We start from the raw sequence: 461373 nt of genomic DNA, 5'->3' as shown, positions 1-461373 counted from the left end.
AGAGATCCCGCCGAGCGCCACCGTGCGACTCGCCAAACCCACGTCGAACCTTTTCCGCGCCCGGGCCAAAACCACCGCCAAGGGGCTGGACACCTCGGGGCTGACCGGGGTCATCGCCGTCGACCCCGAGGCGCGCACCGCCGACGTCGCGGGCATGTGCACCTACGAGGACCTCGTCGCGGCCACCCTGCCCTATGGCCTGTCGCCGCTGGTGGTGCCGCAGCTGAAGACCATCACCCTTGGCGGGGCGGTCACCGGACTCGGCATCGAATCGGCGTCGTTCCGCAACGGCCTGCCGCACGAATCCGTGCTGGAGATGGACATCCTCACCGGTTCAGGTGAGGTGCTCACCGCAAGACGCGACCTGCGCTCGGACCTATTTCATGCCTTCCCGAATTCCTATGGGACGCTTGGCTATTCGGTTCGGCTGAAGATCGAGCTGGAGACCGTGCGGCCCTTTGTGGCATTGCGGCACCTGAGGTTTCACTCGCTCGACGACCTGGTGGCGGCCATGGACCGCATCATCGAGACCGGCGGCCACGACGGCACCCCTGTCGACTACCTCGACGGCGTGGTGTTCAGCGCCACCGAGAGTTACCTGACGCTGGGCTTCCAGACCGCGACGCCCGGCCCCGTCAGCGACTACACCGGTCAGCAGATCTACTACCGCTCCATCCAGCACCCCGACGGTGAGAAGCACGACCGCCTCACCATCCACGACTACCTGTGGCGGTGGGACACCGACTGGTTCTGGTGCTCACGGGCATTCGGCGCGCAGCACCCGCGGATCCGGCGACTGTGGCCGCGGCGCTACCGGCGCAGCAGCTTCTACTGGAAGCTGATCGGCTACGACCAGCGGTTCAACATCGCCGACCGCATCGAGATGCGCAACGGCAGGCCACCTCGTGAGCGGGTCGTGCAGGACATCGAGGTGCCCATCGAGCGCACCGCCGAATTCCTCGACTGGTTCCTGGCCAATGTGCCCATCGAACCGGTGTGGCTGTGCCCGCTGCGGTTGCGCGACGAGGGCGGTTGGCCGCTGTATCCGCTTCGCCCGCACCACACCTACGTCAACGTCGGCTTCTGGTCATCGGTACCGGTCGGACCGACTGAGGGGTACACGAACAGGCTGATCGAACGCAAGGTGAGCAGTCTGGAAGGTCACAAATCGTTGTATTCGGATGCCTATTACTCCCATGAGGAGTTTGACGAACTGTACGGCGGGGAGTCTTACAAGACCGTCAAGAAGACGTACGACCCTGACTCACGGCTGCTAGATCTGTATGCGAAGGCGGTGCAAAGACGATGACAACATTCAAAGAGCACACTAACGCGCCGGCCAGAAAGCTGACGCTGGCCGAGATCCTCGAGATCTTCGCGGCGGGGCAACTGCCGCTGAAGTTCACGGCGTACGACGGCAGCACGGCCGGTCCCGAGGACGCCTCCGTCGGCCTCGAGTTGAAGACGCCGCGCGGCACCACCTACCTGGCCACCGCGCCCGGCGACCTCGGTCTCGCGCGAGCCTATGTCGCAGGCGATCTGGAGCCGATGGGTGTGCACCCCGGTGATCCCTACGAGTTGCTCAAGGCGCTCGCCGACAAGATGGACTTCAAGCGGCCGCCAGCTCGAGTGCTGGCCAACATCGTTCGCTCCATCGGCTTCGAGCACCTGGTGCCGATCGCGCCCCCGCCGCAGGAAGCGCTGCCCCGCTGGCGCCGAATCGCAGAAGGGCTGCGGCACAGCCGAATCCGTGACGCGGAAGCCATCCACCACCACTACGACGTGTCGAACACGTTCTACGAGTGGGTGCTCGGCCCGTCGATGACCTACACCTGCGCGTGCTACCCGACCGCCGACGCGACGCTGGAAGAGGCGCAGGAGAACAAGTACCGGCTGGTGTTCGAGAAGCTGCGCCTGCAGCCCGGCGACCGGCTACTCGACGTGGGCTGCGGCTGGGGCGGCATGGTGCGCTACGCGGCGCGCCACGGCGTGAAGGCCATCGGCGTCACGCTCTCCGAACAGCAAGCCACGTGGGCGCAGCAGGCCATCGCCGAGGAAGGGTTGTCCGACCTCGCTGAGGTGCGGCACAGCGACTACCGCGACGTGCGGGAGTCCGGTTTCGACGCGGTTTCGTCGATCGGGCTGACGGAACACATTGGCGTGCACAACTATCCGTCGTACTTCCGGTTCCTCAAATCGAAGCTGCGCACCGGCGGACTGTTGCTCAACCACTGCATCACCCGGCCGGACAACAGGAGCGCGCCGAGCGCAGGCGGGTTCATCGACCGCTACGTGTTCCCCGACGGTGAGCTGACGGGCTCTGGCCGCATCATCACCGAGGCGCAGGACGTCGGCCTCGAGGTGATCCACGAGGAGAACCTGCGGCACCACTATGCGATGACGCTGCGCGACTGGTGCCGCAACCTCGTCGAGCACTGGGACGAGGCCGTCGAAGAGGTCGGGCTGCCCACCGCAAAGGTGTGGGGTCTGTACATGGCGGGCTCACGCGTCGGCTTCGAGACGAACGTCGTTCAGCTGCACCAGGTTCTGGCGGTCAAACTGGATTCCCACGGTCGCGACGGCGGACTGCCGCTGCGGCCCTGGTGGACGCCTTAGCTAGCCTCAGCTACCAGTTCTCACCCCAGGTGGTCGAGAGCACGAAGCCGTGCTCACCCGACCGGCACGACACCGAACCCTGGTAGCCCCGTTGGCATTTCGCGCCGCCGTTCTCCAGTCTGCGGCCCTCGGGCAGCACGTCGACCTCGCGTGAGAACGTCGGTGTGAGCGAGAAGCGGTAGCTGCCCGGCTCGTCCGCGCTGGCGACGGTCTGATTGGTGCCGGGCGGCGGATTAGCCGGCACTCTGTCGCAGCCGACCGTGCCGTCGGGGCCCATCCCACAGCCGAAGTAGTCGTGGTGCTCGACGGGCTTTCCGCCGAAGTCCACGACGAAGAACAGCCATCCCGGGTCCGCCTGTACGGCGTAGTTGCCTTCAGCCAGCGGATAATCCTTGAGATCGGGCGGAGGCTCGGCGGAGGCCACCGGCGCGAGCGCCAACCCGGCGACGCACATCCCAGCGGTCAGCGCTCCGAAACGCACACAAAACCCTAGCTGCCGTCGATGCGACGCGCGCCCAGTTCGGACTGCAGCAATTCCAGCGCGGCTTCCTCGGGGTCACGACGCACGACCTCGGAGGTGTCGCTGCCGGCCTCGGCCAACATGTCCTCCTCGTCGTCGTCGCGCGGCGGCGGCGCGGAGGCCGCCACACTGCTGGGTTCCGGTGCTGCAGCGGCAGGGGCCGCGGCCCCCACCTCGCAGCGGATCTTCCAGTCGACGCCGAGCGCATCCTTGAGCGCCTCGCGGATGACATCGGAGTTCCGTTGCTCCACAAGGCGTTTGGCCAACGGCGCGGACTCGTGACTGAGCACAAGGGTGTCGCCTTCGATGGCGCGCACGATGGCGCCTGCCAGCATCACGTCGATGGTGCGGCTGCGTTGACGCACCTTCTCGCGCACCGTGGTCCACATGCTGCGCACCGACGCGGCGTTGAGTTCACCGCCGACGGCAGGTGTGGGCGGCGCTTCGACGACCGGGTCCGACGGCGGGCGCACCGGCGGCGGTGACGGGGGCGGTTCAGGTGCGGGCTTGGGTTCTGGGGCAGCCGGCGCCGCGACCGTGGGGGCAGGCGGCGGGGTTTGGCTCTTGCGCGCGAACTGCTTCTGCGGGGCAGACGGCTGTGACGCGGCAGCCTCGCCGGCGGGTATCGACAGGTCCAGCCGGGTCTCGATGCGCTCGACGCGCTGCAGCAGCGCCGCCTCGGTGTCGCTGGCCGACGGCAGCAGCAGCCGTGCGCACACCACCTCGAGCAGCAACCGGGGCGCGGTGGCGCCGCGCATCTCGCCCAGCCCGGCGTGGACCACCTCGGCGTAGCGGGTCAGCGTGGCGGTGCCGATGCGGGTGGCCTGTTCGCGCATCCGCTCCAGCACGTCCTCGGGCCCGTCGACCACACCACGCGCGATCGCGTCGGGCACCGATTGCAGCACGATCAGATCGCGGAACCGCTCGAGCAGATCGGTGGCGAACCGGCGCGGGTCGTGCCCGGCATCGATCACCGCTTCGACCGCACCGAACAGCGCGGCGGCATCGCCCGCCGCCAACGCGTCGATCGCGACGTCGATCAGTGCGACGTCGGTGGCGCCGAGCAACGCCAGCGCCCGCTGGTAGTCGACGCGGTTGCCTTCCGCACCGGCGAGCAGTTGGTCGAGCACCGACAACGTGTCGCGAGGCGATCCGCCGCCCGCCCGAATCACCAAGGGGTACACGGCATCGTCGACGGAGACGTCCTCGGCCGCGCAGATGCGTTCCAGCAGCGACCGCATGGTCCGCGGCGCCAGCAGCCGGAACGGGTAGTGGTGGGTGCGCGACCGAATGGTCGGCAGCACCTTCTCCGGTTCGGTGGTGGCGAACACGAAGATCAGATGGTCGGGCGGCTCCTCGACAATCTTCAGCAGCGCGTTGAAGCCGGCCGTGGTGACCATGTGCGCCTCGTCGACGATGAAGATGCGGTAGCGCGACTGAGCAGGTGCATAGAAGGCGCGGTCGCGAAGCTCGCGAGTGTCGTCGACGCCGCCGTGGCTGGCCGCGTCGAGTTCGACGACGTCGACGTTGCCGGGTCCGTTCGGGGCCAGCGCCACACAGGAGTCGCACACCCCGCACGGCGTCGGCGTCGGGCCCTGCACACAGTTCAGCGAGCGGGCGAGGATGCGCGCCGACGACGTCTTCCCGCAGCCCCTCGGCCCCGAGAACAGGTAGGCGTGGTTGATCCTGCCCGCCGCGAGCGCCGTACACAGCGGCTCGGTGACGTGCTCCTGGCCCACCACATCGGCGAAGGTTGCCGGTCGATACTTCCGGTAGAGCGCCACGCTCAGCAGGCTACCGGCGCGGTCCGACGTCCGGTCACGTCAGTCCTTCAGAAGCGACTCGGTCGCCGACAGCAGCGCGCAGGTGGCCAGGCCGTCGATCGCGTCGCGCAGCTCAGGCAGCCCGGGAAACGACGGCGCGATCCGGATGTTCTTGTCCTCCGGGTCTTTTCGATACGGAAACGCCGAGCCCGCCTCGGTGACGGCGATGCCCGCATCCTTGGCGAGCGCGACGGTGCGCTTCGCGGTGCCGGGCAGCACGTCGAGGCTGACGAAGTACCCACCCTTGGGATCGGTCCACGACGCGACCTTCGACTCCCCTAGCCGGTCGGAGAGGATCTCCTGCACCAACGCGAATTTCGGCGCCAGAATCGCCTGGTGACGCTGCATCTGCAGACGCACCCCGTCGGCGTCGCCGAAGAACCGCAGGTGGCGAAGCTGGTTGACCTTGTCGGGGCCGATCGACTTCTTGCCTGCGTACTGCAGGTACCACGCGATATTGCCCAGCGAGCCCGCAAAGAAGCTGACCCCCGCACCGGCGAAGGTGATCTTCGACGTCGACGAGAACACCAGCGGCCGGTTCGGGTTGCCGGCAGCCTCGGCCAACCCCAGCACGTCGACCTGCTGCACGAAGTCGTGCGTCAACGTGTGCACCGGGTAGGCGTTGTCCCACATCAACCGGAAATCACTTGCCGCCGTTCGCATTTGCACGAGACGCCGCACGGTCTCCCAGGAGTAGGTGGCACCGGTGGGGTTGGAGTACACGGGCACGCACCACATGCCCTTGATCGCGGGATCGGATGCGACGAGTTCCTCGATCAGGTCGACGTCCGGGCCGTCCTCGCGCATCGGCACGGTGATCATCTCGACGCCGAGGGTCTCGGTGATCGCGAAGTGCCTGTCGTAGCCGGGCGCCGGGCACAGGAACTTGACGACGGGCTCCTGCAGCCACGGCCGGGGCGAATCGACGCCGCCGTGCAGCATCGAGAACGTCACCACGTCGTGCATCAACTCGAGGCTGGCGTTGTTGCCCGCGATCAGGTTGGGCACCGGGATGCCGAGCAGCTCACCGAAGATGGCGCGCAACTCGGGCAGGCCGTGCAGGCCGCCGTAGTTGCGGGTGTCGGTGCCGTCGCCGTCACGGAAATCGTCCCCGGGCAGGCTCAGCAGCGCGTTGGACAGATCGAGCTGCTCGGGGGACGGCTTGCCGCGGGTCAGGTCCAGCTTCAGTTTCTTGGCCTGCAGGTCGGCGTAGTTGCGGGACTGCAGCTCATGCTGTGTCTGCAGTTCGTCACGGCCGAGAGACAAAAACGACACGGCGCGCCTTTCCGATAAGCCGTGAGCAGAAGGGGACCCCGCGCACCCGCCAGAGCCCATTGACCCTTGCTGCCTTCCGGCCCTGGGGGAGTTCACAGGATGGACGCCGCGCGGGGTCCGTAGCGAGTGTAATACCCGGCCGCCCAGCGACTCCGTCGAGGCGACAGCACCGAAGACGAGCGGGAGTCGAGGCAACAGCTCCGTCGGCTAACATGGCCCGCGGAGGATTCGCCTAGTGGCCTATGGCGCTCGCCTGGAACGCGGGTTGGGTTAACAGCCCTCGCGGGTTCAAATCCCGCATCCTCCGCACTCGGCCCGGAGTGCGACCGGCAGGCCGAACGGCCCGGTCGCACTCCGGCCAGATAACCCAGTAGGAGGGCTATGAGCCGCACCGTTGCGGTGGTTTGGCACGCGTCGTTTTCTGTCGCCGCCGGTGTCCTCTACTTCTTCTTCGTGTTGCCGCGGTGGTGGGAACTGGCCGGCGACACCTCGCACACGCTGGGCACGGTGCTGCGCATCGTCACCGGCGCGCTGATCGGCCTGGCCGCTCTGCCGGTGGTGTTCACGCTGCTGCGCACCCGGCGCCCGGAGTTCGGCACACCGCAGTTGGCGCTGAGGCTGCGCACTGCCTCGATCGTGCTGCACGTGCTGGCGGGTGTGCTGATCATCGGCGCCGCGATCAGCGAGATCTGGCTCAGCCTGGACAGCGCAGGCCAGTGGCTGTTCGGCAGCTACGGCGCCGCGGCGGCCATCGCACTGCTCGCCGTCTTCACGTTCTACCTGGCCTTTGTCGCCGAGCTTCCGCCGCCTCCGCCCAAACCGCTCAAGCCGAAGACGGCCAAGCGCGGTCGCCGTGGTCGCAAGGACACCGAAGAGGACACCGAAGAGGCCACAGAAGAGGCCACCGAGGACGCTCCGGAGACGGAGTCCGACGAGGAGCCTGCCGAGGTCACCGTGGAGGCAGAAGAACCGGAGCCGACGGCCGAAGAGCCCGAGCCCACGGTGGAAGACGACGAAGCCGAGCCGGAGTCGACGAACGGCGGTCTGCGCAACCGCAGGCGCAGGCGGCTGCGCGTTCGCGGCTGACACGATGCCGAAATGGGCGTGGCCCGTCGCGGTGCTACTCGGGTTGGCCCTGATCAGCTGCCACGTCGAGTCCGCCCGCGCCGGCACGCCGGAGTTCGAACTCGACCAACCGTTCCAGGTCAGCGGCGGCCAGGAGGCGCACAACTCCGCCGAACAGCTGCACCTGACGTTCACCGACGTGCTCGAAGACTCACGCTGCCCCACCCAGGTGGAGTGCTTCTGGACCGGCCAGGCGCGCATCGCGATCTCCGTGCAACCCGAGGGCAGCGACGCCACCCGCGTCGAGTTCAACACCAACCCGGCGCCGGGCCAGACGGTCAAGGAGGCGACCGTCGGGCGGCATCGCATCGAGTTGGTCGCCCTCGACCCGTATCCGCAGACGCCTGACGACCCGATCGAATTCGACGACTACCAGGCCACCCTGGTGGTGCGAACCCGGCAACCCTCGATTTAGCAGACCGCGATTCGGGCACTATAGGTACATGCGCATACTCCCCTGGCGGCAGCCGGTTCAGGCATTGCTGGCCGTGCTCGCCGTCCTCGCGGCCCTGGTCGCGCCCGCGACGGCAGTGGCCGCACCCGTGGACATCGCCGCCGCGGCCGCGGCCGTCGAACCCGCCGTCGTCCAGATCACCACCAGGATCGACTATCAGCAGGCCATCGGCACCGGCACCGGCATGGTCATCGACCCGGGCGGCGTGGTGTTGACCAACTATCACGTGGTCGCGGGCGCCAACACCATCACGGGCACGGTCGGCGGGCGCGACTACCCGGTCGATCTGGTCGGCTACGACCGCAAGAACGACATCGCGGTGCTGCAGTTGCGCGGCGCGGGCGGGCTGCCGACCGTACCGATCGGGGACTCCAGCCAGGTCGCCGTCGGCGAACCGACCGTCGGCCTCGGCAACGCCCGCGGGGTGGGTGCGCCGCTGACCCACGAGACGGGGCCGGTGACCGCGCTGAACCAGACCGTCAACGCCGAGGACGCCCTGACCGGCAGCTCCGAGGAAGTCAACGGCCTGATCGAGGTCGCGGCCGACGTGCGGCCCGGCGACTCCGGCGGCCCGTTGGTCAACGGCGCCGGACAGGTCATCGGAGTGGTCACCGCCGCGTCGGTCAACTTCCAAATGGGCCCTGCCGGAAAGGGTTTCGCGATACCCATCAACAACGCGATGGCTATCGCAGGCCAGATCCGGTCCGGCGCCCCTTCGCCGTCGGTGCACATCGGGCAGCCGACGCTGCTCGGCGTCGGTGTCGGAACGCAACCGCGTCGCGGCGGCGGGATCATCGTGCGCGACGTGATGATCGGCGGACCCGCCGAACAGGCCGGCCTCGCCATCGGCGACGTGCTGACGAACATCGACGGGGTCGAACTGGACTCGGCCACCACACTGACCTATGTGCTGGACCGGCACTACCCCGGTGACGTCGTCGACCTGACGTGGATCGACCGCAGCGGTCAGCAGCGCACCGGAAAGGCGACTCTGGTTTCAGGCCCATAGGCACCCTATGCTGAGCGAGTGCACAACACCGCTCCCTATCGGGTCGTCCAGTGGACGACGGGCAATGTCGGAAAGAGCTCCGTAGAGGCCATCGCCGCCAATCCCACGCTGGAACTCGTCGGCTGCTTCGCGTGGTCAAAGGACAAGGTCGGCCGCGACGCAGGCGAACTCGCGGGCATCGCGCCGCTGGGCGTCGAGGCCACCGATGACGTCGACGCCCTGCTCGCGCTCAAACCCGACGTCGTCGTCTACAACCCGATGTGGGTCGACGTCGACGAACTGGTCCGCATCCTGTCCGCGGGCGTCAACGTGGTGTCGTCGGCGTCCTTCATCACCGGGCACAACCTGGCGGCGGGCCGCGACCGCATCGAAGAGGCGTGCAGACAGGGCGGCACCACCATGTTCGGCTCGGGCGTCAGTCCCGGCTTCGCCGAACTGCTGGCCATCGTCGCGGCCAACGGATGCGCCAGAGTCGACAAGGTCACCATCGCCGAGGCGTCGGACACCACGTTCTACGACTCCCCGGACACCGAGAAACCGTGCGGCTTCGGGATGCCGATCGACGATCCGAATCTGGCACCGATGGCATCCAAGGGCACGGCCGTCTTCGCCGAAGCGGTGCGCCTGGTCGCCGACGCGCTCGGTGTCGAACTCGATGAGATCGTGTGTGAGGCCGAATACGCGCAGACCACCGAGGATGTCGTGATGGACTCCTGGACCATCGAGTCCGGTTGCGTGGCAGGCGTTTTCGCCAGCTGGCAGGGGCGGGTCGGCGGCAGGACCGTCGTCGACCTCAACGTGCGGTGGCGTAAGGGGCAGACACTCGACCCGGATTGGAAGGTCGAAGGGGACCCCTGGAAGATCACGATCGAGGGGCTGCCGACGGTCACCATGCAGGTCGGTTTCCTGCCGCCGCAGGACTTCATCGAGAACGCCAAGTCGATGGCCGACTTCATGTCACTCGGCCACATCATCACCGCGATGCCACCGATTCACGCGATTCCCGCCGTCGTCGCCGCCGCGCCCGGCATCGCCACGTACAACGACCTGCAGTTGACCCTGCCGCGAGGTGTCGTGCCGCAGACCTAGCGGCGGCCCGCGATGCGCTTCTTCGGCGCCGCCGCATCCGTTTCGCGGTAGCGCGCACCGTATCTCGGCACCGTAAGTGCACCGACGTGCCGCGCCGCGGTGATCGCACTGCGCATCGGCCGGGCCAGCCCGGCGAACGACGCCATGTCGATCACCATCGGGGTCAGCAGCCTGTTGTGCACGAATGCGAAGGCGCTAGCGGATGCCGGATCAGCCCAGCCGAGCGTGCCGCCGAGGCCGATGTGGCCGAAACCCTTGAGCAGTCCCGGAATCGGCGACTCGTGGTAGCCCAGGTGGAACGGCATCGGCACCACGATGTTGAGGTCCGGCCACGGTTTGGGGTGGCCGATCAGACCCTGCGTCAGTTCCTCGGACAGGAACTGGATGCCATCGATCACGCCGCCGTTGGCGATCGCGGCGTACATCCTCGCCAGGCCGCGGGCCGTCACGACACCGTTGGCAGCGGGCACCTCGCCGTCGAGGAACGGAATATCGCCCTGGACAAACGATTTGATGCCGGGGAAGAACATCGCCCCGAACGCGCCGGACAGCGGCAGGCCCGCCACCTTCGGCGCCACGAAGTCGAACACCGGATTGCTGTGCGCGCTCTGCGGGGCGAGGATCTGCGCGACCTTCGTCGGCGACCCCGCCGGTGGGCGCCCGAGGTGCAACCCGTCGGTGTCGAGCGGGCGGGCTATTTCGTCGCGGATCAACTCGCGCATGCCCTGCCCGGTGACGGCGCGAGTCAGGCCGGACAGGATCCAGCCGTATGTCAGCGCGTGATAGGCCGGCCAGCCGCGCAGGTGGTCGACCGATGCGGCGGCCAACCGCTCCTCCATCAACTTGTGATCCAGCAGTTCGGCCTTGCTGACGCCCTTCAGATGCGACAGCCCCGAGCGGTGGCGCAGCACATCGCGGATCGTGATGTTGCCCTTGCCGTTCGCGCCGAACTCGGGCCAATAGGTGGCGACGGGCTCGTCGTACGCCAGCTCACCCCTGTCGACGAGCCGGTGCACGACGGTGGCCGCCACACCCTTGGTCGCGGAGAACACCATCGCGCCCGTGTCGCTGGTCCACGGCTGCTCGCCCGCGCGGTCGGACCAGCCCGTCCAGACGTCGACCACCGGGCGTCCGTCGATGTACACCGATAGCGCACCGCCGCCGAACCGGCGTCCGGGGAACAACCCGGCGAACACGCGAATGACGTTGCCGAACCGCGAATCCGCGGCGCCGTGCACCCCGCGCGGCAGGCCTTCCTCGGCGCGAAGCACCGACGCCTTTGTCATACCGCCAACTTTGCGTCGACTGCGCCGGCGTGCGCGCGGATTCGCAAAATTCAGCCGACCACTTGCAGCACCACCGCCTGCAGCCGCGCCGCGGGCGGGCCCTCGACAACGACGTCCTTGAGGATCTTGGCCTGATTGCCCTCGACGGTGAATTCGCCCGGCTGCGGCAGGTTGCCGCCGTGTACTTCGTATTTGACCGTGAACGGCGTGGTCGGCAACGGGTGGAAGCCAATGTACTTCGGCTCGATCGTGTACTTGTAGACGCAGCCGGGGCCGGGATCACACAGTTGTTCGGTTACCGCGACGTTGACGGTGAACTCCCTGGCCGTCGGCACCGACGCAGGCAATGTAGGCGGTGGGGGCGGCGGCGCGGCAGGCGTTCGCGGGTTGGAGTGGTCGCCGAAGATCATCGCCGCCGCGACGCTGATACCCCCGATGAGCATCGCGGCGATCGCGAGCGCGGCGAGCAATTTGCGGACGGTCTGCATCGAGTCCAGTGTGGCAGACGCAGGCCGCGCTACCGCGGCTTATTTGCCCGCTTCAGCGCACGATCCAAACGCAGGGTCGATGGCGCAGTGGCCCGCTGCGGCCGCGGGCGACATCGTCAAGTACACGACGGCCGCGGCGAACACGGTCACTCCGGCCGCAACGACGATCCGGAACATTTCCCTCCCCACTGTCAGCTAACGGCGGGAACCCCTCGAGTTATTGTTGCTTCCGTCAGTTTATACATATGGTTGCGTTAGCAACAAACGAATCGCGAAAGTTATCCACAATTGAGCAAGCGCCAAGACACGCAGCGGAATTGGTACTCCAGCGAACCGAAAAAGCGCGTCTTGCTCATTGCAGTGAGGCAAATGCATATGTACCCGATACCGAAGCCAGAGAAACCGGACATTCGACGGATACGTCACTTCCAGCAAATTTTGCCTGACACGCTGCCGGTCGCTAGGGTCCTCCTCGGGAGGAATCGGTAAGTGGCAGGCACACAACTACGGGGTTGGTATCCGGATCCGTCGGGCGCGCCACGGCAGCGCTACTGGGACGGTCAGCAGTGGACGGGTCATGCGCCGCCACGGCCGACGTTGAGCGCGGCCGGACTGTGGCTCGGGCTCGGCGTCATCGCGGTCGTCGCGCTGCTGTTCGCCGGGTGCTCGGCGATGATCGCCGCCAGCTCCCGATCACACTCGACCGCGGACGCCGACCGTTTCCGTGGCGCCACCGGTGTGCTCGGCGCACCTGTTCACGACGGCAATTTCGAGTTCGTCGTCGCCGACGTGCACGCCACCGAGTGGCGCGCCGAACCGCGCGCACGGGGGCAGTGGATGGTCGCGACGATGACGGTGCGCAACATCGACGACGAGGCGCAGGACTTCGTCGCCAACAACCAGAAATTGGTCGACTTCGACGGGCACACGTATGCGGCCGACGCCGAGGCCGCCGTCGCGATGAACAACACCTCGATGGTGATCACGATGGATCCCGGTGCGCACATGACGGTCAAGCTGCCGTTCGATGTGCCTGAGGAAACGACCCCGGAGGCGGTCGAACTGCACGACTCGGTGTTCTCTGACGGGGTTCGGGTGCAGATGGCGCGGCCTAGCGCGTCATCTCGTCCTTGAGCGCGGTGACAAACGCGTCGACGTCGGCTTCCGTGGTGTCGAACGAACACATCCAGCGCACATCGCCGGCCTTCTCGTCCCAGAAATAGAACCGGAATCGCTTCTGCAGCCGTTCGCTGACGTCGTGTGGCAGCCGCGCGAACACCGCGTTGGCCTGCACCGGGTAGAGCACGCGCACACCGTCCACGCCGCGTGCGCCCTCGGCCAGCCGCTGCGCCATCTCGTTGGCGTGCCTGGCGTTGCGCATCCAAAGGTCCTTGGCCAGCAGGGCTTCGAGTTGCACTGAGACGAATCGCATCTTGGAGTGCAGCTGCATCGACAGCTTGCGCAGATGTTTCATGTGGCTGACGGCATCCTGGTTGAGCACCACCACGGCCTCACCGAGCAGCGCACCGTTCTTGGTGCCGCCCAGCGACAGGATGTCCACGCCGACGTCGGATGTGAAGTTGTGCATCGGCATGTCAAGCGCCGCAGCCGCATTCGCGATTCTGGACCCGTCCATGTGTACCCGCATGTTCCGGGCGTGGGCGTGCTCGCAGATCACTCGGATCTCCTCCGGTGTGTACAGCGTGCCCAATTCGGTGCTCTGGGTGATCGACACCACCTGGGGCATCGCCCGGTGCTCGTCGGCCCAGCCCCAGGCCTGCCGGTCGATCAACTCCGGGGTCAGCTTGCCGTCGAGGGTGGGAACGGTCAGCAGTTTCAGCCCGCCCATCCGTTCCGGCGCGCCGCCTTCGTCGCTGTTGATGTGCGCGGTGTCGGCGCACACGACAGCGCCCCACCGATCGGTGACAGCTTGCAGGGCAAGGACATTCGCGCCGGTGCCGTTGAAGACCGGGAAGGCTTCCGCACCCTGCCCGAAGTGTCCGCGAATGATGCGCTGCAGGTTCTCGGTGTACGCGTCGTCGCCGTAGGCGTCCTGGTGCCCGCCGTTGGCCAGCGTCAGCGCGGCCAGAATCTCCGGGTGCACACCTGCGTAGTTGTCGCTGGCGAAGCCGCGGACTTCAGGATCGTGGTGCCGCTGGGCGTCGGTGTGCGGCGCGTTCACCGGGTCACCGGGTTGCCGTCGTCGTCCCAGTTCGCGGCGACCTTCTTGCTGGGCTGCACGCGAGGCGGCTCACCAGGCATCTTGGGATAGTTAGGCGGGTAGGGCAGATCACCCAGTCCGCGTTCCTCGTCGGCCTTCACCATCTCCATCAATGGGTCTAATGACTGCGCGACCGAATCAATTCCCTGCCACGGATCGGGGCGGCCCGCGACGAAGTCCGGCGCGGTGAGGATGGTGTAGTCGTCGGGATCTGCGTCGCGCAGTTCGTCCCACGTCAGCGGCATCGACACGGTCGCGATCGGGGTCTTGCGCGCCGAGTACGCCGACGCGAAGGTGCGGTCGCGGGCATTCTGGTTGTAGTCGATGAAGATTCGCTCGCCCCGTTCTTCCTTCCACCACGACGTGGTGACCGCATCGGGTGCCCGCCGTTCCACCTCACGGGCCAATGCGATGCCCGCCCTGCGCACCGCGATGAAGTCCCAGTCCGTCTTGATGCGCAGGAACACGTGCACGCCGCGACCGCCGGAGGTCTTCGGGTAGCCGACCAGGCCGAGTTCGTCGAGCACCGGTTTGAGCACGTCGACGGCGACCGTGCTGGCTTCCTTGAAGGCGGTGCCCGGTTGCGGGTCGAGGTCGATCCGCAGTTCGTCGGGGTGCTCGGTGTCGGCGCAGCGCACCTGCCACGGATGCAGTGTGACGGCGCCCATCTGCGCGGCCCACACGATGGCCGCGGGGTGATTCACCTTGAGCGCCTCCGCTGTTCGGCCCGACGGGAAGGTCACCACGCAGGTCTCGAGGTAGTCAGGGGCGTGCTTGGGTATCCGCTTCTGGTAGATCTCTTCGCCCTCGATGCCGTCGGGGAACCGCTGCAGGTGGGTGGGCCGATCACGCAACGCGGTCAGCATCGGACCGCCTGCGACGGACAGATAGTACTCGACGAGTTTGCGTTTGGTGCCCTTGGCGCCGAGCTTCGGGAAGTACACCTTGTCGGGATTGGTGAACCGGACCTTGATGCCCTCGACGTCGAGTTCTTCTGCAGGAGTTGCCATCTCAAGACTCCAGGACGTCGTAGAGGTCGTAGTTCAGCGGCACGTCGAGCTGGTCGAAGGTGCAACTGGCAGGATCGCGGTCCGGCCGCCACCGGATGAACTTCACCGCATGCCGAAATCTTCTGCCGTGCAGAGTGTTTCCCTCCATCTGGTCGTAGGCCACTTCGCACACCTTCTCGGGGCGCACCGGGATCCACCGCTTGTCCGCCGCGGAATTCCAGCGACTGGGATCGCCCTCGCGCATCTCGTCACCCTCACGTAACGGCTCGAGTTCGGCCAGCAGCTTGAGCCGGTCCTTGGCGGTGAACGACGCGGCGCCGCCGACCATCTGGAGTTCACCGTCGTCGCGGTAGAGGCCGAGCAGGATCGAGCCGACGCCTTCGCCGCTCTTGTGGATGCGGTAACCCATCGCGACGCAATCGGCGTCGCGGGCGTGTTTGACCTTGACCATCTCCCGCTTGCCCGGCAGATACGGACCGTCCAACCGCTTGGCGATCACCCCGTCCAGGCCAGCGCCCTCGAAGGTGTCCAGCCATTGCGCGCCCTGCTCCGGATCCTCGGTGGTACGGGTGACGTGGCACCACTGCTTTTCGTGCACGGCGTCGGCCAGTGCCTGCCGCCGCACCCGGAAGGGTTCCTTCAGCAGCGACGTATCGCCGGTGGCCAGCGCGTCGAAACCGATGAAGTGTGCGGGCGTCTGTTCGGCGAGCATCTTGATCCGGCTCGCGGCCGGGTGGATGCGCTGTGACAGCGACTCCCAGTCCAGCCGGATGCGGCCGCCGATCTCGCGGGGCACCACCACCTCGCCGTCGAGCACGCAGCGCAGCGCGATCTCGTCGAGCAGCGCCTGTTCCAGCTCCGGGAAGTACCGGCCCAGTTCCTTGCCGTTGCGCGACTGGATGACGACCTTGTCGCCGTCGCGGAACACCAGCGCGCGAAACCCGTCCCACTTCGGTTCATAGGACCAGACCCCCGGCTCGGGTGGCACCTTGGCCTGGGCTTTGGCCAGCATCGGCTCCAACGGTGGCAACACGGGGAGGTCCACACAGTCCATACTCACGTAGACCGGTGACGCCGGGCAATGTCATCGCCCGCGGCCTAACCGGCGCGATTTTCCCCAATTTCCAAGTAGTGAGGTTGTGGGCGGAGATCGAATCCAAGTAGTCGACCCCGGGGTGGGTCTGCTGTCGACTGTCTGAGAATCGGAAAGTTCCTGGTGGCTTGCGATTCGGGGTTCGTGATATGGGCGTGTCAGTGCAGGGTATCGGTGGTTCACGGGCTGGCCGCCATGTCGACCGGGTGGGTGCGCTGGCGGTGGCGCTCGGCATCGGAACGGCGGTCGCTACCGGGCAGGGCATGGGGCTGACCCGAAACACAGGCCGCTGCGAGGACAATGGGTCCGTGCGCCTGCCCGTGATGCCGCCGGTGTCGCCCATGTTGGCCAAGCCGGTGCGGTCGATCCCTCCGGACGCGTCGTACGAACCGAAGTGGGACGGGTTCAGGACTATCTGCTTCCGCGACGGCGACGAGGTGGAACTGGGCAGCCGCAACGAACGGCCGATGACCCGGTATTTCCCGGAGTTGGTCGACGCCGTCCTCGCCGAGTTGCCGCCCCGCTGCGTCATCGACGGCGAGATCGTCATCGCCGGTGAGCGCGGCCTCGACTTCGAGGCCCTGCAGTTGCGGTTGCACCCGGCCGCGTCGCGGGTGCGCATGCTCGCCGAACAGACTCCCGCCGACTTCATCGCGTTCGACCTGCTCGCGCTCGGCGACGACGACTACACCGGCTTGCCGTTCAGCGAGCGGCGCGCCGCGCTGGTCGACGCGTTGGCCGGCGCCGGACCTTCCGTTCACCTGACGCCTGCGACCACCGATATGGCGACCGCGCAGCGCTGGTTCACCGAATTCGAGGGCGCCGGGCTGGACGGGCTGATCGCCAAACCGCTGACGTTGACCTATCAGCCCGACAAGCGGGTGATGTTCAAGGTCAAGCACGAGCGCACCGCCGACTGTGTGGTCGCCGGTTACCGGGTGCACAAGTCGGCCGACGACGCGATCGGCTCGCTGCTGCTGGGGCTGTACAAGGCCGACGGCGCGCTGGCCTCGATCGGGGTCATCGGCGCTCTCCCGATGGCCGAGCGGAAGCGGCTCTTCGCCGAGTTGCAGCCGCTCGTCACCACGTTCGACGCGCACCCGTGGAATTGGGCGGCCCACGTGGCGGCCCAGAGCACACCCCGGCGGTTCGAGGGGTCGCGGTGGAATGCGGGCAAGGACCTGTCGTTCGTCCCGCTGCGGCCCGAGCGCGTGGTCGAGGTGCGTTACGACTACATGGAAGGCGAAAGGTTCCGCCACACCGCGCAATTCAACCGGTGGCGGCCCGACCGCGATCCGGCGTCGTGCACGTTCGACCAGCTGGAGCGGCCGGTCCGCTTCAATCTCGGCGATATCGTGCCTGGCCTCGGCTGAGCGAGGATACTGCCACGATGGCGTTCACACATGTGATGGCCGCCGCCGTCGCCGTCACCTGCACCGCGGTCGGGCTGGCGAGCCCGGCGTTGGCGGACACCCAACTCGACGGCGACTACACCTTCCTGGACGGCCCGACCAGCACCACGTGGAGCATCACCACGCAGTGCAACGCCGCGCGCACGTGCGGCGGCACGATCTCGACGTCGAGGGGTTGGGTCGGAGCGATCAGCAGGGTGGACGGGGGACCGTGGACCGCGGAGCGGCGTGCGGTCGCCGACGCGTGGACCTGCCCGGACGGCAGCACCGGCCCAGCCGATCTGCTGTACTCGTTCGATCCGGAAAGCCTGGCAGGCACGGTCAGCCTGACGTCGAAGCCGGGAACGTGCAACGACCCCAACTCGCTGCAGGGCCAGCAGCCGGTCAATTTGCAGCCGGCCTGACTACGGCCCTTCGGTCGGCAGCAGCGGCCCCAACGGGCCCAGGTCGATGTTGAGGTCTTCCGGGGTCAAGTCGAAATGGTCGCGGAGTTCTGCCATTTTCTCTTCGAGCAGCATCAGCGTCGTCCCGACCCGCTCGATCTGTTCGTCGGTCAGTGCGCCTTCCTCGACGCGACGGATCGCCTGGCGCTCCATCAGTTGACGCAACAACTCCACGAGCGTCAACACCAGACTGACCAGGCCACGCTCGACACTTTCCGGATCTGAGTTGATTCGTTGCCGCGCTTGGCCTGTCATCGCTGCTCCTGTGACACCAACGAGCTGACCGATGAGATCAGCGTGCGCAGTGAGATCACCACCAAGTCCACGTCGGCGACGGACAGCACCACCTCACCGCTGATCACCACGCCGCCTGCCAGTACCCGGTCCAACAGATCGACCAGCGCGATGCGCCGATCCTGCTGCGCGGGAAGCACTTCGGTCATTGGGCTACCGGCTCGCCTGCGAACGAGTACGGCGGCCACGGTCCCGTCGTCTCCACCGTCAGCCAGTCGGTGGACATCGCCAGTGCCACCACGGTTTCGCGGAACAACCCGACGGCGTCGGAGTCGACGAGGTAGGTGCCGTTGAGCACGGTGAGCTCGTCCCTACCGGACAGGCTGCGATCCGGTGGTGGTTTGCGCTTGCCGTCGACGGCGTAGCGCACCAACGTGGTGTGGATGCGGTCCGCTTCGGCGGCGGCGGCCCGGCACGCCTCGTCGCGCGACGCCAACTCTTGCCGACGCCGCATCAAATAGGCTGTCCCCGTTCGCGTTCCGGTGTTCCGGTGTGCCGCGTCCTGGGACAACAGCCGCTTCGGATCGGCATAGATCTTGACGCCCACCTCGGCACACCCTGCCAATCGGCTCAATGTCGCCTCGAAAGCTGCACGGCGGTCGGTCAGCAGTTGGGCGACCCGGTCGTCGTCGAGATACACGGTGGCCATCCGCACCGGGATGACGGCCGCGGTCTGCGCTACCGCGGTTATCACCGCGTCGTGTGCGCGGGCCTTCTGCGCCACCCAGTCGAGGTCTTCCAGGTTGCGGCGCAACGCCTCCTCGCCGAACTCGTCGAGGCTGACAGCGCCGACGACGGCGGCAAGCGCGTCGGCCGTCACTTGACAGACCTGCTCCCCGGCAACGCCCCGCAGCCCAGTCAGCAGGTCGACCCCGCGGTCGTTGTGGGTGACCGCGTACACCCACACCGCGTCAGCGCTCATCGGTGTACTCCGTCGTTCGCGCCCTGACCGCGCGGCGCTGTCCGTTGCCCTGCTCTAAACGCTCGATCCGGGCACGCAACTGCTCGTTTTCGAGTTCGAGGTCCGTCTTCTTGCCGGTGAGCCAGGGGTCGTTCTCCCACCAGTCGATCCCGACTTCCCGTGCGGTGTCGAGGGAGGCGATCACGAGGCGCAGTTTGATGGTCAGCAGTTCGATGTCGAGCAGATTGACCTTGATGTCGCCCGCGATGACGATTCCCTTGTCCAGCACCCGTTCCAGAATGTCGGCGAGGTTGGCCGACTGCGGGCTCGAGACGCCGCTCGAGTAGCCGCCGCGGGGAACCAGGCTGTCGTCCCCGATCGTCACCTGCCCTCACCTCCCCTGGTCTGGCCCCGCAGGTAGCGCTGGGTTCTGCGGAACCCCAACAGTTCTCCCTCGGCATCCAGCTCGACCTCGTAGAGCGCGAGCACGTCCGACGACGAGGGGATCCGGCGGTCCTCGATCACCTCGAATTCCACCACCCAGCCGTCCTGGTCGGTCATTTCCACCGACGTCATCGCGGTGGGGTCCATGCCGTTCAGTTCGGTGATGTACTCCTTGGCCGCTTCCGCCGCATCCCGCGCGTTCAGCGGCGGTTGCTCGGCATGTCGTGTACGTTGGGCCATCGTCCTCACCCGTCCTCATCCGGTGCGTCGCGGGCCGAGACCGGCGAAATCCGCTCTGCCAGAATCTGTTCCTGCGCTTGACGCTCCTGTTCGGGAGTGATCTCGCCGCGTCGCCGGGCCTCTTCGAGTTCCTCCAGTTGGCGCCGGGTGCGTGCGGGATTGTGTAACTCCTGGTTGACCTGCCGCTCGATCAGTTCGCCGAGGGCCACGACTCCGCGCACCGGCGCCAGCGGCCAGGTGAACAGCGACGAGAAGATCCCCATCTCAGCCCACCGGTTTGCGTGTGACGACGAAGTCGTACGCCGCCAGTGGCCCCATCAGCTGAAGTTCCACTCTGCCGCCCCAGGTTTCGGCGAGTTCGTCGACCCTGTCCTGCAGCTGGTCTTGGGCTTCGACCTCCGCGAGCAAGGCGACGTTCACGGCGTCGAGCTCGTGCGTGGGCTGTCGCACGTTGACCTGCTTGGCCAGACCTTCGAGCGCCTCGATGGCCGCATCGGTATCTGCGGCCCGCTTCGCGTCGAGGGCTTTGACGACAATCTCACCAAGTGTCATCCGCGCCTGCCGGGACGCGTCTTCGGACATGCCCGCCATCTGTTCGCGAAGCTGTTGCGCTTCCGCACTTTCCGCGATCACCTCACGCAGGATGGTGTCCTCGTCATAGCGGCCCTTCACGATGTATTCGGCGTGGCCCTCCAGGGCGTGCAGAGCCTCGGCGAATTCGTCGTGGTTCTGTCTGAGGAGTTCGTCGGCGACAGACTCCTCATCGGCCATCACTGCGCCGAATCGCATAGGGAGCACCGGCGCCACCGACGCCGTACCGTCGAGCAGCCGGGCATGAGCCTGTAGGCATTCCGGTTTGCCCAGCGGCTTGTCGGTGGAGACACGGCTGACCAATGCGGCGATGTCGCCCTCGCGAATCACCTCGACCGCCGCGGGCGGATCGCCGACGCCTTCCGCATGTTCTTCGACCTCCACGTCCGCGGGCACGATCCCGTACACGTAGATGCCGGTCGCCTTGTCGGCCATGATCACTCCTCCCCCCGGCGTGCGCGGCGCGGCGCCCGCTCCCGCTGCGATTCCTTCGCGTCGCCGAGAAGGTCACCGAGCTTCTCGCCCGCGGCTTCCAGAGCACCCTTCGCCTTGTGCTTCGCGCCGCCTTCGGTCACCTCGCCGACCAGATCGGTGAGGCCTGCCTTCGAGTCCTGCTTTGAGATGTCGAGCCGATTCACCGCTTCGGCGAACCGCAGATACGTGTCGACGCTGGCGACCACGACGCGTGCGTCGATGGTCAGGATCTCGATGCCGACCAGCGAAACCCGGACATAGGCGTCGATGACCAGGCCCTTGTCGAGGATGGTGTCGATGACGTCGGCCAGGCTGCTCGAACTCGGTCCGCCGCCGACGTCGCCGCCGCCCGCGGGCTGAATTGCCGTGGTCATGACCGGGCCGCCTTCCTGGCCGGTGCGCGTCGCGTTGTTCGGGACCTGGACCGGGTCGGTTTGGCCTCGCCGGACTTGCTGCGGGCTGCGGCCTTCTGCGGCCTGCGCTTGGGCTGCTCGTCGTCGGAGACAACCTCGCCGTCGCGGATCTCACCCTGCCACCCTTCGAGTTCGTCCGCGTGCAAGACGGTGTCCGTCATTACCTTGCGTTGAAAGTGCTTGAGTTCCAACCGGACTCGTCGCCCCTGCGCTCGCCAGAGATTCCCGGTTTTCTCGAAGAGGCCCTGGGGGTGGTATTCGAGCACGACCACAACGCGGGTCAGGTCCGGTGCCAGCTCGTGGAACGTGATCGCACCGTCGACATATCCCTTGTCGCCCTTGGATTTCCACACGATCCTGTCGTTGGGAACCTGTTCGACGATCGTTGACTCCCATGACCGGTGGGACAGGAACACCTGTGCTTTCCACCGCAGCTTCTCGTCAGAGATCTGCTCGACCTGTTCGACCTTCTTCATGAACTTCGGGAATTCGGCGAACTGTGTCCACTGCCGGTAGGCCACATCGATCGGAACCCCGACGTCGATCTCCTCGACGATGTTGGTGACCTTGATCTTGCCGCCGCCGCCCTTGCCGCCTTTGCCTCCGAGCGCGCCGGCAACCGAGTCCTTCAACCCCTTGACGGAGTCCTTGACCTTGCCCGTCGCACCGCCGAGACCCGCGCGCACGGCCGTTTTGACCGGCGAGGACAAACTGTCGACCCCGGTTACCGCGGAGAGCAAACCCCCAGCGCCACCGCCGTTCTGGGCGAAATCGCTGAGCCGGCCGGAGGCTCCGGTGAGCCGCTCGGAAAGCGAGCCCACTGCCCGGTCGGTCATCGATCCGGCCAGTCGCTGAATCGAATCCTGCAAGGGGCTGGACCCATTCGACGACGACTTCGGCGTCGCCTTCTGTTGTCGCGTACCTGCTGCCTGCTTGGCCATTTCGATCACCTGCCTCGGCGCACCGGAGCACGCGTGGTAGTCGTGGCGGCCCGCCCTCGGCGGGTCGGCGCCTTGGATGCCTGTCCGTCACCGGCCGCACTCCTGCGGCGGGTTGACGCACGCGGCGCCGACGCCTTCCGCGACGCCCGCCTGCGGACAGGTTCGGGCTCGTCGTCGAAATCGGCGTCCTCGTCTTGTTCGTCGTCGACGTCCTCGTCGGCCTCGTCCTCGAGGTCGTCTTCGTCGACGTCCAACGGTTCGTCGTCATAGCTGTCTTCGTCGTCGGCGTCCTCGTCCTCGAGGTCCTCTTCGTCGACGTCCAACGGTTCGTCGTCGTAGCTGTCTTCGTCGTATTCGTCGTCACGGCGCCGCCGACCGCGTCCCGTGACCCCGGATGTCAGGCCGCTGACGGCCGAACCCGCTGTGCGACCGACCTCCTCCGTAGGCACGACACCCTGCAGTCGATCGTTGAGGGCGTCTACACGGTTGGTCGCCGCAGCCACGGCGGCCGCCTTGGCGGCGGTCAACACCTCACCACGCAACTGGTCGGTCAGATCGCGCAGTTGGTCGGTGGCACCGAGAGTCTTCAGTCCTTGGCCGAGAAGTTCGGCCGACCTGGCCGGGAATTTCCCGGTGACTCCGGCCGCCGCCAACATCATGGCGATCCGCATTTTCCTCGTCCGGCCGAGTAGGTAGCCCGCCCCTACGGCGAGCGCGACCTTTGCTCCGTTCGACACGATGCCGCTCCCTTCCATCCTTCTCACGACCATTACGTCCGGCGCGGACCTGCGGATCCCCCTTGGATCCCGCCGCGGCCGCAGCCGATGTATGACCCCTGCTCTACCCCACCCCGCAGGTTCCTAATCGCACAAAAACCACAGGTAAATATGTGTTTCTTCGTTCACGTAAGTTTTTGCAAACTAGCCGTCGTAGCTACTTGTCCGTATGTGCTGTGCGTCACACCCGTATCGCGACACGCTTGCCTTCGCTTGGCTAATTAGACTGCTGAAGCGTCTGCGCTACGCGGTCGTTAAAATTCGCCAGAATTGCATCAGGCGACACGCTTGCGAAGCTTGCGGCCCTTCTTCTTCGCCGTCTTCGTGATCTCGTCGACGGGATGCGCCAGCGAGCGCGGCAGCATCAATTGCACGGCCCTGGTGAACAGTCGCCGCGCCAGGCCCAGTAGTGGGACGCCCAGCGGAAGCAGGATCACGGTCACGCACAGGACCACGCCGAGCAGTCCGAAAACCGCCGCGACGATCCAGAGCAGCGCGCCGAGCAGCCCTCGCAGCAGCCGCATTTCAGCCGCCGATGTGCATCATGTCGCCGGCCAGGCTGAACAGCCGCGACCCGAGTTTCATCACCGGGATACCGAGCGGAATCAGAAGCACCGTCACGCACAGGACAGCGCCCACCAGCCACACCACCGCCGCGACCACGCCGAGGACGACGCCGAGGACCGCACCGAGAATTCCGAGAACCACACCGAGCAGGCGATTGAGAACACCCACGATGACCCTCCTTACCTACTGAGGATCGAGAACCAGATAACGACGGGCTACCCGGCCGCCGGTTCAATTAACCCTGCCGTCGATTCCTGTGATCGTCGGCAGCGCTCTTCAACCGAATACGCGACACTGATGCGCAATGAGCTTCTCGAACATCATGGACTCCAACGCCTACCGCGGCGGCGACGATCAGGACCCGTTGATCGCCGCGCGTGAGCGGGTGCTCGGCCCTGCGAATCGGCTGTTCTACGACAGGCCGGTGCACCTGGTCCGTGGGCAGGGCAGCCACGTGTTCGACGCCGACGGCGTGCGCTACCTCGATGCGTACAACAACGTGGTCAGCGTCGGGCACGGTCATCCGCATGTGGTCGACGCGGTCGCACGTCAGATGTCGGCACTCAACACGCACAGCCGCTATCTGCACCGCGGGATCGTCGACTATTCCGAGCGGCTGTTGCGCACGCTGCCGAACGGGGTCAGCCAGGTGATGTACGCGTGCACCGGATCCGAGGTCAACGATCTCGCGCTGCGGGTCGCCGAGATGTTCACCGAGGCGAAGGGGGTGATCGTGACCCGCGACGCGTATCACGGCAACACCGCTGCGGTGATGGCGATTTCACCGTCGCTCGGTGATGCGACCACGTTGGGTCCTCACGTGCGCACGGTATCGCCGCCCGACAGCTATCGCAGCGCCGACGCCGCCGAACGTTTCGCCACCGAAGTGGAATCCGCCACAGACGACCTGTCCCGCAACGGTATTCGGCTGAGCTGCCTTGTCGTCGACTCGATGTTCTCCTCCGACGGCATCTATCCCGACCCCTCGGTGTTGGCGCCCGCCGTGGACATCGTGCACCGGCACGGCGGCGTGTTCATCGCCGACGAGGTGCAGGCCGGGTTCGCGCGCACAGGCGACGCGATGTGGGGATTCAGCAGGCACGGCGTCGTCCCCGACATCGTCACGATGGCCAAACCGATGGGCAACGGGATACCCGTCGCGGCGATGGCGGCCAGCGACCACGTGCTGTGGCCGTTCGCGACGAGGGTGCCGTACTTCAACACCTTCGGCGGCAATCCCGTGTCGATCGCCGCCGCGGCCGCGGTGCTCGATGTGATCGAGGACGACGGGTTGTTGGCCAACGCCGCGACCATGGGCCAGACAATGCGGACCGAACTGTCACGTATCGCCGCGAACCACCCACGTATCGGTGACGTGCGCGGCGCCGGCTTGTACATCGGCGTGGAGATCGTCACCGACACCGAATCCAAGGCACCGGACAGGGCGGGCGCCAGAGCGCTGGTCAACGCCATGCGGGAGCGGCACGTGCTGATAAGTGTCTGTGGACACGATGGCAATGTGCTGAAAATCCGTCCGCCGCTGGTGTTCTCCGAGGCCGACGTCGACTGGTTCTGCACCGAATTCGCCGCCGCCGTGGCGGTTTAGCGACCCGGTTGACCGGGCACGCGTCTGGTATGTCAGTGACAGCATTCAAGGACCTCCCGCTCGCTGATCGGGGCCGGGAGTGGGACGGTGACGCCGCAGAGAAGCGGGTCCGCAAGTGGGCGGGCGCCGAAGAGGAGCCCAACGAGAAGTACCGAGACGCGCACGTCTGGTACGACAACGACAAGAAGACGAATTTCACCGCCTACAAGCTGCTGATCGCCGATGTGGTCGGCGGCAAGCTCGAGGTGGTGCCGCGCGGTGTGATGGCGGCGGGGGCGATCATGGACGGTGCCCGCGGCGGTGTCGACCTGCCCAAGGACGACGTGGACCGGGTCAAGAGCCACCTCGCCAAGTACTACAAGAAAATGGGCGAAACGGCGCCCTGGGAGCGCTAGCCGGTCTGCGCGTAGCGGTGCACCAGGCCTGAGGCCACCGCGTACCGCGGCCCGTGCCTGCCGTCGATGTCGGCCCTGCCGACCGCGATCGGAATCGTGCGCAGCGATTCGGCCACCGTACGGAGCAGTTCGTCGTCGAGCGCGCCGCCGCCGGCCAGCACCAGCGCCCTCGGTGGATCGTCGAAGGCCCGCAGACAGCGAGCGATGTTGGCGGCCACCGTTTCCTGTTTGATGGCCAGCCGCAGACTTCGCCACTCCTCAGCCGCCAGCCTGCTGGAGAACGGGACCAGACCGGCGCTTCCGCGGGTGCACAGCCAGCCGATCGCGTCGGCGCCGGCCGGCTGGTCGAGGAAGATGCGGCGGCCGTCCTCCTCGTGCGCGATGTGCGGATTCTCCACGCGCAGTGCGGGTGTGCGCTTCACCCGCTCCGCGAGTGCCCGCGGAATACCGAGCACCCGGGACACCGCGACGGTGATCGTCTCACCTGCGCCCGCCGCGATCACGGTATGGTGCGCACCCACCACATCGATGGTGCCGCCGCCGATGTCGCACACGATCGAGTCGGGCGGCAGGCCTGGCGTCGTATGGGCTCCGCACGCCGACGCCTCCGGTTCGCTGGCGATCGTGTCGGCGGGCCTTCCGGTCAACTCCGTCAGGGTCGCCGCCGCGTCCGAAACATGTTCGGCGGCAAGGAGTGCGACGACCGTTCCGCGGGCGTCGACGACACCACGGCGCAGCCACGCACCGTTGTCGACCGACGACAGGTCGGTGAAGAACGCGTCGTCGACCGCCAGTCCCTGTTCGGCTGTCGGGATCGCCGCGATGCGCACCGCCACCACGTTCCCCGGTGAGCTGAGCCGCAGCACACTGTGCGCCTGCGACGGGGTGTACCTGGTCACCCCGCCGTCGACCCGGCAGTCGACGTAGTCGCCGTCCGGCGCGGGAGCCACATACGCGCGCGTACGTCGGGTCACGGCGATAGCCGGTGAATCCGCCAATTCCCTTGTGAATTCCGCGACGTCGTGAATCTCGTCGTCGGTCAACTGCAATGCGGCCGTCAACGCGATCGGGTCAGCCAAGGCCCGGTATGCCCGGCCCTGTTCGACCACCTCCACCGCCACCAGCACACCGGTGTCCAGGCCGTCGAGGTCGACCTCGTCGACCACCGGAACGTCGATCGGGATCCGGTTGCGGATCAACACAGCGTCGTCCTGCGCGGCGATCACGCCGATGATCTGCCATCCGCGGCCGACGGCATCGGTGATCTGTGCAGCCGCCACTTCGAAATCGGTCAGCGCATCCACCGAAACGATCACCGGCCCGCCGATGCCCTCGCCGGTCAGTTCGGCGAGCGGGACGTGGCGGCCGACCGCCGATCCCGTCCCCGCCGGGGTCCGGGCGTCCGGCTTGCGCAGACTGCGTACCGGCGAACGCGGCGACGAGGCAGGGGGCAGCGGCGCTGTCGAGGTGTCCACCGGGCGCAGGGTGGCGAGCAGGAGTCGTTCGACCGTCACGCCGGCATCGATTTCCAACTTGTGCAGCAGTGCCGCGGCACCTTCCAGCGACTCTCGCGAGCCCTTGCGGCCGCGTGTCGGCGCCTGCCCGTGCGTGATCGTCTCGACCGTGCCGTCGCCGACGCGGGCCATCACGATCTCGGTGGTGTGGTTGCCGACGTCGATTCCGGCGACGATCAACGCAGCAGACCTCGCCGCGCATACACCGCAGCGGCGTGCCGCACGAGTTCCGCGCACCGCGCCGCGCCGCGCGCCTCGAGCGAGGCCCGCAACGACTCGAGTTCCTCGGCCGTGGAGCGGTGTGGGCGCAGCGCCTCGTAGAGGCCCATCACCTCTTCACCGTCGAGGGTGGCCAATTCAGCTGCGCGCAGGAAGTTCTCGGCCAGTTGCGGATTGCCGCCCGCCCTCGCCACGTCGGCCTGGTGCGCCAGCGTCGCGGGCTCCATCCGTAGGTCCGACAGCTGCAGTTTGCCGTCGACGGCGGCCTGCACCGTGAACTTGTCGGCACTCATCTCCGCGTCGCCTTCACCGTGAGCGGCGGCTGTCCTGGTTCACACAGCTCGCGCTCCAGCGCCACGAGCGCGACGGTGCGAGCCTGGTAGCGCGCCGAGATCGATTCGTCGGTGCCGCCGCTGAGAATCGGGATGGGTGTCATGCCCTTCGCGTGTCTGCCCGCGTTCTTGCCGAGTTCGCGGTACATCTTCGCGGTCAAAAGCGGTGCGACACTGAACAGTTCGAGGTTGGCCAGCGGCGTCAGATCACGGCGATGGATCAGCGCGGTTCCCTTGCCCTGCAGCCCGATTCCGATTCCCGAGCCCGACAGCCGGGCAGCGGTGAGTCCGATCAGGCCGACGTCGATCGTCGACCTGACCCGGACCAGGCGCGGCACACAGCCTTCCTCTTCAAGTCCTGCCTCGATCTGGCGCAGCACCTCGCCGATCGGCAGACCACACAGCGTCAGCCACACGGTGCGGGCGAACGCGGGCGACAAGCCGATGCACACCTCGCGGGGATCGCTGCCCTGCTGCGCGGGCTCGACCGTGGTGACCGAGAGGTGATCGCGGTGCTCGTCCTGATCGGCGGTCAGTTCGCGCACGGTGCGCGCCTGCCGGATGTCGTCGATCTCGGCACGCCGCTGCGGCGACGGTGCGTATCCGGTGCCTGGCCCGGCGTAGTCGTTGGGGTCGGTGAGTTTCGACAGCACCCGGAAGTTCTCGTCGAAGATCGCCGAGGTCTGCAGTTGATCACCGCGCAGTCGTTCGCGGGTGAGCCGCATGATCGATTCGGCTTCATCGTCGAAGCCGGTCCGCTTCAGCGATGCGATCACGTCGAACACCGTCAGTTGCTTGGCCTCGATGGCCGCGGCGGCCTCTGCCACCATCTTCGGGTAACCCGGTGACAGGTCACGAGAATCGTTGGCCACCACCACTTCGTCGATGCGCGCGTCGTCGTAGTCGGCGAGTCCGAGGTCGCGGTACACCGCCTGGACCGCGGTCGCCGCGCGCCGGCGGACTTGCGCGAGGTGTTCTGCAGGCACGGTGCGCAGTCCGCCGTCGGCGGCCCAATCACGTTGCAGCACAAGGAAGTCGTCCATGTCGTCGGCGTTGAAGTTCGACAATGCGAACGCGTTGTCGTAGCGCGGAATCGAACCGAAGCCGGAGAAGATGAAGTCGGCACCGGCGAGCAGGACGGGCAGCGTGTGTGCGCTTCGCCGGATGTCGGACTCGGAGATCAGATTGTCGTTGCCCGCGCAGGACTCCAGGTCGCGCAGCATCACCATCAGGTTCTCGGCAAGCAGTTCCTTCATGCCTTCGGGCACCGACGACACCACGCCGACACCGTCGATGCCGCCGTTCTGCACACCTTGCGACCCCAACGCGCGCGCCAGCGAAACACACCGCGACTCCAGGTACAGGATCGAGCACTTCTCCGCCGCACCCATCAGCACCTCGGCACCGCCGCCGCTGGTGACCCGCATCTTCAGTCCCCGGGATGCGTAGGCGGAGGTCAGCAACGCCTTCGAGAACGGGGTGTCGTCGCCGTCGACGAACACCTGCTCGGTGCCGTAGATGGAGATGGTCTCGGCGTAACTGGTCAGGCCGCGCAGCCCCAGCCTCAACTCCAGCGCCTCTTCGATGGAACACTGCGCCATCGCCCCTGGTATGCCCACCTGGCTGCCGATGAGCAACGCCACCGCGTTGGACGGGGCGTCGCCGAGCACCGGCACCGTCGTCTCGACCTCGCGGAAGCCGTACGCGACGGCGCTGGCCGCGTCGGCGGCGATAAGCAGTGGATCGTCCAGTTGGTTCGTCACATGCGCCTGATTGCTCGGCGTCCTTCTGGCGCGCATCTTGCTCATCGCCATCTGCATCTCGACGGGGCTGAGCAGCGCGACGACCCGCGCCAGCTTGGCGGGTGTGGTGCCGCCGATCAACCGCACCACCTCGGCCCGCGGCACGTTGATGTCGACCGTCATCCGGGCCAGCACCGCATCGTCGAGCGCCATCGCCTCTGCGGCCGCGTCGAGATCCAGCCCGTAGTGCGCGATGAACTCGTCGATGACGTCGAAATCCCGCGCCTGCTTGCCGTCCAACTCGACGACCACGCCGTCGCGGACCACCAGCGACGGCTCGGGGTCGTACGGACTGCGCATGGCGACCAGTCCGAGCTCCGGGTTGGCAACCGAAAACCCGTCCAGATTCACCGGTTTCGCGTCGAGGACGCGCATCCGTTTGAGTTCGGAATCACTCACGCCCACAGCAGCCGGATCTCCTACTCGCGAACTTCCGTCTCGTCGTAGACGATCCGGCCGATCAGCTCAAAGCGACGAGGATCACGGTACTTGAAGTAGATCGCCAGTGCGGCGCCGAAGACGAACAACCCGACCACGATCCAGGGGGTCATCTTGAACAGCAGCGTGCCTGCCGCATCACCTGCCGCCGCCTCCTTGTGCTGCCACAGCAGACCCACGACGCACAGCATGCCGATGCCACCGAGCAATGGCGAAATCAAGGTCCGGAACCAGTGCTTGCTGACCGGGTGGTTCTTGCGCAGGTGGAAGTAGCTGATCACGGCGAACGCGCACAACGCCTGCACGATCAGGATCGCCATCGTGCCGAGGATCGCCAGCAGCGTGTACATGTGCACGTACGGATCCTTGCCTGCGGCCAGGAACGCCAGGATGATCACCAGCGTCACACCGGTCTGCACGAACGACGCGATGTGCGGTGACCCGTGCTTGGCGTGTGTCGCACCCAGCGTCTTCTGCAGGCGCGACGAAAGACCTTCGCGGCCCAGCGCATACAGGTAGCGCGAAGCGCAGTTGTGAAACGCCATGCCGCAGGCGAAGGAGCCTGTGCACAACAGGATGTTGAACATCGTCACAGCCCACTCGCCGTAGTACTGGCGGACCGGGCCGAAGAAGATGTCGCCTGCGGTGTTGGCGTCCTGCGCCAGGTCGATCGCGTGCTGCGGACCGGTGCCCGCCACCGCCATCCACGAGACGAACACGTAGAACAGGCCGATGCCGACGACGCTGGCGATGGTGGCGATCGGGATGATCTTCTTCGGGTTGCGCGACTCCTCGCCGTACATCGCGGTCGACTCGAAGCCCACCCAGGACCAGAACGCGAAGAACAACCCGAGGCCCGCGCTGGCGCCGACGACACCCGACGCGCCCTGGAACGCCCCAACGGGGTTGATGGTCTGGCTGGCCGCAAAGCCGTCGGGCCCGCCACCGTGGACCAACACCGCCAGCGCACCCAGTGACAGCATGACGATCTCGGTGATCAGGAACACGCCGAGCACCTTGGCGGCGATGTTGATGTCGTAGAACGCCAGCACCGAGTTCAGCACCAGCATGAGCAGGGCCGGGAGGATCCAGTGAATGTGCACGCCGAACAGGGACTGCATCAGGTTCTGGAAGAAGAACGAGAAGATCCCGATCAGTGAGCCTTCGAAGACGACGTAGGCCATCGTGATCAACACGCCGCTGGCCATGCCGACGATGCGGCCCAACCCGTGGGCGATGTATCCGTAGAACGCGCCGGTCGCGGTGAGGTGTTTGGCCATGGTGGCGTAGCCGATGGCGAACAGCGAAAGGACAATGGTCGCGACGAGGTAACCCGCGGGCGCGTGCGAACCATTTCCGAAACCCACGGCGATCGGGACGTTGCCGACCATTGCGGTGATGGGCGCGGCCGTGGCCACCGCCATGAACATCACGCCGACGATCCCGACGGCGTTCGGTTTCAGCCGCTGAACCCCGTTTGTTTTCTCGTTTTCGTCGCGGACTACTACCTGGTCGGTCATATGGACAGCCTTCCGAGCGGTCGACGGACAATTCGGTGTGGCCCACGCCACAACGCGAACCCTAGGAGTTTGGCACTACCAATTAGCGTTTGGCAAGACCCTGTCGAACCATTGACATAAATGGTCCATCCTTTTTATGGTGGGGGCTGCCTCAACTCCGGGGAGGAGCCGCATGTACGACTACGGCGCGTTCTCGTTCGACTCCAAGGCCCAGGTCTTGGACCAGGCCAAGCAGTTCTGGAATCCGGGCAAGACGCAGTTCTGGATCGACGAAGGCGTCGACCTGGTGATCGACCGCCGCGACGGCTACTACCTGTGGGACATGAGCGGCCGTCGGCTGATCGACATGCACCTCAACGGCGGCACCTACAACCTCGGCCACCGCAATCCCGAAGTCGTACAAGCGATTACCGAGGCCACCGAGTACTTCGATGTCGGCAACCACCACTTCCCCGCGGTGGCGCGGACCGCGTTGGCGCAGCGGTTGGTGGCATCGGCGCCCGCGTCGATCACCAAGGTGGCGTTCGGATCCGGCGGCGGCGAGGCCATCGACATCGCGATCAAGAGCGCACGGCATGCCACCAAACGCCGCAAGATCGTGTCGATCGTCAAGGCCTACCACGGCCACACCGGATTGGCCGTGGCCACCGGCGACGACCGGTTCGCCAAGATCTTCCTGTCCGACCAACCCGAGCTGTTCATCCAGGTGCCGTTCGGCGACACCGACGCGATGGCGCAGGCCCTGTCCGGCAACGACGTCGCCGCGGTCATCATGGAGACCATCCCCGCCACATACGGATTCCCGCTGCCCCCACCGGGATACCTCGAGGCGGTCAAGGACCTGACCGAGGCGCACGGCGCGCTCTACATCGCCGACGAGGTGCAGACCGGGTTGATGCGAACCGGCGAGATGTGGGCCATCACCAAACACGGCATCGAGCCGGACATCATCGTCACCGGCAAGGGACTGTCCGGCGGCATGTACCCGATCACGGCGGCGATGCTCAGCGACCGTGCGGCGCGATGGCTCGACGAGGACGGGTTCGCCCACATCTCGACGTTCGGCGGCGCGGAACTCGGGTGTGTCGCGGGCGTCAAGACCCTGGAGATCACCAGCAGGCCCGAGGTCCGGTCGATGGTGCACTACATCGCCGACCTGTTCGCCGCGGGACTGCGCCGCATCCAGGCCGACAACCCCGACTGGTTCGTCGGGATCCGGCAGAACGGTGTGGTGATCGGCTTGGAGTTCGACCACCCCGAGGGCGCCAAGTTCGTGATGCGGGAGCTCTACGAGAACGGGGTCTGGGCGATCTTCTCGACGCTGGATCCCCGTGTGCTGCAGTTCAAACCGGGCATTCTGCTGGGCCGCGACCTGTGCGAGGACGTGCTCGACCGACTCGACGTCGCCGTGCGCTGCGCCCGCAAGGCCGTGACGGAGAGGCGGGAGCCGTGACCACGATTGCGCATGCCGGCCATCTGCTCGAACGCGCCCGCTGGGCGGCCCGCGCATACGCCGACTACGACCAGGCCGCGGTCGCCGCGATCGTCACCGCCGTCGCCGACGCGGGTTACGCCGAGGCCGATCGGTTGGCGGAGGCCGCCGTAGCCGAGACGGAGATGGGCGTCGTCGCGCACAAGGTGATCAAGAACCGCGCGTGTTCACGGGGCATCGTCGAGCACTACCGCGGCGAGGATCTGATCACCCCGCGTATCGACACCGCACGCAAGATCGTCGAGATACCGCGCCCTGCCGGGGTGGTGCTGGCCATCACGCCGACGACCAATCCTGTTGCCACCGTGTACTTCAACGTCATTCTCGCGCTGATGACCCGCAACGCGGTCGTGGTCGCGCCGCATCCGCGGGCCAAGCAGTGTTCGGCCGAGGCCGCCCGGATACTTGCCGAGGCCGCCGTCAGGGCGGGCGCACCCGACGGCATCGTGCAGGTGGTGGCGGAGCCCTCCATCCCGTTGGCCGAGGCGTTGATGGCCGACGAACGCACCGATGTCATCGTCGCGACCGGCGGAACCGGAGTCGTCCGGGCCGCGTATTCGTCGGGCAATCCGGCGCTCGGCGTCGGACCGGGCAACGTCCCGGTCTTCGTCGACGCCAGCGCGGACGTCACCGCCGCGGCCCGCCGGATCGTCGACAGCAAGGCGTTCGACAACTCGGTGTTGTGCACCAACGAATCCGTGCTCATCGCCGAGGAGGCCATCGCCGACAAACTGCGTTCGGCGCTCACCCGCACCGGGGCGCACATCCTCGATCCCGCCGACGCGCAGCGGTTGCGCGAGTTCATGTACCCGTTCGGGCACCTCAACACCGATGTTGTCGGCCGGGACGCGGCCTGGATCGCCGGACAGGCGGGCATCCGCGTTACCCCGAAAACCCGCGTGTTGATCGCGCCGTTCGATCGCGTTCTCGGCGAGGAACCATTCACCCACGAGAAGCTGTCCCCGGTGCTCGGCATGACGACGGTCGCCGACACCGACCGCGGCATCCGGGCGGCGCGGGCCGTGGCGCGGATCGGCGGTGCCGGGCACTCGGCCGCCATCCACAGCGAAAACCCGACGGTGATAACCGAATTCGCGACACAGGTGCCGGTGTTGCGGGTCTCGGTGAATGTCGGCAACAGCACCGGCAGCTCCGGATTGGACACCAACCTGGCACCGTCCATGACGCTCGGCACCGGGTTCGTCGGGCGCAGCGGGCTCGGCGAGAACCTGCAGCCGCACAACCTGATGAACTGGACCCGGATCGCCTACCCCAGCGACGCCGGAGCGAACATGCCGAACTTCGCGGGGATCACCCCGTGGCGTGCGCCGGCGGGCCAGGTGCCTGCCTACCCGCGCGCCTCCAACGACCGCGACCTGCCCACTGAACCTCAGCCGCGTCGTAATGGCAGGCCGTCCGAACCCAGCCTGGACGCGCTGCGGGCTGAACTACGTCAACTCGTTGTCGAAGAACTCGCACAACTCATCAAGAGGTGAGCCGTGGCTGAACTACGTTCCTTTATCTTCATCGACCGCCTGCAGCCGCAGACGATGTCGTACCTGGGCACCTGGATCAAGGGCGCTCTGCCGCGAGCCGATGTCGCGGCCCAGATCATCGAGGTGGCACCGGGATTGGACATCGAGGGTGTCACCGACGTCGCCCTCAAACACGCCGACGTGAAAGCCGGAGTCCTGGTGGTGGAGCGGCAATTCGGCTATCTCGAGTTCCACGGTGAAACCGGCGCCGTCAAGGCCGCAGCCGATGCGGCGCTGCAGGAACTCGGCAAGGACGCCGGCTCCGCGGTCCGGCCCACCATCCTGGCCGCACGGATCATCTCCAGCGTCGACCAGCAGCACGCATTCCTGATCAACCGCAACAAGATCGGGTCGATGGTGCTGCCGGGCGAGTCGCTGTTCGTGCTCGAGGTGCAGCCCGCGTCGTACGCGATCCTGGCCACCAACGAGGCCGAGAAGGCCGCCGAGATCAAGGTCGTCGACTACCGGATGATCGGCGCGACCGGCCGGGTCTATCTGGCGGGCACCGAAGCCGACGTCCGGCAGGCCGCCGACGCCGCACAGGATGCACTGGCACGGAGCGCCACGTGACACTGGAAGGTGCCGACCTGCGCGCCCTGGTCCGGGAGGTGGTGCGCGACGCGGTCGCGGACCTGGTCCCGCCACCAACGACGCCCAGCCACAACGGGTTTGCGCCGACCGGTCCGCTGGCCGCCGACGAGAAGTCGCGTGTCGACACCGTGCGCATCGGCACCGACGCCGACCTCGACGCGTTCGTACGGCACCTGCTTCGGCTGTTCGAGAATCCGAAGACGCGCGCCGACCTGCGCCACGGCCGGTTGAGCTTCCGCCTGGCGGGCGCCTCGTCGGGTGCACAGGCTGCGGCGCACCGGATCGAACGGGGCGCCGTGACCGAGCGTCAGATCGTCGACATCGCCGCGTCCGGCGGCGCCCTGGTCCTCGGACCCAAGGCGGTGCTCACTCCGCTGGCCCGGGAGAAGGCGCGCGTGCTGGGCGTCTCGATTCAGAAGGAGCGGAAGTGATTACAGGAAAGGTCACCGGCCAGGTCTGGTCCACGCGTCGCATCGAGGGACTGCCCGCGGGCGCGTTCCTCGAGGTCGAGACCGACGGGTCGGCTTCGCGCTTGATCGCGTTCGACGTCCTCGGCAGCGGGGTGGGCGAGCGTGTGCTGGTCGCCCAGGGGTCGGTCGCCTCGAATTGGTTCACCGGCACCCCGCCTCCGGTCGACGCACTCATCATCGGGTCCATCGACCCACAGATCCAGAAGTAACGAGTGAACAAGGAGAAACACCATGCCCAGCAACGCGATTGGAATGATCGAGACCAAGGGATACGTCGCAGCGCTGGCCGCTGCCGATGCCATGGTCAAGGCGGCGAACGTCACCATCACCGACCGGCAGCAGGTCGGCGACGGACTGGTCGCCGTCATCGTCACCGGTGAGGTGGGCGCCGTGAAGGCCGCCACCGAGGCGGGCGCCGAATCGGCCGCACAGGTCGGCGAACTGATCAGCGTGCACGTGATCCCGCGCCCACACAACGAACTGGGTGCTCATTTCGCCGTCGCCGCGCAGTAGTTCGTCATGGCCGCGACGACAACCCCGGCGCGCACCGACATCCGCGTCTACCTCCTCGTCGAGGACCTGCAGCGGCAGTTCGCCGCCTACCTGGGCACACCGACGCGCGCCAGGGGATACCCGCCGTACGAAGGTGAGCACGCGCTGATCGTCGAGGTGTCACCGGCGCTGGCGATCGAGCGGGTGATCGACCTCGCCCTGCGCGATGTGCCCGGTGTGCAGGTGGGGATCCTCTACGTCGAGCGGCAATTCGGCGTCCTGGAGGTGCACTCCGCCGACCTGGCCGAGGTACGCCGCGCCGGCGAGGCGATCCTGCAGGGCACCGGCGCGCGGGCCGCCGACCAGCTGCGCCCGCAGGTGCTGTTCCACGACATCATCGAGGACATCACCGATCAGCACGCGGTGATCCTCAACCGCAACCGCCAGGCGTCGATGATCCTGCCGGGGCAGGCGCTGCTGGTGTACGAGATGACCCCGGCGCTGTTCGCCGCCGTCGCCGCCAACGAAGCCGAGCGCGCCGCGCCGGAGCTCACTATCGTCGACGTACAAATGATCGGAGCTGCCGGCAGGCTGTACATCGGCGGCAGCACCAAGGACGTCACCGCGGCGAGGGACCGGATCTCGGCGGTGCTGGCCGGAATCGAGGGACGCGACCACTGATGGTGAACTCCAATGGCGTGATCGCCGACGATCGCGCCGTCGCAGAACGCGCGCTCGCCGAGTACGGGCTTGCGCAGAACTCCACGTTGCAACTGCTGAACCTGTCCGAGAACGCCACGTACGCGGTCGAAGACACCACCACCGGGGAGCGGTCGATCCTGCGGGTGCACCGCGAGAACTACCACCTGCCGCACCAGATCGAATCGGAGCTCGACTGGCTCGAGGCGCTGCGGCGCGACAGCGACATCACTGTGCCTGCGGTGCTGCCCGCCACCGACGGCAGGCGCGTGGTGAGTGTCAACGTCAACGGAACAGACCGCCATGTCGTGCATTTCGCCATGGTCGCGGGTGCCGAGCCCGACGAGCAGACGGTGACCGTCGGCGACTTTTTCACCCTTGGGCAGATCACCGCGGCGTTACACGAGCATTCGCACGCGTGGCAGCGTCCCGCCGCGTTCAGCCGGTTCTCCTGGGACTGGGCGCACAGCCTTGGTGCCGAGGGCCGTTGGGGACGATGGCAGGATGCCGACGGGGTGGGCGACGCCGAGCACCGGCTGTTGAGCCGTGCCGAGCAGCTGTTGCGCGAGCGGCTCGGACAGTACGGCTCGGGGCCGGACCGGTGCGGGCTGATCCACGCCGACCTGCGGCTGGCCAACCTCCTCGTCGACGGCTCTACCATCACGGTCATCGACTTCGACGACTGCGGATTCGGTTGGTTCTTCTACGATTTCGGCACCGCAGTGTCGTTCATCGAAGACGATCCCGCGTTGCCAGAATGGCAGGACTCCTGGATCGCGGGCTACCGCAGCCGCAGGCCGCTCGCCCCCGACGACGAGGACATGTTGTCGTCGTTCGTGTTTCTGCGCAGGCTGATGCTGCTGGCGTGGATGGGCACGCATAGCCATTCCAAGGAATCCCGCACCAAGGCAATCAATTACGCGCACGGCAGCTGCGTGCTGGCCGAGCGCTATCTCAGTTCACACGGCCGCCGCCTGGCCTGACGTAAGGAGACAGATGTTCACCTCGCTCGACGGCCGGTCGGCCATCGTCACCGGCGCAAGTAAGGGAATCGGCCGCGGCATCGCCGAAACCTTCGCCGCCGCAGGCGTCAACGTGCTGCTGACGGCGCGCAGCCAGGCTGACCTCGACGCGGCGGTGGCAGCACTTGCCGACCAGCCCGGTCGAGTGAGCGCGCTGGCGGTCGACGTGACGAAACCCGAAGACTGCCGCCGCGCAGTGGACACCGCCGTCGAACAGTTCGGGGGTGTGGACATCGTCTGCGCCAACGCGGGCATCTTCCCGTCGGGCAAGCTGGAGGACCTGACGCCGGAGGACATCGACGAGGTATTGTCGGTGAACTTCAAGGGCACCGTCTTCATCATCCAGGCCGCGCTGGGCGCCCTGACCGCCAGCGGACACGGCCGCGTCGTCATCACATCGTCGATCACCGGTCCGATCACCGGCTACCCCGGCTGGTCACACTACGGGGCGAGCAAGGCCGCCCAGTTGGGTTTTTTGCGGACCGCGGCGATGGAACTCGCGCCCAAGCAGATCACCATCAACGCGGTGCTGCCGGGCAACATCATCACCGAGGGCCTGATCGAAATGGGCCAGGAATACATGGACCAAATGGCCGCTTCGATCCCTGCGGCGCGGTTGGGCAGCGTCGCTGACATCGGTAATGCCGCGCTGTTCTTCGCCACCGACGAAGCGGGCTACATCACGGGTCAGACGCTGGTGGTGGATGGTGGTCAGATACTTCCCGAATCGAGTCAGGCGCTCGCTGAGGCGTAGCTCGTCCGCTAGAATTGGTTAGACCAAATCAGCGGAAGGATTACCGGTGCCGACGCCAAGCGAGGATCTGCGGCGCCGCATCGTCGCCGACATCAATGCGGGTGAGCCGGGCGCCAAGCTCGGCAGCGAACGCGAGTTGGCCGAGCACTACAAGACCAGCCGCTCGAGCCTGCGCCAAGTGCTCGCGGCGCTGGAGGAGGCCGGCCTGGTGCACCGGGCCATCGGCCGGTCGGGCGGCATCTTCATCAGCCACGCACAGGTGCAGCGCAGCCTGTCGGACGTCGTCGGAGTGCCCGCCTTCCTCGCCAATCAGGGTTATGTCGCAGGCACACGGGTGATCTCGACGCGGATCACCTCGCCGGACCGAACCACACAGAAGGCGCTGCGCGTCGGCGCAGGCGCTTTCGTCGTCGAAATCCAGCGGGTCCGACTCGCCGACGGCTCACCGATCTCGCTGGAACTCGCGCAGTTTCCCGCCGACGCGTTCCCCGGCTTGCTCGAACAACAACTCGGCGGCTCGATCTACGAAGTGCTGGAATCCCACTACGGTCTGGTGACGGCGCGCGCCGAGGAGCGCATCGAAGCGGTCAACGCCACGCAGGCGGAGGCCTCGCTGCTCGGCATCAAACCGAAATCGGCGCTGTTGCTGATCACCCGGATCACCTACGACCAGCACGACACACCGTGCGAATACTCCCGCGACCTGTTCCGCGGCGACCGCACCCGGTTGGCGGTCACCGTGCAGGGCCACGGCGGGGGCGTGCAGTCAGGTGCCGGCACCGCATCGGTGACCCTTCAGAAGCAGGAAGCGCGGACCAAGGCAAGCTGACGGCATGGCACCTGGAGCAGGCCGCTTCGCGCCAAGCCCGTCGGCTGATCTGCACATCGGCAATCTGCGCACGGCAGTGTTGGCGTGGCTGTTCGCGCGCTCGACCGGGCGTCGGTTCCTGATGCGCATCGAGGACCTCGACGACCGCACCCACACCGATATCGCCAACCGCCAACTCGACGACCTGGCGGCACTGGGACTGACGTGGGACGAGCCGCCCGAGTGGCAGAGCGGGCATCCGCAACGCTACGACGCGGTGGTCGACGACCTCGCCCGCCGCGGATTGCTCTATGAATGCTATTGCACCAGAAGGGATATCGCACAGGCGCCGCGAGCGCCGCACGCGCCGCAGGGGGCCTATCCCGGTACCTGCCGGGACTTGACCGATGCCGAGCGGGAGGTCCGGCGCCGCGAGACGGGACGGCCACCGGCGCTGCGATTGCGTACCGACACCTTCGTGCACACGGTGCACGACGTGCTGCACGGCGAGTACACCGGAATCGTCGACGACTTCGTGGTGCGCCGCGGTGACGGTGTCGCCGCGTACAACCTCGCGGTGGTGGTCGACGACGCTGCGCAGGGCGTCGACCAGGTGGTGCGCGGCGACGACCTGCTGCCGTCCTCGCCGCGGCAGGCCTACCTGGCCAACCTGCTCGGCTATCCGGAGCCGACATACGCGCACGTCGCTCTGGTGCTCAACGAGGACGGCGCACGGTTGGCCAAACGCGACGGCGCGGTGACGCTGGCCGAGATCGGGGTGCAGCGGGCGCTGACGCAGATCGCGGAGTCGCTCGGCTACACCGCAAACACCGTGGCCGACATGCTTGTCGAGTTCGCGCCTGCCGTGCCGCCCCGCGAGCCGTGGATATATCGGCCCGCTTGAGCAGAAACCTTGGTGAACGCTGCGCGACTTGCTAGCGTCCGCCAGTGCGCAATCTACGAAGAGCCGTCGTGGCCGTGTTGCTGCTCAGTGCTTTGGTGCTCAGCGCATGCGGTTCGCAGGCGGGCAACGGCGAGAACCCGGTCAAGTCGGCGGGCGTGCTGCGGGTGGGCACGGAAGGCGTGTACTCACCGTTCAGCTACCACGACCCCGCCACCGGTCAACTGGTCGGCTACGACGTGGACGTCGCCCGCGCAGTAGCCGACAAACTCGGCGTCAGGGTCGAATTCGTCGAGACTCCATGGGATTCGATCTTCGCGGCGCTGGAGGCCAACCGATTCGACGTGGTCGCCAACGAGGTCACGATCAACGACGAACGCAAGGCCAAATACGACCTGTCCGAGCCGTATTCCGTCGGCGAAGGCGTCATCGTCACCCGCGCCGACGACAATTCGATCTCCTCGCTCGCGGATCTCAAGGGTAAGGTCGCCGCGGAGAACGCCACGAGTAACTGGTCGGACGTGGCCCGTAAGGCCGGGGCGCGGGTCGAGGCGGTCGAGGGGTTCACCCAGGCGATCAAGCTGCTCAACCAGGGCCGGGTCGACGTCGTGGTCAACGACAGCATCGCGGTGTACGCCTATCTGGCCGAGACGGGCGACAAGACCGTCAAGATCGCCGGAAACGTCGGCGAGAAAAGCGAACAGGGGTTCGCCGCGCGCAAGAACAGCGGGTTGCTGCCCGACCTCAACAAGGCCCTCGACGAACTGCGCGCCGACGGGACGCTGGCCGACATCTCGCAGAAGTATCTGAAAGCCAACGCATCTGGAGCGCCGGCAGCGACACAGGGCCAAGCTGAGCCGAAGTCGACGTGGGACTTGGTCCTCGACAGCCTCGGGCCACTGGCCAAGGCGGCGATCACCAAGACCGTTCCGTTGACGGTGATCAGCTTCGTGATCGGGCTGGTGATCGCATTGGCGGTGGCACTGGCCCGGCTGTCGTCGAATCTGGTGCTGACCAACGTGGCACGGTTCTACATCTCCGTCATTCGCGGAACCCCGTTGCTGGTACAGCTTTTCATCGTGTTCTACGCGCTGCCGGAGTTGGGGGTCAAGATCGATCCGTTCCCGGCCGCCGTGATCGCGTTCTCGTTGAACGTCGGCGGCTACGCGGCCGAGATCATCCGTTCGGCGATCCAGAGCATTCCGAAGGGCCAGTGGGAGGCCGCCGAGACGATCGGCCTGAATTATGTTGGGACACTGCGGCGCATCGTCTTACCGCAGGCCACCCGGGTGGCGGTGCCGCCGCTGTCGAATACGTTGATCTCACTGGTCAAGGACACGTCGCTGGCGTCGACCATCCTGGTCACCGAGTTGCTGCGGCAGGCCCAGATCATCGCCGCGCCGACGTTCGAGTTCTTCGCGTTGTACGGCACGGCGGCGGTGTACTACTGGGTGATCTGCCTGGCGCTCTCCTTCGGTCAGGGTCGCATTGAACGTCGGTTGGAAAGGTATGTGGCGCGATGACGGAGAACCGTGTGGTGGCCGAGGGTGTGCACAAGGCCTTCGGAGACAACGAAGTGCTCAAGGGTGTTTCGTTCACCGTTCCGCAGGGCTCGGCGACGACGATCATCGGGCCGTCGGGTTCGGGTAAAACGACTCTGCTGCGGGCGCTCAATGCGCTCGATGTGCCCGACGCCGGGGTGATCCGCGTGGGCGAAGTCGAGTTGGACTTCTCCAAACCGGTAGCCAAGGACGACTTGCGCCGCTATCGCGCGCAGAGTGGCTTTGTGTTCCAGTCGCACAACCTGTTTCCGCACAAGACGGTGCTGCAGAACATCACCGAGGGACCCGTCTTCGTGCAGAAGCGGCCGAAGGAACAGGCCGAGGCCGAAGCGCTGGAGTTGCTCGGTCAGGTCGGCCTCGTCGAGAAGCGCGACCAGTATCCGTATCAGCTCTCAGGTGGCCAGCAGCAGCGCGTCGGGATCGCACGGGCGCTGGCGATGAAACCGAAAGTGGTGCTGTTCGACGAGCCGACGTCGGCATTGGACCCCGAACTGGTCGGCGAGGTGCTGTCGGTGATCAGGGATCTGGCCGTCGAAGGGTGGACGTTGGTGATCGTCACGCACGAAATCCAGTTCGCCAAGCAGGTTTCCGATCAGGTGCTGTTCACCGACCGCGGCGTGATTCTGGAGCAGGGCCCGCCTGCCGAGGTGATCGGCAACCCGAAAGAGGAGCGCACCCGCCAGTTCCTCGACCGAATCCTCAACCCGCTGTAGCTCCTTCCCGTGAGCGACCGTGTTTGTGCGCCGACACGCCGTGATCGTATGGACAAACGCGGTCGCTCGCGCTATTGGTCCCGAAGCCCCCATGGTGAACCGTAGGCCGTCAACAGCTCGAGGAACGGCACCGAGTCGAACGCCTCCGGGCCGAGCACACCGCTACCGCTCCACGTGCCGGTGGCGAGAAGCTCAAGCGCCACAACGGGATTGATTGCGGTCTGCCACACCACACATTGGTGGCCGTACTCGGCCATCGACCACTGGTTGTCCACGACGTGGTAGAGGTAGGTCGATCGCGGCTTGCCGTCCTTACCTGTGCCGGTCACCCACAGGCCCGCGCATGTCTTCCCGTGCATCCTGGGTCCGAGCGTGGCGGGATTCGGTAGGCAGGCGGCCACCACATCGCGCGGACTCACCTGGACGCCCCCGACGGTGACCTTCTCGGTGCGGTCCAGGCCGAGCTTGTGCAGCGTTTTGAGCACGTCGATGAACTCCGCGCCCAGTCCGTACTTGAAGGTCGCGCGTTTGCAGTTCACCCAGCGCGGCATCAGGAGCACTTCTTCGTGCTCGACGTTGACGCACTCGACTGGGCCGATTCCGTCGGGAAAATCGAAAACCTCTGGCTCGCTGAATGGTTCGGTGGTGAACCAGCCACGGTCCGCCTCCCAGATCACCGGCGGGTTGAGACACTCCTCGATGGTTGTCCAGATGGAGAACGACGGTGCGAAGTCGTAGCCGTCGACGGTCAGATTGGAACCGTCGCGGGTGCCGAGTTCGTCGATGTCGGAGAACAGATGATCGGCGGCGTATCGGGCGAACACGTCGGAAAGCCCGGGTTCCACGCCGATTCCGACGAGGGCGAGGCGACCCGCGTCTTTCCACTGAGACTCGACCGCGAACTGCTCGTCGCCGAGTTTGACGCCGGTCAGTTCGTACGGCCGGTCCGGATGCCGCTGCGACAGGCTCATCGCCATGTCGAGGTAGTCGGCTCCGCCTGCCAGCGCCCCGTTGAAGATCGGCATCACGAACCGCGGGTCCACGGCGTTCATCACATGGGTGATGCCGTCGCGGCGAACGAGTTCGGCGACGGCGTCGGCGGACGTCGCGTCGACCCGCGACGCCGAGAAGCGCTTGTCACCGACGGCGTCGGCGGCGTGCTGCGCACGCGTCTCGTCGTAGTCGCTGACCACGATCTGCTCGAAGAAGTCCCGCCGCGCCGCGATCGCACAGAACGCCGATCCGACGCCCCCGGCCCCCACCAAAAGAATCCGCATGCGCTAGACCGTACCGGGATGGATTCCGAAGCAAAAGCCGAATCCTACGACTGATTCCGTAGTCGCTACAGCACCCGCTCCGGGTAGTACCGGCCGAGCACGTCCGCGCGCAGGTCGTCGAAATCGCCCGAGCGGATCGATACGCGGATGCGGTCGACGAGCCGGATCACGAAGCGTTCGTTGTGAATCGTGCACAGCGTCTTGGCCAACAGTTCTTTCGCCTTGAAAAGGTGGTGCAAGTAGGCCCGGGTGTAGTGCGCGCAGGTGTAGCAGTCGCAGTCGTCATCGATCGGATTGAAGTCGCGCCGGAATCGGGCATTGGTGACGTTGAAGCGTCCGGTCGGGCCGTAGACCGCGGCGTTGCGCGCGACGCGCGACGGGGACACGCAGTCAAAGGTGTCCGCGCCCGCGGCGACGGCGTCGAACAGGTCGTCGGGCTCACTGATGCCCAGCAGATGACGCGGCTTGTCCGCGGGCAGTTCGCTGCTGACCCAGCCGACGATGGTGGCCAGGTTCTGCTTCTCCAGCGCCCCACCGATGCCGTAGCCGTCGAATCCGCGCCCGTCCTCGTCGACGATTGTGGTCAGCCCGCGGGTGGCCTGCCTGCGCAGGTCCTCGTACTGCGCACCCTGCACCACGCCGAACAACGCTTGCGGCGGCTTCTCCGGATGTAGCGCCGTCAGCCTGCGGTGTTCGGCCAGGCACCGGACCGCCCAGCGGTGTGTGCGCTCGACCGATTCCTCCTGGTAGCCGCGGGTGTTGACCAGGGTGGTCAGTTCGTCGAAGGCGAAGATGATGTCGGCGCCGAGCTTGTGCTGGATGCCGATCGACACTTCTGGGGTGAAGCGGTGCGTCGACCCGTCGAGATGCGAGCGGAAGGTGACACCGTCGTCGTCGACGTGGGCCAACCTTTCCTTGCCCTCGGCGATCACGTCGTCGGCCTGCACCCGGTCGGTGTCCATGGCCAGCACCTTCTTGAACCCCGCGCCGAGCGAGAGCACCTGGAACCCGCCGCTGTCGGTGAAAGTCGGCCCGTGCCAGTTCATGAACGCCGCAAGGCCGCCGGCCTCCTCGACGATGTCGGGTCCCGGCTGCAGATACAGGTGATAGGCGTTGGCCAGAACCGCTTGTGCGCCAAGCTCTTTCATGGTTTCCGGCAGCACGGCCTTGACGGTGGCCTGGGTGCCTACAGCGATGAACGCGGGCGTGTGGATGTCCCCGTGCGGGGTGCGGATGACGCCGGCGCGCCCGAACCGTCCCGGCAATTCTGCGTCAACGCTGAAGAAGTCCTCGGGCACGCCGTAGATTCTGCACTGTGAGAATCGCGGGGGTGGCCGCCGCGGCGGCAACGCTGGTGGTCGCGGGGTGTTCGTCGGGTCCGCCGGACTACAAGCCGGGACCGGGCATGCTGGTCGCGGGCACCGCGCAGGTGACCGTCAACGGGCAGAACATCGGCACCACCGAGGCGGTGGACTGCACACCGGCGGGTTCACTGACCACCATCACCACTGGCGACCAGACGTCGGGCGTCACGACGCTGATCTCGAACAAGGATGCGCTGACCACCGAGGCCGTCAGCATCAACAACGTCGGCGGCTTCACCGGCAGCTACAACCGCGGCCTCGGCGGCGAGGCGAAGGTGACCATGACCGGCAGGACCTACGACATCACCGGTACCGCCGACGGCTTCGACGTCGCCAACCCCAGCTTCCGCACCGCCGGCACGTTCGCCATCAAGGTCGCCTGCTAGGGCGCCAGGAACCGGACGATCGCCTCGGCGAGTTCCTCGCCCGCGTCCTCCTGCAGGAAATGTCCGGCGTTGGCGATGACCGGATGCTCGACGCCCTGGGCGCCCCGCATCTGGCTCTTGAAGATCGGGGCCATGGCTCCGGTGATCGGGTCGCTGTCGCTGAATGCGACGAGCATCGGAGTGGTGCTGTCGCACAACGCTTTCCACGCGGCGCGGTTGGCCGCCGACGCGGGATTGTCGGGCGCGGTCGGAACCAGCCCCGGCATCGCGCGGGGGCCGGCGCAGCAGGCGTCGTCAGGGAACGGTGCGCTGTAGGCCGCGCGCACTTCGTCGGTGACGGGACGCGCGCACCCGGCGACCACCCACGATCCGACGTCGAGTGTCGGTGCGGCCTGGATGGCCTTGCGGAAGTTCCACCAGATCTCGGGCATCGGGTGGTCGCCGGTGGGCAGGCCGGTGTTGGCGACGACGATGCGCGCGAACCGATCGGGGTGCTCCGCTGCGACCCGCAGTCCGATCAGACCACCCCAGTCCTGGCCGACCAGCGTCACGTCGTGCAGGTCGAGCACGTCGAACGCGAGAGCGCGCATCCACTCGACGTGCCTGGCGTAGGTGTGGTCTTCGATCCTGGTCGGCTTGTCGGATCGACCGAATCCGACCAGGTCCGGACAAATGACCCGATATCCGGCCGCCGCCAGGATCGGCATCATCTTGCGGTACAGAAACGACCACGACGGCTCGCCGTGCAACATCAGCACCGGATTGCCGTCCGCGGGGCCGTCTTCCACCCACGCCACCCGCAGGTGTCCACCGTCGCCGTCGTCGACTTCGCAATACTTTGCCGGATAACCGAATTCAGGCAGATCGGCAAAACATTCGTCCGGTGTGCGCAACGTCTGCATGCGGGCAACCTACCGGAGCTTCCTGACGCCACCCTGCCGGTCGCATCAAGCGCAGATAACGATCGGCCCGTGCCCAGGCAAATTTTTCGGCAAATCGCCATATCCGCGCTGAACAGGCCAACATACTGTCCGGGATGATCCGCCGATCTTGACGGATCACGACAACACGAAGGAGAACAGTCGTGAAGCGTGGGTTCGTGGTCGCCGTAGGCGGCGCGGCGATTGTCATCGCCGGTCTGTCCGGCTGTGGTTCGGGCGAGAAGAAGTCCGAGACGAGCGGCGAGACGTCTTCCGCGGCGTCTGCACAAGGCAAAACCACCGTCACGATCGATGGACAGGATCAGAAAGTGCAGGGCACCGTCGTGTGCAGCTCGATGGGCGGAAACATGAACATCGCCATCGGTGACGCCGCGACCGGCATCGCGGCGGTGGTGAGCGAAGACGGCAAGACAGTGCAGTCGGTGGGTCTCGGCAACGTCAACGGTGTGACGCTCGGCTACCAGGCCGGCGCCGGCCAGGGCGACGCGAAGGCCGAGAAGGACGACAAGACCTGGAAGATCTCGGGCACCGCGACCGGCATCGACATGGCGAACCCCATGCAGCCGGTGAACAAGCCCTTTGAGATCGAGGTCAGCTGCCCGTAGCCAGGTGGACCGGATTCGATGCGACGGCGGCGGCTCCGTGAGGGACCGCCGCCGTTGTCGTGAGAAGCGTCAGGCAGGCAGCCGGTACCCGGCCGCGGACTGGCGCAACTGCCAGATCTGCGCGGGGCACAACTCGTTGACGGCCTGGTTGATCAGGTAGGCGCCCTGGTAGTAATCGGCCGTGTTGAAGTCGGCCTTGACCTGGTCCACCAACTGCGCGTAGCTCATCTTGGACGCGACGCGGTCGCAGATGCTGTTGCCGTAGCCGATTGCGGCGTCGGCGTTGGGGAAGTTGTAACCCGGCCGCACGTGCACGTTGACGAGGTAGGCCACCACATCCGCGTTCGCAGGCGGGGCCAGCGCCACCGTCGAGCACAGGCCCACGAAGAGCACGGCAACGAGCGACTTCATGCGTAGTGAGCCTAATGCGCACCCCGCCGAAGCGCAGCCACCTACGCTATGGCGCATGAAGCTGATGGCTGCAGTGGTGCTCGGTTGCGGATTCATCGCGGCACCGATGGTGTCGGTGACAACCGCATCGGCGGTACCGGTGTCGTGTGACGGGACAGCGCCGTCGTGCGTTCCGTATATCGAGCGCGGCGCAGTCCTCGGCGACGGATGTGCCGCGAACACCCGCTACAACCTTGCGCTCGATGCCTCCGGCGGCACGTTGGCGTGCAGCGCCAAGGGGCAGTGGATCGCGTCGCCGCCGCTGGTCGGCATCCGCACGCTGCGCTCGCAGTGCGGTGAGGACAAGGGTGTGGCGTTGACCATCGACGGCGTGACGATGAGCTGCATCGGCGGCGCGTGGAGCGCCGACTACACGGTGCCCTTCGCCTGACGGTGCTTTCGCGCCCGCTTGCGGTCACGCTCACCGGCCAGGCGGTGGCGTTGCGCGGAGCGGCGGTGCTCTTCCACGTCTCCGACGTTCCGATCGGCGGCTTGCTCATGCATCTCCGCCGCCTGATCGTGCGCAGCGGCGGCTGACATCAACTTCTCGACTGCGGCGAGGCGGGCCTTGAGCGCGCGGAACTTGGCCTCTTCGGCGCGCTGGGCGGCGGTCCTGGTGTCCTCGGCTGTGACGGGGTCGCCGTTGAGCAGTCGCGCGCGAAGCTCTCTGAGTTCCTTGGCGCGCTGTTGCGCCGCTTCGCGGGGTGTCTCACCCATATGACGCCTCCTGGCGCAGAATCCTAAGCAAAGAACCGCTCAGACGCGTGTCAACCCGTCAGCGCTGCGGCCGGGGTTGACCCAGGATGCGGCCGCGCCGATCACCATCATCACCGCGGCCGCGGTGAACACGACGACGAGGCCGGCGTGGAACGGTCCGGAGATCAGGTGGGGGAAGAAACTGTTACCGGTCAGCGTCGCGGCGTTCACGCCGGGTTGATGCAGCGCCCCGGATGGTTGAAGTAGTTGGGCAATGGGGTTGTAGCCGAGGAACGCCGCGAACAAGCTGCCGACCGGCGGCAGGTCCGCGATCTGGTGGGCAACGCCTGCGGCCACACCTTGTTGTTGCAGCCCCGAACTCAGCGCCGCAGGCAACGAGTGCGCCAGGCCCGCGATCATCAGCGAGAAGAAGGTGCCGATCGACAGCGACATGCCCGCGTTGGTGAAGGTGGCCCGAATACCGGATGCCGCACCGCGTTCGGCAGCGGGCACGCTGGACATGATCGCGGCGGTGTTGGGTGAGGTGAAGATGCCGCCGCCCAGCCCGTTGAGGAAGATCAGCGCGGCGAAGAGCCGATAGTCGAAGTTCACCGGAATGACCACCAGCGCAATGAAAGTAGCTCCCATCAACGCCAACCCGCCGATGGCAAACGGGCGCGAGCCCAAGCGGTCGGACAGCGTTCCCGACAGCGGTCCGGCCACCAGAAAGCCGACGGTCATCGGCAGCATGTAGATGCCCGACCACAGCGGGGTGGATTCGAAGCTGTAGCCGTGCAGTGGCAACCAGATCCCTTGCAGCCAGATGATCAACATGAACTGCAGGCCGCCGCGGCCCACTGCGGACATCAAGCCTGCGAGGTTGCCGAGCGCGAACGGTTTGGACCGGAACAACCGGATGTCCATCATCGGTGCGCGCGCCCGCATTTCGACCAGGCCGAGCAACGCCAGCATGCCTGCCGCCACGCAGATTGCGCCGAGCACGACGGGGTTGGTCCAGCCGGTGGAATGCCCGCCGTAGGGCTGAATCCCGTAAGTGATGGCGGCCAGCAGCACCGTGAGTCCGATGCCGAACAGCAGTGTGCCGGGCCAGTCGAAGCGCGCCGGGGTCCGAACGCCCACCTCGCGCAGCGAGCGGTAACTCCAGATGGTGCCGGCCAGTCCCAGTGGCACGCCGACCCAGAACACTGCGCGCCAATCCCATTCGGAGAGCACGCCGCCGATCAACAGGCCGAGGAACTGGCCCGCGATGGCCGCGACCTGGTTGACGCCGAGCGCCATTCCGCGCTGCCGGGCGGGAAACGCGTCGGTGAGGATGGCCGCCGAACACGCCATCAGCATGGCGCCGCCGATGCCCTGAAAGACCCGCCAGCCGATCAGCCAGACGGCACCACCGCCGAGGTGAAACGGATCGAATGACAGCGCGACGGCGCCGACCGTGAAGAGGACGAAGCCCAGGTTGTAGATCCGGACACGCCCGAAGATGTCGCCGAGTCGTCCCAGCGGGACGACGAGCACCGCCGTCGCGACCAGATATCCCATCAGCATCCAGAGCAGATAGCTGACGTTGCCGGGGGCGAGAGGGTTGAGTCCGATGCCGCGGAAGATCGCAGGCAGGGAGATCAGCACGATCGAGCTGTTGATCGCCGCAAGCAGCGCGCCCAACGTGGTGTTGGACAACGCAACCCACTTGTAGTTGGGGTGTTCTCGGTCCATTCGGCTGCGGCGCCGCGCCGTTTCGGCCGCGGCCTGCGCCTTGGAGTCGACTATCGGCGGTGAGGCGTCCAGGTCGGTGGTCACGGGTCGCGGTTACCCACGTACGGTGAAAGCACCTCCGGTTCAGCATGATTCACAGCAGATGCCCAGGTGTTGACGACGAACCTGAGCGTTTGCTGAAACCCGTTTCACGGCAACAGAATTGGGAATCCGCGTCGGCATGACTCACATGGTGGTGTTGGCAGCGTCGAACAACGTCGAGGCTGCAGGTTTGATACTGCGCGGCATCAAAGGCGTCTTCGTTGCGATCGGCAGCATCATCGCTGCGATCGTCTGCGGACTGGTGGCCGCGATGAAAGGCCGAAATCCCCTGGGTTGGGGGATCGCCGGACTGTTCTTCAGCATCCTGACGCTGATCGTCGTCATCGTCATTCCACGGAAGAAGTCGTGACGGCGCCGCGCGACACCAAAGATGGTGTCGGTGCCCGCAGCGGCGAGGCTAGAACCAGACTTTTCGGCCGCCGACAGGGCGACCAACCGCGCCGAGGATCCACAGCACGACGCCGACCACGATGAGGATCGCGCCGATGGTGTAGAGGATCGACAGGCTCGTGAAGTAGCCGATTATCAGGAGGATGATGCCGAGGATGATCATGGTGACTCCGTCTGGAGGCGAACGAACTTAGGACTGCGAACGGAATTGCCAGATCCGTCAAAATCGAAACCTGCCATGCCGGATTGGGCGGAGACGGACGATCATCAGCGGAGTGCACCTACCCCTGCTGGCGCTACTCGCCGCCATCGGCCTCGTCGGAGGAATCGGCATCACGACCGTCGGACCCGGCGGCGTCCTGCCCACCATCGGCCTTCTGGCCTTGACGGGACTGTCACCGGCTCAAGTGGCCGGTACGGCCATCGTCACGCACGTCGCCACAGGAGCGGTGGGAACCTGGGCCTACACCCGCTCGGGTCAACTTCGCGCGCGTAATACCTTGCGTATCGCCCTCATGCTGGGCGCGACCGCTCTTCTCGGCACCACAGCCGGGGTTGTCGCCGGCACGCTGGTTTCGAAGGAGATCTTCACGGTCATCGTCGGTGCAGTCGTCGCGGCCGCCGCTGGAATGCTCTGGTACCGCGGCCGTTCCGACGCCCCACCACTCGTCGACCTGCCGACCGCGGTGGTCGTCGCGATCGGGTTGTCTGTGTCGGCCGTCAGCGGGCTGGTGGGCATCGGCGGGCCGATGTTGACGGTGCCGCTTCTCGTTGCAGCGGGCCTGCCCGTGCTCCAATCGGTGGCCTGCGCGCAAGTGCAATCGATCGTCATCGCGACGGTAGGGACCCTGGGATACCTGCTCCACGGCACGATCGACTGGCCGCTGGCCGGCCTCATCGGTATCCCCGAACTCGCCGGCGTGCTCATCGGTTGGAAGCTCGCGCACGCACTACCCACCCGGGTCCTGCGGATCGTCCTCATCGCCGCGCTGTGCGTACTCGCCGTGTATCTCATTGCCGGGTGATTCACCGCGGCGCTCTGCCGTTATCAGAACTTCAGAAAACCACAACTGAATCGGCAAATTGCGCGACCACACTCGATGCTGCACACGAAAAACCGTGAAGCAAAGAGGAATTGACGAAATGAAAGCAATTGTCATTGGCGCTGCAACGACATTGGGCGTCTTGGGTATCGCGACAGCCGGACCGGCGTCGGCCACTCCAGCACTGTTTGCCAACGGATTTGGCAACGCACAGGACACCGTCAACACCTTGGCGGCCAGAGGCTACAACGTGGCGCTCAACGGCGCGGTGGCCAATCCGCTGTCCGGCTGCAAGGTGACCGGAGTCGAAGGGCTCAACGATTCGAACGTCACCGCCAGCGGAACCCGAATAGACACCGCTGGTTTCGACACTGTCTATGTCGACATCCTGTGCAGGGGCGGATAAATGACGCGTGACAGCGAATGGAGGAGAACGGAATTGAGTAAGGAAAAGAAAATGATGGGGACCATTCTCGGCGGTTTTGCGGTCGCCGCGTTCGCGACACTGTCGGTCATCACCACGCATCACGCAGACGCGATGGACCAAGCGGCCGGCTCAGGAGGCAACGTGACCGCTGCGACCCAGAAGCCATCGGCGCCGCCCCACAGTCCACCCATCCCCTTCGCCAAGCCCGCCATCACCGGGCCCGCCAAGCTGCCGCCTGAAGAGCAAGGGCTTCCCGGGGACTAGCCGCGGACAGCGGGCGCGGCCACTGCAGGAAGGGCTTTCGCAGTGGCCGCGCCACTAGTTGGTCATGACGTGCGCAGCGCGCGAAGCGAATCCCCCAACGTCCAAATGGCCACTCCGATCAGAACGAGATCTTTGAGCAGGAACTGACCCGGTTGAGCCGACAGCACCGGCACGCCCGCGAGGTGGCCAACCACCACACCCGGCGTCGAGAACAGAAAACTCAACGTGCCGACGAAGAGCACGACAGCCAACGCGCTTCCGACAAACGCAGCGCGAGGCCAACGCGGCCCGACGGCGATCAGCACCGCGGCGACGATCTCCATCGTGCCCAACCCGCGGGCCACCGCCACCGGGCTCAGGAAGTCGAAAATCCAACTCATCAGCGGACTGTGCTGGATGAGCACTTTGGCGTCCATCTTCAGGTATTTCCCGAACCCGATCCAAGCCAGGACGACGACCAGCCCGTAGCGGGTGATCAACTGGCCTGCGTCGATCAGGACTCTGTCGAAACGTGTGGTGGCGATTGTTGAAGTGGTGGTCATGCGTCGAGCGTTACGTCGCACGATGACGTTTGATTGGTCAGTTTCTGACGATTTTCTGAAGAAGTGCGCTTGCGGCCATTCGCAGCCAGTTCACGGCGGAATTCACAGGCAGTATGGGGTCATGAGTATTGACGTGGCCCCGCCGCAGGGGCTTCGTGCGTTGGTCGTCGACGACGAGACGCCGTTGGCGTCTGTGGTGGCCGGCTACTTGAAGCGCGAGATGTTCGAGGTGCACCTGGCCCACGACGGGCACAGCGCACTGGATCTCGCACGCGAGGCCGATCCAGATGTGGTCATCCTCGATATCGGTCTGCCGGGTGTCGACGGCGTCGAGGTGTGCAGGCAGCTTCGCGCCTTCTCCGATGCATACGTGGTGATGTTGACCGCACGCGACACGGAACTCGACACCATCGTGGGGTTGTCGGTCGGCGCCGACGATTACGTCACCAAACCGTTCAGCCCGCGCGAGTTGGTAGCCCGGGTGCGCGCGATGATGCGGCGACCCCGACGCACGCCGGACACAAACAGCGAAACGGTCAGCCCCCCACGGAGGTTCGGCATACTGCAGATCGACGTCGATGCCCGTGAAGTGCATCTCGACGGGTCACCGGTGATGCTCACCCGAACCGAATTCGACATCTTGGCAACGCTTTCGGCACGCCCTGGAGTGGTGTGGAGCAGAGGTCAACTGCTGCAATCGGTATGGGGCGACACGTGGGTCGGCGCCGACAACGTGGTCGACGTCCACGTCGGCCGTCTTCGCCGCAAGTTGGCCGACGACCCCGCGGCGCCGCGCTATGTCGTCACCGTGCGCGGCGTCGGATACCGGATGGGGGCGGGCTGATGCCGAGCAGGCGCGGGATCGGACTGCGACTGCTGGTGACGATTCTGGTTGTCGTCATCGCAGGGATGGCGACCACCACGGTCGTGGCGATGACCGTCGGGCCGCCGATGATCCGCCGCTTGATGGATCAAGCGGTGGTGCCTGGGCTCAATGGCAGTCATCCCTATGAGCGCGCCTTCCGTGAGGCGACCGCGCTGTCGGTCGGTATTGCGCTGGCCGTGTCGGCAGTGGCGACGCTGTCGCTGAGCTACTACCTGAGCAGACGGGTGCACCGCTCGGCGACCGCGCTATCGCGCGCAGCGTCAGCAGTTGCCAACGGGCATTACGACATTGCCGTTCCGGCACCCGGGCTCGGCAAGGAGTTCGACGCCGTCGCCGCCGCGTTCAACACGATGGCGCAACGGCTCGGTGCCGCGGAGGACACGCGTCGGCAGATGCTGGCCGACCTGGCGCATGAGATCAGGACGCCGGTGTCGGTGCTGGAGGCGTACATGGAGGCGCTCGAGGACGGGGTGCAACCACTGGACGCGGAAACCGTTGCGACACTGCGCGACCAGACCCGACGCCTGACTCGGTTCAGTGTCGACGTGACGTCGCTGGCGGTCGCGGAACGGCGCACGACGTTCATCGACGCGGTCTGGACATCACCGGCGGAGCTGGTCTCATCGGCGGTGTCGGCATTCGCGCCCCGGTACAGCGCCAAGGGGGTGGCGCTGCGTGCGCAGACCACGGCCGAGGTGCCGAAGCTGTGGGCCGACCCCGAACGGCTCGCACAGGTAATGAGCAACCTGCTCGACAACGCGCTGCGCCACACCGCTGCGGGCGGCGAGGTCAGCGTGCTGATGTTCGACAACGACGACGAACTGGTCATCGCGGTCTCCGACACTGGAATTGGCATAGCGCCCGAACACCTCGGCCGCTTGTTCGACCGGTTCTACCGGGTCGACTCGGCCCGCGACCGCAGGCAGGGCGGCGCAGGTATCGGGCTGTCGATCGCCAAGGCGTTGGTCGAAGCGCATGGCGGCCGCATCGAGGCGCACAGCGAAGGACACGGCACGGGGTGCACCATCAGTTTTCGCCTGCCCTACCGCGGACTAGTGCACGCCGAGGGCGCGGAGATGGTCGATCATGGTGTCGACAGCCGCCTCGAGGGGCGCGGTGTCCCGGCGCACCTGACTCAACAGCAGGCCGCCCTGGATGGCTGCCAGCATGGCGAGGGCGATCGAATCGACGTCCGCGTCGGGAGGTAGTTCGCCGCGCGCGGCGATAACGCCGAGTCCGTCCCGAATCATGGTCTCCCACCGAGTAAATGACCGTGCGAGGCGAGCACGGGCCAGTGGGTCGGTTTCGGTGAGTTCGTTGGCGAGGGATCCGATGGGACAGCCGCCTTCGCAGCGGCGGTCGCGCACCAGGTCGACCATGATGTCGCGCCATCGGCGCAAGTCGTCGAGGGACTCGAGGTGGTCGAGACCGAGATGCTGCACGGCGAGCACCTGGTCGGTTTGCATGTCGATGACAGCGGCGACCAGATCGCTCTTGTCGGCGAAGTAGTGGTACATCTGCGATGTGCTCACGCTGGCAGCGTGCTGAATGTCCTCGATGGTGGTGCCTGCGACGCCGCGTTGCAGCATCAACTCGGCTGCGGCGGCCACGATCCGGTCCCGCGTTGCGCGTCCCTTCGGAGTCAGCTTTGGTTGCGAAGTGGTGCGCATTCGGGGACCTCATTTTCTGGAGTTGACACTCCATTTTTGCAGGCGCAGACTCGCGAAGCGAGTACCCGTGCCAAACCCGCTCTGCGACAACGGCATCGACTGAAAGGCGAGTGATGTCCACCTCCGCTGAAGCCAATCCCACCACGATCGCCGGCCGCGTCGCCGCAATGCAGGCGGCGATGGCAGACCAGATCCCCAACGAGGTACTCGGCGTGTTCGGTGCGGAGCAGGCCGGTCTCGATGAACGCGGGATCCCGTCGGGCGTTGCCGAACCCGGTGAGACGTTGGGCGATTTCGACCTCATCGACGCGCACGGCGAGGCCACGAAACTGTCGGCCGCAATCGGTGGCCGTACCGCCGTGGTGGTGCTCTACCGCGGCGTGTGGTGTCCGTACTGCAATCTGGCGCTGCGCGCGTATCAGGAGGACCTCGCCCCGGCCCTGGCCGACAGGGGCGTCGTGCTGGTGGCGGTCAGCCCGCAGAAGCCCGACGGGTCGCTGTCGGTCAAGGAGAAGAACAAACTGAGTTTCACGGTGTTGTCGGATCCTGGCAACGCGGTCGCGGGCCGTCTCGGGGTGATCACCGAGCCCACGCAAGAGGCGCAGGCGGCGCAACGTGCGGGCGGACTGAACCTGGCCGAGGTCAACGCCGACGGCACCGTGGGTCTGCCGATGCCGACGGTCGTCGTCGTGGACGAGTCCGGGACTATCCGCTGGATCGACGTGCACCCCAACTACGCGACGCGCACGGAGGTCAGCGACATCTTGGCAGCGCTGGACGCGCTGTGCTGACCAGGCAATTTCTTGGCGGTGGCGGAGGGATTTGAACCCTCGGACGGGGGTTACCCGTCACACGCTTTCGAGGCGTGCTCCTTAGGCCGCTCGGACACGCCACCGCGTGGCAGCTTACCGGCCGACCGCGGTACTGATCCAATCGCTTCCGTGACCAACCGGATCCAGGCCCTGCTCGGCGTCGAGTATCCCGTCGTCCAGGCGCCGATGACCTACATCGCCAGGGCCGAACTGGCCGCTGCCGTCTCCGAGGGCGGCGGCCTCGGCATGATCGAGACGCTGACCCCCGACGGCCGCGCCGACCTGCGCCGCGTACGCGAACTCACCGACCGCCCGGTGGCGGCCAACCTGATGATCCAGGGCTGGAAGCGCGATCCGTCGATCGTCGACGAACTGGTCGCAGCCGAGGTGCGGCACGTCTTCACCTCCGCGGGCGACCCCGCCCTGTTCACCGCCCGACTGCACGACGCAGGCATGATCGTCGTCCACGTCGTCGGATCGCTCAAGGGCGCGAGGAAGGCCGCCGACGCGGGCGTCGACGCCCTGGTGGTCGAGGGTGTCGAGGGTGGTGGGTTCAAATCCGCCCTCGGCGCGTCGACGCTGGTCCTGCTCCCCCTCGTCGCCGACGAGGTCGACCTGCCGATCATCGCGGCGGGCGGCATCTGCGACGCCCGTTCCGCGGCCGCCGCCGTCGTACTCGGCGCCGAAGGCGTTCAAATGGGCACCCGGATGCTCGCCAGCCACGAGGCCGCCGTGCATGCCAACTTCAAGAACGCGATCATGGCCGCCGCCGACGACGGCACCGTGATGCTCGACATCCCCGGCAACCCGACGATGCGGGTACTGCGCACCGGCCTCGCCGCCCGGGTTGCCGCCAACGATCCCGACGTACAAGTGCTCGGCCGGATCACCGACCTCTACTTCGACGGCGATATGGACGCCAGCGTCGCCAACACCGGCCAGGTGTCGTCGCGGATCATCGACCTGCAGCCAGCGGCGCAGATCGTCAAGCAGACTTGGTCGGAGATCGAAAACGTGTTGCGCGACGGCGGATCTCGGCTCGGTTAGTCCGATCGCTGCCTGATGCTCTTCGCGCAAACGCTCATCGCTGCCTGATGCTCTTCGCGCAAGCGCTCATCGCTGCCTGATGCTCTTCGCGCAAGCGCTCATCGCTGCCTGATGCTCTTCGCGCAAGCGCTCATCGCTGCCTGATGCTCTTCGCGCAAGCGCTCATCGCTGTCGCGCGAAGAACGCCTCCAGCGGCGCCGCGCATTCGGCCGCCAGTACCCCGCCGCGCACTTCGGGCCGGTGCGTCAGCCGACGGTCACGCACCACGTCCCACAACGACCCGACCGCCCCCGTCTTCGGTTCCCACGCCCCGAACACCAACCGCGCGACGCGGGCCATCACCAGCGCGCCCGCACACATCGTGCAGGGCTCGACCGTGACCGCCAGCGTCGCGCCCTCCAACCGCCAGCCGTCACCGAGCGCGGACGCCGCCGCGCGCATCGCCAAAATCTCCGCGTGCGCGGTCGGGTCACCGAGTTCCTCACGCATATTGGCCGCGCGCGCCAGTTCGATGCCGTCCGCGGCGACGATCACCGCCCCGATCGGCACATCGCGAGGCCCCGCCGCACCTGCGGCCTCCAATGCAACCCGGATCAGGTCCTCGTCAGACTTCACCGACCCAAACGGTCGAGCACGGCCGACAGCTCATCCGCGAAACCCATCTCCCGCGCGATGCGGCCCAACTGCTCGTCGGCGTAGAGGTCGGATTCGTCGAGGATGACGCCCAGCACCGCCTCCGGCAGGCCCACGTCGGAGAGCAGGCCGAGGTCGCCCTCCTCGAACGGGTCGGCCTCCTCGAGTTCCTCCGGTGATATGTCGTTGTCGAGTTTCTCCAGCACCTCGGCGGCGATGTCGTAGTCCAGCGCAGCCGTCGCGTCCGACAGGAACAGCCTGGTCCCCGCTGGCGCGGGTCGCACGATCACGAAGAATTCGTCGTCGACGTCCAGTAGGCCGAAAACGGCACCAGCGCTACGCAACTCGCGTAGTTCGGTCTCCGCTGCGGCCAGGCTGTTCAACGCGGCCTTGCGCATTGCCGAACAGCGCCACTTGCCGTCCTCGCGGACGACGGCAACCCCGAACCCGTCGGGCATGTCTGCCGCCGGTGCACCCTGTGCTCCCATGAGGGGTAACGGTAGTCCCGAGGTCGAGGGTTTACCAGCACTGGAGACCAAGGCTGACGTCGGACGATGCGGTTCGTGTGCCAACCTTGCAAGGTGACGAACACACCGATTTGTGTGGTGGGGCTCGGGCTGATCGGCGGCTCGGTGATGCGGGCCGCCGCGGCCGCGGGGCGTGAGGTCTTCGGGTACAACCGCTCGATCGACGGGGTACAGGCGGCGAAGTTCGACGGGTTCGACGCCACCGAGAACCTCGACGAAGCGTTGGCCCGGGCCGCTGCCAGCAACGCCCTGATCGTGCTCGCCGTGCCGGTGCCTGCGTTACGCGCGATGCTGGCCCGCATCCGCGACACCGCACCGGATTGCCCGTTGACCGATGTGACCAGCGTGAAGAGTTGCGTGCTGGACGAGGTCCGCTCGTTCGGACTGCTCGACCGCTTCGTCGGCGGCCACCCGATGACCGGGACCGCGCACTCCGGATGGTCGGCGGGCAACGCCCGCCTCTTCGTCGGCGCGCCGTGGGTGATCGCCGTCGACGACCACGTCGACCCCGACATCTGGACGCTGGTGATGAACCTGTCGCTGGACTGCGGATCCGTCATCGTCCCGGCGCGCTCCGACGAGCACGACGCGGCCGCAGCCACGATCTCGCACCTTCCGCACCTGCTGGCTGAGGCGCTGGCGATCACGGCGGGCGAGGTCCCGCTGGCGTTCGCATTGGCGGCGGGCTCGTTCCGCGACGGCACCCGGGTCGCGGCCACCGCGCCCGACCTCGTCCGCGCCATGTGCGAGGCCAACGCCGACCAACTGCTGCCCGCATTGGAACGCACGCTCGCGCTGCTCGGCCAGGCGCGCGACGCGCTGGCCGCGAAGAACCCGCTGACCGACCTCGTCGAACCGGGACACGCCGCCCGCATCCGCTACGACAGCTTCAGCAGGCCGGACATCGTCGCCGTCGTGATCGGCGAGGAGAACTGGCGCGAAGAACTCGCCGCGGCGGGCCGGGCCGGCGGCGTGATCAGATCCGCTCTGCCAACCCTGGGTAGTCGAGGATGAAACCGTCCTCGTCGACCGTGATGGTGGTCTCGGCGACCGGCGAATGCAGCTTGATCCCGTCGGGCGCGCTGCTGTAGGTGATGACCGCGGGCTCCACCGACAGCTCGGGCAACCGCACGTACACCACTGGGCAGGTGATCGAGTCGCTGCGCTGATAGAGCCCGGTGCGCCGGATCGGCAGCGCGTTGAAGAACGGGCTGAAGATCACGTCGACGTCGAGCGCGCCTTCGTAGGCGGCGCGTTTGGTCTCGCCGGTGTGCTGCTGCACAAGCCACATGTTCTCTTCGTCACGCGCGATCGACAGTTGGCGTTCGCGTTCGGCGAGCGTGACGGTCAGCGACAGCCGTTTGGTGCCGCCTCCCTCGTCGGTGACCAAGTCGTAGGAGGCCGAGAACGCCGGATGTGACGGCGTCGCGGCGGCAACGATTCTGCCGTGCGCCTTGATCCGGTTGCCCGACAGCTGAACCCGAACGGATTCCATCCTCGGGACGTCATGGGCACGCCAGGTCAACGTTCGCGGCCACGAGCCGCGGGCGCTATCCATCTCCTCAGAGCGACCGTCACTCATACCTCTACCGTAGGCGAAGGACCGCCTCGTTCGTAGCGGGCTACCGAAGTGCTTTCGGGACGCGGCCCGGACTCGAGCGCCACCTCGTCGCCGAGCAGCGGTTGCGGCATTTTCCGACGCCCTTGCAACCGGCCCGTGCCTGGCACGGACAGCCAGACCGCGAATGCGAGCACGGCGTCGAGGATCAACGCCAGCGCGGTGACCATGAGCGCGCCCACCAAGGCGAGGTAGAACTCCCGCACCTTGATCCCGTCGATCAGGTACCGCCCCAGCCCGCCGAGACTGGCGTACGCGGCAACGGTCGCGGTCGCGACGATCTGCAGCGTCGCGGTGCGCAACCCGCTGAGGATCAGCGGCATCGCGTTCGGCACCTCGACCCGCAGCAGCACCCGGGACTCCGTCATCCCCATCGACCTGGCCGCGTCGACCACCAGCGGATCCACGTTCGCGATCCCGGAGTACGTACCTGCCAACAGCGGCGGGATGCCCAGCAGCATCAGCGCCACGGTCGGCGGGACCAGGCCGAGTCCCCAGAGCAGCACGCCAAGCAACAGCACACCCAGCGTGGGCAGCGCGCGAAGCGCGTTGACGCCGGTGACCACCAGAAAGGTGCCGCGGCCGGTGTGCCCGATCAGCATCCCGATCGGAACGGCGATCAACGCCGAGAACAGGACCGCGACGACGGTGTACTGCAGGTGCTCGAGGATGCGCGCGGTCAGGCCGGCGGGACCGCCCCAGTTGGCCGCGGTGAAGATGAACGAAAGTGCCTGCTGCAGAAAGTTCATGCGGCCGCTCCTGCGGTGACTTTCTGGCGACGGGCCCTAGGCGTGTTGGTCGCCCGGGTCCACGGCGTCAGCGCCTTCCCCGCGAGCATGATCAGCGTGTCGATGACGATGGCCAACACGAAGATCGCGATGATGCCCGCGATGATCTGGTCACTCTTGTTGGCCTGATAGCCCTCGGTGAACCACGTGCCAAGGCCACCGATTCCGATCACCGAGCCGACGGACACCATGGAGATGTTCGTGACGGCCACCACCCGCAGGCTGGCGGTGAGCACCGGAACAGCAAGTGGCAGTTCGACTTTCAGTATTCGGGCGATCGGTTTGTAGCCAACCGCCGTGGCTGCGTCCAGCACCGCGGGTGACACCGCGTCCAGCGCCTCGGGCACCGCGCGCACCAGCAACGCCACGGTGTAAAGCGTCAGCGCGACAATGACATTGGCTTCGTCGAGGATGCGGGTCGGGATGACGAGCGGCAGCACCACGAACAGCGCCAGCGACGGAATCGTGAAGATGATGCTCGCCGTGACGGTCGTCAGCCTGCGCAACGCCGTGGTCCGCTGCACCAGCGCGCCGAGCGGCACGGCGATGATCAACCCCAGGACGACCGGCACCAGGGACAGCCGCAGGTGGATCAGCGTCAGCGTCCACAGATCGTCCAGGTGCGTGAGCAGATACCGCATCTGCTACCCCAGTTCCGGTACGCGGCGCTGCTCGCGCAGCAGCTTGAGCACATCGTCGGCGCGCACACCACCGATCAACTGGCCGTCCTCGCCGACCGCCACACCCAACCCGGACGGTGACGACAGTGCGGCGTCGAGAGCCTGCCGTAGCGTGCCGTCCGGCCGGAAGAACGAACCACCGCCGATGGTGCTGTCGTACAGGGAGTTTCCTTTGCGGTGGACCTCGACGCCCTCGGCGTTGATCCAGGCGTACGGTGTGCCGTCGGCCCTGGTGACCAGCGACCACTCGCCCGGTTCCAGCATCAGGCCGTCGACGTCGTCGTCCACGACGGTCTTGATCTCGTGCAGCGGCAGGCCGGTCGCATGGAAGAATTGCAGACCGCGGTAACCGCGGTCGGCGCCGACGAATCCCGAAACCAGTTCGTTGGCGGGGTTCGACAGCACGAACGCGGGGTCGGCGTATTGCAGCAGTGTGCCACCGCGGCCGAACACCGCGACCTTGTCGCCGAGCTTGACCGCCTCGTCTATGTCGTGGGTGACGAATACGATCGTCTTGCGCAATTCGCTTTGCAGCCGCAGGATCTCGGTCTGCAGTTCCTCGCGCACCACCGGGTCGACCGCGCTGAACGGTTCGTCCATCAACAGGATCGGCGGATCTGCGGCCAAGGCGCGGGCGACGCCGACGCGCTGCTGCTGACCGCCGGACAGCTGCGCCGGATACCGGCTGCCGAGCTTGGGATCCAGTCCGACGCGTTCCATCACTTCCAGTGCGGATTTGCGTGCGCTGCGCCGTGATTCGCCGCGCAGCACCGGCACCGTGGCGACATTGTCGACCACCCTCAGATGCGGCATCAACCCCGCGCTCTGGATGACGTAGCCGATACCAAGGCGCAGCTTCACCGGGTCGACCTTGGTGACGTCCTTTCCGTCCACGGTCAACGTGCCCGAGGTCGGGTCGATCATCCGGTTGATCATCCGCATGGACGTGGTTTTGCCACAGCCGGAGGGACCGACGAAAACCGTGAGCGTTCCCTGCGGAACCTCCAGTGTCAGGTCGTCGACCGCGACGGTGCCGTCGGGATACTTCTTGGTGACGTTCTCGAATGTGATCACTTTTTCACCGGCTTGTCGAAACCGTTGTCCTTGATCCACTGTGCCGCTGCCTCGTCGGGGTCGACTCCCTTGTTTCCCTCGACGGCCGTGTTGAGTTGGATCAGCGCCTCGGTGGTCAGTTTGGCGCTCACGGCGTCCAGCACTGTCTTGAGTTCGTTGGACATCTTCTGCGAAGCCACCAGCGGAACGACGTTGGCGGCGAGGAACACGCTCTTCGGGTCTTCGAGCACCACCAGTCGATTCTGCTCGATCGCCGGTGACGTGCTGAAGATGTCCGCGGCGGTGATGGTGCCGCTCGTCAGCGCCTGCACGGTGGCCGGGCCGCCGCCGTCACTGATCGCGATGAAATTCGCGGGAGTGATGTCCAATCCGTACTTGTCCTTCAGACCCACCAGGCCCGTCACGCGGGTCTGAAACTCCGACGGGCCGCCGACTTTCACCTCGGGCGAGTGCGCCGCCAGGTCGGCGATGGACTTCAGGTTCCACTTCTGCGCCGTCGCCTCCGTCACCGCGAGGGTGTCCTTGTCCTCCGCGGGTGACGGATACAGGATCGACAGATCGCCGGGGAGCGCCTTGAGCAGACCCAGCAGCACCGCGTCGGGCGTGGTCGCCTGCGTCTCCTTGTCGAAGTACTGCAGCAGATTGCCGGTGTACTCCGGGATCAGGTCGATGGAATGGTCCTGCACCGCGGGGATGTAAGTCTCGCGGCTGCCGATGCCGAACTGGCGGCCCACGGTGAAGCCGTTGGCCTCCAACGCCTGGGCGTAGATCTCGGCGATGATCTTCGATTCCGTGAAGTCGGCGGAGCCGACCTTGATCGACTTCAGATCGCCGGATATCTCGCCGCCGCCCAGCGGATTGGAACTGCCGCACGCTGCGGTTATCAGCGCGAGGACGGCGGCCAAAATCGCCAGGATCGATCTACGGTTGCTCGACATTCCCAAGGGTCCTCTCGGCGCATAGGCTCCCCCGGACACTAGCGAGATGCGCGTGAGAACGCCGCCCTTTGCGTCACCGTGCGCGCCGATATGGTTTCTTTCGATGCCTGAAGGGGCAAAGATGAAGCCATGACCAGCGATCCCTCTGCCTCGCCCGATCGCCCGTTGGGCGAGGTTCCGCCGCTGCCCCCTGCAGAGCCGGATCCGACGGCCACGCCCGGTGAATACCTGGTGTCACCGAAGTCTGCGGTCAAGTTCACCCGCGCCGCGGCGCTGTGGTCGGCGCTCATCGTCGGCTTTCTGATCCTGATCTTCCTGCTGGTGTTCATCATGCAGAACACTGATTCGGCGACCATCCACTTCTTCGCGTGGGAGTGGAATCTGCCGTTGGGCGTTGCGATTCTGCTCGCCGCGGTGTGCGGCGGGCTGCTGACCGTCGCGGCCGGTACCGCGCGCATCATTCAGCTGCGCCGCGCGGCCAAGCGGAATCTGAAGGCGGGTCTCTAGCCGGCGGCGCGCACTTGGGCCGCGATCACCTCGGGGTGGGCGTACGGGATCATGTGGTTGCCGTCGACCGTGAGCAGTCGTGTACCCGGCAGGGTGTCGGCCAGCCGGCGGGCGTGGTCGATGCTGATCAGTTTGTCATCAACGGCGGCGATGATCACCGACGGCACACGAATCTGCGCGACGTTGTCGTCGATCCAGCGTGAGGTGTCGTCGAACTCGAGTTGCTCGGATTCATACGCGGCCAAGTTGCCGGGCGACATGGTCACCGACAGCAGCCTGCGCGCGTAGGCGGGGTCCACCGGGGCAGGCTCGAACGCACGCCTTGAGCCACCGGTCGCGATGAGGCGCTTGATCACGTCGCCCGCGGTCACGTCGACGAGCGTCCGGACGACCGGCAGTTGCGTGAAGCGGATGTAGCGGGCGTTGAACCGGTCCATGAACTGCGACCTGGTCCCGCCTGCGCCCGGCGCGACGAGGATCATCTTGGCGATGTCCTGCGGATAGCGACGGGCGAGTCCCAGCGCCACTGCGCCGCCGAACGAGTGCCCGACCACGATCGCCGGGGAAAGTCGCAGCTGCGTGAGCATTTCGTGCATCAGCTCGATCTGCTGCTGATACGGCAACCAGCCGCCCTTCGACCAGCCGAACCCCGGCCGGTCGAGCGCGATCACGTGCCTGCCTTTCAGGTGAGGCAGGACCTGGTCGAAATCGTTGTGCGTGCCGGGCAATCCGTGGATCATCACGACGGGCGGGCCGGCGCCGGGCTGCTCGCGGTAGTGAATGTCCTTGCCCCGCAGGCTGATATATGTTCCGTCGGAACCAGGCATGGCCGGCAGCTTCGCGACGGTGAGGTTGACCACCGTCAGCACCACGATTAGCAGCACCACTGACCAGAGGCCGAAACGGACGAACCGGCGCATCTCAGCCCAGCACGCGTAAGCCCTCGGCCACCAGCGGCGCCACCGCCTGGTCCACCGCGTCGGCATCGTCGGCGACGCCGCCACCCATCCTGGCCCGGAACGCGATGCCCGCGGCGATGATGGCCACCTTGAAGTAGCCGAGCGCGATATAGAAGTCCCAGTTGTCCAGCGGCTGTTGCGCCGCAACGGAATACCGGTTGGCCAGTTCGTCGACGTCCGGCATCAACGGTGACGCCCATGCGGAGGCGGCGTGGATCATGTTGAACATCGGATGCCGGTACACGCACATCAGCGCGGCGTCGCTGAGCGGATCACCAAGCGTGGACATCTCCCAGTCCAGTACGGCAACCACCTTGGTGGCGTCGTTCGAGTCCAGGATCGTGTTGTCGATCCGGTAGTCGCCGTGCACGATCGAACTGCGGCTCTGCGGTGGAATCGCTTCTGCCAGAGCCGAATGCAATCTTCTGACGTCGGCGTCGCACGGATCGTTGTCGCGACGGACCAGCTCCCACTGCCCGCCCCAGCGCCGCACCTGCCGTGCCAGATAGCCGGTGGGCTTGCCGAAGTCGCCGAGACCGACAGCGTCGGGGTCGACTGCGTGCAGATCGGCGAGCACCCGGATCAGCGCGTCGACGCAGTCGCTGATGACGGTCTTGTCGCCGAGCTTCTCCAGTTCGTCGTCGTGGCGAACGACGCGTCCTTCGACGTGCTCGACCATCTGGAACGGCGCACCGAGCACGGAGTCATCGTTGCGCATCGCGACGGCGCGCGCGACCGGCACCGGGGTGTCGGCCAGTGCGGCCACCACCTTGTACTCGCGCGCCATATCGTGCGCGGACGGCGTCAGGCCGTGCAACGGCGGCCTGCGCAGCACCCACTTGGAGGCGTCGTCGAACACCAGGAAGGTGAGGTTCGACCTGCCGCCGGAGATCAGCTCGGCGCGCAGTTCACCACTGCGCGGAATGCCGATGGACTGCAGGTGGCGGTCCAGGGCGTCGAGATCGAGCCCTTCGAGCGAGGTAGTCATCGGGTCTTTCCTACCACCGCTGGTTTCGCGGCAGCAGGTCCCATACGTGCTCGGTGCCGTTGACGGCGGCGACGTACAGGTCGCCCTTGCGCGACGACAGCAGCCTGGTGATTCCGGCGTAATCGACGTTGACGCACAGGATCCTCTCGGTGCGCATGATGGTGTGTACCAGCCCGTTGATCACCCCGCCGTGGGTGAACACCGCGACCGTGTCCTCGTGCTCGCCGGCGTCGGCGATCGCGCGGATCCCCTCGTTGATGCGGGCCAGGAATGCGTCTTCGTCGACGCCGCTGGGCAGGTGGCCAGCGGCCAGCCGCGCGAGTTGCTCAGGGTACTCGGCGGCGATCTGCTCGACGGGGATGTAGTGAGCCATGTCGCGGTCGTATTCGGCGAGCCGGGCGTCGACCTCGATGGGCAGGCCGAGCACGTCGGCGACAGGTTGCGCGGTCTGCACCGACCGCCGCTGCGGGCTGCTGATCAGCCGCTTGACCGGGAACCGCGCCAGCGCGTCGGGCAGCCTCTTGGCCTGCTCGATGCCTTCCTCGGACAGGTCGGGGTCCGAGCCCTGGCCGGGTTCGCTGCGCAGCGGCAGCGCGTGCCGGATGAGTAGTAATTGCACCGTGCCACCATAGGGTGATGGGCTACGCCGACGAACTCTTCGATCTCACCGACCGGGTGGTGCTGGTCACCGGCGGCAGCCGCGGCCTCGGCCGTGAGATGGCCTTTGCCGCCGCGCAGTGCGGCGCGGACGTGATCATCGCCAGCCGCAAATACGACACGTGCGTCGAGACTGCCAAGGAGATCGAGGCGGCGACGGGCCGAGCGGCGTTCCCCTATCAGGTACATGTCGGGCGCTGGGACGAACTCGACGGACTGGTGGAGGCCTCCTATGAGCGGTTCGGCAAGGTCGACGTGCTGATCAACAATGCGGGCATGTCACCGCTGTACGAGTCGCTGGGGTCGGTCACCGAGAAGCTGTTCGATGCGGTGGTCAACCTCAACCTCAAGGGGCCGTTCCGGTTGACGACTCTGGTCGGCGAACGGATGGTGGCCGACGGCGGCGGGTCGATCATCAACGTGAGCTCGAGCGGGTCGCGGCGGCCGCGGCCTGAACAGTTGCCGTATTCGGCGGCCAAGGCGGGGCTGAACGCGTTGACCGAAGGGTTCGCCCTGGCGTTCGGCCCGACGGTGCGGGTGAACACGCTGATGCCAGGCCCGTTTCTGACCGATATCAGCAAGGCGTGGGACATCCCGGCGACGACAAAGGGCGCGCAGCACTTCGCGCTCAAGCGGCTGGGTAACCCGCCCGAGATCATCGGCGCCGCTTTGTTTTTGGCGTCTGACGCGTCGAGCTATACCAGTGGGTCGATCATCCGGTGCGACGGAGGCATGCCGTAGTCACGGCTCGACGATGTTGAAGTTCGGGTCGGGTCGGTCGACTGCGGCAAGGACGGACGGCATGGCGGTGGTGTCGCCGACGACCTCGAACCCGGGTGACGTCACATCGCCTGCGGCAAATGCCAACAGCCGCAACTTGTTCGCGAATGTGATGGTCGCCTGGGCGGTCGACTCGTCGGCGGGGCGCTGGCGGTACACCAGCACGCCGTTGCGCACCGTCAGGCGGTAGTTGGTGGCGGTGTCGAGGAAGGTGATGTCGACGGCGACGTCGAGGTCCCATGCCCGAGGCCCGTTCAGGTTGATGGCGAACGTGTCGAACAGTTGCTCGGGAGTCAACTGTGCCATCAGCGACGGCGACGCGGTCTGGGTTGGCGTGCCGAAGTTGCCGTCCCGCAGTTCGGTCGCGCCCGACAGGAAGAAGTTGCGCCACACCGCGTTCTCGGCGCCGTATGCGAGTTGCTCGAGGGTGTCGGCGTACAGGTCGCGGGCCGCGGCGTGGTTCTTGTCGGCGAAGATCGCGTGGTCCAGTAGGGTTGCGGCCCAGCGAAAGTCGCCGTCGTCGAATGCTTTTCGCGCGATGTCGACGACGCGGTCGATGCCGCCCATCGCCTCGACGTAACGCGGTCCGATCGCTTCGGGCGGATGCACCCACAGTCGCGCGGGATTGCCGTCGAACCACCCCATGTAGCGCTGATAGACCGCCTTGACGTTGTGGCTGACGGAACCGTAGTAGCCGCGGGTGTGCCATGCCTTGTCCAGCGCAGGAGGCATCTGGAAGGTCTCGGCGATCTCGATGCCGGTGAAGCCCTGGTTCAACTGCCGAAGCGTCTGGTCATGGAGATAGGCGTACATATCCCGTTGCAGGGAAAGGAATTCGACGATGCGGTCCTTGCCCCAGGTGGGCCAATGGTGCGACGCGAACACCACGTCGGCGCGATCGGCGAAGGTATCGATGGCCTCGGTGAGATAACCGGCCCACCCGTGCGGATCGCGCACCAGGGCGCCGCGCAGCGTGAGCAGGTTGTGCAGATTGTGGGTGGCGTTTTCGGCCATGCACAGCGCACGGAACTTCGGGAAGTAGAAGTGCATCTCGGCGGGCGCTTCGGTGCCCGGCGCCATCTGGAACTCGATCTCGACACCGTCGAACGTGTGCTTCTCGCCTGTTTCCCGGATGTCGACCGTCGGCACGATCAGCGCGACTTCGCCCAGCGACGGCGTCTGGCCGAGGCCGCAGCCGACCTGCCCCTGGGTGCCTCGCGCCAGTACGGCCCCGTACATGTACGCGGCGCGTCGCGCCATCGCCGTTCCCGCATAGACGTTTTCCTGCACCGCATGCTGGGTGAAATGCTCCGGCGCGATCACGGCCACCTTGCCTGCGTCGACATCGGCCTGCGTCGTCACGCCGAGCACACCGCCGAAGTGGTCGACATGGCTGTGGGTGTAAATGACTGCGGTGACAGGGCGATCCCCGCGGTGCGCGCGGTAGAGCGCCAGCGCCGCAGCGGCCGTCTCGGTGCAGACGAGCGGATCGATCACGATGACGCCGGTGTCGCCTTCGACGAAGCTGATGTTGGATAGATCCAGTCCGCGGACCTGGTAGATGCCTTCCACGACTTCGTAGAGGCCCTGCTTTGCGCAGAGTTGGCTCTGCCGCCACAGGCTGGGATGCACCGACGTGGGCGCGTCACCGTTGAGGAACGAGTAAATGTCGTTGTCCCACACCACTCTTCCGTCGGCGGCTCTGATGACGCACGGTTCCAGTGCGCCGAGGAAGCCCCGGTCCACGTCATCGTGATCGCGCGTGTCGGTGAACGGCAGAGTGGTCAGATGTGCGCGGTGCGCGGATTCGATGACAGCGGTCGGTGGCTTCTGGTCCATGGATCCAGACAATATTCACCCGATCGTCAAAGCGGCGGTGTTTGATCGACGCCATGAACGTCCGACGAGTCGTCACCGGACACGACGCATCCGGTAAATCCGTGTTCGTCAGCGACGAGGTCGTATCGGCGACGCCGGTGATGGGGTTGCACCGGCTGTGGGGCGGCGACACCACGCCGCAGTTCCCGGATGACGGCACTATGCCCGAGCATCGCACCTACTTCCCGCCGATCGGCGGGTTCCGATTCGGGATGTTCACGATTCCGCCAAAAGCAGTCGCGGGCTCTGAGATCGATCCCGCCGAAACCGAGACCGAGGCGCCCGGATTGCTCCGCTACATGGACCCCTCCGATCCCGGCATGCACACCACCGACACCATCGACTTCGAGGTCGTGCTGGAAGGCACGGTGATACTCGAACTCGACGACGGCGCCGAGGTAGTGCTGAACCCCGGAGACACCGTGGTACAGAACGGCACTCGACATCGATGGCGCAACGGCGGCGACACCACAGCACGTCTGGCCGTGTTCATGTGCGGCGCGTCGCACTCCGCAGTGCCCGCCGGTTAGCGACCCCTCGCTAGGCGGTGTTGGGTTCGGGTCCGCCGGGGTGGTGGTCGTTGTTTGGTGGGCGGAGGAGTTTTTCGGGGGTGTGGTAGGTGTTGATGCGGGTTTGGCCGGTGTCCAGATGGGGTGGCGGAATCCATTCGACTTCGTGGCGGTCGTTGAGGCGGGTTCTCCAGCTGTTGGGGCCGACCATCCGGTTATCCGGCCCGCACGCCAACCCGAGCTCGTCGACGTTGGTGTTGCCGTCATCGGCCCAATCAGCGGCCGCGTGATGGACCTGGCAGCCGTAGGCCGGCACCGTGCACCCCGGTTTGGTGCACCCCCCATCGCGGGCGATCAGCATCATCCGCTGCGCCACCGACGCGGTGCGACGGGACCGAAACAACTCCAACGCCGACCCGGTCGCCCCATCAAATACCGCCAACCACAGGTGCGCACGCGCCGCCATCCGGATCAGTGTGGGCAGCGGCACCACCGTGCCGCCACCGGTGACCCCAACCCCGGCACGGCTCTGCAGGTCTTGCAGGGTGGTGCGGATGATGATCGAGGTCGCCACCCCATTGTGCTGACCCAGCGCCCCGCTTTCCAACACACTGCGCCCCGCCACCACCAGCGCATCATGCTGACGCTGACCCAGGCTGCGCTGATCCTCGTCGATCTGCTCCTGAGTCGGGGTGCCCGACACACAGGGCTGCTCATCATCGGGATTACACATCCCCGGAGCGGCCAACTTGGCCCAGATCGCTTCCCAGATCGCCCGCCCCTCCGGGGTCAACGTGACGGTCAGACGGGAGGTGCCGTCGGCTTGTTGCGGGCCCATCGTGGCCTCGCGCCGGCGTTCACGCGCGGCATCGTCGGGTTCGGCGCCGTCCTGATCGAGCAGAAACACCAGCCGGAAGGCGGCTTCCTTCAACTCCTTGGGCCCCACGCCCAGCGCGGTGCGCACCAGATCGGCCTCGATCTGATGGCGGGTGGCCACATCCACCCCGGCCGGGATCGCGGCCATCGCCTTGCGCAGCACCTTGACATGCTCACCGGTGATCGCCCCATGGGCCTGGGCGGCGGCGGTGTAGGCCAACACCGGCTCCAACACCTGCCCCGACACGGTGTGCCGCGGCGCCAACACCTCGGCCTCGGCCAGCCGCCGACCCGCCTCCTTACCCGACAAATGCCACCGGGTCGCCAACACCGCCCGCCACGACTTGGCACCCAACTCCCTCGGTGTGGCCTGGGCCTGCAACCCGGCCAACAACCCATTGCGGTGCGCGGGCAACTGACACGACAACACCTCCACCTCATCAAGCACCGCCAACAACTGCGGACGGGTCAACGTCTCGGCGGTCAGCCCGGTCAGCGCGGTATGCGCGGCGCGCACCGCCGCCACCGCCTCCTCGACCGCAACCCCACCCATACCATCGAACATATGTTCGACACTTAAGGAAACGCTAGAAACAAACCAAAGAAAACCCTAAGAGTTGTCGCTAGCCGTCGTGCTCGGCAAGCCACCGGTCGGCGCGGCGCTTCGACGCCCGCGACAGCCAGGCATCCTGAATCAGCTCGGTCAGCTCGGCCCTGCTGATCTTGCGTAAGTTCTTGGCACGCACCAGAACCGACGGGTGATCGTCGAACCGGTCAGTGGTGAAGAACGGCGACTCAGGATCCTGGATGAGCGCGAGTTTGTCGCTCTCGGATGCCACCCAGATCATGATGACGTCGGCATACCGTTCGCCGGTGTCGGGATCGGCGGCGTCGGGTTGCGGAGTGCGGAAGAACACGAACGACTTGCCGCCCACCTGGTAGATCGCATTTCCCTTGGGGCCTTCGATCCGGGTGACGTGCGGCATGGATGCGGCGATCTCGTGCACGTCGGCCGTGCGGGCTTTGCGGTCAGCCACGGCGCTCCACGTTGTGTAGCACGACGTCGGAAAGGGCGGCGTTGTCGACCGTCGCCGTCATGTAGGTGCAGAACGGTTGGCGCCGTCGGTCAGTGGGCGAACCGGGGTTCAGTAACCGAAGACCCGTCTTGGCGGTGGTGTCCCACGGGATGTGGCTGTGGCCGAACACCAGCACGTCGGTGTCCGGATACGCCTTGGCCATCCGCGCCTCGCGTCCGGTGGCGGCGCCGGTCTCGTGCACGACGGTGAACCGCAGCCCACCGAGCGTTGCATCGGCGCGCTCCGGCAGGCGACTGCGCAACTCCGCGCCGTCGTTGTTGCCCCAGCACGCCACCAGCCGCTCCGCCCTTGCTTCGAGTTGGTCGAGCAGCGGCGGTTCCGCCCAGTCACCGGCATGCACCACGACGTCGGCTGCGTCGACCTCCCGCCATACCTGTGCGGGCAGATCGCGGGCCTTCTTGGGAACGTGGGTATCGGCGATCAGCAGCAGTCGCACGACCCTCAACTTATCGGTTCGACACCGGGCGCCATCCCGGCGGGGGATCCTCCCCCACCCGACCGTCGACCGCCTCGCGAAGCAGATCCGCGTGGCCGGTATGGCGGCCGTACTCCTCGATCAAGTCACACAACAGCCTGCGCAGGCTCGCGTGCTGTCCGTTGGGGGCCGTGAGGTGAACCCGTTGATCGAGCCCGCCGCCGGCCAGCGCCGCGTCGAGTCTGGTACGGGATCGTTGCACCGCGTCGTCCCACAACTTGTACAGCTGCTCGGGCGTATCGCTTGCGGCTGAGGTGAATTCCCAGTCGTCGGTGCCGTCCCACGACGATTCCCAAGGCTCGCCGACCGGTTCGCCCTTCATTTTCTGGGCGAATATGTAGTCCTCGTTGATCGCCATGTGTTTGAGCAGACCGCCGAGAGTGAGTTCGGACGCGCCGATGCGCGCTGAGAGGCCGTCAACATCGAGGTCGTCGACTTTCCACCGGAAGGTGGTGCGCAACCGGTCGAGCGCACCGATGAGGTGTTCGGTCTCGGTACCGGCGAACGGAGGTTCCCACGGGGTGTCGATCATGTCTCTACCGTATGCGGCTACGCGGGTTTGGTTGGCGCGAAAACCTCGATGACTCCGCCTGTTTCGCGCACCTGGAACTTCGGCAGCGGCGGCGGCGCCACCGGTAGCTGATGGGTGACGGTCGCGCCCTCGAGTGAAAACGACGTCGAGTGGCACGGGCATCGCAGTCGGCTTTTCGGCGCATCGAGCCACAGTTTGCAGCCCTGATGCGTGCAAACTCCGGACACCGCTTCCAGTTTCGCGTCGGTGCGGTGCACGAATCCGTTGACCACGCCGAGGTCGAATGCGAGCGCTCCGCCCTCCGGTAGGTCGGCGCTTGCGCCGACGGTTTGCCATGCTCCCGCGTTGGGGTGCAGCTCGCCTTGGGTGGGCGGCGTCGCCTGCTGCGTCTCGGTCGGCGCCAGCAGGTTGCGGCCGACCACCAATCCTGCGACCGCCGACGCCGCGGCCACAGACCCGCCGATCACTACGTCGCGGCGGCGCGGAACCCAGCGGGGGTGGTCGACTGCGGGTTGCTCGTCGGCCATTTCGGCCGCCAACCTGCGATGTAGATCGGTGACGAACTGTTCACGGGGCGCATCACTGCCCAACCGGGCCGCCCGCAGTTCGATCGCGGTTTTCATCTGCTGGGCTTCGAAGTCATCGGGGCGCGCGTGCTGGGTGCGGTGTCCGCGCAGCAGACCCTCGACGAAGCGGCGTACGGTTCGGTTGCTCATGAGATGGACTCCTCACCGGATTGTGCCGCCATCCGCAGCGCGCGGTACTGCAACACCTTGGCGTTCGCGACGGTCACGCCCATCTGGGTCGCGGCTTCGCGCACCGAAAATGCTTGCAGGAAGCGCAGTTCCAGGATCCGACGGTAATTGTCAGGCAGCCGCTGCAGCAACCGGCGGACCTTGTCGGGGGCGTCGGTCACGATGAATTCCGGTTCGAGTGGCTCGGGCACATCCTCCTCGATCGTCGTCAACGGCCTGCCCATCCGATCGCCCCAGTAGGAGGCGAGCACCGTGCGAGCGGTCATCCGAAGGTACTTGCGCACCTCGGGCACGGTCGCCGAAACCCGTAGCGGCTTCAGGGCCGTCATGAAGACCTCAGCGGTCAGGTCTTCGGCATCCGGTTGGTTACCGACCTTGCCGTACATCAGCCGGTAGACCCAGGTGACGTTGTCGCGGTAGACCGCATCCCAGTCCGGATAGGCCGCACCCGTCACGGGCTGCAGCCCCGCAACGGGTTTGCGACAGCGCTCCTCACGCTCGCCGTTGATCACTTACGTGACTACGGCGGCGGCGCGTTCGGAGTTCATCCTGACATCGAGCGAATACGCCCCGGATCCGACGATGAGCAGGAAGATAGTGCCGCAGAGCATTGCCACCTCGAGGCGGCCTTCGTGGAAGAAGTCCCAGAACCCGCCCTCTTTCGGATACAGCGGCGCGTGGCTCCACAACAGTGGCACCTTGGTGATGGCTAGCGCGCCGAGCATGTCGACGATCATCGGCAATGTGGCAAGGCGTGTCAGCAGACCTGCAAGAATCATTGCACCACAACCGATCTCGACGACTCCGTCCAGATAAGCAAGGAAAGTCCCGCCAGGGATACCCGCCTTGACGAACCGCCCGGGACCGAGTGCGTCGGGCCGGATGAATTTGAGTATCCCTTCGCCGGCGAAGATCAGGCCCACGTAGAGACGGATGAGCACCACGGCGCCCGACGTGCGCGTGGCGGTGAACTGGGTCAGCGTCATGCCAAGAGATAGCGGCCGGGGTTACAGCGTCGCGTCACCCGGTATGCGCAGCCGACTTCGACTCGACGGGATCTGATATGACGCGCCCCTGACTCGCGACGTGCTCAGTCCAATGACACCCATCCCACCGCCGCAGCTCATATCGCCGCGTCGGGTCGGGATACCAATCCGCGGGAGACGCCTCCGGAGTACACGCGGCCGACTCGACGAGCGCAATGCCCTGCAAGCGCAGCGCACCTGGGACGTCGAGCGCACGCTTCCGTTCTGCCACGACCGCCTGCTCGATTGTCATCGTCCCGATGACGGTGCATTTGCCCGATCGCACCGCTACCAGTCGACCCTGGCGCACCACCACCAATAGCCCCACCAAATCAAAAGCGATGCTCAGCTGCATGTTGACGGTACCGACCGATCTGCCGTCGACCAACAACTCGACCTTCAGATCGTGGCTCGACTCCACTCGATGCGCCACCAAGGCCACGACCTCCTCCGTCGTCGGTGGGGCGTCACGGGTGCGGCGTGCGGCCTCGGCGAGCGCCTCGTAACGCTTCCATCCGGCGACAAGCAAATCGAGCAGGTCCAACGAGAGGAACGAGTGCGCCGTGCTGGCCACTTCGTGTTCGACGGCAGCCGTCAAAGCGGGAAACCCGCTGACCTGCGGTTTGACGACATCGTGGTCCCGCAACGACTCCGCGATTACTTCGGTCGGTTCCTTGAGTTCACCGCCGAATAACAGTTCACGAGCGGTCGCCGACTCGTCAAGGTTGGTTTGCTCGACTGTGGTCATCATTCACCTCTCTAATGGTCAGGATCGTCGGGCCGGAAAGGGTGACCAGTCGTATCGCGTGCGTCACTTCGGCGCCATCAGGTATCTCGCGCACGGTCACGGCAACAGGAGCGCCCGGACTGCAAACTGCCTGCACGCGGGGGCCTTGGAGTCCGTGCCGGTTACGTTGCGATGACCGAACGATGCGAGCGATCACTGCGCCCAGTGCTAACGCTGCGATCAGAAGTGCCACCAGGATCAGCAGGACGTCTGTTGACGAAAGCGGTTCACTGGCGGCAACCAACTCATAGTTGCCTGGCAGCGGTCCTTCCGCTGGCGCGTCGATACCAGGGAGCTGCTGTGTCTTATGGACCTTGAATTGCATTTCACCCGTAGAGGTTTCCGTCCAGGTACCCCAAACTGGCGTCGAATCGTCGAGCAGGATCTTCCGCTCACCCACTTCGGGGTCTTCTCCTAGATCTGTGACCTTTTCAACCGTGATCGGCTTGTATGTCTCGGTGGAGTAATCCACGAGTACTGATACTTTGGTGCGGCTTTCGGGCGGCTGACCGCTGAATACGTTCCCCACAGCCACGTCCCGCACTCGACCCACTGTGTCTAGCACCATCACCGTGATGCCGTATGCGCCACGCGCCAATTCGACGACCGCGCTTGTCAACGGTTGAATCGTCAGTGTCCGCGGGTCGCCCCGATCGAGGTAGACGATCTGAAGGCTCTCGCGCAGCGGATTGAAGATCACCGGCCTGAAGTTCTCGTCCTGGCTGACCCAGTCCGGCTGCCACTGCAGATTCACCTGATCGCCGACTACGCTCTTGATGTCGTCAACCTCGCTCTGCTGCAGAAGGTTTGGCACCACCTCTCTCGGCGACGATGCTTTAGCGCTGTCGATATCTGCTGACGTGGCCTCCACCCTGCTTGGCTCCGCGATCGGAAAAGACTCCGCCCGCGACGAGAACTCGGACGAAGTCACAGCGGCGGTCGCAGCGGTTTCCGACGATGTCACGCTGCCTTCAGTCGCGGGCTCCCATGCTGCCGTCGTGGGCGTTGTATTTGTCGCTGAGAAACTGGTCGTCGCTGTTGAGGTTGCCTCGGCAGTTACCGTCATCTCCCCCGTCGCCGGCACAACCTCCGAAGTCACGACTGGTTCCGTGACAGCCGACGCTACCGACTCCTGCGGCGTAAAAGAGGTCGTTTCAGTTGTGGTATCTGCCGGTTCGTACGTCGGATCGTCGGCGAGCGCCGGGACCATCCCAGCGAAAAGCGCAGTCAAACAGATTACGCAAACGAATGTCAGCACGGCTGCTGCGCGACGACAGGTACCGATACACGGTGAATTCATCGTTAGTCCCCCCGTCATCCCGCGACTGCGCGGCCCCCTGTTAATAGCGTGTCCGAAAAACAGATGGGGAGATCGAGTACATCGGTACTCGAATTTTCAAAGCGAGTAATGACTAGATGTATACAGAAGTCCACGTTGTGGTCGAAAGCCATTGCTTAGCTGCGCAATCCAAGAATCCCAGCGATGCCCTAACCCGCGCTGTCCGATTGACGCAAAACTTCCTCAGTTGTGTTTGCCTTCCCGGAACCGCCGGGTAGCGCACCTGTGGGGGGTCATGCCATCGAATACAAGTCCGTCGCCGCACGGCGGTGATGGACGGAAGGAGAGAAGCATGAACGTCAAGAAGATCGCAGGAACAGCTGTGCTGACCGGTGCACTCGGCGCTGCCACGCTGGGGGTCGCAGGTGCGGCCCAAGCGGACCCGAAGCACCAGGATCCGAACCCGGTGCCGAGCGACACCGACTTCACCCAACCACCCGGCCAGGTCGGTCGTGACCTCGGGATCGCCCCGGGTCAGCTGAAGCAGCAGCCTCAGATCACATTCGGGCTTCCCGACGGGTCGACGGTCGACATCGACAACCCGTTCGAGGATGTGCCTCCGGGCCACTGGGGCGACGTCGCTGGTGACTTCGACGACGCCGTGGACGCAGCCACTCCGTAGTTCAGCAAAGGTGCTGCGGAGAACGATGGCCGCCTCGCCATGTGCGGGGCGGCCATCCTCATGAGGCGAACTAGGACGACGAACCTTCTCCCGCCGCAGAATCGGCCCGCTTCGCCGAATGTGTTGACGCCTTGTCTTTGTCATCGCGCTTGCTCGACTTCGGTTGGTGACCGTTGCCGCGCTGCTTGCTCGGCGCCGCTTCCTCTGCGCCGGCAGTCTTCTCATCGGACGCCGCCTGCTTTGCGTTCGGCGTGCGCTTCTTCTCCGTCGACGCCTGGTCGGCACCCGCGGCGGCATCTTCCTTCGCGGACGCGCCCTGGTCAGACTTCTTGACGCGCTTCTCTTCAGAGGACGTGGCCTGATCGGCCTCGGTCGCGCGCTTCTTTCCGGCCGGCGTCGCCTGGTCAGCTCCGGTGGCGTGCTTCGTTAAAGAGGGCTTCTGGAGGTCAGGCTCGGTCACCTCTGGCTCCACCTGCGCGAGACTCGTAGTGGCAACCTCACGCAGCGGAGTTTCACTCGCCAACGTCGACGCGCAGCAAGAATCTGCGCCGTTGAAGAAGCTTTGGATCGCCGCGATGAGGAGGATGGCGCCGAAGAACGCAAACACAATCGGCGCCAAAATCAGCTGTGCGAGAACGGTTGTCACAATGTTCCCGATCTCACCGGTGCTAGCCGCCAGCGTGGCGTTGCTTGTCACTGGCCCGTCCGTCGCCGGGTCTGACACCGCTTGCAGCGTCAGCGGTGTGCTCGTCCCGCCGGATCCACTCGTCGCGTCCTGGGGCCCGCTCGGCGCAGCGCCTCCGCGGGTCAGGGGAGCGATGAGCCCCACGATTCGGCCCGGATTTTCGATGAAATCCTTGACAAGCGCAGCTGGTTGCAGTGTCGGGAAGGCGATGGATGCCAGCTGCACCGATCGAGATTCGGTACTCGCACTAGGCGGCCCTAGGGGTCTCGGAGGTGCTGCGACCATTCCCAACACGAGGATGCCTGCGCTGACGACGGCGCCTCCCGCGACGAGTTGGCGGTGAACCGAATTTCGGATGGCAAAACCCTTGCAACTCATGATCGTCCCCCTTCCGGCGAAGCGAGGACCACCGGACTGGGTGCGACGCTTCGCGCGAGAAGATCGTCGCCTCAGGTTGGAGTGGCGGGGCCAGTAGTGCACTACTGCAATCCGGCTTGGCCCGGGCACGGCGCTACTGATGCGATGAGTTCTCGCCCGCATCCCGGTCATCACCGATATGACAGAAGAACTATTCACCAAGCTCCAGTGCGTCGCCGTGCCCGTCCGCGATCAGGATCGGTCGAAGGCGCTATACGAGGACATGGGCTTCACCACCACGATGGACGCCGAGCTGCAGCCGGGCTTTCGCTGGATCGAACTGGCGCCGTCGTCGGGTGGCCCTGCGCTCGCGCTCGTCGCCAACGGGGACCAGCTTCCGACGGGAATCGACACGGGTATCCGACTCATCACGTCCGACGCCCGCGCCGCCCACACGGCGCTCGCCGCAAAGGGACTCGAGGTGGGCGATCTCCTCGACTGGGAAACGGCACCACTCATGTTCAGTTTCCGAGACCTCGACGGCAATCGGCTCTATGTCGCCCAGTCCAGCTGAGGCAGTGAGATGCTCGACCGCACAGCCCCAGTTTGAGGAGCAGCGATGAAACCGACCGCCGTGGTGCTTGCCGTCCTCGCCATCACCACGGGGTGTTCGCGTGCGTCGGCTGAACCTGCTGCTGACACGACGAGCGAGCCACCGGCACCGAGCACCACCTCGGACACCGCTGTGTCGCGGCCGCTCACGGAGTTCGTCGAGGACGCGTACTACCACTCGTTTGCCACACCGGGCGGTCAGATCCAGTGCCGCGTCGGGGACGGGTCGCTGGCCTGCCAGACCGGAGGGGTTGACACCGTCGCCGACAGCGCGCTCTGCGGTTTCTATCCCGGCGTGGAACAGGGCCGCACCAGCCGATTCGGCTTCTTCAAGGACCGCCCGCAGCCCTGCGCAACCATGGTCCAGGGCGTCGGATTCGACTCGCCGCACACGTTGGACTACGGACAGTCCGTGACCGCCGAACTCTCGCCGGGGCGCACGGTCACGTGCACGTCCGCCGTTGATGGACTGACCTGCACGTCGTCCGACGCGGGCTTCCTTCTCACGGGCGACTCGTTCACCGTCATCTGACGCGACGCGCGGACATGAATACAGAAAAGTGAGCGCGCCCGAAGGGATTCGAACCCCTAACCTTCTGATCCGTAGTCAGATGCTCTATCCGTTGAGCTACGGGCGCATGCGCATATTCAGTTGTGCTGGCTGCGTGAGCCGGCGCGGAGGCGAGAGGATTTGAACCTCCGGTCGCCTTTGAGGGCGACAACTCATTAGCAGTGAGCCCCATTCGGCCGCTCTGGCACGCCTCCCGACGGTTTACCGCCGATCCGACAGAGTACACATGGCCTACAGCCGAAGGCAAAGCGCAGGTGAGCCACCCATAAACTGGTCGGGTGAGCGCCCGTCTTCGTCCCGAACTCGCAGATCTGCCCGCCTACACCCCGGGCAAGACCGTGCCGGGTGCGATCAAGATCGCGAGCAACGAGACGGTGCACGCTCCGCTGCCCAGCGTGCGGGCCGCGATCGAGAAGGCCGCCGACAACATCAACCGCTACCCCGACAACGGGTACGTCGAACTCAAGGACCGGTTGGCCAAGCATGTCGATTTCGCCCCGGAGCACATCTCTGTGGGCTGCGGATCGGTCAGCCTGTGCCAGCAGTTGATCCAGATCACCTCGACCGTCGGCGACGAAGTGCTGTTCGGTTGGCGCAGCTTCGAGATCTACCCGTTGCAGGTCCGCACCGCGGGAGCCACACCGGTGCAGGTGCCGCTGACCGACTACACCTACGACCTCGACGCGATGCTGGCCGCCATCACCGACCGCACGCGGTTGATCTTCGTCTGCAATCCGAACAACCCGACCAGCACCGTCGTCGACCCTGACAAGCTGGCCCGGTTCGTCGAGGCCGTGCCGCCGCACATCCTGATCGCTCTTGACGAGGCCTACGTCGAGTACATCCGTGACGGCATGCTGCCGGACAGCTTCGGACTCGTCCGCAAGCACAGCAATGTCGTTGTGCTGCGGACGTTTTCGAAAGCCTACGGGCTGGCGGGGCTGCGGATCGGCTACGCGGTCGGCGACCCGGACATCATCACCGCGCTCGGCAAGGTCTACGTGCCGTTCACCGCGACCAGCATCTCGCAAGCCGCCGCGATCGCATGCCTGGACGCCGCCGACGAACTGCTTGCGCGCACCGACTCCGTCGTCGCCGAACGCGCCCGCGTCACCGCCGCACTGCGCGACGCCGGCTATACCGTGCCGCCGTCGCAGGCCAACTTCGTCTGGCTGCCGTTGCCCGGCCGCGCCCAGGAGTTCGCAAACGATTGCGCGAACGCCCGCGTGATCGTCCGCCCCTACGGCGACGACGGCGTGCGCGTCACCATCGCCGCTCCGCACGAGAACGACGCGTTTCTGGCCTTCGCCACGGGCTGGCAGCGCTAGTTCGGCTGCCTGCCGGTGTAAGCGACCAACCGATCCATCGCGCGGGCGTCCATCGCCACATCGACCGGGTCGTCGAACCCAGCCCTGGTCCGGCCGTCCGGCGTGATGATCGACTTGGCGAGGCCCAGCACGTAATCCGAAAGCGAATCCGGCGCGTCCACCTCGCGGCCTGTCGCCTTCGCGTAATCCCAAGCGTGCACCAGGAATTCCAGCGACAGAACGCCTGCCATCATCTTCGCGGGCGCCTCCCCCGACTGGAACGGCACTGTGCCGTCGAGACCGCGTTTGTGCCATGCGTCCAGCGCAGGCCGGCCCGCCATCACCACCTGACGTTCCACCGAATCGGAACTGTCACGTTCGGGAATCTGCGCGCCCGCCGCACCGCCGATCACAGTGATCGACTTCAACAGGTGGTCGGTCAGTTGCGCGACGTTGAATTCGCGGCACGGCGTCTGCTTCGACTCGTCTTCTTTGGCGAGCCCGTGCAGCACGTGCTGCAGCACCGCGAAAGCCTTCTCGGCGCTCCGCAGTTCGTCGGTCGGCGGTGAATCGGGTCCAGGGCGCAGATCGTCATGCATGAGCTCACGCTACGACGCCCCAACGCATATCGTTGCCGGGATGAGGACGCACGTTTTGGTGGCAGCGGCCGCGCTGGTGACCGTCGGCCTGACCGCCGGCTGCGAGCGCACCACGCCCGGTACCGTCGCGATGACCACCGAACCGGGGCCGCCCATTGCGTCCACCACGAGAGAGCCGCGGACCACGTCGATACCAGGGTTGCCCGGCATCCCGCTACCGGACATTCCATTCCCCGGCTTCCCGCGCAACACCGACGTTCCCGAAGTGCCCGCACCGCCCAACGCGCTGACCATGAAGTGCGAGGAGTTCAACAAGCTCGACGAGGCCACCCGACTGGCCGTCATCCGCGCAATCCTGGCGCAGGAGAACAACCCGCTCGGTCCCAACGGCGAGTCCGTCGGGCAGATGCTCGTCGAAGCCGCCTGCCAGTTCCTGCCCTCGGCAACGGTCAGCGAGGTGCTGATGGGAACGCCGCCCCGCTAGGTGGCTAGCCTCTTGAGTTCATGGGCGAAACCTATGAATCCGTCACCGTCGACATCGAGAAGCACGTCGCACAGGTGACGCTGGTCGGTCCCGGTAAGGGCAACGCGATGGGACCGGCATTCTGGGCCGAGATGCCCGAGGTGTTCGCTAGCCTCGACGCCGATCGGGACGTGCGGGCGATCGTGCTGACCGGTTCGGGAAAACACTTCAGTTACGGGTTGGACCTGCCCGCGATGGGCGGGTCGCTCTCCGAGGTGCTCGCCGGCGGCGCGTCGGCGCGGCCGAGAGCCGACTTCCACCAGACCATCCTGCGGATGCAGGGCGCGATCAACGCGGTCGCCGACTGCCGCACCCCGACCATCGCCTCGGTACACGGCTGGTGCATCGGCGGCGGCGTCGACCTGATCTCGGCCGTCGACATCCGCTACGCCAGTGCGGACGCGAAATTCTCGGTGCGCGAGGTCAAGCTGGCCATCGTCGCCGACGTGGGCAGCCTGGCGCGGCTGCCGTTGATCCTGAACGACGGGCACCTGCGTGAGTTGGCCCTGACGGGCAAGGACATCGACGCCGCGCGCGCCGAGAAGATCGGTCTTGTCAACGACGTCCACCCCGACGCGGCGGCCTCGCTGGCCGCGGCGCACGCGACGGCGGCCGAAATCGCCGGCAATCCGCCGCTGGTGGTCAACGGCGTCAAGGACGTGCTGGATCAGCAACGCATCGCCCGCGTCTCGGAGAGCCTGCGCTACGTGGCGGCATGGAATTCGGCTTTTCTGCCGTCAAAAGACTTGGCTGAGGGTCTCAAAGCGACGTTCGAAAAACGCAAACCCGAATTCACAGGCGAATAAATTATCCGCCTCTACCTGCGAACACGCTGGACACCGGCAATGAATTGGCTCGGTTCGAGAAAAGAAGTGTTTAGCGTCACTTATTAGCCGTTGTTTTGAATCTTTGGCCGGGCTGCTCCGTATAGGTGGGTATGACGGATACAACCCACTCCATCTCCATGGAGCACATCGCGGAGCAGCGCACCGGCGCTCCGCACATCGCAGGCACTGCGGTTGCATTGACCAGCCACCGCTACGACCAAGACGAAGTAGCGCGTGTACTCACCAGCGGTCTCGGGCCGGAGTTCGCCCGATTCGCGCAGACCAGCGGGGTGCAGACCCGCAGCCTGGCGCTGCCGCTGTCCCGCTATCCCGAGCTGACCGGATTCACCGAGGCCAACACGGCTTATGTCGAGGTGGCCGTCGAGCTGGGTGAGCAGGCCGTGCGCTCGGCACTCGAGGCGGCCCACGTCCCGCCGAACGAGGTGGACGCCATCGTGATGGTGTCGAGCACCGGTGTCGCGGTGCCGACCGTCGACGCGCGGTTGGCGTCGCGGATCGGATTCCGGCCGGACATCAAGCGCATCCCGTTGTTCGGGCTCGGCTGTGTCGCGGGCGCGGCGGGCATGGCGCGCGTCCACGACTACCTGCGTGGCTTCCCGGGCCACGTCGCGGTGCTGTTGTCGGTCGAGTTGTGCTCACTGACGCTGCAGCGCGACGACATGTCCATCCCCGCACTCATCGGGGCATGCCTGTTCGGCGACGGCGCTGCCGCCGTCGTCGTCACGGGATCCGACCGCGTTCCGGTGGCGCCCACGGCGTATCCGGGACCGTCCGTGCTGGCCACCCGCAGCCGGCTGTTCCCCGACACCGTCGACGTGATGGGCTGGACCGTGAGCTCGAGCGGCTTCGGTCTGGTGATGTCCCGCGACGTGCCGCACATGGCCGATCGGTATCTGGGCGACGAGGTCGACAGCTTCCTCGCCGAGCATGGCCTGACCAAGGACGACATCGACACGTGGATCTGCCACCCCGGCGGCCCCAAGGTGCTCGACGCGATCGAGCGTGCTGTCGGCCTACCGCCGGAAGCGGTCCGGCACAGCCGGGAATCCATGCGGGACAACGGCAACTTCTCCTCGGCGTCGGTGCTTGACGTCCTACATCGCACACTTGCGACGTCGCCGCCACGAGGGTCGCTCGGTGTAATGCTGGCGATGGGACCGGGTTTCAGCTTCGAACTGCTTCTACTGGCCTGGTAGCCGCCATGTACTACTTGTTCATTCTGGTCATCGCGGCCGAGCGGCTTGTCGAGCTCGTCGTGTCTCGGCGCAACGCCAATTGGTCATTTGCCAACGGCGGCAAGGAATTCGGTCAGGGCCACTATCCGGTGATGGTTGGCATGCACACGCTGTTGTTGGTGTCGTGCATCGCCGAGGTGGCGGTATTCCATCGGCCGTTCCTGCCGTGGCTCGGCTGGCCGATGGTCGGCGTGGTGGCGCTCAGCACCGTGTTGCGGTGGTGGTGTGTCGCCTCGCTCGGCAAGCACTGGAACCCGAGGCTCATCGTCATTCCCGGTGCGGTGCTGGTGAACCGCGGCCCCTACCGGTTCATGCACCACCCCAACTACACCGCGGTGGCGGCGGAGGTGGCGGCACTGCCACTGGTGCACTCGGCGTGGTTGACCGCGATCGTGTTCAGCATCGCCAACGCGCTGGTGCTCAACGTGCGGATCAGGGCCGAGAACTCAGCGCTGGGCTACGCGTGACGGGCGTCCAGCCCAGTTCCGCCTTGGCCTTCGCGTTGGACAACGGCAACCAGGTGTCGCCGAACGCCACTGCTGCATACGGCGCGACGAGCCCGAACAGCCGTCGCGGCACCTGCACCGGCTTCGGCCGGTGCAGGTCGGCGGCCATCTCACGGATGTAATCGCCGAACGACTGCGGGCGATCGTCGACGATGTTGTAGATCTGGCCGCCGCGGCCCTTGTCGACCGCGTCGGCCGTCGCCCTCGCGACGTCGTCGATGTGGATCCACGACACGATGCCCGTGCCGGTCACAGCGGGCATCGCGGACAGCTTCACCAACCGGGTGAACAGTTCGGTGTGCGGCACACCCGGACCGTAGAAAGCGCCGTAGCGCAACACGATTCCCTCGGTGTCGCTGTGCTGGCCGGAGGTCAGCACGGTCCGCTCCATGTCGCGTAGCGCCGCCAGCATCGCCTCGCCGCCAGGAGGCGGTGGGCCGGGATACGGGTCGGACTCGTCCATCAGCGCGGGGCCGGTGGACGGATAGCCGTACGCGAAGATCACCGACTCCGCGACGAGCCTGCGCACGCCCGCGCGTTGCGCTGCGGCCACCAGGTTCGGCGCGCCGCGGCCCCACAGCGCGCGTGCCGGTTCAAAGTCCTTGACCCGCATGGGTCCTCGCTTCGGCAGCGTGGTCAGCAGGCTGACCACCACGTCGGGTCCGATCTCGGCGACCACGGCGTCGATGCGCTCCGCGTCGAAGACGTCGGCCACCATCGGCTTGGCACCAGCCTGTTCGATCTGCGAGGTCTTCGACGGCTCCCTGGTCAGTCCGACGACGTCGTGGCCGCGCGCGGTCAACTCCTTCAGCAGCGGACGGCCCGGCACGCTGGTCGCGCCGGCCACCAGGACGCGCATCAGCCCTTCTCCTCGGCGAGGCTGGCGCGCAACGCAATTGCGAGGAACACGGTGGCGACCACCAAGCCGGCGGCCTCCAGCCAGCCGATCGACTCACCCGCGGCGTGGTGGGGGTCGACGATGTGGCTGAGCGCATGCAGCGCCCAGTGCAGCGTGGCGAACGCCAGAGCAGGTACCCGCCACGACGGCCAGCGCAGCGCGCCGAGCATCATCAGGCCGAGCGGGAATTCGAACGACGCGTTGTCGAAGATGTAGTGGTCATTGCGACTACCGAAGTTGCCCAACGTGTCGAAGAACGTGCCAGGGGCGACGAGCATGAAGAGCCCGAGGATCACCGAGTACAAGCCGAACACCACCAGAACGACCTCGACGTAACGGGTCCTTGTGCGGATGGGTGTGGTCGTCATAGGTTCACGCTAGATGTTGACTGGCCTCAAGTTAGGCACCACTTTGAGGAAGATTTCGGGTACCACTTCTGGTCCGGCCGGGCCGGAGCTTCTGGTCGAACTCGATCGCGCCGCGCCGGAACCGCTGCACCGCCAACTCGCCAACGGTCTGCGCGAGGCCATCCGCGCGGGCCGCTTGACGCCGACGACCAAGCTGCCGTCCACCCGGGTCCTGGCTGCCGACTTGGGCGTGTCGCGCCGGCTTGTCGTCGACGCGTACAGCCAGTTGACGGCCGAGGGGTTCCTGCTCAGCCGACATGGGTCCGGCACGCAGGTGGCGGCGGTCGACATCGCACCCGCCCTGCGGCGCGACGCCAGCGAGACCACCAAGCCGTTCGACATCGACTTCGCGCCAGGGTCGCCGGATCTCGGCAGCTTCCCGCGTGATGCCTGGCTGCGCGCGCTGCGGCAGGGCTTGACCGAAATCGAGTCGCAGGCATTCGGATACGTTGCGCCGCAGGGCCTGCGCTCGGCGCGCGTCGCGGTGGCCGACTACCTTCGGCGCACCCGCGGTGTACTCGCGGACCCTGACCACATCGTGCTGTGCTCCGGCGCGACCCAGGCCATTGCACTGCTGGCCGCCGCATTGCCCGAACACACGATCGCGATGGAGGATCCCGGTTTCTGGCTGCATCGAATGGTGTTGCAACACAACGGGATCGATCCGGTCCCGGTGGCCATCGACGACGACGGCCTGGATATCGACGCACTGGCCGCGACGAATGCCACCGCGGTGCTGACCACACCTGCGCATCAGTCGCCGACGGGTGTGGTGTTGTCCCCCACCCGGCGCGCAGCCCTGATGCAGTGGGCGCGGGCAGGTCACCTCGTCATCGAGGACGACTACGACGCCGAGTACCGATACGACCGAACACCGGTCGGCGCGTTGCAGGGCATCGCCCCCGACCGCGTGGTGTACCTGGGCTCGACGAGCAAGACCCTGGCTCCTGGCCTGCGCATTGGGTGGATGGTGTTGCCCGCGAACGTCGTCGGCGCGGTGAGGTTCGCCAAAGGCCTCGCCGACACTGGCAGTTCGGTGATGGATCAGATCGCGTTCGCCAAACTGCTGGACTCCGGGGGTTACGACAGGCACCTGCGGCAGATGCGCCGCCGTTATCTGACGCGGCGGAATGCGTTGCTACAGGCGCTGTCCCAGTACCTTCCCGAGGCGACGGTGCTCGGCGCGGCCGCAGGCGTGCACCTGACAGTGCTGTTCGGAGACGGCTTTCCGATCGCAGAACTCGTCGATCGCGCGGCCGCGATGCGCGTCAGGGTCGAACCGCTGGCACCGTGTTTCGCCGAACCCGCCGCGGCGCCACCGGGTTTGATACTCGGCTATGCCAACCTGACGGAGTCGCAGATCATGGCCGGTGTGCAGGCGTTGGGCCGGGCCGTTCGTTGACGTCAGCCGCCACCGCAGCCGCCGCCACATCCCCCGCCGCCGCCGCAGCTACTTCCACCCCCGCAGCCTCCACCGGGATCAGTTGAGCCCGCGCCGACCGCGCCCGCCGTGCCTGCCGCCCATAGCTTGCGGCTCCGGGATCGTCGCGGTCGACCGGCCATCCGTTGCGAGTGCGCGAGCTAGAGAGGCTACGCCGGTTTGATCGTGATTCCGGCGCTACTCAATGAATTCATCAGAGCGACTTTTGCTGATGCAACTTTCGCAAGCGTAAATTTCAGCAAAGCGGTGGCGGAGGGATTTGAACCCCCGGACGGTGTTAGCCGTCTCTCGCTTTCAAGGCGAGTGCATTAGGCCGCTCTGCCACGCCACCGCCGACAAGGGTACGGGGTGGGTGTCAGGCGGCGCGACGGGCTTAGACGCGACCGAGCTTGGCCGGCGGTGCGCCTGCCTTCAGGGCCACGCTGATCCGTCGACAGTTCTCGCCCATCGCAGCGATCTGCGGGCGAGACAATCTGCCGAGGAAGTGTGCGCGCACCCCCTGGCCGTAGGTCAGCATGGCCTCGGCCACCGCCGTGCGCCCCTCGTCGGTGATCGATGCGAGCACACCCCGGCCGTCGTCGGGACTGGCACCGCGGCGCACCAGACCCTGAAGTTCCAGTCGCCGAATCTGCCGGGTCACCCGGCTCGGCAATGACATCAGCGCGTCGGCGAGATCCCCCATCCGTGCCGACCCGGTCGCGGATTTGTCCAAGATATCGAGTAGCCGCACGTCGTTGAGCGTCAAGTGATGTGCGTCCACCAGCGACCGGTTCAAGGTCGCATACATTCGCAGTGCTGAGTCGAGGAAGTTTTGCCACGACCTCTGTTCAGCGATATCTAAACCAGGCATATCACTGGCAGTGCGCCCGGCAATCATCCCCTCCATTTCGCTATAGTAAAGCAGGCAAGCATAGCTGCGGGACAGAAACCCAGACTGTATTCAGTCCGTAGTAGGGTTTGAGCCGATGCGTGCGATCGTGGCCGAGTCGGCCGATCAACTTACCTGGCAAGAAGTTCCCGACGTCACCCCGGATTCCGGTGAAGTCCTCATCAAAGTGAGTGCAGCGGGGATCAACCGTGCCGACCTGTTGCAGGCCGCCGGCAACTATCCGCCCCCTCCCGGAGCCAGTCAGACGCTCGGTCTCGAGGTGTCCGGAACCGTCGCAGAGGTCGGTGCCGGGGTCACCGGCTGGGCGATCGGGCAACAAGTCTGTGCTTTGCTGGCGGGCGGCGGTTACGCCGAATTCGTCGCTGTGCCCGCCGGTCAGGTGATGCCGATTCCTGGTGACGTACCGCTGCATCATGCCGCCGGCTTGCCGGAAGTGGCGTGCACCGTGTGGTCGAACCTCGTCATGACTGCGGGCCTTCAGGCCGGCCAATTGTTGCTGATCCACGGCGGAGCCAGCGGCATCGGCACGCACGGCATTCAGGTGGCTCGCGCGCTTGGCGCCAGGGTGGCCGTCACCGCGGGTGCGCAGAACAAGCTGGACCTCTGCGCCGAACTCGGTGCCGAGATCACCATCAACTACCGCGACGAGGACTTCGTCGAACGGGTACGCGCCGAGGGTGGCGCCGATGTGATCCTCGACATCATGGGCGCCAAGTACCTCGACCGGAATGTCGACGCGCTCGCCACCGACGGTCGGTTGGTGATCATCGGCATGCAGGGCGGCGTCAAGGCCGAACTCAACATCGGCAAGCTGCTCGGCAAGCGTGCGGGTGTCATCGCCACGGCACTTCGGTCGCGTCCGGTCAGTGGCCCCGGCAGCAAGAGCGAGATCGTCAGCGAAGTGGTCGCCAACGTTTGGCCGATGATCGCCGACGGTCAGGTGCGCCCGATCATCGGCGCCGAGTTCCCGATCAAAGAGGCCAAGGCCGCCCACGAGCTGCTCGCTTCGGGCGAGGTTTCCGGGAAAATCCTACTGCGCGTTGAGGATTAACCTAGCGAGGCCAGAGCGCGGACCAGTTGATCGACCTCCGCGGTCGTCGAGTAGTGCGCCAGCCCGACGGTGACGGCACCGCCAATGTCGTTGACCCCGATGACATCCAGCACCCGCGAGCTCACGTTGGAGATCGCCAGGACGCCGTTGTCGGCCAGTCGCTGCACCACCTTTTCGGCGGGCACGTCGGTAACCGCGAAGCTCAGCACCGGGATGTGCGCCTCCGGTCTGCCGATGACCATCACCGTCGGCAGCGACCGCAGCGAGGCCAGCAGATAGTCGAACACGCGGTTCATGTAGGTCGACGCGGATTGCATTGACACCGAAAGACGTTCGCGCCGCGAGCCCTGCGCCGACTCATCGAGACCCGCCAGATACTCGATGCTCGCGACAACGCCTGCGAGCAAGCCGAATTGATGCGTGCCCACCTCGAGGCGCGCGGGGCCGGTGGCATAGGGGTTCAGCGATACCGAGCTGAACGAGTTGATCAGCGACGGGTCCCGGAACACCAGCGCGCCGATCGGCGGACCGCCCCACGCCATCGCGTTGACCGCCACCACGTCGGCGTCGATCTCGTGGATGTCGATGAGCCGGTACGGCGCCGCCGCCGAATGGTCGACGACCACCAGACCGCCGACCTCGTGCACCAGCTTGGTGACGGGTCGCAACTCGGTCAGCGTGCCCAGCGTCGAGGAGGCCGAACTGATCGCGACCAGACGGGTGGGCGCGGAGATCAGGCCCTCCCACTGCCAGGCGGGCAGTTCGCCGGTCTCGATGTCGACCTCGGCCCACTTCACCTTGGCGCCATAGCGGTTGGCGGCCCGCAACCACGGGGCGATGTTCGCCTCGTCGTCGAGACGGGTCACCACCACCTCGTAGCCGAGACCCACCCGCGACGACGACGCGTCCGCCAGTGAGGTCAGCAGGACAGCGCGATCGGATCCCAGCACCACGCCCCGCGGATCGGCGTTGGTCAGATCGGCAACCGCCTGGCGCGCTGCGTCGAGCACCGCCGCGCTGCGTTTCGCCGACGGGTGTGGTCCGACTGGGGTCGGCATCGATCCGCGGAAGGCGGTCGAGACGGCCCGGCCGACGGTGTCCGGCAGGAGCATGCCGTGCTGTGCGTCGAAGTGCACCCAGCCATCGCCCAGAGACGGGTGCAGACCGCGCACCCGGGCGACGTCGTATGCCATGCCAGTCCACCTTAGAGCGTCTGTGAGTTCACAAACCGAGACGATTTTGGCGGATGCCCGGCCGCGCCCTGTCGCTGCCCATGCCGTGCCCGGACCGAGTCACCTGGGCAGCCATACTAGTCCAGTGAGCTTCGGGTTCGGAGTGCTAATTGCACTGTTGTTGCTGGTGATTCCCGGGGCAGTGGTGGCACGCGTCGCTCGGCTAACTTGGCCAACCGCCGTCGCGGTCGGTCCGGCGCTGACCTACGGCATTGTCGCGCTTGCGATCGTTCCGTATGGCGCACTCGGCATCCCGTGGAACGGTTGGACGGCGTTGTTTGCTCTGGCCGTCGTCACCGGCATCGCGACGGGTTTGCGGGTCGTGTTGGCCCGTGTTCGCGACGTCGACGCCGAGGCTCGGGCGGCAAGTCGCGGGCCCGCGCTCGTGGTGGCCGCTGGTGTGCTGTTGGGCGCCTTGCTGATCGGGTTGGCGGCGGTTCGGGGCATGCCGAACTGGCAGTCGATTCCGAGTAACTGGGATTCGGTTTGGCACGCGAACACGATTCGCTTCATCCTCGACACCGGCCAGGCGTCGCCGACCCACATGGGTGAGTTGCGCAACGTCGAGACCCACGAAGCGCTGTACTACCCGTCGACGTTCCATGCGCTGGCCGCGGTGTTCAGCCAGGTGTCCGGCGCCGCGCCCACCACCGCCTACACGCTGAGCTCGCTGGCCGCGTCGATCTGGCTGTTCCCGGTCAGCGCCGCGGCGTTGACGTGGCGTCTGCTGCGCGGCCGGACCGACGAATTCCGTGTGGCGGGCGCCGCGGCCGCCGCGGCCGCGCTGTCGGCGTCGTTCACCGCGCTGCCGTACGTCGAGTTCGACGTTGCGTCGATGCCCAATCTCGCCGCCTACGGCCTCGCTGTGCCGACCATGCTGTTGGTGGTCTCGTCGCTGCGCCACCGCGACCGCATCCCGTTGGCGGTGCTGGCACTGCTGGGCGTGTTCTCCGTGCACATCACCGGCGGCGTGGTGACCGTGCTGTTCATCGGCGGGTGGTGGCTCTTCGACGCGTTGTGGCGCCCCGTCCGCGGGCGCGCCGCCGACTTCGTGACGCTGTTGATCATCGGGGTGCCTGCGTTGGCGCTGCTGCTGCCCCAGTTCCTCGGCGTGCTGCAGGAGGCCGAGATCATCGCGGGGCATGCGTTCGTCACACATGAGGGCAAGAAGCGCGGACTGATCGACGCCGTCGTGCAGCACACCCGCCACCTCAACGACTTCCCCATCCAGTGGGTGCTGATCATCCTGGCGGCCGTGGGGGCGATCGTGCTGATCGTGCGACGGGTGTGGTGGCCGTTGGCGGTGTGGGCGCTGCTGGTGGTGGCGATCGTGCATTCGTCGGCGCCGTTCGGCGGGCCGATCGGCGCGCTCACCGGAAAGTTCAGCGACCTGTTCTACAGCGATCCGCGTCGGCTCTCGGCGGTGGTCACGATGCTGCTGGCGGCCGCGGCCGGCATCGGGGTGTTCACGCTGGCGTCCGTGGTGGTGGCCGGCGCGCACAAGGTGATCGGGAGAGGCGGTCCACGCGCCTGGCACGCGGCCACGGCGGCCATCGTCGTGGCCGTCAGCGTCGGCATCGGGCTCGCGTATCTACCGCGGGCCCAGTTTCTGTTCGGCGAGAAGTACGACCGGATCATGGTCGACGCCAAGGATCTGCAGGCGTGGGCGTACCTGGCCACCCTGCCGGGGGCCCGGGACACCCTGATCGGCAACGCAAACACCGACGGCACGGCGTGGATGTACGCGGTGGCCAACCTGCATCCGCTGTGGACGCATTACGACTACCCCGTCCAGCAGGGGCCGGGCTACCACCGATTCATTCTGTGGGCGTATGCCGACGATGCGGACCGAGACCCGCGGGTGGCCGAGGCGGTCAAGGCGCTCAACGTCCGCTACGTGGTCACGAGCACACCGGTGGTCCGCGGGTTCGTCATGCCCGACGGGCTAGTGTCGCTAGATAGGTCACGGTCGTGGGAGAAGATCTACGACAACGGCGAGGCCCGAATCTACGAATGGCGCGGGAACTAGAGGGAACGCAGAAGGAATGACTGCCAACACAGACGACGACAACATCGAAATCATCAGCGGCACTTCCGGCGATGAAGTGGAGGGCGACAACAAGTCGCTGACCGACCTCGTCGAGCAGCCCGCGAAGGTCATGCGGATCGGCACCATGATCAAGCAGTTGCTGGAGGAAGTGCGCGCCGCACCGCTGGACGACGCGAGCCGCAACCGGCTGCGCGAGATCCACCGCACCAGCATTCGCGAGCTCGAGGACGGGTTGGCGCCCGAACTGCGCGAGGAGCTCGAACGGCTCACGCTTCCGTTCACCGAAGACGCCGTTCCTTCCGACGCCGAGTTGCGCATCGCCCAGGCGCAACTGGTGGGCTGGCTCGAGGGGCTGTTCCACGGCATTCAGACCGCGCTGTTCGCCCAGCAGATGGCCGCGCGGCAGCAACTGGAGCAGATGCGTGGCCAGGGCGCGCTGCCGCCCGGCGTCGCTGTCCCCGGCCAGCGCGGCGGCGGGACCGGTCAGTACCTGTAGACAAGCGTGGTCCACATCGAGACCCACAACGCGTGGGTGGAGTTCCCGATCTTCGACGCGAAGACGCGCTCGCTGAAGAAGGCGTTCCTCGGCAAGGCCGGCGGCGCGATCGGGCGCAACGAGTCCAACGTCGTCGTCATCGAGGCGTTGCGCGACATCACGATGTCGCTCGAACTGGGTGACCGGGTCGGGCTGGTGGGGCACAACGGTGCCGGAAAGTCGACGCTGTTGCGGCTGCTGTCCGGCATCTACGAACCCACCCGCGGGGTGGCCACGGTCACCGGTCGGGTGGCGCCGGTGTTCGACCTCGGCGTCGGAATGGACCCGGAGATCTCGGGTTTCGAGAACATCATCATCCGCGGGTTGTTCCTCGGCCAGACGCGAAAGCAGATGCTGGCCAAGGTCGATGAGATCGCGGAGTTCACCGAACTCGGCGACTACCTGTCGATGCCGCTGCGCACCTACTCCACCGGTATGCGGGTGCGGTTGGCGATGGGCGTGGTCACCAGCATCGACCCCGAGATCCTGCTGCTCGACGAGGGCATCGGCGCGGTGGACGCCGACTTCCTGAAGAAGGCGCAGACGCGGCTGCAGAATCTGGTCGAGCGGTCCGGAATCCTGGTGTTCGCAAGCCATTCCAACGAATTTCTAGCGCGGCTGTGCAAGACCGCGATGTGGATCGACCACGGCACCATCAAGATGACCGGCGGCATCGAGGACGTCGTACGGGCCTACGAGGGTGATGACGCGGCCAGGCACGTGCACGAGGTGCTCGAGGAGAACGCGCGAGAGGGCGATGAGCCGCTTGGGCGACGAGCAGACAGCACCGCGACACATGACTGAGACCGTGTGTGCGGTCGTGGTCACGCATCGGCGCCCCGACGAATTGGCGAAGTCACTGGAGTCAGTGTCGGCGCAGACGTGGGCGCCCGACCACCTGGTGGTGGTCGACAACGACGACGACCCGCGGGTCCGCGAGATCGTGAACGCCCAGCCGATCGCGTCGACCTACCTCGGTTCACGCCGGAATCTCGGTGGCGCAGGCGGTTTCGCGTTGGGCATGCTGCATGCCCTGGCCTTGGGTGCCGACTGGGTGTGGCTGGCCGACGATGACGGGCGGCCCGCGGACTCCGAAGTGCTTGCCACGCTGCAGGCATGCGCGCAGAAGTACGGACTGGCCGAAGTGTCGCCGATGATCTGCGATATGGACGATCCGGCGTTGCTGGCGTTTCCGCTGCGGCGTGGTCTGGTCTGGCGGCGTCGCGTCGACGAAATCCGCACGGCGCCAACCGATGACCTCCTGCCTGGAATCGCGCACTTGTTCAATGGCGCGCTGTTTCGAGCCACGACGCTCGAAGCCGTCGGCGTACCGGACATACGACTTTTCCTGCGCGGTGACGAAACCGAGTTGCACCGCAGGCTGCTGCGCACCGGCCTACCGTTCGGCACCTGCCTGCAGACCAGCTATCTGCACCCGCAGGGCAGCGACGAGTTCATTCCGATCCTCGGCGGCCGGATGCACACCCAGTACCCGGACAACGCCACCAAGCGGTTCTTCACCTACCGCAACCGCGGTTATCTGCAGTCGCAGCCCGGCATGCGCAAGCTGGTCTTCCAGGAGTGGATGCGCTTCGGCTGGTTCTTCCTGGTGTCGCGACGCGACCCGGCGGGCCTGTGGGAGTGGATTCGGCTGCGGCGCTTGGGGCGTCGGGAGAGATTCGAAAGGCCTGCACACCTGGGCGAGCGAAGCGACGGGAAAAAGAGATGACGTTCACCGATGCGGCGGCGCAGTCGCGCACGATGAGCCGCGCCTGGGGAGACCTCGTCGCCGGATTCGGCAAGCGTGAGCTGTGGCTGCACCTGGGCTGGCAGGACATCAAGCAGCGTTACCGGCGTTCGGTGCTTGGCCCGTTCTGGATCACGATCGCCACCGGCGCGACGGCAATCGCCATGGGCCTGCTGTACTCGAAATTGTTCAAGCTCCCACTTGCGGAGCATCTGCCCTACGTCACGCTGGGCCTGATCATCTGGAACCTGATCAACGCCTCGATTCTGGAAGGCGCCGAGGTGTTCGTCGCCAATGAGGGTCTGATCAAACAACTTCCGACGCCGCTGAGCGTGCATGTCTACCGGTTGGTGTGGCGGCAGGTGATCCTGTTCGCGCACAACATCATCATCTTCGTCGCGATCGCTATCATCTTCCCCAAGCCGTGGAAGTGGACCGACCTCGCCGTCATCCCCGCGCTCGGGCTGATCGTGCTGAACATGGTCTGGGTGTCAATCTGTTTCGGCATTCTGGCCACCCGTTATCGCGATATCAGCCCGCTGTTGTTCAGCCTTGTGCAGTTGTTGTTCTTCATGACGCCGATCATCTGGAACGAGTCGACACTGCAGCAGCAGGGTGCGGGCTCATACGCCAGGATCGTCGAACTGAACCCTCTGCTGCATTACCTCGACATCGTCCGGGCGCCGTTGCTCGGCGCGGATCAGGAGTTACACCACTGGGTGGTGGTGATCGTGCTGACGGTGGTCGGCTGGATGTTCGCCGCGTTGGCGATGCGCCAGTACCGGGCGCGCGTGCCGTACTGGGTCTAAACGCGACTCGGCTCCCATGCCGTGGGTCGGGGGATCCACCGCGGAACGTGTCGCCGGTACTCGTCGTAGTCGGCGCCGAAGCGCCTGCGCAAGTGCGGCTCCTCGACGGTCCGGATCGCAATCAGCACGCAAATGAAGAAGAACGCGAACCAGCCGAACAGCCATGGCGACGCGAAGGCGATCGCGGTGCCGAGTTGAATGCCGAACACGCTCGTCATCATCGGGTTTCGGACGTGTCGATACGGGCCGCGGACAACCAGTTTCACCGGTGAGCCGATGGCCAGCGTGCCCTCACCGACGCGGTCGAACAGCACGACGGTCCACACCAACATGGCCAGTCCGGCGGCGATCAACAGGCCTCCGGCGGTGACGAGCGTCAGGCCTCTGGCGGTGCTCAGGTCCGGCGCTTGGACGCCGGTGGCCGCCGCGATGGCCCACGGGATGAAGACCGTCATCATCACCGGCGCCAACAGGGCCGAAAGCAGATGCCGCCACCACAGCCGTCGACGTGTCATCTCGAATACCTCCTTCTTCAACGGTTGCTGAAGAAGCACGCTACGCTTCGTGTCCGACAAACGTCAACAGGTGTTGAAGTACGCTGCTCCCCATGACGGAAAGCCGGAAAACCGGCAGGTGGCGGACGGGCCAACTGAGCAAGCAGCGCATCCTCGAGGTGGCGCGCGAACACTTCAAACACGGCTACGAGAACGCCACGGTCCGCGGCATCGCCGGCGATGCGGGTGTCGACGTCGCGATGGTCTACTACTTCTTCGGCAACAAGGAGGGGCTGTTCGCCGCAGCGGTGATCGACGTCCCCGAGCATCCGCTGCACCAGTTGCCGGCCCTGCTCGAGGGCGGCCGCGACGACATCGGTGTGCGCCTGGTCCGGCGGTTCATCGAACGCTGGGACGAGGGCGACACCTTCGAACCGCTGTTGACGGTGTGGCGCTCGGCGGCGGATCAACCGTTGGCGCGCAAGCTACTTCACGACACGTTGGCCGGTCCGGTCGCCGACCGGGTGGCGTCGGAGTTCGGCGTCGACGATGCGGTGCTGCGCGTCGAACTCGTCGCGTCGCATCTGATGGGGTTGGCGTTCGCGCGCTACCAGTTGCGGATCGAACCGATGGCGTCGGCAAGCGTCGACGAACTGGTCGCATGGGTGGGCCCGACCGTGGAGCGCTACCTGACGGGTCCCAGGCACTTCACAGGACACTCGACCGTTGAGGACTTATGAGCATCCCGCCATACGAACCACCGAAGTCCGCTCCGTCTCCCAGCGTGGGCAACACGCTGCTGTGCCCGAAGTGCGCAGGCGTCATGAAGACCTACGAGCGCAACGGCATCCACCTGGAGCAATGCGACACCTGCCACGGCATCTTTCTCGACTTCGGCGAACTCGAGGCGCTCACTCAGATGGAGAACCGGTTCGTACAGGCTGCTCCCCCGCCCCCGCCGCCCGCCCAGCACGGCTACGACTACGGCCCGGGCTGGGGCCATCGCGGCAACAAGCATTACCGCAAGCAGGGATTCGGCCGCCTGTTCTTCTCCAGCTAGCCGACGGCGCATCGACGAGCTTCCCGCCGCAGTCCCGACGCCGGATCCCGACCTGACCAGAGCGATCCAGGGAATCATCGACGACGCCAACGAATGGAGTTGGACCAACCGGGAACTGTCCGATCCGCTGACACCGCAGCAGCGGGAGCGGCTGCACAGCCGCGGCGGCGAACTCACGTCGGGGTTTCCGACTGTGACATCGATTCTCGAACGTGATGTCGGCATCCTCGAGGCCGCCGGTCGGGCTTAGAGCATTCGCTCGCACGCCTCGCGCAGCATCTCGTCGTCGGGATGATGCGCGGCGGCCTGCACGACAGCCGCGCGGGCGAACGGTTCGAGCACCGGCCACGGGTCACCGTGCGGCACTGCGCAGCCGCCTGCCTCGCGGTACGCCGTCAGGAACGCGGCCCAGTCGACGTCGGGGATGAGCCCGGCGGCCCAGAATCCCGCGGGCCTTGCGAGATCCCACGCCGGATCGCCGACGCCGAGGTCGTCGACGTCGATCAGCAGCCACGATCCGGCGCGCCTGCCCAACTGACCGAGGTGCCAGTCACCGTGCACCAACGTCGACGGCCGGTCCGGTGAGCCCGCCCGCCACGCCTCGGTGGGTAACTCGGCCGCTGCGCGCCGGACGACGGCGTCATCGGTGGCACGCAGCATGCGTCGCAGCCGCTGCGGCCAGCCGTGCGGCAGCCGGACCGTCGTCGGTTCGCTGTGCAGCTGCGCCAACAGCCGTCCGGCGTCTGCCCACGGCGCGCAATCCGGTTGTGGTGCAACGGTTTCCACCATCGGCCAGCGGGTGCGCCACCGGATGCCGACTCGCTCGGGCGTCACGTCGAGCGGCGACAGCAACGAAGCCGAACCCGCGGCGATGCGCAGGCGCGTCGCCAGCGCACGCGGATCGGTGCCGGGCCGGTGCACTTTGTAGACCACGTCGCCGTCGACGACCACGTCTGCACCGGATCGGGTTCGCACCCATCGACCATCACATACGGCAAACTGTCGCCGTGAGCGAACGCCCGCCCGCACTGCCGTTCTGGCTGCGGTCCTCGCTGTGCCTGATGGCGTCGGCGATCTTCTTCGCCTTGCTCCTGGCGGTGGCCTACAACATTCGCGAAGGCGGTGACGCGGTCTGGCTCGACGGTGCGGTCGCTGCGCGTGTGCATCCCCACGTCGCGCCCGAGCGGACGAAGGTGGCGCTCACCTTGACGCAGATCGGCTCGCCGATCTTCGTCGTGCCTGCGACGTTGGCGGCGGCGCTGGTCATCGCGGTCGTACGTCGATCGGTCTGGACGGGGTTAGTGGTGGTTGCGACGGTCGGCGTGGTCGGCATCGGCAGCACCGTCGGCAAGCAGATCATCACCGCCGCCCATCCACAGGGCCCAGCTCATCTCACCGAACACACCTTCCCGTCCGGCCACGTGTCTGCGGCGGTGTCCCTGTTGGGCATCGTGGCGATCGCGTTCGGCGCGAAACCCCGCCATGTCCTCGTCTGGTTGGGCATCGCCGTCGTCACCGCTATCGTGGCCGCCACCCGTATCTACCTGGGTGCCCATTGGTTCTCGGACACGTTGGGCGGGGTGTTTCTCGGGTGCAGCGCCGTTTTCGCAGGCGCGGCGCTGCTGCCCGACCCCAAACCGGCCCCGCCCTAGTGCTTCGGCAGCGGCAGGCGTGTGGTCACCCCGATGCGGTTCCACGCGTTGATGGTCAGCGCCATCGCGATCACCTGACCCAGCTCACGTTCCGAGAACGCCGCTGCCGCACGGGCGTACACCTCGTCGGAGACGTGGTGGCGGGTGAGATCGGTCATCTCCTCCGTCAACGTCAGCGCCGCCTGCTCCTGCTCGGTGTAGACGCCCTCGGCCTCCTGCCAGGCAGGCAACAGGGTCAGCTTCTGCTCGCTGATCCCGCGCTTGCGGGCGTCGGTGCTGTGCATGTCGAGGCAGAACGCGCAGTGGTTCATCTGCGACGCCCGAATCTTGATCAGCTCGGCCAGATCCGGGTCGAGGTCCTTCGCCGCCGCGGCGTTCAGCGTCACCATCGCCTCGTACACCTCGGGCGATACCCGGTTCAGGTTGATCCGGCGGCTCATCGGCGCGGCGGTTCGAGGCGGATGGTCACGTTGATGCGGTTCCACGCGTTGATCGTGACCGCCATCGCGATCACCTGACCCAGCTCACGTTCGGTGAAAACCGCTGCGGCCCTTGCATACACCTCGTCGGGAACATGGCCGTTGCCGAGTTCGGTGACGGCCTCGGTCAGCGCCAGCGCCGCGCGCTCACGCTCGGTGAACAAGTCGCCTGCCTCTTCCCAGGCCGCGAGCACGTCCAGCTTCTGGTCGCTGACGCCGTGCTTGCGGGCGTCGCGCGTGTGCATATCGAGGCAGAACGCGCAGTGGTTGATCTGCGAGGCGCGGATCTTGATCAGCTCGCCGAGTTCCGGTTCGACGTCCTTCGCCGCCGCGGTGCTCAGCGCCATCATCGCGTCGTACAACTCCGGCGACGTCTTGTAGATCCTCAGCCGGCCGGTGGCCAAGCTGTCCAGTGTCGTTGTCATACCGTCGACGCTAGCCGTCAAAGTCCCATCTACATGGTTCAATTTCACTATGGAATCGTGGGCCAATTCGGGGAGCCGTGATCTCCATCTCGATCTTGGGCCGACCATCACGCCCGGCACCCGCGGTGCGCGGGAACTGCTGCTCACCGCCCTGCGGGACGCCGTGCGCTCCGGTCGCCTGACACCCGGCACGATGCTGCCGCCGTCGCGCACCCTGGCCGCCGACCTCGGATTGGCTCGTAACACCGTTGCCGAGGCGTACGCCGAACTGGTCGCAGAAGGCTGGCTCGCGTCCAGGCAGGGCGCCGGCACATGGGTGGTCAACGTTGCAGGCACCGGCGCGCCCGCGATCCCGCGCGGTGTTCGCGTCGTCCCAACCCACGACCTGATGCCCGGTTCGCCCGACGTGTCGGAGTTTCCCCGCGCCGCATGGGTGGCCGCGACCCGCAGGGCCCTGACGAACGCGCCCACCGATGCGCTGCGGATGGGTGATCCGCGCGGGCGGCCCGAACTTCGCGGGGCCCTCGCCGAATACCTCACCCGGGCTCGCGGCGTGCGCACCTCGGCGGAGTCCATCGTGATCTGTGCCGGCGTCCGGCATGCGATCGAACTGCTGGCGCGCGCCGTCGGCGGACCGATCGCCGTCGAGGCTTACGCGCTGCACATCTTCCGCGACGCCATCTCCGCCATCGGGGTATCGACCCTGCCGATCGGCCTTGACGAAAACGGCGCCGTGGTAAGCGATCTCGATGCTCTCGACGTGCGCGCGGTGGTGCTCACCCCCGCCCATCACAACCCGCAGGGCGTCGCACTGCATCCAGCGCGGCGCACGGCCGTCGTCGAATGGGCGCAGCGCACGGGAGGCTACATCTTCGACGACGACTACGACGGCGAGTTCCGATACGACCGACAGCCCATCGGCGCGCTGCAGGCGCTGGACCCGGACCATGTCGCATACCTGGGATCGGCGAGTAAAGCCCTGTCGCAGACGCTGCGGATCGGCTGGATGGCGCTGCCGGAGGACCTCATCGAACCGGTGATCGAGGCCGGGGGCGGCCATCAGTTCTACGTCGACGCGATCAGCCAGCTCACCATGGCCGACTTCATCAGCAGCGGCCAGTACGACCGCCACATCCGCAAGATGCGGGCGCGATACCGACGGCGGCGCGACGCCCTCGTCGAGGCGCTGAGGGGCTTCGACGTCGAGATCAGCGGCCTTGCCGCCGGTGTCAACGCGCTGCTGACACTTCCCGACGGCAGCGAACCCGAGGTGCTGCGTCGGGCCGGGGAGGCAGGCATCGCGCTGCATGGGTTGTCACGGATGCGCCATCCGCTGGCCGGCCAGGACGTCCCCGACCGCGACGGGATCGTCGTCGGCTTCGCCGCGCCCTCCGAGCACGCGTTCGCCGCCGCGGTGGAGGCGCTGTGCACGGTGCTGAGGGCCAGCAGCTTGGCTGGCTAAGCTGCCCGGGTGGCCGAGCCCTTGATGTCCGCGAACCTGACGCTGAAAACCCAGGTGTGGCGCTTCCTAGTCACCGGCGGAATTGCGGCGGTCGTCGACTTCGGTCTCTATATGCTGCTCTACAAGGCCGTGGGCCTACAGGTCGACCTGGCCAAGGCCATCAGCTTCGTGTTCGGGACCATCACGGCCTACCTGATCAACCGGCGCTGGACGTTTCAGGCCGAGCCGAGTACCGCCCGGTTCATCGCGGTCATGGTGCTCTACGGCGTGACCTTCGCGGTGCAGGTCGGACTGAACCATTTCGTCCTACACCTGTTCGACTACAAGGCGTGGGCGGTACTTGTTGCCTTCGTCATCGCCCAGGGCACGGCGACTGTGATCAACTTCATAATCCAGCGGGCGGTCATTTTCCGGCTGCGCTGAGCCCCCGCCGCCAGGCGGTACCCTCGTCACGATGTTTGAGACCACTACCCGGCGGCTCACCGGCTGGGCTCGCACCGCGCCGAGCGTCGCGCAGGTGCTGTCGACGCCGGACCCCGAGGTGATCGCGAAGGCGGTGTCGCAGGCCGACAACCGCGGCGTCATCGCGCGCGGGTTGGGTCGGTCGTACGGGGACAACGCGCAGAACGGCGGCGGCCTCGTCGTCGACATGACCGCGCTGAACCGCATCCACACCATGGACAGCGACACCCACTTGGTGGATGTCGACGCGGGCGTCAATCTCGACCAACTGATGCGGGCCGCGCTGCCGCTCGGGCTGTGGGTCCCGGTGCTGCCCGGCACCAGGCAGGTCACCGTCGGCGGCGCCATCGCCTGCGACATCCACGGCAAAAACCACCACAGCGCGGGCAGCTTCGGCAACCACGTCCGCTCAATGGATCTGCTCACCGCCGACGGTGAGATCCGGAAACTCACCCCGGACGGCCCGGAGTCCGAGTTGTTCTGGGCGACCGTCGGCGGCAACGGCCTGACCGGCATCATCCTGCGGGCGACCATCGCGATGACGCCCACCGAGACGGCGTACTTCATCGCCGACGGCGACGTGACGTCCGGCCTCGACGAGACCATCGCGTTCCACAGCGACGGCAGCGAGGACAACTACACCTATTCGTCGGGTTGGTTCGACGCGATCAGCCCGCCGCCGAAGCTCGGCCGCGCGGTGATCTCCCGCGGATCGCTGGCGACGGTCGACCAATTGCCGAAGAAGCTACAGCGCGACCCGCTGAAATTCGATGCGCCGCAGTACTTCACGACGCCTGATGTGTTTCCCAGCGGACTGGGCAACAAGGTGATCTTCGGCGCCATGACCGAGGTCTGGTACCGGATGGGTAAAACCTATCGCGGCAAGGCGCAGAATCTGACGCAGTTCTACCATCCGCTGGACATGGTCGGCGAATGGAACCGTGCTTACGGCTCAGCGGGTTTCGGCCAATACCAGTTCGTGGTGCCCACCGAAGCCGTCGACGCGTTCAAGGGCATCATGTACGACATCCAGAAGTCGGGCCACTACTCGTTCCTCAACGTGTTCAAACTGTTCGGGCCGGGCAACCAAGCGCCGCTGAGCTTCCCGATCCCCGGCTGGAACGTCTGCGTCGACTTCCAGATCAAGCCCGGCCTCAACGAGTTCCTCAACGAACTCGACCGTCGCGTGCTGGAGTTCGGCGGCAAGCTGTACACCGCCAAGGACAACCGCACCACGGCCGAGACCTTCCACGCCATGTACCCGCGAATCGACGAATGGATTGCCGTGCGCCGCAAGGTGGATCCCAACGGTGTATTCGCCTCCGACATGGCCCGACGCTTGGAGCTGCTCTAGATGGTGCTTGACGCCGTGGGTAACCCCCAGACCATTCTGCTGCTCGGCGGCACGTCCGAGATCGGGCTTGCCATCTGCGAGCGCTATCTGCGCAACGCGCACGCCCGCATCGTGCTGGCCGATCTGCCGGACCACCCCGGCAAAGACAAAGCGATCGCGGCGATGAAAGAGGCTGGCGCCAAGTCCGTCGAGTGGATCGATTTCGACGGCATCGACACCGAAAGCCATCCCAAGGTCATCGACGCCGCGTTCGCGGGAGGCGACGTCGACGTGGCGATCGTGGCGTTCGGCCTGCTCGGCGACGCCGAGGAGCTGTGGCAGAACCAGCGCAAAGCCGTACAGATCGCCGAGATCAACTACACCGCAGCGGTTTCCGTCGGCGTGCTGCTCGGCGAGAAGATGAAGGCGCAGGGCTTCGGTCAGATCATCGCGATGAGCTCCGCCGCCGGTGAGCGAGTGCGGCGATCCAACTTCGTCTACGGGTCCACCAAGGCCGGTCTCGACGGCTTCTATCTCGGCCTCGGGGAAGCGTTGCGGGAGTTCGGGGTTCGGGTGCTGGTGATCAGGCCCGGACAGGTGCGCACCAGCACGACCGTCGCGCATTGGAAGGCGACGGGCACCAAGGAAGCGCCGTTCACCGTCGACAAGGAGTACGTCGCCGAGTTGGCGGTCACGGCATCGGCCAAGGGCAAGGAACTGGTATGGGCGCCGGGGGCGTTCAGGTACGTGATGATGGTGTTGCGACACATTCCGCGGCCCATCTTCCGCAAGCTCCCCATCTGATGCGCGGCGCGCTGGCCGTCCTTGGCCAGATGGCGGTGGCGGTCGTCGTGGCGGTGGTGGTTGCGGTGATCTCGCTTGCGGCGATATCGCGGGTGGAGTGGCCTGCGTACAACTCGTCGAACCAGTTGCACGCGCTGACCACTGTGGGCCAGTTCGGTTGTCTGGCAGGCATATTCGCCAGCGGCTGGCTCTGGCGTCGAGGGCGCCAACTGGTGGCGAAGGTCGCGGCGCTGGTGTTCACGGCCGCGTTCGCGGTGGTCACGTTGGCGATGCCGCTTGGCGCCACCAAGCTCTACCTGTTCGGCATCTCGGTCGACCAGCAGTTCCGCACGGAGTATCTGACCCGGCTCACCGATACGGCCGGTCCGCACGACATGACCTATTACGGTCTGCCGCCCTTCTATCCACCGGGCTGGTTCTGGGTGGGCGGCAGGCTGGCGGCACTGACCGGTACGCCCGCGTGGGAGATGTTCAAGCCCTGGGCGATCATCTCGATCACGATCGCCGTGGTGCTGGCTCTTGTGTTGTGGGCCAACATGGTTCGCTTCGAGTACGCGTTGATCGTTGCGACGGCGACGGCTGCGGCGGCGCTGGCCTACTCGCCGACCGAACCGTACGCCGCCATCATCTCGGTGCTGCTGCCGCCGGTGTTCGTGCTGGCGTGGTCGGGCCTGCGGGGAGCGACACGCAACGGCGGATGGGCGGCCGTCATCGCCACGGGTGTCTTCCTCGGTGTCGCCGCGCTGCTCTACACGCTGCTGTTCGTCTACGCCGCGTTCACGCTGGCGATTATGGGAGTGCTGTTGGCGGCGTCCCGTAAACGGCTGGACCCATTGATCAGGGGCGCGGTGATCGCCGTGATCGCCGGGGCCATCTCGCTTCTCGGGTGGGGGCCGTATCTGATCGCCGCGGTCAACGGACACCCCGCGGATTCGGGTACCGCGCAGCACTATCTGCCGTCGGCCGGTGCGCAGCTGGAATTCCCGATGCTGCACTTCACCTTGCTCGGCGCGCTGTGCATGGTGGGCACGCTGTGGCTGGTGGTCTACGCCCGCACGTCGACGCGCGCCGGTGCGCTTGCCATCGCGGTGCTCGCGGTCTACGCGTGGTCGCTGCTGTCGATGCTGACCACCTTGTTGGGCACCACGCTGTTGTCGTTCCGGCTGCAGCCGACGCTGACGATCCTGTTGACCGCGGCGGGCGCGTTCGGGTTCATCGACATCACCCGCGCGCTGGCGGCAAGGGTCAGGCCGGAGAACTCGCGTCGGGTCGTGGCGGCCGCGGCCACCCTCGGCGCGATCGGCGCGCTGACGTTCAGCCAGGACATTCCCGACGTGCTGCGCTCCGACATCGTCGTCGCCTACACCGACACCGACGGCCATGGCCAACGCGCCGACCGTCGCCCGCCAGGCGCCGAGCAGTACTACCGCGAGATCGACGACAAGATTCTGCGGACCACCGGGCTGCCGCGCGACGAGATCGTGGTGCTGACGGCCGATTACAGCTTCCTGTCGTACTACCCGTACTACGGCTTCCAGGGGCTGACGTCGCACTACGCCAACCCGCTTGCGCAGTTCGACCAGCGCGCCGCGGCGATCGAGAGCTGGGCCACGCTGGACACCGCGGACCAGTTCATCGCCGCGCTGGACAAGCTGCCGTGGAAGCCGCCGACCGTGTTCCTGATGCGCCGCGGCGCCAACGACACCTACACCCTGCGGCTGGCCTCGGACGTCTACCCGAATCAGCCGAACGTCCGCCGCTACCACGTCACCCTCGACAAGAAGCTGTTCGACGACCCGCGCTTCGACGTCTCCACCGTCGGGCCGTTCGTGTTGGCGATCAGGACGGAACCGGGCAAATGAGCGCCGAAACTGTAGTTGTTGAGCGGTCTACTCGCACTTTCTCTCGGAAACTGCAGTCTCGCGGAAGCGTAGGGCGCTGATGGCCACAAGAGCGCCGGCACATGTTGGCCAATTACCATCAAGCCCCGTGACCGTCGCGGGCAACCATCGCACCGCGCGGCTGCTCGCCATCGTGGCCGGGCTGCTCGGCGCCGCGCTGGCAATCGCGACGCCCTTGCTGCCGGTCACCCAGACCACCGCGCAGCTGAACTGGCCGCAGAACGGTGTGCTGCAGAGCGTCAACGCGCCGCTGATCGGATACGTCGCCACCGACCTGACCATCTCCGTACCGTGCAGCACCGCGGCAGGGCTGACCGGTCCCGGCAAAACCGTGCTGCTGTCGACGGTGCCGAAGCAGGCACCGAAAGCCGTCGACCGCGGTCTGCTGATCGAGCGCGTCAACAACGATCTGCTCGTCATCGTCCGCAACACCCCGGTCGTCAGTGCGCCGCTGAGCCAGGTGCTCAGCCCGGCCTGTCAACGCCTCACCTTCACCGCACACGCCGACAAGGTCACCGGCGAGTTCGTCGGTCTGGTGAAGGGTCCCGACGCCGACGAGGACGCGGGCAAGCCGTTGCGCGGCGAACGCGGCGGGTACGACTTCCGGCCGCAGATCGTCGGGGTGTTCACCGACCTTTCCGGTCCGGCGCCGCCCGGGCTGAGTTTCTCGGCGACGATCGATTCGCGTTACAGCAGTTCCCCGACGCTGCTGAAGATGCTGGCGATGATCATCGGCGTCGCGATGACGGTCGTCGCGCTCGGCGCGCTGCACGTCCTCGACATCGCCGACGGCAGACGGATCAAGCGTTTCCTGCCGCCGCGCTGGTGGTCGATGTCCGGGTTGGACGGGTTGGTGGCCGCCGTTCTGGTGTGGTGGCACTTCGTCGGCGCCAACACATCTGACGACGGCTACATCCTGACCATGGCCAGGGTCTCCGAGCACGCCGGCTACATGGCCAACTACTACCGATGGTTCGGCACACCGGAAGCGCCGTTCGGCTGGTACTACGACCTGCTCGCGCTGTGGGCACACGTCAGCACCAACAGCGCGTGGGTGCGACTGCCCACACTCGTGATGGCGCTGGCGTGCTGGTGGCTGATCAGCAGGGAAGTCATCCCCAGACTGGGCGCCGCGGTCAAGTCCAGCCGTGCCGCCGCGTGGACCGCGGCGGGCATGTTCCTCGCGTTCTGGCTGCCGCTGAACAACGGGCTGCGGCCGGAACCCATTATTGCCCTTGGCATCCTGCTGACCTGGTGCTCCGTCGAGCGCGGGGTGGCCACCAACCGGATGCTGCCGGTGGCGATCGCGATCATCATCGGTGCGCTGACCCTGTTCTCGGGGCCGACGGGCATCGCGGCCATCGGCGCCCTGCTGGTGGCGGTCGGCCCGCTGAAAACGATTGTGGCGCGGCATACCTCGCGGTTCGGCTACCTGGCGCTGCTGGCGCCGATCCTGGCCGCCTGCACCGTGACGATTATCCTGATCTTCCGCGACCAGACGCTGATCGGCGAGATCCAGGCCAGCACGTTCAAATCCGCCGTCGGGCCCAGCCTGAGCTGGTTCGACGAACACATCCGCTACGAGCGCTTGTTCACCACCAGCCCCGACGGGTCGGTCGCGCGCCGGTTCGCGGTGCTGACGCTGCTGCTGGCGCTGGCCGTGTCGGTGGCAATGTCGTTGCGCAAGGGCAGGATTCCCGGCACCGCGCTGGGGCCGAGTCGGCGCATCGTCGGCATCACGATCATGTCGTTCCTGGCGATGATGTTCACCCCGACCAAGTGGACGCACCACTTCGGCGTGTTCGCAGGGTTGGCGGGTTGCGTCGGTGCGCTGGCCGCGGTGGCGGTCACCGGGGCGGCGATGAAGTCGCGGCGCAACCGGGCGATGTTCGCCGCGGCGGTGCTGTTCGTGATGGCGTTGTCGTTCGCGACGGTCAACGGGTGGTGGTACGTCTCCAACTTCGGGGTGCCGTGGTCGAATCAGTTCCCCGAGTGGCACTTCGGCTTCACCACCTTCCTGCTCGGCCTTTCGGTGCTCGCGCTTCTGGTGGCCGCGTGGTTCCACTTCTCGGGCCGCGACAACTCACCGCCCACCACGCACCGCTGGCAGCGAATAGTGCAGTCGCCGTTGGCGATCGCCACCTGGGTGCTGGTGATTTTCGAGGTGCTGACCCTGACGCTGGGGATGACGGAGCAGTTCCCGGCGTGGAGCGTCGGCCGGTCCAACCTCGAGGCGCTGACCGGCAAGACCTGCGGGCTGGCCAACGATGTGATGGTCGAACCGGATCCCAACGCCGGATTGTTGACGCCGATCGGCACGCCGGTGGGTGAGGCGCTCGGCGCGGTCACCGCACAGGGCTTCGGCCCCAACGGAATTCCTGCCGACGTGTCCGCAGACCCGGTGATGGAGTCGCCGGGCACGTCGAACTTCGCGGACACCGAGACCGGAGCCACGACCGCCAACGAGGCGGGCACCGAGGGCGGCACCACCGCCGCCGCCGGCGTGAACGGCTCGAAGGCCCGGCTGCCGTACAACCTCGATCCGGCACGCACCCCGGTGATGGGCAGTTGGCGCGCGGGCACTCAGCAGCCTGCCGCGCTGCGCTCGGCGTGGTACCGGCTGCCACCCCGGGACGAGGCGGGCCCGCTGCTGGTCGTATCGGCCGCAGGTCGATTCGATCCCGGTGAGGTCGTGGTGCAGTGGGCCGACAGCAAGGGTCAGCCCGCGGGATCCGTCGGCTTCGCCGACGTGGGCTCCGCGCCTGCCTGGCGCAACCTGCGGGCACCGTTGGCCGCCATCCCGCGCGACGCCACCCAGATCCGCCTGGTGGCCACCGACGACGACCTCAACCCGCTGCACTGGATCGCCGTCACGCCGCCGCGCATCCCGCACCTGCGCACTCTGCAGGAAGTGGTCGGCTCGCAGGATCCGGTGCTGCTCGACTGGCTCGTCGGCATGGCGTTCCCCTGCCAACGGCCGTTCGGCCACCAGTACGGCGTCATCGAGGTGCCGAAGTGGCGCATTCTGCCCGACCGGTTCGGCGCGGAGGCCAACTCGCCGGTGATGGACAACCTCGGCGGCGGACCGCTCGGCATCACCGAACTGCTGCTGCGGCCCACCACCGTCCCGACCTATTTGAAGGACGACTGGTTCCGCGACTGGGGCGCGCTGCAGCAGCTCACGCCGTACTACCCGAACGCGCAACCGGCCCGGCTGGATCTCGGTTCGGCAACGCGTAGCGGACTCTGGAGCCCGGCGCCGCTGCGTCATTAGGTCTATGTCCGCGTCTCCCCCGCAAGCGGGCGGTACCCCCACCTCCGGGCCTACCGGCCCGGCATCGTCACCGGACCAGGTCCGTCGCCTACCATCGAGCCTCGTGCCTGCCCACCGCCTCGCCCGGCTGATCGCTGTCATCGCGGGCATCGCGGGCGTCGTACTCTGCGGGCTCACGCCGCTGCTGCCGGTGAACCAGACCACTGCGACGATCGCGTGGCCGCAGGCTCCCGGAGCCGCTCAGGCGGCGACATCAGGACCCGGCCCGGACGGGCTGGTCAGCGACATCCCCGCGCCGCTGGTGTCCGGCGCGCCCCAGGCTCTCGACATCTCGATCCCCTGCCGGCTGACCGCGACCATGCCCGCCGGTAACGGTGTGGTGCTGTCCACCAATCCGGCGGCAGGCATCGAGGCCAGCCGCAACGGCCTGTTCATCACCACCAACGCCAACTCCGTCGTCGTCGCGTTCCGTGACTCGGTGGCGGCGGTGGCGCCAAGGGCCGCGGTCGCATCCGGTGCGTGCAGCACGGTGCACGCCTGGGCCAACCCGGCCAGCGTCGGCGCGGAATTCGTCGGCATCCCCGGCGCCGCAGGCACGCTGGCCCCGGAGAAGAAGCCACAGGTGACCGGCGTCTTCACCGACCTCAAGGTCGCTGCTGAGCCCGGGCTGTCGGCCCGCATCGACATCGACACCCGGTTCATCACGTCGCCGTCCGCGCTCAAGCTCGGCGTCATGGTGCTCGGCGTGCTGTGCGTGCTGGCGTCGATCGTGGCGCTGGCGCTGCTCGACCGGCAGGCGGGGCGCCGCGTGCGGGGAGCCTGGCGACGGTTCTGGCGGGTGGGCCTGTCGACGTGGCTGCTCGACATCGGCGTGGTCGGCACGCTGGTGCTCTGGCATCTGATCGGCGCGATCTCGTCCGATGACGGCTACAACCTGACCATCGCGCGGGTTTCCGCCGACGCCGGCTACGCCGCCAACTACTACCGCTTCTTCGGCACCACCGAGGCGCCGTTCGACTGGTACCAGTCGGTGCTCGCGCAGATGGCGGCGATCAGCACGGCGGGCGTGTGGATGCGGGTGCCCGCCACGCTGGCGGCCATCGGCACCTGGCTGATCATCAGCCGCTGGGCGCTGCCGAGACTCGGTGGACGCCTGGCAGGCAACCGAGTCGCGGTGTGGACGGCCGGGGCGACATTCCTGGCGGCCTGGCTGCCGTTCAACAACGGCCTTCGGCCCGAACCGCTGATCGCGTTCGGCGCGATCGCGGCGTGGGCGCTGATCGAGAACGCGATCGCGACCCGACGGTTGTGGCCGGCCGCCGTCGCGATCGTCGTCGCGGTGTTCAGCGTGACGCTGGCGCCGCAGGGTTTGATCGCGGTGGCGCCGCTGTTGGTCGGTGCGCGTGCCGTCGCCAGGGTGGTGCGCAGCAGGCGCGGGGTGGACGGGTTGGTGGCCCAGTTGGCGCCACTGGCGGCGGCGCTGTCGCTGATCTTCGTGGTCGTGTTCCGCGACCAGACGCTGGCCACCGTCGCCGAATCCGCCCGCATCAAGTACAAGGTCGGGCCGACCATCCCCTGGTACCAGGAATTCCTGCGCTACTACTTCCTGACCGTCGAGGACAGCGCTGACTCGTCGCTGACCCGTCGATTCGCCGTGCTGGTGATGTTGGTGTGCCTGTTCGGCATGCTCGCGGTGCTGCTGCGTCGCCGCGGCGTTCCCGGCATGGCCACCGGACCGGTGTGGCGGCTGGTCGGTGCGACGGCCGTCGGGTTGCTGCTGCTGACATTCACGCCGACGAAGTGGGCGGTGCAGTTCGGCGCGTTCGCGGGTCTGGCGGGCGCCCTCGGCGGGGTGGCGGCATTCGCATTCGCGCGCGTCGGCCTGCACAGCCGACGCAACCTGGCGCTGTACGTCACCGCGCTGCTGTTCGTATTGGCTTGGGCCACATCGGGTATCAACGGCTGGTTCTATGTCGGCAACTACGGGGTGCCGTGGTTCGACAAACAACCGGTGATCGTCGGGATCCCGGTGACGGGCATCTTCCTTGGCCTGGCGATCGTCACCGGCCTGCTGGCGGGCTGGCTGCACTTCCGGATGGACTACACCGGGCACACCCAGGTCGCCGACACCCGCCGCAACCGTGTGTTGGCGTCCACCCCGCTGCTGGTCGTGGCGATCATCATGGTCGTGCTCGAAGTCGGCTCGATGGCCAAGGGCGCCGCGCAGCGCTACCCCACCTACACCACCGCCAAGGCCAACATCGGCGCGCTGTTGTCCGGGCTTTCCAACACCAGTTGCGCGATGGCCGATGACGTGCTGGTCGAACCCGACACGAACGCTGGTCTGCTGCAACCTGTTCCGGGTCAGAAGTTCGGCCAGTACGGCCCGCTCGGCGGTGAGAACCCGGTGGGCTTCACGCCCGACGGCGTCAGCGACACGCTGGAACCCGCAGAACCGGTCACCGCGAATCCCGGCACCGTGAACTCCCCCGGTTCGCCCAACGAGCCCAATATCGGCATCGGATACGCGGCAGGCACCGGCGGCGGCTACGGGCCCGTCGGCATCAACGGCTCCAACGTCTTCCTGCCGTTCGGGCTGGACCCCAAGCGCACACCCGTGATGGGCAGCTACAACGAGAACTCCGTTGCGGCGAAAGTGACTTCGGCGTGGTACCAGTTACCGCCACGCACTCCCGACCGGCCGCTGGTGACGGTCGCCGCCGCGGGCGCGATCTGGTATTACGAGGAGGACGGTTCCTTCAACTACGGCCAGTCGCTCAAGCTCGAGTGGGGCGTGCACCGGCCTGACGGCAGCTACCAGGCGCTCGGCCAGGTCCAGCCGATTGACATCTTCCCCCAAAAGGCCTGGCGCAACCTGCGTTTCCCGCTGGCCTGGGCACCGCCGGAAGCCAACGTCGCGCGCATCGTCGCCGATGATCCGAACCTGTCCACCGACCAGTGGTTCGCGTTCACGCCGCCGCGGGTGCCGGTGCTCGAGACCGCGCAACAACTGCTCGGTTCGCACACCCCCGTGTTGATGGACATCGCCACCGCGGCGAACTTCCCATGCCAGCGCCCGTTCTCCGAACACCTTGGCGTTGCCGAACTTCCGGAGTACCGCATCCTGCCGAACTTCAAGCAAGTGGTGGTGTCGTCGAAGCAGTGGCAGTCCGCTGAAGGCGGCGGCCCGTTCCTGTTCATCCAGTCGCTGCTCGGCACCACCACGGTGCCGACGTATCTACGCAACGACTGGTACCGCGACTGGGGCTGGATCGAGCGCTACAGCCGCGTCGTACCGGAATTGCAGGCCCCCAACGCGGTGATCGACCAGGGCACGAAGCGGGTGTTCGGCTGGAGCCGGAGCGGACCGATCAGGGCACTGCCATGACGCGCGACGTGAAGATCGCCCGCTGGACGGCGACCATCGCGGGCCTGATCGGTTTCATCCTCTCGGTCGCAACGCCGCTGTTGCCGGTCGTGCAGACCACGGCGACGCTGAACTGGCCTCAGGACGGTCAGCTGAACAACGTGACGGCGCCGCTGATTTCGCAGGTGCCGGTGCGGATGACCATCACGGTGCCGTGCGAGGTGATCCGCACGATGCCGCCTGCGGGCGGGACGGTGCTGAGCACCGCGCCGAAGGACGGTAAACAGGCCGCGCTGCAGTCGCTGTTCGTCAACGTCAACCGGCAGCGCGTCGACATCACCGACCGCAACGTGGTGGTCGCCAGCGTGCCGCGGGACAAGGCGGCAAACTGTCAGCGCATCGAGATCACCTCGTCGGAGGCGGGCACGTTCGCCACGTTCGTCGGGCTCACCGATCCGAAGACAGGCTCCGATCAGCGGTCCGGTTTCCCCGATCCGAACCTGCGCCCGTCGATCGTCGGCATCTTCACCGACCTGACCGGACCGGCACCGCCCGGATTGACCGCGTCGGCCGTGATCGACACCCGGTTCTCCACCAAGCCAACGGCTTTGAAGCTGACCGCGATGCTGCTGGCGATCGTGTCGACGGTGATCGCGCTGGTCGCGTTGTGGCGGCTGGACCGACTCGACGGCCGCCGGATGCAGCGCTGGATCCCGCAGCGCTGGCGCACCTTCTCCGCCACCGACGTCGTCGTGATCGGCGGCTTCGTGGTCTGGCACGTGATCGGCGCCAACTCGTCGGACGACGGCTACATCCTGCAGATGGCCCGCGTCGCAGGGCACGCCGGCTACATGTCGAACTACTTCCGCTGGTTCGGCAGCCCCGAGGACCCGTTCGGCTGGTACTACAACCTGCTGGCGGTGATGACCGGTGTCAGCGATGCCAGCATCTGGATCCGGCTCCCCGACCTGGTCTGCGGAATCGTGTGCTGGCTCTTGCTGTCTCGCGAGGTGCTGCCCCGACTGGGGCCCGCGGTCGCGGCCAGCAAGCCCGCGGTGTGGGCCGCGGGCCTGGTGCTGCTCGGCGCCTGGATGCCGTTCAACAACGGCCTGCGCCCGGAGGGCCAGATCGCGACCGGCGCACTGATCACCTACGTGCTGATCGAACGCGCGATCATCTCCAGCCGGATGACGCCCGCAGCGCTGGCGATCCTGACCGCGGCGTTCACGTTGGGCATCCAGCCGACCGGTCTGATCGCGGTGGCTGCGCTGCTGGCGGGCGGCAGGCCCATCCTGCGAATCCTGGTGAAGAGGCATCGGACCGTCGGCACCTGGCCGCTGATCGCACCGATGCTGGCCGCGGGCACGGTGATCCTCACCGTGGTGTTCGCCGACCAGACGCTGGCAACGGTGTTGGAGGCCACCAGGATTCGCACCGCGATCGGCCCGAGCCAGGCGTGGTACACGGAGAACCTGCGCTACTACTACCTGTTCCTGCCGACGGTGGACGGCTCGCTGTCGCGGCGGTTCGGCTTCTTCTTCACGGCGCTGTCGCTGTTCGCCGCGATGTTCATCCTGTTGCGACGCAAGCGGGTTCCCGGGGTGGCGCGCGGTCCGGTGTGGCGGTTGATCGGCATCATCTTCGGCACGATGTTCTTCCTGATGTTCACCCCGACCAAGTGGGTGCATCACTTCGGTCTGTTCGCCGCGGTGGGCGCCGCGATGGCGGCGGTGGCCACCGTGCTGGTCTCACCCGCCGTGATGCGGTGGTCACGTAACCGGATGGCGTTCCTTGCGGCGGTGTTCTTCACCCTCGCGCTGTGTTTCGCGACCACCAACGGCTGGTGGTACGTGTCCAGCTACGGCGTGCCGTTCAACAACGCGACTCCCAAGATCGCAGGCCTGACAGTCAGTTTCATCTTCTTCCTGCTGTTCGCCGTCACCGCGATCTACGCCGTGTGGCTGCACTTCGTTGCCCGCGACCACGGCGAGGGCCGCATCGCGCGCGCACTGACCGCCGCACCCATCCCGGTCGCGGCGGGCTTCATGGTGTTGGTCTTCGTCGGCTCGATGACCGCGGGGATCGTGCGCCAGTACCCGACCTACTCGAACGCGTGGGCCAACCTGCGCGCCTTCACCGGTGGCTGCGGGCTGGCCGACGATGTGCTCGTCGAACCCGATCCGAACGACGGGTTCCTGACACCGCTGCCCGGCAACTACGGCCCCCTCGGCCCGCTCGGCGGTGACAGGCCGGTGGGCTTCACACCCGACGGCGTGCCGGAAAAGATTGTCGCCGAGACCATTCGGATGAATCTGCCGATGCCGGGCACCGACTACGACTGGGATCAACCCACCGCTCTGAAGACACCGGGAGTCAACGGCTCGACGGTGCCGCTGCCGTACGGCCTCGACCCCGCGCGGGGTCCGGTGGCGGGCACCTACGTCGAGGGGCCGCAGCAGCAGAGCCGGTTGGCCTCGGCCTGGTATCAGCTGCCGCCACGCGACGCCGCGCATCCGCTCGTGGTGATCACGGCGGCGGGCACCATCACCGGGGACAGTGTCTTCAACGGTCGAACCGAGGGCCAGAAGGTCGAATTGGAGTACGCCCGGCCAGGACCCGACGGCGCTCCCGTGCCCGCAGGCAGGCTGGTGCCGTACGACCTCGGACCGATTCCGTCATGGCGCAATCTGCGATTCCCGCGGGCCCAGATTCCGGCGGATGCGGTCGCGGTGCGGGTGGTTGCCGAGGACCTGTCGCTGACGCAGGGCGACTGGGTGGCGGTCACGCCTCCGAGGGTGCCGGAGTTGCGGTCGGTGCAGGAGTACGTCGGGTCGACACAACCGGTGTTGATGGACTGGGCGGTGGGCCTTGCCTTCCCGTGTCAGCAGCCGATGCTGCACGCCAACGGGGTCACCGAGATTCCGAAGTTCCGCATCACACCGGACTACAACGCCAAGCGCAAGGACACCGACACCTGGGAGGACGGTCTCAACGGCGGGCTGCTCGGCATCACCGACCTGTTGTTGCGGGCACACGTAATGGCGACGTACCTGTCCAATGACTGGGGTCGCGACTGGGGGTCGCTGCGCAGGTTCGAGATGACGCCCGACGCCCAGGATGCCCGGCCCGCGCAGTTCGACTTCGGCACCGAGACCCACAGTGGGCTGTGGTCGCCGGGCAAGATCCGCATCGGACCCTAAGTGGCCGACCGGATCCGGCTCGGCAACGCGGCGCTGAGCGCTCAACCGTGTGGCAGGTGTGCCTTCGCCTCGTCGTAGCCTGCGGCCGCAGGCGTTTGCGCGGGGCCGTACACGAGGTACAGCACGCCGGTGTCAAACCTCTGAGATGACATGAACTGCAACGGAATCGACTGTCCGTCGTCGAACAGCCGCATGCCCTTGCCGACGACGCCCCTGCGAAACTGTCGTATGTCTCGCGGCCGAGCAGTATGGTGTCCGCCGCCCCCAGTTGGCCGCCGACCGCCGCGCCCATCTCGTCGTTGAAATACGGGAAGTGCCATTGATCCGGCGCCTCGACGACGCCGTCGAGCGCGATGAACATGCCTGCGGTGATTTTCCTCATGCAGTTGCAGACATGCCGCGCGTGGAGAACTCATCGTGCCGTCCTACGCCGGACTTATTGAAAACTATGACGCAGCCGTAAATGCTCTGCTATGAGTTAACACGGATATTCGAAAAGTGTTTCGCGCAGCAAACGATTATCTGCTGCGTTCCCTGGTGTTGCGAAGGGGTAATTGTGCTGCAGTCAAGGGAAGTGTCACAAACACCTCACGTGAAATTGAAGGCGGCTCGCACTTTCGATCAGGCGGGCGTTGAGGCCGCTATTTTCGACTTGCTGGTCGCCATCGGGGAGGATCCGCACCGCGACGGCTTGAAAGACACCCCCGCCCGGGTGGCGCGCGCCTACCGGGAGACGTTCGCAGGTCTGTACACCGATCCCGAGGACGTGCTGAGCACGGTGTTCGACGAGCAACATGGTGAACTCGTGCTAGTCAAGCAAATCCCGATGTACTCCACATGTGAACATCACCTGGTTTCATTCCACGGAGTCGCACATGTTGGCTATCTTCCCGGCGCAGACGGCCGAGTCACCGGTCTGTCGAAGATTGCGCGATTAGTCGACTTGTATGCCAGGCGTCCTCAGGTGCAGGAAAGGCTTACCGGGCAAATCGCCGACGCTTTTATGCGCAAAATGAATCCGCGCGGAGTCATTGTCGTCATCGAGGCCGAACACCTCTGCATGGCGATGCGCGGCGTCCGAAAGCCAGGCGCAGTCACCACCACGTCCGCGGTTCGCGGCCAGTTCGCCACCGACGCGGCGCCACGCGCCGAGGCGCTGCATCTGCTGCGGGAGTGATCCCGTGACCGCAGCGCCGATGGGCAGTCACCCGATGCGGGCGATGTGGGCGATGATGGTCGGCTTCTTTCTCATCGTCGTCGACTCGACCGTCGTCACGGTCGCCAACCCCGTCGTCAAACAACACTTCAGCGCCACCTACGACGCGGTCGTCTGGGTGACCAGTGCTTATCTCCTGGCGTTCGCGGCGCTACTGCTCGTTGGCGGACGCCTCGGCGACCGGTTCGGGCCGAAGAGCGTCTATCTGGTGGGTCTCGCGCTGTTCACGGTGTCGTCGGTGTGGTGCGGCATGGCCGGGTCGATCGACATGCTGATCGCGGGACGCGTCGCGCAGGGCGTCGGCGCCGCGTTGATAACGCCGCAGACGTTGTCGGCGATCACCCGCACCTTCCCGCCCGAACGGCGCGGCGTCGCGATGAGTGTGTGGGGCGCCACCGCGGGAATCGGCATGTTCGTCGGCCCGTTGGTGGGTGGCCTCCTCGTGGATGTCCTTGGCTGGCGGTGGATCTTCTACATCAACGCCCCGATCGGCCTCGCCGGACTCGGCCTGGCCATGTGGCTCGTCCCAGCGTTGCCCGGCCGGCGCTACCGGCTGGACATGCTCGGCGTCGTGCTGTCCTGCATCGGGATATTCCTGCTGGTGTTCGGTTTACAGGAGGGCCAGGACCACGGCTGGGCGGCGTGGATCTGGGGTGTCGTCGTCGGCGGCCTTGCGGTGCTGGTCGCGTTCGTCGTCTGGCAGTCAGTCCAGCAGCGGGAACCGCTGATCCCGTTGAACCTGTTCCGGCACCGCGACTTCGGAGCATCCAACGCCGGTATCGCCATGATGAGCTTCGCGGCGATGGCGTGCGGAATTCCGCTGATGTTCTATCTGCAGGACACGACGGGACTGTCACCGCTGCGCGCGGCGCTGGTCACCACACCGATGGCCGTCGCGACCGGCGTGCTGGCACGTCCGGTCGGACGGATTGTCGATCGGGTTCAGCCGCGCCCCATCGTCGGGTGCGGCTTCGCGATCCTGGCGATCGCCGCGTTCTGGCTTGCGGCGGAGATGACCCCGACTACACCGGTCTGGCGGTTGATGCTGCCGCTGACGCTGATGGGTGCGGCGGGTGCGATGGTGTGGGAACCGTTGGCCGTGAGCGCATCTCGAGCAGTCCCTGTCGATCTCGCAGGAGCAGGGTCGGCTGTCTACAACACCGTCCGCCAAGTCGGGGCGGTGCTCGGCAGCGCCTGCATCGCCCCATTGATGGCTTCGACGTCGCTCCGAGGATCGATGCTCCTGCCCGCCGCCGTGGCGACGCTTGGCGCGATCACCACACTATTTCTCGTCGGCCACCGGACACCCGCACCACGCGCGGTGATACCCCAACCAAGGAATGTGAGCGCCGCACTATGACCGCTGTTGCCGGGATGTCACGTTCGACCTCGTACGAGGCGGACACGCTCACCGATCAAGAGCTACGCGAGTTACTCGCCTATCCGCAGGATCTCGACCGTCCCCGGCTTCGCGCGAACTTCATCGCCAGCATCGACGGCGCAGTGACACTCGATGGTGCGGGCCGGAAGTTGGGCACGCCGACCGACCGGCGGGTCTTCACCCGATTGCGGGAGGTCGCGGACGTGATACTGGTCGGCGCCACCACCGCGAAGGCCAAGCCCTACACCGACATTCAGCTCAGCGCCCAGGCCAAGGTCTGGCGGTCGTCGCATGGTCTTTCGCCCGAAGTGCAGGTGGCCGTGGTGTCCAGCCGTGGTGTCATCTCGCCGCAGTTGCTGCGCAATCCGATACCGCCCATCGTGTTCGTCTCCGCGAACGCCGAGCGGTCCGCCCGCCTCGAACTCGCGGCCTCTGACGCGGTCGTCAGACCGATGCCACCCGGCCCGATCGCCTCTGCTGCAATACGCAACGGGCTGGGCGAGCTCGGACTGAACCGGGTGCTCGTCGAGGGCGGACCCACCTTCTTCTCACAACTGGTGGCCGACAACGAAATCGACGAACTGTGCCTGACCACCAGCCCCATGATGGTCGCCGGGCCCGCTCGCCGCGTCGCCGCCGCGGCCGACCATGTCGAGATTCACATGCAGCGGAACACGGTGCTGCTCGGCGCCGACGGCACCGTCATCGTGCGGTGGGTTCGCCGCTGAAAGTCAGGATGCCGGAGTGGGCGTCGCGTTGCCCTGCACGATCTGGTCGTGGCAATCGAGGCGCGACTTGCCGGTCTGCTCCATGCACACCAGGACCGGTCCCTCGGTCTCCGACGGGTACACCTCGTCGTTCGGACCCGCAGTGGCAGTCGGACTGGAGATCTCGCCGGGATAGAGCGACCAGATGGTTCCGTTCGTCGTCGGCAGGTGTGCACAGTAGGCCGGCGCGCCACTTTCGGTGATACCGGCCGCGCCCAGCGTCGCGCAGTTGGCGCCGACCACCACCACCGGCAGCGTGACGTCTGCCGGCGGCGCGGGTGCCTGTCGTGCCGACGTCGGTTGCGGTCGGGCTTCCGCTGTGCGGTCACGCGTGCGGTCGAACAGCACGAAACCGATTGCCGCGACCGCGATCACGACGAGCGCGGCGGCGGCGCCGATCAGGATGCGGCGGCGTGGACTGGTCTGCGCTCGGGCGTGCCTCGGACCGGTCGCAGGCATCGCCAGCTGGGTCTCGTCGGCGCTGCGCTGGCGGTCCTCGCTGCCGATGTGGTGGGTGAGCGCGCGGGCGAAGTCGATGCACCGGTCGTAGCGATCCTTCGGCAACTTCGACAGCGCCTTGTCGAACACCGGCCCCAGGCTGGACAACTCCGGTCGTCGGGTGCCGATCTGCGGCGGCGTGGCCGTCAGGTGCTTGCTGATCACCACGGCGGGGTTCGAGTGCTGGAAAGGTGGTGTGCCGGTGAGCAACTGGAATGCGGTAGCGGCCAGCGCATACTGGTCGGCGCGCCCGTCGATCTCCTCGCCCTTGAGTTGCTCGGGCGCCGAGTACGACACGGTGCCCACCGTCATGTTCGTTCCGGTCAGGACGCTCGGTTCGCCGATCCAGCGGGCAATCCCGAAGTCGGCCAACATGATCCGCTCACCGTCGGTGTCATGATTGGCCATCAGGATGTTGGCCGGTTTCACATCGCGGTGCAGCAGGCCTTTCTGGTGGGCATAGTCCAGCGCGTCGGCGACGGCGGTGACGATTCGCACCACCTCGTCGGCGGGCATACCGTTCGGATACTGCTCGGCGAGCAGCCGCCCGGCATCGGTGCCCTCGACGTAGTCCATCGAGATCCACAGTTGGCCGTCGACGTCGCCGCGGTCATGCACCTCGACGATGTGCGGGTGCCACAAGGTGGCGGCGATATCGGCTTCGCGGTTGAACCGCTCGCGGTACTCGCTTTCCGAACAGACCGTGGCTGAGAGGACCTTCAGCGCGTCGCGGCGCGGCAGGCGCGGATGCTGGGCCAGATACACCTCGCCCATCCCGCCGGCACCAAGCGATCGCAGAATCGTGTAACCGGCGATCACCTGGCCGTCCGTTAGCGGCATGGGCGAATCTTAATGGGTGGCGGTGCCGACGGTTGTCCGTCTTGATGAGGTCAGGCGCTCGCGATGGCCGTCGCGGCGGTGACGCGTTCGGCGGGGATGCCCGCGCGCACACGCTGCGCTGTGGCGGTTTCGCCGTCGTCCGACGTCAGCCGGGCCCCCGGCGACAGCATCGCAAACGAGGCGTCCAGACCGTCGACGGGCAGGCCGTCGCAGTACCACTCCGCCAGGTAGCAGGCCTGACAGGACGGAACCCCCCTCATCGCCGCAACGTATGGCAATGGGGTGGCGGAATGAATCAGTGATTTCCCTCGAGACCGCGTTGGCGAAGGCGGTTGGCCAATTGGGTTCTGGAGTGGATCTCCAGTTTCCGGTAGGTCCTCGCGAGGTTGGTTTCGACAGTTTTGGGACTGATGAACAGCGTCGGCGCGATGTCCTTGTTCGACATGCCCGAGGCCGCCAACTCTGCGACGCGCTGTTCCGAGGGCGTCAACTCGGCTGTCCCCGGGTGCAGCGCATCGGCGCGGGCCAGTTCCGAGCGCGCCCTCTCGGCCCAGCGGACCGCGCCCATGCCTTCGAACGCGGCCGCAGTCGGCGTTGCCGCTGACCCAGCAGCATCTGCGTCCGCGCATGCTCGAACGGCATCGGGGGTGAACCATCGCCTGTTCGGCGTGGATACTCGACGCGCGGGCGCAGCAGCCCCTCGCGGTCTAGAGCGGCGTGAGGCCGTGCTTGCGCTGCACCTTGCCCAGGTTCTGCTTGTCCCGCAGCAGCCGCAGCGACTTGCGCAGTAGCAACCGGGTTTCGTGCGGCTGAATCACGCCGTCGATGTAACCGCGCTCGGCGGCGATCCACGGGGTGGCCATGTTGAGGTTGTAACCCTCGATGAAATCGTCGCGGATCTTCTGCACCTCAGGCGCTGTCGGATCCGGGAACCGCTTCACCAGAAGCTGCGCCGCGCCCTCGGCGCCGATCACCGCGATACGCGCCGTCGGCCACGCGAAGTTGAGGTCGGCAGACAACTGCTTGGAACCCATCACCGCGTAGCCGCCGCCGTAGGCCTTGCGGATGATGATCGTCACCTTGGGCACGTCGGCTTCCACGATGGCGTTGAAGAACCGGCCACCGCGTTTGATGATGCCGCCCTTTTCCTCCTCGACACCGGGCATCGCACCCGGGGTGTCGACGACGAACACCAGCGGCAGATTGAATGAATCACAGAACCGGATGAAGCCGGCGGCCTTGTCAGACGCCTCGTTGCCGACCGCGCCGGACATGTGCATCGGCTGGTTGGCGATCACGCCCACCGGGTGGCCGTCGACGCGCGCGAACGCGGTGATCATGGAAGGGCTGCGCTGGTCGGCGATTTCGAACACGTCGCCGTCGTCGAAGATCCGCAACAGGATCTCGTGCATGTCGTAGGCCATGTTGTCGCTGTCCGGCACGATCGAGTCGAGTTCGTAGTCGTGCGGCGTCAGCTCCGGTTCCAGGCCGGGGTTGATGATCGGCGGATCGTCGAAGTGGTTGGCGGGCAGGAAGCTCAGGTAATCGCGAACATATTGGTAGGCCTCGGCTTCCGAGTCGACCACTTTGTGGATGTTGCCGCGCTGGGCCTGCACGTCGGCGCCGCCGAGTTCGTCGAAGGTGACGTCCTCGCCGGTGACGTCCTTGATGACGTCCGGGCCGGTGATGAACATGTAGCCCTGATCGCGCACCGCGACGAGCAGGTCAGTCTGGATCGGCGAATACACCGCTCCCCCAGCGCATTTCCCGAAGATTAGCGAGATCTCCGGAACCAGTCCGCGCAGCATCTCGTGGCGGCGGCCGAGCTCGGCGTACCACGCCAGCGACGTGACCGCGTCCTGGATGCGGGCGCCCGCCGAGTCGTTGATGCCGATGATCGGGCAGCCGACCATCGCCACCCATTCCATCAGCCTGGCGACCTTGCGGCCGAACATCTCTCCGACCGAGCCCTGGAACACGGTCTGGTCGTGGCTGAACACGCCGACCGGCCTGCCGTCGATGGTGGCGTGCCCGGTGACCACACCGTCGCCGTACAGCGCGTTGGGATCGCCCGGTGTCTTGGCCAGCGCACCGATTTCCAGGAAGCTGCCGGGATCGACGAGGGCGTTGATGCGGGCGCGGGCACTGGGGATGCCCTTCTTCTCCCGCTTGGCGACGGCCTTCTCACCGCCGGGTTCCTTCGCCAGCTCGAGCTTCTCACGGAGTTCGGCCAGCAGAGCGGCGGTGGTTCGGTTGGTCACTTCTCCTCCGCTTCGACCTTGTTGATCGCCTCACTCATGTGCGCGCCGACCTTCGCAATGTACGGCTCGTCGATGGCCTGGATGTGCTCGCCCCCGATGTGCACGATCTCGAGGTCGGAGACGAACTCGCCCCAGCCGCCGTCGGGTTGGCGGATGGCGTAGCGCGGCTCGAAGAAGATCGCGTCGTCGTGGTAGCGGTCGGCCATGTAGAGGGTGACGTGCCCGTCGTACGGCTGGATCTCCACGGTCTCCAGCAGCCGGTTGTCCAGATACGACGTCCGCTGGTGCTCGATGACACCGCCCGGGATCTGCACGCCGCTCGCCTTGACCGCGTCCAGCACGAACTGCACCTGACCCTCGTCGTCGAGTTCCTCCAGCTGCTCGTACGGAATCGGTGGGACTTCGACGTTGAAGGTGCGTTCGGCGAACCGCGCGTAGCGGTCCCACCGGGCGCGGGTCTCCTCCTTGGTCTTCGGGATCTCCTCACCGGGGCGGACCATGTCGATCAGCCCGACGAACCGGACGTCGGCGCCCGCGCGCTTCAACCCGATCGCGCAGGCGTAGGCCAGCGCACCGCCCAGTGACCAGCCGACCAAGATGAACGGCCCGTTGCCGCCGAGTTCGAGCAGCTTCGGCAGGTACTGCCCCGCCCGCTCCTCGATCGACCCCTCGACCCGTTCGAAGCCGTACATCGGGGTGTCGGCGGGCAGCCGCTTGAGCAGCGGCTCGTACACCACCGTCGAACCGCCCGCGGGATGGAACACGAACACCGGGGTCCGTTTGGTCCCCTCTCGCGGGGCACGCAGGGTGCGGACGAATCCGTCGATCTCGCCGGCTTCCAGATGCTCACGCACGATGGTGGCCAGCGCCTCGATGGTCGGCGAGTTCTTCACGTCGTCGACCGTGATGGTGCCCTCGGCGCGTTCCGAAAGCCGTTGCGCCATCTTCTCGTACGTCGCGTCGTCGAGTTGCGGCAGCGGGTTGAAGATGCCGCCCGGTGACTTGCCGGTGACGATCGCCCACGTCGCGAAGGTGACGCGCTCGGCGGCCTCGCGTGGCGGCACGTCGGCGCCGAGCGCCTCGATGACCGCCTCCTGCGTCAACACGTTCGCCGCGATGGACGCCGCGCTGGACTGGTCGGGGCCGGCCGGATTGGTGGGCGGGGCCGGAGCGGCGCTGGCCGCGACATCAGACGCCGGAGCGGCGTTGGCCGCGACATCAGACGCCGGAGCGGCGTTGGCCGCGACATCAGACGCCGGGGCCGCTGGGCCGGTGGGATCGGTCGGGGGCGGCGGGACGTCTGACGCAGTCGCGGTGCCCGCACTGGTCAGCTGCTCCTCCAGCTCGGCGACCGTCGATGCGCCGCCCATCAACTGCGCCTGTTCGGCGGCGATCTCTTCGGGCGTCATCGCCTTCTGATGCTCCGCGAGTTGGTCCACCTCGTCGCGGTGCTCGATCGCGTACTCGATCAGTTTCTCCACCGCATACAGGTTCGCGTCCCGCACCGCGGTCAGCTGGATCGGCGGCAGGTCGAAGTCGTACTCGACGCGGTTCTTGATCCGCACCGCCATCAGCGAGTCAAGGCCGAGCTCGATCAGCGGCACCTCCCACGGCAGGTCCTCTGGCTCGTAACCCATCGCACCGCCGACGATCGTGGCCAGCCGGTCGTGCACCGTCTCACCGGTGTCCGGCGACCACTTGGCAAAGCCCGCACCGAGATTCGCGCCTTGGGTCAGGTTGTCCTGCAAGATCTCAGCTGATTCTTCTTCCTCGACAGGTGCTGTCGAGGAAGGCGCCGCAATCGCCGTGCCAACGCCAACCGCCGACGGCAGCGCCGCGGCTGCACCGTCACGGCTGACGACCGCGTCGTACACCAACGTGAACGACTCGTCGATGCGCGCATGCACCTGCACCGTCGCGCCACCGGGATGACGGGTCAGCGTGGTCACCAGGCGTGCGCCGTCGCCGGGGACCGCGCGCTGTTCGAACGCGGTCAGCTTGGCACCCGGAAGAACCTGCGCCGCAGCGGCTTTCACCAACGCGGCGAGATCAGGCTCACCCTTTGGTGCGAACTCCCAGACGTGCTTGCCGTCGGGCGTCGCGACATGGTTGCCCGGCATCATCACCGAACTGTCGCCGGTGAACTTTGCGTCCAGCCAGTGTGGCTTGCGCTTGAAGCGGGTGGGCGGGATATTGGCGTACTCACCGCGATCGAAAAGCGTTCGGAAATCGAGATCGTGGCCGTGCACGTACAGCTGCGCCATGGCCGCCGTCATCGAGTCGACCTCGTCCTGCTTGCGGGCCAGCGTCGCGATCAACTGCCCGTCGTGCAGACCCGCCGCCGCCGTGGTCAGGCCCACCTGCATCAGCGCCACCGGATTCGGTGCCAGCTCGAGGAAAGTGGTGTGCCCGTTGTCGACTGCGTTGCGGATGCCCTGGGTGAAGTGGACGCTGTGTCGCAGCCCCTTCTTCCAGTACTCGACGTCGTGGATCGGCTCTCCGCCCGGCCGGATGTAGCGGCCTTCGTGCACGGTTGAGAAGTAGCCCGTGGTCAACGGCTGCGGCGCGATGCCCTGCAACTCGGCCGCGAGTTCGCCGAGCAGCGGATCCATCTGGGAGGTGTGGCTGGCGCCCTTGGTCTGGAACTTGCGGGCGAACCTGCCTTCGGACTCGGCACGCGCGATGATCGCGTCGACCTGCTCCGGCGGGCCGCCGATGACCGTCTGGGTCGGCGCGGCGTACACGCACACCTCGAGGCCGTCGAAATCGGCGAACACCGTTTCGATTTCGTCGACCGAGTACTCGACGAGCGCCATCAACCGGATGTACTCGCCGAACAGCATGGCTTCGCCTTCACCCATCAGGTGGGCGCGTGAGCAGATCGTGCGGGTGGCGTCGGCCAGCGACAGGCCGCCGGAGAAGTACGCCGCGGCCGCCTCACCGAGCGACTGGCCAATCACCGCAGCGGGTTTCGCGCCGTGGGCCTTGAGCAGTTCGCCGAGCGCGATCTGGATCGCGAAGATCACCGTCTGCGTGGTCTCGATGCCGTAGTCCTGCGAATCGTCGAGGATCAGTTCGACGATGGAGTAACCGAGTTCGTCCTGGATCAGCGCGTCGACCTTGTTGATCCACTCGGCGAACGTCTCGTCGCGCAGGTAGAGGTTCTTGCCCATTTTGCGGTGCTGGGCGCCGAAGCCGGCCAGCACCCACACCGGGCCGTTGCTCACCGGACCGTCGGCGGTGAACACGTTCGGGTTGGGTTTGCCCTCGGCCAGCGCCCGCAGACCCTTGATCGCCTCGTCGTGGTCGTGCGCCAGCACGACCGCGCGCGAGCGGCCGTGATTGCGCCGCGACAGCGAGCGGCCGATCGACTCCAGCGACGATGCGCGGCCCTCCGGGCTGTCCATCCAGTCCGCCAACTCGGCGGCGGTGGCCTTCTTGCGCGACGTCAGGAAGCCTGAAACCGCCAGCGGGACCACAGGAGTCGGCTGTTCACCGGCCTCCAACTCTTCACGTGCGATCTCGAGCAACCGCAGCGCCTCGTCGGTCAGACCGGGCAGTTCGGGTTCGTCGTCCGCCACGTGCGCGGGCCGATCCAACCCGTCGTCCTCATCGAAGCCCGATTCTCTTCGCGCAAGCGGCTCATCGACGAACTCGCCGTACTCGTCCATCCGCACGCCGCCGATATAGACGGCGTCGGCCTCGGAAGTCTTCGGCTTCTCCGCTTCCTCTTCCGGTTCCGGTTCCGGCTCAACGAGATCCGACGGAAGCACCTCGCGCAGCACCATGTGCGCGTTGGCGCCGCCGAACCCGAACCCGGACACGCCGGTGATCGCGTGGCCGCTGTAGCGCGGCCAATCGGTCACGGTGTCGGCGACCTTCAGGTGCACGGCGTCGAAGTCGATGTAGGGGTTGGGGCCCGTGTAGTTGATCGACGGCGGGATCTTGTCGTTCTTCAGCGCCAGCGCCATCTTCGCCAGGCTGGCCGCGCCCGCGGCCGACTCCAGGTGGCCCACATTGGATTTCACCGCGCCGAGCAGCGCGGGCTTGTCCGCGGGACGGCCCCTGCCGACGACGCGGCCCAGCGCGTCGGCCTCGATCGGGTCACCGAGGATGGTGCCGGTGCCGTGCGCCTCGATGTAGTCGATGTCGCGCGGATTGACGCCTGCATCCTTGTACGCCTTGCGCAGCACCTCGGCCTGCGCGTCGGGATTCGGCGCGAGCATGCCGTTGGACCGGCCGTCATGATTGACCGCGCTGCCCGCGATGACCGCGATGATCTCGTCACCGTCGCGCCTGGCATCGGACAGTCGCTTGAGCACCAGCATGCCGCCGCCCTCGGAGCGCGCGTAGCCGTCGGCGTCCTGCGAGAACGACTTGATCCGGCCGTCGGACGCCAACACACCGCCGACCTCGTCGAAACCGATTGTCACCAACGGGGTGATCAACGCGTTCACACCGCCGACCACCGCCACATCGGCCTCACCCGCGCGCAGTGCGGCCACGCCCTGATGCGCGGCAACCAGCGATGACGAGCATGCGGTGTCGATGGCCATCGACGGTCCGCGGAAGTCGAAGAAGTAGGACACCCGGTTGGCGATGATCGAACTGGTGGTCCCGGTGATCGCATACGGGTGGGCGACCGTCGGATCGGACACCGCCAGGAACTGGTAGTCCGTGTTCGACGACCCGACGTAGACCCCGACCCGCTCGCCGCGCAGGCTGGACGCCGGGATGCGGGCGTTTTCCAAAGCCTCCCAGGTCAATTCGAGCGCCATCCGCTGCTGCGGATCGAGGTTGTCGGCCTCCATCTTGGACAGCGTGAAGAACTCGGCGTCGAAACCCTTGATGTCGGACAGGTAGCCGCCGCGGGTGCGTGCCTTGGCGACCCGCTCGGCGATCCGCGGCTCGGAGAGGAATTCCTCCCAGCGGCCCTCCGGCAGATCGGTGATCGCGTCGCGGCCCTCGAGCAGCGCCTGCCACGTCTCCTCGGGGGTGTTCATGTCGCCGGGGAAGCGGGTGGCGATGCCGATAATCGCGATGTCCTCGACGTCGCGCTCCCGCGACCAATCCTCTTCGACCCCAGTGTCTTCGATCTCGGGCTCACCCTCGATGATGACGGTGGCCAACGATTCGATGGTGGGATGCCGGAACGCGACCGTGGCGGTCAGCGTGACCCCGGTGAGGTCCTCGATGTCACTGGCCATCGCGACGGCGTCACGTGACGACAGGCCAAGCTCGACCAGCGGCGCGGCCTCGTTGATGTTGTCGGGCGACTGGCCGGTGGCGTTGGCAACCCAGTTGCGCAGCCACCCGCGCATCTCCGCGACCGTCATATCGGTCTTCGGAGCGGTGAGCGGCTTCTCCGGCGCGAGCTGAACCTCGTCGCCGGATACTAGGTCGGGTTGTTGCGAATCGTCTTGTGTGTCAGCCATTTTCGAAGGTTCTAGTCGGTTTCGTCGGGGAACGCGTTGGCCACGCGCCCGCTGCGCAGGCTGCCGTCGAGATAGGCGGCGCGGCAGGCACGGCGGCCGATCTTGCCGCTCGACGTGCGCGGGATCGCGCCCGCGGCGGTCAGCAGCACGTCACGCACGGTGACGCCGTGGCGCACCGCGATCGCGGCGCGAATCTCGTCGGCGATCGGGCCCAGTTCGAGCTTGTGCGCGCCGGGCGCTCTCTCCCCGACGATCACCAACTGCTCGGATGTGTCGCCCGGATCGCGCTTGAGACCGGCGTGCGCGTTCTCGAACACCTCGTCAGGCAACTGGTTCGCGGGCACCGAGAATGCGGCGACGAACCCCGTGCGAAGCGCCTTCGACGCCTCCTGCGCCGAGTACTCGAGGTCCTGGGGATAGTGGTTGCGGCCGTCGATGATCACCAGATCCTTTGTGCGGCCGGTGATGTAGAGCTCGCCGTCGTGGTAGGCGCCAAGGTCGCCGGTGCGCACCCACGTCGCGTCGTCTGCTGCGCCCTGGGCGTGCGACGGATTGGTCCGCGACTTCAGGATGTTCTGGAAGGTGGCGACCGTCTCCTCGGGCTTACCCCAGTAGCCCGTGCCCATGTTCTGCCCACTGATCCAGACCTCGCCGATCTGACCGTCAGGCAGCTCGCTGGCGGTGTCCGCGTCGACGATCACCGCCCACTCTGCGACGCCGATCTTGCCTGCACCTGCCTGTGCGACGGCCTTCGGCGAGTCGGCGTCGACCTGGACGAACGTGCCGGTGTTCAGCGCATCGCGGTCGACGTGGACGATGCTGGGCTCGGCGTCCATCGGTGTGGTCGACACGAACAGCGTCGCCTCCGCCAGTCCGTAGGAGGGCTTGATCGCCTGAGGCTTGAATCCGTACGGAGCGAACGCCTCGTTGAACCTGTTCACGGTGGCGGCCGAGATCGGCTCGCTGCCGTTGAGGATGCACTTCACCACGCTCAAGTCGAGCGGCGGCTCGTCATCCTTGGGCAGACCGCGCGCCGCAGCGTGGTCGAAGGCGAAGTTCGGCGCCACCGAGATGACGCCGCCGGTGTCGTCGGGTTTGCGCGACATCTCCCGCAGCCACCGGCCGGGCCTGCGGACGAAGGCGGCAGGAGTCATGAACGTGAAGTGGTATCCGATCATCGGCGACAACATCGCCGTGATGAGGCCCATGTCGTGGAAGAACGGCAGCCACGAGCAGCCGCGGTCACCTTCCTGGCCGTCGAGGGCCTCGATGACCTGGACGATGTTGGTCGCCAGATTGAGGTGGGTGATCTGAACTCCGGTCGGGACGCGCGTCGAGCCCGATGTGTACTGCAGGTAAGCGATGGTGTCCTCGGTGACGTCCTCGACCGGGACCCACGTCGCGCCCACCTCGACGGGTACCGCGTCGACGGCGATGACGCGGGGGCGTTCCTTGGCAGGCCTGGTGCGGAAGAACTTTCGCACGCCTTCTGCGGCCTCGGTGGTGGTCAGGATCGCCGACGGCGTGCAGTCGTCGAGCACCGCATGCAACCGGCCGACGTGACCGGGCTCGGACGGGTCGAACAGTGGCACGGCGATACGACCCGAGTAGATGGTGCCGTACAACGCGACGACGTAGTCGAGGTTCTGCGGGCACAGGATCGCCACCCGGTCGCCGGGCTGAGTCACCTGCTGCAGGCGGGCGGCGAGCGCACGGTTGCGCGCACCGAAGTCGGACCATGTCAGGTCACGCGCCACGCCGTCGCGCTCGGTGGAGAAGTCGAGGAACCGATAGGCGAGCTTGTCACCACGCACCTTGGCCCACTTCTCGACGTGCTTGACCAAGCTTCCGTTGTCCGGAAACTTGATCAGTCCGTCTTTCAGAAACGGGTTGTGGAACGCCATCGCACTCTCCTGTCAAAGCCACGCGCACATCGCGAAGCCACTTCAGCTTTTGCCGGCGGGGCGCCGCAGTCACGCGAGGCGAACCGCGCGAACCCAAGCCCCGGAAATCGTACCGGGGAGTAGGCGTTGACCGCCTTTATGGGCCCTGACCTGCGTATTCAGCCCGACTTCCGCGCACCCCTCTTAGTTTTTTCTTAATGTTAGGCGACCTGTTGGCACACGCCAAATCGCTCCGGTCACATGTCAGCCATGTTTTGGGTGCGGAGCGTTATCGATCACGTTCTGCGCCCACCCCAGTGTCCACTGTGTGGCCGAGGCACCGTCGAGATTCCAGAACTCCGGCGTGGCGTACATCGCGTGAATGGGTTGTCCGCCATTGCCTGCCAGCACCTCGAGCGTGCGCGGCAACTGAGTGATGTTGAACGCCGACTCCGGCGCCGCGCAGATCAGGTCGCCGCGCGCGCAGATCTCGTTGGTGCGGTCGTTGAGCGAGCCGAATCCGCCGGGCCGCGGGCCCGTCATCGTCAGGCCCATCGCCGACAGCGTCGGCACTTCCTGCAGCGTGATCTCTGCACCTTGACCGTCGGGGTTCGGCCCGATGTCCTGACCGATGTTGTCCTGGCGGCGGCCGTCGGCGATCACCGTGACCCCGAGCACCAGGTCCTCGTCGACCGGTCCACGCCCGTTACCGATGTCGCTGGCGATGTCACCGGCGATCACCGCGCCCTGCGAGAAGCCGACGAGCACGTAACTGGTCAACGGGCACTGATCGTTCATCCGCTTCATCTCGTTGACCGCGTTGCGGGTGCCCTCCGCCCGACTGTCGTTGTAGGACATCTGCTTGTCGGCCGACAGCGGATTGTGGAACTGCGCGGTGTACGGGACGGTGAAGATCTCCAGCCGATCGTTGCCGAACTGCGCGCGCACTGGATTGGTCACGTTGAGCAGCAGCGCCGCCGGGAACTGCACCGGGTTGTGCGGGTCCAACTGCGGCGAGGACTCCCAGGTGCCCGGGATCGAGATCATCTCGACGTCCGGGCAGTCGGCGGACTGGAAATCCGGACGCGGCTTCTTACCGGTGGGCGGGACCGCGGTGGGCGGCACCGCGCCCGGCGGCAGCGCGGTCGTCGGGGTCTCCGGCTTGCGCAGCACCACGATCACGATCGCGACGATCAACACGACGACAAGGGCCATCGCCCCGGCTGCGACGAGCGCGAGGATACGGTGGCGTTTCCGCCGATTGGTTTTGGACATGTGCTCCTGCTAGCAGAGTCTGTCGGTTGCGATCCGAATGTAGTCAGCCGTCGCCGCGTCCACGTCACCCGCCGCCGCCGACGAACTCAGGTGCGCGGTCCGCACGTCGCCGCGCACCAACGGCACCACGACGTCCCAGACAGCTTGATCACTCTGTTTGGCGGCACGCGCCTGGCACACGTACGACCCGATGCGCAGCGCCATCAAATCGCTCGACGGTCTGACTCCGGCAGCGTTCAGCGCATCGAGATACGCGCGCTGCTGTTCGGTCACGACCATCGCGTTGCCGTCGCTGTCCGGTTGGGACGGCGCGGGCGCACTCTCGGACGTCGACATTCCGACGGTGGTCATCACATCGTTGACGACGGAGCACCCGGTCAGCAGGGCCGCGGACGACGCGACCAGAAACGAGGTTGCCGACCACCTGGACAGGTTTGCCAAGCCGGTCGGGCGTCGTTCGGGCTGCTGCACTCCTCCAAGGTACCGGCTAGTGAAGCGGGAACCCGGTGACCGAGGCCGTGGCTGGTCGCGGCTACCTGATCGTGGCGACGAGTTCCCCTGACATCGCGCCGAGCTGACCAGCCCAGGTACCCCAGTCGTGTTGCGGGCCGTCGGGGAAGTCGAAGTGCCCGTTGTGCCCGCCGACAGAGCGGTAGTGCTGGTAGAACGAACGGTTGCTGCCCTGGGCCTGATCGCAGTAGCCGATCATCGCGGCCGGATCGGCGCATCCCAGCGTCGACGGGCTGAAGATCCACAGCCGAGTGTTGTTGTCCGCGAGCAACTGCACGTGCACATCCGGGTCATGCCACTTCCACCGGCCCAGCTGCGGCAAGCCCCACATGTTGCGGGTGTCGACGCCGCCGTACTGCGCGAGTCCGGCGGTGATCGCGCCGTTGGTGTAGGTGTTGGACGGGTTCAGGAATCCGGACAGCGATCCGGCGAAGCGGTAGCGGTCAGGATGGAAGGTGGCGATGGTCACCGCTCCGGTGCCGCCCTGCGCGGCGCCGACGATGCCGTGCCCGCTCGGCGCCAGGCCCTTGTTGGCGGCCATCCAGTTGGGCAGCTCGTCGGCCAGGAAGGTCTCCCACTGCCTGCCGCCGTCCTGCTCCCAGTTGGTGTAGAGGCTCCACGCTCCACCTGCGGGTGCGGCCACCGAGATGCCTTTACCGGCGAGCGTGTTCATCGCGTTGCCCGCCGTCACCCAGTTGCTCACGTCGGGTGCCGCGTTGAACGCGTCGAGCAGCACCACCATGTGCGGGCCGCCGCCCTGGAAGGCGACGGGGATATCGCGGCCCATCGCGGCCGACGGCACCATCAGCATCTCGACGTCGGCCTTGGCGACCGGCGCCATGGACGTGCCGACCGACCACAGTCCAGCGGCCAGCGCCACGGTCAAGAACCCTCGTATCAACCCACGCATAAACCCACCTCACGTCGCATCCGCTTGGTCCCCGCCGGAGGTAGTGAACCACATCACCGTTGCGGGGCGCTTCGGAAACGATGACGGCGGCGACCCTTGCGAGAGTCGCCGCCGTCGATCGTGTTGTCGTCAGCGATTAGCCGCCGGAGGTGTTAGCGGTGGCCTGCGCCATGGGAACTTCCTGCGGCGTCGCGCCGAGCACCCGCTGGATGTCGGGCTTCATCTGCTGCAGCTGCTGACCCCAGTACGGCCAGTCGTGCACACCGTCGCTCGGGAAGTTGAACACGCCGTTCTTACCGCCCGCGGCGATGTAGTTCTCCTGGAACGTCTTGTTCGTGCGGAGCGTGAAGCTCTCCAGGAACTTGGCGTTGAACAGGTTGCCCGCCGACACGCCCGCGCTCAGGTCCGAAGGAGTGCCGTTACCGCAGTAGACCCAGATGCGGGTGTTGTTCGCGACCAGCTTCGCCATGTTGACCATCGGGTCGTTGCGCTTCCACGCGCTGTTGGGGTCCTCGGTCTTACCCCACATGTCGTCGGCCTTGTAGCCGCCTGCGTCACCCATTGAGATGTTCACCAGCATCGGCCACCAACCCTCGGACAGGTTCAAGAAGCCGGACAGCGAGGCTGCGTACTGGAACTGGTTGGGGTGGTAGATCGCCAGGGTCAGCGCGGCCGAACCGGCCATCGACAGACCGACTGCGGCGTTGCGGCTGGCGTCGACGCCCTTGTTGGCCGCCAGGTATGCCGGCAGCTCCTGAGTCAGGAACGTCTCCCATTTATAGGTCTGGCAGGCCCCGGTCTTCTTGCTGCACGCTGGCGAATACCAGTCGCTGTAGAAGCTGGACTGCCCGCCGACCGGCATGATCACCGAAAGGCCGGAGTTGAGGTACCACTCAAATGCCGCAGTGTTGATGTCCCAGCCGTTGAAGTCGTCCTGGGCACGAAGGCCGTCGAGCAGGTACACGCCAGGAGTGTTGGCGCCGCCGCTCTGAAACTGAACCTTGATGTCGCGTCCCATCCCCGCTGACGGAACCATGAGGTACTCGACCGGCAGACCCGGACGAGAAAAAGCCCCCGCAGTCGCCGAGCCGCCGACGAACCCCACGAGGCCGGGCAACACGGCAGCGGCCATGGCCGCAATCGTGAGCCGACGCACCCAGGCGCCGCGCATCTTCCCAACGAACTTCATGCTTCTACCTATCCCATCTGTCGTAAGCCGCACAGCCGAACCCGCGGCGTGCTCGTGTAGTCAACCACACCTGCGCGTGATTCCTCTTCTCAGCGTGTATCGTCCCTGGTCGCTCCTCAGCCGTTGAGGGTCGCGATCAGGTCTGGTTTCAGCGCCGTCAATTGCTGCGCCCAATATGGCCACGCATGGTTGCCAGCCGACGGAAACACAAAGGTCGCGTTGTTGCCGCCAGCCTTCGCGTAAGCCTCTTGAAAGTCCTTGTTGCTCTTGATGGCCATGCCTTCAAGGCTGTCTGCGTTGAACTGTTGATTCGGATCTGGATTGGGATTCACCGGCGTGTTCCCACCAGGTGCGCAGTAGATCCACAGCCGCGTTGAATTCGCGACGATGCGCGACACCTGCTTGATGGGATCGTTGCGCTTCCACGCGGAATCCCATGGGGCGCCCCACATATTGTCGACGTTGTAGCCGCCTGCGTCGAGCATCGCGACGCGAATGGCTTGCTGCATGAACAGCGCGGACGGGTTCAAAAAGCCCGACAACGATGCCGCATACGAGAACTGTGACGGGTGATAGGCCGAGAGGATCAGCGCCGCACTTCCCGACATCGACAGTCCGACAACGCCATTGCCCGTCATCGAGATCTGCTTGTTGGTCGCAAGCCACACCGGGAGCTCACTGGTGAGAAATGTCTCCCACTTGTAAGTGAAGGTCTGGTTGTTGAAGCTCGACGGCGAATACCAGTCCGTGTAGAAGCTGGACTGCCCGCCGACGGGCATCACCGTGGCGACACCGGAGTTGTGAAACCACTCGAAGGCAGGCGTTTCGACATCCCAGCCGTTGTAGTCGTCGCGTGCCCGCATGCCGTCGAGCAGATAGACGGCCTTGCTCGCTGCAGTAGGTGCGGATGCGGCGTCCGACGCGGGCTGGAACTGCACCCGGATGTTGCGGCCCATCGCCGTCGAGTACACGTCGAGGTATTCGACGGGCAGCCCTTCACGCGAAAACGCGTTGGCGACCGGCACGACGCCGAGCGCGGGAAGCATCAGCACCGCTGCGGCCACGACCAGCATGCGCCGAAGCCGATTAGGCACAGCGCTGTCCACCGATTGCCTGGGCATCTGCTGGTCTACCGTCCGTTCAGGTGTGCACGCCGTTTCGCCGGCGGTCTCGAAGTAGCTATCGCGCCAATACGGCTGCGGTGTTACCAAACTCCCAGAAAACCCCGCCAGCTAACAAATCGGCGGCAGCTCACGGTCCGGTGGCAGGCATGCCCGTGTAGGGTGGCGCCGACGGCGGCGGCACAGGCAGCCCGCAGCGTTTCAGCTCGTAGAGCGGCACCCGGTCGATCCGGTAGCTGCTGAACTCCGCGGCGTGCAGCAAATTCGATACAAACCGACGCAAGCTCATCGGACTGCGAATCGCGTTGAGCATCGAGTCGGTGGCGGGGCACTTCAACGCGGCCTTGGCCTGCGCGACCCAGTCCTCATCGAGGTAGGCCGGGATGAACGGCGGCATCGGCAGGAACGGTCCTTCGGCCACCGCCCAGTCCGGGAACAGGTTCTTGTCGTGCCCGATGCGACCGTCGAGCAGGCGCGCCGTATGCGCCGCCAGCGGATTTGCCAGACCGATCTGGTCGATCACCCGCACGTCCAACCCCACGTTCATGCCGAGCATGCCGAGGTTGGTGAAAAACACTGTGTGCGGGCCCTTGTACTTCTTGCGAAGCTCGGGAGGCATATCGGGCGGCGGTGGGACGGCGGGCACCACGTCCCACTGGTCATAGTTGCCCGACGGCAGCAGCAGCGCGCCGTCGGGGGTGTTGTCCAGCGCGGTGAGCACAGCCCGCATCCGCGGATAGTCCAAATAGTCGGCGGCGGTCAGCGGGTGCGGGTTGCCGGTGGCCTGAGAGTAGAACCGCCGCTCGTCGACGATGCCGGTATAGGTGACCCGGGTGGCGTCGGCGCCTAGTCCAGGTGAGTTGGCCGCCCACAACGACCACACCGCGACGGCCAACCACAGCACACCGGTCGCGCCCGCGAACAAATAGGCTGGGCCACGGGGCATTCGGGCGCCATCGGGCAACGCCATCGGAATCACCGCCACCGGTGCCAGCAGGCAGAAGATGGGGGTGAGCAGCACTCTGCCGTGCATGAAGTCACCGCCCTGGCGGATCCAGTAGATGCCCTGCAGCAGTCCGCTGACGAGAATGAAAATGACTACCGCCGAAGGGCTTTGCACCCTACGGGCCAACCAGCTGTAGCCAGGTGGGGTGCCCCGGCGGATCCACCACGGCCTGCCCTTGGTTACCAGGGTGACCAGGCCGAGGCCGGCGAGCAGGATGGCGGGCGCCCACAGCAGATACGGCCGGTTGAAGTTGGTCAGGTATACAAAGCCTTGCGCCCATTTGGATCCCGACGCGTCCTTGGCGATCGCGGTGCTGGGATAGAGCAGGCCGTAGTAGCCCATCCGGAAGATCTGATAGCCGACCGGCAGGAGGCCGCCGGCCACGACGATCAGCAGTCGACGGCGCCAACCGCGGGCCGCGACGAGCATCATGATCAACGCCAGCCCGCCGACCAGCGCCAGTTCGGGGCGCACCAGCACGCTCAATCCGGCGACGAAAGCCAGTGTGCCGTCGAATAATCCGCTGACCGCGTTGGTCGTCGGCTGCGGTGCACCGCGGCGTGGCAGCGGTTGCTGCCCGCCGGGGTAGGCGCGCAGAGCCTGCGACCAGGCCACCATCATCCACCACAGCAGGCCCAGATAGGCCAGTACCAGCCCGTTTTCGAGTCCCGAGGTGGCGAAGTCCCGCGCGGGCGGCACCGCGATGTACACCAGCGCGCCCGCGGGCAGCAGCAGCGCGCGTCGGCCGCGCAAGCCTGGCGCGTACAACCGGCCCGCGCCGAGCATCAACAGCGCGACGCCCGCGACGCTGAGCACCAGCGCGAGGAACAGCGCCACGTACTCCAGTTGCACTTCGCCGCCGATCCAGCTGAACAGCGTGATCAGGTAGGTCCAGACGGTCGAGGTGTTGGCCTCGACGCGTTCGCCCGCATTGAACACCGGGCCGTTGCCGGCCAACAGGTTTCGCACGGTGCGCAGCACGATCAGCCCGTCGTCTGCGATCCAGCGCCGCTGCCATGCGCCCCAGCCGTAGAGCGCGGACACGGCGATCACGCCGATCCACAGGCTGACCCTGGTGGTCATGTCGTACGGGAACGCCGGCCAGCGGGCCAGCCGAGCCGCGGCCGCGGCTCTGTATCGTTCAGCTGAGGAAAAGGGCGGCACCGATGGTCCCGATCCACGCCACGGCGAGCAGTTGGAGCACACGGTCCTTCAGCGCGATCTCCTCCGGCTCGCCTGCCAGCCCGCCGTCCACGTCGACCGCGTATCGCAGGATCGCGATCGTGAACGGAATGATCGTCACCGCATACCACGACGCGTAGTTGCCATCCCGCTCGAAGGCCCACAGCCCGTAGCAGAGGACGGTCGCGGTGGCCGACAGCGTCCACACGAAGCGCAGGTAGGACGCCGTGTAGCTCTCCAGAGATTTGCGGATCTTGGCGCCGGTGCGCTCGGCGAGTTGCAGTTCGGCGTAGCGCTTGCCGCCCACCATGAACAACGAGGCGAACGTCATGCCGAGCAGGAACCACTGCGACAGCGGGATTCCTGCGGCGGCGCCGCCCGCGATGGCGCGGATCAGATACGCCGAGGCGACGATGCAGATGTCAAGCACCGGTTGGTGTTTGAGTCCGAAGCAGTAGGCCATCTGCATTGCGATGTAGATGGCGATCACCACGGCCAGGTTCGGGCTGGCCAACAGCGAGACCGCGAGCGCGGCGATGCCGAGTACCACTGCGACGCTGTAGGCGAGCCACTCGGGCACCACGCCAGCGGCGATCGGGCGGAAGCGCTTCGTCGGATGCTGCCGGTCCGCTTCGACGTCGCGGGCATCGTTGATCAGATACACGCAAGACGCCGCGAGGCTGAACGCCACGAACGCGATCGCCACGTTGACCGCGACGCCTTCGACGCTGAACTTGACGTCGCTGCCGAACGCGGCAACCGGCGCGATCAGGACGAGCAGATTCTTCACCCATTGCCGGGGTCGGATCGCCTTGATCAGCCCGGTCACGACGTTGCTGGGTGGGCCCTTGACCGGTGCCGGTTCTTCACTCATCTTCTGCGCGCTCTCTGCACTGCTCTCACTCGAGATGCTCATCCATCTCCTCCAACCCGGTCAGCGACGGCTCCGACGGTCTTCGCGACCACCGCCCCTACCGCGACGCCGGTGAGCACGTCGCTGGGGTAATGCACGCCAAGAACCAAGCGGGACAACGCCATCGGCGGTACCAACACCGCGGGCAGCGGAAAGCCGGTGGTGCGTGCCAGCAGGATCGACGCCGCGGTGGTCGAGGTGGCGTGCGCCGACGGGAAGCTCAGTCGACTCGGTGTGCCGACGTTGACCGCGACCGCGGGGTGATGCGGGCGCTCGCGCTTGACCACCCGCTTGATCAGCACCGCCGCGGCATGGGCGAGAAAGGCACCGGCACCCGCGGCCAACCAGGCTTGCCGCCGCGACGGCTGCAGCAGCGCACCGAGCGCGGAGATCGCCAGCCAGCCGAGGCTGTGCTCACCGAAGTGGGACAGTGCGCGCGCCCCCGCCAGCACCCCCGGCCGGTCGGCGAGCGCCGACTGCACGGCCACCAGCGCGGCTTCTTCGCCCCGCAACTCGTCAGGCATGCGGGGAGGCCTCTAACAAGACCGATTCCCACTTCTGCTTGCTGGACAGCACTGGCAGCGCCTCGCGGTAGACCCTGCGCATCTTGTTGAACTTGCGGGCCAGGATGAGCTGGCGCCGCAACGACTCCCGAAGCAGCGCAAACATTTTCGCGCGATCCCGTTGCCGGTAGACCACGCCGCGGCCATCGGCGGTGGTCACCGTGACCCCGTCGACCTTGCACAACGAGAACCACCTGGCGTCCTGCGTCGCGACGTTGATCTGCGGACGAAGATGGTGTTCGGGGTCGTGCGGCTTGAGTTGGTGGATGACGCCGCGCACCAGTCGCACCGCGATCGCCAGCGGGTTGGTCGGGATGGTCACCTTCTTGCGCCACCGCTTGTCCGACGGTGGCGGCAGCGCGGTGGCACCCGGCAGGACCACCGCATCGGGATACTGCTGGCGCATCGCGCGGATCTCGGGCAGCGCGGACTCGAGGATCGAGAAGATGTGCTCAGGACCCGCCAAGAAGTCGTCCATCGCCCTGTTCTGGATCGCGACGGTCGAATACTCAAGGCACAGAAGATGTTTGATAGTGGCCTTGAGATGGCTGGCGAGCAATCCGCGGATGTTGCCGTCCCAGTGCAAGGCGGCGACCACCAGTCGGTTGCGTAGGTGGAAGTACGCCTGCCAGTCGATCGCGTCGTCCTTGTCGCTCCACGCCATGTGCCAAATGGCGGCACCGGGAAGGGTGACCGTCGGGTAGCCGTGCTCACCGGCGCGCAGGCCGTAGTCCGCGTCGTCCCACTTGATGAACAGCGGCAGCGGCTGGCCGAGTTCTTCGGCCACCTGCCGCGGGATCATGCACATCCACCAGCCGTTGTAGTCGACGTCGATGCGGCGGTGCAGCAGCCTGCTTCGGTATTCCTCTTCGTCGTTGAGCGGGTACTTGGCGAAGTTGTGGTCGTATTCGGTGTTGACCGCGTTGGTCCACATGAAGTTCTCTTGCGCGACCATCTCGCCCATCACGTGCAGATGCGATGGCTCCTGCAGGTTGAGCATCTGTCCGCCGACAAGGGTGGGCACCTTGGCGAACCGGTTCATCGCCAACGCGCGCAGGATCGAGTCCGGCTCGATCCGGATATCGTCGTCCATGAACAGAATCTGTTCGCAGTCAGTGTTTTTCAGCGCCTCGTACATCACCCGGCTGTAGCCGCCCGAACCGCCCAAGTTCGGCTGGTTGTGAATCGACAGCCGGTTACCCAGCGCGGCGGCCGCGGCCGCGAACCCCGGGTGGTCGAGTGCCTTCTTGGTGCCTTGGTCCGATACGATGACCGCCCCGATCACCTTGTCCACCAACGGATCCGAGGTCAAGGCCGCCAACGCGTTGACGCAGTCCGCCGGGCGGTTGAAGGTCGGGATGCCGACCGCGACGTTGGCTCGGCCCGGTGCGGGCACCGGCGCGTACCAGCCGGCGCTGTGCACGGTGACCTTCGAATTGGTGGTGATGTCGAACCAGATCCAGCCGCCGTCCTCGAACGGGTCGAGACCGATCTCGAACTCCACCACGGCCGGCTCATCGGAGTCGTCGCTCGACACCGGCGCACCGCCAACGGTGATGCGAGCTCCGGTGGCCTTGGAGCGGTACACGTCGATGCGCGCACTGCCGCTCAACTCGACACGCAGCACCACCGACTCCAGCACCGACCACCGTCGCCAGTAACTGGCGGGGAAGGCGTTGAAGTACGTCGCGAACGAGACCTCGGACTCCGCACCGATTTCCAGGGTGGTCCGGGCGGGCGCGTGCGCACGCCTGGCATTGGTGTCCGATTCCTCTATATAGAGCTTGCGGACGTCCAACGGCTCACCCGGGCGCGGCAGGATGACGCGGGCGATCAGGCTGACCGCCTTCGATTCCCCGGCGTCGAGCGCGCCGGACGGGATGTCACTCATGCGCTGTTGCTTTCTGTGCCATTGTCGGTCAGTGGCGCGCCGTCACGCAGGTGCGGCGCGAGCGTGTTGTCGTACATGTTCAGCGCGCTGGCGATGGCCATGTGCATGTCGAGGTACTGATAGGTGCCCAACCGGCCGCCGAACAACACCTTCGATGATGCCGTCTCGGCCTTTGCCCGCGCACGGTAGGCGGCCAGCACCGCACGGTCGGTTTCGGTGTTGATCGGGTAGTACGGCTCGTCTTCGTCGCCTGCGAACCTGCTGAACTCCCGCATGATCACCGTCTTGTCGGTCGGGTAATCCCGCTCGGGGTGGAAGTGGCGGAACTCGTGGATCCGCGTATAGGGCACGTCGGCGTCGTTGTAGTTCATCACCGGGGTGCCCTGGAAATCTCCGGTGTCGAGCACTTCAACCTCGAAATCCAATGTGCGCCAACCCAACCGACCCTCGGCGTAGTCGAAGTACCGGTCCAGCGGTCCGGTATAAACAACCGGAGCCGACGGGGCCTTTTGACGCAGCGAGTCGCGGACGTCGAACCAGTCGGTGTTCAGCCGCACCTCGATACGGTCGTCGGCGGCCATGTTCTGCAGCCACGCGGTGTACCCCTCGGCGGGCAGACCTTCGTAGGTGTCGTTGAAGTAGCGGTTGTCGAAGGTGTAGCGCACCGGCAGCCGGGTGATGGTGGAGGCGGGCAGTTCCTTCGGGTCGGTCTGCCATTGCTTGGCGGTGTAATGCTTAAGGAAAGCCTCGTACAGCGGCCGGCCGACCAGCGAGATGGCCTTCTCCTCGAAGTTCTGCGCGTCCTCGGTCTTGATCTCGGCCGCCTGCTCCTTGATCAGCTGGCGGGCCGCGTCGGGCGAGTAGTACTTGCCGAAGAACTGCGACACGAGGCCGAGGCCCATCGGGAACTGGTAGGCCTGCCCGTTGTGCATCGCGAACACCCGGTGCTGATAGCCGGTGAAATCCGTGAACTGACGCACGTAGTCCCACACCCGCTGGTTGGACGTGTGAAACAGGTGTGCCCCGTACTTGTGCACCTCGATGCCGGTTTGCGGTTCGGGTTCGGAGTAGGCGTTGCCGCCGATGTGCGGGCGCCGGTCGACGACGAGAACGCGTTTGTTCAACTGGGTCGCCACGCGCTCGGCAATCGTCAGGCCGAAGAATCCTGAACCGACGACGAAAAGATCGAATCGGGCTCCAGAAGGCTGGAGCGAAGGGTCCCGGGAATCAGGCGAAGTCATCGGCAGCAAGGGTATCCGACCGTCGCTGCGCGCCCCGAATCCACAGAAGGCGGAAGGTTGCGATCGGCTCACAATTCCGCATCGTCACTTCTACCTCATTAGTCACACCAGTACCGTCGATCACGTTACTTCTTGGCGAGGCAGCCAAGCGCACGTACCAGACGTAGTCCATATATTGAGGAGACTTCCGTGCCGAACCGACGTCGACGCAGGCTTTCCACAGCCATGAGCGCGGTCGCCGCCCTGGCAGTCGCGAGTCCAGCAGCAGTGATCGCCGTGTCCGACCTGTCCGACAGCACCAAACCCCCGACGCAGCACCGCCAGTTCGTCCAGGCCGCGATGATCACCGACCTGCCCAACGAACTGATGTCGGCGCTCTCGCAGGGCCTGTCGCAGTTCGGGATCAACCTGCCCCCGATGCCGACCAGTCTGCTCACCGGCTCAGGCGCCAGCACCCCGACGACGCTGACCAGCCCCAGCCTGACCACGCCCGGGTTGACGTCGCCGTCGCTGACGGCACCCGGTCTGACCACACCGGGGTTGACGACGCCAGGGTTGACCACCCCGGGGTTGACCACGCCGGGCCTGACCACGCCGAGCGCCAGCCTCTCGCCTACCACCGCGACGGGACCCGCGCTGACCGACCCGGCGCTGAGTAACCCGGCATTGACGAACCCGGCGCTGACCAGTCCGACAGGGCAAGTTCCCGGACTGGCGACGCCGGGTCTGACCACCCCACCGGCCGGCGCGACGGATCCCGCACTGGCGTCGCCGATATCCAACGCGGGCGCGCTGCCTGCACCTGGCGAGGTGCCGATCTCGGCGCCGGTCGGGCTGGACCCTGCGGCGGGCACCTACCCGATCCTCGGTGATCCGTCGCTGGCCGCACCCGCCGCCACCGGCGGCAGCCCGGGCCTGCTCGGCGACCTGTCCAGTGCCGCCAACCAACTCGGCGCCGGTCAGGCGATCGACCTGCTCAAGGGCGTGCTGATGCCGGCCATCATGTCGGCCATCAAGCCCGCGGGCGCGCCTGCCGCGGATGCCGCCGCGGCCGCCACCTCGGCCATTCCCGCTGCCGCCGGAGCGGCCGCCCCGGAGATCCCGGGTCCGGGAGCCATCCCGATTCCGGGCCTGTAGTTCGGCAATAGTCCTGCAACCAGACGGCACCGCAGACCAGCCCCCGAGCTCTGCGGTGCCGTTGCAGGTTGCGGCCTGCATTTAGTTCACGTAAGCACCGTGTCGAAACACTGGTAACAACTGACACATACGTAACATCGGTCCGTGCCGTGCCGTCGTCCCGCGCCGTCGCTGCTGTTCACCGCACTCGCGGCGACAGTCGTGATGCTGCCGTTCGCAATCAACGGGTTGCCTGACGGCCACGACGACAAGCACTCCAGCCAGGCGCCGCAGCTGACCCAGCAACCGCTGACCGGGGTCGGCGGTGGGGAGACCGTGCGCGAGGTGCACCAGGACACGCCGTTCTCGATGGTTGCGCTGACCGCGGAGGACCTCAGCGGCACCACGGCGAAAGTGCGGGCCAAAAAGGCCGACGGGTCCTGGGGACCCTGGTATGAGGCCGAGACGCTGGAGGGCGTCGGCCCGGACTCGCCGACGCCGCGCGGCACCGAGCCCATCTTCGTCGGCCGCACCGACACCGTGCAGATCTCGGTCACCCGCCCGGTCGGAGCGGCGCCCACCGCACCGGGTCCGAAGACGGCGCCCGCGAAGCCCGCGCTGGGCTATGTGCCAGCCAACGTCGAGCAGCCGTTCGCCCAGAACATCAACGCGGTGCTGATCAGCCCGCCGCAGGCCCCGGTCGACACGCTGCCGCTGCCGTCGGCGGCCACCGTCCCCGGGCAGCCGCCGCACATCATCAGCCGCGCGCAATGGGGCGCCGATGAGGGGATGCGGTGCGGGAACACGGTGTACGACAACGGCATTCGCGCCGCGATCGTGCACCACACCGCGGGCAGCAACGACTACGCCCCCGAGGATTCGGCGGGCATCGTGCGGTCGATCTACGAGTACCACACCCGCACGCTGGGCTGGTGCGACATCGCCTACAACGCGCTGGTGGACAAGTACGGCCAGGTCTTCGAGGGCCGCGCAGGCGGCATGGACAAGCCGGTCGAGGGTTCCCACACCGGCGGCTTCAACCGCAACACCTGGGGCGTGGCGATGCTCGGTGACTTCGACGTCGTCCCGCCCACCCCGATCCAACTGCGCAACACCGCCCGGTTGATCGGCTGGCGGCTGAGCCTCGACCGCATCGATCCCCGCGGCACCGTTGTATTGCCCTCCGCGGGAGGGTCTTTCACCAAGTTCCCGGCCGGTGCGACACCGACGCTGCCGACCATCTTCACCCACCGCGACGTCGGCAACACCGACTGTCCCGGCAATGCGGCGTACGCGCTGATGGACCGAGTCCGCGACATCGCGGCGCGGTTCAACGCCCCGCCTGGGCCCGAGGAACTTGCCGAATCCCTGCGTGGCGGAGCGATTTTCGCGCGCTGGGACGCGATGGGCGGAATGAACAGCATGCTCGGTGCACCGACCTCACCGGAAGCCTCCGGCGAAGGGGACACCCGGTACGTCACGTTCGATCACGGTGCCATCTACTGGTCGCCGCCGAGCGGCGCCGAACCTGTCACCGGAGCGATCTACAAGGCGTGGGGTTCACTGGGCTTCGAGCGCGGGGCCCTGGGACTGCCCACCAGCGGCGAGATCCAGGAACCGCAGTGGATCGTGCAGAACTTCCAGCACGGCACCCTGAACTTCGACCGCGAGAAGGGCACGGTCACCCGGGTGATCGACGGTGTGCCACTGGAATTGCCACCGCCGTCGACCGAGGCCGAGCCGATTCAACTCGAGCGGTTCCGGCCGATCAGTTCGGCGTGACCGTCAGGGCCACCACCGTTCCAGGATGCGGGCGAGGCCGTCTTCGGTATTCGGCGCGGTGACCTCGTCGGCGGCCGCGACGGCGTCCGGGTGGGCGTTGCCCATCGCCACGCCGAGGCCGGCCCAGTGCAGCATCGGCACGTCGTTGGGCATGTCGCCGAAGGCGACCACACCCTCCGCGGTGATGCCGAGAGGACGGGCGAGTTCCTCGACGCCGGTGGCCTTGCTGATGCCCAGCGGCACGATCTCGATCAGCCCGTTGTTGGTGGAGTAGGTGATATCGCCTTCCAGCCCAATGTGTTTCGCGAGCACCTCGGCCATGTCGGAACTACGCGCGCCTGCCTTGCGGATCAGCAGTTTGACCGCGGGCGCGCTGAGCAGATCCTCGATCGACACCTCGGTGTTGTCGGGGTTGAGCCAGGCGTGTTCGTAGCCGGGAGAGCTGACGAACTGCGGGGTGGCCGCGTCGTGGGCGCTAGTGCCGACCCGCTCGACGGCAAGGCCCGCGCCGGGGATGACGCGGGTGGCGATCTCGGCCAGCTCGGCCAGCACGTCGGTCGACAGCGTGCGCGCCGTCACGATCCGGTCGGCCGACGGGTCGTAGATCACTGCGCCGTTGGCGCACACCGCCATTGGCGCGAAGCCGAGCGCATCGACGACCGGCTGCACCCAGCGCGGCGGCCTGCCGGTGGCAAGCACGAATTGGGCGCCGGCGTCCACGGCGGCGGTGACGGCATCGCGGGTGCGCGCGGTGATCTTCTCGTCGTCGTCGAGCAGCGTGCCGTCCACGTCGGTGGCAATCAGGTCAGGTGTCACCGGTGGCTCTTCGCTTCCCGCTCGGCCCGCTTGCGCGCGCGTTCGGCCAACTCGGCCTCGTCGAGCTGTTTGGCCCGCTCCAACGTCGGGGCGGAACCGCCCAGCCGGCGGGGCACCCAGTACGCGCCCTCGGGATGCGGGTAGTCGAGCTGCACCTTGTGCAGCAACGAGGTCATCGCCTCGCGGATGGCGGCGAGGGTCGCGTCGATGGTGTCGGCGGCGCCGAACGGTGGCCCGACCGCGACGGTGATCGGGATTTTGCTCTTGCGGCGCAAGTCTTTTGGGTGGTCTTTGGTCCAGCGTCGGTGCGCGCCCCACACGATCATCGGGATGATCGGCACGTCGGCGTCCCTGGCCATCCTGGCCGCGCCGGTTTTGAACTCCTTGAGCTCGAAGCTGCGGCTGATGGTGGCTTCCGGGTAGACGCCGACGATCTCACCGGCCCGCAGGCGTTCGACGGCCACCGCGTAGGCGCCTGCACCTGCGGTGCGGTCGACCGGGATGGTGCCGGAGTGCTTGATCAGGAAGTTGACCATCCTCACGTCCTGCATCTCGGCCTTGATCATGAAGCGCATCCGGCGGCGCCGCTGGTATGCCGCCAGCGCCGCAGGCCACCAGTCCAGGTAGCTGGTGTGGTTGATCGCGATCACAGCACCGCCGCGTTCGGGGATGTGTTCCAGACCCTCGTAGGTGATCTTCGTCCCGATGACCTTGGTCGCGGTGCTGACCGCAATCTCCAGCGTGCGGAAGACCGGCTCCATACGCGCTACCCCGGCGCCCCGGTGGGGTCGGCCCGTTGCGCGCGGCGGGCGGCTTTTTCGGCGGCTTCCTCGGCGTCCATCCGGTTGGCTTCGGCCAGCGTCGGCGCACCTCCGCCGAGGCGGTGCGGGACCCAGAACTCGCCGGGGGGATGCGGACCGTATTCGTCTTGCACGCGCTCCAGCAGATGCTGCATCCGGGAGTGCAGCAGCGCGGTGAGCTCCGCGGCGGGCAGCGTCGGCATGATCGGCTCGCCCACCGCCACGGAGATCGGCACCTTGGGCCGCCACATCTTCTTGGGGTGGCCCTTGGTCCAGATGCGCTGGGCGCCCCAGACAATGTGCGGCACGATCGGCACGTCGGCGGCGATCGCCATGCGCGCCGCACCCGACTTGAACTCCTTGATCTCGAAACTGCGGCTGATGGTGGCTTCCGGGTAGACGCCGACCAGTTCGCCCGCCTTCAGCGCCTGGCAGGCGTGGTCGAACGACGCGGCGCCACTGTCGCGGTCCACCTCGATGTGCCGCAGACTGCGCATGATCGGGCCGGTGATCTTGTGGTCGAAGACCTCTTTCTTCGCCATGAACCGGACCTTGCGGCCCAGATGCTGCTTGTAGGCGGGCAGCCCGGCGAAGGTGAAGTCGAAGTAGCTGGTGTGGTTGATCGCGACGACTGCGCCGCCGGTGCGGGGCAGGTTCTCCACGCCGGTAACGGTGAATTTAAGCCCCTGCGCGCGCCACACCAGGCGGGCGAGCTGGATGACTGTGCCGTATACCGGTTCCACATCAGGGAGCCTAGTCGGACGACGATCTAGCGGCCTAGACGGTATGGAGGCGACTTGAGGCCGAAGGCCTCGGGCTGCAATCGGACGTGGGTTGCCGACGATGAGTGAACACTCGCATCGGTAGAGCCACAGTTGCAGATCAGGAGGCCTCCGGTGAGTTTCAACGGTACGAGTGTCGGGTTGGACGTGCATGCGCTTTCGGTGGTTGCCCATGCCGTCGATGAAGAAACGGGGCGGGTTGAGCGGGCACGGTTGTGTCCCGATCACGGCGAGATCCTGGCGTGGCTAGACCGGCTGCGAGGTCCGGTACGGGTGGCCTATGAGGCTGGGCCGACGGGGTTCGGGCTCGCGCGGGCTTTGGCCGCCGCCGAGATCGACTGCGTGGTTGCCGCGCCGTCGAAGTTGATCCGTCCTGCCGGGGATCGGGTCAAGACCGATGCCCGCGATGCCGCGCATCTGACCCGGTTACTGCGTCTGGGCGAGATCACCGCGGTCACCGTGCCCGAGGCCGACGTGGAGGCGGTGCGCGATCTGGTGCGTGCGCGTGAAGACGCGCGCGCTGATCTGATGCGAGTCCGGCACCGGTTGTCCAAACTATTGCTGCGCCACGGCCGGGTGTACTGCGGTGGGCAGGCATGGAACGGGGTGCACGAAACCTGGCTTCGTCGACAACGATTTGACGATTCCCACACCATGGCGGCATTCGACCATCACTTCGACGCCGTCTTGACGGCCACCGCCGCCAGAGATCGTCTCGACCAGCAGATCGTCACCGTGGCAGCCTCGCCGCGCTGGGCTGACCCGGTCAATCGATTGGGGTGTCTACGGGGGATTTCGGCGCTGACCGGGCTGGCGTTGAGCGTCGAGATCGGTGACTGGACCCGGTTCACTGGCGCCTCGATCGGCGCCTACGTCGGCTTGGTCCCCACCGAGTACTCCTCGGGTGCATCCCGGGTGCAGGGCTCGATCACCAAGGCCGGCAACGCCCATGTGCGGCGATTGTTGATCGAGGCGGCGTGGCATCACCGGGCGGCCTACCGCAATCCTGGACCGACGATGCGGGCACGCTGGGCCAAGGTCGACCCGGCGCTCAAGGATCGCGGGCATGCCGGAAACCGGCGCCTGCACCAGCAGTGGTGCCGGTTCAACGAACGTAAGAAACACCACGTGGTGGCCAATGTCGCGATCGCCCGTGAACTGGCCGGCTGGTGCTGGTCACTTGCCACGCTGAACTAACAACCGCCACCGAACTTGATCGGAGTCAGCCGGTCGACGGCGAGGTAGGCGAACTGGATCTGCGTTACAGCTATGAGCCACAACAGCATTCCCCGAAGTACTGGTGTGACGCCCGTCCCTAGAGAGCAGCCACCGTTCGCACCGAACCATCGTCTTGCGGTACCCAACCCGCGCATATCAGTCTGACACCACCGTCGTTGACCAACGACCGCCGCGACACCGACTAACCCCGATCAAACGAAAGCCGCCCCGACGCAAAACCGGGGCGGCTTTCACCTGCCTATTGACAAACGGTGCCTACATATCAGGTGTACTGACCACGGACGTTAGGGACGCGGCGTGGCGTGGTGACATGACGAAGACCTCCGAGTGAAGTGCGAGCTGTCTAGAAACGCACCAACTCACTTCGGAGGTCTTCGTGTCCCACCGTAATGCCCCTTTGTCCGAAACTGGGCGTCTGCGTCTGGCCCGTTGTGTTGTGGAAGACGGTTGGCCGTTGCGGCGGGCCGCCGAACGGTTCCAGGTGGCGGTGAGCACCGCTGCTCGCTGGGCTGGCCGCTACCGCGAATTCGGTCCTGCCGGTATGCGTGATCGCAGCTCACGGCCTCATCACAGCCCCCACAGGACACCCACGCGCACCGAGCGGCGCATCATCAAAGTCCGGGTCATCCGCCGCTGGGGGCCGGCGCGGATTGGTTATCTGCTGGGGTTGCATCCCTTGACCGTGCACCGTGTGCTGACCCGGTATGGCCTGGCCAGACTGCGCTGGCTCGACCGCCCCACCGGGCGGGTCATCCGCCGGATGGAATCCGCGGCCTGCGGTGATCTGGTCCACGTCGATGTCAAGAAGCTGGGCAAGATCCCCGCCGGCGGCGGCTGGCGCATGCTGGGCCACGCCGTGGGCAGGGCCAATAAACAGGCCGACAAGAGCAGTGGAGTGCAAACGAAATACCGCAATCCGGTGCGGGGCTATCACTTCCTGCACACTGCGATCGATGCGTATTCGCGGCTGGTTTACTCCGAACTACTGGCTGACGAGCGTAAGGAGACCGCCGCAGCGTTCTGGCTGCGCGCCAACGCTTGGTTCAACGATTGTGGCTTCACCGTGCGGAAGGTATTGACCGACAACGGATCCTGCTATCGCTCACACACATTTCACGACGCCTTGGGTGACATCAAGCACCGCCGCACCCGCCCATATCGACCCCAGACCAACGGCAAGGTAGAGAGATTTCATCGCACCTTGGCCGATGAGTGGGCCTATGCCCGGCTCTACCGCAGCGACGCCGAACGCTGCGACGAATTCCCACGATGGCTACACACCTACAATCACCACCGCGGCCACACAGCACTCAAAGGTCAACCACCCGCCAGCCGCGTACCGAACCTCTCAGGTCAGTACACCTAGGGCCGCGTTGAGGAGTCCGACCATAGGGTCAGTCGGGTGACCATTCCCAGCGAACCCGTGCCGGTACCGGAGATCGTCTCTGACATCGCGGCGGGGCGCTCGGTAGCCGCGGTGTGGATCAACGAACTGGGCGGCGTGACGTTCGGGATCGACGGCGGACGCGAGTTCGTGAAGGTGTACCCCGACGCCAACGCGCACCTGTTGGCCGCCGAGGCGCCACGGCTGCGCTGGGCGCGGCGCTACACGCCGGTGCCCGAGGTGCTGGGCAGCGGACCGAGCTGGCTGCACACCGCAGGACTGGCGGGTCGCTCGGCGGTGGACGCGCGCTGGGCCGACGATCCCCGCACCGCCGCCCGGGCCATCGGCGTCGGCCTGCGGCGAATGCACGACGCGCTACCGGTCGCCGACTGCCCCTTCGGGAAGCCGCCCTGGGTGCCCGACGACGCCCCGCCTGCCGACCGCCTCGTGGTGTGCCACGGCGACGCCTGCTCGCCCAACACGCTGATGGCCGACGACGGCACGTTCAGCGGGCACGTCGACCTGGGCGATCTGGGCGTCGCCGACCGGTGGGCCGACCTCGCCATCGCGACCCTGTCGCTGGACTGGAACTTTCCGACCGACGGCCCCGGCGGCTTCGCGGAGGCGCTGCTGAACGCATACGGCGTCGCACCGGACGTCGACCGGATCGCCTACTACCGGCTGGCGTGGGACGAGGAGGATCCGCTGGCGGGCTAGACTCGCCGCGGGCAGACACATCGCAGCGAAAGGGTATTTGTGCAGGTCACGAGCGTCGGGCATGCCGGTTTCCGGATCGACACGAAGGCCGGAAGCATCTTGTGCGACCCGTGGGTCAACCCGGCGTACTTCGCGTCGTGGTTTCCGTTCCCCGACAACAGCGGGCTGGACTGGGACGCGCTGGGCGATGTCGACTACCTCTACGTGTCGCACCTGCACCGCGACCACTTCGATCCGAAGAACCTGCGCGAGCACGTGAACAAGGACGCGGTCGTGCTGCTGCCCGAATTCCCGGTGCCCGATCTGCAGCGGGAACTCGAGAAGGTCGGCTTCCACCGGTTCTTCGAGACGACGGACTCGGTCAAGCACCGCGTCAGTGGGCCCAAGGGCGATCTCGACGTGATGATCATCGCGTTGCGTGCGCCCGCCGACGGCCCGATCGGCGACTCCGGTCTGGTGGTCGACGACGGAGAAACAGTGTGCTTCAACATGAATGACGCACGCCCCGTCGACCTGGACGTGCTGCACGCGGACTTCGGTCAGGTCGACGTGCACATGCTGCAGTACTCCGGCGCGATCTGGTACCCGATGGTCTACGACATGCCCGCGCGCGCGAAGGAGGCATTCGGCACCCAGAAGCGCCAGCGCCAGATGGACCGCTGCCGTCAGTACATCGCGCAGGTCGGCGCGACGTGGGTGGTGCCATCGGCCGGTCCGCCGTGCTTCCTCGATCCTGACCTGCGCCACCTCAACGACGACCACGGCGACCCGGCGAACATCTTCCCCGACCAGGTGGTGTTCCTCGACCAGATGCGGTCACACGGGCACGACGGCGGGCTGCTGATGATCCCCGGGTCGACGGCGGATTTCACTGGCTCGCAATTGAATTCGCTGACACATCCGGTGCCCGACCCCGAGACGATTTTCACCACCGGCAAGGCCGACTACATCGCGGACTACGCCGAGCGGATGGCGCCGGTGCTCGCCGCGGAGAAGGCGAACTGGGCGCCCGCCGCCGGGGAGCCGCTGCTGGAGCCGCTGCGGGTGGTGCTCGAGCCGATCATGCTGCAGAGCGATCAGATCTGCGACGGCATCGGATATCCCGTCGAACTACGGCTCGGCAACGAAACCGTCGTGCTCGATTTTCCGAAACGCGTGGTGCGCGAACCCATTCCGGACGAGAAGTTCCGCTACGGGTTCGGCATCCCGCCGGAGTTGGTCCGCACCGTACTGCGGGACAACGAACCGGACTGGGTGAACACCATCTTCCTGTCCACCCGGTTCTCTGCCTGGCGGGTCGGTGGCTACAACGAGTACCTATACACGTTCTTCAAGTGCCTTACCGACGAGCGGATCGCCTACGCCGACGGCTGGTTCGCCGAGGCACACGACGACACCGCATCGATCACGTTGGACGGCTGGGAGATTCAGCGGCGCTGTCCGCATCTGAAAGCCGACCTGTCGAAGTTCGGTGTGGTCGACGGCGACAAGCTGACGTGCAATCTGCACGGCTGGGAATGGAACCTTCAGACCGGACGGTGCCTGACCACCAAGGGCCATCAGCTTCGGAGTGAGCGGAAGTGAGTGGTCCGCGCCAGTACTACGACGACGGCCTGATCCAACTGGATCAGGAGGCAATCACGTTGCGGCGCTATCACTTTCCGTCAGGGACCTCGAAAATAATCCCGCTGCGATCGATTCGCGGCTACAAGGCCGAGCCGCTGGGTCTGTTCACCGAGCGGTTCCGCATCTGGGGCAGCTCGGACTTTCGTCGGTGGCTGCCGTTGGACGTGTGGCGGCCGATCAAGTCGACGCTGGTGACGCTCGACGTGGAAGGCGCGCGGCCGAAGCCGGCCTTCACCCCGCAGCGGCCGAAGGAGTTCCTCGCAAGACTCGACGAACTGCTGAAGAACTAGCCGCGCCGCCTCAACTTCCTGACCGCCCACACCGCAGGCAGCGCCGGCAGCAGCCACGGTCCCGCGATGATCACCGGATCCATCCACGTGTGGTTGTGGTCGACCCGCTTGCTCGCCGTCCTTGCGCGCACGCCGCCGTGGGTGAATTCACTGCGAACACCGGTCTCGGTAAAGGGATTGTCCGGGTGCAGCGTGGCGAACGATCGGAGATGGTTCTCGGCGGCGTCGACGCGGTCGGCCGCGATGAGCAGCAGCCAGTGCGCCGCACGCCCCTCGCTGTAGCGCCGGTACGCGAACCTGCGGATCTTGCCCGACAGGCCCCGCAGCGGTGCCGAGGTGCCGAACACCGGCGTCAGGAACTTGTGCTCGATGGATCGTTCTCGCGGTGATCCCTCGGGCTGTCGGTCCGGGAAATGCCAATGGGCACCGGTGGATTCGGGATCATAGGTCATCTTGGGCACCGCGGGTCTGTCCTTGGGGTCCCGGTCGACCCCCCAGCCGGGGATGCGTGCCCGGAGTTCGTCGATGTCGGGTTGTTGCGGGCGTTCTGCGGTGTACGGCATGTGTTCGCTCCGATGTTCAGGCGGCCGATGGCACGATGACCGGTTTGATGCAGCCGTCGAGTTTGGCCGAGAAGATGTGGTAGGCGTCGGCGATGTGTTCGAGCGGAATGCGGTGCGTGACAATGTCGCTCGGCTTGAGGTAGCCGTTCTGGATGTGTGTCAGCAGCCGCGGCCATTGGCGCTTCACCGGACACTGGTTCATCCGCAACGTAAGCCCCTTGTTCATCGCGTCACCGAACTTCACTGCGCTGAAGATCGGGCCGTAGGCGCCCATCACGCTGACGGTGCCGCCCTTGCGCACCGAGTCGATGGCCCAGTTCAACGCGATCGGTGAACCGCCCTGCAGTTTGAACTTCGCCGCCATCACGTGCTGCAGGAAGTTGCCGTCGGCCTCCGCGCCCACCGCGTCGATCGCGACGTCAGCGCCGAGATAGTCGGTGGTCTTCTTCATCTCCACCACGACGTCGGCGCAGTCGGCGAAGTTGACGGTCTCGGCCTGGGCGAACGACCGGGCCTTGTCCAGCCGGTATTCCAGATGGTCGACGACGATCACCCGGCCCGCGCCCATCAGCCACGCCGACTTGGCGGCGAACAGTCCTACCGGCCCCGCGCCGAACACCACCACGGTGTCGCCCTCGACGATGTCGCCGAGTTGCGCGCCGAAGTAGCCGGTGGCCAGCGCGTCGGTGCACAGCAGCGCGTCGTCGTCGTCGAGCCAGTCCGGGATGACCATCGGGCCCACATCGGCAAACGGCACCCGCACCAATTCCGCCTGCCCGCCGTCGTAGCCGCCGCACGTGTGGGAGTACCCGTAGATGCCACCGACCGCGGTGGCGTTGGGATTCACGTTGTGGCAATTGGAGAACAGGCCGCGGGCGCAGAAATAGCACGACCCGCAGTAGACGTTGAACGGCACCATCACCCGGTCGCCGCGGTTGAGGTTCTGCACCGACGGCCCGACCTCCTCGACGACGCCGATGAACTCGTGCCCGAACGTCATCCCGACGCGGGTGTCCGGCATCATGCCGTGATACAGATGCAGATCCGACCCGCAGATCGCCGCGCGCTGCACGCGCACGATCGCATCGTTGGGGTGCTCGATCTTCGGAGGCGCCTTCTCCTCCACCCGCACCTTGTACGGGCCGCGGTACACCATCGCGCGCATGGGTTTCCTCCTCGGTGGTTCCCGAGGCGATACCCCGCGCCGCTAGCGCGAAACCTTCGGCTCGAGCAATTCGGTCCCGACATACGGCACGAGCGCGTCGGGCACCCGCACACTGCCGTCGGGTTGCTGATGGTTCTCGAGGATCGCGACCAACCACCGGGTGGTGGCCAGCGTGCCGTTGAGGGTGGCCGCGGTCTGCGGCTTGCCGTTCTCGTCGCGGTAGCGCACCGAAAGCCTGCGGGCCTGGAAGGTGGTGCAGTTCGACGTCGAGGTCAGCTCCCGGTAGGTGCCCTGCGTCGGCACCCACGCCTCGCAGTCGAACTTGCGCGCCGCAGACGACCCCAAATCGCCTGCAGCGACGTCGATTACGCGATACGGCACCTCGATCTGCGCGAGCATCTGGCGCTCCCACCCGAGCAGCCGCTGGTGCTCGGCCTCGGCATCTTCGGGCTTGCAGTAGATGAAACCCTCGACCTTGTCGAACTGGTGCACCCGGATGATGCCGCGAGTGTCCTTGCCGTAGCTGCCTGCCTCGCGGCGGAAGCACGATGACCAGCCCGCGTAGCGCAACGGCCCGTCGGACAGGTCGATGATCTCGTCGGCGTGGTAACCGGCCAGCGGCACCTCGGAGGTGCCGACCAGATAGAGGTCGTCGGCCTCGAGTCGGTAGACCTCCTCGGCATGTGCACCGAGGAAACCGGTGCCCGCCATCACCTCGGGACGCACCAGCACCGGCGGGATGACCAGCGTGAAGCCGTTCTCGGTGGCCAGTCGCACCGCGAGTTGCAGCAGGCCGAGCTGAAGCAGCGCGCCGGCGCCGGTGAGGAAGTAGAACCGCGAGCCCGACACCTTCGCGCCGCGCTCCATGTCGAGCAGGCCGAGCGACTCGCCGAGTTCCTGGTGGTCCTTGGGGTTCTCGATGGCCCTTGGCTCGCCGACGATGTCGAGCACCGCGAAGTCGTCCTCGCCGCCCGCAGGCACCCCGTCGATGATCACGTTGGAGATCGCCATATGCGCTGCGGTGAAAGCCTTCTCGGCCTCGGCCTGGGCGGCCTCGGCGTTCTTCACCTTCTCGGCGAACGCCTTGGCCTGTTCCAGCAGGGCCGGCCGCTCCTCAGGCGACGCCTTGCCGACCTTCTTGCTGACGGCCTTCTGCTCGGCGCGCAGGTTGTCGGCGGTCGACACCGCGGACCGGCGAACGGCGTCGGCTTCGACGAGCGCATCGACGAGGCCGGGGTCTTCACCGCGGGCCCGCTGGGATGCGCGCACCACGTCCGGATTTTCGCGCAAGAGCTTGAGGTCGATCACGGCCGCAACCCTACTTTTGCGCGGCGAGCGCGGCGCCCTGACCCCCGGACAGCCACAACCTCGTAACGTTACATTCGCATCACTTGTCACAGCACCTGACACGCCTGTCACAATGGAGCGGATGTTGGAGGCACCCGAGCGCGAGGAAACCCTCGTGGGCTCGCAAGACAGCGAGGTCGGACAGCCGTCGGAGCGGGTGGCGTGGTGGCAGAGTCTGCAGGCTACGCCGACGCGCCGTGCGCTGCTGCTGACCGCGCTCGGCGGTCTGCTCATCGCGGGCCTGATCACCGCGCTGCCGACCAATGACCCCAGCGGGCTGACCGCCAGCACCATCTCCCTCGGCCCGCGCGGAAACGACACGTTCAACCACGCGAAGGCGGGTGACTGCCTCAACTGGCCGGACCGCACTCCGGACGCGGCGCAGATCGTCGACTGCAAGGACGAGCACCGCTTCGAGGTCGCCGAGTCGGTGGACATGCGCACGTTCCCCGGTAGCGAGTACGGCCCGGAGGCGGCGCCGCCGTCGCCGGCCAGGATCCAGCAGATCAGCCAGGAGCAGTGCTCGGCGGCCGTCACGAACTACCTCGGCGCCCGCTTCGACCCGAACAGCCGGTTCACCGTCAGCATGCTGTGGTCGGGCGACAAGGCGTGGCGTCAGCAGGGTGAGCGCCGCATGTTGTGCGGCCTGCAGTTGCCGGGGCCGAACAACCAGCAGTTGGCGTTCAAGGGCAAGGTCGCCGACGTCGACCAGTCGAAGGTGTGGCCTGCGGGCACCTGCCTCGGCATCGACCCCGGCACCAACCAGCCCACCGACATCCCGGTCGACTGCGCCGCCCCGCACGCGATGGAGGTCACCGGAGCGGTCAACCTGGCCGAGAAGTTCCCCCAGGGGCTGCCGCCCGAACCCGACCAGGACAGCTTCATCAAGGACGCGTGCACCAAGATGACCGACGCCTATCTGGCGCCGATCCAGTTGCGCAGCACCACACTGACGCTCATCTACAGCACCATCTCGCTGCCGAGTTGGGCGGCGGGCAGCCACCAGGTGTCGTGCAGCATCGGTGCGACGCTGGGCAACGGCGGGTGGTCGACGCTGCTGAACAGCGCCAAGGGCCCGCTGATGATCAACGGGCAGCCGCCGGTCGCCCCGCCTGACATCCCGGTGGAACGGCTGAACCTGCCGCCGATCCCCGCGGTCGAACCGCCGCAGGACACGTCATCACCGTCGCAGTCGCAGTACAGCACCAGCCAGAGCGACGACAGCCAGCAGACGCAGCACATGCCGGGCCAGCAGTCCTCCAGCGGCAGCCAGTCCACGACGAGCACCGCGTCGTCCACCGCCGCGCCGCCGCCCGGCAACACGTTCCTCAACGGTCCGCCTCCGCCGCCCGGTGCGCCGCTGGACGGACCGCCGCCGCCGGATGCTCCGCCGCCGCCCGACGCTCCGCCGCCGCCTGGTGCGCCGCCTCCCCAAGAGGCCGCGCCGCCGCCACCACCGCCAGGCGACCCGGCAGCGCTGCTTCCGCCACCGCCGGCGCCGTAGCGGCATGGCCGTGCGGATGAGCCCGCAGCGGTTTGAAGAACTGGTCTCCGACGCACTCGATCTGATCCCGCCCGAACTCGCCGCGGCGATCGACAACGTCGTGGTGCTGGTCGAAAACCGCAATCCGGACGAGCCCGACCTGCTCGGCCTGTACCAGGGTGTGGCGTTGACCGAACGCGATTCCTACTACGCGGGCTCGCTGCCCGACACGATCACCATCTACCGCGACGCGCTACTCGACGTGTGCGATGACGAACACCAGGTGGTCGACGAGGTCGCGATCACGGTGATCCACGAGATCGCCCACCACTTCGGCATCGACGACGAGCGACTGCACGAACTGGGCTGGGGCTAATGTGCGCGTGGGCCCACACCGAAGGTAGGGGACAGACGCAAAAGGCCCCGACACGCCGCGGATTTGGGGCAGTTTGCGTCTGCCCGCGCGAGAGACTGGCCCACATGAGTACTGAGTGCCGCGAGTGTCTGGCGGGGCTCGAGCATTGTCACGGCACTGTCATCCACCACGCCTGGCATCGCGCGGAGTGCACGGAGGACGGCTGCGTCACCCCCGAGGTGATGCACGCGTTCAGCGTCGACTGCGACGCGGTCGGATGCACGTGCGGTGTCCGGATCTCAGCCCATCGGGTCGGCTGACGACAGCGCATCCTCCACCGGGTGCACATCCGGTTCCGGGTAGAACGGCGGCGTCAACGTCGACCACTGCACGCAGCTCCAGCGTCCGTCGGTAATCGGCGACAACACAACGGATTCGGTGTTGGCCAGGTGATGGTCGAGCGCGAAGCTGCTCTCCACACCGGCCAGCACGGCCGACACCAACCGGATCGCCGCGCCGTGGCTGACCACGATGATGTCGCCGTGCCATGCGTCGTCGTCGAGATAGCGCATCCGCAGTTGGGTGAGCACCGGGACGTACCGGTCGAGCACCTCGTTGCCGGTCTCGCCGCCTGGCATCGGGACGTCCAGTTCGCCCTCGTGCCAACGCTGGTACACCGTCTCGAATTCGGTGATCGCCTCGTCGTCGTTGCGGTCTTCGAGTTCACCGACCTGCACCTCGTGCAGCCCGTCGAATTCCAGTGGCTCGAGGCGGACTTCGGTGCTGATCTCAGCTGCGGTCTGCGCGGCGCGCACCGCGACGGAGTGCGTGATCATCGCCGGGGCGTGCGGCAGGCCGCGGGCGAACGCGCGCGCCTGATTGCGACCGACGTCGGTGAGTTCGGCGCCCGGCGGCCGGGTGTCGAGCCGACGGTCGACGTTGGCGAGTGACTGTCCGTGCCGAACAAGGACCAGTCGACCGCTCACGGCTTGCCCTCACGAAGCCGCGCCAACCACTCCGATGCCTCGTCGAGTTTCGGCGGTGCCGCCCCTGCATCCGACCCTGTCGGCCAAGAACCTAGAAATCTCACGTCTGCACAACGACGGTGCAGCGCTTTGAGTGCCTCGGCGACCGCTTCGTCGGCGATGTGGCCGACACAGTCGAGGAAGAAGAAGTAGGTGCCCAACTCCTTTCGGGTGGGCCGGGATTCGATACGGGTGAGGTCGATGTCGCGGATCGCGAATTCGGTCAACGCGGAGACCAGTGCGCCGGGAACGTTGTCCAGGCGCAGCACCACCGAGGTGCGGTCGGATCCGGTGCGCTGCGGCGGCGGGGCCGGCGTGCCGACCAACACGAACCGGGTCCGCGCGTTGGGCTCGTCGACGACGTTGGTGGCCAGCGCGGTCAGCCCGTGCCGGTCGGCGGCCAAGGCGGTGGTGACGGCAGCGTCCGCCCGGCCCTCGACCACGTCGACGGCTGCCGCGGCGTTGGAGTCGGCCGCCTGGAACTTCGCCTCACTCAGGTGCTCTGCCGCCCACCGCTGCACCTGGGCGCGCGCCACCGGATACGCGGCGATCGACACGGGTTCGGTGACACCTGCGCGCACCGCGATGGTGAACGAGATGTCCAACGTCGTCTCGGCGAAGATCTGCACCGGCACACCGGTGGCGAGGTTGTCCAGTGTCGGCAACACCGACCCGTCGATGGAGTTCTCGATCGGTACGCACGCGTAGTCCGCGTCACCTGCCCGAACCATCTCCAGCGCGACCTGCGGGCTGGCGGCCGGATCCGGTGTGATGCCGGAACCGCCGGGGACCAGACCGTCGGCGGACATCTTCAGCAACGCCGCCTCGGTGAACGTCCCTTCGGGTCCGAGATAGGCGATGCGCGGCACATTTCAACACTATCCGGTGCGGGGTGGCCGCCCCTGACGCCGCGGCGGTAGGTCTTGCGGCCCGGCCCACGATCTTGTTAAGTAAGCCTTACCTCACTACGGAAGGCGGGGCGATGGCAGGTGCAGCACCCACGACGGCGGAACGAATCCGCAGCGCATGCATGCGGGCCGGCGACGCGATGCTCGCCGTCGAGGGTCTCGAGCCCATCTGCTCCCCCGTTCACCACCTGCTCGACGACGGATCGTTCGCGATCACGGTGCCGGGCGACGGCATCCTGGCCCCGATGGTGGTGGCGGCAGGCACCGCCGGTGTGCAGGCGGTGCTCGAGATGACCGACTATGCCCCGCTGCCGTTGCGCGAACCTGTGCGCTCGCTGGTGTGGATCCGCGGCCGACTGCACGGCGTCCTCGACGGTGAAGTCGCCGCCCTGCTCGACCTGATCGCCACCGAAGACCCGAGTCCTGCTCTGCTGCAAGTGAATTCCGATTACTCGCTGATGCGACTCGAGATCGAGTCGGTGGTGGTCGCCGACGCCACCGGTGCCGAGGCGGTCGGCGTCGGGGCCCTGCTGGACGCCAAACCCGATCCGTTCTGTGCGATGGAGTCGTGCTGGCTCAAGCACATGGAGTCGGCGCACCGCGAGGTCGTCGACCGGTTGGCCAGCAGGCTGCCGATGCCGCTGCGCCGCGGCCGGGTGCGGCCGCTCGGCCTCGACAGGTACGGGGTGCAACTGCGGGTCGAAGGCGACGACGGCGACCACGACGTCCGGCTGCCGTTCCCCCGGCCGGTGGACGACGTGACCGGCCTCAGCCAGGCCATTCGGATCCTGATGGGGTGCCCGTTCCTGAACGGGCTGCGCGCCCGCCGACTCTAGGAGGTGGCGGCCGCTACCGTATCTCCGGTGACAGGGCCGCCCGACGAACTGACCGAACCGCAGCGACGCGGCATGCGCATCGAGATCGCCGTCGTTCTGGCGGTGACGTTCGGGCTGTCGGCCTATACCGCGTTCCTTCAACTGATCGAGGCGGTACTGCTCGGCCTCGCCGGCCAGCGGGTGGCACTCAACCCACGCCGCTCCCCCTTCGACCTGATCGACCTCGGCCTCAATCTCGCCGTCACATTCCAACTCGTCGCATGGGGCACGCTTGCGGTATACCTGTTGTGGCGCAGCGGTTTTGGCCCCGCGAAGATCGGCATCGGCAAGCTGAGCTGGCGGTCCGACGTCCTCGGCGGCATGGGTTTGGCTGCGCTGATCGGCGTGCCGGGACTTGGCCTGTATCTGGCCGCGCGGGCACTCGGCCTCAGCGCGCACGTCGAACCCGCGGAACTCAACGACACCTGGTGGCGGATTCCGGTGCTGCTGCTCACCGCGTTCGCCAACGGCTGGGCAGAGGAAGTCGTCGTGGTCGCGTTCCTGCTCACCCGACTACGCCAACTCGGGGTCAACCCCGTCGCGGCCATGCTGGCCTCCAGCCTGCTGCGCGGCGCCTACCACCTGTACCAGGGTTTCAGCGCGGGCCTCGGCAATGTGGTGATGGGCCTCGTCTTCGCCTACGTGTGGCGGCGCACCGGCAGGCTGTGGCCGCTGATCATCGCGCACGGAATCATCGACTCGGTGGCATACGTCGGATATGCGCTTGCGCAGGGACATCTGAGCTGGCTGTCGTAAGTTCGAAGCTGTGAACGACAACCGGCCGCCATTCGATCCCAGGATGCGCCGGGAGCCGCCACACGTGATCCGTCGCGATCCGAACTACCGACCGCCGCCCCAACGGCGGCCCACCCAGACCACCGCACCGACCGCCACCGATCGCCCAGCGGCCACCGCCCCCACCGCGGCCGAAAAAGGCTCGGCACAAACGACATTGGGGCCGGATCGTGATGGCCGTGCTGCTTGTGTTCGTCGTGGCGGTGGTCGCAGGCGGCTGGGGGATGGACACCTCACTGCACCGCACCGCCGCGCTCGCCGACTACCCGGAGCGGCCCGCCGCAGGCAGCGGCACCACGTGGCTGCTGGTCGGCTCGGACAGCCGTCAGGGCCTGACCCCTGCCGAGCAGGCCGAACTGACCACCGGCGACGATATGGGCAACGGCCGCACCGACACGATCCTGCTCGTCCACATCCCCAGCATCGCGTCGAGCACGCCAAGCACCATGGTGTCGATTCCGCGCGATTCCTACGTGCCGATCCCCGGCTACGGCCAGGACAAGATCAACGCGGCGTTCTCCGAGGGCGGCGCCACCCTGTTGGCGCAGACCGTCGAGCAGGCCACCGGCGTCCGCGTCGACCACTACGCCGAGATCGGCTTCGAGGGGTTCGCGACGATGGTCGACGCGGTCGGCGGCGTGACGATGTGCCCGGCCGAACCGATCAACGATCCGCTCGCCGGCATCGATCTGCCCGCGGGATGTCAGAAGCTCGACGGGCGCAACGCACTCGGGTTCGTCCGCTCCCGCGCCACGCCGCGGGCCGACCTGGACCGGATGATCCACCAGCGCGAGTTCATGTCGGCGCTGCTGCATCGCGCCGCCAGTCCCGCGGTGCTGCTCAACCCGCTGCGCTGGTATCCGATGGCGCACGCGGCCAGCGGCGCGCTCACCGTCAACGAGGGCGACCACATCTGGGATCTGGCCCGGCTGGCGTGGGCGTTGCGCGGCGACATTACGACGACGACCGTGCCGATCGGCGAATTCACCGGCAGCGACTCGGGTTCCGTCGTGGTCTGGGACAGCGACAGCGCCGGCAGGCTGTTCTCGGCGCTGAACTCCGACTCGCCGATTCCCCAGGACGTCCTCGACGCCGCCCAACCCGGCTAGTCGCGGCCCGCGCCCGTCAGACCGTCCTGCAGCCACGCCTTGGTGCGGCCGGGATGGTTGGTCGCGACCCACGCCACGCCGACGTCGCGGCAATACCGGACGTCCTCGTAGTGGTCGACGGTCCAGCAATACAACGCTCGGCCCTGCGCCGCCGCCCTGTCCACGAGTTCGGGATGTTCGCGCAGCGTGGCGATCGACGGCCCGACGGCGGTCGCGCCGACGGTGGTGGCGGCGCCGCCGCCCAGATATCGCGAGGTCTCGCCGAGCAGAACCGTCGGCAGCATCGGTGCCGCCCGGCGGATCCGCCACACCGCCGCGGCCGAGAACGACATCACCACGGCCCGGGAACGGTCCGCCGACGCCGGTGCCGCGATGCCGTAGCGGTGCAGCAGCGCGAGCACCTTGCTCTCGACCAGCGCGCCGTAGCGGACGGGGTGCTTCGTCTCGATGAACAGCTTCACGGGCCGGTTGTGGTCGAGCACCAGCGATACCAGGTCGTCGAGCGCGAGCAGTCCGGTGTCGCCCTGCTCGCCGTCGTCGCTGCGGCTGGGATGCCATCCCCCGAAGTCGAGTTCACGCAATTGGGCCAGCGTCATCTCGCTGACCAGACCGGTGCCGTTCGACGTGCGATCGACCCGGCGGTCGTGCACGCAGACCAGGTGTCCGTCACGAGTGAGCCGAACGTCGCATTCCACCCCGTCCGCGCCTTCCTGCAGCGCGAGTTCGTAAGCCGCCAGGGTGTGCTCCGGACGTTCCGCGGATGCGCCGCGGTGCGCCACCACGAACGGATGGCCGCCGAGCGCGCCGTCGCCCGAATTCATACGGCTATGCTGCCGGGTTCTGCCCTTCAGACTCAACCGCAGCGGTCGGTTCAGGAGTCTGACGAGTCTGTTGCGCGTCGTCGTCTCGCACGACCACCCAGCGCCTGGAGGGCCGCTCGACGGGTTGGCGCTCGAAGCCGAGGAACACCTTCATCGCCAGCAGCAGCGTGGCCAGCGTCAGCAGGTAGGCGATGATCGTGGTGACCGTGTTGTCCGCGATGCCCTGCGGATCCGTGGTGAAGCTGGTCGCGATCGAGAAGATCGACACGACGTAGCTGAACACCCAGACGATCCACCACACCACAATGGGTCTGCGCAACGTGCTGAGCCGCTCCTCGACGCCTGCCAGCTCGATGACGAACACCGGTGCCCAGAACAAATTCACAAGCGGCACAAGGCAACCCAGCCGCAGCGACGGCGGGGTCCGCGGGTCGTCTTGCCGGTGGTGGGCGTATGCCGCGGCGCGCCGCGCGATCAGCCAGTTGGTCAGCACCACCAGGCTGGCCACCACCATGAACAGCGCGATGACGCTGACGAGCACACCGAGCCAGGTAGCGGCGAATGCCACGAACCTGTTCAGCAGCACCGACCGGTTGACGATCAGCAGCACGTACCGAATCAGGTGTACCAGCGCGGCGGCGCCGAGCACCGCCATCGTCGTGACAAGGACGCCACGGACCATCGCCGGGGAGGGGCCGCTACGGGGCGGCGCCGTCTGTTGTTCGGGGGCATCGAAATGCTCGAGCAGCCCCCATCTGGGGACGGCCGCATAGCGAGGAGTGGGCCCGAGCGGACGCTTGCGGCGGCGCGGCGGCGGGGCGGTACCGGGGCGCACCGCGATCCAGCGGTAACCGGCTGGCAATTGCGGCGGCGTGCGGCCGTGGCCGACGGGCGGCGCGCTGGCACGCGCACTCCACTCCGCTCCGGACTCCGGGCCCGACGGTGCGAGCAGTGTCCCGTTGCACCGTGGGCACCACACCCGTCTGCGGTCGCGCACGTTCCACCGCGTTCCGCACTGGGAACACACCTGAATCATTTGGCTCTCAGGCTCCTCGCGTCCGCACCTTCAACGCGACCAGCCTAGCGGCGGCCGGTCAGATGACGCCCGTGCCGCCGTCGTCGGTGATCACAGGGCGGCCCGCACCCGCCCACGCCAGCATGCCGCCCGCGACGTTCACCGGGGCGTAGCCGTTACGCGCGAGGTACTGCGCGACCCGCTGCGACCGGCCGCCCGCGTGACACACCACGTACAGCGTCGCGTCGCCGTCGATCTCGTCGAGGCGCGACGGCACCTGTCCCATCGGAATGTGCTGGGCGCCCGGCGCGTGGCCGCGCTGCCATTCGTCGTCCTCACGCACGTCGAGCAGGATCACCGACCCGTCGAACGTCGGGGGAACATCGGCGATCTGTGCTTGCGCGACCTCGACCTCGTCCATGGCGTTACATGCTGACACGAGGACCGCCGGCGCACTACCACACCCGCCAGTGACTGACGCGTCGATTTGGTGTCAGCAATGCCGCACTATCCACAATTTCCACAGGTTCATCCACAGGCCTTCAGCGGCCGAAACACCGTTTGAGCCGCCGAATCTGTGTACTTGCTGAAGATTACTGTGGATAACCTTGCGTGGGTTCTCCCAGCCGATCAACAGGGCGATGGCCCCCGAGCGAAATGGGTTGGCCCACTAACTTTCCGGCGGCGAGGCCGCCGCGGCGGTCGCCGCTGTCCGTCTGTCGGCCGACGCGCGGCAGGGCCTTCGCTGATGGCCAGGTGGGCGTGGCGGCGTTTGCTGGAGCACCGGATTTCGCAGCGGGAACAACAGGGGTTATGATCGGCGTCACAGGAGAGGTCTGTGACAGATCTCACTGGGGGAGGACCAAGAACGTGCAGGTCAGGAGGGGTTGATGGCGTCACATCCGATGGGTCCGGGGTCCGCTGTACCGCCCTCTGAGTGGCATACCTCCGCCAATGTCTACACCCGCGCGCAGATGATGGCGTGCCTGCGCGCCGGTGTCATCGCGCTCGTACTGCTGGGCATCCTCGCCCTGATCGTCCTGTACTGATCTCGACAGAAAAAAGCCGCCGGCTTGGTGACCGGCGGCTTCTGTGTTGACGAATGAGGTCTGTCAGGCAGGCGGGTAGACACCCATCTGCTTGCCCTTGTCGGTCTGCCAGAAGATGTCGGCGATCTCGTCGATGGTCTTCAGCAGCTTCTCGGCGACGGCGACGTCGAGCGACTTCTTGACGTCACCCGCGCCGTGCACACCGTCCCAGAACAACTGGTGCAGGTTGGGGAACTGCTCGAAGTGATCCTTGGCGAAGAAGTCGGCCCACAGCACCATCAGGTGATGCTTGACCTCCTCGGCCTGCCGCTCCTTGATGATGATGCAGCGAGCCTTGAAGTGGTCGTCGTCAGAATCGTGGTACTTCTGAATCGTCTTCAGGCACGACAGCGCTTCGATCTTGGCCTGCGCGGGGTCATAGACACCGCAGTACAGGTCGCAGTGGGCATGGGCTTCAGTGGCGTTCGCGAAAAGTCGATGCAGCATGGCTTTAACCTACCCTTCGGGAGTGGCGGGAAACTACCGGTGGCCAGTGAGATCACCGTTGCGAACGTTCAGGGTCGTCGACCAGTCGATGCGGCCGGCGCTCACCGCGGGTGACGGGCTGATCGTGATTCGCGGCGGCACCCCGCAACGAGGCCAGATCCGGGTGTTCCGCGACCCGCGCCGCTCGACGCGCTGGCTCGTCAAACGTGTCGGTGATGTGCACGGGTCGGGCCGCGACGCGATCTTCGAGGCACGCTCGGACAACCCCGGCGCCCCGGGTTCCGTCGACTCCCACGAGTTCGGCTGGGTGTCGGCGGCCGATTCCTACCGAGTGCTGTGGACCGTGAAAGCCCGGTCCGGCTAATCGACGTGCCGCCCAAAGTTTGCCGCTGCCACCCGTGTCCGCTTGCGGGCAGGTTTGACAAGTCGCATCCTGGTGAAATCGATCCACAGGCGTGTCGCGGATGATCCGAACACCGATGGCGCGGAGGCGAGATGGACATGGGGTCTGGTCGGGCAATCGAGATTGCCCCGTTTCATTCACATGGATCACTCAAGGGCTTCGTAATTTCCGGCCGCTGGCCCGACTCGACCAAGGAGTGGGCACAGCTACTGATGGTCGCGGTCCGGGTCGCCTCCCTACCCGGATTGCTGTCCACCACAACGATTTTCGGTGCCCGAGAGGAACTGCCCGACGAGCCCGAGCCCGGCACCGTCGGGCTGGTGGTGGCGGAAGGCCCGGTCGTCGGCGAAGCGGCGGTTCCCCCTGGGCATTTCGCCGACCATCAGCCACCGGCGCTGCTGATGCTTCATCCGCCGTCGGAAACCATGCCGTCACTGCCGGAGTGCACCGGCGCCGCGTCGGGCTGCGTGCTGCTGCCCGGCATCCCTTATCTCGGCCTCGAGCATCGCGCCGCCTGGGTGGAGGCGGAGGCTGACGGAACGGTGACGTCGATGGTGAGCCGCGTCGGGGTCGACCCGATCAGCCACCCCGACACCGCCATCCTGGCGATGCTGCTTGCGGCTTAAGGGATTCGACCGATTCGATTCGACCTCGGCCGCGATCGCATGGTTGCTCCTCGACGCCGCCCTCGGACTTCAGTGGGTCGCCGTCGGGGTCACGACAGCTATTGCCGTCACCGCTGCCGCATCGGCCACACGGCGCTCGTCCGCAACCGCCGCAGGCATTCGCGCGGACTGCCACCGCGCGAATCGTCGTAGCATCCGCACTGACCGCCGGCTGGCTACTGTCGGCCGAACGGCTGACCTGCTTCGGTGGATCCGCTCGCTATCGCGTCTTACGTGGCCCGAAGTGCCAAAGGTCACACCTTTTGGAGCCTGTTGCGTGTGCAACTAGCAAACACTGGTTTCCACTCTCGTTCGTGGCAGGGGAGTTGCCCGTGGTGAACATCAGCATTCGTGTGACGTCCTGTATACAACTTCCAGGAAAGTCATTGGTAGCGACCCATTATTATTTGCTTCGTCGCACCGTAGGATGACGGTGCCGGCTCACACCGACAAGCCGTTAAGACCTGTAGCGGCCACACGAAACGAAAAGGCGGGTTAACTTTTCAGCGGTTTGCACTTGGTTGTGGGCACAACTCTCGCTACGATGATCAGCAAATACGCCGCCCTACAAACCCGCTCGTCAAGCATGTGGAGGTCAAATCGATGAGCAACACGTTCGCCGCTCGGCTAAACCGGCTGTTCGACACGGTTTACCCGCCGGGTCGCGGTCCGCACACGTCCGCTGAAGTCATCGCCGCCCTGAAGGCCGAAGGCGTCACGATGTCGGCTCCGTACCTGTCGCAGCTCCGCTCAGGCAACCGCACCAACCCATCGGCAGCCACCATGGCCGCCCTTGCCAACTTCTTCCGTATCAAGCCGGCGTACTTCACCGACGATGAGTACTACGAGAAGCTCGACAAGGAATTGAGCTGGCTCGCGAATATGCGCGACGAGGGCGTTCGCCGCATTGCGGCGCGCACAGTCGGCCTGTCCGCAGAGGCGCAGCAGGACATTGTCCAGAAGGTCGATGAGCTGCGTCGCCGGGAGCACCTGGACGATTAGCCCGCCGTCCGCCGCATCGCGGCGCCCGGCGAATCTGGGAAATTCGGTCTGCTAGACCGTCCCCGTCTTGGCGAGAGCCAGCTGGCGATATTGCTGTGCGATCTCGAGGATCCACTCGCGGTCCGAATATGTCGTCGGCTGGCGTAGCCAGCCAAGTCCAGGGAAGTTAGCGCTGGCGTTCTCCGGCGCGTCCTCTCTGCCGTCATAGATCCACTGCGCGATGGTGTGCGCCTGCTCCTGCGGCGGCACCGGCGGCGATTCGAGCTCCGACAACTCGGTGATCTCTTCGGCGTCTTCGAGGTCGGGCGTCGACCGGGCGCCCACGCGCCGCTTGCGCGCGGCGTCGGCAGCGGTGGCTTCCAGGAACAGCGCATCTGAAATCAGCGACATCCGCTCGGCCACTCGGAACACCAGCGGTCCGCGCGGCCGGACCCCGATGCCGACATCGGGATGTCGCCTACCCAGTTCGGTGAGCAGCGGCTGGATCGTGCGCAGCTCGTAGCGCGCACCGAACCAGTCCTCGATGCTCGGCAACAGCGAGCCGGCGGCGACGACCAGCATGGCGCAGCCCAGCAGCGTCGCTGCCGCCCCGACGCCAATTAGTTCCGTGCTACCGGCCATCCGCAACAGGAAGAATGCCGAGGCCAGCACGATCAGCACGATGCCGAAGGTGAACACGAACAGGGCGCGGCCGCGCCTGCTGCGGTTCGAATGCCGCATGCCCGCCCACGACACCAGCGTCAGCGCGAGGAACACGTAAAGCAGCGGGAGCAGCCAGGGCAACCTGCCGTCGCTGGAACCCAGGTTTTGCTTGAGGTAGGCCTCCGGCGCCATCTCCGGTTGCTGGCCGCTGGAGAAGAAGGTCACCAGGCTCACGACGGCGATGACGCCGGCAACGCTGTACTGCGCGATGGCGATTTTCTTGATGGTCGCCGGCGACTTGTTCGACGCGACGGTGGTGATCATCACGCAACTGCCCGCCGCGCAGCCGATCAGCGCCACCTGCGACAACCCCATCGCGATGTTGTTCCAGTGCAGCAGGGTGTCGAGCATCAACGTCAACGGCTGCCAGTTCAGCGCAGCCACCAGCCCGAGGCTGCCGAGCGCGAGAATCATCGCGGTGCTCACCAGCGACTGCTTGTTGACCAGGGCCCAGCCGATACGGAGGCCGGTCGCCAATCCGAGCAGACCGGCGATCACCCAAATGATCAACCAAACGCCTCTCCGAGTCGGACCTGAACAATCGACGAGCGATCCGACGGTAGTCGACCAAGCCGGTAGATCAGCAGGGCCGCGAAGTCCTCGGCTTCCTGTTCGGCGTCCTCACCGGCGGGACCCATGCATCCGGTCCGCTGGTTGAGCATGTAACCGATCAGATCGGAGCTGGCCATCTCGGTGTTCTCCCTGGCCGCCTGGACCACGGGGATGCCCTCGTGACCCAGCACCAGATGGCCGAGTTCGTGGGCCAGGGTGCGGTCCCACGCGGGTAGGCCCTTCTGGATCAGGAAGACGTCGCGGTCGGCGTATTGGCGCCACTGCCCGCACACTCCTGGTGGCAGGTCGGCCATTTTGAGTTCTATCGGCCGGTTACGATCCTCGCTCACGGCATCGACGAGGCGAGGCAAAGAGACTTCCCCGCGGCGTGGGGCAAGATCGAGCACCGCGCTGACGGCGCGGGTGACGCGGCGACTGGCAGGCATACAACCCCCTTTCGACGTCCACTATGCGCTGTCCGCCCCGGTTTGGACGGGCAGTTCCATCAGTTCACAAACCGCGCGGTGGCACTGGTGTGCACCGCCCGGCCCGCCTTCGCCTGGCGATAGCCAACCAATCCCCCGGCGCCGGTGAGTACTAGCATGCCCGCTACGCCGGGCACTGCCAAGGCCGCGACCTGGGACAATCCGGCGTTCCGCAAATAGTCCGCGTAGCCGATCCGGTATGTCGCGGGAGGCACTGCGGCGTTGCTACCAGCGTTGGCTGGCAGCGGTTCCCGGCCTGCGGGCGGTTCCGCCGATACGGCGCGCGGTGCTGCCGGCAACGCCGGGCCCGCGGGTGCGCCGCCTGCGCCGAGGCCTGCGGGCGGCGCGATGATGACCGGCAGGGTGATCGGTGGGATCGGCAACTCGACGGGTGCGGCACCGACGTCTGGGACGCTGCTGATGGCAGGCGGTTCCGACGCGGCCGGCGGCAGTTGCATCTCCGGCGGCAATGCCCCGCCGCCTCCCGGGGCCTGCGGAACGGCGCCGCCGCCCCCGCCCGGTGCAGGCAGCCCGACCGACGAAGTCGTGGTGGACGTACTTCGGGTAGTGGTATCGGTCTCGGTCTGCGTCTCGACGGTCGATGAGTCAGTTGCCGTCGAAGGCGGCGCCGACGAATTACTCGTACCGCAACCACGGGCCTTGCCTTTGGGCTTCTTGTTGCCGCAATTGTGGTTGCTTGGGCTCGCGCTGTTGTTACTTCCTGTCGCGGTCGCGGTGCTCGGGCCCTTATCGGGAGTGGGGTTCTCCTTCGTCCCGCCGCTTTCGTGCTCGCCCGGCGCATCCTTGCCCGGCGGGTCATCGGTGTGCGAACCAGGCTGCGGTGGGGCCGACGGATCGGCGAGAGCCAGCGCGCCGCCCAATCCGCAGAAGAAGAGGCCGACGGTCACTATGCAGGCCGACGCGGCGCCGTGCACACGCGAACCCACGTCGTCACCACCCTTCGCGGCGTCAACAGCGCCTATTCACGAGATCCGTTAATTCTTGCACAGCCATGGCAAACGGCTCGCTGTGGATTTCCAAGTACCCGCCGACGGGACACACCGAAACGCCCGATGGTCCGGACGATAGTGTTGGATCTCCAATTGCGGACGAGATCACTGGGAGGCCGACGGGATGAGCCTGTTCAAGCGCAAAACCCGTGCCACCCGCCGCGCCGAGGCCCGCGCCATCAAGGCCAAGGCCAAGCTCGAGGCCAAGCTGGCCGCCAAGAACGAAGCGCGTCGCATCAAGTCGCAGCAGGCGGCCGAAACCAGGGCATTGAAGGCGCAACTGCGGGCCCAACGTGACAGCGACAAGGCCGCGCTGAAGGTTGCCGAGGCTCAGCTCAAGGCTGCCCGCGAAGGTAAGTTGTTCTCCCCCACCCGCATTCGGCGGATGCTCACAGTCACCCGGCTGCTCGCGCCGATCGCGGTGCCGCTGTTCTACCGGGCCTCCATCGCCGCGCGCGGCTACCTCGACGAACGCAAGGCCGCTCGGCTCGGCGTCCCGCTCGCCCAGCTGGGCCAGTTCTCCGGGCACGGCGCCGAGTTGTCGGCCCGGATCGCGGGCGCCGAGCAGTCGTTGCGCCTGGTCGCCGAGAAGAAGCCCAAGGACGCCGAGACCAAGCAGTTCGTCACCGCCATCACCGACCGGCTGCGTGACCTGTCGGCCGCCGTCACGGCCGCGGAGAACATGCCGGTGTCACGCCGTCGCGCTGCGCACGACGCGATCGCCAAGCAACTCGACGGCATCGACGCCGACCTGATGGCCCGGTTGGGCCTCGTCTGACCGACGTGTCGACCGCCAATCCCGCTGCGCGCCTTCGCGGTACGGCCGCGGGATTGCTGACCGCCGCGCTGGCCGTCGCCGCGCATGCGGTGGGCAGCGGCGCGGCCCCGACAGGCGCGGTCGTCGGCCTGCTCGCGGTGCTGGCCGCGACCGTCGGCGCGCTGGGCGCCACGATGGCCCGCGCCGCCGATGTCAGGGTGCTACTGGGCCTGCTCGCCGCGGGCCAACTCTGCGGACACGTCGTCCTTGGCGCCGTCGGGCACAGCCACGCGGCTGCGACGGCTCCGCCTGCCGCCGTGATGCTGGCGGCTCACGCGGTCGCCGTCGCAAGCGGCGCGCTGCTGATCGCTGCCAGCGACCGACTGTGCCGCGCGCTGTCTCACGCCGTGCGTGCCGCGGTGCGCAGCGTCGCCGGGCCCGTCACCGTCGCACCCGTGGTGGCGGTCGACGACGCCGACCAGCCGCCGCGTTGGGTTCTTCTGCTCGCTGCTTCGATGTCGCATCGGGGTCCGCCGGTCAGCCACAGCCGCTGAACCGACACCCCTTCGACACACGAAAGCCACAATCGAATGCGAATCAGTACCCGGGCGTCCTCGCGCGCCCTCATCACCGCTGCGGTGATTCCCGTCAGCCTGCTGGCCGGCGCCGCTCCCGCGTCGGCCCATGTCCACGCCGACGCGGACAATCCGGCACCCGGCTCCTATTCGGTGGTCACCTTCAGGGTGCCCAACGAATCCGAAAAGGGCGCTTTGACAACGCAATTGAGCGTTGCATTACCCAATGTCGCCTCGGCGAGCACCGAAGTCATGCCGGGCTGGACCGCCAAGCTGGACCGCGACGCGGCCGCCGGAACGGTCAGCTCGATCACCTGGACCGCGGCGCCGGGGGCCGGGATTCCACCGGACCAGTTCGCGCTGTTCCGGATCTCGGTGAAGCTGCCGGACACGCCATCCATCAGCCTGCCCGCCACGCAGACGTATTCGGACGGCACGGTGGTGAAGTGGGACCAACCCACCCCGCCCGGCGGGGAGGAGCCCGAACACCCGGCGCCCGAGATCGCGCTGACAAGCGCGTCGGCCTCGACGCCCGCGGCCGACGACACGGCGCGCTGGCTGGCCGGCGGTGCGCTGGCGGTCGCCGCCGTTGCGGTCGCGTCAGCCTTACTGATACGACGTCGAGCATGAATCGCCTCATCGCGACACTGCTGTTGGCCATCTCGCTGACCACGGCGGCGGTGGCAGGCGCCGGTGTCGCATCGGCTCATGCGACCCGCGTGGCGACCGACCCCGTCGAGAACACCGAGTTGACCCAGGCGCCGCACAAGGTCAGCGCGATGTTCAAGGAGGCACTGCAGACACAGTTCGCCGCGATGACGGTCGTCGGCCCGGACGGCAACCTCTGGTCGACGGGTGAACCGCATATCGACGGCGCGGTCGTCAGCGTCGGGGTGCGGCCGCTCGGCCCGGCCGGCACGTACACGGTCAATTACCGGGTGACGTCTGCCGACGGTCATGTGGTGTCCGGATCGTGGTCGTTCACGCTGACTGTCGCGGGGACCGGCACACCCGGTCCGTCGGCGTCGGCGACGCAGCCGCATGACGACGGCATTCCGGTCTGGCCGTTCTTCGTCGCCGCCGGACTGATCGTCGCGGGCGCTGCGATATGGGCGGTGCGGCGACAGCGGTGACGCCGCTGTTGTCGGCGGTGGTGCGCGCGGCGGCCGACCTGTCGGCCGTCGTCGCGTTCGGTCTTGCCGTCGTGCCGATGCTCGACGTGCCCCGCTACCGCGACGAGTTGATGCGGCGCGCCACCGGTCCGTTGACGATCGTGGCGGCGGTCTGGTTCGTCGCGGAACTGCTGCGCCTCGTCGTGGAGACCGCCGAGGCGGCGGCGCTCGGGCTGCCCCGGCTGGGCGTGCACACGGTGCTCGACTTCGCGTTGCACACCGCGCCGGGGCGCTCCGCGCTGTTCAGTGTGGTCGCGGCGGGTCTGGTGGGGCTGGTCGCGGTGGCGCCGCGGACTGCGGCGACGAACGTCGCGGTCGCTGGTGTGGCGGCGGCCGGGGTGGCCGCCCGCCCGCTGACCGGCCATCTGTCGGAGAGCCCGGTGGGCGGGTTGGCGGTCGCCGTGCACACGCTCGCGGCGGCGCTCTGGTGCGGCACGCTGGCCGCGTTGGTGCTCACGGTCAGGCACCGCGGCCAGTGGGCCAGGGTGCTGCCGCGGTTCTCCCAGCTGTCGCTGGGTTGTGTAGCGGCGCTGCTGGCAGGCGGCGTGGTCGGGGCGGTGATCACGCTGGGCTCGCCGAGCCAGCTGGTCACGACGGGGTACGGCAGGCTGCTGACCGCGAAGATCGTGCTGACGGTGGCTCTGGTGCTGTTGGCGTACCGCAATCGCACGATGTGGGTGCCCGCCGCGCGTGCGCACCGGGCCACCGCGGTGGTGTCACGGTCGCGGGCGTTGTTCGAGGTGGCGATCATGGCGGTCGCGCTGACGCTGGCGGCCGCGCTGGCAGTGACCGGTTAACGCCGTACCCGGCCCTGGCATGATGGGAGCCACTGCCGGCTAGAGGAGACAGGCGCAAAGGAGCAGCCAGATGGCAGACCAGCAGGATCACCGCGACGACAGGCCCGACGCCGCAGCACCGGCGGCGGAATCCCCCTGAACCGCCCGCACCCCCGGCGGCCAAGAAGACACCGGCCAAGGCCGCGAAGAAAGCTGCGAAGAAGGCGCCGGCCAAGGCCGCGAAGAAGACTGCTGCCAAGAAGGCGCCCGCCAAGAAGGCTGCGGCGAAGAAAGCCCCCGCCAAGAAGGCGCCCGCGAAACTGGCCGACACCAACGGCGATCTCGCTTCGGCCGCCAAAGAGGCTGCAGCACAGGCAAAGTCGGCCGTCTCGACGGCAAGCAACCCCGTCAGCGGACCTGCCCCCGCACCACTGATCGGACCCGAACCGTCGCGGTTGCCGATTGCCGCCGCGATCGCCGCAGGGGTTCTGGCAATCCTGGTGGTGCTCCTCGCGCGCAGGCATTCAGCCGACTGAGGGGATTTGACCCTCACGCGACGTCAGGGTCGATAGTGGCGATATGGACGCCAAATCCGTCGGTGCGGTAGCCGCCCTCACGGGCGTATCCGTGCGCACGCTGCACCACTACGACCGCATCGGTCTGGCGGTGCCGAGCGTGCGCACCGCGGCGGGCTACCGTGGCTACACCGACGCCGACGTCGAACGACTGCACATGGTGTTGGTGTACCGGTCCGTCGGGATGCCGCTCGACGAGATCCGCGTCCTGCTCGACGATCCGGATGCGGATCTGGTCGAGCACCTGCGACGGCAGCACGCGCTGCTGCTGGAACAGGCCGACCGGCTACAGCACACGATCAAGGCAGTGGAGGAACTGATGGACGCACACCGCCAAGGCATTCAGCTGACTGCCGCAGAGCAGATCGAGATCTTCGGCACGACGGCGTTCGGCGACGAGTATGCCCGCGAGGCGGAGGAACGCTGGGGCGAGACAGCCGCGTGGAAGCAGTCGCAGCAACGGGTTTCGCAGTTCAGCAAGAACGACTGGATCGCGGTCAAGGCCGAAGTCGACGCGCTGCTCGATGCCCTGGCGCAGGCCAAACGCGCAGGCGTGCAACCGGGGTCGGCGCAAGCCAACGACCTTGCCGCCCGTCACCGCGCGTCGATCCAGCGGTATTACGACTGTGATGCCGAGATGCACCGCTGCCTGGCCGAGATGTATCTCGCCGACGAACGCTTCACCCGGTACTACGACGACGTCGAGCCCGGGTTGGCGCAGTTCGTCCATGACATCGTGGTCGCCATATACGCTTGACCTCCAGTGACCCGAGCTCATCGGGTTGGGGGGTGATGCGGTGCCGCTACCGTCGGGCACGGTGACCTTTCTGCTCACCGACCTCGAGGGGTCCACCCGGATGTGGGAACACGACCCGCAGGCGATGCGGGCCGCGATGGTGCGCCACGACGAGATCCTGGAGAAGACGATCGCAGCGCATCGCGGTCACGTCTTCTCCCGGATGGGTGACGGGATGGCGGCCGCGTTCTCGACGGCAAGCGACGCAGTGTCAGCGGCATTGGCAGTCAAACAGGCTCTGGCAGAGGAGGATTGGCGTACAGCGGAACCGCTGAGGGCGCGCATCGGGCTGCACACGGCAGAAGCGGTGATCGTCGATGACAGCGGCTATACCAGCCTTCCGATAAATCGCTGCGCCCGCCTGATGGCGGCGGCGCACGGTGGACAGATCCTTATCTCCGGCGCCACCGAGGCGCTCGTGCTCGCAGACCTTCCTGAGGGCCTGACACTGATCGACCTCGGTATGCACCGACTTCGCGATCTCGGCCGTCCGCTGCGGGTTTACCAACTCGCGTCCGCGCATCATCATGAGGAGTTTCCACCGCTTCGCACTCTGGATTCATTCCCGGGCAATTTGCCCGCCCAGATCAGTTCGTTCATCGGCCGGCAAGCGGAAACATCTCGAGTCATATCCGCGCTCAACGCATCGCGTCTGGTGACGATCACCGGAGTGGGTGGGGTCGGAAAAACACGGCTGGCCATTCAGGTTGCCGCCGAGCTACTTCCGCAATTTCCCGACGGTGCCTGGCTGGTCGAGTTGGCCACCGTACGCGACCCGGCAGCCGTGGTGGAAGCGGTCGCAGCGGCACTGCACATGACCAATCGCAGTACCCAAAGCCTCGAGGATTCCTTGATCGAAGCGTTGTCGCAGAAGCAGCTTCTGCTGGTGTTCGACAATTGTGAACACGTACTCTCGCCCGTCGCGCGGCTGGTCGGCCGAATCGAACGCTTCTGCACAGGCGTGGTGGTGCTGGCGACCAGCCGGGAGGGTATGGCCGTCGAAGGCGAACAGATGATCGCGCTGCCCCCGCTGGAATCCGGTGAACCGGGCGGCGATATCGAACGACTCGTCCACACCGATGCCGTCAAGTTGTTCGTCGAACGAGCCCGGCACGTCAAGGCCGATTTCAGGCTCAGCCCGACCAACGACCGCGCTGTGGTAGAGATCTGCCAACGCCTCGACGGTGTGCCGCTGGCCATCGAGTTGGCCGCCGCGCGAGTCATGGTTTTGAGCCCGCCGGAACTTCTTCGGCGCCTCGACCACCGATTCCAAGTACTGGCGGGCGGGCGGCGCGGAGCAGTCGAACGGCACGCCACCCTACGAGCGGCCATCGACTGGTCGTACGAACTGTTGAGCCCGTCCGAACAGCGCCTGCTTGCCCGCATGGCCGTGTTCACCGGCGGCTGCAGCTTGGAAGCCGTCGAAGAGGTCTGCGCCGGTGATCCGGTCAAGCGCGACGAAGTGATGGATGTGGTCACCAGTTTGGTGGCCCGTTCCCTCGTCGTTGCCGAGGACAGCTTCGCAGGCACGCGTTTCCGACTGCTGGAAACCATTCGCCAGTACAGCGAGGAGCGGCTGTCTGAATGGGGCGAGACCGCTCACCTTGTTGAGCGGCATGCGCAGTTCTATGCGGACCTCTCGGCCCGGGTCGCACAACACTTCTACGGGCCCGACCAACTGGTCTCCGCCAGACAAATGAAACTCGAACGCGACAACCTCCGGGCGGCACTGGCCAATGCCATCGACACGCGAAACACCGCCCTCGCTGTCCCGCTCGTGACGAATCTGCCCAACCGGACCAATACGGTCAGCCCCATCGGCGAGCTGATCCTCATCCCGGCGTCACGCGTACTCAAGATGCCTGGCGCCGCCGAACAACCCGGGTATCCGCGCGTCCTCGTGGCCGCAGCCTACGACGCCCACGCCGGAGGCGACTGGGACGACGTGGAAGACCTCTGCCGCCGGGCGTTGGAGGGCGGGCGAAACTGCCCCGCCGACAATCACGGGCCGAGAATCGAGGCCGACGTGTGCGCCGTGCAAGCCATGGCCCGGTTGTCTGCCGGCGCCTATGCCGATGCACTCGCGCTCTACATCCGGGCAGCGGAACTCGCCGGCGCCGACGGCTATCCCGGCCTGGCCGCCGTTTACCTGGCATACGGCGTCAGCAGCGCGGTGCTTTGGGGTGTCGGCCACGACGAAGCGGCGACACACGCCGAAAGGTCGGTGTCGTTGGCGCGGCGATCCGGGATGCCGGGGGCAATCATGATGGGGCTCAACGCATTAGCTCTCACTCTCGTCGACGACGACGCCGACCGTGCCAGAGAACTGCTGCGCGAAAGCATCGAGACCGGCGGCGCGCCTGGCGAAGAGGTGTCGACGGGGTTCGTCACCGCATGCCTGGTCGCCGGGCGACTTCGCGATTGGCGTCTGGCCCTCGCATTGAGCGGGCGGGCCATGACCCTGTGGCGCTGGAGTCCCGCCCTACTGCAAACCGCGCCATGCCTCGCGTTGTGCGCTCGTGCGCTCGTCGATGAACACCCCGAGGTTGCCGCGGTGCTGCAGGGCGCGGCATACGCGACGTTCCAGCGAATGGCCTCCGCGAAGGCGGGCAAGCAGCGACGAGAACAGCGGCAGACCGGACCGAACGCCCATTTCATTTTCTCGGCGCTGCGCGAAGCCGCCGACCTCGCCTCCGAGGCGATCGGTGGCGATCGGTTACGGCAGCTGCGCGCCGAGGGCGCGGGGATGACGATGAACGAGGCGGTGTCCTACGCCCTCGCCAACATCGACCAGAAACTGCTGACAGGGCCGATCGCTAGCATCGTGCGGTGACCATCGAACCACGCGCCACCGCTGACCTCGTCGACGAGATCGGCCCCGACGTGCGCAGCTGCGACCTCCAGTTCAACCAGTACGGCGGCCGCTCACAGTTCGCCGGGCCGATCACCACCGTGCGGTGCTTTCAGGACAACGCGCTGCTGAAGTCGGTGCTGTCCGAGCCGGGCAACGGCGGGGTGCTGGTCATCGACGGCGACGGGTCACTGCACAGCGCGCTCGTCGGTGACCTGATCGCCGGACTCGGCGTCGACAACGGCTGGGCCGGGGTGATCATCAACGGCGCCGTGCGTGATGCCGCCACCTTGCGCACGCTCGACATCGGCATCAAGGCGCTGGGCACCAATCCACGCAAGAGCGCCAAGGCCGGCGAAGGCCAACGCGACGTCAAGGTCGAGTTCGGCGGCGTGCTGTTCGCCCCAGGCGACATCGCCTACAGCGACGACGACGGCATCGTCGTGGTCACCCCGTAGCCGAGCGTCGAAGGCCTTAGGCCGAGACTGCCTCGACTGCGCGGTGTTTCGTGAACGCCAGCGCCTCGTCGTCGACCTTGCCGCGCCGGATCAGGCGCAGGTCCAGCAGATAGTTCTGCTTGAGCCGCCACGGCGCGACGTGACCCGCCTTCGGCAGGTAGTCGAGTGCACGCAACACATAGCCCGGGGTGAAGTCCATCAGCGGACGCTCGTCGACCGAGTTGCCCGGATGCTGCGGCTCGACGGTGTCGAAGCCGTTGGCGTCCATGTAGTTCAGCACGCGGCAGACGAACTCCGACACCAGGTCGGCCTTCAGCGTCCACGACGCGTTGGTGTAGCCGATGGTGAACGCCATGTTCGGCATGCCGGTCAGCATCATGCCCTTGTACGCCATGGTGTCGTTCAACTCGACCGGCACGCCGTTGCGTGAAATCGCGGCGCCGCCGAACAGCTGCAGATTCAAACCAGTTGCGGTGACGATGATGTCAGCCTGCAGCTCCTCGCCGGAGGCCAGCGTGATGCCGGTCTTGGTGAACCGCTCGATCTTGTCGGTGACGACGTCGGCCTTGCCGGACCGGATCGTCTTGAACAGATCCCCGTTGGGCGCCAGGCACAGTCGCTCATCCCACGGGTTGTAGCGCGGACCGAAGTGCTTGTCGACGTCGTAGCCTTCCGGCAGCCGCCTGGCCGCCATCGTCATCAACTGCTTGCGGAAGAACTTCGGGAACCGCCTGGCGATCCGGTACTGGGCCGACTGGAACAGAATGCTCTTCCACCGATTCACCACGTATGCGGCCTTCGCGGGCAGCGTCTTGTTCATCCGCACCGTGAACGGGTCGACGTCGGGCAGCGCACCGATGTACGTCGGCGACCGCTGCAGCATCGTGACGTGCCCCGCACCCGAATTGGCAAGCGCAGGAATCAGAGTCACCGCGGTCGCACCGCTGCCGATCACCACGATCTTCTTACCGGTGTAGTCCAACTCTTCCGGCCAGTGCTGCGGATGGATGATCGTGCCGGCGAAGTCCTCGGCACCGGCGAACTCCGGCGAATAGCCCTGGTCGTAGTTGTAATAGCCGCTGCAGGCGAACAGGAACGACGCCTTGATCTCGACTTGCTCGCCGTCGCGTTCGACGCGCAGGGTCCAGCGGTTCTCGGCGTCGGACCAGTTGGCGCCTGCGACCTTGTGGCCGTAGCGGATGTGCTTGTCGATGCCGTACTCGGCGACCGTCTCCTTGAGGTACGCCATGATCGACGGGCCGTCGGCGATCGCCTTCTCCGACGTCCACGGCTTGAAGCGGAAGCCCAGGGTGAACATGTCGGAGTCCGAGCGGATGCCCGGGTACTTGAACAGGTCCCAGGTGCCGCCGAGGTTCTCGCGACGCTCCAGGATCACGTAGCTCTTATCGGGGCAGCGGTCCTGCAGGTGCCAGGCGGCGCTGATGCCGGAGATACCGGCTCCGACGATGACGACGTCGACAAATTCGGTCATGATGTAAAGCTATCAACACCGTGTCGAGTCAGTCAACAGTGTGTTGAAAAATTCGACATGGCGTAGAGTGAAGTGTTGTGACGACCGCCAGCCAGCCCCGCACCGGGCGTGCCCGCCGGGCCACCCGGCCCTCCGGCGACGATCGTGAGCTGGCGATTCTGTCAACGCTGGAACGGCTGTTGGAGGATCGCGCCTTCTCCGACATCTCGGTCGATGACCTGGCGAAAGGCGCCGGGATCTCCCGTCCGACGTTCTACTTCTACTTCTCCTCCAAGGACGCCGTGCTGCTGACGGTGTTCGAGCGGGTGCTCGCCGAAGCCGACGCCGCATTCGGTGGCGACGTCACCGATTACAGCGTCGACCCCACGACGGCCTGGCGATCCGGCATCTTCGGCTTTTTCGAGCCGCTTCGCGCTCACCTACCCGTCGTGCTCGCGGGTGTCGCGGCGACGTCGACAAATGCCGAGATCCGGGAGATGTGGTCGCGGTTCATGCAGAACTGGGTGGACCGCACCGCCACCGTCATCACCGCGGAACGCGCCCGTGGCGCAGCACCGGAGACGGTGCCCGCGCAAGACCTCGCGGCGGCGTTGAACCTGATGAACGAGCGCACGATGTTCGCCTCGTATACGGGCCAGACACCGGCCATCGCCGAGGATGCGGCGCTCGACACCCTGGCACACATCTGGATCACCAGCATCTACGGCCGCACGCCCTGATCTGTCGGCAGCAGATGCGAACATACGTTCGTGCCCGGTTCGGCCACCATCCTGCACGCCGATCTCGACTCGTTCTACGCATCGGTCGAGCAACGGGACGACCCGGCGCTGCGCGGTAAACCAGTGATCGTCGGCGGCGGCGTGGTGCTCGCCGCCAGCTACGAGGCCAAGGCGTACGGGGTGCGCACCGCGATGGGTGGTCGTCACGCTCGCGCGCTGTGCCCGCACGCGATCGTGGTGCCGCCGCGGATGAAGGCCTATTCGGAGGCCAGCGACGCGGTGTTCGAGGTGTTCCGCGACACCTCGCCCGTGGTCGAACCGCTGTCGGTGGACGAGGCGTTCCTCGACGTGTCCGGGCTGTGGCGCGTGTCGGGCACACCGGTCGAGATCGGCGCCCGACTGCGCGCGCAGGTGCGCGACCAGGTCGGGTTGCCGATCACGGTCGGCATCGCGCGCACCAAGTTCCTGGCCAAAGTCGCCAGCCAAGAAGCCAAGCCCGACGGTCTGCTGCTGGTGCCGCCCGACCGTGAACTCGTGTTCCTGCATCCGCTTCCGGTGCGCCGCCTCTGGGGCGTCGGCGTCAAGACGGCGGAGAAGTTGCGGACGCACGGCATCGAGACCGTCGCCGATGTGGCCGAACTGAGCGAGTCGACGCTCGGGTCGATGGTCGGCGGTGCGATGGGCAGGCAGCTGTTCGCGTTGTCCCGCAACATCGATCGGCGTCGCGTCGTCACCGGTGTGCGGCGCAGGTCGGTCGGGGCTCAGCGGGCACTGGGCCGAGCGGGTAACACCATGACGCCAGCGGAGATCGACGCGGTCGTCGTCAATCTGATCGATCGGATCACCCGGAGAATGCGCAACGCGGGGCGTACCGGCCGAACTGTGGTGCTGCGGTTGCGGTTTGATGATTTCGGCCGCGCCACCCGATCGCACACGATGCCAAGGGCCACCGCGTCGACGGAGGTTGTCCTCGAGACGGCGCGCGGTCTGGTGGCAGCGGCGGCGCCGCTGATCGCCGAGCGCGGTCTGACGCTGGTCGGCTTCGCCGTCTCGAACATCGACCGGCAGGGCGCCCAGCAGTTGGAGTTGCCTTTCGAGGAAGTCGCCGACACCGTCGCTATCGATGAGGCGGTCGACAAGGTGCGGCAGCGTTACGGAAACGCTGCGTTGACGCGCGGCGTCCTGCTCGGGCGTGACCCCGGATTGGAGATGCCGCACCTACCCGATTGATCAGTCCGCTTTACCTGGCCGCTTCTTCGCAGGCGCAGACGCACTGCTGCCAGAGTCCTCTTGGCCGGGTAGCGGCAGTCCGACACGATCGGCGGCCTGCTGGACGACCTCACGAACGCGCCGCACGATTCGGCCCGCCGCCTTGGCGCCCGCGGTCGCGACCTCCGCCGCACGCAGCGCCAGTTGCTCGGGGTTCACATCGCCTCCTTCATCCCAAGTGATGCAAAGGCGGGTACCCCGTTCGCCGCGATTCACCACAGCCTAGGAACTCGCCCACTCCAGCAGCTTGTCGGCCGACCACGTGTTGACGATCCGTTCGACAGGGACATCGTTGTCCACCGCGCGCTGCGCACCGTAGCCGAGAAACTCCAACTGCCCCGGCGCATGCGAGTCGGTGTCGATAGAGAACAGGCAGCCGATGTCCAGCGCCAGCTTCAGCAGGCGCGTGGGTGGATCCCGCCGCTCCGGACGCGAATTGATCTCCACGGCCGTCCCGTGATCACGACACGCGGTGAAGACTTTCTCGGCGTCGAACTTCGATTCTGGCCGCATCCCGCGGCCGCCGGTGACGAGTCGACCGGTGCAGTGCCCGAGCACATCGGTATGAGGATTGGTGACCGCCTTTATCATTCGTCGTGTCATCGACGGCGCATCCATCGACAGCTTGGAATGCACGCTTGCCACCACCACGTCGAGCCGCTCGAGCAGCTCGGGTTCCTGATCCAGCGACCCGTCCTCCAGGATGTCCACCTCGATGCCGGTCAGAATCCGCATCGGGGCGACGGCCTCGCGTAATTCCTCGATGACGTCCAGTTGCTTGCGCAGCCGGTCCGGTGACAGGCCGTTGGCGACCCGCAGCCGCGGCGAGTGGTCCGTCAGCGCGCAGTACTCGTGGCCCAATTGTCTTGCGGCCAGCATCATCTCGTCGATCGGCGCCGATCCGTCCGACCAGTTGGAATGCACGTGTAGGTCACCCTTGAGCGCCGCACGGATGTCCCCGCCACCGAGATCTGCTGCCGTCGCTCGTAATTCGACGAGCGCGTCGGGTTCGCCGCCCGCCCAGGCCTGGGCGATGACCTTCGCGGTCTTCGGCCCGATGCCCGGCAACGACTGCCAGCTGTTGGCGGCGCCGTGCCGCTCCCGCTCGGCATCCGAGAGGCCCTCGACGATGTCGGCGGCCTTGCGGTAGGCCATCACACGGCGAGGGTCTTCGCGCGCCCGGTCCTTGTAGTACGCGATCTGGCGCAATGCGAGTACCGGGTCCATTTCACCAGTGTGCCGCTAGCGCCGCCTTGGGTCGCGTCCGCTCAGCGCAATGACCCGATCCAGGGCAGGCGCATCGTCGGCGATCGGCACGGCGGGCCCGAAGAGTCCCTCGGTTGGCCCTTCGGCGGCGATCGCCGTCACGTGCGGCAGCACCGCGGCCAACGTCGCCGGGTCGACGTCATAGTCCTGTCCGGTTGCCGCCGCGACGTCCCAGCCGTGGACGACCACCTCGGTCAGCGCGATCATGCCTCCCACCTCGCCGGGAAAGTCGACACCGCCGGCACGTGACATGCCCTCCCAGGCCGTCGGTTCCCGCCATGCCCGCGCCAGCTCCGCAAGTCGCTGGGGATAGGCGGTACGCCAGTCGTCGTCCAGCGGCGCGCCCTCGACGGGTGGCGTGTCCGTCAGCGGGCCGAAGTCCTTGCGCGCGGCCGCCGTGAAGGCGAGCGCGAGCCCGCCGATATGTCCCACGAGATTCTGGAGCGTGAGCTTCTCGCACGGCGTGTTGCCGGCCAGCTGCTGGTCAGTGATGTTGGTCAAGAGGTCGGCGGTGCGTTGGCACGCCGGAGTCAAGTCGATCATGTCGATACAGACCTGCGTCGCCGACAGAACTCATCGTCAGAGATCGTTACCTGCGTACGACAGATTGAAGCTCTTGTTCGTCAGCGGGAAGTCCGGGACGATCGTGTCCTCCATCGCGACGGGTAACGCCGGCCAGTTGAACCAGGACGGGTCGACGATCTTGGCACGCGTGATGCGGCCGTCACCGCCGATCTCCACTCGGTGCACGATGGTGCCGCGCCAGCCCTCGACGATGCCCACACCGCTGCTGCGCCCGCGGTTGGCAGGCAACGTGGTCTCGTATTCGATTGGGCCGGTGTGTGTTTCGATCAGATCGCAGAGCAGCTGCACCGACGTCGCGAACTCGTCGCGCCGCACGGTGTAGCGGGCCAGCACGTCACCGTCGTCGGCGCCCGACTCCGTGACGGGCAGTGCGACCGTCGGATGATCAACGCGGGCGTCGGTGCGGATGCCGCTGGCACGCGCAACATAGCCAAGACAGCCCATCGCCCGCGCATCGTCGGGCGTCAGGATCGACGTCCCCGCGAACCGATCGTGGACCACGCTGTTCGCCAGCGTCAACGCGGCGACCTCGGCCACATCGGCGCCGATCGACCGCAGCTCGGCGGGATCGGGAAGGCCCCGCAACGCCACCCGGCCGGGGCCGACCGCGCCGCGCAGCAGCCGATGGCCGGTCACTTCCGCGTTGAGCCGCAGCAGCCGCTCCCGGATGCGCAGGCAGTGCGAATTCGCCAGGGAGAATCCGACGTCGTTGGCGAGCGCGCCGAGATCGGCCGCGAGGTTGTACAGCCGCTCGAGCTCGACGAGCTGCGCCCGCAGCAGGTGGACCGCCTCGGGCACCGCAGCCCCGAGCGCATCCTCGACGGCCAGGCTGTGCGCGACCGCATGCCCGACCGCCGTGTCTCCACTCACGCGCTCCGCCAGCGCCGTCGCGTCGGTCGCGGTCCTGCCGTGGAACACCTTCTCGATTCCCCGGTGAACGAACCACAACCGGGCCTTGAGCCGAAGCACCGTCTCGCCGACGACGGAGAACCGGAAGTGGCCCGGCTCGATCAGACCTGCGTGCACCGGGCCGACCGGGATCTCGTATACCCCGGTCCCCTCCACGGTGACGAACGGGAACCGGCCGGTCGTCTCGAATTCCGGTGGGGGCCCTGCACCTTCACGCATGGGATACCAGTCGCCAGGCCAGTGCGCATGCCGGACCAGCCGCCGCGGCCGCGGATGACCGGCCGGCCGGATGCCGTACAGATCGGCCATCTCGCGTTCGAACCGGCTCGCCGGGAACGACATGTATGCCAGCGACGGCACCGCAGGATCGTCAACGGGCAAAACGTATTCGAGCTCGACCCGGCGATCCGGACGGCCGGCCAGGAACAGGTACACCACCCGCAGCCGGTCGCCGTCGTCGTGGCCGGCGGCCAGTGCCAGCCGAAAACCCTCCGCCAACAGGTCTTCCGCCCTGTCCGGCAAGGCATCTCGCGATATCCGGTGCAGCACGGAATCTGCGGTCATCGCGACACTCCGATCTGGCCCGCAGCGGCGGTGAACAACTCGGTCAGCGGACCGGCCGTGATCCCGAGCGCCAGCGAAGCGGTGATGCCGACCACCAAAGCCGCCGCGACCGTCGCGGGCACCGCGATCGCAGGCGCCTCCGCCGGCGCACCGCCCAACAACATGCGCCCCGAATTGCACACCAGCGCAGCGAAGGCGACCGCGATCAACAGCATCGCCGCGGCCAGCACCCAGGCCAGCTGCGCGTCGGCCAGCGACCGCGCGATGGCCAGTTCGCTGGCGAACATCGCGAACGGAGGCAGCCCGAGCAGGACGACCAGCCCGACCGCGAACGATCCGCCGACCAGCCGGGACCGACGTACGACGCCGGTGATGTCGGCGATCGCGGTGGAGTCGTGTGCGGCCTGCAGCTGACCGCCTGCCAGGAACAACACGGTCTTTCCGACACCGTGGGCGAGCACGTGCAGCAGCAGCGCCGCGATCGCCAACCGGGTGCCCGCGGCGGCCGCGATCGCGATCAGGCCCATGTTCTCCATCGACGAGTAGGCGAGCATCCGCTTGACGTCACCCGTCACCGTCAACATCAGCGCGGCGACGAGCAGCGTCGCCAGCCCGAGCACAACCAGGCCTGCGCGCAGGAACGCGGGGCCGGTGGCGGCGTCGATGATCGGTTTGATGCGCAGCAGCACCGAGAACGCCACCGACAGCAGCACCCCGCTCATCAGCGCGGAGACCGGCGCGGGCGCCTGGCTGTGCGCGTCGGCCAACCAGGTGTGGAACGGGAACAGACCAACCTTGGCCCCATAGCCGATCAGCAGCAGGCCACCGGCGAGTCGGGCCACCCCCGGGTCGAGGCCCGCGGCGTGCGCGACGAGCACGTCGAGGTTCAGCGCCTGCGCATCCGGCGCACCCGCGTGCAGGGCCGCGAAGTACAGCAGCACGGTGCCAAGGAACGCCACCGCGATGCCGACCGAACAGATGATCACGTACTTCCACGTCGCCTCGAGCGCGGTCCTGGTCCGGCGGTGGCCGACCAGGAACGCGGTGACGACGGTCGTCGCCTCGATCGCCACCCAGATCACTCCGATGTTGTTGGCGCACACCGCAAGAACCATCGCGGCGACGAACGCCGGAACCAGCACGCCGTACAGCCGGGCGCCGTCGGCGTCGGTGTGCCCGTGTTCGAGTTCGGAGTCGATATACCCGATACCGGCCCAGGTCGCCAGGGTGGCCACCACTCCGATGACGATCAACATGGTCACCGTGAGTGCGTCAGCGCGCAGCAATCCACCCAGCGCGACAGTGCCTGCGCCGACGCGCGGGCCGAGGGCAGCGCCGCACGCCAATACCGCGACGGCGGACAGCACCGTCATCGCCGCGGTCCAGCGGCGCCATCCCACAACGAGATTCACGATCGCCGCGATGACCGGTGCGACGATAGGCGTGACGAGTAGTGCTGTCATCAGTCGCGCAGCTCCTGCAACTGGTCCAGATCGGCACCGCCGAAGGCGCGTCGCAGACGGCCGGTCAGCACGCCGATCACGATCACGGCGAACAGCACGTCCAGCGACGCGCCCAGTTCCACGATCAACGGCACGCCCGCGGTGAGTAGGAAGGCGGACGCGGCAATTCCGTTGTCCAGCATCAGAAAACCCGCAGCCTGAGACACCGCGTGGCGTCGTGTGATCATCACGAACAGCGCGATGAGGATCACCGCGAACGCTGCGGGGACCGCGTTGACGACGGGTGAGGGCTCCAGGTTCACGATCGGTCGTGTGATCGCGAACGCGACGACGGTCAAGGCCGCGGTGATCAACAGCGAGGCAGCCGTGTTCACGAACGGCGTGGCCTCACGCTGCGCCCGCGGTTCGGCGGCCAGCGCCCTGGCCAACAACCACGGCAACACCGCCGCGCGAAGCACCAGCACCGCGAACCCGACCGCGACCAGGGCACCGTCGCCGTCGTGCAGACCGCGCACGATCGGGATCGCGGACAGGGCCAGGCCTTGCCACCCCAGTAGCCGCACGATGGACTTCAGGTCGCGCCGCCACACGATCAGGACCGCCGCCAGGGTCAGACCACCGGCCGCGAAGTCGATCAGGATGGCGAAGTCGGCATCGGTCATCACGGTCCCCCTACCCCGGTGAAGAAGTTGGCGGCGGTGACCGCCAGGAGTGCGAGCAGGAACGAGCCCGCCAGCAGTTCGGGCACCCGGAACAACCGCAGTTTCGCCATGAACACCTCGGCGCTGGCGAGCAGCACGGCCAGCACCGCGACCTTGACGGCGACAGCGACGACGCCGATGACCACGGTGGCGGCGGTGGGTTGCACGCCTGCGATCCCCCACGGCAGGAACAGGTTTGCCAGCAGCGCCAGCAGCACGGCCAGCCGCATTGCCGACGCCCATTCCACGAGGGCGAGTCGCGGGCCCGCGTATTCGAGCACCATCGCCTCGTGCACCATCGTCAGCTCGAGGTGGGTGGCCGGGTTGTCGACGGGCAGCCGGCCGGTTTCGGCGATGATCACGACGACCAGCGCGGCGAACGCGAGCACACCGGACAGCGATGCGACCTGCCCTGGGTGCTCGATCGTATTGGCCACGAGCGCACCGAGATTCGACGATCCGGCCGGGATCGACAAGGCGAACACCGCCAGCAGGATCGTCGGCTCGACGAGAGCCGCGATGGTGATCTCGCGGCTGGCCCCCATGCCGCCGAACGAGGTGCCGGTGTCGATCCCCGCGAGCGTCAGCGCGACGGTGCCGAGAAACAGCAGACCGACGACGGCGAACAGATCGGCGCTCGAGTCCAGCGGTGAGCCGGTGGCGACCAGCGGTGCGATCGCGGCGATCAGCAGCGTGCTGCCTGCCAGCACCACAGGCGCGCCGGTGAAGACGATGGTGGTGCCGTGTGGTGTGATCCGTTGTTTACCAAGCTGTTTGACGAGATCACGCCAGGGCTGTAGCAGGCCGCCGCCCGCGCGGCCCTCCCACCGCGCCCGAACCTGTCGCATCAGGCCCACCACCAGGGGCGCGCCGATCATCACCGTCCCGATCTGGGCCGCGCCCGCGACGTACGACATCAGGTTCACTTCGCGACCACCAGGATGATCAGGATGCCGAGTGCACCGTAGGCGAGGTAGAGATGGACGCTGCCGGTGTGCGCGCGGCGTGCCAGGCCGGCAGCGACCGCCACCGCCCGGACGACCGGACGGTACAGCCAGTCCTCGATCGCATCGCCGATCCGGTTGCGGTACTTCACCCGCTCGACCATGTATTGCGACTCCGCGTACGGCGTCACCTCGATGTCGGTGTCCGGGCGCAGCACATCGTCGAACACGCGCTGCAGCGGTTCGGCGAACGATGTCGCGGTGTACTGCATGCGCGGCGTCAAGTCGTCGGCACCGCACGCCCACAGCGGCAGCACCTCGGCGGCAGGCCGGCGGCGCGATCGCCAACCACTCAACACGATCGCCGCGAGGATGGCGGCCAGCAGCGCCGCGGCGATGACGCCTGGCGCGATCGACCCGGAGACGCCGGGCAGCCGTATCACCACCCCGAAATCGGTGAACGGAACGGCGCGCGCCGCGGGCAGCACGTCGAGCACGCCACGCATGGCGGGGGCGACCAGCGCCGGTACGACCGCGATCAGCACGCAGACAACCGCGGCGAGTGTCATACCCGCAACCATGGACCGCGGGGATTCAACTGCACCCGAGGCGGATTCGGATCTGGAGCGGGCGAGGAATCCGACGCCGAACGCCTTGACCATCGCCGCAACGCCAAGTCCGGTCGTGAGCGCCACCGCGCCGACGGCCAACGGCGCGGTCAGCGCCACCACGGTGTCGTGTACGGATGCGGCATGGACCAGCGACTGGACGAGCAGCCACTCGCTGACGAACCCGGCGCCCAGCGGTAATCCCGACGCGCCCAGCGCTGCGACCCCGAAGAGCACCGTGGTCGACGGCATTCGGCGAGCCAATCCGCCGAGCCGGTCCAGGTCGCGTAAACCGGTGGCGGCGAGCACGGACCCGGCAGCCAGGAAACCGAGGCACTTGAACGCGGCATGCCCGACGAGATGCAGGATCGCAGCCGCCATCGCGATGGTGGCGGGCGCGGCGGCCCCCGCGTCGGCGAACAGCGTCGCCGCGCCGAGCGCGAGCGCGACCAGCCCCATGTTCTCCGTCGTCGAATAGGCAAGCAGCCGCTTGAGATCCGTTGCCACCGAGGCCTGCAGCACCCCGTACAGCGCGGAGGCCGCGCCAACGGCCAGCAGCAGTAGACCCCACCAGCGCGGACCGGGGCCGAGGACCTGCAGGTCCACCCGAATGATCCCGTACACGCCAAGGTTGACCATGGCCGCACTCATCAGCGCCGACACCGGGCTCGGCGCTTCGGGGTGCGCACGCGGCAGCCAGGCGTGCAACGGCACCAGTCCCGCCTTCGAGCCGAACCCCGCGACCGTCAACAGGAAGACGGCGGTGCGCGCACCATCCGGCACCGGGCCCAGGTCTGCGAACGCATCCGCTCCGCCCGCAGCCGACAACACCATCAGGCCGATCAGGACGGCGACGAACCCCAGCTGTGTCATCACGGCGTAAACCATTGCCGCAGAACGGACTTCGGCACGGTCGTGCTCAGCCAGCACGAGCACCAGCGACGCGATCGCCATCAGCTCCCACGCCAACAGGAACGTCGTCACCGATGCGGCGGCCGGCACCAACAGCATGGCGGCGACGAACAGCGGCAGTGTCGCGGCGGGCACGCGGCGCAGATGGTGGGCGTACCCGATCACATACACGCCGACGGGTACCGCGACAGCACCGGTCAAGGCGATGAAGAACCCGCCAAGCGGATCAACGGCAAGTTGGACGCCGGAGAGCGGCAGCAGCCATCCGATGTGGATGGGCCGAATGCCGCCGACGATTCCGGCCAGTCCCACCCACACCCCGATGGCGCCGAGACATGCCGTCAGGATTCCGCAGGCGGCACCGAAACGATGGTGGTGCACGACGTTTGGGACAGCCGCGACTGTTCGCGGCAGCGTGGCTGTCACTTGCCCGTCACCGATCGCAGCGCTGCGACGATCTGCGCCGGCGTAGGCGGACAGCCGGGGATCTCGACGTCGACGGGCACCACCTCACCGACGGCGCCGACCACACCGTAGGCGTCGCTGAACACCCCTCGATTCAGCGCACAGTCGCCGCAGGCGATGACCACCCGGGGTTGCGGGGTGGCCGCCACGGTGTTGCGCAGCGGGTCGGCCATGTTGCGGGTCACGACCCCGGTCACCAGCAGTGCGTCGGCATGGCGAGGTGACGCGACGAGTCGCGCCCCGTACTGCTCGGCGTCGTAGACCGGACCGAACGCACCACCGATCTCGACTTCACACCCATTGCAGGAGCCCGCGTCGACGTGCCGTATTTGCAGCGAACCACGCACTCCCGCAGGTGGTTTCACGGCGGATGCAGGCGCGTCACCCGCGCGCTCGACAACCCGCCCCACGCGTAGAACCTTGCGGAACCAACCCATCGGCGCTACTCCGCAGTACCGGCGCGCAGGTCTTCGAGAACGGCGACCCGATCGCTGAGCATCCTGCTCAGTACCTTGCGCGCCACGGCGAGCAGTTCTGCGATGTCCGGCGAGGCGATCGAATAGATCACCGTGTTGCCGTCCTTGCGCGCGTCGACCACGCCCGCGCGCCGCAGCACCCCCAACTGCTGGGACAGGTTGGACGACTCGATGCCGATCTCGGGCAGCAGTTCACCCACCGATCGGTCCCGCTCGGACAGCAACTCGAGAATCCTGATCCGCGCTGGATGACCGAGCGTTTTGAAGAACTCGCCCTTGAGCTTGTACAGCGGCTCCGAATCCACTTCGCTCCTGAAGACTTCTGATGTCCTGTATTCGATCAATTGAAGAATTTATCAGATAGATATCGACATTCGCTCACAGCTTCGAATCAGGGAACCGCGACTAGGCTCGATTCAGTGAGATTCGCCTTCAAGACATCCCCGCAGAACACCACGTGGTCGGACATGCTCGCCGTCTGGCAGGCCGCGGACGACATCGACGTCTACGAGTCGGGTTGGACCTTCGACCACTTCTATCCGATCTTCTCGGACTCCTCCGGACCGTGCCTGGAGGGTTGGACCACGTTGACGGCACTGGCGCAGGCCACCAAGCGCCTCCGCGTCGGCGTCCTGGTGACCGGCATCCACTACCGGCATCCCGCGGTGCTGGCCAACATGGCCGCAGCACTCGACATCGTCTCGAACGGCCGGCTCGAACTCGGCATCGGCGCGGGCTGGAACGAAGAGGAATCCGGCGCGTACGGCATCGAACTCGGCACCATCAAGGAGCGCTTCGACCGCTTCGAGGAAGCGTGCGAGGTGCTCACCAGCCTGTTGAGCAAGGACACCACGACGTTCAACGGCAAGTACTACCAACTCAAGGACGCCCGCAACGAACCGAAGGGCCCGCAGCAGCCGCATCCCCCGATCTGCATCGGCGGCAGCGGTGAGAAACGCACGCTGCGTATCACCGCGAAATACGCCCAGCACTGGAATTTCGTCGGTGGGTCACCCGAGGAGTTCGCGCGCAAGCGTGACGTGCTCGCGGCGCACTGCGCGGACATCGGCCGCGATCCCAAAGAGATCATGATGTCTTCGCACATCCGGCTGAGCGAGAACCACCTCGAGCACAACAGCCCGACCGACTTCGGCTACGCCATTGAGGAAGCCGCCGCGCTCGGAAAAGAGGGCTTGGATCTGGCGATCATCTACCTGCCGACGCCGCACACCCCCACGGTGCTCGAGCCGCTCGCCGAGGCGATCAGGGACTCGGGGCTGCTCACCAGCAAAGACAATGGACGATAACGAAAATATAACGGTTAGGCAAACGTGAGATCAGCTGCCGGCTGGTGGACGTAACCAGCCGGATCCGGAGTTGCTAGACGCCGTAACGAAGTAGCTCGGCGGGGGTGATCAGCCGCTCCGCCTTGGCGGGGAATTCGCGGCTTTTAACTGGATGTCGGAGCCATGACCACGCGATACGTGTCACTCGAGACCGAGATAGCGGATTGAGGTACACGGTACTCACTCCTGCGATATAGCAATAGCTGACCTAGGGTTTACGTTACCGCAAAACCCTCATCAAGTCATTAGATACCCACTTTCTGGCAAACTGCACAAGGCGCGCCGATTAAAAATCTGATGTTTTTGAAGTGACTGATGTGACTAATGAGGTCACGCGCGAAGAGCTGTCAGTCTTGCTGCTGCGGCCTGACGAACACGTCGTCGAGGGTGACCGTGCGCAACTGACGGGACCGGATCACATCGACCAGTTGGTCGTAGACGTGCGTCACTGGTAGATGGTTGAGGTGCCCGATCACGATCGCCTGCGGGTTGAAGTACTTGTCGGCCATCTTGACGATCTCGGTCTCCGCGATGATGTTCTGGTCCTCCAACGAACCGGACCACATCGTGGGCACGGTGTAGCCGAGTTCGGCGGCGATGCCGTCGACCACCGGATTATGGCTGCCGTACGGCGGCCGGAAATAGGGCCGCGCGTCCACCCCGTATTCGCGGGTCAGAAACTGGTGATTACGCCGAAGTTGGTCTATCACTTGATCTTTCGGCAGCGTCGCCAGGTCCGGATGCGCCCAGGTGTGGTTGCCGAGTTGGATCTGGCCGGACTCGACGAGCGGCCGCAGCAGGTCCTTGTTCTCGGTCCACGACGCGTATCGCCCGTTGACGAAGTACGTCAACCGCACGCCGGTGTCCTTTGCGAAGTGGGTATATGCCCGCACCACATCGGAGTTGACGCCGTCGTCCAACGTCAACGCCAGCAGGTCGCCGTCGCCGGGAAGGCTGCTCAACTCGCCGCCGCCTGGCAGAGGGAACCGGTTGACGACCGCCGGCGCCGGTGCCGATGCCGCCTGCGCGACGCGCGGTTGTCCGTTCACGGTGCACCGCGCCAGACCGACACCGGCGAGGGTCGCCACCGACAGGCCCGCAAGAAAGTGGCGCCGAGTTAACTCGGTGCCACCATAAGTGAGCGCTGCGCGGCGGGTCATCGGGACTACTGTCTCCCGACCGCACGCGAAAAGCCTTGATTGCGCTGCGTGTCGCGGCTGTTTGCGGGGTTATCCCCGGAGTCAGCGCTGCGGCACCGCGGTGGGCTTGATCGGCGCAGGAAGCGCCGTCTCGCCCATCAGATAACGGTCCACCCCGGCGGCGGCCGCACGGCCTTCGGCGATTGCCCACACGATCAGCGACTGACCGCGGCCCATGTCGCCTGCCACGAACACACCTGGCACCGACGTCGCGAAGTCGGCATCGCGCGCGACGTTGCCACGCGCGTTGATTTCCACGCCGAGATCGGTGAGCAGGCCTTCGCGCTGCGGGCCGACGAAGCCCATCGCGAGCAGCACCAGATCGGCTTCCATCTCGAAGTCGGTGCCTTCGACCTTGACGAACTTGCCGTCCTTCATCTCGACCTCGTGGCCGCGCAATCCGGTGACGTGCCCGTCGCTACCGACGAATTCCTCGGTGTTGACCGAGTAGACGCGCTCGCCGCCTTCCTCGTGGGCCGACGACACCCGGAACATCAACGGGTACACCGGCCAGGGAGTCGACGCTGCGCGCTCCTCCGGCGGGCGGGGCATGATCTCGAACTGGTGCACGCTGGCGGCGCCGTGCCGGTGCACGGTGCCAAGGCAGTCCGCGCCGGTATCGCCGCCACCGATGATGATGACCTTCTTGTCCTTGGCGTGGATCGGCGGCAGGCCGTTGTCGTCGACCACCGGATCGCCCTGCTGCACCCGGTTGGCCCACGGCAGGAACTCCATCGCCTGGTGGATGCCGTCCAGTTGGCGGCCGGGGATCGGCAGGTCACGCCATGCCGTCGCGCCGCCCGCGAGCACCACGGCGTCGAACTCGGAGCGCAACTGCGCCGCGGTGATGTCGATGCCGACGTTCACGCCGGCACGGAACCGGGTGCCTTCGGCCTCCATCTGCTCCAGGCGCCGGTCGATGTGGCGCTTCTCCATCTTGAATTCGGGGATGCCGTAGCGCAGTAGACCGCCGATGCGGTCGTCGCGCTCGAACACCGTGACGGTGTGGCCCGCGCGGGTCAACTGCTGCGCGGCGGCCAACCCGGCGGGGCCCGAGCCGACGACGGCGACGGTCTTCCCGGTCGTCTTGGTCGGCGCCAGCGGCACCACCCAGCCCTGGTCGAAGGCGTTGTCGATGATCTCGACCTCGACCTGCTTGATGGTCACCGGGTCCTGGTTGATGCCGAGCACGCAGGAACCCTCACACGGCGCCGGGCACAGCCTGCCGGTGAACTCCGGGAAGTTGTTGGTGGCGTGCAGGCGCTCGATCGCGTCGCGCCAGCGGTCGTTGCGCACCAGGTCGTTCCACTCGGGAATCAGGTTGCCGAGCGGACAACCGTTGTGGCAGAACGGGATACCGCAGTCCATGCATCGGCTGGCCTGCTCGCGCAGTACGTCGTGGGAGAAGTCCTCGTAGACCTCTTTCCAGTCCAGCAGTCGCAGCGGGACCGGCCGCCGTTGCGGGGTCTCGCGTTTGGTGTACTTGAGGAAGCCCTTCGGATCAGGCATTGGCCGCCGCCATGATCGCCTCATCGACGTTTTCGCCGGTTTGTTCGGCCTTGGCCATCGCCTGCAACACCCGCTTGAAGTCGCGCGGCATCACCTTGGTGAAGTTCTTCAGTTCATTCTCCCAATCGGACAGGACACGTTGTCCCACCGCCGAATCCGTCGCATCGACGTGTGCCTGGATCATGCCCTGCAGCCATGCTCCATCGTCGGCGTCCATCTCGTCCAGGTCCACCATCTCGGCGTTGAGGTTCTGCTCGAACGTGCCGTCCGGGTTGTACACGTAGGCCACACCGCCGGACATGCCCGCCGCGAAGTTGCGCCCGGTCGGCCCGAGGATGACGACCTTGCCGCCGGTCATGTACTCGCAGCCGTGGTCGCCGACGCCTTCGACGACGGCGTGCGCGCCGGAGTTGCGGACCGCGAAGCGCTCGCCCACCACACCGCGCAGGAACACCTGCCCGCTGGTGGCGCCGAACAGGATCACGTTGCCCGCGATGATGTTCTCCTCGGCGACGTAGTCCGCAGGCGCATCGTCGGACGGCCGCACCACGATGCGCCCGCCGGACAGCCCCTTGCCGACATAGTCGTTCGCGTCGCCGTAGACCCGCAGCGTGATGCCCTTCGGCACGAACGCACCGAAGCTGTTGCCCGCCGACCCGTCGAACGTGATGTCGATGGTGCCGTCGGGAAGCCCCTGCCCGCCATAGGCTTTCGTCAACTCATGGCCCAGCATCGTGCCCACCGTGCGGTTGGTGTTCGCGATGGTGGTGGAGAACTTGACCGGGGTGCCGGAGTCCAACGCCTCGCGGCTCATCACGATCAACTGCTGATCCAGCGCCTTGTCCAGACCGTGGTCCTGACGCGAGCTGCAGTACAGGTCCTGGTTCATGAACGCCGACTCAGGCTCGTGCAGCACCGGGGTGAGGTTCAGCTTGTAGGCCTTCCAGTGCTCGGCGGCCTGCGTGGTATCCAGGGCGCCGACCTGCCCGACCATCTCGTTGACGGTGCGGAAGCCCAACTGCGCCATCATCTCCCGGACCTCTTCGGCGATGAACATGAAGAAGTTCTCGACGAATTCCGGCTTGCCGGCGAACCGCTGGCGCAACACCGGGTTCTGGGTGGCGACGCCCACCGGGCAGGTGTCGAGGTGGCAGACCCGCATCATGATGCAGCCCGACACCACCAGCGGCGCCGTGGCGAAGCCGAACTCCTCGGCGCCCAGCAGCGCGGCGATCACCACGTCGCGGCCCGTCTTGAGCTGGCCGTCGACCTGCACCACGATCCGGTCGCGCAACCCGTTGAGCAGCAACGTCTGCTGGGTCTCGGCCAGGCCGAGCTCCCACGGCGCACCCGCGTGCTTCTGCGACGTCAGCGGCGTCGCGCCGGTGCCGCCGTCGTGACCGGAGATCAGCACCACATCGGCGTGCGCCTTCGATACGCCCGCGGCGACGGTGCCGACCCCGTTCTCACTCACCAGCTTCACGTGCACCCGGGCCTGCGGGTTGGCGTTCTTCAGGTCGTGGATCAGCTGCGCCAGATCCTCGATCGAGTAGATGTCGTGGTGCGGCGGCGGCGAGATCAGCCCGACGCCAGGCGTCGAGTGCCGCACCTCGGCCACCCACGGATACACCTTGTTACCCGGAAGCTGGCCGCCCTCACCGGGTTTCGCGCCCTGGGCCATCTTGATCTGGATGTCGGTGCAGTTGGTCAGGTAGTGGCTGGTGACGCCGAACCGCGCCGACGCGACCTGCTTGATCGCGCTACGCCGCCAGTCGCCGTTCTCGTCCTGCTCGAAGCGCCGGACGTCCTCGCCGCCCTCACCCGAGTTCGACCGGCCGCCAAGGCGATTCATCGCGATGGCCAGTGTCTCGTGCGCCTCCGCGGAGATCGAGCCGTAGCTCATCGCGCCGGTGGAGAAGCGTTTGACGATCTCGCTGGCCGGTTCCACCTCGTCGATGGAAATGGACGGGCGCCCTGTGTCTTTGGAGTCCTTGAACTTCAGCAGACCGCGCAGCGACGCCATCCGCTCGCTCTGGTCGTCGACCAGCTTGGTGTACTCCTTGAACACCTCGTACTGGCCGGTGCGCGTCGAGTGCTGCAGCTTGAACACCGTGTCCGGGTTGAACAGGTGGTACTCGCCCTCGCGGCGCCACTGGTACTCGCCGCCGACCTCGAGTTCGCGGTGCGCCCACTCGTCGGGCCGGTCCAGGTAGGCCAGCGCGTGGCGGGCTGCGACGTCGCCTGCGATGTCGTCGAGGTCGATGCCGCCGACCGGACAGGTCAGACCGGTGAAGTACTCGTCGAGCAGCGGTTGGCTGATGCCGATCGCCTGGAACAACTGGGCGCCGGTGTAGGACGCCAGCGTCGAGATGCCCATCTTGGACATCACCTTCAACACGCCCTTGCCCGCGGCCTTGACGTAGTTCGCCTTGGCCTGGTCGCTGGTGATGCCGGTGATCACGCCGCGGTCCACCATGTCCTCGATGGACTCGAACGCCATGTACGGGTTGATCGCCGCGGCGCCGAAGCCGACCAGGCAGGCCATGTGGTGCACCTCGCGGGCGTCCCCGGTCTCCACCACGAGACCGACCTTGGTGCGGGTGCGGTCGCGGACCAGGTGGTGGTGCACGGCCGAGACGCTCAGCAGCGACGGGATCGGCGCCATCGACTCGTCGGATTCGCGGTCGGACAGCACGATGATGCGCGCCCCGTCGCGGATGGCGGCCGACACCTTGGCGCGGATGTTGTCCAGCGCCTCCTTCAGGCCTTGGCCGCCCCGGTTAACCGGGTACAGGCAGCGGATCACCGCGGCCCGCATGCCGTGCTTGTGCCCGCGGATCTCGTGATCGGGATCGACGCACATCAGCTTCGACAGCTCGGCGTTGCGCAGGATCGGCTGCGGCAGCACGATCTGGCGGCAGGATTCGGCGTCGGGGTTGAGCAGGTCGCCCTCCGGCCCGACGGTGCCCTGCAGGCTGGTCACCACCTCTTCGCGGATGGCGTCCAACGGCGGGTTGGGCACCTGGGCGAACAGCTGCTGGAAGTAGTCGTAGAGCATTCGGGGCCGCTGCGATAGCACCGCGATCGGGGTGTCGGTGCCCATCGACCCGATCGGCTCGGCCCCGGTGCGCGCCATCGGCGCCACCAGCAGGTTGAGCTCCTCGTAGGTGTAGCCGAAGATTTGCTGCCGCAACACGACTCGGTGATGGGGCATCCGGACGTAGTCGCCGGGCGGCAGGTCCTCCAGGCGGAACAGCCCGGCGTCGAGCCACTCCTGATACGGCTGCTCGGCGGCCAACTCGGCCTTGATCTCCTCGTCGTCGACGATGCGGCCCGCCGACGTGTCGACCAGGAACATGCGGCCCGGTTGCAGGCGCATCTTCTTGACCACCGTGGACGGGTCGAGGTTGAGCACACCGGCCTCGGACGCCATCACCACGAGGCCGTCCGCCGTCACCCAGATGCGGGACGGGCGCAAGCCGTTGCGGTCGAGCACCGCGCCGATCACGGTGCCGTCGGTGAACGTCATCGACGCCGGGCCGTCCCACGGCTCCATCAGCGACGCGTGGTATTCGTAGAACGCACGTCGCGCCGGGTCCATCGACTCGTTGCGCTCCCACGCTTCCGGGATCATCATCAGCACCGCGTGCGGCAGGCTGCGGCCGCCGAGGTGCAGCAGTTCCAGTACCTCGTCGAAGCGCGCGGTGTCCGATGCGCCCGGGGTGCAGATCGGGGTCACCTTCTCCAGGTCCCGGCCGCCGAACAGGTCGGTGTTGATCAGCGCCTCACGCGCGCGCATCCAGTTCTCGTTGCCGGTGACGGTGTTGATCTCGCCGTTGTGCGCGATGCGCCGGAACGGGTGGGCCAGCGGCCACGACGGGAACGTGTTGGTCGAGAACCGTGAGTGGACGATGCCCAGCGCACTGGTCAGCCGATCGTCCTGCAGGTCAAGGTAGAACGCCTTGAGCTGCGGTGTGGTCAGCATGCCCTTGTAGACGAAGGTCTGACCGGAAAGGCTTGGGAAATAGACGGTTTCGCGTCCGGGGCCGTCCTGGCCTGGCCCCTTGGTGCCGAGTTCGTGTTCGGCGCGCTTGCGTACGACGTAGGCGCGGCGCTCCAGGTCCATACCTGAGGCGCCCGCGAGGAACAGTTGGCGGAACGTCGGCATCGCGTCGCGGGCCAGCGCGCCCAGCGAGGACTCGTCGGTCGGCACGTCGCGCCAGCCGAGCACCTCGAGGCCTTCGGCCTCGGCGATCTTCTCCACGGCCTCGCAGGCCGCGGCGGCGTCCTTGGACGACTGCGGCAGGAACGCGATGCCGGTGGCGTAGCTGCCGTACTCGGGCAGGTCGAAGTCGACGACGGCGCGCAGGAACTCGTCGGGAACCTGCAGCAGGATGCCCGCTCCGTCGCCGGTGTGCGGTTCAGCGCCCTGGGCACCGCGGTGCTCCAGGTTGACCAAGGCCGTGATGGCCTTGTCGACGATGTCGCGACTGCGTCGACCGTGCATATCGGCCACCATCGCCACGCCACACGCGTCATGCTCGAACGCGGGGTTGTACAGCCCTTGCTTGCTGGGCGCCATTCCCACCTGTCCTTTTCTCACACGTCTAACGAAGCTGCTGCGATGCAGCCGTCGACGACGGCTCTAGCCGGCTTTGCGATGGAGGTGCCCCCGTGCAGCATCGAACGACGGCCCAATCCCACTCGCCATAAGTGGTGAAACGATATGACAAACCCCGCCTGACATGCCAACTTAGTTGTGCCTAACTATAGTGAGCGCGCATGGCCGCGGGCCAACCGATTTCGGCGCAGATAACGAACGAATAACATTGCCGCTGTTGGACTTTCAGCGGGTGTCCGGCACTGCCGGTGCGGTGAGCGGTAGATCACATCTATGGTCCATCCATTGACGATGTTTGCTGTAATGGATAGTCGATTGTGTGCGCTGCGCAGACTTCGGCACCTTGGTTTGCGCAAAGCCTAGCCAGATTCTTAGGAAACGTTCGTCACACTGACCTCTGGCCGCAGGTCCAACCGTCGGAGCAATTGGGCATTGGCGGCCACCACGACGGTCGAGATCGACATCAAGATCGCACCCACCGACATCGGCATGACGAAGCCGATCGGGGCCAATACGCCCGCCGCCAGCGGCACCGAAATCAAGTTGTATCCCGCTGCCCACCAAAGGTTTTGCTTCATTTTCCGATAGGACGCCTTCGATAGCGCAATCACCGACAGCACCGAGCGGGGATCCGAACTGGCCAGGATCACACCGGCCGACGCGATCGCGACATCGGTGCCCGCGCCGATCGCGATCCCGACGTCTGCCTGGGCCAGCGCCGGCGCGTCGTTGACCCCGTCGCCGACCATCGCCACTTTTAGGCCCTCGTCCTGCAGCTGCGCCACCTTGGCGGACTTGTCCTCAGGCCGCACACCTGCGAAGACCCGGTCGATGCCGAGTTGGCCTGCGACGGCCTCCGCGACCGGCTGCGCGTCGCCTGTGATCATCACCACGTGGACGCCAAGCCGGTGCAGCGCGTCGACGGCTTGCCGGGATTCCTCCCGCACCTCGTCGGCCAGCGCCAGCGCGCCCGCGACGTCGCCGTCGACGAGGACGTGCAGGATGATCGCGCCCTGCTCGCGCCATTCGGTGACGCCGGCCAGCTCCGTGCGGCCCGTCTCCTCCAGCAGCCGGGGCCCGCCGACCCGCACCGACATGCCGTCGACGCGCGCGGTCACACCGACTGCGGGTGACGAGCTGAACTCCGCCGACGCCGGCACGGTCAGGTCGCGGCGACGCGCCGCGGCCACGATGGCCTTGGCGAGCGGATGTTCGGAGTCCGACTCCGCTGCCGCGGCGAGCGCCAGCACGTCGTCCTCCGTCCGGTTCCCGGTCGCCACGACGCCCGTCACCGTCGGCTCGCCCTTGGTCAGCGTGCCGGTCTTGTCGAACAGCACCGCACCGACGGTGCGCATGCTCTCCAGGGCCAACCGATCCTTGATCAGCACGCCGCCGCGGGCGGCGCGTTCGGTGGCGATCGACACCACCAGCGGGATGGCCAGGCCGAGGGCGTGCGGGCAGGCGATCACCAGGACGGTGATGGCGCGGATGACGGCCTCCTGGGGCGCTCCGATCACACCCCATACCGCCGCGGTCAGGATCGCGGCGCCCAATGCGAACCAAAACAGCCAGGCCGCCGCCCTGTCGGCCAGCCGCTGCGCCCGCGAGGAAGAGTTCTGCGCCTCCGTCACCAACCGTTGGATGCCTGCCAGCGCGGTGTCGTCGCCGACCGCGGTGACCTTGACCCGCAGCCCGGAGTCGGTGGCGACGGTGCCTGCCACCACGGTGTCGCCGACGCCACGGCGCACGGTCCGCGATTCGCCGGTCACCATCGACTCGTCCATCTCGGCGGCGCCGTCGACGATGACACCGTCGGCGGGCACGCTGCCGCCTGGCCGCACGATCACCATGTCGTCGACGCCGAGGTCCGACGGTGCCACCGTCTCGGTACCGTCGGCCGTCACGCGCTCGGCCTCGTCGGGCAGTAGCGCCGCCAACGAGTCCAGCGCCGAGGTCGTCTGCGCCAGCGACCGCATCTCGATCCAGTGGCCGAGCAGCATGATCACGATCAGCAGCGCCAACTCCCACCAGAAGTCGAGATTGTGCGGCAGCACGCCGAGGCTGGCACCCCATGAGGCGACGAACGCGACCGTGATGGCCAACCCGATCAGCAGCATCATTCCCGGTGTGCGGGAACGGATTTCGCCGACTGCACCGGTGAGGAACGGTCTGCCGCCCCACAGATACATCACGGTGCCTAGAAGCGGCGACACCCACCGCGAGCCGGCGAACTCAGGCAGCTGATAGCCGAGGATCATCGCGAACATGCCGGACAGGGCGACCGTGGGCACGGCCAGCGCCAGCATGGTCCAGAACAACCTGCGGAACTGCGCGACGTGGTCCGCGTGGCCGCCGTGGCCGTGCCCAGCGTGCTCGGCGTGATCGGCGTGCGCCTGGTGCTGCGAGTGCGTGACCTCAGTCATGGCGTTCACTATATACCCCCTAGGGGTATATGCCCAGCCTTGTCCGCGCCACTCTGGACGGCGATGTCACATCCCTTGAACACGCCGTTGGGCCGCTTCGGCATCGAGACGCCCGAGGAGGGCCCGCAGCGTTGCGTCGCGTCCATACCGGCGGGCGGCATGGTCAACCCGCTGACCGGGACGCCCACCGTCGCGACGCTGGCGATGCTCGTCGACCACATCGGCGGCCTGGTCAACCACCACCGCCGGGGCCAGGGCGAGTGGACGGTCAGCAGCGAGTTGTCGCTCGAACTGGCACCGGACGCGCTGACGCACCTCGAGTCGGCGCCGGAGGTGCCGGTGTTCGCGACCGGCCGACCGTGTGGACCCACGGGCCGCACCGCGCTGAGCCTGTGCGAACTGACGCTGCGCGACGCGGTGATCGGCACCGCGACCGTGCGGTCCTTCTACATTGCCGCGCCCGGCCACCTCGCCGCGTGGCCCGAAGGGCCGACGGGTCTGCCGCCTGCCGGGTCGCTGGCCGACCGGATGGCGGTCCGCGTCGCCGAGAGCGGCGGTGCGGCCAAAGTGCTTGTGCAGGACCGCGATCCGGTGCTCAACAACAGCCTGGGCATCGTGCACGGCGGCGTCTCGGCGATGGCGGTGGAGTTGGTGGGGTCGGCGGCGGTCAACGACGGCCGCGGGGTCCAGCCGCTGCAGACCGCGTCGCTTCGGGTGAATTTCCTGCGTCAATTCCGTGTCTCGCCCAATGGCCCCCAATCCCGTTACGAGGGAACCGCTTTGCGGATCGGCCGCAGCACCGGTGTCGCGGAGGCGCGGGCCGTCGACGACACCGGCAAGGCGGCGGTCATCGCGCGCGTCACGGCTTGTCTCGGATAACATCCGCACATGCCCGAACCCGACGATTCGATGCGGGGTTCGGTGCACATCTGCGTCACCGCGATCATCGCGGGTGTCGTCATCGGCTTCGTCGGCGGCGCCTTCCGGTGGTGCCTGGAGAAGGCCGACGACCTACGCATCGATCTCGTCGACTGGGCGCACCAGCTGCCGGGTCCGGGTTGGCTGGTGCCGATTGCCGCGGCCGCCGCAGGCGCGACGCTGGCAGCGTTGATCGTGCGGTGGGAACCACTGGCAGCGGGCAGCGGTATCCCCCACGTGGAGGCCGTCTTTTTGGGCCAGGCCGAACCACCGCTCATCCGGTTGGTTCCGGCGAAGTTCATCGGCGGTGTGCTGAGCATCGGGTCGGGTTTGGTGTTGGGCCGCGAGGGACCGACGGTGCACATCGGCGCGGCCATCGGCGCCGAGACAGCGCGGCGAGCACGACTGCCGGATCCCGAGATAAGGATGATGCAGACGGCGTTGGGTGGCGCAGGCCTTGCGGTCGCGTTCAACGCACCGATCGGCGGAGCGCTGTTCACCCTCGAAGAGGTGACCAAGTCGTTCCGGTTGAAAACCGTTCTCGCGACTCTATTCTCGGCTGCCACCGCGGTCGCATGCTCCCGACTGGTGCTCGGCAACCACGCCGACTTCGACGTCGAACCGTTGGCCGATCCCGCTCTCGCATGGCTACCCGTCTTCATCGTGTTCGGGTTGCTGACCGGACTGCTTGGTGCCGCCTATAACGGGCTGGTGTTGTGGTTCCTCGACCGCGTCGGTGCGATACAGCGGGTCCCACCTGTGGCGAAGGCGGCCGTCATCGGTGCCGTCGTCGGCCTCGCGATGTTCGTGTACCCGTTGTCGGTGGGCGGCGGCGACGATCTGACCGAGCGGATCCTCGGTGGCCACGGTCTCGCGCTGTCCGTGATCATCGGGATCCTCGCGGTGCGTTTCCTCGCAGGCCCGCTGTCGTATTCGGTGCCGGTGCCGGGCGGGTTGTTCGCGCCATTGCTGGCGGTCGGCGCGCTGTGGGGGCTGCTGTTCACCGCTCTCTTCAACGCGGTATGGCCCACGGACGCAACGCAGTTGGCGGTCCCGATGGCACTCGTCGGAATGGCTGCGTTCTTCGGAGCCACCGTGCGCGCGCCGGTGACCGGGATGGTCGTCGTCACCGAAATGACCGCCACCACTGCGACGCTGGTGCCGATGATGGCCGCGACCGCGGCGGCGGTGCTCGTCGCGAACCTCATCGGCTCACTGCCGATCTACGACAGCCTGCGGGATCGGATGCCGCCCAACCCCGATCAGTAGGTCACGGTGCAGTCGCGTTAGTTTCCGTTGCGGCACAATACGGATACGACGTACGCGTCATCGCGGGCAAACGTGCCACCCTTTTCGCACAGGCGTCACATCCAACGGAGGAGTCACGCATGCGCGAACCGACCATGCTGCATCGATTGGCAGCGGAGTTCATCGGCACGTTCTGGCTGGTGTTCGGCGGCTGTGGCGCGGCAGTATTCGCCGCGAAATTCACCTCGGACGGCACCTCACTCGGCATCGGGTTCCTCGGTGTCTCACTGGCTTTCGGTCTGACGGTGCTCACCGGCGTCTACGCGTTCGGCACCATCTCCGGCGGCCACTTCAACCCCGCGGTCACGCTCGGCGCGGCGCTGGCCCGGCGCGTGGAGTGGAGGGCGGTGCCCGGCTACTGGATCACACAGGTGATTGCCGGTCTTGCGGCAGGCATGATGATCTACGTGGTGGCCAAGGGTCAGGAGGGCTGGACCGCAACAGGACACATGGCTGCCAACGGTTTTGGCGACCACTCCCCCGGCGGCTATTCGATGTGGGCGGTGATCGTCGCGGAGGTCCTGCTCACCGGCGTGTTCCTGCTGGTCATCCTTGGCTCGACCGACGATCGCGCACCGAAGGGATTCGCAGGCCTGTCAATCGGATTGACGTTGACGCTGATTCACCTGATCTCGATTCCGATCTCCAACACGTCGGTGAATCCGGCGCGGTCGACCGGCGTCGCGTTCTTCAACGGCGACGGCGCGCCCGGCCAGTTGTGGGTGTTCTGGCTTGCGCCCCTGTTGGGCGCGGCCATCGCGGGCATCGCGTATCCGTTCCTGTTCGGCCGCAACGAGGAACTGGCCGACCGTCCGGTGCGCGACGATGCCCTGGAGGAGCGCGCCACCACGTAGCGGTTACTTGACCGGCGCCTTCTTCTTGGCCCGGCTCGCCGCCGCCTTCTCGGTGCGTGCACCCTCGTTCGCCAACTGGCCGCCGGAGTTCTCCAGATGGGCCCGCATGAACCACTGGAACTTCTCCAGCTCCCCGGCGTGGCTGATGATCATGTCCTGCGACACCAGGTCGAGATCCTCGAGCGTCTCGATGCACTTACGGGTGTCCTCGATGACGCCGTTGTAGACCAGGTCCAGCGCGGCGAGGTGGGCCTGCACGGTGTCGCGCTCGACCGAGTAGTCGTCCCAGGTGCGGTCCTTGAGGATCGCGCCAGGCGTGCCGAGCGGCGACTTGCCGAGCGTGGCGATGCGCTCGGCGACCTCGTCGGCGTAGCCGCGGACCAACTCGACCTGCGGGTCGATCATCTCGTGCACACCGATGAAGTTCGGGCCGACAACGTTCCAGTGCACATGCTTGAGCGTGAGGTGCAGGTCGTTGTAGGTGCTCAGCTGCTTTTGCAGCAGATCGGCGACTTTGTTGGCGCTTTTCTCGTCAAGACCGGGAACTGTGAATGAAGTCATGGGCCCGGTGTACCCACGGTCCGCTTGAGGTATTCGCCGCTAGATGGCGCGCAGTTTCGGGATGGCCTGCCGCGGGGCCCGGCGCGGTGCGTGTGCGGGCCCGGTGACTTCGAGCAGTCGCACGGCGCGGTGCCGGTGCGGCCGCAACGGCTCGAGCAACTCCTCCATCGCCGGATCGTCGATGGGGTGGCCCAGCAGCCGCCACCCCACCATCTTCGCCAGGTGGAAGTCCCCGACACTGAGCGCGTCGGCGTCGCCGAACGCCCGTTGCGCGGTCTCAGCGGCCGTCCAGATGCCGACGCCGGGCAGTGACATCATCGCCGCGCGGGCGGCCTCCGGCGTGCGGGCGGTCAACCGCTCGAGCGAATCAGCGCGCTGCGCACAGCCGACAATGGTTCGCGCCCGTCCCGGGTCGACATTGGCGCGGTGGAACTCCCACGACGGGATGCGCCGCCACACGTCCGCGGGCGGCGGCACGCGCATGTGTTCAGGGGCCGGACCAGGCGCGGGCGCGCCGAATTTCGTCACCAGCGCCCGCCACGCACGCCGCGCGTCCTTGCCGTACACCCGTTGTTCGAGGATGGCCGGAACCAGTGCTTCCAGCACGCGACCGGTGCGGCCCAGCCGTAGGTGCGGCATCCGCCGGTGGGCCGCGGCGATGGTCGGCTCTGTCGGTGCGAAGCCGGACGTGTCGTCGTCGGCGCCGAGCAGCCCCGGCAGCGTTTCGACGAATTCCGTTGCGCCCGTTCCCCATACCTCACAGTCGACGGTGTCCGGTGCGGGCTTCGTCAGCCGCGCGGTGACGGGTCCGCTGCGCATCAGGCTGGTCCGCCAGATCGCGCCGTCGGCCGCGTCGTGATAGCACGGATCGTTACGGCCGCGCCGCAGCGGCGACAACGTCAGCCCCGGACTGACAGGCCCGGCGAAGGCGACGCTGACCGATCGATGCACCGGTCCAATCTATGCGACGGCGATGTCCGCTTTGTTGGGATAGAACGCGACGTGGCTCGCGATCTGCCCCACCGCGGGGTAGGGCTCCCGGTAGGTCCAGATCGCGTCCTCAATCGTGTCGCCGGCTTCGGTGACAACGTGGTAGTAGCTTGCATCGCCCTTGTACGGGCAGTACGTCTCGGTGTCGCTCGGCTTCAGCCGTTCGGCGACCACGTCGCGCAGCGGGATGTACTGCACCGCCGGATAGGTGGACTCCTGCAGTGTCAGCGCCTCGTCGGTCTCGGCCACCAGTTCGCCGTTGACCCGCACGGTGACGTGCTTGCCCGTGGGTTCGACGGTGATCGGATGGGAGGCGGTCGGCTGCAGTCCGGGTCGGTCACTCATAACTGTGGCAACGCGCTCCCCGCGGCCCGTGTTCCGCAGCTCCGTCGATACCATCGGGCCATGACTGACCAGATGCCGGCCGACGCACAGGCAGAGGTCGTCGTCAATGCCGACCCGCAGGCCGTCTACGCCCTGATCACCGACCTCACGTCGCTGGCGTCGCTCGCCGAGGAGGTCCAGACGATGAAGTGGCGCAAGGGCGATGCTGCGCGCCCGGGCGCGGTGTTCAGAGGACTGAACCGCAACGGCCTGTACCGGTGGAGCACCGTGTGCACGGTCACCGATGCGCAGCCCGGCCGCACATTCGCCTTCGACGTCAAGACCGGCGGGGTCATCCCGGTGGCCCGCTGGCGTTACGACATCGAGCCCGTCGACGGCGGTTGCAAAGTGACCGAGCGGACCTGGGACCGTCGGCCCGGATGGATCGTCAAACCGTCGCGGTTCACCACCGGGGTCAAGGACCGCACGTCGGCCAACGTCGAGCACATCAAGATGACGCTGCACCGACTCAAGGAGAAAGCCGAGGGCTAGTGCGGCCTGCCGGCGATCCTGTCCGCGACGACCGCGACGGGTGACGTCGTCGAGCGGCCGCGACCCTCGTGCCAGTCGGCGGCCTTGTAGGCCAGGTACATGCCACGCACGCCGATCCAGCGCAGCGGTTCAGGTTCCCAATTGCGCGCCTGGTGGCCGACCCACGGCAGTTGGGTGTGCGGCCCCGGCCGATCGAGCACCAGGTCCGCCAGGGTGCGGCCGGCGAGGTTGGTGGCGGTGACGCCGTGGCCGACGTAGCCACCGGCCCAGCCGAGGCCCGACGACTTGTCGAGCGCGACGCCCGCGTTCCAGTCCCGCGGTACGGCCAGCACCCCGCACCAGCCGTGGGCGATCGGAATGTCGCGCACCTGCGGCAGGATCGAATGCAGTGTGGCAGTGAGGTGTTCGATCGTCCGCTGGGGCACCCGGCCGTCGACGTCGGTGCGGGAGGCGTACCGGTAGGGCACGCTGCGCCCGCCGATGGCGATCCGGTCGTCGACGGTGCGTTGGGCGTAGAAGAAGCCGTGCGCCGTGTCGCCGACGGTTTCGCGGCCGTCCCAGCCGATGGACGCCCACAGGCTGTCCGGTATCGGCTCCGTGGCGATCATCGAACTGTTCATCGGCAGCCAGCGGCGCCGCAGCCCACGCATGCGTGCGGTGAACCCCTCGGTGGCGCGCAGCACGATCGGCGCGCGCACGGTGCCGATCGCGCTCACCGCGCGGCCCTGCTCGATGGTGGTGACGGGGGTGTTCTCGTAGATGTCGACGCCGAGCCGCTCGACGGCATCGGCCAGGCCACGCGCCAACTGGGCGGGCTGGATCCGCGCGCAATGCGGTGTGTGGTAGGCCGACACTACGCCGTCGAACCGAATGCGTTCGGCCGCTTCGGCTTTCGTCAACGGCGCGATGCCGTCGATCTTCCAGCTGAGCTCCTCGTCGATCTCGGCGGCCAACCGCGACGCCTGCGCGGCGTTGCGGGCGATCTGCATGGTGCCGCCCTTGACGATGCCTGCGTCGATGCCCTCGGCGGCGGCGACGTCGATGACCTCGTCGACGGCCTCATTCAGCGCCCGCTGCCAGGCGATGACACCATCGCGGCCGTACTGCCGGGCCATCCGGTTGCGGTCACCCGGCACCAGCCCGGACAGCCACCCGCCGTTGCGCCCCGAGGCGCCGAAGCCGGCGAAGCGGGCCTCGAGGATCGCGATCCGCAGCGACGGGTCGGCGCGCTTCAGGTAGTACGCGGTCCACAGCCCGGTGTATCCGGCGCCGACGATGCACACGTCGGCGTCCCTGTCCCCCGGCAGCGGCGGGCGCGACGACGGGTAGTCGCTGAACCAGTGTGAGACGCGACCGTTGACGGGAACTGTGGTTGGCACCGTCAGATTCTGGCACCACCCGCACTTGTCGGACCGAAGGGGCAAGCTGGCCGCACCGACGAGAGGAAGAGATCCGGCATGTGCTCCGACTACTACGACGTGTTGCAGGGCAAGATCCGCAAGGCGGGGTGGACGGTGCAATACGTCGAAAGTGACCGCACGCCATACGCATACACGGTCGGGCTGCACGACTGGGACGTCCCAGAACTGCTGATCACCGGCGTCTCGCGGCACCGCGCCCATCGGCTGCTGGACGCAGTGGCCCGCAAGCTGGTCGGCGGCGAGGTGCTGACGCCGGGCCAGCAGATCTCGCTGCCCGACGGGCCGCTGGTCGAGGTCGTCGAGGTGGGTCATCCGGATGTCCACATGGGCTGGGCGGTGGCGTTCGGCGGCCCGGACATCGAGGCGCTGCAGTTGGTGTGGGCCGACGGCCGCGGGCGCTGGCCCTGGTCGGCGCAGTTCGCCGACGGGCGGGCGACGCAACCGGTGCTCGGTTGTCGGACCCTCGGCGCAAGCTGGCCATGACGACGACAGGAAGGTGCGGTCATGTGCTGGCAGTGCGACAACCCCAACGGCACCACCGAGGAGTACCTCGACGAACTGCGCGCGACGATCCGGCTGCACGGGTGGGTGGTGCAGGGTGTCGAGGACGAGCGGTTGCCGTTCGCCTACACCATCGGACTGCACGACCGCGGGCTGCCGGAACTGTTGGTGACGGGGCTGTCGCCGGAGGATGCGGCGCGCCTTTTGAACGACGTCGCGGTTGCCGCGCTGGGCGGGCGGGTCTTCGAGCCCGGCGCGCATGTGGCCGTCGGCGACGGTCCGCTACTCGAGATCGTCGAGGTGGAGCATCCGGATGCGCATCTGGTTTTTGCGGTGGCGCTGGGCGGTCCGGACGTTCGCGCGCTGCAACTGGTGTGGCCCGACGAGCGGGGCCGTTGGCCGTGGGCGGCGGGATGGGGCCGGGGTCGGCTGCGGCAACCCGTGTTGGGGATCAGAGGCCAGAACGCTCAGAAGGCGTAGCGGTGGTACTGCGCCATGAACCGCAGCGCGGGAACGACATTCATCGCCTTCAACGTCCACCGGTAGTACCACGGCACATGGTCGAACGCATCCGAATCGAGGGCCGATACCCATGACAGCAGCCGCACCCCGCGCACCGCCTCGATGATGTCGTCGGGTCCGTCGATGCCCCAGTGCAGCGTCGCGCCCGAGCGTCTCACCACGGCGTTGGTCCACTGCGATCTGATGCCGAGCCGGTTGAACGCGTCGAATTGCAGTTCGCCGGACGGTGCGTGCTCCACCACCCGGCGCAGCAGCGCGACGCCGTCCTGTTCGGTCAGGTACATCGTCAGGCCTTCGCCGATCATCAAAGTCGGACGGTCCCGCGGGATGTCGGCGAACCACGCGGGGTCGGTGACCGACGCGGCGATGACGTGGTAGTGGTCGCGTGGGGGGTACAGCTGGCGGCGCAGGTCCGCGACGTCGGGGTAGTCGACGTCGTACCACTCGACGCCGGGACCGGGGTCCAGCCGGAAGCATCGGGCGTCGAGGCCGCAGCCGAGGTGCAGCACCACGGCGTCGGGATGCACGGCCAAGAACTGGCGCGCCCACCGGTCGAAGTGCGACGAACGCGTGGTCACCGCGGGCGAGTTCGCCGCGGTGATCGACGTCTTGGACCAGTCGTAGTCGATGCGGTCGACGATGTCCTTGGCGAACTGGTCGCCGAGGATCGGGTGTTCAAGGCCGGCATCTACGGCCTTGGCGTAGAACGTGGCCAGCATGGTCTGCGGCGCACCGGACAGATCGACGTGAAGTTTCTCGGTCACATCACCCGACGGTAGTCACGTACCTCATCAACGGCTGACCGTTGAACGGTGCTCGGCGCGCCGTTCAGCTGGCGGTTTTGCTCCTGCGTTTGGCGTCCCGCAGGCCCACCCAGAACCGGGCGGCTTCGCGAATCGAGTCCTCGACCGGCCTTGGCTGCCAACCCAATTCGCGGACCGCCTTGCTGTGGTCGACGGGTGCCTCGGCGCGCATCAGGCGCAGCGACCCCATCGAAAGCTGCTCGTCGGTGCCGCGCAGCTTGGCTTTGATGCTGCCCGCCGCCGCCAGCGCATAGGACATGGGCAGCGGAATCGACTTGGTGGGCGCGGGAACTCCGGCCGCCTCGGCGGCGATGCGGACGACCTCGGCGTTGCTGATCATCTTCTCCGAGACCAGGTAACGCTCGCCGACGCGGCCGCGGTCGGCGGCCAGGATCATCGCGTCCGCCGCATCGTCGACGCCGACCGCCTCCAGTTCGATACCGCTCATCACGAACGGCAACTTGCCGAACGCGGCGCCGGCGATGATCGCGCCGTGCGGCGTGCGGCCCCAGTCGCCGCTGCCGTACGTCGTCGACACGCACATCGCCACCGCGGGCAGGCCGTGCTGCTTGGCGTACGACAGCACGATGTTCTCTGCCTGCACCCGCGACCGGACGTACGGCGTCAACCGCCTCTCATCGACGATGACGTCGTCCTCGGTGGCGACGTGTCCGCGGCGCCTGCCGACGGTGACGTAGCTGCTGGTGAACACGAACTTGCGCAGCCCCGCATGCCGGGCGACCTCGAGCACGTTGCGGGTGCCCTCGACGTTGGTGCGGAACAGCGGTGCGGGATCGCGCAGCCACCCGCGGGTGTCGACCACGCAGTAGTAGACGTCGTCGACGCCGGCCATCGCCTCGCGCAACGTGTCGTCGTCCCAGACGTCGCCGACGAACCGCGTCACGTCGAGATCGTCGATGCCGACGGTCATCGCGTTGGGCCGCACCATCACTCGCACCTCGTGCCCGTCGCCCACCAACCGCCGTGTGACGTGCGAGCCGAGGAACCCGTTGGCGCCGATGACGAGTTTCACCTGGCCCCTCCGAACTGGCTCAGCCACGCCGCCGCCTCGTCGGGCAGCGTGCCGAGTTCCTGCGCTTTGCGGCACCACTTCTTCGTCGCGGCGACGAAGCGCAGCGGGTTGTAGATGTCCTCCTGGCGGCACCACTGACCGTCGCCGGCGTAGGTGAGGATCGAGATGTTGGTGGCGCTGATGATGGTGCCGTCACCCGGATCGCGCATCGGGTTGTCCAACTCGCAGATGATCCTGCCCGTCGGCTCGTCGATCACCGACCACAGCGACGGAAACGACGTCATGTAGCTGCCGGGAAACGACTCCATGGTCCGCCAGATCCAGGGCCGCACCTCGTCTCGGCCGTGCATGGTGCCCGCCGCGTGCTCGACGTAGGTGACGTCGGGTGTGTACTGGTCAACCCAGGGATCCCAATCGCGGGTGCGCGCGGCACGGTCGACGGTCGCCTCGAACGTCTCGAACGCCGCGGCCAATTCCTCGCGGGTGAACGTCTTGCTCGTCACACTCAGAACTAGAACACGTTCTACCTGTCTTTGTCGAGCGGTCGCTCGTATCGTCAACAGAGTGAAGGGCCTGCTCGGGCTCGTCTTCGCGGTCGTCGTGCTCGCCGGGTGCGCCGGTGAACCGCGGCCTGCGAACTTCTCCGGACTCGTCGACATCGGCAACGGGCGCCACCTGTTCCTGACCTGTCGGGGTGCGGGCGCACCGACCGTGTTCATCATCCCCGGCAAGGGCAGCCACGCCGCCGCATGGCGCGTCGTCGTATCCGCGGTCGCGACCACCACCAGCGTCTGCGCCTACGATCGGCCGAACACCAGACGGGACGGCGACTATCTGTCCACCCCGGTGCCGCAACCGCACTCCGTCGCCCAGGCCGTCTCCGACGTCGTGAAATTGGTTGGCGCAGCTCGGCTTTCGACGCCCATGGTGGTGGTCGCCCATTCTTACGGCGGCCTCATCGCCGATCTGCTGGCCCGCACCCATCCCGGACTCGTCTCCGGCCTGGTCCTGGTGGACCCGACGTCGGAGTACCTGCCGCGACTGGGCCGGGCCGAACAAGACGCCCGGTTCGACCAGGCGGCGCGAACGCCGGCACCGGATGCCGACGGTGAGGGGTTCCTCGCCGACGACGCGTTCGCCACGCTGCGGGTCGCCCCGCCGTTGCCGTTGCCCCGGATGCCCGCGATCGTGTTGAGCGCCGACGTCTCCCGCGGCGACATGGGCGCAGGCGACTACACGAAATACCAAGTGCACCGCGCCAACAGCCTGCTCGCCGAGACGCTGTGGACGGACAACGTGATCGTCGGCGGCAGCGGGCACAACATGATGCTGTCCCGGCCGAGCGCCGTCGCCGCGAAAACGCTCGCGATGGTCGACTGGGTGCGCTCCGGGGTCAGGCGGCGCTGAGGACCTGCCGGTCGCCAAGCGGGCTCTGCAACGGCACCACCAGGGTGCCGGTCACGGCGAGCATGATGCACATCCGGCCCGCGACCGGTGGCAGCGCGCCGCCCTTCAGGTCGATCGTGACGGCATCGGCGGTCTCATGCACGGTGGCGTGCACGCCGTTGCACGCGGGTGTGCCCGTCGTGAAATGCACGGCCACAGCGCGGTCACCGGCGCGACTCCACGACTGGATGGGCATCGGCTGCGGATCGACGATCGAAGGGTTGTCGGTGAAGGCCACGCCGTCGACCTCCTGCGCCTCGGGTGGCGCGGCCGGCGCCGCCGACGCCGCGGGCGCGATCCAGCCGGCGACCACGAGAGCGGCGAGGACCACGGCGGCTGCGCGCATGTATTTAACGGTAGCGACAACCACGGATTAACCCAGCGCGGCGCGCGGTTGATAAAGACACTATGTCGCAGCAATTCAGACACGATCCGGACGCGGTCGCCGCCCTTTCCGAAGAGCAGTACTACGTGACGCAGCAGAACGGCACGGAGCGCCCCTTCACCGGTCAGTACTGGGACAACCACGAGCCCGGCATCTACGTCGACGTCGTATCGGGCGAGCCGTTGTTCGCCTCGGAAGACAAATTCGACAGCGGCACCGGCTGGCCGAGCTTCACCAAACCGGTCGACGCGGACAACGTGATCAAGAAGCGGGACTTCTCGCATCTGATGATGCGCACCGAGGTGCGGTCCAAACACGGCGACAGCCACCTGGGCCATGTGTTCAAGGACGGACCGCGGGCGCAAGGCGGGTTGCGCTACTGCATCAACTCGGCTTCGCTGAGGTTCATCCACCTCGACGACCTCGAGGCGCAGGGGTACGGGCAGTACCGGGCCCTATTCGAAAAAGGAGTGAGCGTGAGCGAGTACAAGACGGCGATCCTGGCAGGCGGCTGCTTCTGGGGCATGCAGGACCTGATCCGCAAGCAGCCCGGCGTGGTGTCGACCCGGGTCGGCTACACCGGCGGGCAGAACGCGCATCCGACCTACCGCAACCATCCCGGCCACGCCGAGGCGATCGAGATCGTCTACGACCCGGCGCAGACCGACTATCGGAACGTGCTCGAGTTCTTCTTCCAGATCCACGATCCGACCACGAAGAACCGGCAGGGCAACGACGTCGGCACCAGCTACCGGTCGGCGATCTTCTATCTCGACGACGAGCAGAAGCGCGTCGCGCTGGACACCATCGCCGATGTCGACGCCTCCGGGCTGTGGCCGGGCAAGGTGGTCACCGAGGTGACCCCCGCCGGTGACTTCTGGGAGGCCGAACCGGAGCACCAGGACTACCTGGAGCGCTACCCGAACGGGTACACCTGCCACTTCCCGCGGCCGGGCTGGAAACTGCCGAAGCGCGCTGAAGTTTAGGAAGCACGGACGCCGAGGCTACGGTTTCTGACGAGAAATCGGCCGAAATCCGTCAGAAGGCGTGGTTTCGATGTATCCGGGTCAGGCAGCGCGGCGGCGCACCACGATCCGGCCGCCGTCCTTCGGTGTGAACGCGATGCCCCGGAAATGGACCTTCTCCTCCGGGGCCTCGTCGGTCTCGATGACGAAGTGCCGCAAGATGGTTCGCAGCACGACGTCCATTTCGACGTTCGCGAACGCCGCCCCGATGCAGCGGCGGGTGCCGCCGCCGAACGGCACCCACGCCGTCGGCGTCCTGGTGCCCATGAACCGGTCAGGGTCGAAGCGCTCGGGATTCGGGAACACGCCGGCGTTGGCGTGCACGTTGGCGATCGCGATCATCACGGTGTAGCCGTGCGGAATCCGGAAGTCGCCGAGGTCGAAATGCGGCGCCTGCACGTGCCGTCCTGAGAAGTCGATGACCGTCCGGTTGCGCTGCAACTCCTGGATGGTGGCTTGACGAAACTCGTTGCCGCCGTTGTCGTTTTCCTCGACGAGCCTGGCGAGCACGTCGGGGTGGCGGCGCAGCCGCTCGAACGCCCAGCCCAGCGTCGACGCGGTGGTCTCATGGCCGGCGCCAAGCAGCGTCAGCAGTTCGTCGGACACGTCCTGGCGCGACATCGGCGTGCCGTCCTCGTAGGTGCTGCGCAACAGCAGCGCGAGGATGTCGGTGCGCTCGTCCAGATTCGGGTCGGCCTTGGCCTTGTCGATTAGCGCGAAGACGGTGCGGTCGAAGTTGCGGCGGAACTCGGCGAGCTTGCCCCACGGGCTGTGCCTGCCCGTGTTGAACCGCGGCTCCGGGAGCGTGGCCATCCGCGAGCCCAGTTCGGCCCACGGCGGGATGATCTCCCGCAGGAAGTCCAATTCGGCGCCGTCGGCGCCGAACACGGTGCGCAGGATGACGTTCAGCGTGATCCTGTTCATCGCTTCCAGGGTTCGGAACTCGACACCCTCCGGCCACGTCGCGGCTTCGCGCAGCGTCTCCTCTTCGATGACCTTCTCGTAGTTCTTGATGCTCTGCCCGTGGAACGGCGGGGCGAGCAGCTTGCGGCGGGCCCGGTGCTCCTTACCGTCCAACGCGAAAACCGAACCGGGACCGAAGATCCGGCTGAGGTTCGGCTGGACGTTGATCAGGTCGTCGGTGCTCGCGAGAAACACCTGACGAGCCAATGCGGGGTCGGAGACCACCACGCTGCGGCCGAAGAACGGCACATTGATCGCGAACACCGAGCCGTACCGCTTGTCGGCGTACCGCAGGAACCGGCGGCGGAACCCGGCCATCAAGACCATCTGAACGACCTTCGGCAGGTGCACTGCCGGCGGCATCTTTCCCGGCCGCTCCGTAGCGCTCGCTTCCACGGTCACTGCGGTGTCAGTCATCGGTGCCTCACTCCTAGCCGTCTGTTTGGTACTTCGGTGTACCGTGGGTCTGTGTAGTACGGTACCGGTTGGTACCAACCGACACAAGGGCAGGGAGGCGAAATGACGACAGCGCTCGACAGGGCCGCATCCGTCGATGACGCCTTCCGCGACCGGTTGATCGACGGGTTGGCCGCATCCATCGGCGAGCGCGGATACCGCGACACCACCGTGGCCGACATCGTCCGGCACGCCCGCACCTCCAAGCGGACCTTCTACGAGCAGTTCGCCAGCAAGGAGGAGTGCCTGATCGAACTGCTGCGGCGAAACAACGAGAACCTGATCGCCAACATCCAGGCGGCTGTCGATCCGGAGGCCGACTGGGATCAGCAGATCCGGCAGGCGTCAGTGGCCTACGTCGACCACATCGGGTCGCGGCCCGCGATCACGCTGAGTTGGATCCGCGAAGCGCCCGCGCTCGGGGAGGTGGCCAAGCCGCTGAACCGGCAGGCGATGGAGGCGTTGACCGACATGCTGGTCAACCTCACGGACAGCCCCGGCTTCCGGCGTGCCAATCTGCCGCCGATCTCCAGGCCGTTGGCGTTGATCCTGCTGGGCGGGTTACGGGAATTGACAGCGCTTTTCGTCGAAGACGACCGCGATGTGCAGGGCATCATCGAGCACGCGATCGCAGCGGCGACCGCCCTGTTGGGCCCGCGCGGCTGAGTCAGCTCATCTCGACGAACGGGTCGCGACCCCCGATCGGCTTTCGCAGTTCTCTGATCTCGTCGTCGAACGACGCCGAGGCGACCCGGGGAAACTTGTAGTTGGGGTCCTTGCTCTGCCGAAGCCGCTCCCAGAGTTTGATTCGCATGGCGCGCGCGAAGGACACCTTCGGGAAACCGAGCGAGGTGCCGTCGACCTTGCTGGTGAACGCGACCCCGAACTCCGATTCGGCGGGCACCGCCACACTGACCAACGATTGCGGCCACAGATTGGCCGAGCCGACGACGACGAACTCGTCATCGAAGATCCACGTCTTCGAATGCACGAAGTCATGGAAGATGCGGACCTCGAATCCGCTCTCGACGAATCTCTCCACCCTGGTCACCGTCTGCAGCAGCACCGGAGGATTGGTCGAGCTTGCACCGGTCAGGGTCCTCACCAGGTTGTCCCGCGCACCGGCATCGGGCACCGGCAACGCTCCGCCCTTCTGTGCGGCGACGACGACCAACTTCACCCCGCGCCCGACGGCATCCGCCAGCAGGCGCTCGATCGTGTCGGGCACATCAGGCAGGTCGGATCGCAGCCGCGGCGAGGATCCGCCGACCGGATTGGTTCTGGTGGGGGCGGGCCCCATGGTCTGGAAAAACTGCTCCTCGAGATAGATCGACTTCCTGGCGTTGCGTATCGCTCGCGACAGCAGCGAATAGTAGGTGTGGTCGCCGTCCTTGGCGTACTTGCGTTTCCAGCCCGTGGTGTCCGTGGGGAACGGCGGATAGGTACGCACGAACTGAACCTGATGGGCGTCTCCCTGGGTCGGCGATAATGACCGCTTTGTCGCGCTGAGGCCACCGAGCGGCGGCTTGACCGACTCCCAGCGCTCCTCCAACGTCTTGCGGCCGAGATCGGCGCCCACACCGATGATCTCGGCTTGCACATCGAACCAGCCTCTGCGCATCAGGGTCAGGTCGATCCCGCCGACGAACAGGTGAGAACTCGACTTGAGCTTGACGAAGGCCGCCTTTTGATGGTGCGACCCGCGAGGGGGCAGTTGGTCGTCGACCGACGCATCGACGTCCACGTTCGCCGCCTTGGCGACTTCTCCCGCCCCGTCGTTCTGCGGAGTCGCGAGCATCCGTACCTTCGCCCGATGGCCGCGCGCCGACTCGAGGAACAGCTTCAGCTGCTGGAAGTCCTTGAACTTCTCGGTGAAGATCATGTCCAGGCTGAAAGACCAACCGGCCAACAGGATCTCATCGTTCTCCCCGGCCTGCGACAGCACTGCCGCGAGCCGGTCGTAGTACGCCGTAGCGGAGGTGTGGACGAGAATCCCAGCGGTCGGCACCGTCTGGAAACACCATTCGTCGTCCGATCCGGGACCGCCCGGCGGCAGGAACCAGTCGGTCAAAGCTGTCGCCCGGTCTTGGGGTCGTAGGCCACCTCCACGGGCACGACCTGGTCGGTCGGCAGGACCTCGACCCACTGGTCGAACACCTCGAAGTCGGCTGTCCCCGGCGTCGCCCGGAAACCGCCCTGCAGCGGATAGAACCCGTGCTCGTAGACCTTGTCCACCGGCGTGGCCGAGACGCGGTTGTCGTCATCGATTTCGTCGGTCGGATAAAGATCCACTTCGACTGATGCGGCGTGTTTTTCGGCGACGACGTCACACAGGTGGTTGATCGCGTCGCGCACCGTGACGAACGGTCCGGAGTGCGGGATCTGCGCCAGTTCTGCGGGCGCGGCAACGTACTTGTCACCGAGACCGTCGGTGCCCTCGACGTGGAGTCGCTGCAGCCAGTTCATCGCCGCACGTTCCTTGCCCGGTCGAACGGGGATCACGGCCTTGACCCACGGCGCGTTGAGGAACGCGTTGCGCAGGTCGTCGCCGTCGAGTTGAAGCAACCAGCCAAGGGACGCACCGAGTTTGGCGGGGCGTGATTCCTCGGTGATGTAGTAGGTGTCGACGCGGTTGTCGGCCCCTCCCCACGACACGGTGTCCATGGGCGCGACCTGGGTCTTCTGACTCGTCGTCGCCACACTCGTGACGACGTTCTTCGTCGCCTCGGATTGCAGTTCGCCGAATACGGAGGAGGCACCGGCGATGTCCGACGGGATCCGCTGCCCGCCCAACGACTGGTGGCTTTGATGCAGGCGGGGACGCCACCACTCCGGCGCGACGAAGTACAGCATCTTGTCGACGTCGAAAATGGTGTTCAGCAACTCGGCGACGACGTGGCGGGTGCGGTCGTCGGGCATCGGCAGATCTTTGGTCAGCATTTCCTGGATGAGGCTGCGGTACACCACGATGCGTTCCTCTTCGCGGAGATCCTCGAACGCGCGCGGTTCGATGTTGCTGGCCTTGTTGATCCGGTCGCGGGCGGCTTCGACGAACGCCTTCTCGAATTCGCGTCGCGTCTCTTCCTTGAACTTCTCGATGGCGTCGTTGCGCTCGGTGTTCACCCTGTCCAAGGTTGCCTGCGTCGGTTGCCAGGTGACTTTGGCGGTGACGCGCAGCGGCGACACGTTGCGGAAGTTGACGTGTTCGAGGTGGATGCCGAAGGTGATCTTGCCCGGCGAGGGCTCCGCGATGTCGCTCAGCGAGATCTCGATGTCGTTTCCGCCGTAGTCGAATTCGATGATGCCGTCCTCAACCGCACCGTTGGGGCCGAACTCGTACCCTGCCTGTTCGCACACCGCGATGTAGCCGGAGAAGTCCGCTTGAATCTTCTCCTTGTCGCCCTCGTTGGTGTCGAGGTTGACCTCGATGCCGTCCCGATACGCCTCGTCCATGTCGTCTTCGGGGATGGTGTCCTCGGTTCTCGGGACGAACGGGATGTCGATCGGATGCTCGGTGACGATCGGCGTGGGCATCGGGATGTCCTCCGGCGAAGGCGGGGTGCCCACCTCCGGGCCCTTGGCCAGGTGCACGAGATTGGCGATACCGAGTTGACGGCCGGGGTCGTCGACGTAGGTCTGCCAGCACAGGTACGTCCCGATGTCCTGGACCTGCACCCCGACCTGCCTCATCTTGCGTCGCAACTCGTAGTTGATCAGCTTGTCGGTGTGGTTGGTCATGACGTAGCGCCTACTGGACGTGTCGGTCGTCTCGGTCACGGTGCGGAATGTGGTCTTGTAGTTCTTGCGGATCTCGGTCGACAGCTTCTCGGTCTGCTCCCGCATGCGTCGATGCGTCACTTCCCGTGCCTTGGACTGCGTCTTGCCCATGTCGATGTTGGCCGACGCGCTGGCGCTACCGCCGATCCAGCTTTGGTTGGCGGTGGTGTTGACGCCGAACTTGGTGTCGGACTTGTTGTCCTCTTTGACCGCATCGGACAATTCGTCCTGCTCGGTGCTCGACTTCTCGGTTTTGACGAGGGTCTCGATCGCGTTCTCGGTTATCCGTTCGACGAGCGTCTTGCGTGTGCTGACCTCGACCAGTTCGACGGTCGCGCCGGGGCTCAGCCAGACGTGGCCTACCGGCGGGCCGAGGAACGTGTCGAACTCGAAGAAGAACTGCCGGAACAGGTGCACGATCCCGAGCGGCGACAGGCTCACCCGGTCCAGATCCTTGAACGGGTCCATGTAGTCGAGCGGATCGCGGAACTTGAGCAGTGCCAGCAGTCGGGACAGGTTCCTGTCCGGTCGGTAGAACAGCTCCTTGAGTTCGTTGAAATGGTGATTGGCCTTGAGGTACATGACGAATCCGGCGACCGCCGACTCGCGGTTCAACTGGTTGGCAACCAAGTCGTTGACGCCGGGGCGACTGCGCGCGGTCTTGTGCCATCGTTGCGTTTCGGGGATCACGACGCTCTTCAGCGTCTCCTGGATCCGTTCCGGTGAAATGAGGGTGTCCCACACCGCGTCGTCGTATTCGGTGAGCGGGGGCAGTGAGTCGGCGATGCGCTGCATGACGAAGCTGCCGCCGAACCGGGTCTGCCCCTCGCTCAGTTCCGCCGGTTCCAGCTTGGCGATGCGGGTCAGCGTCTGCCGCTCGTCGACCGCAAACTCGAACTGCCCTTTGAACTTTCGGTACAGCGACTCGAACGCGCGGGCCTGGTCCACAGAGAACCCGCGGTCCCATCGGCGGATCATCCGCTTGGCCCGCCAGCCGAGCATCGGTTGGTAGACACCGAAGATCTCGCTGTCGTACGGCAGGATGTTCTGGTACTGCGAAAGGTCTGTCGTGCGCTTCATGGCACGACTGTCGCAGCGGCGCGACGAGGCCGTAGGGGTAGCGGACTACCCCAATTTGCGGTGCCGGATCGTTTCGCCCCTAGGTAGTCCGCGCCGCAGAAAAGTGCGGAGATTCCGCAAATACGCTCGGCGAGATGCGCTTTGATCACCCGGCACGCCGCGTCGGCAAAGCGTCAGCGCAGCATCAACCTGGCGGATTTCTCCAGCCGCTCGGCGATCTCGGCGTACGAGGCGTACCCCATGCCCGCGCGGACCAGGGCACCGGAGTACAGCATCTCCAGTGAGTCGATGATCTCGGGATCGGTGTCCGGGCCCAACGCGGCCGCCAACCGGTCGCGGATCTCGCCGCCGATACGCAGTCGCAGCACTTCGACATCGGGGTCCTTGCCGAGCAGCGCGCTGGTGACCGCGGATGCGAACTCCGGTTCGTCGGCGACCAACAGCGAGATGTGGCCGAGCACATCGACCACGCGCGTGGCGGCGTCGTCGGAGTCATGGGCAGCGGGTGGCGACGCGGCAAGCCGCCGCCAGAACACCTCGGCGACCAGATGCTCCTTCGACGAGAAGTAGGTGTACGCGGTGGCCGCTCCGACGCTGGCCTCGGCGGCCACCCGGCGCACGGTGAGGCCCGCGAAACCGTCCCTGCTCAGCAGATCGACGGCGGCACGGCCAAGGCGGTCTACGGTGTCGGCCTGCTTGGCGGTCAGGCGGCGCCGCGTCGACTCCAAGACCGGATCGGACACGTGTCCGGACGCTACTACAACCGCCATCTACCAGCAACGGTAAGTTGGGCAGCGATGAGCACCACAGAGCAGTTGTTCGCCCTCGCCGATCAGGTCACCGGGTTCATGCCCGCCGAGGAAGGGCGTGCCCTGTACGACACCGCGTGGAAGTACCTGGGCGACGGCGTCGGCGTCGAGATCGGCACCTACTGCGGCAAGTCGACAGTACTGTTGGGCGCCGCCGCGCAGCAGACCGGTGGCGTCGTCTACACCGTCGATCATCACCACGGTTCCGAAGAGCACCAACCCGGTTGGGAGTACCACGACACGTCCATGGTGGACGCCGTCACCGGGTTGTTCGACACGCTGCCGACGCTGCGTCACACCCTGGACGCCGCAGGCTTGGACGACCACGTGGTCGCGGTCGTCGGCAAGTCCCCCGTCGTCGCCCGCGGCTGGCGAACTCCGTTGCGGCTGTTGTTCATCGACGGCGGCCACACCGAAGAAGCGGCGCAGCGCGACTTCGACGGCTGGGCCCGCTGGGTCGACGTGGGCGGGGCGCTGATCATCCACGACGTCTTCCCGGATCCGAACGACGGCGGCCAGGCGCCGTTCCACATCTATCAGCGGGCATTGGCCACCGGCGACTTCCGCGAGGTGTCGGCGACCGGTTCGATGCGGGTGTTGGAACGGACGTCCGGAACACCGGGCGCGGCGCTGTAGTCGCTCACCAAACGGGTAGGAAATTCTTCCGCCTGCGCACCGGATTCTGGCTTCTGCGCCATTACGGCACCACTGCCGGTCATGACACGTTGAGTGCGACCGCCAGCCCACCGGGGGCAGGCACCGCACACTGGAGACACTTCGATGAAAGCCGCCCGCTTCACCTCACTCATCGCCGGCGCCGCCGTCGCCGCAGGCACTCTGACGGCCCTCGTCGCGCCCGCCGCGATCGCACAGGCACAGCCCAAGGAGACGTTCATGTGCTGGTTCAACGGATCGGCCTACGAGCCAGGGACGAAGACCGCCTATTACGACGGAACCACAATGATGTGTCAGAAGGACGGCAACTGGAAGTACATCGGGCCGGGCCGTAACAGCCCGTCCTAGCGATCGCTTGTGGCACAGGCGCAGTCGTATTCGCCTTCAAGGCCGCGCGGCAAGTCGACACCGCGGAACAGACCGTTGGCCGCGGTGGTCCGCGACAACGCGTCGGCGGCAAGGATCATCGCCGCGCCGGTCCAGGTCGTGCGCTCCACCGGCCAGCGTTTGCCGTCGGCGTAGACCAGGCCCGTCCAGTAGGACCCGTCGTCCTCGCGCAGGTGATGCATGGCCGCGAACTGTTCGTGGGCGCGGGCGGACTGCCCGATCGCATCCAAAGCCAGGACCAGTTCGCAGGTTTCGGCGCCAGTGACCCACGGCCTGTCGTCGACGCAGCGGATTCCGAGGCCGGGCACCACGAAGTCGTGCCAGCGCTCGTCGATGCGCTCCCTGGCCGCCGCGCCGCGCAGTGCGCCGCCGAGCACCGGGTAGTACCACTCCATCGACCATCGGTCCTTGACCACGAACGACTCGGGATGGTGCGCGATCGCATGGCCGAGTTGACCGACGGCCACCTCCCATTCGGGCTGGGCGTCGTCGACGTAATCCGCCAGCGCCAACGCGCACCGGATGCTGTGGTAGATGCTCGCACACCCGGTCAGCAGCGCCTCTGGTTCCGGACCGGAAGGTCCTTTCGCCCAAGCGATTTCACCACTGCTGGCCTGCAGGTCGACGACGAAGTCGATGGCCTTGCACACCACCGGCCACATCGTCTCCGCAAACCGGCGGTCGCCGGTGATCAGCACGTGGTGCCATACGCCGGTGGCAATGTACGCGCAGAAGTTGCTGTCGCTGTTGGCGTCCTCGACGACGCCGTCGCGCAACTGGATGGGCCACGAACCGTCGGGCCGTTGTGCGGTCCGGCACCAGTCGAACGCGGCGCGCGCCGGTTCGAGAAGACCCGCGACAGTCAACGCCATCGCGTTCTCGACATGATCCCACGGGTCGGTGTGACCGCCGTCGAACCACGGGATGGCACCTGAGGATTCCTGCGTCGCCGCGATCGATCGCGCGGTCTGCCGACACTGCGCAGGCGTCAGCACGCCGGGAACGCCGGGAATCTCAGGCAACAGGCCCCACCGGCTTCCTGAAGTACAGCGCGACGCTCTTGCCGATCAACGGATTCAGCAGCGACTCCGCGGTGCGGGTCAGCCACGGCTGTTCGACCATGTCCCACACCAGCAGCTTGTGGTACGCCGCGACGGCGGGATGGTCGTTCTTCGACGTGCCCACAGCGCATTTCAGCCACCAGAACGGCGAATGCAGCGCGTGCGCATGGTGCGTGTGCGTCAACCGTAGACCGTGCGCCAGCACCTTGTCGCGCAGTGCATCGGCCTTGTAGATGCGGATGTGACCGCCTTCGTTGGCGTGGTATTCGTCGGACAGCATCCAGCAGACCTTCTCGGGAAGCCACCGCGGGACCGTGATCGCCAGCGAGCCACCGGGTTTCAGCACCCGCACCAGTTCACCGATGGCGCGGTCGTCGGTAGGGACATGCTCGAGGATCTCGGACGCGATGACGCAGTCGAAAGTGCCGTCTGCATAAGGAAGTTCGAGCGCATCGCCCTTGACCGCCTCGGCGCGGGCCGAGTCGGGCACCTCACCCTGCTCCTTCATGGCCTGCAGGATCTCGTCGACATCGTTGAGGTCGGCCGCGTTCTGGTCGAATGCGATGACGTCCGCGCCGCGCCGATACGCCTCGAAGGAGTGCCTGCCCGCGCCACAGCCCACGTCGATCACCTTGGTACCCGCGCCGACACCCAGCCTGTCGAAGTCGACCGTCAGCATTTCGTCATCGCCCGCTCGTAGACCGACACCGTCTGCGCCGCAACGGATTCCCAGCTGAACACATCGAGCGCGCGCTGACGGCCTGCGGCCCCCAGCCTGCGCCGATCCCCCGGCGAGTCCAGCAGTTCGCCGAGCACGCGGGTCAACTCGTCGACATCGGCGGGCCGCACCAGGCGTGCACACGCACCGTCGGTGCCAACCACCTCCGGCAGCGCACCAGCCCGGCTCGCCACGATCGGCGTGCCGCTGGCCATCGCCTCCACCGCGGGCAGCGAGAAGCCCTCGTACAACGAAGGGATACAAGCGATTTCGGCCGACGCCAGCAGGTCGGCCAACTCCGAATCGGACAGGCCGCTTGAGCTGTGCACGATGTCAGAGATGCCCAACTCGGCGATCAGCTTCTCGGTCGGCCCGTTCGGCTCCAGCTTGGCGACCAGCTGCAATTCCAGATCGCGTTCGACGCGTAGCCGCGCGACCGCGTGCAGCAGGTGGCTGACCCCCTTCAAGGGCACGTCGGCGCTGGCGATCGCGATGATGCGACCGCTCACCCGCTTTTCGGCCGGCCTGAACAGCGCGGTGTCCACACCGAGCGGCACCACGTGCAGTTGACTCGGTGACACCGCGAAGTCCTCGGCGATATCGGCCGCCGAGGTCGACGACACGGTCAACAGTTCCGGGATCTGACGCGCCACGTTCTTCTGCATCTCGGCGAACCCATACCAGCGCCGCACCAACGGCTTTCGCCACCACTTCGCGGCCGCCACGTCCAGCACACGGTCGCGGGTGATCGGGTGGTGCACCGTCGCCACCACCGGCAGGCCCAGCGCGGCGATGTCCAACAGGCCGGTGCCAAGGCTCTGGTTGTCGTGCACGACGTCGAAGTCGTCGAGGCGCTCGGCCAGCAACCGCGCTGCGCGCATCGTGAACGTGCGCGGCTCGGGGAAGCCGGCAGTCCACGTCGTCAGCAGTTCGAGCATGTCGATGTGGTCGCGGATCTCGCTGGGCCGGGGAATCCGGAACGGATCCGGCTCGCGGTAGAGGTCGAGGCTGGGCACCTTGGTCAGCCGCACCCGCGGATCAAGCACCTCGGGATAGGGCTGACCGGAGAACACCTCGACGTCGTGGCCGAGTTCGACGAGCCCGCGGGACAGGTGACGGACATACACGCCCTGACCGCCGCAATGGGTCTTACTCCGGTAAGACAGCAACGCGATACGCATGGTCAACGGGGGTCCGTCAGGTGGACAGATGGCGTCACGCAGAAACTCCGAACCCTCTGGACATGTGTCCAGACTATAGTTTGACGTGCTAGCGGACGCAACGCGACCGCCCAGCCCTGACTATCACAGCCTGGTCGATTCCCGAACTGTGGGCCGGGGTATTCGACCGTCATGACCAGACACATCGAGGCGCGCTTCGAGATCGCCAGCTGGGACGAGACTCCGTTCGAAGACGGCGACGAGGCGACCAAGCTCACCGAGGCGCTGGTGTCCAAGCGCTACGAGGGCGACATCGAAGGCACCTCTACGACGAAGTGGCTGTTGGCCTACTCGCCGGACAAGAGTGCGTTGTTCGTCGGCGTCGAGCACATCACCGGCACGATCGGCGGTAAGAAGGGCAGCCTGGTGCTGCTGCACGACGGCCGGTACCGCGACGGCGTCGCCGCGGCCGACCTGCGGATCGCATCCGGTACCGAGGGGCTGGCGAAGGTCGCAGGCACGGGTGAGTTCCGCGCCGACCCCGCCGGCGCCATGACGCTCGACCTCGACGGGGCCTGGTAGCGCTATCGCGGTGGCGGGAACCCGCCCGTCGCCACCGGACCCCACCGCCGCGGGGTGACACGGATCAGGCACTTGCCCTGGTCCACCATCGCCTGCCGGTACTCGTCCCAGTCGGGATGCTCGCCGGCGATCGAGCGGTAGTAGTCGACCAACGGCTCGACGGCATCCGGCAGGTCGATCACCTCGGCGTCGCCGTCCACCTGCACATAGGCGTCATTGAACTCGTCGGACAACACCGTGACGCTGGCCCGCGGGGTACGGCGGATGTTGGCCGACTTCGCGCGCTGGGGATAGCTGGCGATCACGATGCGGCCGTTGTCGTCGACGCCGCCCGACACCGGCGAGCTCTGCAGCGACCCGTCCGCACGAAACGTGGTCAGCACCATGCGATGTCGCGGTCGGACGAACTCGAGGAGATCGGAAAGGCCGACCTCGTCAGCGGTCGCATATTTTCGGGCCATGGCACGACCCTAGCGCCGCTGCCTGTCAGACCCCCTCGATACTCTTTCGAACATGAGTTCGAGTAAGCAGAAGATCATCGCGGCGCTCGACGCCGCCGAAGCGAGCTATCGGGACCTCGCCGCGCTTCCGCTGGAAGCGCTGACCCGGCCGGAGAAGACGGAACTGCTCAAACGGCTGGGCGACATCGACAAGAAAATGGTGGCGCTCGACCGGCGGTTGATCGGGCAGTTGATCACCCAGGGGGATCCCGCCATGTTCGGCGCCACTTCGTGGGCGGAGGTGTTGTCCAGGCGGTTGCGGATCTCGCCGGGCGAAGCGCGAAGACGGATCGCCGAGGCGACTAGCCGGTCTTCCGCTTGAGCACCCACGCCGGGATCCAGTGCGTCACGGATTTCCGGCGTGCGCCGTAGGCGATCTCGTAGGTCACCAGGCCCCACCAGTAGCCCTGCTCGCAGATGGCCCAGCAGGTGAGGAGGCCTTCGACGACGGAGTGCATCTGCAGTCCGGCGGGGTTGTAGCCGCCGGCGCGGTGAGGTTCGCGGGGAAACAGCACCGTGAGGTCCACGAGGACGGTGACCGGCGGGTCGACCCGGCGGAAGGGCGGCTGCACGGGTTGCCCGTTGTAGCCGATCGACTGGAGCTCGCCCACCGTTCGATCATACGTTCCCCTGGGTTGAGGAGCGTCTTCCCTTGTCCCATCAGGCATTTCGCGTCGTGGACACTGTCTTTGACGGAGCGGTCCGTTGGGCGCGGAGTTGGCCGTGGACGACCGCTAGTTGTTTGCGGAGCTGCGCGTTGTCGTTGGTGAGTTCTTTGATGCGGTCGTGCGCGAGTTCTAGACGCTGTTGCCAGGACGCTTCGCTGGATGCGGTGGGTGGGGCCGGCCGGATCGCTGTGGGTGGCTCGTTGTTGGTTGCCTTGATGGCGTCGACGAGGTCGGGTTGGGTGTAGATCCAGGATCGTGCGACCCCGGCGGCCCGGGCGAGACTCGACACGGTGATTTTGGTGTCCTGCTCCTGCAATGAGTTGAGAGCGTGGAGCGTCCGCTCTCGGGTCTGTTCGTGGCGACGTTGTGCGGCGGCGCGTAGTTGGGCGGTGTTGTCAGCCTGCATCGCGTGTCCCCGAACCGTCTGTTGTGGTCTCGCCTTCGAGTGCGCCGATGATCTTCGTCAGGTTGTCGGCAGTGCGGCGGTTCATTTCGATCAGGCGCAGTTGTCCGCGCTTTTCGGCGCGTTCGATGATGCGGCGGGTCATTTCGAGCTGTTCGCGGTGTTGGGGCAGGAACTCGGGGGTTGTGATGAACACCGGGCAGGTCAAGCACGCGTTGGAATGTGGGCAGCTCTGTTGTAGCGGAAGGCCGCAGTAGCCGTTGGGTAGGGCCATGGTCGCGCGGGAGAGGTGGTGTTTGGCCCACTCGGCGTCGGCGAGGGGGCTGTCCTCGGCCAGTGTGACGTCGTTTCCGTGGATGTCGACTTTGCGTGCCCGGGCCCAGTGCTCTCGAACTGTGGTGTCGTGTAGTCGGGCGTAGTGGGCGGTCATTGCCGTGGAGGTGTGGTCGAGAAGTTTTCGGACCACCTCTTGTGGAACGTCGCGGTTGATCAATCGCGTTCCCAGCGTGTGCCGAAATTGGTGGGCGGTGATGTGCACCGGCTCGCCGTTCTCGTCTACCACGTTGCATTCCGTGATCCAGCGTTTCAACGCGTGCTGCGCTGTTGTCTTACTGGTCGGCCGGATTCCGTCCGGGTTGTTTCGGGGCCAGGGAAATAGGACCGCTCGAGGCGAGTATTCCTCGCGGACCAGCCGGCAGCGTGCCCGGATCGCGGCGGCGATTTCGTCGGAGATCGGTACTAGCGCTTCACGTTTCATCTTCCGGTTGAAGTAGCGCAAGTAGGGGGCATTGTGCTGATCGACGACGATGCAGTCTTGGCCGAGGTGCAGTGCGTCGTTGAGTCGTAGGCCCGTCTCCATCAGCAGCGGGAACAGTAGCTTCCATCGCGCGTCTGGAAGTTTGGCGAGATTTTCGGTGTTCTCGAGCTGCGCCATCACGAACTCGGACAGTCCGCGGGCCGGAAGCTCGATTCGCTGCGGGAAGTCTTCGGAATAGATCGCGGTGCGTGCGGGCACCCCGGGTATCCAGTCGTGCTGGCGCGCGGTGACCAGAAACTTCTTGACCGAACTCAAGGCGATGTTGCGTCCCGTCGAGGTGAGGCCGTCCTCGGCGAGCACGCCTAGGAGGCGTTCGATCGCTGCGCGGGTCAAGTCTGCGGGCTGCGCGTCGGGGCCCGCGGTGTCGGTCAGGGCGCGGGCGAGGCGGGTCAGCGAGATCAGGTCGCGGTGCATACCGCTGCAGCTGTGTTCGGTCTCGTGGCGCCACCGTATGAACTGCTTGACTGCCCGGCGAAGCCACGGCTGGTCGATACCGGTGAAGTCCAGGGTCCATCCTCGTTCGGCGGGCGCGACTCCCAGCCGCCGTAGCCGCCAGGTGTCGCGGGAGTATTCGTATTCACGGCCAACGCGTCCGGTGAGTTCGTCGAGTTGGTCGATGGTGAAGGTGAGGAAACCCAGTTGCAGTCTCGATGGCTTCGCGCTGGGGTGGGTCTCGCGGTATTCGCGGCGGCGCCGAGTGGCGGGCCAGTCTGCTTCGCTGTGGTCGAGCAGTGACACGATCCCAGCCGAGATCAACTGGTTGATACTGCCTTGCAGTGAGCCCAACCGCAGCTGCGGTGGATCGGGGACCTCGCGGGCGCGAACGATTCCGTAGGCGATCTCCCACCGCAACGGAATCGGTAACCGACCCAGGTCGACTAACTCTGGTCCGGGATTGGGCCGTGGCGATGTCCAGCTGCTGATATCTGGCCGGCCAGCGTCACGCCACTGGCTGTTGTGACAGTCGCAGAAGCCGTTGTAGCGCCTGGGTCGGGGGCATTCTGCGACAGCACAAGGTGGGCCACCTCCGACCGGGTCAGCGGGCGCGACGGCGATTCTGTCGTCTATCAATACGGGCGCGATCAGAGCCTGCAGGCGGTGGTGCAGTTGGTCTTCGCGCACTGTGTCTGGAGCGGCTGCCAGCGAGAGGTTCATTTCTCGTCGCCTTCGGAGAGCCAGCCAGCGTGTTGCAGTGTTCGGCGGATGTCCTCGATCCCTAGGTGCTCGTAGGTGCCGATGGTTGTGGTCACCGAGGCGTGCCCGAGCAGCTTTTGGACCACCTCTGCGGGGACTTTCCGGCGCAGCAGCTCGGTGGCGTAGGTGTGGCGCAAGGTGTGCGCGGTGAAGGTCACCCCGCTGCGCCGGCCGAGCCGTTCGGTGAGATCGGTGACGTTCCAATACCGCCATGGAGCACCATGCTCGCCGCCCCACAGGTTGACGAACACGTAGTCGCAGTCGAGGTCGCCGTACTCGTCGACCAGATAGTCGGTGTAAAGCCGGATCAATCCGGGAGGCACAGGTATTTCGCGTTGTCCTCCTTTCACCCGGGCGCCATTGCTGTTGCGGCGCTTGCGGATCCGAATTAACGTGCCTGCCGCATCGATGTCCTCGTGTCGCAGACCCAGGGCCTCGCCGACGCGTATCCCGGTGCTGGCCAACAGTTCGATGAAGAATCGGTCTCGCAACCGTTCGCATGAATCCGAGATCTTCGCGATGGACTCCGGAGCCAAGGCGCGGGGCAGGCGCCGTTCCGGAGTGAGCTTGATGGTCTTGCGACGCTGATCGGTGCCGCTACTCAGGTGGGCGAGAAACGGGCGCCACGATCCTCGGGGCCCGCCAGGCTTCAGCGTCGTCAGGAGGTCCGCGCAGTCGACGCCGTGTCGGGCGTGGAACTGATAGAACGACGCGACGGCGGACAGTTTCCTGTTGATCGTCGTTGCCAAGCAGTGTGGCGGATTGGTCGGCAGCGCGGTCACAGCTCCGGAGCGGGCAGCTGGTGACAACCGAAGCCACGCCACGAACCGTCCCAGATGCTCCAAACGCACTACGGTCCAGTCGATTTGATGCGTATTGAGGAAAGTGAAGTAGTCCCGCAGGTCGAAGGCATACGACCGGATCGTGCCGGGTGATCGCTCGATTGCGCTCAGATGGGCCAGGAAACCATCGATCGGCTCGACGATCGCGTAATCCTCTCCGAGGACTGTCCATGACTCCGCACTGCCATCCGGCGGCAGGACTTGCTGAACCAGCACACCGATCCCCGATCGTCGCGACACTTAGGAGCTGCTTGCGACGCTAGCGACACCCACCGACATCTGGCTCGGCGCGGCAAACCGAAGTCACTCCGCGCTGGAGGGCCGGTGACTCTCGAAAGTAGATGGGGGTGTCGGGCCAGTTCGATACACCATAGACGTCGCTTGTAGGCACTACATTCGTTGGCATGAGTGCAGCCGGCACCGTGCGGGTTTGGCATCGCGAAGAAGGTTGGGGAGTAATCGATTCCCCGGAAACTCCCGGCGGCTGCTGGGCTCACTTCACCCATTTATGGAACGACGACGAGGTTGAGCGCGGCCCCGGCGAAGTCATCGAAATCTCCGGCGGGTTCCGTGAGCTTTTCGAAGGCGAGACGGTGGACTTCGAATGGGAAAGCCCGGGCCAAGACGGTTACAGCTTCCGCGCAACAACGGTACGGCCGCGTGGGAGGCCGGCACCGCATCGCGTCATCCGCCGCTACAACACTGGCGAGAGATAGACGAAAGTGGGCTCGCGCCGCAACATTGCCGTCGATGGCTACTTTTCGGCATCTCGTTCGGTGACGCGAAGCAACATCGTTGAGGAGGAAGCATGGAACTCGGGATCGAGGTGTCCAGGTGACCCGCAGGATGCTCGCTTGTGTAGGCGTGGGTCTAACCGCATTCGCCCTCGTAGCGTGCTCGTCCGATAATCGGCCGACTCAAACAACGCCAGTACCACCAAACATCGTCATGCCCAACCTAATCGGGATGTACTGGGCGGACGCCGAGCCGACGCTGCGGTCACAGGGCTGGACCGGTTCCCTGGTGAAAGGTCCCGACCTGCCCACAGGACCTGAGAATCGGTATCGCGTGCTCTTCCAGAGCCCCTCCGCGGGAGAGCGCGTAAACCACGACGGTGAGATCACGCTGCGGTTCGGCTCGTGAAGTACCAGCGGTCATCGACGGCTCGGCTAACCATGCTGTGTACAGGACGCCCTAGGTAACAAGTCGATCATTGAGTTTGGCTCCGAAGAGTGCTTCGTCGACTACGTCACGGACAGTTAGACGGGGACCCTTGGGAACATACGTTCGAACGTTCCGGCTGCGTTGACTCGCCAGAAATGCGGCGTTGCCTGCTGATGACGGCCCTATCCTTAGCTGGTCGTGGAGATCGAATCTCCGGATCGGCGGTGACCGTATGGCGGTGGGGGGATTGACGTGCGGCACATGCGGCACTGAGCTCCGAGGAACGGCAAGATTCTGCGACGAGTGCGGTGCCCCGACTTCGGTCAGCCGCACGGCCGCGGAGTACAAGCAGGTCACGGTGCTCTTTGCCGACGTCGTCCGCTCGATGGACATCGCCGCTGCTGTCGGCGCCGAGCGGCTTCGCGAGATCATGACTGAACTTGCTGACTGCTGCGCCGTGGTGGTGCGGCGGTACGGCGGAACCGTCGCGCAGTTCACGGGTGACGGCATCATGGCGTTCTTCGGGGCGCCGATCGCGTTGGAAGATCACGCTTTTCGCGCCTGTTTGGCCGCCTTGGAGATCCAGCAGGAAGTAGGGCGCCTCGCCATTGGGTTCGAGAGTCGTGACCGCATCGCGCTGCGGATGCGGATGGGCCTGAATTCGGGTCGGGTGATCGCCGGCGACCTGGGGTCTGGCTCATTCGGTTACACCGCCATTGGTGAACAGGTCGGGATGGCGCAGCGGATGGAGTCGGTCGCCCCACCGGGCGGGGTAGTCCTGAGCGCTTCCGCAGCCCGGCTGGTTCAAGACTCGATGGCATTGGCTGAACCGGAGTTCGTTCCCATCAAGGGGTCGGACCGTCCGGTGCTCGTGCGTCGACTGTTGGGCACAGCGATGCAGCGGGAGCCGGTCGGTCGACACGAAGCGGGGCTCGTCGGTCGCGAACGGGAGATCTGCTCGCTGGCGGCGATCTTGGATCAGGCGGTCCTCGGTACCGGTTGCGTGGTGGGCCTGGTAGGGCCGCCGGGTATCGGGAAAAGTCGGATAGCCCGCGAGACCGTCGCAATGGCTACCAGCCGAGGTTTCGAAGCGTTTTGCACCACCTGTCACGCGCACGCTCAGCAGATCGCCTTCCATCCGATGGCAGGACTGCTGCGCAGCGTCTTCGGCGTGGAGAACCTCCCGGCCGATGCTGCACGACAGCGATTGCGGGCCCGACTGCAGGAGGAGGGGCCGGAGGACCTGCAACTGCTCGATGACCTGCTCGGCATCCGCGACGTCGAAATGGCCCCACCTCAGATGGACCCTGATGCCCGGCGTCGGCGACTTGGGCGATTGCTCACGACCGCCACACAGGCGCGCACCACCCCTTGCCTGTATGTGGTCGAGGACGCGCACTGGATCGACGAGGTCAGCGAATCGATGGTCGCCGAACTCGTCTCCGTGCTTCGTGCGAGCCAGTCGGTGGTGCTAGTCACCTATCGCCCCGAATACCGGGGCACACTGGTCGGCTCCACGACCATCCCGCTTGTCCCACTGGATGACTCACAAACGTCAGCTTTGGTGAAAGAGCTACTGGGGTCAGACCCGTCCGTGGCCGAGCTGTCTGCACGAATCGTCGAACGGGCCGGCGGCAATCCGTTCTTCGCCGAGGAGATCGTGCGCGATCTGGCCGAGCGAGCAGTCCTCACCGGTGACCGAGGCGCATACCTGTGCCGTGTCGACTCCGCCGAGGTCACTGTGCCCGCCACCGTTCAGGCCACCATCGCCGCACGCATCGATCGCCTCGGCGCAGCGCCTAAGCGCACCCTGAACGTCGCGGCGGTGGTCGGGTCCCGATTCGGCGCCGACCTGCTCACCGAAACCATTGGGTCGACCGACCTGGATGACCTGGTCAATGCCGAGATCGTCGAACCGGTACCGGCGGCCGACGGCGAATACGCATTTCTGCATCCGCTGATCCGTGCGGTGGCTTATGAGTCCCAACTCAAATCGGCACGCTCGCAGCTGCATCAGCGGGTGGCGAGCGTGATCGAACAGCGCGACCCCGCAGCGGCCGACGCGAATGCCGCCCTGATTGCCACCCATCTGGAAGCCGCAGGGGATCTGCGAGCGGCCTTTCATTGGCACATGCGTGCCGCGGCATGGTTGACCTACCGCGACATCGCCGCGGCTCGAGGGAGCTGGCAGCGGGCGCGCGCGGTTGCCGACCAGTTGCCGCAAGACGATCCGGACCGGATGTCGATGCGGATCGCACCACGCACCTTGTTGTGCGCCAGTGCCTGGCGGGTCGGCGGCAGCGTCGCCGACACCGGGTTCGATGAGCTTCGCGAACTCGCCACCGCCGCGGGCGACAAACGAGCCCTCGTCACGGGGATGTCCGGACTGCTGATGACCCTGACCTTCCACGCCGAGCTACGGGAGGCATCACGGCTGGCATCGGAATACGTCGACCTTCTCGAATCGATCGGCGACTCAGAATTGATAGTTGGGCTTCTGCACGCAGCGACCATCGCCAAGTGGCAGGCAGGCGAAATGGCCGAAGCTTTTCGATTGGCGCAACGTGTCATCGACTTGGCCAACGGCGATCCCACCAAAGGCAACCTGGTCGTCGGTTCGCCGTTGGCGATGGCGATCGGATGTCGCGGCGCCGCGGCATCCAGCCTCGGGCGCACAGGCTGGATGGAGGACTTCGACACCGCGATAGAGATGGCTCGCGGATTCGACCCTTTCTCGCGCGTCTTCACGGTCATGTTCAAAGCCATCACCATCCCGAACGGCGTGATGCTGCCCGATGCGACCATGTTGCGCGACACCGCCGAGGTGTTGGAGTTGGCCGAGCGCTCCGGCGACGATTTCACACTGGCCAACGCCCAGATGGCTCGCGGGTATGCCCTCGTCGCACTGGGGGATCCGGCCGAGCGCAAACGCGGTTTCGAATTGTGCGAGATGGTCCGCGATGTCGTGCGCCAGGAACGGCTGACTGTCTGCGCGGCATGGACTTTCGACATCCTGATTGCCAGCGAGAAGGTCCGCAGCGGTGACCTCGACGGTGCGATCGAGTTGTCGCGAACCGTCATAGGCAACGAATTACGGTCGGGTGAAATGGTTTATCGCGGTTGTGCCGCGACGGTCTTGGCAGAGGCGTTGCTGCGCCGCGGCGCCGACGGCGACATGCAGGAGGCGCAGGCGACCATCGACGAACTTGCGGCTGCACCGACCGAGCCAGAATTCGTCCTCAACGAACTGCCCCTGTTGCGCATGCGGGCGTCGCTTGCGCAGGCACGGGGCGACGAGACCAGCTACCACGACTTCACGGAGCGCTATCGCGCCAGGGCGACGATGCTCGGCTTCCAAGGACACATGGCGTGGGCAGGCGCCGTTCTAGGCTGAAGCGCCATGTACATCCCTCGCCAGTTCGCGCTCTCCGACCAAGAGACGGCGGCCGCGCTCGCGCAGGCCGGCTTTGCTCAGTTGGTCACGCACGACGCGTCGGGGCTGCTGGTCACGCCGCTGCCGATGATCTACGACGGGCACTCGCTGATCGGACACGTGTCGCGGGCCAACCCGCACTGGCAGGCCGAGGACGGTGAATCGGTGGCCATCTTCTCCGGCCCAGAGGCATACATCTCGCCCAGCTTCTACGCCACCAAATCCGAGACGGGCAAGGTGGTGCCGACGTGGAACTACGAGGTGCTCACTGTCCACGGCAGGCTGGTGGCGCACGACGATCCGGACTGGGTGCTGAACCTGGTGACCCGGCTGACCGACCGGCATGAAGGAAGCCGCGCCGAACCGTGGCGGGTGACCGATGCGCCGGAGAGCTTCACCCGCGCACAGTTGCGCGCGATCGTCGGTGTCGAGCTTGTGATTTCGAAGGTCGAAGGCAAGGCGAAGATGTCGCAGAACCAACCCGAGCGCAACCGCGCCGGGGTGGTCGCCGGGCTGAAACAGTCGGATGCGGCCGCCGATCAGCTAGTCGCCGAGCGGGTTGAGGCGTTCGGCAGCACGAACGCGAACGGCCGGGGATAGCCCAGTCCGGTCAGCCGTGCGCGCCGGACCGCGTCGACGGCCACGGTGCGCACCTGCCCCGACGACGGTTCGTAGCACTGCCACCGTCGCTCGGTCGCCGCGACGATCAGCACCCAGTGCCGCGGGACGACGCGGCCGATCAACATCGCCACCGGCCGACCCGCGGCCACCGCACGCTGGACGTCGGACAGCGCATCGCGGCGCCCGCGGAACGGCCGCCACCGGTAACGCACACCCGATGCCCGCGCAGTGAGCGCGCGCGCCATACCCGACGGCGTGGTGCCCAACCGCCGCGGCCACACCCGGTTCACCTCCGCGTGCACCCTGGCTTGTTCGTCGGCGAACCAGGTCGAATCGGACAGATCGGCGCCGTGCCCAAGCAGGGCGCCGGCCACCACCGCGACGGTCGGCCCACACGTGACGCCGTCGCGTTGCCGAAGATCGAGCCCAGAGAGCTTCATCGATTATCACGGTAGGCCTTCGGGTACTCGGACCTGGTGAGCTTCGACATCACCCCGACCGCCGCGCAGCACGACCTGGCCCGGCGCACACATGAGTTCGCCGAAAACTGCGTACGCCCGGTCGCGCTCGAGTACGACCAGCGCCAGGAGTTCCCGTGGCCGGTGCTCGAGGAAGCAGCCGGCCAGGGTTTCTACAGTCCGCTGTTCTACCGCGATCTGATCGGCGATCCGACCGGGCTGTCGTTGCCGATGTTCATGGAGGAACTGTTCTGGGGCTGCGCGGGCATCGGGCTCGCGATCGTGATGCCGGCTTTGGCGCTTTCGGCGATCGGCCAGGCCGCCTCCCCCGAGCAGATGCTGCAGTGGGCGCCCGAATGTTTCGGCACGCCAGGTGATCTCAAGCTCGCCGCACTGGCCATCTCCGAACCCGAGGGCGGCAGCGACGTCCGCAATCTGCGCACCCGGGCCCGCCGCGCCGGCCCAGGAAAAGACGCCGACTGGATCATCGACGGCCACAAGATGTGGATCGGAAACGGCGGCATCGCCAACGTGCACGTCGTCAACGCCGTGGTCGATGAGGAACTCGGGCACAGGGGCCAGGCCCTGTTCATCGTGCCCGGCGGCACCCCCGGCCTGGAACTGGTGCGCAAACTCGACAAGCTCGGCTGCCGCGCCTCGCACACCGCCGAGTTGCGGTTCAACGGTGTGCGGGTCCCCGCGGAGAACCTGCTCGGCGGTCAGGAGAAGCTGGAACACAAGCTCGCCAAGGCGCGCGAGGCGGTCGCAGGCGCCAAGAACTCCGGCTCGGCCACCATGGGCACCTTCGAGCAGACCCGGCCCATGGTCGCCGCCCAGGCGCTCGGAATCGCAAGGGCTGCACTGGAATACGCCACCGAGTACGCCAACCACCGGGAGGCGTTCGGGGCGCCGATCATCGACAACCAGGGCGTCTCGTTCCCGCTCGCCGACCTGGCCACCGCGATCGACGCGGCACGGCTGCTGACCTGGCGGGCATCCTGGATGGCCGCCTCGGGAGTGCCATTCGAGCGCGGCGAGGGCTCGATGGCCAAACTGGCGGCCAGCGAAGTCGCCGTGCGCACCACCGAACGCGCCATCCAGACGATGGGCGGCTGGGGCTACATCAAGGACCACCCGGTCGAGAAGTGGTACCGAGACGCCAAGCTGTACACCATCTTCGAAGGCACCAGCGAGATTCAGCGGGTCGTCATCTCCAATGCGCTCGGCGCCGCGGCAGGTAAGCCGCCGCTGCACGTCAGCCTCGAACCGACAGGCGGCCCGCTGAACAAATGGTTCGGCCGCGGCACCCCACTGCGCAGCAGGGCGGCCGATGCGGCGCTTTCCGCCAAAGATTCCGTCCCCGAACCGATAATGCGGTTGGCGATGAACGTATTGCGCCCGCCCCGCAAGTGAAAGGGGTCCGCGATGGGTGTCAGGATGATGGACCTGCTGACCGGAAATCTTCACACCCTCCGCTACCAACCCACCCCGAAGCGGGTACGCGCCTGCATCGGCGGTGAACCGGTGGTCGACACCTGCGAAGCCCTTCTGGTGTGGGAGCCGAGGCGCGTGGTCCCGACCTACGCCGTGCCGACCGCCGCGCTGTCAGCTCAACTGGTGCCGGCCGGCGCCGAATCGGGTGCCGATGAAGACGTCGGCGTGCGGCTTCCTGCGATCAGTTCGCGGCCGATCCTCGACCCGTCCGTGCCGTTCGACGCGCACTCGTGTGCGGGCACCGCGTTCGACGTGATCGCAGGCGAGGAGACCGGGCCTGCGGCGGCGTTCCGGCCGGACGACCCCGACCTCGCCGACTACGTGATCCTCGAGTTCGGTGCGTTCGAGTGGCGCGAAGAGGACGAACACGTCGTCAGCCACCCGCACGACCCGTTCAGCCGCATCGATGTCCTCCGCAGCAGCCGTCACGTCCGCGTCGAACTCGACGGCCGGGTGCTCGCGGATTCCACCCGGCCGCTGCTGCTGTTCGAGACCCTGCTGCCGGTGCGGTGCTATCTCCCGCGCGAGGATGTGGCCGTGCGACTCGAACGCAGCGACACCGCGACCTTCTGCGCCTACAAGGGCCGCGCGACGTACTACTCGATCCCCGACGGTCCCCGTGACGTGGCATGGACGTACCACGACCCGTTGCACGACGCCGAGCCGGTCCGTGACCGGATCTGCTTCTTCGACGAACGTGTCGACGTGATCGTCGACGGCGAGCACCGGGACCGCCCGGTGACGCCGTGGAGCGAGGAATGACGTTCAAGGATCTGCATCATCGCGAGCTGCCGCTACCCAACGCGTGGGACGGCCATCCGGCATCGACACGTACTGGCTCAGCCAGGATGCGACGGTGGCCGCGACACTGGACCGGGCCAACCGGTATGTCGAAGCGGGCGCCGACGGCATCTTCGTGGCCGGCGCCACCGAGCCCGTCGTGCTGCGTGAGCTGACCTCAGCAATTCCGTTGCCGGTCGATGTGCTTGCCATCCCGGGGTTTTCGCTCGATCAACTCGCCGAACTCGGGGTGCGCCGGGTGTCGACGGGCTCCATGCCGTACCGCGCCGCGATCCACGCCGCCGCGCAGGCCGCCGTCGCGGTGCGCGAGGGAACCGACCTGCCCGCCGCCGACCCATACCCGGTCATGCAGGAACGTCTGGTGCGGTTCGCCGATCAGAAGCCCAGCGGATAGCCGCCGCTGACCTTCACCGTCTCGCCGGTGATGAACGACGCCTCGTCGGAGCAGAGGAACAACATCGCGGACACCACGTCGTCCATCGTGCCAAGACGATGCACCAACTGCCGCTTGTGCACGAACTCGTCGATCAACGTCGTCGGCAGGTCGGCCAGCGCGCTCTCGGTGTTCATCAGCCCGGGGGCGATCGCGTTGACCCGGATGCGGTCCTGCGCGAGTTCCGTCGCGAACGCGACGGTCAAACCGCGGACGGTCAGCTTGGACACCGCGTACGGGGTCGCGCTCAAATAGCCCGCCATCGACGAAATGTTGAGCACCACGCCGCCGCCGCGTTCACGCATCGAGTCCCGGCACGCCAGCGTCACATTGATCACGCCCATCACGTTCACGTCGAACAGGTCGCGGATCTCCTTGCGCGACAACGCCGTGAACGGCTGGTTGTACTTCATCAGGTGTAGTCCGGCGTTGTTGATCACGATGTCGATACCGCCGAACTGTCCGGAGGCCGCCGCGACGGCGGCATCCACCTGCGCCGGGTCTGCGACATCGCAGCTGACCGCGATCGCGCGGCCACCCGCCGAATTCAGTTCAGCCGCAGTGTGTTCTGCGGTTTCGGCGTCGATGTCAGCGATCACCACGCTGGCACCCTCGGCGGCCAACGCCCTGGCGAACGCCCGGCCGAAGCCGACGGCGCCGCCCGTGATCACCGCGGTGCGGTTGGCGAACCTCACAGCGACTCTTCGCTGGGCGCGGCCGTCGCGCGGTCGTCGGGCGGCATGGTGTGCGCGGGCATCACTGTGGACTGTAGGGCCTCGACGGCCTCCGTGTACTCCTGGCGCAGCCAGAATCCGGAGTGCCCGCAGATCGGCGCTCCCGGCGCCGGTCGGCCGTCGTCTGGGCGCACGTCGAGCAGACGGTCGTCGACATACTGCGCCTGCGCGGCGGCCAGCGACGTGTTCTGGTGATCGAATATCCACGCCCCGATCGGATCGGTGAGCGCCCACAGGTTGATCCACTGCCGATTCGGCAACTGCCTGGCCCGCAGAAACTCGAGTGTTTCCCGACTGAAGTAGGCGGGGAAGTTCTGCGCGTACAGCCGTCGCAGCGGTGAGCCGAACGTCAGCAGCGGGTAGGGCTCGTCGGCCTGCAACAGCGCGGCCGCCACGATCACCGAGCCCTGACTGTGCGCCACCAGCACGACGCGGGTCGGGTCGGCCGCTTCCGTCAGCGCCGCCAACCGCAGGCGGATGTCCCACACCGTGCGGGCGCCGTACGACGGCGGGGTCAGCGGATGATTCGCACGTGGCCAGAAGGTGACGACATCCCACAGCACCGCGACAGCGCGCCTGAGTTGCCGATTACGGTATGCCGCCACCGCCACAGCGACCAGGCCCGACGCCAGCACCACGGAGGTCAACACGCTGAAGCGCAAGATCGCCTCCGGCCAGAACCGGGCCGAATCAAATTGCGGTACCAGCAGATTCAGCACCATCATCACGATGATCGCCGCCACCGCCACCAGGGCCATGCCCGCCACCATCCGCGTGCCGATGTCTGTCAACGACGCCAACGCGCGCGCTCTGGCGATCCCGGTGAGCTCGGCGCGGGGGTCGGCTACCCGCGGATAGTCGGCCTGCACGCTGGTCAACTCGCCCGCGGTCCGCTGCGGTACGACGCGGAAATAGACGTAGCCGCCCATCACGACGGCCACCGCGATGGTGACCACTATCGCCACCGACGCCCACACATACGGTGGCGGCACGATCAGCGGGGCCCCGGAAGCGTTCTCGCGGACTGCCGCCGACGTCGACAACACCGCCTGACCGAACATCTGCGCTGCCAGCAGTCCGATGCCGACGCTGAACCCACCCCCGATGAGCCATCCGATCAGTGCGACGAACGGACCGGTGAACCCTCCGAGCGTCATCCGCCACCCTTTGGTCCGTTGCGCACACCGGGTGCCCCGCATCGACACGGCGGTGAACGCGAACAACGCAACCAGCAGCATGACCTGAACGCCGAACAGAACGTAGATCGCCCCGTGCAGACCCGGCAGGTGCGTCGGCGCAGGCGGATACGACACGTCGGCGGCGGCGACCCAAATCATCGACGCCACAAGCAGTCCCAGCGACGCCCAGCGCGCCACCACGAGCGGTTTGGTAAGCCGGTTCACGCCGCGGCCGCCACGCGCGGTGGCCCTGCTCGACGCGGTGGCCGCCACCGCGATGGCCAGGAACAGCGCATTGGCCGCCAGCAGGCCGACGCTCACCGTCTCAGCCCCGCCCGCGGCGTAGCGCACCGGCGCCGCCAACGCCACCGCGGCCACGCCGGCAGACCACGCGGTCACATGGCAGCACCGCATCCGCACCACTGATTCGTCGGGGTTCCAGAACGACGACCGTGCCAACGGGGGTGTCTGGCCCTCGACCACAGCGGGACTCGGCGGCGGCTCACGTCCACCGACAATGGCGCCCTCCGAACCCAGCCGCCACAGCAGCGCAACCACCGCCATCAGCGGCACGGCGGCCGCCACGAGTTGGGCTCCGCGGTGCCACGACGCCACGATGGCCACCGGTCCGGCGGCGCAGTGATCCAAATTCGCGCATTGCCAAACCATTACGTCCATCACCGCCACCGCGGAGGCGAGCATCAACGTCAACGTGAACGACAGCGCGATCAGCCGCAGCAGCGTCACCGCCAGCACGGCGGCCCGCTTACTGCGCGCGGGCGGCAGCATCCAATGCGCCAGATCGATGAGGATGAACGGCAGAAACAACAGCCAGAGGGCGCGGCTGGCGCGGCGGGATGTCAGCGCCGCCCAGGAGTACGCCTCCATCACCCGGCGCCACTGGTTCGGGTCGGCCGCCGCGTCGAGCGCCGGCCTGCGCCGGTAAAAGCCGGCGTCGTCGTCGCCTGCCACGCGTTCGATGTCGTCGGCGGAAGTGCCCAGCAGCGCTTCCGGCTGTGCACCGGACACCCCGTGCACCCGCAACTCCACGACCGTTCCACCTCCGGTCACGCCCCCATCCTGGCGCGAGGTTTGGCATTCGCCTGGCTGGGCACGCCCGTAGAGGCAACGAATCTACGAGGAGGACGCCAATGCGAGCGGTCACGTGGCAAGGACGTAGGAAGGTCTCCGTCGACACGGTGCCCGACCCGGCGATCAAGGAGCCGACCGATGCGATCATCCGCGTCACGAGCACCAACATCTGCGGATCGGATCTGCACCTGTACGAGGTGCTCGGCGCGTTCATGTCACCGGGTGACATCCTCGGCCACGAAGCGATGGGCGTCGTCGAGGAGGTCGGCAGGGAAGTCGAGACGCTCAGCGTCGGCGACCGTGTCGTGATTCCGTTCAACATCTCCTGCGGGCACTGCTTCATGTGTGACCACGGGCTGCAGAGCCAGTGCGAGACGACGCAGAACCGCGATCAGGGCACGGGCGCCGCGCTGTTCGGCTACTCCAAGCTCTACGGCGAGGTGGCGGGCGGCCAGGCCGAATACCTGCGGGTGCCCCAGGCGCAGTACACCCACATCAAGGTGCCGGATGACGGCCCCGACGAGCGCTACGTGTACCTGTCCGACGTGCTGCCCACCGCATGGCAGGCGGTCGAATACGCCGATGTGCCCGACGGCGGCACGCTGCTGGTGCTCGGCCTCGGCCCGATCGGATCGATGGCGTGCCGAATCGCGGCGCACCGCAAAGGCTGCCGGGTGATCGGCGTCGACTTGGTCGACGAACGACTCGCCCGGGCACGCGAATACTGCACGGACGTCATCGATTTGCGCCGCGACGATGTCGAGGACATGGTGCTGGGCTACACCGACGGCCGCGGCGCGGACTCGGTGATCGACGCGGTCGGGATGGAAGCGCACGGATCGCCGATCGCCGAGACGATGCAGACCGCCGCCGGCTTCCTGCCGTCGCCAGTGGGTCGCGTCGTGATGAAACAGGCCGGGGTGGACCGACTGGCAGCCTTGAATTCGGCGATCGCTCTAGTCCGCCGCGGCGGCACCATCTCGCTGTCAGGCGTCTACGGCGGCGCCGCCGACCCGATCAACATGATGAGGTTGTTCGACAAGCAGATTCAGTTGCGCATGGGGCAGGCCAACGTGAAGAAGTGGGTGCCCGACATCATGCCGTTGCTGACGGCCGAGGACCCGCTGGGCGTCGAGCAGTTCGCCACCCACCGGCTTCCGCTCTCGGCGGCGCCGGAGGCGTACGAGACCTTCCAGAAGAAGGAGGACGGCATGGTCAAGGTGGTACTGACGCCGTAAACGGGTACTCGAACGATCATGGATCAATCCGAAGCGCCGATCCTCGATGCCCTCGTCGACTACCGCGCGAGCAATCGATACGGGTACACCCCGCCGGGACACCGGCAGGGCCGCGGCGTCGACGACCGGGTACTGGCGGTGCTCGGCCACGATCCGTTCCGCGACGACCTGCTCGCCAGCGGCGGTCTCGACGACCGGCGCACCAGCAACAAGTATCTGAAACGGGCCGAAGACCTGATGGCCGAGGCGGTCGGCGCCGACGTCGCCTTCTTCTCCACGTGTGGCAGTTCGTTGTCAGTGAAGGCGGCGATGATGGCCGTCTCCGGTGGAGACGCGAGCCTGCTGGTGCCGCGGGACAGCCACAAGTCGGTCGTGGCCGGGCTGATCTTCTCCGGTATGCAGGCGCGGTGGGTGACGCCGCAGTGGGACGCCGACCGGCACATCTCGCACCCACCGTCGCCGCAGGACTACCGCGACACCTGGGACCGGTACCCCGACGCGGCGGGCGCGTTGGTGGTCAGTCCCAGTCCGTACGGCACCTGCGCGGACCTGGATGGCATCGCGCGGGTCTGCCACGAACGCGGTAAGCCGTTGATCGTCGACGAGGCGTGGGGCGCGCATCTGCCGTTCCACGAGGACCTGCCCACGTGGGCGATGGACGCGGGCGCCGACGTGTGTGTGGTCAGCGTGCACAAGATGGGCGCCGGATTCGAACAGGGTTCGGTGTTCCACCTGCAGGGTGACCTGGTCGATCAGCACCGGTTGTCGGCGTGCGCAGATCTGCTGATGACGACCAGCCCGAACGTCATGGTGTACGCCGCGATGGACGGCTGGCGACGGCAGATGGTCCAGCGCGGCCGCGAATTGCTCGGCAACGCACTGGAATTGGCCCGGGGGCTGCGCGACGACCTCGAGTTGATCCCCGACGTCGAGGTGCTCGACGACGAACTGCTCGGCAACGAGGCGTCCCACGACCTGGACCGGATGCAGATATTGATGGACGTGTCGGCCACCGGCACCTCGGGCTATCAGGCCGCCGACTGGCTGCGCGCACACAAGCAGGTCGACATCGGCATGAGTGACCACCGCCGGGTGCTTGCGACCATGTCCTTCGCCGACGATAAGGCCACCGGCGAGCGGTTGCTCGACGCACTGTGGGGGTGGCGGAAGGCCGCCAACGACTTCGACTCACCGCCGCAGATCCGGTTGCCGTCGCCGAAAGAGATCCAACTCGAAGCGGTCCAACTGCCGCGTGACGCGTTCTTCGGACACGTCGAGTCGGTGCCTGCCGACAAGGCCGGCGGTCGCATCTGCGCCGAGCAGATCACGCCGTATCCCCCGGGCATACCGGCGGTGGTGCCCGGCGAGCGGCTCAACGACGCGGTGATCGACTACCTGCGCTCCGGCCTCAACGCCGGGATGAACGTGCCCGACGCCGCCGACACCAGTTTGGAGACGTTCAAAGTGGTCGCTACCTGATACCTCTGGTTTCACCTTGGAGGATTCTGGCAACATTACTCAGGAGTCAGTTCGGTCCGACGAAGCTCACCGGTGGGGATGACAATGGGGAATTCACACAGTTCAGAAGCGGTTTCGATACTCGCAGAGGGCGGCGAGGGCGGCGGTGCCGCGCTCAACGAGGTAATCGGCATGTCGGTGGCCGCGCTGGTGGTCACCGCAGCGCTGCTGTGGATCGGCTACCTGCACCGGCAGCGGCGCATCACCTGGCTGAACAACCTGGCCGAGTGGGCAGGCCGGCGGTTCAAGCGGCCACCGTGGGTGGCGCTGCCGATGGCGTTGTTCATCGCGACCCTGATCTGCGCGCTGTTCGGCTTCATCTGGGACGTCAGCCTGCACATCGGCAAGGGCCGCGACCCGGGACCACTGGCCAACCCCGCGCACTACTTCATCCTGTTCGGCCTCTTCCTGTTGTTCATCGCGGGCTGCATGGCGTGCGTGTTGCCGTACGACAAGCCCGGCCCCTCGGCGGTACGCATCACCAAGACCTGGTACGCGCCCGTCGGCGGCATTCTGATGGCCGGGTGCGGCCTGTACGCGCTGCTGGGCTTCCCGCTCGACGACATCTGGCATCGCATCTTCGGTCAGGACGTCACGTTGTGGGGGCCCACCCACCTGATGATGATCGGTGGCGCGGGCTTCTCCACCCTGTCCGCGGTGCTGCTCAACCACGAGGGCCTCAGGGCGATGGGTGACGACGCCCCCACCGGCGGGATCGGCATCAAGTTCGTCCAGTACCTCGGATTCGGCGGCATCCTCGTCGGCATGTCGGTGTACCAGATCGAATTCGATTTCGGCGTAGCGCAATTCCGGCAGGTGTTCCAGCCGATGCTGATCGCCGCCGCTGCCGCGTTCGCCTTGGTCGCCGCCCGCATCATGCTCGGCAGGGGCGCGGCGATCATCGCCGCACTGCTCGCGATCGCGCTGCGAGGCGGCGTCGCACTGGTCGTCGGTCCGGTTCTCGGCGCGCCGATCAACTGGTTCGCGCTCTACCTCGGACCGGCCATCGTGGTCGAATTGATCGGTCTGACACCGCTTCTCAAGCGGCCGGTGATCTTCGGCGCCGTCAGCGGCCTCGGCGTCGCGACCGTCGGACTGTGGCTGGAGTCGCTGTGGATCGACGCCGTCTACTACTACCCGTGGCCGACCAGCATCTGGCCGGAAGCCCTCGCCATGGCCATTCCGGTCGCGGTGCTCACCGGGGCTTGCGGCGCGATGTTCGGCCTCGTCGTCACCTCGCAGCGACTGCCTTCGCGCGCGATCAGCATCGGTCTTGTGGTGTTGGCGATCGTCGCGATCGGTGGCGCCACAGCCAACGGCTTGCGCTACAACGTTCCCGAAAACGTCACGGCCACAGTCACTCTCACCGAGGCTCCGGCCGCGGCGGGGCAACGCATGGTGAATGTCGACGCCAGGATCAACCCGCCGGACTTCGTCAGCGAGCACCCCAACTGGGTGTCGATCCTCGCGTGGCAGGGCCATCTGGAGAACCAGCGCGGCCGCGTCATCGACAACCTCGACAAGGTGGGTCCGGGGCATTACCGCTCCACCCAACCCGTGCCGGTGTGGGGAACATGGAAGACGCTGCTGCGCGTGCACGACGGTAAGACGTTGACCGCGGTGCCGATCTTCCTCGCCGCCGATCCCGGCATCGGCGCACAGGAGGTGCCCGCGGATGCGACGTTCACCCGCCCGTTCGTCGCCGAGATCACCATCCTGCAGCGCGAACGCAACCCCGAGACTCCCGAGCTGCTGTGGACGATCGGTTGCCTGGTGGTGCTGTTCTGCACCCTGGTCATGCTCGGCGGCCTGAGTTGGGGCGCGGGACGGATCAACCGCACCGAGGGCCTTGGCACCGAGGCCGAACTACAGCCGACGGCGCAGGCATGACCGGGGCCGGCCACGTCGAGATCCTGGCCCATCACGGCCTGCTGCTCGCGATACCGGCCTTCGCCCCGGCCGTCGCGGTGGCGGGTGTGGTGATCTACGTGGCGGTGCGGGACCGGCGCCGCGGCGACGCCCCTCGAAGTGAGAACTCGAAGGCCTCGGGCCAAGATGGTTCACCGTGACAACTTCCAGGACACTCATGATCGTGGCGGCCGCGGCCCTGATCACCGCCGGCTGCGGCGGTTCCGGCAACTCGCCCGACAACGCAACGGGTAGCGCGCAACCGAGCAGCCAGCCATCGACGGTGAACCCGTCGGACATGTCGAATGAGCAGGCTCCGCCGTCGCGGGTGCTCATCGACCTCACGATCAAGGGGGGCGACGTCAACCCGACCAATCAGCAGTTGCAGGCAAAGGTCAAGGAACAGATCGTGGTCCGCGTAAACAGCGACGTCGCCGACGAGTTGCATGTGCACTCGACGCCTGAGCACAACTTCAACATCGAGGCCAAGCCCAACCAGTCCTTCCAGTTCAGCGTCGACGTGCCAGGCAAGGTCGACGTCGAGTTGCACAAGCTGAACAAGACGATCGCAACCATCCAGGTGCAGTGATCAGCGATCGGTCGACCGCGATACTGGCCCACGGCCTCGGCGGCTCGACCGATCTGCCGATCCCGTTGAGCTACGCGCTCATTGGTGCCGCGTGGGCGTTGACGTTCACGTTCGCAGTGGTCGCGTTGGCCTGGCGGCGGCCGCGGTTCGATCCGGGCAAACCGGGGCATCCGCTGCCGCGCTGGGTCACCACCGCCGTCGACGCGCCTGCGACGCGTTGGGTGGTGGGCCTCGCGGCGCTGGCGTTCGCGGTGTGGGTGGCCATCGTGGGCTGGCTCGGCCCGCAGGACGGTGACAACCCGCTGCCCGGGGTGTTCTACGTCCTGTTGTGGGTCGGCCTGGTGGCGCTGTCGCTGATGTTCGGGCCGGTGTGGCGGGTGCTGTCCCCGGTGCGCACGCTGCACCGCCTCGCAGGTCGGCGGTCACTCGGGCTGACGTATCCGGAGCGGATCGGCTACTGGCCCGCCGTCGTCGGCCTGTTCGCGTTCGTCTGGCTCGAACTCGCCAGCCCCGACCCGGGATCCCTTGGCGCGATTCAGCTTTGGTTGTTCGTCTACCTGGTGGTGACGCTGGCGGGCGCGGTCTGCTTCGGTGAACGGTGGTGTGCGCGCGCCGACCCGTTCGAGGTGTACAGCGTGGTGGCGTCGCGTCCGGCGATCTTTCGCCGCAACAGCGACGGGCGCATCGCCATCGGTAATCCGTTCGACCATCTGCCGTCGTTCCCGGTGCGCGCAGGCAGCCTCGCGGTGCTGTCGGTGTTGCTGGGATCGACTGCGTTCGACAGCTTTTCGGCGTCGCCGCCGTGGCGCGGCTTCGTCGACAGCCACACCGACTCTGCTGCGACGGCGACCCTGCTCAAGACCGCGGGGCTGCTGGTGTTCGCGGGGGTGGTCGCGGGCACGTTCTGGCTGGCCGCCCGCGCGACCGGCGGGGTCGACGCGCAGCGCCGCCGCGAACTGCCCGGCGAGATGGCGCATTCGCTGATCCCGATCGTGATCGGCTACGTATTCGCGCACTACCTGACGTATCTGGTCGAGCGCGGCCAGCAGACCATCATTGGATTGTTCGGTCTCGACGGCGCGCAGGTGCACTACGTGCTGTCGATGCACCCGTCGCTGTTGGCCACCATCAAGGTGGTTTGTGTGGTGGCCGGCCACATCGCCGCGGTGGTCGCCGCACACGACAAGGCGCTGCGCGTGCTGCCCACCGGCCATCAGCTGACCGGCCAACTGGCGATGATGCTGGTGATGGTCGGCTACACGTTCACCGGGCTGTACCTGCTGTTCGGCGGATAGGCTTGCACACGTGCGCGCATTGATCATCGTGGACGTGCAGAACGACTTCTGTGAGGGCGGCTCACTGGCCGTGACCGGAGGTTCGGCGGTCGCGCGCGGCATCTCCGAGTTGCTGGCCGGGGACACCGGCTACGACCACGTCGTCGCGACCAAGGACTTCCACATCGACCCTGGCGAGCACTTCTCCGAGCAACCCGACTACGCGCTGTCCTGGCCGCGGCACTGCGTGGTCGGCACCTCGGGCGTCGACTTCCATCCGGACTTCGAACCGACCGCCGTCGAGGCGGTGTTCATGAAAGGCCACTACTCGGCCGCCTACAGCGGTTTCGAAGGCACCGACGAATCCGGAACCACGCTGGCCGACTGGCTGAAGCAGCGCGGCGTCGACGAGGTCGACGTCGTCGGCATCGCCACTGACTACTGCGTACGCGCCACCGCCGCTGACGCCGCTGCGGCCGGCTTCAAAACCCGGGTGCTGCTCGACCTGACCGCAGGGGTGGCACCGGAATCGACCGCCAAGGCCGTCGAGGACCTGCGCGCGGTCGGCGTCCAGGTCAGCTAGCCCACGATTTGGTTGCAATACCATCAGTTTGGGCACCCCCGTATGGTCGCCATGTCGGGTGATTCCACGTCGTCAATTGGAGAGTGCCACTTTGACCCACGCTGCCAGCCCAGATGTCACGCAATACGAGGTGTGGCCAGGTAAGGCGTATCCGCTAGGGGCCACCTACGACGGCTCGGGAACCAATTTCGCGCTGTTCAGCGAGGTCGCGGAGAAGGTGGAGCTCTGTCTGTTCGACGCCGACGGCGCCGAATCTCGGCTGACGCTGCCGGAGGTCGACGGCTTCGTCTGGCACGGGTTCATCCCCAACATCGAACCCGGCCAGCGCTACGGCTACCGCGTCTACGGCCCGTACGAGCCCAGCGCCGGTCTGCGCTGCAACGCGAACAAGTTGCTGATCGACCCGTATGCGAAGGCGATCGACGGCACCTTCGACTGGGGCCAGTCGCTGTTCGGCTACAACTTCGGCGATCCCGACAGCCGCAACGACGAGGACTCCGCGGCCAGCGTGCCCAAGTGTGTGGTGATCAACCCGTACTTCGACTGGGGGGTGGACCGCCCGCCTGGCCACGAGTACGCCGACACCGTCATCTACGAGGCGCACGTCAAGGGTCTGACCAAGACGCATCCGGACATCCCGGAGAACATCCGCGGCACCTACGCCGCCGTCGCACACCCGGTGATCATCGAGCATCTGAAATCGTTGGGCGTCAACGCAATCGAGTTGATGCCGGTGCACCACTTCGCGAATGACTCGACACTGGTCGAGAAGGGTCTGTCGAACTACTGGGGCTACAACACCATCGGGTTCCTGGCTCCCGACTCGAAATACAGCTCCAGCCCCAATCCCGGCGGCCAGGTGCAGGAGTTCAAGGCCATGGTGCGGGCCTTACACGAGGCCGACATCGAGGTGATCCTCGACGTGGTCTACAACCACACCGCCGAGGGCAACCACATGGGCCCGACGCTGTCGATGCGCGGTATCGACAATGCCGCGTACTACCGCCTCGTCGACGACGACAAGCGGTACTACATGGACTACACCGGCACCGGCAACAGCCTGAACGTCGGCCACCCGCACACCCTGCAGCTCATCATGGACTCGCTGCGGTACTGGGTGACCGAGATGCACGTCGACGGGTTCCGGTTCGACCTGGCGGCGACGCTGGCCCGCGAGTTCTACGACGTCGACCGATTGAGCGCGTTCTTCGAACTGGTGCAACAGGATCCGACCGTCAGCCAGGTCAAGCTGATCGCCGAACCGTGGGACGTCGGACCCGGCGGATATCAGGTCGGCAACTTCCCGCCGCAGTGGACGGAGTGGAACGGCAAGTACCGCGACACCGTGCGCGACTACTGGCGGGGCGAACCGGCCACGCTCGACGAGTTCGCCTACCGGCTCACCGGATCGGCCGACCTCTACGAGCACACCGGCCGGCGGCCCGTCGCATCGATCAACTTCGTCACCGCCCACGACGGGTTCACGCTGCGAGACCTGGTCTCCTACAACGAAAAACACAACGAGGCCAACAAAGAGGACAACCGCGACGGCGAGAGCCACAACCGGTCGTGGAACTGCGGTGTGGAGGGACCGACCGACGACAAGGAGGTCAATGCGCTGCGCGCCAGTCAGCAACGCAACTTCCTTGCCACGCTGCTGCTTTCGCAGGGCGTGCCGATGTTGTCGCACGGCGACGAACTCGGTCGCACCCAGCAGGGCAACAACAACGTCTACTGCCAGGACAACGAACTGTCCTGGATCGACTGGGCGAACGCCGACACCGAACTGATCGAGTTCACCAGGACCGTGTCCGAGTTACGCGCCGCGCATCCGGTGTTTCGCCGTCGCCGGTTCTTCTCCGGTCGCCCGGTGCGCCAACGCGGCGGTGACGGTCTGCCCGATATCGCGTGGTTCGCCCCCGACGGGTCGGAGATGAGCGACGAGGACTGGGAGACCGGTTTCGCCAAGTCGGTCGCGGTGTACCTCAACGGCCAGGGCATCCCCGACCTCGACGTGCGCGGGCAACGGGTCACCGACGATTCGTTCCTGCTGTTCTTCAACGCGCACTACGAGCCGATCGAATTCACTTTGCCTGCAGAGAAATTCGGCGCTTCCTGGGTACCGGTGATCTACACCGCCGACACCGCGGCGGCCGACGAGAGCAAGCCGGTGCCGGCCAGCGCCACGGTCTCGATCAACGCCAGGGCGTTGATGGTGCTGCAAGCCGACACCGAATAACTCATTCGACGACAGGGAAGAACGATTCGTCGTCGTCCGGGTCGGTCCGGTCGGGCTGCTCGGCGGCGAGCTTGTCGTCGAGCGACTCGTCCACCTCACCGTCGGCGGTGATCTTGTCCGCCTCCCGCCACGTCTCGGGCGGATCGACGACCTCGTCGCCGTCGTCGTTTTGAACGTCGTCGGAGTCGAGGGCTTCGGTCGGCCTCAGCGTGTCGCCGACTCCGCCGCTGTCGTTGGGGGAATAGCCGGGGTCAGGGTTTGCGCTCACAACGGTCCGGTTGCCCAATGGGCACAGCGCTAAACGCCGGGCTCACTCCACGACGTCGTAGAACGATTCGCCGTCCTCAGGCGTCCCGTCGACCTGGCCGTGCTCCCGCCCGTGCGTTTCCGGATCCAGATGGTCGATGTCGTAGTTGCTGACCAACCGCAGGCCGCCGCCCGCGTCGGAGTCGTGGGCCTCGGTCGGCGCTGGGGTGTCCTCGTCGCCGAGGTCGTCGGGAATCTCCTCTGCCAGCCGCTCGTCGAGCGTCTCGTTGTCCTTCGCCTCGATCCACTCGTCGGGCGGATCGACGACCTCGTCGCCGTCGTCGTTGCGGATTTCGTCGGAGTCCAGTTCCTCTTCCGGCGTCAGTGGGTTGTCGTCGAACTCGTCAGAGGCCATGTGCTTATGGTGCCGCATACCTAAAGCTGTTGTGCGGCATGGGCGCTTGCAAATCGAGATCACGTCTCCGTACCAGGCCGTATGGTACGGTCTAGCTGCTGCAGCAACCGTGGCCGCCGCCATGGCTCTCGGGATTTCTCGGAATTCCGCTGACGCCGCCGGCCGGGCGGGCCGGAGTAGGAAGCCGAAGAGCGGCGGCGCCCTACCTGGCGGTCACGGTTGCCAGCACCTCCCTCCCCCGTAATTTTCCCGGGTGTCAGCCGCTGCCCGGATTGAGCGCCGTATGCTGCCCACATGGTGCCGCCGCGCAATTCTGGCGGTCGGCTGACAGCCGATGACTGGATCGACGCTGGATTTGCTGCGCTCGCCGAGGGCGGCCCGAATGCACTGCGGGTGGACCGGTTGTCCGAACGCCTGCATGTCACCAAGGGCAGTTTCTACTGGCATTTCTCCGACACCGCCGCCTATCGCCGCGAGCTGATCAAGGCGTGGGGTGCGTTGCGGGACCGTAACCGGCGGAAGTTCGAGCAGATGCCCGACGTCGACCCCCGCGACCGTCTGCGCGTGATGATCCAGACCTGGGTCGCGCCTGACCAGTGGCAACTCGAGCGGGCGATGCGGGTGTGGGCGCTGACGGACGACGAGGTCCTGGCCAGCGTTCAGGAAAGCGACGCGCGGGTGCTGCGCGCCATCCGGCGCGCGTTCGTCGATTGCGGGTTCGACCGCGACGACGCAGCGCTGCGCGCGTTCGTGGTGTTCTCCGCCGGCGTCGGACTGCTGCACTCGACGGACTCCGCGCCCGCCGCCCCACCCGGTCTTCAGGAGAGCTTCCTGCACTTCATGCTCAGGCCGTAGTCACGACTTGGCGGTCGGCTCCAGACCCGTCTTCCTGTCGAGGTACTGCAGCAGGTCGTGGGCGGCCAGTTCGACGTCCTTGTGCCGCCACTCAGCGGCCCGGTAGACGCAGGCGATCAGGCCGCTGCGGTGGAGTCGGCGAAAGTCGCCGTACACGAACGCATATCGCGCCTTCGTCTCGTCGGAGGCGCCCTGCGTCAGCCCCAGGTGCCACTCGGCGTACTCGGCCCAGCTGTGCGTCTTGAGGTAGGCGTTCTGCGCGTCGGCGCGCGGTTGCACCTGTCCCCAGTCGCTGTCGAGGACATACTGCCGAGCGTCGATCAGCGCCCTGGCTTTGGCCACTGCGGCGTCGTTGACCAGATAGGAGGCCATGACTCCATTCTCGCCCCTGTAAAAAGACTCTGTAACAGAGGTATTATCGGGCGTCGTGGAGACCCGCACCGATCTGATCGCCGAGCTGTTCAACGTGGTGGGCCGGTTCCGCCGACAGCTGCGCCGGTCGACCGGCAGCGGATTCGACGCCACCGGGCTGACCCAGTCGCAGGCCGAGATGCTGCGCTTGGTCGGCCGCCAACCGGGTATCTCCGTGCGGGAGGCGGCCGCCGAATTGGGGTTGGTGCCGAACACGGCCTCGACGCTGGTGTCCAAACTCGCGGCCGACGGCCTGCTGATCCGCACCGTCGACGCGGACGACCGCAGGGTGGGACGGTTGCGGCTGACCGAGTCGGCGCAGCGCATCGCCGACGAATCGCGTGCCGCGCGCCGCGCCGCGCTCGTCGCGGTGCTCGACGAGTTGGACCCCGACCAACTCGACAGCCTGGAACACGGACTGGAGGTACTCGCCGAGATGACCCGCATGCTGCACGAGAGGCAGTCGCGATGACACCGCTTGCCATCGACTGTCAGCACCTGACCCACCGCTATGGGCAGTTCACCGCGGTCGACGACCTCAACCTGCAGGTGCGCTGCGGTGAGACGGTCGGCCTGCTCGGCCCCAACGGGGCAGGCAAGACCACGGTGGTCCGGGTGCTGACCACGCTGACACCGGTGCAGAGCGGGCAGGTGGCCGTCTTCGGCCTCGACTCCCGCCGCCACACCATGGACATCCGGCACAACATCGGCTATGTGCCGCAACAGCTTTCGATCGAGGCCGCCCTGACCGGCAGGCAGAACGTCGAGCTGTTCGCCCGACTGTACGACGTGCCGCGCGGTGAACGCGCCGAACGGGTCGACGAAGTGCTCGACGCGATGCAGCTGCTCGACGTCGCCGACGCCGTCGCAGGCACGTACTCCGGCGGCATGGTCCGGCGACTGGAGCTGGCGCAGGCGCTGGTCAACCGGCCGTCGCTGCTGATCCTCGACGAGCCGACGGTGGGCCTGGATCCCATTGCGCGCGACAGCGTCTGGGCCCAGGTCGAGTACATGCAGCGCACCTTCGGCATGACCGTGCTGCTGACCACCCACTACATGGCCGAGGCGGACGCGCTGTGCGACCGGGTGGCGCTGATGCATCACGGTCAGCTGCAGGCGGTCGGCACGCCCGCCGAGCTCAAGCAGACCGTGTCCCCACAGGCGACGCTCGAAGACGTCTTCCGTCATTACGCCGGTTCCGATCTCGGCGAGGACACCTCGCAGACCGGGATCCGCGCGATCCGCAACACCAGAAGGACGGCCCGCCGTGTCAGTTGACCAGAACATCGACGTGCAGATCGTCCTCGCGCCGCGCGGCTGGCGGCGGGTCCGTGGAATGGCCATGCGGATGAGCGCTTTCGCGATCGTGGAGTTGCAGAAGCTGCGCCACGACAACACCGAGCTGTTCACCCGGATGGTGCAGCCCGCGCTGTGGCTGCTGATCTTCGGTCAGACGTTCAACCGGTTGCGGGTGATCGACACCGGCGACGTGCCCTATCTCGCCTTTTTGGCGCCGGGCATCATCGCGCAGTCGGCGATGTTCATCTCGATCTTCTACGGCATCCAGCTCATCTGGGACCGCGACGCGGGCATTCTGGCCAAGTTGATGGTGACGCCCGCTCCCGCGTCGGCCCTCATCACGGGTAAGGCATTCGCCGCCGGGGTGCGGTCGGTGGTGCAGGTGATCGGCGTGCTGGCGCTGGCCTATCTGCTTGGCGCGCAGCTGACCGTCAACCCGTTGAAAATCCTTGCCGCGATGGCGGTGGTGGTGCTCGCCGCGGCGTTCTTCGCCTGCCTTTCCATGACTCTGGCGGGCCTGGTGCGCCACCGCGACCGGATGATGGGCATCGGCCAGGCCATCACGATGCCGTTGTTCTTCGCGTCCAACGCGCTCTACCCCGTCGACGTCATGCCTCATTGGCTGCGCTGGCTGTCTGCGATCAACCCGCTGTCCTATGAGGTGAATGCGTTGCGCGGGCTGCTGATCGGCACGCCGAGCAACGCGCTTCTCGACATCGGTGTGCTGATTCTGGCCGCGGTCCTCGGCATCGCGGTGGCCTCCACGCTGCTGCGCCGCCTGGTCCGCTAGTTCATGTGCGGGTCATAGGTCCCGCACATCGTCGGCACACCCGGCGGCGACACAGTGGACTCATGATCGTTCTCGTACTCGACGCAGGCACCGAAGAAGGCGCGCGGCTGGCCCGAAAGTTGTTGCGCGACGGCCAGCAGGTGGCGATCAGCAGTCGCTTCGCCACCGACCTGGTGCCGCTCATGCATGGCTATCCATCCGACCGGGTGCTGGCGGTCGCCGCCGATCCCGCCGACCCCGCACAGATGGCCCGCCTGGAAACCAGGGTCCGTGACTACTTCGGTGCCGACAAGTCGTACACCGTCGCGTCGCCGATGTTGATCGGACGGAACGTGGCGGCCACCCAGTTGCCGATGTCGGCGTGACCACGGTTGCCCCACCCCGGGCCGTGGCCGCGGTTGTTCAGCACGACGTAGTACGCCACCTTGTGCTTGGCCACATCGTCTTTGAACTCGCTCAACGTCGGCACCGGATCGCTGCCGATGAATCCGCCGATCGCCATCACCGCGGTGTCCGAAGACAATTCGAGATTCGCGGCCACCGATGACCGCAGCACCGCCGCCGACCATTCCGTGTTGGTGTTCTTCAGCAGCGCGGTGAGGTCCGGGTTGTCCGCGCCCTGGGCGAACCAGAAGTGCATCTGGGGGTCCTTGTCGGCGGGCCCGACGGTCGGGCCGCCGCCTTCGTGCGGTTGGCCGATGGTGACGATCGCATAAACCGCGGGTCCGGCGAGGGCGGCCACCACACCGACGCCCAGCGCGGCCGTCGTGAAGCGCTGACCGAGCAGACACGCTGCCGCGCCGACCGCGAGCACCAGGATGATCCACCGCAGGGCGGGCAGCCAGTCGGCGTTGCGGCCCAGCACGTACCAGCCCCAGATACCCGTGCCGCCGAGCAGCACCGCCAAACCGCCTCGGTACAACCACTTTTCCCGGAGCTGCCACAATTCGTGCACGCCGATCGCGAACATGGCCGCAATCGGGGGCGCGACGGACATGCAGTAGTACGCGTGGATCGTCCCGTGCATGAAGCTCAGCACCAGTCCGTCGACGATCAGCCACCCGCCGAACAGAATCGCGGCGGCCCGTGTCAGGTCCGTCCGCGGCGTGCGGCCACGGGACGCCACCACCAGAACAGTCGCCAGCAGCGCCGCGGGCACCAACCAGCCGATCTCGAAACCGAATTCACCGTTGAACAGTCGCGGCAGGCCCTGCGATTGGTTGCCGAAGCCGCCGAAGCCGTGCCCGCCGACCCGCAGTTGCGCGCCCGCCGACGATCCGACGACGTGGGCCGGGGCGCCGAACGCCATGTGATTTTTACCCAGTACCCGGGCAAATCCGTTGTAGCCCAACACCAGATTCATGAAGTTGTTGTCGGTGGAGCCGGCGATGTACGGCCGCGACGACGCCGGCCACAACAGGGTCAGCACCACGAACCAACCGGCGGAGACGACGAACGCGACCGCGGCCACCAACACGTGCCGCAACCGGACCCGCATCGTCGTCGGAGCGGCCAGCAGATACGCCGCCGCCAGTGCGGGCGCCACCATCAGGCCTTCGAGCATCTTCGCGAGGAACGCAAAGCCCAACGCCGCCCCGGCCCATGCCAGCCACTTCGCACTCCCCTTGTCGAGGGCGCGCACCGTGCAGTACGCCGCGGCCATCATCAGCAGCACCATCACCGCATCGGGGTTGTTGAACCGAAACATCAACGCCGCCACCGGCGTCAGGGCCAACACCGCTCCGGCGAGCAGTCCGCTGCCCGGGCCGCAGACCCGGGTGACGGCGCCGTACAGCAGCGCGACGGCGGCCACCGCCATCAGCGCCTGCGGCACCATCATGCTGGCGCTGCTGAACCCGAAGAGTTGCCCGGACAGCCCCATCACCCATTGCGATACCGGCGGCTTGTCGACGGTGATGAAGTTGTGCACGTCCAGCGAGCCGAACAGCAACGCTTCCCAGTTCTTCGAACCCGCTTGGGCGGCAGCGGCATAGAACTGGTTGCCCATGCCGTTGATGGTGATGTTCCACAGGTACATGACCGCGGTCGCGAGTAGAAGCGCGACGAGGCCCACCCGGTGCCACGTGTCAGTGGTCCACCGGGTGGGCCGTGGGTGGTCGAAGTCGGCGGCGGGCGCGTCCAGCGTCGAAGTCACACCCGCCAGTCAGTCACCACGAGGTTGCGTGGGCCTGTGAGGAGGCGGGGAGACTGCTGCGGGTTGCCCGCAGGGCGTCGGCAAGGGTCCACGCCGAGATGCCGATCAGCGCGACATCCTTGATCAGGAATCCGCCGGTCGCGGACAGTCGCGGGAAGCCACCCGCGGCTTCGTCGAACACACCGGGGGTGGTGAACAGGAAGCTGATCGTCGCGACGAACAGCAGCAGCGCCAGCGCGCTGCCGACGATCGACGCCTTCGGCCACCACGCCTTGACGGCGATCAGCACCGCCGCGGCGACCTCGAACACGCCGAGCAGCACCGAGAACGTGTAGACCGAGAAGATGTCGTAGAGCCAACTCATGAACGGGCTCGCTGAGACCAGCGGTTCGATGCCCTGAGCCTCGAAGTCGGTGAACTTCAACAGGCCGAACCAGCCGATCACGAACACCAGGCCATAGCGGGCCAGCAACCGGGCTGCATTGTCGATTCGTTGGAGGGTCATACGGGTTGGTGCCGATTCGGGCGTCGACCGTTACACAGTCCCTCGGCAAACCGGAAATAGCGGTTTTGTTACTTTTTCCGGGGAAATACCGATACATCAGTTTGATGTCACTTATCGGGTCCCGAGACGAGGGGAATGGGTTGCGTACCTTATTGAAGAGCGTCATGGCGCTGGCGGCTGTCATCGTGCTGTCAGTGACCTTGACCAACGTGCTGTCCCCGCAGTCGAGGCCGCAGAATTACCAGGTGCGTGAGACGGCGGCGGTTGGCTCGCTCGGTTTCGCCGATTCGTGGCTCTGGTTCCTCTCCCCCGACGACGTCAACCGGCAGCTCGACCTGATGGTGTCGACGGGTGTGCACAGCGCCCGAATCATGTTGCCGTGGGCCGGTATTCAGCCCGCCGCCGACTCGTACGACTGGGGGCAGGCCGACACCATCATCAACGCCGCGAACGCAAGGGGCATCGCCGTCGTCGGGCTGCTCAACTCGACCCCGGGCTGGGCCACCGGGGGTGGGCCCGCGATCTCCAGCCCGCCCGCCGACGTCAACACCTTCGCCAACTTCGCGGGCACGGTCGCGTCGCATTTCGCGGGCCGCATCGCCGCCTACGAGGTGTGGAACGAGGAGAACGCGGTGCAGTTCTGGAATGCGGGGGCCGCCGGTCCGCAGCCCGATCGCTTCGCCCAGATGCTCAAGGCCGCGTATCCCGCCATCAAGGGCGCCGACCCGGGCGCCACCGTCGTGATGGGTGGGCTGAGCCCGACCATCAACTTCTTCTCGATCACCAAGAACCCCGTCGACTACCTGAACAACGTCTACGCCGCAGGTGGCGGCGGTTCGTTCGACGCGATCGCGTTCCACCCGTACCTGTTCACCAGCAACACCGACGCCCGCTTCTCCACCGGAAAGGCAAACTCGCCGCGTGGCCTCTACGACGGTCTGCGTGCCGCGATGAACGCCAACGGGGACGGCGGTAAGCAGATCTGGGCCACCGAGTTCGGCGAGGCCACTTCGAAGGTGGACGAGGCCACGCAGGCCGCCTGGATCCAGGACTTCATCGTCACGTGGCGCGGACTGCCCGGCGCGGGGCCCGCGTTCGTGTACACCACCCGCGACCGCAACACCGGCAACGGCAACGCCCAGGACAACTACGGCGTGTACCGCACGGACTGGACGCCCAAGCCGGCCGCGGACGTGATCCGCGGCCTCGCCTGATTTTTCGGCGCTAACCGACTATCCGCGCGATGGACTTCAGCGGGATAGGCAGCCAACTCGGCCGGTGCCGCGCCTCGTAGGCGGCCTCGTACACGGCCTTGTCGAGTTCGTAGGCGTGCAGCAGGTGTCCTGAGTCGCGCGGGTCGACGCCGCTGACTTCGGCGTAGCCCTCGCAGAACGAGGCGGCGTTGCGGTCCACCCACTCGCGGGCCCGCGCGCCGAGTTGCCGCTCGCGGTCCTCGTCGCTCGACTGTTCCATCAACCGTTGATAGGCGGCGTATTCGAACGACCGCAGCACGCCCGCCACGTCGCGCAACGGCGAGTCGGGGCGACGCCGTTCGTCGAGCGGCTGACCGGGTTCGCCTTCGAAGTCGATCAGCAGCCAGCCTTCTGGAGTGCGCAGCACCTGTCCGAGGTGAAGGTCACCGTGCACGCGTTGGACCGTGATCGTCTCTTCGGCGAGCTTGCCGTAGCGCTCCTCGATCAGCGACACGTACTCGTGTAGTTCGGGCACCGCCGCAGCGGCCGCGGCCAGTCGCTCCAGCATGGTGTCGGACGGGAACACGATCGTCGATGTGCCGAGCTGGTCGGCAAGGGTGGCGTGTACGGAGGCGACGGCCTCACCGAGCCGGTACGACTCGCCCGCGAAGTCGCCGCCGACCTCGTCGGCGTACAGGTCGCCCTCGGCGAACAGGTCGCGGGTGCTGGCGGTCGCCATGTCCCAGCCCTCGGCGGAGTTGGCGGCAAACTCGGTGACCATGCCGAGCGCATACGGCTCGCCCGCGAGCGTCGTCTCGTAGGAGCCGAGCAGTCGCGCCACATGCTTGTTGCCTGCGCGGGCCAGTACGCGGTTCAGTTCGATGTCGGGGTTGATGCCCGGCGTGATGCGGCGGAACACCTTGAACACCGCTTTTTCTTCGAAGATCACGCTGGTGTTGGACTGCTCGGCCGAAGACACCCGCGGCGCGGCGTCCACCGGCAGCGTGACATCGGGCTCCTTGACGAACCGGACGTCTCCAAACTCTGTCGAAGAATCGACAAGCGACAGCAGGTATTTCGCGTCGGCTGGGTTGTACAGCGCGTCGTAGGCGGTGCGGTCGTCGTCGGAGCCGATGGTCGCGACGGAGAGATATTCGGAGATCGGGCTCCCGCTGTCTGTCGCCGCCTCCGCGGCTCCGAAATCCCACCGCACGATCACCTGGTACCGGTCCGATGGGCCCTCGGCGTAGGACACATCGAGCAGTACCAGCTCGAGGTCGTCTCGTAACGCGACCACGACGGCGGGCTCAACGGAGGTCAGTTCGCGGTTGCGTCCGGCGTACCAGCGTTGGTGCACGATCCATTCGTCGAACGGCAGATTCATTGCTGCTCTCCCGGTTCCGGCGCCCGCAGCTGGAACCAATAAAACCCGTGGCCGGGCAAGGTCAGCAGGTAAGGCAACTGGCCGATGCGGGGAAATTCAACGTACCCGGTCATCTCAACTGGCGTATACCCGCTCCAGTTCTGCAGGTTCATCTCGATCGGCTGCGGAAACCGCGACAGGTTGTTCACGCACAACACGGTGTCCTTCTGGCCGTTCTCCTCGACCTCGCGGACGAACGTGAGCACCGACGGGTTGGACCCGCCCAGTTCCCGGAACGTCCCGACGGCGAACGCCTCGTGGCGGCGGCGCACCGCGAGCATGGTCCGCGTCCAGTTCAGCAACGAGTTCGAACTGTCGCGCTGCGCCTCGACGTTGACGGCTTGATAGCCGTAGATCGCATCCTGGTTCGGCGGTAGGTACAACCGCCCGGGTGTCGCGGTGGAGAATCCCGCGTTGCGGTCGGGCGTCCACTGCATCGGCGTGCGCACGCCGTCGCGGTCGCCGAGCCAGATGATGTCGCCCATCCCGATCTCGTCGCCGTAGTACAGCACCGGCGAACCGGGCAGTGACAGCAGCAGCGCGGTGAACAGTTCGATCTGGTTGCGGTCGTTCTCCAGCAACGGCGCCAGCCGACGGCGGATGCCGACGTTGGCCTTCATCCGCGGGTCCTTCGCGTACTCCGCGTACATGTAGTCGCGCTCTTCGTCGGTGACCATCTCGAGCGTCAACTCGTCGTGGTTGCGCAGGAAGATACCCCACTGCGCCATGTCGGGAATGGGTGGAGTCTGGGCCAGGATCTCCGAGATCGGGAACCGGGACTCACGCCGCACCGCCATGAAAATGCGTGGCATCAGCGGAAAGTGGAAGGCCATATGGCATTCGTCGCCGCCGGTGTCCGGGTCGCCGAAGTACTCGACGACGTCGGCGGGCCACTGGTTCGCTTCGGCCAGCAACACCCGGCCCGGGAACTCGTCGTCGATCACCTTGCGGCAGTGCTTGAGGAACGCGTGCGTCTCGGGCAGGTTCTCGCAGTTGGTGCCTTCCCGTTCGAACAGATACGGCACCGCGTCCAACCGGAATCCGTCGATGCCGAGGTCGAGCCAGAACCGCAACACGTCGAGCATCGCGTTCTGCACGGCGGGGTTGTCGTAGTTCAGGTCGGGCTGGTGGGAGAAGAACCGATGCCAGTAGAACTGGCGCCGAACGGGATCGAACGTCCAGTTCGATTCCTCGGTGTCGACGAAAATGATCCTGGCGTCGGCGTAGCGCTCGCTGGTGTCGCTCCACACGTAGTAGTCCCCGTACGGCCCGTCGGGGTTGCGCCGCGACTCCTGGAACCACTCGTGGGAATCCGACGTGTGGTTCATGACGAGGTCGGTGATGACGCGGATGCCCCTGCGGTGCGCGGCGTCGAGCAACTCGACGAAATCGTCGACGGTGCCGAACTCGGGCAGCACCTTGTAGAAATCGCGGATGTCGTAGCCGCCGTCGCGCAGCGGGGAATCGTAAAACGGTGGCAGCCAAAGGCAATCCACGCCAAGCCACTTGAGGTAGTCGAGTTGTTCGGTCAATCCGCGCAGGTCGCCGGACCCGTCGGAGTTGGAGTCGTAGAACGCGCGCACCAGCACCTCGTAGAACACCGCACGCTTGAACCACGTGCGGTCCTCGGGAAGTGCGCGCGCATGGCCGAAGTCTTCGGCGGTCGGGTGTTCGACCACGCCGTCCTCGACGTGGCTACCTTCTGTTGGATCGTGTACGACGTCCCCGCTGCTTTGGTCCATCAGCCTTCAAACCTACCCATGTCTGACGAAACTGAACCGCCATCGAGCCACCGGTTGAAACCGTAATCAAGTCGGGTTACGGTTTCCGCGTCCTAGATCCGTCAGCGTGGCGATCTGGCCATCACTGGCGCAGTTTTGCTCTACGAAGAATTGAGTGGCAGTGGCTGATTCGACGCCCAATGATGGTGAAGCCCCAGTAATTGTCGGCATGGCCGACGCGGCGATGCACATGTATTCCGCCGCCATCGACACGCTTCCAGACGTGCACGATCCGGAGTTCCCGCACCGCGCAGGCATCATCCTGGCCGGCCTCCGCAAACTGCAGTCGTCGTTGTCGGAAGCGGCGGGCCGCAGTCGCGTCACGCCGTCGGTCATCGTCGCCCTCAGCGGTGTCCGCCACCGTTACGACGAGTTGATGGAGACCGCCGCGCACGGTCCAGGCGCGACGCTGGGCCAGCGACTGTACGTCGCGCGCGGCCGCGCCAAGCTGTCGACGAAGGAAGCGGCAAACGGCGTCGGTCTGCGCAAGGACATCATTGAAGACGTCGAGGCGGAGGAACCCGCCACCGAGGAAGAGACCAGCAAGATCAAGGATCTGATCGCCGCGCTCGGCGGCTAGCGGTCCTTCATCGCAGGAACCGCGCCGCGGGTTGGGCGCGCAGCAAGCGGGCGCTGTTGGCCTGCCGGTAGCCGATGACACCACCGGAGATCGTGAGCAGCAGCAGCCCCGCGATTCCTGGCAGAGCCAACATGGTCAGTTCGGCCGATGTCGGGCTGCGTAGCTCGCGCGGATAACCGAGCCGCGTCGGTTGTGGTGCCATCGTGTGCCCGCTCATCGGCGTCACCGCTTTGGCGACCGGTTCCGGCGGCGGCGGTAGTGCACCGCGGATCGCTGGCACGGGTACGCCTGCTGCCGCCACTGGCGCCGGCGGCACACCCGCCGCCGCGGCAGGCGGGGGCGGCGCGGACAGTGGAATGGGCAGCGGTGCGATCACCAGCGGCGCCTTCAGCACAGGCGGCTCGGCCGAGTAGCCGGCCGTCAGCGGGTCGACGCCGCCGTCCCCTCCTCCGATCGAGTCCACGACCGGCGGCGCTTCCTTGGCCTGGGTCTTCAGCGACGGACCAGGGACGAGCGCCGGCCGCTTCGGTTGCATAGCCGCCAGGACGTCGCCGAGCGTCGGCACCGGAATCACGATGGTCCCGTAGAAAAGCGACGGGTCGGGCAACCCGCCCGGCGGTAGCTCTTTTTGTCGCGGAATGCGGAAGTACGGAATCACCAAAGACCCTTTGTAAATCTTCGTCTTGGGGTTTGTGCCGCTATTCTTTTTCGCTTCCGCTTTGGTTTGTACGCCGACGTCTTCGCGGCCATTCCCGACGGTGCTGCTCGGCGGTTCGGCGTTGCTGGCGCCGTCGGTGCGCGAGCCGGACCCGTTGTCGTCGGATTTGCTGGCGACGGTTGCGGTTTCGGTTTCGGCACCGTCGCTCTCACCCGTGTCCGCGTAGCCGATTCCGGCGTTGGCGACACTGATCAGGAGGCTCGCGGCGAACACGCATACGGACGAAATGAACCGCATTGCCGAACCTCCTCATACCCGATGAGAATCGTTGTCCGTCAATCGAATAAGTGGCGTTATTCTCGCATATTCAGGCGTTTTCCGAGTCGCGAAATACATCACCGAATTCAAGGCCGATGTCACGGTTGGGTATCGTGCCGACGTGGCCTCCCGTGATCACGGCGACCCGGGCGATGCGCCGTCGGTCCCCGCCCCGCTCACCGCTGCCGTCAACTCGGTTCGGCCGTCGGCGGCCGAGGAGGCCCGCACCATCGCCGCGTCGACGAACACCGGCACGCTGGCGACGCTGACCGCCGACGGCGACCCGTGGGCGTCGTTCGTGACCTATGGATTGCTCGGCGGCGCGCCGGTGCTGTGCGTGTCCAATCTGGCCGAGCACGGCCGCAATCTCGCCGCCGACCCGCGCGCCAGCATCGCGATCGTGGCGCCGCAGCGCGAATCCGATCCGTTGGCCAGCGGACGCGTCACCCTGGCAGGCGTCGTCGAGCAACCGGCAGACGAGGAGCGGGCCGCCGCCCGCGACGCGCACCTGGCCGCCGTCGCCGCCGCGAAGTACTACATCGACTACGGCGACTTCACGCTGTGGGTGCTGCGCGTGCACCGGGTGCGCTGGGTGGGCGGCTATGGGCGGATGGACTCCGCGACGGGCCAGGCGTACCGCGCCGCCGAACCGGACCCGGTGGCGCCGCACGCCGATGGCGCGATCGCGCACCTCAACAACGACCACGCCGAAGCGCTGGTGGCGATGGCGCAGACCCTCGGCAGATACCCGGACACCACCGCGGCCACCTGCACCGGCGCCGACCGGTACGGGCTGGATCTGCGGGTGGTCACCCCACGTGGCGTCGCGTATCCCCGCATCTCATACGCTGGCCCGATCGACTCCATCGATGAATTGCGTTCGGCCACGGTCGAGTTGACCCGTCGGGCCCGGGGAGCCTGACCTAGGCTCTCGATATGTCTGTCACCGACCGCCCGGACACCTGGCAAGCCGCCTTCGATCTCATCCGCACGCGCGGCTATGAACATCGCGAGGAGCCGTTCAAGTTGGCCAGCGGCCAACTGTCCCACGACTACATCGACGGCAAGTTCGCCGTCGACACCGGGGAGCGGTTGGCGATCGTCAGCAAGGCGGTCGCCGACCTGGCCGCGCGGCACGGTATTGAGTTCGACGCCGTCGGCGGGCTGACCATGGGCGCGGACCCGTTGGCGCACGGCGTCGCAATGGTCACGGGCAAGGCCTGGTTCTCGGTGCGCAAGGAACAGAAGCAGCGCGGCCGCGAGCAGTGGATCGAGGGCACCCGGATCGAACCGGGGATGCGGGTGCTGCTCGTCGACGACGTGATCAGCACCGGCGGGTCGACCGAGAAGGCCTACGAGCGGGTGACGGCGGCGGGCGCGGTGGTCACCGGTGTGATCCCGATGGTGGACCGCGGCGACGTGGCCACCAAACGCTTCGCCGCGCGCAACGTGCCGTTCGTCGCGCTGGTCACCTACCGCGACCTGGGGATCGAACCGGTCCAAGACGTGTGACCTCAGCGCATCAATATTGACCCGCTGCGCGTCAAGACCCCGTCAAAACCCGTGCCATCGGATGACGACGGGCGCACGGTGGCCCTATGACATTGCTGGACTATCTGCCGTCCCTGCACAACGCCGCCGCTTCCAGGATCGACCCGGCGATCTGGCCGCTGACGGCCACCGTGGACGACTTGGGCAGGCTCTGTGTCGGCGACGTGGCGCTGACCGATATCGCGGATGAATTCCGCACCCCGACATACGTTCTGGACGAGGCCGACTTCCGGCACCGGCTGCAGACCTATCGCACGATGCTGCGTGACGCCGAAATCCGCTACGCGGCCAAGTCGCTGCTGACCACCGACGTGGCCCGGTGGGTGGCCGAGGAGGGCGCGGGCGTCGACGTCAGCTCGGCCGGTGAGCTGACCATCGCGCTGGCCGGCGGTGTGGATCCTTCGCGGATCGTGCTGCACGGCAACGCCAAACCGGTCGACGAGTTGAGCGACGCGGCCACCGTCGGTATCGGCAGGGTGGTCATCGATTCGCCGATGGAGATCGCCTACCTGTCCTGTGTTGCCAAGCGACGACAGCCGGTGCTGATCCGGGTCACACCCGGCATCGACATCGGCGGCCATCCCGCGGTCACTACGGGCGTTGACGACCAGAAGTTCGGTTTCGCGCTCACCGACGGGCATGCCGTCGCCGCGGCGCAGCGCATCCTGCACCAGCCTGCGCTCGAGTTGGTGGGCTTGCACTGCCATATCGGCTCACAAGTCACCGACCCGACCCTCTATGGCGAGGTCGTCCGCAGGATGATCGCCGCGATGGCCGACATCCGGCGAGCGCACGGCGTCGTACTGGCTGAGCTCAACATCGGCGGCGGACACGGAGTCCCCTATGTGACAGGCGATCCCGAGCTCAGCGTCGGTGAACTGTCGGACATCGTCGAGGACGCGCTCGACTTGGCGTGCGCCGCGGAGCGGTTCCCACGGCCGCGCATCGTCATCGAGCCTGGCAGGGCGATCAGCGCGCGCGCCGGTGTCACGCTGTACCGGGTGGTGTCGGTGAAGTCGCAGCCCGGCGGCCGCACCTTCGTGGCGGTCGACGGCGGCATGTCCGACAATCCGCGCGTCGCCCTGTATGGCGCGAAATACACTGTGGCGCTGGCCAACCGGCACGCGCTGGGCCCGGTGCAGCGGGTCACCATCGCGGGCAGGCACTGCGAATCGGGCGACGAGATTGCCCGCGACATCGAGTTGCCCGCCGACGTGCACCCCGGCGACCTGCTGGCGGTGGCCTGCACCGGCGCGTACCAGCACAGCATGGCGTCGAACTACAACATGGTGGGCAGGCCGCCAATCGTCGCGGTGAAGCACGGGCGGGTCACCGAGCTGGTGCGCCGCGAGACGATCGCCGATCTGCTGACCCGCGACCGCGGTTGGTCAGGACGCCTGCACGACTAGCACACCCGTCGGTTCGACACCGACCGCGACCCGGTCCCCCGGCGCGAACGTCTTGGCCTTCGAACTGACCATCTGCGCGCTGATCACCGCGCCGTCGTCGAGCGTGGCGTACACCCGAGAGATGGGTCCGAGGAACGCCACCGAACTGATGGTCGCGGGGCCCGCGGGATCCGGGGTGATGGTCACCGACTCCGGTCGCACCATCGCCAGCCCACGGCCCGCGACAGACCCGTCGAGTGCAGGCACCGCGGTACCCAACAGGTGGGCCTGCCCGCCCGAAACCTCAGCTGGCACCTTGTTGTTCAGGCCGACGAACTCCGCGACGAACGGAGTGGCCGGGTTGGCGTACAAATCGGCGGGGGCGGCCAACTGTTCGAGCTTGCCCTGGCTCATCACTCCGACACGGTCGGCGACCGCCAGCGCCTCCTCCTGGTCGTGCGTGACGAACAGCGTGGTCGTGCCGACTTCCAGTTGCACGCGGCGGATCTCGTCGCGCAGTTGGGTGCGCACTTTGGCGTCCAATGCCGACAGCGGTTCGTCGAGAAGCAGCACCCGCGGTTGGATCGCGAGCGCGCGGGCCAACGCCACCCGTTGTTGCTGACCGCCGGAGAGTTCACTGGCGTACTTGTGTTTGTGCGCCGAGAGGCCGACCAGATCCAGCATGTCGGCGGCCCGAGAAGTGCGTTCGCCCTTCGGTTTTCCGCGCATCTTCAAGCCGAACGCGACATTGTCCAGGACGGTCAGATGCGGGAACAGGCTGTAGGCCTGGAACACCATGCCCATATCGCGTTTGTTGGCGGGCACGTTGCTGACGTCCTGGCCGCCGACCGAGACGCTGCCCGAGGTGGCTTCGTCGAGGCCCGCCAGGATGCGCAGCGCGGTGGTCTTACCGCAGCCCGAGGGGCCCAGCAGTGCGACCAGTTCACCCGGCTCCATGTGCAGGGTGAGCCCGTCGAGCGCCTTGACGCTGCCGTAAACCCTTGTCAGGTCGTTGAGTTCGACGGCGACTCCGTTGGTGGTCATGCGGCTGCTCCAGGTTGGACGACGTTCTCGACGGTGGCCCTGCGGCGGCCGCGGGTGACCAGCGACAGGATGAGCAGAAGCAGGAAGCCGAAGATCAGCACGGCCAGCGATGCGGCCACCGACGTCGGGCCGTCGGTCTTGCCGATCTGCACGATCTGCACCTGCAGGGTCTGATAGCCGGACAGCGACGCGATGGTGTACTCACCGAGCACCACCGCGATGGAAATGAAAGCAGCCGAAAGTATTCCGGACCAGATGTTGGGCACGACAACCCGCAGCATCGTCGTCGGCCAGCCTGCGCCCAGCGAGCGGGCCGCCTCGGCGAGCGTCTTGAGGTCAATGGACGCCAGTGCGCCGTCGATGGCCCGGTACGCGAACGGCAGCACCAGCACGACGTAGACGAACGTCAGCGTCAACGCCGATTCCCCGAGGAAATAGGTCACCCACAGATAGACGTTGCGCAACCCCACCACGATCACCAGCGCCGGGATGGTCAGCGGCAGCAGGCACAGAAACTCCACCATGCCCTTGGCCCACGGTGTGCGCAATCGCACCCAGATCATCGTCGGTACCAGCACCAGCAGCATCGCGATCACGGTGAAAACCGCGAGCAGCAAGGAGATCACGATCGATTCGTAGAGAGCCTGGTCGGCGATCAGGTTCTGCCATGCCTGCCCCGTGCGGCCGCCCGCGATCAGGTTGCGGGTGGAGAAGTCCGCCATCGCGTAGAGCGGGAACAAGAAGAAGAGGCCGAAGGCGATCCACAACACGGCACGAACGACGCGGGTCATCGCAGCCACCTCGCCGTGCGCCGGACCATGGCGTTGTAGGCCATCATCACCAGGGCCACCACCACGATCATCTCGAGCGCCAGCGCGTACGCGAAGCCGGACTGGCCGAGCACCACTTCACTGGTCAGCGCGGCGCGGATCAGTAGCGGCACGATGGGGCTGCCCTGGCTGACCAACGCGGCCGCGGTGGCATAGGCGGCAAAAGCGTTGGCGAACAACAGCAGCGCCGAGCCAAGGAATGCCGGCGTCAGCAGCGGAACCGCCACCTCACGCCAGTAGCGCCACGTCGAGGCACCGAGGCTGACCGCCGCCTCCCGCCACTGCTCGCGCAGTCCCTCCAGCGCTGGGACGAACACGATCACCATCAGCGGGATCTGGAAGTAGGTGTACACCAGGATCAGCCCGGACAGCCCGTAGAGCCAGCCCGAGCCCGCGAGGTTGAAGCCGAAGATCTGCTGCACCCACAACGTCAGCACCCCGTTCAAGCCGATCGTCGCGAGGAACGCGAATGCCAGTGCCACGCCGCCGAATTGGGCCAGCACACTGCACAGCGAGATCACCGCGCGCCGCACCATCGAGGTCGGCGGGCTGCTGACGATCAACCACGCCAGCACCGCGCCGAGCACCGCCCCGATCAGCGCGGTGCTGCCCGATAGCAGCACGCTCTTCCACAACGCGCTCAACGCGGTGTCGGAGAACAACGCCTGGATCTTCGCCAACGAGAACGTGCCGTCAGCGAAGAACGCGCTGACGATCACCGTCACCGTCGGGATGATCAGGAAGATCACCACGACGGCGAGGAACGGCAGCAGCGGCAGCGCGTCGCGCAGCTTGCGTACCACCGTCAGCCGATCGCCTTGGCCCAGTTTTCCGACAGGTACTTGGTGGCCTTGTCGGTCTGATCCGGGCTGGGCACCGTGACGGGTCCGTCGATGACCGGGATCTTGCTGACCGACGCCTTGTCGATGGTGCCTGCCGCCAGCATCTGGTCGGCACGCACCGGGCGCACTCCGCCTGCGGCATAGAGGTTCTGGCCCTCGTCGCTGTACAGGAACTCCTGCCACAGCCGTGCCGCCGCCGGGTGCGGGGCGTCCTTGTTGATGGCTTGGTAGTAGTAGCCGGCAACCAGTGCGTTCTGCGGAACGAACACCTGCCAGCTCGGCAGCTTCGCGGTGGTGGCGGCGTTCAGGTAGTTCCAGTCGAGGACGACCGGCGTCTGGCCCGATTCGATGGTCGCGGGCGTCGGATCGACGGGCAGGAAGTTGCCCGCCTGCTTGAGCTTGCGGAAGAACTCGACGCCCGGCGCGATGTCGTCGGCCGAACCGCCTTGGGACAGTGCGATCATCAGCACGCCGGAGAACGCGGCGCCGGCCTGTGTCGGGTCGCCGTTCAGCGCGACCTTGCCCTTGTATTCGGGCTTGAGGAGGTCGTTGACGTTGCCGATCGGCGGCACCTTGCTGGTGTCGAATCCGATCGACATGTAGCCGCCGTAGTCGTTGACCCAGGCGCCGTTGGCGTCCTTGTACGCCGCCGGAATGTCGTCGAACGTGGCCACCTTGTACGGCGCGAACATCGCCGTGTTGGCCAGCGCCACCGACTGACCCAGGTCGAAGACGTCGGGCGCGGAGCTCTTACCCTTCTGCTGATTGGCGGCGTTGATCTCGTCCTGACTGGCGGCGTCAGGCTGGGCCGAGTTGACCTTGATGCCGTACTTGTCGGAGAAGGCCTTGATGATGGCACCGTAGTTGGCCCAATCCGGCGGCAGCGCAATCACATTGAGCTCGCCTTCCTTCTTGGCCGCGGCGACCAGCGCATCCATGCCACCGAAGTCGGCCGCCGACTTCGCCTCACTGACCTTCACGCCGGACTCCGTCTCGCCGCCCGAATTGTCCTTCTGCGGTGGAGCACAGCCGATCAGGCCGGCGAAGACGAGTGCGGATGCGGCGGTGACCGCCAGGAGCGACTTGTTCATTGGCGAAACCTTCCGATGAGCGGGAGACCGCGCGGTGACCCGGCGGTGACGACGCCGAGTCACGGTGGTGAATGAATCCAACCGGGGCGACCGAACCTTATCCTGGCGGCGTTGATATCGCTGTGCGTTCTCTGTACTCCGATCGGATTTCGGCTGCCCGCCCATTTGCCCTGGTCCGGGCGATAGCATCGCTGTGTGGTTGAACGCGAAGCCTCGGGGGACTTCGACTACCTCTGGGACGACCAGGCCGACGCGGCCGAGTCGACCGGTGATGACCTGGTGTTTGAGCAGGATCCGGCCGAGACGCCCGACGATCTTCTGAAGGGTCCGGTCGACGATCAGTGGGACGAGCCGGACGACAACTTCTGGGATAACCAGCCCGGTGTGGTCGACGACGACGACCGGTTCGACGCGTTCAACGACACCACATGGAGCTTCAAGCCTGCGCCCATCCCCTGGTACCGCACCAAGCAGGCGATGACGGCGATCGTCGCGGCGTCCGCGGCGATGGCCGCGATCGTGGTGTCGGGCGTGCTGCTGGTGTTCCGCGGTGAGAGCAGCACCACGACGGAGGTGACGTCGTCCGTCACGCCGACCGCACCGACCAGTGTCGCGCCCTTACAAGTGGCCAGCAGCGAGGCGCCGCCACCTGCCGCGCCGCCGCCCCCTGCCCCGCCGCCGGAGACCGCGTCGCCAGTGAATCAGGCCCCGCGATACGAGGCTCCGCGAGTGCAGCCGCGGCAGACCAAGCGCCCGGAGATCAATGTCACCCGGTCACCGATGAGCGTCGCGCCGCAACCCCGCGGCGGCCGCCGCTAGCGCTGGCGGTCACGCCAGGCCAGCATGTCCTTCAGCTCGCCGAAGTGGTAGCCGTCGTCGGTCGGGTGGATCTCCGTAGTGAACAGCGTGACGCCCTCCGCCAGGAACGCGTCGGCCTCCTCGCGCCCGGTCCAGTGCACGGAACGCTCGATCTGCTCCTCGGCGCGGCCCGCCTGGCCGGCAAGATCTTTCAGGATCGCGTTCTTGCGTCGGAACTCCGGCACGCTGGCGAAGGTGTGCCAGATGTCGGCGTGCGTGGCCACGATGGGCAGCGTCCGCTTCACGCCGACACCGCCGACCAGGATCGGGATTCTGCGCACTGGCGGCGGCACCAGCTGGTCCAACCGGCTCTCGATGCGCGCCAGGCCGTCTTCGAACAGATCCATCCGGGACTTGACGGTGCCGTACTCGTATCCGTAGACGGTGTAGTCCTTCTCGTACCAGCCTGAGCCCAGCCCCAGGACGAGCCGGCCACCGCTGATGTGGTCGACGGTGCGGGCCATGTCGGCGAGCAGGTCGGGGTTGCGGTAGCCGATCCCGGTAACCAACAGTCCGATTTCGGCGTGGCTGGTGATCTCCGCCCACGACGCCAGCGCGGTCCAGCCCTCGAAGTTGTTGACGTCGAGCTGGTCGGGCAGCAGCTCCGGGCCATCGCCGGAGACGACGACGAACGGCTTGTGGAAGTGGTCGTAGCCGAAGATCGCGTCGGCGCCGAGATCGTCGGCGGTGCGCACTGCCTCGCGCCAGCTCTGGTAATCGGGCGTGCCGCCGGGCCACAGCTGGACACCGACGCGGATGTGGTTGGTCATGGTGGTCACAACGCGGCGCGGGACCGCGGCTATTGCCGCGGACGATATCCGTCGTCGATAGCCGTCATAACCCGCCAAGCATCGCTGATCAGTGCGGCGGGTGGCCGAACCCGACGCAATCGCCCGCGCTGCAACGCTTCTGTGGCGTCAGCTGTCGTCGGCGGTGTCGAACTCGGTGATGAATTGTCCGACGTCGCGCCTGCGCAGGCTGGCCAGCCACACCGCCCAGGTCCTGCGGACCAGCGGATTGTCTGCCAGCGGCGCCCAAGTGACCGTATCCGGCATCTGATCGACCAACCGCGACGGGGCAAGCGCAAACGCCTGGCCCGAGCTGACCGCCGCGAACTTCATCGCCGCGATCAGCTCCAGACCGTCCGGCACCGGAGGGCCCACGTCGATGCCGTGGCGACGCAGGATCGAGGTCAGTTCGTCGAACCAGGCCGGACTGCCCGCGCGCGGGAAGCCGACCCACCCCAGCCTCTGCAAGGCGGCCAACTGCACGCCGTCGGGCCCGACGAGTTCATCGGCCAACTCGGATGCGATCAGCACCCCGAGGTTCTCGCGCGATACCAGCATCGCGTCGAACTCCGGACCGGCCGGGCGTTCACGCACCAGGCCGACATCGAGGGTGTCGTCGCGCAGCGCTGCGAACTGCGCCGCAGTCGACAACTGGCGCGGGACAACCCGTGCGTTGGGAGATTTCTCGGAGAAGCGCGCCAGCGTCGGCCGCAGCACGTCGGGGTCCAACTCCAGCGGGACGCCGAGCCTGATGACGCTGACGCCGTCGGCGGTCAGTTCGGCCATTGTCGCCAACGCCTGGTCGCGACGCGCGAGCACCGCGCGTGCCTCGGACAACAGCGTGCTCCCGGCTGCCGTCGGTTGCACGCCGGTGCTACTGCGCACCAACAGCTTGACGGCCAGTTCGCGCTCGAGGTTGTTCACTGTCTGGGACAGCGCGGGCTGGCTGATGTGAAGGCGCCGCGACGCCGCCGAAAGACCGCCCTCCTCGACGATCGCGACGAATGCGGCGAGTTCACGGAACTCCATGGCTTCGTGAGGTTACGCGGCGCTTTCGTCTGCAGTCCATAACAGGTCGACGGCGGCCAGCGCCCGGTTGAGGCTGTCGGCGGCCAGCGGCCGCAAGTCGGCCATCGCCGGATTGACGTCGGCCATCGTCAGTTCGGCGGTGATGAATCGCGGCTGCAGGCCTGTCATCGACACGCCGTGGGTCAGCCAGGTCTGCGCGTGGTCCCAGCCTTCGCGGGCCGTACCCGGACCGTATCCGCCACCACGACTGGCCAATACGACGAAATCGGTGTCCCCGAGCAGACCCTGCTGGGTTTCGGGATCGATCGACAGGCCCGGCGCGACGATGTGGTCGACCCAGGCGTGCACGGTGCTCGGCGCGCCGAAGTTGTACAGCGGCAGGCCGAGCAGCACGGTGTCGGCTTGCTTGATCTCGTCGACCAGCGTGGCGCTGAGTGTGGCCGCGGTCGCAGGATCCAAGTGAGGAATCGGGTCCGCCGCGAGGTCGCGATAGGTGACGGTGCCGCCGGGGTGCGTCGCACGCCAGCGGTCGGCGGCGCGGGCGGTCAGCCGACGACTGACGGACCGGTCGCCCTGTACGGACGAGTCGATGTGCAGCAGGTGGGCCATCTGTAGTCCTCCATAGATCGTTGGTGTAATACAAACTATCTATACCAGGCCGAGTGTTGGTTTATTCCAGTAGCCTGGTCAGGTGGATGACCTGCCGATAGTTCGCCCCGCGGAGCACCTGTCCACACCGCTGCTTGTCCACCTGGCTCGTCGGATGCAGACCGAGGCGGAGGCCGAACTCGAGGTGTTGGGGCTGCGCGCCAGGCACGTCATCGTGCTCACGCTGTTGCGCGATCACGGCGAGCAGAGCCAGTCCGATCTGGCGGGGACGCTCGGCATGGATCCGACGAATGTCGTCGCGCTGCTCAACGAGTTGGAAAGCGACGACCTGGTGCAGCGCAGGCGGTCGCCGCAGGATCGGCGGCGCCATACCGTCTCGCTGACCGATGCGGGGCAGGCGCGGTTGAAGGACGTCGAGGCGCTGCTGACCGGTGTCGAGCAGCGCGTGCTCGAGGCGCTCACGCCGGAGGAGCAGCAGACGTTGTACGACCTGCTGGCGCGCGCTGCATCAGGCGTGTCGTGTACCGAAGCGGCGCGGAATACTCTGGACTGATGGCCGACAACGAGGCGCAGGCCATGTTCGCGGCCTCACCGGTGGCGATGCTCGCCACGGCGGGCGCCGACGCGAAACCGCATGTGGTGCCGGTTGTCTTCGCGGTGCACGACGGCGTCGTGTACACCGCCGTCGACGCCAAACGTAAATCCACGCAACGGCTTCGCCGGTTGGCCAACATCGAGGCCAACCCGGCGGTCAGCATGCTCGTCGACCATTACGACGACGACTGGTCCCAGTTGTGGTGGGTGCGCGCGGACGGCGTAGCGGCGGTCCATTACAGCGGTGAGGAAATGGCCGCCGGCTACGCCCTGCTGCGCGCGAAATATGTTCAATATCAACGCGTTGCGCTCGACGGACCGGTGGTCACGGTCGAGGTGCGGCGGTGGGCCTCCTGGCAGGCGTAGCCCGCTAGGCCGCTGCGGGCACCTTGTCCAGGAACCCCAGCACGGTCTCGATTCGGCCGGAGTCGTCGATGACGGCCACGTCGAATCCGACGATCGGCGCCTCGGCGCCCGCCGGACCCAGCTCCCAACCGAAGCGGGCCTGGTTGTGGTGGCCGTCGACCGGCCCGGCCAACCGGAATGTGAAGCCGGGGAACTGGTCCTGCACGGCACCGATCATCGCGGCGATGCCGTCGTGCCCTTCGGCGGCCGCGAGCGGGTCGGTGTAGCTGGCGTCGGCGGTGTAAAGCTGGGCGACCGCGGTGCGACGGACGTCCGGGTCGGTCTGATTCCAGGTGTCGATGTAGCGCTGTGCGAGTTCGTCGAAGTTGATCATGGGCGTAAGCCTGGCGGCGGTGCGATCAGGTGTCGATTACCTGCGGGGTAGCTGCGACGAAACTCGCCGAATCGCTTGTGCTCGGTGTCGATTGGGGGAATTGTGGTTTACCACACGCCCCGGCAGCGATGCTGCTGCCGTCAGGAGGACATGTCATGGCTGAGAAAGCGACAACTTCCCAGGGCGCCGGAGCCGCCCCGACCGCGGACAGTCCGGCCGCCATCCGCAACGTGGTGCTGGTGGGACCATCGGGTGGCGGCAAGACCACACTCGTCGAGGCGCTGCTCGTAGCCTCCGGGGTGCTCACCAGACAAGGCTCGGTGGTCGACGGCACCACCGTGTGCGACAGCGACGAGGCGGAGATCGCACAGCAACGGTCGGTCGGCCTGGCACTCGCGTCGCTGGAACACGACGGCGTCAAGGTCAACCTGATCGACACCCCCGGCTACGCCGACTTCGTCGGCGAGTTGCGGGCCGGGTTGCGGGCCGCGGACTGCGCGCTGTTCGTGATCGCCGCCAACGAAGGCGTCGACGATCCGACCAAGTCGCTGTGGCTGGAATGCGCACAGGTCGGCATGCCGCGCGCCGTGGTGATCACCAAACTCGACCACGCCAGGGCCAACTACGAGAGCGCACTGGCCGCGGCGCAGGAAGCGTTCGGGGACAAGGTGCTTCCGCTGTATCTGGCCGCCGACACCCCGTGCACAGGCCTGATCGGGCTGCTGTCACAGACGCACTACGAGTACGCCAACGGCAAGCGAAGCGGGATGCATGCACCCGACGCGTCGTATGCCGATGCGATCGAGGAGATGCGCGGCTCGCTGATCGAGGGAATCATCGAGGAGTCCGAGGACGAGACGCTGATGGAGCGTTACCTCGGTGGTGAAGAGATCGACCAGGCGGTGCTGATCGACGACCTGGAGAAGGCCGTCGCGCGGGCGTCGTTCTTCCCGGTGATTCCGGCGTGCAGCGGCACCGGCGTCGGCACCCTGGAATTGCTCGAGATCATCACCAGCGGATTCCCGTCGCCGCCCGAGCACACGTTGCCGGAGGTGTTCACCCCGCAGGGCAAAGCCCGCAACGGGTTGACCTGCGCCCCGGACGGTCCGCTGTTGGCCGAGGTGGTCAAGACCACGTCGGACCCGTACGTCGGCAGAGTCAGCCTGGTCCGGGTGTTCTCCGGGACCATCCGGCCGGACGCGACTGTGCATGTGTCCGGCCATCTCTCGCAGTTCGTCGACTCCGGCGGATTCCTTTCCTCACATACCGATACGGGCGCGATGGCCGCGCATGCGGACCACGACGAAGACGAGCGGATCGGCACGCTGTCGTTCCCGCTTGGCAAGCAGCAGCGGCCCGCGCCGTCGGTGGTGGCAGGCGACATCTGCGCGATCGGCAAGCTGTCCCGCGCCGAGACCGGCGACACGCTGTCCGACAAATCTGATCCGCTGGTGCTCAAGCCGTGGACCATGCCGGATCCACTGCTGCCGGTCGCGGTGCAACCGCGGGCGAAGACCGACGAGGACAAGCTGTCAGTGGGATTGCAGCGGCTTGCCGCCGAGGATCCGACGCTGCGCATCGAGCAGAACCCGGAGACCCATCAGATCGTGCTGTGGTGCATGGGTGAGGCGCACGCCGGCGTGGTGCTCGATGCGCTGGCCCGTCGCTACGGGGTGGCTGTCGACACCGTCTCGTTGCGGGTGCCGCTGCGAGAGACGTTCGGCGGCAACGCCAAAGGACACGGCAGGCATGTCAAACAGTCCGGCGGGCACGGCCAGTACGCGGTGTGCGACATCGAGGTTGAGCCACTGCCGGAAGGGTCGGGTTTCGAGTTCGTCGACAAGGTGGTCGGCGGCGCGGTGCCCCGCAACTTCATCCCGAGCGTGGAGAAGGGTGTGCGCGCACAAATGGAGAAGGGCGTCGGCGCCGGGTATCCGGTCGTCGACATCCGGGTGACGCTGTTCGACGGTAAGGCGCACAGCGTGGACTCGTCGGACTTCGCGTTCCAGATGGCAGGCGGGCTGGCGCTGCGCGAGGCGGCGGCGGCGACGCGGGTGAACCTGCTCGAACCGGTCGACGTGGTGTCGGTGTTGGTGCCCGACGACATGGTCGGCGCTGTGATGGGCGATCTGGCCGGGCGGCGGGGTCGGGTGCTGGGCACAGAGAAGGTCGGCGAGGACCGCACGATGATCAAGGCGGAGATACCCGAGGTCGAATTGACGCGCTATGCAATCGATTTGAGGTCTCTGTCGCACGGATCCGGATCGTTCACGCGGTCGTTTGCGCGCTACGAGCCGATGCCCGAGTCGGCGGCAGCCAAGGTGAAAGCGTCTGCCTGAACCAGTTCTCGGCATCGACTTCGGCCGTGTGATCGAGGGCGGCCTTGGCGCGGACGAAGCCGCCGACACCAGCTTCCTCGGTTCCACGTTGGAAGACGCGATGGCGTCGCCTGCCACCCCCGGCGTGTTCGAGGTGCTCCCGCGACTGGTCGACATGTTCGGCGGCAGGGCGTGGATCATCTCGAAATGCGGTGTCGAGACGCAACTCAAAACGGTGGCCTGGCTGGACCACCACGACTTCTACCGGCGCACGGGGTTGCCGCGCAGCAATGTGCGGTTCTGCCGCGAACGCGCGGACAAGGCCACGCATTGCCGCGAACTGGGTGTCACGCACATGATCGACGACCGGCTCGACGTGCACGCGGCGATTCGCGACGTCGTTCCGCACCTGTATCTGTTCGGACCGCAGGACAGTGAAATTCCCGACTGGGTGGTTCATGTGCCGGACTGGCCCGCGGCCGCCAAGCGAATCGCGTCGGACATTACCGGGTAGCAGGGGGTCTGTTTTGGGCGCCAACCGGGACGACGCCTGCCCGCCCGCGGAGAAACCTGGAAATCGGAAGAGCGCAATCTTCCCTATTGATAGGCATTTTCGAGGAGTTCTTATGAATTTCAAACGGGTTATCGGCAGTGTGGCGATCGCCGGCGCCATCGGTGTGTCCAGCCTCGGCATCGGTGCGGGAGTCGCCAACGCCAGCACCGACAGCGCCCATTCAGGCACCGCGGTGGTGCAGCCCGTCGACTGGCGCGGTTACGACCACGGCCATGGATGGGGGCACGGGTACGGGCGCGGGTACGGCGGCTTCCGCGGCGGGTGGCCTGGTTACCACTGGGGGCACGGATGGGGTTGGCACCCCTGGCGCTGGTGAACGCATAACTCCCTGAGCCGCAACATCACTCGTCGCTCTTCTGCGGCGGGTCGGTGTTGCCGTGGAGGAGTTCTTCGGGGTGGTGGGCGTGGTTGGTGTCGGGCTCTTATACAAATCTGACGCTGCCTGCGAGCCTACGCGTGGGTGTGTACGTGAGGCTCGTGCTTTTACTGGAAGAAGAATAAGTAATATGGAGATAGTAGAGGTAAGANCTGCGGGCCCAGCACCAGCGCGCGCTTGCGCGCCCGGTCGCCCTCGGTGAAGTCGCCGTCGGGGTTGAAGATCTCATCGATGCGTTTGGCCAGTTTCTTGACGATCTCGGCGTCGGTTTTGATCGCCTCACCCACCAGCGAGGCTTCCACCTCGTCACGATCGGTGGCCGAAACGTTGGCCGGTAAACCCTTGATGGCTTTGGCGATGGCCTTGACGTGATCGACACCGATCTGCCCGCCGGTCAATGCGGCGGCCACATACGGCAGCACCGGCGCCAACGGCGGCCCGGACAGTTGGCGGCGCGGCGTGAGTTTGGCGGCGGTTTTCATCCGGGCTTTGACCTCACCGGGGGTGATCCGCAACCGCGCGGCCAGACTGTTGACCATCCGCGGGGCCATCCTCGGTTCATCGGGCGGATCAGCGATCTGACCGAAGAACCGATACATCAACCCCCGATTAACCCGCTCCTGGGTCTCCAACCGTTCACTAAAGGTTGCCCGAAACTCATTGCCCACCTGCTCCGAGCACAACACCCGCATCTGGGCATAGGCGGCATCCACCTGATCAGCCAACGCGTCAAACCGCTGCCGCGCCGCCTCCCCACTCGTGAATTCGCCCATGACCCAACGCTATCCACCCCCCACCGACCCACCACAGCCCACAACCCGCCAGCTGTGGATGAACACGCACCTGGGGATAAATATCCGGAAATGTCACACCACAGTGCTAGGCCGCGCAGGGGATACTCGCCGCCAGCGAGGTGCCGACACCGATCGGGCTGTTGACCCAGAGGTGTCCGCCGACCGCCTCGACCCTGTCGACCAACCCGATCAGACCCGACCCGTTCGACGGATCGGCGCCGCCGGTGCCGTCGTCCTCGATGACCAGGTCGAGGTTGCCGTCTGACGCCTTCACCGTCACCTTCACCTCGTCGGCGTGCGCATGCCGGACGGTGTTCGTAAGCGCCTCAGCCACAACGTAATACGCAGCGACCTCGACCCGGTCCGGCAACCGGGACGGCACGTCCACGTCGAGTTCCACCGGCACCGTCGACCGGCACGCCAGCGACCGAAGTGCTGGCGCCAGACCGCCTTTGGACAGGATGGCCGGGTGAATGCCGCGCGAGATCGCGCGCAACTCCTCAGACACATCGCTGAGCCCCCGCACGATCTCGTTCAACTCTGTGCGCAGTTCACACTGATCCATTGGCAGTGACTGCTCCGTCACCCGGGTCTTCAACGCCAGCGACACCAGTCGCTGCTGGGCCCCGTCGTGCAGATCGCGCTCCAACCGCTTACGCGCATCGTCGGCCGCCGCCACGATCCTCATCCGCGATGCGGTCAGGTCCGCCCGCGCCTGCGCATTCGCGATCGCCATCGCGACGTACTTCGCGAAATCCGCCAACCGCGCTTCCGTCTCAGCCGGAGATGGTTGCGCGCGAGACGAACTCACCACCGCAACGCCCCACTTTTGCCCGTCGACGATGATCGGCGCTGTTCTGCCGCCGACCAGCACCGTCGAAGCCACGTCACCACCCGAATCGTCGTGCGCCGCCACCAGCACCGCGCTTCCGTCGAGTTCGTATCGGAACAACGCCACCTGCTGCGCGCGCAGCGCATACGCCAATTCCTTTGTCACCGTTGCGAACACTTCACCTGGCGGCAGGCCTTCCGCCACGGCGGTCGCGACCCGGCGCAGCGCCGCCTGCCGTTCGGCCGTGCGTTCGGCCTCCGCGGCCCTGGCCCGCGCAACACCGGCCAACGAGTTCGCGGTCAAGGTGATGACCAGAAAGACACCGATCACCACCCAGTTACGCAGGTCCGTTGCGTCGAAAGTGTCGTCCGGCCAGTCGCGGAAATAGCCGAACCCGAATGCGCTCACCACCGAAGTCACCGCGGCCAGTCCGGTCCCCCACCCGATCGCCACCACCAGTGCGCCCAGCAGATACACCACGCCGAAGGTGTCCATCGGCGCCAGGCTCCTGAGTACGACGACCAGAAGCGTCTCGGCCGCCGTCGCCGCAGCGGCAACCACCAAGCCCACCCACATCGGTGGCGCAGTCGGGCGCACCAGCAATGAGAGCAGGTGGCCGCCGGGCCCGCGCGTGGACACTCCCTCTGCATAACTCGGCGCGCTGCCAACTGCCTGTGAATAGGCTGTGGGACAACTGAATTGGGTGTCAAGTGGCGCTAGCGGTAAACCCGAATGGCCGCCAGCGCGGACGACACACCCAGCACAATCCGCCATCGTCTAATGACATGGACACCAGCACCGGCGCACGTCTGGTCGGCCATGTCGTCGCCACCGCGATCCTCGTCGCAGCGGCGGTGGCAGTCACCTGGCAAGTCTTTTTCACCGGCCCCGCTATGGGGGCTAGCAGGTATGCGCAATGCCGGATAACCGGTAGCGGCGTTAGGGGGGCAGCCATGCAGACAACGCCCCGACTTCACACGAGAGTTGTGAGCGAACAACGAGTTACGTTGCCGTCAGGAGTGCCGAATGCACAGTAGCACCGCAACACCCGAGTCCGAGGCCGTTCGCGACGAGACACTGGCCGCGAGATTCGAACGCGACGCTGTCCCCCTGCTGGACTCCTTCTATCCGCAGGCCATGAAGATGACCCGCAACCGCACTGAAGCAGAGGATCTGCTTCAGGAGACGGCAGCCAAGGCATTTGCTGGCTTTCACGGATTCCGCGACGGCACCAACCTCGGTGGGTGGCTGTACCGCATCCTGCTCAACACCCACATCAGCGGGTACCGCAAACAACAGCGCAGGCCGACCCAGTGGCTGACCGACGAGATCACCGACGGCCAACTGCTGGCCGAGGCCAGGCACACCTCGACAGGCCTACGCTCCGCCGAAGACCAGGTGCTGGATCTGATGGGCGACACCGATGTTCGCGAAGCGATGCGCCAGCTACCCGAAAAGCTGCGCACGGCCGTGTATTACGCCGACATCGAGGGCAGGCGGTTCAAGGAGATCGCCGAGTTGACCGGCGCCCCGATCGGCACCGTGATGTCACGACTGCACCGCGGCAGGCACCGGCTTCGCACGCAGTTGGCCCACGTCGCACGAGACCGCGGCTACGGCCTCACCGACGTCGCGTGATCAGCGCGGCGGGTCGCCCCGCCACGCGAAGCTGTTGACGTACTTGCCCATGTCCAAGGCGATTTGGAGGTTGGCGCCCGAGGGTTTGCCGCTGCCGAAGTCCGGACCGAACTGACGGAACGGTCCGACCGCGGCCGCGATCAACGCCAAGTCGTTCTTGACCGCCACCATCACCAGCACCCGCATCTTCAGATAGCTGCTGTTTGCGCCCTGCGGCCAGCAGTCGGCGGCCTCACCGTAGCCGGGCTGGTAACCCACCATCGCGTTGGGGATCTTGTATGCGGTGCGGGCGTCCGGAAACGTACGGCTGATAAGGCTTTTGGCGATCTGCTCCGGTGACCGGTTGGCCGCAGGCTCGCTGATCAATTGCAGCGTGCCGCCGTCGCCTGCCTGCAAGTCGGCAGTCACCCCGTTCGCATCGGTGCTCACCTTGTACGCCGTGCCCTCGGCGGGATACGACACCGAGAACGCGCCGTCGGGTGCGGTGAACCGGGGATTGGTTTCGACGGGTGTGCCCGTCGGCGGGTGCCCACAACTGGGCGGGCACATGTAGCGGGCCGGCGGTTTGCTTCTCAACATCGTCACCCCGACCAATGCCACGGCGATGACCGCGATCGCGCTGAACCAGATCAACAGCACACGGGCATGCGAACTGTGCCGTACCGGCGCGGCGGCGTAGGTACCCGACGGAACGGCGTAGCCGGGAAAGAACTTCGGCTCGCTCATGACGCGCCGGTCTCCTCGTCGGTGCGCACGGGTCGCTGGTCACGCCGGGCCGACCGCGACGACCGCGACGACGCCCGCGTCGCGACGCCGCACGCCGGGCAGAACGCCATATCCGGAACGACGTGCCCGCAATGCGGGCACAGCAGCGGCGCGTCGGACTGGATCTCGTCGTGTGCCTCATGCAACAACGCGAGGTGAAGGCCAAGGCGCAGCAGGAACAGCGCCACCGCCGCCAACGCCAGATAGATGACCAGCATCAGCATCTGCGGGAAATGTGAGACGTCGATCAACCCGAGGCCGACGTAGACCGCGAGCACCGCCGCCGCGAAGCACACCAGCAGCGCACGCACCACGCCGGGATGTTGCTTCTCCTTGGTCGGCGGACGCTTGAACCACAATGCCGCGCCGATCAACCCGCCTGCCGCCGCCGCGGTCAACGGCACCGCCACACCCCGGATGCCCGCCTCGACGAGCAGGCTGTCCATCGGCCGCCTGGTCACCACGCCGGTGCCGAACTGCGGGGCCAGTCTGGTCAGCGTCGCGGCCGCGGTGAAGGACAGCGCGCCGAGCGCTCCAAGCATGAAGCCGTCCAACGCTTCCCGCGTCGGTGGACCCAGCAGTCGGACGATCACCACGGGCGCCAACATCAGCAGCACACCGCCCAGCGGAATTCCGATACCGGTGCTCAACATCCGGGTCCCGGCGACGCCTACGCCCAACCCGACTTGAAGCGACCGGGCCACCATCATCCCGGTCAACAGCACCCAGCCGACGCCCAGCGCGATCCCAAGCGCGGCCGCCAGCACCCAGCTGCGGGCGGGCAGGTCGTCGAATCCGTCGGACTCGTGCAGATACAACACGAACAGCAACGGGAAACCCAGTGCCGAGACGGCGACCAGCGCGCCGGGCATCCGCAGCACCGCGAATACGACCAACGCCACCAACACCAGCGCGAGCCCGACCCGAAACACGTTGCGGGACCGTGGCGGAAGGTGCGGGAACAACGAACTCGCCAGCGACGGCTGCAGCAGGTGCTCCCCTGGCGCGGCGCCAAAGTCGCGGATACGCAACCAATCCGGCCCTTCGCCCGGCCGTGGTGTCAGGTGACAGCCGCACAGCCCGCAGTATTCGCCTGCCGGGACGTCGACCTTGCAGATCCGGCATTCCTCGGTGGGCACTTGTTCTTCGGGGCTGCTCATTGGCTCACCCTCTGCACGACGAGCAGGTTGCGCACCAGGTTGTCGATGTCCGGGGTGCCCAGTCCGGTGACCAGGTCGTAGCCGGGGGTCGCGGTGTCGACGGCATTGCCACCGAGCGTGACGTCACGGAAGCCGGGCAGCGGCGCACCGGCCGCGGTCCGATACAGCAGCGGGTTGAGGTCGCCGAGTTCGCGGCCGCCGTTGGCGAGCAGGTACTGATTCATCACGGCGGCCAGCCCCGCCCAGATCGGCGCCGACTGCGACGTGCCGCCACCGACGAGTTCCTGTTGGTCGAACACGATCCGCACGCCGGTGAACGGGTCGGCGACAGCGGCGACGTCCGGCGTCAGCCTGCGGCCCTGATCCTTGTCGGCCAGTACGCCTTTCTGCCACTCCGGCCGGTCGAACAACGACGACACCCCGCCGCCGGTGCCTTGCGACAACGGTACGTCGAACCAGGCCTGCTCGGCCTGCCACACGCCGTTCGCGTCCGTCGACAACGTGGTGCCGCCGACGTCGACCATCTCCGGCAGCGACGCCACCGAATCCAGACCCACATCGCTGGCTCCCGGTGGCGACGACCAGTCGTCACCGCCCTTGCATTCCAAACCCGCGAGGTCGCCGCTGGCGTTGAACGCCGTCGTGCCGTGCGAATGCGCGGTCCGCAACGCCGACCGGGCGGGCGCCATATCGGCCGCGGTGATCAGCTTGTCGCAACCCCAGCCGATCGAGAAGCTCCAAACCGCTCCCGGGAACTGCCGATCGGCATCCTCGAGCATCCGGCCGATCTTCTCGTAGCCGCCGTCGCCCTCCACAGTGGATCGGGCGTTCCACACGACCTTGCGCGCATCCGGCGCGACGGCGTGGGCGACCTCGAGGTCCATGGTGGTCTCACCGCGCGCTTCCTTCGGCTTGCCGCCGATCACGACCGGCGTGAACTTCGGCAGGTTGTACGTGGTGGCGAACGTGTCGAGGTCGGACTGCTCGAAGCCGTCGAACGCGAAGAAGACGATCGTGGTGCCCTTACCGGTGTAGCCCTGTGCGGCCAACTTGTCGGCGTTGTAGGTGGTCAGCAACCGCGCGGGCGTCAGCCCCCTGTCGGGCACGTCGAGCGGCAGGATCGACGGCCGCGACGTGTGGTGCGGCGTGTAGCCGAGAATCCGCCCGAACTCGGTGACCTCGCCGCGAAGCGGTTGGGGGATCGACGGCTGCTGCGGCGACGCATAGAACACCTGGCCGCGTTGCCCGCGGTAGTCGTGCACCTCGACGTCGAACGCCTTCGCCACCCGCTCGGCGGCGCCCTCGACCACGGCCCACTCGTCGCCTGGCCGCCAGCGCACGTCCAGACCGTTGTCGCCGGCCCACCCGTAGAGCGCATCCGGCCGACTGGTGTCGCTCAGCGCGGCGGTCAACTGGGTATCCGCGCGGTGCGACGGCCCCAGGTCAGTGGAACTGGCCAATAGATAGGCGTACGGCCCGCTGATCAGTCCCGAGGTGCCGGACACCGCGGGCCGTAGATCGGAAACGAGTGCGAACACCCCGACAGCGACAAGCGCCAGCGTCGTGAAATGCCGGGCAACCACAAGAGCCAGCGTACGTCCGGGCTGGCCAGAGGGTGTTCTAGTTATCGCCGGGAATGGCGGTCGGCGCAGGCGGGGCCTTCACCGGCGGCGTGAACAGGTTTCCACCGGTCGGGTTGATCGACTTCTCCGTCGGCGCGGGCGGCGGCGGGGCCGGCGTCTCGGCAGGCGTGGTCGTCGTCGTGGTCGTGGTGGTGGTCGTCGTTTCCGGCGCCTTTTCCTCTTCCTTCGCGCACGAAGCGGTCAAGCCGACCATCGTGACAATCGCGGCGCCACCGGCAACCGCCGCGATACGGCGACCCATCCGACCCATGATTTCGTCCTTCCCGACCTTTGCCAGCGGTTTTGAAGATCAAACTGGCTGACGAAACTCTACCCAGTTGTGGCAGCAGGTGCACAGCGATTGCGCAGCGGGTGCCAAGCCCGGAGGGTTGAATCTAGCGGCGCAAGGGTATTACCGTTTGTCGTTTCGTGTAGCCGTGCCCCTACGAAATGGTGGTCGCCGTGTACCAACAGATTCTCGATCCGGTTGCGCATTCTCTGGCGTGGAGCTCTTTGATCGCGGCGCTGCCGCTGCTGCTGTTGTTCGTCATGTTGGGTGCATTGAGGGTGACTGCCTGGGTGGCGTCGCTGGTGTCCCTGGTGCTGGCGATCGCGCTTGCGATTTTCGTCTACGGCATGCCGTTGGGCCAGACACTGCTGGCAGGCACGGAAGGCGCGGCGTTCGGGTTCTTCCCCATCCTGTGGATCGTGATCAACGCGATTTGGGTTTACCAAATGACCGTCGAGACAGGGCATTTCGATGTGCTGCGGCGGTCGTTCGCACAGGTCAGTGACGACCAGCGGGTGCAGGCCGTCATCATCGCGTTCTCGTTCGGCGCATTGCTGGAGGCGCTGGCAGGGTTCGGCACCCCGGTCGCGGTGACGTCGGTGATGTTGATGGCGCTGGGGTTCCGGCCGCTCAAGGCGGCGGCGCTTTCGCTGACCGCCAACACCGCGCCTGTCGCGTTCGGTGCGATGGCCACCCCGATTCTGACGCTCGGCAAGGTGACAGGTCTGCCCAGCGACACCTTGGGCGCGATGGTGGGCAGGCAGACACCGATCCTCGCACTGTTCGTGCCGCTGGTGCTGGTGGCGATCGTCGACGGTTGGCGCGGGCTGCGGGAGACCTGGCCGGTGGCCCTGGTCTGCGGCATCGTGTTCGGGATCGGGCAGTACGCCACGTCGAACTTCCTCTCGGTGCCACTGGCCGACGTGGTCGCCTCACTGCTGTCGGCGGCCGCGGTGGTCGCCATGGTCCGGATCTGGCGCCCGCGCACCGAGCATGCGCCCGCGGTGATCGCGGGTGGCGCGGCCGACGAACCGACGCCCGAATTCGCGCACCGCGTCGAGAACCCTGACGATCGCGCCGAGGTGATGAAGGCCTACGCGCCCTACGTCATCGTCATCATCGTGTTCGTGATCTGTCAGATCACCGCGGTGAAGAATTTGCTCGACAAGGCGACTTTGAAATTCGACTGGCCCGGCATACATGTCGTCAGCACGACGGGAAAGCCGGTGTCGCTCAACCAGTTCACGCTGAACCTGCTGACCACTCCCGGCACCCAGATGCTGATCGCGGGGGTGATCACGATGGCCGTCCTCAAGCTGTCGGTGCCCCGCGCGGTCAAGGCGTACGGCAGCACGCTGTTCCAGTTGCGCTTCGCGATCGTCACCGTGATGTTGGTGTTGGCCCTTGCGTTCGTGATGAACCTGTCGGGTCAGACCATCACCCTCGGCACGTGGATGGCGGGGGCGGGCGGCGCCTTCGCGTTGCTGTCACCCGTGCTCGGCTGGCTCGGCACCGCCGTGACCGGTTCGGACACGTCGGCGAACTCGCTGTTCGGGGCCTTGCAGGTGACGGCGGCCAATCAGGCCGGGCTCTCGGACGTGCTGATGGCCGCGTCGAACAGTTCGGGCGGCGTACTGGGCAAGATGATCTCGCCGCAGAACCTGGCGATCGCCGCGGCCGCGGTCGGCATGAACGGCAAGGAAGGCGACATCTTCCGTCGCGTCGTGGTGTGGAGCCTGGTCTTCCTGGCGGCGATGTGCGTGCTCTCGGCGCTGCAGGCGTCGGTCCTGGCGTGGATGGTGCCCTGACTCAAACCGGCTGTGGGCCAAGCAGTTTTACGATGCCTGGACGGCGGTCAGCGCCTCGTCGAGCGTCGGGAACAGATCGAAGATCTGGTCGAGGCCGGTGAGCTGAATCGGTCGACTGGTGGCCGCGCTGTTGGCGACCACCGCGAACCGCGCGGACTCGCTGACGGTGTTGTGGGTCGCCACCAACGCCTGAAGACCGGCCGACGCCAGGAATCCGACGTCGGTCAGGTCGATGACGAGTCCTGTCGGCTTCGATGTCAGCGCGTTCTCGATGGCGGCTTCCAGCGTGGGGACCGTGGCCAAGTCGATATCGCCGTCGACTCGCAGCACCGCGATCCCGTTCTGGTACGCGAGCGCGGTGGCGATCGCTTCGTCGGCGGGCATGGGGAAAGCCTAGTAGGCAATCGCGGTTGACGATTGGCGACTTCGCCGCTTACCTGCCCGGCGCGGAGGCTAATGTCGGCTGAGTGACTCGTGCACTTCGACCGTGTGCGAGCGGAGTTGGGAGGCTGAATGTCTGAATCGACCACAGATTTCCCCGCTGTCCCCACCAAGCTCGTCGGCGAGGATCTACTGCCGCAACTCGTCCAGCACCTGCGTCAAAATCGCACCGCCCTGCGCGAGGAATGGGCGCGCCGCATCACCGAGGCCGAACTGCTCACCGCGATGTCGCCGGAGGAGATCTTCTCCGAGGCGACCACCGTGTACGACAGCTACGTCGAGGTGCTGGAGACCGGCAGCGTCGAAGCGCTCCAGGACTATGCGCGCGACCTGTCGGAACGCATCATCCCGCGAGGCGTGGAAACCGACGAGGTGGTCGGCATCGTGCTGTTGCTTCGCGACGTGCTGGCCCGCTCGCTGTTCGAGAAGTACCAGACCGATTTCGACCTGCTCAACCGCGTTCTGGACGCCTACGAACCGGCAGCCAACCGCATCGCGAACACCGTGGCCGTCGGCTTCGTGCAGGAACGCGAGCGCATCATCCGCCAGCAGCAGGAAGCCATCCGCGAGCTGTCCACCCCGGTGCTGCAGGTGCGCGAACAGTTGCTCATCCTGCCGATCATCGGTGTGCTCGACAGCCAGCGCGCCCGCCAGGTCACCGAGCAGTTGCTGCGGGCGATCCGCGCCAACCGCGCGAAGGTGGTCGTCATCGACATCACCGGTGTGCCGACCATCGACTCCACCGTCGCCAACCACCTCGTGCAGACCGTCGACGCGTCGGGTCTGATGGGTGCCAGCGTGATCATCACCGGCCTGTCGTCCGACATCGCCCTGACCCTGGTGACGATCGGGCTGGATCTGTCGAAGATGAACGCGGTCGGCGACCTGCAGGGTGGTATCGAAGAGGCCGAGCGGCTCCTCGGCTACGAGGTGACCCGCACCGGCGACCAGAACGGATGACCAGCGCTACCGCTGCCCCCTCATGCCTGTCCCCATTCTGAAACAAGGCGCGATCCTGATCGCTTCGGTACAGGCTGCCCTCACCGACTCCGACGCCGACCGGTTGCGCCACGACCTGATGGAGCGGGTGAGCCGCTACCGCGCGCACGGCATCATCGTCGACGTGACCGCCATCGACGTGATGGATTCTTTCGCCGCCAGGTCGCTGCGCACCATCGCGCACATGACAAGGCTGCGCGGAGCGGACACGGTGATCGTCGGCCTGCAACCCGAAGTGGCGTTCGCGATGGTGCAACTCGGCCTCGTCTTCGACGACATGTACACGGCGCTGGATCTCGAAGAGGGGCTCGCGTTCCTCAACCGGCAACTCGAGTCGCGCCAGCCGACGATCGGACGCGACGGTGCCGATTGACGCCGGAATGACTCCGAGAGACGAGGTGATCGACGTCAAGAATTCCGACGATATCGTCGCGGCGCGCCAAGCGGGACATCAGCTGGCGCGCGACCTCGGGTTCTCGCTGACCGATGTCACGATGATCGCCACCGCGATCTCCGAAATCGCCCGCAACATCACGAGTTACGCCGGCTCCGGTGCGATTCGGGTTGCCGTTGAGGAGCGCGACGGCCGCACGGCGCTGGTGGTGCGCGCCGAGGACGAAGGACCTGGCATCGCCGACATCGAGCGGGCGCTGGAGGACGGCTATTCGACCGGCAGGGGGCTTGGCCTCGGGCTGCCCGGTGCGCGACGCCTGATGGACCACTTGATCATCGACTCGAAGCCCGGCCGCGGCACCGTCGTCGAGATGTGGAAGTGGATCCCAGCAAATGCGTAGACAAGGTCAGATCGGACCCATCGAATGGGCAACGGCGCGCCGCCCGCTGCCCGGCGAGACGGTCTGCGGCGACTACCCGATCGCGGTCGACGTCCCTGGCGGCGCGGCGCTGTTCGGGGTGGCCGACGGGCTGGGCCATGGCGCGGCCGCCGAGACCGCGGCGCTGCGTGCGGAGGAAGTGGTGAACCGTTGTCGCAGTGAACCTCTCGACGTCCTGCTGCAGCTGTGTCATCGCAGCCTCAGCGACACCCGCGGCGCCGCAGTCACTTTGGCGCGCATCGACTTCGGGCTGCGCACGCTGAGCTGGATCGGCATCGGCAACGTGACGGCCGATCTGGTGGCCAAGCGCCCGGGTGGCGCGCAGATCCGGGCGTCCGCGCTGCTGGCAGGCGGCATCGTCGGCTACCGCATCCCGCACGCGCTGACCACCCATCAGGTGCCCATCTCGCCAGGTGACCTGCTGGTCATCGCCACCGACGGCATTCTCGAAGACCACGTCCGGGACATCGACTTCGCCGCACCCGCGACCGCGATCGCCGACCACATCCTCGACGCGTACAGCAGGGAGTCCGACGACGCGCTGGTGCTGACCGCGCGTCACCGGGGCACCTTGTCATGACCGGCCCGACGACGAACGCCGACTTTCATGCCCAATATGCGGCCGCGCTGAGCGCCTACCTCGCCGCCAAGGGCGAGGACACCCTTGCCGTCGGCCACGAGTTGGGCCGGCGCGCATTGACCGAGCAGATCAGCATGCTCGAGATCATCGAGAACCACTCCCGCCTCGTCGAGCGCGCCGACGCGAAGGCCGACGCGTCCGTGGCGCTGCAGTTCTTGCTGCAGACCCTTGCGGCGCTGGACGTCGCGACGCGCGGATTCATCGACGGCACAAGGAAATACGAACAACAGCGGGCCCGCGCCGAGGATCTGGCCGACCGCGACGAGTTCCGCACCGCGTTGGTCAACTCGCTGCAGGAGGGCTTCTTCGTCGCCGACGCCACGGGGGCCGTCACCGAGATCAACGAAGCCTTCGCCGACATCACCGGCTACGGGCCCGATGGTCTGCCGTACGCGTGGCCGCCGCCGTGGATGAGCGACGGCACCGCGACACGCGACCAGTTGGCGCAGTTACTCGCGTACGGCGCCCTCGAAGCCGAAGCGCCGGTGCGGCACCGCGACGGGCGCCTCATCTGGGTGGCGATGAGCGTCAACGCCGTCGCGTCGCCGAACACCGAACACGGCACCTTCGTCGGCACCATCCGGGACATCACCGCCGCGCGGGCGGCGACCGTTCGGGACCGGGCGGTGGCCCGACTGGCCACCGCGGTGAGTGTCGCCAAGAGCGTCGGCGAGGTGCTGTCCAGCACGCTCGACGAGTGCCGCACCGCGCTTCAGACAGCGCGCGTCGCGGCGGTCATGTGGTCGACCGACGAGCATGATCCGACCGTGCACCAATCGGGTGACCCCCCGGTGCTGCACTGGCGCGACCTCGACCCGCGGTTGCGCGAATGTCTCGACACGGCGCGCACCTGGCTGCCGCTCACCGTCGAATCCGTCGGCTGGACAACCGGTTCCGATGTCGCGCACGGCATGGTGGCCACTCTGTCGCGGGACGCCGCGCTGTGGCTGGAGTTCGACAGTCCGCGCGTTGTCGCGGCCGAGGACACCCAGCTGGTGACCGCCCTGGTCGGGCATCTGAGCCTGGCCATGCAGCACGTCCGGCAGTTCGAACTGGCGCGCGACACGTCGTTGACGCTGCAACGCTCGATGCTCGCACCGACCGAGCTGCCCCCTGGCTTCGCGGTGCGCTACGAGCCCGCCGTGTCGCCGCTGGAGATCGGCGGCGATTGGTACGACGTGTTGCCGGTGGGCGACGACCGCATCGGCATCATCGTCGGCGACTGCGTCGGTCGCGGGTTGGCCGCCGCCGCGGTGATGGGTCAGTTGCGCAGCTCCGGCCGCGCGCTGCTGCTGACCGGTGCGTCGCCGTCGACACTGCTCGAGCAACTCGATGCGGTAGCCGGGTTCATCCCCGACGCGTTCTGCACCACCGTGTTCGTGGCGATGCTCGACACCCGCTCCGAGACGCTGACGTACAGCAGCGCGGGCCATGTTCCCGCGGTGCTCACCGCACCGGACGCGGCGCCGCTGATGCTGACCGACGCCAGATCGGTGCCGCTGGCCGTGCACAGAGACGAGCCGCGGCCGCAGGCCACCGCCGCGCTGACCGGTGGATCGACGCTGCTGCTCTACACCGACGGGCTCGTCGAGCGTCGCCACGAGTCGATCGACAAGGGGATCGAGCGCGTCGCCGAGGTGATGTCGCAGACGATGCAGCTGCCGGTCGACACGGCCGCCGACGTGATACTCGTAAGACTGGCCCCCGACTCGGGCTACGACGACGATGTCGCGATCGTGCTGTACCGCCATCCCGGATCGACGCTCGTGATCGAAATCGACGCAACGCCAGCGCGATTGACCGATATCCGGCATCAGCTCCTTGCGTGGCTGCACTCCGCAGGCGTGTCGGAGACGTTGGCCGGCGACGTCGTGTTGGTGGTCAACGAGGCGTGTAGCAACAGCGCGGAGCACGCGTACCGGGGCCAGCAGGTGGGCCCGATGCGTGTCGAGGCCACGCGCGACGCCCATCACATCCACATCCAGGTGTCGGACTCAGGGTCGTGGAAGACGCCGCCTGCGGATCCCGGAACCCGCGGCAGGGGCATTCTGTTGATGCGGTCGCTGAGCGAACAGGTCGACGTCGACGGCACCTCGCACGGCACAACCGTAGGCATGCGGTTCGCGGTCGGATAGGTTCAGGCAGTATGCGCTCGAGCGTCGGAGGTGCAGGGTGACCAGCGTTTCCGGCGCCGGCGCGCGCCGACCAGCCCCGCTGAGTATCCGGCTGCCCGCGGTTCCCGCCAGCCTCGCCGTCGTGCGCGATCGCCTGCGTGGTTGGCTGCCGACCACCGCCGTGACCGCGGCCGCGGCCGCCGACGTGCTGCTCGCCGTCGGAGAGGCCGCGACGAACGTCGTCGAACATGCGGTGCGCGGCGCGCCCCGCACCGTCATGTTGGAGGTGACGGGCCGGGCCACCGAAACCGGACTAGCGTTGACGGTCAAGGACAACGGGCGCTGGCACGCGCCGCCGAGTTCGACGGACCATCGCGGGCACGGCAGCAAGTTGATGAAGGCACTCGTTGACAAGGTGACGATCACACCGTCTCCACAGGGAACCACGGTGGAATTGCACAAGGAGCTCCATCGATGACAACCAGTCAGTTTCGAATGTCCGCAGCGGAGGCCGAGCAACCGCCGGTCGTCACCGCCCGCGGGGATATCGACCTGGCCAACGTCAACGAGTTCTCCGACGTGCTGACTGCCGCCGCGGCGGGCAGCGACGCGATCACCGTCGACTTGTCCGAGGTGACGTACTGCGACAGCGCGGCGGTGCGGGCGCTGTTCTCCGTCGCCGCGACCACCAAGCTCAACCTCATCGTGCCCGCGTCGGGGACGATCATGACGCTGCTGAGCATCTCGGGCCTGGACCGTGTCGCGACAGTGACGACCCGCGACTGATCCCCGCGACTCCCGATGGCCCCCGCTGACTTTCGCCCCCAGTCACATCCCCAACTGGTGGCGTTGATGCATCGCATCCTCGAACGGATGCAGGCTGATCTGCTCGATGCACTCGGGTTCGCGATCGTCATCCACGACAAGCGCCACGACGAACCGCCGTCCGTGCTCGCGTCGGTCGGCGTCGGCGCGGACTTCGCCACCGCCCAACTGGGAGCCGTCGGAGGACCCGTGCCCGATGCGCTGGCCTACCAGGTGCCGGTGCTCAGCATCGACCTCTGGACCGATGACCGCTGGCCCCAGCTCACCTCGGCTGCCATGAACTCGCTTGCACCACAACAGGAATTCTGTTGGGCCGAGTGCCGCGGCGTCGCGGCCGTGCCGGGCGTATGGGCCGAGGACGCGACGGTTGTGGTCTGCTGTGTGCTCAAGCAACCCGCCAGCGCCGCCACGGTGACCAGCCTGATCACCTACGAGCAACTGGTGTCGGCGGCGCTGATCACATCGGCCGCCGAAAACGCCTCGGCCATAGCGGATATCATCACCGTGCTCCAGTCACGCGGTGCGATCGAACAGGCCAAGGGCGCGTTGATGGGCTTGGTGCGGTGTGACGCCGAACATGCCTGGCGGATGCTGCGTCGCGCCAGCCAGGAGTTCAACGTCAAGCTGCGTGAATTGGCGGTGGCACTCGTCGAACACATCAGCGGTGCACCCGCCGAACAACCCGACACCGGAACGCCGATCACCCCCGACGAGCGCACCCGCGAGGCGGCCCGGCTGATGTGGGCGGCATTGTCGGAGACACCGTCATCCGAGTAGTTCCGCGCCCTGACTCGCCCTGGTACGCGCGATGGTCGGCGCGTTGTAACCCGCGTCGTGGACCGCTTCGCGGATCGCGTCGGCGATGTCGGCAGCCTTCCTGACCGGGGCCAGCGCAATCACGCAGCCCCCGAATCCCCCGCCCGTCATCCTGGCGCCGAGCGCGCCCGCCGCGACGGCGGTGTCGGCGATCAGATCGATGTGGTCTGTGGTGATCTCGAAATCGTCGCGCATCGACGCCTGCGACGTGGTGAACAGCCGGCCGATCGCCGCATAGTCGGAGTGCTCAAGGGCCGCAACGACTTCCAGCACACGCCGATTGTCGGTGAGGATATGGCGGGCGCGCCGCGCATCGACGGGATCGGCGACCGCGGCCAGCGCCGCCACGCCTCGGTCCTGCACCTCCCGCAGCGACGACACGCCCAGGTCCGCCGCCGCCCGTTCGCAAGACACCCGGCGCGACGCGTACTCGCCGCCGGCGTGTTGATGCGGTGCGCGCGAATTGACCAGCAGCAGGGTGACGTCGACGGCATCCGGATCGAACACCACGGGGCGCACCGCCGGTTCGCGGAAGTCGATCAGCAACGCCTTCTGCGGCGCACCGCACAACGACGCCAGCTGGTCCATCATGCCGGTGGGTGCGCCCACATAGTCGTTCTCGGCCCGCTGGGCGAGCCGGGCAAGCTCGATCCGGTCGAGCTCGACGCCTGCCGCGGTGGTCAAGGCGCCGAGGACCGCGCATTCCAATGCAGCCGAAGACGAGACGCCCGAACCCATTTCGACGTCGCTGACGATCGACATGCTGCCGCCCCGGATGCGGTGGCCCGCCTGCGCCAGCGCCCAGACCACCCCCGCGACATAGCCCGCCCATCCGCCGACGTCACCGGGTGCGGTGTCGAGCGGGATCGAAACGGTGCCGTCCCCTTGATCGCTTTGCACTGTCAGTTCGGCGCCCTCGTCGGGTAGATAAGCGACGACTGTGCGTTCGGGTAGGGCGATCGGCAATGCGAAACCCAGGTTGTAGTCGGTGTGTTCGCCGATCAGGTTGATCCGCCCCGGCGCCGCATACCGGATCGGGCCCCTCACGCCAGGTCCCGCAGTCGCTCGGCGACGCTTTCCGGGGTGACGTCACTGATGAACGCGTCCATCGCCGATTCGGAACCTGCGAGGAACTTCAGCTTGGTGGCACTGCGCCGCACCGACATCAGCTCGACGTGGAAGTAACCCTCCCGCTGATCGGCGGATCCGGTGTACTGGTGCAGCGCCGAAATGTACGGCAGCGCAGTCGGATACATGCGGTCGAAGCGGGCGAGCACGTCGAGGTAGATGTGTGCGAAGCCGTCGAGTTCGCCGTCGGTGAGGTCGACGAGGTTGTGCACGAAGCGGTTCGGGTAGATGTGTACCTCCACCGGCCACCTGGCCGCGAACGGGACGAAGGCGGTGAACGAGTCGGTCCTGGCGATGACCCGGCTGCCGTCGGCGATTTCACGGGCCAGAATGTCGGTGAAGAGGTTGCCGCCGTTGCGGTCCGCGTAGGCACGGGCCTCGCGCATCATCTCGGCCGCGCGCGGCGGCAGATACGGGTAGCCGTAGATCTGACCGTGCGGGTGTGTCAGCGTGACACCGATCTCCTCACCGCGATTCTCGAAGCAGAACACGTATGCGATGCCGGGTCGGCCCATCAGGTCGGCGGTGCGGTGCCGCCATGCGTCGACGACCAGGCGGGCATGCTGGTGGGTCAGCCCGCTGAACGAACCGGTGTGGTCGCTGGAGAAGCAGATCACTTCGCAACGGCCATGTCCCACAGCCGATTGGAGCAGATCGCCGTTGGGCGTCGGCAGCGTGAAGGGGGCGGTGCCTGCGCCGGACAGGCTCGGGAAGCGGTTCTCGAAGACCGCGACGTCGTAGTCGGCCGCGGGGATCTCACTGGTCAGCCCGGTCGGTCCCGGGCACAGCGGGCATTGGTCGGCAGGCGGTTTGTAGGTCCGGTCCTGCCGCAGGGCGGCGATGATCACCCATTGGCCGGTCTGGCGGTCGAACCGCAACTCCGACTGCTGTTCACCGCGCTGCGGTAGCGGACGGCGGTCCGGCACCGGCGCCGGTGTGTGGCCGGGTAGCGCGAACAACAACAGTTCGCGGCCGTCGGCGAGCGGCCACCTGGCCGGGTCGGTCATGGCAGCACCGTCGCGATCGTGAGCCGCCCGACGTGTTGTTCGATGATGCCACGGTCGGCGACGGACAGCCCGTCGTCGACGATCAGGTTGTCGACACGGCGCATCCTGGCGAACACGTTGGTCCCCACTTCGCGGTACTTGGTGTGATCGGCCAGCACGGTGAGCTGCGCGCCGATGCCGATCAATGTCCGATTCGTCTGTGCCTCAGCCATATTCGGCGTCGTCAAACCCGCCTCCGGATCAAACCCGTGCACTCCGAGATACGTGCCGTCCACCCGGAACGACCCGATCGCCGCATCGGCGACCGGGCCGACCAACGCATCCGACGGGGTGCGGACTCCGCCTGACAGGTACACCTGCGGGGCGTCGGCGGCATCGCCGCCGGGATCGGTGAGCACCTCGAACACGCTCAGCGAGTTCGTCACCACCGTGATCGACGACCGGTGCCGCAGCCTGCGGGCGAGTTCAGTGGTGGTGGTGCCCGCGCTGATCGCGATCGTCATGCCGTCCTCGACGGTGTCGGCGGCCACCGCCGCGATGGCCGCCTTTTCCGCGCGCTGTTGGCCGGCCTTGACCGACGACCAGGGTTCCTCACCGCGGTTGTGTCTGGCCACCGCGCCGCCGTGCACCTTGCGCAGCAGGTTCTGCGCATCGAGCGCGTCGAGGTCACGCCGGACGGTCATCTCCGACACGTCGAGTTCGGCGGCCAGGTCGGCGACCCGGACCGCCCCGTCGGCGTTCAAGGCCCGCAGGATCGCGTATCGGCGTTCGGCGGCGAGCATGGGACCGCACAATATCAAACACAATTTCCCGATTTGGTTCAGTTTGCCTGGTTAGTGCTGTTAGTTTCTGGTTGTTTGTGACTGAACGTGTGCTTACTCCGACTCAAAGGAGTTGATTACCGCAGATGACCGAGAACGTGCTGCGCCTCAACCTCGGCTGGCTCGACTACATGCTCGTGGCCATCTATTTCGTCTTCGTGCTCGGCATCGGCTTCATCGCTCGTAGTCAGATCTCGACCAGCCTGGACTTCTTCCTGTCCGGCCGCAGGCTGCCCGCCTGGGTCACCGGCCTGGCATTCATCTCGGCGAACCTCGGCGCGGTCGAGATCATGGGCATGTCCGCCAACGGTGCCCAGGTCGGGTTGTCGACCATGCACTACTACTGGATCGGCGCGATCCCGGCCATGCTGTTCCTCGGCGTGGTGATGATGCCGTTCTACTACGGCTCGAAGGTACGAAGCGTGCCAGAGTTCATGCGGCGGCGCTTCGGCCCTGGCGCGCACCTGGTCAACGCGATCAGCTTCGCCACCGCTCAGGTGCTGATCGCCGGCGTCAACCTGTTCCTGTTGGCGACGGTGATCAACGCACTACTCGGTTGGCCGCGATGGCTGTCGCTGATCGTCGCGGCGCTGGTGGTGCTCAGCTACATCACGCTGGGCGGCCTCTCGGCGGCGATCTACAACGAGGTGTTGCAGTTCTTCGTGATCGTGGCGGCGCTGGTGCCGCTGACCGTCTTCGGGCTGATCAAGATCGGCGGCTGGAATGGCTTGAAGGACAAGGTCATCGACACGATGACCGACGGCAAGGTGACCGCCACGACAAGCGAACAGCTGACCACATGGCCAGGCACGGCGCTGTCCGGATTCTCCAGTCCGGTGTGGTCGGTGATCGGCATCGTGTTCGGCCTCGGGTTCGTGCTGTCGTTCGGTTACTGGACCACCAACTTCGTCGAGGTGCAGCGCGCGATGGCGTCGAATTCCATCTCGGCGGCGCGGCGCTCGCCGATCATCGGATCGTTCCCGAAGATGTTCATACCGTTCGTGATCATCGTGCCCGGCATGATCGCCGCGGCCTCGATCGGCGACATGATCCGACTGAAAACCACTGGCGAAGGCGACATCACGTACAACGACGCGATGCTGCTGATGATCCGCGACATCCTGCCCAACGGCTTGCTCGGCGTCGCGATCGCGGGCCTGCTCGCCTCGTTCATGGCCGGTATGGCCGCCAACATCTCGGCGTTCAACACCGTGTTCAGCTACGACATCTGGCAGGACTACGTCGTCAAGGACCGACCGGACAGCTACTACATCGCGGTCGGCCGGATCGCCACCATCGCCGCGACGATCCTGGCCATCTTCACCGCGTTGATCGCGGCGGGCTACTCCAACCTGATGGACTACCTGCAGACGCTGTTCGGGTTCTTCAACGCTCCGCTGTTCGCGACGTTCATCCTCGGTATGTTCTGGAAGCGGATGACCTCGACCGCGGGCTGGGCCGGCCTGGTGTCCGGAACCCTTTCCGCCATCTTCGTTTTCATCCTCTCCAAGGTCGGTGTGATCAGCCTGCCCGGCCAGGGTGTGCCTTTCGTCGCGGCGTCGGTGGCCTTCGTCGTCGACATTCTGGTCAGCGTGGCGGTCACCATGGTCACCACTCCGAAGCCGGCCAGCGAGTTGGTCGGGCTGGTGTACTCGGAGACGTCGAAGGACGTCTTCTCCGATCCGGAGAGCGCCGGAAAAGCCTGGTACTACAAGCCCGTTCCGCTGGCCGGGCTCTCCCTTGCCCTTGTCATCGTGCTCAACATTGTTTTCCACTAAGACGGATTCCACTGATTCGAGGAAACCCAGATGCGACACCTGTTCGACGTTCGCAACATCATCGGTGCGCTGCTCGGCATCTACGGCATCGTGTTGACCATCGCCGGCTTCGCCCCCGGTCTGCTCGGTGACCACCACAGCGCCGCCACCGACAATCCCGTCGACCTCTACGTCGGCACCGATGCCAACTGGTGGGTGGGCCTGGTGCTGATCGGCGTGTCCGTCGTGTTCATCGGCTGGGCGCTACTGCGCCCGGTCAAGATTTCGGACACGGAATCGGAACCGACCGAACCAGGGCGGCACTAGGCCCCTCGGCGCGCCACCGCCGCCTCGAGCTGTTCTTCGTAGGCGCCCTCGTCGCGACCGAGCGCGATGGTGGCCGCGGCCATCGCGATGGTGCTGATCGTGATCAGCACCGCGTCGAGTTGACTGACGTCGAGGTGCTCGCCGAGCACCACCGCTCCGAGAAGCACTGCGATCAGCGGCTCGAGCACCAACATCGTCGGCACCGACGTCTGCAGCGATCCCGCGTGAAAAGCGGACTGCTGCAAGAACGTTGCGAACACGGCGATCAGCACAAGCAGATACGGCACCGGCGTGATGAGCAGTGCATGTACGCCTTCGTAGATCAGCACGTGCATCAGCAATTTGGTCAGCACGGCGACGACACCGAACAACACCCCGACCGCGAGCGCGAGCAGCACCGCCCGCTTCCATCCCATCGTGCGGGTCGCGACGATGACGCAGGCGCCGACGGCGGCCGTGCAGATCACCGCGACCAACGCCGACAGCGGCAATGACGCCTCGTAGTCACCGGGCCTGGTCTTGGCCAACACCACGAACACCGCGAGCGCCAGGGTCAATACCACCGCCCACACCCATTCGCCGCGCGTGACACGCCTGCGGGCCATTCGTGCGCTCAACGGCAACGCGAACAGCAGCGCGGACACCAGGATCGGCTGCACCAGAAGCAGTGAGCCCTTCGCAAGGGCCAGCGCCTGGAAGCCGTAGCCGGCCACGGCGGCAGCGGTGCCCGCCCACCACAGCGGCCTGCGCAATAGTGTCAGGAACATCACCGAACTCACGCCGTGCTCCTGGGGCACGTCGACGGTGGCGCGCTGACGCACCACAATGCCGATTGCCAGAAAGACGGCGGCGAGCAAGGCGAACAGCACCGTCAGACCATGGCCTACCAAGCGTCGAGTTCCTTTCAGGCCACGGCCACCACATGAACAAGACCAACATATTCGTCGGGGCCGCCCAAGCGCGAGGCGATCTCGAGATGGGTTTTGAACTTGCCTGGCCGGGGCATAGAACTGCACATGAACGTGCGACGGTTGATTTTGCTCGTAGGTGCGGTCGTGTTGGTCGTCGGAGTGATCGGACTGCTGATGCCCGTATCGGTGCCGGGACCCGACGGTGGTGACATCGGGTGCGGCAATGCGTTGGCTCAGGATTCGTCAGCCGCGCAGCAGGCCGACAACCAGAACCCGGCCAACCTGCCGATCATCAATCAGGTCGTCCCGCACACCAACTACGCGGCCGAGTGCTCGTCGGCGGTTTCCAGCAGGCGCTCATGGACGATTCCGGTGGCCGTCGTCGGCCTGCTGGTGATTGCCGGTTCGTTCTTCGTCGGCGGCCGGACGGGCGCCCGAACTCCCTAGCTGGCCTCGCGGCCGCCGACCAGACGCAGGTGCGGCTGACGCGGCTCCTCGGGGGCGAGGCGGTCGTTGACCCGCTCGGCCACAGAGTCCACCCGGTTGACGGCTCGGTCGCAGAAGTCGCGCACCTTCTCGCCCGCGGCGTCCACGTCGTCCGCCGCACTGAGTAGGTAGGCCCTCACGTTGACCCGCAACCGCTCACCCGCCCGGCGCACCCGACGGCGCAACCGGTCGTCGATCTCGACGGTGACATACGGCAACACCTGAAGCCTCATTCGCGCCTCCCCTTCGTGGATGCCTGGCCTCAGACTACTGGGCATCGCAGGCCGGGAGGCTAGGAGCCGGAGTCGCCGCTGTCGGCGCTCTCCTTGTCCTCCTGCGCCTTCTGGATCGCGGCCCTGCCCTCGGGACTGCCCGCCGAATTGCCGGGCTCCTTCGCGGTCGCGACGGTGGCGTTGCAGTTCAGGTAGACCAATACCGTGTCGGTGACGGGGCTGAAGTCGTCGCCCTTGATCCACGGCGCCGACTGGGAGTGGCTGACGATGCAGTCGTCGTCGGAGAGCGTGTCCCCGGCCCGGCTCGCGATGACTGCCTTCTTGCCCGCATCGCTGATCGCCTTCGAAGCGTCGCTGTAGGTCTGGCCGCTGTAGTCGTCGGCGGCCGCAACCCCGGACCCGAAGAACGCCAGCGACGTCGCCGCCGCACCGACAACGGCGATCCCGTAAACGCCGAACTTCCTCATGTGACGTCCTCCGTGTGATGTACCTGTGGTTGTCCTTCCGAGACACTGGGTGTCTGGTGGACAGGACGTTAGAGTCACCGGCTGGCAGGACGCTGGTAAACAATATGCAATCTCCTGCCAATTCGGCGTCACCCTTGACGCCCGATTTGGACCGCCAGGTCTAACCGACCAGCGACTTACGCGTTGACTACCTGCTTTTTTGGACGATATAGTTCAGTTCTCTACACAGATAGGACACAGCATGATGTCTGGCCGTACGGCTCGCCGCCTCGCCGCAACCGCGGCCATGGGCGCCATCATCGGAATGGGCGCGCTGACCGCCTGCGGTGAGGGCGAAAAGGCACCCGAGACCACCACCCCCACCACCACGACGACCACCAGCGAAACGACGTCGGCCCCCGCGCCCGCGCCTGCGCCGACGGAGAAGTCGATCAACCCGACGGGCGGCAACCTGTTCTCGCCCTCGGTCAAGGCGCCTGCCGCGCCGACGGCCATCCCGGGCAACAAAGAGAACACCGGTTAGGTCGATCTCGTCCAGTTCGCGACGCCGGCACTGTCAGCGCACTGCGGTGCCGGCGGTCGCGTACGCCGCCACATGGCCGATGGCCATGTTCAACGCCGACTGCATCAGCCGCGGGTCGCGGCCGGTCTGCGACAGCAGATAGCCGCCCTCGACCGCCGCAAGTAGCCCTGTCGCAAGGGATTTCACGTCGACGTCGGCGACCAGCGCGCCGGCCTCACGCATCCGCTCCAGCGCTGCGCCCAGCAGGTCGCGCCATTGCGCGAAGTAGTCGGCGAGCGAAGCCCTTGCCTTGTCGTCGGTATCGGACAGTTCGGCGGCCAGCGAACCGAGTTCGCATCCCCACAGCCCGCGACGAAGCGCACATCTCTGCACCATCGCGTCGCGCCAGGTGTAGAGCCCGCGGAAGGAATCGACCTTCTCCAACCGAAGCCGCTGCCACGACAGGATCTCGTCGGCGCGCATCGTGATGACCTCGTACACCAACTCCGATTTGTCCTCGAAGTGTTGGTAGAACTGGGATTTGCTCGTCGCGCTTGCCGCCAGCACGTCGTCGATGGTGGTGGCTGCGACGCCCTGCACATGCATCAACTCCGCGGCCGCCAGGACGATTCGGTTGCGGGTGGCCGCGCCGCGTGCTGTCAGCTTCGGCCGCGTTGCAGGATCCGTCGGCGGCACCTACTCACTGTAACCCCGCGGATTGGAACGTTTGGTCCGATATCGCTTGCGGGAGCGGACGCCCCGCGGTTTCCCTGATGGTCAGGATCGTCGCCAGCGACACGATCGCGGCCACCACGACGTAGTACGCGGGTGCGACGGCGTCCCCCGTCTCAGCGGTCAGCCAGGTGACGACATAGGGCGTGGTGCCGCCGAACGCGGCGACACAGACGTTGTAGCCGATCGAGAAGCCGCTGTAGCGGACCCGGGTGGCGAACAGTTCGACGCCCGCAGCGACGGCCGTCGACACGTACACCGCCTCGATCACCGCCAACCCGCAGTGCGCGGCGATCGCCGCCGCCACCGAACCGGAATTGAGGAGTCCGAACAGCGGATAGCCGAGCACTGCGAAGGCCACGGAGCCCGCGATCAGCATGGGCCGTCGGCCGATCCGATCCGACAGCGCGGCCAGCGGAAGGATCAGCACCAGCGCCACCAGACTGGCCAGGGTGATCGAGACGAAGGCGGTGGTCTTGGAGAAGTGCAGCGTCTTGATGAAGTAGGTCGGCAGGAACGTGAACACGACGTAGTAGCCGATGTTGAAGATGATCATCAGCCCGATCACCTGAAGGATCGGGCGCCACGCGGTGCCGACCGCCTCCTTCAGCGGTGACTTGGCGACCTGCTTGGCCTTGCTGAGTTCGGCGAATTGCGGGGTGTCGTCCAGTCGCAGCCGGATGTACAGGCCGACGAGCCCGAGCGGGCCCGCGAGCAGGAACGGGATGCGCCAGCCGTAGCTCTCCATCGCCGCGGCGGGCAGCAGCGCCGCCAGCAGCGTCACGGTCACCGAGCCGATCAGGAATCCGAGCACCCCTGACCACACCATGAACGTGACCGTCAGGCCGCGGCGTCGGTCCGAGGCGAACTCGGCCAGATACACCGCGCCGCCGCCGTACTCACCGCCCGCCGAGAAGCCCTGCAGACACCGGAGGAACAACAGCAGCAGCGGTGCCGCGACCCCGATGGTCGCGTAGGTGGGCAGCAGGCCGATCGCCAGTGTCGCGGTCGCCATCAGCAGGATGACGAGCGCAAGCACTCGCTGTCTGCCGATCCGGTCACCGAGCGGCCCGAACACGAATCCGCCGAGAGGACGCATGAAGAACGCCGCCGCGAAGATGGCGAACGTGTTCAGCAGCGCCGCGGTTTCGTTTCCGGACGGAAAGAAGTTCGCCGCGATGAAGGTGGCCAGGAACCCGTAGATGGCGAAGTCGAACCACTCCACGGCGTTGCCGATCGATGCGCCGGACACCGCCTTGCGAACATCCTGTGGCACGAAGAATCTCCCGAAAGTAAGCGTCCCGCTGAGCAATTCGCTTACGGGAGCGCAGGTCGCCTCCCTGACAAGATAACCGGCTCAGGTCGTCCAATAGGGCCGAGTCATCAGGACGAAGAGCACAAGCACCGCCAGCGGCGCCAGCAGCGGCACCCACGGCAGCTGGAACGGAAGCGACACCGCGAAAAGGCCCGCTGCGGTGAAGCCTGCGGCGCCGAGCACACTCGGTGCCGCCACCGCCGCGGTGTGCCGCAGCACCAGATACGCCGCCGCGCACAGCCCGGACGTCGCGGTCAGCACCGGCGGGGCATCGGCGAGCACGAGCACCGCGACAGTCGCCAGCACTGCAAGCGCGGCGGCGGGACGAAAAACGCTGCCCGCCAACACCGCGACGGCGGCGAAGACGGCGACCAACAGCGCCGTCCTGTCGGCCTGCACCGCCGCCGACGCGACCATCAACAGCCCGAACGAAGCCGAGACCGCGCGCGCCTGCAGCGTCATGTCAACGCCGCCCTCCGGCGCACCGAGCGGCGCCGGTCCGGCACCAACTGCATCGCCTGATCGAGGGTGGCGTCGCCGTGCCACGCGACCACGTCGACCCCGATGGTCCGCATATCGCGGTACATGAATGACCGCTGCAGCGACCACATCCGGGCCACCAAGCCGTCCTTGTCTTCCTCGAACGGGGCCCCTTCGAGCACGTCGACGGCCACCACGGTGTGGCCGCGTTTACGCAAGTCGATGAGCGCGAGCGCGAATTCGGTGTCGAGCAGAGTGGAGAACGCGACGACGATCGCGCCGGGCGGGACCGCCGCCTGCGGCGCGAGAGTGCCTGGCGTGTCCTCGAATCCGTCGCCGGCGGTCAGCATGGCGTCCAGAATTCGGTAGAACTGCCTGCGTCCGATGTCGGCGCCCAACCATCGCGGGTGGCGGTCGCCGAGCACGACCACACCTGCGCGGTCACCGCTACGCAGCGCGCTCTGCACCACTTGCACGGCGCCGCGCGCGATGCGGTCGGTTGCGGCGGTGGCCGGACCCGGCGGTTGCGGGTAGCCGTCGATCATCACCACCACGTCGGCGGCGCGGTCGGTCAGGCGCTGCGTCACGTGCAGGCTGCCCCTACGCGCGCTGACGGGCCAGTTGACGGTGCGCAACTGGTCGCCAGGCACGTACCGCCGGACGTCGGCGTATTCGACGCCGGGGCCGATGTGCCGGGTCAGGTGGGTGCCGAGGCGGTCGAGCAGTTCGGTGCGCGGCAACGCGGTGGACTGCGGGGGCGCCAACGGGAACACGAACACGTGCGCGGCGTCGGCCACGCCCGTGCCGTGCAGAAGTCCGCCGCGCGCAAGGACATTCACGCGCGCGACGACGGGGTAGCGGCCCCACCTGTCGGCCGTGGCGGTCACGATATGACGGTGCGCGGATTCGACGGTGTGCAACCGCATCCCGTCCACCGCCTCCAGCGTCAGAGGAATCGCCGCCTCGGCGTTTTCACTCGTGGACCACACCTCGACCCTGGTCTCTTCGGATTCAAAGCACCGCTGGGCCGACGGCTCGGCGTGCACGTGCACCGTCGGGACCTCGCGTTGCCATCCGATGGACATCAGCACACCGACCAGCGGTGCCGCGAACGCGACAAGCTGCCAGTAGGCGCCGATCACCGCGACCGCGAGGGCGGCCGCAGCGCACGTCACCAGCGAGCGCGTCAAAGCCGAAGGCCGCCAGCGTAATTCCACGTCGACGGTGCGGGTCTCGCTCATCCCTTGGTCCTCGGCACCGGCAGCCGGCGCAGCAGTTCCTCGACGACGTCGGAGCCGTGCACGCGGCGCACCCACATCTCCGGTCGCAGACTGATCCGGTGCGCCATGGTGGGCACGGCCAGCGATTTCACGTCCTCGGGTATCACGTAGTCCCGTCCGAGCAGCAGCGCCCGCGCACGGGACAGTTGCACCAGGTCGAGTTCCGCGCGTGGGCTGGCGCCGACCGCCACCTGAGGATGCTGACGCGTCGCGGTCGCCAGCGACACCACATAGCGCAGCACGTCGTCATGCACGGTGACCTGTTCCACCGATTCGCGCATGGCGAGCAGATCGTGGGCGTCGACCACCTGTTGCACGGTCGGTTGCGCGGACCCGCGGTCGAGGCGGCGCCGCAACATGGACGCCTCCTCCTGTTCGGACAGGTACCGCAGTTCGAGGCGGATCGCGAAGCGGTCGAGTTGCGCCTCTGGCAGCGGGTAGGTGCCCTCGTACTCGATCGGGTTGTCGGTGGCCAGCACGATGAACGGGGCGGGCAGTCGGTGGGTGACGCCGTCGATGCTGACCTGACCCTCCGCCATCGCCTCCAGCAGCGCGGCCTGCGTCTTCGGCGGTGTCCGGTTGATCTCGTCGGCAAGGAGCAGGTTGGTGAAGATCGGCCCCCTTCGGAATTCGAAACGCCCCGACTGCATGTCGTAGACCGTGGAGCCGAGCAGGTCGGCGGGCAGCAGATCCGGGGTGAACTGGACGCGGGTGAACTCCAGACCCAACGCCGCCGCGAAGGACCTGGCGATCAGCGTCTTGCCGAGGCCGGGCAGATCCTCGATCAGCACATGGCCGCCCGCGAGCACCGTGGTCAGGATCAGGGCCAGCGCACCGCGTTTGCCGACCACCGCCTGACCGATCTCGTCGAGCACCGATTCACAGTGCGCGGTGGTGGTGGCCGCGGGCAGCCCCGTCATACTTGCTCCAACCGTCGCAGGATCTCGTCGAGCGCTGCCCGACCCGGCCCGGGTTCGCTGTCGCCGGTGCGCGAGACGTTCTGCGGGTCGACCCACGCCCACAGTTCCACCCCGAACAGCATGGTGCCGGTGGCGTGAAAGGCGTTGCGGTTCCTGGCTTGTCGTTGCCCGGTGGCCAGCTCGAACTGCCGTGCCAGCATCGGGCGCAGGTGCCGGTCCCAGGCCCTGCGGGTCGACTCCGACCTGCCGACCAATGTCTCGGTCCGAGAAAGCCAGCGGCGCAACGACTCCGCGGCGTCGTTCGTGGTCGCCGAATCGTGGTAGCTCGGTTCACGCACCAGGTAGAACCGCAGGGCGAGAAGCACCAGGGCGACCATCATGCCGACGACGCCAAGCACCCACTCCCTGTCGAGCACCGCGACCGCCATCACCTCGGCGAGTACCACGACGAACAGGCCCGCGGCCACAAGCTTTTTCATGCCATGCTCCGCAGGTCGGTGAGCACCAGGCGCAGCGCGTCGACCGCGTCGTCGCGGTGGCCCTCGTTCATCACGTGCGGGGAGAACCGGGCTTCCTCGAACAACTCGACGAGTCGCGTCGCACTGTCGGCGTTGAGCGCGTGCCGCCCGACTGCCCTGGCCAATACCTCCGACGGGGTGTCGCAGTCCAACGGGGCGGCGCCGGGTACCCGGGTGAGTTCACGTTCCATTGCGGCGTAACACGCGATGATCGCTTCGCGGGGCTCGCGGCTGAGGTCGCCGATCTCGGCGAGGCCGACTTCGGCTGCGCGCGCGAGCGATTCGGCGGCGCCCGGCTGTCCGGGGATGTCCTGGCCGGGACCGGACGAGGGCGTCGGCGACGGTAGCCTGCGCTGCCGCCGCGAGACGACGACGGACCCGACGACGATCAGCGCCATCAGGATCACCATCGGCGGGACCAGGTAGCCGATCACGTCGTGACCCTGGCCGCCGGGCGAACCTGGTTGCGGAGCAGTCGGATTGGTCGTCGGCGGCGCAGTTCCGGGATCCGCGGCCGACGGGGTGCCGGACGGCAGCTGGCCCGCAGGCCCGCCGAGGTCCAGTCGCATCAACATCATCACCAGCAGCAGCCAGGCGATGATCACCGCCAACGCGACCAACGACAACCGCCACGTCGGGCGGCCCATGGTGGCACCGCTGAGCGGCAGCGTGCCCGGTCCCGGTCTCCGCGCCTGCCCACTGCGTAGACGCACCACGACCGCGACGCCGATGATCGCCACCGAGATGCACAGCAAGGCGATGTCGACGATCAGCGCCACCGGACTTCCCGACGACCGCTCACGGTCGACAGCCTTGGCACTGCCCGGCAGGTAGCCCCGCAGTGCCCACGCTGTGACGAACAGCAGCAGGATCACCGCGACCACTCGCGCCGTCGGCTTCTCCATACCGTCTCCATCCTGCCCGTAGGTGGACCCCCGCAGCGCACGTTTCGGGGGCTATCTTTGGCGCTGTGACCAGCACGCTGCAGGACGCCCGAGTCGCGTCCGCCCTCGACCGGATGTATGCCGAATCCACCGAACAGTTCGCCCAGCTGCGGGAGCGGTCGGGCGACTTCGAGCGGCTTGCCAAGGCCAGTGCGCAGGAACGCGCCGACGCCTTCAGCGATTTCTATTTGCCGGTGACCCCGGAGGCGGGCCGCCTGCTGTACGCGCTGGTGCGCGCATCCCGACCGAGCACCGTCGTCGAGTTCGGCATGTCGCTGGGCATCTCGGCCATCCACCTGGCGTCCGCGGTGCGCGACAACGGCTCCGGCCGGGTCGTCACCACCGAACTCAGCGCGGCGAAGGTCGCGACCGCCAAACAGACGTTCGCCGCGACGGGCCTCGACGATCTGATCACCGTGCTCGAAGGCGACGCGCTGACGACCCTCGACGGGGTCGACGGTCCAGTCGAGTTCGTGCTGCTCGACGGTTGGAAGGAGTTGTACCTTCCGGTGACCAAGCTGCTCGAGCCCAAGCTGTCGGCCGGGGCGCTGATCGTCGCCGACAACACCTCGATGGACGACGCCAAGCCGTACCTGGACCACGTCCGCGACCCCGGTAACGGCTATGTCAGCGTCAACTTCCCGGTTCGTGAGGGCGACGACAGCATGGAGATCAGCTGCCGCGCAGTCACTTAGACTTCAGCCGCGCTTTCGCCTCTTTGACCGCGGCCGCGGCGTCGCGGCTGGCCTGCTTGCCCTTGTCGTAGGCGTCGTCGGCGGCGGCCAACGCGTTCTCGGCATCCTCGAGTCGCCTGCGGGCGTCGTCGCGGCGCAGCCGCGCGGTGGCGACGTCGGATTGCAATTCGGTCAGCGCCGCATCCGCGTCGGCCTTGGCGCGTTCCGCGGCGGCGATGGCGGCCCGCGCCTCCTTCCGCTGTTTGGTCTCGTCATCGTCGGGTTCGGGCTTGGGCGCTGCGGCGGGCTGCTCACTACGCGGCTTGCGGGTGGGCGTGAAAACCATTGCACTGTCGCCGAATTCGCCGAACCCCGACCACTGTTCGGCCTTGGTCAGCCTGCCGAGGCGGGCAGCGACGTCGGGGTCGGCGATGGCGGCCTGCAGCGTGCCGGTCACGTCGTCGCGTACCGCGGCGGTGGGGTTGGCCAACTCGGCCTCCTCGAATGCGGCTCGTGCCAGGTCGTCGACGAGGCGGCGTTGTTCGCGGGACAGCTCGCGGATGCGGTCGCCCGCCATCGACGAGTGGGCGTCCTTCAACCGTTCACCGAGATCGGCCAGGCGGGTCCTGGTGTCGGGTTCGCGGACCGCCAGCCGGTTGACCACCCACGCCGCCGTCGTCGGTTTACGCGCGGCGGAGATCGCCTTGGCCGCGTCGGCGTCCCCGCGCTTCTTGGCCGCTGCGGCCAGCTTGGTGCGCAGCGCGGTGAACTCGTCGGGCTTGGCCTCGTACAACTGGTCGAGCTCGTCGGCCATCCCGTCATGATAGGGACCGGCCCGGCTCACGGCCCCTGTCCGACCTCGCGCAACCAGCGCGCAGTGATCTGTCGGTAGGCCTGCTCGCCGACGCTGCCGCGACGGCCGTCGTAGACGTGGTCGGCGTACGGCACCGCCACCAGTTCCACGTCAACCCCGGCCGCCTTAGCCAGGTCGACGAACCGGTAGGTGCCCGCCACCGGCACCAGGTGGTCGGCCTCGCCGACGACGATCAACGTGGGCGGCGCGGTCGCGGTCAGGTGGCTGTTGGATGCAATGGCTGCGTAGCGGTCAGGGAACTGGCGCGGTGAGCCGCCGGTGTACGCGCCGACCATGGCACGGGAACGCCCACCCAATGCGGGATCGGGGTTGTCGTAAAAGCCGACGGGGTCGACGACGGGATAGATCGCAGACACCGCCGCCACCTTCGGCATGATGCCGCCGCAGGACGAACGCAGTTGCCCCGCGGCGGCGAGGTAAGCGGTGTTGATGGCGAGGTTTCCGCCCGCCGAGTGCCCTGACACCGACAGCCGCGCCGGGTCACCGCCGTATTTGTGTGCGTTCGCGACTACCCAGCCCAGCGCGCAGCCGATCTGGTCCTGGGTGACGTTCCACAGGTGCCGGTCGGCCGATGACAGCGTGTAGTCGACGCTGACCACCAGCCAGCCCCGCTCGGCGAACCATCGCAGGTCTGCGCTGCGGGATGTCAGGTCGCCTGCGACCCAGCCGCCGCCGTGAATGTAAACGAAAACCGGTGCGTGCGAGCTGGTTTCACGTGGACGAAAGACCGCCAGACGCAGCGGCGCGCCGTCGTAGGTGCCGTAGGTTGCCACGTCGTCCGGCGCCGCGTATCTGGGCACGCCGATGCCGAACGTGTCGGTCAATCGGATGTCGGCGCCGGCTTGTTCGACCGCCGCGATCATCCTGGCGTCGATCACCGCTGCGCCCGCGACGGTAAGGGCGGCAACGACGGCCAGTGCGGCGCCGATGCGACCCCGACGCACCCGCCAGTGGATCAGCGCGAGCACCCCGCCTGCGACCGCGGCGACCGTCAGCCACGGCAGATACCAGGGCACGAAGGCGGTCGCCAACCCGAGGTAGGGCACGCGATAGAGGTAGGTGCCCAGCACGGCCACCGCGGTCGGCACCACCAGCAGGGCGGCGACGATGATCACAACAGGCACGATTCATCTTGGCGCACAGCGTTGGATGTAACGATGTCATCTGTGGACAGTCGGCGAGGTCTTCGCCCCGCGATCGTGATCGGCGCGTTGGGCGTGGTGTTCGGCGACATCGGCACCAGCCCCATCTACACGCTGCAGACCGTGTTCAATCCCGGTGACCCCCACCCGGTACCGATCTCGACCGCCAATGTGTATGGCGTCGTGTCGACGATCTTCTGGTCGGTGATGATCATCGTCACGCTGACCTACGTCACGCTGGTGATGCGCGCCGACAACAACGGCGAGGGCGGGATCATGGCGCTGATCACGCTGCTGCGCAGATGGACAGGACAGCCGGGGCGGCGCACAGCCATGGTGCTGGCCGTACTCGGCGTGTTCGGGGCCGCGTTGTTCTTCGGCGACAGCATGATCACGCCCGCTATTTCGGTGCTGTCCGCTGTCGAGGGTCTCAAGGTGATCGAGCCTGACTTCAGAGACTTCGTCGTGCCGATCACGGCGCTGATCATCATGGGACTGTTCGCCGTTCAGCGCCACGGTACGGCGGTGGTCGGGAGGTTCTTCGGGCCGGTGATGATCGCCTGGTTCGTCGCGATCGGCGCGTGCGGGGTCCACGGGATCGTCGACAACCCGGAGATCCTGAGGGCGTTGTCGCCGACCTACGCGGCCACATTCCTGTTGAGCCACTTCCACATTGCGTTCTTCTCGCTTGCGGCGATCGTGCTGTCCGTCACCGGCGCCGAGGCGCTGTACGCCGATATGGGGCACTTCGGCCGCAAAGCGATCACAGTGGGCTGGCTCGGTTTGGTGCTGCCCGCCTGCACGCTGAACTACTTCGGCCAGGGCGCGCTGGTGCTTGCCGACGAGGCGAAGGTGAGGGCGCCGTTCTTCCTGCTCACCCCGGAATGGGCGCGAATCCCGATGGTGCTGCTGGCGACTGCGGCGACGGTGATCGCGTCGCAGGCGGTGATCACCGGCGCGTTCTCGGTCGCGTCGCAGGCCGCTCGACTCGGTTACCTACCGCGACTGCGCATCGAACACACGTCGGCGTCGACCATCGGGCAGATCTATGTACCGTGGATCAACGGTGTGCTGTTGGTGATGGTGCTGATCCTGGTCTTCGCGTTCCGCAGTTCGGCCGCATTGGGTTACGCGTACGGCATGGCGGTGACGGGCACCATCAGCATCGTCACCGCGCTGTTCTTCTACTACGCCAGAACGCGGTGGGCGTGGCCGCTGTGGGCGGTGCTGATCGGCGGCGGGTTCCTGCTGGCCGTCGACGGCATGTTCCTCGCCGCGAACATGACCAAGCTGATGCACGGCGCCTGGCTGCCGCTGCTCATCGCCGCGGTCACGTTCACCGTGATGACCACGTGGCAGAAGGGCCGCGAGATCGTCACGAAGGCAAGGGAAAAGGCGGAAGGTCCGCTGCGTGAGTTCGTCGAGGGGCTGCGGCACTGCAAGCCGCCGCTGGTGCGGGTCAAGGGCACCGCGGTGTTCCTCAACAGAGGGAAAGAGACTGCGCCCCTGGCGATGCGGGCCAACGTCGAACACAACCGGGTGCTGCACCGGCATGTGGTGATCATGTCTATCGAGACGGTTCCGGTGCCCCGACTGTCCGACGACCAGCGGATCACCATCGACGAACTGGGCTACCGGCGTGACGGCATCATCCACGTCAGGGCGTGCTACGGCTACCTGGAGCGACCGAATGTTCCACACGCGCTGACACTGCTCGACCCGGCTCACACCGAAGGTCACATCGACGTCGAAACCGCGTCGTACTTCTTGTCCAAGCTCGAACTGGTTAGCGGAGACGAACCCTCGATGGCGCCGTGGCGCAAACGCTTGTTCATCGCGACGTCGCACATCACCGCTGACGCCGCCGCGTTCTTCAACTTGCCGTGGGACCGCACGGTGATCATCGGGTCGCGCATCGAGGTCTAGGAGTCCTCACCTTTTTCGGCCTTCTCGTCCTTTTCATCCTTCTTTTTGCCGGTTTGGCCCAATTCGATCGTGGCCCAGTGCCCCGGCGACACCAGCACCGACCAGTCGCCGTCACCGCGGCCCAGCTTGAGGACACCGTCGTCGATTTCCCACTTGGTGTCGTCGTCGTAGGTGTCTTCTTGTCCGTCGATGTATGTGAGTTTGAACGCCATACGTCCGGATACCCACATTCGCCTCAACTCAGCCCAACGGTGACAAGCCCGCCGGGCCGAGCATGTAGGCCCGGTCTCCGCGCGGTCCCGCGGCGGCGATCTCGAGGATGGACTTGCCGACCTGCTCGGCGGTGAGCGCGGGTTGTAGCGACTGAGCGAACTGTTCGACGTCGACGCCCTGCCGCGCCGCGTAGGCCGCCACCGCTTTCGCGCCGAGTTCAGTGGCAGGCGTCAACGACGGCAGCACCGAGACGAAGTCGATGCCGAGGCCGGCCCGCTCCGACTCCAGCGCCGCGTACCCGGTGATCATCCTGACGGTGGCCTTCGCGCCTGCGTAGCCGCCGCTGAGCGGCGACCCGTTGATCGCTGCGCCGCTGGACATTGCGATCACCGTGCTGCCGGGCGCCAACGGCCGCAACAGTGCTTCGCGGATCCAGTGAAAGGCCTGGGCCACATCGACATTCCAATTCAGGCTGAACGATTCCCACGTCTGCTGCTGCAGTGGACTCATCTGCGGTGCGGCGCCTGCGCACAGCACCACGGTACGCGGCGCGAACTGGTCGATGAGCCGGTGAGCGGTGGCCGGGTCGGCGGCATCGGCGGTGACTGTGCCGCCACTGCGCGCAACACCCACGACGTGTGCTCCCGCGGCGGTGAATGCCTCGGCGATGCCTCGGCCGAATCCTCTGCTGGCGCCGGTGACGATCACGGTCGAACCGGCAAGGGCGATGCTGTGTTGGTTCATACCGATTCAGAGACACCGGACCGCGCGAATTCATCTGGGCCCGGCCGATGAATTCGGGCCGCGGCAGGGATCTGTATTGGGGAAGCATGTTAAAGGAGGACGCCGTGCCCGCCCAGCAGGAATTCATCGACCAGGCGGCGCCTTATCGGGCCGAGTTGATCGCGCACTGCTATCGGATGCTCGGCTCGGTGCAGGACGCCGAGGACCTGGTCCAGGAGACGTACCTGCGCGGCTGGCGGGGGTACGAAGATTTCGAAGGTCGGGCGGCGTTGCGGACATGGCTGTATCGCATCGCGACCATGGCGTGTCTGCGGGCGCTACAGCATCGCGCCCGCCGGGTGTTGCCCGCCGGACTCGGCGCGGGCTCGGTGGACCCGGACGTCGACATCGATGCGAGCAAGGCCGGATATCCATGGCTCGAACCGATTCCAGACACCTTCACCCCTGAGGTCGCGGTCGCGACGCGGCAGAGCATCCGACTGGCGATCGTCACCGCGCTGCAGGAGCTTCCTGCACGGCAGCGCGCGGTGTTGATCCTGCGGGACGTGGTGCAGTTCAGCGCCGCCGAAGTGGCCGAACTGCTCGAGACCACACCCGCGGCGGTGAACAGCGCGTTGCAGCGAGCGCGCGCCCACCTGGCCGAGGTCGCACCGAATGACGACGACATCATGGAACCGGAGGACCGCGAGTTGCTCGCGTTGGTCGAACGCTATTGCGCGGCCTTCGAGAACGGTGACATGGCCGCGTTGACGGCGCTGCTGCAGGATGACGTCAAACTCGAAATGCCGCCGTTCGCAGCCTGGTTCACGGGCCGGGATGCGGTGACGCGGTTCCTGTCTGCGCGGGCGTTCGCCGAAGCGGGCGCTGTGCTGATGGTGCCCACCTCCGCGAACGGGCAACCGGCGGTCGCTGATTACCGCCGCGACGCCGCGGGTGCGCTGCAGGCGCACGCGATCCATGTGCTAACCGCGGGCCGGGACGGAATATCGGCCATCACAGTGTTTCTCGACCCGAACCTGTTCGGCGTGTTCGGGCTTCCGTCGATGCGTTAGGCCCCTCAGCGCCGGAACACGACCCAGCGCATCGCGCTGTACATGTAGACCGCCTCGCACGCGCCCGCCGCAATCCGCGCGGCGCGATACTCGATGCCCAATGCCACCAGCCCACTGGTGACACCGAGGATGAACGCGAGGTAGTTCACCGCGACCACCATCACGTAGACCGCGAATTGCGGACCCACTGCGCTGTGTGAGCGGAAGTTGAACGTGCGGTTCAGGAAGTAGCTCAGCGTGAATGCGCACGCGTAAGCCACCGTGACGGCGACCGCCAGAGGCATCCGCAGCCCGCCGTGCAGCACGCTCAGGAGCGCCAGGTCTACGCCGAAGGTGAAGCTGTTGAGCACAACGAAGACCAGCAAGGTCGGCGCCACGCTCATGTTGCCACGTTGGCATTCCCAGGTGGCCGGCGGCTGAGCGGCGGGCAAACGTCAGGTGATGCCGAACCGGGTGAGCAGATCGGTTGTCCGCCAGCCGATCAACGCGACGAAGAGCACCAGCAGCGCAACCGACGTCGACACCTGGATCAGGATGCGCCGCTCGCGAGGGGCGTAGGCGTAGGCCGCGGCGACCACCGCGCCGGTGACCAGTCCGCCGATGTGGCCCTGCCAACTGATCTGCTGTCCGCCCAGCGCCGGGATCACGAACGTGAACGCCAGGTTCAGCACGATCAGCCCGACCACCCAGCCGACGTTCAGGTTGAGCCGCTTACTCACCACGAAGTAGGCGCCGAACAACCCGAACACCGCGCCCGACGCGCCTGCCGTCGCGGCCCCCAGCGGCGAGAGGAGATACACCAGGACCGAACCGCCCAATGCGCTCAACGCGTACAGGGCGGTGAAACGCATTCTGCCAAGCCAATTTTCGAGCGGGGCGCCGATCACGTAGAGCGCGTACATGTTGAACAGCAGATGCGCGATGCCATAGTGCATGAAGGCCGACGTCACCAGCCGGTAGTAGTCGCCGTCGGCGACGGCGGGCGCGAACAGCACGAGTTGGCGCTGCAGGCCCGGTGTCACCGCTTCCAACACGAACAGCAGCACGTTGACGGCGATCAGCGTGTAGGTGACGACGGGCGTGCGGGCGCCCTGCCGGGCACCGGCCACCGTCTGCGGCTGACGCACCGATTGCGCGCCCGCGTTGACGCACTCGGCGCACTGGTGGCCTACGGCGGCGTTACGCATGCACTCCGGGCAGATGGGTCGGTGGCAACGCGTGCAGCTGACATAGGTGACGCGGTCGGGATGTCGGTAGCAGGTCGGCGGCGCCTGCGGCGGGGGCGGATAGGTCACAGCGTGCCGAACAGTTCGATCCAGTTGCCGTCGGGGTCGGCGACGAACATCCAGCCCATGCCCGGCACCGGCGCGAACTCCGTCACCGGTTCGACGATCTCGTAGTCGGAGGCGGCGAACGCCTCGGCCACCGCGTGCAGGTTCGCCACCCCGATGGTGAAGTATCTGACGCCGGCCCGGGCGCGGCCGCCGCCCGGTGTGGCCGGTTGCGGTGGCGGCGGGTCGTAGGTCACGAGCTTGACCACGTTCTTGCCGAGCGAATACCGGCGTTGCGACCCGCCGGGGAACTCGACGTCGCCCTGGCACTCCAGCCCGAGGAAGCCCTCGTAGAAAGCGACCATCGCGTCCAGGTTCGTCGTCACGAGGCCGACCTCGATCGCGGGCGAGAGCAGGTCGAAGCGCACGGCCACGAGACTACCTATGGCCGAGGACCGTCCCTGGCGGCGCTAGGTGCAGGGGATGCCGTGCGGTCCGCCGATCCAGTGACCGGGCGGCGAGTGCCACGGACAGAACTTCGCGACGTCCCCGGGTCCCGGCCATACGTCGACGTCCGGCACCCAGTCTCCCGGCCCGGGAATCCACGGAATGTTCGGGCCCCAGCCCGGATCAGCCTGGGCGGCACCAGCGCCGAGTCCGACGGCGCCGACGCCCAGCGAAGCGGCGACGGCAACTGCGGCTGCAATTTTCTTCAACATCATCTTTGCCCCCTCGAGGTGCAGGGCTCACTGTCGACGATACGTCCGGCAGGCACGAATTGGCACCCGCCGTACGCTCATCGGGTGGAAGAGGCAGCCAAACCCGACATCCTCGCAGCGCTGGACGACAGCGGGCGGCGGTTGGTCTCGATGGTCCGCGGGCTCGATCCGACTCGCGCCGCGCGACCGGTACCCGGGCTCGCCTGGACGGCCGCGGAGACTGCCGCGCATGTGGTGACCGTGCTCGGCAGGCTTCTTGGCGATCGTCGACGCGGCGCCACGAACCAGGAGGTTGCCGAGCTGAATGCGACCTGCCTCTCGGAGTACACCGACCGGGAGATCAACGATGTCGCCGACCGACTCGAGACAAGCCTGCGCACGGTGATCGACCGCGTCTATCCCAAGGTCGACTTCGACCGCCAGTATCCGTTCCACGGTGGATCGACGATCTCGGCCGGCGGAGGGGCCCGCTGGATCTTGTGCGAGCTGCTCGTCCACGGCTACGACATCGCCGCCGCAAGCGGAGACGAATGGGAGATACCGGCCGCGGAGGCATCCATCGCCATTCGTGGCCCCGCTGAGTCGATGAACCGGCTGCTCGAGAGCCCGACCTCGACCCGGCTCCTGGTGCGTCTTGGAAACGACGACACGGTCGAATTGGCCGCAATCACAGGGCATTTGCCCGGCGGAGACGAGCCGGTCGACGCTAAGCCCGACGAGTTGCTGCTGGCCCTGTTCGGAAGGATCGAAGTATCCGATCCACGGTTGGCCGCGGTGGTCGCCGAGCTGCCGACCATGTGAGGCTAACCGTGGCCGAAGCCGGTGTGACTGCGCACCAGTGGCAGGGTCGCCGTCGTCGCGAAGCCCGGTGCGGCCTCGCACACCGCCGGCACCGCGTTGAGCACCTGCATCGCCGTCGCCACGTTGGCCGACCGCACGTGTTCGGCGATGCCAGCAGACCGGGTGAAACTCGCAAGCGAGATGAAATGTGTCCGCATCGACGGATCGCCCTCGATGGTCAATGTCCACCCGTCCTTCGGGCGCGGCCAATGGTCGGGGTCCTCGCCGCCGACGGTCCACAGCGTCTCGATCTCGATCAGCGGTTCGCCGTTGCGCCTGCCCACCCAGTTCCACCGCTGCCCCGCCGTTGTCCCCGCCCGCAGCAGTCTGTCGAAGATCTGATGGTCCTCGCGGGCCGCGACGGCGTCCACGGTCGCGGTCACCTCGTCGATGCCCGCGTTGAGCGCATCGGCGAGGAACCACACCTGCTCGGTGAAGATGCCGCTGTTGAACGCCAGGAAGTCGTTGGTGGCCGTGCTGATCGCCTCCACCGGTTGACCGAACGCCATGTTGTCGAACGTGATGCCGGTGCTCTCGTACACCGACCAGTCGGCCCGCTCCTGCAGCGTGATCGCGTCGATGCGCCTGCTCATCCCCGACAGCGCCAACGGCAGCGCACCCGACAGATTCCCGGGGTTCAGTCCGCTGCCGTGCACGCTGGTGCCGCTCTGTTCACATGCGGCCAGCACGCGGTCCCGGTCGGCGGCGGGCAGGCGGCGGGGATGAAACAGAAAGGCCGTCGTGACGACGTTCTTGCCCGCGGCCAAAATCGCACACACCTCGTCGAGGTCGGCGGTGCGCGGGGTGTACAGCACGCAGTCGGCCTCGATGGCCAACGCCGCCGCCGCGTCGGCTGTCGCTACCACACCCACCGGTTCGCGTCCGAGGATCGCGCCGACATCCGCGCCGTCCTTGGCGTCGGTGTAGACCTTCGCGCCGACCAGATCGAGGTCGGTTCGGTGGTCGAGAATCGCGGTGATCATTTCGGCGCCGACCGCGCCCGTGCCCCACTGAATGACTCGGTACCGCGTCACACCGAGGCACGCTACCGCCCGGCGAATAACAATTCGGTCACTATACGAATCACGATCAATTAAGAGCTGCGGGCAAATCTTGAGAGTTTTCAAGATCTCCGCTTCGATCTGGTGGCTCGCTTACCGAATTCAGGCGATTTTGAGGCGTATTTCACGCCGTTGAGCTGTAACGCTTTTCGCCCCTCCGTCAGTCGCTACGCCGACCCGGTTTAGGCACTTTTGCGTTCGGCTACCTTGGTTTTCGGGGACGGGGGAAACAGCGACGAATCGCAATTCGAAGGAAGAAATTGATCATGAAATTCAGTGGTATCACTGCGCGCCGGCGCGTCGCCGGTGTCGCTGCGGGCTGTCTGCTCGGGGGCGTAGCTGCAGCAACCATCGCCGCGCCCAATGCGGTCGCGGCGCCGGACTGCTCGGCGGCCGGCGTGTCCAACACGGTCAGCTCGACGCTGGGCTCGGCCCGCGGTTACCTGAACAGCCATCCGGCTGCCAACCAGGCCGTCGGCGCGGCGTTCAGCCAACCGCGCGACCAGGCGTCGGCGACGCTGCGCGGTTACTTCACCGCCAACCCGCAGGAGTACTACGACCTGAAGGGCATCCTGGCGCCGATCGGTGACACCCAGCGTCAGTGCAACGTGTCGGTGTTGCCGCCGGAGCTGGCGTCGGCCTACAGCGAGTTCATGGCCGGCTAGCCCATCGCTCGACCACCGCCCGCCGCAGCCCCTCGCTGTGGCGGGCGGTTTTCGTTAGCACGGCTTAGCGACTACTCTGTGGGCATGAAGCCGACAAGAGCCGCCGTCGCGGCAGCGCTCGTCTTGGTTGGCTGTGCGGGATCCCCGGCGGGCGCGTCCGCCGATCCCACGCCCGCACCACCGCCGCCAGGCCCGAAGACCACCATCGACGGCGACGGCACCTTCGCGGTCGGCAAGGACATCCAGCCCGGCACCTACGCCTCGGCAGGTCCCGTCGGCGACGGCGCCTGCTACTGGAAGCGCACCAACGGCACCGACATCGTCGACAACGCGCTGTCGAAAAAGGCGCAGATCGTGCAGATCGAGCCCACCGACACGTCGTTCACCACCAACGAATGCCAGACCTGGCAGTTGACCGATCAGCCCGTGCCCCAGAGCGGCCCCGGTGACCTGATCGGTGCGCTCGGCCAGTTGGGCCAGATCATCGCCCGCAATCCGGGCACTCCCCCGCCCGCCAACCCCGGCGGCTAGCGGATCTTTTCGCCGTACACCCGCTCGACCGTCATCGCCATCAGCACGCGGCGGTCGGACACCATCACCGCGCGGTACTCGTCCCAGTCCGGGTGTTCACCTGCGGCAGCTCGGTAGTAGTCGACGAGCGCTTCGACCTCGGGACCGTGCGGGTCGGTGCCCGGACCGGTCAACGTGACCGTGCCCTCGGCCGTCCCCCACGCCCAACCGTCGGAACTGGTGACCTCGAGCGCCGCACGGGGATCGCGGCGCAGGTTCGCGGTCTTGGCGCGGCCCTCAGTCATCGACACGTAGATGACGCCCGCGTCCCGGTCGTAGTACGGGGTCACCGGCGACAGTTGCGGCAGGCCGTTGCTCTTGATGGTGGCCAGCACGCCGAGCCTGCTCTCGGCGATCAGCGTGTGGGGGTCGAATGTGATGGCGGTCATGTCAACCGGCAACTCACGATCGCTCCTCCGCTATTCCGTACCCTGGCGACGTGGCCGATCTGCATCCCGGCATTGCCGCCCTCGCGCCTTTGATCGGCACCTGGTCGGGCCGCGGCGACGGCGAGTACCCGACGATCGAACCGTTCGGCTATCTGGAGGAAGTGACGTTCGGTCACGTCGGCAAGCCGTTCCTCGTCTACGGCCAGCGCACCAGGGCCGCCGACGACGGCCGTCCCTTGCACGCCGAAACCGGATACCTGCGGATGCCGTCGGCGGATCGCGTGGAACTCGTGCTGGCCCATCCCACCGGCATCACCGAGATTGGTGAGGGCACGCTGACGACGGCCGGCGCCACCATGGAGTTGGAGCTGACCGCGACGGCGATCGGCCGTACCTCGTCGGCCAAAGAAGTCACCGCGCTGAGCCGGTCGATCCGCGTCGACAGCGACCAGCTGACTTACACGTTGCGGATGGGCGCGGTCGGCCTGCCTTTGCAACATCACTTGGCCGCGACACTGCGGAGGAACGCCGGATGAGCGACGGCAGGATCCGCGTCCCCGCCGACCTCGACGCCGTCACGGACATCGGCGCGGAGGACCACTGCGCGATCGACCCGGCGTCCGTCGAACGCATCTGGCAGGCCGCCCGGCACTGGTATCGGGCTGGCATGCACCCTGCGATCCAACTCTGCCTGCGGCACAACGGCAGGGTCGTGCTCAACCGCGCGATCGGCCACGGCTGGGGCAACGGACCCGACGATCCGCCCGATGCCGAAAAGACAACTGTCACAACGCAAACGCCGTTTTGCGTGTATTCCGCCGCCAAGGCGATCACCAGCACCGTCGTGCACATGCTGGCCGAGCGCGGCGTGTTGTCGCTCGACGACCGGGTGTGCAACTACCTGCCGAGCTACACCAGCCACGGCAAGGACCGCACCACGATCCGGCACGTGATGACGCACAGCGCGGGCGTGCCGTTCGCGACCGGACCGCGACCGGACCTCAAGCGGATGGACGACAGCGCATACGCCCGCGAGATGCTCGGCAACCTGAAGCCGATCTACCGCCCCGGCCTTGTGCACATCTATCACGCGCTGACCTGGGGCCCGTTGGTCCGAGAGATCGTATCGGCGGCCACCGGCAAGAACATTCGCGAGGTGCTGGCAACCGAGATCCTCGATCCGCTCGGCTTCCGGTGGACGAACTATGGCGTCGCCGATGCCGATGTGCCACTGGTCGCCCCGAGTTACCCGACCGGCAGGCCGCTGCCGCCGCCCATCGCGGCCGCATTCCGCACCGCGGTCGGCGGCACGATGCACCAGATCATCCCGTATTCGAACACCCGGCAGTTCCTCACCGGCGTGGTGCCGTCGTCCAATACGGTGTCAACCGCCGACGAATTGTCGCGCTTCGCCGAAATACTGCGCCGCGGAGGCGAACTCGACGGAGTGCGGATCATGTCCGCGGACACCCTGCGGGCCGCGACGAAGGAGTGCCGCAGGCTGCGCCCTGACATCGCGACCGGGCTGATGCCGCTGCGCTGGGGCACCGGATACATGCTCGGCTCGAACCGGTTCGGCCCGTTCGGACGCAACGCACCCGCCGCGTTCGGGCACACCGGGCTGGTGAACATCGCCGTGTGGGCCGACCCGCAACGCGGGCTGGCGGCCGGCCTGATCAGCAGCGGCAAACCGGGCAGGCACCGCGAGGCGAACCGCTACCCGGCGCTGCTCGACCGGATCACCGCCGAGTTTGCCCGGACACCAGCCAATGTTTAAGAATCGGCCGATTGGGAACAGGCGAGGTACCCGCCGGACCACGCGCAATGGCCGACGGTTTCAGTCATGTTGGAGGTAGAACGTGTCGGGCCAGTCCGCAGCCAGTCAGTGCACCATCGAGCGCAGGCGCGTCGATGACATCGAGGTGCTATCCGTAGCGGGTGTGGTCGACATGCTCACCGCTTCACAACTCGAGGAGGCGATCGCCACCGCGGCCAAGGACGGACCGCGTGGGGTTGTCGTCGATCTTTCCGCCGTCGACTTCCTCGCCTCGGCAGGGATGGGCATTTTGGTCGCCGCTCGCGAAGAGTTGCCCGCGGACATGCGGTTCGCGGTCGTCGCCGAGGGTCCGGCTACCAGCCGCCCACTCAAGCTCGTCGGGATCGCCGACGTCGTCGGCCTGCATGCCACACTCGACGAAGCACTTGCCGCGTTAGCGGCATAACTAGGCCGCGGACGGGGTAGCCAGCAGGCCGAGATGTCATCCTTTGAAACGCTTTGCAACAGCCCACAGTTCGCGCGCATCGACGCCACCGCTGACCCAGCGACCGCCTCTGCCATCCGGCGTGAGTTCTCGGAGTGGTTGCACCACCACTTCGCGCTCGACGCGGCGAAGGCGTGCGATGTGGTGCTCGCCGTCAACGAGGCGATGGCCAACGCCGCGGAGTACGCCTACGCGACCGCCGACCAACCCGGCGTGATGCAGGTCCAGGCGCAATACGACGTGAACGCGGCCACACTGACGGTGACCATCGAGGACCAGGGCGCCTGGCGGAACACCGATCCGGGGACCCGGGAACTCAAGCGAGGCCGGGGAATCCCGCTCATGCAGGCGCTGGCCGATCAGGCCACCGTCGACACGTCGCCGAGCGGCACCCGCGTCAGCCTGGAATGGACCGGGGTCGACGCGGCCCGTTAGAACTGTGGCAGCCGCACGACTTGGACGAAGAATTCGTCGATCTGCCGCACGGCGCTCATGAACTGGTCGAGGTCGACCGGCTTTGTCACGTAAGCGTTGGCGTGCAACTTGTAACTGCGCAGAATGTCTTCCTCCGCCGAGGACGTGGTGAGCACCACGACCGGAATGTGGCACAGGTCGGGATCGGACTTGATCTTCTCGAGCAACTGGCGCCCGTCGTATTTCGGCAGGTTCAGGTCAAGCAGAATCAGATCCGGGCGCGGCGCGTCGGCGTATGCACCACGCTGGTAGAGGAAGTCCAGCCCCTCCTGGCCGTCGTGCGCGACGTGCAACGTGTTCTTGATCTTGTTGTGTTCGAACGCTTCCCGAGTGATCAGCTCGTCACCCGGGTCGTCCTCGACGAGCAGCACGTCGATCGCCCGGCCTTCCCCGGCTTGTGACGTCATTCAGTACTTCCTTCCAGCATGGCCGCCGGCTGCGGCTCCGGTTCGGCCGTCGATTGAACGGGCAGGGTGAATTGAAACCGGGTACCCGCGGTGTACGAGGAGTCAATCCAGATGTTGCCGCCGTGGTGTTCGACGATCTTCTTGCACAACGCGAGTCCGATGCCCGTGCCGCTGTACGCGTCGCGGCCGTGCAGGCGTTGGAAGATCACGAAGACCTTGTCGGCGAATTCCTGCGGGATCCCGATGCCGTTGTCCGACACCGTGAAGATCCAGTCGACTTCGTCGTCGCGGACCCGCTGCTCACACTCGACGACGATCTTGGGCGCCACCCCATCTCGGCGGAACTTGACCGCGTTGCCGATGAGGTTCTGCCACACCATCGCCAGTAACGTGGGGTCCCCGTCGACGTGCGGCAAACCCGTTGCCGGCGTGACGATTTCGGCGCCGGACTCCTCGATTGCCGTCGACAGGTTGCCGAGGGCGGCGTTCAGTGTGGCGTTCAGGTCGACGTCGGTGTACGTGGCGTTGAGCCGCCCCACCCTGGAAAAGGTGAGCAGATCGTTGATCAACACCTGCATGCGCTTGGCACCGTCGACAGCGAAGCCGATGTACTCGATGCCGCGCTCGTCGAGTTTGTCGCCGTAGCGCTTTTCGAGCAACTGGCAGAAGGAGGCCACCTTGCGCAGCGGTTCCTGAAGGTCGTGGGATGCGACGTAGGCGAACTGCTCGAGTTCCGCGTTCGAGCGCCGCAATTCCATGGTCTGCTCGTCGAGTGCCGCGCTGGCCGACTTCGACGCTTCGAGTTCGTCGACGATGCGCTGCCGCATGTCTTCGACGTCGGCCGCGATGCCGCGAATGTCCCTGGGACCGCTCATCGCAATGCGTTCGCCGAAGTTCCCTTCGGTGATCCGCCTGCACGACGCGGCCAGGGCCGCCAACGGCCTGGTGACCACGTTCCGCACCAGCACGGCAAGCAACACCGTCATTGCGAAGAACGTGCCGATCACGCCGATCAGCACCGCGTTGCGCCAGTTCCGCGCCGCCTGCAAGTCGTCGACGCCTGCCTGTCGCGCCGCACCCAGGTTCTGGTTCTGCACGTCGAACAGCGTTCGCAGACGGTCGAATTCGGCCTTGCCGCGTTCGGCGGTGGCGCTGTCCACCACCGACGGCCTGCCCGGCGTGACGGCGGCGATCAGCGGGTCGGCGTAGTTGGATCGCCATTGGGCGGCGGCCTGCTCGATGGCCTCGAGGTCGTCGACCGCTTCACGGTCATAACCCATGCGGGCGCGGATCTCGTCGGCCGCCGCCTGTTCGGTGCGCTGTCCGGCGAAATACGGTTCGAGGAACTGCCGGTCGGCCGCGATCGCGTATCCGCGCAGCGCTGTCTCCTGATCGCGCAGCGCCGCCTGTAGCTGGTAAGCGGCTACCCGCGCGGGCTGGATACTGTCGACCAACTCGCTGGACACGCGGTCGGTGCGATACAGCAGGACGCCGCCCGCGACGGCACCTGCGAGCACCACCACGCCCATCACCGACAACAGCAGGTTCTGCCAGCCTTGGACGGTCAACCGGCGCGATTCCGTGGGTGCCGTCATCGCGGCGCCCGCTCGACACGCACCACCGCGATGTCGTCGGTGTGCCCGCCGTGCGTCCGCGCCCGCGCCTCCACCTCGCCGATCAGTGCGTCCACGAACGCGGCGCCGGGCAGCGGGGCCAGTGAGCGGGCCAGGTCGAGCAGGCCGTCCTCGCCGAGACGTTCGTTGCCTCGGCCCGAGTGGCCCTCGAACAGGCCGTCGGTGAGCAACAGCAGGCCGTGGCCGTCCGGCAGTTCGAGTTCGTTGACCGGCCATTCGCGTGCGCCGAGGCCCAGCGCGGGCCCTGCGGGCGGTTCGATCCATTGCACGTCGTCTTTTCCATGCATCAACATGCCGGGATGCCCAGCGCGCACGGCATCGAATCGTCGGCTGTCGGGGGCGAACGCCAAGCTCAACAGCGTGGCGAAGATGCCCTTCGACGGGCGTTCGGTGAGCAGGATCCGCTCCAGTTGATGCATTCGCTCATTGCCGCGCAGCCCGGCGAAGGTCAGGGCGCGCCAGCCGATGCGCAATGCCACGCCAAGGGCCGCTTCGTCCGGTCCGTGCCCGGCCACGTCGCCGACCATCACGTGCACCGTCCGGTCCGGTGTCTGGACGACGTCGTAGAAGTCGCCCCCGAGCAGCGCATACGCCCGGCTCGCGCGGTACCGGGCGACGATGTCGACGCCCGGGTCGTCGAGCAGCAGCGGCGAAGGTTGCAGCCCGCGCTCGAGGCGGGCGTTCTCGCCGGCCCGCAACTGGCTGGCATGCAGTTCGACCGCGGTCAGCTCGGCACGTTTGCGCTCTATCGCATATAGCAGCGAGCGACGCAGGGTTTCCGGATCCACCCGGCCTTTGACCAGGTAGTCCTGCGCGCCCGAGGCGACGGCGGAGACGCCGAAGTGCTCGTCGTTCAGCCCGGTCAGCACCACGATCGGGATGGTCGGATCACCCTTGCTGACGCGCTCAAGCGCGTTGATGCCGGTGGCGTCGGGCAGGTTCAGGTCCAGCAGCACACAGTCCGGGCGGCGGCGCACCAACAACCGCTCGGCTTCCGAAATCGAAGGCGCCCAGGCGAAGTCGATGTCGACGGCGGCGTCGGCGATCAGTTCCTCCACCAGGAGGGCATCGGCCCGGTCGTCCTCAACCAGCAGCACCGAGAGTCGGCCGATGCCGGGCACACGAGTGGCGGCGGGAGTGTCCTGCGGGTAGTGCGGGGCGCGCATCGGTTATCACGTCCTTTTACGTAACGTCACCCCGGCCGCGCTGACCCTTCTTCAGTGAACTCCCCGACCATACAGAGTCGGCCCGGACGGATCATCCGACGCTCACAGATTATGCGCGAGCGCCCTTTCGCAGTACGCTGTCCCGCGGTTCCCCGTCGCCCAGGAGAGAGCATGCCCACGCAGTTCGCCTCACGGACCGTTTCCGCACAGCCCTTCCGCAGTGGCCGTTCCATTCGCAGGGTCCCCGGAATGACCGCAGGTCAGTGCTTCGAAATCGAGGTCAGCCCCGAAGTCACCGGCTGGGTCATCCGCATCCCCGAGATCGGCGGCGTGACTCGTGCCAGTCACCGGGTCGCCGTCGAGGTGGCCGCCCGTAAGTACATCGCCGCACACACCGGCATCCCGATCGGCTACATCACGGTGATCGTCCGCGATTGAGCCCCAGAACATGACAAGAGGGGCGCCCGGTGGGGGCGCCCCTCTTGCTTTTTTGGGGGGGTCTTGGTCAGCGGCCGTTGCCGAAGCTCGGTGTCACCGAACCGACCGTGGCCTTCTGCTGGATGTCATGCACCCACTCGTGGTGAGCGACGTCCGCCTGGGCGGCTCCTGCGAAGCCGAGGACCGCGGCGGTCAGTCCGCTGGCGATGACTGTGGCAAATCCGAACTTCTTCATTGTGGTGCCCTCTTCTGTGTGTGCCTTCTTTGTTTTCAACCGGTCTGACTGCTTAAACACACAGGTCAAGGCTTTAATTCCGATGGCAGTAATTGATCGGCGGTTGGCAGGAATCGAGCCGTTTCAAGCCAGCGGCCGGTTTTCCCGCACACCCCGATAAATGCCCCAGCGGACGATGAGCGGCATCAGCACCCGATCGAACGACCACGCCGGGAACGTGAACGCGCGGCCGTTCGGGGCGAACACTTCGAGCCCGTCGGGCTGGATGCCGACGACTGAACCCCACCGCCGCTTCGGCGGGCGGTAATCGCGCATCGGTCCGCCAACGAATGAGGCGCGGACGTTGTGCGCGAGCAGCCCATCGGCCCTGTTTCGGGCCGAACTGCGCAACGGGTCCGTCGCGGCGACGTCGCCCACCGCGAACACATCCGGGTGTCCCGGCACCTGGAGCTGTGGGGTGACCCGCACGAAGCCGCCGTCGTCCAGCAGTTCGGTGGGCAGCCAGCCGGTGTTGGGCCGGACCCGTCCGATCGCCCACAGCACCGCGTCGGCGGACGACTGCGACTGCCCGGTGCTCCACTGCACCGGATCGCTGGTGATCCGGTCGCAGGCGAAGCCGTCGGGGACCACCGCGCGATGCCGCGGGTGCAGCCGCACGCCGGCCTCGTCGAGCCTGCGCTGGACGCGTTCCCATGCGCGCGGGTGGTGCTCGACGAGGGCTCGATCGTTCGGGAAGTAAAGGTCGACCCGCTTACCGGGCCACGTCCTGGCGACGTTGACGGCGCTGCTGATGGCGGCGGCTCCGCCGCCGACCACGATCACCGACTCGGCCTTGGCGAGCCGGTCGTGCGCGGCACAAAGTTCCGCCGCGATCTCGTCGGCGGATTGGAAGTCTGGTCTGCGCCAGAACCCGTTGCTCACCCCGGTCGAAATGACCAACGCGTCGTACGCCTCGGCGGACGTCGACCCGTCGTCGTGGCGCACAAGGACTTTGCGCGCCGCCAGGTCGAGTCCGGACAGGGTGCCGTGCACGGTGCGGACCCGGTCGAGCCCGCGGAACTTGTCGAACGCAACCCAATTGGCGCGCGCCCACTCCTGGGGCCGCGACAGTCGCCAGCCGAGTTCCTGCCCGCTGACCAAGGCCGGTTTGGCCGAGATTCCGACCACATCGGCGTGTCGAGCCAACCGGATTGCGGTGAGAACGCCGCTGTCGCCAAGGCCGGCGATCACCACTCGACGCTTTTCCATCCCGACACGCTGACATAGAAAGAGGGGCACCCGCTACGGGATGCCCCTCTTGAAGATTTGTTGGTCAGCGGTCTAGGAGCGCGTCGGGGGTATCCCAACGCACCCCACCGAAGCGGCCGAAGTCGCTGTCGTAACTGACGATTCCGGCTCTGTGTTCCAGCGCCAGGGCGGCCAGGTGGGCATCGTTGACGAGATTGCCGCCGGTTCCTACTTGCGAGAGCAGGGTGCTGAGTAACTCCGGGTGGCGCGCGGTCGGGCCGACGACGACCGCCCCTGGGGCGCTGCACCAGTCGTCGACCTGTCGCATCGCGTCCTGCGTGCGCAGCGGGGCGGGAAACAGTCCGACCTTGGTGGTCAGCCGTACGAAAGCCAGCATCGGCACCCATGCCAAGCCGACGGTATCGGCGCCCGAGAGGGCGTGATCGAGCCAGCGCCTGCTGGTGTCATGGTGCTCGGCAGCCGAATTCACCGCATAAAGAAGCACGTTGGCGTCGACGATCTTCAAGCGCCACGGCGCTGCCGGCGCAGCAGCTCCTCGTCTTCCAGCTCGGCGGCGAGTTGCAGCGCGCGGTCGAGGTTCACCGACGGCACGCCGAGGTCCGCGGTACGGGTGACGAAGGCTGCAGGGGAAGCGCGGCCTTGGGCCCCGTCACGGATGGCGCCGTTGAGCGCCTCCTTAAACGAGACGCCCCGCTCACGCATGCGCCGACGGACGACGGCCAAGGTGTCGTCATCGAGCGTAACCGTGGTCCGCACGATGAAAGCATAGCATCATTTGAACTGATGCCTTGCTGTCACCAGGCATGGCGTGGCCATGTGATCCCTCAGCCCGTCGCGGCGGCACGTCGTTTCGCGTCCAGGCGGCGCATGGTCCGAAGCCATCGCCATCTGCGGCGTGCGCCCGTGAGCGCGACGGTGTGATCGTCGGCTGACACAGGTGCTGCCGGATAGCCGACGCCGCGGTCTGTGAACGCGACGCCATGGGATCGTCTCCCGTCGGCCGCTGCGATACGCGTTCGACAAGTGAGCGGCGAAATTAGATCGGACGGCAGTGGGCAGCCGGCAGTTCTGGCGTCGAACGATCGTTACACTCATTCTCCTGATCGATGCGAAACCCCTCTCATATTCCTCAGAGTACGAAAAGCCTTGTACGACTTGCGGCTAGACGTATCCGGTCTCGATATCACGACCGTCGTTTACGCACATGTCCGCAATCATCACCGTGTCGGCTGCGGTGACGATCTAGCTGACATCTTCGTTCGAGCCCGGCGGCGGGTGACTCGCGAAGTCGGGTGCTTATCATGCAAGGCAGCCTGTATGTGAATGACGCAACGCAGGCGGACCGTAGCGGCAGGAGAGGACCTTCTCATGTTGAGCCCCAACGGAAGTGAGGATTCACGATGACAATTGAGACTCTCGGCATGCTCGCTGAGCAGGCCGAGGCCGAGTTCATGTATCAATACCTCGCGATGGCGTCAGCGGAGACAAAGGCCCGACTAGGTATATCCACCACAAGAATCGGCGGCGGGGTTGCGGTGTCGATGCGTCATGACGTGACCAAATACTGGTCCAAAGCTCTGGGTTTTGGAATCACTGAGCCGGTATCGGCAGAATTGATCGACGAGATCGTTGACTTCTATCGTGGCGAACAGAGTTCCGGCGCCGTCATCCAGATCGCGCCCCACGCGATTCCCGCCGACTGGGATGAGATCTGTGCACGCCATGGGTTCACGTTGAGGTCGTCGTGGTTCAAGCTGGCCTGCGACGTGAATCAGTTCCGTCCGGGAACAAGTGAATTGAGGGTGACGCCGGTCTCTGACAGTGATGCTGCTCAATGGGCGTCGGTGACCCTGCAAGGATTCGAAATGCCCGAAGAGCAACTGTTGGACATGTTCGTGGCGAGCGCGCAACATCCAAACTTCCGCCCATATGCTGCATGGGACGACGACACGATGGTCGCCGCCGCGAACCTGTACATCCATGGTGCTGTCGGTTCATTCAACGCGGACGCGACGTTGCCTAGTCATCGCAACCGCGGCGCTCAGTCGGCCATGCTCGCTGTTCGTGCCAGCGAGGCGGCGTCCGCAGGCTGTCGATGGCTTGTTGCGGAAACAGGCCGCCCCGCCCCCGGCGCGACCAACCCGTCGCTCGACAACATGTTGCGCTCGGGTCTGCAACCGATGTACCTGCGCCACAACTGGGCATGGACGCCCTAAAGCGTTACACGTCAAAATCTTCGGGTTCATCGGCGACGGACATGGGCGAATAACGTCACTGCGGCTGAACAACTCAGGTAGAGGCCGACATGTCCGACGCCGTAGCGCATCGAGGCCCGGTCGGCATCGAGATGACGCGCCGAGCTGTGCCGCGGACAATTTCTGGGTCATCACACCCAACATTGTTCGACGATCCGGCTTAACGGAACGCAGATTCCGACATATGCGTGCTGGCCGGTGGTATGTGGCAAAGTGTGATGTGGCTGCGGCATAGGGAGACTGGGATTTCGCATGCGAACCGGTCTGCAGCGACCGGAGAAGTTCAAACGGTCTAGCTTACCGTTTTTGGGTGTTCTGTCCCATTACTTGTGTCGATCGAACGCACCATGAACTGACGTGTTCTGTTCCGCGTCCGACTCGGCCGTTTGGTATTCGGGGAGTATCGTTTACAGTCTCATGATCGGCGAACCGCCCTTTGCTACACGAGGTCTCACCGCCAGAGGACACGCGACTCGTCAGCGGATCTTGCAGTGTGCGGCCGACGTGATACTCGTCGATGGCCTTGAGGGCTTGAGTCTCGATCGGGTGCGAGTGGCCGCCGGGGTCAGTGGATCTCAGATCAACCATTACTTTGCGGACAAGCAGTCGCTGGTTCGCGCGGTTCTCGAACGTCAGATCGAGTTGATCATGGCGATACATCGCGACCCTGCCGTGGGCGAGCTGACCTCGTGGACGCAGTGGGAGAACTGGGTCGCGCTCAATATTCGCCATCTCGGCAAGTTCGGCTACAGCGGCCGACCGACCTATCACGGGCTGGCTGGTCAGTTGGCCAAGGCGGACGCGGACACGCGGGAGGCGGTGGCCAGCGGCTATCGTCGTTGGGTCGCCTTCTTTGAGGCACGATTCGAGCACATGAAGCGTGACGGTGTGCTCACGCCGACGGCTGATCCGCATCTACTGGCCAACGTCGTCGTCGGCGGACACCAGGGCGGCTGTCTGCTGAGCTTCACCTATCGCCACGCCTGGCCGCTACACAGCGCGCTGCGTTTCGTCGTCAACCACCTGCGGATGTTCGCGGCCGACGTGGCCGAGCGCTCGCCGCGCCCAATGCCACGCGGATACCGCTGGCCTGCACCGTCAGTGGATTCCGCTTGGGCGGAGGCCCGGTTGACAGACAAAGGGCTGGCTACGCGTCGGCGCATCGTTGCCGGTGCGGCCGAGCTGATGTTCGACCACGGGGTGCGCGGTACGAGTCTTCACGACGTGCGAAGTGCCGTGGGAGTCAGCGGTTCTCAACTGGCGCATTACTTCACCGGCAGGACGGAGCTGACCCGCAGGGTGCTGATGGCCTGCGCAGATGACTTCGATGCCTTTCTGTCTCAGCCCCAATTCGGCGGGCTGGCAAGCCTAGCCGCTTTACGGGCCTGGGCGGTCGCGTGCTTGGCCGATGTCGGGCCGGTGCACGTGCGTGGCGGGTGTCCGTTCGGTTCACTGGTCAGTGAGCTATTGGAAGCTGAGCCGACGCTCATCGGCGATATGGCAGAAGCATATGACCGCCTGCTGGGACGTTTCCGCGACGGTCTGCAGGCCATGAGCAGGACCGGCGAGCTTGCGGCGGCCGCCGATATCGAGCATTTAGCCGTAAGTCTCGTTGCCGCCCATCAAGGTGCCACGATGCTGACCTACATCACCGGTTCGCCGCGGCCATGTCAAGTCCTCATCGGTGCCGTCGTGGATTATGTCGCGTCCTTCTGTGGCAACGGTTCTGAGGGAGCGCCGATCGCCGACACCTGGCGCCCATCTCCCGACGCGCGATCACGCTGAGCGATTTCACATTCTTCGTGTGCGCCGGTGATTACCCCGTCACGGGCCGTGCTGGATCGCGACGTAATCACCATTGGAAAAATTCGCCCCTTCCTCCGCGGCTTACCGCCTGCTAATGTTCTGCCTGCGCCTCTACCATTAGTAGACATTGAGGGTTTGACCCACGAGGACACCCGAAAACGAAAAGGAGCGACATGCCGTGCAACGGTGGACAGAGCCAAGTCATGCGCCGCGGTTCTGCGCTGCGTGCGCGGCACGGTCGGCGAACGTTGCCGCGCGACTGGAGCCTTAGTCGTGGCATCGTCGGGGCAGCGACCGCGTTGCTGCTCCTCACTCTGGTTAGCGTGCAGCACAGCTGGACACCCAGGACCCCGCAGGACAACTACCAGCGCGAGTTGGTCGCGGCTGCGGATGCCGCATCGCATCCGCGCGGGCATGCCAAGACAGCGATAACCGAGGTCGACCGCGATCAGTCCGGCGGCCAACGCAGCCTCGTGCACGGCGCGTTCATCAGACCGCGGCTGCGCTCCGATCGCGTCGCGCAACAGCAAAAATCATCGCTGCGGATCGTCACACCCGCGGGATTCACCACGCGCACCGGCGGTCTCGCGTTGGACCGGTTGGGTGTCCCCGACGGGTCTCAACAGTGGGACCCCACGTTGCCGATGGTGCCGAGTGCCAACGTCGCACGGGATCCGCTTGCGATCGTGAACTCGATCCTGGGAGTTGCGACCACGTCGGCCAGCGTGACCGCCGATATGGGCAGATCCTTCCTGGCCAGTCTGGGGCTGGTGCCGGCCAGTATCACCGGTCGACAAGGCGGGCTCACCAACGGTGTGATACCGAGGGTGCACGGACAGCAAGCGTCCGAGTATGTGATTCGCCGCGCGATGTCACAGATCGGAGTGCCCTATTCGTGGGGCGGCGGCAGTGCCGCGGGGCCATCGCGAGGGATCGATTCCGGTTCGGGGACAGTAGGATTCGACTGCTCCGGAATCGTTCTCTTCGCCTTCGCCGGTGTGGGAATCAAGCTGCCCCACTATTCCGGTGACCAATACAACGCTGGCCGCAAAGTACCGGTCGCGCTCATGCGCCGCGGCGACGTCATCTTCTACGGCCCCAATGCCAGCCAGCACGAGGCCTTGTATCTGGGCCAGGGCATGATGCTCGAGGCTCCTTACACCGGTTCCGATGTCCACGTGTCGGCGGTGCGGACCGCCGGAATGACACCGTACGTCACTCGTTTCATCGAGTACTGAGATCTGTCTCTCAAGCTCGACTGCCTATGCCCGCGTCCACTGGGGTGATTCGATTTCCGGCAGGACTGCGCTGATCGCGTGACCGACGTCGGTGATAAGTCCGGGAGTGTGACCGTGCCCGGGAAGGTTGATGATGACCGAGTTGATGCCGGCGCCGAAGACTTTGGTTTGCAGTTGTTCGGCGATGCGCTGCGGGCTGCCGACGATGGCCACGTCTTCCAGGCCGGGGGGCGGGCTGGCGCCTTCCTCGACCTGGACCACGACCATCGTGCTGGTCTCCAGCGATGCCGGGTCGCGGCCGACCTCCTCACAGCGCATGGCCAGCACATCGAGCTTCGCGCGCAACTGGCTGATCGGAGCCGAGATGCTGAGGTGTTCGGCGAAGCGGGCGGCCAGCCGGAAGGTCTTCTTCTCGCCGCCGCCACCCAGCATGATGGGGACGTCGCCACGGAATCGTGGCGCCGTGAACGCCGAATCCGTCTGATACCACTTGCCTTTTAAGGTGGCATGTTCTCCGCGGAGCATCGGCGCGATGATGGTCAGTGCCTCTTCCAACCGTTCGAACCGGTCGCCGAAAGTCCCGAACTCGAAGCCGTATTGGTCGTGTTCGACGTCGAACCAGCCGGCGCCGATGCCGAGGATGGCCCGGCCGGCACTCACGACGTCCAAAGTGGTGATGATCTTTGCCAGCAGCGCTGGATTGCGATAAGTGACGCCAGTGACCAGGGTGCCCAGTCGAACCTTCTGGGTAGCGTTGGCCAGCGCGCCCAGTGCGGTGTAGGCCTCGAGCATCGGCTCGCTCAACGCGCCCAACATCGGAAGTTGGTAAAAGTGATCCATCAACAACACGGCGTCAAATCCGGCCGCTTCGGCCTCCTGCGCTTGGGCGATCACCGACGGGAACAGCTTTTCGACACCGGTGCCATAGGAGAAATTAGGAATCTGCAAACCCATTCTGATCGTCACCACGCGACCGTAGCCAGGCGTGAAAACGAATCCAAGCGAGCACTATTCATTGCGTGGATGGGCGACATCACGCGGCCGTGCACGGGCGCTCAGTGCGGAGTGGGGCAACCGTGTAGGGCCGCAATGCGGTGGTCGGCGCTGCCTACGCGACCGCGTGCATGATCGGTATTCGCCGGAACGTCGTTGGTGTTGACGGCCAAAGCGAAGCAATGCCAACCTCTTAGAGATGACAATCGGGGTATGTCGCAATCCCAGTGACGGGCTCGTGACCCGCCTACTGCCGAATACCGGACTACGTCGCGGTGCTTGTCGAGCGGCGCTCCCGCAGGCAACTCGACCAACTCTCGGCGGCGATCGCGACGTGCGCCGACCTCTCACCGCTGGGTCAGCAGCCGGCGCGCGCAGCAGGAGGGACGCATCGCTGGGCAGGACGTCGCCGCGCCGACGCTCGGCGCGCGGCGGTCGTCTGGCGGCAGTGCTATCGCGAGTGCGACGGCTCGACGCGATCACCCGACTCCGTCGGGCGCACTGAAAATGCGTCGTCGTGCAGTAAACCGTATTGTGCTAGGGCACTTCTGGTTACCGGATTTTTGACACCGTAGCCGAGCATTCACAAGGGCCGGCAGCATCAGCCAGGCCCACAACGAAGGGACACTCATGACCGGGATGCGACGTCGGGCAACAGTATTGGGGCTAGCGGCTGTGTTCACGATGGCGGGGGCCCCGATCGCGCAGGCAACACCGCCCTCGGGCGCCTCATCGGTGGTGTTGTCGAAACAGTCGGTCGGCGGAAAGGACTACATCGTCTCCGATATCACCCTCGCGCCAGGAGGCAGCACCGGTTGGCACACCCACCAGGGCGTGATTTACGGTGTGGTTAAGGCGGGAACGCTGACCCACTATTCAGCTGACTGCCAACAGGACGGTGTGTACCAGAGCGGCGATCCGATCACCGATCCAACCGGGTCTGACCATGTCCATATGGCGCGCAACCTTGGTCCGGTGCCCGTTGTCCTCGAGGTGACCTATGTCGATCCCGCGGGATCACCGACGTCCGATAGCGTGCCGAATCCCGGATGTGACTTCAGTTAGCCGCACCTGGCGTTTCACCATCTCCGTCACGGCGGGGCCGTACGGTGCGGGTGGTGCCGAACTCAGTTTTTTAGCTTCGACGCCGTTGGTCAGGGGCATCACCGTGTGACTGCTCCACGGTCGCACAACCGGCCTATCGACGGCCCCCGGGATTCGCCGTGACACAGGCCGCGGCGAAACGACATCGCTGCCTACACCAGCGGTTCGCCGCCGTCGATCTTCAGTGTCATGCCGGTCATGAAGGTGCTCGTCATCGCGAAGAGCACGGCGTGCGCGATGTCATCGACGGTGCCGATCCGCCCGCTGGGGTTGGTGTCCCCGACCTGCTCGAAGAATTCCTTTTTGCGGTCGACTCCCATTGCGTCCCAGGCGCCGGTGTCGATGACGCCGGGGGAGATGGCGTTCACCCGGATCGGGGCCAGTTCGACTGCAAGAGAGCGGGTGAGGTAATCCACGGCGCCATTGGTGATCGCGACACCGAGGAAGCCGGCGGTCGCCTTGAAAGCGCTGACGCCCGAGAAGAGTACGACGGATCCGCCCGGATTCATCTGCGGTGATAGGTGTTTGGCGAGCATCACCGGTCCGAGGACCTTTGTGTCGAGGGAAAGGCGCAAAGCGTTGCGTTCCAGATCGGCGAGTGCGCCTCGTGCGCGCGCCGAGGCGGTGGTCACCACATGGTCGAGACTGCCCAGGCGTTTCGCCAGCGCGGCGATCGACGCGTCGTCGGTGAGGTCAACTGCTTCTGCGGTGATGCCGGGATCGTCGTACGCTGCGGCCAAGGCGTCCGTGTTCCGACCGGCAACGACGACGTCGGCTCCTTGGGCGCGGGCCGACAGCGCGACTGCGTGGGCAATGCCACTACTTCTTCCGACGACGAGCACGCGCTGATGCCGCAGAGAGCCGGTCATGTTCGCTCGCTTCCATATTCCGCGCCGGACAGTGCGGCGCAGTCGCATCCGACAAAAGTTTGGGAGGTCGGACCCAATATACGCTGCAGGTTCGTCTCGTGCGGACCCGTGTTCGGCACGATTCGGGTTGAAAAATAGTCATACCCCTAGCGCATTGCGGTCCCGATGTGCACATAATGGGTGGAGCAACCCAGTTGCGTGTCGGGCTGACGGACCGTCAGGTTCCATCGCCCTACAGCGCCTGACCCAGCGAAGGAGCCGAGCATGACCGTGGTCCATCACCGCTTCGTCACTGTTGACGGTCAGCGGCTGTTCTACCGCGAAGCCGGGGCAACCGACGCGCCGACGGTTGTGCTGCTGCATGGCTTCCCTAGCAGCTCACACATGTTCCGTCATCTCATTCCGGCCTTGGCGGACCAGTACCATGTGATCGCACCTGACCTTCTGGGGTTCGGTCTTTCGGATGCGCCATCGGTCGATCACTTCACCTACACCTTCGACGCGTTGACAGAACTCACTGCGGGGCTTCTGCAAACGCTGGGCATCGTGCGCTACGCGATCTATGTGCAGGACTACGGCGCTCCGGTCGGCTGGCGACTGGCGTTGGGCAACCCGAGGGCGATCACGGCGATCATCAGCCAGAACGGCAACGCCTACGAAGCGGGATTTGTCGACGATTTCTGGAAGACGATCTGGGCTTTCCACGCGCAGCAGACCCCGGAAACCGAAGCGGCCGTGCGAGCATTTCTGACATTGGAGGCCACCCGGTGGCAATACGTCACGGGGGTTGCCGATGAGACCGTCGTCGACCCCGATGCCTGGATACACGACTATGCGCTGCTGTCACGGCCGGGCAATGACGCCATTCAATTGGCGCTGTTCGCCGATTACGCGACCAATCCGCCGCTGTATCCCAGAGTGCACGAGTACTTCCGTCAGTTCCGCGTTCCGCTTCTCGCGGTCTGGGGTCGTGGCGACGAGATCTTCGGGCCGGCCGGCGCGCACGCGTTTGCCACCGACCTGCCCGATGCCGAGATTCATGTGATCGACGGGGGGCATTTCCTGCTCGAGTCTGCGCTCGATGAGGTGGCCACACTCATCCTGAAGTTCCTGCCCAGCTCTCTGGAGAGGAGCTGAGGCACCCCAAAGACTCCTCGACGCTCTTGACGGCTGTTCTCCCCCTCGCTCATCGTCGTCACGTCGAGGCGTCCCGCGTTCGAGCGGGACTAGGTCTCGCATACCAAGGTATCGCTGCAGGTACCTTGGTATGCGAGATGACCACCGCGCATGGCGCCGATGGGCGGAAGTGACTGCCGAAGGGAACGCGACGCCCGACCGCATGATCGCCGACGACACATTTTCCTCAGCGGAGAACCAAGCCCGGCGACCGTCTCACATTCGCGGGAGCGATCATAGACATTGGCAATCAAACCGCCATACCGGTATCGACCCACGTTGATTGGCGTCAGACTCAGCGCACAGTGATCTGCCCGCGCGAGGGCACTACGCGCGATGCCGCGAGTACGAGATGCGGTGGCGGCTGTTGCAGTCCGCGACGACGATGCGCCGACGCGGCAATCCCGATCGCCGGGAGTCAGTCGAGGACCACGACCATCTTGCCGTTGGCTTCCCCGTTCTCCATCAGCTCGTGGGCTCGCTTGATCTCGTCGAAGGAGAAGACGTGCGCAGGACTGGCGTCAAGGGAGCCGTCACGGACCTGGGCGGCGATCTCGACAAGAGGTACATCTGACAACGGGAAACCCGGTGTGCCGAAGACGAAGCTTCCGAAAAATGTCAGATACACACCGCTGGCCATACGTGCCAGCGGGTTGAAGTCGGCGATCGGAGCCAAACCGCCCAGCCAGCCGGCCAGGCAGGCGCGCCCTCCTCGACGCAACAAGTCAAGGGAGTCCAAGATGGTGCTGTTGCCGACGAGGTCGAGAACCGCGTCCACCCCTTTGGCTTCGGGAAGGCGTTCAGCCAGTGCGGGTCCCTCCAGTTCGGCGCGCTTGACGCCCAACGCCTTGAGTGAGTCGAAATGGTCTGGGTTGCGCGAAGTTCCGATCACGCGGGCGCCGGCAGCGACTGCGAGCTTGACAGCCGCCTGGCCGAGCGACGACGTGGCGCCCCGAACCAGTAGCAATTGGCCCTGCTCGAGTTGCAAGCTGCGAAACAGACATGTCCATGCCGTCGCATAGGTCTCAGGCAGGGCCGCCAGTTGGGCCCAGGGCAAGTCATCGGCGATGTGCGCGACGTTGGCGGTGCGGACACGGGTGTACTGCGCGTAGCTCCCGTTGATGGTGCGGCCGAGCCCGCCCATCAGCGCGGCCACAGGTGCGCCGACCGGGAACGTGCCGTCGGGGCATGAGTCGACGGTTCCTACGCACTCGATGCCGCTGACCTCTGCTGCCTCTGCCCATTCGCCTCGCCGCATGTGCATCTCGGCGTGATTGATTCCGAACGCCTTCACGGCGATGACCACTTCACCCTCGCGGGGCGTCGGTTTGGGAATCTCGGTGTGCACCAGTGCGTCCAAGCCGCCAAATCCGTCGAGCACGATGGCTCGCATGGTTTCGTCGCTGTCGGGGTCGCGGACGATCGTCGGGCCTGCCGGGCGTGCGTCGGCGTCGGCGCTTGCGAGGTCGGCCGGGGGTGTCTGAGAAATGGCTTTCCCTTTCGTTATTGCGTCGGTGCCGTCGTGCGCATCGGGTTCGGCGGCATGGATGTCGCGCGCAGCGGTGGGGTTGTCACAGGCGCGTCGTGGCCAACTGCTGCGCCAGCTCGCCAAGGTCGGCGCTGACGAGATCGGGCTGCGGCAGCCCAGGTGCCAGCAGAGGCGCGTTACCGGGCCGGGTGATCAGGGCGCTGCGCATCCCGGCGCCGAGGCCGCCGATGACGTCCCAGGTGTGGGCGGCCACCATCATGCACTGCGCCGGTGTCACACCGAGGTCGGCGGCTACGCGCCGGTAGAGCAGCGTCGACGGTTTGAATTGGTGGGTGCTGTCGACGGTGTACTGCTGTTCGAAGAAAGTGCCCAGACCCGAGTTGTCCAGTGGTGAGGGTTGCGCGTCCCGGTGTGGCGAATTGGTCAGCGTGACAAGGTGATAACCCTCGTCGCGCAGCCGTTCGAGGGCGGGCGCGACATCTGGGTGGGCCGGCATCGTTCGCATGGCGTCCTCAAGTGCGCGCAGGTCGGTGTCGCGCAGCTCTGTCCCGCGAATGGTGGCCATCATCTGCAGCACCGCCCGCCCCAGGTTGAAGAAATCGACATAGTACCCCGACAGGGTGATTGTCATCGAATACATCACGAGTTCGCCGAACCAGGTGCGCATCGATGCGCCGTCACCGAAGACCCGCTCGAAGTGCGGTATGAGCGACTCAATGTCGAGCAGCGTTTCGTTGACGTCGAAGATCAGGGTGCGGACGCTGCCATCGGAGGGCGATCCGACGGGATGTGCGCTCATTGCGGGCTCTTTCCTCCGTGACGCTGCGGCGCACCATCGGCGCGTAGTGGCCTAGTCTAGGTGTCGAGTACCAAGTATGGGTTGCGCACCCCAAAATGTCTACACCCGGGCGTGCATCGCGGTGGATCGCCAGCCGGGGCCAGAGTGCACCCCGACCCCGGGGCGCCCGCAGACCGTTCGGGGTGCCGCGTGAAGCAGCCGCCAGCGCGGTCAGCCCAGGGGTTACCGCGCTGGCGGCTCTGCTTTCGGTACCGGAGTCTGGCCGGTAACGGCGGCCGCTCGCTCCCTCAGAGCGTTACCAGCGGCCACTCGTTCTCGGTGCGCGCCAGCACGTTGAAGTAGTTGGTCAGGACATTCAGTGCGATGTTGGCGACCAGCTCACCGATCTCCTCTTCGGTCACCCCGGCATCGCGGGCGGCTTTTATATCGGCGTCGTCGACATCACCGGCATTCTGGGCGATGGTGCTCGCCAGTTCGAGAAGCGCTGCGGTGTGCGTGTTTTCAGATTGGCTGCGTCGGGCGGCATCGAGTTCAGCCGGCTCGATCTTCGCCACGTTGGCGCCGATGTAGGTGTGTGCCGATAGGCAGTACTGGCAGCCGTTCTGTTGTGCGGAGGCGATCGCCAGCCGCTCACGGACGGCGGGATCGAGAGTCCCGGAGCCGACAGCGTCTGCCAGCGCGAGCCAACTCTTGACCAGTGTGGGGCTGTTTACCATCGCCTTGGCCATGTTCGGAACGGCGCCCAGCGACTTCTTCACTTGCACAAACAGTTCTGCGGTCGTGCCCGTGGCGGCGTCGGGTTCTACGGGGGCGAAGTGAGACATCATGTTGCCTTTCGGTGCTAGATGGTCGGGCGGGCGGGAACTGCCCGTCACCGCCTGTAACAATCCCTAACTAATGGTTTAATCCCGCTATATCGTTAGCAACTTGGGTCGCGGACGGCATCGGGGCGCGCAGCCCTGGTACCCGATGCCGGCCACCCCACCGGTCGCTTCAAGGGTGAGCTCTCGGCGGCAAGGCTTTTCACACCAACGCCACTGCGTCGACGAGAGCGCCGTTTCTCCTCGGTGCGGACGCTGGGAACTCACGACACCGACGGAAGCTCGTCCATCGTCGGCGGTTCCCAGTACCCGGCGACATGGACGAGCAGACCGAGCTCGTCCACCTGATAGACGAAGATGCAGTCCATGAGCGCAACGGCGCCGTCGGGCCCTTCGATGTTGATCGTGAACGAGTTGGCGACGTGGTTGTCACATGCCAGTGAGGTGTGCACGACGAAGCTCAATGCGCCCGCTGTGGCGATGTTTTGATCCCAGAATTTCTCGAGTGCGTCAGCGCCGCGGTGGCCTGACCCTGTCGGGTCGATGGCGGTCTTGCCGATAGGGTCGTGGATCACCCCGTCGGGCGCGTAGAGCGAGACGTAGCCGCTCTTGTCGCCGCGGGTGATGGCGTCCAGCGCCCGCCACGAGGCAACGCGGGCGGGATGCTCCGACGTCGTGGCATTCCATGAAATCCTCGGCGTATGAGCTATCTGCGAGACGCCCATCGATTATTTCCCTTCAAAGAAGCTGGCCCGGAATCGTTTACGTTGTCGATGTTGATGAGGCTAGCGAGCCGTGGACCGCACGGTGCGCCTGCGCCATCAGCCTGATGAGCGGACCCGATCGGTCTCGCGAATCTGCTGACGCGCGCACCGCACCGAATGAATGGCTGCGCTGACGTCGGCGACATTCCCGGGATTGAGCGGGACGTCCTCCGCAACAGAGCGCGGCGGACCGCCGACTCGGCGGGCCGGTTCGCTGCCCGGCCGTGGCAGGTGTCAACTGCGACATCTCGCCTGGCGCCGGGGGCTTCGAGAGAATGGCTGTTGCTAGGCGCCAGACGCCAGGGCATCGGCGCGGTGGCGTTGCGCGTGGCGGGCCACACGAGCGCGGTTCCCGCAGGCAGGGGCACACCACTGCCTGCGGACAGCATCCCGCAAGAAGAAGTAGGCGCAACTCGGCGCCAAACACGGTTGCAGGTCGTCCCATTGCGGGCTGGTGATGAGCTCTATCGTCCGACGCGCCGAAAGGCTGGCCAGCGCGTCGGTGAAGGAGGTCTCCGCCCACATGTCTCTGCTGCGCGCGACCCCTGCTCTGGTGCCCAATTCGGGCCACACGTGAGCCATCGCCGACGTGTCGTTGACGATTTTGCGTGCGGCCGACGCGCGTCGGATCGGCGACTGCCCGACGGTGCGGGGGTCGTCGGTGTGATCTGCGGCAAGACGCCGAATCGCATTGCGCAGGGCGATGAGCCGGTCGGCCTCCTCGCGGCTGGCGAGGTCGTGGGTTGGCCGCGACGGAAACAGGCCGCAGGTCGCGCCGACAATGTCGACCCAACTGCGGACCATGTCCAGATCATCGAATGCGTCGCGCAGGTTGCCGTGGCGATCGACTGACAGCGTGTTCATGAGCCGGATGGGTAACGGTTCGTCTGGCGCACGAGTGGCCGACGACGGTAACGACGGTGACATTGCCCTCCAGCGTCCGCGCTACATGCTGACCACCAACTGTACGCGCTAATGATAATCTTCGCCTGAACAATTAGTGACGTCGACGACGCGACCGTGAATCAGCGGCGCTGTGAACGTCCCCGTGCGATAACCGCGGCGAATGAGAAGCATCGATGCCATTGATGGTGGTCCGCCGCCGGTGACCAGGCGGCGCACCCTCAGTGCTCATGTCCGCCCTCGATCGTGCTGGAAGATGCCGTCGCCTCTCGTGACATGATGGAATAAAATGGGATGTCTAGCCCATACCGACCCGTTGAGGCGCACCCCGGTCGTGCACAGTGACGCGCGCCGGAGCGGTTCACCGCACGGCGGACTTGGATCGCTCGCCGAGGACATCGACGACGGAGGTCATGCTCAGATGGTCGTGCGCTCGCCTCGGCTTGAACGGGTAAGTCTGTTTTCCGATGGTGTGTTCGCTGTGCTCATCACCATTTTGGTGCTCGAACTCAAACCGCCTGAAGAGGCCAGCTTCGCTGCCCTGTTGCCGCTGTGGCCGACCGGCTTGAGTTATGCGGTGAGCTTCCTGTTCATCGCCATCGTGTGGATCAACCATCACCATCTGTTCGGATTCGCCGACGACGCGACGCCGCGCCTGGTGTGGTCGAATTTCCTGCACCTGTTCGCGGTGTCGCTGATTCCGTTCACGACGGAGTGGATCGCCGAAACGCGACTGGCCGGTGCGCCGGTCGCGCTCTACGCTGCGCTGTTCGTCTTCGTCAACGCCACTTATCTCGCGCTGTGTTGGGAAGTGGTCGATCGCCCCGCGAACGAGAATGTTCCCCAACTGATGCGCAGGATGCTGAAGATGCGGTCGTTCATCACCATCGCGGTGTTCGTCACGGCGGCCGTGCTGGCCATCGCGTCGCCGTCGTTGGCGATGGCGCTGATCTGTTTGTGCCTGATCGGCTATACACGCCCCGACGTTCCGTCGTCGGCGCAGCAGCCAAAGATGAGCGAGGCTGACGGTTAGGTGTCGCGACCACGGCACTGCTCGGAGGCGGCGTCACGAAACTGCCGCCGCGAATGACCCCAGCTCCGGCAAGCGGCTCTCAGATCGACCATTACTTCACTGCGTTTCCTGCAGGCGGCGCGATAACGTTCGGCGTGAACAACTTTCCACTGCAGTGTCACCATGCGCGAGGCACGACCGGGTGCGCGATCAATCGACCCGACAGTCCGTTCATCCTTTTGCCGCGCAGTTGTCGCAGGTGAAATCAGCAGTGTGCGTCCCGACGGCAGGCAGGAAGGTGCGCCGAGCCGATGGCAGTCATTTGAAATGCGCATGGGTTGTGATGGCGCAGATGCGACCACATGGTGTTGTATCGCCGATAGTGGGCACGTGTGCCGTGCCCGATCGTTTTTGTCAATGGCACCGCACCACACCGGTCCAAAGTTGTTGCCCGCCAGAAGGATTACCGATGAGTTCCCAACCGCCGACTGTGACCGGTGTAGATGGCGAGGTCGCAACAGATTTATCGGCGCATACCCGGATGTTCTTCATGATTCACGGTCACGCGGTGAGTCAGACAGTGCGCGCCTTCGCAGATCTGGACATCGCCGATCATCTGCATGCCGGCGGACTGACCTCCGACGAAATCGCCGCGCGCGCGAAGTCATCGCCTGCGCTGACAGCGCGTCTGTTGCGTGCAGGGACGGCTTTGGGCCTGGTGACCCGCACCAAGGGTGGCAAGTATGAATCGACGCCTTTGATCGCCACCCTGGCCCGGAATGCGCCTCGCTCGTTGCGACCCATGGCGATGTCGATGACCGACCCTGGCGCGTGGTCTGCGTGGACGGGACTAAGTCCGACCATTCGCAGCGGCGCCAACCGGACCGGCGCTCTGCTGGGCGCCGACTTCTTTGCATACCTGCGTGAAAACCCGCAGCAGGCCGCCGCTTTCAGTTCCGCGATGAGCAGTGCCACGACATTGTGGAGCGACAACATCGCAGGCGTCATCGATACTCACGGCGTCCAACGTGCAGTAGACGTCGGCGGAGCGTCCGGTTCTCTGCTGCGACTGCTGCAGGATGCCAACCCGCGTCTGCAGGGTGTGATCTTGGACAGAGCCGAGGTTCTTGAGCATGCTCGAGCCGACACCCTCCAACACGGCTATCCTGACCGAACCGAATTCGTGGCGGGTGACTTTCTCACCGACGCGGTCAAGGCAGATCTGTATCTGCTCAAGTTCATATTGCACGACTGGGAGGATGAGCACTGCGTGCAGATCCTGTCCCGCTGTCGTGAGGAGATGCTGCCGGACGGCAGGGTCGCAATCATCGAGTTCGTCTGGGACGATGAGCGGCCAGACCCCCAGATCGCGATATCCGACATGTCGATGATGGCGATGCTCACTGGTCGGGAACGCCGTGTCGAAGAGTTTGATCTCCTACTGGCAGAGGCCGGCCTGAAGAGGACGTCAATACGGCCCACCCGTGAGCCGCAAATGGTCATCACGGCCCAGGCGATCTGACACCGCCCGCCGGACGCGGCAGGCGAGTTATGTGCCGCTGGCCCAGGCTACTTCGCCGGGAGCCCTTCGCTGGCCAGCCACTGCGCCTCGACGGCTCCGACGACATCGACGAGCCTGCGGTGCAACGTGATTCCGCGCTCGCTGAGGTAGACGCGCACCTTACGGCGGTCCACCGCATCGACCTCGCGATAGGACAGTGACTGTGAGACCAGCTTATCCACCACGCGCGTCTGCGTCGGGCCCGCCGTGAGGGTAAGCGATTGCAACTCTGCCATTGTCAGACCGTCCGAGGCGGCGAGAGCGTCGAGGGCCAGCCAATGGTCCACGCCAAGCTTCTCGCTAGCCAGTGCGGCTTCCAACCCGAGGGTCAGCTTGCGTGCCGCGCGCAGCACCGACGTGGCGACCGATGTCGCTGTCAGCCCGTCAGGCAGCGCAGACGACATGTCGACCTCTCCTTCGCCCTTGCCCGCAGCGCTTGGTACGCGCAATACTTCCAGGTGAAAATGGTACCAGCCGATTCGTCGACGGCGCAGGTGAGGACGAACCATGACGGGTCCCGGATCGACGCGCAGCCGCGCTGAGACATGGCGGCTGGCGATGGTGGTGCCGCTGCAGGGGCCCGGCGGGGTGTTCGGGCCGGCGTGCGAAGCGGTCAGCCGACTCGCCGCTGCAGACCTGAACGCGGCGGGCGGCGTACTCGGCCGCGAGGTGCACGTCGAGATCGTCGACGGGGGCGCGGATCCCGCACTCGTGGCACACACCGTCGACCGGCTCGTCAGCGAGGAGCGGATCGACGCCGTCAGCGGCTGGCACATCTCGTCGGTTCGCAACGCGCTGGCACCAATCGTCGCGGGCCGCATCCCTTACGCCTACCCGGCGTTATACGAAGGCGGCGAGAAGCGTCGCGACATTTATTGTTGCGGCGAAACACCCGACGGCCAGATCGGGCCCGCGCTGCGATGGTTACGCGACAACGTCGGCGTCCGGCGGTGGTTCATCGTCGGAGACGACTACATATGGCCGCGCTCGTCGATGGCGGCGGTCCGCCGTTATGCCAAGGATCTGGATCTGCAGATCGTGGGCCGTCGCTTCGTCGATCTCGGATGCGTCGATATGACCGGGGTGGTGAAAGACGCGCTGGAATCGGGGTGCGACGCAGTAATGATGTTGCTCGTCGGCCAGGACGCGATCGAGTTCAATCGGGTGTGCGCCGAGGTGGGCGCCGATGAAGCATTCGTGAGGTTCAGCCCGCTGATGGATGAAAGCATGCTGCTAGCCAGCGGTGATGAGGGCACACACGGACTATTCGTGGCCGCGTCGTACTTCCGGTCCATGGTCGGCGCCGGCTCGATGGAGCTGCTGGGACGCTACCTGCACCTGCACGGTCCCACGGCGCCACCGCTGAGCGGCATCGCCGAATCGTGCTACGAGGGACCGCAACTCCTGGCGCAGCTCATCCATCGGGCGGGCCGGTTGACCGAGATCGCCACTTCGGAGTGCGTCGCTTACGAGACTCCGCGCGGCACAGTGCAATTCAGCGCGGATGTCACCGAACAACCCGTCCATTTGGCCGTCGCCGACGGCTTCGACTTCGATGTCTTGACCACGCTGAACCGCCGCTAGGCAGTGTGTGGCACGCAACTGCGTGCTTGACAGTGTGCCGCCCGTCACTTATTTTCATTTGAAGATATTCCATCTGAACGCGATCGGGGCGGCGTATGAACAGTGTCGGATTGCTCTATGTGGGGGCCGTTCTCTTCGTCAACGGCCTGATGTTGCTCGGTCGGGTGCCCGCCCGGTCGGCAGCCGTGCTCAACTTGTTCGTCGGCGCGCTGCAGTGCGTCGTGCCCACTGTCATGCTCGCCCAGGCGCATGGCGACGCGGCGACTACTCTCGCCGCCTCGGGCCTGTACCTGTTCGGATTCACCTATCTCTACGTCGGTGTGGTCAACCTCGCGGGTCTGGAACCCGAAGGGCTCGGATGGTTCTGCCTGTTCGTATCGGCCGCTGCGGTCGTCTATTCGGCGCTGTCGTTCACCGTCTCCGGCGATCCGGTGTTCGGCGTCATCTGGCTTGCGTGGGCGGTGCTGTGGTTCCTGTTCTTCCTGGTCCTCGGCGTCGGCCGCACCCAGCTGAGCACGTTCACCGGCTGGGCCGTGACACTGCTGAGCCTGCCGACCTGCGCGGTGCCCGCCTTTCTCGCGTTGACAGGCAATTACCGGACATCGGGACTTATCGCGCTGGCGTGGGCAGTCGCACTGGGCGGGCTCCTTGTCGCGGCAAGATTCTTGCCAACCACCAGGGAGCGCTCCCACGCCGCCGTCCAGGCCGTCTACAACTGAACGCTTCGACAATCGTTGCTTCACAAGATATTTCAACCATCACATGAAGGAGTAGTTCCATGCGTCACGGTGACATCTCGTCAAGCCCGGACACTGTCGGCGTAGCCGTCGTCAACTACAAGATGCCGCGGCTGCACACCAAGCAGGAGGTTCTCGACAACGCTCGTAAGATCGCGGACATGGTGGTCGGGATGAAGACCGGCTTGCCTGGCATGGATCTCGTTGTCTTTCCCGAGTATTCGACGCAGGGCATCATGTACGACCCCGACGAGATGTATGCGACCGCGGCGACGATCCCGGGCGATGAGACCGATATTTTCGCGGCGGCCTGCCGCAAGGCCAAAACCTGGGGCGTTTTCTCGATCACTGGAGAACGCCACGAAGACCACCCCAACAAGCCGCCGTACAACACGCTGGTCCTGATCGACGACACCGGGGAGATCGTGCAGAAGTACCGAAAGATTCTGCCCTGGTGCCCGATTGAGGGCTGGTATCCCGGTGATAGCACCTATGTCTCGCGCGGCCCCAAGGGAATGAAGATCTCGTTGATCATCTGCGATGACGGAAACTATCCCGAGATCTGGCGAGACTGCGCCATGAAGGGTGCGGAGCTGATCGTGCGGTGCCAGGGATATATGTATCCGGCCAAGGACCAACAAGTTCTCATGGCCAAGGCGATGGCGTGGGCCAACAACTGCTATGTCGCGGTAGCCAATGCTGCCGGATTCGACGGCGTGTACTCCTATTTCGGACACTCGGCCGTCATCGGGTTCGACGGCCGCACGCTGGGCGAGACGGGCGAGGAGGAGTACGGGATCCAGTTCGCCCAGCTGTCGCTTTCTGCGATCCGAGACGCCCGGCACAACGATCAGTCCCAGAACCATCTCTTCAAGCTTCTGCACCGCGGATACTCGGGCGTTCACGCCGCCGGCGACGGTGACAAGGGCGTGGCGGACTGCCCGTTCGAGTTCTACAAGCTCTGGGCGACCGACGCCCAGAAGGCGCAGGAAATCGTGGAGTCGATTACCCGCGACACCGTCGGCGTCGCCGACTGCCGTGTCGGCACCCTGCCCGTTGAACTGGCAGCTGAGGCGTAGCGGTACCCGATGCCATACCTCACCGACATGTACCACGATCAAAACGCGACGTTCGATCGTGCCAGAAACAGCGCCGTCACGTCCTCGCCGACGGCCTTCGACCACGATGCGTTCCTTGATCGGCTCGGCAGCCGGATTCTGGGTCAGCCGGCAGCGCTGCGCGCGGTGGCCCGGGCGGTGTCGATTGCACATGCCGGTGTGGCCGATCCCGGTCGGCCCCTGGCGAGCATTCTCCTCGTGGGGCCGACCGGAGTCGGCAAGACCGAACTCGTCCGGCAGGTCGCCGCTGAATTACGTTCCGGGCCGGACGATCTCTGCCGGATCGACATGGCGGCGCTGGCGCAGGAGCACTACGCCGCGTCGTTTTCAGGCGCCCCTCCCGGGTATGCGGGCAGCAAAGAATCGTTCACGTTATTCGACAAGGACAAGATCGAGGGCGATCCGTTCACGCCGGGTGTCGTGCTGTTCGACGAGATCGAGAAAGCCGATGCGACCGTCATTCGGGCATTGCTGCACGTCCTCGACTGCGGTGAACTGCGCCTAGCCAACGGTCGCGAGAAGATCTCGTTTCGCAACTGCCATATCTTCATCACCTCCAACCTCGGCTCCAAAGATCTCGCCCGCGCACAACGCCGCCAGGCCCACCGGCGGCGTAGATGGTGGTCGCTCACCCGTCAGCAGGCCACCACCGAGGGCGCCCGCGACGTTCTCACCAGCGCCGTTGAAGCCTTCTTTGATCCGGAGTTCTTCAACCGCATCGACGAGGTCGTCGTGATGGAGTCGTTCGAGCCCGCAACAGCCCGGCGTGTGACAGCACGCGAGGTCGACCTGGTCGTGCGCCGCTTGGCCCGCGAATCGGTAGACCTGCAGGTGGATCCCGCGGTGCTGGACTTTCTGCACGACGCCGGGTTTGATCCGGTCTACGGGGCGCGCGCGCTGCGGCGGGCCATCCGCGATCACCTGATCGCACCAGCGGCGCAGTGTCTTCTGCGCGAGCGGCCGACAGGCACGACACCGATGACGTTGACGGCGAGCATGTCGGCGGCCAATGTCGTCGTCATTCCTGTTCTCTGACAACGAGTTAGGAGCCATCGACGATCGCCGGCTCAGCTGGCACCAGCCGCTCGACCAGATTTTGGTCTGGTCGGATGCGCCGTATGCCCGATGGTTCGCAGACGGCACACTCAATGTCGCCTAACAACTGCGTGGACCGCCACGTCGAGCAGGGTCACGGGCAGCGGGTGGAGGCCAATGGCCGTGCCATTTCGTCGAGGCATGAGCACTGCCGCGACCATCGCCGTGAATCCGTCCAGCAGCTCGGCTGTGTACGGGAATGTGCACCATCGTGTTCCACGTCGACCAGGCGCCAGATCGAGGCAGCCGGATGGCTCTCGGAGTGCACGGCGATGTGGCCCGCAGACTGTCCGCCGTGAGGTCGTCCGTCCTGACGTAGGCCACGCGGTCTGCGGCGTCAGCGAGCAGAACGGCGCCGCTGGTAAGGTACTGGACATGTCTGGACAGGTACCGTCCTTGAAGCACCAGCGCATCGCCGATGAACTGGCTCGAGACATTCGCGACGGGCGTTTGCGCGACGGTGCCCTCTTGCCCGGAGAGCACACGCTCGCCGCACGCTTCAAAGTCAGTCGCAACACGGTCCGGCAAGCGCTGAGCGAGCTGTCGCGGCGTGACCTGATAGCCACGCATTCGGGTAAGGGGTCGTTTGTCACGTTCGATCGCCGTGAACTCGACGATCGCCTCGGGTGGACTCGCGCGCTGGCAGCGCAGGGAATCGACAGCAGTGTCGAGGTCCTCCGTCTGGAGGTCGTCGATGAACCCGACCTGATCCACCGATATGGGTTGCCGGTGGCGAGCGAATTCGTTGCAGTCGACCGGTGCCGACGCCTCACCGACGGGCCGGTGGTCTCGATCGAGAGAAGCCGGGTACCGGCGGTCGGGACTCTTCGCTCCCTACCTCAGCGAGGCCTTGACACGTCGCTGTACGAGATGCTCTTCGACGAAGGGCTGGTGCCCGCTCGTGGCGAGGAGTGGGCCGAGGTGGCACCGATCGAGGACGGCGACGCACAGCTGTTCGGTTGTTCGGCGGGCGAGTTGTATTTGCATACCCGCAAGTTGAGTCGAGACCGGCACGGGCGCTTCGTCGAATACGTCGAGAGCTGGTTGGATCCTCGGCGCTTTCAGCTACACCTGCGCTTCGGTGACGACTCAGCATGATCGCAAGCGAAGACACAGCAGCGGACGCGCATCCGCGCGCGGTCGCCGCTCTGTATGGACTCGCCATCGGTGACGCACTGGGGATGCCCACACAATCATTACCCCGCGATTTGATCGCGCATCGGTATGGGTGGTTGAACGGCTTCGAACCAGGACCTCCCGACCAACCCATCGCTCCAGGTATGCGGGCCGGATCCGTCACCGACGACACCGAGCAGGCCGTGCTGCTGGGTCGGGTGTTGATCGCCGGCAACGGTCATGTCGACGCGCACGTCCTCGCCCAGGAACTACTCGCCTGGGAAACCGAAATGCGTCGCAGGGGCTCGCTGGACCTGCTGGGGCCGTCGACGCGCGCCGCGGTAGCCGCGGTGGCCGCGGGCACCGCCATCGAAGACGCCGGCCGCCACGGCACGACCAACGGCGCTGCCATGCGGATTACCCCGGTGGGTATCGCCGTCCCCGCCGACGACCTGCCCCGCCTCGTCGACCGAGTGGTGGAGGCCAGCTGGGTCACCCACAACACCGGAGTCGCCCTCGCCGGAGCCGCCGCGGTGGCCGCAGCGGTGAGCTCGGGCATCGCTGGAGCCGACACCATCGCAGCGACGGCCGCGGCAGTGCATGCCGCAGACCAGGCCGGCGACCGGGGACACTGGGTTGCGGCCGCCGACGTTGCAGCTCGTATCCGATGGGCCACTGAATTGGTCAGCGGGCAGGCACCGGAAGTGGCAGCGGACACCATCTACCGCCTGGTGGGCACCAGCGTGGCGACGCAGGAATCGGTACCCGCCGCCTTCGCGGCGCTTGCCGTCTACCCCGACGACCCGTGGCGCGCGTGCCTGTTCGCCGGCTCTCTGGGCGGTGATTGCGACACCATCGCCGCGATGGTCGGTGCGATCGCTGGTGCCACCCGCGGCTCGGAGGCTTTCCCCGACACGGCACTGCAGACCATCGACGCGGTGAACCGAATCCCATTGTCAGAGTTGGCGCAGGGCTTGCTCGCCCTTCGCCACGGCGGCTGACCAGTCAACGGAAAGGCGGGACGACGATGTCCGAAGTCAAACCGGAGCAAGAGGTGCCGAAGGAAGCGAACCGGGTCGGCGCCATTGAGTCTCGAGGTATCGAACCGGTGCCAGCCGATGAGCGCACCGGTGAGCCCCGCCAACTGTTCTGGGTGTGGTTCGCCGCCAACATCTCGATCCTCGGACTGCCGCTGGGCGCGACCCTCGTCGGACTGCGCGGTCTCAACATCTGGCAGGCGTTGTTCGCCGCCGCGGTTGGTTCCTTCGGTTCCTTCGCGCTTGTCGGCCTGATCAGTGTCGCCGGCAAACGCGGTGGCGCCCCGAGCATGACGTTGTCGCGCGCGGTCTTCGGCGCCCGCGGAAACCACGGGCCCACCGTGGTGTCCTGGCTCTCGCGGGTCGGCTGGGAGACTGTCAACACGACGACCGCCGCCTACGCCCTCCTGGCCTTAATGGGTATCGCGTTCGGTATCAAACCGAATCCTCCGTTGACCGTCATGAGCCTGCTGCTCTTCGTGGTGCTCACTTTGGTGGTCTCGGGCCTCGGGCACGCCACTTTGATCTGGATACAGCGTTGGGCTGCATACGTATTCGCAGCTCTGAACGTCGTCGTCGGCCTCTTTCTCGTCGGCAGGGTCGACTGGGCGGCGGTCGCGCACGCCCCGGCGGCACCGCTGAGCGTCATGGTCGCCGGCATGGGTGTGGTCGCGGCCGGCACCGGGATCGGCTGGGCCAACGCAGGAGCCGACATGGCGCGTTACCAACGTCAGCAGGTTGCAGGGAGCCGCGTCGTCGCGGCCGCGTCCGTCGGAGCCGGTGTGCCGTTGTTCTTGCTGATCGGTCTGGGCGCGCTACTTTCCGCCGGTGACGACAGCTTGGCCTCCGCAAGCGATCCCGTTGCGGCGATCCAGACGCTGCTGCCCTCCTGGATGGCGGTGCCCTACCTGGTTGCCGCGTTCGGCGGGCTGCTGCTGTCGAACAACCTCTCGGTCTACTCGGCCGGTCTGACGATGATCACGCTCGGCGTGCGTACCCGCCGGGTGGTGGCGGTCGGTCTCGACATCGTGTTGACGCTGGCCGGCGGCATCTATTTCATGCTGATCGCGGATGACTTCTACGGTCCGTTCATCACGTTCATCTCCCTGCTGGCCGTGCCGATCACCGCGTGGGTAGCGGTCTTCCTCGCCGATATGCCCCTCCGTGATCACTACGATCCGAAAGGATTGATGGATACCTCGCGCACCGGCATCTACTGGTACCGCGGCGGAATCCAATGGGTTGCGGTGTCGGCATGGCTGGCCGGCATCGTCGCCGGACTTCTCTTCACGACGGCCTCGACCTCGGCTGATGACGTGTGGTTCAGCGGCCCGCTCGCCGACTCATGGCTGGGCCGCAACGGTCTCGGTTGGGTCATTGCGTTCGTTGTGAGCGGCGGTCTCTATGGGTTGATCACCGCGGTCAGGCGGCCAAGACGTCTTACCGAGGCCCGACCGGACGCGGGAGACGCAGACATCGCGCGGGTGGACGTCGCGACCGAGCATCAACCACGGCAGATCCGACCGTGAGGCCGTCCGCGGGTCGGCTCGTGCACACCGGAAATGTCTTGATCGATGTGGTGATGTATCTGCCCGCGTTGCCCGAGCGCGGCGGCGACGTCCTTGCGACCGGCAGCCGGATGGCGGTGGGCGGTGGCCTGAACTCGATGCTGAGCGCTGTTCGTCAAGGACTGCCGGTGACATACGCCGGCATGCACGGCGTCGGGCCCTTCGGAGAGCTGGCCCGGCGCAGAATGACCGAGCTCGGGATCGAGATTGCGCAGCACCAATTCGACCGAGCCGATACGGGTTTCTCCGTCGCAATGGTCGAGCCGGGGGGCGAACGCACTTTCGCCACGAGCGCCGGCGCGGAAGCGCACCTCAGCTCGGCCGATCTCGATCGAATCGATCTGCGGCAAGGTGACATCGTCTATGTCTCCGGTTACAGCCTGGCTTTCGCGTGCAACGGCCCGTCCCTCCGCGATTGGCTGCCGACCCTTCCGTCGTCCGCCACGGTGGTCGTCGACCCTGGGCCACTGGTAGCCGAGATCGAGGAATCCGTGCTGGCGGCCGCCCTCGGCCGGGCGGATTGGTGGACATGTAACGACCGCGAGGCCCGCCTGCTCACCGGTCGCTCCGCCGCCGCGGCGGCGGTCCTCTTGAGTGAGCGGACCGGCCGGCGCGGCGTCGTCGTTCGGGCGGGTGCGGCCGGGGCGGTACTTGCAACCCCTGGCAGCGCACCTGTGGAAATCTTGGGCTTGCCCGCCACGGAAGTCGTCGACACCAACGGCGCAGGCGACATCCACACCGGCGCAATGATTGCCGCGCTGGCGGCGGGACTCGATCCGATACGCGCCATCTACCGCGCCAATGTCGCCGCCGCACTCTCGGTCAGCCGCCACGGACCGGACAGCGCACCCAGTGCAGCTGAGGTGGACGCCGCAATCGCGAAAGCAGTGGCTGCGACAAGGGAGCTGCAAGGCCCCGAATCCGAGTAGAGGCTGCGCTGCGCCGTGGTTCGACGGTGCCGGTCGTCTGGGACGCAACGGATCGAGGGGACAAAGGGTTGAGCCTATTCCGGCCACCGGTAAGTCGGTCAGAAGGTTGAGGCTCGGCGGCCGTGCCAGTTGTGGACGGTGTTGTAGACGCTGAAGCCGATCAGTGCGCCCAGGGCAATCGAGAAGACTGCGGTGACAGCGGTGCCCAAGGTCGCGATATCACCTTCGCCCGCTGCAGCGTTACTCAGCGATTCGAAGCTCAACGCGCCGGGAACGAGCGCCTAGAAGGCCGCAAGCATCATGACAATTGCGGGCGGAGAGGTTCTGATCCGTGCGGCGAGCATCGCGAATGGCATTGCTAGAAAGGCGCCAACGGCACCCGAGTGCGTCGGCGACAGAAACAGTCCGCCGATTTTCTGCCCCACCAAAGCCGTGCCGATAGCCAACATCAGCCACACCAGGGACCCTTTCGGTGCGGACAGGTAGATGTAGAGCCCGATCGAAATGACTACCACGGCGATATACAGAGACCACCATCCCATCTGCGCCGACGGCTGCTGCGGGTTGAGGTCGGTCCCGACATGCAAGCCCAGCCCAACGCCGAAGACGAGCAGCCCCAATTGGGCCACGCCGTAAATCAATCGGGTGGCGCCGCTGATCACCTGACCGCTGGCCAGTTCCATCGCGGCGACCGTCAGCGCCAGACCCGGCAAGACCGCCACCAACGGCGGGCTGATCACCCGCAACAGCCCATCGTTGGCGGCGTCGGCGACGAACGCGCTAGCCAGCACCGTGACAACCGCGGCGGCAAACGTGGGCAAAACCGCCTGCATTGTGGGCAGCAATCTGCCGAACACGGTGATTAAGCCGACCACCGCGCCCAAAAAGACATATCCCCACAGCGACGCCCACGTCGGGTTAATGATCATGCCGAAACCCAGTGTGGTGATGGTGTATCCGGTAACGGTCATAACGGGTCCGAATCGCGGTGGTGTCGACCGCGCGGCGGTGGCTTCGCGGGTCGCGTCGGCTGGCGTTATGGCGCCCACCTCGGCAAGGTCGACGATCGCATCGATGCGTCCGGCGAGGTTCAACTGAGTCGTCGGCTTGGCGACCATTTCGATCTCGTAAGCAACAGTGCCGACTTGGACTACGAGCGCGGTCGGTAGCACAACCACTCGGACTGTTTCGCGGGTGTATCGAGGGGCGATCGCCAGCAGCCGAGCCGCGATCAGGTGCGTCGGCTGCTCGCACTCCACCAACGCGATTCCCAATTCTCGCAACATGGCTGCGACGTCGGTGTCGCTGTGACTGTGATCATTCTCGAGCGCCTCTGGTGCCTGCTTACGAATCGACTGCAGCAATTGCGCTGCCCTGCTGGGGTGTTGATCGCTCACACCCGAGATTGTGTCCCACAAATAAACGCTTCACGCCGCGCTACGCCGTCGCGGTAATGAACATGACATTAATTGGCACGCCATCACCGCGCGGCCGCGTCGGCCGATGCTGACTCAAGCCCAAGCTACTGAGCCGAAGTCTTGAAAGGAATGAGAGGCCCAACTTCTCGTCGAAATGTGCTGCGTTCGTGATGGTTACAAGTGCCTGCCGCCAGAAAATGCTCGATTACGCGACTGCGCGCCTGCACCCATCGCGACACCACATTCTCGCTGGCTTACCCGCCCATCGACAGAATCGAAGACCCGGTAGCAGTTGGCGATGGGTGATTGACTCAGGTATCGGCTGGAACGAAACACACGACAGCGTTCGCCGGCGTCGATGTGCGCGGAAGTAGTGATCTGGCTAGCAGATCTGTCGATTGTCTAATCCGTTTTCATCCGATCGGCCTTGTTCGAGCAATGATGCACAAGTTTGCTCGATACACCGTGGTACGGCTATTGAGCTCCGGCAGCATGGGTGAGGTGTACGCGCGGTTCGCGGCGCCTGATGTCGGGCGTGAAGGAGTTTTTTGGGGGGTGGGGCGCAGGAGTCGTCGCATTTGTGTATGAGAATGGACGGACCGGGTGCACAGTTTCTCAGGTGTGGCAGAGACGTTGTCGTCGTTGAGCTTTGGGGGCAGTCCCTCCGTTGGGCAGATCCGTACAGTGTCGTTGGACCGCGTATGGCATCTACGTGTGTGTCGTGTGCTGTGCTCGACAGAAGAATGAAGCGCCAATAGTCGCAACGTGTTCGGTGTGCAGATATGCAATCAACATGTGTTCCATAGCTGGCTCGGGGACTGTAATCGGCTGCGCCAAATCGCCAAGTGGTGGTCGCGTGCAGCCTTTCACTAACGGTTCAAGGCGATTCACAGTTTGTTCAGAGCTACTTCACTCCCCAACGCGCGGGTTTGGGAGTGGTTCTGCGCTAGCCTGCGAACGTGTCAGCACCCATCCCGACCGACGTCGCGGACGTCACGTCCACGTGGCTTGAGGGCGTGCTGCAGGCTTACGCACCGGGCGCGAGGTTGCGCTCAATCGACGTCGTCGAGGCACACTCCGGAACGACGGGCCGAGCGCGCGTCTTGCTGGCACACGACGACCCTAACCTGCCAGGCTCGGTGTTCGTGAAGTTGGCGCCGTTCGACGCCGAGCAGCGCATGTTCGTCGACCAGCAAGGCATGGGCATTGCCGAGGCGCGCTTCTATGCCGAGCTCGCGACGGATGTGCCAGTGCGCCACCCGCAACCCTTCTACGCGGCACACGATGACGCTGGCCGCTACGTCATGGTGCTCGAAGACCTACACGCGGTCGGCGCACGCTATCCAGGACATAGCGACGCCGACTTGGCCTCGTTCGTCGAACACACGATTGATGCCTTTGCCGCAATGCACGCCGCGTTCTGGGACAGCCCACGCTTCTCCCCCGACGGGGACTTGGCCTGGGTTCGCGGTGCATCGAGCTCACAGAGCTACGGATCGGCAGCAGCGTTGGTGCGCTTCGCCGTTGAAGAACTCGGAGAACGCCTGCCCGCGGCGTCGCACGAGCTGGCCGAAGTGTATGTGCCCCGCGCCGAGAAAGTGCCGGGGCTAATTGCCGAAGGCACTCGAACCTTGGTCCACGGCGATGCACACCTCGGCAACATGTTCATCGACGGCACCGAGCCCGGATTCCTCGACTGGGCCATGGTTGGTTGCGCGCCCGGCCTGCGTGACGTCGCCTATTTCCTCGGCAACTCGGTGCCAACCCAACTGCGACGCGCACAGGAACGTCATCTCATCGCCCGCTACTGCAGAGGACTGCAGGAACGCGGTGCCGAAGTCGACCTCGACGAGGCGTGGGGTCAATACCAGCTGCACCTGGTGTCCGCGTGGATCGCTGCGGTCGTCACAGCAGGGATGGGGTCAAAGTGGCAGCCGATCGAAATCGGCTTGGCAGCGACCATGCGCGCCAACGCGGCGATTGAGGACCACGGCGTCGCCAAGCTACTCACTACTCGGCTGCGATAGGTCCGCCTGGACCAGTAGAAGCTGTGGGTTCTGGAATGCCGTCCGCGAGGTGTTCCCGGCCACCCGTGAGCAGCGCTGCTGGTTTCACAAGCAGGCCAATGTGCTTGCTGCGCTACCGAAGTCGGCGCACCCGTCGGCGCTGGCCGCGATGACGGACATCTACAACGCCGAGGACATCGACAAGGCCCAAGTCGCGGTCAAGGCCTTCGCGCTCGACTTCGGGGCGAAGTATGCCAAAGCGGTCGCCAAAACCCCCTCGAGTCGACGCTTGCCACCGTGCGGTTAGGCACCAAGGTCACCAAAGGACCCGGCTCCCGGGCCGCGGGGATTGCGATGGCTTACAAGCTGATCGACGCCGCACAGGCCCGCTGGCGCCCGGTCAACGCACCCCACCTGGTCGCCTTGGTCCGCGCCGGCGCAGGTTTCCACAAAGGCAAACTGCTTGAAAGACCCGTCGACATCACACCCGCTGAGCCCGGAGAATCGCCCGAAACCGAACCACCCGCCGCACGTGCTGGTGTGGCCTATTCGGTCTGCTGCCAGCGTTCGTCGACAGTGTTCAGCAGCCCTTCAGACCAGGCATTCCAATCCTCAGGTGGCGGCGTTTGCAGGACTGGCGGACCATCCCCGTCGTCGCTGCTGTCGGGGGTGACCGGTCGCGGCGGCGGTTCGGTGTGGTCGAGGTGATGGTGGAGCTTGGCTTCGATGTGGTCGGCGGGCGATATCGACAGTTTGTTGCCGGGGTTCAGTGCTTTGTGACCCCGACCCCAGGCACCGTTGAAGCCGCCGTTAGCGGCCCCGGAAACCCAGTCGCCGGACAGACCGAACGCGGCGTCCTGCGCAGCACCTTCGGCCATGCCCGCGACCGCCCCGTATCCGGCGTCCCAGGCCAGGTTCGCAGCCGCCTTGCCCACCGCCGGTGGAAGGCGCCCGCTGCCGGGAAGCCGTGCGCCCGAACCGACCACTTTGCCCGCACCCGAACGCAGCATCCCGCCGATGAACCCCGCGCCGACGCCAACCGCGCCGCCCACCGCCCCGTTGATCGCGGCGGTTCGCAACTGAGATCCATCCAGCGAGCGGCGATGCCCCTGAGCGAGTTCGATCAGTTGCGCCAGCAGAGTGAACCCGACCTGTGCGAGCACCGATTCGGCAACCCGGGTGACCGCGGTGATGATCGCGCGGCGCAAGGCCAGCAGCAGCACGGCGCGTGTGGCAGCGACCTCGACAGCGGCCAACTCTTCACCACCGAACAACCACAGCGCCGCGTCGATCGCTAACTGGGTCGCCAACACCGCCAGGCAGCCGATGATCGTGACCCGTAGTGTCTCGATCTGGTTGGCCAACTCATCCAGCGAGTCGGCCGCTGAGTCACAACAGCTGGCCAGCATCGGCAGAATAGCCGACTGGTCATCGGGTCCGGTCCCGACCAGCCCCGTCACATAGCCGTCGAAGGCTTGCCGGGTCCCACCCTCCAACCCCTGATCCACCAGACGCTTCACGGTGAGCACCTGCTCGACGCGGGCGCCGACCGCGGCTGCGGCCGCACGCCAGGCATCGGCTTCGGCGCGCAGAGCGGTCTCATCCCCGGTCGGCCACTTGTTACCAACCAGGATCATCAGCAGGTTCTGCAGCTCCGGCGGCACGTGATGCGCGTCGATCACATCGCGTCGCCATCGGCCTCGGCGAACGTCGCGCTGGTCTGGCGCAGCGTATCGGCCAGGTCGCCAAGCACCTCGGGCAGTGCGTCGATGGCCTGCACCAGGGAGTGGCGGGGGTCGGCAAACACCGACCCGAAACTCTGCCCGAGTCCTGGATCATCGCCCCACGGCGCCGGTCCGGAGCGGTTCACGGCACTGTCGAGCCGTTGTGCGTCACTGCCCGCCTCGCTCGCGGCGTCAGCAGCCACCGCAGCTGCTCGGTTCAACGCGTCGGTGTCGACAAACACACCCGACAGTCCCGGCGGCCCCCCGGGGAGATTCGGCACCGTCGAGGTGAACCCCGGGGCGCTGACCGGGGCGTTGCGATAGCCCCCGACCGGGCCCGGAACTTCCGATCCGGGCGGGACGGCATCCCCTGATGAGCTGGGCACCGATGATCTCCTTGCACGTGTCGACAACCGGGGGCACCAGCACAGCAGGACCGGGCCTGTGAAGAATCAGTCCTGACGATTTCCACACGCGCACCTACCCGATCTTGACGGGCTCTCAACACTTCGGCCCCGCCGTCTAACCGGATCGAACAAGACGGGCCGCAGCGACAACGACCGGGCCGATTCGGCCTCAGTCGGCACATCATGGTCCGACCGGGGCGATGAGAAGACCTACAACGCCACGACACCGACCATGCCGAAGGCGCGATCAAGGCCGTCAAAATCGATTCGCGACCGTGCGATTGCCGACCAGGGCAACGAAGGAACCCCGATCACGCGCAGCCGCAATTGCTATGCCCTACAGACTCATCGCCGCTCAAGCGCGACGACGCGCTGTCACCGCACCACACCCGGTCGCCTGGTCCGCATCTCAGCACCAAGCTTCCGAAGGACCCGTCGATATCACACCCGCCGAGCCCAGCCGATCAACCGATATGGGACCCGTTACAAACAAACCCATCCACAGGTCTTGACGCTATCTCGGCTTACGCAAATCCCCTCCAGTTCCGAGCATTGCCCAAGACGCTGTTGCGTGGTGATCGCGAAACCGCGCAAGTCGGGTGAAGCACAGCGGCGGGTTCACTGTCACTGCTCAGTATTAGGTCGGCTCACTGCGCGCCGAGCACGGCCACGTCGAGCCACCCCGCGGTGGTACCCCGCTACTCGTTGCCACCCTGTCCGCCGTTCGGGCGCGTGCCCAGGCCACTTCTGCGGCCGCGAGACGATTAGGGCAATGCGGTGCTCCCATCGAGCAATACCGATTCAACGCCCTTGTCGCACCGCGGTTCCACCATAGCGAACCGCGTTCCGCGAGATCGCAGTCAGCTGCGACAACAGCATGAGTACGATGTGGCTTCCGAAATGGCTTTGCCAAAGAATGTGCCGTGCACCTATTGCGGTACCGCAGCTATCATCAATTCGACTGTAAATGATCGAGACGGTCGAAGTATTGCCCTGGCCATTGGCTTTTGAACCTTTTACGAGTTAAGTTCGTCAGCGGCTATCCATGTATTCTGAGGAGTATTAATGCACACTGCCGTTATTCGCCCTTACGTCAACGCGGGGGTTGCTTTGGTAGGCGCAGGCGTCATCGCGGTCGCCTCCGTATCAACCCCTGCACCAACACATCTCGCCCTACCGACTGCTCACGCAGAGGCATCTCTGGCGGCGGCGACGAGTCCGCTGGAGGACTACGGGCAGCTCGTGAACACCACGCTGCAAAACATCGGACTACTCACGAACCAGACTTTTCAGAACGGGGTTGCACCACTTCTTTCGCAGGTTCTCAAAAATCAGGAAAATCTGATTCAGGGCTTGGGGGAGGCGCTCCAGCAATCGCTGCAAATTAGTAATCCCAGTAGTGTCCCAGCGCAATTACAGCTTGCGTTAAGCCAAATAGCCGCGGGTCACTTCGAGCAGGCGGCCAACACAATCGCCACGGGGGCCACGAAGGTAACGGCGCCGTTCGCCGCACCGTTGGCGGTGCCGTTGGTCAACGTGACCAAGGTTGTCGATCTCCTGCCCACCGTGGTGTTCGCTGGCGCCTCGGCGGTGGCCTCGCCACCGTTGGCGCTCATTGCGTCCACAGGGGCGGCCATCCAGGCTGTCGCGGACGCGGGGGGCACTGGCAATATCGCGCAGGTGGTCGCCGCTGTCATCGACGCACCCGCGACCATGATCAATGGCTTTCTCAACGGCGCAGGCGTCGGCCTACCCGGACTGCTCTCGCCGGGGGGCACCCTGAGCACATTGGTCAAAATTCGCGACGCGATCGTCGCCGCCATCACGCCGACTGCCGCAGCAACTACATCCTCGCCAACCGGTCATGTCGCAGCGATCAAGACGAAAGCCGCTCAAGTCGTCACCCTCGACGTCCCACGGCCAGCCACCGATAAGGCGACACGATCGTCAACCGCAAGCACGGAAAAAGCGGACACCGACCGAAACGCTGCCAACGCCCGTGGCCGCGCAGCCCACCGCGGCGCCACCCTCGCGGCGCCCACAACGAACGGGGCGCCTACGGCCCGCCGGACCGGTGACGGCCACACCGGTACAGAGACCGCGGCTACCGATGGCGCTTCTGGCGCAAAGGGTATGGACTCCACCACTCTTCCGGCGAAAACGGCAAAAACAGACAGCGGCTCAAAGACAACCTCTGCCACCAAGAAGAAAGCCACCACTGCGAAGTCGTCGCCGAAGGACGCGAAGTCCTCGCACAAGAAGTAGCCGGCCTGGCGGGCATCGGAGCCGCGGTGCGCCACTTCGTGTGACAACGAAGCCGACCAGCTCGCCGCTCACCATGACGCCGGTGACACCCGCTGAGTAAATAGGCCCGAGCGCAGGCGCGGTCGAGTTGGTGCCGCTAGCGCAGGAGCAGGCCGTGGCGCTGAACGGACGCCGTTCGGCGCCACGGCCTGTGGCTCAACACACTTCGATTTCAAACACGAATGCCGCTAGGAGGCCCGCGACGCCGACGGGAACCTCGACCTTGTCATCCTGCCTACTCCGCTGCGACACTGAGCCGAAGCCGGCGTCAACTCGCTTCGTCACCGTGACAAATCCGCTGCCTCCGTCAGTCACCCCCGATCAGCCTCGCAAGCAGCAATTTTCGGGGTGGCGCGCCCCGCGGCCCGGATTGAGCGCATGGGAGTGCTCGGTCGCCTGGCCAAAGAAGCTATTCCGCGCCGGGCAGGTCGCCAGGCGCGGGCAGTCTCTAGTTGGCCGCCTTGAACGCTTCGACGATCTCAGAGCTGATGCGGCCGCGCTCCATCATTTTGTAGCCGTTCTGGCGGGCCCATTCACGTATCACGCTCGGCTGAGCCTGCGCGGTTCTGGCGCGTGCCGACGTCTTCCTCACGCGCTTTCTGTGATCACCATTCGCACCGGCATTCTGCCCTGCCGTGCCGGACTGCTTCTCCGCCTTGCCATTGCGCGCTGCGCTGCGGGCTGGGTTGCGATCAGCTTTCGATGCGGAGTTCTGCCTCGGCGTGCTGGAGAGCTCCGCTGTCTGCTCCGTCCGCGCCGTGTCACGTCTGATCGGCAATGCGGCATCGATGAAGGGCTTTAGCGCCTTGTCCAATTTCCGGGCATTCGCCGACGACAGATCGATCTGGTATGTCGCGCCGCGCACGCTAAACACCACGCGCTCACCGCTGCCATCGTCAATGGCCGTCCCGTCGAGATCGTCTACAAGTTGGCGCACCATGCGCTCGGCCATAATCACATCCTTTGAGTGGAACCCCGCGGCACCACCATAGCATCACAATTGCCACCGCATTCATTGTCGATGCGAACAGGGCGGACAGGGCCTTTATGTCTAGCTTCTGTACGTTGCTGCGTCTATCCCGTTGACGCAGAACAGAAATGCACTCTTCACGGTGCAGCAAAGCCTGGCAGGACGATGCGTGCGCGCACTGCTTTGTCCATCGGTGTAGTCGCCGGTTTCGATTGCCGTGAATCAATCTGGGCAGTGGGTGAACCGCGATTTGCTGCACGGATCACCAAATGGATAGAGAACGCCAACCCACTACAATGATCGCGAAGTACAGGGCATCATTCACGTTCGCACGTCTCGTCGCCGCATGGCTGTCGTCACTGAGCGCCGTTGGCGACCCGCAAATCTGATGCCACCTCTCGACATCGTTCAGTTTGTCAATGTGTGGACTGCGGGGTTCCTAGCCAGGATCGCTTCGGCCACTTCTCTGCATCTCTCCACACATTCAACGGATCATCTAACTGCGGCAGCTATGCGCTGCAACATGTTCCACGTGCAAGCCACTGACTTGTGCGGGGTGAAGAAATCGATGCCAAGAGAGCCATGATAGTGCTGTATCCGCTCGGCTGCAGCCTCGACTGAACCGACGTAACTCGGAGTCTGCACGACTAGGGAGCAGCGGTCGAATCACGGATAGGTCCCGCCGGTCATCGATGGAAACCTGCCAAAAACTAAAGGCGAACTCAACCGGCTCATCGATTGGCTCAACCTGCTTTCGCGCCTGCTCAACCAATTCCGCCTACTCATAGGTTCCGTGACACAGCCCCCTTGGAAGCTCCCAACTTCAAAGGTGAAGCCGACGCCCTCCTGTGCAGCTCGAATCAGACGAAAACACTGCGGCCGTAGCGGCACGGTCGCCTTTGTGCTTTGCCGGGCTGGTGCAACATGGGCGTTGAGAGGCTAGCGGTCGCTGACGGAAAAGAAAGTGCCGCAATCGGAGTGCGCCCACGTGGCTGATCAACAGTTGACCGCGGCTGTTCTTTAACCGGGGAGTGCCCGTAAACTACGCAAAGCCGCGGAACACACCGTCGCCGGCAGCGTCGACAAAGTCCTCGAACAGCATGTTACCCAGCGAGAGGTTGTTCTCCGGACTCCACATCGCCGAGGGGATGACACGAAAACTGGTGCCGGGATCGAGGTCGTCGTCGGGGTCGCCGGCGACCGCCAAGATCGGGTGCTCAGGATCGGTGATGGTGTGGTTGTCTACTACGAAGAAATAATTGCGCACGAGAGGGATCAGGCTCTCGACCGTGGCTCCGTCGAGTTCCGGATCGTCGATGCAGGTGAGAAAGGCCCGAAAACCGTGCTCTGGATCCGGTGCGCAGGCCGCCTTACACACCGCGCGCCACGCGTTGTCGTCGGTGAAGTCGGTGCGAATGAGAAGAGACAGGTCACTAGGCAGCTCTACTGGCATGACCGGCAAGGTTATCAGCGGCGGCTTCCAGTTTCCCTCAACGGATTCGAACGGGCCCATTAACCAGGCTCTATGGCATCGGCAATTCGCTATACCGACAGCCGTTGCCTTGCTGGGCTTTTGATTGCCGATCCGGATGTCACAGGCATGCTGGCCGCAGGTGTCTCCGCCGAGTGTGAGGTGCGAAGTCAGGCCTCGTGCCCAGGCGTGAGATCGCGAACGTCGGCCAACGTGACCAGCTCTTCGCACGCGTTATCAACCTGACCTGCCACGGGTGTCAGTACGTAGCCGACGTGGTCTCCGAGGACAATTCTGCGGACTATTTGGCCAACGAACCAGCCCGCGGCATCATCGAGTATCGGCATGCCATGAGGGCCCTCATGCCAGGAGCATCGCTGGAACTTGTTCACCTCGTCGCCGGTCAGGCCTCCGAAGAGCTCGACGAGGCCTCGCTGGCTGCGGGCGACCGTGTGTACGGCCAAATGGCGCGCCCGTTGGGCCACCTCGAAGGTGTAATTGCGTACGGACAGTCCTGCCATGAAGCGTGGCGGGTGAATGCTGATCTCGCTGGCGAATCCGACGAGACAACCGGCCAGGCCAGCGCCCGCGCTGGTTGTGATGATGAACATCGAGTAGTTCAGCTGGCGGGCGAACTTCTCGTATACCGCGGCATCGGGGGCTTCCATCATCACTCCTGCACTGTGTCCAATGTGTCGATCACCTGGTCAGCTCGTCACCGCAAACCACCAACAATCGCGCGAGCTGTTCGGCGCGACCCGCACGCCGGCCGACGGTCCCGATCCTGTGGCAGGGCTGTGTCTGCAGGTGTCGCACCTCGAGTGGACTTCATCGGATGCTCCGGGTTTATGCGAACTTCTCTGTTGCACAGGAGGTTTGATCGGTCGACTAGTCTTAGGGCCTTGATCAGGGGCATGCGCTGCGGGCTCGGGCGTACGATACGCAGCCTACCTGGCCACCGCAGACGGCTTTCACGCCGCGGGCCAGGAGTAGAGATGACGATCGGGCGCCGCATGCACCGGTGGCGATGCGCTGCGTGGCTCCTACCAGCGCGGTGAGTTACTCGCGACATGCCTGGCATAACAAGACCGGTTCTCGCGGCGGCTGCCGATCGGCGACAATCCCTAAGGGGAGTTTGATTGGGCGCGACGAACCGAAAGACGGCAACATGGTTTCGGTAATTGACGAGGCACCGGCCGACGATGCCGACGCCGACGCCCTGCTGGCAGCGGCCGCTGATCTCGTTCCACTGCTGAGCAGCAACGCATCTCGCGGCGATGCCGAGCGGCGACTGCCGGAGGAGAACCTTCACGCCTTGCGCGAGGCTGGACTGTTGCGGCTGATGCAACCGCGGCGGTTTGACGGTTTCGAAGTCAGCTTCGCCACCAAGCTCGCGCTGATGCGCGAACTCGGCCGCGGAGACGGCGCTACGGCGTGGGTGGCCAGCCTGATGACGGGTAACGCCTGTTTCGCCTCCATGTGTGGCGATGACATTCAAGAGGACATCTGGGGTGCGGACCGTGACGCGCTCGTGGCAGCGGTCATCTCCACCGAGGGTTCGCTCGATCGTGTCGGGGCAGGGTTCCGGCTCTCCGGCCGATGGCCCTACTGCTCCGGAGCCTTGCATGCGCAGTGGATGATGCTGGGCGCCGAAGTGTCTGATCGAGATTTGGATGAGGACCGGTTAGGTCTGGTCTTCGTTCGCGCTTCGGAGCTGACAATTGAGGACACGTGGCACGTGGCGGGGATGCGGGGCACTGGATCCAACACCGTTATCGCGCATGATGTCTCGGTGCCCTCGCACCGATTCGTCCCCCTCAGTAAACTTCTGTCTGACGAGCATGCTGTTAATCCGCATCGCAGTCCGCTCTACCGGGTCCCATTCGCGGCTGCAGCGTCGACCGACCTGCTCGGGCCACATCTCGGCATGGCCTGTGCAGCGCGGGATCTTGTTTTATCCTGCCTCGAGGAGCGGGGTATCGCCGGCACCACTTATGTGACTGCCACCGACTCCCCCACCACGCGGGCGGTCATCGCAGAGGCCGCCTACCACATCGACGTCGCGGGAATGCTCGCGCACAGCGCCGTGATGCAGGTTGACCAGGCAGGGATCGTTGGGGCCGTTCCCAGTCTGCTCGAACGAGCCCGCATCAAGATGCACGCAACGCGTGCGGTCGTGCACGCACGTGAAGCAGTCCGTCGATTAGTCGCGGTGCACGGCAGTAGAACGTTTGCCGAAGGTCAACCATTGCAACGTATATGGCGTGACTGTGAGACAGCCAGCCATCATGCCTCAAGTAACCCGGCGATCGCCGACGAGGCATACGGCCGGGCGCTGCTGGGCATCACCGAGACCGTGACCGTCATGATCTAGTCTCGCGGGACACGACGTCGCAAGCTGCACAGGGCCTTTGGACCGCATTCTTACTCCGCAGCGCCCCCGCCGGCTCAGCGCAGAGCGGCGCGCAGACCGTCAACGGCAAAGGCTGTACCCAGACCACCCATCACCGTGCCGGCAGTGCGATCGAGAAGCTTTCCCGCGTGGGCGTAGACGCCTCTTGGGCCAGGCCGCGACATCACTGTAGCCACAATGAGGTACCAGCAGCCCTCGATGCACGTCACGGCTACCGGAAGGGTGATGAGAAGCCAGTGCGAAGGGTGCAGCGGAAGCGCCGACGCAAAGACGCTGCCATAGACGATGATCGCCTTTGGATTGCTCAACTGGGTGAGCAGCGCAGTCGCGAACGTCCTACTGGTGGGCACGGCGATCGGTTCCGCGGCTGATCGTTGCCCTCTGGTCGACAGCCACAAGCGAATGCCGAGATAGACCAGATAGGCGCCTCCGGCGATCTTGATCGCGAGAAAGACTGGGCCGGCGTAGGCGAGCGTGGCTCCCAGCCCCACCGTCGCTGCCACTGCGAACACCAGTCCGCCCGCCGCGATCCCGAGCGCTGCAATTCGGCCGCTGCGTGGCGTCTTTGACAGCGACGTTTGAGCCACCATCACGAAGCTGGGACCCGGACTGATCGCCCCGATCACGATCGCACCTGCGATGGTGATCAGGCTCAATACGTCGGAATTCATTACTAGCAAGGTCCTTTCGAAGTTGAAGACCGTCGGATCGGACGTCGGGGCGCATCCGTGCCCCTTGAGGCGCGGTTACAGTCAACGTCTGTGCCGATCCTCGACGGACGTCGTCGTGCGCTCGTGTTGGTGCATTTCACGTACCAACGTCGAACAAGACCTCGGAACGCTATCGACGAACCGTTATCAGGCTACGACCGCGACGCCGGCGCAGGGTGCGCGTGTACTTATCGGTGTCATCGACATCGCAAAGGACCTGGCCTCGAGCACCCTTCTGATCCGTATTTTGGGTCACCAATCCCAATTATGACTATGGTTGTTGCAACGCCGCGCGCAGGGGGCTCGCTGTCCCGTGCGGTTCGCGATTGAAACGTTCGATACGCCCGGACGGATGGTGGTGCCGCGAGAAGGAGGTTTGGCTATTGCTCGATCAACCCGCGAAGAGAGCGTTCTGAGGGTCCGGCAAGAGCCACTTACTGCACGTCAGACTGGACAGGGTCACCGCCACCGTCGGCGGCGACTGGGCGATCGCCTCGGCATTCAGCAAACGGACTGCACCGATCGCTGGACTCGACTAGCGGGTCCTCCTGCGTCGAATCGTAGGCGGGTGTCGGTTATCAACAGCCCAGAGTGTCGACAGCTACTAGTTCCTGGTGCAGAATGGGTCGTATGGCCCAGAAGTGTCTACGCGTTGCGCTCGAGGGCTCCTGTGCCCGTCGCTGTGCGCGCTCGGTAGGACATGCGCGCAATCCAAGGCCGAGCCGGCAGGTTGGCCAGCGGGTCACAGCCGGGCGCTTCTACGAGCGCCGCGGCCGGCGAGTCATCTTCGGGGGCCACCGACACAGCCAATACGGGCGGTGATCATGGACCTGCGCGAATTGAGGACCTTCGTCGCCGTGGTCGAAGAGGGACGTTTCGCCGGAGCGGCCCAGCGATTGAACCTCAGCCAGCCAGCTATTTCGCATACGATCCGCGGGCTCGAAAAGCACTGTGGCGTCATCCTACTTGAGCGAACCAATGCTGGTGTCGTGACGACTGCGGCAGGCAAATTGCTGGTGACTGAAGCACGAGAGGTACTGGCTCGCTACGACCTGGCAGTCGCCAGGATGCAGCAGGGCAGCGGTGAAGAAGCATTGCTTCGCATCGGCATGCCCTTCGCTTTGCCCCCGGGGCTGAGCAGCGCGTTGTCGGCACTGGCCGCGAGATGGCCGTCAACGGCGATATCTGTTCGCCAGCTCTCGACCATTAATCAAATCGATGCGCTCAAGACGAGTGAGCTTGACCTCGGGCTGGTTCGGCATCGCCCGGCGTATTCTGAACTCGATGCCGTGCTGCTCTCTGATGAGCCATTGGGCGTAATCATCAGCAATTGCCAATGTGAGCGACTCGGCCCGTCAGACGAAGTGCCCTTGGAGGCGCTGATGGATCTGGGTCTGCAATGGCATGGATTTCCACGGGAGAGTAGCCCGGTCTGGTTCGACGAACTGACAGCCACTTTGCGTGGCTATGGTTTACATATCGAACCGTCGGCCACCTACACCGAGGATCCGGCGCCCGATGTGACGTACGCCTGCCTTAGCCTCGGTCGGTCCTTTGCGCTGGCGCCACCGAGCTGCCAACGCGCTCTTCCATCGCCTCTCACGTGGCGCCGGCTGACGGGTGATCCACTGCGAGTGCGCACATGGGCCGCGTGGTCTGCGACGTCACGTCGCCGCGACCTAGGTAATCTCGTCTCTCTGCTCGAAGACAGTGCGAACGATTCGCCTACCGGCCACGCCAATGGGGTGTACGTCGAGTTGACCAGGGATGTGTGCGCCGAAGCCTTGGCGTCGTGAGAAGCGCACGCATCAACGGCCGCTCCTGCGGGGCAAAGATCGCCCCCGAGACGGGTACTTCGTGAACTCCCCTTCACATCACGGGTTTCGCTGGCCCGCTGGCCGCCGCCAGGAGAATCTCTACCTATGGCCACGCCTCGACGACGCGACATTCCTGAGCCCGGGCCATCCGATGCTCGGCAGTAGGCATTCTGGACAGTTATGTGTGGTGTCGGGATACGAACTGGCTGGGCCTTACCACATCCACGCCTTCACATCTGCTGATGACGTACCTTCGACAAGGTGTCCTTCGGATACCGTTCTGCGGGAACAATGTTGCAGATCTATTCAACGCAGCCTTCGGGCGCCGGGTGAGGCGCCATGGTAACGCGGCCATGCAGTCACCAGTAGGAAAGGCGGTCAGCGAGATGGAAGTCGATCTTCTCAAGGCAGACTGGCTGCGCGCGACCAGTCTCGTCAAACGCCGTGATGGCTTGAGATCGCGGATTTGGTATAGCTTTCCCAATCCGCTCATCGCGCTCGTCGACCTTGCGGCACAGCGACTGCAGACTGCCGAAGGCCTGGCAGTTTGGAAGTTTCAGGCGGCTGAGAACATCACCGACTCCAGACGCGAGCAGGAGGTCATCGATGCCGCCGCACAGCGAGCCATCGCCAACGATGTCGAGCCTGGCTACGTTCGCGATGTCTTCCGCGACTTGATCGATGCCACAGTTGCTTTGCAGCACGGACGTTTCGCTCGATGGAAGCTCGATCCGGGCAGTGTGCCTACCGGCGCGCCGAACTTGTTGGCGTGCCGCCGCATCATCGATGCCATTAGCCGGGCGGCGGTGGACGAAATCGCTAGACGCTGGACCCTTTTGAAGTCGCCCACGTATCGGACGGAACTCGAAGACGCCAAGGCGATCGTGATAAAGAGCCGCCAACTCGACTCAACGTTGCAGGCCTCTCTGGCCTATGCCACCCGCAAGTATTGTCGGGTGCTGCCAAGGTCAGCCTAGGTTGGCCGCGGTGACTTTGACACACTGGTCATACCTCGGCCAGACAAGCGACGACAGTGTGACTCTACCGGCTGCTCATCAGCGGTAAGCGAGGTGCAGGCTCAGCAGCGCCCGCCGCGCGGTCTGGCATTGACGCCTAGAACGCCTGGCGTACAGCGTCTTTCATCTGATGACACAGCTTCGGGTGCTAAACTCATAGCGTCTCGCGGCACCGCCGTAACACCATGACCTACAGCGTGGCTGGAGCCCGGGGGCTGCGTGCGGGCCAGTCGGATCGACATGTAAGGAATAACGCGACAAACGCCGGTCAAGCATTCAGTAGTCTTGACCGACCGCTGGCGGCGACCGGATTGTGGTGTCTTTCGCACCGCACGGTATGCCGCAGGACCGTTTCACCCGGACAACCGATGAGGAAATATCAAGTGTCTTCAACAAGCCTAGAGATGTTTTATGACGACGATGCGGATCTGTCGATCATTGCGGGACGTAAGGTCGGTGTCATCGGTTATGGCAGTCAGGGCCATGCGCATTCGCTTTCGCTGCGTGACTCGGGTGTACAGGTGAAAGTTGGCCTCAGGGAGGGGTCGAAGTCGCGGGACAAGGTGACCGAGCAGGGCTTGGAGGTGGATACGCCCGCCGAGGTGGCCAAGTGGGCCGATGTGATCATGCTGCTCGCGCCTGACACCGCGCAGGCTGAGATCTTCAAAAACGACATCGAGCCGAATCTGGAGGACGGCAATGCGCTGTTTTTCGGCCACGGTCTGAACATCCACTTCAACTTGATCAAGCCGCCGGCCAACGTCACGATCGGCATGGTCGCGCCGAAGGGCCCAGGGCATTTGGTGCGCCGCCAGTTCGTCGACGGTAAGGGCGTGCCCTGCTTGATCGCTGTGGATCAGGACCCCAGGGGTGAGGGCGAGGCGCTGGCGCTGTCGTATGCCAAGGCCATCGGCGGCACCCGCGCGGGTGTGATCAAGACCGATTTCAAGGAAGAGACCGAGACCGACCTGTTCGGTGAGCAGGCTGTGCTGTGTGGCGGCACCGAGGAATTGGTCAAGGCGGGCTTCGACATCATGGTGGAGGCCGGCTATGCACCTGAGATGGCGTACTTCGAGGTGCTGCACGAGCTCAAGCTGATCGTGGACCTGATGTATGAGGGCGGCCTGGCCAGGATGAACTATTCGATTTCTGACACCGCGGAGTTCGGCGGCTACCTCTCCGGTCCGCGTGTCATCGACGACGCCACCAAGGACCGGATGCGCGCCATTTTGAAGGACATCCAGGACGGCAGCTTCGTCAAGCGGCTGGTCGCCAACGTCGAGGGTGGCAATAAGGAACTCGAGGCGCTGCGCAAGCAGAACGCCGAGCATCCGATCGAGGTGACCGGCAAGAAGCTGCGCGACCTGATGAGCTGGGTCGACCGCCCGATCACCGAAACCGCTTAATCAGCGATTTGTGCGCGTCTAGGAGCGCTCACCGCTCCGAAACGTGCACAAACCGCTCTCAGGGCAGGCCGGGAGATCGATCCGTCGGGTTGACCTCCCCACGGTCGTTGATGAGCACCGTCTCGGGACCGCCCGTCCACCTCGACCACCGCATGAGGGCTACGTCGGCTGGCTCGAAGGTCGCCGGCACCGAGTAGCCAAACTGCCTGGCCCACAAGGGGTTGGCGATGATCCGATCCTGGCAGCCTGTCACGTCCGAGCCGCACACCAGCAACAGGTTGCCGAGCGTGCCTCGTCCACGTTGGCCCACACTCACTCGGTGGTGGACGTTGGTCGCGCCGCGTTGCCCACATACCTCACAACAGCGCAGCGCTCTGTCCTGTAGGGCACGCTGGACTGTGGTTGATACCACTGACGCCGTGTCGCTGGCATCGGTTCGTGACCCCACCTCGCGAGGGCGCCGGGCAGTCGCGGCGCGCTCGTGTGTCCGACCCCGTAAAGACTTGAATGAGGACACCCCACGCGTCGTACCAGCGTGAGAAATGCCGCTGTCTCTGCCGGGGAGCATATGCGCGTATTCAGTGCGGGCACCGAACTGCCGTTCACCGTTTGCCGCCGTGTCCGGACGGTCCGTGTGATGGTCGGCCAGCGAAAGCTCGGCCACGGCCCTGATTTTCATCGTATACACGTGACCTGCCGGATTGCTGGCTGCGTCGGCCGCACGTGAGCGCTGATGAGATTCAGTCACTTAGCCTCCTCATCTCTATGGCACAGTAAGTGTGGCGATCTCGCCCGTTGTCTTGTCAGCCTGAGTCGCGCATGGCGGTCGTCGATGGCCAGCCTTGGCGTCCCGTACGTCAAACCATGTGCAACGCTACCTACTACGGCGGTCACGGTGACATCGCCGGGTATTCAGATCGTGAAACCCGCTCGCCTAGATCACTGGTGAAAGTTCGCCACTATTCTCGGAGCCATCCGGTGCGCTCAGAACGACCCACGTGGCCGCGGCGCCCGCGATTGTGCTCGGCCTTTCGGGTGATCCGACGTCGGACAATAACGTGTTTCGCCACGACGGTAGACGGCCCCGTCACCAGCGGTGGGCATAAACAATATTGATGGCCCTCATCGAAGTTCTGATGCGAGGAGTGGGCGACGCCGGTCTAGGTTTTCCAGCGAGGGGGACCCCGCAGGCCGCCCTCACCGGATCTCGGCCAGTCGTTGCGCGTTCTGCGGCGGCGGGCCGAGATTCCCGGCGGTGTAGGCAATGTCGCGAAACCCTGCCGCCGTAGGCACCTGCTGCAGGAATACGGACGCAGCAGCCGGGTATTTCCTCGCACCCAGAGCATCTTCGGTCGTGACCGGACTATGTGGGGCTGGCCGAGCGCGAACGACGAGACTACAGTCGGCGAATGAACATTGTTCCCGCAGGGCAGCTAAGCGTGCAGACACTGCATCGCTACCCGGTCAAGTCGATGCTTGGCCAATGTGTCGACGAATTGTCCGTGAACTCGTGCGGGGCGCATGGGGATCGGTCACTGGCTTTGATCGACCGTGACACCGGTCGGGTGGCAAGCGCAAAACAGGCGCGGCTATGGCGGGGGCTGCTGCAGTGCAGCGCAACCGTAGGAGCAGCTGGTGTACAAATAGAAACGCCGGACGGGACTTTCGCGGTCGATGACAGCTCGATCGACGAGCGGTTGTCCCAATACCTCGGGCGCGCGGTGCAATTGATCGATCGGCGACCGGCCGGTGCGTCGGTCGAGCGCGCGGACCCCGAACAGGTTCTCGAGCGCGGCGTGGATGCCGAGGTCGACGCGCCGCTACTGGAACTAGCGCAGGCGACCTCAGGTGAATCATTCACCGATTTCGCTCCGCTGCACGCGATCACCACCGCGACTCTGAACCACGTCGGCGTCGAGGGGGCGCGTTACCGGCCCAACCTGATCATCGCGACTCCGCCCGGATTCCCCGCCTATGCTGAAAACGACTGGACCGGACACACTCTGCGCATCGGCTCGGTAAAGCTGGCCGTGATGGGGCCTACGCCGCGCTGCGTCATCCCGACGCTCGAACACGGCAGCCTGCCTGGCGCTCCCCAGGCGCTTCGGACACCCGTCGCCGAGAACCGCGTGCCGGCTTTTGATTTCGGCGTACTTCCGTGCGCAGGCTGTTACTTGGAGATCCTTGAGCCCGGAATTCTTCGTGCCGGTGATTCCATTGAGCTGGAATGAGAGAGTGTGGCATTACCGCATGACGGCGCCCCAAATGGGTCGTGCCGGTGGGACCGAACAATCACTGGGATAACGAGGTCGCCTGGCGCTCGTGATGTGAATGAGGCCATCTGGTCGGCAGCGGCTCACCGGCGTTCCGCGAAACGGTGACGGGGCGTCCGGATTTCGATCATCGACTCAGGCTGGCCCTGGTGGCCTCACCGAACCTCAAAAAGTCGTCGAGGCGCAGTCGCGGGCATATCTGCCCGCCAACGCTTCGTCGAACGTGGCTCTTCTCCGCCGGCACCGGTGGGTTCATCACCACTGCGGGAACGGTATTCGGCTGATCCCCGCGCGGTCGAGAGACAGCTCATTCCTGTCAGTGCCCTGCACCTAGCGCCTGCTGTCATCTGGCCGCCCGAAGTGAGGAGCACGCCGGCCGAGAGCCGCGCGTGCGTTCTGGTGCACAGCGTATTCGCATCCGGAAATGTCGATGCGGACAAGCAATGGTGGTTCATGAGACCACCCCGCCAAGCACCGAATGGGCTGTACGCCGAGATCAAATATTTCTGGCATCGCGTTACGCTGATGCGTACCAATCAAACTGACCGGACGGACTCTTTCCATGAACTTTTATCGCGGGCGTTCACGCCGCGACTTTCTCGCCACGACCATGACCGCCGTCGTCGGCGGTGTGGGCGCTTTGTCTGTCAGCTCATGTTCGCCTTCGGGCGCTCGCACCGCCAACGGCGCTTCGAGCTCATCAGTGCAGTCAACGACTAATCCTATGACTTCAGCGGCCAACAACCAGAGCCCGCAACCGCTGGCGGCAAACGCTGACCAGGCGTTGGCACTGCTGACTCAAGGCAATCAGCGCTTTGCCGCCAACAAAGAACAACACGTCGACGACAACCTGGATCGGCGCACGGTCGTCAGGACCGGTCAAAAACCCTTCGCGACAATCTTGAGCTGTGTCGACTCGCGCGTTCCGCCGGAAATTGTTTTCGACCGCGGTCTCGGCGACCTGGTCGTCATCCGCTCCGCTGGGGAGGTGCTGGATCGATCTGTGATCGGCAGCCTGGAATTCGGTGTCGCCGAGCTGAATACGCCTCTGCTGATGGTGCTTGGTCATCAGCGGTGCGGGGCGCTGACCGCTGCTGTCGATGCGTTCGACAAGAAGACAACCGGCCAGGACGACCTCGGATTCCTCACCGGCGCACTCGCTCCCGCCGTACAGCAGGTTTTGGGTCAGCCCGGCGACCGGGTGACCAATGCTGTTCACGCCAACGTGGCACTTACCCTCGCCCAGCTTCGTCAGTCGCCTCTTTTGGGACCGATGGAGAAGCAGGGCAAGTTCAAAATGGTCGGCGGCTACTACAGTCTCGACACCGGCACGGTGGACCTGATCTGACATCGTCCTGAGCGACTCGGTCTATGGGCCATTCTTACGTGGCCGGGACGGAGTGGTCGAAGTAGCCACTGGGTCGTCTGACCCACATTCTCGAAAGTGAGTGGGGCACCGTGATGCCGATGCCCGGTCACGGGTACCAGCGCCCAAACTCAGGTCGCTGGTGCGCTGTCTGCGATGGTGTTCGCATGAGATCAGCGGTCCGGTGTGACACTAGTGGGTGGCGTAACCCAAACAGGTGATGCGCTCCACACCCACTGGGGCGGTACCGTCGAGGATGCAGAAGTGCCCACAACGCGTTCTGCGCCATCTTGCTTCCGAAGGAGACCGATGACCAACGCCACAACCCGCGACGCGGTCGACACACCGGGCGTGCTGGTGTTCGACGTCAACGAGACCTTGCTGGACCTCGGCTCACTGGGCCCGCTGTTCGAGCGCTTGTTCGGTGATGCGTCGGTATTACACACCTGGTTCGACAAACTCGTTCTGCACTCGATGACGCTCACGTTATCGGGCTACTACGCCGACTTTTTCACGCTAGGCAGAGCCGTACTTCAGCTGCTGGCGTCCAGTCGTAACGTCTCGCTGGCCCACGACGATCCGGATCTGCTCGAACAGGCCATGCGCACGATGCCGGCGCATCCCGATGTCGAGGCGGGACTCGAACAACTGCGGTCAGAGGGTTATCGCCTTATCACGCTGACCAACTCCCCGCACCGACCCGACACTGCCTCACCATTGGACAACGCAGGGTTGAGTGACTACTTCGAGAAGCAATTCACCGTCGATAGCACCAAACTGTTCAAACCGTCGACGCATCTGTATCGACGTGTCGCTGCAGAAGTCGGCGTTGAGGTGTCGGATTGTATGATGATCGCGGCCCACACGTGGGACATCATCGGCGCCCAGGGAGCAGGCATGCAGGGCGCGCTCATCACGCGGCGCGGTACCGCCCCGATCGTCGCAGCCGGCATCCCCGTGGCCGACCTGATAGCAGAGAACATCCCCGAGCTGGCCGGCGAGCTTATCCGCCGGAAGCGCTAGGTTTTCAGCCTGTTTGGCTTCGTCCGGCAGCTATCCCATGTGCGCCAGCATCCGCATGGTGAGGTCGTTGGGCAGCATCCGCATCAGGCCGGTCACCAAGCGCGTCGGCCACCCGACGATGACCGCCCCACCTCTCTCGTCGAGTGCCTCGACCGCGACCCGCGCGACATCGCTGGCGGGGGTGTAGAGAAACTCGGGATAGCTGAGCGCGTCTGGATTGGCACCTGTCGCGATCACGAATTCGGTTCGTACCGGGCCGGGACATATCGTCGTCACACTCACTCCGCTGCCTTGGAGTTCACCACGCAGCGCTTCACCGTAAAGGTAGACGAAGGCCTTGGTACCGGCATATCCGGCCATTCCCGGCGTCGGGACGAATCCGCCCGCCGACCCGATGTTGAGGATGGCTCCCCGGCCAGCGGCGACCATCGGACCCACCGCGCGAGTGGTCAGGTCGATGACAGCTTCGACGTTGACGCGCACCATGGCGAGGTGCCGTTCCACCGATGTGTTGGCGGCGGGGCCAATCGTTCCGATGCCAGCATTGTTGACCAAAATCTCTACCGTCAGCCCTCGGTCGGTGATGGCACCGAAGAGGCGTTCACGCTGATCGGAGTCGGCAAGGTCGCAGGGCAGCACGTCAACACGCACCCGCTCGGCCAATTCGGCGGCAGTAGCTGCAAGCGGTCCTCCCTGCGCGCGACCAGCGTGAGATTGTGACCGCGGTCGGCCAAGGCCCGGGCGATCTCAGCTCCGATTCCGGAGGAGGCACCGGTTACCACAGCAGTCCCTGAGGCCGACGGTGGTACTCGCATCACGTCATTCTTCCTCTCAATAATGCGTGCGTTCGGTGATGGGCGTTCGCGGGCAACACCTCTCGGCACTCACAAGCCCGTGACATCTCGCGTTTGGGCACTTTGGTCAGTCGTTGATCGGCACCCTGGTGTTGAGCATCGAATGCCGGTATCCGTAAGTCGCATAGATGACCAGTCCGATCACCAGCCACACCACGAACCGGACCCATGTGAGCGACGTCAAATACGTGGTCAGCCACAGAGAAGAGACCACCCCGATCACCGGCACCACCGGCATGCCCGGCGTGCGGAAGCCGCGCTCAATCTCAGGTGAGCGGTAACGCAACACGACGACTGCCGTGCACACGATGGCAAAGGCAAGCAGGATACCGATATTGGTCAGCTCAGCAGCTTGTGCAATCGGGGTGAATCCGGCGATCAACGCCGACCCAATCCCCACGATCCAGGTGACCCGCACCGGCACTCGCCGCTTGTCGTCCACGGCGGCAAACCATTTCGGCAACAGACCATCGCGGGCCATGGAGAACCAGACTCGCGTGACCGCGAACATGAAGGTGAACATGACGGTGGCGATCCCCAGGATGGCGCCGACCGAAATCAACGTCGCGATGCCGGGCAGACCGACATCGGCGAATGCCTGCGCGAACGGCGATTCGGCGTCGATGCTGCTGTATTTGACCATCCCGGTGAGCACGAGGCAGACCAGCACGTAGAGCATCATCGACACTGCAAGCGACAAGAGGATGGCCTTCGGCAATACTTTTCGTGCCTGCGCAGATTCCTCGGCGGCCGCGCTCATCGCGTCATACCCGAATACAGCGAAGAAAACGACTGATGCACCAGTGAAGACGCCGCTCCAGCCAAAGGGGAAAAACGGGGTGTAGTTGCCTGTCTTCACGTAGAACACTCCGACGACGATGATGAGGACGACCACGGCGACCTTCAGCCAGACGAGGATGCTCTCGATCCGCGCGGCGCTGCGCATTCCACGAGTCAGGACGAATGCGATAAGCAGACACAGCAATACGGCAAACAGGTCGACGACCCGGCCCGGCTGAGTGGGGTCGCTGCCGGGTGCTCCAAGCATCCACTGCGGCAGCCTGATTCCGACTTGTTCGACCAGGAACCCGAAATATCCGGATATGCCGATGCCGACCACGGCCACGATGGCGGTGTATTCCAACAGCAGATCCCAGCCGATGAGCCATCCCACCCCTTCGCCCAGCACGGCATAGCCGTAGGTGTAGGCGGAGCCCGCCTTGGGAATCATCCCGGCGAACTCGGCGTAGGACAGCGCAGCGCAGGCGCTGGCGATGCAGGCGACGACGAAAGACAGCACAACCGACGGGCCCGCGGACTCTTTGGCCACCGCACCGGCCAGCGAGAACACTCCCGCGCCGATGATCCCACCGATTCCCAGAGCGGTGAGCTGCCATAGCCCGAGTACTCGCTGCAGGCCTGCGCCCTGGCCTGCATCCTCCGGTTCGACATCGTCGACTGGCTTGCGCCGGAAGATGCCGGCCGAAGACGTATTGAAGATGTGCACGCTGTTCACACCGTTCGCGTGTGGGATGCGTGCCTAGGCAGCGAGCTGGCGAATCCTGCTGCCCGCGGGCGACAGATAAACCTGACTGACACCAGTGTCTCCTAACGGTTCGCGTGTTGACGTACTGGACGCCCGGTCACTTCGCGTGCGTCGCAGGGGTGCTGTATCGATGGAAGGGGTCGAGCTATCGATTCCCCGCCATCCTGTGTGCACGACCTTGTAAAGTTGACCACATCAACGGCGCTTGGTTTGGGTTGCGCAGGTGCATGATTCGTATCGCGAATGAGGGTCATCAGCGAAATTGAGCTCGAACCCCGTCCCGTTCGCCCTGGCGTTGACGGCCTCGGCGTGCTGTCAGAGCCTCTGTCCCCCAAGGTTATCGGCCCGCTCGGCCTTCGATAGTGCGGTCAGCCGCGCGGTCACCGGAGGGCGCTCGGCTTATACCAGTCGCGCAGATGTCCGGTCTTATCGTCCGGCTCGACACCATCAATAGCGGGCAGCGCCGTTCAGCGTCAGTGTGGGTGGCGAGGAAAGGAACGCATTGTGTCGAAAACGTGGTTCATCACCGGCGCGGCCCGCGGCTTCGGTCAGGAGTGGACGGTGGCAGCGTTGCAGCGGGGGGACCGCGTCGCGGCAACCGCGCGCAACGCTTCAAGACTCGACGAGCTCAAAGCCCGGCATCCCGAGTCGCTCCTGCCGATTGAACTCGACGTGACGAACCGCTGCGCCGTGTTCGACGCGGTGCGAAGGGCCCACGAGCATTTCGGGGGCCTTGACATCGTCGTCAACAACGCGGGGTACGGCCAATACGGGTTCGTCGAGGAGGTGACGGAGCAGCAGGCGCGCGAGCAGATGGACGTGAATGTGTTTGGCGCGCTGTGGGTTACCCAGGCAGTCTTGCCCATCTTGCGCGCGCAGCGGTCCGGGCACCTTTTACAGGTGTCCTCCGGCGCGGGTGTGACGGCCGCTCCCGGCGTCGGCCTCTACAGCGCTTCCAAACATGCGCTGGAGGCATTCTCTGAGGCGCTCGCGGCAGAGGTCGAACCGTTCGGCATCCGCGTGACCCTGGTCGAGCCGGGCCTGTACTCGACCGAATTCAAGGATTCGGTCATCCATGCCGACCCACTGCCCGCCTATGACAATGTGCGCCGCGAGGCGACCCGTATGGTCGCCGAGTTCCTCGGGGAGCCAGGTGATCCGACTGCCACCCGGGACGCCATCCTGCGGATCGTCGACGCGGAGGCGCCACCGCTGCGTGTCATATTCGGCCCGGCGATCCTGCGCCTCGTGCGGTCGGCTTATGAACAGCGGCTGCAGATCTGGGAGGAGTGGGAGCCTGTCACGGTCCAAGCGCAAGGATGACGTGTGCAGTCGCCCCACGGGGTGCAGCTGAAAGGAACCGTGTTGTTGTCGTCGTATGACTACGTCATCATCGGAGGCGGAACCGGAGGGTGCGTGGTGGGCGGACGCCTCGCGCCCAGCGGCGCCAGTGTGTTGCTTCTGGAGGCCGGCCCCGTCGAGCCACCGGACGTGGTCTCGTCGCCGGATGCCTTTCCGCTGCAACTGATGGGCTCACAACTCGACTGGTGCTACCGGACCGTTCCCCAGTCGGGCACCGGTGACACCGAACATTTCGTGTCGGCCGGCCGTGTGCTGGGTGGATCCAGCTCCATCAACGCCATGGCACATATTCGTGGACACCGCGCCAACTACGACCGCTGGGCCGACTACGGTCTGACGGGCTGGAGTTATGACGATCTGTTGCCCCACTTCAAGCGCAGCGAGACAGCGACTTCAGGCGACGGGGACCTTCGCGGCTTGCGGGGGCCGCTGCGTGTGGGGCCCGTCGACTCGGGTACCGACGGAGCACCGGCTTTCCACGCCGGCGTTGTGGAAGCCGGATTCCCCGTCACCGCCGACATCAATGGACATGTCCAGGTGGGCGCGTTCCAATTCGACATGAACATCGTCGAGGGCCGCCGGCAGAGCGCCGCTGATGCTTATCTTGCTCCGCAACGACATAGAGCCAATCTGGACATCGTGGGCGGGGCCTTCGTCAGCAGGCTGGTAATCCGGGGTGATCGTTGCGTAGCAGTGGAATTCACCGTTGATGGCCGACACGAGTCCGTCAGCGTCGAGCGCGAGGTGATCCTGGCATGCGGGGCGATCGGATCACCGAAAGTGCTGCTTCTGTCGGGCATCGGCCCGGCGGCGCATCTTCACGACGTCGGGATCGAACCCGTAGTTGACCTGCCGGGTGTCGGAGAGAACCTTCAGGACCACATCCAGAGTCGGGTGGTGTACTCCTCGAGCAAGCCGATGCAGTCGTCGAGCAACGGCGTCTGTCGCACCGCGGCGCTTTTGCGAAGCGGCCATTTCGCCGATCCCGCCCCGGACGTGTTCGTGATGATGCTCGACTTCCCGGTGGGGCCGGTCTCCACGGAGACGGCGCTGGCTCCCCGGATGCCCGATCTGGGGTACACCCTCGCGTTCTCCCATCAGGCGCCGCCCGCCAGCCGCGGGTCGGTACGGCTCGCAGACCGCCACCACGATACGGCGCCGCTGGTCGATCCGTGCTTCTACACCAACACCGCCGATCTGGTGGCCATGGCCGAGTTTTTGGCAATCACCCGCCGCATCGGGGAGACCGAGGCATTCGCGCCGTGGCGGCTACAGGAGGTGCTGCCGGGCCCGAACGTCAACAGTGCCAGTGAAATTCATCGGTACCTGCGACAATCGACCGGTTCCTCGTTCCACCCGGTCGGAACGTGCCGAATGGGCACCGACGAGATGGCCGTCGTGGATGGTGAACTGAGGCTGCACGGTGTGCAGGGCCTGCGCGTGGTCGATGCCTCGGTGATGCCCGAAATCGTCGGCGTCAACACCAACGCCACCGTCGTTGCGATCGCCGAGCGCGCGGCCGAGCTCATCCAGTCCACCTGACGCCAGGACGGTCGCACGGCTAAAGGCCGCTCGCCGCCCTCATCTCCCGCAGGACGGCGACATCCTCTGCAATGAGTTCGTCGATTCGCTTGCTGAGAAGCGGTTTTGTCAGCGGCTTGGCACCGCAGCCCTCCAGGTCGTAGAGGTACTCGCCATCATCGACAACCCGGATGAACTGACCGATGGGTTTGTCATAGGCGTAGCTCCACTTCCACGCGGTGCGCCAGTCGCTTTGCACCCTGCCGTAGGCCGTCACCTGGTCTTCGCCGATGATGGTGTCGTAGGTCGACCGCCGTTGATCGGCGACGTGGACACTGCCGGCGTCGAACTGAGCCGAGCGCGGGCGCAGGTACTCGGGGCCCACCACCCGCTCATGTCGGCCAGGCTCGCCGAGCCGGACCGCATCGGAGATAGCCGCACCCAGGTCGTACGGCGAAACCGTGTAGAAGTCAACGACATCGGCGTCAGGTCGCTGCTCAGCGAAGAAGCCCTGTTCTGCGGCGCGAAATCCGATGGCCCGCACGCTGGGCGTGTCGTTGGGAATGTACTGAACATGACAAACCACTCGGATATCGGCGTCGCGGTAGGCGACCAAGCATCGCTGCAGATTGCTCAGATCACCGTAGTTGAACCGGTCCGGAATCGTCCTTGCGTACGAGTCGGCCTCATCAACCGTTGCAAATCGCGACGGGCCGCTAGCCATGAACGGGAACGGCAAGAACTGGCGACCGTGAAGCCGCCCGATGCACTCTAGATCCAGCAGGTCGAGGGACCCCACCTGACTGATCAGAACGCCACCCACGCGACTCTCACTCCTGTCTGATCACCGAACCAATAAAAACCCGGTGAACTGCGCTCTTGATCCGGCGGCCCGCCGGTGTTTCGTTGGGAATTGATGGACGCCAGCAGTTTCGGATACTCACGTCTGTCCCGCTGGCGTGGACCCGATCGTGTGGCGGTGCTGAGAGCAGCCGGCGTCATGCTTGAGCCCGCTGCTCGCTCGTGATTGGGCTCGGGCGCTGCGCAGGCCCCGTCCACCGCGACGGAGGTGCCACCGGCGTGGCGGGCGCCACCGGAACGGCGGGTGGTTCGGGATCAGAACCGTCGTCACCGATGACGGGAACAACGGCGTTGACCTCGCCCATGGCAAGCTCGCCGTTCCTCTTGCTCCGCAACGCTTTCGCTGCCTTGTGCTCTTTACCTTTGCCTTCTGCTCCGCGTTGCCCGCCGCCTCCGCCGCCGCCGGGCACGCCGCCGCCTGCCGATTGCTGAGCCGAGTTCGGCGCACCCGGCGTCCCTCCCATGCCAGCCGGGTTGAGGCCGGAGTGGTCGAGTTCTGGCAGTCGGCTTGTGCCGGCAATCGGTGCGCCCGCAGGCCCCGACAGACCGCTACCGCCGGCCCCGATCCGCGCAGCCGACCCCCCTCCGTCTGGCATGGAGGTCAAGCCCTTGGGTAGGGCGTCAAGATTCTGGGGTCCGAGGCCGGCTCCGCCGAGGCCTCCCTTGCCGGCCGAACCCAGTGCTTGTTGCAGCGCCTGACCGCCGGCGTCCAAGGGGCCCGTCAGGCCGTTTTGCCCTGGCGCTGAGGTGTTTTGGAGCGGATTGCTTCCGGGCGCATTGGGGTCGGGCAGACCGCTGGTCCCGCCGGGATCAGACCCAAGGTTGTTCACACCGCCCAGGCCGGACCCACCATTGCCGGTTGGGCCGAGGCCAGAACCCAAGTTGTACAGACCGCCGAGGCCAGATCCCCCCTTGCCGGGTCCGCCGAGGCCGGAACTCAGGTTGCTGAGACCGCTGAGGCCAGATCCGATGTTGCCGAGACCACCGAGGCCAGACGGGAAGTTACCGGAACCATCCTGACCGTTGCCGGATGGCCCGCCGCCGAGGTTCTGCAGCAGTTGACTCAAGTCGGTGGGCGACGGAACGTTGCCATCGGGCGACCCGGGATTGCTGCCGTCGGCCCCATCGCCGATCGGCGGGGTGTTGGGGCCGGGCAACTGCGATCCATCGCCCGGAATGCCGGTTCCCTCACCAATATTCGGCGGGGGCCCGTTCTGAAGGTCAAGATTCGTAGGTATGTTCCCGCCGCCACCGAGGTTTGGCACGGGGATGTCGCCGGGCGACGGTACCTGACCATTCCCGCCACCACCAAGACCGCCACCGAGGTTTGGCAGGGGGATGTCGCCGGGCGACGGTATCTGCCCATTCCCGCCACCACCAAGACCGCCATCGCCAAGGTTTGGTGGGGGAACGTCGCCGGAGGCTGACAGATTGTTACCACTGCCGTCGCCTCCACCGAGGTTGGGCGGCGGAATGTCATCGGGAGACGGCGTTTTGATCCCGTTGTTGTCACCACCTCCGAGGTTGGGCGGCGGAATGTCATCGGGAGACGGCGTCTTGTTGTTGTTGTTGCCGTCGCCACCACCGAGGTTCGGTAGGGGTGGCGGAGTTGGAGTGTTCTTGCCTCCGTTGCCGTCACCGTTGCCGTCGCCGCTGCCGTTGCCGTTGGTCGTGGCGGGCGGGATGGGGAAGTCCGGGGTACTTTTCGCGATTCCGTTGATCGCCGGCACGTAGACCTTCGCCATCAGCGATGCCGCAAAGTGGTTGTAGACCTGGTTGATTTCGTCGGCGTGAGCTTGGTAATAGTTGAGCGCGTCTTGATAGTGGTTCGGCTGCTGGCCATCGGGCCCCTCGATGTACCACTTCATCTGGAAGACCGTTTTGTCGAGCGCGAAAACCAGATGGCTCATCGCCGCCGCACCGGAATATATGGCGGTGGGGATGTTGAATGAACTATTGATATTGGCCCACGCGGCATCGGCGGTGTCGCCTTTCCACTTCCCGGACGCGTGCACGCTCTCGAGATTTTCCTTGAATGTGGTCAAGCCGTCCGAAACAGTCTGTGCGATGGTGTTCCACAGCGTCGGGTAGTCGTGGCCGAGGTTGCCGTCGGCGTCTTTGAAGGCCTGATGCAGATCCCAGTAACTGAGGCTGCCGGGATTTTCTGCAACCACGCCCGAGGGAGATTTTTTCGCATTCAGCGGGTCGAGATTGTTCAGATCGACTTCGGATTCGTTTTGCAGATCACTGTCGTCCCACCAACCGGGAACGAAATGCGTCCAGTCACTTTTCGATGTCGTGTCGGGTATCCACCCGTTGGAGGTGAATTTGGCGCGCCACTCCCAAGGCAAACCGTTGATCTGATCGGGAGACAGCTTCTGGACTTGCTGTTCGGTGAGGCCGCTCAGATCCAACTTGTTCAGCGTACCGCTGCTGAGACCACTGATCTGTTTATCTGTGAATTCACCGATTTGGTCGGGCCGAAAGTCACTCGCGTATTTGTCGATGTCGTCTTTCGACAGACTGACAATACGGTCTTGACCGAGGAAAGGGATCTTCCAATCCGCGAGGTCGTGAGCGTTGTTGAGGATGTAGGTGCCGTCGCCAAGCGGCGAGAGGTCGGGATTGTTGACGCCATCAGGGATCGGCGGATCGGCGTTGGCGATTTGTTCTGGCGTCAGCCCCATGGCACACGAACCTTCTTGCTAGCCGTTGTCGATGAGTCCTTTTGTGGACTTATGTACGAGTGTTTGGAACTCATCAAGAAATTTATAGTAATTTGCATGCAACATCATGATGCCGTCATTGCCGGAAATATCGAGTAAGAGGTGGCGCTTCGTTTCCTGCGCCGACGCCAAGGTGCCCGGATTGCCCATTCCGGTTACCAAATACATGAGGCCGCCCGCATTCTGGAGAACCTCCTTGAAATCGTCGATGTAGCCCAGATATTTTTTCGCCGTATCCGCATCCAAGACGAGGTCAGCGTGCTTTTGCAGGTCCTGTATCTCCTTGGTGAGATCGGCGATCGACGGTGTCGGTGGTGGGGTGGGCGAAGGGGGTGAATCGTCAGATGCCATGCGTATCCAATCGGTGAGGAGGTTGTGGCCGCCGAGCTGACTGAGCCAACGTACGGCCAATGAGCGACACGCCGCGACGCGCTGGCGGCGAGACCCTGGTGGCCGGCCGACCGGCGATCACGCTCGAGATCCTCGCATCAGTGCCAGCACCTTTCGCATATCGCATAATCGGCTCGCCGAGAAGGCCGCACCGTCGCCTCCTTCAGGCTCGACTGACTGTCTGAAATCACGGGATCCGCATGTGGCAGCGAAACCCGCTGGCGCAGTGAGGGGTTGGACGTTGCAAGTCGATGAACACCCTGGTTGGGTGCTGGAGCCGACCCACGCAGTCAGTGTATGGGCGTGCCGTGATGCGGGTATCGCGGCGCCCGTGCGAACTTTGGATGGCGATCTTTGATCCGATCAATACGGCGAGGTCGCTCGCCTGCGGCAGCCATCCGCTTGGTCGCCGCGCGCACCCCAATCGGAGGCTCTTGCGCAGCCAGGTTCACGACACTGTCCTCGGAGGGTCTCGTCGCGCGGCGTCCACACGCGTCGCATAACACCACGACGGCCGGTGGGCGCTGACTGGCCTCCACGGACCAGGTTGCCTCAGTTGAGGATTGGGCGGTAGGGCTGCCGCAGTGTCTGCGATCCGCGGCCAGACCGCTTGCGGCCCAGTGCGTTTCTATCCTGAAAGTGTGTCCGTTATTCCGATGGTTCTGGCTTTACGGCGGTCGCAGCCTTACGGAACGAGGGCAGATACGCCTTGCCGTAACTGACCAGGATCTGGTCGCCGGGACGAAGATTGGGCAGCCCGATCAGGGCTACAACGGACTCCGTGCGCGTCACACCTCGGTTGTCAGTCATTTTGACGTCGAAAGCGACGAACACGGAATTGATCCTGCTCTCGTCGTAGCCCCCCGCGTCCGGACGTAATGGCGTGTTGGCAAAAGCCACGCCGTTGGTGGCGCCCAAGCCGGAATAGGCCGCGGGCCGAGACCGACTGGTGGTCGAATCGATCAAGTAGTCCCCGAAGCTGGGATGAACGGCTTGAACCCGTCGCTCGTCGTCGACGCTGCGTAACAACGCCCCCATGTAGATGCCCAGAATGTGACCGTCGCGTCCGGTCACCTGATCGGGTTGTAGGTCGGCACGCACGAACAGGCCGTGCTGGCCGATCAGCACCCGTTCGTGCTCGAGCAACTCGTCGGCATCTGTCAGCTTTCGTGTCATGGTGCGCGTCGACAGGAAAGTAGGCTCCGGTGACGCGCCTGCACGTGAATTGCTGATCTGGCGCCGCAATTCTTCCTGCACTTCGGCTTGCAGGCTGGAAGTTACACGGCTACGGCTGAGCCCCAGACTCGTCGGGACGAAACGCGCCTTCACCTGTTCGACACGCACGTTGGCAGAAATGTTGCCGCGCTCATCGGCGAAGTGCGGATGCACCCGCCGCAGCGGATCGTCCGGATCGCGCAGCGGGAATATCAGGTCGTGTTCCGCGACTGGCTCCATGCGATGTCGAACAATCATCGAATGGAGTTGGCCCGCAGCGTCAACGACCGGCTCCCACTCCCACCTGTCGGCGTCAACGTCGAAGACCCGAGGCCGCTGCTCGACGAATGCCGAGCGCGCCTGATCGACGGGCGCATCGAGGCTCAGCGTGTTGGGTGGCCGCGAAACCGGCCCCAGCGGCGATGGCTCCCGCTTGGCGGGCAGCGACGAGAACGAAGGCCCGGCCGATTCGGCACCGTCGGGCGGCTGCGCCTCACGCGGATACGGGTAATAGGTCACGCCCGGCACCACCGTGTAGCGAGTCACCTGGCCGTCGTCGTGCTGGACCGACACCTCGTCGCCGGCAAATGTCACGCTCACCAGGGAGCCCCTCCGCTTCGGAGGAAAGTGAAAGATTCGTTCCTGGCCGTTGACGGCGTACCGCAAATTACCGTTACTGCTGATCGTTCTTGTCGACTTGCCGAACGGATCGATGTCGCCGACCTTCCAGACGTCGCGACCGGGTTCGTCCTGGAATTGGCCGAGAATCCTGTTACCGGCTGAAACGGTGATGAGCCCATCGGCGCTGTAGTGCGCTGTGACCTCCGTGACTTTCCATCTTGAGGGGAAGACGATCCGCTTGGATTGCCATCCTGGCGAGATAGTGAGCCCCCACCCAGGAGTGATGCGCCGTGTGGTGCTGGCAACCTCCCCGGGGTGGAGCCGTTGCTGAACTTCCCAGATCTCCTGCCGGTGCTGGAGATAATCCGGCATGGCCCCGAGGTGTCTCGCCAACCCGAGGGTGTACCAGGACCTCGGTGACAGCCACACAGCCGCGGCCTCGGTCCCGACGAGGTCCTTAGCGATCGAGTCACGGGCGCCCGGTCTTAATGGCTGTCTGAGCTGTATTTGCCTCTGCTCCAGGGCGAGAAGCATTCTCTTGACCTGCTCAGCAGTCAGGTCAAGGAACGGTTCGGGTTCCGTCGCCGCCTCGTCGGGCTGATTCTTGGGGCGTTTCGGCGCGGAGTCGGCTTTACTGGCGGGTCCAGGTCGTTTCGGAGCACGTTGCGTGGGAGCCGCATCGGCTTCGGCGTGGATGGCTGTCCCTCCGGCGGCTGTGTTGTTCGTTCTCGACGCGACGACATCCGTCAGCCGAGCGACCGGCAGGCCCTCCTGGACCGCGCCCCTCCCGGCGCTGTGCAGGCGGCCACTTCTGCGCGGGTGCGCGTGGTGCCCGTCCCCCGCGTGCGGGGCAGGTGCCATCGGCACAGGTGGTGTGACCCCTTGGGGCGCTATGCGTTCGGCACTGCTGGCGTTGTAATGATCGATGCCGTTGTAGAACACGGTCACAACCGGTCCATCTGCCGGTCCCACCACGGCGTACTCAACCGGTTCAACCCGCCGCGACCCTTGTTGGGGCACCACGATCCGCAGCCGCACCCCGAGCGTGTGAGCCACCAACGATGGGAACATCTCCCCTACGTCGGCATTCCAGGCATCCGCTTCTGGAACCCAACGCGCGAGCGCGCTGAGCAGACGCTGATAGTGCTGTGATGGCAACTCACGCTGGAGTGCCAGCCCAGCCGCCGCGTCCAGCATGCGCTCACGACGCCGGTCCGGTTCACCGCCGGCTATCCGTTGCACATCTTCGTCCCGCGCGCCCAGCTGCCGTAGCCGCGCGACCAGCACGTCCTCGACGACCTCGGACAGGTCCGAATGAATCACGCTGTACGCAGCAGAACGGTACTGACGCAGCGCATCCACCGGTAGGCCCTGACGGCCTCTTCGCAACACGTCGTTGAGGACCATATTTCTCAGCGCCGTGGCGGCGGCATGGAGGGCGGACTCTCCACGGTGTCGGTGTCGGGGTATGGCCTCCACGATCTGAGCCGGCCACAAGTGTCGCGGGGTACTTCCCAACACCGAATACAGCAGGCACCACCCATTGGCGGGAACCTCGACGGGCTCCAGCCCTTCGGCAACTGCCACAGGGTCGCGGTCGGTAGCCGGCTGTCGAGACTGAGATCCCGACGCCGTACCCGAACGACTCGGCGCATCTTCCGCGCTACCGCGGGGCGCGCCACCCCGCATCCGCACCCGGTCCAGCCCGTAAGCGATCAGCGTGAACAGCGCACCCGAGAGTTCCTCGCCGTGCGCATCAGTCGTCCGTGAATCATCCCGTTGCTCGAGCTCCCCATATGCCCGCGCGATCACCTCCTCGACGGGCCCCTTCTCGACACCGGCTCTTCGCAACCGCGCGCCGACAACGGACACCACATCCCGTGCCAGGCCAGGATTTGCAGTCCTCAACCGGTCCCACGCATCCGTCACCGATTGCACCGACCGTTCGGGACGAGATGACGGCTGGTCCGGACGAGTTGCCGTGTCCGAGACCCGACTGTGTGCCCGGGCTGTGTCGACGACGGACTGACGGAGCGCGAGGTCTTGTTGTCCCGACGGTGCGTCGCTGCTGTCGAGATGGCGGATGAGATCCGCCGGCAACGTTTCTGATTCGCCGATGCCGGCTCGGACGAGGCGGCCGTAGGCCACTCTGATGAGGTCGCCAAGTTCCTCGACGTCGGGGTATGTGCCCCGCAGCTCGGCGCCCACCGTAGCTTCGATCGACGCGCTGCTAGCGGGATCGCGCAGCGCCAGGGCGCTCCATTCGCCCAACGCTTCCCCGCGAATGGTGGCGATCAACGGCTGCGCGCGCGCCGAGAGGGGAACCCGACGACCTGCGACGGGCAGCCCCGCATCGACGTCGATCAGTTCGTGCTCGGTGACGTCGCCCAAACCGGGCTCCGCACGGACCATGGCCAGCAGCTCGGCGCGCCGATCGGCCGGCCAGTCGGCCACGCGTCCGGCAGGCGCCCACCGGCGCAGGGTGGCGATCAACGGCTGAGCTCGCGCGGTCAGGATCGTCCGGCGCACGGGAGGGGCGAGCCTACTGTCGGCATCGAGGACCTCGTCGCGTGTGACGTCGCCCAGCCCGGGTTGCGCCCGCACCAGGGTCAGCAGCTCCGCGCGCTGGGTGGCGGACCAGTCGGCCACCGCTGCGGCAGGAGGTCGGGAGGCGAGCGCATCGATGAGGCGCTGCTCGAGGCTCTCAAAGGTGTCGGCCGAGCCCTGCGTCGGCGCAGGTAGCGCCGCCCACGCCTCGGCGACCTCGTCAAACGTCAGCGATTGAAGCCCCGGATGGTTGTGCACCGCATCGAAAAGCCTGATCAGCTGTTCACTGAGTAACGACGTGAGCACATCGGCGCGCGCCTGCGGTTCGCGCAGCTGGTCGAACAGCGCCATCTGGTCGTAAGCCATTTGAATCTGCTGCGGGCTTGCCGATGCCCAGCCCCGCGTACGGTGAACCCTTTCGGTCAAATCGTTGAACTGTGTAACGGTCAGCGTCGCCGCAGGTGCGGATGCCGTCGGTCGGGGGATCGCTCCACCCAGCTGGTGGTGGAGTTGCTCGAGCGCCTGCGCGGATTCGGGGGCGAATGGTCGCTGCAGCAGCCGGCTCAGACCGTATTCGGCGACGAAAAGGACCGGGTTGACGATGGGGTCGCCGCCCAGCGCCCGCGTCACGGACTGCTGGGGTGGCTGCAGAGCCGTCCGGTCAAGATCGGTGAACGTGCGGGGCCGGCCTTGATAGTGCAACCAGTGCAGCAACTCGTGCAGCGTAGCGGCGAAACCCGAGTCCTCCAGCAGTGACGCCGTGGCGTAGCCGGTCAGGTCCCGCGCGCCGGTCAACGAGGTCAGGACCAAGTCGTTCGGTGCGAAGAAGCCGCCCATGCTGCTGTGGTCAACCACATCAGTGACGCTGGTGGGTCTGACCTCGAGTTCCCCGCCCCGGCCGACGCCGATGTCGAGCACCCTGTGATAGCGCGGCAAGTGCACATTGAGGCGCTCAGGTAGGACGTATCCGCTTTGGCGCAGCGTGCCCAAGGCGCGCTCGACGAGGCGTTGGCGCGGACCCGCGGTGTCATCGCCCGGCATTGAATAGATGTGGACCTCGACGCCGGACAGCGCCTGAACGTCGACGTGCCACGGCAGCTGAGGATTGTGATCCACGGTGGCCTGCAGGTCGGCCCGGCTCAGATAGGTTTCCAGCTCGGGGTAACTGCGTCGCGTGGTCGAGGTGAGCCCTTCGCGAATCGTCGCGTCCCCGATTCCGGCGGCCGCCACCCTGCCCTTGGACCGCACGTCGGCCAGTAGGCGATGCAAGAGAGCCTGCTCGTCGTGCAGGTAAGCGAGTACCGCCTCATCAGGGAGCCGACCGTCGCGGCGACGGGTGAATGCGGCGAGATGGCGCGGCGGACGTTCGCGCTCGGATACCGCTAGCCGCTGGACGGTGTCCTCCAGGTCGGGTGCTACCCCTTCGTAGCCCGTCGGTTCCGACGCAGTCACCGTGTCAAACCATCTCCAACCCCAGGCCTGCGTCGGGGTGTTGTCTTCTGTCGTCGACGGGCGGAACAGCAGGCGCTGTCCTTGCGGCACGACCACTGGTCGACCGGTGAGTTCTTCGACGCCGGCCAGTAGACGCCCGACCTGGCGGCCGTCGCCGGGGACGCCGCGCTGCAGTCGATCCAGGGTCTCCAGCACCGGCTGCGGCACCCTGACCTCGCCCGGCTGACCCTGCCGCCCGATGAGTGCCGTCACCTGCCGTTGCGCTTCGGTGAGCTCGGCGACCCCCACGTTGTCATGGGATCGCGTCCGGCTTACTCCCACCGACGTGGCCCGACCGGTGGGTGGTCCGCCCAGCGCCTGGTAGAGCCGATCGAGCTGCTTAGTCGTGGCCGCGGAGAAATGGCGCTCCATGAGCTGCGCCGTGGCGTACTCCGCCACGAACTTCGCCGGGTCCTGCGCAGCGAACTCGCTGACCGTGCCTGCGGCTTCTCGATCGGCGGCGTCGACGAACTGCGCACTCTCCAGGTCGGCAAACGTGCGTGGCCGCTGCTGGAAGTACAGCCAGCTCATCAGCTCGTGCACGGTGGCGGCCAAGCCCCACAGATCGACGTCGACCCGTATGCGGGTGTCGGGTGACTTCCAGGCAGTCGGTTGCACCGGTGGGCGCCGCATCGCCGCTGCGGTCATCACGAGATCGTGCGGAGGGTGGAAGTCCACGCCGGCCCAGCTGGTGACTACTCCCATCGCCTCAGTCCTCAGTGCCGACCCGTCGTCGTTGTATTCGACGGTCAAGGCGCGGTGGTAACGCAAGACGTGGACGTTGAGGCGCTCGGGCAGGCGGTACCCGGCGCTCTGCAGAAGATGTAGCGCGTCCTCGACGAGCACGGCCCGTGCAGGCGCGGTGTCATCGCCGGGCATCGAGTGGAACCGCACTGTCACTCCGGAGAGCTCGCGCTCCTCGATGTTCCATGGCAGCTGCGGGTTTCGGTCGGCGGATTCGATCCGTTCGGGTCGGCTCAAGTAGGTCTGAAGCTCCGGGAACTCGTCGGCGCGGTCGGGATCGCGTTCCAGCAGCTGTCGCAGCGCCGCGTCATCGATACCCTCGACGAACACTCCGGCGTCGGCGCGAGCTTGGGCCAATACCCTGTTCAACTCGGCCCTACGGACATTCAAGTAGTCCAGCACCGCCGCGTCGCTGAGCCGACCGTCGCCGCGACGGTCAAAACCCGTGAGGTGGCGCATCGAGGGATCGTCATATGCCGATTGCGCCGGTAGCTTCGCGCGTTCCACCCGGCCGGAGATGTCGTAGTCGATGCGTTCGTAGGCCGTCACCGGTTTGAGGCCGGCGACCTTGTCCACTGTGACGTTGGCTTTCTCGAACAAAATATTTGCGTTGGCCCACAAGCCCCCAGAAGACCGGTCCTCGGCGTCGGAGACTGGGATGGTCAACGGCCAGTCCGCTAGCTCAGGTGTCACGGCCGTGGATGCGATGTGACCCGGATCGGACGGTTGCTGCACCGCAGGGTCGGCCGAAGTCGGACCTTCCGGGGGTAGCCCGTGCAAGACGGTTCGTGGCGGGTATGACACCGATGCTGATTGCTGGCGCGCAGCCGCGATATCTCGCGACGAACCCGTGCTCCCGGTCAGCGTCGAGGGATCCGGGCGGGAAACGGTTTGTGCCGTCGGAACATTGGCCGCATTGGGTGTGGCGAAAACCGACCCGTCGCCGTGAAACGCGGTACCGACAAACCACGCCTGCACACGATTGTCCGCGCGGTCCAACCGTGGCGGCCACACATCGATGGTGTTGTGCTGCCCGTCAACGGCATACACGACATTGCCGTCGTAGACGGCGTTGAACGTGTGAGCGTGGCCGTCCTGGAAGCGGATCGCCACCACAGTGTGTGCGCCCGAACCTTGACTGATCAGGTAGTCGGCGATGCCGTCAGGGGTGTTGGGCACCAAAGGCAGCCCGGTGGCCAGGCCAACCTCGTCAGGACTCAGTTGTTCGCGCCCCGCCCGCTCGGCATCGGCCGAACCCACCAACCGTCGGAAAACCGCCAATGTCGCAGGGCCACAATTGATCAGGCCGGCTCCGTCCTCGGCATCGCGGGCGTCGCGGTTGATTTCACCGAGCCACCCACCGATATCCTCGATACCGGCACTGGTGTGCGGTATGGCGGCCAGCACCGGCCTATCGGACGGCGGAAGAGGCAACGGGCGTCGGTCGACACCGCCCGCCGGCTCGTGTTGGCGATCAGCGGGTACTTCGTGGGCACCCGTCGCTGGCTGATGGTCAGGGCCGAGCGTGACCGACGTACCCTGGCCGTGCTCATCGAGTTGTGCGGAAGCCGAATGCCGTGCCAAACGCTCATCCGCGGCTGCATGCTTGTGGCGGACGGCATCGGGCAACGGGCCGGCGGGCGCGTCGATCACGGGGGTGACGCGAGGGCCGCGGTGAACTCCTGGGACAGCGACGGGTTGCTCGATGCTGTCGGTCCGCGGCGCTGATGTCGGTGACAGTTCCCGGCGAGCTGTCAGCCGGGTCGCGATCAACCTCACCTGATGCCGGCGATCTCGCCACCGATCGAAAGGCGTAAGGCTATCGGCGATCTGCTTCACTTCGTCGTCGCTGACGTTCCGCGTCACCGGGTACCGCCTGATCATATGGGCGAGCTCGGTGATGTTGGGCTCCGGTGCTGCGATCGATCTCCGGCCGGATGCTCCGCCGAGGCGCTTGTCCAGTTCGTCGAGCTGGGCGGTCACTGCTGGGTCGTCCATGGTACGGCCCAGCAGTCGGCCTAGACGATATTCGACGACGAACTTGTGCGGATTGATCACGGCATCGCGACTGACTTGTCGCACTGTCGGCCTGACTTCATCCGTGAACTCTGTGAAAAGCAGGTCTGCGTACGTTTTTCGCGAACGATGAAAATGCGCCCACTGGAGCAGCTCGCCGAGCACCACCCCGAGACCGGGTTGCTCCATCATCGAGACCACGCTGGAGTCCGACTGAGTACTAGGGCCGAACGGATACGGAGACAGGATCAATGAAGAGAAGACGAGCGTTCCCGGGGCGGCGAATGACCCAATCTTGCCTTTGGCGAAGTCGCCATTGATGCTGTTGGCGGTGATCGTGAGCGCGGCTTGTCCGAACTCGTCTGTCGTGGGAGCGACGAGGAGCCGACGCGTGTACGGCCAGAGCAAGACCTGCAGCTGGCTGGGAAGCCGGTATCCGCCGTCGCGCAGCATCGTGACGGCCTGTGTGACGAGGTTTTTACGAGGAATAGCCAACGGATCGTTGGCTGAGAACGCGAACTTGACCCGCACTCCGGCGACGTCCTCTGTGGCTTCGCGTTGCCAGTCACCCGCCCCCGCATCGTTGTCGGGCTTGCCTGTTGCGCGGTAGGACAGCAATTCGGGGTAAGCGGCTCGATAGCGCTGCGGAGCCCGGTCATAGCGGGCCTTGAAGTCCTCGACCGTCAGACCGTCCTGGAGCTGCACTCCAGCGGTGAGGAAGGCTTGGCGCGCGTTGCCGGCAAACTCTTCCCGCAGGGTCGTCAGCAGGCGGTCAACCGCGCGATCGGCTAGGGTGCCGTCCTCGTCGCGGGCAATGTCGGTGAGAAAGCCGAACCTCTCATCTGCCAGTTCACGCGCCGACAAGTCACGCCGCACCACGACGTCGGTGAACTGTGGGCTGACCACCGCGTAGGCATGCCGACGCGCCGCCGCCGCCGATGGCACCGGCGCCACCCTGTACCACACGTAGACGTCGCGGGTGCCTTCGGCGCGGTTGGAGAACGGTGAGGCGCTTGTCCCGTTTCGGCGGTTGAGTACCGCATAGTCGATCTGGTCATCGATGAAGTCATCGAGTGCCGCACGCAGAGCCTGTCGCACCGCGTTGGCCCTTCTCAGGCCCGCAATACTGTGAGCACGGCGGCCTCCGCCCTCGATGGTCATCGTGATCGGGTGCCCAGCATGCACCAGGGCTCGAAGATGCTTGGCCAAATCCTCGACTTGCCGTCGATGGCTATCGGCCAGATCGTGCCGTTTCTCGGCGAATGTGAACGGACTGCTACCTTCCACGGCCTCGTTGGTGAGGCTCTCCGTGTCGGGCGGGCGCCGATACTGACCGGCATCGCTGCGCGACAGAGGCATCAGGGGTGACGGCTTGGAGCTGGCAGCCAAGGGCACATCGTCGGCGACGGCCGCCACTTCGTTGGCCGACAGCAGCGGTGTCGGGGCGTACACCTGCCAGTCGACGCCATCGACGTCGAACCGTGGGCCGAGATGTTCGGCAGGCCGCTCTGAGCGCCACGGCCCGACGTACCCTGTCTGGCCGTCGAGGGCCCACAACCGGACTCCGTCGAACATCATGTTGAAGCTGTGGCCGACCCTCGGTGAGTGATCGTCACCGCCGGTGAGCACGGCAGCCACCACCGTGTGCGCCCCAGGGCCCTGTCCGCGCACCAGCTGCTCGATGGCTCGTGGTGACAGACTCGCCCGGGCCATACCCACCGCTTGGCCCAACTGCGCCGCGCTCATCGAATCCAGTCCCGCACGAGCGAAACTCGGGCGGTCGTCCAGTCGATCGAAGACCGCCAATGACGTTTGCCCGCAATTGATGGCACGAGCTGCAAGATGATCGGGCTCGGGGTCCGCGCCGAAAACACCGTTGATGTCGGCCAGCCACGTTCTGATCTGGTCCACGGTGTGCTCGGTTCGGGGCAGATCCTGCGCGACGGACACGGCAGGATCCGAACCCGACGTCGATGCGAGGCCTTCGGCAACACCCCGGTTGTCGGCGTGGGCGGGCGACTCTTCGACGGGATCAACCGCTGCCGCCGCCGTGTCGGGTTCGCCGCGGTCGGCGACGATGGGCTGCTCGTCTGGGCTTATGCGCTGTGGCGAGCCGAGCGGGTCCTGCCTCACCGACGCTGGTGTGCCCGGATCGGCGTTGTCCCTGGCTTGCCGGCTGGTGGCGGGTTCGGATGTGCGTGGCGCCGTCTCCACACGGCCCGGCGTGAAGTCCGCGCCATCGCGGGTGATCCCGGCACGCGCCACGTTCCAGGTCCGGTCGGTGCGGAATCGGGGTTTCGTCGCCGCGTCGTCATGGTCGGCAATCTCGCCCTCTAGGACATCGTCGATGCTGAGCAACTGCGCGCTCGGAGGCATGGTGATGTTCGCGGTCAAGGGCAGCATCGCCAGAGCGCTCGCATCGATCGGGTCAACCGCCAGCGCGCCTCGTTGCGGGTCTAAAAAGCTGACCCCGTGCTCATCAACAACCACGACATAGACGTGGCTCAGCGCCACGTCCTCAGCGTCCTCATCGCCTAGCCGGCCGATCGCGATCATCGCCATCGCTCCGGGGCCGGCAGCAGTCATTGCCCGCCCTGCGGACTCGAAGTCCGGAATCAGCCACACTCGGTGCTCGTCTTCGCCCAGACCCAACGACTGACGATGAAAGTTCAGGAGATGCAACCCCGGAAGCTGCTCGGTGTGTGGCGCCTCGAAAGACCGTCCTTCACGCTCGGAGATGACGAATGAAATCGCACAAATGACGCAATTGGTCGCCGCGGCAACAGAATTCCGATGCGGGTTGACCTCGGATAGCCACGGGTATCGGGCCGCCAGAGAGTCCGCATTGTGTGCGCTGGGCAACACGTTCCCGACTGGTTCGAGCTCCGCGGCACCGAACCGGGTCCGTGCTAACGCCCACCGCCGACGCACTGCCCGTGCCAGCCGCCTGCCCGGGCCGACTCGGTGCCCCAGCGCATTTTCCGGCGATGGAGCGGCGACCGTAGCGGCCTGAAGTGAAGCGATTCGATCGATCCACATCTCGACTGCGGGCTGTGGCCCCCAGTTTTCGTCCCGCGATTCAGGCAGCGCCACAGTCTCCGCACCAACCTGGTGGGTGGCGTCGACGTCGTCATGCCGATGCGCATCATCGTTGGGCTCGGGATCGGCGAAGGTCACTGCATCCTCGGGCAAGCCGCGTTCGCGGAGTTGTCGACTCGTTTCGCGCTGCACGACGGAAAGAGCTTCGCGGGTGCGGTCCGCGACGGCCCCCAACGGCGAATCCTGCGAGCCGTATCCAGCGGAACCTCGGCTGTGTACCACGATGCCGCGGCCGCCACCTGCGAGATGACGAGCTGCCTGTTCGCCGACATAGGAGGCGTATCCGGTGAGTAGGGCGGTGTGGACTTCACTGACCGTGTCGAAGTCGGTCCAGAACGTCAGGCGCAGGCGTTCATCGACCAATCCACTTCGCTGTCCGTACAGATCTTTCCTGCGCTCCAGGTCTGTGTCGATTTCGCGGACAGTGTCTGTGATCTCGGCGTAATAACCTTCTATGTCGTCCATTGTCGGCGTGTTTTTCTTGCCGTGGCCGCGTAACTCGGCTACGGCGAGATCACCGTCCATTGTGATGAAATCGGTCCCTATTCCAAGCGCCGTGAACTGGGTCACGAAGACGCGCGGATCGAGCTTGATGGCGGTATGCAGGTAATCGCGTGCGTTGTACTTTCCGGCGTCGGCCACGTCGAGCAGGGTTGCGAATTTGGCGGACGCCGCCGCTGCTATGTGGGGGTTGTCTTCGGTGAACCGTGTCGTCATCAGCTCCTCGACGACATCGGATCGCTCATGGAGCCACTTGATTGCCGCGCGGGCAAGTGATCCATTCAGGCCCGCGAGTGAGGTGCGTAAGGCGATCACGGTGAAATTCTTCGACAACTGCCCTGATGGTCTGACGGCGTAGAAGTTCAGGAAAGCGGCTAGCTGGGTGTAAACGGCAGCCGAGAACCCGCGCAGCTGCGCGATTTCGAGGTCGTGGCGCGCGATCCCGTCGATCGTGGATTCGGGCAGGCCGGCATAGGCCGCGGTCACCTGATCACCAAAACGCAGGGCGCTTCGCAGATGACGCAAGGCTGGGGACGCGGCGGGAAGCCACGAACGCTTTGCGACGAACTGCAAGAATTCATACATCCCGGCCATCGGCACACCTGCCGTGTAGTGGGTGCTCCTCAGGCGGGGGCTGAGGTTGGACACCTTCCAATGCGCGAAGTTGGGGTTGACCGTCAACTGCTTGGACTCTGCGGATGGGGAGAATATCTCGTCGAGTGTGGCCCCGTCGTGCGCCTCTTCCAGTTGTCGCAGAGCCCATTTCAAGTCGCCGAAGACCTCATCGATCGCGACTGTTCTGGGTCGGGAACCGGCCGGTGTGCTGACTGTCTCGGTGACACGCATCGCAGCGGGAACTGAAACCAATTCCAAGATGGAACGTCGTTCGCCGGCGACCACGGCGCGGTCGAGGACAAGCTTGAAATGCGGACCCGTGACAATAGGGCGGTTACCGACTTCCGCTGCGGTCAAAGGTGCGAGATCCTCGATTACGAAGCCGGTTTCGATCTCGAGACCGCCGCGCTCATAGCGAAGTCTGCGCGCTGGGTCCAGCACTGCGTTGATCCCGCTACTCGGCGCCGCCATGTTGTCGTCCAACGCAACCGACACCCCTGTGTGGTCGGTGACGATAACCCGGGCATCGGTGGTATGCAGCAGTGGGACCTCGTGCTGAGGACGCACTCTCTCGCCCCGGTCGTTCTGCGTCTCGATCCAGAAGAGCGCACCTTCCTCGTTGCGCAGCGCCAGAGCGTGGCGCCGTCGCGCGTCAGTGCCTGGCGACGTCAAGATGAACGCAGTCGATCCGTCGCCGAGGTCTCTGAGTTTTTTGGTAACCGTGACGAAGCTGTGGTGTACCGGCTGCCAAGCGCCCCCGAGAGCCGCTGCGAGAGCGTCCTGCTCGCGTCGGCCACCCAGAGAAAAATCGTCACGCACAACTGCTCCCCCCGCCCCGAGCAGCCACGGGCCATCATGTGTGTCCGCTGCCCCGTACAACGCCCCGCGAAGCATGTCCAGACGTACCACGCAGTCCAACGCACTTGCTCGGCCTGGCGGGATGACCGCGGCCAAGCGGTCTTCCAACCGTTCGCGGAGCAGGATCGGGTCGGCTCGATCACTCTGGGGATCGAGATGCGATTGGCGGGCATCGTCGACGCCTTCTGTTCCCTGTCGCGGACGGTGCTCGACACGTCCGGACGGCGAATGCTCTTCCGCGGCTGGGATTTGATCGTCGGGATGCGGTGTGGCATCTGACCTCAAATCCACCGAAGTAACGGGGTCGAAAACGTCGTCTCGCTCGCCGCGAACAAGCCCCACGTGCGACGCCTGCTCATCTAGCTGGAGACGGCCGTGGCCGAGTGCCGCTCCTACGGCGGTCGGGTCGACTGTTGTGACAACGTCTGACCGCACGTGCGGTGGGCGCTCGTCTGATGCGGTGACGGTAATGGCTGGGATGGGCGCGATATCGAATTGCAAACCGTGCAGGTGTGTGGCCTCGTCGGCGTGGACGCCGGTGAGAGCCTGGTCTTCGACGATGTCGCGGTGAGGCTCACCCTCGACCACAGCTGGCGTGACCGACTCAGTAGTGCGGTTCGCCTCTTCGAAGCCGAACGAGGTGCTCTCCCTTGGGATGTCTTCGGTGACGGGCTCCGAGGACGGAGGCATCGGTACGAGGTTATGACTGGCAGCCAAGGGCACATCGTCGGCGACGGCCGCCACTTCGTTGGCCGACAGCAGCGGTGTCGGGGCGTACACCTGCCAGTCGACGCCATCGACGTCGAACCGTGGGCCGAGATGTTCGGCAGGCCGCTCTGAGCGCCACGGCCCGACGTACCCTGTCTGGCCGTCGAGGGCCCACAACCGGACTCCGTCGAACATCATGTTGAAGCTGTGGCCGACCCTCGGTGAGTGATCGTCACCGCCGGTGAGCACGGCAGCCACCACCGTGTGCGCCCCAGGGCCCTGTCCGCGCACCAGCTGCTCGATGGCTCGTGGTGACAGACTCGCCCGGGCCATACCCACCGCTTGGCCCAACTGCGCCGCGCTCATCGAATCCAGTCCCGCACGAGCGAAACTCGGGCGGTCGTCCAGTCGATCGAAGACCGCCAATGACGTTTGCCCGCAATTGACGGCACGAGCTGCAAGATGATCGGGCTCGGGGTCCGCGCCGAAAACACCGTTGATGTCGGCCAGCCACGTTCTGATCTGGTCCACGGTGTGCTCGGTTCGGGGCAGATCCTGCGCGACGGACACGGCAGGATCCGAACCCGACGTCGATGCGAGGCCTTCGGCAACACCCCGGTTGTCGGCGTGGGCGGGCGACTCTTCGACGGGATCAACCGCTGCCGCCGCCGTGTCGGGTTCGCCGCGGTCGGCGACGATGGGCTGCTCGTCTGGGCTTCTGCGCTGTGGCGAGCCGAGCGGGTCCTGCCTCACCGGGGCCGGTGTGCCCGAATCGGCGTTGTCCCTGGCTTGCCGGCTGGTGGCGGGTTCAGATGTGCGTGGCGCCGTCTCCACACGGCCCGGCGTGAAGTCCGCGCCATCGCGGGTGATCCCGGCACGCGCCACGTTCCAGGTCCGGTCGGTGCGGAATCGGGGTTTCGTCACCGCGTCGTCATGGTCGGCAATCTCGCCTTGAGCACCGTATTGAACAGCGTGTCCAGCCTGTCCATCCCGCCGATCGTCGACGCCCGAAGCGTCTTCGTCACGTGCGCCGCCGGCGGCAGGCGCAGCGCTCACCGCGACGACGGGGCGCCCGGGAACTGGACCTGCCAGTGCGCGATACATCCGCGCGGGTTCGGTGTGCGGCGAAGCGTCGACCCGCCTCAGTAGTCGAGCGACCCCGTAGGCGGCCACGAATTCCACCGGGCTACTCGCCGCGTCAGCATGGAGTAGCTTCGCCACCTCGTCCCCCGCCTTGGTGAACTTCGTCGTGAGAAGTTCCACGAATCGATGCGGCTGCTGCGCGAAGTGCAGCCAGTGGATGAGCTGGTGCAGAACGTCCCGCAGCGGGTTCGTATTGCCGCGTGCATGGGAAGGGGAGACCATCAGCGATTGCGGCATCGCGAAGGCACTCGACTCCCCATGGTGAATGGTCGGGGCATGGCTGGGCCGCGGGATCTCGGACGCATTGAATTCCGGTGTGCCCTCTGTGGGCGTCACCTGCACGTGTCGGTCGTACTTGGGCAGATGTATCTCCAGATCGCTCGGAAGTCGGTACCCCGCGTCAGCCACGACATCCAACGCCTGCCTGACCAGGCGCAGCCGCTCAGCTGAGATCCCATCCGGCGACCAGGCCAGAACGCGCATTCGCACGCCTCTGAACTCTTCGATCACCTCATCGGGGGCAGCGGCGTTGCGGTCGCTGAACACCGTGACGGCGTTGGGCTGGGTGGATCGCCGCACATAGGACCACAGCTCCGGGTAACCCCATCCGAGGACTCGATCGCGTTCCAATGACCACCAGATGGCGGCGTCCCCGACATCTGCGTCAACACCCGCCTCCGTTCTGATTCGCTCGAGCCAGGCATTGAAAGTTTGTTGATCCTCCTGGACCGCCCGGGCCAACGCCGCGTCTGAGAGCGTCCCGTCGGCATGACGAAGCGGAAAAGCCGCGCTCGCCGAAGGATCGGAGATCAGGGCGTCGATACCGGCTTTCTCGCCTCTGCGAACCAGATATTTCCGCGCATCGTAAAGTGCCTCATCACCTTCCTCGAACCGTCTGATGATGGCGTCAATACGATCGGTCATGGTCGGGCGCCACCGGTTGATCTGGTGCAGTTCGGCTGCGACGTCTGCGGTTTCCGCTGAGCCGACGCCCGACCAGAACGGGATCCCACTTATTGCCTGCACCGCGGCGTCCCGCTCGGCAGCAATCAGCTCCGGCGGCCTCGGACCATGTAGGTGCCTGCGCGGCTCCGGGCCACCGAACACCCAGAAAAGTCCGTCGAGTACGTGGTTGAGCTCATCATCGAAGACGCGGCCCACCAGCCGCGCAAGCCCATACTCCGATATGAACGAGCGGGCACTCTCGCCTGCCGCATGGTTGACCCGCAACACCGCATCCCGAAGCTCGGGTCGAATGTGGGCCGATTCGAGATCGAGATAACGCCGCGGCTGAGCAGAGTAATGCAACCACTGAAGCAGTTCGCGCACGACGTCGCTCAGTGGATTCCGATCCCCATCCCCGGTATCCGCGCGCGGCACGAGGCTGCCGGGCGTGACGATGAGGATATTCGGGGGGATGAACTGGATCGGATGCCGCTCGAGGCGGCCGAAGGCCAACGGTCTTGCAAGGACGTCGGCACTGCCCCCGTCCCTCCCCCGACCTACTAACAGCTGGCGGTGATAGCGAGGCAGATCCACGATGAGTTCGCCGCGAACGTCATAGTCGGCCTGCGCCAACCGGTTCAAGGCGAGCGACACCAGTTCCAGCCGTTCAGCGGCCAGCGGATCGCGCGCCGAGGAGTGGATCCGCAGGTGCGCGCCCGACTCGTGCACGAGCCTATCGACCTGGACTTGGTGATCGCGGGCGTAGTCCGACCCCGCCCCGGCTTCTCGCTGGCTGAGATAGGTTCTCACTTCGGGGTACCGATCCACCAACAGGCGCATCTCCCCCTCGTCGAGGGCGTCGACCACGTCCACCCCGGCGCCGGTGTGCCAGGCATGACGTATCGATTCCCAGCTCGAGTAGGCCTCTTTGAGGTATGCCAGCACTGCCTCATCCGAGACCAGCCCGTCGACGCCGCGCGTGTACCGCGTCAGGAAGTCCCACCGAGAATCGTCCTCGTCGATCTCCTCGCGTACGACGAACCGCCCAATGGGCGGTCGGGCATCCGGATCCGGAGTGCCGATCTTCCAAAGCTGTTCTGGCTTGCTGGCCGACGCGATCGTCGACCAGGGCATCAGATCGGCCGTTTGCCCGTTGACCGCATACACGCTGTGACCATCGTTGAATGCATTGAACACCTGCTCGGTGCCGTCAGCGTGGCGCGTCAACACGACCGCATGAGCACCCGCTCCCTCTTCCTCGAGAGCGCGTGCCACCGCGTCCGCGGAATCAATTGCAACCAAGTCGAACTCGATAGAGCGCTCCGATTCCCCGGGCACGTTGGCAGGTCCCCGAAGGCCGGCGTCGGGGATGCCCGACAGGCGGTTGAAGAGCGCCACCGTCAGCGGCGCCCCGCGCCACGAATCCACCGCATCCCCGGCTTCGTTCGCCAGTGAGTTCGGCGTCTGAACCGATCGGAGATCCTCGAGCCAGCCGGCGACATCGCTGACGGTCGCGTCGGTACGCGGGTAGGTGGCAACGCGGGTCTCTTCGGCAGTCAACCACCGTCCTGTCTCGGGCATCCGCATATGCGGGGTCATCGGCAACATCACTGCCGCAGTCACATCGACAGGGTCAACGGCCAACTGCCCCCGCTCGGGGTCCACAAAACTCACGCCGTATTCGTCGACCAAACCGACGAACACGTGGTTGATCTCATCTGCGTCACCACGCGTCACAATCAGCGCCATCGCACCGGGACCCGTCGCTGCCAACGACGTAGCCGCCGCGTCGAAGTCGGGAATGACCACGCCCCAACTCTCGAACTCACCCAATCCCAACAACTGCCGATGGAGGTTCAGCAGGTCGGAGCCCGGCAAGTCGGGACTCGACGGCGCCGCGAACCGCCGCTCCTCCCGCTGAGATAACACGAACGCGATCGCAGCTTTCACCGGGTTGGTTTCCGGCACGCGGACCTCGCGTTCCGAGTGCTCCTCGTCGACAGCGGAATCCATCACGGTCAACGCCGGATACCGAGCGGCCAGCGATTGCGCGGTGTGCCCGCTGGGCAGCAACGGGCGCGCGGGATCACGCCGGGCCGAGGTCGAGCCTTCGGTGGTGTGGTCCTCGGTGTCGAGCCGGCGCCGGTATTCGGCCACCAGTTCTGGTGGGTTGAGTCCCCGCCGCACGAGATCGTCGTGGGCGACGGTCAACCGATGGTCAGCGGCCGCCACCCGGGTCGCCGACGATCGGTCGCTGATGGCGTCCTGGCGGGCGTTGAAGGCCTCGACGTAGTTGGCCCAGGCCTGTCGGCGATCGGCCGGCGCCCCTTCCCGCGACTTGCCCGAAGAATTCTCCGACCGACCCTCGCCGGCGGCATCCAGCCAACGCGCCCACTGCTCATCCCCGCCGGGCGCCAACCGCCCCAACCGACCTCCATCGGCATTCGACGGCGACTGATCGACACCGCTCGGAGCACCCCCGTGACCGCCCGGGTAGGACTGCCCAGTCAACACCCGGTTAGACAGCAGCACCGCCACATCGACCGCGTTGCGAGCACGCTCATCTGCACTGAGTTCGGCGAAAGCCCGCTTGACCCAATCCCGTTGATCTGCTGGCGCACCAACACCGGCCTCGGCCAACCGGCGCGACGCGCGATCCAACACATCCTCAGCACGCTCACGATCGGCGGCGGCAAACCCATTCCAGGCGTCAAACGGCGACTCCACACCAGTAAGCACCACACCCGAAGACCCCACCGATTCAGACGAATCCACAACCGGCGCACCATGTCCCGACAACGCGTCGACACCATCGACACCATCGCCACGCCCACTCAGCTCAACCGGCGACTCAGCCGCCGCCCACTGAGCCGCGATCGCCCCCCACCGCAGCCACTCGGGCGCGGCATCCCACCGATCCTGCCCAGGCAACGAGGCCACCGACGACGAGTCATCCCCAACCACCGATTCACTGAGCTGCGACAGCTGCCTGAGTTCGTCGTCGTTCTCAGCGACATCTGGTCTACCGGCATCGTCGGCGTCATCAGACACCCTCTGCTGTAAGACTTCTGCTTCGCGACCAAGCACCGCGATTCTGTTGGCCACTGCGTTGTCGAACGCCTCGCCGGATGCTGTGGATTCTCGGTAGAGCTGTCCCAGCTCGGCATCGGCCACACCAAAACGTTCGACGTCGTCGCGTTGCTGGTCGGTCAACAGCCCCCTGCGGTGGGCTACATCCGCGGTGAACGCGCCGTCTACCGGCCCGTGGCGGCCATTGACCAAGACGTGCAAGCGTCCGTCGGCGGGGTCGTCCCACAGCGCGGTCGGGTCGAAGGCGTGGACTCTTCCTGCCGAATCAATCCAAGTCTGCCTCAGCGTGCCGTCGAGTTGTCGGATGTCGATGCGCACGAACGTGTCCAGCCCGTGGGCGACTTCCCGGCCGATGGCGATCGGATCGGTCGACAACATCGGCACCAGGTCGGGCAACTGCGCGGGAGCGCCGTGCAGGTTGTCCGGACGCTGTGCGTGAATGGCGTTGACATCACGGATGAGGTCGGTGATGTCGCTCTGGACCGACTCCAAACTGGTTTGCAATCCGAAGTCGAGTCGCTCCCCGAGCCGACGCAGCGCCGCAGGGGTCGACGTGTTCGGATCGGATTCGCGTAAGGCCACTAGGTCGGCACGCATGGTCTGTTCGGCCCAGCGCGCCACCGTGCTGTGCAGTGTTTGGGCCAGAGGGGCTTCGTCGACGGTGATGACGACGCGCCGATCGGCGCCCAGCCGCGCGGCGATCTGGCGGCGCACGCTCTGGTGAGCTCGCATGGGGTCGAACTGCTCGCGGGCCGCTTCGAGAAGCATCGCGGTCAGATCGAACTGCGCGGCGCTGCCCATCGCCGGCCACGAGTCGGCGGTCAATCCTGGCCCTGATGGCGCTGGCGCTCGGTCAAGCTCGGCTCGCAGCTCGGCGATCTCAGCTTCGAAAAGTTCTGCGTAGACGTCGCCGGTGATGGGATCGCTGCGGAAGCGGCCCGTTGACCGCGGCGCGCGGAACATCCCATGGTCGAACCTCTCGCCCACCAGCCACCCGCGGAAGCTCAGCCTTACGAGATGTACCGGGCCCTGTTTCTTGACGTGTTGATCTCGGCGGTGGTTTTCGCCGACGGAGCCGGTCTGACGCGCTGTGGTGAGCCGGCTTGCAGATGGCGCAACGTCCCAGGCGTTCGCAGGAAGGTGGCTACCGAAGGTCATCGAGGTGTCGGCGGCGACGTCACCGGCCAGTCGGATCGCGTCGGTGGCAGAGAACGTGGTGGTGGCGTTCTGGTGCCTGTTGAGGCGGCCGGTGCCCGTGCCCTCCTTCATCGCGGCGATCACCTCGATGTCGTGCAGATCGCCTTCCAGGTAGATGTCGGCGCGTCGGCTGGAATCGCCGGGGATGATGGCGCCCTTGGCCAGTTGATATCTACCGCCACCGGTGGCGGTGGGCAGATGCGCGCTGAGGTGGGTGCGGGACAGCAGTACCGGCAGGGACAGACTCGAGCGCGTATGCGGGTCGGCAACCGTCTCGCCGAACAACCGGTCAACGAGCCTCGGGGCGAACATCTGGGACAGCAACTTGCGTGCGATCGGCAGCGTGTCGTCGAGGAGTGTCCCCGCGATGTAGCTGTCGCCGGGCAGTTTGGGCAACGCAACGAAATCCGTTCGCGCGGAGGGCCCGCGCAGCTGACCGGCTTCGGCGATGGCACGCGGCACCTGCAACTGCAAGGTGCCGGGTTCGATGGCAAGTGCGGTCCTGGCGTGGCCGCTGGAATCGCTGAATGACTCGAGCAGCAGGTTGTTGAGTGGCCGACCCGCCATTTTCAGGCGCTTCACCTCGACGGTGAGCTCGTCGCTGAACTCGACTGGGTAATGTCCTGAGAAGTCATACACTGCTTGGGAACTGAAGCCGGAATCCGCGTGCGTGGTGCCGCGATGGTGCCCCTCCCCGCTGCGTGCCCCGACCGCGCCTGATGCCGTCAAGCTGGACTGACCGCCGACGGTGAACCTACCCAGAGTGGCCGTCTGTGCTGCGTCTCGCGAGCGGGCGGTCTCGTCGGAGTAAATGGCGTGCCCGAAGATCTCGCGGCCGGTGTTGGGCACGAACTCACCGATGCGGGGGGCCGAGGTCAACACCGCGGACAGATGTACTTTGACGACGTCTGTGAGCAGCCAGCCGACCGGATTGACGAGATAGAACTCGAAACCATTGGGGGACAACAAGTCTTCGTACATCGCCAGTGCTCGACCCTTGGCGAACAGCGCTTCTAACCCGTCGACTCCGCCTTGGACGCGGCCGATGACGTCGCCGTCGCTGGACCAGAATTGCGTAGTGGCCGTGAGCATTCCCGGTGCCACTTTGTCGATCTGGGTTCTGACGATGTCGTAGGTGGATCTACCGCTGTCGTGGCTGTAGCTTCGGATGCCGCTCTGCCCGAGGATGCGCCCTCCGGGGTCCCGGCGGGTGAAGTACTCGGGCAACTCCCTCTGCACTGACGGCGTTCTCGGCGCCGGCAGGGGCCGACGGCTCGCCAGGGCGGCTACGTGTTCGCGATCTAGTTCGAACCCGGGCGGCAGCTCGGGAACCTCGGCGCGCCAACGGTTCACCGCTTTGGTGACAACGTCCCGCGGGAAGGCGCGTTCGTGGTTGCGCCATTGAGTCAGCAGCTCCGACAGCTGCGCGTTGCTGAGAGCGATCTTCCCGTCGGCATAGTCGATCAAATCGTCGGTCAGCGAATCGGGTTCGGCTGGCGCGTTCCTGCCGAATCTGGCGTTGAAGTTCTGCCACTGTTCGAGCTGCTGGATGGGCAGTGCCCCGCTGGAATGCAGGTCGTAGAGCACGTCGGCCAACGCGCTGCGATCGACTCCGAGATGTTCGGGCAGGTCGCGCGTCTCATTGGTCCAACGGAACAGGATCGCCGCGACCACGTCACCGCTCAGCCGCAGCGCACCGCTGTTCCAGCTCGTCATTGCCTCGGCGAGCCGCTCATTGCTGAGCAGGTAGTCGGTGTCCGTGCCGTAGGCGTATCGGAACAGATCTCGCGGAATGTCGAATCGGCCCTCAGGGTCACGTTGGGGTGCTACCCGGCCGGCGGTGGGCAGGGTGCCGATCAGGCTGAGTCGTCGATCCTCCTGCAGGTCCGGGTGGCGCTCTGCGAGCAGGGTGCTGGTGAGGCGTTTGACGATGTCGATGTATTGCTGCTGTCCCCCGCGGGCCAGCAGGTCGTTATTCCACCGAACCAGGACGTCTATGACCACGTCATCGGTCAATGTCAGTCCGCCTTGGTGCCACCGGGTCATGGCATCAGCGAGCTGTGTATCCGAAATCGGCACCTGCGCGCGCGAATATCTTTGCAGGGCTTCAGGTTCTCCGAGCAGGAAGAGCACTTTTCGCCCTTTGACCTCGACGTGGCCGTGCGTACTGGAGGTCGGCAGGAGCTTTCCTCGTAGCTCTTGTCGGGCGCGTACGTCGAAGTGCATGGAGCCGGAGAACGAATAGGTGTTGCCCAGGTCGAGCTGGATCAGCTGCTTGCTGCCGATCCGTCCGCTCGAGTTGGACGCGTTGCGTGCCCAGCTGCGGGTGAGACTGGATTCGCCCGTGAGTGCGACGTCGTCGACCGCATCGCCCGCGGACACGTCGAGTTGATTCCAGGTCAGGCCGACGGTGTTGGTGTCGGTCAATACGCTTTGTGATTGAAACTGCTTGAAATCGCCGGTGATGAACCGTTGGGAGGTGGCACCGGCGAACGTGACGTCGTGCAGTTCGCCGGTGATGTTCAAGGCGGCCAGGGTGTCACGCAGGAAGCCGGTCTCGAAGAACTGGTCGGTGGTGTACTCGCCGCTGTCCGTGGGAGCCGCTGCGGTGCCGCGACCATTCGGGTTGTGCGATGCCACGGTGATTTCACGCAGATGGGCGCGGACTTCGATGGCGTTGGTGAACGTGGTGATGTGTTGGTCCGCGGCCCCCGACGGGCCGGTCAGGTCGGCCAGCATCTCGCCGGCTGCCGCGCGCAGACCGCTGGTGTCGAGATAGTAGACGGTTGCTTGGTCGAACAGCCCTGCTGGCGCGGGACCGTTGATGGTAGGGCCGTTCTCGGTGCCCAGCGGCAGCAGATGTGCGATCGCCGTCTGTCCCCGCAGCGCGATCGGCTGCGGGTCTCGTGCCCCGGCCGCTAGCCGGCCGCGCCACCCCGAGTGCTGGTATTCGATCCGAATCTCGTAGTCGCTTGTCACTTCCCATTCGTCGACGTCGCCGAGGTATTCGTGCAGATCGGTTCGATTGTTGACGAACGTCACCGCGTCGGCGGCACCGACCGTCCGGCGCAGTGTCGCTCCCGTTGCTGCGGCCCGCACGATGTCGCGCAAGCCGCGGAACGCGAAACCAATTGCGAGACTGCGTGAATGGCCAGTCGCTTCGCCGGCTGAGTCGCTGGCGATGGACAGGTTCACCGAGTGGTATTCGTCGGTGGTCCGTCGATAACGCGGCGGAGTCGAGCGCGAGCCGCTGGCGCGGATCGTTATCCGTGCCGAATCGACGTCGAGGTCGGCGCCGGCGATACCACGCCGCCGGCGGAGGGTGAACGACAACCCGTCCTGATGTATCTGGTCGTAGTGTGCCTCAATCCCTGGTGCCGAGACGAACTTGTCCAGCAGATCGCGGTTGTCGAGTTGACTGCGCGCCAGGTTGCCGTGGCTGTACCAGTGGTGTCCGGCGAACGGCTGCTCGGGATTGGCCGGGATGAAGCCGTGTTTGGCGACCTCGGCCTCGATTGCGGAACGAATCGTCTCGACCGTATCGTCGGCGACCCGCACCAGACCGGTGCCGATTCCCCTGCCCTCGGTGAGATGAACGGGTACGGGTTTGTCGACCGGATCCTGGGGGCGCCGCCCGGAACCCTTCACCAAGTCGGTGCGGTAGGCGACACGATGGCTCGCCGGCCGCTCTGACAGCGCGCCCTCGTCCACCGCGAATCCGTGGGCGAGCGCTTCCTTCACGGGCATCCGCACCAGGGCGCCACCCCGCACCGTTGCGGTCCGGCGCTGAGGTCCGAGGTCACCGCGCACGCTGACGGTGGCGTGATGGTCGAACTCCATCTTGTAAGCAGCGGTCAGGCCCGAGAACCGCGGTACGGACACCGCGACTCCTCCTCGGCCCGCCGAGATCGAGTCAGTGTTGGTTGTGGTGCGAGAAGCGGAGGCGCTGAGACCCACCCCGAACCCCGGGAGGCCCGCCGTGGGGGCGAAGCCGAAGTCGAGGCTGGGCACGGTCAGCGTGGTGGAGTTGACGATGCCGTGACTGCCGCTGATGGCATCGACGGCGGTTCGGACGTCTTCGAGGTGGACGTTGTCGCTCGTCGCTCCGACTTGGATTTCGTTTCGCGCGTGCAACCGGGTGCTGTGCACTGTGATCGACGCGATCGGATTGCCGAGGTGATCATGCAGTGTGAACCGGTAGCCGTTTCGTGTGTTGACGGCTTCGTCCAAGTTGGTGCGCAGGTTCCAGATCTTCTGGGCGAGTTCCCGCCGGGTCGCACTCCCGACGGGGAGCGCGATGCCCTTATCGTGCAGGGTGCTCACGACCTCGTCGAACAGTGCCGGCAAGTTGCCCAGGCCTGAGGCGTGGTGATGACGCGGCAGCTTGGCTTTGTTGCGGTCGACCTCTGGACCGGCCGCGGTCACTGTTGTTCGCGGCGGTGCCTGCACGTAGGGGAAGGGCAGCCAGAGAAGCAGCTCGTCGCTTCCTGTCTCGGGGACTCGGGTCGCTGCGATGTCGCGCCACCGCGGGGCGGGTTCGCCTTGAGGACCGGGCTCGCGGACCTTCACCGCGATATTCGTCTTGCGGTAGGCGATGAGGTGCGCGCCGATTCTGGTGTCTTCGACTTTGGCGCGCTCGACGTCGGCGATGTGCGACAACCCGCGACTGGATTGGTTCGCAACGCCCGAGATGCCCGCCCCCACCCGCGCGACCTGAAGGGCCTGCGGTGCTACACCGATTCCGACGCCGGCCGACACCGCCCCTCGAGTTGCGGTGGTCTGGCCGCCGCGTGTCTCGACGTGGGCGCCGGTGCGGTTCGAGGAGTTGATGTGTTCGATGACACCGAACAACCCGTCTGAAGCCGGCAGATTCGAATTCGCCCGATACGAGCCGGCGGGATTGTCGACGATCTCGTAGGGCTCGGTCGGGTCGAGGGTGATCAGTACCTCGACCGAGCCGAACGACAGCAGCAGTCCGCTCTCGGCGTCATTTGTGGTTCGGCCGAGCGTCGCGGGAAAGTCGCTGAGCACTCGCTGGACGAGTCGGTCTTTTTCCACCTCCGACATCGATCGGCCTCGACTGGCCAATTGGTGCTCGAGCGTTTCGATCAGCTGCGGCATGTGCGGCAGCCCGGCCCGCGGGATGCCGACAAAACGGGCCGTCTCGTCGATGTCGTCCAGTCTGCCGGATTCATAGACCGGCACTGGCCGGCCCTCACGTCCGATGACGGTGGTGGCTTGTGTCGCGTGCGACGATCTCGATCCGGTCGACGCTTCAGCCAGCGAGCGGGACTGCGAGCCCCGTGGCGATCCGGTGGGCGTGGGCGGGAAGACGATGATCTGTGGCGGAGATGGGGCGTCGGTGGTCTCGTGCTGCGGGGCACCTGAGTGCGCCGAACGCGGTTCCGAAATGTCGGCAGAAGATTCGGCACCGTCGTGGGATACGGGCAGAACAACGGGGTTTCGGGTGCTCTGCTCGATCGCGGTGGACGGTCCAGCGAGCTCGGTGGCGACGCGCGCGGATTGCTGGGACGCTTCGACGTCGCGCGAGGTTCCGACGCCGAGGTCCCCGCCCCGAGCACCCCCGTGACCGCCCGGGTAGGACTGCCCAGTCAACACCCGGTTCGACAGCAGCACCGCCACATCGACCGCGTTGCGAGCACGCTCATCTGCACTCAGTTCGGCGAAAGCCCGCTTGACCCAATCTTGTTGATCTGCTGGCGCACCAACACCGGCCTCGGCCAACCGGCGCGACGCGCGATCCAACACATCCTCAGCACGTTCACGATCGGCGGCGGCAAAACTATTCCAGGCGTCAAACGGCGACTCGACACCAGTAAGCACCACACCCGAAGACCCCACCGATTCAGACGAATCGACCACGGGCGCACCATGTCCCGACAACGCGTCGACACCATCGACACCATCGCCACGCCCACTCAGCTCAATCGGCGACTCAGCCGCGATGTCCGTCCGCGGAGCCGACGGCGTGACCCGATCTGGTGAAGTGTGTGCGGCTGGTTCGGCGTCGTCGGTTGCCAACACGAGCGTGCCGTCGCTCGTCCAACTCTGATCATCATCGTGGTGGCTCGCCTCCGATGTCACCTGTGGACGTGCGGGACGCGCGCCGCTCGGCATCGGGCCGCCCAAGCGCTGATAGATCGCGTCGAGTTGGGTGGCGACCTCCGGTTCGAACGTCCGTCCGAGGTACCGCGCGGCGCCGTACTCGGCAACGAACGCGAAGGGATCCGCGGCGGCGTAGCGGCTTACCGCGCCCACAGTCGCTCTGACGTCAGGAAGGAACCTTGTTGAATACAGGTCGGCGTATATCTCGGGTCGATGGTGATAGTGCAGCCAGCGCATCAACTCGTGCACCATCGAATCGATTGGGCGCGTGTCGATCCGAGCCGCGACCCCGTCGATCTGCGACGGTCTCCCGCCGAACACGAGGGGCGTCACAGCCAGGAGTCCGGGCGCCGTGAACACTGCGTGATCGAATCTGCCGACTCGGTCGCCCACCGCATTCGCCCGAATGTCGAGTGCCGTCTCGCCGTTGGCGTTGACCCTCGTTGTGACGGTGACTCGGCGGTGGTACTGCCACAGGGCCACCTCGAGCTTCGGGGGTAACTCATATCCGGCGGCGTCCAGTGCGGCGAGCGTGTTCAGCACGAGTTCGCGGCGCCGCGGTGCCGAGGCGTCAGTCGCTGAGGAGTAGAACTCCAGATAGACGCCGGCGTGCCTCACCGGCTCTTTCATGGGGTAGGCGTTGACGTCGGCGTGAATGGACTTGTCGTTGCGGTTGAGATAGGTGTCGATCTCCGGATAGGCGTCACGCTGGGCGGGCTGCAAGAGTCGGCGCAGCGTGTGATCGTCGACGCCCTCGGCAACGACGCCCGTATCGTGACCCGTCACGATGTCCCACCACTTAGTGAATTCGATGGAAGAGTATTCGTCCACCAGTTCTTCCACGGCTTCACCGCTCAGCTCGTCTCGCTCGTTGCGGGGATGAACCGTGAGGTGCCAGCGCCGTCGATCTGACACCTCGGCGGCCGGTGCCCGTTCGACGTAATCGCTCAGGCCGTGCGCAAGCGTGCGGTAAGCAACGTCGAGTTCGTACCAGTCCAGCTGTTCTCCATCGACACTTGAATTTGGCTGCTCGACGGCCAAACTCACCTGCGGGGCGTTGTCGCCGTTGGTCGGGGCTTTCGGGGTGGCCGTCCACCAGACAAGGACCTGCTGAGGACCGTAGTAACCTTCAGCCACAGGCGAAGCCGTGCGGCCGGTGCCGCGGCTGGTCGCAGGATGCCAGGTGATCCCGGCGGCTTCATCGACCAACGCGATGAGGTGCGCGCGCACTGAGGCCGCGCGATCGCGCCCCGCGCTACTTCCCCAGCGAGCACCCCCGCCCTCAAAGTGCACCTCGACGTTTTCAAACTCACCACCGTCGATGACATAGCGCAGATCCCCCGCCATCGTCCGCAGTTCAGGTGTCGCTTCTTCCAGTACACGCTGCCGCGGCTCGAAATCCACACTCAAATAAGGCTTTTTCGCAGGCCGGACGACACCCCGACGCCACACGTCGATGTTGTGGTTATACACAGTGTGGAAGGCGCCTTCGGCCGGCCATTGAGCTATCAGCGATTCCCCGGGCTGGTGGGATATACCGTCGCCCTCATCGTCACTGAACGATCCCGAGGAATCCGCAACGGGCGCAACCCCTCCCGACTCCGCTCCCGCCCCGTCAACAGGATCGACCGCGCCACGCCCCGTCAGCTCACCCGGCGAGTCAGCCGTTGCCCACTGCGCCGCGATCGCCCCCCACTGCAACCACTCAGGCGCAGCATCCCACCGATCCTGTCCGGACAGCGACGCCACCGACGACGACTCACCGCCCACCATCGACTCATCGCGGCTCACCACCTCGGATGTCAGCGGGGCGTCGGCCGCCAATGGCGACAGGCCATCCTCGGTGGTGTGGCGGGTAAATGAGAGGCCGGCGCGCGGGTCGGGCGGACCGGAGTGAGGTCGCGAGGGTACGTCAGCAGCGCTGTCCTGCGCGGCTTGTGGGTCCGTGGGTTGGTCGGTCACGCCAGGTTGCTCTGCCGGCCGGCCGGTGGCGTCGAGTGCGTCGCGCAGGGTTCGGGCGTGCTGGGCCGTGGGCTGGTGTTCGGTGAGGGCTTGTGCGCTGAGCTCGCCCACGCGTTTGGCTACGGTGTCTTCCTCGATGAGCAGCACGCCGGCGCGCATGCCTTCGCTCAGTTGTCGGGGCACGCTGTAGGGCGGCTTGACTTCTTTGTTGTTGTTCTTCTGTACGGCGCTCTTGTATTGGGTGGCCGCGCCGATGTAGGCGAAGAATGCCGAGACACCAGCCAGGATCCCGGTCACGTATCTGGGGGTGTGAGAGGAACCGCCGAAGTGGGCGGTTATCCCGCGTGGCAGCAGAACCGATCCTGCTGACCCGAACACCCCGCCGTGAAAGGTTTGGCTGAAGCGCTGCACGTGCTGGGCTTGTAATTCCGGTCCTGTGTATTTGCTCCATGCCTCGCGTCCGACCAGGCCCAGCCATCGTCGCGGACTACTGGCGTCGAGCATCGCCTGGGCGATCGGATGGGTGGGGTCCAACTGGTCGAACTGATCATGGTCGAGCAGGTCGAGTTGGGTTTGTAAGGCGTCTTTCTGCGCATCGGCCACAGTGTCGAGTTGGGGTTTGTAGAGCTTGTGGACCACCTTGCCGATCGCTTCGGGTGGTGAGGAGAACAATTTGCGGACCTTGGCGGCGTCGATGCCGTCGGCGGTGATCTCGTCCCCTCGCTCCCACTGCCCGTGGCCGATGTCGTTGAGCAAATCGGCGTACATGATGTTGAGCTGGACCTTGAACTTGACCTTGCTGTACTCGTCGCCGCCTGCGGAGTGGTGTCCATACCCCTGAAGTGCCAGATTGAGCAGGACAGCGAATCCATACAACTGAGTCGACGTCAGAAGCTGGGCGCGTGCTCCGGTGGCCGCGGCCACTTGCGGCGACACGCCTGACAAGAGGCCCCATAACGTGGACAGCGGGGATCGCAGCACCCGCACCGGCAGCTGCTGAGTGGTGCCTTCCTTTTGTCGCTGCAGTCCGCCCTGCGCGGAGAAGAGCTGTTCCTGTTTGGCGTGTAGCCGAGCTCTGGCCTCGACGACGGCGGTGCTGAGCTGCCGCAGAAGCTCGCGCTCCGTAGTTGGCAACGCCAACAACCGTTCTCGGAGTTGATCAGCAGACATGTCCGCAAAACGGTCGGCGTAATTCTTGAACTCTGTCGCGGTGGCCGCGTAGTGCTGGCTGGCCGCATTGGCTTCCTCAGAGGCCTGCGACAACCGCGTCTGATAGTTGATCTTGGTCTTGTCGACCTCGATGAACGGGCCGTTGCCTTTGGCGAGCTGTTCGGACAGGGTGATCACCGCCGGCTGGGCCATCGCGGCGGTGCCGATCGAGGTCAATACTGCCGCCGCGCTGGCCCCCAGCCCCGCGAACGACCCGCGGGTCAGGCTGATGTAAGGGGCCATGACGTATTGCAGAACGGTGCCCGGAAATGTTGCCCCCGGGTAGACCAGACCGGACTTGTAAGTCGTTGACTTGATTTTGTCGATGTCGTGTTGACTGAGCCCGGCAGCGTGCATGAAGGCATTGAGGTCGTCGTCGGTGAACGCCTCGGCCACCTCGGCGTGGCTGCCGGCCACCTGGCCGGAAAGCTCGGCGCGCGGTCCGTAACGGCGCTTGTTGATCAGCGCGGCGACGGTGCCGACGTCGATGACGCGCTCACGCGACACCCTGGCCACCTCGGCCATTCCGGCCAAATCGGATGGGAACCGGGCGATCGACTCCGGCTCCTGCGCATGGGCCTCCACATCGGTGTCGGGGTCCGGATAGGCGCCAGGCATGACGGGCTCGGGCGAGGTCGACCGGTGCGGGGACGCGGCCGGAGCGGGGTGCGGCATCGGCCCGGCCTGCTCCGCTGGCTCACCGCTGGAGGTATCGAGAGGTCGGGACAGCCCTGAAGCTTCGTCGACGCGAGATCCGCGGCGCCCAGTAGCCGGATCGAAATCTTCTGCGGCACTTCGGTCGTCGCTGCTGGCTTGATCGCGGCGCGGTGTGTTGAGTGACCCGGCGCCGTCGCCGGCGGCAGGTTCGTCACGCCGATCGCCGTCCTCGGTCGAAGGAGTCGCGGAATCGGGCCGTGAGTCAGGGGAAGCCAACGCACCGGTGCCGTCGTAGTGATCGCGCCCGTTGTAGGACACCGCAATCACATGGCCGTCCTCGGGGCCGGCGATCCGCATCCCACCGAGCTCAACATTGTGTAGCTGTACGCCCAAGGCGTGGGCCACCAGCCCGGGAAACATTTCCCCGTAGGCGGTGTTCCAGCCGGCTCTGGCTGACTGCCAGTTGTCGATGGCGTTGATCAGCGATTGATGCTCTTCGCTGGTGAGTGGCCGCTGGGCATGAGTGTCCTGGACGGCAGTGCGCAGGTCGTCGATGTCGAGATCGGCCAATGCCGGCAAGAGCCCGCGGTGTTGCAGATACTCGAATTGCTGACGCGTGCTTGGAGCAGTGCCGGCCTCGGGCTCACCGTTCTCGGCGGGTGGCCCGCCCTGCACGCTCGTGTAGAGCGCGGCGATCAGCGGTTCGGGCAGCCAGTGCGGTTCCCGCACCGTGGTCACTCCGGCTTCGGTCAGCCGCGTCCGCAGCGCATCACGATCTGCGTTGCGCGAGAACCTATTCACCTGAGCCATCTGCGAGTCGCTGCGGCGGAACTGCTCGACGACATCGCGGGGCAATGCAGCGGGATCGCGTGCGGCCACCCACTGCCGCACCAGATTCCGCAGTGCCGCGGCGGCCCCACGCAGCGGCGCCGAAGCTTGCGGCGGCGCCTGGACGGCTCGGGCATCGAGGCGTGTCGGCGGGGGGAGTTGCTCGAGGATCGCCGTATGCGCAGCGCCCGCATCCGAAGACACCTCCGGCGGCCACAGCTGCGGCGGTGTGCTCACCAAGACGGAGTACAACAAGCACCAACCGTCGGCGGGCACCTGCAGCCGCCCCTGAACAGCGCCATCGCCACGAATGGCCGACGCGCCCGAATCCGCACCGGTGGGCCGTGGCCGGTGCGGGTGATCGACCGGTGAAACCCCAGTGTCGTCTTCCCGCTGGCTGCCGGCCAAGTCCACCGGCCCTAGATTCCGGTTTTCGGCGATGTGCTCATCATCGAGTGAGGAGCTGCGCGCATTCACGTCGTCGAGGCCGATGGTCAGATCGCGGTCCTGGCTCCATCGCAAAGCTGTCGCGATCTGATCCACCGAGAAGCCGCCGGAGAACAGCGACTCCATCGCCGGGGTGATGACGGGACGAAAACCGTTGGACTGCAGTAACCGTGGCAGCAGCAGGTAGACATTGAGGCGCCCGTTGCCATCCCGGAAGGAGTGCATGACGTGCAGGGTGCGCACCGCCCGCGCGACGGCCCGCAACTGATCATCCTCGCTGGACGCGTTATCGATGTCCTGGTAATAGCGGTTGAACACCGCATTCACCAAGTCAGGCTGCCGGTCGGCCGGATACACCGTTGTGATCGCCACGTACCCGTCCTCGTCGGGGAAGGCGGTGACGATGGCGTCGCGGGCCGCTTCCCGCGACAAAGATGACGGGTCACTTTGGGTGATTAGGGGGCGGCCAGCGAGTTCTTCCTCGAGGAGGTCTGTCGCTAACCGGTCGGTGCCGGGCGCATGGGCCGTGCCGTGCAAGGTGAAAAGCGCGCCGCTGCGGCCGAAATCAAACTCCCTGCCGCGCCGGGCGTTGGCGGTGGCCAGCGCATGCATACTTTGATATTCCGACCAGTCCAGCCGCCGCCGCAGTACGGCGCGGTCGTTGAGTAGCACGGTGTATGCGTGTTGCATGTCGTCGCGGAAGCCGCGCGATTCGTCATTGTCATAGAGCGAGCCAGGGTCGTCTGGGAAGTGGGCGAGGGCGTCTTGGTGATCCTTGGCGTCGATGAATAGCCGCCACCAGTGCTGTTGGGGCAGCACCTCGCTGAGCGTGACCGGTGTCTCTCGCGCGACGTCGCGAAAGGTGTGCTCTGTTAGTCCTTCCAGCCACTTACGGACACCGAGGTTGTAGGCGATCAATTCGTCGTAGGACTGGTCTGTGGATTCGGCGTCATCGCCGCGACCCGATTGTGAGCCATCCTCACGATCGTCGAGCTGTTGTTGCGCCGTGGCATCGTCGGAACCTGTGCGCCCGAATGGATTTGGTGTCGCGGCGTTCCCGACCAGCGTCGACCGATGCGGGGCTGAAGGATGGGTGGCCCCATCGAGGCGCGCGTTCTGGCCCTGGCGACCCGCAACCGCAACAACGCCATTGGCTGAGGAATTCGCATCGCTCGACCGTGCTAAACCATCGTGATCCGCAGGCGGTGCTGATGTGGGGCGGGGGTGGTGCTGGCTGGGGCCAGTGGGATCAGGGTCGCAGGTGGTTGGTCCAGGCCGGCTTCTAGTCGTGAGGGTCCACTGGAGAAGAACGTGCGAAACGGTGTCAACGACGCCAGCGACCTCAGCGAGGTGTACGTCACCGCGGCGCCCCATCCCCAGAACACCACGGCAAGCCCAATGTATTTGGCCACCAACGAAATGGTGTTGGCCGCCCGCTCCCCGACATAGGGCGTCAACAACGGCGGTGTGATGGTCGGATTCACATACGACACCGGCGCCACTCCCAGCCCCAGACTGGTGTGTGACACCCAGCCCGGAGTGGTGAAAAACGCGCGTTCGACACCTAACGGCACGTAGGGACGCACCGCTTGCAACGCGGGCCGCAGCGGCCGCGGCACCCAGCGGGGTGCGGGCGCCTGCACCTCACGGCGCGAGGGAATGTGGTTGGAGACATACAGACCCGCCCGGTTCAATCCGCTGGAGAACTTCTCCCACCGCGACCCGCGCAGGAAATCAATCTGCTCACCCAAATCTGAACGGGCCAAGAAGAATTGCAGCCCAGCCCGGCCATCGGTGACGTCGCGACGGTGACTGTAGACCAATCCCCGCAGTCCCCCGGCGATCAACGCCCCGCTGGCGTCGGTGATCTTGTCGACCAACACGCGTTGCTGATGACGCCCCAACCCCTCCAACACCAGCGCCGGCAACAACCGCACGCCAACATCGGACTCAATTCCATAGCTGTACACCACATCCCAGGCAGCGGCCTTAGAAGCCGACCACGCCTCATCGGTGTTGATACCGCGCAATTCCTCGGGAAGCAGCCCCACCGGTGGCCGGGTCAGGTACGCGTCGGCAAACGAGGCCTCCCGCGACCCGCCAGCAGCAACGTTGCCCACCGACTGAAACGCCGACAACCCAATGCCGGCGACCAGTTGCACGCGCCAATCGGCCCACTCCGGGTGCACTCTGGCGATGGCGTCAGCGACCGCGGACCCCAGATGAGCATCCACCCACGCCGAAGACGCCGCAAACGGCAACCCACTGGCCAACCCATGCCACAGACGGGTGTAGAAGTCATACCAACTCGCATCGGCCAACACATCCACCAACTGCTCGCGGGTCCCGATCCCGCGATCGCTCAGCACCTGCACCGCATCATCGACCGCTGAGCGCAACGCGTCGACATTGTCTGAAGTCCGCAACGAACTCAACACGAACTCGACATCACCACGCACCCCAGCGCTACCATCCCCGGCGCGCTGCAGCATCCTGGCCAACCCCGACCGAACATCCCAACCGCCGCCCAACAGCGCTACGACATCCCCACCCGCGAAACCCGAAAACCCAGGATTGACCTCAGCGAAACCGGGCCGACCCTCGGACCTGTCCAACCAGGACACACCCCTAGCACCGTCGTGCGCGGCAAACGCGTCACCGGACGGTTGTTGATCAACCACACCGTCGGCCTCAACACCGACGTCCCCGACCCGCTCACCATCATCGGTGCCGGCGTCCACACCCTCGCTGACCGACCCCACTTCTTCAGACACCGGCAGATACGGCTCAGGCGGATAACCAGCCGCATCAACACCCAACACCGGATCATCACGCCGTTCAACAGATCCGCCATGCGACACCGCATTAGCCACACCGCCAAGACGCGACGTGCCAGCAACACCCACACCCGGCACCACCGCGTCATCACCCGAAGACTCCAACAACCCACCACCACCACGCAGGGGCACACGGGGGTCGTGTGCCAGCACCTGGTTGCGCAACATGTCCTGCAGCTGCGGGGTGTTTTTCGCCTCTCGGAGCCGTCCCGCCGCAGCCAACTCGCTCAGGGCCGTCTGCACCCGACCCGCCGCATCATCTAAGCCAGATGTCGCCAGCGACTTCTGGACCGAGGCAACAACGGCGTCCCGATATGCGCGTTGGGTAATGACTGCTTCACCCGCGGTCGTACTGGCAGGCAATTCAGACGGGCCGACATGCGCTTGGGTAGACGAGGTATCGCCCAGGCCCACAACGTGTTCCATTGGCTTGGGGGAGGTCGTCGCCCCTAGGTTTGGCGACGCCTCGCCGGAGACAACCTGCGCCCGCGGCACTGCCACACCTTGATCGGCGTCGCTGACTCGCGAAGATGGCTGCACCGCTGCACCGCTATCAGAAGTCCACCGGTCTGCGGCCGACCCCGAAGACACCGACCCGGCACGATCTGAAGCTGCAGCCGGCGCGCCACCTGCCGAGTCCACCGCGGTCGAAGGCGTCCCATCACCGGAGAACGCCGGGTTCCTCACGCCGCCAACGGCATTGGGCACCGCACCGCGCGGCGACGGCCCGCCAGAAACGTCAGCGCCGACCCCACCCAATAGCCGTTCACCGGCCCCACTGGCCGGACCCGTGAATTCGAGTTGCTGACCACCGTCGACGTGTCCAACCACATCGAACCCACCGCCGGTGCTGCCAGTACCCGACTCGCCTCTGACGGTCAGCCCGCCATCGATCACCGATCCCTCGGCGCGACTGCCATCACCGGCAACACGGGTACTCGGTTGCGAACTCGCACCACTCACGACCTGTCCAGTGCCGTCGACACTGCGAGCGGCACCGCTATTGCTGCCAGCCGCTACGCCACCATCGGCTGTGTGATTACCGGCATCACGATTACTGCCCGAATCAGCACCCACACGTCGATTCGTGCCGGCGCCGGTGAGAGAACCCGAGCGGGTGCCCGATCCGGTACCGCTAAGCGCGTGGCCGGTACCAGCAGCACCGCTGCCGCGACGGATGCCGGAGCCGGTTGCGCTGCCGTTACCGTTGCCCGTCCTGGTAACAGGCTCGGAGTTGCCCGCGCCGCCCCCACCGGTCTCGTTGCCTGCGACACCGCGTGGAACGTGCCCTCCAACGCCGAGGAGGACGACCCGCCCAAAATCGACAACGCCGACAATCCACCGCCGCCAGCCAACGACCCCGTCACATTGCCGACCACACCGGTGGAGAATTGCGTCACACCACCTTTGACGACTTTCCCCACCAACGACTCATGGTGACCCACAACTTCCGAAACCGGTCTATGCGCCGCGGCACCGCCGGCACCACCTGCCGCACCCGAAAATGCGTTCTTGCCGACGGCCCCCCAATCCACCCCGTGCCGATGCCCCTTGCCCGCCTGATATTTCTCAATCGCGAACTCTTGCACCAGCTCTGTGACCGTCTCTTCAACCACCTCCTCACTGACCTCACGCGCCAGTTTGCGAACTCCGGTCTTCGTCGTCGCTTCCACCAATGACGCCCACAACCGCGCCAAGGCCTCCTCCAGCGCCTTCCGCAAACTCGCCGCCGTCAACTGCTCCAGCGGTGGGATCCAGGTCAGCGAAAACCCATCCGTTATCGATGCCTCGGCGATGTAAAGGAAAATAAAGAAGGCCGTAACTGCCAGGGTCGAGATCACAACGAGCTTGTTGTACTCAATCTGCTCTCCGCCCGTCTTGTACGACAAGCCCCCCAATTCGTCGACCGCGTCGGCCAGTTTTTCGACTGAATAATCGCCGTCGAACAACATCCGAAACTGCTTGTCCGCCGCATCCGCGGTATCCCCCACCAACACTGACAACGTCTCGCGCCGGACCTTACTCAACTCCGGCACTAAGTCGCGCAGCTCGTCGGCCGCGGTTTTGAACACCTCCGACATCGAAAACAACTGCGTCTCATCGCCCTGCGGCCAGGAACTACCCGCAAGATACGACAGCCACTGCAGCTCGGGTGGCATCTCAATGCCCATCGCCACACCCCTCCACTAGCGCCGCGAAATGGGCGAAGTGAATGCGTCGCATGCCGTCACCGACACCAGCGATATTGGCTGTCGCAGCATGGGAATACCGATGTGACAGTGAACTCACGAATCAGATACCGCCATCCGAGGGATCACCGATCAGCATGATCGAACAACATATGCGCGCAGCGCAGGTTGAACGCGGTTTCCTATCCATAGTTCGTCGCGAACATTCACGATGCACCGTCAGCGACCACCGGTGAAGTGAATGAGGCGATGTCGTTTGCGTTTCGGCACACCACACTGCAGGACGTGTCCGACTCAGCCGCGCACGACGGGATAGGAATTCTTGTGCTGCCCATCGTCTTCGTCGGCTGAAGGGCCGACACCGCCTCGCGTCGGAAGGTCAAGACCCATTTGCGACATCATCTCTTCGATATCGGACAAGCCGATCATTCTGGCAGCCGCCGACATCGCCGTTCGCCGCTCAACCATCGGTGCCAGTAGCGCCGCCGCTGCTTCGTTGAGCTGTTCGGCAGCCTGCCGTGCGGCAGCAGTGACATGCGCACCGAGGTCGGTGAGTTCGTGGTCGGACAAATAGTCTTCGTCGATGACAGTCTCGATGATCGTGTGGTTGGCATCGAGGGTTACCGACACCATTCCGTCTGCCGCCGCGCCTTTGGCCGTCAGTGCGGCCCGTCGTTCAGTCACCTTCTTGAGGTCTTGCATCTGCTCCTGCACCAGAGCGGTCACCTCTGTCGCAATATGCCGCGTCGACTCGATATCCATCGATCCTCCTAACCTGTGTGCGTTTTGGCCGATAACGTGGATGCGAGCCGTCTTCGCCACGCGGGGCGCTGCATCGAGGTCAGCTGCTAGGGGGCGTCTGTCGCGACAAACGAAGCCAGGGATGCTTGAGTCGACGCGCTAATCGCCGCGTGCACCTGAGCGAGAGTGACCGTGCTGGTCAGATTGTTCGTCTGGGCCGGTGCGTAGGCAGCCAAGTAGCCCGCCCCGATAGGGCCTAATGCCGAGGCGACCGCTGCCAGCATCGCACCGCTGTCCGCGGAGCCCGCAGTCGAAAGTCCGCTCGCAGCAACATTGTTGGCGGACGAGAACGCTTCCACTCCGGCAGGTATGACTGAGAAAACCACAGCTCTGACCTTTCTCGTTGAGAGATGATTCGCTGACACCGTTGCGCACGGCGGTTCAATCGGCGCGCGAACCCAGGCTTGGCCGGCGCAATCGCGATTACCTGAAACCCAAAGTACCGGCGAACACCGATTCGGCGTCGTTTCGGTCGATGATCTTTCTTGTGGTGACCATGTAGTTTTTTAATGGGACTCACTGGGGTGTTATCGAATCTTTCGCGCATGATCCGATCGCAGAGACGGCGCAGTCTCCAGAGAGGCGTCCGGAAAATGCCCATCAAAGTGACTACTTGCTCAAATACGTTGAGCTGCCATTCAGCCAGTTGAATTCGGCAATGCTGGCGCGTGACGGCACATCCGACCCAGACGATGAGGTAGCCGCTCGGCCCGACGACCGCGGGCCGAGCGGCTGACGATCAGAAAGCCGCGGCGTTGGCCCGGTCAAGGGACTGCATGGCATCCTGCTGATCTTGAGCGAACTTTTGGGTGTTCGAGGCATCGTTGAGCGCGTCGTCGAGCATCGCACTGACCTTCATGTGGGCCTGGTTGAGCGCCATGGCGCCTTCACCTTCGTAGACCGTCGACAGCGCGTTGAAGATGTTGTCGATATCGGCCCGAACCTCTTGAATCGCCTGGATGTTGCCCGAAATGTCGCCGAGCGATGCATTGTTCGCGGCGAAGTTGTAGAGGATTTCACTCATGGCTTCGATGTACCTTTCTAGCCGTTGTCTTGGTTGGCGACCGAACGGATATGCTGGGCGCCCTTTTCAACAATGTCATTGAGGGTGTTGATGATCTGGTTGAAGTCCTCCTGTTGTTGCGCCGAGGTCTTGCTGTAGTTGGTGGCACTGCCGCCGTGCCACGCCGAAGCCAGCATGTTCTGCTGTGTGTCCTCGATCTGCTTGAGCTTGGCCACGGCTTGGTCGCGGGCGTCGTTGATCTGTGAGATCTTCGCATCGGCCTCAGCCGGGGTAAGTGAGACGGTCATGTCGCATCGATTCCTCTCTAGTTAGTGATTTCGTTAGACCGCGGTTGTCGGCCTGGTCTCGCTCCGCGATGTCGAACGGGCGTAGCCCAATCAATATCGGATAACGAAACGAGCTGATTGATGGCTTGGCGCACAACGTGATCGGAGCCAGCCTTCAATGTAATCCACGGCTCGCCACTTGGTGAGACGCTCGGAGCCGACACTATTCGGCCGCGTTTGGTGTAGAAGACGGCCACCGCACCGCTTGAGCGTGAGACCCTGCCCTCGCCGGGGACGAATGTGTAGTACACAATTTCGGCGAACGCCTGGCGCGATCCGAGCGCTGCGCCCAGCGCCATCGCGGTGCGCGTCTCCACACCGAGGGTGCGAATACGATCAGCCAGCTCTCGCGAATCGTGGCTGTCACGCAGGCATTCGGTGAAATCGTCGAGTGGCGCCGTCACCGCGAGCACCTCCGCCGGACGGCTGCTCGGCAGTACTGCCAGCAGCTCCGTGACGACGCCGGGCAAACCGCTGTGCGGATCAATGTCATCTATTGTGATCACCTCGCCCACCCGTCCGGCCAACAGTGACGAGTTCTCACGGCGCACGGCGCTGAACCGCCCAATGCCGTCCGGCGTCACCAATCTCATAGCCAGCTCGCGTTCGGGGCGGCCGAGGGCCGATATCGCCGCGTCGATTCCGGGATAACGTTGTCCGGCGGTGGTTAGGTTCGCCTCGTCCAGTTTCTCCTGCGGCCGAGGACGAACGCCGTCAGCGTGCCGCCCGGTGGACGGATACAGCGCACCCAGTCCGAGAACGGTAGGGAGTGCGGCTAGCCTCGCAGATACCGCGACCGCACGCAGTTGATCGACGGTCAGCCTCACAGGTCCGTTCACTGCGGCCGTCACAGTGTCAGCTTTTTGTCCACACCGATGACCGGTGTGGACACCCATCGGTCGGACACTTGCTCCAGGGCCCCAGCAGGCTGATCCTGGTAGCCGGCTATTTCGGTTTCATCAGGGACCATAGGCGCGTCGAAGGACGCAGCATCGGAACGCCAGCTGACTTCGGAGATCGTGAATGGCTCACCAGTGGCGTGGGTCGCCGGCATCCAGGACACGTCGGATGACGAGAGCGCCGCGCCCGGTTCACCTCCGCCGTCGAGCGTTTCGCCCAGAATGGACGACTGGTGTTCGCGGTTCGCACCGCCCCCACGGGCAAGGGCCGCCATGGGACCGTAGCCACCACCACCCAAGGCGGGGCCGCTTGGCTCAGCGGCCGCTGCCTTCACCGATGCCGACTTGACGTTGCTCCCCGAGATCAGTTCGCTGGGCTGAAACGGCGTGAGGGGCAGAGGCATCCGTGGTAGCGAAGCCATGTCATGCCGTCCTGCTCTTCGGCCTGTCTGCATTTGCTTAGCCTGCTCAGCAGCGAGGGCGGCACCAGAACAGACGTCGGGCGGCCCGGGTTGGTCCCACGGCTCGGCGAGCGCGTTGCACGCGTCCTCGTATCGATACATCGCCTCGGCGGCACTGGCATCGCCAAGCGAGACGAGCTCGTCGAACTCAGCGAACTGCCCGTTGAGCACAGCCCCGTTGTAGGCAGCAAGGGATGCCATCATGTCTCGGGTTGCTCTGGCTTGCACTGCTTCTGACACACTGGGCATGGCCAGAACAGCAGCGGTGTAAGCGGCCGCCGCCTGCTCGGCACGGTTCCCGTTTCCAGCAGCACTGAGACTCACCGCCGCTAGCCAGCGCCCGAGATCGTCCAATCTGCGTGCGGCGGCATCACCGCTCTGGGAGACCAGTGCGCCCTTCAGCTTGTCCACTGTGCGGTTGTAATCGTTGGCGACGTCGGCCAGTTCGTCTGCGATCCGTACCCAGGCGGCGCCCGCCTGGCCGACAGGCGTCGGCCCCGGCCCGTCGGTCAGGTTTCCGGCCAAGGCCGCCGCGCTCCGCGATTCCCAGGCTATGTTCGTAAAGCCCATGTTCCCAACCTCCTCACCGTAGACAGCGCAAACCGACGGGTCTGATGCTCAGAGGACGAAATCGCTTTCGGCATCGACGACGTGATCTGTGTGCGAGCGCAGCGTCGCGGCGACCTCACGCAGCTCAGTGAGACCCTGATCGGTCGACTTACCGAAAGCGACCGAGACCGCGCCGAGCGTCTGGGCGACCCGCCCCGATACCTCGTCGTGTCCGGCAGCGGCCGGGCTGAGGTTGGGTCGCTCGGTGTCTATCAACGCCTGGACTCGCGTCGCCAGATCGTCCAATCGTCGTGTGATATCGACGACTTCGGCTGGCTGCATCTGAAAGTCGTTCTCGCTCATCATTTTTCCTTTCGCGTGTTGTCAGAGACGTAATCCGATGTCGGGACGAACCCGTGGGTCAACTTCGCCGATTACTGCGGTGCCGGCCTCGCCGGGGTCACCGACGATCTCGTCGCCCTGGTCTGCGGTGTGCAAGAAAGCCGCGGCATTATGGTTCTTGCCGTTGTTTCCCGCGCCCCGTTGGCCCATCGGCATGCCGCCCATCATGGGCGGCGCACCCATCCCCGCCGATTCGATCGGCGAGCCCAAGGCATTTGGTGAGGCTGAATGGGTCTGCGGTGCGGCCAACGACGTCACCGAACGCGCCGGTCCAGTCAGGCCGCCGACCTTCACTGGCCCTGGTACCGCGCCACTTCCTGCTCCCGGCCCGCCGGTCCTACCCGGCGGCGGGAGTGGCGTGGTGTCTGGCGGGCCATCGGTTTGGCCGTGTTGTTGCGCGGTACCTTGTTGAACTGCGCCAGTCACGGCCCCAACGCCCTCCATCACCGGCGAAGCCATACTCGTCGCCAACTGCATCATCGGGCCGATGGCTTGACCCAGCGATGCGCCACCGAGCCCACCGAGAGATCCGCCGAGCGCAGAGCGCTCGCCCGTGGCGCCGACGTGACTCAGGCCTTGCTCCATGGACGTCAGCGGTACCGGCTTGCCGACGCCATCGACTTCCGTGGTTTGGGCCCCGAGGGTGTTTTGCGTCTCTGTCATCACTTCGCCGGTTTCAGTGACCGCCTCGTTGGCCGCCTCGATCGCGGCGGCCATTCCCCACGGGAAAATGATGTTGGGTCCGATCGCCTCGATCTTGGCCGCGAATTCGGAGATGACAGTCATCAATCGTGCTCGAGCCTGTTGGACCGCGGCCGCTGCGACCGTTGCGCTCTGCTTGAGACCGTCGGCTTGTTGGCTGATGGCCGAGCCGTCTTTCAACGCCGCCGCGGTCTTCTGCCCGGCTGCCGACGCGGACGACCCCTGCCACGCTTGAGCCAGTTGGGACAACGCCGGTGCCACGGACTCGCCTGCCGATTCGACGGCTTGCGAGATCCCGCTGAAGATCTGGGTCGGATCGAAATTGCCGAACTGACCGGAACCGAGTGTGCCAAGGGCGTCGGTGACCGGCTGGATGAGTTGGGTTGGGTCGAAAGGACTGCCGCCCCCTCCCAGCGGAGGTGCGGCGGGGGGCGGCGCGGGACTAGCGGCACCATCGGCGTTGGGTGCGTGGTCGGGCGGCAGCCCTGGCGTTATCGGCGGCAGACCAAGCCGCTTGAGGATGTCACCGATCGGCTGGTTCAGATAGTCCGCCAGATTGGTTTCGTGAGCGTCGATGATCGTGCCCGGATCGATGTGCGGCACAGACTGTATGGAATGCGCAACAACGGGCGGGTGAAGTCCGTCCGGTGACACGAGATCTGCCATCAGGGTCTAATACCGGATACAGCAGAGCATTGCCGCTGTAGCTGCACGCCGATGCCCGAAACTCGGCGGCTGTTGTCGAAGTTGGGCAATCCTGTCTCCCTAACACGTGGTCGGTGCGCTCGATGCTAGGTGGGCAAAGGGTCGCCGGCGATTCCCGATCCATGAATAATCCCGACCGCCCGCATCGACATTTGTTATGCACCACCAAGAATTCTTCCGGGCCTGCCCCATAGTTCATCGTTGCCCCGCTAGGCTCCGCTCCAACCCGTCGGTGTCGACCCGTCAAGCGCACCGGTCAATGGCTCGGTCATTAGCTGCTGTGCCATGGTGGAATGCGACAACTCGTTGAGCGACAACATTCTTCGGTCTGACGATGCGGTGCAGCAACTGCGTGGGTTCGGTGAGCTGAGAGGAGCCCGAGAACATCCATGGCCAGAGCTACAAGACGATCGAAAACGTCAACGGACTTCGCGTCTACCGTCGGAATACCGCTGCACCGGATTTTTCCACTGCCGCATGTGGTGATCGCTCAATGTTTGACCGCCGCTGGCTTCATGGGGGTATCGATTCTGCACCAGCCCGGGTGGTACGGCGCGGTCACGGGCCTGGTCGCGTCGGCGATCGCGCTCTGCCCCACGAAGAAGCGATCGATGCTGCAACGAATCATCACGCGACTCAACTTCTGGCACGGCCAACTGTTCCGGAACTCTGCCGAAGCACCCGACCGTCACTTCGACGCGAACCTACCCGACGGATCAGCGATCGGATTCCTACGGGATGGAGAGTCCCTGCTCTCTGTGGTGCGCCTGCAGGGTGATCCGCGGATATTGACGATCATGGAGCCAAATTCGACGATCTCAGCGCAGTGGATCTCAGTCGGCCTGCTTGCTGAATGCCTCGATCAATTCGACACCCCGTTGGACTCCATCACTTTGTTGAATCACGGCGTACGTTCACGCGGTCGGGGGCGAACTGCAGCCACGTATGACGCGGTACTGGGGCCGTTGCCCGCGATCGCTCATCGCGAAGTGTGCCTGGCGATCAGGTTCGACCCACGCCGATGCCCCGCCGCCGTCTCAAGACGCGGCGGCGACTGGGACGGCGTGGTGCGCACCGCATCGACGGCGACGCGCCGTGTGGTCAACCGCCTCGCCGATGAGGGTTTGCGCCCTGAGATCCTGTCCGCAAGCGATGCGGTTCAGGCGACGACAGACCTCATCGACGGCCACAACGTGGACCACATCGACGAGACCTGGTCGACGTGCCTTTCCAGCCCGGCCCGTTGGCGCAGCTTCGCATTCGATCCGACGATGTATGACAGCTCTCGGCTTGACCGGTTGTGGACTGTGCCCAGCCTGTCGACGACTGTATGCCTTACTGTGCGCCGCGACCGAGGCACGCCGCTTATCCGGGTACGCGGTTTGGCCCGATTCGGCGAGACCGGCCGGCGCCGCATCGAGCTGGGTGGTCTCAGATCGCTTCCCGGCGAACAGCTTCCCGCATTGCGCTGCACCCTGCCTGCGCCGGCACCTCGCCGGCGCCTGGGCTACTGGGTTCGCGGCAAAACTGCGGACGCCGGATGCGGCCTCTTGCTACCGGTATCGGGCTGTGGGCAAATCATCGGGGCAGACATGCAGGGACGCGCTGTCGCCCTGTCACTGTTCGGACCTGGGATCGCGCGGGTAGAGCTCTGCGGAACCCTTCATCTTGCCCAGCAGGTGGTGCTGCGCTCGGTTGCGTTGGGCGCTCGGATCCGGATCCATAGTGCCAGAGCGCTTGCCTGGCAAGACCTGATCGCCGAGGTCGGCGATCCTGAAGTCCTGTGCGACGACGAACAACACGAGTTATCACCCTCCAGTAGGGACGGGTATAGCGTCGAGGTTTTCGACGGTATACCCGTCGAGGAAAAGTCAGGGCCCAGTGCTGCGACGGCCATGATAATAAAACCGTCTCATGCGCTACCCGCCGATCATGCCGACGTAATGCTGCAGCTGCTTGACCATGGCCGTGACATCGTGCGAGTGCAAACGTCAGCGGGGTCAACAGACGTCACCATGGTGGCGACCTCCGATGAAATGCGCTACATCGGTGCGGCATTCGAGATGACCGGCTGACTGGGCCCGGCCGCCTGATTGGAGGAAGCTCATGAGTACAGCATCCGAGCGTGCACGTCGTCATACCTGGCCCCGACGTCGCAATCGGCGGCGCCCTGAAATCGTTTCGCCCGGTGCGCCACGGGAACGGCGACGACGTGTAGTTCTCGCCGGCGCGGTGGTGGTCCTCGGGGTGGCCATCTATGTCGTCGGTCTCAACGCGTCTGTCTTGCACAGCTTTCCGGTGCGCGCGGCGGTGCTGGCGGCTGCGGTCGCCGCAGTTGGCTTGTTGCCGACCGAAAGTGCGCACGGTTGGTTCGTCACAGCACTCTCGTCGACGGCTTTCCTGGATGCGTTAGCTTCGGTAGTCAGCACTCGGGATGTCGACTGGTCGCCGCCTACCGTCACGGTGCTCAACGGCATGCAACTCGTCGCGGCCGTAGGTCTCTTGCTCAACCAGCGGCAGACCGCCGAGCTGTCGGATTTTCGTGATAGGTCTGCCTACTGGGACTACGCGAATATGGCACTGGCATATCAAGCGTATGCCGCCCAGTGTGCGCAGCCGCAGGCCTGGACAGGCGCTGCAGTGCAGGACAGGGCTCAGGCGACTGCCTCTGCTGAGGCTGAAGTGCCCGCGAAAGGTATGCAACAGGAAACGTTTGAGCAGTTACAGGCCAGGTATGCGCGGCATGGTGTCGTGCCGTCGGATGCGCGAAGCGGCCCAGTGTCGGACCCGACTGCCGCCTCAACGTCAGGTTCTCCTGGGCTCTCGAGCGCCGAGCCTGCGCACTGGGCATCGCGGGGGCGGCCGTCGGCGCACGATCGTGTTCACGGGTACAGTTCCGTGCCGACCGCACATCAGTACGGCCATCAACCGCCTGGCGCCTAACCGCGGACGGCTAGTCAGCGAAAGCGTCCGCCACCGCTGCCGCGACCTCCATGAACTGCCAGCGCGTCTTTCGGTTCATCAGCGAAGCGGTGATTTCGCCCCCCTCCGCGAGATGCTCGTCGTAGGGAATGACGAACACGCCGCCCACTCGCGCCGTGAAGTGGCCGCTCATCTGGTCGAGATCGATTGGGACACCGCCCGTTCGCCCCGAACTCAGGACGACCGTCGCCTTAGGAACTAGGTCGGCGTAGCCGTGGTGCTCCAGCCAGTCCAGTGTCGCAAGGGCACTTCGCGCCGCGTCGATCGCCGGCGAGGCCACGATGACCAAAGCGTCTGCCGTATCCAGCACACCGCGCATCGCCGAGTGCGTCAGCCCCGTTCCACAATCGATGAGAATGATGTTGTAGAACCGATCGAGAATTTTGTGGACAGCTCGATAGTCCTCTTCGGAGAAGGCCTCCGAAACCGCTGGATCGCGCTCTGAAGCAACAAATTCCAACCGGCTGGCACCCTGCGAGGTATGCCGCCGAACGTCGGAGTAGCGGACGAGATGTCCGTCGGCCAGTAAGTCCCGGACGGTCGAGCGAGTCTGATTGGGACCGCGTTGAGCGAGAGTCCCGAAGTCCGGGTTGGCATCGATGGCGATCACTCGATCACCGCGCAGGGACGAGAATGCGGTGCCGAGACCTACTGTTGTCGTGGTCTTCCCGACGCCGCCCTTCAAGGAGAGCACAGCGATGCTGAAAGAACCGCGCACTGGTCGGTTGATCCGCTCGATCAGCACCTGCTCGGCGGCCTGCGCCGTCGATTCACCGACATTCAGCGTGCCAGCCGTCAAACGATGCAACGCTTTTCGCCAGCCGCGGCGCGGAGCTGCTGTTGTCGATCGAACAAGGCCGAGTTCAGCTGCCGCTGGTGTGCGGCGACCGTACTGCAAGTAGTGGCTAGGTTGTTCGCCGGTGAAGTCGGTGAGGGCCGGTGCAATGGGGACACCAGATGGCGGGGGCGGCGTATCGTGGTCGATCTCGGCCGGACCCCTGTCCGGGTGACCGTCGTGGCCGGTGTCGCTGTGCTTGGACACGCTCTGTTCCTTTACGCGGATGTCAAACGAGATTGAGGGTTTGCATGATGCTGTGCAGTGCCGCCTTGATATCGGCGACTTCGATTCGGGTGAGAACGTCCTCGTCGAGGCTGCCGAGGTCGGAGCTGTAGTCCTCGGTGAGCCGGAATGCACGTTCTTCTTCTGCAGCCTCGATGACATTGCGAACGAACCGGCCATTTCCTGCCAGATCGATGTTCGGTCGGACATTGCCCGCGCGGTCGACGGAGGTTTCAGAACACAATTGGCCGCAGACCGCGACGAGTTCGTCGTAGGCCGCCGACGTGAGTTCCGATTCCCTCGACTTCGCGATCAGTTGGCCGATGTCGCCGAGTTCCTGGGCGTTGTAGGACGGGAAACGGATTCGTTTGGTGAATCGTGATGCCAGGCCCTCGTTCGAATCGAGGAACCGGTCGATTTCGGCGTCGTATCCGGCGATGATGACGACAAGGCGGTCACGGTCGTTCTCCATCCGTGCCAGCAGGGTGTCCACTGCTTCCCGACCGAAAGCGTCGCCGCCAGAGAGCCCGGTCTGGATCAACGTGTAGGCCTCATCGATGAACAAGACGCCGCCGATGGCGCTGTCGATAAGAGCGTCGGTCTTTATCGCCGTGCTCCCGAGATGTTGCCCGACGAAGTCCTGCCGCTTAGCCTCGACGACCGTAAGCCTCTCCAAAAGCCCTAAACCGCAGTAGGTTTGTGCAACCACCCTCGCGATCGTGGTCTTACCTGTGCCGGGCGGACCGGTGAAGGCGAGGTGCAGGCTGCGCGAGGCAGTTCCCAGTCCTTTGTCTTCGCGGAGCTTGGCCAGACGCACCGACGACCGCAGCTTGGCGACCTGCATCTTCACATCGCCCAAACCGACCTGTCGGTCCAGTTGCTCCTGCGCAGCCCGCAGATGTTCATTGTTGCGCTCGGTGATGTCCTCGGCAGCGAGATCCGACGCCTTCGGTGCACTGCTGGGATCCCATTTATCCCGCCGAGATTCGATGGCCTCCTTCGTCGTCACGACGAGGCGGAAGTTCGGATCGCGCAAAGCTGCGTAATTTGCCTCGAAGTCCGGCTCCTCGCTGTAGATCCGTTCGAAGATCTTCCGCGCCTCGACCTCATCGCCCATCTCACGTAACGTGAGGCCCTTGCAGAATTCGGCTGCGCGTTGAGCGGCAGGAATCGGTCCATGGATGGCTTGGTCGAGGCGGCGTATGCCCTCGCCGAACAGGCCCATTTGCGCGCATGCCGAGCCCACCATGAGATGGGCGCCCGCAGCGATGTATGCATCTGTGAACGAGGCGGATTCGGCGAGCGCCGTCAACACGTCGGGCCACCGCTGAGTCGTGAAGTACAAGACGCCCCGAATGTAGGCGTATATCTCGAGGCTCGCATAGCCGTCAGCTTCGAACGCGCGCCTCTGCCCAAGCTCGGCGAGTAGATGCTCGGCCTCTTGATAATCCATGCCCTGGATCAGACTGGCCGCGTAGGCCAGCTCGATCTCTGCCAATGAGCTCATACTGTAATCGAGGTACAGACCAGTTTCGAACCGGCCGCCCAGAGTCCGCGGCGGCAAGCCGAGGCGTCGCTGCTCACGGCCGAGCGCTGCGCGGGTTCTGTAAAGGTGATGAATCACTTCTGGAGTTGACTCACCGGTCGCCGCCCGGCCCATCCAGGCGTCGCACATGTCCTGGTCGTAGTCGGTCGCGCGCTGGAATGCTTTGGCCGCGTATGCGACATCGCGCGCCACCTGCATGCCGTCAATGGAGATCCCCAGTGAGAGGACACCGGCGTCGAAGACTCGCTGCGCACTCATACCAGCACTACTCATTCGGTGGCTCAACTCCAATTCATCAAGCTGTATGCGCGATCCTGTTTGCATCGATCAACATGACATCTCGTGAGCGATACTCATCGACTGTTCGATTGAATATCATCGTACAAAGCACGCGCACAATTGATTTCGAGTACTTGAAAGGTGAGGACAGTATGACGCAATCGATGCGGTCAAAAAGTGGTGGCATCGTCGTGCACACCACCGATCGGGGTCTGCCGACGGCGGTGAAGCTCGAACGCCGAGAGCTGAGAGCAGCCCCCGAGCAACTCGCCCATGAAATCCTGACATTGTGCCAGCTGTCGGCCAAGCGAGCACAAGTCGATCTTCGGCGTGAACTCTTGTCGCGGGGTTTGAGCGAGTCCGTCATTCGCGTGTTGCATTTGTGTACCGAGGCCCAACTCGATGTTGCCGAGTCCGAATACTTCAACGACGAGGGAGAGCCCGGATACCTTGCGCCTGACTGGAACGCAGCGCGATGACTGATGGCCTCGCGCATTCGGTCGTTGCTCGGGTCTACAAGCAGCGCGATCTCATTCACGCTATGCACGATCAGTGTCAATCGATCAGGGTTCGGGTCACCAATCGAGACCGGACCGTCAGCGTCGAAGTCGACGGCTATGCCGCCATGACGGGACTCTGGCTCGGTCCCGCGGCCTGCAGCAACGGGGCAGACCTCCTGGCGACGCAAATTGTCCAAACTGCCTACGCGGCCGCGAAGTTGGCGACCGAGCGTCATCAACACTTGCTCGACCGGTTCACCCAAGAGTTATCCGCACTCCAACAATCAGCTTTGGCTCGGCACGACGGGACCTTGTTCCATCCTCAGATGTCTCACGACGCCAGACCGACTCCTCCGGACGTCTAACGGTCACTCGTATTGCCGATCGCCTGGTCCCTCCCGACGATGACGTTATCGCGCGGCACCTTCGGTGCGCCATCAATATTTCGACACCGTGGCTTAAGCCACGCTGATGGCCGTCGGCGCCAGTACCCGTCCGGTCCGTAGAATTCGGTTTGCGCCGGAAATCCATTGACGCTATTAGGGGTCGGTATGCCAGCTCAAGTCACCACCCGCGCACAAGTCAACGGGTATCGGTTTCTGATCAGGCGCCTCGAACACGCGCTGATCCGCGCTGATTCACGCATGATCCACGATCCCATGCGCGGTCAGATGCGCGCGATGTCGGTGGGCATCGTCATCGCTGTCCTCCTCTGTGGGACTGGGGCTGTGTTGGCTTTCATGAAGCCGGCTCCCAACTTCGGCAACTCTTCGATCATGATTGGTAAGGGCAATGGTCAACTGCTCGTGCGCATCGGCGATCGGTTGCACCCTGCCCTCAATCTCGCATCGGCGCGGCTCATCGCCGGACGGAACGACCCCCCGATCCAGGTTGACGACAAGTTCATCAACTCGGTTCCGCTCGGACCGGCCGTCGGAATCATCGGGGCTCCAACGAGCATCGCCGGCGGGGACGACATGACGATGTCGTCGTGGACGGTTTGCGACTCCACGCAAGCTCCGGACGGCATCCCAACGGTCACGACGTCCGTGTTGGCCAACGATCCCGATCTGGACGGGGCGATCCATGCCGCATCGGCAGAGCAATCGATCCTCGCGGTCACAGACGGCGCAACCTACCTGATTTACCAAGGGGTGCGAGCGTCGATCGATCCGGCGAACCCGATCATCCGCGCCGCCTTGCGATTAGGACCCGACGACGCGCGCGAAGTGTCCCGGGGCCTTTTGGAGTCATTTCCACTGGTCGATCCGATTTCACCGATCACAATCAATGGCGCGGGTGAACAAACCGCCTATCTGCCGCCGGGATATCAGGTGGGCGCCATCCTGCAGAGTGCCGATTCTCGCGGCAGCCAACTCTACGTAGCGACGCGTGAGGGGCTGCAGCCGATTTCAGCTCCCGCCGCCGACATCATCCGTTACGGAAATCCGCAATTGCCAACGGCAGCCCAGCCGTTGGCAGCCGCGCTGATCAGCCGGGCGCCCGTGGTCCACAACTTGCCAATCGATCACTATCCCTCCGTTGCACCGGTTTTCATTCCGGCTAGCTCCAGTCCGGTGGTGTGTATGTCGTGGCAGCGTGGGTCGGCCGCCACCACAGCTGACACCCGGCTTCTGGTGGGCAGTCACCTTCCCCTGAGCGCCGCCGCGCGGCCGGTCGCGCTGGCGACCGCTGACGGCGACGGCCCGGGGCTCGACAGCGTCTATGTGCGTCCCGGCACTGGCGAATATGTTCAGGAGATCGGTTCTGCGCGCGATAGCCAAGCGGCAGGCGCGCTGTTCTATGTCAGCGACCTCGGAGTGCGCTATCACGTGGCTGATGCTTCGGCAGCGGCCGCACTCGGTCTGGTCGGCGTCCCGGTAACCGGTGGGACACAAGACACCCCTCAGCCTGCTCCATGGGCGATACTGTCGTTGCTTCCGCCGGGTCCCGAACTATCCCAGCGCGCAGCGCTACTCGCCCACGACGGGATGGTCGCCGACCGCGTCAGCGCAAGTGTCACGGTGCCGAAGAGCTGATGTCAAAGCCGTAGCCCGCGAAACACGCCGTACAGGTTCGTGACCGAACACAGCAGTGGAAACAGTAGACCGATCGACAGATATTCACCGATCTCGACCCACCGGCGCATCACCGGGGAGAAGTCCAGACGTGGCGCGACCAGCCCGCAGACCGCAACTATCGATGCCAAGACCACGAGAGCGATTCCGCAGGCAACCTGCCACCGCTGCTCGGAACTTGCCATTCTGATGATGGATATCAACGCGATCGCAAGACCTCCGGCGATCAACAAAGCCGACTGGACGACATTGTGATGGCTGCGGCCGCGTAGGCACAGAGCGGTAGCGGCGGCTGCGACGAAAACCTCTTTCTGCCAAGAGAGCCCACCATGGGGATCAAGCGTGAGGAAACAACCCGCGATAACCAGAATGGTGGTGGCCGCCACAATTCCGGTCAAATGCTCCGTAGCTCGACCGACACGTTGTGCCATTCCCTCCTCAGTGGGAATCACCTGCTTCCCCAACGCATTGACGCCCTCCACGTTGGTGCCACCTTCGGTTTCGATCTCGTCGAGCGGCTCACCAGCGGTAGGAACCCGGGGTATCGGAAGTCTTGACAGCAGGATCGTCACTCTTGGTGCGAGGTAGACGGTCAGCACGCCACCGGCGGCGATAATGGACCCGGCCACAGCAGGATCACCACCCCACGCCATCTGTGCTGCCATGGCGGGTGCGCCCACGGCAGCAAGACAGATGATGGCAGTGTGGGCCGCTCGGGCCAAGTCGGTGATCAGAAGCTGCAGCACAGCAACCGCTCCGACGATCGCCAGGGCCATGGACAAGGCGGCTAGTTGTCCACTGCCCGGTAGCGCCAGGAATCCGGCGGCAAGGATCAGCGGCAGTCCCAGGCCGCACAGCCCCGCGGATAGGCGTCGGCGCTTCGGTCGGTAGGCCAAAATCCATCCGCTTGCTACACAAGCGATCCCCACCACGAATGCTAAGACGACAGCCACCGGGAATGTGACGATCGATGATGGTCTGCTAGCTGCTGACAAAGTCAGCGTCGGCAACAGCGAGACCAGACCGCCGAACAACAACCATGCCGTTGTCGCGTGAGCGCCCCGGGCTAGTGAACGGCCGGCATCTCGCATTTCGGCGTTGTCTGCGATGCTGTCGACCAGGATCGACGATTCGGGTGCGTCCGTCGGCTGGATCATCAAGATCTCGCCGTCGCGCACGTCGGCCTCTGCCAGCGACTGGTCGGGATCGATCATGGCTCCGGTCAGTCGGGCGAGCGTCCACTTGTCGTCGCCACTCCCATACTCGATCATCGGATCCGTTGGGACAGACGGCTGCAGCTCAGCGAGTTCGATGACGTCGTTCGCCACCACAGAAACACCGAGTCCAGCGTCGACACCGACGTCGATGAGCTGACGGCCCACCAGTACGGTGATCCGACTGAACTCCTCCTCGCCGCCGGCATCTGGCTCAGAAGACGGGTGCGGCAAGCTCACCAGTCACCTGCCTTTCCTTACCAAGTCCTCACGGCCCGGGACGTCGACGGGTTCGAGACAAAGGACGCGAGGACGCGAACTTATCCGACACCGCACCCGCCAGTTCGAGATAGGCCTGCGCAGTCTCCGCTCTGAGGAGTCCGAAGTCGAAGTCGGCACCCTCGGCCAGATGCGGTTCAAAGGGGATCACGTGTACCGAACCACAACGTGCTTCGAAGTATTCACACACCTTGTCCACACGCAGCGATGCCGAGCCCGGCCGTGACGCGCTGAGTACTACTTGTGCCTCGCGGACCAGGTCCGCGCGACCATGTTCTACCAGCCAATCCAAAGCTGCTGCGGCACTTCGTGTGGCATCGATCGCGGGTGAACTGACCAACACGATGGTGTCAGCCAGATCGAGCACTCCAACCATCGCCGAATGCATGATGCCGGTGCCACAGTCAGTGAGGATCAGATTGTAGTAGTCACCCAGAATTTCCATGGTCCGGCGGTAATCAGCCTCTCCAAACACTTCTGCCACAGCAGGATCCTGCTCGCTGGCAAGTACTTCTAGGCGACTTGTCGCCATCCGGGTGTGGCTGCGCACGTCGGCGTATCGCCGGATGCTGTGATCGCGCAGCAGGTCTCGCACGGTGGATGACGTCGAGGCGTCCAGGACGCGGTCGGCAAGCGTCCCACAATCAGGGTTGGCGTCAACGGCGATCACGCGGTCGGTGCGCACCGTGGCCAACGCCGAACCCAAGCCCAGTGTGGTGGTGGTCTTGCCGACGCCGCCCTTGATGGACATCACTGCAATACGGAAGTCGCCGACAAATGGCCGCCGGATCCGTTCGAGAAGTTCCTCGCGTTCGCGCTCCCTGCGCGACGGCCGCGGGGTGATCAGGCCACCTGAAAGCAGATACACCATTCGTTGCCACCCCGACGTCGGCGCCTGGCGCGCATGTTTGATGATCTCGACCTCGTCCAGCGACGGCGGCGTCGCCAGGCTCCGCGATGAGGCGGGGTCGAGCGGCGGCGCCACAGAGACCGGCCGGTCCACGGGGCGAACGCGTCGCCATCCCGGCGGTGGGAGCGGCGGCGGCCCGTACGGCCAGCCGGGCGGAGGAGGTGGCCATCCTGGTGCGGGTTCCGGCATCATCTGTCGCCAGTCCGGAACAGCCCCTGGTGGCTGCCGGGGAGGTGATGGCGCCGGCGGCGGCCCGTCCAGATCGGATGACCCGTCGTGGCGGGACAGCAGTGAGCTCCCCCCATCGTCGGATCGGTCATCGCCCCGGACTGGCGGAACGGACGTCTGCCACGGCGGTGGCGTGATGTGCCGAGCGGGGTGACGGTCACCACCGACGGGCGATTGGGTAGGCACGTCAGGCGATACATCAGCGCTATCAAGATGTGCCGCTTGCGGTTCGGTGGCTGCATCCTCGTCAGGCTCGAATCGAAGCTGAGAGGTCGACTCCGGGTCAGGAAGGATCATCTCGCTGGGGTAGGCGTCATCGTTGTCTAACGGCGGGTCCGGCTCGACGACTGCAGGGAAAGCGCTGCCCAATGCCGGGCGGCGATGAGCCATCTGGGCCAGCAGTTCTGCTGCTCTTTCTTCCACTTCATCGAAGTCCGCGTCGCCCGGGGGCACGGGCCAGTGCGGTTCGTGTTCACCGGTGTGGCCGAATGTTTCGATGCCATCGTGCGGTTCGAAATGGGGACGCGTTTCGTCGGCGTTCCATTCATCGGGGTATTCAGTCGCGGCCAAAGACGAACCTCGGTTCCGGGCGCAGGCCCTCAGTACGGAATTCTGGGTGGGTGGGGACAACGTGATGACGGGCGCTACTGGAAGCACCGCAACGCCGCGGATTCACCGCGTTGACATCCGAATGCGGCTGTGTCGCTGGAATCTCCTGACTCACGTCAACGTTCCTGCGGCTTCCCGATCAACAGGGTGGCGATGAGTGCTACAGCCAGGCACGCGCCAAGCACGCTGAGCACGATGTGCAGCATTCGGTGATCCACCGAGGGGCGCGGCGGCGCCGCTATCGGATGGGCCAGGGCAGAATCGGGTACGCCGGTAGAGGGCAGGATGTCATCGGTCACGGCCGCAACCGGATCCACGACACCGTATCCGGTTGCGGTATTGGGACCTTGTTCGGGAGTGTGAGCGGTGCGCTTGACCCTGTCCATCACTTCGGCGGCCGAGAGCTGCGGGAACCGGGACCGCACCAGGGCGACCTCACCGGAGACCAATGCGGCCGCGAAGCTGGTCCCGTTGATCTCGGCCAAACCACCCTGTGCGTTGGGTATCGCGTTGATGAGCCCGATTCCGTTGGGACCGAGGGAAGTTACATTTTCGCCGGGTGCGGCGACGTCTATCCACGGGCCGTGCAGCGAGAAGTCGCTCGGGTGGCCGTCTGGAGCTACAGACCCGACGGTCAGGACGTAATCGTCGAACCAGGCCGGGCTAGCGACCGTGGAAACCGACTTCCACGCGTCTTCTATCGAGAGATTCGGATCGTGTTCGCCATTTTGAGTCCTGCAGAGACCGTTCGCGTTCACGTTGCCAGCGGCCGCCACCACCACCACGTTGTGCTCGAAGGCATACCGGACCGACTGTCCAAGCGCGGCGTCATCCAAGCCCGATGCCGTCGGCGCGCACGCCACTTCAGATAAGTTGATGACGGTCGCCCCTATATCCACCGCGTGGGCGACCGCCAGCGCGAGTGTGAAGGTGTTGCCGTATCCCGATGAAAGAGCATTCGGGTCGGTCTGCGACGTCCCGTTGCCCTGTGCCGAGAAGGACGCGCTGTTCTGGCGGATCGAGATGATGGTCGCGTCCGGTGCCACTCCCGCGAATCCGTCGTTGGGGCTGGGCGCCGCCGCGATGAGACCGGCGACCAAGGTGCCATGGACGTCGCAATCTGAAAGGCCGTCAGAGGTGGAAACATAGTCTCCGCCAGGTACGAGAGCAGGGAGCCGAAGATCAGGCGCCACGCCGGTATCGATAACTGCAACGCGTTGTCCGGCGCCGCGTGAAAAGCGCCACGCCGCGGTGAAATCGAGCATTTCGTCCGCGGCGGACCGGGACCGGAATCGACTACCGGGAACAACGGCTCCGGTTCCGCACACGGCCTTCTGCTCGGTCGGGCCAAGAGGGGCGACGGGTCCTGTGGGCGGCAGCCCAGGCGCGATGATCGGCGGATCGACCGCGAAAGCCGCTGCCGGGGCCAGGGTCGCGCTGGCCGTGTACAACACCACCGACACCACCGACACGCATCGGATCGTCATATGATCACGCCGCCATGCGTCCTTACTACCCAGGCGACGGACGGGATCAGCAAGGCGACACTGAAATACATACTGTGCGGGAGAATCTGGCCGATCCAGTCCAACCTCTCGTCGCTGCGGTCTCGAGCCGTGATGAGGACAATCAATGCCGAGGCGGTCAGCGCGACACCGAAAGCCGTCAACCGCATGACCGCCGTCCCGTCATGGGCACGCCAGCAGGTGAAGACACCGAGTGCCGCGGCGACCAGGTTCAGGCTGATTCGCTCTGGTCGCGCCGAGACTCCTTGTGCATGCGACGTCAGTATCGCGGTACACAACGCGGCGAATGCCAGGTCAGACCACCGCACGGGCAGTGTCGGCCACAGGAGCCAGACCGCGCCCAGCGCGGTGCTTACTGCTAAACCGACGCGCAAACCCCACCGGGCTACCTTGGCCGACTGTCGTCGTTCCCAGACCGCCTGTGCTAACTGCGCTGGATCGTCTGGACGGTCGGCGGCGGGGGACCGCTTCTCCGCCCGTCGCGCGAACGTGAACCATCTGAAAGTGGTCGACATGCGGCCCAGCGCAGCGCATGTCGCGACGGCGGTCACCGACAGGCCGATTCCGACCAGGTCACGACGAACGCCTGCGAGGGACACCGAAACCGCGACCATGGCCAAGGCCAGGACTACGCCGGCAGCAAGGTGTGCCCAGTACCGCTTCCGGATGACGCGCATGAGCAGGTAGACCAAGACCATCATCAGCCCGCAGAACGTCAGCGGGCGATACGCCGCCAGGCCGGAGGCCGCCTCCCACACCACCGCACCGGTGATCGGCAGTGCCGCCGAGCCGAGCGCGACACCGATCTCGGCTTCTTCGAACGCGCGTACCGCCAAACAGGCGCCGCCGACGAGAGCGAGAGCCCACAGCAGCGCCATGCCGGCCAACGCGGAACGGTTTTGGGAAAACTGGTGAGCCAGAACAAGGTAGGCCCATGTCGCGGACACCGCCGCGATGCCCGCGAACGCCATCGCGCGTGCCGCTGAAGCGTCCCATCCGGCGTGCACGGTCTTGTTCAGCGTTGCCGTGGCATCGACGACGTCGTCGTACAGCATCGGCCCGCTCAATGCGGGGGTGGACGTCAGCCGAAGTGTGCCGCCATCCACCAGTCCGGCGGCCCGAAGGGTCGTGTCCGACGCCAACGGGGTGTCGACGTCGTCGCGGCGTAATACCCATACTTCCGATGTGGACTCACCGGCGCTGGCCTCGGCAGTTGCGTCGGACTGCGCCTCGCCGTCGGGCCGGAACAGGACCGTCAGGATAGGAATCAACCCGGCCACCGGGACGTCCAACGGCAGTGATACGTCGACCTGCGCGCGAATTCCTCTCAACGACAACCGGATACGCTCAGGAGTCAGAGGTGTGGATTGGTTCGGTGCGCTGAGGTCGGTCATGACTGCGGACTCCGCGCCAGTTGGATCACATCGCTTTTGAGTGTGCGGGAGATCAGCATGCCGCGACCAGGTGGCATCGGCGCAGCCTTGACGCCGAATAGGGCACCCTCTTCTTTCGTTCCGCTCATCACCAGGCCATTGCAGGAAAGATCCTTGAGCCGACCGATGATCGGATCCATCATCGCGCGTCCGGCTCCGCCAATCCTTCGCGCGACAACCACGCGCAGACCGATGTCGCGGGCCTGTGGGAGGTACTCGACGAGAGGTCCGAGTGGGTGATTGAGGGTCCCGCCGGGAATCAGGTCGTAGTCGTCGATGAGGACGAAGATCTCAGGGCCATTCCACCAGGCGCGGTCTTTGAGTTGCTGCGGGGTGATATCGCTGGGGGGCAGCCGGTTCTTCAACGTTTCGCCGAGCGCGGTCATCAATTCAGCACACGACTGCGCCGCTGTCGCGTAACCCGCCAGGTAATCGTTGTCGACAACGCCGAGCAACGTACGACGGAAGTCGACCAGAATGATCTTGCACTGCTCTGGAGAAGCATTCTCCATCAGACCGTGGGCGATATTGCGTAGAAGTTCGGTCTTGCCGCATTCGCTGTCCCCGATCACGACCATGTGCGGTTGTGTCTCGAAATCGATCGTCACGACCGACAACTCAGACTCATTGACACCGATGGCAACTCGAGATTTGCCCAACGCACCAGCGCGCGCGGCGACGGCGACGACCTCGCTTCGTTCAATGTCGTGTGGAAGCATCCGAACCCTCGGCGCCTCGCGCCGGCCATAGAATTGGCGGACGGCGACGCATGCCTCATTCACACCGGCCGGCAGGCTCTCCACGTCCGAGGAACCATCCAGTCGCGGCAGTCCGATCAAGATGTGCAGTTTCTCAGAGCTCATCCCCCGTCCCGGTCTGCCGACCGGTACCAATTCGGCCCACCGCCGTCCGATTTCACTGTCCATCGGGTCGCCCATCCGAAGCTCGACGCGGGTTCCGAGCATGTCTTTGACTGCGGGTCGAATTTCCATCCAGCGACTGGCGCTGATCGCGAGGTGGATTCCGTACGACAGGCCGCCGATTGCGATGGCCTGCAGCGCAGGTTCAAGAGATTCGAAGTCACTACGGATGGAGGCCCAGCCGTCCACAACGAGCACGACGTCGCCGAATTTGTCGGCCGCCAACGGATCCCGGGCCGCTTGATCGGTCGGCATCCCGGCCAACTTCGCCTTCCGCTGGCGGAAATCGCGCATCGATTCGATTCCGAGTTCACGAAATCTGGACTCACGTTCCCTCAGGACCCCGACGACCTCAGCGACAGTCCGGCGAACACGGTCACCGTCCATCCGTCCAGCGACGCCACCGACGTGGGGGAGACTGGTCAGGCTGCCGAGAGTGCCGCCGCCGAAGTCCAGACAGAAGAATTGGAGCTGTTCAGGTGTGTGTGTGGCCGCCGCGGACGTGATGAGCGTGCGAAGCGTCGTCGACTTACCCGACTGCGGACCGCCGACAACGGCCACGTTGCCCCGTGCACCGGACAGGTCGAGCACCAGTACATCGCGCTGTTGATCGTAGGGTCGGTCCACTACGCCGACCGGCAACAGCAATCGCCCGTTGACGTTGCGGGGATCAGACCATGGCGAGACGGGCAGCAGCGTATCGACGGCCGGGCTCTCTTCCAGCGGCGGAAGCCAGACTTCGTGCGCAGGTCGCCCGTGGCCGCGCAGTCTGGATACGACAACGTCAAGCAGACTGGCCCTCGTCGGCTCCGACGATGGGTCAGCGACGGCCAGCGAACCGTCCTCAGCTGTCGTCGGGGCCGGATCCCGTTCCACCGGCGTGGCCGTGAACACCTTCAGTGCGCGGGGGCCGAGGCGAGATGGCCGTCCGGTTTTGGGGTTCCTGCGGGGTCGCACATACTCACCCGACACATAGGACGCATTGAAGCGGACGGGTTGGTCAGCGTCGCACTTGAGAAACGCAGAGCCCGGGACGCTGGGGAGGTGGTATGCGTCTGGCACGCCGAGCACACTGCGCGACTCGCCGGCCGAGAAGGTCTTGAGCCCGATGCGGTACGACAGGTGAGAGTCCAGTCCCCGGAGCTTGCCCTCCTCAAGGCGTTGAGAAGCGAGCAGCAGGTGGATGTGCAATGATCGGCCGAGTCGGCCGATCATCACGAATAGTTCGGCGAAATCGGGTCGTTGAGAGAGCAATTCGGAGAACTCATCGACAACGATGAACAATGCCGGTAGAGGGTCGAGGTCGGCGCCGTTGACTCTGGCCCGTTCGTACTCCGTGACGTTGGCGAAGTTTCCTGCCGACCGCAACAGCTCCTGACGCCGGTTCATTTCGCCCGCAAGGGCATCGCGCATGCGGTCCACCATCGTCAATTCGTCTTCGAGATTGGTGATGATTGCCGCGATGTGTGCGACGCCCTCCAGACCAAGGAAGGTCGCTCCACCCTTGAAGTCGACCAAGATCAGGTTCAAGACGTCGGGTGAGTGGGATGTGATCATGGCCAGCACGAGAGTCCGCAGAAACTCCGACTTGCCAGAACCAGTCGCCCCAATGCACAGACCGTGCGGACCCATGCCTCCCTCGGCTGACTCCTTGATATCGAGTTCCAGCGGTTGACCGCTCGCTGTGTAGCCCACCGGCACCCGGAGCCGTTCGCGCGGCGTGCGTTTGCGCCACACGTCCGCGGGCACGATGTCGGCGGCATCGGGAATTCCGAGCAACGCCATCAGACCGGGATCAGATGCGCGTGCTTCTGATCCGAGATTGGCGATATGGGCTGCACCGCCCGTTCGGTAGCGACTCAAAGCGCGGGCGACAGCGTCCGCCTCTGCGAGGCTGAGCTGGTCCGGGGTCGCGAATCGCTCCATCGCCGCGCCGGTTCGCGCGGCGACATCTTGCCCCTCGACAAACAACTGCAGTGCCCGGCGCGTCCCAGATGACTCGCCCGGCCCGTTTAGGTCGAGCACCGTGACGCTGTCCACACCCGACTCGGTGATCAACCGTTCATCGCCGGACGTGTACCCGTCATCAATGACAACGACCAACTGAGACATCCCCTCGGGCAGCGCCGAGTTACGGGCAAACCGGGTGCGCTCGGCCAGATCGGTGGCCAATGAGGCCTCCAACAGAGCCAGAGATGGGAACAACAGCCGCATGGTGCCGCATCCGTCTCGTGCCGATCGATGCTGAGCGTGCGGCAGCCACTTCACCCAACTCCAGGTCGCAGCGTCCGGATCTGCGGTGACAATGGCAATCTGGAGATGATCAGGGCCGTGAAACACGCAGAGTTCCAGCAACATCGAGCGCACCATCTGGCGAGCCAAGTCGCGATCACCGTCAAAACGCACGGCGGAGAAGCTCCGCAGCGACACCGCAGTCGGCAGGGCGTGAACAACGGAGTGGGTACTCACGAAGCGCCGCAGAGCGATTGTGGACACTGGCTCGAGATCTTCCGGTGGACCGGTTTCCGGCGCGATCAATCTCGTTGCTAACCGGTGCGTTCCGACTCCGACCCGAACGTGGCAGAAGTCGCTGTCGGTCGGTTGGCGCTCCCACATTCGCCGCGTACCGACAAGATCGATGAGTGCCCGGGGATCTGGATGGCTCCATTCCAGCGCGCTCCGTTGGCTGTTGCTGGTCTCATCAGCATCCCGGCGCAAGTCCGCGAGGTAACTAAAGTAGTCTTTGCGTTCCTCGTTCAGCTCGGCTGCCGCTTTGCCCGGTCGGCCCGCACCACCCATGAACATTCCAGCAACGGACATCACCATCATCATCGGGAAGATGAGGAACGTCGGATTCCTGGTCAAGTCGCGACCACCGACCGTCACCATCAACGCGATCATGCCGACGACCGCGACGATCATGACGAGCGGCATGAGTCTGGCCAACATATTGGCCGGCACGACACGGGGAACTTCGGGCGGAGATTGGAGATTGACTTCGCCGCCCGGCATTCGCGGAGGCGCCATACGCAGCCGTCGAACGAACCCCTGCCGCGTCACGACGCGACCTCCTTCAGTCGGATCCCACCTCACGCACTCCTTGGCGCCGCGCGCAAATAAACCCACGCACCAGTCGGTGCAAGGGCTGGCGAGAAATGGACAACGGGCTGAAAACTGCCAGCTCGGCAGCCGCTAACACGTTCCCGCAGAACCACTCTCACATCGCCGGCAACTTCACCCAAAGGCTACAGACACAGCCCCACCATCGGACTATTCATCGCATGCGCGGGATTATGGTGGGCCTTCATCATTTCGAATCGACGCGGGAGTTACCCCGTTACGCCACTCGAAGCGACTGGACAGATCAGACGTCGCTGTCCTGCTGCTCGAAAGTATCTGCCGCCGTCCTCAGCGAGTTGGAGTAATCGCCCAAGAGTTTGGCTTTCGCTCTGATCGAGTCCTCTACCCAGTGCCACTGCGCCAGGTAACCCGAGTCTCCGTCGGCGAAGTTCTTGCCGATGTCGTCGTTGCCCCAGGGGGCGGAATTGTCGTCGGGCAAATTCGCCGACATGAACGCCAAAATCGCTTCCATATGGGCCTTGGAGTCCGCGAGGTGCTGGGACACCCTTCGCAGGTCGTCGGGCGAGCCGCGAAATTCTGCAGACATACTCTGTCCTCTGATCGGGTCGGCGATGGGGCCTTAGCCGCTGTGACATCCTAGGCGGCTGTGGCAGATCACGCCGTGGTCTTCAAGACAAGGTAAAGCACGCCCGGCCTGAAGGGGACTGTAGGCGAGCGCATTTCATGCATGCGACCCATTCGCGAAATCGCGAGCCGAAGACTTTCTCTTGTGCGGCTGTCCGTCGGCGACCACATGACGTCGACCGGAAGCGGCATGGCAATAACGATCTGACCGCCTCCGACTCACCTTTCGGGATCGCGTCGGACGAATGTCGAGTTAGTGGGAACGGTTTCCAGTAGGCCGACGAGGAAAGCCAAGTCGCGGCGGCGCGATGCGGCAGACCACGCCGCCCATGTCCTGCGGCGAAGGGGATCTCCGGTCAGCTTTCGCCATCTCAGAGGTGGCGGGAGGTCGTCACGGCAGGTTGACGGCGCGAGGGCAAATGACCGGCCCAGACTGACACTCGCGTAAATGACCTCGGACACCAATTCGTCTTGGTAAAGACTCGAGGTTTCGATGTGTAACCCGTAACTGCGTAAGGTCGCTGTGAGCTCGTCGTACCACACTGGACTGCTCTCTCTGGGGAAACCATGCCAGTCGAGGCCGACGAGTGAATCCAGGCCGATGTCTTCTGACTGGCCCAAGCGCTCGGCCTGAGACTCACTCACGATGGCTCCCAGTGATTCGTCAGCGACAAGGGTTGCATCAAGGTCCGCCTTGGGCGGTCGGTGACGAAGCAGACCAAGATCGAGCTCACCGGCGGTGATCATGGCTATCTGGCGGGCGGTGCATACTTGCCTTATGGCTACGGTTCTCGATGGGAACTGTTCTGCGAACGCCGCCAATGGATTACCCAGCAGACCCGGCGGCAGACCGAAGGGTATGCCGATATTGAGCGACGAATCTCGATCGTCGCGAGCCGACATCAAAGCCAGCGCCTGATCATAGCGAGCGAGTATCGCTCGAGCCTCACTCAACAGCAGCTTCCCTGCCGGCGTGGTGATCACGCCAGCGCTTGTGCGCTTGAGTAAAGCCACTCCGCACTGCTTTTCAAGGCCGCGGATGGTGTGAGATATCGCGGGTTGGCTGAGATTCAACCGGAGCGCTGCGCCTGCGAACCGCCCCTCCTCCACCACCGCGACAAACGTCCGCAGTTCACGCAAGTCCATTGTTACGGCTCCAAATCCGTGCCATAAGTACACGATGGTTTCGAGATCTTCTCGGCAAACTTAGTCGGCGAGTATGAGGACGCGGTCCGGCTCCGACGAGCTAGGGTACGGCTGGCGTCCACCGAAAGTACATGTGGAGCCCACCTTTTCCGGACATGGCGGCGCCATGTACTTTTCCGCTCTTACCAACCTTTTGTTATAGGTGCCATGACTCAGCTGAATGACGGCTACTGATGCGGTTGCCGAAGGGTTCGGTACGTTCGGAATGGGGGCGCCTTGGCGAGCACCGATTTCGACACCCAGGCGATGAGTCACTCACTTACGTCGGAAGCGCCGTCAATTTGTCGGCGCGCGCTACGCCGGAACCTGTTCGTCAACGAAGTCGGATAACCGACCTACCGGCAGGGGCGCTACGGATCCCGGCGATGACCTCGGGTACGTCACCAAACGCGGCGACAGCCGCCACCGAAGTCTTGATCGCGCGTATGGTGACCAACTTGGCCAGCCGGCTATACGCGTGTTCGTCCTCTTCTGGTGTTCCCCCTGCGAACACTCCGATCCCCGAGTAGTTTCGCAACACCATGTCGACAGGATCCAGGACGACGAAGCGACCGCTGGCATAGCCGACGACCGCGACCCTGCCCAACCGTGAGATCGCCGAGACGGCACGCGCGGCGAGCTCGCCACCCACCGGATCGAAGATGACGTCGGCGCCTCGGCCGCAACTAACTGTCATGACCACGTCGACCAGATCTGTCCTGTGATAGTTCACTGTGTGATCGGCGCCCAGCCGCGAGCAGAATTCGGCCTTCTCGTCGCTACCCACAACAGCGATCACCCTCGCACCCAATGCTTTACCCAATTGCACTGCCGCCGCGCCCGTGTTCCCGGCCGCCCCGAGGACCACTAGCACCTCGCCTGGCGTGACTGCGGCCCTCTGCACCAATCCTGCATAAGCGGTGCGGAATCCGATGACTGATCCCGCAGCCTCCTCGTCTGTCAGTGGTGCAGGAATCTTCTGCGCCGTCGGTTCTCGAATGTAGGTGTAGTCAGAGAAACCACCCCACCCCTGAAGAAAGGCAGTCGATCCCATAACCCGGTCGCCGGGTGCGAATGCCGAGCCATCAGCCACGGCGACAACGACTCCGGCTACTTCTTGTCCGGGGGCCACCGGCGGCGTCGTCGTCAGCGGATAATCACCGGTGACCATCAGCAGGTCCGCCAGTCCAACCGCACAGGCGCGCACTTCCACCAACAACCGCCCCGATGATGGCGACGGCCAGCTGAGCTGCTCGACTTGCAGGACTGCGCGCGGATCACCGAAAGCCTCCGCCCTCCAGGCTCTACCACTAAACATCAGACAACGCCCTTCCACACAGTGTCGTCGACTCGTGGCACGACATCGGATCGAGCATCGACTCCTGAGAACAGTTCCGAGGAGGTCCTCATCGCGCGCCGCGTTGTTTCGATGCTCGAGGTGATCTTCTGCCCGGCTCGGCTGCGACCGCGAGACCAACCTTTGCCGGCAATGAATAGATAACGAACACGCGCGCGGACCGCGTCCGTCGGAATTTTTCACATATTTCATCAGTCCATCAAGAGTTTTCATGGTGGAGCAATGGCGAAGTAGTGCCAACTAGGTCCTGAGCAATCATCCGCGCTTCGGCTGAGACCGGCCGTGTTGCCGCTAGGGGGCCGCCAGGCGGGAGCTTGTTTTCGGCGAACACTGTCATCGCCGCCACCTGCCGGTCTACACTCTTTATTGGGCTAGGTGACCCAGTGAGAGGTCAGTCGCCGCACGCACGCAACCGCGCATTGCAGCACCCGGCGAGGCTGATCCCGCTGGTGCTCATGTGGCAAAGTCGCTGCTGGGACGTAGGAGAAGCGCATGGTGCAAGATGTGACGTCGTGACCAGCAGCGGTATTGCCGGGCACAGGCAGCGTGGTCGGGGGACGGCAGCTCAGTGGCCAACATCGTGTCGGGTTTCGGGCCAATTTGGGTCTTGTAGCCCAAATAGCTTCACACGAATATGGCGAAACAGCTTCTATCATCCCGCGAACTGCTGTAACCTCCAAAATAGCTAGAAAGGGTTAGGCATGAAGACGGCGTATCGGCCATGTAACGGGAAGTTCCGTTCCGTAACGCGCACGCGACCCGCAGGCCTGAGACACCGCACCGAGGGTCAGACATGACACCATTCGTGCATGCCATGATCGGCGATCTGTCCACTGCCATTGATGCGGTCGCGAAAACTGCAGCGCTTTTTCTCACTGCGGCGCTACTGTTCCGCTTCTTCGCCAGACGGGCGCTTTCCGGTTTAAGCCCTTTCGACTGGATCGCAGCTGTAGCCGCTGGCGCAATTGTCGGTCGATCCGCGACCGCGAGCGACATCTCCTGGCTGGCCGCCACTGCCGCCCTCATTGGCTTACTGATTGTCCATCGAGCGTTGACTCGGTTGCGTTTCATCGCGGACCTGCACCGGCTCGTCGACCCACCTCCACGAATCATTGTTCGTGACGGTCAGATGCTGCCTGAGGCCATCAAGAAGTGCGGACTCATCACTGCTGACCTCGAATCCGCGTTGCGCCAGCACGGCTATCAGAATGCCGGAGGCGTCCAGCTGGCAGTCTTCGAGGCCAGCGGCGCGATCTCTGTCATCGCTGAGAACAAGCTGCTGAATCCGGTTGTGGTCCCGTCCGACGAGCGGCCGCACGAGGACGGCGACGGCAAGCCGAACGCATCGTCTGCCTCGGCAAGGATCGAAAGCGCTTCGGGCAGTTCACCGTAACGCGAAGCGCCCTAGCGCTAGAAGCGCAGAATGCGCAGTTGCCTATTAAGGAGGGTCACATGATGAAGGAAAGACCTTTGTCGTCCGACGATGTCACGGCCATGGCCAACGCTACCGGCATTCAGATTCGACCGGAGAGCGCTGCGGCGGTGGCGGAAATGCTCACTGCGATTCACCACACCGTGATGAGACAAGTTGCGGTTATCGATCAAGACGCACGCCTCGCGGTCTGCTTCGACGCGCGGGGCGGCGGGGGTGCTTGATGGACGACATCACCAGCGCGTGGAAACTAGACATCTCGACCGTGGCTGCCCTGATTGCCAGTCAGTCCGTGTCGCCCGTTGACTTGACCACCATGATGCTGGGTCGCATCGCCAAGATCGACCCTGCGCTGCAGTCCTATGTGACAGTGCTCGGCGAACAAGCCCTCAATGATGCAACAGTCGCAGCCGATGAGATCGCAGCGGGCCGGAATCGAGGTCCATTGCACGGCATTCCGATCGCCATCAAAGACATCTATGACACAGCCGGAATTCGAACCACATCATGTTCCAAGGTGCGCGAACATCACGTTCCGACCGCAGATGCAACGACGGTAAGAAAGCTCAAGGAAGCTGGCGCCATCGTCCTCGGCAAGGTGACCACACATGAATTCGCGTTCGGGTTCGATTCGGCGCCCACCAAAAACGCCTGGAACCTGGACCATATCCCCTCTGGCTCGAGTGGCGGATCTGCGGCCGCCATAGCGGCCGGTCTGTGCTTCGCTGCAACCGGCAGCGACACCGGCGGCTCGATTCGAGCGCCCGCGGCGGCCAACGGCATTGTCGGAATCAAGCCAACCTACGGCCGGGTCAGCAAAGCTGGCGTCACTGTACTTTCCTGGTCTCTTGACCACACAGGGCCGATGGCCCGTTCCGTACGCGATCTCGCAGTCCTGCTAGACGTCATGGCTGGACATGATGCTTCGGATCCGCACACCAAAGACGTCGACGTTCCCCCCTATACGGCGGGACTGACCGGCGACGTAGCGGGTATGCGAATCGGCGTTCCGTTGAATTATTTCACCGACGACGTGCAGCCGGCGGTGACCGAGGCGGTCGAAGCCGCGATCGAGCATTTCGCATCTCTCGGTGCTGAAATCGTGCGGGTCCGCATCGACGATATTTCAGGGGCGCTGGACTGCATGGTCGCGATCGCGACGGCCGAAGCCGCAGTGTTCCACCAGCGAGCTCTGCGCGAATGTCCCGACCTGTTCGGCGACGAGACGCGTCTTCTGCTGGAGGCGGGCTCGGCAATGCCTGCCTCAACCTACATCAACGCACAGAGAGCAAGGGCGGTGATTCAATCCCACATTGCAGAAGCGCTGCGCGAAGTCGACCTCCTGGTCACGCCCACACAGCCAGCGACCGCGATGAAGGTCGGACAGTCGCTGTCACGGATCGGCGCGCGTGAGGAGTCGGTGTTCGAGATGTCTGCGCGATTCTGCGTACCGTTCAATCTCGCCGGTCTTCCGGCGGCATCTGTACCGTGCGGATTCGATTCACACGGCTTACCTATCGGTCTTCAAATTATCGGGAAACCCTTTGACGAGACCACTGTCCTGAGGGCTGCGGATGCCTATCAGCGCAGTACCGACTTCTGGACCAAGTATCCAGCGATCGCTGAATGTTGATCCGCAGTCGCTACCAAGAGAGTTACGAACGATTTTCACATGTGTAGCTCACCACGCCGCGACACGGGAAGTGCAGACCGCATTGTTTCGCAGATCCGGGATCAACATCCGCCAAATATCATGAAAAATGCTTGACGCCAACATATCAACGACACGACGTGATCGTCACGCTGCACATCCGTCGGCACAATTTCTTGCACTACCCCTCGTGGACTTCGCAGAATTGCCCGCCCTCAAGGAGAGAAACTCGCCATGACCGCTGTAGATGAACGCATCAACGACCTTGTCTCTCGCATCCCGCAGTCACAAGTCATTACCGACACCGACATCACCGAGCAGTATCGGCGAGACTGGGCCAGGGATCCCGATGCCGGGTATCCTCTTGCCGTCGTGCGTGCTACGTCCACCGCAGATGTCCAAACCGTGATGCGGTGGGCCACCGCTGCCAACGTTCCGGTAGTCCCGCGCGGAGCTGGTTCAGGCTTGTCCGGGGGAGCTACCGCGGTCAACGGCGGCATCGTATTGACGACGGAGTTGATGCGTTCGATTGAAGTCGACCCCGTTACCCGCACCGCTGTGGTCCAGCCCGGCATGATCAACGCCGACGTGAAGCGAGCAGTCGCCGAGCATGGGCTGTGGTACCCGCCAGACCCCTCATCCTTTGAGATGTGCTCGATCGGTGGTAATGCGGCCACCAACGCCGGCGGACTGTGCTGTGTGAAATATGGTGTGACAACGGACTATATCTTGGGCCTCGAAGTCGTGCTCGCCGATGGAACTGCCGTCCGCCTTGGCGGCGCTCGCCTCAAAGATTCGGCAGGGTTGTCCCTGACCAAACTGTTCATCGGCAGCGAGGGAACGTTGGGCATCATTACCGAATTGATTGTCCGGCTGTTACCCGCCCAGCCTCTGGCCAGTACGGTGGTTGCCTCGTTCTCCTCAGTGCGCGATGCGGCAGACGCCGTTCTCGGCATTACGCGATCGATGAGGCCGGCGATGCTCGAATTCATGGACCAGACCACGATTGCCGCGGTCGAGGGAAGCATGAGGATGGGGCTTGACCTCGATGCGAAAGCGATGTTGATCGCGCAGTCGGACTCAGCAGACCGAGACCGTGAAACCGCCTTCATGAGCGAAGTCTTCCAAAAGTGCAAAGCCACTGACGTATTCGCGACTGATGAGCCCGCAGAGGGCGACGCGTTCACGGCGGCACGACGATTCGCCATACCGGCTGTCGAACGGCTTGGCGATCTCCTGCTCGAAGATGTGGGCGTGCCATTGCCTGCACTCCCAGCACTCATCGAGGGTATCGAGGCGATCTCGACCCGCCGGAACATCGTCTGTGCCGTCATCGCTCATGCCGGCGACGGCAACACCCATCCACTAATCGTGCACGATCCGGCTGATGCCGACCAGAGCAAGCGCGCCTACGCCGCATTCGGGGAGATCATGCAGTTGGCGATTGAACTCGGCGGGACGATAACCGGCGAGCATGGGGTCGGCCGACTCAAGAAGGCGTGGCTGCCAGATCAGGTCGGTCCCGACGTGATGGATTTGACTCGTCGCATCAAGAAGGCCCTGGACCCGCAGGACATTCTCAATCCCGGCGCCGTGCTCTGACCGACACGGGTCAGTTGTAGTGGCCGAAGAGTGCGCGCGTACCGGCGGTAATGCGCGGGCTGCGGGGCTGAGCCGAATGCCTCAATCCTGTAGGTCATCACGCTCCGAGAAAGGATTGCGATCCACTCCGGGTGTCCAAGCCAGCCCGGGCACCGCCCAGCCGCGACCGATGATCGCCTCCGCAGCTTGAGACGCGTAGGGCGGCACCAAATCATCGATATACAGGCGTCCGTCGAGGTGCGCGGTCTCGTGCTGCAGCATCCGCGCGATGAGTCCGCGTCCCTCGACGGAAGTCGGCGAGCCGTCGGCTTCCAGGCCTGTGACACGCGCCCAGGTCGCGCGACGGATTGGGAACTTCTCCCCCGGTGCGGAAAGGCAGCCTTCCTCGTCGGCGGTCGGATCGGGGTCTCCTGCCGGGAGGTCGGAAATCTCAAGTACCGGGTTGACTACACAACCACGATGTCGTTCAGGTTGACCCCGCACCTCGGGGCAGTCATAGACGAATACCCTCACATCGACACCAATCTGGTTAGCCGACAGCCCGACTCCCTTAGAGGCTGCGAGCGTGTCGTAGAGATTGGTGACGAGATCGGGCATCCAGTCGGGCAGCCCACCATCGGCTGATACGGGTACTGCACGGGTAGCCCGGTGTAGGACGGGATCTCCGAGAATTCGAATGGGTAGGACGGCCATTTGGTCGACTCTACGTGTGACTTGCGGCGCGTGTCACAGACGCTGGATCCCTCTGAGACAACAAGGTTCGAGCTCCGGTCACCTTTTTCACGGACCATCGGCTGGGTGAACCGAGGATGGCTCCGTGGGCTAAACGCGGCTTCTTCGCTGGCCGACTCGGGCAAATACGTTGAAGCGTTGGGCATTCACACCCGTGTTCGCAGGGCGGTAGTGACCGACACCTCGATCGTACGGACTCGACGCTCGTCTTGTTCGAGGTGCCACTCGCGAGAGCACAGCGCGATTTCAGGGCCCCGCAGCTAGCGCTGGGCAGCAACGTAGTCGATGGCGGCTCGGATGAGTTCACTACACGGCTGGACCGAACCGGTCGTGAATGTGAGCATGGTGCCGCCCTGGTGAGCGGCGAGCAGTACTGCCGCCAGATGGTCGACATCGGAGTTCGGGCCGATGTCGCCTGCGAGTTTGGCGCCCTCCAGGCCCGCGCGGAATCGCTCTAATACAGCGTCGTAACCGCGAGCGAGATCGTCGGCTAGGTTTCTGTCGTACTCCAACACCTCACTTACCAATGAGCCGTACGGACACCCGCCGCGTAGGTGAACAGGTTCGCTGTCCTCGATGCACGCGTTTGCCCAGGCCTTCAGCGCGTCAAGGCTCGCCAACCCACCAAGCCGCGGTTGCGCGAGAAAGGCGTCCATGGCGCTGGCGCGGGCTTCTATCACCCTGCGGGTCAAGTCAGACTTGTCGTCGAAGTAGTGGCCGAGCTGAGAACCGCTCACTCGCGCAGCGCTTCGAACGTCCTCGAGGCTGGTGCGGCGAACACCCTTCAGGAACATCAAATCCGCGGCACCGTTGACGATTCGCTCCCGTGTTGCCATACCTTTGGTCGTCGGAAGGAACCCGACTTCATTGGTCGCGACACGAGCGCTGAAATCTGTACGTGCCCATCGCAGGCGCGGCGTGCGGGCCACGCGTTCGGTGGGATCCGACGCGAACCCGCGTAGGTGGTTGACGATGAAACGGAGAGCGCTGGCCAGTGGCCACGCCTGACGGTAAGTGAAACTGAGCAGGCAGCCACCCTGGTGGCCACCGGTGACAATCAGCGCCAGTAGGTGCGGGTCTGCAGCTGGGATGAGTACACCCTGCGCTTTCATACGATCTAAGCGGTTCTCGAAGAACTCGATCCACCGCTGATATCCGTTGGCCACTGTTTCGCGCATACTCTGGTCAGACTTCACCAATTGACCGGCCAGACCGTGATAGGTAGGCCGAGCGCTGTAGCCAAAGTTCCGCAGATGGCGCAGATTCAATTCGATCCAGTTCTCCCAATGGTCCCATGAGCCAAGGTCACTGACTTCAGGCAGTTGATGGTTTGCCATGATTGACTCGATCTGGTGCTCCAGAACCGCACGCAGCAACGATTGCTTGTCGTCGAAGTAGTGACTGATTTGTGAGCCGCTCACGTGCGCAGCGGTGCGCACCCGTTCCATGCTCAGTCCTTGTAGACCTTCGGTGAGTATCACGTCGGCGGCAGACCGGACAATGCGCTCGCGGGTTGCACGTCCTCGCGACGTCAGATTCCCTGCGGCACTGTGTACTTGGTCAACCATCAGTCCGGAAGAATACGTGGCTGTCATGGCCGCGCCCAAGAATCTTTTGAACTGCCCGCGATACTCTTCTAGAAATCATTCAGGGAGACTCCAGGATGGCAGTCCCAGCATCATCCGGACTGTCAGAAGTCCCTACGGCTCATGCTGTCAACACATCTCATATCGGATCGGCAGCCGCGAGAGTCCACCGACAAATGTTGTCGGTACATAGCGATAATCGCCAGCCAATTCGACTTTGCGGATCCGCGGAATCAATTGGGTGAAGAAGTGGGCGATTTCTGTCCGCGCCAGCGCCGCCCCGAGACAGTAATGGACCCCGACACCGAGGCCCAGGTGTTTGTTTGGCCGTCGCCCCACATCGAAGCGCATCGGGTTGTCAAATGCGTCTTCATCCCGATTGCCGGACTGGTAGGCCAGATACACCGACTCGCCCCTAGCAATCGGTACATCCCGCACCGATGTATCGGCTTTGGCGGTGCGCATGAACGCCTTGACAGGTGTAGTCCACCGCAGCATCTCTTCAACCGCGGTCGGCATCATCGTCGGATCAGCACGTAGACGCTGCATCTCGACGGGGTTCTCAATCAGGGCGAGAAGGCCACCGGCTATCGCCGCTTTAGTGGAGTCATGACCCGCACTCGCGATCACCCCGTAATAAGAAATCGTCTCCATGTCCGGGAGCAGTCGTCCGTCGATTTGCGCATTGGCGATCGCCGAAGCCAGGTCATCGGTGGGATGTGCACGCCGGTCCGCGGTCACATCGCGAAAGTATTCGATGAAGTCGTTGACGACATCGAGTGCGTCACTGGCGTTTTGCCCACGTCGGCGCTCATCGTCGTCAAGCCCGAAGATCTCTTGGGTCCAGGAGATCAGAAGTGGGAAGTCGCTTTCCGGCAGGCCGAGAAGTGACAGGATGACATGGCCGGCATAGGCCGTGGCCACATCATCGACGAAGTCCAACTCGGGGCCTGACTGGGCCATAAGGTCAACGTAGCGGGCCGCGAGCTCGCTGACGCGGGCATCGAGGACTCGAAGGGCTTTAGGACCAAACCAAGCCGTCCCGATGGCACGCATGGCACGGTGCTCATCACCGTCCATATGCACGAGATTGCGGATGCCCTCACCACTTTTGCGCAACTCCGCCAACTCATCGTCAAGTTCAGCCGGGCACAACATCGGCCGCGAACCGTTGATCCATAGCGCAGGATTCTGTTCGATCGCGACGATATCGGCATGTTTGGTGACCCCCCAGAACGTTCGATATGGAGCACGCTCCACCCTCACTACGGGAGCGTGCTGGCGAAGTCGGGCAAATCCGTTGTTCAGGGATTCTTCGTCGAGATAGGCCTTCGGGTTGGCCAAGAGCTCGGCTGCCTCGTCGACTGTCGTTTCGTTCATATCGCGATCCTAGGGCGGAGGTGGCAACGGAACTTTCCGACGATTCGCCAAATCCGTTCTGTGCATTGATGAGACCGATTAGTTTTGCAATCGGGCGGCTGCCACACTCATATGCTGTGGTGCTGGCGGCGGCGTTCACTGTGCAACCACGAAGGGTCCCGTGCGGACGATTAGCACCCGGCCTTCATCGCAATCGGGCCGACATTGGCAGCGGAGCCACTGCCGAACATGAGCGCGCTGCGCGGCAGTGGGCACCCCGCATCTGCAACGGTTACGTCGGCGCGCAGACGCGCCGCCAAGACCGCTAGGCAGGTGACGGCCTCGTGCCGTCGCGGTAGGCCTCCAGCAATTTCAACCAGATCTCGCTCACGGTGGGAAAGCATGGGACAGCGTGCCACAGTCGAGATATCGGAACCCGGCCTGCGACCGCGATGGTGGCTGAGTGAAGCATTTCGGCCACACCAGGTCCGACGAACGTCACGCCCAGAAGGTATTCGTGGTCCTCGTCAACGACCATTCGAGCCCGCCCGCTGTAGCCGTCGGCATAGAAGTTCGCCCCGGGAACGGCCGCACCCATGTCGACGTCAACTATCCGGACGCGATAACCGCGCTGTGCAGCCTGCGTGCTGGTCAACCCCACCGAACCGGCCTCGGGGTCGGTGAAGAAAGCTTGTGGCACGGCGAATTCGTCCGCGGTCGTGACATGTGAACTCCACGGCGAAGTGTCTACCCGGCGCTGATTGGCACGCGCGCCGATTGCCGCCCCGGCAATACGTGCTTGGTATTTGCCCTGATGTGTGAGCAACGCCTTGTGATTGACGTCGCCAAGCGCGTAAAGCCATTCGCCTTCGACGTCGCGTGCCAAACACGTATCGTCGACGTCCAGCCAGCTTCCCGGCTGCAGGCCGACGGATTCGAGACCGATGTCCGTAGTGTTCGGAGTACGTCCGGTCGCGAACAGGATCTCATCGACTTCGAGTTCGTCGCCGGAATCGAGGATGACCTGCACCGGCCCGGTTCCGCCGGGACGGCGCAGCTCGACGACCGACACGCCGGTGCGCACTTCGACTCCCGCATCCTTGAGTCCGCGCTCGACGAATTCGCCGACGAACCGTTCCATCCTCGGCAGCAGGTTGCCCGTTCGCGCCAGCAGCGTCACCTCCGAACCGAGACCCCGCCAGGCTGTGGCCATTTCGACGCCGACCCCTCCAGCTCCGACGACGGCCAATCGCCCGGGTATCGCGCTGCTGTCGGTGGCCCTGCGGTTCGTCCACGGCTTGGCTTCTGCAACGCCGGGAATGTCGGGCACTACCGCAGTGCTGCCCGTGCATACCACCACGGCATGGCGGGCCTGCAAGACCCGGACGCCGTCATCAGCTGTCGTGAGCACGACGCGCCGAACGCCGTCCATACGCGCGTGACCACGAAACAGCGCAGGACCCATCCCCGCGACCGCCTCCGCTACCGGCGTATCGTCCCAATCGGTCACGTAGCGGTCGCGACGGGCGAACACTCCCTTCGGCTCCGGCGAGCCGCTGACCGCGGCGCGGGCACCCTCGACGCGACGCGCGTCTGCGAGTGCAAGCACAGGACGTAGCATCGCCTTGCTCGGCACGCATCCCCAGTAGTTGCATTCGCCGCCAACGAGTTCGCGCTCCAGTAGTGCAACTGAGAGCCCTTCGGCATGAGCCCGGTCGGCGACGGTGATGCCAACAGGCCCTGCGCCGAGAACGATGACGTCATAGGTGTCCACACCTTGGCTGTCCGTCGTTGGGCTCAATTCTGCATTACTCATATGAATACCTTTCTGTAGCGGATTGGTTCGCGAATGTCAGGTCCAACCCGACACCGGGATGGTGAATGTCCCGCGCTCCTGAAAGACCCACCGACGGGCGTGAGGATCGGCGAAGCCGATGAAAACTCGCATAGTCGGTTCGACCGGGGTCGCACCCCGCGCGAAAGGATCCACGCCACCCGCCGTTGGCGTCTTTGCCCCGGATCTCGTCCATCTCGCCGATACAAGCCGGCCACCGCTAGTGGAACCAAGATCGGTGTATGGGGTGATGCGTCCCTCCTGGACGACGGTGCCATCCGCGACACCGCTGGCAGGGAAATGGGCGACCGGATAGCGCCCAGGCTCGTGGAGCCGCACCACATGTTGGCTATTGGCTATCCACCGGTCTCCGAAACGCACACGCATGCGACGCCGTCGGGGCCCGTTGTAAAGCAGCCGCGGCAACGGATCGGGGGTGAGGAAGTGACCGGCAGCTTTCGCCACCAAAGGCCCCGGCTGCCATGCCAATCCCATCGATCACCACCCACCTCTTGATCGTGCGTTTTGCAAGACAGCGCGGCTACGTGCCGCGCTCCGCCGCATGCAGTTACTTTCGGTCCGCCTGTCCGCGCGTCCAAGCGGTGACGACACGCGTAAACTGGGGCGCTACACCCATTATTCTGGGCTATGCAACCCATCTTGTCTAGACCTGCGCGCGAAATTCCCGTGTTTCGTCTGGTCGCTGAGCCACTCATGCGCGGGACGTCACCCGCGTGTCACTTCAGCGTTTGCTTGAGCCGCCTCCAAGAACTCGTCGCCACCCGCCCGCGTCAGAATTCAGTGGCAGTAGTCGTGAACGGCATAATCCAGGGCCCGCTGGTAGAGCTCGTCAAGGTGCTCCTTGGCAATCGCAGCATTCTTCGCGTCCTGCAGATCGGCGGGGCACGAGAGCCCGCGCAAGGCATCCTGCTGGTCGGCGATGTCTTGAACGATCTCGGTGTTGAGGCGATTGATCACATCACGAGAGGACGTCAGGTCGGGCGCCGTCTTGGGGGCTGAGGCGGGATCGATCTTCCATTGTGCGAAACGGCTGTGCTCCAGTGAATCCGTCGCGTCGATCTGGTCCCGGAAAACGCGGCGCACGAACTCGGTGTCGATGTGTCGGTCGGCAGCGGCCGCTGTGACGGCGTCGATCACCTGGCCTTCTCGAACAGGATCGTCGACTGCTCCGCCGGTGCGGTACTTCGAAGCGGCCACCGGATCGGCGGTTTGCAGCCGCAACGCTGCGTCGTCGACAAGCTTGATCAATGGCCCAATCTGATCGGCTCCCGCGGTTGCGCAGGTTGCGCCGGCCACGACAAGCGGGGCTATAACCAGAACTGTTGCTAGTGCGCGACTTACACGGGCTGATGACGTCGACACAGTCGGAGTACTCCTCTTCGCGTTGTGAAACGTATTGGCTAGGCGCAATTATGTCCGTGGTGGCTCAACAGCGGTCACATCGGCACCGATGAGCGTAACAAGGGGACGGATCTCGTGTCGCAGTGGTACAGCGCGGAGCATTTCGAATCGAATCATCCGACATACTTCCGGTATTCGCTGCCTGACAGCGAATTTCATGTCATATAC

At 65.7% G+C, this 461373-nt stretch carries 429 protein-coding genes, 5 tRNA genes, 1 other RNA gene and 8 pseudogenes (1 of these 443 only partly in view); 205 read left to right on the top strand and 238 right to left on the bottom strand.

What is annotated here, in order from left to right:
- Together C1A30_RS27930 and C1A30_RS27925 are read left to right on the top strand one after the other, a co-directional pair.
- Positions 1–1309: the 3' portion of an FAD-binding oxidoreductase gene (locus C1A30_RS27930; RefSeq protein ID WP_101951506.1), read on the top strand. It extends 71 nt beyond the left edge of the window; the window shows 1309 of its 1380 coding nt (coding positions 72–1380); its start codon lies off the left edge, out of view; it ends in the stop codon at positions 1307–1309.
- Entirely contained in the window at positions 1306–2616 is a 1311-nt protein-coding gene (locus C1A30_RS27925; protein WP_101951505.1) for a class I SAM-dependent methyltransferase, read from the top strand. The genes C1A30_RS27930 and C1A30_RS27925 overlap by 4 nt, the downstream gene beginning before the upstream one ends.
- A 10-nt stretch (positions 2617–2626) precedes the next feature.
- On the opposite strand, the gene C1A30_RS27920 is transcribed toward C1A30_RS27925, so the two are convergent.
- The 4 genes from C1A30_RS27920 to ffs all read right to left on the bottom strand — a co-directional run bounded on the left by C1A30_RS27920 (position 2627) and on the right by ffs (position 6356).
- A complete protein-coding gene (locus C1A30_RS27920) occupies positions 2627–3097 on the bottom strand; it encodes a hypothetical protein (RefSeq protein ID WP_235010231.1) in 471 nt (156 codons plus the stop codon).
- Between the two features lie 8 nt (positions 3098–3105).
- Positions 3106–4920, bottom strand: a complete 1815-nt coding sequence (locus C1A30_RS27915; RefSeq protein ID WP_101951504.1) for a DNA polymerase III subunits gamma/tau — start codon at positions 4918–4920, stop codon at positions 3106–3108.
- Positions 4921–4959: 39 nt separating this feature from the next.
- On the bottom strand, positions 4960–6234 hold the full coding sequence (locus tag C1A30_RS27910; protein ID WP_101951503.1) for an aminotransferase class I/II-fold pyridoxal phosphate-dependent enzyme: 1275 nt from the start codon (positions 6232–6234) through the stop codon (positions 4960–4962).
- A 27-nt stretch (positions 6235–6261) separates the two neighbouring features.
- An RNA gene (gene ffs / locus C1A30_RS27905) (signal recognition particle sRNA small type) lies at positions 6262–6356 on the bottom strand.
- A gap of 99 nt (positions 6357–6455) precedes the next feature.
- Between ffs and C1A30_RS27900 the strand changes: the two genes are divergently transcribed.
- The 5 genes from C1A30_RS27900 (at position 6456) to C1A30_RS27880 (ending at position 9911) form a co-directional block, all read left to right on the top strand.
- Positions 6456–6541: transfer RNA gene (locus C1A30_RS27900), tRNA-Ser, on the top strand.
- Positions 6542–6615: 74 nt separating this feature from the next.
- The gene (locus C1A30_RS27895) at positions 6616–7320 is read left to right on the top strand and encodes a hypothetical protein (RefSeq protein ID WP_101951502.1); all 705 of its coding nucleotides are present in this window, start codon (positions 6616–6618) and stop codon (positions 7318–7320) included.
- A 4-nt stretch (positions 7321–7324) separates the two neighbouring features.
- Positions 7325–7774: a hypothetical protein gene (locus tag C1A30_RS27890; RefSeq protein WP_235010230.1), complete on the top strand. Its 450-nt coding sequence runs from the start codon at positions 7325–7327 to the stop codon at positions 7772–7774.
- 28 nt (positions 7775–7802) lie between these two features.
- Positions 7803–8822 carry a S1C family serine protease gene (locus C1A30_RS27885; protein WP_101951501.1) on the top strand — a complete coding sequence of 340 codons (1020 nt, stop codon included), beginning with the start codon at positions 7803–7805 and terminating at the stop codon, positions 8820–8822.
- Between the two features lie 18 nt (positions 8823–8840).
- Positions 8841–9911 (top strand): dihydrodipicolinate reductase, encoded by a 1071-nt coding sequence (locus tag C1A30_RS27880; RefSeq protein WP_101951500.1) that lies wholly within the window; start codon positions 8841–8843, stop codon positions 9909–9911.
- On the opposite strand, the gene C1A30_RS27875 is transcribed toward C1A30_RS27880, so the two are convergent.
- Together C1A30_RS27875 and C1A30_RS27870 are read right to left on the bottom strand one after the other, a co-directional pair.
- A complete protein-coding gene (locus C1A30_RS27875) occupies positions 9908–11197 on the bottom strand; it encodes a serine hydrolase domain-containing protein (protein WP_101951499.1) in 1290 nt (429 codons plus the stop codon). The two genes, C1A30_RS27880 and C1A30_RS27875, sit on opposite strands and share 4 nt — an antisense overlap.
- Before the next feature lie 50 nt (positions 11198–11247).
- Positions 11248–11685: a hypothetical protein gene (locus C1A30_RS27870; protein ID WP_101951498.1), complete on the bottom strand. Its 438-nt coding sequence runs from the start codon at positions 11683–11685 to the stop codon at positions 11248–11250.
- Positions 11686–12174: 489 nt separating this feature from the next.
- Here C1A30_RS27870 and C1A30_RS27865 point away from each other — a divergent pair, with 489 nt between their 5' ends.
- Positions 12175–12819, top strand: coding sequence for a DUF4352 domain-containing protein (locus tag C1A30_RS27865; RefSeq protein WP_101951497.1), 645 nt, complete (start codon positions 12175–12177; stop codon positions 12817–12819).
- On the opposite strand, the gene C1A30_RS27860 is transcribed toward C1A30_RS27865, so the two are convergent.
- Genes C1A30_RS27860 through C1A30_RS27850 form a run of 3 tightly spaced genes read right to left on the bottom strand, consistent with a single transcriptional unit; the run spans position 12797 to position 15970 of the window.
- The gene (locus C1A30_RS27860; protein ID WP_101951496.1) at positions 12797–13867 is read right to left on the bottom strand and encodes a low specificity L-threonine aldolase; all 1071 of its coding nucleotides are present in this window, start codon (positions 13865–13867) and stop codon (positions 12797–12799) included. The genes C1A30_RS27865 and C1A30_RS27860 overlap by 23 nt on opposite strands.
- On the bottom strand, positions 13864–14916 hold the full coding sequence (gene ligD / locus C1A30_RS27855) for a non-homologous end-joining DNA ligase (protein WP_101951495.1): 1053 nt from the start codon (positions 14914–14916) through the stop codon (positions 13864–13866). The genes C1A30_RS27860 and ligD overlap by 4 nt, the downstream gene beginning before the upstream one ends.
- A gap of 1 nt (position 14917) precedes the next feature.
- Positions 14918–15970 (bottom strand): ATP-dependent DNA ligase, encoded by a 1053-nt coding sequence (locus tag C1A30_RS27850; RefSeq protein WP_200828445.1) that lies wholly within the window; start codon positions 15968–15970, stop codon positions 14918–14920.
- 347 nt (positions 15971–16317) lie between these two features.
- On the opposite strand from C1A30_RS27850, the gene C1A30_RS27845 reads away from it, so the two are divergent.
- Both C1A30_RS27845 and C1A30_RS27840 read left to right on the top strand, forming a co-directional pair.
- On the top strand, positions 16318–17382 hold the full coding sequence (locus C1A30_RS27845; RefSeq protein ID WP_101952926.1) for an ATP-dependent DNA ligase: 1065 nt from the start codon (positions 16318–16320) through the stop codon (positions 17380–17382).
- A gap of 17 nt (positions 17383–17399) precedes the next feature.
- Positions 17400–17825, top strand: a complete 426-nt coding sequence (locus tag C1A30_RS27840) for a hypothetical protein (protein ID WP_101951494.1) — start codon at positions 17400–17402, stop codon at positions 17823–17825.
- Here the strand turns inward: C1A30_RS27840 and C1A30_RS27835 are convergent, their stop codons facing one another.
- The 12 genes from C1A30_RS27835 to C1A30_RS27780 all read right to left on the bottom strand — a co-directional run bounded on the left by C1A30_RS27835 (position 17826) and on the right by C1A30_RS27780 (position 23673).
- The gene (locus tag C1A30_RS27835; RefSeq protein ID WP_101951493.1) at positions 17826–18119 is read right to left on the bottom strand and encodes a gas vesicle protein K; all 294 of its coding nucleotides are present in this window, start codon (positions 18117–18119) and stop codon (positions 17826–17828) included.
- On the bottom strand, positions 18116–18307 hold the full coding sequence (locus C1A30_RS27830; protein ID WP_101951492.1) for a gas vesicle protein: 192 nt from the start codon (positions 18305–18307) through the stop codon (positions 18116–18118). Before C1A30_RS27830 ends, C1A30_RS27835 begins: the two co-directional genes overlap by 4 nt.
- A complete protein-coding gene (locus C1A30_RS27825; protein ID WP_101951491.1) occupies positions 18304–19080 on the bottom strand; it encodes a GvpL/GvpF family gas vesicle protein in 777 nt (258 codons plus the stop codon). Before C1A30_RS27825 ends, C1A30_RS27830 begins: the two co-directional genes overlap by 4 nt.
- Positions 19070–19438, bottom strand: coding sequence for a gas vesicle protein (locus C1A30_RS27820; RefSeq protein ID WP_235010383.1), 369 nt, complete (start codon positions 19436–19438; stop codon positions 19070–19072). The genes C1A30_RS27825 and C1A30_RS27820 overlap by 11 nt, the downstream gene beginning before the upstream one ends.
- Positions 19439–19440: 2 nt before the next feature.
- On the bottom strand, positions 19441–19743 hold the full coding sequence (gene gvpO / locus C1A30_RS27815) for a gas vesicle protein GvpO (protein WP_101952925.1): 303 nt from the start codon (positions 19741–19743) through the stop codon (positions 19441–19443).
- 5 nt (positions 19744–19748) lie between these two features.
- On the bottom strand, positions 19749–20006 hold the full coding sequence (locus C1A30_RS27810; protein ID WP_101951489.1) for a gas vesicle protein GvpG: 258 nt from the start codon (positions 20004–20006) through the stop codon (positions 19749–19751).
- A gap of 1 nt (position 20007) precedes the next feature.
- Positions 20008–20769 (bottom strand): GvpL/GvpF family gas vesicle protein, encoded by a 762-nt coding sequence (locus C1A30_RS27805; RefSeq protein WP_101951488.1) that lies wholly within the window; start codon positions 20767–20769, stop codon positions 20008–20010.
- A gap of 2 nt (positions 20770–20771) precedes the next feature.
- Entirely contained in the window at positions 20772–21182 is a 411-nt protein-coding gene (gene gvpJ / locus C1A30_RS27800; protein ID WP_101951487.1) for a gas vesicle protein GvpJ, read from the bottom strand.
- Positions 21179–22162 carry an SRPBCC family protein gene (locus C1A30_RS27795; RefSeq protein ID WP_101951486.1) on the bottom strand — a complete coding sequence of 328 codons (984 nt, stop codon included), beginning with the start codon at positions 22160–22162 and terminating at the stop codon, positions 21179–21181. Before C1A30_RS27795 ends, gvpJ begins: the two co-directional genes overlap by 4 nt.
- A gap of 5 nt (positions 22163–22167) precedes the next feature.
- On the bottom strand, positions 22168–22899 hold the full coding sequence (locus C1A30_RS35690) for a hypothetical protein (protein WP_160112804.1): 732 nt from the start codon (positions 22897–22899) through the stop codon (positions 22168–22170).
- A 314-nt stretch (positions 22900–23213) separates the two neighbouring features.
- Positions 23214–23462: a hypothetical protein gene (locus tag C1A30_RS27785; protein ID WP_101951485.1), complete on the bottom strand. Its 249-nt coding sequence runs from the start codon at positions 23460–23462 to the stop codon at positions 23214–23216.
- A 1-nt stretch (position 23463) separates the two neighbouring features.
- Complete coding sequence (locus C1A30_RS27780) at positions 23464–23673, bottom strand: hypothetical protein (RefSeq protein ID WP_101951484.1); 210 nt, start codon at positions 23671–23673, stop codon at positions 23464–23466.
- Between the two features lie 136 nt (positions 23674–23809).
- Here C1A30_RS27780 and C1A30_RS27775 point away from each other — a divergent pair, with 136 nt between their 5' ends.
- Together C1A30_RS27775 and C1A30_RS27770 are read left to right on the top strand one after the other, a co-directional pair.
- Positions 23810–25111, top strand: coding sequence for an aspartate aminotransferase family protein (locus C1A30_RS27775; RefSeq protein ID WP_101951483.1), 1302 nt, complete (start codon positions 23810–23812; stop codon positions 25109–25111).
- Between the two features lie 29 nt (positions 25112–25140).
- The gene (locus C1A30_RS27770; RefSeq protein WP_067796732.1) at positions 25141–25506 is read left to right on the top strand and encodes a hypothetical protein; all 366 of its coding nucleotides are present in this window, start codon (positions 25141–25143) and stop codon (positions 25504–25506) included.
- On the opposite strand, the gene C1A30_RS27765 is transcribed toward C1A30_RS27770, so the two are convergent.
- The 4 genes from C1A30_RS27765 to C1A30_RS27750 are packed head-to-tail and all read right to left on the bottom strand — an operon-like array spanning position 25503 to position 31331.
- Entirely contained in the window at positions 25503–27152 is a 1650-nt protein-coding gene (locus C1A30_RS27765; RefSeq protein ID WP_101952924.1) for a diol dehydratase reactivase ATPase-like domain-containing protein, read from the bottom strand. The genes C1A30_RS27770 and C1A30_RS27765 overlap by 4 nt on opposite strands.
- A gap of 44 nt (positions 27153–27196) precedes the next feature.
- Positions 27197–27532, bottom strand: coding sequence for a diol dehydratase small subunit (locus tag C1A30_RS27760; RefSeq protein WP_067796727.1), 336 nt, complete (start codon positions 27530–27532; stop codon positions 27197–27199).
- Positions 27529–29748: a propanediol/glycerol family dehydratase large subunit gene (locus C1A30_RS27755; RefSeq protein ID WP_101952923.1), complete on the bottom strand. Its 2220-nt coding sequence runs from the start codon at positions 29746–29748 to the stop codon at positions 27529–27531. The genes C1A30_RS27760 and C1A30_RS27755 overlap by 4 nt, the downstream gene beginning before the upstream one ends.
- Before the next feature lie 44 nt (positions 29749–29792).
- Positions 29793–31331 carry an APC family permease gene (locus C1A30_RS27750; protein WP_101951482.1) on the bottom strand — a complete coding sequence of 513 codons (1539 nt, stop codon included), beginning with the start codon at positions 31329–31331 and terminating at the stop codon, positions 29793–29795.
- A gap of 172 nt (positions 31332–31503) precedes the next feature.
- Between C1A30_RS27750 and C1A30_RS27745 the strand changes: the two genes are divergently transcribed.
- Genes C1A30_RS27745 through C1A30_RS27685 form a run of 13 tightly spaced genes read left to right on the top strand, consistent with a single transcriptional unit; the run spans position 31504 to position 42370 of the window.
- Positions 31504–32784 carry an aspartate aminotransferase family protein gene (locus C1A30_RS27745; RefSeq protein ID WP_101951481.1) on the top strand — a complete coding sequence of 427 codons (1281 nt, stop codon included), beginning with the start codon at positions 31504–31506 and terminating at the stop codon, positions 32782–32784.
- A complete protein-coding gene (locus C1A30_RS27740) occupies positions 32781–34319 on the top strand; it encodes an aldehyde dehydrogenase family protein (RefSeq protein ID WP_101951480.1) in 1539 nt (512 codons plus the stop codon). The genes C1A30_RS27745 and C1A30_RS27740 overlap by 4 nt, the downstream gene beginning before the upstream one ends.
- A 3-nt stretch (positions 34320–34322) precedes the next feature.
- Positions 34323–34928: a BMC domain-containing protein gene (locus tag C1A30_RS27735; RefSeq protein ID WP_101951479.1), complete on the top strand. Its 606-nt coding sequence runs from the start codon at positions 34323–34325 to the stop codon at positions 34926–34928.
- A complete protein-coding gene (locus tag C1A30_RS27730; protein WP_101951478.1) occupies positions 34925–35380 on the top strand; it encodes a hypothetical protein in 456 nt (151 codons plus the stop codon). Before C1A30_RS27735 ends, C1A30_RS27730 begins: the two co-directional genes overlap by 4 nt.
- A complete protein-coding gene (locus tag C1A30_RS27725; RefSeq protein ID WP_101951477.1) occupies positions 35377–35628 on the top strand; it encodes a EutN/CcmL family microcompartment protein in 252 nt (83 codons plus the stop codon). Before C1A30_RS27730 ends, C1A30_RS27725 begins: the two co-directional genes overlap by 4 nt.
- A 22-nt stretch (positions 35629–35650) precedes the next feature.
- Positions 35651–35932, top strand: coding sequence for a BMC domain-containing protein (locus tag C1A30_RS27720; protein WP_101951476.1), 282 nt, complete (start codon positions 35651–35653; stop codon positions 35930–35932).
- A 6-nt stretch (positions 35933–35938) separates the two neighbouring features.
- Positions 35939–36592 (top strand): microcompartment protein, encoded by a 654-nt coding sequence (locus tag C1A30_RS27715; RefSeq protein ID WP_067796702.1) that lies wholly within the window; start codon positions 35939–35941, stop codon positions 36590–36592.
- Positions 36592–37593, top strand: a complete 1002-nt coding sequence (locus tag C1A30_RS27710; protein WP_101951475.1) for a phosphotransferase enzyme family protein — start codon at positions 36592–36594, stop codon at positions 37591–37593. The genes C1A30_RS27715 and C1A30_RS27710 overlap by 1 nt, the downstream gene beginning before the upstream one ends.
- Positions 37594–37606: 13 nt before the next feature.
- Complete coding sequence (fabG, locus tag C1A30_RS27705; RefSeq protein ID WP_101951474.1) at positions 37607–38386, top strand: 3-oxoacyl-ACP reductase FabG; 780 nt, start codon at positions 37607–37609, stop codon at positions 38384–38386.
- Between the two features lie 46 nt (positions 38387–38432).
- Positions 38433–39215 carry a GntR family transcriptional regulator gene (locus tag C1A30_RS27700; protein WP_101951473.1) on the top strand — a complete coding sequence of 261 codons (783 nt, stop codon included), beginning with the start codon at positions 38433–38435 and terminating at the stop codon, positions 39213–39215.
- Between the two features lie 4 nt (positions 39216–39219).
- Positions 39220–40098, top strand: a complete 879-nt coding sequence (gene gluQRS, locus C1A30_RS27695) for a tRNA glutamyl-Q(34) synthetase GluQRS (RefSeq protein ID WP_101951472.1) — start codon at positions 39220–39222, stop codon at positions 40096–40098.
- 44 nt (positions 40099–40142) lie between these two features.
- Positions 40143–41618 (top strand): ABC transporter permease subunit, encoded by a 1476-nt coding sequence (locus tag C1A30_RS27690; RefSeq protein WP_101951471.1) that lies wholly within the window; start codon positions 40143–40145, stop codon positions 41616–41618.
- Positions 41615–42370: an amino acid ABC transporter ATP-binding protein gene (locus C1A30_RS27685; protein WP_101951470.1), complete on the top strand. Its 756-nt coding sequence runs from the start codon at positions 41615–41617 to the stop codon at positions 42368–42370. The genes C1A30_RS27690 and C1A30_RS27685 overlap by 4 nt, the downstream gene beginning before the upstream one ends.
- A gap of 71 nt (positions 42371–42441) precedes the next feature.
- Here C1A30_RS27685 and C1A30_RS27680 read toward each other — a convergent pair whose 3' ends face one another.
- Together C1A30_RS27680 and tgt are read right to left on the bottom strand one after the other, a co-directional pair.
- Positions 42442–43647: a saccharopine dehydrogenase family protein gene (locus tag C1A30_RS27680; RefSeq protein ID WP_101951469.1), complete on the bottom strand. Its 1206-nt coding sequence runs from the start codon at positions 43645–43647 to the stop codon at positions 42442–42444.
- Between the two features lie 65 nt (positions 43648–43712).
- On the bottom strand, positions 43713–44945 hold the full coding sequence (gene tgt, locus C1A30_RS27675; protein ID WP_101951468.1) for a tRNA guanosine(34) transglycosylase Tgt: 1233 nt from the start codon (positions 44943–44945) through the stop codon (positions 43713–43715).
- Between the two features lie 17 nt (positions 44946–44962).
- Between tgt and C1A30_RS27670 the strand changes: the two genes are divergently transcribed.
- A complete protein-coding gene (locus tag C1A30_RS27670; protein WP_369974187.1) occupies positions 44963–45397 on the top strand; it encodes a lipoprotein LpqH in 435 nt (144 codons plus the stop codon).
- Here C1A30_RS27670 and C1A30_RS27665 read toward each other — a convergent pair.
- Positions 45394–46299 (bottom strand): haloalkane dehalogenase, encoded by a 906-nt coding sequence (locus C1A30_RS27665; RefSeq protein ID WP_101951466.1) that lies wholly within the window; start codon positions 46297–46299, stop codon positions 45394–45396. The genes C1A30_RS27670 and C1A30_RS27665 overlap by 4 nt on opposite strands.
- A gap of 182 nt (positions 46300–46481) precedes the next feature.
- On the opposite strand from C1A30_RS27665, the gene C1A30_RS27660 reads away from it, so the two are divergent.
- Positions 46482–46943, top strand: a complete 462-nt coding sequence (locus C1A30_RS27660) for a lipoprotein LpqH (RefSeq protein ID WP_101951465.1) — start codon at positions 46482–46484, stop codon at positions 46941–46943.
- Positions 46944–47012: 69 nt separating this feature from the next.
- On the opposite strand, the gene C1A30_RS27655 is transcribed toward C1A30_RS27660, so the two are convergent.
- Positions 47013–47354, bottom strand: a complete 342-nt coding sequence (locus C1A30_RS27655; protein WP_101951464.1) for a DUF732 domain-containing protein — start codon at positions 47352–47354, stop codon at positions 47013–47015.
- A 55-nt stretch (positions 47355–47409) separates the two neighbouring features.
- Between C1A30_RS27655 and C1A30_RS27650 the strand changes: the two genes are divergently transcribed.
- Entirely contained in the window at positions 47410–47784 is a 375-nt protein-coding gene (locus C1A30_RS27650; RefSeq protein ID WP_101951463.1) for a hypothetical protein, read from the top strand.
- Here the strand turns inward: C1A30_RS27650 and C1A30_RS27645 are convergent.
- On the bottom strand, positions 47763–48110 hold the full coding sequence (locus C1A30_RS27645) for a hypothetical protein (protein WP_101951462.1): 348 nt from the start codon (positions 48108–48110) through the stop codon (positions 47763–47765). The genes C1A30_RS27650 and C1A30_RS27645 overlap by 22 nt on opposite strands.
- A 39-nt stretch (positions 48111–48149) precedes the next feature.
- Entirely contained in the window at positions 48150–49823 is a 1674-nt protein-coding gene (locus C1A30_RS27640) for an MFS transporter (RefSeq protein WP_101952922.1), read from the bottom strand.
- A 220-nt stretch (positions 49824–50043) separates the two neighbouring features.
- Here C1A30_RS27640 and C1A30_RS27635 point away from each other — a divergent pair, with 220 nt between their 5' ends.
- On the top strand, positions 50044–50274 hold the full coding sequence (locus C1A30_RS27635; protein ID WP_101951461.1) for a deoxyribodipyrimidine photolyase: 231 nt from the start codon (positions 50044–50046) through the stop codon (positions 50272–50274).
- 48 nt (positions 50275–50322) lie between these two features.
- On the opposite strand, the gene C1A30_RS27630 is transcribed toward C1A30_RS27635, so the two are convergent.
- A complete protein-coding gene (locus C1A30_RS27630; protein ID WP_101951460.1) occupies positions 50323–50478 on the bottom strand; it encodes a hypothetical protein in 156 nt (51 codons plus the stop codon).
- Positions 50479–50590: 112 nt separating this feature from the next.
- On the opposite strand from C1A30_RS27630, the gene C1A30_RS27625 reads away from it, so the two are divergent.
- The 3 genes from C1A30_RS27625 (at position 50591) to C1A30_RS27615 (ending at position 52049) form a co-directional block, all read left to right on the top strand.
- Entirely contained in the window at positions 50591–51340 is a 750-nt protein-coding gene (locus tag C1A30_RS27625) for a sulfite exporter TauE/SafE family protein (protein WP_235010229.1), read from the top strand.
- A gap of 94 nt (positions 51341–51434) precedes the next feature.
- On the top strand, positions 51435–51764 hold the full coding sequence (locus C1A30_RS27620; protein ID WP_142392677.1) for a hypothetical protein: 330 nt from the start codon (positions 51435–51437) through the stop codon (positions 51762–51764).
- Positions 51765–51815: 51 nt separating this feature from the next.
- Positions 51816–52049: a hypothetical protein gene (locus C1A30_RS27615; protein ID WP_101951457.1), complete on the top strand. Its 234-nt coding sequence runs from the start codon at positions 51816–51818 to the stop codon at positions 52047–52049.
- Positions 52050–52111: 62 nt separating this feature from the next.
- On the opposite strand, the gene C1A30_RS27610 is transcribed toward C1A30_RS27615, so the two are convergent.
- Positions 52112–52591, bottom strand: coding sequence for a DUF417 family protein (locus C1A30_RS27610; RefSeq protein WP_101951456.1), 480 nt, complete (start codon positions 52589–52591; stop codon positions 52112–52114).
- Positions 52592–52712: 121 nt separating this feature from the next.
- Between C1A30_RS27610 and C1A30_RS27605 the strand changes: the two genes are divergently transcribed.
- A complete protein-coding gene (locus C1A30_RS27605; RefSeq protein WP_101951455.1) occupies positions 52713–53435 on the top strand; it encodes a response regulator transcription factor in 723 nt (240 codons plus the stop codon).
- Positions 53432–54520: pseudogene (locus C1A30_RS27600) on the top strand (sensor histidine kinase); the annotation flags it as partial. The gene C1A30_RS27605 and the pseudogene C1A30_RS27600, both read left to right, overlap by 4 nt.
- A 9-nt stretch (positions 54521–54529) precedes the next feature.
- Here C1A30_RS27600 and C1A30_RS27595 read toward each other — a convergent pair.
- Positions 54530–55147 carry a TetR/AcrR family transcriptional regulator gene (locus tag C1A30_RS27595; protein ID WP_101951454.1) on the bottom strand — a complete coding sequence of 206 codons (618 nt, stop codon included), beginning with the start codon at positions 55145–55147 and terminating at the stop codon, positions 54530–54532.
- A gap of 113 nt (positions 55148–55260) precedes the next feature.
- Here C1A30_RS27595 and C1A30_RS27590 point away from each other — a divergent pair, with 113 nt between their 5' ends.
- A complete protein-coding gene (locus C1A30_RS27590; RefSeq protein ID WP_101951453.1) occupies positions 55261–55938 on the top strand; it encodes a peroxiredoxin-like family protein in 678 nt (225 codons plus the stop codon).
- A 13-nt stretch (positions 55939–55951) separates the two neighbouring features.
- On the opposite strand, the gene C1A30_RS27585 is transcribed toward C1A30_RS27590, so the two are convergent.
- A tRNA-Ser gene (locus C1A30_RS27585) sits at positions 55952–56042 on the bottom strand.
- A gap of 46 nt (positions 56043–56088) precedes the next feature.
- On the opposite strand from C1A30_RS27585, the gene C1A30_RS27580 reads away from it, so the two are divergent.
- Positions 56089–57006, top strand: a complete 918-nt coding sequence (locus C1A30_RS27580) for a nitronate monooxygenase family protein (protein ID WP_101951452.1) — start codon at positions 56089–56091, stop codon at positions 57004–57006.
- A 162-nt stretch (positions 57007–57168) separates the two neighbouring features.
- Here C1A30_RS27580 and C1A30_RS27575 read toward each other — a convergent pair whose 3' ends face one another.
- Both C1A30_RS27575 and C1A30_RS27570 read right to left on the bottom strand, forming a co-directional pair.
- Positions 57169–57621, bottom strand: coding sequence for a nucleoside deaminase (locus C1A30_RS27575; RefSeq protein ID WP_101951451.1), 453 nt, complete (start codon positions 57619–57621; stop codon positions 57169–57171).
- Entirely contained in the window at positions 57618–58127 is a 510-nt protein-coding gene (locus C1A30_RS27570; RefSeq protein WP_101951450.1) for a tRNA adenosine deaminase-associated protein, read from the bottom strand. The genes C1A30_RS27575 and C1A30_RS27570 overlap by 4 nt, the downstream gene beginning before the upstream one ends.
- A gap of 93 nt (positions 58128–58220) precedes the next feature.
- Between C1A30_RS27570 and C1A30_RS27565 the strand changes: the two genes are divergently transcribed.
- On the top strand, positions 58221–59180 hold the full coding sequence (locus C1A30_RS27565) for a prephenate dehydrogenase (RefSeq protein WP_369974186.1): 960 nt from the start codon (positions 58221–58223) through the stop codon (positions 59178–59180).
- On the opposite strand, the gene C1A30_RS27560 is transcribed toward C1A30_RS27565, so the two are convergent.
- The 5 genes from C1A30_RS27560 to C1A30_RS27540 are packed head-to-tail and all read right to left on the bottom strand — an operon-like array spanning position 59143 to position 63264.
- Positions 59143–59748 carry a putative glycolipid-binding domain-containing protein gene (locus C1A30_RS27560; RefSeq protein ID WP_200828444.1) on the bottom strand — a complete coding sequence of 202 codons (606 nt, stop codon included), beginning with the start codon at positions 59746–59748 and terminating at the stop codon, positions 59143–59145. The two genes, C1A30_RS27565 and C1A30_RS27560, sit on opposite strands and share 38 nt — an antisense overlap.
- Complete coding sequence (locus tag C1A30_RS27555; protein WP_101951448.1) at positions 59745–60533, bottom strand: ABC transporter permease; 789 nt, start codon at positions 60531–60533, stop codon at positions 59745–59747. The genes C1A30_RS27560 and C1A30_RS27555 overlap by 4 nt, the downstream gene beginning before the upstream one ends.
- The gene (locus C1A30_RS27550; RefSeq protein WP_101951447.1) at positions 60530–61213 is read right to left on the bottom strand and encodes an ABC transporter permease; all 684 of its coding nucleotides are present in this window, start codon (positions 61211–61213) and stop codon (positions 60530–60532) included. The genes C1A30_RS27555 and C1A30_RS27550 overlap by 4 nt, the downstream gene beginning before the upstream one ends.
- Positions 61214–61216: 3 nt before the next feature.
- Positions 61217–62326, bottom strand: a complete 1110-nt coding sequence (locus C1A30_RS27545; protein ID WP_101951446.1) for an ABC transporter ATP-binding protein — start codon at positions 62324–62326, stop codon at positions 61217–61219.
- Complete coding sequence (locus C1A30_RS27540) at positions 62323–63264, bottom strand: ABC transporter substrate-binding protein (RefSeq protein WP_101951445.1); 942 nt, start codon at positions 63262–63264, stop codon at positions 62323–62325. Before C1A30_RS27540 ends, C1A30_RS27545 begins: the two co-directional genes overlap by 4 nt.
- 129 nt (positions 63265–63393) lie before the next feature.
- On the opposite strand from C1A30_RS27540, the gene C1A30_RS27535 reads away from it, so the two are divergent.
- A complete protein-coding gene (locus tag C1A30_RS27535) occupies positions 63394–63771 on the top strand; it encodes a lipopolysaccharide assembly LapA domain-containing protein (protein ID WP_101951444.1) in 378 nt (125 codons plus the stop codon).
- On the opposite strand, the gene C1A30_RS27530 is transcribed toward C1A30_RS27535, so the two are convergent.
- From C1A30_RS27530 to C1A30_RS27520, 3 genes are read right to left on the bottom strand one after another with little or no spacing between them, the layout of a single operon-like run.
- The gene (locus C1A30_RS27530) at positions 63768–64658 is read right to left on the bottom strand and encodes an alpha/beta fold hydrolase (protein ID WP_235010228.1); all 891 of its coding nucleotides are present in this window, start codon (positions 64656–64658) and stop codon (positions 63768–63770) included. The two genes, C1A30_RS27535 and C1A30_RS27530, sit on opposite strands and share 4 nt — an antisense overlap.
- A 34-nt stretch (positions 64659–64692) precedes the next feature.
- Entirely contained in the window at positions 64693–65718 is a 1026-nt protein-coding gene (locus tag C1A30_RS27525; protein ID WP_101951443.1) for a phosphotransferase family protein, read from the bottom strand.
- 10 nt (positions 65719–65728) lie between these two features.
- Entirely contained in the window at positions 65729–66337 is a 609-nt protein-coding gene (locus tag C1A30_RS27520) for a histidine phosphatase family protein (RefSeq protein WP_101951442.1), read from the bottom strand.
- A 17-nt stretch (positions 66338–66354) separates the two neighbouring features.
- On the opposite strand from C1A30_RS27520, the gene C1A30_RS27515 reads away from it, so the two are divergent.
- Positions 66355–67116, top strand: coding sequence for an SDR family NAD(P)-dependent oxidoreductase (locus C1A30_RS27515; protein WP_101951441.1), 762 nt, complete (start codon positions 66355–66357; stop codon positions 67114–67116).
- On the opposite strand, the gene C1A30_RS27510 is transcribed toward C1A30_RS27515, so the two are convergent.
- On the bottom strand, positions 67117–68994 hold the full coding sequence (locus C1A30_RS27510) for an alkyl/aryl-sulfatase (protein WP_101951440.1): 1878 nt from the start codon (positions 68992–68994) through the stop codon (positions 67117–67119).
- Positions 68995–69047: 53 nt separating this feature from the next.
- Between C1A30_RS27510 and C1A30_RS27505 the strand changes: the two genes are divergently transcribed.
- On the top strand, positions 69048–69563 hold the full coding sequence (locus C1A30_RS27505) for a cupin domain-containing protein (protein ID WP_101951439.1): 516 nt from the start codon (positions 69048–69050) through the stop codon (positions 69561–69563).
- 10 nt (positions 69564–69573) lie between these two features.
- Here the strand turns inward: C1A30_RS27505 and C1A30_RS27500 are convergent, their stop codons facing one another.
- The 9 genes from C1A30_RS27500 to C1A30_RS27460 form a co-directional block, all read right to left on the bottom strand.
- On the bottom strand, positions 69574–70971 hold the full coding sequence (locus C1A30_RS27500) for an HNH endonuclease signature motif containing protein (RefSeq protein WP_235010227.1): 1398 nt from the start codon (positions 70969–70971) through the stop codon (positions 69574–69576).
- Between the two features lie 70 nt (positions 70972–71041).
- Positions 71042–71455 carry an MmcQ/YjbR family DNA-binding protein gene (locus tag C1A30_RS27495; RefSeq protein WP_101951437.1) on the bottom strand — a complete coding sequence of 138 codons (414 nt, stop codon included), beginning with the start codon at positions 71453–71455 and terminating at the stop codon, positions 71042–71044.
- Complete coding sequence (locus C1A30_RS27490; RefSeq protein ID WP_101951436.1) at positions 71448–71951, bottom strand: metallophosphoesterase family protein; 504 nt, start codon at positions 71949–71951, stop codon at positions 71448–71450. The genes C1A30_RS27495 and C1A30_RS27490 overlap by 8 nt, the downstream gene beginning before the upstream one ends.
- A gap of 10 nt (positions 71952–71961) precedes the next feature.
- Positions 71962–72522, bottom strand: a complete 561-nt coding sequence (locus C1A30_RS27485) for a DUF664 domain-containing protein (protein WP_101951435.1) — start codon at positions 72520–72522, stop codon at positions 71962–71964.
- Positions 72523–72539: 17 nt separating this feature from the next.
- Positions 72540–73238 (bottom strand): Rieske (2Fe-2S) protein, encoded by a 699-nt coding sequence (locus C1A30_RS27480; protein WP_101951434.1) that lies wholly within the window; start codon positions 73236–73238, stop codon positions 72540–72542.
- Positions 73235–73786, bottom strand: a complete 552-nt coding sequence (locus C1A30_RS27475) for an RNA polymerase sigma factor (RefSeq protein ID WP_369974212.1) — start codon at positions 73784–73786, stop codon at positions 73235–73237. The genes C1A30_RS27480 and C1A30_RS27475 overlap by 4 nt, the downstream gene beginning before the upstream one ends.
- A 3-nt stretch (positions 73787–73789) precedes the next feature.
- Positions 73790–74263 (bottom strand): DoxX family protein, encoded by a 474-nt coding sequence (locus C1A30_RS27470; protein WP_101951433.1) that lies wholly within the window; start codon positions 74261–74263, stop codon positions 73790–73792.
- A 34-nt stretch (positions 74264–74297) separates the two neighbouring features.
- A complete protein-coding gene (locus C1A30_RS27465) occupies positions 74298–75050 on the bottom strand; it encodes a DUF2510 domain-containing protein (RefSeq protein WP_160112803.1) in 753 nt (250 codons plus the stop codon).
- The gene (locus C1A30_RS27460; RefSeq protein ID WP_142392676.1) at positions 75022–76053 is read right to left on the bottom strand and encodes a hypothetical protein; all 1032 of its coding nucleotides are present in this window, start codon (positions 76051–76053) and stop codon (positions 75022–75024) included. Before C1A30_RS27460 ends, C1A30_RS27465 begins: the two co-directional genes overlap by 29 nt.
- A gap of 667 nt (positions 76054–76720) precedes the next feature.
- On the opposite strand from C1A30_RS27460, the gene C1A30_RS27455 reads away from it, so the two are divergent.
- Complete coding sequence (locus C1A30_RS27455; protein ID WP_101951430.1) at positions 76721–77050, top strand: hypothetical protein; 330 nt, start codon at positions 76721–76723, stop codon at positions 77048–77050.
- A 70-nt stretch (positions 77051–77120) separates the two neighbouring features.
- Here C1A30_RS27455 and C1A30_RS27450 read toward each other — a convergent pair whose 3' ends face one another.
- Positions 77121–77960, bottom strand: coding sequence for a hypothetical protein (locus C1A30_RS27450; RefSeq protein ID WP_101951429.1), 840 nt, complete (start codon positions 77958–77960; stop codon positions 77121–77123).
- Positions 77961–78291: 331 nt separating this feature from the next.
- Here C1A30_RS27450 and C1A30_RS27445 point away from each other — a divergent pair, with 331 nt between their 5' ends.
- Both C1A30_RS27445 and C1A30_RS27440 read left to right on the top strand, forming a co-directional pair.
- On the top strand, positions 78292–78666 hold the full coding sequence (locus C1A30_RS27445; RefSeq protein WP_101951428.1) for a VOC family protein: 375 nt from the start codon (positions 78292–78294) through the stop codon (positions 78664–78666).
- Positions 78667–78711: 45 nt separating this feature from the next.
- On the top strand, positions 78712–79236 hold the full coding sequence (locus tag C1A30_RS27440; RefSeq protein WP_101951427.1) for a hypothetical protein: 525 nt from the start codon (positions 78712–78714) through the stop codon (positions 79234–79236).
- Positions 79237–79269: 33 nt separating this feature from the next.
- Here C1A30_RS27440 and C1A30_RS27435 read toward each other — a convergent pair.
- A tRNA-Arg gene (locus C1A30_RS27435) sits at positions 79270–79342 on the bottom strand.
- A gap of 38 nt (positions 79343–79380) precedes the next feature.
- Positions 79381–79469 (bottom strand) — tRNA-Ser (locus C1A30_RS27430).
- An 84-nt stretch (positions 79470–79553) separates the two neighbouring features.
- Between C1A30_RS27430 and C1A30_RS27425 the strand changes: the two genes are divergently transcribed.
- Entirely contained in the window at positions 79554–80603 is a 1050-nt protein-coding gene (locus C1A30_RS27425; protein ID WP_101951426.1) for a pyridoxal phosphate-dependent aminotransferase, read from the top strand.
- On the opposite strand, the gene C1A30_RS27420 is transcribed toward C1A30_RS27425, so the two are convergent.
- Positions 80600–81181: a TIGR03086 family metal-binding protein gene (locus tag C1A30_RS27420; protein ID WP_101951425.1), complete on the bottom strand. Its 582-nt coding sequence runs from the start codon at positions 81179–81181 to the stop codon at positions 80600–80602. The genes C1A30_RS27425 and C1A30_RS27420 overlap by 4 nt on opposite strands.
- Positions 81182–81221: 40 nt before the next feature.
- Here C1A30_RS27420 and C1A30_RS27415 point away from each other — a divergent pair, with 40 nt between their 5' ends.
- The 4 genes from C1A30_RS27415 (at position 81222) to C1A30_RS27400 (ending at position 84254) form a co-directional block, all read left to right on the top strand.
- On the top strand, positions 81222–81665 hold the full coding sequence (locus C1A30_RS27415) for a hypothetical protein (RefSeq protein ID WP_101951424.1): 444 nt from the start codon (positions 81222–81224) through the stop codon (positions 81663–81665).
- A gap of 20 nt (positions 81666–81685) precedes the next feature.
- A complete protein-coding gene (locus tag C1A30_RS27410; protein ID WP_101951423.1) occupies positions 81686–82510 on the top strand; it encodes a crotonase/enoyl-CoA hydratase family protein in 825 nt (274 codons plus the stop codon).
- A gap of 131 nt (positions 82511–82641) precedes the next feature.
- Complete coding sequence (locus C1A30_RS27405) at positions 82642–83748, top strand: type III polyketide synthase (protein ID WP_101951422.1); 1107 nt, start codon at positions 82642–82644, stop codon at positions 83746–83748.
- 5 nt (positions 83749–83753) lie between these two features.
- The gene (locus tag C1A30_RS27400) at positions 83754–84254 is read left to right on the top strand and encodes an isoprenylcysteine carboxyl methyltransferase family protein (protein ID WP_101951421.1); all 501 of its coding nucleotides are present in this window, start codon (positions 83754–83756) and stop codon (positions 84252–84254) included.
- Here C1A30_RS27400 and C1A30_RS27395 read toward each other — a convergent pair.
- Both C1A30_RS27395 and C1A30_RS27390 read right to left on the bottom strand, forming a co-directional pair.
- Positions 84220–85152: an NAD(P)-dependent oxidoreductase gene (locus tag C1A30_RS27395; protein ID WP_101951420.1), complete on the bottom strand. Its 933-nt coding sequence runs from the start codon at positions 85150–85152 to the stop codon at positions 84220–84222. The genes C1A30_RS27400 and C1A30_RS27395 overlap by 35 nt on opposite strands.
- Positions 85152–85559 (bottom strand): hypothetical protein, encoded by a 408-nt coding sequence (locus tag C1A30_RS27390; RefSeq protein WP_101951419.1) that lies wholly within the window; start codon positions 85557–85559, stop codon positions 85152–85154. The genes C1A30_RS27395 and C1A30_RS27390 overlap by 1 nt, the downstream gene beginning before the upstream one ends.
- A 43-nt stretch (positions 85560–85602) precedes the next feature.
- Between C1A30_RS27390 and C1A30_RS27385 the strand changes: the two genes are divergently transcribed.
- A complete protein-coding gene (locus tag C1A30_RS27385) occupies positions 85603–87000 on the top strand; it encodes a PLP-dependent aminotransferase family protein (protein ID WP_235010226.1) in 1398 nt (465 codons plus the stop codon).
- A gap of 283 nt (positions 87001–87283) precedes the next feature.
- On the opposite strand, the gene C1A30_RS27380 is transcribed toward C1A30_RS27385, so the two are convergent.
- Positions 87284–87370, bottom strand: a tRNA-Ser gene (locus tag C1A30_RS27380).
- A 42-nt stretch (positions 87371–87412) separates the two neighbouring features.
- Entirely contained in the window at positions 87413–87925 is a 513-nt protein-coding gene (locus tag C1A30_RS27375; protein WP_101951417.1) for a MarR family winged helix-turn-helix transcriptional regulator, read from the bottom strand.
- Positions 87926–88004: 79 nt separating this feature from the next.
- Between C1A30_RS27375 and C1A30_RS27370 the strand changes: the two genes are divergently transcribed.
- Positions 88005–88979, top strand: coding sequence for an NAD(P)H-quinone oxidoreductase (locus C1A30_RS27370; RefSeq protein WP_101951416.1), 975 nt, complete (start codon positions 88005–88007; stop codon positions 88977–88979).
- On the opposite strand, the gene C1A30_RS27365 is transcribed toward C1A30_RS27370, so the two are convergent.
- Positions 88976–90172, bottom strand: a complete 1197-nt coding sequence (locus C1A30_RS27365) for a cysteine desulfurase-like protein (RefSeq protein ID WP_101951415.1) — start codon at positions 90170–90172, stop codon at positions 88976–88978. The genes C1A30_RS27370 and C1A30_RS27365 overlap by 4 nt on opposite strands.
- Positions 90173–90296: 124 nt before the next feature.
- Between C1A30_RS27365 and C1A30_RS27360 the strand changes: the two genes are divergently transcribed.
- From C1A30_RS27360 to C1A30_RS27340, 5 genes are read left to right on the top strand one after another with little or no spacing between them, the layout of a single operon-like run.
- A complete protein-coding gene (locus C1A30_RS27360; protein WP_101951414.1) occupies positions 90297–92240 on the top strand; it encodes a DUF6541 family protein in 1944 nt (647 codons plus the stop codon).
- Positions 92241–92256: 16 nt separating this feature from the next.
- Positions 92257–92757 (top strand): bacterial proteasome activator family protein, encoded by a 501-nt coding sequence (locus C1A30_RS27355; protein ID WP_101951413.1) that lies wholly within the window; start codon positions 92257–92259, stop codon positions 92755–92757.
- Positions 92758–92763: 6 nt separating this feature from the next.
- On the top strand, positions 92764–93600 hold the full coding sequence (locus tag C1A30_RS27350; RefSeq protein ID WP_101951412.1) for an ABC transporter ATP-binding protein: 837 nt from the start codon (positions 92764–92766) through the stop codon (positions 93598–93600).
- Positions 93593–94525 (top strand): glycosyltransferase, encoded by a 933-nt coding sequence (locus C1A30_RS27345; RefSeq protein WP_101951411.1) that lies wholly within the window; start codon positions 93593–93595, stop codon positions 94523–94525. The genes C1A30_RS27350 and C1A30_RS27345 overlap by 8 nt, the downstream gene beginning before the upstream one ends.
- A complete protein-coding gene (locus C1A30_RS27340; protein ID WP_101951410.1) occupies positions 94522–95352 on the top strand; it encodes an ABC transporter permease in 831 nt (276 codons plus the stop codon). The genes C1A30_RS27345 and C1A30_RS27340 overlap by 4 nt, the downstream gene beginning before the upstream one ends.
- Here the strand turns inward: C1A30_RS27340 and C1A30_RS27335 are convergent.
- On the bottom strand, positions 95349–95867 hold the full coding sequence (locus C1A30_RS27335; RefSeq protein ID WP_101952918.1) for an isoprenylcysteine carboxylmethyltransferase family protein: 519 nt from the start codon (positions 95865–95867) through the stop codon (positions 95349–95351). The genes C1A30_RS27340 and C1A30_RS27335 overlap by 4 nt on opposite strands.
- 92 nt (positions 95868–95959) lie before the next feature.
- Between C1A30_RS27335 and C1A30_RS27330 the strand changes: the two genes are divergently transcribed.
- Together C1A30_RS27330 and C1A30_RS27325 are read left to right on the top strand one after the other, a co-directional pair.
- Positions 95960–96586: a TetR family transcriptional regulator gene (locus C1A30_RS27330; RefSeq protein WP_101951409.1), complete on the top strand. Its 627-nt coding sequence runs from the start codon at positions 95960–95962 to the stop codon at positions 96584–96586.
- Positions 96583–96906: a zf-TFIIB domain-containing protein gene (locus tag C1A30_RS27325; protein ID WP_101951408.1), complete on the top strand. Its 324-nt coding sequence runs from the start codon at positions 96583–96585 to the stop codon at positions 96904–96906. The genes C1A30_RS27330 and C1A30_RS27325 overlap by 4 nt, the downstream gene beginning before the upstream one ends.
- 246 nt (positions 96907–97152) lie before the next feature.
- On the opposite strand, the gene C1A30_RS27320 is transcribed toward C1A30_RS27325, so the two are convergent.
- On the bottom strand, positions 97153–97881 hold the full coding sequence (locus C1A30_RS27320) for a phosphotransferase family protein (RefSeq protein ID WP_101951407.1): 729 nt from the start codon (positions 97879–97881) through the stop codon (positions 97153–97155).
- 32 nt (positions 97882–97913) lie between these two features.
- Here C1A30_RS27320 and C1A30_RS27315 point away from each other — a divergent pair, with 32 nt between their 5' ends.
- On the top strand, positions 97914–98558 hold the full coding sequence (locus C1A30_RS27315; RefSeq protein WP_101951406.1) for a phosphatase PAP2 family protein: 645 nt from the start codon (positions 97914–97916) through the stop codon (positions 98556–98558).
- Here the strand turns inward: C1A30_RS27315 and C1A30_RS27310 are convergent.
- Positions 98555–98998 (bottom strand): carboxymuconolactone decarboxylase family protein, encoded by a 444-nt coding sequence (locus C1A30_RS27310; RefSeq protein WP_101951405.1) that lies wholly within the window; start codon positions 98996–98998, stop codon positions 98555–98557. The two genes, C1A30_RS27315 and C1A30_RS27310, sit on opposite strands and share 4 nt — an antisense overlap.
- Positions 98995–99462 (bottom strand): carboxymuconolactone decarboxylase family protein, encoded by a 468-nt coding sequence (locus C1A30_RS27305; RefSeq protein WP_101951404.1) that lies wholly within the window; start codon positions 99460–99462, stop codon positions 98995–98997. The genes C1A30_RS27310 and C1A30_RS27305 overlap by 4 nt, the downstream gene beginning before the upstream one ends.
- A gap of 49 nt (positions 99463–99511) precedes the next feature.
- Between C1A30_RS27305 and C1A30_RS27300 the strand changes: the two genes are divergently transcribed.
- The 8 genes from C1A30_RS27300 (at position 99512) to C1A30_RS27265 (ending at position 115265) form a co-directional block, all read left to right on the top strand.
- The gene (locus C1A30_RS27300) at positions 99512–100924 is read left to right on the top strand and encodes a PLP-dependent aminotransferase family protein (RefSeq protein WP_101951403.1); all 1413 of its coding nucleotides are present in this window, start codon (positions 99512–99514) and stop codon (positions 100922–100924) included.
- A 24-nt stretch (positions 100925–100948) separates the two neighbouring features.
- Entirely contained in the window at positions 100949–101347 is a 399-nt protein-coding gene (locus C1A30_RS27295) for a GtrA family protein (RefSeq protein ID WP_101952917.1), read from the top strand.
- 31 nt (positions 101348–101378) lie between these two features.
- Positions 101379–102740 (top strand): FAD-binding oxidoreductase, encoded by a 1362-nt coding sequence (locus tag C1A30_RS27290; RefSeq protein ID WP_101951402.1) that lies wholly within the window; start codon positions 101379–101381, stop codon positions 102738–102740.
- Positions 102741–103523: a decaprenylphospho-beta-D-erythro-pentofuranosid-2-ulose 2-reductase gene (locus C1A30_RS27285; RefSeq protein ID WP_101951401.1), complete on the top strand. Its 783-nt coding sequence runs from the start codon at positions 102741–102743 to the stop codon at positions 103521–103523.
- Positions 103523–105385 carry a galactan 5-O-arabinofuranosyltransferase gene (locus tag C1A30_RS27280; protein WP_101951400.1) on the top strand — a complete coding sequence of 621 codons (1863 nt, stop codon included), beginning with the start codon at positions 103523–103525 and terminating at the stop codon, positions 105383–105385. The genes C1A30_RS27285 and C1A30_RS27280 overlap by 1 nt, the downstream gene beginning before the upstream one ends.
- 79 nt (positions 105386–105464) lie before the next feature.
- On the top strand, positions 105465–108698 hold the full coding sequence (locus C1A30_RS27275; protein ID WP_101951399.1) for an arabinosyltransferase domain-containing protein: 3234 nt from the start codon (positions 105465–105467) through the stop codon (positions 108696–108698).
- Positions 108699–108801: 103 nt separating this feature from the next.
- The gene (locus C1A30_RS27270) at positions 108802–112086 is read left to right on the top strand and encodes an arabinosyltransferase domain-containing protein (protein WP_101951398.1); all 3285 of its coding nucleotides are present in this window, start codon (positions 108802–108804) and stop codon (positions 112084–112086) included.
- Positions 112083–115265, top strand: a complete 3183-nt coding sequence (locus tag C1A30_RS27265; RefSeq protein WP_101951397.1) for an arabinosyltransferase domain-containing protein — start codon at positions 112083–112085, stop codon at positions 115263–115265. Before C1A30_RS27270 ends, C1A30_RS27265 begins: the two co-directional genes overlap by 4 nt.
- 41 nt (positions 115266–115306) lie before the next feature.
- Here the strand turns inward: C1A30_RS27265 and C1A30_RS36230 are convergent, their stop codons facing one another.
- Positions 115307–115459: a hypothetical protein gene (locus C1A30_RS36230; RefSeq protein ID WP_235010225.1), complete on the bottom strand. Its 153-nt coding sequence runs from the start codon at positions 115457–115459 to the stop codon at positions 115307–115309.
- 269 nt (positions 115460–115728) lie between these two features.
- Between C1A30_RS36230 and folE the strand changes: the two genes are divergently transcribed.
- The 3 genes from folE to C1A30_RS27245 are packed head-to-tail and all read left to right on the top strand — an operon-like array spanning position 115729 to position 118590.
- Positions 115729–116442 carry a GTP cyclohydrolase I FolE gene (gene folE / locus C1A30_RS27255; RefSeq protein WP_101951396.1) on the top strand — a complete coding sequence of 238 codons (714 nt, stop codon included), beginning with the start codon at positions 115729–115731 and terminating at the stop codon, positions 116440–116442.
- Between the two features lie 4 nt (positions 116443–116446).
- Positions 116447–117841, top strand: a complete 1395-nt coding sequence (locus C1A30_RS27250) for a DHA2 family efflux MFS transporter permease subunit (RefSeq protein WP_369974185.1) — start codon at positions 116447–116449, stop codon at positions 117839–117841.
- Positions 117838–118590 (top strand): dihydrofolate reductase family protein, encoded by a 753-nt coding sequence (locus C1A30_RS27245; protein ID WP_101951395.1) that lies wholly within the window; start codon positions 117838–117840, stop codon positions 118588–118590. The genes C1A30_RS27250 and C1A30_RS27245 overlap by 4 nt, the downstream gene beginning before the upstream one ends.
- A 3-nt stretch (positions 118591–118593) precedes the next feature.
- Here the strand turns inward: C1A30_RS27245 and C1A30_RS27240 are convergent, their stop codons facing one another.
- The 16 genes and pseudogenes from C1A30_RS27240 to glf all read right to left on the bottom strand — a co-directional run bounded on the left by C1A30_RS27240 (position 118594) and on the right by glf (position 141347).
- Entirely contained in the window at positions 118594–119967 is a 1374-nt protein-coding gene (locus C1A30_RS27240) for a serine/threonine-protein kinase (RefSeq protein ID WP_101951394.1), read from the bottom strand.
- Positions 119968–120017: 50 nt separating this feature from the next.
- Positions 120018–120227, bottom strand: coding sequence for a hypothetical protein (locus C1A30_RS27235; protein WP_101951393.1), 210 nt, complete (start codon positions 120225–120227; stop codon positions 120018–120020).
- A gap of 35 nt (positions 120228–120262) precedes the next feature.
- A pseudogene (locus C1A30_RS27230) lies at positions 120263–120612 on the bottom strand (response regulator transcription factor); the annotation flags it as partial.
- A gap of 62 nt (positions 120613–120674) precedes the next feature.
- The gene (locus C1A30_RS27225) at positions 120675–122228 is read right to left on the bottom strand and encodes an acyl-CoA carboxylase subunit beta (RefSeq protein ID WP_101951391.1); all 1554 of its coding nucleotides are present in this window, start codon (positions 122226–122228) and stop codon (positions 120675–120677) included.
- Positions 122225–127564: a polyketide synthase Pks13 gene (pks13, locus tag C1A30_RS27220; RefSeq protein ID WP_235010377.1), complete on the bottom strand. Its 5340-nt coding sequence runs from the start codon at positions 127562–127564 to the stop codon at positions 122225–122227. The genes C1A30_RS27225 and pks13 overlap by 4 nt, the downstream gene beginning before the upstream one ends.
- A gap of 110 nt (positions 127565–127674) precedes the next feature.
- Positions 127675–129567, bottom strand: coding sequence for a long-chain-fatty-acid--AMP ligase FadD32 (gene fadD32, locus C1A30_RS27215; protein ID WP_101951389.1), 1893 nt, complete (start codon positions 129565–129567; stop codon positions 127675–127677).
- Positions 129568–129810: 243 nt separating this feature from the next.
- The gene (locus tag C1A30_RS27210; RefSeq protein ID WP_101951388.1) at positions 129811–130821 is read right to left on the bottom strand and encodes a cutinase family protein; all 1011 of its coding nucleotides are present in this window, start codon (positions 130819–130821) and stop codon (positions 129811–129813) included.
- 9 nt (positions 130822–130830) lie between these two features.
- Positions 130831–131292: a DUF732 domain-containing protein gene (locus C1A30_RS27205; protein WP_101951387.1), complete on the bottom strand. Its 462-nt coding sequence runs from the start codon at positions 131290–131292 to the stop codon at positions 130831–130833.
- 61 nt (positions 131293–131353) lie between these two features.
- Positions 131354–132241 carry an alpha/beta hydrolase-fold protein gene (locus C1A30_RS27200; protein ID WP_101951386.1) on the bottom strand — a complete coding sequence of 296 codons (888 nt, stop codon included), beginning with the start codon at positions 132239–132241 and terminating at the stop codon, positions 131354–131356.
- A 136-nt stretch (positions 132242–132377) separates the two neighbouring features.
- Complete coding sequence (locus C1A30_RS27195; protein ID WP_101951385.1) at positions 132378–133430, bottom strand: esterase family protein; 1053 nt, start codon at positions 133428–133430, stop codon at positions 132378–132380.
- Positions 133431–133546: 116 nt separating this feature from the next.
- Positions 133547–134551 carry an alpha/beta hydrolase family protein gene (locus tag C1A30_RS27190; protein ID WP_101951384.1) on the bottom strand — a complete coding sequence of 335 codons (1005 nt, stop codon included), beginning with the start codon at positions 134549–134551 and terminating at the stop codon, positions 133547–133549.
- A 130-nt stretch (positions 134552–134681) separates the two neighbouring features.
- Positions 134682–136640 (bottom strand): flagellar motor control protein ZomB, encoded by a 1959-nt coding sequence (gene zomB, locus C1A30_RS27185; protein ID WP_101951383.1) that lies wholly within the window; start codon positions 136638–136640, stop codon positions 134682–134684.
- Positions 136641–136698: 58 nt separating this feature from the next.
- A complete protein-coding gene (locus C1A30_RS27180) occupies positions 136699–137613 on the bottom strand; it encodes a decaprenyl-phosphate phosphoribosyltransferase (protein ID WP_101952915.1) in 915 nt (304 codons plus the stop codon).
- 38 nt (positions 137614–137651) lie between these two features.
- On the bottom strand, positions 137652–138176 hold the full coding sequence (locus tag C1A30_RS27175; RefSeq protein ID WP_101951382.1) for a phosphatase PAP2 family protein: 525 nt from the start codon (positions 138174–138176) through the stop codon (positions 137652–137654).
- Positions 138169–140106: a glycosyltransferase gene (locus tag C1A30_RS27170; protein ID WP_101951381.1), complete on the bottom strand. Its 1938-nt coding sequence runs from the start codon at positions 140104–140106 to the stop codon at positions 138169–138171. The genes C1A30_RS27175 and C1A30_RS27170 overlap by 8 nt, the downstream gene beginning before the upstream one ends.
- Complete coding sequence (gene glf / locus C1A30_RS27165; protein WP_101951380.1) at positions 140103–141347, bottom strand: UDP-galactopyranose mutase; 1245 nt, start codon at positions 141345–141347, stop codon at positions 140103–140105. Before glf ends, C1A30_RS27170 begins: the two co-directional genes overlap by 4 nt.
- 189 nt (positions 141348–141536) lie before the next feature.
- Here glf and C1A30_RS27160 point away from each other — a divergent pair, with 189 nt between their 5' ends.
- Positions 141537–142484, top strand: coding sequence for a hypothetical protein (locus C1A30_RS27160; RefSeq protein WP_101951379.1), 948 nt, complete (start codon positions 141537–141539; stop codon positions 142482–142484).
- 144 nt (positions 142485–142628) lie between these two features.
- Positions 142629–144245, top strand: a complete 1617-nt coding sequence (locus tag C1A30_RS27155; protein ID WP_101951378.1) for an N-acetylmuramoyl-L-alanine amidase — start codon at positions 142629–142631, stop codon at positions 144243–144245.
- A gap of 3 nt (positions 144246–144248) precedes the next feature.
- Here C1A30_RS27155 and C1A30_RS27150 read toward each other — a convergent pair whose 3' ends face one another.
- The 3 genes from C1A30_RS27150 to C1A30_RS27140 are packed head-to-tail and all read right to left on the bottom strand — an operon-like array spanning position 144249 to position 146604.
- The gene (locus tag C1A30_RS27150) at positions 144249–145061 is read right to left on the bottom strand and encodes an HAD family hydrolase (RefSeq protein ID WP_101951377.1); all 813 of its coding nucleotides are present in this window, start codon (positions 145059–145061) and stop codon (positions 144249–144251) included.
- Entirely contained in the window at positions 145058–145822 is a 765-nt protein-coding gene (locus C1A30_RS27145) for a 1-acyl-sn-glycerol-3-phosphate acyltransferase (RefSeq protein ID WP_101951376.1), read from the bottom strand. Before C1A30_RS27145 ends, C1A30_RS27150 begins: the two co-directional genes overlap by 4 nt.
- 5 nt (positions 145823–145827) lie before the next feature.
- The gene (locus C1A30_RS27140) at positions 145828–146604 is read right to left on the bottom strand and encodes a 1-acyl-sn-glycerol-3-phosphate acyltransferase (RefSeq protein ID WP_101951375.1); all 777 of its coding nucleotides are present in this window, start codon (positions 146602–146604) and stop codon (positions 145828–145830) included.
- Positions 146605–146757: 153 nt separating this feature from the next.
- Between C1A30_RS27140 and C1A30_RS27135 the strand changes: the two genes are divergently transcribed.
- The 5 genes from C1A30_RS27135 to C1A30_RS27115 all read left to right on the top strand — a co-directional run bounded on the left by C1A30_RS27135 (position 146758) and on the right by C1A30_RS27115 (position 151899).
- Positions 146758–147840, top strand: coding sequence for an IS110 family transposase (locus C1A30_RS27135; protein WP_200828173.1), 1083 nt, complete (start codon positions 146758–146760; stop codon positions 147838–147840).
- 418 nt (positions 147841–148258) lie between these two features.
- Positions 148259–149248 carry an IS481 family transposase gene (locus tag C1A30_RS27130; RefSeq protein ID WP_101951374.1) on the top strand — a complete coding sequence of 330 codons (990 nt, stop codon included), beginning with the start codon at positions 148259–148261 and terminating at the stop codon, positions 149246–149248.
- Positions 149249–149284: 36 nt separating this feature from the next.
- Positions 149285–149983, top strand: a complete 699-nt coding sequence (locus C1A30_RS27125; protein ID WP_200828443.1) for an aminoglycoside 3'-phosphotransferase — start codon at positions 149285–149287, stop codon at positions 149981–149983.
- A 39-nt stretch (positions 149984–150022) separates the two neighbouring features.
- Complete coding sequence (locus C1A30_RS27120) at positions 150023–151567, top strand: Rieske 2Fe-2S domain-containing protein (RefSeq protein ID WP_101951373.1); 1545 nt, start codon at positions 150023–150025, stop codon at positions 151565–151567.
- A complete protein-coding gene (locus C1A30_RS27115; RefSeq protein WP_067799922.1) occupies positions 151564–151899 on the top strand; it encodes a hypothetical protein in 336 nt (111 codons plus the stop codon). The genes C1A30_RS27120 and C1A30_RS27115 overlap by 4 nt, the downstream gene beginning before the upstream one ends.
- Here the strand turns inward: C1A30_RS27115 and C1A30_RS27110 are convergent.
- From C1A30_RS27110 to serS, 3 genes are read right to left on the bottom strand one after another with little or no spacing between them, the layout of a single operon-like run.
- Positions 151896–152462 (bottom strand): hypothetical protein, encoded by a 567-nt coding sequence (locus tag C1A30_RS27110; RefSeq protein WP_101951372.1) that lies wholly within the window; start codon positions 152460–152462, stop codon positions 151896–151898. The genes C1A30_RS27115 and C1A30_RS27110 overlap by 4 nt on opposite strands.
- Before the next feature lie 16 nt (positions 152463–152478).
- On the bottom strand, positions 152479–153627 hold the full coding sequence (locus C1A30_RS27105) for a zinc-dependent alcohol dehydrogenase (RefSeq protein WP_101951371.1): 1149 nt from the start codon (positions 153625–153627) through the stop codon (positions 152479–152481).
- Between the two features lie 42 nt (positions 153628–153669).
- On the bottom strand, positions 153670–154935 hold the full coding sequence (serS, locus tag C1A30_RS27100) for a serine--tRNA ligase (RefSeq protein ID WP_101951370.1): 1266 nt from the start codon (positions 154933–154935) through the stop codon (positions 153670–153672).
- 112 nt (positions 154936–155047) lie between these two features.
- On the opposite strand from serS, the gene C1A30_RS27095 reads away from it, so the two are divergent.
- From C1A30_RS27095 to C1A30_RS27085, 3 genes are all read left to right on the top strand, one after another.
- Positions 155048–156478: a septum formation family protein gene (locus C1A30_RS27095; protein WP_101951369.1), complete on the top strand. Its 1431-nt coding sequence runs from the start codon at positions 155048–155050 to the stop codon at positions 156476–156478.
- A 4-nt stretch (positions 156479–156482) separates the two neighbouring features.
- Positions 156483–156833 (top strand): metallopeptidase family protein, encoded by a 351-nt coding sequence (locus C1A30_RS27090; protein WP_200828442.1) that lies wholly within the window; start codon positions 156483–156485, stop codon positions 156831–156833.
- 104 nt (positions 156834–156937) lie between these two features.
- A complete protein-coding gene (locus tag C1A30_RS27085; RefSeq protein ID WP_101952912.1) occupies positions 156938–157132 on the top strand; it encodes a hypothetical protein in 195 nt (64 codons plus the stop codon).
- On the opposite strand, the gene C1A30_RS27080 is transcribed toward C1A30_RS27085, so the two are convergent.
- Positions 157112–157798 carry a histidine phosphatase family protein gene (locus C1A30_RS27080; RefSeq protein WP_101951368.1) on the bottom strand — a complete coding sequence of 229 codons (687 nt, stop codon included), beginning with the start codon at positions 157796–157798 and terminating at the stop codon, positions 157112–157114. The two genes, C1A30_RS27085 and C1A30_RS27080, sit on opposite strands and share 21 nt — an antisense overlap.
- Positions 157795–158706 carry a prephenate dehydratase gene (gene pheA, locus C1A30_RS27075; protein WP_101951367.1) on the bottom strand — a complete coding sequence of 304 codons (912 nt, stop codon included), beginning with the start codon at positions 158704–158706 and terminating at the stop codon, positions 157795–157797. The genes C1A30_RS27080 and pheA overlap by 4 nt, the downstream gene beginning before the upstream one ends.
- A 113-nt stretch (positions 158707–158819) precedes the next feature.
- On the opposite strand from pheA, the gene C1A30_RS27070 reads away from it, so the two are divergent.
- The 3 genes from C1A30_RS27070 to C1A30_RS27060 all read left to right on the top strand — a co-directional run bounded on the left by C1A30_RS27070 (position 158820) and on the right by C1A30_RS27060 (position 161524).
- Positions 158820–159581, top strand: coding sequence for a DUF2470 domain-containing protein (locus C1A30_RS27070; protein WP_101951366.1), 762 nt, complete (start codon positions 158820–158822; stop codon positions 159579–159581).
- Positions 159582–159608: 27 nt separating this feature from the next.
- Positions 159609–160376, top strand: coding sequence for a CPBP family intramembrane glutamic endopeptidase (locus tag C1A30_RS27065; protein WP_101951365.1), 768 nt, complete (start codon positions 159609–159611; stop codon positions 160374–160376).
- Positions 160377–160588: 212 nt separating this feature from the next.
- Positions 160589–161524, top strand: coding sequence for an LCP family protein (locus C1A30_RS27060; RefSeq protein ID WP_101951364.1), 936 nt, complete (start codon positions 160589–160591; stop codon positions 161522–161524).
- Here the strand turns inward: C1A30_RS27060 and C1A30_RS27055 are convergent.
- From C1A30_RS27055 to C1A30_RS27045, 3 genes are read right to left on the bottom strand one after another with little or no spacing between them, the layout of a single operon-like run.
- Positions 161521–162345, bottom strand: coding sequence for a glycerophosphodiester phosphodiesterase (locus tag C1A30_RS27055; protein WP_101951363.1), 825 nt, complete (start codon positions 162343–162345; stop codon positions 161521–161523). The two genes, C1A30_RS27060 and C1A30_RS27055, sit on opposite strands and share 4 nt — an antisense overlap.
- A gap of 4 nt (positions 162346–162349) precedes the next feature.
- The gene (locus tag C1A30_RS27050) at positions 162350–163381 is read right to left on the bottom strand and encodes a DUF4328 domain-containing protein (RefSeq protein WP_101951362.1); all 1032 of its coding nucleotides are present in this window, start codon (positions 163379–163381) and stop codon (positions 162350–162352) included.
- Between the two features lie 58 nt (positions 163382–163439).
- Positions 163440–163781, bottom strand: a complete 342-nt coding sequence (locus tag C1A30_RS27045; protein WP_101951361.1) for a rhodanese-like domain-containing protein — start codon at positions 163779–163781, stop codon at positions 163440–163442.
- A gap of 469 nt (positions 163782–164250) precedes the next feature.
- On the opposite strand from C1A30_RS27045, the gene C1A30_RS35865 reads away from it, so the two are divergent.
- Positions 164251–164409, top strand: coding sequence for a hypothetical protein (locus C1A30_RS35865; protein WP_200828441.1), 159 nt, complete (start codon positions 164251–164253; stop codon positions 164407–164409).
- Between the two features lie 63 nt (positions 164410–164472).
- Here C1A30_RS35865 and sodN read toward each other — a convergent pair whose 3' ends face one another.
- Positions 164473–164895 (bottom strand): superoxide dismutase, Ni, encoded by a 423-nt coding sequence (gene sodN / locus C1A30_RS27040; RefSeq protein WP_101951360.1) that lies wholly within the window; start codon positions 164893–164895, stop codon positions 164473–164475.
- Between the two features lie 58 nt (positions 164896–164953).
- Between sodN and C1A30_RS27035 the strand changes: the two genes are divergently transcribed.
- The 3 genes from C1A30_RS27035 to C1A30_RS27025 all read left to right on the top strand — a co-directional run bounded on the left by C1A30_RS27035 (position 164954) and on the right by C1A30_RS27025 (position 166965).
- Positions 164954–165259, top strand: a complete 306-nt coding sequence (locus C1A30_RS27035; protein WP_101952911.1) for a S26 family signal peptidase — start codon at positions 164954–164956, stop codon at positions 165257–165259.
- Positions 165260–165390: 131 nt separating this feature from the next.
- Positions 165391–165924 carry a peptidase gene (locus C1A30_RS27030; protein WP_101951359.1) on the top strand — a complete coding sequence of 178 codons (534 nt, stop codon included), beginning with the start codon at positions 165391–165393 and terminating at the stop codon, positions 165922–165924.
- 642 nt (positions 165925–166566) lie between these two features.
- Positions 166567–166965: a helix-turn-helix transcriptional regulator gene (locus tag C1A30_RS27025; RefSeq protein ID WP_067796606.1), complete on the top strand. Its 399-nt coding sequence runs from the start codon at positions 166567–166569 to the stop codon at positions 166963–166965.
- Positions 166966–167016: 51 nt separating this feature from the next.
- Here the strand turns inward: C1A30_RS27025 and C1A30_RS27020 are convergent, their stop codons facing one another.
- From C1A30_RS27020 to C1A30_RS36225, 3 genes are read right to left on the bottom strand one after another with little or no spacing between them, the layout of a single operon-like run.
- Positions 167017–168177, bottom strand: a complete 1161-nt coding sequence (locus C1A30_RS27020; protein ID WP_101951358.1) for a hypothetical protein — start codon at positions 168175–168177, stop codon at positions 167017–167019.
- Entirely contained in the window at positions 168174–168665 is a 492-nt protein-coding gene (locus C1A30_RS27015; RefSeq protein ID WP_067796552.1) for an ImmA/IrrE family metallo-endopeptidase, read from the bottom strand. Before C1A30_RS27015 ends, C1A30_RS27020 begins: the two co-directional genes overlap by 4 nt.
- A gap of 59 nt (positions 168666–168724) precedes the next feature.
- Entirely contained in the window at positions 168725–169651 is a 927-nt protein-coding gene (locus C1A30_RS36225) for a hypothetical protein (protein WP_235010223.1), read from the bottom strand.
- Between the two features lie 187 nt (positions 169652–169838).
- On the opposite strand from C1A30_RS36225, the gene C1A30_RS27005 reads away from it, so the two are divergent.
- From C1A30_RS27005 to rraA, 9 genes and pseudogenes are all read left to right on the top strand, one after another.
- Positions 169839–170492, top strand: a complete 654-nt coding sequence (locus tag C1A30_RS27005; protein WP_101951357.1) for a DUF6474 family protein — start codon at positions 169839–169841, stop codon at positions 170490–170492.
- Positions 170489–171025, top strand: a complete 537-nt coding sequence (locus tag C1A30_RS27000) for a hypothetical protein (protein ID WP_369974211.1) — start codon at positions 170489–170491, stop codon at positions 171023–171025. Before C1A30_RS27005 ends, C1A30_RS27000 begins: the two co-directional genes overlap by 4 nt.
- A 36-nt stretch (positions 171026–171061) precedes the next feature.
- Positions 171062–171676 (top strand): YcnI family protein, encoded by a 615-nt coding sequence (locus tag C1A30_RS26995; RefSeq protein ID WP_101951355.1) that lies wholly within the window; start codon positions 171062–171064, stop codon positions 171674–171676.
- Complete coding sequence (locus tag C1A30_RS26990) at positions 171673–172179, top strand: copper resistance CopC family protein (RefSeq protein ID WP_101951354.1); 507 nt, start codon at positions 171673–171675, stop codon at positions 172177–172179. The genes C1A30_RS26995 and C1A30_RS26990 overlap by 4 nt, the downstream gene beginning before the upstream one ends.
- The gene (locus tag C1A30_RS26985) at positions 172176–173015 is read left to right on the top strand and encodes a copper resistance D family protein (protein WP_235010222.1); all 840 of its coding nucleotides are present in this window, start codon (positions 172176–172178) and stop codon (positions 173013–173015) included. Before C1A30_RS26990 ends, C1A30_RS26985 begins: the two co-directional genes overlap by 4 nt.
- Positions 173016–173085: 70 nt before the next feature.
- Positions 173086–173530, top strand: a pseudogene (locus C1A30_RS36220) (hypothetical protein).
- Positions 173531–173573: 43 nt separating this feature from the next.
- Positions 173574–174326 carry a MerR family transcriptional regulator gene (locus C1A30_RS26975; protein WP_101951352.1) on the top strand — a complete coding sequence of 251 codons (753 nt, stop codon included), beginning with the start codon at positions 173574–173576 and terminating at the stop codon, positions 174324–174326.
- A 40-nt stretch (positions 174327–174366) separates the two neighbouring features.
- Positions 174367–177198 (top strand): NB-ARC domain-containing protein, encoded by a 2832-nt coding sequence (locus tag C1A30_RS26970; protein ID WP_101951351.1) that lies wholly within the window; start codon positions 174367–174369, stop codon positions 177196–177198.
- A complete protein-coding gene (gene rraA / locus C1A30_RS26965) occupies positions 177195–177674 on the top strand; it encodes a ribonuclease E activity regulator RraA (protein WP_101951350.1) in 480 nt (159 codons plus the stop codon). Before C1A30_RS26970 ends, rraA begins: the two co-directional genes overlap by 4 nt.
- 16 nt (positions 177675–177690) lie before the next feature.
- Here rraA and C1A30_RS26960 read toward each other — a convergent pair whose 3' ends face one another.
- Positions 177691–179166, bottom strand: a complete 1476-nt coding sequence (locus tag C1A30_RS26960) for an NAD(P)/FAD-dependent oxidoreductase (protein WP_101951349.1) — start codon at positions 179164–179166, stop codon at positions 177691–177693.
- A 77-nt stretch (positions 179167–179243) separates the two neighbouring features.
- Between C1A30_RS26960 and C1A30_RS26955 the strand changes: the two genes are divergently transcribed.
- Together C1A30_RS26955 and dinB are read left to right on the top strand one after the other, a co-directional pair.
- Entirely contained in the window at positions 179244–179885 is a 642-nt protein-coding gene (locus tag C1A30_RS26955; RefSeq protein WP_101951348.1) for a TetR/AcrR family transcriptional regulator, read from the top strand.
- A gap of 30 nt (positions 179886–179915) precedes the next feature.
- Positions 179916–181115 carry a DNA polymerase IV gene (gene dinB / locus C1A30_RS26950; RefSeq protein WP_101951347.1) on the top strand — a complete coding sequence of 400 codons (1200 nt, stop codon included), beginning with the start codon at positions 179916–179918 and terminating at the stop codon, positions 181113–181115.
- Here the strand turns inward: dinB and C1A30_RS26945 are convergent, their stop codons facing one another.
- From C1A30_RS26945 to C1A30_RS26900, 10 genes are all read right to left on the bottom strand, one after another.
- Positions 181116–181313 carry a hypothetical protein gene (locus C1A30_RS26945; RefSeq protein WP_101951346.1) on the bottom strand — a complete coding sequence of 66 codons (198 nt, stop codon included), beginning with the start codon at positions 181311–181313 and terminating at the stop codon, positions 181116–181118.
- A 63-nt stretch (positions 181314–181376) separates the two neighbouring features.
- On the bottom strand, positions 181377–182381 hold the full coding sequence (locus C1A30_RS26940; protein ID WP_101951345.1) for a PHP domain-containing protein: 1005 nt from the start codon (positions 182379–182381) through the stop codon (positions 181377–181379).
- Positions 182382–182396: 15 nt separating this feature from the next.
- Entirely contained in the window at positions 182397–182963 is a 567-nt protein-coding gene (locus C1A30_RS26935) for a TIGR03086 family metal-binding protein (protein ID WP_101951344.1), read from the bottom strand.
- Positions 182964–182999: 36 nt separating this feature from the next.
- Positions 183000–184478 (bottom strand): NADH-quinone oxidoreductase subunit C, encoded by a 1479-nt coding sequence (locus C1A30_RS26930; protein WP_101951343.1) that lies wholly within the window; start codon positions 184476–184478, stop codon positions 183000–183002.
- Entirely contained in the window at positions 184475–185941 is a 1467-nt protein-coding gene (locus C1A30_RS26925; RefSeq protein WP_101951342.1) for a proton-conducting transporter membrane subunit, read from the bottom strand. Before C1A30_RS26925 ends, C1A30_RS26930 begins: the two co-directional genes overlap by 4 nt.
- The gene (locus tag C1A30_RS26920; RefSeq protein WP_101951341.1) at positions 185941–186603 is read right to left on the bottom strand and encodes a hypothetical protein; all 663 of its coding nucleotides are present in this window, start codon (positions 186601–186603) and stop codon (positions 185941–185943) included. Before C1A30_RS26920 ends, C1A30_RS26925 begins: the two co-directional genes overlap by 1 nt.
- On the bottom strand, positions 186603–187559 hold the full coding sequence (locus tag C1A30_RS26915; RefSeq protein ID WP_101952908.1) for a respiratory chain complex I subunit 1 family protein: 957 nt from the start codon (positions 187557–187559) through the stop codon (positions 186603–186605). Before C1A30_RS26915 ends, C1A30_RS26920 begins: the two co-directional genes overlap by 1 nt.
- Before the next feature lie 5 nt (positions 187560–187564).
- Positions 187565–189454 (bottom strand): proton-conducting transporter membrane subunit, encoded by a 1890-nt coding sequence (locus C1A30_RS26910; protein WP_369974210.1) that lies wholly within the window; start codon positions 189452–189454, stop codon positions 187565–187567.
- 74 nt (positions 189455–189528) lie between these two features.
- Positions 189529–190008: an NADH-quinone oxidoreductase subunit B family protein gene (locus C1A30_RS26905; protein WP_101951340.1), complete on the bottom strand. Its 480-nt coding sequence runs from the start codon at positions 190006–190008 to the stop codon at positions 189529–189531.
- A gap of 5 nt (positions 190009–190013) precedes the next feature.
- On the bottom strand, positions 190014–190352 hold the full coding sequence (locus C1A30_RS26900; RefSeq protein WP_101951339.1) for a lsr2/espR transcriptional regulator: 339 nt from the start codon (positions 190350–190352) through the stop codon (positions 190014–190016).
- Between the two features lie 114 nt (positions 190353–190466).
- Here C1A30_RS26900 and C1A30_RS26895 point away from each other — a divergent pair, with 114 nt between their 5' ends.
- On the top strand, positions 190467–191354 hold the full coding sequence (locus C1A30_RS26895; protein ID WP_101951338.1) for an LLM class F420-dependent oxidoreductase: 888 nt from the start codon (positions 190467–190469) through the stop codon (positions 191352–191354).
- 386 nt (positions 191355–191740) lie between these two features.
- Here the strand turns inward: C1A30_RS26895 and C1A30_RS26885 are convergent, their stop codons facing one another.
- The 4 genes from C1A30_RS26885 to C1A30_RS26870 all read right to left on the bottom strand — a co-directional run bounded on the left by C1A30_RS26885 (position 191741) and on the right by C1A30_RS26870 (position 201145).
- The gene (locus C1A30_RS26885) at positions 191741–192553 is read right to left on the bottom strand and encodes a polysaccharide deacetylase family protein (protein ID WP_101951337.1); all 813 of its coding nucleotides are present in this window, start codon (positions 192551–192553) and stop codon (positions 191741–191743) included.
- An 81-nt stretch (positions 192554–192634) separates the two neighbouring features.
- A complete protein-coding gene (locus C1A30_RS26880; RefSeq protein ID WP_101951336.1) occupies positions 192635–194101 on the bottom strand; it encodes a glutamate synthase subunit beta in 1467 nt (488 codons plus the stop codon).
- Positions 194094–198683 (bottom strand): glutamate synthase large subunit, encoded by a 4590-nt coding sequence (gene gltB, locus C1A30_RS26875; protein WP_101951335.1) that lies wholly within the window; start codon positions 198681–198683, stop codon positions 194094–194096. The genes C1A30_RS26880 and gltB overlap by 8 nt, the downstream gene beginning before the upstream one ends.
- A gap of 410 nt (positions 198684–199093) precedes the next feature.
- Positions 199094–201145 (bottom strand): heavy metal translocating P-type ATPase, encoded by a 2052-nt coding sequence (locus tag C1A30_RS26870; RefSeq protein ID WP_101951334.1) that lies wholly within the window; start codon positions 201143–201145, stop codon positions 199094–199096.
- A 63-nt stretch (positions 201146–201208) separates the two neighbouring features.
- Between C1A30_RS26870 and C1A30_RS26865 the strand changes: the two genes are divergently transcribed.
- From C1A30_RS26865 to aqpZ, 3 genes are all read left to right on the top strand, one after another.
- A complete protein-coding gene (locus tag C1A30_RS26865) occupies positions 201209–202024 on the top strand; it encodes a PaaI family thioesterase (protein WP_101951333.1) in 816 nt (271 codons plus the stop codon).
- 9 nt (positions 202025–202033) lie between these two features.
- Positions 202034–203332 (top strand): ClC family H(+)/Cl(-) exchange transporter, encoded by a 1299-nt coding sequence (locus tag C1A30_RS26860; RefSeq protein ID WP_101951332.1) that lies wholly within the window; start codon positions 202034–202036, stop codon positions 203330–203332.
- Positions 203333–203451: 119 nt separating this feature from the next.
- On the top strand, positions 203452–204225 hold the full coding sequence (gene aqpZ / locus C1A30_RS26855) for an aquaporin Z (RefSeq protein ID WP_101951331.1): 774 nt from the start codon (positions 203452–203454) through the stop codon (positions 204223–204225).
- Positions 204226–204228: 3 nt separating this feature from the next.
- Here the strand turns inward: aqpZ and C1A30_RS26850 are convergent, their stop codons facing one another.
- Genes C1A30_RS26850 through C1A30_RS26840 form a run of 3 tightly spaced genes read right to left on the bottom strand, consistent with a single transcriptional unit; the run spans position 204229 to position 206121 of the window.
- On the bottom strand, positions 204229–204786 hold the full coding sequence (locus C1A30_RS26850; protein WP_101951330.1) for a Dps family protein: 558 nt from the start codon (positions 204784–204786) through the stop codon (positions 204229–204231).
- A 39-nt stretch (positions 204787–204825) separates the two neighbouring features.
- On the bottom strand, positions 204826–205737 hold the full coding sequence (locus tag C1A30_RS26845) for a DNA-3-methyladenine glycosylase (RefSeq protein ID WP_101951329.1): 912 nt from the start codon (positions 205735–205737) through the stop codon (positions 204826–204828).
- A 9-nt stretch (positions 205738–205746) separates the two neighbouring features.
- Positions 205747–206121 (bottom strand): DUF427 domain-containing protein, encoded by a 375-nt coding sequence (locus tag C1A30_RS26840; protein ID WP_101951328.1) that lies wholly within the window; start codon positions 206119–206121, stop codon positions 205747–205749.
- Between the two features lie 60 nt (positions 206122–206181).
- On the opposite strand from C1A30_RS26840, the gene C1A30_RS26835 reads away from it, so the two are divergent.
- Entirely contained in the window at positions 206182–206652 is a 471-nt protein-coding gene (locus tag C1A30_RS26835) for an SRPBCC family protein (protein WP_101951327.1), read from the top strand.
- Here C1A30_RS26835 and C1A30_RS26830 read toward each other — a convergent pair.
- Complete coding sequence (locus C1A30_RS26830; RefSeq protein WP_200828439.1) at positions 206649–208031, bottom strand: FAD-binding oxidoreductase; 1383 nt, start codon at positions 208029–208031, stop codon at positions 206649–206651. The two genes, C1A30_RS26835 and C1A30_RS26830, sit on opposite strands and share 4 nt — an antisense overlap.
- A gap of 78 nt (positions 208032–208109) precedes the next feature.
- Between C1A30_RS26830 and C1A30_RS26825 the strand changes: the two genes are divergently transcribed.
- On the top strand, positions 208110–208556 hold the full coding sequence (locus C1A30_RS26825) for a DUF4262 domain-containing protein (protein WP_101951325.1): 447 nt from the start codon (positions 208110–208112) through the stop codon (positions 208554–208556).
- A gap of 21 nt (positions 208557–208577) precedes the next feature.
- Positions 208578–209054, top strand: a complete 477-nt coding sequence (locus C1A30_RS26820; RefSeq protein WP_101951324.1) for a DUF4262 domain-containing protein — start codon at positions 208578–208580, stop codon at positions 209052–209054.
- On the opposite strand, the gene C1A30_RS26815 is transcribed toward C1A30_RS26820, so the two are convergent.
- From C1A30_RS26815 to C1A30_RS26805, 3 genes are all read right to left on the bottom strand, one after another.
- Positions 209042–209815 carry a class I SAM-dependent methyltransferase gene (locus tag C1A30_RS26815; protein ID WP_200828546.1) on the bottom strand — a complete coding sequence of 258 codons (774 nt, stop codon included), beginning with the start codon at positions 209813–209815 and terminating at the stop codon, positions 209042–209044. The genes C1A30_RS26820 and C1A30_RS26815 overlap by 13 nt on opposite strands.
- A gap of 109 nt (positions 209816–209924) precedes the next feature.
- A complete protein-coding gene (locus C1A30_RS26810) occupies positions 209925–210959 on the bottom strand; it encodes an NAD-dependent epimerase/dehydratase family protein (protein ID WP_200828438.1) in 1035 nt (344 codons plus the stop codon).
- A complete protein-coding gene (locus tag C1A30_RS26805) occupies positions 210929–211435 on the bottom strand; it encodes a nuclear transport factor 2 family protein (RefSeq protein ID WP_101951321.1) in 507 nt (168 codons plus the stop codon). Before C1A30_RS26805 ends, C1A30_RS26810 begins: the two co-directional genes overlap by 31 nt.
- Positions 211436–211496: 61 nt before the next feature.
- On the opposite strand from C1A30_RS26805, the gene C1A30_RS26800 reads away from it, so the two are divergent.
- The gene (locus tag C1A30_RS26800; RefSeq protein ID WP_101951320.1) at positions 211497–212339 is read left to right on the top strand and encodes an alpha/beta fold hydrolase; all 843 of its coding nucleotides are present in this window, start codon (positions 211497–211499) and stop codon (positions 212337–212339) included.
- On the opposite strand, the gene C1A30_RS26795 is transcribed toward C1A30_RS26800, so the two are convergent.
- Positions 212326–212724, bottom strand: a complete 399-nt coding sequence (locus C1A30_RS26795; protein WP_101951319.1) for a hypothetical protein — start codon at positions 212722–212724, stop codon at positions 212326–212328. The two genes, C1A30_RS26800 and C1A30_RS26795, sit on opposite strands and share 14 nt — an antisense overlap.
- A 62-nt stretch (positions 212725–212786) precedes the next feature.
- Here C1A30_RS26795 and C1A30_RS26790 point away from each other — a divergent pair, with 62 nt between their 5' ends.
- Positions 212787–213749, top strand: a complete 963-nt coding sequence (locus C1A30_RS26790) for a bifunctional methionine sulfoxide reductase B/A protein (protein ID WP_101951318.1) — start codon at positions 212787–212789, stop codon at positions 213747–213749.
- 81 nt (positions 213750–213830) lie between these two features.
- Here the strand turns inward: C1A30_RS26790 and C1A30_RS26785 are convergent, their stop codons facing one another.
- Complete coding sequence (locus C1A30_RS26785) at positions 213831–215168, bottom strand: cytochrome P450 (protein WP_101951317.1); 1338 nt, start codon at positions 215166–215168, stop codon at positions 213831–213833.
- A 102-nt stretch (positions 215169–215270) separates the two neighbouring features.
- On the opposite strand from C1A30_RS26785, the gene C1A30_RS26780 reads away from it, so the two are divergent.
- Positions 215271–215873 carry a TetR/AcrR family transcriptional regulator gene (locus C1A30_RS26780; protein ID WP_101951316.1) on the top strand — a complete coding sequence of 201 codons (603 nt, stop codon included), beginning with the start codon at positions 215271–215273 and terminating at the stop codon, positions 215871–215873.
- Position 215874: 1 nt separating this feature from the next.
- Here the strand turns inward: C1A30_RS26780 and C1A30_RS26775 are convergent, their stop codons facing one another.
- The 3 genes from C1A30_RS26775 to C1A30_RS26765 form a co-directional block, all read right to left on the bottom strand.
- Entirely contained in the window at positions 215875–217278 is a 1404-nt protein-coding gene (locus C1A30_RS26775; protein WP_101951315.1) for a phosphatidylserine/phosphatidylglycerophosphate/cardiolipin synthase family protein, read from the bottom strand.
- The gene (locus tag C1A30_RS26770) at positions 217275–220064 is read right to left on the bottom strand and encodes a hypothetical protein (RefSeq protein WP_101951314.1); all 2790 of its coding nucleotides are present in this window, start codon (positions 220062–220064) and stop codon (positions 217275–217277) included. The genes C1A30_RS26775 and C1A30_RS26770 overlap by 4 nt, the downstream gene beginning before the upstream one ends.
- A gap of 173 nt (positions 220065–220237) precedes the next feature.
- Complete coding sequence (locus tag C1A30_RS26765) at positions 220238–220807, bottom strand: TetR/AcrR family transcriptional regulator (protein ID WP_101951313.1); 570 nt, start codon at positions 220805–220807, stop codon at positions 220238–220240.
- 54 nt (positions 220808–220861) lie between these two features.
- Here C1A30_RS26765 and C1A30_RS26760 point away from each other — a divergent pair, with 54 nt between their 5' ends.
- Together C1A30_RS26760 and C1A30_RS26755 are read left to right on the top strand one after the other, a co-directional pair.
- Positions 220862–221509 carry a class I SAM-dependent methyltransferase gene (locus C1A30_RS26760; protein WP_101951312.1) on the top strand — a complete coding sequence of 216 codons (648 nt, stop codon included), beginning with the start codon at positions 220862–220864 and terminating at the stop codon, positions 221507–221509.
- Positions 221510–221653: 144 nt separating this feature from the next.
- Positions 221654–221896 (top strand): hypothetical protein, encoded by a 243-nt coding sequence (locus C1A30_RS26755; RefSeq protein WP_101951311.1) that lies wholly within the window; start codon positions 221654–221656, stop codon positions 221894–221896.
- Here C1A30_RS26755 and C1A30_RS26750 read toward each other — a convergent pair.
- From C1A30_RS26750 to C1A30_RS26740, 3 genes are read right to left on the bottom strand one after another with little or no spacing between them, the layout of a single operon-like run.
- Positions 221893–222957: a prenyltransferase gene (locus C1A30_RS26750; RefSeq protein WP_101951310.1), complete on the bottom strand. Its 1065-nt coding sequence runs from the start codon at positions 222955–222957 to the stop codon at positions 221893–221895. The genes C1A30_RS26755 and C1A30_RS26750 overlap by 4 nt on opposite strands.
- Complete coding sequence (locus C1A30_RS26745) at positions 222950–223675, bottom strand: class I SAM-dependent methyltransferase (protein WP_101951309.1); 726 nt, start codon at positions 223673–223675, stop codon at positions 222950–222952. Before C1A30_RS26745 ends, C1A30_RS26750 begins: the two co-directional genes overlap by 8 nt.
- Positions 223669–224895 carry a glycosyltransferase family 4 protein gene (locus C1A30_RS26740; protein WP_101951308.1) on the bottom strand — a complete coding sequence of 409 codons (1227 nt, stop codon included), beginning with the start codon at positions 224893–224895 and terminating at the stop codon, positions 223669–223671. Before C1A30_RS26740 ends, C1A30_RS26745 begins: the two co-directional genes overlap by 7 nt.
- Positions 224896–225066: 171 nt before the next feature.
- Here C1A30_RS26740 and C1A30_RS26735 point away from each other — a divergent pair, with 171 nt between their 5' ends.
- Positions 225067–225456 carry a DUF3224 domain-containing protein gene (locus C1A30_RS26735; protein ID WP_101951307.1) on the top strand — a complete coding sequence of 130 codons (390 nt, stop codon included), beginning with the start codon at positions 225067–225069 and terminating at the stop codon, positions 225454–225456.
- Positions 225457–225458: 2 nt separating this feature from the next.
- On the opposite strand, the gene C1A30_RS26730 is transcribed toward C1A30_RS26735, so the two are convergent.
- Positions 225459–225917 carry a PPOX class F420-dependent oxidoreductase gene (locus C1A30_RS26730; protein ID WP_101951306.1) on the bottom strand — a complete coding sequence of 153 codons (459 nt, stop codon included), beginning with the start codon at positions 225915–225917 and terminating at the stop codon, positions 225459–225461.
- A gap of 52 nt (positions 225918–225969) precedes the next feature.
- On the opposite strand from C1A30_RS26730, the gene C1A30_RS26725 reads away from it, so the two are divergent.
- Positions 225970–226278: a DUF222 domain-containing protein gene (locus C1A30_RS26725; RefSeq protein ID WP_101951305.1), complete on the top strand. Its 309-nt coding sequence runs from the start codon at positions 225970–225972 to the stop codon at positions 226276–226278.
- Here C1A30_RS26725 and C1A30_RS26720 read toward each other — a convergent pair.
- The 4 genes from C1A30_RS26720 to C1A30_RS26705 all read right to left on the bottom strand — a co-directional run bounded on the left by C1A30_RS26720 (position 226259) and on the right by C1A30_RS26705 (position 230120).
- Entirely contained in the window at positions 226259–226567 is a 309-nt protein-coding gene (locus tag C1A30_RS26720) for a hypothetical protein (RefSeq protein WP_101951304.1), read from the bottom strand. The genes C1A30_RS26725 and C1A30_RS26720 overlap by 20 nt on opposite strands.
- 49 nt (positions 226568–226616) lie before the next feature.
- Positions 226617–227030, bottom strand: coding sequence for a DUF6262 family protein (locus C1A30_RS26715; protein ID WP_101951303.1), 414 nt, complete (start codon positions 227028–227030; stop codon positions 226617–226619).
- Complete coding sequence (locus tag C1A30_RS36215) at positions 227020–228696, bottom strand: tyrosine-type recombinase/integrase (protein WP_160112801.1); 1677 nt, start codon at positions 228694–228696, stop codon at positions 227020–227022. Before C1A30_RS36215 ends, C1A30_RS26715 begins: the two co-directional genes overlap by 11 nt.
- Before the next feature lie 299 nt (positions 228697–228995).
- Positions 228996–230120 carry a site-specific integrase gene (locus tag C1A30_RS26705; protein WP_235010220.1) on the bottom strand — a complete coding sequence of 375 codons (1125 nt, stop codon included), beginning with the start codon at positions 230118–230120 and terminating at the stop codon, positions 228996–228998.
- 164 nt (positions 230121–230284) lie between these two features.
- On the opposite strand from C1A30_RS26705, the gene C1A30_RS26700 reads away from it, so the two are divergent.
- From C1A30_RS26700 to C1A30_RS26685, 4 genes and pseudogenes are all read left to right on the top strand, one after another.
- The gene (locus tag C1A30_RS26700; protein WP_101951300.1) at positions 230285–230596 is read left to right on the top strand and encodes a hypothetical protein; all 312 of its coding nucleotides are present in this window, start codon (positions 230285–230287) and stop codon (positions 230594–230596) included.
- A gap of 229 nt (positions 230597–230825) precedes the next feature.
- Positions 230826–231023, top strand: a pseudogene (locus tag C1A30_RS26695) (PASTA domain-containing protein); the annotation flags it as partial.
- Between the two features lie 253 nt (positions 231024–231276).
- Positions 231277–234438 (top strand): adenylate/guanylate cyclase domain-containing protein, encoded by a 3162-nt coding sequence (locus tag C1A30_RS26690; RefSeq protein ID WP_101951298.1) that lies wholly within the window; start codon positions 231277–231279, stop codon positions 234436–234438.
- A 6-nt stretch (positions 234439–234444) separates the two neighbouring features.
- Complete coding sequence (locus tag C1A30_RS26685) at positions 234445–235077, top strand: FMN-binding negative transcriptional regulator (RefSeq protein WP_101951297.1); 633 nt, start codon at positions 234445–234447, stop codon at positions 235075–235077.
- Here C1A30_RS26685 and C1A30_RS26680 read toward each other — a convergent pair.
- Entirely contained in the window at positions 235017–235538 is a 522-nt protein-coding gene (locus tag C1A30_RS26680) for a hypothetical protein (RefSeq protein ID WP_101951296.1), read from the bottom strand. The genes C1A30_RS26685 and C1A30_RS26680 overlap by 61 nt on opposite strands.
- Positions 235539–235574: 36 nt before the next feature.
- Between C1A30_RS26680 and C1A30_RS26675 the strand changes: the two genes are divergently transcribed.
- Genes C1A30_RS26675 through C1A30_RS26665 form a run of 3 tightly spaced genes read left to right on the top strand, consistent with a single transcriptional unit; the run spans position 235575 to position 238245 of the window.
- Positions 235575–236969, top strand: coding sequence for an acyl-CoA dehydrogenase family protein (locus tag C1A30_RS26675; RefSeq protein ID WP_101951295.1), 1395 nt, complete (start codon positions 235575–235577; stop codon positions 236967–236969).
- Positions 236970–236981: 12 nt separating this feature from the next.
- Positions 236982–237812, top strand: coding sequence for a DUF427 domain-containing protein (locus C1A30_RS26670; RefSeq protein ID WP_101951294.1), 831 nt, complete (start codon positions 236982–236984; stop codon positions 237810–237812).
- Between the two features lie 43 nt (positions 237813–237855).
- Entirely contained in the window at positions 237856–238245 is a 390-nt protein-coding gene (locus C1A30_RS26665) for an isocitrate lyase/phosphoenolpyruvate mutase family protein (protein WP_101951293.1), read from the top strand.
- Here C1A30_RS26665 and C1A30_RS26660 read toward each other — a convergent pair.
- Positions 238227–238979 carry an SDR family NAD(P)-dependent oxidoreductase gene (locus C1A30_RS26660; protein WP_101951292.1) on the bottom strand — a complete coding sequence of 251 codons (753 nt, stop codon included), beginning with the start codon at positions 238977–238979 and terminating at the stop codon, positions 238227–238229. The two genes, C1A30_RS26665 and C1A30_RS26660, sit on opposite strands and share 19 nt — an antisense overlap.
- Positions 238976–241267, bottom strand: coding sequence for a hypothetical protein (locus tag C1A30_RS26655; RefSeq protein ID WP_101951291.1), 2292 nt, complete (start codon positions 241265–241267; stop codon positions 238976–238978). The genes C1A30_RS26660 and C1A30_RS26655 overlap by 4 nt, the downstream gene beginning before the upstream one ends.
- An 80-nt stretch (positions 241268–241347) precedes the next feature.
- Between C1A30_RS26655 and C1A30_RS26650 the strand changes: the two genes are divergently transcribed.
- From C1A30_RS26650 to glgX, 8 genes are all read left to right on the top strand, one after another.
- Positions 241348–242526, top strand: a complete 1179-nt coding sequence (locus tag C1A30_RS26650; RefSeq protein WP_101951290.1) for an alcohol dehydrogenase catalytic domain-containing protein — start codon at positions 241348–241350, stop codon at positions 242524–242526.
- 18 nt (positions 242527–242544) lie between these two features.
- Complete coding sequence (locus C1A30_RS26645) at positions 242545–244005, top strand: aminotransferase class I/II-fold pyridoxal phosphate-dependent enzyme (RefSeq protein WP_101951289.1); 1461 nt, start codon at positions 242545–242547, stop codon at positions 244003–244005.
- Between the two features lie 84 nt (positions 244006–244089).
- Positions 244090–245934 carry a hypothetical protein gene (locus C1A30_RS26640; protein ID WP_101951288.1) on the top strand — a complete coding sequence of 615 codons (1845 nt, stop codon included), beginning with the start codon at positions 244090–244092 and terminating at the stop codon, positions 245932–245934.
- Positions 245931–246113 carry a hypothetical protein gene (locus C1A30_RS26635; protein WP_101951287.1) on the top strand — a complete coding sequence of 61 codons (183 nt, stop codon included), beginning with the start codon at positions 245931–245933 and terminating at the stop codon, positions 246111–246113. Before C1A30_RS26640 ends, C1A30_RS26635 begins: the two co-directional genes overlap by 4 nt.
- A complete protein-coding gene (locus C1A30_RS26630; RefSeq protein ID WP_101951286.1) occupies positions 246110–246541 on the top strand; it encodes a hypothetical protein in 432 nt (143 codons plus the stop codon). Before C1A30_RS26635 ends, C1A30_RS26630 begins: the two co-directional genes overlap by 4 nt.
- Positions 246538–247836, top strand: a complete 1299-nt coding sequence (locus tag C1A30_RS26625; protein ID WP_101951285.1) for a hypothetical protein — start codon at positions 246538–246540, stop codon at positions 247834–247836. Before C1A30_RS26630 ends, C1A30_RS26625 begins: the two co-directional genes overlap by 4 nt.
- Positions 247837–247846: 10 nt before the next feature.
- Positions 247847–248398, top strand: a complete 552-nt coding sequence (locus tag C1A30_RS26620; protein ID WP_101951284.1) for an isochorismatase family protein — start codon at positions 247847–247849, stop codon at positions 248396–248398.
- A 91-nt stretch (positions 248399–248489) separates the two neighbouring features.
- A complete protein-coding gene (glgX, locus tag C1A30_RS26615) occupies positions 248490–250637 on the top strand; it encodes a glycogen debranching protein GlgX (RefSeq protein WP_101951283.1) in 2148 nt (715 codons plus the stop codon).
- A gap of 1 nt (position 250638) precedes the next feature.
- Here glgX and C1A30_RS26610 read toward each other — a convergent pair whose 3' ends face one another.
- Together C1A30_RS26610 and C1A30_RS26605 are read right to left on the bottom strand one after the other, a co-directional pair.
- On the bottom strand, positions 250639–250905 hold the full coding sequence (locus C1A30_RS26610) for a hypothetical protein (RefSeq protein WP_101951282.1): 267 nt from the start codon (positions 250903–250905) through the stop codon (positions 250639–250641).
- A gap of 42 nt (positions 250906–250947) precedes the next feature.
- A complete protein-coding gene (locus C1A30_RS26605) occupies positions 250948–251298 on the bottom strand; it encodes a hypothetical protein (protein WP_101952906.1) in 351 nt (116 codons plus the stop codon).
- Positions 251299–251592: 294 nt separating this feature from the next.
- Here C1A30_RS26605 and C1A30_RS26600 point away from each other — a divergent pair, with 294 nt between their 5' ends.
- Complete coding sequence (locus tag C1A30_RS26600; protein WP_101951281.1) at positions 251593–252153, top strand: TetR/AcrR family transcriptional regulator; 561 nt, start codon at positions 251593–251595, stop codon at positions 252151–252153.
- On the opposite strand, the gene C1A30_RS26595 is transcribed toward C1A30_RS26600, so the two are convergent.
- Complete coding sequence (locus tag C1A30_RS26595) at positions 252154–252525, bottom strand: hypothetical protein (RefSeq protein WP_101951280.1); 372 nt, start codon at positions 252523–252525, stop codon at positions 252154–252156.
- A 55-nt stretch (positions 252526–252580) separates the two neighbouring features.
- Here C1A30_RS26595 and C1A30_RS26590 point away from each other — a divergent pair, with 55 nt between their 5' ends.
- The 4 genes from C1A30_RS26590 to C1A30_RS35470 all read left to right on the top strand — a co-directional run bounded on the left by C1A30_RS26590 (position 252581) and on the right by C1A30_RS35470 (position 255018).
- On the top strand, positions 252581–253036 hold the full coding sequence (locus C1A30_RS26590) for a MarR family winged helix-turn-helix transcriptional regulator (RefSeq protein WP_101951279.1): 456 nt from the start codon (positions 252581–252583) through the stop codon (positions 253034–253036).
- The gene (locus tag C1A30_RS26585) at positions 253033–253842 is read left to right on the top strand and encodes an ATP-binding cassette domain-containing protein (RefSeq protein WP_101951278.1); all 810 of its coding nucleotides are present in this window, start codon (positions 253033–253035) and stop codon (positions 253840–253842) included. The genes C1A30_RS26590 and C1A30_RS26585 overlap by 4 nt, the downstream gene beginning before the upstream one ends.
- A 58-nt stretch (positions 253843–253900) precedes the next feature.
- Positions 253901–254653 carry an ABC transporter permease gene (locus C1A30_RS26580; protein WP_200828543.1) on the top strand — a complete coding sequence of 251 codons (753 nt, stop codon included), beginning with the start codon at positions 253901–253903 and terminating at the stop codon, positions 254651–254653.
- Between the two features lie 62 nt (positions 254654–254715).
- A complete protein-coding gene (locus C1A30_RS35470) occupies positions 254716–255018 on the top strand; it encodes a short-chain dehydrogenase (protein WP_142392675.1) in 303 nt (100 codons plus the stop codon).
- Here the strand turns inward: C1A30_RS35470 and C1A30_RS26570 are convergent.
- Complete coding sequence (locus C1A30_RS26570) at positions 254928–256808, bottom strand: glycosyltransferase family 39 protein (protein WP_101951276.1); 1881 nt, start codon at positions 256806–256808, stop codon at positions 254928–254930. The genes C1A30_RS35470 and C1A30_RS26570 overlap by 91 nt on opposite strands.
- 13 nt (positions 256809–256821) lie before the next feature.
- Positions 256822–257313 (bottom strand): YkgB family protein, encoded by a 492-nt coding sequence (locus C1A30_RS26565; RefSeq protein WP_101951275.1) that lies wholly within the window; start codon positions 257311–257313, stop codon positions 256822–256824.
- Positions 257314–257477: 164 nt separating this feature from the next.
- Here C1A30_RS26565 and C1A30_RS26560 point away from each other — a divergent pair, with 164 nt between their 5' ends.
- The gene (locus C1A30_RS26560) at positions 257478–258527 is read left to right on the top strand and encodes an endo-1,4-beta-xylanase (protein ID WP_160112800.1); all 1050 of its coding nucleotides are present in this window, start codon (positions 257478–257480) and stop codon (positions 258525–258527) included.
- A gap of 10 nt (positions 258528–258537) precedes the next feature.
- On the opposite strand, the gene C1A30_RS26555 is transcribed toward C1A30_RS26560, so the two are convergent.
- The gene (locus C1A30_RS26555) at positions 258538–259890 is read right to left on the bottom strand and encodes a maltokinase (protein ID WP_101951273.1); all 1353 of its coding nucleotides are present in this window, start codon (positions 259888–259890) and stop codon (positions 258538–258540) included.
- Positions 259887–261671, bottom strand: a complete 1785-nt coding sequence (gene treS, locus C1A30_RS26550) for a maltose alpha-D-glucosyltransferase (RefSeq protein WP_101951272.1) — start codon at positions 261669–261671, stop codon at positions 259887–259889. The genes C1A30_RS26555 and treS overlap by 4 nt, the downstream gene beginning before the upstream one ends.
- A 229-nt stretch (positions 261672–261900) precedes the next feature.
- Between treS and C1A30_RS26545 the strand changes: the two genes are divergently transcribed.
- The gene (locus C1A30_RS26545; protein ID WP_101952904.1) at positions 261901–262290 is read left to right on the top strand and encodes a hypothetical protein; all 390 of its coding nucleotides are present in this window, start codon (positions 261901–261903) and stop codon (positions 262288–262290) included.
- A 7-nt stretch (positions 262291–262297) separates the two neighbouring features.
- On the opposite strand, the gene C1A30_RS26540 is transcribed toward C1A30_RS26545, so the two are convergent.
- Positions 262298–263245 carry a hypothetical protein gene (locus C1A30_RS26540; protein ID WP_101951271.1) on the bottom strand — a complete coding sequence of 316 codons (948 nt, stop codon included), beginning with the start codon at positions 263243–263245 and terminating at the stop codon, positions 262298–262300.
- A 142-nt stretch (positions 263246–263387) separates the two neighbouring features.
- On the opposite strand from C1A30_RS26540, the gene C1A30_RS26535 reads away from it, so the two are divergent.
- The 3 genes from C1A30_RS26535 to lysA all read left to right on the top strand — a co-directional run bounded on the left by C1A30_RS26535 (position 263388) and on the right by lysA (position 266226).
- Positions 263388–264188 (top strand): HugZ family protein, encoded by an 801-nt coding sequence (locus C1A30_RS26535; protein WP_101951270.1) that lies wholly within the window; start codon positions 263388–263390, stop codon positions 264186–264188.
- A gap of 14 nt (positions 264189–264202) precedes the next feature.
- The gene (gene pyrE, locus C1A30_RS26530) at positions 264203–264778 is read left to right on the top strand and encodes an orotate phosphoribosyltransferase (protein ID WP_101951269.1); all 576 of its coding nucleotides are present in this window, start codon (positions 264203–264205) and stop codon (positions 264776–264778) included.
- Positions 264779–264864: 86 nt separating this feature from the next.
- Entirely contained in the window at positions 264865–266226 is a 1362-nt protein-coding gene (gene lysA, locus C1A30_RS26525; RefSeq protein ID WP_101951268.1) for a diaminopimelate decarboxylase, read from the top strand.
- Here lysA and C1A30_RS26520 read toward each other — a convergent pair.
- Genes C1A30_RS26520 through C1A30_RS26505 form a run of 4 tightly spaced genes read right to left on the bottom strand, consistent with a single transcriptional unit; the run spans position 266206 to position 270012 of the window.
- Entirely contained in the window at positions 266206–267249 is a 1044-nt protein-coding gene (locus C1A30_RS26520) for an ABC transporter ATP-binding protein (RefSeq protein ID WP_101951267.1), read from the bottom strand. The genes lysA and C1A30_RS26520 overlap by 21 nt on opposite strands.
- Positions 267246–268040, bottom strand: a complete 795-nt coding sequence (locus C1A30_RS26515) for an ABC transporter permease (protein WP_101952903.1) — start codon at positions 268038–268040, stop codon at positions 267246–267248. Before C1A30_RS26515 ends, C1A30_RS26520 begins: the two co-directional genes overlap by 4 nt.
- Positions 268037–268888 (bottom strand): ABC transporter permease subunit, encoded by an 852-nt coding sequence (locus C1A30_RS26510; protein ID WP_101952902.1) that lies wholly within the window; start codon positions 268886–268888, stop codon positions 268037–268039. Before C1A30_RS26510 ends, C1A30_RS26515 begins: the two co-directional genes overlap by 4 nt.
- Positions 268885–270012 carry an ABC transporter substrate-binding protein gene (locus tag C1A30_RS26505; RefSeq protein ID WP_101951266.1) on the bottom strand — a complete coding sequence of 376 codons (1128 nt, stop codon included), beginning with the start codon at positions 270010–270012 and terminating at the stop codon, positions 268885–268887. Before C1A30_RS26505 ends, C1A30_RS26510 begins: the two co-directional genes overlap by 4 nt.
- Before the next feature lie 195 nt (positions 270013–270207).
- Here C1A30_RS26505 and C1A30_RS26500 point away from each other — a divergent pair, with 195 nt between their 5' ends.
- Positions 270208–270831: a hypothetical protein gene (locus C1A30_RS26500; protein ID WP_101951265.1), complete on the top strand. Its 624-nt coding sequence runs from the start codon at positions 270208–270210 to the stop codon at positions 270829–270831.
- Here C1A30_RS26500 and C1A30_RS26495 read toward each other — a convergent pair.
- From C1A30_RS26495 to C1A30_RS26485, 3 genes are all read right to left on the bottom strand, one after another.
- A complete protein-coding gene (locus tag C1A30_RS26495; RefSeq protein WP_101952901.1) occupies positions 270828–271640 on the bottom strand; it encodes an LLM class F420-dependent oxidoreductase in 813 nt (270 codons plus the stop codon). The genes C1A30_RS26500 and C1A30_RS26495 overlap by 4 nt on opposite strands.
- A gap of 147 nt (positions 271641–271787) precedes the next feature.
- The gene (locus tag C1A30_RS26490) at positions 271788–272687 is read right to left on the bottom strand and encodes a LysR family transcriptional regulator (RefSeq protein ID WP_101951264.1); all 900 of its coding nucleotides are present in this window, start codon (positions 272685–272687) and stop codon (positions 271788–271790) included.
- A 12-nt stretch (positions 272688–272699) separates the two neighbouring features.
- On the bottom strand, positions 272700–273296 hold the full coding sequence (locus tag C1A30_RS26485) for an FMN-dependent NADH-azoreductase (protein WP_101951263.1): 597 nt from the start codon (positions 273294–273296) through the stop codon (positions 272700–272702).
- Positions 273297–273378: 82 nt separating this feature from the next.
- Here C1A30_RS26485 and C1A30_RS26480 point away from each other — a divergent pair, with 82 nt between their 5' ends.
- Positions 273379–273849, top strand: coding sequence for a MarR family winged helix-turn-helix transcriptional regulator (locus C1A30_RS26480; protein WP_235010218.1), 471 nt, complete (start codon positions 273379–273381; stop codon positions 273847–273849).
- Positions 273849–274256 carry a TIGR03668 family PPOX class F420-dependent oxidoreductase gene (locus tag C1A30_RS26475; RefSeq protein ID WP_101951261.1) on the top strand — a complete coding sequence of 136 codons (408 nt, stop codon included), beginning with the start codon at positions 273849–273851 and terminating at the stop codon, positions 274254–274256. Before C1A30_RS26480 ends, C1A30_RS26475 begins: the two co-directional genes overlap by 1 nt.
- Positions 274257–274260: 4 nt before the next feature.
- Here C1A30_RS26475 and C1A30_RS26470 read toward each other — a convergent pair whose 3' ends face one another.
- Positions 274261–274629 carry a nuclear transport factor 2 family protein gene (locus C1A30_RS26470; RefSeq protein ID WP_101951260.1) on the bottom strand — a complete coding sequence of 123 codons (369 nt, stop codon included), beginning with the start codon at positions 274627–274629 and terminating at the stop codon, positions 274261–274263.
- A 155-nt stretch (positions 274630–274784) separates the two neighbouring features.
- Between C1A30_RS26470 and C1A30_RS26465 the strand changes: the two genes are divergently transcribed.
- The 3 genes from C1A30_RS26465 (at position 274785) to C1A30_RS26455 (ending at position 277837) form a co-directional block, all read left to right on the top strand.
- Positions 274785–276968, top strand: coding sequence for an elongation factor G-like protein EF-G2 (locus tag C1A30_RS26465; protein ID WP_101952900.1), 2184 nt, complete (start codon positions 274785–274787; stop codon positions 276966–276968).
- Positions 276969–276996: 28 nt separating this feature from the next.
- Positions 276997–277461 carry a hypothetical protein gene (locus C1A30_RS26460; protein WP_235010216.1) on the top strand — a complete coding sequence of 155 codons (465 nt, stop codon included), beginning with the start codon at positions 276997–276999 and terminating at the stop codon, positions 277459–277461.
- A 112-nt stretch (positions 277462–277573) separates the two neighbouring features.
- A complete protein-coding gene (locus tag C1A30_RS26455; protein ID WP_101951258.1) occupies positions 277574–277837 on the top strand; it encodes a hypothetical protein in 264 nt (87 codons plus the stop codon).
- A 167-nt stretch (positions 277838–278004) separates the two neighbouring features.
- Here C1A30_RS26455 and C1A30_RS26450 read toward each other — a convergent pair whose 3' ends face one another.
- Together C1A30_RS26450 and C1A30_RS26445 are read right to left on the bottom strand one after the other, a co-directional pair.
- Positions 278005–278670, bottom strand: a complete 666-nt coding sequence (locus tag C1A30_RS26450; protein WP_101951257.1) for a DUF222 domain-containing protein — start codon at positions 278668–278670, stop codon at positions 278005–278007.
- A 106-nt stretch (positions 278671–278776) separates the two neighbouring features.
- A complete protein-coding gene (locus tag C1A30_RS26445) occupies positions 278777–280162 on the bottom strand; it encodes a DUF4118 domain-containing protein (RefSeq protein ID WP_235010214.1) in 1386 nt (461 codons plus the stop codon).
- Positions 280163–280549: 387 nt separating this feature from the next.
- Here C1A30_RS26445 and C1A30_RS26440 point away from each other — a divergent pair, with 387 nt between their 5' ends.
- Positions 280550–281161, top strand: coding sequence for a sigma-70 family RNA polymerase sigma factor (locus tag C1A30_RS26440; protein WP_101951256.1), 612 nt, complete (start codon positions 280550–280552; stop codon positions 281159–281161).
- On the opposite strand, the gene C1A30_RS26435 is transcribed toward C1A30_RS26440, so the two are convergent.
- Genes C1A30_RS26435 through C1A30_RS26420 form a run of 4 tightly spaced genes read right to left on the bottom strand, consistent with a single transcriptional unit; the run spans position 281162 to position 284979 of the window.
- Positions 281162–281887, bottom strand: coding sequence for a hypothetical protein (locus C1A30_RS26435; protein ID WP_101951255.1), 726 nt, complete (start codon positions 281885–281887; stop codon positions 281162–281164).
- Positions 281884–283086 (bottom strand): hypothetical protein, encoded by a 1203-nt coding sequence (locus C1A30_RS26430; RefSeq protein ID WP_101951254.1) that lies wholly within the window; start codon positions 283084–283086, stop codon positions 281884–281886. The genes C1A30_RS26435 and C1A30_RS26430 overlap by 4 nt, the downstream gene beginning before the upstream one ends.
- Positions 283083–284669 (bottom strand): S53 family peptidase, encoded by a 1587-nt coding sequence (locus tag C1A30_RS26425; RefSeq protein WP_101951253.1) that lies wholly within the window; start codon positions 284667–284669, stop codon positions 283083–283085. The genes C1A30_RS26430 and C1A30_RS26425 overlap by 4 nt, the downstream gene beginning before the upstream one ends.
- Before the next feature lie 37 nt (positions 284670–284706).
- Positions 284707–284979 carry a hypothetical protein gene (locus C1A30_RS26420; protein ID WP_082964882.1) on the bottom strand — a complete coding sequence of 91 codons (273 nt, stop codon included), beginning with the start codon at positions 284977–284979 and terminating at the stop codon, positions 284707–284709.
- 191 nt (positions 284980–285170) lie between these two features.
- Between C1A30_RS26420 and C1A30_RS26415 the strand changes: the two genes are divergently transcribed.
- Positions 285171–286805 carry an L-lactate permease gene (locus C1A30_RS26415; protein ID WP_101952898.1) on the top strand — a complete coding sequence of 545 codons (1635 nt, stop codon included), beginning with the start codon at positions 285171–285173 and terminating at the stop codon, positions 286803–286805.
- Between the two features lie 27 nt (positions 286806–286832).
- On the opposite strand, the gene C1A30_RS26410 is transcribed toward C1A30_RS26415, so the two are convergent.
- Positions 286833–287189, bottom strand: a complete 357-nt coding sequence (locus C1A30_RS26410; RefSeq protein ID WP_101951252.1) for an STAS domain-containing protein — start codon at positions 287187–287189, stop codon at positions 286833–286835.
- A 129-nt stretch (positions 287190–287318) separates the two neighbouring features.
- On the opposite strand from C1A30_RS26410, the gene C1A30_RS26405 reads away from it, so the two are divergent.
- The 8 genes from C1A30_RS26405 (at position 287319) to C1A30_RS26370 (ending at position 293434) form a co-directional block, all read left to right on the top strand.
- A complete protein-coding gene (locus C1A30_RS26405) occupies positions 287319–288206 on the top strand; it encodes an STAS domain-containing protein (RefSeq protein ID WP_101951251.1) in 888 nt (295 codons plus the stop codon).
- Between the two features lie 22 nt (positions 288207–288228).
- Positions 288229–288618: an STAS domain-containing protein gene (locus tag C1A30_RS26400; RefSeq protein ID WP_067797602.1), complete on the top strand. Its 390-nt coding sequence runs from the start codon at positions 288229–288231 to the stop codon at positions 288616–288618.
- Between the two features lie 7 nt (positions 288619–288625).
- Entirely contained in the window at positions 288626–289039 is a 414-nt protein-coding gene (locus tag C1A30_RS26395; protein ID WP_101951250.1) for an anti-sigma regulatory factor, read from the top strand.
- Entirely contained in the window at positions 289032–289658 is a 627-nt protein-coding gene (locus C1A30_RS26390; protein ID WP_101951249.1) for a SpoIIE family protein phosphatase, read from the top strand. The genes C1A30_RS26395 and C1A30_RS26390 overlap by 8 nt, the downstream gene beginning before the upstream one ends.
- Complete coding sequence (locus C1A30_RS26385) at positions 289655–291853, top strand: SpoIIE family protein phosphatase (RefSeq protein WP_101951248.1); 2199 nt, start codon at positions 289655–289657, stop codon at positions 291851–291853. The genes C1A30_RS26390 and C1A30_RS26385 overlap by 4 nt, the downstream gene beginning before the upstream one ends.
- 37 nt (positions 291854–291890) lie before the next feature.
- Entirely contained in the window at positions 291891–292310 is a 420-nt protein-coding gene (locus tag C1A30_RS26380) for an ATP-binding protein (RefSeq protein ID WP_101951247.1), read from the top strand.
- Entirely contained in the window at positions 292307–292618 is a 312-nt protein-coding gene (locus C1A30_RS26375) for an STAS domain-containing protein (RefSeq protein WP_101951246.1), read from the top strand. The genes C1A30_RS26380 and C1A30_RS26375 overlap by 4 nt, the downstream gene beginning before the upstream one ends.
- 66 nt (positions 292619–292684) lie before the next feature.
- The gene (locus C1A30_RS26370; RefSeq protein WP_235010373.1) at positions 292685–293434 is read left to right on the top strand and encodes an ANTAR domain-containing protein; all 750 of its coding nucleotides are present in this window, start codon (positions 292685–292687) and stop codon (positions 293432–293434) included.
- Here C1A30_RS26370 and C1A30_RS26365 read toward each other — a convergent pair.
- The 3 genes from C1A30_RS26365 to C1A30_RS26355 are packed head-to-tail and all read right to left on the bottom strand — an operon-like array spanning position 293423 to position 296390.
- The gene (locus C1A30_RS26365) at positions 293423–294520 is read right to left on the bottom strand and encodes a galactokinase (RefSeq protein WP_235010212.1); all 1098 of its coding nucleotides are present in this window, start codon (positions 294518–294520) and stop codon (positions 293423–293425) included. The genes C1A30_RS26370 and C1A30_RS26365 overlap by 12 nt on opposite strands.
- Positions 294517–295608: a galactose-1-phosphate uridylyltransferase gene (galT, locus tag C1A30_RS26360; RefSeq protein WP_101951244.1), complete on the bottom strand. Its 1092-nt coding sequence runs from the start codon at positions 295606–295608 to the stop codon at positions 294517–294519. The genes C1A30_RS26365 and galT overlap by 4 nt, the downstream gene beginning before the upstream one ends.
- Complete coding sequence (locus C1A30_RS26355; protein ID WP_101951243.1) at positions 295605–296390, bottom strand: DeoR/GlpR family DNA-binding transcription regulator; 786 nt, start codon at positions 296388–296390, stop codon at positions 295605–295607. Before C1A30_RS26355 ends, galT begins: the two co-directional genes overlap by 4 nt.
- A 125-nt stretch (positions 296391–296515) precedes the next feature.
- On the opposite strand from C1A30_RS26355, the gene C1A30_RS26350 reads away from it, so the two are divergent.
- Together C1A30_RS26350 and C1A30_RS26345 are read left to right on the top strand one after the other, a co-directional pair.
- Positions 296516–298207 (top strand): sodium:solute symporter family protein, encoded by a 1692-nt coding sequence (locus C1A30_RS26350; RefSeq protein WP_101951242.1) that lies wholly within the window; start codon positions 296516–296518, stop codon positions 298205–298207.
- 30 nt (positions 298208–298237) lie between these two features.
- Positions 298238–298513: a hypothetical protein gene (locus tag C1A30_RS26345; RefSeq protein WP_101951241.1), complete on the top strand. Its 276-nt coding sequence runs from the start codon at positions 298238–298240 to the stop codon at positions 298511–298513.
- Here the strand turns inward: C1A30_RS26345 and C1A30_RS26340 are convergent.
- Positions 298510–299403, bottom strand: a complete 894-nt coding sequence (locus C1A30_RS26340; protein WP_200828437.1) for a DMT family transporter — start codon at positions 299401–299403, stop codon at positions 298510–298512. The two genes, C1A30_RS26345 and C1A30_RS26340, sit on opposite strands and share 4 nt — an antisense overlap.
- Positions 299404–299529: 126 nt before the next feature.
- Between C1A30_RS26340 and C1A30_RS26335 the strand changes: the two genes are divergently transcribed.
- The gene (locus C1A30_RS26335) at positions 299530–299871 is read left to right on the top strand and encodes an aminopeptidase (RefSeq protein WP_101951240.1); all 342 of its coding nucleotides are present in this window, start codon (positions 299530–299532) and stop codon (positions 299869–299871) included.
- Here the strand turns inward: C1A30_RS26335 and C1A30_RS26330 are convergent.
- Both C1A30_RS26330 and C1A30_RS26325 read right to left on the bottom strand, forming a co-directional pair.
- Positions 299868–300143 carry a hypothetical protein gene (locus C1A30_RS26330; RefSeq protein WP_101951239.1) on the bottom strand — a complete coding sequence of 92 codons (276 nt, stop codon included), beginning with the start codon at positions 300141–300143 and terminating at the stop codon, positions 299868–299870. The two genes, C1A30_RS26335 and C1A30_RS26330, sit on opposite strands and share 4 nt — an antisense overlap.
- Before the next feature lie 59 nt (positions 300144–300202).
- Entirely contained in the window at positions 300203–300610 is a 408-nt protein-coding gene (locus C1A30_RS26325; protein WP_101951238.1) for a hypothetical protein, read from the bottom strand.
- 241 nt (positions 300611–300851) lie between these two features.
- On the opposite strand from C1A30_RS26325, the gene C1A30_RS26320 reads away from it, so the two are divergent.
- Positions 300852–301133, top strand: coding sequence for a hypothetical protein (locus C1A30_RS26320; protein ID WP_235010210.1), 282 nt, complete (start codon positions 300852–300854; stop codon positions 301131–301133).
- A 33-nt stretch (positions 301134–301166) separates the two neighbouring features.
- Here C1A30_RS26320 and C1A30_RS26315 read toward each other — a convergent pair whose 3' ends face one another.
- The 7 genes from C1A30_RS26315 to C1A30_RS26285 form a co-directional block, all read right to left on the bottom strand.
- Complete coding sequence (locus C1A30_RS26315; RefSeq protein WP_101951237.1) at positions 301167–301808, bottom strand: TetR/AcrR family transcriptional regulator; 642 nt, start codon at positions 301806–301808, stop codon at positions 301167–301169.
- A gap of 4 nt (positions 301809–301812) precedes the next feature.
- A complete protein-coding gene (locus C1A30_RS26310) occupies positions 301813–303120 on the bottom strand; it encodes an MFS transporter (protein WP_101951236.1) in 1308 nt (435 codons plus the stop codon).
- A gap of 81 nt (positions 303121–303201) precedes the next feature.
- Entirely contained in the window at positions 303202–303621 is a 420-nt protein-coding gene (locus C1A30_RS26305; RefSeq protein ID WP_101951235.1) for a hypothetical protein, read from the bottom strand.
- Positions 303618–304880 carry a DUF58 domain-containing protein gene (locus C1A30_RS26300; RefSeq protein WP_101951234.1) on the bottom strand — a complete coding sequence of 421 codons (1263 nt, stop codon included), beginning with the start codon at positions 304878–304880 and terminating at the stop codon, positions 303618–303620. The genes C1A30_RS26305 and C1A30_RS26300 overlap by 4 nt, the downstream gene beginning before the upstream one ends.
- Positions 304877–305839, bottom strand: a complete 963-nt coding sequence (locus C1A30_RS26295) for a MoxR family ATPase (protein WP_101951233.1) — start codon at positions 305837–305839, stop codon at positions 304877–304879. The genes C1A30_RS26300 and C1A30_RS26295 overlap by 4 nt, the downstream gene beginning before the upstream one ends.
- The gene (locus tag C1A30_RS26290) at positions 305836–306318 is read right to left on the bottom strand and encodes a hypothetical protein (protein ID WP_101951232.1); all 483 of its coding nucleotides are present in this window, start codon (positions 306316–306318) and stop codon (positions 305836–305838) included. The genes C1A30_RS26295 and C1A30_RS26290 overlap by 4 nt, the downstream gene beginning before the upstream one ends.
- Positions 306315–307262, bottom strand: a complete 948-nt coding sequence (locus C1A30_RS26285) for a DUF4129 domain-containing protein (protein WP_101951231.1) — start codon at positions 307260–307262, stop codon at positions 306315–306317. Before C1A30_RS26285 ends, C1A30_RS26290 begins: the two co-directional genes overlap by 4 nt.
- A 65-nt stretch (positions 307263–307327) precedes the next feature.
- On the opposite strand from C1A30_RS26285, the gene C1A30_RS26280 reads away from it, so the two are divergent.
- Positions 307328–307996, top strand: coding sequence for an O-methyltransferase (locus tag C1A30_RS26280; RefSeq protein ID WP_101951230.1), 669 nt, complete (start codon positions 307328–307330; stop codon positions 307994–307996).
- Here C1A30_RS26280 and C1A30_RS26275 read toward each other — a convergent pair.
- Positions 307989–308789 (bottom strand): hypothetical protein, encoded by an 801-nt coding sequence (locus C1A30_RS26275; protein ID WP_101951229.1) that lies wholly within the window; start codon positions 308787–308789, stop codon positions 307989–307991. The genes C1A30_RS26280 and C1A30_RS26275 overlap by 8 nt on opposite strands.
- Before the next feature lie 26 nt (positions 308790–308815).
- Positions 308816–309973, bottom strand: coding sequence for an alpha/beta hydrolase (locus C1A30_RS26270; RefSeq protein WP_142392674.1), 1158 nt, complete (start codon positions 309971–309973; stop codon positions 308816–308818).
- A 33-nt stretch (positions 309974–310006) separates the two neighbouring features.
- Here C1A30_RS26270 and C1A30_RS26265 point away from each other — a divergent pair, with 33 nt between their 5' ends.
- A complete protein-coding gene (locus tag C1A30_RS26265; RefSeq protein WP_101951227.1) occupies positions 310007–311917 on the top strand; it encodes a potassium transporter Kup in 1911 nt (636 codons plus the stop codon).
- On the opposite strand, the gene C1A30_RS26260 is transcribed toward C1A30_RS26265, so the two are convergent.
- Positions 311914–312129: a hypothetical protein gene (locus C1A30_RS26260; RefSeq protein WP_235010208.1), complete on the bottom strand. Its 216-nt coding sequence runs from the start codon at positions 312127–312129 to the stop codon at positions 311914–311916. The two genes, C1A30_RS26265 and C1A30_RS26260, sit on opposite strands and share 4 nt — an antisense overlap.
- A gap of 28 nt (positions 312130–312157) precedes the next feature.
- A complete protein-coding gene (locus C1A30_RS26255) occupies positions 312158–312874 on the bottom strand; it encodes an SDR family oxidoreductase (protein WP_101951225.1) in 717 nt (238 codons plus the stop codon).
- A gap of 104 nt (positions 312875–312978) precedes the next feature.
- On the opposite strand from C1A30_RS26255, the gene C1A30_RS26250 reads away from it, so the two are divergent.
- A complete protein-coding gene (locus C1A30_RS26250) occupies positions 312979–313926 on the top strand; it encodes a sigma-70 family RNA polymerase sigma factor (protein ID WP_101952894.1) in 948 nt (315 codons plus the stop codon).
- Between the two features lie 5 nt (positions 313927–313931).
- On the opposite strand, the gene C1A30_RS26245 is transcribed toward C1A30_RS26250, so the two are convergent.
- From C1A30_RS26245 to C1A30_RS26230, 4 genes are read right to left on the bottom strand one after another with little or no spacing between them, the layout of a single operon-like run.
- Positions 313932–314309, bottom strand: coding sequence for a GtrA family protein (locus tag C1A30_RS26245; RefSeq protein WP_101951224.1), 378 nt, complete (start codon positions 314307–314309; stop codon positions 313932–313934).
- Positions 314310–314360: 51 nt separating this feature from the next.
- A complete protein-coding gene (locus tag C1A30_RS26240; protein ID WP_101951223.1) occupies positions 314361–315221 on the bottom strand; it encodes a rhomboid family intramembrane serine protease in 861 nt (286 codons plus the stop codon).
- Entirely contained in the window at positions 315218–315631 is a 414-nt protein-coding gene (locus C1A30_RS26235; protein WP_101951222.1) for a VOC family protein, read from the bottom strand. The genes C1A30_RS26240 and C1A30_RS26235 overlap by 4 nt, the downstream gene beginning before the upstream one ends.
- A 36-nt stretch (positions 315632–315667) precedes the next feature.
- Positions 315668–315919, bottom strand: a complete 252-nt coding sequence (locus C1A30_RS26230; protein WP_101951221.1) for a hypothetical protein — start codon at positions 315917–315919, stop codon at positions 315668–315670.
- An 81-nt stretch (positions 315920–316000) separates the two neighbouring features.
- Here C1A30_RS26230 and C1A30_RS26225 point away from each other — a divergent pair, with 81 nt between their 5' ends.
- Entirely contained in the window at positions 316001–316717 is a 717-nt protein-coding gene (locus C1A30_RS26225; protein ID WP_101951220.1) for a maleylpyruvate isomerase N-terminal domain-containing protein, read from the top strand.
- A 2-nt stretch (positions 316718–316719) separates the two neighbouring features.
- On the opposite strand, the gene C1A30_RS26220 is transcribed toward C1A30_RS26225, so the two are convergent.
- Entirely contained in the window at positions 316720–317739 is a 1020-nt protein-coding gene (locus tag C1A30_RS26220; protein WP_101952893.1) for a dihydrodipicolinate reductase, read from the bottom strand.
- A 344-nt stretch (positions 317740–318083) separates the two neighbouring features.
- Between C1A30_RS26220 and C1A30_RS26215 the strand changes: the two genes are divergently transcribed.
- Together C1A30_RS26215 and C1A30_RS26210 are read left to right on the top strand one after the other, a co-directional pair.
- Complete coding sequence (locus C1A30_RS26215) at positions 318084–318482, top strand: heme-binding protein (RefSeq protein ID WP_101951219.1); 399 nt, start codon at positions 318084–318086, stop codon at positions 318480–318482.
- Between the two features lie 84 nt (positions 318483–318566).
- Positions 318567–319013, top strand: a complete 447-nt coding sequence (locus C1A30_RS26210; RefSeq protein ID WP_101951218.1) for a hypothetical protein — start codon at positions 318567–318569, stop codon at positions 319011–319013.
- On the opposite strand, the gene C1A30_RS26205 is transcribed toward C1A30_RS26210, so the two are convergent.
- Entirely contained in the window at positions 319010–319441 is a 432-nt protein-coding gene (locus tag C1A30_RS26205) for a PPOX class F420-dependent oxidoreductase (RefSeq protein WP_101951217.1), read from the bottom strand. The two genes, C1A30_RS26210 and C1A30_RS26205, sit on opposite strands and share 4 nt — an antisense overlap.
- Positions 319442–319491: 50 nt before the next feature.
- Here C1A30_RS26205 and C1A30_RS26200 point away from each other — a divergent pair, with 50 nt between their 5' ends.
- The 4 genes from C1A30_RS26200 (at position 319492) to C1A30_RS26185 (ending at position 322137) form a co-directional block, all read left to right on the top strand.
- Positions 319492–319977, top strand: a complete 486-nt coding sequence (locus tag C1A30_RS26200) for a peroxynitrite isomerase (protein WP_101951216.1) — start codon at positions 319492–319494, stop codon at positions 319975–319977.
- Positions 319974–321218 (top strand): lipase LipE, encoded by a 1245-nt coding sequence (gene lipE, locus C1A30_RS26195; RefSeq protein ID WP_101951215.1) that lies wholly within the window; start codon positions 319974–319976, stop codon positions 321216–321218. Before C1A30_RS26200 ends, lipE begins: the two co-directional genes overlap by 4 nt.
- Before the next feature lie 82 nt (positions 321219–321300).
- A complete protein-coding gene (locus C1A30_RS26190) occupies positions 321301–321663 on the top strand; it encodes an STAS domain-containing protein (RefSeq protein ID WP_101951214.1) in 363 nt (120 codons plus the stop codon).
- Positions 321664–321696: 33 nt separating this feature from the next.
- Complete coding sequence (locus tag C1A30_RS26185; RefSeq protein ID WP_101951213.1) at positions 321697–322137, top strand: ATP-binding protein; 441 nt, start codon at positions 321697–321699, stop codon at positions 322135–322137.
- On the opposite strand, the gene C1A30_RS26180 is transcribed toward C1A30_RS26185, so the two are convergent.
- Genes C1A30_RS26180 through C1A30_RS26170 form a run of 3 tightly spaced genes read right to left on the bottom strand, consistent with a single transcriptional unit; the run spans position 322134 to position 325383 of the window.
- Positions 322134–322583, bottom strand: a complete 450-nt coding sequence (locus tag C1A30_RS26180; RefSeq protein WP_101951212.1) for a response regulator — start codon at positions 322581–322583, stop codon at positions 322134–322136. The genes C1A30_RS26185 and C1A30_RS26180 overlap by 4 nt on opposite strands.
- The gene (locus tag C1A30_RS26175; RefSeq protein ID WP_101951211.1) at positions 322580–324178 is read right to left on the bottom strand and encodes a CHASE3 domain-containing protein; all 1599 of its coding nucleotides are present in this window, start codon (positions 324176–324178) and stop codon (positions 322580–322582) included. The genes C1A30_RS26180 and C1A30_RS26175 overlap by 4 nt, the downstream gene beginning before the upstream one ends.
- A complete protein-coding gene (locus tag C1A30_RS26170; RefSeq protein ID WP_101951210.1) occupies positions 324175–325383 on the bottom strand; it encodes a PP2C family protein-serine/threonine phosphatase in 1209 nt (402 codons plus the stop codon). The genes C1A30_RS26175 and C1A30_RS26170 overlap by 4 nt, the downstream gene beginning before the upstream one ends.
- A 249-nt stretch (positions 325384–325632) precedes the next feature.
- Between C1A30_RS26170 and C1A30_RS26165 the strand changes: the two genes are divergently transcribed.
- Positions 325633–325821: a long chain fatty acid-CoA synthetase Faa4p gene (locus C1A30_RS26165; protein WP_101951209.1), complete on the top strand. Its 189-nt coding sequence runs from the start codon at positions 325633–325635 to the stop codon at positions 325819–325821.
- 67 nt (positions 325822–325888) lie between these two features.
- Here the strand turns inward: C1A30_RS26165 and C1A30_RS35855 are convergent, their stop codons facing one another.
- From C1A30_RS35855 to C1A30_RS26150, 4 genes are all read right to left on the bottom strand, one after another.
- Entirely contained in the window at positions 325889–326056 is a 168-nt protein-coding gene (locus tag C1A30_RS35855) for a hypothetical protein (protein ID WP_200828436.1), read from the bottom strand.
- 123 nt (positions 326057–326179) lie between these two features.
- Complete coding sequence (locus C1A30_RS26160) at positions 326180–327304, bottom strand: FAD-dependent oxidoreductase (RefSeq protein WP_101951208.1); 1125 nt, start codon at positions 327302–327304, stop codon at positions 326180–326182.
- Positions 327305–327368: 64 nt separating this feature from the next.
- Positions 327369–327809, bottom strand: a complete 441-nt coding sequence (locus C1A30_RS26155; protein ID WP_101951207.1) for a type II toxin-antitoxin system VapC family toxin — start codon at positions 327807–327809, stop codon at positions 327369–327371.
- Positions 327806–328060 (bottom strand): antitoxin, encoded by a 255-nt coding sequence (locus C1A30_RS26150; RefSeq protein WP_101951206.1) that lies wholly within the window; start codon positions 328058–328060, stop codon positions 327806–327808. Before C1A30_RS26150 ends, C1A30_RS26155 begins: the two co-directional genes overlap by 4 nt.
- A gap of 644 nt (positions 328061–328704) precedes the next feature.
- On the opposite strand from C1A30_RS26150, the gene C1A30_RS26145 reads away from it, so the two are divergent.
- From C1A30_RS26145 to C1A30_RS36210, 3 genes and pseudogenes are all read left to right on the top strand, one after another.
- Positions 328705–329520: a GNAT family N-acetyltransferase gene (locus C1A30_RS26145; RefSeq protein ID WP_142392673.1), complete on the top strand. Its 816-nt coding sequence runs from the start codon at positions 328705–328707 to the stop codon at positions 329518–329520.
- Between the two features lie 456 nt (positions 329521–329976).
- Entirely contained in the window at positions 329977–331344 is a 1368-nt protein-coding gene (locus C1A30_RS26140) for a TetR/AcrR family transcriptional regulator (RefSeq protein ID WP_101951204.1), read from the top strand.
- Positions 331345–331991: 647 nt separating this feature from the next.
- Positions 331992–332603 (top strand): annotated as a pseudogene (locus C1A30_RS36210) (NlpC/P60 family protein); the annotation flags it as partial.
- A 24-nt stretch (positions 332604–332627) separates the two neighbouring features.
- Here the strand turns inward: C1A30_RS36210 and C1A30_RS26130 are convergent.
- Positions 332628–333569, bottom strand: a complete 942-nt coding sequence (locus C1A30_RS26130; protein ID WP_101952892.1) for an LLM class F420-dependent oxidoreductase — start codon at positions 333567–333569, stop codon at positions 332628–332630.
- 711 nt (positions 333570–334280) lie between these two features.
- Between C1A30_RS26130 and C1A30_RS26125 the strand changes: the two genes are divergently transcribed.
- Entirely contained in the window at positions 334281–334661 is a 381-nt protein-coding gene (locus C1A30_RS26125; RefSeq protein WP_101952891.1) for a cupin domain-containing protein, read from the top strand.
- Between the two features lie 191 nt (positions 334662–334852).
- On the opposite strand, the gene C1A30_RS26120 is transcribed toward C1A30_RS26125, so the two are convergent.
- Positions 334853–335569 carry an SDR family oxidoreductase gene (locus tag C1A30_RS26120; RefSeq protein ID WP_101951202.1) on the bottom strand — a complete coding sequence of 239 codons (717 nt, stop codon included), beginning with the start codon at positions 335567–335569 and terminating at the stop codon, positions 334853–334855.
- Positions 335570–335833: 264 nt separating this feature from the next.
- On the opposite strand from C1A30_RS26120, the gene C1A30_RS26115 reads away from it, so the two are divergent.
- Positions 335834–336706: an alpha/beta fold hydrolase gene (locus C1A30_RS26115; protein ID WP_101951201.1), complete on the top strand. Its 873-nt coding sequence runs from the start codon at positions 335834–335836 to the stop codon at positions 336704–336706.
- Positions 336707–337163: 457 nt separating this feature from the next.
- On the opposite strand, the gene C1A30_RS26110 is transcribed toward C1A30_RS26115, so the two are convergent.
- The 5 genes from C1A30_RS26110 to C1A30_RS26090 form a co-directional block, all read right to left on the bottom strand.
- Positions 337164–338138: a zinc-binding dehydrogenase gene (locus C1A30_RS26110; RefSeq protein WP_200828541.1), complete on the bottom strand. Its 975-nt coding sequence runs from the start codon at positions 338136–338138 to the stop codon at positions 337164–337166.
- 178 nt (positions 338139–338316) lie between these two features.
- Positions 338317–339033: a haloacid dehalogenase type II gene (locus C1A30_RS26105; RefSeq protein WP_101951200.1), complete on the bottom strand. Its 717-nt coding sequence runs from the start codon at positions 339031–339033 to the stop codon at positions 338317–338319.
- A gap of 287 nt (positions 339034–339320) precedes the next feature.
- Positions 339321–339908: a carboxymuconolactone decarboxylase family protein gene (locus C1A30_RS26100; protein WP_235010207.1), complete on the bottom strand. Its 588-nt coding sequence runs from the start codon at positions 339906–339908 to the stop codon at positions 339321–339323.
- Positions 339909–340117: 209 nt separating this feature from the next.
- Positions 340118–340579: a nuclear transport factor 2 family protein gene (locus tag C1A30_RS26095; RefSeq protein WP_101951199.1), complete on the bottom strand. Its 462-nt coding sequence runs from the start codon at positions 340577–340579 to the stop codon at positions 340118–340120.
- Between the two features lie 324 nt (positions 340580–340903).
- The gene (locus tag C1A30_RS26090) at positions 340904–341545 is read right to left on the bottom strand and encodes an ABATE domain-containing protein (protein ID WP_101951198.1); all 642 of its coding nucleotides are present in this window, start codon (positions 341543–341545) and stop codon (positions 340904–340906) included.
- A 397-nt stretch (positions 341546–341942) separates the two neighbouring features.
- Between C1A30_RS26090 and C1A30_RS26085 the strand changes: the two genes are divergently transcribed.
- Complete coding sequence (locus C1A30_RS26085) at positions 341943–342554, top strand: TMEM175 family protein (protein ID WP_101952888.1); 612 nt, start codon at positions 341943–341945, stop codon at positions 342552–342554.
- 181 nt (positions 342555–342735) lie between these two features.
- Entirely contained in the window at positions 342736–344055 is a 1320-nt protein-coding gene (locus C1A30_RS26080; RefSeq protein ID WP_142392672.1) for a methyltransferase, read from the top strand.
- A gap of 47 nt (positions 344056–344102) precedes the next feature.
- Here C1A30_RS26080 and C1A30_RS26075 read toward each other — a convergent pair whose 3' ends face one another.
- Entirely contained in the window at positions 344103–344498 is a 396-nt protein-coding gene (locus tag C1A30_RS26075) for a MarR family winged helix-turn-helix transcriptional regulator (RefSeq protein WP_101951196.1), read from the bottom strand.
- A 103-nt stretch (positions 344499–344601) separates the two neighbouring features.
- Between C1A30_RS26075 and C1A30_RS26070 the strand changes: the two genes are divergently transcribed.
- The 9 genes from C1A30_RS26070 (at position 344602) to C1A30_RS26030 (ending at position 353278) form a co-directional block, all read left to right on the top strand.
- The gene (locus tag C1A30_RS26070; RefSeq protein WP_101951195.1) at positions 344602–345678 is read left to right on the top strand and encodes a substrate-binding domain-containing protein; all 1077 of its coding nucleotides are present in this window, start codon (positions 344602–344604) and stop codon (positions 345676–345678) included.
- Between the two features lie 95 nt (positions 345679–345773).
- Complete coding sequence (locus C1A30_RS26065; RefSeq protein WP_101951194.1) at positions 345774–346397, top strand: AmiS/UreI family transporter; 624 nt, start codon at positions 345774–345776, stop codon at positions 346395–346397.
- A 59-nt stretch (positions 346398–346456) separates the two neighbouring features.
- Positions 346457–347494, top strand: a complete 1038-nt coding sequence (locus C1A30_RS26060; RefSeq protein WP_101951193.1) for an aliphatic amidase — start codon at positions 346457–346459, stop codon at positions 347492–347494.
- A gap of 9 nt (positions 347495–347503) precedes the next feature.
- Positions 347504–348568, top strand: a complete 1065-nt coding sequence (locus C1A30_RS26055; protein ID WP_101951192.1) for an AAA family ATPase — start codon at positions 347504–347506, stop codon at positions 348566–348568.
- Positions 348543–348692, top strand: a complete 150-nt coding sequence (locus tag C1A30_RS36205) for an acetyl-coenzyme A synthetase N-terminal domain-containing protein (protein WP_369974184.1) — start codon at positions 348543–348545, stop codon at positions 348690–348692. The genes C1A30_RS26055 and C1A30_RS36205 overlap by 26 nt, the downstream gene beginning before the upstream one ends.
- A 311-nt stretch (positions 348693–349003) precedes the next feature.
- Positions 349004–349726 carry a GntR family transcriptional regulator gene (locus tag C1A30_RS26045; protein ID WP_101951191.1) on the top strand — a complete coding sequence of 241 codons (723 nt, stop codon included), beginning with the start codon at positions 349004–349006 and terminating at the stop codon, positions 349724–349726.
- Positions 349723–350745: an ADP-ribosylglycohydrolase family protein gene (locus tag C1A30_RS26040; RefSeq protein ID WP_101951190.1), complete on the top strand. Its 1023-nt coding sequence runs from the start codon at positions 349723–349725 to the stop codon at positions 350743–350745. The genes C1A30_RS26045 and C1A30_RS26040 overlap by 4 nt, the downstream gene beginning before the upstream one ends.
- Before the next feature lie 26 nt (positions 350746–350771).
- Positions 350772–352310, top strand: coding sequence for a cytosine permease (locus C1A30_RS36200; protein ID WP_101951189.1), 1539 nt, complete (start codon positions 350772–350774; stop codon positions 352308–352310).
- 20 nt (positions 352311–352330) lie between these two features.
- The gene (locus C1A30_RS26030) at positions 352331–353278 is read left to right on the top strand and encodes a PfkB family carbohydrate kinase (protein WP_235010205.1); all 948 of its coding nucleotides are present in this window, start codon (positions 352331–352333) and stop codon (positions 353276–353278) included.
- A gap of 281 nt (positions 353279–353559) precedes the next feature.
- Here the strand turns inward: C1A30_RS26030 and C1A30_RS26025 are convergent, their stop codons facing one another.
- Positions 353560–354675, bottom strand: a complete 1116-nt coding sequence (locus tag C1A30_RS26025) for a threonine/serine exporter ThrE family protein (protein WP_235010204.1) — start codon at positions 354673–354675, stop codon at positions 353560–353562.
- A gap of 980 nt (positions 354676–355655) precedes the next feature.
- Here C1A30_RS26025 and C1A30_RS26020 point away from each other — a divergent pair.
- Positions 355656–356723 (top strand): phosphotransferase family protein, encoded by a 1068-nt coding sequence (locus C1A30_RS26020; protein WP_101951188.1) that lies wholly within the window; start codon positions 355656–355658, stop codon positions 356721–356723.
- Between the two features lie 25 nt (positions 356724–356748).
- Positions 356749–357227: pseudogene (locus C1A30_RS26015) on the top strand (transposase); the annotation flags it as partial.
- Positions 357228–357247: 20 nt separating this feature from the next.
- On the opposite strand, the gene C1A30_RS26010 reads toward C1A30_RS26015, so the two are convergent.
- A complete protein-coding gene (locus tag C1A30_RS26010; RefSeq protein ID WP_101951187.1) occupies positions 357248–358384 on the bottom strand; it encodes a hypothetical protein in 1137 nt (378 codons plus the stop codon).
- Positions 358381–358812, bottom strand: a complete 432-nt coding sequence (locus C1A30_RS26005) for a hypothetical protein (RefSeq protein ID WP_142392670.1) — start codon at positions 358810–358812, stop codon at positions 358381–358383. Before C1A30_RS26005 ends, C1A30_RS26010 begins: the two co-directional genes overlap by 4 nt.
- 278 nt (positions 358813–359090) lie before the next feature.
- Here C1A30_RS26005 and C1A30_RS36195 point away from each other — a divergent pair.
- Both C1A30_RS36195 and C1A30_RS26000 read left to right on the top strand, forming a co-directional pair.
- Positions 359091–359345: pseudogene (locus tag C1A30_RS36195) on the top strand (hypothetical protein); the annotation flags it as partial.
- Between the two features lie 730 nt (positions 359346–360075).
- The gene (locus C1A30_RS26000; protein WP_142392669.1) at positions 360076–361098 is read left to right on the top strand and encodes a hypothetical protein; all 1023 of its coding nucleotides are present in this window, start codon (positions 360076–360078) and stop codon (positions 361096–361098) included.
- Between the two features lie 487 nt (positions 361099–361585).
- Here C1A30_RS26000 and C1A30_RS25995 read toward each other — a convergent pair whose 3' ends face one another.
- From C1A30_RS25995 to C1A30_RS25985, 3 genes are all read right to left on the bottom strand, one after another.
- Positions 361586–362089 carry an Lsr2 family protein gene (locus tag C1A30_RS25995; RefSeq protein WP_142392668.1) on the bottom strand — a complete coding sequence of 168 codons (504 nt, stop codon included), beginning with the start codon at positions 362087–362089 and terminating at the stop codon, positions 361586–361588.
- 1060 nt (positions 362090–363149) lie between these two features.
- Positions 363150–363620: a hypothetical protein gene (locus tag C1A30_RS25990; protein WP_235010203.1), complete on the bottom strand. Its 471-nt coding sequence runs from the start codon at positions 363618–363620 to the stop codon at positions 363150–363152.
- A 128-nt stretch (positions 363621–363748) separates the two neighbouring features.
- The gene (locus C1A30_RS25985; protein WP_101952885.1) at positions 363749–364246 is read right to left on the bottom strand and encodes a flavin reductase family protein; all 498 of its coding nucleotides are present in this window, start codon (positions 364244–364246) and stop codon (positions 363749–363751) included.
- A 368-nt stretch (positions 364247–364614) separates the two neighbouring features.
- Here C1A30_RS25985 and C1A30_RS25980 point away from each other — a divergent pair, with 368 nt between their 5' ends.
- Positions 364615–365952: an acyl-CoA dehydrogenase family protein gene (locus tag C1A30_RS25980; protein WP_160112798.1), complete on the top strand. Its 1338-nt coding sequence runs from the start codon at positions 364615–364617 to the stop codon at positions 365950–365952.
- 74 nt (positions 365953–366026) lie between these two features.
- On the opposite strand, the gene C1A30_RS25975 is transcribed toward C1A30_RS25980, so the two are convergent.
- The gene (locus C1A30_RS25975; protein ID WP_101951182.1) at positions 366027–366662 is read right to left on the bottom strand and encodes a LysE family translocator; all 636 of its coding nucleotides are present in this window, start codon (positions 366660–366662) and stop codon (positions 366027–366029) included.
- Between the two features lie 863 nt (positions 366663–367525).
- On the opposite strand from C1A30_RS25975, the gene C1A30_RS25970 reads away from it, so the two are divergent.
- The 3 genes from C1A30_RS25970 (at position 367526) to ilvC (ending at position 370940) form a co-directional block, all read left to right on the top strand.
- Positions 367526–368497: a LysR family transcriptional regulator gene (locus C1A30_RS25970; protein ID WP_101952884.1), complete on the top strand. Its 972-nt coding sequence runs from the start codon at positions 367526–367528 to the stop codon at positions 368495–368497.
- A gap of 407 nt (positions 368498–368904) precedes the next feature.
- The gene (locus C1A30_RS25965) at positions 368905–369495 is read left to right on the top strand and encodes a chorismate mutase (protein WP_160112797.1); all 591 of its coding nucleotides are present in this window, start codon (positions 368905–368907) and stop codon (positions 369493–369495) included.
- Positions 369496–369938: 443 nt separating this feature from the next.
- Positions 369939–370940, top strand: a complete 1002-nt coding sequence (gene ilvC, locus C1A30_RS25960; protein WP_101951180.1) for a ketol-acid reductoisomerase — start codon at positions 369939–369941, stop codon at positions 370938–370940.
- Positions 370941–370998: 58 nt separating this feature from the next.
- Here the strand turns inward: ilvC and C1A30_RS25955 are convergent, their stop codons facing one another.
- Positions 370999–371250 (bottom strand): hypothetical protein, encoded by a 252-nt coding sequence (locus C1A30_RS25955; protein WP_101951179.1) that lies wholly within the window; start codon positions 371248–371250, stop codon positions 370999–371001.
- Between the two features lie 1099 nt (positions 371251–372349).
- On the opposite strand from C1A30_RS25955, the gene C1A30_RS25950 reads away from it, so the two are divergent.
- The 3 genes from C1A30_RS25950 (at position 372350) to C1A30_RS25940 (ending at position 375602) form a co-directional block, all read left to right on the top strand.
- Complete coding sequence (locus tag C1A30_RS25950) at positions 372350–373171, top strand: MOSC domain-containing protein (RefSeq protein ID WP_101951178.1); 822 nt, start codon at positions 372350–372352, stop codon at positions 373169–373171.
- Positions 373172–373937: 766 nt separating this feature from the next.
- On the top strand, positions 373938–374561 hold the full coding sequence (locus tag C1A30_RS25945; protein ID WP_200828435.1) for a carbonic anhydrase: 624 nt from the start codon (positions 373938–373940) through the stop codon (positions 374559–374561).
- A 369-nt stretch (positions 374562–374930) separates the two neighbouring features.
- A complete protein-coding gene (locus C1A30_RS25940) occupies positions 374931–375602 on the top strand; it encodes a haloacid dehalogenase type II (protein ID WP_369974183.1) in 672 nt (223 codons plus the stop codon).
- 30 nt (positions 375603–375632) lie between these two features.
- Here C1A30_RS25940 and C1A30_RS25935 read toward each other — a convergent pair.
- Both C1A30_RS25935 and C1A30_RS25930 read right to left on the bottom strand, forming a co-directional pair.
- A pseudogene (locus tag C1A30_RS25935) lies at positions 375633–376417 on the bottom strand (SDR family NAD(P)-dependent oxidoreductase).
- Between the two features lie 106 nt (positions 376418–376523).
- On the bottom strand, positions 376524–377963 hold the full coding sequence (locus C1A30_RS25930) for an amino acid permease (protein WP_235010202.1): 1440 nt from the start codon (positions 377961–377963) through the stop codon (positions 376524–376526).
- Positions 377964–378503: 540 nt separating this feature from the next.
- Between C1A30_RS25930 and C1A30_RS25925 the strand changes: the two genes are divergently transcribed.
- Complete coding sequence (locus tag C1A30_RS25925) at positions 378504–379325, top strand: SDR family NAD(P)-dependent oxidoreductase (protein ID WP_101951175.1); 822 nt, start codon at positions 378504–378506, stop codon at positions 379323–379325.
- A gap of 3 nt (positions 379326–379328) precedes the next feature.
- Positions 379329–380906 (top strand): GMC family oxidoreductase, encoded by a 1578-nt coding sequence (locus C1A30_RS25920; protein WP_200828434.1) that lies wholly within the window; start codon positions 379329–379331, stop codon positions 380904–380906.
- A 19-nt stretch (positions 380907–380925) separates the two neighbouring features.
- Here the strand turns inward: C1A30_RS25920 and C1A30_RS25915 are convergent, their stop codons facing one another.
- The 14 genes from C1A30_RS25915 to C1A30_RS25845 form a co-directional block, all read right to left on the bottom strand.
- The gene (locus C1A30_RS25915) at positions 380926–381609 is read right to left on the bottom strand and encodes a hypothetical protein (RefSeq protein ID WP_142392667.1); all 684 of its coding nucleotides are present in this window, start codon (positions 381607–381609) and stop codon (positions 380926–380928) included.
- A gap of 274 nt (positions 381610–381883) precedes the next feature.
- Positions 381884–384433: a hypothetical protein gene (locus C1A30_RS25910; RefSeq protein WP_101951173.1), complete on the bottom strand. Its 2550-nt coding sequence runs from the start codon at positions 384431–384433 to the stop codon at positions 381884–381886.
- Positions 384434–384451: 18 nt separating this feature from the next.
- Positions 384452–384823: a hypothetical protein gene (locus tag C1A30_RS25905; RefSeq protein ID WP_101951172.1), complete on the bottom strand. Its 372-nt coding sequence runs from the start codon at positions 384821–384823 to the stop codon at positions 384452–384454.
- Positions 384824–385510: 687 nt separating this feature from the next.
- Positions 385511–417799 carry a hypothetical protein gene (locus C1A30_RS25900; protein WP_101951171.1) on the bottom strand — a complete coding sequence of 10763 codons (32289 nt, stop codon included), beginning with the start codon at positions 417797–417799 and terminating at the stop codon, positions 385511–385513.
- Between the two features lie 263 nt (positions 417800–418062).
- A complete protein-coding gene (locus tag C1A30_RS25895) occupies positions 418063–419961 on the bottom strand; it encodes a hypothetical protein (protein ID WP_142392666.1) in 1899 nt (632 codons plus the stop codon).
- 440 nt (positions 419962–420401) lie between these two features.
- Complete coding sequence (locus C1A30_RS35680) at positions 420402–420551, bottom strand: hypothetical protein (RefSeq protein WP_160112796.1); 150 nt, start codon at positions 420549–420551, stop codon at positions 420402–420404.
- Positions 420552–420734: 183 nt separating this feature from the next.
- On the bottom strand, positions 420735–421889 hold the full coding sequence (locus C1A30_RS25885; RefSeq protein ID WP_142392665.1) for a hypothetical protein: 1155 nt from the start codon (positions 421887–421889) through the stop codon (positions 420735–420737).
- A gap of 312 nt (positions 421890–422201) precedes the next feature.
- Positions 422202–422669 carry a YbaB/EbfC family nucleoid-associated protein gene (locus C1A30_RS25880; protein ID WP_101951167.1) on the bottom strand — a complete coding sequence of 156 codons (468 nt, stop codon included), beginning with the start codon at positions 422667–422669 and terminating at the stop codon, positions 422202–422204.
- Between the two features lie 778 nt (positions 422670–423447).
- Entirely contained in the window at positions 423448–423732 is a 285-nt protein-coding gene (locus tag C1A30_RS25870) for a hypothetical protein (RefSeq protein ID WP_101951165.1), read from the bottom strand.
- Positions 423733–423749: 17 nt separating this feature from the next.
- Complete coding sequence (locus tag C1A30_RS25865) at positions 423750–424019, bottom strand: WXG100 family type VII secretion target (RefSeq protein WP_101951164.1); 270 nt, start codon at positions 424017–424019, stop codon at positions 423750–423752.
- A 17-nt stretch (positions 424020–424036) separates the two neighbouring features.
- A complete protein-coding gene (locus C1A30_RS25860; protein ID WP_101951163.1) occupies positions 424037–424909 on the bottom strand; it encodes an ESX secretion-associated protein EspG in 873 nt (290 codons plus the stop codon).
- The gene (locus C1A30_RS25855) at positions 424906–425988 is read right to left on the bottom strand and encodes a PPE domain-containing protein (protein ID WP_101951162.1); all 1083 of its coding nucleotides are present in this window, start codon (positions 425986–425988) and stop codon (positions 424906–424908) included. The genes C1A30_RS25860 and C1A30_RS25855 overlap by 4 nt, the downstream gene beginning before the upstream one ends.
- A gap of 48 nt (positions 425989–426036) precedes the next feature.
- Entirely contained in the window at positions 426037–426330 is a 294-nt protein-coding gene (locus C1A30_RS25850) for a PE family protein (protein ID WP_235010201.1), read from the bottom strand.
- 21 nt (positions 426331–426351) lie between these two features.
- On the bottom strand, positions 426352–427674 hold the full coding sequence (locus tag C1A30_RS25845) for a hypothetical protein (protein ID WP_101951160.1): 1323 nt from the start codon (positions 427672–427674) through the stop codon (positions 426352–426354).
- A gap of 581 nt (positions 427675–428255) precedes the next feature.
- On the opposite strand from C1A30_RS25845, the gene eccE reads away from it, so the two are divergent.
- Together eccE and C1A30_RS25835 are read left to right on the top strand one after the other, a co-directional pair.
- On the top strand, positions 428256–429851 hold the full coding sequence (gene eccE, locus C1A30_RS25840; protein WP_160112795.1) for a type VII secretion protein EccE: 1596 nt from the start codon (positions 428256–428258) through the stop codon (positions 429849–429851).
- Positions 429852–429882: 31 nt separating this feature from the next.
- Positions 429883–430719 (top strand): DUF5336 domain-containing protein, encoded by an 837-nt coding sequence (locus C1A30_RS25835; protein ID WP_255413260.1) that lies wholly within the window; start codon positions 429883–429885, stop codon positions 430717–430719.
- A gap of 10 nt (positions 430720–430729) precedes the next feature.
- On the opposite strand, the gene C1A30_RS25830 is transcribed toward C1A30_RS25835, so the two are convergent.
- Both C1A30_RS25830 and eccA read right to left on the bottom strand, forming a co-directional pair.
- On the bottom strand, positions 430730–431800 hold the full coding sequence (locus C1A30_RS25830) for a MinD/ParA family protein (protein WP_369974182.1): 1071 nt from the start codon (positions 431798–431800) through the stop codon (positions 430730–430732).
- A 22-nt stretch (positions 431801–431822) separates the two neighbouring features.
- Positions 431823–433637, bottom strand: coding sequence for a type VII secretion AAA-ATPase EccA (eccA, locus tag C1A30_RS25825; protein WP_101951157.1), 1815 nt, complete (start codon positions 433635–433637; stop codon positions 431823–431825).
- Positions 433638–433732: 95 nt separating this feature from the next.
- On the opposite strand from eccA, the gene C1A30_RS25820 reads away from it, so the two are divergent.
- Together C1A30_RS25820 and eccB are read left to right on the top strand one after the other, a co-directional pair.
- Complete coding sequence (locus tag C1A30_RS25820) at positions 433733–434122, top strand: hypothetical protein (protein ID WP_160112794.1); 390 nt, start codon at positions 433733–433735, stop codon at positions 434120–434122.
- A gap of 572 nt (positions 434123–434694) precedes the next feature.
- Positions 434695–436182, top strand: coding sequence for a type VII secretion protein EccB (gene eccB, locus C1A30_RS25810; RefSeq protein WP_101951154.1), 1488 nt, complete (start codon positions 434695–434697; stop codon positions 436180–436182).
- A gap of 2 nt (positions 436183–436184) precedes the next feature.
- Here the strand turns inward: eccB and eccD are convergent, their stop codons facing one another.
- The 3 genes from eccD to mycP form a co-directional block, all read right to left on the bottom strand.
- A complete protein-coding gene (gene eccD / locus C1A30_RS25805; protein WP_160112793.1) occupies positions 436185–437675 on the bottom strand; it encodes a type VII secretion integral membrane protein EccD in 1491 nt (496 codons plus the stop codon).
- Positions 437676–437703: 28 nt separating this feature from the next.
- The gene (locus C1A30_RS25800) at positions 437704–438717 is read right to left on the bottom strand and encodes an AAA family ATPase (RefSeq protein ID WP_369974181.1); all 1014 of its coding nucleotides are present in this window, start codon (positions 438715–438717) and stop codon (positions 437704–437706) included.
- Between the two features lie 860 nt (positions 438718–439577).
- On the bottom strand, positions 439578–440726 hold the full coding sequence (gene mycP, locus C1A30_RS25795) for a type VII secretion-associated serine protease mycosin (protein WP_235010200.1): 1149 nt from the start codon (positions 440724–440726) through the stop codon (positions 439578–439580).
- A gap of 103 nt (positions 440727–440829) precedes the next feature.
- On the opposite strand from mycP, the gene C1A30_RS36380 reads away from it, so the two are divergent.
- On the top strand, positions 440830–440952 hold the full coding sequence (locus C1A30_RS36380) for a hypothetical protein (RefSeq protein WP_255413259.1): 123 nt from the start codon (positions 440830–440832) through the stop codon (positions 440950–440952).
- Here C1A30_RS36380 and C1A30_RS25790 read toward each other — a convergent pair.
- From C1A30_RS25790 to C1A30_RS25770, 5 genes are all read right to left on the bottom strand, one after another.
- Positions 440945–442381: an EsaB/YukD family protein gene (locus C1A30_RS25790; RefSeq protein WP_101951151.1), complete on the bottom strand. Its 1437-nt coding sequence runs from the start codon at positions 442379–442381 to the stop codon at positions 440945–440947. The genes C1A30_RS36380 and C1A30_RS25790 overlap by 8 nt on opposite strands.
- Positions 442378–446367: a type VII secretion protein EccCa gene (gene eccCa / locus C1A30_RS25785; RefSeq protein WP_369974209.1), complete on the bottom strand. Its 3990-nt coding sequence runs from the start codon at positions 446365–446367 to the stop codon at positions 442378–442380. Before eccCa ends, C1A30_RS25790 begins: the two co-directional genes overlap by 4 nt.
- 337 nt (positions 446368–446704) lie before the next feature.
- Positions 446705–447007 carry a hypothetical protein gene (locus C1A30_RS25780; RefSeq protein ID WP_101951149.1) on the bottom strand — a complete coding sequence of 101 codons (303 nt, stop codon included), beginning with the start codon at positions 447005–447007 and terminating at the stop codon, positions 446705–446707.
- Positions 447008–447264: 257 nt separating this feature from the next.
- Positions 447265–448191 carry a LysR family transcriptional regulator gene (locus tag C1A30_RS25775; protein WP_101951148.1) on the bottom strand — a complete coding sequence of 309 codons (927 nt, stop codon included), beginning with the start codon at positions 448189–448191 and terminating at the stop codon, positions 447265–447267.
- A gap of 373 nt (positions 448192–448564) precedes the next feature.
- Positions 448565–449443 (bottom strand): zinc-binding dehydrogenase, encoded by an 879-nt coding sequence (locus C1A30_RS25770; protein ID WP_160112792.1) that lies wholly within the window; start codon positions 449441–449443, stop codon positions 448565–448567.
- 937 nt (positions 449444–450380) lie between these two features.
- Here C1A30_RS25770 and C1A30_RS25765 point away from each other — a divergent pair.
- From C1A30_RS25765 to C1A30_RS25750, 4 genes are all read left to right on the top strand, one after another.
- Positions 450381–450980: a DUF421 domain-containing protein gene (locus tag C1A30_RS25765; protein WP_101951146.1), complete on the top strand. Its 600-nt coding sequence runs from the start codon at positions 450381–450383 to the stop codon at positions 450978–450980.
- Between the two features lie 59 nt (positions 450981–451039).
- Positions 451040–451243 carry a hypothetical protein gene (locus C1A30_RS25760; protein WP_101951145.1) on the top strand — a complete coding sequence of 68 codons (204 nt, stop codon included), beginning with the start codon at positions 451040–451042 and terminating at the stop codon, positions 451241–451243.
- The gene (locus tag C1A30_RS25755) at positions 451243–452652 is read left to right on the top strand and encodes an amidase (RefSeq protein WP_101951144.1); all 1410 of its coding nucleotides are present in this window, start codon (positions 451243–451245) and stop codon (positions 452650–452652) included. The genes C1A30_RS25760 and C1A30_RS25755 overlap by 1 nt, the downstream gene beginning before the upstream one ends.
- 252 nt (positions 452653–452904) lie before the next feature.
- Complete coding sequence (locus C1A30_RS25750) at positions 452905–454272, top strand: FAD-binding oxidoreductase (RefSeq protein WP_101951143.1); 1368 nt, start codon at positions 452905–452907, stop codon at positions 454270–454272.
- Between the two features lie 81 nt (positions 454273–454353).
- On the opposite strand, the gene C1A30_RS25745 is transcribed toward C1A30_RS25750, so the two are convergent.
- The 5 genes from C1A30_RS25745 to C1A30_RS25725 all read right to left on the bottom strand — a co-directional run bounded on the left by C1A30_RS25745 (position 454354) and on the right by C1A30_RS25725 (position 461166).
- Positions 454354–454965, bottom strand: coding sequence for a peptide deformylase (locus C1A30_RS25745; protein ID WP_101951142.1), 612 nt, complete (start codon positions 454963–454965; stop codon positions 454354–454356).
- 299 nt (positions 454966–455264) lie between these two features.
- Positions 455265–456572 carry a TetR/AcrR family transcriptional regulator gene (locus tag C1A30_RS25740; protein ID WP_101952879.1) on the bottom strand — a complete coding sequence of 436 codons (1308 nt, stop codon included), beginning with the start codon at positions 456570–456572 and terminating at the stop codon, positions 455265–455267.
- 147 nt (positions 456573–456719) lie between these two features.
- A complete protein-coding gene (locus tag C1A30_RS25735) occupies positions 456720–457970 on the bottom strand; it encodes a cytochrome P450 (protein ID WP_101951141.1) in 1251 nt (416 codons plus the stop codon).
- 304 nt (positions 457971–458274) lie between these two features.
- A complete protein-coding gene (locus C1A30_RS25730; RefSeq protein ID WP_101951140.1) occupies positions 458275–459765 on the bottom strand; it encodes an NAD(P)/FAD-dependent oxidoreductase in 1491 nt (496 codons plus the stop codon).
- A gap of 816 nt (positions 459766–460581) precedes the next feature.
- On the bottom strand, positions 460582–461166 hold the full coding sequence (locus tag C1A30_RS25725; protein WP_101951139.1) for a chorismate mutase: 585 nt from the start codon (positions 461164–461166) through the stop codon (positions 460582–460584).
- Positions 461167–461373 lie beyond the last annotated feature (207 nt).

Source organism: Mycobacterium sp. 3519A (assembly GCF_900240945.1).
GTDB lineage: Bacteria > Actinomycetota > Actinomycetes > Mycobacteriales > Mycobacteriaceae > Mycobacterium.
The sequence above is the reverse complement of the archived record's forward strand: the minus strand, read 5'-3'. Positions and strand labels throughout refer to the sequence as shown.

Bases quoted from the DNA above. Each gene is read 5' to 3' on its own strand.
- aqpZ (WP_101951331.1), top strand. From the start codon at position 203,452: ATGCGCGAACCGACCATGCTGCATCGATTGGCAGCGGAGTTCATCGGC.
- C1A30_RS36205 (WP_369974184.1), top strand. From the start codon at position 348,543: ATGTCGTCGTCATTCCTGTTCTCTGACAACGAGTTAGGAGCCATCGAC.
- C1A30_RS25765 (WP_101951146.1), top strand. From the start codon at position 450,381: ATGACACCATTCGTGCATGCCATGATCGGCGATCTGTCCACTGCCATT.
- C1A30_RS26105 (WP_101951200.1), bottom strand. From the start codon at position 339,033: ATGAGCGCACATCCCGTCGGATCGCCCTCCGATGGCAGCGTCCGCACC.
- C1A30_RS27510 (WP_101951440.1), bottom strand. From the start codon at position 68,994: ATGGACCAGAAGCCACCGACCGCTGTCATCGAATCCGCGCACCGCGCA.
- C1A30_RS35470 (WP_142392675.1), top strand. From the start codon at position 254,716: ATGATCGTTCTCGTACTCGACGCAGGCACCGAAGAAGGCGCGCGGCTG.
- C1A30_RS27550 (WP_101951447.1), bottom strand. From the start codon at position 61,213: ATGCGGTATCTGCTCACGCACCTGGACGATCTGTGGACGCTGACGCTG.
- C1A30_RS26995 (WP_101951355.1), top strand. From the start codon at position 171,062: ATGCGAATCAGTACCCGGGCGTCCTCGCGCGCCCTCATCACCGCTGCG.
- C1A30_RS27290 (WP_101951402.1), top strand. From the start codon at position 101,379: ATGTTTGAGACCACTACCCGGCGGCTCACCGGCTGGGCTCGCACCGCG.
- C1A30_RS27925 (WP_101951505.1), top strand. From the start codon at position 1,306: ATGACAACATTCAAAGAGCACACTAACGCGCCGGCCAGAAAGCTGACG.
- C1A30_RS26045 (WP_101951191.1), top strand. From the start codon at position 349,004: ATGTCTGGACAGGTACCGTCCTTGAAGCACCAGCGCATCGCCGATGAA.
- C1A30_RS27680 (WP_101951469.1), bottom strand. From the start codon at position 43,647: ATGCGGATTCTTTTGGTGGGGGCCGGGGGCGTCGGATCGGCGTTCTGT.
- C1A30_RS26960 (WP_101951349.1), bottom strand. From the start codon at position 179,166: ATGACCGAATTTGTCGACGTCGTCATCGTCGGAGCCGGTATCTCCGGC.
- C1A30_RS27240 (WP_101951394.1), bottom strand. From the start codon at position 119,967: ATGCCGCTAACGGACGGCCAGGTGATCGCCGGTTACACGATTCTGCGA.
- C1A30_RS27175 (WP_101951382.1), bottom strand. From the start codon at position 138,176: ATGCCTGACGAGTTGCGGGGCGAAGAAGCCGCGCTGGTGGCCGTGCAG.
- C1A30_RS26305 (WP_101951235.1), bottom strand. From the start codon at position 303,621: ATGACGCTGCAGGCGCGCGCGGTCTCGGCTTCGTTCGGGCTGTTGATG.
- C1A30_RS27340 (WP_101951410.1), top strand. From the start codon at position 94,522: ATGACGTTCACCGATGCGGCGGCGCAGTCGCGCACGATGAGCCGCGCC.
- C1A30_RS26325 (WP_101951238.1), bottom strand. From the start codon at position 300,610: ATGAGGAAGTTCGGCGTTTACGGGATCGCCGTTGTCGGTGCGGCGGCG.
- C1A30_RS27300 (WP_101951403.1), top strand. From the start codon at position 99,512: ATGGAATCGTGGGCCAATTCGGGGAGCCGTGATCTCCATCTCGATCTT.
- C1A30_RS25990 (WP_235010203.1), bottom strand. From the start codon at position 363,620: ATGGGCCCGTTCGAATCCGTTGAGGGAAACTGGAAGCCGCCGCTGATA.
- C1A30_RS27795 (WP_101951486.1), bottom strand. From the start codon at position 22,162: ATGGCCAAGCAGGCAGCAGGTACGCGACAACAGAAGGCGACGCCGAAG.
- C1A30_RS26255 (WP_101951225.1), bottom strand. From the start codon at position 312,874: ATGAACCAACACAGCATCGCCCTTGCCGGTTCGACCGTGATCGTCACC.
- C1A30_RS26505 (WP_101951266.1), bottom strand. From the start codon at position 270,012: ATGAACAAGTCGCTCCTGGCGGTCACCGCCGCATCCGCACTCGTCTTC.
- C1A30_RS26230 (WP_101951221.1), bottom strand. From the start codon at position 315,919: ATGATGTTGAAGAAAATTGCAGCCGCAGTTGCCGTCGCCGCTTCGCTG.
- C1A30_RS27895 (WP_101951502.1), top strand. From the start codon at position 6,616: ATGAGCCGCACCGTTGCGGTGGTTTGGCACGCGTCGTTTTCTGTCGCC.
- C1A30_RS27370 (WP_101951416.1), top strand. From the start codon at position 88,005: ATGCGTGCGATCGTGGCCGAGTCGGCCGATCAACTTACCTGGCAAGAA.
- C1A30_RS27365 (WP_101951415.1), bottom strand. From the start codon at position 90,172: ATGGCATACGACGTCGCCCGGGTGCGCGGTCTGCACCCGTCTCTGGGC.
- C1A30_RS26055 (WP_101951192.1), top strand. From the start codon at position 347,504: ATGCCATACCTCACCGACATGTACCACGATCAAAACGCGACGTTCGAT.
- C1A30_RS26300 (WP_101951234.1), bottom strand. From the start codon at position 304,880: ATGAGCGAGACCCGCACCGTCGACGTGGAATTACGCTGGCGGCCTTCG.
- C1A30_RS26680 (WP_101951296.1), bottom strand. From the start codon at position 235,538: ATGAAGCTCTCTGGGCTCGATCTTCGGCAACGCGACGGCGTCACGTGT.
- C1A30_RS26140 (WP_101951204.1), top strand. From the start codon at position 329,977: ATGATCGGCGAACCGCCCTTTGCTACACGAGGTCTCACCGCCAGAGGA.
- C1A30_RS26210 (WP_101951218.1), top strand. From the start codon at position 318,567: ATGAAGCCGACAAGAGCCGCCGTCGCGGCAGCGCTCGTCTTGGTTGGC.
- C1A30_RS26645 (WP_101951289.1), top strand. From the start codon at position 242,545: ATGGATCAATCCGAAGCGCCGATCCTCGATGCCCTCGTCGACTACCGC.
- C1A30_RS26815 (WP_200828546.1), bottom strand. From the start codon at position 209,815: ATGCTGGCCACGTTCTACGCCAAGGCCGTAGATGCCGGCCTTGAACAC.
- C1A30_RS26470 (WP_101951260.1), bottom strand. From the start codon at position 274,629: ATGATCAACTTCGACGAACTCGCACAGCGCTACATCGACACCTGGAAT.
- C1A30_RS27825 (WP_101951491.1), bottom strand. From the start codon at position 19,080: ATGAGCGCTGACGCGGTGTGGGTGTACGCGGTCACCCACAACGACCGC.
- C1A30_RS27755 (WP_101952923.1), bottom strand. From the start codon at position 29,748: ATGCGCGTCCTCGACGCGAAACCGGTGAATCTGGACGGGTTTTCGGTT.
- C1A30_RS27200 (WP_101951386.1), bottom strand. From the start codon at position 132,241: ATGCGTGGGTTGATACGAGGGTTCTTGACCGTGGCGCTGGCCGCTGGA.
- C1A30_RS27650 (WP_101951463.1), top strand. From the start codon at position 47,410: ATGAAGCTGATGGCTGCAGTGGTGCTCGGTTGCGGATTCATCGCGGCA.
- C1A30_RS26780 (WP_101951316.1), top strand. From the start codon at position 215,271: ATGACGACAGCGCTCGACAGGGCCGCATCCGTCGATGACGCCTTCCGC.
- C1A30_RS27310 (WP_101951405.1), bottom strand. From the start codon at position 98,998: ATGAGCCGCCGGATCAACCTGAACCGGGTATCGCCCGAGGTGTACGAG.
- C1A30_RS26160 (WP_101951208.1), bottom strand. From the start codon at position 327,304: ATGGAAAAGCGTCGAGTGGTGATCGCCGGCCTTGGCGACAGCGGCGTT.
- C1A30_RS27235 (WP_101951393.1), bottom strand. From the start codon at position 120,227: ATGAGGGGGGTTCCGTCCTGTCAGGCCTGCTACCTGGCGGAGTGGTAC.
- C1A30_RS25850 (WP_235010201.1), bottom strand. From the start codon at position 426,330: ATGAGCGAGAACGACTTTCAGATGCAGCCAGCCGAAGTCGTCGATATC.
- C1A30_RS27560 (WP_200828444.1), bottom strand. From the start codon at position 59,748: ATGAGTGACGGTCGCTCTGAGGAGATGGATAGCGCCCGCGGCTCGTGG.
- C1A30_RS27570 (WP_101951450.1), bottom strand. From the start codon at position 58,127: ATGGGAGCACAGGGTGCACCGGCGGCAGACATGCCCGACGGGTTCGGG.
- C1A30_RS26560 (WP_160112800.1), top strand. From the start codon at position 257,478: ATGGCGCTGGCGGCTGTCATCGTGCTGTCAGTGACCTTGACCAACGTG.
- C1A30_RS26440 (WP_101951256.1), top strand. From the start codon at position 280,550: ATGCACAGTAGCACCGCAACACCCGAGTCCGAGGCCGTTCGCGACGAG.
- C1A30_RS26700 (WP_101951300.1), top strand. From the start codon at position 230,285: ATGAGTGCAGCCGGCACCGTGCGGGTTTGGCATCGCGAAGAAGGTTGG.
- C1A30_RS27850 (WP_200828445.1), bottom strand. From the start codon at position 15,970: ATGGACTGTGTGGACCTCCCCGTGTTGCCACCGTTGGAGCCGATGCTG.
- C1A30_RS27655 (WP_101951464.1), bottom strand. From the start codon at position 47,354: ATGAAGTCGCTCGTTGCCGTGCTCTTCGTGGGCCTGTGCTCGACGGTG.
- C1A30_RS26110 (WP_200828541.1), bottom strand. From the start codon at position 338,138: ATGCGAGCCATCGTGCTCGACGGATTTGGCGGCTTGGACGCACTGGTG.
- C1A30_RS26285 (WP_101951231.1), bottom strand. From the start codon at position 307,262: ATGGAGAAGCCGACGGCGCGAGTGGTCGCGGTGATCCTGCTGCTGTTC.
- C1A30_RS25750 (WP_101951143.1), top strand. From the start codon at position 452,905: ATGACCGCTGTAGATGAACGCATCAACGACCTTGTCTCTCGCATCCCG.
- C1A30_RS26275 (WP_101951229.1), bottom strand. From the start codon at position 308,789: ATGGCCGACGAGCTCGACCAGTTGTACGAGGCCAAGCCCGACGAGTTC.
- C1A30_RS27645 (WP_101951462.1), bottom strand. From the start codon at position 48,110: ATGGGTGAGACACCCCGCGAAGCGGCGCAACAGCGCGCCAAGGAACTC.
- C1A30_RS35680 (WP_160112796.1), bottom strand. From the start codon at position 420,551: ATGTGGTTGGACACGTCGACGGTGGTCAGCAACTCGAATTCACGGGTC.
- C1A30_RS25775 (WP_101951148.1), bottom strand. From the start codon at position 448,191: ATGGACTTGCGTGAACTGCGGACGTTTGTCGCGGTGGTGGAGGAGGGG.
- gltB (WP_101951335.1), bottom strand. From the start codon at position 198,683: ATGGCGCCCAGCAAGCAAGGGCTGTACAACCCCGCGTTCGAGCATGAC.
- C1A30_RS26885 (WP_101951337.1), bottom strand. From the start codon at position 192,553: ATGACCCGCCGCGCAGCGCTCACTTATGGTGGCACCGAGTTAACTCGG.
- C1A30_RS27055 (WP_101951363.1), bottom strand. From the start codon at position 162,345: ATGAATTCGGGCGACGGCGCGCTCGGCGGCCATCCGTTCGTGGTGGCG.
- C1A30_RS27480 (WP_101951434.1), bottom strand. From the start codon at position 73,238: ATGAGCAACCGAACCGTACGCCGCTTCGTCGAGGGTCTGCTGCGCGGA.
- C1A30_RS27500 (WP_235010227.1), bottom strand. From the start codon at position 70,971: ATGGGTGGGGTTGCGGTCGAGGAGGCGGTGGCGGCGGTGCGCGCCGCG.
- C1A30_RS27095 (WP_101951369.1), top strand. From the start codon at position 155,048: ATGGAGCGGATGTTGGAGGCACCCGAGCGCGAGGAAACCCTCGTGGGC.
- C1A30_RS26175 (WP_101951211.1), bottom strand. From the start codon at position 324,178: ATGACGGCACCCACGGAATCGCGCCGGTTGACCGTCCAAGGCTGGCAG.
- C1A30_RS25740 (WP_101952879.1), bottom strand. From the start codon at position 456,572: ATGGTTGACCAAGTACACAGTGCCGCAGGGAATCTGACGTCGCGAGGA.
- C1A30_RS25760 (WP_101951145.1), top strand. From the start codon at position 451,040: ATGATGAAGGAAAGACCTTTGTCGTCCGACGATGTCACGGCCATGGCC.
- C1A30_RS26330 (WP_101951239.1), bottom strand. From the start codon at position 300,143: ATGAGGCTTCAGGTGTTGCCGTATGTCACCGTCGAGATCGACGACCGG.
- C1A30_RS27840 (WP_101951494.1), top strand. From the start codon at position 17,400: ATGGCGTTCACACATGTGATGGCCGCCGCCGTCGCCGTCACCTGCACC.
- C1A30_RS25985 (WP_101952885.1), bottom strand. From the start codon at position 364,246: ATGGAAGCCCCCGATGCCGCGGTATACGAGAAGTTCGCCCGCCAGCTG.
- C1A30_RS26355 (WP_101951243.1), bottom strand. From the start codon at position 296,390: ATGCTCGCCGCCGAACGCCGATACGCGATCCTGCGGGCCTTGAACGCC.
- C1A30_RS25975 (WP_101951182.1), bottom strand. From the start codon at position 366,662: ATGAATTCCGACGTATTGAGCCTGATCACCATCGCAGGTGCGATCGTG.
- C1A30_RS27395 (WP_101951420.1), bottom strand. From the start codon at position 85,152: ATGCGCGTCCTGGTGGCCGGCGCGACCAGCGTGCCGGGCCGTCCGCTG.
- C1A30_RS25870 (WP_101951165.1), bottom strand. From the start codon at position 423,732: ATGAGTGAAATCCTCTACAACTTCGCCGCGAACAATGCATCGCTCGGC.
- C1A30_RS27785 (WP_101951485.1), bottom strand. From the start codon at position 23,462: ATGCGGCTGCTGCGAGGGCTGCTCGGCGCGCTGCTCTGGATCGTCGCG.
- C1A30_RS27685 (WP_101951470.1), top strand. From the start codon at position 41,615: ATGACGGAGAACCGTGTGGTGGCCGAGGGTGTGCACAAGGCCTTCGGA.
- C1A30_RS26165 (WP_101951209.1), top strand. From the start codon at position 325,633: ATGACCGCAGGTCAGTGCTTCGAAATCGAGGTCAGCCCCGAAGTCACC.
- C1A30_RS27615 (WP_101951457.1), top strand. From the start codon at position 51,816: ATGATGGGGACCATTCTCGGCGGTTTTGCGGTCGCCGCGTTCGCGACA.
- pyrE (WP_101951269.1), top strand. From the start codon at position 264,203: ATGTCTGTCACCGACCGCCCGGACACCTGGCAAGCCGCCTTCGATCTC.
- C1A30_RS26370 (WP_235010373.1), top strand. From the start codon at position 292,685: ATGCATCGCATCCTCGAACGGATGCAGGCTGATCTGCTCGATGCACTC.
- C1A30_RS26115 (WP_101951201.1), top strand. From the start codon at position 335,834: ATGACCGTGGTCCATCACCGCTTCGTCACTGTTGACGGTCAGCGGCTG.
- C1A30_RS27265 (WP_101951397.1), top strand. From the start codon at position 112,083: ATGACGCGCGACGTGAAGATCGCCCGCTGGACGGCGACCATCGCGGGC.
- C1A30_RS27595 (WP_101951454.1), bottom strand. From the start codon at position 55,147: ATGCGCACCACTTCGCAACCAAAGCTGACTCCGAAGGGACGCGCAACG.
- C1A30_RS27555 (WP_101951448.1), bottom strand. From the start codon at position 60,533: ATGAACTTTCTGCAGCAGGCACTTTCGTTCATCTTCACCGCGGCCAAC.
- C1A30_RS25745 (WP_101951142.1), bottom strand. From the start codon at position 454,965: ATGGCCGTCCTACCCATTCGAATTCTCGGAGATCCCGTCCTACACCGG.
- C1A30_RS26585 (WP_101951278.1), top strand. From the start codon at position 253,033: ATGACACCGCTTGCCATCGACTGTCAGCACCTGACCCACCGCTATGGG.
- C1A30_RS26375 (WP_101951246.1), top strand. From the start codon at position 292,307: ATGACAACCAGTCAGTTTCGAATGTCCGCAGCGGAGGCCGAGCAACCG.
- C1A30_RS25780 (WP_101951149.1), bottom strand. From the start codon at position 447,007: ATGTCTGCAGAATTTCGCGGCTCGCCCGACGACCTGCGAAGGGTGTCC.
- C1A30_RS27325 (WP_101951408.1), top strand. From the start codon at position 96,583: ATGAGCATCCCGCCATACGAACCACCGAAGTCCGCTCCGTCTCCCAGC.
- C1A30_RS26475 (WP_101951261.1), top strand. From the start codon at position 273,849: ATGGCCGACAACGAGGCGCAGGCCATGTTCGCGGCCTCACCGGTGGCG.
- C1A30_RS27535 (WP_101951444.1), top strand. From the start codon at position 63,394: ATGACCAGCGATCCCTCTGCCTCGCCCGATCGCCCGTTGGGCGAGGTT.
- C1A30_RS26650 (WP_101951290.1), top strand. From the start codon at position 241,348: ATGCGAGCGGTCACGTGGCAAGGACGTAGGAAGGTCTCCGTCGACACG.
- C1A30_RS26120 (WP_101951202.1), bottom strand. From the start codon at position 335,569: ATGACCGGCTCTCTGCGGCATCAGCGCGTGCTCGTCGTCGGAAGAAGT.
- C1A30_RS26170 (WP_101951210.1), bottom strand. From the start codon at position 325,383: ATGCGCGCCCCGCACTACCCGCAGGACACTCCCGCCGCCACTCGTGTG.
- eccA (WP_101951157.1), bottom strand. From the start codon at position 433,637: ATGAGTAGTGCTGGTATGAGTGCGCAGCGAGTCTTCGACGCCGGTGTC.
- C1A30_RS27515 (WP_101951441.1), top strand. From the start codon at position 66,355: ATGGGCTACGCCGACGAACTCTTCGATCTCACCGACCGGGTGGTGCTG.
- C1A30_RS26715 (WP_101951303.1), bottom strand. From the start codon at position 227,030: ATGCAGGCTGACAACACCGCCCAACTACGCGCCGCCGCACAACGTCGC.
- C1A30_RS27405 (WP_101951422.1), top strand. From the start codon at position 82,642: ATGACGGATACAACCCACTCCATCTCCATGGAGCACATCGCGGAGCAG.
- C1A30_RS25730 (WP_101951140.1), bottom strand. From the start codon at position 459,765: ATGAGTAATGCAGAATTGAGCCCAACGACGGACAGCCAAGGTGTGGAC.
- C1A30_RS26790 (WP_101951318.1), top strand. From the start codon at position 212,787: ATGTCGCAGCAATTCAGACACGATCCGGACGCGGTCGCCGCCCTTTCC.
- C1A30_RS25915 (WP_142392667.1), bottom strand. From the start codon at position 381,609: ATGGCTAGCGGCCCGTCGCGATTTGCAACGGTTGATGAGGCCGACTCG.
- C1A30_RS27720 (WP_101951476.1), top strand. From the start codon at position 35,651: ATGCCCAGCAACGCGATTGGAATGATCGAGACCAAGGGATACGTCGCA.
- C1A30_RS26265 (WP_101951227.1), top strand. From the start codon at position 310,007: ATGTCATCTGTGGACAGTCGGCGAGGTCTTCGCCCCGCGATCGTGATC.
- C1A30_RS26920 (WP_101951341.1), bottom strand. From the start codon at position 186,603: ATGACCGATGCCGACTTCGCCATCCTGATCGACTTCGCGGCCGGTGGT.
- C1A30_RS26940 (WP_101951345.1), bottom strand. From the start codon at position 182,381: ATGGACCCGGTACTCGCATTGCGCCAGATCGCGTACTACAAGGACCGG.
- C1A30_RS26390 (WP_101951249.1), top strand. From the start codon at position 289,032: ATGCGTAGACAAGGTCAGATCGGACCCATCGAATGGGCAACGGCGCGC.
- C1A30_RS26595 (WP_101951280.1), bottom strand. From the start codon at position 252,525: ATGGCCTCCTATCTGGTCAACGACGCCGCAGTGGCCAAAGCCAGGGCG.
- C1A30_RS26395 (WP_101951250.1), top strand. From the start codon at position 288,626: ATGACTCCGAGAGACGAGGTGATCGACGTCAAGAATTCCGACGATATC.
- C1A30_RS27765 (WP_101952924.1), bottom strand. From the start codon at position 27,152: ATGGCCCGCGTCGGCGACGGCACGGTCGAGACGATCACGCACGGGCAG.
- C1A30_RS26870 (WP_101951334.1), bottom strand. From the start codon at position 201,145: ATGACTGAGGTCACGCACTCGCAGCACCAGGCGCACGCCGATCACGCC.
- C1A30_RS27870 (WP_101951498.1), bottom strand. From the start codon at position 11,685: ATGCAGACCGTCCGCAAATTGCTCGCCGCGCTCGCGATCGCCGCGATG.
- C1A30_RS26385 (WP_101951248.1), top strand. From the start codon at position 289,655: ATGACCGGCCCGACGACGAACGCCGACTTTCATGCCCAATATGCGGCC.
- C1A30_RS26065 (WP_101951194.1), top strand. From the start codon at position 345,774: ATGAACAGTGTCGGATTGCTCTATGTGGGGGCCGTTCTCTTCGTCAAC.
- C1A30_RS27885 (WP_101951501.1), top strand. From the start codon at position 7,803: ATGCGCATACTCCCCTGGCGGCAGCCGGTTCAGGCATTGCTGGCCGTG.
- C1A30_RS26835 (WP_101951327.1), top strand. From the start codon at position 206,182: ATGACTGACCAGATGCCGGCCGACGCACAGGCAGAGGTCGTCGTCAAT.
- C1A30_RS25735 (WP_101951141.1), bottom strand. From the start codon at position 457,970: ATGAACGAAACGACAGTCGACGAGGCAGCCGAGCTCTTGGCCAACCCG.
- C1A30_RS27005 (WP_101951357.1), top strand. From the start codon at position 169,839: ATGAGCCTGTTCAAGCGCAAAACCCGTGCCACCCGCCGCGCCGAGGCC.
- treS (WP_101951272.1), bottom strand. From the start codon at position 261,671: ATGGACCAAAGCAGCGGGGACGTCGTACACGATCCAACAGAAGGTAGC.
- lysA (WP_101951268.1), top strand. From the start codon at position 264,865: ATGACATTGCTGGACTATCTGCCGTCCCTGCACAACGCCGCCGCTTCC.
- C1A30_RS27455 (WP_101951430.1), top strand. From the start codon at position 76,721: ATGAACGTCAAGAAGATCGCAGGAACAGCTGTGCTGACCGGTGCACTC.
- C1A30_RS27030 (WP_101951359.1), top strand. From the start codon at position 165,391: ATGGACATGGGGTCTGGTCGGGCAATCGAGATTGCCCCGTTTCATTCA.
- C1A30_RS27170 (WP_101951381.1), bottom strand. From the start codon at position 140,106: ATGAGTGACATCCCGTCCGGCGCGCTCGACGCCGGGGAATCGAAGGCG.
- C1A30_RS26640 (WP_101951288.1), top strand. From the start codon at position 244,090: ATGGGGAATTCACACAGTTCAGAAGCGGTTTCGATACTCGCAGAGGGC.
- C1A30_RS27305 (WP_101951404.1), bottom strand. From the start codon at position 99,462: ATGACAACGACACTGGACAGCTTGGCCACCGGCCGGCTGAGGATCTAC.
- C1A30_RS27805 (WP_101951488.1), bottom strand. From the start codon at position 20,769: ATGGCCGACAAGGCGACCGGCATCTACGTGTACGGGATCGTGCCCGCG.
- C1A30_RS26295 (WP_101951233.1), bottom strand. From the start codon at position 305,839: ATGACGGGGCTGCCCGCGGCCACCACCACCGCGCACTGTGAATCGGTG.
- C1A30_RS26860 (WP_101951332.1), top strand. From the start codon at position 202,034: ATGCCCGAACCCGACGATTCGATGCGGGGTTCGGTGCACATCTGCGTC.
- C1A30_RS26785 (WP_101951317.1), bottom strand. From the start codon at position 215,168: ATGACTGACACCGCAGTGACCGTGGAAGCGAGCGCTACGGAGCGGCCG.
- C1A30_RS27525 (WP_101951443.1), bottom strand. From the start codon at position 65,718: ATGACTACCTCGCTCGAAGGGCTCGATCTCGACGCCCTGGACCGCCAC.
- C1A30_RS25885 (WP_142392665.1), bottom strand. From the start codon at position 421,889: ATGGGCATTGAGATGCCACCCGAGCTGCAGTGGCTGTCGTATCTTGCG.
- C1A30_RS27770 (WP_067796732.1), top strand. From the start codon at position 25,141: ATGTCAGTGACAGCATTCAAGGACCTCCCGCTCGCTGATCGGGGCCGG.
- gvpJ (WP_101951487.1), bottom strand. From the start codon at position 21,182: ATGACCACGGCAATTCAGCCCGCGGGCGGCGGCGACGTCGGCGGCGGA.
- galT (WP_101951244.1), bottom strand. From the start codon at position 295,608: ATGACCGACCCGGCCAGGTGGCCGCTCGCCGACGGCCGCGAACTGTTG.
- C1A30_RS26825 (WP_101951325.1), top strand. From the start codon at position 208,110: ATGTGCTCCGACTACTACGACGTGTTGCAGGGCAAGATCCGCAAGGCG.
- C1A30_RS26070 (WP_101951195.1), top strand. From the start codon at position 344,602: ATGACGGGTCCCGGATCGACGCGCAGCCGCGCTGAGACATGGCGGCTG.
- C1A30_RS25965 (WP_160112797.1), top strand. From the start codon at position 368,905: ATGGAAGTCGATCTTCTCAAGGCAGACTGGCTGCGCGCGACCAGTCTC.
- C1A30_RS27015 (WP_067796552.1), bottom strand. From the start codon at position 168,665: ATGCCTGCCAGTCGCCGCGTCACCCGCGCCGTCAGCGCGGTGCTCGAT.
- C1A30_RS27630 (WP_101951460.1), bottom strand. From the start codon at position 50,478: ATGATCATCCTCGGCATCATCCTCCTGATAATCGGCTACTTCACGAGC.
- C1A30_RS27445 (WP_101951428.1), top strand. From the start codon at position 78,292: ATGACAGAAGAACTATTCACCAAGCTCCAGTGCGTCGCCGTGCCCGTC.
- C1A30_RS26565 (WP_101951275.1), bottom strand. From the start codon at position 257,313: ATGACCCTCCAACGAATCGACAATGCAGCCCGGTTGCTGGCCCGCTAT.
- C1A30_RS26430 (WP_101951254.1), bottom strand. From the start codon at position 283,086: ATGAGCAGCCCCGAAGAACAAGTGCCCACCGAGGAATGCCGGATCTGC.
- C1A30_RS27025 (WP_067796606.1), top strand. From the start codon at position 166,567: ATGAGCAACACGTTCGCCGCTCGGCTAAACCGGCTGTTCGACACGGTT.
- C1A30_RS27420 (WP_101951425.1), bottom strand. From the start codon at position 81,181: ATGCATGACGATCTGCGCCCTGGACCCGATTCACCGCCGACCGACGAA.
- C1A30_RS26925 (WP_101951342.1), bottom strand. From the start codon at position 185,941: ATGACAGCACTACTCGTCACGCCTATCGTCGCACCGGTCATCGCGGCG.
- C1A30_RS27605 (WP_101951455.1), top strand. From the start codon at position 52,713: ATGAGTATTGACGTGGCCCCGCCGCAGGGGCTTCGTGCGTTGGTCGTC.
- C1A30_RS26060 (WP_101951193.1), top strand. From the start codon at position 346,457: ATGCGTCACGGTGACATCTCGTCAAGCCCGGACACTGTCGGCGTAGCC.
- C1A30_RS27345 (WP_101951411.1), top strand. From the start codon at position 93,593: ATGACTGAGACCGTGTGTGCGGTCGTGGTCACGCATCGGCGCCCCGAC.
- C1A30_RS27610 (WP_101951456.1), bottom strand. From the start codon at position 52,591: ATGACCACCACTTCAACAATCGCCACCACACGTTTCGACAGAGTCCTG.
- C1A30_RS27760 (WP_067796727.1), bottom strand. From the start codon at position 27,532: ATGAGTGCCGACAAGTTCACGGTGCAGGCCGCCGTCGACGGCAAACTG.
- C1A30_RS27330 (WP_101951409.1), top strand. From the start codon at position 95,960: ATGACGGAAAGCCGGAAAACCGGCAGGTGGCGGACGGGCCAACTGAGC.
- C1A30_RS27750 (WP_101951482.1), bottom strand. From the start codon at position 31,331: ATGACCGACCAGGTAGTAGTCCGCGACGAAAACGAGAAAACAAACGGG.
- C1A30_RS27195 (WP_101951385.1), bottom strand. From the start codon at position 133,430: ATGAAGTTCGTTGGGAAGATGCGCGGCGCCTGGGTGCGTCGGCTCACG.
- C1A30_RS26335 (WP_101951240.1), top strand. From the start codon at position 299,530: ATGAACGTGCGACGGTTGATTTTGCTCGTAGGTGCGGTCGTGTTGGTC.
- C1A30_RS27245 (WP_101951395.1), top strand. From the start codon at position 117,838: ATGACCGCTGTTGCCGGGATGTCACGTTCGACCTCGTACGAGGCGGAC.
- C1A30_RS26495 (WP_101952901.1), bottom strand. From the start codon at position 271,640: ATGACCAACCACATCCGCGTCGGTGTCCAGCTGTGGCCCGGCGGCACG.
- C1A30_RS25755 (WP_101951144.1), top strand. From the start codon at position 451,243: ATGGACGACATCACCAGCGCGTGGAAACTAGACATCTCGACCGTGGCT.
- C1A30_RS26090 (WP_101951198.1), bottom strand. From the start codon at position 341,545: ATGTCACCGTCGTTACCGTCGTCGGCCACTCGTGCGCCAGACGAACCG.
- C1A30_RS26770 (WP_101951314.1), bottom strand. From the start codon at position 220,064: ATGAAGCGCACGACAGACCTTTCGCAGTACCAGAACATCCTGCCGTAC.
- mycP (WP_235010200.1), bottom strand. From the start codon at position 440,726: ATGCTCGATTTCACCGCGGCGTGGCGCTTTTCACGCGGCGCCGGACAA.
- C1A30_RS26345 (WP_101951241.1), top strand. From the start codon at position 298,238: ATGCGACACCTGTTCGACGTTCGCAACATCATCGGTGCGCTGCTCGGC.
- C1A30_RS27875 (WP_101951499.1), bottom strand. From the start codon at position 11,197: ATGACAAAGGCGTCGGTGCTTCGCGCCGAGGAAGGCCTGCCGCGCGGG.
- C1A30_RS26545 (WP_101952904.1), top strand. From the start codon at position 261,901: ATGTATTCCGCCGCCATCGACACGCTTCCAGACGTGCACGATCCGGAG.
- C1A30_RS26740 (WP_101951308.1), bottom strand. From the start codon at position 224,895: ATGCGTATCGCGTTGCTGTCTTACCGGAGTAAGACCCATTGCGGCGGT.
- C1A30_RS26670 (WP_101951294.1), top strand. From the start codon at position 236,982: ATGGGTGTCAGGATGATGGACCTGCTGACCGGAAATCTTCACACCCTC.
- C1A30_RS27665 (WP_101951466.1), bottom strand. From the start codon at position 46,299: ATGCAGACGTTGCGCACACCGGACGAATGTTTTGCCGATCTGCCTGAA.
- C1A30_RS26760 (WP_101951312.1), top strand. From the start codon at position 220,862: ATGAGCACCACAGAGCAGTTGTTCGCCCTCGCCGATCAGGTCACCGGG.
- C1A30_RS26180 (WP_101951212.1), bottom strand. From the start codon at position 322,583: ATGACGTCACAAGCCGGGGAAGGCCGGGCGATCGACGTGCTGCTCGTC.
- eccCa (WP_369974209.1), bottom strand. From the start codon at position 446,367: ATGGCGCCTCCGCGAATGCCGGGCGGCGAAGTCAATCTCCAATCTCCG.
- glf (WP_101951380.1), bottom strand. From the start codon at position 141,347: ATGACTTCGCCTGATTCCCGGGACCCTTCGCTCCAGCCTTCTGGAGCC.
- C1A30_RS27390 (WP_101951419.1), bottom strand. From the start codon at position 85,559: ATGACGACCACACCCATCCGCACAAGGACCCGTTACGTCGAGGTCGTT.
- C1A30_RS26990 (WP_101951354.1), top strand. From the start codon at position 171,673: ATGAATCGCCTCATCGCGACACTGCTGTTGGCCATCTCGCTGACCACG.
- C1A30_RS35855 (WP_200828436.1), bottom strand. From the start codon at position 326,056: ATGAAGAAGTTCGGATTTGCCACAGTCATCGCCAGCGGACTGACCGCC.
- C1A30_RS25790 (WP_101951151.1), bottom strand. From the start codon at position 442,381: ATGACCGACCTCAGCGCACCGAACCAATCCACACCTCTGACTCCTGAG.
- C1A30_RS26795 (WP_101951319.1), bottom strand. From the start codon at position 212,724: ATGCGCGCAGCCGCCGTGGTCCTCGCCGCTCTCGTGGTCGCCGGCTGG.
- C1A30_RS27715 (WP_067796702.1), top strand. From the start codon at position 35,939: ATGGCCGCGACGACAACCCCGGCGCGCACCGACATCCGCGTCTACCTC.
- C1A30_RS27060 (WP_101951364.1), top strand. From the start codon at position 160,589: ATGGCCGTGCTGCTTGTGTTCGTCGTGGCGGTGGTCGCAGGCGGCTGG.
- C1A30_RS26320 (WP_235010210.1), top strand. From the start codon at position 300,852: ATGATGTCTGGCCGTACGGCTCGCCGCCTCGCCGCAACCGCGGCCATG.
- C1A30_RS27710 (WP_101951475.1), top strand. From the start codon at position 36,592: ATGGTGAACTCCAATGGCGTGATCGCCGACGATCGCGCCGTCGCAGAA.
- C1A30_RS25880 (WP_101951167.1), bottom strand. From the start codon at position 422,669: ATGGATATCGAGTCGACGCGGCATATTGCGACAGAGGTGACCGCTCTG.
- C1A30_RS27180 (WP_101952915.1), bottom strand. From the start codon at position 137,613: ATGAGTGAAGAACCGGCACCGGTCAAGGGCCCACCCAGCAACGTCGTG.
- C1A30_RS26040 (WP_101951190.1), top strand. From the start codon at position 349,723: ATGATCGCAAGCGAAGACACAGCAGCGGACGCGCATCCGCGCGCGGTC.
- C1A30_RS26690 (WP_101951298.1), top strand. From the start codon at position 231,277: ATGGCGGTGGGGGGATTGACGTGCGGCACATGCGGCACTGAGCTCCGA.
- C1A30_RS26555 (WP_101951273.1), bottom strand. From the start codon at position 259,890: ATGAATCTGCCGTTCGACGAATGGATCGTGCACCAACGCTGGTACGCC.
- C1A30_RS27110 (WP_101951372.1), bottom strand. From the start codon at position 152,462: ATGCCGTACACCGCAGAACGCCCGCAACAACCCGACATCGACGAACTC.
- C1A30_RS26410 (WP_101951252.1), bottom strand. From the start codon at position 287,189: ATGCCCGCCGACGAAGCGATCGCCACCGCGCTCGCGTACCAGAACGGG.
- C1A30_RS27590 (WP_101951453.1), top strand. From the start codon at position 55,261: ATGTCCACCTCCGCTGAAGCCAATCCCACCACGATCGCCGGCCGCGTC.
- C1A30_RS25995 (WP_142392668.1), bottom strand. From the start codon at position 362,089: ATGGCCGAGCGCATGGTGCGCCAACTTGTAGACGATCTCGACGGGACG.
- C1A30_RS27415 (WP_101951424.1), top strand. From the start codon at position 81,222: ATGAGGACGCACGTTTTGGTGGCAGCGGCCGCGCTGGTGACCGTCGGC.
- C1A30_RS27640 (WP_101952922.1), bottom strand. From the start codon at position 49,823: ATGGACCGAGAACACCCCAACTACAAGTGGGTTGCGTTGTCCAACACC.
- C1A30_RS26215 (WP_101951219.1), top strand. From the start codon at position 318,084: ATGAAATTCAGTGGTATCACTGCGCGCCGGCGCGTCGCCGGTGTCGCT.
- gluQRS (WP_101951472.1), top strand. From the start codon at position 39,220: ATGGCACCTGGAGCAGGCCGCTTCGCGCCAAGCCCGTCGGCTGATCTG.
- C1A30_RS27355 (WP_101951413.1), top strand. From the start codon at position 92,257: ATGACTGCCAACACAGACGACGACAACATCGAAATCATCAGCGGCACT.
- C1A30_RS26290 (WP_101951232.1), bottom strand. From the start codon at position 306,318: ATGAAAAAGCTTGTGGCCGCGGGCCTGTTCGTCGTGGTACTCGCCGAG.
- C1A30_RS26490 (WP_101951264.1), bottom strand. From the start codon at position 272,687: ATGGAGTTCCGTGAACTCGCCGCATTCGTCGCGATCGTCGAGGAGGGC.
- C1A30_RS27070 (WP_101951366.1), top strand. From the start codon at position 158,820: ATGGCAGGTGCAGCACCCACGACGGCGGAACGAATCCGCAGCGCATGC.
- lipE (WP_101951215.1), top strand. From the start codon at position 319,974: ATGAGCGACGGCAGGATCCGCGTCCCCGCCGACCTCGACGCCGTCACG.
- C1A30_RS26125 (WP_101952891.1), top strand. From the start codon at position 334,281: ATGGCGGGGGCCCCGATCGCGCAGGCAACACCGCCCTCGGGCGCCTCA.
- C1A30_RS25855 (WP_101951162.1), bottom strand. From the start codon at position 425,988: ATGGGCTTTACGAACATAGCCTGGGAATCGCGGAGCGCGGCGGCCTTG.
- C1A30_RS26485 (WP_101951263.1), bottom strand. From the start codon at position 273,296: ATGGCCCACCTGCTGCACATCGACTCGTCCGTACAGGGCGACCGGTCC.
- C1A30_RS27540 (WP_101951445.1), bottom strand. From the start codon at position 63,264: ATGTCGAGCAACCGTAGATCGATCCTGGCGATTTTGGCCGCCGTCCTC.
- C1A30_RS27400 (WP_101951421.1), top strand. From the start codon at position 83,754: ATGTACTACTTGTTCATTCTGGTCATCGCGGCCGAGCGGCTTGTCGAG.
- C1A30_RS27280 (WP_101951400.1), top strand. From the start codon at position 103,523: ATGCGCGGCGCGCTGGCCGTCCTTGGCCAGATGGCGGTGGCGGTCGTC.
- C1A30_RS27210 (WP_101951388.1), bottom strand. From the start codon at position 130,821: ATGTCCAAAACCAATCGGCGGAAACGCCACCGTATCCTCGCGCTCGTC.
- C1A30_RS26580 (WP_200828543.1), top strand. From the start codon at position 253,901: ATGGCCATGCGGATGAGCGCTTTCGCGATCGTGGAGTTGCAGAAGCTG.
- C1A30_RS26245 (WP_101951224.1), bottom strand. From the start codon at position 314,309: ATGAGCGTGGCGCCGACCTTGCTGGTCTTCGTTGTGCTCAACAGCTTC.
- C1A30_RS26915 (WP_101952908.1), bottom strand. From the start codon at position 187,559: ATGTCGTACGTCGCGGGCGCGGCCCAGATCGGGACGGTGATGATCGGC.
- C1A30_RS26350 (WP_101951242.1), top strand. From the start codon at position 296,516: ATGACCGAGAACGTGCTGCGCCTCAACCTCGGCTGGCTCGACTACATG.
- C1A30_RS26820 (WP_101951324.1), top strand. From the start codon at position 208,578: ATGTGCTGGCAGTGCGACAACCCCAACGGCACCACCGAGGAGTACCTC.
- C1A30_RS36200 (WP_101951189.1), top strand. From the start codon at position 350,772: ATGTCCGAAGTCAAACCGGAGCAAGAGGTGCCGAAGGAAGCGAACCGG.
- pks13 (WP_235010377.1), bottom strand. From the start codon at position 127,564: ATGACGGTCGCGGAGATGCGCGGGTGGCTGCGCAACTGGGTTGCCAAC.
- C1A30_RS27285 (WP_101951401.1), top strand. From the start codon at position 102,741: ATGGTGCTTGACGCCGTGGGTAACCCCCAGACCATTCTGCTGCTCGGC.
- C1A30_RS27890 (WP_235010230.1), top strand. From the start codon at position 7,325: ATGCCGAAATGGGCGTGGCCCGTCGCGGTGCTACTCGGGTTGGCCCTG.
- C1A30_RS26730 (WP_101951306.1), bottom strand. From the start codon at position 225,917: ATGGCCCGAAAATATGCGACCGCTGACGAGGTCGGCCTTTCCGATCTC.
- C1A30_RS27105 (WP_101951371.1), bottom strand. From the start codon at position 153,627: ATGCGCGCGATGGTGTACCGCGGCCCGTACAAGGTGCGGGTGGAGGAG.
- C1A30_RS26850 (WP_101951330.1), bottom strand. From the start codon at position 204,786: ATGACTTCATTCACAGTTCCCGGTCTTGACGAGAAAAGCGCCAACAAA.
- C1A30_RS26455 (WP_101951258.1), top strand. From the start codon at position 277,574: ATGAATTTCAAACGGGTTATCGGCAGTGTGGCGATCGCCGGCGCCATC.
- C1A30_RS26685 (WP_101951297.1), top strand. From the start codon at position 234,445: ATGTACATCCCTCGCCAGTTCGCGCTCTCCGACCAAGAGACGGCGGCC.
- C1A30_RS27465 (WP_160112803.1), bottom strand. From the start codon at position 75,050: ATGACCACAGTCGAGCAAACCAACCTTGACGAGTCGGCGACCGCTCGT.
- C1A30_RS26260 (WP_235010208.1), bottom strand. From the start codon at position 312,129: ATGGCGTTCAAACTCACATACATCGACGGACAAGAAGACACCTACGAC.
- C1A30_RS27810 (WP_101951489.1), bottom strand. From the start codon at position 20,006: ATGGGGATCTTCTCGTCGCTGTTCACCTGGCCGCTGGCGCCGGTGCGC.
- C1A30_RS26605 (WP_101952906.1), bottom strand. From the start codon at position 251,298: ATGGCCTCTGACGAGTTCGACGACAACCCACTGACGCCGGAAGAGGAA.
- C1A30_RS26095 (WP_101951199.1), bottom strand. From the start codon at position 340,579: ATGGGCGTCTCGCAGATAGCTCATACGCCGAGGATTTCATGGAATGCC.
- C1A30_RS27830 (WP_101951492.1), bottom strand. From the start codon at position 18,307: ATGACCGAAGTGCTTCCCGCGCAGCAGGATCGGCGCATCGCGCTGGTC.
- C1A30_RS26635 (WP_101951287.1), top strand. From the start codon at position 245,931: ATGACCGGGGCCGGCCACGTCGAGATCCTGGCCCATCACGGCCTGCTG.
- ligD (WP_101951495.1), bottom strand. From the start codon at position 14,916: ATGGCAACTCCTGCAGAAGAACTCGACGTCGAGGGCATCAAGGTCCGG.
- C1A30_RS26185 (WP_101951213.1), top strand. From the start codon at position 321,697: ATGTCATCCTTTGAAACGCTTTGCAACAGCCCACAGTTCGCGCGCATC.
- sodN (WP_101951360.1), bottom strand. From the start codon at position 164,895: ATGCTGCATCGACTTTTCGCGAACGCCACTGAAGCCCATGCCCACTGC.
- C1A30_RS27090 (WP_200828442.1), top strand. From the start codon at position 156,483: ATGGCCGTGCGGATGAGCCCGCAGCGGTTTGAAGAACTGGTCTCCGAC.
- C1A30_RS27745 (WP_101951481.1), top strand. From the start codon at position 31,504: ATGTACGACTACGGCGCGTTCTCGTTCGACTCCAAGGCCCAGGTCTTG.
- C1A30_RS26745 (WP_101951309.1), bottom strand. From the start codon at position 223,675: ATGCTGACGGTCGACTTCGACAGGCTGGGTGTCGGCGCGGGTACCAAG.
- C1A30_RS26725 (WP_101951305.1), top strand. From the start codon at position 225,970: ATGAGTTCGAGTAAGCAGAAGATCATCGCGGCGCTCGACGCCGCCGAA.
- C1A30_RS26905 (WP_101951340.1), bottom strand. From the start codon at position 190,008: ATGGGTTGGTTCCGCAAGGTTCTACGCGTGGGGCGGGTTGTCGAGCGC.
- C1A30_RS26465 (WP_101952900.1), top strand. From the start codon at position 274,785: ATGGCTGAGAAAGCGACAACTTCCCAGGGCGCCGGAGCCGCCCCGACC.
- C1A30_RS27775 (WP_101951483.1), top strand. From the start codon at position 23,810: ATGAGCTTCTCGAACATCATGGACTCCAACGCCTACCGCGGCGGCGAC.
- C1A30_RS27635 (WP_101951461.1), top strand. From the start codon at position 50,044: ATGACTCACATGGTGGTGTTGGCAGCGTCGAACAACGTCGAGGCTGCA.
- C1A30_RS26755 (WP_101951311.1), top strand. From the start codon at position 221,654: ATGAAAGCCGCCCGCTTCACCTCACTCATCGCCGGCGCCGCCGTCGCC.
- C1A30_RS26840 (WP_101951328.1), bottom strand. From the start codon at position 206,121: ATGAGTGACCGACCCGGACTGCAGCCGACCGCCTCCCATCCGATCACC.
- C1A30_RS26145 (WP_142392673.1), top strand. From the start codon at position 328,705: ATGACAATTGAGACTCTCGGCATGCTCGCTGAGCAGGCCGAGGCCGAG.
- C1A30_RS26600 (WP_101951281.1), top strand. From the start codon at position 251,593: ATGGTGCCGCCGCGCAATTCTGGCGGTCGGCTGACAGCCGATGACTGG.
- C1A30_RS27145 (WP_101951376.1), bottom strand. From the start codon at position 145,822: ATGGAGCCGGTCTTCCGCACGCTGGAGATTGCGGTCAGCACCGCGACC.
- C1A30_RS26930 (WP_101951343.1), bottom strand. From the start codon at position 184,478: ATGACCGCAGATTCCGTGCTGCACCGGATATCGCGAGATGCCTTGCCG.
- C1A30_RS26405 (WP_101951251.1), top strand. From the start codon at position 287,319: ATGTCTGAATCGACCACAGATTTCCCCGCTGTCCCCACCAAGCTCGTC.
- C1A30_RS27440 (WP_101951427.1), top strand. From the start codon at position 78,712: ATGAAACCGACCGCCGTGGTGCTTGCCGTCCTCGCCATCACCACGGGG.
- C1A30_RS27470 (WP_101951433.1), bottom strand. From the start codon at position 74,263: ATGACGCTGACCCAGTTCACCGCCACGCGCACGTCGGGCGCCGTGGTG.
- C1A30_RS27050 (WP_101951362.1), bottom strand. From the start codon at position 163,381: ATGATTCAGGTGTGTTCCCAGTGCGGAACGCGGTGGAACGTGCGCGAC.
- C1A30_RS26400 (WP_067797602.1), top strand. From the start codon at position 288,229: ATGCCTGTCCCCATTCTGAAACAAGGCGCGATCCTGATCGCTTCGGTA.
- C1A30_RS26880 (WP_101951336.1), bottom strand. From the start codon at position 194,101: ATGCCTGATCCGAAGGGCTTCCTCAAGTACACCAAACGCGAGACCCCG.
- C1A30_RS25945 (WP_200828435.1), top strand. From the start codon at position 373,938: ATGACTTCAGCGGCCAACAACCAGAGCCCGCAACCGCTGGCGGCAAAC.
- ilvC (WP_101951180.1), top strand. From the start codon at position 369,939: ATGTTTTATGACGACGATGCGGATCTGTCGATCATTGCGGGACGTAAG.
- C1A30_RS25905 (WP_101951172.1), bottom strand. From the start codon at position 384,823: ATGGCATCTGACGATTCACCCCCTTCGCCCACCCCACCACCGACACCG.
- C1A30_RS26435 (WP_101951255.1), bottom strand. From the start codon at position 281,887: ATGAGCGAGCCGAAGTTCTTTCCCGGCTACGCCGTTCCGTCGGGTACC.
- C1A30_RS26515 (WP_101952903.1), bottom strand. From the start codon at position 268,040: ATGACCCGCGTCGTTCGTGCCGTGTTGTGGATCGCCTTCGGCCTCTTC.
- C1A30_RS27505 (WP_101951439.1), top strand. From the start codon at position 69,048: ATGAACGTCCGACGAGTCGTCACCGGACACGACGCATCCGGTAAATCC.
- C1A30_RS26735 (WP_101951307.1), top strand. From the start codon at position 225,067: ATGACCAGACACATCGAGGCGCGCTTCGAGATCGCCAGCTGGGACGAG.
- C1A30_RS27375 (WP_101951417.1), bottom strand. From the start codon at position 87,925: ATGGAGGGGATGATTGCCGGGCGCACTGCCAGTGATATGCCTGGTTTA.
- C1A30_RS27835 (WP_101951493.1), bottom strand. From the start codon at position 18,119: ATGACAGGCCAAGCGCGGCAACGAATCAACTCAGATCCGGAAAGTGTC.
- C1A30_RS26935 (WP_101951344.1), bottom strand. From the start codon at position 182,963: ATGATCGACTTGACTCCGGCGTGCCAACGCACCGCCGACCTCTTGACC.
- C1A30_RS27485 (WP_101951435.1), bottom strand. From the start codon at position 72,522: ATGATCGACACCCCGTGGGAACCTCCGTTCGCCGGTACCGAGACCGAA.
- eccB (WP_101951154.1), top strand. From the start codon at position 434,695: ATGCCAGCTCAAGTCACCACCCGCGCACAAGTCAACGGGTATCGGTTT.
- C1A30_RS26420 (WP_082964882.1), bottom strand. From the start codon at position 284,979: ATGGGTCGGATGGGTCGCCGTATCGCGGCGGTTGCCGGTGGCGCCGCG.
- C1A30_RS25970 (WP_101952884.1), top strand. From the start codon at position 367,526: ATGGACCTGCGCGAATTGAGGACCTTCGTCGCCGTGGTCGAAGAGGGA.
- C1A30_RS27335 (WP_101952918.1), bottom strand. From the start codon at position 95,867: ATGACACGTCGACGGCTGTGGTGGCGGCATCTGCTTTCGGCCCTGTTG.
- C1A30_RS36230 (WP_235010225.1), bottom strand. From the start codon at position 115,459: ATGCGGCTGTTCGACGACGGACAGTCGATTCCGTTGCAGTTCATGTCA.
- C1A30_RS26975 (WP_101951352.1), top strand. From the start codon at position 173,574: ATGGACGCCAAATCCGTCGGTGCGGTAGCCGCCCTCACGGGCGTATCC.
- zomB (WP_101951383.1), bottom strand. From the start codon at position 136,640: ATGACCACCAGGGTCAGCCTGTGGATCGGCGTGATCGCCGTGTCCGCG.
- C1A30_RS25835 (WP_255413260.1), top strand. From the start codon at position 429,883: ATGAGTACAGCATCCGAGCGTGCACGTCGTCATACCTGGCCCCGACGT.
- C1A30_RS25910 (WP_101951173.1), bottom strand. From the start codon at position 384,433: ATGGGGCTGACGCCAGAACAAATCGCCAACGCCGATCCGCCGATCCCT.
- folE (WP_101951396.1), top strand. From the start codon at position 115,729: ATGCTCTGCTATGAGTTAACACGGATATTCGAAAAGTGTTTCGCGCAG.
- C1A30_RS26540 (WP_101951271.1), bottom strand. From the start codon at position 263,245: ATGCGGTTCATTTCGTCCGTATGCGTGTTCGCCGCGAGCCTCCTGATC.
- C1A30_RS27275 (WP_101951399.1), top strand. From the start codon at position 105,465: ATGGCCACAAGAGCGCCGGCACATGTTGGCCAATTACCATCAAGCCCC.
- fabG (WP_101951474.1), top strand. From the start codon at position 37,607: ATGTTCACCTCGCTCGACGGCCGGTCGGCCATCGTCACCGGCGCAAGT.
- C1A30_RS27410 (WP_101951423.1), top strand. From the start codon at position 81,686: ATGGGCGAAACCTATGAATCCGTCACCGTCGACATCGAGAAGCACGTC.
- C1A30_RS27295 (WP_101952917.1), top strand. From the start codon at position 100,949: ATGTCCGCGAACCTGACGCTGAAAACCCAGGTGTGGCGCTTCCTAGTC.
- fadD32 (WP_101951389.1), bottom strand. From the start codon at position 129,567: ATGGCGTTCCACAACCCGTTTCTGAAAGACGGACTGATCAAGTTTCCG.
- C1A30_RS25865 (WP_101951164.1), bottom strand. From the start codon at position 424,019: ATGACCGTCTCACTTACCCCGGCTGAGGCCGATGCGAAGATCTCACAG.
- C1A30_RS26085 (WP_101952888.1), top strand. From the start codon at position 341,943: ATGGTCGTGCGCTCGCCTCGGCTTGAACGGGTAAGTCTGTTTTCCGAT.
- C1A30_RS27045 (WP_101951361.1), bottom strand. From the start codon at position 163,781: ATGGACGAGGTCGAGGTCGCGCAAGCACAGATCGCCGATGTTCCCCCG.
- C1A30_RS26220 (WP_101952893.1), bottom strand. From the start codon at position 317,739: ATGATCACCGCGATTCTCGACCACCGAACCGACCTCGATCTGGTCGGC.
- C1A30_RS27085 (WP_101952912.1), top strand. From the start codon at position 156,938: ATGAGTACTGAGTGCCGCGAGTGTCTGGCGGGGCTCGAGCATTGTCAC.
- gvpO (WP_101952925.1), bottom strand. From the start codon at position 19,743: ATGGCCCAACGTACACGACATGCCGAGCAACCGCCGCTGAACGCGCGG.
- C1A30_RS26205 (WP_101951217.1), bottom strand. From the start codon at position 319,441: ATGACCGCCATCACATTCGACCCCCACACGCTGATCGCCGAGAGCAGG.
- C1A30_RS27190 (WP_101951384.1), bottom strand. From the start codon at position 134,551: ATGCCCAGGCAATCGGTGGACAGCGCTGTGCCTAATCGGCTTCGGCGC.
- C1A30_RS26520 (WP_101951267.1), bottom strand. From the start codon at position 267,249: ATGACCACCAACGGAGTCGCCGTCGAACTCAACGACCTGACAAGGGTT.
- C1A30_RS25950 (WP_101951178.1), top strand. From the start codon at position 372,350: ATGAACATTGTTCCCGCAGGGCAGCTAAGCGTGCAGACACTGCATCGC.
- C1A30_RS26865 (WP_101951333.1), top strand. From the start codon at position 201,209: ATGTCACATCCCTTGAACACGCCGTTGGGCCGCTTCGGCATCGAGACG.
- C1A30_RS26075 (WP_101951196.1), bottom strand. From the start codon at position 344,498: ATGTCGTCTGCGCTGCCTGACGGGCTGACAGCGACATCGGTCGCCACG.
- C1A30_RS35865 (WP_200828441.1), top strand. From the start codon at position 164,251: ATGGCGTCACATCCGATGGGTCCGGGGTCCGCTGTACCGCCCTCTGAG.